Raw genomic sequence first — 461,373 nt, forward strand, 5'->3', positions numbered from 1 at the left:
CCGAGTTGCGCTAATGGCTTATGCGGAAGCTGCCGACAACCCGCAGCTGACTATGGATATCACGGTATGGTTAACTGGCCTGCCTCCTCTTGGCAGCAAATCAAAGTAGTGCGCAGTACGAAGATACCTATCAATAAGAAGTGGAGGCGGACGAATTGAAAGTCGGGGAAACCAGAAAATTCGGTTATCGAGTAAATTGCTTCATCATCAACGAACTTGCCAGGGTCATCAGTACACATAAAGTTTCTTCGGGCCTCAAGGTTGTAGAAGTCGAGTTCAGAAATGGTAAGGTACGGAAATATTCACGGCAACATCTGCCGAATGATTGAGCAGCACGAAGAAACAATGAAGGAGTGAAGGATAATGAATAAAAATCAAATTGGTTGCGTGGAACATGCTTTGAGAAATCAAAATCGGTTCTATGCTTCAGCAGACGACAAAGACTGGAATGACCTTGTCAACAAAGGGTATGCAACCAAGCACCCAGGCTGGGAAGATAGCATGGCATATTTCCGAGTAACAGGTAGCGGTAAAAAGGCCATGAGTGAAGCTGATTAGCGAATGAATCTGTGAAGGAGGGATTCCCTGATGAGCACACTGTCCCCTATTCATCCACAGGCTGTGCAGATGATCAACAAGGCACTTGCCGATGTAATCCGCAGAGGCAGAAAGTTCGAGCGCATGAAACTCTATGTATGTCCTCGTTCTGAATTGGCTCAGCGTTCAACAATAAAGACAGCGTTTGGAGATTTGCGGATCTGCACAAGTGAGTACCTGTCAAAAGGCTATTCTTATATAAGAGAAGATTTGATCGCCGAAGAGATAGGTTTTGCCTGGGTCTCCTATCCAAAAACGGCGAATATTACAGATAATCGAAGAAAGGAGGCATAAGGGTGATCATCAAGACAGTGAAAAATGTCAATTCACCAGCTGGCTGCATTGTTTCCGGGGTTTCCTTCCGGGCGCAGCGTGAACGCGGTGGTTACAGCATAACATTCGGGGAATTCAGAGGTCAGTACATCCCTGAATCATCTGCAATCATACTAAGTGATGTTGTATTGAATGAAGACGGAAAGATTCCGCGAGGTCAAAAGTATGCTTAATGAACATGCAAAGACCCCCTAATCCTTGGCCGGGCCGGGGGTCAATAAACAGTAATTTCTACCTCAACCCATTATAACACAAAGGGGATTGAGGGGAATGGCAATGGTATGGGAGCAAGGGGAATTGTTTCCGAGTGCGAATAAGGCGGATATCGTGGCTACCAAAATGCTACTTCGTAAATATCCCAAAATGGCAGGTATCGTTAATGACTTAAAAGGTAGAAGCGAGCTTACGGCAGAAGAAGCAGCCACGTTGAAAAAATGGACTCCGATCATTCTGAATATCGAGTTAGCGATTAAGGCCATAACGGATGCTGAAATTAGAGAAATCATGAAATATCGCTTCGTTGACCTACATCCACGCAAAGCAGCAGTGATTAAATGGTCTGCCTTCACCGGGCGCTCGCTGGATCGGAAGATTCTGGAGGGAACGGAATCGGTAGCCGGTACTCTGAAACTACTCGGTATCATCTAAAACGTGTCTGTATTGCGTCTGTAACATGTCTGTTTTGGGTCTGTTTTACGTCAACATTGCGTCTGTATATTGGAATTAAAGTAGGGACATAGGACGGAAACATCGTCCGGGTGTCCCTACTGCCCCTTATCGCGGTAGGACTCTTCAGAGCTGAGCAGTGTTGATGCCCGTTGTGATAACAACGAATTTAGTGGCGGAGCTGATAGCACTTGGTGCGGCGGTCTGTTCGGGGGAATGAGAGTTATAATATCACTCTCAACGCGCTCCGCCTGGGCGCGCTATGAGCACTAAAAAGGGTGCAAATACGGGCTAATATATCAAAATTTAACTAAGGTCGCTCTCGGGCGGCTTTTTTGCTGTCCATGAATGCGGGTGGTGATATGAAGACTGTTCAGCCGATCCGAGACGATCGGATCATAGAAGGGATGAAGCATTATTTTCGGAGTCGTAGTATGCGGAATTACCTGTTCTTCTGTATCGGGATATACTCCGGCCTTCGTGTCTCTGACTTGCTCACAATCACAGTAAGAGAAGCCAGATACAATTATATAAACAAGGTGGAGAAGAAGAATGGGCACAGCAAAAGATTTGTTGTTCATCCTAGTATTCGCTCTGATTTGGATACATTCATTGCTGATAAGGCGGATGACGAATATTTGTTTGCAAGCAGACAAAGGAAAACGATAAGTCAGCTCAAGCAGCAACCGATAGACCGCTCAACGGCCTATCGCTTTCTTAATGAGGCAGCAAGGAAGTTTGGTCTTGAGGAGTTTGGCAATCACACGCTTCGAAAAACGTGGGGATATCGACTATATCAACAAGATGAGCGAAATCTCGCGTTACTAATTGATGCATTCGGACATAGCGATATGAGGGTTACATTGCGCTATATAGGCCTGACACAAGACCTTTTAGACCGTGCAACCATGAGAATGCGTTGATTCTACCGCACCACAATTCAACGTGTGTCGCACTCAGTAAAAAGAGGCCGGATGCATTATATGAAGGAACAGAAAAAAATGGTGGATGCTCTACTGCACCAGAATTCCTTTATGGTTCACTCAAAGCCTGTTTTTGAGGGGTTTAGCAGCAGCAGCCTTTAGGTCGCTAAAGTAACGAATGTAAATAACTGTTAAAAGTGTACTGTTCAAACACGAATGATGTGCGGAGGTGTTGTAATGAGTGAGTAGGGGCCGCAGTGAGAACCGTGACAAAGCATTTCGGATGTGGGAGAAAAGCGGTAGAACGCTTCCGCTGGTAGAGATTGCAAAGCGCTTGGGTATCGCTTCATCGCTGGTGCGTAAGTGGAAACATGAAGATGCATGGGAGGCGCGGCCAAGTCGGAAACGCGGCGGTCAGCCGGGGAATACGAATGCCGTGGGCAATAAGGGTGGTGCTGCTCCGCCAGGTAATTCAAACGCCTGGAAGAATGGGAACTATGAATCCATGTGGATGAGTCAGATTGCGGCTGAGCATAAGCTGCAGCTCATGAAGATGGAAACAGACCCGCGTGAAATCCTGCTGAATGAAGTCAGGCTGCTTGAGTTCCGCGAATACATGCTAATGAAGAACATGAAGGATATCGAGGCCGGAGAAGATCGGCTCAGCATAGAACGGAAATATCAATTCTATGAAGAGGATGATGTTGAAGCAGGCGGAGCAGAGATGCTGCGCTTCGTGAATGATGTTCCTGAGTTCCAGCCGGTCAAGGTTGTGAAGAAGCAGATTGTTGAAGAGAAGACCAAGGAGCCGCAGAAGATGGAGCGCATCTTGCAAATACATGGCGCTTTAACGGCGGTTCAGGGCCGGAAGCTCAGGTGCATTGCTCTACTGGATCAATTCGACCGCAACGAGCTGACGACCGACGAGCTGCGGCTTAAGGTTGAACGCATGCAGCTTGAAGTGAATAAACTCAGATCGGAGGCGTGGTGATGGCACGGCATGCAATACTGCAGGCGTTTTACACATCGGAAGTATGGCGCTTGTTCCGGCTTACCTTAATAGGAGAGCGCGGCAATGGTTGCCAGCGCTGCGGCCGGATCATCGCCAAATCCGTTGATATCATTGGTCACCACAAGATTGAGCTAACGCCTGAGAATGTCAACGACCATTCAATCAGCCTTAACCCGGATTTGGTTGAGCTCATCTGTTATGACTGCCATAACCAGGAGCATAAACGGTTTGGATACCAAAACAGGAAAGAAGTCTTCTTAGTCTACGGCCCGCCGTTGTCCGGTCTGTTGGAGCTTGTGCGGCAGCAGATGAGCCGGGGCGATCTGATCGTTAACATGGACATGCTGTACTCGGCGCTGTCCGGCCTGCCTGATTATGACAAGCCCGATGCACTGTTCTCCAATGTGATCGGTGTTCAGAACTTCCTTATCGACAACATCAAGACGAGGCTGGGCAAGTGGGGCACAGCTTGGATTGTCGGCGGATTCCCTGAGAAGTTCAAGCGTGATCGGCTGGCCGAAGAGACTGGTGCGGAACTGATCTACTGTCCAGTAAGCCGGGAGGATTGCCTTGCAAGGCTGGAGAGCAATGAGGCGCTGCAGTATCGGAAGGATGAATGGCGCGGGTACATTGAGAAATGGTTTGAACAATACCGTGAATGAAGGAGGTTTACTATATGGCAGAGGTATGGGTTCAGTTTAGCAGAACGACTGAAGAGGCAAGTGAATCAACCGAATACACCATCCGGGAAATTACGGAAGAAGCAGCGATCAATTTTGTTAATGACTTAATCAAATCCAATGAACCAATCATGGATACTGGAATTTTTTATCTCGATGGTACCCCCCCTGAAAAAGTTTAAAAAAAATATTTTGGGAACCGTAGAGGGGACACAATTTTGGTGTAAACCCAAAAATTTTGAATTTGGATTGAGGTGTTGAAATCTATGGAAAAATCGGAGGTCTACAGCCAAGAGTTGGCGAAGTTGCAGGACATCTTTGCTGATGTTGATCCTTCAAAGGCTCAGCTTGTTGAGGGTCTGCTGGAGGATGCGGCGTTCCTGAAGGCTGAAAACACCGTTCTGAAGAAGGCTCTTAAGATAACGGGAATGGTGAAGATCCATCCGACAAACCCGGATCTACAGAAGCCGGTTGAGGCAGCTCGGCAATACCTGAAGAACGTCAACTCCTATTCGGTCATTATTAAGACGCTGAACAGCATCTTGAACAAGAACATCATAGATGAAGAAGACGATGATATGAAGGAATTTGAATGAGTGCGCCGTTTGCATCATGGCTGCATGAGTACATGTCACTATGCCGAAGCGGTGAAATATTAGTCGGGCAGGAGCTGCTGCAAACGTTCGATATTTTAGACGAACACCTGCGAGATCCCAACATCCGATTTGAACCGGAAGATGGAAACAAACGAATTAAATTTATTGAAGAGAAGTGCCGTCACTTTGAAGCGCCTTATGCGGGAAAGCCGTTCAAATTGGTATTGTTCCAGAAGGCGTTTATCACAGCTTTACATGCTTTCAAGATATTCGAAGAGGAAATTCAGCGCTGGGTACGTCTTTTCCAAGACGTACTATTTGTCGTGGGCCGGAAGAATGGCAAAACACCGTTAATCGGGGCCATGAATCTGGCTGAGTTCTTCTGCGGGCCAGAGGGCATCAAGATTCTTTGCTCCAGCAATGACTATGAGCAGGCTTCACTTATGTTTGATGCCATTAATGCCATGCGGGAAGAGAGTCCATCCCTTGAAAAGGTGACACGCAAAAACCTAACCGGCATTTACTTCGGAAACCCGAAACGCCGGAAGAAGAATAGTAAATTCAGCTACCGGAATAAGGGCCACATCAAGAAGATATCCGCCAAAACAGGTGCGAAGGAAGGCCGGAATATCGCGGTGGGCGCTGCGGATGAAGTCCATGAAATGAAGGACAACAGCGGCGTGATGCCGATCCGCCAATCCTTATCCACCCAGGATGAACCATTGTACTATGAGCTAACAACTGAGGGATTCACCAATGATGGATATCTGGACGGCAGGATGGTAGAGGCTCGACAGGTGCTGAGCCGGGAATTGCATCGCCCGCGCTGGCTGGTGTGGATGTACACACAGGACAGCGAACAGGAAGTATGGCAGGATGAGCGCACTTGGGTGAAGAGCAATCCGGGGCTTGGCACAATCAAGAAATGGAGCTTCCTTCGCGGGATGATGGAAGAGTCCAAGACCAACAAGGCTACTCGTATTTTTGTGTTGGCAAAGGACTTTAACATCAAACAAAACAACGCAGCTGCTTGGCTGACTATGGATGATATCGTCAACTCCAAGGATCAAACATTTGACCTGGAGGAAATGCGTGGGCGCGTAGCTATCGGCGGGGTGGATCTTTCCAAGTCTGGCGACTTGGCTTGTGCAAGAGCGTTGTTCCTAAAGGATGGTAAGAAATTTACGGTTTCGCAATACTTCATTCCAGAGTCGAAGTTGTCTAATCTTTCGAAAGAGGATTTAGAGAAGTACAAAGAATGGATTCGTCAGGACAGAATTACGGTGAGTCCAGGGAATGAAAATGATTTCCGTTTGGTTAGCGCCTGGTTCGTGAAGCTGGTCAAGGATTACGGGATTCGCTTCTTGAAGATCGGCTATGATAAGTGGTCCGCCGTTTATTGGGTGAAGGAGATGGAAGAGTACGGATTTGACATGGTTAGAGTCGCCCAGGATTGGGCACCGATGTCGGAGCCGATGAAGCTCGTTGAGGCAGACTTAAAAAGCGATCTGATTCATTACAACAATGACGGCCTGGATAGATGGTGTTTGGAAAACACGGCGATCACAGTCAATTCCAAGATGGAGCAAATGCCAATCAAGGTGCAAGGGAAAGAGGACAGGAAAATTGATGGAGCGGTTACCCTAATTGTTTCTTATCGGGTGTACATCGACAATCGCAGTGATTTCCTTCGCCTCTGCGCTTAGGGATTGGAGGAAGGAGGACAACAATGTGGCGTTAATTGATAGTTTGAAAGGGATTGTTACAAAATCGAAGGAATTCATCAGAGCCAAAATGTTGAGTGGTTACATGCCTGTCTTCAGTCGGTTCGGAAATGATATCTACGCTTCAGACGTGGTGCAAAACTGTATTGATATTATTGCAACAGAAATCAGTAAGCTTCAGCCGAGGCATATCCGTACTGACAACAATGGCATCCAGACAACACCGCGCGGAAATCTGAACAGACTTTTCAAATTTGGGCCAAACGAGTTAATGACGACAAAAGATTTCTTGGAAAAGATCGTTTGGCTACTCTTTATGAATTTCAATGTGTTCGTTTATCCGGTCTATACAGTACAACGGCGCGAAGATGGTTCAGAAAGTCGGAGTTTTTCTGCGATGTATCCGCTCAATCCCTATCAGGTTGATTTCCTTCAAGATCCTGTTGGCGGTTTGTATGTGAAAATGTTTTTTTCTTCGGGCGAGAACTTTACGGTTCCTTACTCTGATGTGATTCATATCAGAAAGCGGTATTCAATGAATGAAATCATGGGCGGGGGGCTGAACGGTCAGCCAGATAATGAGGCGCTGCTGAAGATCCTGCGGATCAATGACACCGTGCTGCAAGGAATCGAAAAAGGCATCAAGACAAGCATGTCCATACGGGGAGTGCTAAAGATTGCAACCATGATGGATGATGATACGCAGCGTAAGGAGCGGGAGAGATTTGAAAAGCTAATGGCTTCAGGTGATTCCGGCATACTCCCGATTGACTTAAAGGGAGATTTCACGCCTGTGTCCATTGATCCGAAGATGGTGGATAAAGATACGATGGACTTTCTTAAAACTAGCGTTCAGGAATGGTTCGGTGTTTCTTTACCTATGCTTGCCCGTGATTACAATGATGAGCAGTATCAGGCTTTCTACGAAAGCACCTTAGAACCTATTTTAATCGGACTCAGTCAAGCCTTTTCAAAAACGATCTTCAGCCCCCGGGAGCTTGATATGGGGAATGAGATCGTTTTTTATCAGCGGGACATGATGTACCTCAGTACAGCGGCCAAGCTTGAATTGATCAAGACGGCAGGGGAGCAGGGGCTACTCAATGATAATCAAAAGCTGGCTCTGCTCGGTTACCCTCCACTCCCGGATGGCAACCGAATTACGCAGAGCCTTAACTATGTGGATCGAGCCATCATCAACATCTATCAGTTGAACGGAACGAAGCCCCAACCTACTAAGGCGGTGAAAGAAGATGCAGAAGAATAAGCTTCCGGTTATGCATGAGCCGGAGCGCCGGGCGTTTGTTATGAATGATCTTCGGACAGATCCGGCAGGGAATATCATGGAAGGACATGCAGCCGTGTTTGATCAAGCAACCGTTATCGGAGGCTGGTTCAAGGAAATCATTGAGCGCGGAGCATTCGACAAAACCGATTTTAAGGATGTGATCATGAGCGTCAATCATGACCTGAAGCGGATTCCATTGGCTCGAAGCCGGAATAACAATGCAAATTCCACACTTCAACTTCAAGTGGATGAGCAGGGGCTGAATACGAGGGCTGAACTGGATGTTGAGAACAACATGGAGGCTAAAGCTTTATACAGCGCAGTTGGGCGAGGGGACATTTCTGGAATGTCCTTTATTTTTACTGTACGGGACGAAACCTGGGAGGGGCTTGATACAGAACTTCCCACCCGCCGCATTAAAGACATTGGCCGAGTGATTGAAATCTCTGCGGTATCCTTCCCGGCTTATGACGGGACTGATATAAATGCTCGTGACCAGCAGGCACTGGATAGCGCCCGCGCCGCACTGGAGAGTGCGAGGTCTGGACTGGATAGTTCATTGAGCGATTTGGATTTGGCAAAAGAGAAATTGAAATTCATCTAATTAACTGGAGGTTATCGAAAATGAAAGATTTCCTGAAAAAGCTTTTGAAAAATAAAGAAGAGGCTCGCTCTGCTCTTAAAGACAAGGGCTTGAAGAGCAATGACATTGTAGAAGTGCGTTCGATTGGTGCACAAGTGGAAGCTATTGATGCTGAAATCGCTGAGCTTCGGCAACAACTGGAGTCAATGCCTGATGATCCAATTGCGGGAGGGGCCACACCACCAGAACCCGAACAACGGGGAGCGGGACAACTTCCTGCTGGAAATGCAGCAATGGCTCAGTTCTTGAAATCATTCAACATCGGAGGGCAGTCGCAAGAACGCTCCGAGGAACCGGCTGACCCTTATGGAACTGTTGAATACCGGAACGCCTTTATGATCTTCGCAAAAACTGGCGAGGTTAAGCCGGAGCTGCGAGCTAATGCGACAACTACTACAGCTGATGTGTCGGCAGTCATTCCGACAACCATCCTTAATGAGATTATCAAGAAGGTAACCGTCTATGGTCAAGTCTTCAGTCGAGTGCGTAAGCTCAACATCAAGGGCGGGGTTGAGGTTCCGATTCTAACTCTCAAACCAGTGGCAACGTGGATCGGTGAAACAACGGTATCCGACAAGCAAAAAGCGCAGGCTAACACCAAACTTACATTCACCTATTTTGGACTGGAATGCAAAGTGGCTATTTCGCTTTTGGCAGATACAGTTACTCTTGCTGGATTTGAAACGGTAATTACTGATTTGATTGTTGAGGCTATGGTACAAGCAATTGACCTGGCCGTAATCAAAGGTACAGGCACGGGACAGCCCAAGGGGATCACTGTTGATACCCGTGTTCCGGCTGCTCAGATCGTATCTATGACACCAACCGAATTTGCAAGCTGGGAGAGTTGGTCAAAGCTTGTTCTTGCCAAGATGCCCCTGGCCTATAAGGCTGGAGCAACGTTCTTGATGGCTTCCGGTACGTTTGAAGGCTACATTAACGGGATGGTTGATGATAACGGTCAACCTATTGGCAGGGTTAATTATGGCATTGCCGATGGACCGCAGGAGCGGCTTGCTGGGAAAGAAGTTATCCAGGTTGAAGACGATGTAATTGCACCATACGCATCTGCTGCTACAGGTGATGTGGTAGCGGTGTACTGCAACCTCAAGAACTATGGGTTTAACTCCAACATGCAAATGACTATGTTCCGTTACTTCGACCATGACACGAATGAGTGGGTGGACAAGGCGATTCTGATTGCGGATGGCAAACTGATTGACCCTAACGGCGTGGTCATTGTCAAGAAGGCAGCAGCATCCTAATACGTGGGGCCACAAGGCCCCTTAAAGGTGGTGAATATGATGGCTAAGAAATCACAGGCTACAAAGATTGAGGGTGTTGACCTTTCCAATCAGGCGAGTGAAACGGTGCTGCTCTGGAAGGCTACCCGTGAATTGTCTGCGGAAGAGCATGAACAGCTTGCCAGCAAGCTGCGGCTTGAGCAAGAACATGCCGGAATTAAAATCGTCCTGGTGCCGTTGTCCGTGGATGTGGAGTTGAGCACTATTCCAACCTCTGACCCAGCAGACGAGCCGATTACTGAACCAGCGGCGGAACCTGCTGCGGACTCGACCGATGCCCCAGAACAAGGCGGTGACAATTAATGACGGATGCAGAACTGCTGATGCAGTGCAAAATCGGGCTGGGGATGCCCGCAGGCGGAGATGTTTTTGACGGCATACTTTTGCCGAAGTTGCTGGCCGTCAAGTCCTACATGGGCGGAGCTGGCGTGTCTGAAGAAGTCATGGCCGATGATGCGGCTCTTGGGGCTATCGTGGTCGGTGTGACGGACTTATACAATCTGAGCAGCGGAGATATTCAATTCTCCGCTGTTTTTCATCTGCTGCTGACGCAACTCGCCTGCCGTAGCTTGCCGAAGGTGACTTGATATGTGGAAACCTGGAGTACAGCAGTTCAGCACACAGATCCGGGTACAGCACCGGCAGGAAACGAAGGTGAACGGTGCGCCAGATATCAGCTATGTTGATGCCGATATCCCCTTAGGTCTATGTAACTGGAAGGGGCGCGGCGGCTCGGAGAGTGTGACGGCTGGGACAGTAGTTGTTGCGGACACTGCGGAGCTTACTATGTGGTATCGCCCGGACATAACGGAAAAGACTCGCATGCTGCTGCATGATGATGTGAAACTCCCCTATGAGGTCACGAATGTCGAGAATGTGGAAATGCGGAATCAATTCATGATCGTCAAGGTCAAACGGGTGGTGAATGGCTAAATGGCACGAAGCCGCAGAGTGACCAACTCGCGTACTATCACCTTGGACGTGTCCGGCGTTGAGGATTACCTTGCTCGGGTGCAAGCAGCTGGCCGGAGCGTGGACGATGCTGTTAAGGCCGCACTGACCGAAAGCGCCGCACCGATCCAGACAGATATTAAGAAATGGGCTGAGAAGCATAAGCTGACCGGAACCACACTGGCCGGGGTAGATATCGCGGAACCGAAGCAGTTCGGCAATAACATTGTTGTCCAGGTCGGTGTTGATGATACCAAATCGCCGGGGGCATGGCACTCCACTTTCGTGGAATACGGTACACCTACTCAACCAGCAGACCCCGGTATTCGGACAGCCTTCGAAAAGAATAAGAACAAGGTCAAGAAGATCCAGCGTGAAGTGCTGAAGCGGGAGGGGTTGCCGGTTGATTAACATCTATGAGTTGGCCTGTTCCACCCTGGAACAGTTGGGGCACGATGTGCGGGAGCAAGGCACGTATGCCCCTAATGATGTGCTACCTGATAGCTTTGTAACCTATCAAGTGATTGACGACAGCCCCGCAGGACATGCGGACAACAAGCCTACATCTCTTGTATGGCGTGTTCAAGTAGTTTTGTATAGTAAGAGGCCCGCAATCAAACAAGGCGCTTCTAAGGCGATTAAGGCAGTCATGTTGGCGGCTGGGTTCCTGAGAGTTGGCGGGCGCGATCTACCGTTCCTGGAGGCGACAGGACACTACGGATATACCTGTGATTACAGGTTCTATGAAATGGAGGAATGAATGTGGAAAAGAAATATGGTGAATTTGTCGGAGTTGATAACCTGCACTTTGCCAAGGTCACGGATACAACGGACAGTTATACAGCAGAGGCTCCTAAGTATCTTGCACCGGCTGCAGAAATTTCAGCGGAAGCTGAAACCAGCAACACGCCGACTTACTATGACAACGTTCCGGGAAACAACTATGTATCTGAGGGTGTAACCACCCTGACGATTACGGTGTCCGGCATTCCGGCTTATCTGGCTGCGGAGCTGCTCGGCAAAGATTTTGACCCGGCAACCGGACGGCTGATCGACAGCGGCCAGCCCAATCCGCCAGATGTGGCAGTTGGATACCGTGCAAACATCGGCAGAGAAGATTATCGCTATACATGGTATCTCAAGGGCACATTTTCTGGGGGAGCGGAAGAGGCTGCGACTAAAACAGCGGATGTTGATATCCGCACTTATCAGTTGACCTTTACTGCCGTTGCAACCACTAAGCAGTTTGATGTTATGGGTGAGGACAAGCCTATCAAGAAGGTATCAGGTGATACGACACACGAAGCCTTTGATCCTACGGGCTGGTTTGCGCAAGTCCAGACCCCGGATAACTCCGGTGCGCCTGCCGCGCTAACATTTACCAGCGTCCCAGCTAATAATGCTACAAGCGTGGCCGTAGGGGCCAATATGGTTCTGACATTTGCGAACAAGCTTTCTTCATACTCGGCTGTGCTGCTTAATGGCAGCTTTGACGTTATTGCTTCGGCAATCACACTGGACTCCACAGGTAAAGTGCTAACGATTAACCCGAATGCAAACTTGGCAGCAGCGACAGAGTACGCGGTGATCATCAACGGGGCAAAGGATGTTTACGGCCAGACGCTGCCGCAGACGGTGATTAGCTTTACAACGGCATAATTCAATTAAGGGGCGGAGCGATCCGTCCTATTTTATTTATCCAGGAGGCGGTTTTTTTGAAACCAGTAATTATTAATTTTTCGGATGAGCAGGGAGTTACTACGAAGACATTCACCACATGTAGCCTTAAAACGGGAATGATGGATACGATTTTTGACATAGCGGAGCGGGCAGAGGGGTTCAGGACTGGGACACCGGATGTGAAGAAAGTGCGTGAATTCTACAAAGATGTCAAAGCGGTCATTGTCGCGGCGTTCGGCAAGCAGTTCACCTATGACGAACTGAATGAAGGAGTTGAAACTGCTGAACTGATGGATGTATTTCAGAGCCTCTGCACAAACGTCATGAGCGGTATCAAAAAAAACTAAGCCCGGGGGATCAACCGAAAGACGATTCCCCGGCTAGTTATCGTACAACACTGTTGAGCCTTAAGTACAACTTATCGAAAAATTTAAAATGGACGCTTCATGCGATTGATGAGACGGATTTTCATAATCTGCTGTCATTTCTCAACTTCAAACCGTCAGATGATCCTAACACTCGTGTTATCAATGGCAAGACCTATCGCCGCGCGAACACTGCGCCTAGCTGGATATAAGGGGGCGAATAGATGGCAGACAATACAAATGACATCGGCGGTCGCGTCAGTCTAGATACAACGGATTTTAAAACGAACATTGCCGCGCTGGATCGGCAAATTAAGATTATCGACACCGGATTTCGGGCTGCGGCTGCTGGCATGGACGATTGGGGAGCGTCCCAGGACGGACTTGAGCAGCGGATTAGTGCCCTGAATGGTATTACGGACTTGCAGCGGCAGAAAGTGGCCAACCTGACCGCACAATATGAGCAAATTGTTGCAGAGCAGGGTGAAAGTAGCCGCGCAGCTCAAACATTACAGATTGCAATCAACCGCGAGACGGAAGCGCTGAACCGGAACTTACAAGAAATAGGGAATGTTACAAGTTCACTTGAAGAACTACGCAACGGTGCGGATGATGCTTCCGATCAGACAGGTGACTTGGCGGATGCCGCCGATGAATCTGCGGATTCACTGCGAGAAATGGGCGAAGCTGCTGCGGAAAAGGCGGCGCTTGGTATTGCCGCAATTGGCGCGGCAGCTATAGCGGCGGTAACTAGCCTGGTTAAATTCGGTGACGAGAGCAATAAGGCCATGAACCACCTTCAGGCGCAGACCGGGGCGACAGCGGAAGAAATGGAAGAATTCAGGTCTGTCGCAAATGATATTTATGGAGATAACTTCGGGGAATCCGTGGACGATATCGCAGATTCCATGGCGGCAATCAATCAGGTTACCAAGCAGACAGGCGATGAGCTCAAGGACACAACTGAAAATGCATTGCTCATGCGGGATGTATTCGGCTTTGAAGTAGCCGACAGCATTAAAACGGTCAATACCCTAATGAATAATTTCGGCATCACGGCAGATGAAGCGTATACCTTAATCGCTCAAGGTACCCAAATGGGGGCCAATGCCAGCGGTGACCTCCTAGATATCATGAACGAGTTCGCGCCGCATTTTGCGCAACTGGGCCTTGATGCAAATGAATTTACGGACACCCTGATCCAAGGGGCATCATCTGGCGCGTTTGAGATTGCAACTGTGGGGGATGCCGTCAAGGAATTCGGGATCATTACCCGTGAAGGCACGGATGATGCGCGGGCTGCACTCACAGATATGGGCCTGGATGCATCTAAGCTGTTTGCAACCTTTTCCGCAGGCGGGCCTGAATCAGCAGCATCCTTTAACGAAGTTGTTGAGCGACTGGGTGCGATGAAAGACCCTATTGCCCAAAATGCGGCCGGAGTTGCACTCTTCGGTTCGATGTGGGAAGACCTAGGAGTTGAGGCAATCAAAGCGCTCGGAGATATCGACGATAACGCCGATATGACCCGCGACACGCTTCAGCAACTAAATGATGTTCAATATAATGACATCGGATCGGCACTTGAAGGGATTAAGCGTACCCTTGTCTCTGAACTCGCTGTGCCTGTTAGTGAAGTGGTCATGCCTGCGGTCAATGATCTGCTTGATGTAATCACCAACATGGATTTCAGTCCTCTTGTAGCTGGCATGCAGTGGCTGGTGGACAATGCTGGTAGTGTGGCGGCAGGGCTTGCAGGCATCGGAGGTTCCATGATTACGATGCAGGCAGTACAAGCAGTTACAGCGATTGTAAATTCATACAAAGCTTTTAAGCTGGTTACTGAGGGGGCCACAATTGCCCAGTGGCTTATGAATGCGGCAATGTCCGCTAATCCAATAGGCCTTATTATTGCAGCGATAGGCGGGCTGGTAGCTGGATTAATCGTACTGTGGCAAACCAATGATGGATTCAGGGATGCGGTCATTGGAGCATGGGAATCCATAAGGTCTGCTGGTGCTGCTGTTTGGGATTGGTTAGTTCAGGTATTTACAGTGGACATTCCAAGTGCGATTACGACAGTTACAGAATGGTTTGGTCAACTACCGGGAAAAATCTCCGCTGTGTTTACATCTGTAATAGATGGGATTAAACAATGGGGTACAGGCGTTTTATCCTGGGTAGCAACGGAGATTCCAAAAATAATCCAAAATATTATTAAATTTTTCAGCGAACTTCCCACGAAAATCGGTTATGCCATGGGCTATGCACTCGGCACACTGATTAAGTGGGGGGCGGATGCACTAAATTGGATAAATACCGAGGTACCGAAGTTAATTCAGAAGGTGGGAAATTTCTTTGCGGAACTTCCTGGTAAAATCGCGTCCGCTTTAACCACAGCAATAGGCGGTATCAAGACATGGGGTATCAACGTAGGTACCTGGATCGCTACGGAAGTTCCAAAACTGATATCCAGCATCGTTAACTTTTTCATGGGGTTGCCTGGGAAAATAGGCGCGGAGCTTAGTAAATCCTTTACTGAATTTACTAAATGGTCATCCAACCTCATTTCCACCGCAAAGGTTGAGATTCCAAAGGTAATTAGTGCTATCGTGGAATTCTTCGCAACGCTTCCTGGTAAAATGCTGGATATTGGCGAAAACATAGTCAAGGGGTTATGGGAAGGCATTAAGAACATGACCGGCTGGATCAAAGATAAGATATCTGACTTTGCTGGCGGTATCGTAGACGGCATGAAGGATGCGCTTGGAATCCACTCTCCATCCCGTGTCATGCGGGATCAAGTTGGTATGATGGTCGGCGCAGGCATGGCTGAAGGGATTGCAGACAGCGCTCGACAGGTCAATGCAGCTATGCAGGATCTGAGCGGAAGTGTTACTGGAGTGCTTCCAGATATGAATGCTGGCGGGACGGTTAGTAAATCTGAAGTAACGAATACAATCAGCTTCGCGGATATGTTCCGGGGGGCTAATTTCACTGTTCGGAGTGACGACGATTTGACGGTGCTAGGGCAATTGCTCGGCGGGCAAATCACTGGCGCTCTGCGCGGAGCGGGGGTGTAGCCATTGAGCGGCGTTGTTGCATACTTGGGCGATAAGCGCCCGCAGGATTTAGGCCTGCAAACACTTCGGGAGTCACAGCGGCCAATCCTACCGCCGACAGTAGACCGGATATACACTGTTCCATACATGCATGGGGCGTATGACTTCGGATCAGACATGGGGCCGCGTTCTTTGCCTCTGGAGTGTGCGTTCATGGAGCGGAATTCCTACCAATTACAGCGGCGGGTGTCGGCACTAGCTGCTCATTTAGTCGATGGTGACGGCAGGCCGCGCACGATGTCCTTGATCTTCTCCAATCAGCCAGATCGTCATTACATGGTGCGATTATCCGGTCAATTACCTATTGATCGCATGGTTGGGTTAGGTAAATTTTCCTTGCCGATGGTAGCATATGACCCATTCGCCTATAGTATCTACGATTCAGATGATATCAATGTTGATTCACCGGTGCTGGTAGATACTGAAGTATCCGTTGATGCTGCTTATGAGTTTGCGGTAACTGGTCCGGTCACGCTGGTCGTTGATAATTTCGGCGCTTTGAATGTCAAACCAGTTATTGAGATTGCTGGAAGCTTCGGCACGCTCTCGCTGACCGTGGGTGGTGTGGTAACCACATATAATGCGGCCATGTCAGGAACGCTGATTCTTGACTTCCAGCGAGGTACAGCGCGTATCGGTTCAACGAACTTGCTGCTAAACACTAATGCTAGGTTCGGCGCACTATCTCCAGGAGTATCTTCGGTTATAGTTGGTGGTACGGGCCTGAACTTCAGCATGTCCATTAAATTCAAAGCAAAGTATGCGGGGTGATAGCAATGGCGAATATTGAACAAATCAAGGGTGCGGACAATGGGAATCCTCCAGATAAACTATCTGAAGCATATCCCAAAATCAATCGCAGCTTAACAAACATGAATAACCAGGTCATAAATCATGAGGGCCGTTTGGGTACTGCGGAAGCAGCGGTCAGTAATCACGGTAGCCGGATTGCAGAGGCTGAGACAAAGCTTGTTAACCAGGATAACCGTATAACGACCATTGTTGCGCACAACGGAGATGGAACGAAGGATACGGAGCTAATTGACGCTCGTGGAAATAAACCGATCCTATCTGCTCGACTGGATGCCACTGATGCGCAGTTGGCGGATATTGCGAGTGACGCATCATTTTACGGGGCCGATCCTGGAAAAGGAGATAATACTGCGTCACTACAGTCAGCCCTCAATAAAGGCGGCACTGTCAATGTCACAAAGCCAGGGGATTACTACACAAGGACTTTGTACATCGGCAGCGACACCTCGTTATGCCTAGGTCAAGGAGTCAGACTGATTCTGATCGGGGGTACAAGTGACTACCTTATTGTAAATAAGGGGGAAGTAGCGGAGCCAAAGTACCGAGACAAAAACATCTCCATCAATGGCGGGGAGTATAATTATAATGGAGAAAACAATCCAATTACAGGCGCGTATTCCGCTGGATTATTCCCCGGACATGGCATCTTTCTGAACAAGGTAGACGGGGTGAAAGTAACAAACATCGCAAAGGCAGGACGTGCGGTCAAATACGCATTCTTACTGGTGGATGTTACGAACGTTGTCATTGACAATGTCAATTTCGATAATGAGAGTGACGGTTTTCACTTTCAAGCTCCTATTAAAAATATTCGAATATCGAATATCACCGGTTATACGGGCGATAACTGTCTTGGATTTACAACAGGGGATTATAGTACTTTTGTTGTTAGCGAGAACGGGGATGGCGAAAACATACTAATCGAAAACCTCTTTCTCGGAAGTGTTGACAAGCCTGTAAATGGTCCGATTAGGTTTGTGGGCGCTGGAAAGAGTGATTTGGGTTTTTATGACAATATCGAAATTAAAAATATTGTTGTTTACATGACGACACTTAATCCGGTCGTCGAATTCATGGGCGCAGATCAAGCGGTTGCAAATGATTATCTTAAGAGTACCCGGATTAAAAACGTTCAAATATCGAATGTGAAATGTTTGAGCGCAACAACATCTCGTGATTTGATATCTGCTGCGGCGCGCGTGGACAACATGACAGTTAGCGACATGGAAGTGACCGCTACCCTACAGAACAAAATATTAACAGCAATCGGGACTGTAGGTAATCTGTATCTCAGAAACATCAAGTTTGAGGGTGGCGGAACTACGCGAGATTATGCCCAGCCGTTTTTCTACTTCGGTACAGAATGGTCTCAGTATACCGTCAAAAATTTAACATTCGATAATTGCAGATTCGAAATTGCCTCGGGTACTGATTTTGTTTTTATTAAGTCTGTAAATAACTCAATTCAGCAATTAAACATCTGCAATTCACTGATCAAGTTTGACTCAAACAAAGGGTACATGCTTGATTTCGATGGATCAAATAAGAGCACCTTAAACCCCGTTAACATAAGTAATTCGACCATGACAGGGATCAAGAATAGAATAAAAAATAACTGCCATCTGTCGATTAACAATTGTCACGTCGATGCTGCGGGCTTTAAAATCGCTGATCTTGCAGGGGTGGGCATCTTAAGATTATTGGTCGCCTCAAGTAACTTTTCGTTCTCGGTTGATGGACTTACTGGCGCTGCTAAATTGTCCTACAATGGCACGTCCGCTGTTTGCAGCCATCCATTAAACCAATTAACACCGCAAAACGGGGACGTGTTTAACGTAATCTATGGGGCCTATGCTGGGATTTATCGACTTGGCGGCAGCAGCACCTTTTATCAATTGAGCCAGACTGCAATTACCGTTTGACCGCTGTAGAAAAAAGTTGCATATCACATTTTATAACATCCTGATATACTGTGGTATTACAGGAGGGAAGTTATGGAAAGGAATTATTCTTTAGATATTGCAAAATTTTTCGCTATTTTCTTTGTGATATGTGTGCATGTTCAACCATTTAGCGATTACCAAAGTCAAGTTGGCTTTTGGCCTGGACTTTCTGCGACTATTGTGACATTTTCACGATTTGCCGTACCTCTGTTTTTTTGTATTTCTGGTTACTTATTTGGGCAGAAAGTCCAGGAAGTTCAGAATCAAGGCAAGTACTTTAATAAATTCGTTAAGAAAAACTTGAAGATGTATTTTACTTGGTTGTTTTTATATTTTATGTTTGACTTGTCAGTAATCTTATTGAAATCCTATACAGAAAATTCATCCCTTTACCTCAATATTCTTAAGTACTCAGAAGAGTACTCGATCTGGAAGGTGCTTTATTTTGGCACAAATTCTACGGCATATCCATTGTGGTTTCTTCCGGCTTTAGTTTGGTCTGTTTCAATACTTTTCTTTTTTGTGAAAATTAATAAAACAGGGCTATTACTTGTAATGAGTTTAGGTTTAAATGTCTTAGGGCAGTTTGGGCAGTCTTACTCCGGGTTAATAAGACTTCCCGTTGATACAAAGGATGCCGTTTTCTTTGGTCTTTTTTACACCACGTTAGGGTTCTTTGCTTCTAAGCATGCTAGAGCCTTATCCAATAAAGTGAAAATTAGAAATCTACATTTAGTATTGATGGCAGCTGGTCTGTTCGGTATTCAGTTCTTAGAGAAGCAACTAACGGTAGATTGGCTAGGGGGGAATGGAGGGAATTATTATATGTCTACCATACCGTTAACTGCTGTCCTTCTGCTACTAAGTATTCGTAATCACATTAAAACAAACACTCGATGTATAGTTAAAATCGGGCAGAATGCCTCTGGAATTTTTGTTACTCATAACCTTATCATTAATATTGTGTCTTTAATGGTATCGGTTTTAAAATTATCTTATATCCAAGAAACGTTTATATGGAATATAGTATTTGCACCGGCAGTCTTACTCCTATCCCATTACTTTTATACAGTAATACAAATTACAAAAAATAGACTTTGGAGAGGTAATAGCTACTTGGACCATACTGCGCACTAACTGAATATTCTGTAAGAGCTGCAGGATTACGCTGTGGCTCTTTTGTATGTAAAGGAGGGGCTACATTGATTACTGTACTAAACCCATTGCTCCAACCGTTGGCCGTCATTGATCTGTACGACAACGACAGCATAGACGAGACAATCAACGGCGAGTATAAATTTAGCTTCACCACACTGATCGACCCAGATGGCAAAAGTGAATACCTGACAGACAGCAATCTGGCCGAAATAGAGGATCAGCTATTCAACATCGTCCATCATCGCCGCACGCGGGCCGGAGACGGATCTACACTGGTCGCCGTGGAGTGCGAACAGGTTAGTTATGATCTAGTGAAATATGAGTGGGCAGACGGTTTTGTTCATGCAGGAACACCGCTGCAACTGCTCACTATGGTATTGGAAGGTACTGGATTCACTGTTGGTACCGTGGAGTTGAGCGGATTTATTTCCGTGAATCTGGCCGAGGAAAATATCAGCGCCCGCGCAATCCTGATGGAAATCGCGGTACAATCGAGCGGTGAACTGCGGTTTGATCGGTACAGCATATCGTTGCTGGTTCGTCGCGGGGCATTAAGGCCTGTCCGGTTCCAGTTGGGGAAGAACCTGAAGGGAATCGTCAAAGACGTAGACATTCGTTCCGGGGATCGTGTTACCGCCTACGAGATTGATGTGCTGGAGCTGAACAGCCTGCCAGAATTTTACGGGCTGGAATATTTTGAGCTGGGCGACACGGTAGGGATAGGTGATCCTGAGCTTGGCATTGATGAGCAGCAGCGCATTGTCGGATATTCCTACAGCCCGCGACGCCGGATTAACAGCAAAGTGACTATATCCAAGAAGATACCAGGGATCACGGATGCAGTAGTGAGCTTACGGAAGACAACGGTAGTGAAGGATAAGGTTTACAACGGTACCCGGATCGGACCGGAAAATGGATTTGAAGCTATTCGGTCGGATAATATGGCTAGAACAGTTATGAATGCCACCGAAGGGATCAAGATTCAGAAGGGAAACGGCAGTGGCTCCAGTTGGACAGATGTTATTTATTTAGATACAGAAGGCAATGCAGTGTTCTCCGGTAAGGTAACGGCGTCTATTATACAGGGTTCAGAGATATTAGGCGGAACTATCATGATCGGCAGCGGGGACAATGCATTCCGTGCCAGCGACTGGGGCATTTGGTTAGGTGATGAAGCCTTTGCTGATGCTGATTTCAGTGTCACTCCTGCCGGGAAAATGAAGGCCGTGGACGCCGATTTTCAGGGAAGGATTACGGCTACAGACATTGAAGGTGGGGTGATAACTGGAACCAAGTACCAGACCTCAGATACACTCTGGCCGCGAGTGGTAATTGATCCGTCCAGCGTTGCCTTTGGAGTGTACGCGGACGAGCATAACGGTATACTAATTCCTGCTTATGAAGATGGGATCAGTAAAATTAGATTTCTGGCAAATGGCGACGAATCTACAATTTACAATTCTCCAACGGCAGGATTAGTTATATCGGGATTCACTGCAACAAGATTGGCAGGGCCTACTGTTCACCTTTCTCCTGCCGGAAATGTTTACATTCCGGCATGGTCTAGACTGTATAGTGACAACGAAGGAATGACTCTCCAAGACGTTATTGATAATATATATTCAGTTCTGAATGGTAAGGCGAATGTTTCACATTCACATACTGTTACGATTCCACCCGGTTCTGCTGGCGGAACCTTCTCAGTCTCCTAACATAATGGTATTATTAGGGAAACTGATAGGGGGTTATACGAGTGAAAAAATTCGTTACAGGATTGATTGTAGGTGTTCTATTATTTACAAGTGTTTCAGTATTTGCTGCACCAACCAGTTTGATAGGACAGAAGGTTCAGGGGCTATTTAGTATTGAAAAGAATGGGACTAAGATAGCCGACGCAGTTATCATCAACGGTTCAACCTATGCACCTGTGAGAGCCTTGGCCGAAGTAACTGGTACGAATCTGAACGTGGAAGGGAAAAAAATTATTATGAGTGATAACGCTTCGGCGGCAGTTGATGTGCCTTCAACAAGCGGTAATGTTGTCACACTTAAAGAGCTTCAATCTAAAAGGTCTGAGTTAGTAGACTTAATATCGAAGAAAGAAACTCATGTGCTTGAGTATAAGGAAAATCAAGTTGTATTTTGGGAAACATTAATTAAAGAAAATCCTAATTCCACAACTAAAACGCAATGGGAAAAATCATTGGCCGATGGAAATAAGCGTTTAGAAGAAATAAAATCAGAACTCACTTCTCTTCAACAGCAGCTTGCTGAACTAGATGCTCAAATTGCCGATTATAAAAAATAACATACTTTAACATTCAGGGTCTCGCCAACATTGGCGAGGCTCTTTCTGTTACCGGAGGGATAATTTATGACAGTAGTAATCAGAAACAAGATGGCCGTGGAAATAGAGCCCACAGTGCCGGATATTTGCACCTTGATATCAGCGGCATCTGCTTATCATCGGAGCAGCGGCAATGAACTTCGGTTTCTTCAAGGGATTAGCGAATCTCTGAATGAACGGATTAAGGAGCTTCAACTGCCGCCCGCGAATCGCAGTAAAAAGGGATCTCATGAAAGGAGGCGAGGCAAAAAAACTAATGCAGATAGATAACGCGCCTACGCAGGCGTGTTTTTACTTTTCAGGGAGTTCATATGAGAGGGGGAAGGGGAATGCCGGGAGGAGGAGGACCTGTGACTGCTGAGGATAAGCTTGTTGAAATTCAGATCATGCTAGCCCGAATGGAAAAGACGCTTGAAGCAGTGCCAACGCTGACAACAACCATCGAAGCTACTCGGGATTTAGCAAGGGAAGCCATGCAATCAACTAAATCGGCACATCACCGGTTGGATCGGATCGAAGACGGCCAGCGGTGGTTATGGCGTACTATCGGGGGGTCAATCATTACCGTTGTTATTGCTGCAATCATAGCAGCTATTAAACTTACTGGAGGTTAAGATCATGGAATGGAATGCAGTAGCTAATTTTATCAAGCCAGAATTGCTTATCGTCGTGGCGGTATGTTGGGTGGTCGGTTACATCCTTAAGCAGACGCCGTGGGTGCCGGACTGGACGATCATTTATGTTGTCACACTGGTGGCTCTCTTTGCAGTCTGTTTCACACTGGGCTTTACACCTGAGAGCGTTCTTCAGGGCATTCTATGCGGAGCTGTCGCCGTATACGGAAATCAACTACTTAAGCAGGCCAAAAAGGGGGAGTGACAGTGAGCCGTAAAATATCGCAAGTGGGAATTAACCTCATCAAGTCGTTTGAAGGATGCAGGTTGAAAGCCTATAAACCGGTACCGACCGAAGAATATTGGACCATCGGCTGGGGCCATTACGGCCCGGATATCAAGGCGGGCATGACCATGACACAGGCTCAGGCAGACAGTATGCTGGTCGCCGACCTCGCTAAATACGAGGCATACGTCAACAACCCGGCGTATGTACCGGTCACAGCGCAGCTCAATCAAAATCAATTTGATGCGCTGGTGAGCTTCTGCTATAACTGCGGCAGCGGTAGCTTAAAAAAGCTTTGCGCAGGCCGGACGATAGTGGAGATTGCTCAAAATATCACGAAGTACAACAAGGGCGGGGGTAATGTCCTGGCCGGGCTTGTACGCCGTCGCCAGGTGGAACTGGAATTATTCACTAAGGCCGCAGAGGCCATCAAGGAGGACGACACTTTGGAATTAACAAACTATCAATGGACAACTTTACGCGCTCAAGTAAAGGCGTTACTGGATACAGGTACGATTAAGGATACGACTTGGTTGGATAAGATCGACAGTAAGGAATTGACGACATCAGAGCTTGCTTGGCTGTCATTTATAGTTGCCAAAAAGTAAGAGAAATGATAATCTAACTACATCAAAACCGGAAGCACCGGTCAAGAAGCCTCTGCCCAGCGCAGGGGCTTTTTTCTTGTTGTATAAAGAACGTTTGTTCGCATATACTTAAGACAGGAGGCGAAAGATATGAACAATTCAACGGGCAGTATGCTGTCAAATGATGAGAGGGAAATGGTTCGGGACTTAATACTGCTCCCTTACATAGACACAATGGTCAGCAAGAGTCTGAAAGAGGTCGAACGATCCGGCAATGTGCTCAGCAGATCCTACATAATAGCTGGTCGATATATCCAAAAGCGAATTATTCAGGAGGTTTACCAGCTGCGTCAGGAATTGAAAAAGCGAAATATAAAAGTGGTCGAGGATATTCAGGATGATTTTATTTCATATAATATGATCTACTTTCGAGGGTACCAAGAGCGTTTTGGTTTAACCCGGGATGTAATGCGTACCGAAATCAGCCTAAGGTTGACACACTATACATCAGAGCTTGGAGGAGTATTGAAAAATCATTTTAAATAAAACATATCCAAACACATTTTAACGACAAGGTTTTGTTTTATAATAAAAACACCGATTTAGTGAACCTTGTTTTTAAGTGGAACATGACAGACAACAACAACGTACGTAAGAGTTTGCCCATCTTGAGATGATTGCCACCATGATCTACAAGCTGACCAAGGACGCCTCTATCTGTGAGCTGGAAGCGGCAGGCCTTGGCCCGAATTATGCGACACGGGATCATGCCTTGTTCTACAACAATGCGGCGGGTGTCCCGTTCACCACGACCTATATCGCAGCCAAAGGCGATCCGCTGGCCGATCTCTATGAAGACATCGCCGCTGAGGAGAAAGCCCGGGCTACATACCAATGGCTGATTGATATGACTGATGACGTGGATCTGCAGGACAGCCTGAAATTCCTGCGGGAGCGGGAGATTATTCATGCAATCCGGTTCAAGGAGTCGGTGCAGATATTGATTGATGAGCGGGGGAAGAAGAAGGTGTTTTAATAAGATGTATACATGAAGTAATTATTCAGATTGATAGAAAAGAGCCCAGAGAAGTATCTGCGGTTCTTTTTTTCTGGTAACAACTCAATGCAGTTTCGATTAGAGCCGTAAACCGTTCATCACGTAAGAGCGGACAGTATCTACAAGTAGATCGGTTCGATCTTTCTCCCCGCTTATAAACCAGTAATACGCAGCACTATAGATCGCTGAACCTGTCATAGCCGAAATGACCTTGGTATGATGGCGGTCTGCCATACGCTGATTATCACCGTTCAAAATTATGCTTTCGATCATTTGCTGCAGCATCTTTTTTACCTTTTCATGAACAAGCGTATCAATAGATTTGGAGTCCATTCTGCATACCTGATAAAAATCTACGATGTAGTTATGTGTCAGCAAGATCAACTCTGTACATATTTCATCCGTGAACTCCTGCGCTTTCACCACTTGCTCAGGAATCAACTCTTGGAAAGCCTGTTCTGTTATTTTCTCCAGCAAAGCGTATTTATCTTCATAGTGGGCATAGAAGGTGGCACGGTTAATGGTAGCTCTCTGTGCTATATCTTTTATGGTAATTGCATTAAATCCTTTATACCGCAACAAATCTCTGAATGCTTCCCTAATTAACTGTCGTGTGCGCAAAACTCTTGGATCTTCCTGATTTGCCATATCAATATCTCCCTATGTAAACATCAGATATCTAAATGTGTTGTCTATGCAACTTTTTCTTTACTCTGCTGATTGAAATCGTAATAGTACCATACTATTATCGTATCAGACAGGTGTTGCTTAAACAAACTGTGATAGTTAGCTGAAAGGAAGGATAGTATTGAACATCAAACAAAATAGACTTTTGATAGTTGGCGCCGGTGTGATTGGCAGTTTATACGCACTCAGATTTGCACAGTCAGGACTGGACGTCACATTGCTTGCCCGGGGAAAGAGGTTGGATTCGCTTAAAACGGATGGGTTGCGATATAACGATAATGAGACGATACAGCAAATATCTATCAAGATGATAGAAAAGCTTGCGAGTGACGATACCTACGATTTCATCTTTGTTCCTGTGCGCTATGATCAGGCAGAATCTGCCCTGTCTGCGATCAAGAATAATCAGAGCAAAACAATAATCACCTTGAGCAACACCGTGGGATACGACCGCTGGCTTGAAATCGTGGGTGATCGTTTACTTCCAGGATTCCCGGGTGCAGGTGGAGACATCAAAGACGGTGTTCTATACGCCCAATTCGGTTCCAAAACTTTTTTTGGTGAAATAAATGGACAATTGACTGAAAGAGTGACGAGGCTTGCCCAAATATTTGAAACAGTTGATTTGCCTTATGAAATACAAAAAGACATTCAAGCATTCCATGTTTCGCATGCTGCGCTCGCTGTAGTGAACAAGCATCTCTATACGAACGACGGAATGGTGGATATAGAGACAGCAAGAAACGAGAGTACTCTAAGCAAGATTGCTGCAGATATTAAACAAAATATTCATCTGGTAGCGCAAGCCGGAATTCCGGTGATTCCGCCTGAAACGAAGTTAATGGGTGAATTGCCTGTAGAAGATATTATATCCCAATACCGCCAGATGCTGAGCGATGAGTTTATCATTGATGTTAAGCTTGGAAACCAGGCTGTCAGCAGGAAGGCTGAAATAATGTTATTGGATGAGGATTTTCATAAAAAATATCTGTTCGACAATGACATCAGCGCCGAAGAGAGCGCCCGGCCTATATTGCCGCCAAAGGCGATCCGCTGACCGACCTTTATGAAGACATCGCCGCTGAGATGAAAGAGCCCAGAGATAGTTCTGCGGCTCTTTTTTCATGTTCTGAAATTTTTTTATTGCTAACATTGCGATGATCTTACGAACATGTTGCCGCGTTATGCTGTAATAACTAGTCCTTTAAAATTTTAATTTTTATAAAGAGGTTTCGAAGTTAACAAGAACAGACAACAAGGAGCGTGAAAGTTAGTGAGTTATCATCATCCATTTGTAAAGAGAGTATTGAGCGGGATATTGGCAATGACGGTTCTGCTCCCGCTTATTCCCCCCTCCCTTTCATCGTCATCGACTGTCTATGGGGATGCAGCGGAGCCTAGCGGTATCGTCATGGCAGAAGATTTCGAAAAGGTTAACTTAGCTGACTTAACCTTTGACAGTGCACGCATTCATAGCGGCAGTATGGCGCTTGAAACGAATCCGAAATACGTTCGTAACGGGGCAAGGTCCTTGCGGATTGATTATGACTTCATTGGCGTAACAGATAATCCATCCCAAGTTGCGGTAGGGCCAGCAACTCAGTTGGCGTTGACAAACAGAGTTCCCAAAAAAATCGGGATGTGGGTATACGCCAATAACGAAGGACATGGTCTAACCTCTAAGTTCTACATTTCATCCACTGGAAAATCCAAAACGTATGAGATTAGGAGTGAAGAGGTAGGTATAGACTGGAGCGGCTGGAAGTATGTAGAGGCTGAAATAGGGGCTGATTTGACTCTGCCGGGTACCCTGGCGTTCTACTTCCAGATGAAAGAAAGACAAATGAGCAAAAAGAATAAAGGCTCGGTTTGGATTGACGACGTCAGGCTCATTTATGATGAACCGGTGGATGAAGATATGGATGTTCCCGTATTAAGTCCAACTACACCCACTCCCAATCAAACCTTGAACGCCCCCGTCTCTGACATTATCCTGTCAGCGGATGATGCTAAGTCGGGTATCGATCCAGACTCAATCCGGTTAACTGTGGATGGTCAGTCTGTTGCACCGGCGGCCTATGCATATGATCTGAATAATAAGGTGATAACCTATCACCCGGCTATACCGCTCGGCGGCGGCTATCATCAAGTGCTGGCAGAGGTTAAAGATCTGGCCGGCAATCCGGCAGCAGCAGAATATGCTTTTAATATTGAGCATGGCGCCATGTTTACGTTAGAAGCTCCAGCGGAAGCTGTCAGCAACGAGACCTACCGGTTGAAGCTCGAGGCGAAGGATGTAGGCGAAGCCAAGCGCGTGCATGCTAAGATCAAGTTCGATCCGGAGACGCTGCAAGCGAATGCTATTAACGCACGTTCCGATTTAAGCAATGTGCAGACTACCATCGATAATGCAGGCGGTTATGTTGAATTTAGTGCAGAGGGACTGCAAGGCGACCATGCGGATGCTCTGGCAATCATCGATTTCGGCGTGAATAGATCCGCGAAGATGGAACGTGGCGAGAGGTATAAGCATATTGCCATGGTGGGGGGCGGCTTTGGGTATGACGGCGGCCCTTCGGTGAATTCCTTTGCCTCACCGGTTAATTATAAGATCGGGTTTCCGTACACTCTAAAAGTTAAGGGATCAGGCCTGCAAACACAGAATATAATCACCGTCACAACTCACGCAGGAGATCCGGTAGAAGGAGCGGAAATTGATTTTACCGATGCAAGCGGCCCTCGGACTTATGTGACCGTAACAGCTGAGGGTTCCAATATATATACGAGCGCTGATAGTTCGTCCGCAGTGTTGCTGGCGGCAGAGAAAAACGGGCAATTTTTCGCCGCAACAGGAAGTACATCCGGATTCGTAAAAGTGTATATGCCGGATGGAACCAAGACCGGTTACATACCATCCGCTGATGTACAGCAGAAGGATCTTACCGAAGGGTTGGGCTTGACGGATGCCAGGGGAGAGATCCATACGTCACTAGCTAACCTTGCAATAGGCACCTGGAAGGTGCAAGCGGTCAAGGATGGCGGTACCAGCGAGAGTATCAGCATGACCGTTGTTTCTCAGTTTGGTGGAGACGATCCGAAATATGTACAAACCTTTGTTACCGAAGATATGAGTACAATGATGAGTGTAGGGTGGCAGACGGCACCTAGAGTTCAACAAACTTCTATCCAATATGTGAAAGATAGCGATTTGGTTAATAGTGACTTGAGTAATGTACCGGAAAAAGCGGTAGAGCAGCTTGCGCTTTCTGATGTGGAGGTCATTCATGAGGTCGCAGGTGGGCCTCTGGGCGAAATTAAGTTCCATAAATCATTGGTTACTGGCCTCGAGTCAGGTACGGATTATCATTACAGAGTCGGCTACGAAGGACATTGGAGTACATGGTACGATTACAAGACATTGGAGGCAGTACCGGATCATCCCGTTTCTTTTGTATTTGTAACTGATTCGCACACCAAAGGTGATAATGGGCTTGCGATTTATCAACAATTGATCAGCAATGCTTTAACTAATTATCCGGACACCCAGTTCATTATGCATGGCGGCGATATGGTTGACGATGGGTCGATCTTGAATGAGTGGAACCAGTTCTGGGAAGCTTCATCGATCTACGCATCCTCTATTCCTTCTGGTTACACAATGGGGAATCATGATGTTAAAGGGGAAGGCAAAGATATTTTTGCCAAGGGATTGGATCTTCCAAATAATGGGCCCGATATCCAGAAGGAGTATGCATATTCGTTCGATTCAGGCGAGGTGCATTTCATTGTGCTGAATTCCGAAGCAGACGAAGTAATTATGGACAAGCAAGCAGCATGGCTTCGTGAGGATATTCAGAAAAGTAATAAAAAATGGAAGATTGTTATGTTCCATAAACCTGCTTATCATACCGAAGATGGACGCGGCAATATGATCGAATATACACAAACATATTTTGCCCCTATTCTGGAAGAATTGAAAGTAGACTTGGTGCTGGAAGGTCACGACCACGTGTACGCGCGCACCTATCCAATGAGTGAAGGGAAGCCATTGTTGAACGGAGAGCAGGGGACTGTCTATTTGGACGGAGGCGCATCTGGCTGGAAATTCTACGATGGAACAAAATATGAGTATCTGAATTTCATGTTTGACGATGATGTTCCGGTATACTCTGCAATTCAAGTTAGCCATGATAAAATTATAATTCAAGCTCGTACTACGGAAAGCGAAGAATTGATCGACAACTACACGATTGAGAAGAAGGATGAGCTAAAGGTAACTTCCGTGGCAGTATCACCAGCCGAATTGACGTTAAAGGTCGGTGACGAGCGCGGGACTGTTCTTACCGCTACCTATAGCGATAATTCCGCTGTCGATGTCACGAATCAAGCAACATGGATTTCTTCGAATGAGAGTGTAGCTACGGTAGATGCCAAAGGCATCATTCACGCTGTTGGAATTGGCGGGGCTACAATCCAGGCGAGTTACGGCAACATGTCGCCAGTTAAAATTTCTGTAACCGTTCAGGCTGAAGGTACGGTTCCTGTTCTGCTTAAGCTGACAGCCGATCCAGGCACTCACACATTGCAAGCGGGTCAGACAGCTGCTTCTGTTATCACGGCAGTATATGACAATGCAGTGAATACAGTTGTAACGGATCAGGTCATTTGGACGACTTCGGACCCTGCCATTGCCTCGGTATCGGGTGAAGGTGTCATTACTGGCGTTGCAGCAGGTAAAGGGGTAACGATCACGGCTTCGTTCGGCGGCAAATCAATTGCGATTCCAATTGTGGTTACTGAGGTTCCAATTCTGACCTTGGTTGAACTGGCTGTAACACCTGCTTCGCTCTCCTTGAAAGCAGGTCAAACGCAAGCCTTGTCGGTGACGGCAAAGTATTCGGATCTTTCTACTGTCCTTAAGACCTTGGATGCGAATTATGTATCGAGCGCAACTTCTGTTGCTACTGTGAGTGAAACAGGGGTAGTGACAGCGGCTGGCACGGGGACGGCCTCGATCGTAATATCTTTTGGGGGAATCAAGAAGGAGATTTCGGTTTCGGTAACGGCGGCCACAGGCAACAACAATGGAGGCACGACACCGGCAGCAACGCCAACGCCGGCAGCAACACCAACATCAACGCCAACACCAACACCAGCTGTAACTGTAGAGCCTGCGAAGCCAACCGGAGTGAAACCTGTGTTCAACGACAGAGTAGACTTAGATAAGGTTAAAGCTATCGTGGCGAAAGAGCGAACAGCTTCTGTTGTTAAATTCCCGGACGTACCTGCAGCTCTGTGGAGTGCAGCGTTCGTTGATCGCGCGGCCCTGATGGGGATCGTAACTGGCTATGCGGATGGATCATACCGTCCTGACGCCAAATTAACGCGCGCTGAGTTTGCTGCAATGCTTGTAAAAGCTTTTGGTCTGACAGCTTCGGGGGGGACCGGATTCTCCGATACGCAAGGGCATTGGGCTTCGGAGGCGATTGTTGCGCTTCAAGATAATGGAGTGATTATGGGCTACGCCGATGGTTCATTCCATCCCAAACAGGAGATAACCCGTGCGGAAATTGTGACTATGCTGGCTCGTCTTACGAACTATGTTACCAGCACATCGACGCAATTTTCCGACGTCTCTACGAACTGGGCAGCAGAGCAAATCAATGCCTTCGCTAATGCAGGTATCGTATCGGGTAAAGGCAACGGAGTGTTCAAACCGAACGAAGCTGCTTCCCGTGCCGAATCAGTAGTGATGATCATCCGTCTCTTGGATAAGGTCCTTGCACCATAAGAAGCAGTTCAATTTCTCATTGTAGAGTTTAACGACTAAGGCTTATGTAAATAAGCTGAATAAAACGAGCAGCCCAAGCCGGGTTGCTCGTTTTGCTGGTTGTATCAGGGCGATCCGCTGGCCGGCCTCTATGAAGACATCGCTGCCGAAGAGAAAGCCCGGGCTACATACCAATGGCTGGGACTGCTTTTTCCCAATGGTGAAACAGGGAGTACACCCTCTATCCGATTGTCCTCTTTAATCTCTTTTGTAATATCTTAGAAAATGGATAAGCTCACAATTTTATCATCTACAATGCTGAAGTGATATTCCAGCAATAACGGATCGGGTAAACCTGTTTTGTCATAAGTTCCATCCAACTTGCATGTTACAACAACCTCATCCTTATTTTCTTTTACTGCTTTTGGCTCTAATGTTACGTTTGCTCCAAAATGGTATTGATCACTCCATTTTTTAATCGCTTTTTGGCCAATCCGCTTTTTTCCTTCATCTAACACAACGGCATCTTCTGAAAAGCAGTTTACAAATGCTTCCGGATCGGGCTTATTCGATGCATCAATAAATTTACTGATCGCAGCAGGGATTTGATCGATTTCCATTATTTCTCCCCCTTATTTAGTTTGAACAATTAAACTGTCGGAATGGTACCGCCATCAATGACATATTCGCTTCCTGTAATGGATGCTGCACGGTCAGAAACCAAAAATGCAACCAGCTCAGCGACTTCTTCAGGTAATCCCGGTCTGCCAATTGGAATTCCTCCGAGCGAATCCATAAGCTGCTGGAGCGCACTTTCTCTGCTTCCTGTTGTAGTTTGCATCCGATCAATTAACGCATCTGCTGCCTCAGTTTGAATAAAACCAGGAGACAATGAATTAATCCGAATGCCACGGGGAGAAAATTCATTAGAAAGTCCCTTGCTGTAATTAGCGAGAGCAGCTTTAGCTGCTGCATAAGCTAATGTAGTTTCATAAAGGGGCAATCTCCTTTGGATTGAGGTGAAATGAAGAATAACACCTGATTTATTTTCCAACATTAATGGAATAAGGCCGCGATCAAGCCGGACTGCGGCCAGAAGATTCCAATTTAAAGCCTGCAGCCAATCGTCATCGCTAAGAACAAGAGCGCCACCTGGCGGAGTAGTTGATCCGCCTACACAATGGACAATAATATCGATACCGCCAAGCTGTTCTTTCACTGCTGTAATCACTTGCTCTACCCCTTCAGGTGACACAAGATCAGCTTGAACGAATTTAACCGAATGTGCCATGTCAGCGGAAACGGAACGGGCCGTTGTCAGGACTGTTGCTCCGCTGCTTACAAGTCTATTCACAACAGCTTGTCCCATTCCTTTTGTTCCGCCCGTTACAAGCACTTTCTTGCCTTTAAATTCTGTTGCCGAGTACTCAAATGATCTACTCATATCTATACCTCCTTATTATGAATAACTGAATCCGTGTGTTCAGCGCTCTGTCCCTTAAACCTTTATGTAATGTTCAAGAGGAGCTGGATATAATATTACACTTGACTCTTTTATAACGTCCAATTTATTATATTCATGAAACTTATGAATAATATTAATATAAAGAAGGTCATGTTATGGAGCTTACACAATTAGAGTACTTTATGACTGTTGCACGGTTAGAACACATGACGCTGGCTTCAAAGGCACTCGGCATTACCCAGCCAGCGCTAAGTCATGCGATTGCCAAACTTGAGAACGAAATCGGCGCTCCCTTGTTTGAGCGCAATGGGCGAAATGTGAAGCTGAACCGTAATGGCGCAATGTTTTCTAAATGGGTCGGCAAAGCATTGCAAAATATTGAAAACGGCGTAAAAGAAATCGAAGAATGGTCTAACCCGGATACGGGGGTTATTACTTTATCTTATCTCAATATTCTTGGCGTTGACTTAATTCCCCATTTAGTCCGAAGCTATCAATTAGACTATCCCAAAGTCCGCTTTGAATTGACACAAGGAAATCTTGGAGATATAGATGATCATTTGGAACAAGGACACTCGGATCTTATGATTACATCGAAGGAATCCACCTTAGATAATCATAAATGGGTGGTTATGCAAAATATACCGTTGTTTATTGTTGTATCCTCCCAGCATCATTTAGCGAATCGTCCAGCTTTGAGTTTGGCAGAGCTGTCGGGCGAACCATTCATTGGTTTGAAAAACAACTGCGGATTAAAAGCGACGATTATGTCACGTTTCCAGCATACTGGTTTTGTCCTTGATTCGGCGTATGAAGCCGAGGACTTAATCACAGTAGCCGGATTTATTAAGTCAAATCTCGGTGTATCTGTCTTGCCTAAGACTATGGGGTTGATGTTGGATGAACTTGTTTGGATTCCGATTACTGATGAGGGCTGGTATTGGGAAATAGGCTTAAAGTGGAGAGAGGATCGTCATATTTCTCCAACTGCCAAGCGGTTTATTGCATACATTGAAAATGAGCAGCAGTCGCTCAGCGCATATTCGGTTCGGCTGAATGAAGCTTAAAAACGCCGTTTTTTAATCATTCGGAGACAATGAAAGACTGTCGAGAAAGTCTCGACAGTCTGACGTATCCCTTTCGGGATGTTATTGTATGACATGTTCCATTTGGAGGGGGATTCCCTCCGCATGTCGGTCATTGAAGGCCTTTTACTAGCACTTCCACCGATTTCTCTTCCGTTTTCACGATATCGTAGGCAAAGTCGGATTGGCACCAGGTGACCAAAGCTCCCGTGATATAGGTGTATAAATAATTTACGATTTCTTCTCTGGACAATCCGCCGGTGAACAGCGATCGGGATAGCCCTTCATCCACGATTTCATACAGCAATCCCGGTTTCAAACAGTCTGCCAGATAGGAGGAGCCGTCCGGCGATGTCGAGGATAAATTGAAGATATGTGCCAGTTTTGTCAATTCTGCTCCAGCGACCGACGAAAAGCTTAAAGCGATAATAACAAATGCTTTCAGCTTGTCTAACGGGGCAGATCCTGGATGTTCGTCCACATACTTCTGGAATTGATCATTTATATATTCGCTGATATCCTCGCGGTATAATTGTTTGACGATAGCCTCTTTCGACTTGTAGTGAATGTAAAAAGCCCCTTTGGAAAGGCCGCATTTCGCGCAAATTTCATCTACCGTAACCTGATTGTAGCCTTTGGCTAAAATGAGCTCTTTGGCTATAGCAAATATTTTCTTTTTTGTTTGTTTCCCTTTGAGGTACCGCTTCGTTTCCGCCGTTTTCATATCTTCCCTCTTCCGCAGGTTCAAGGTCAACTTCCTATTCTTCGAATGAACATCTATAACTATAATGCATGTTTTTTGTCGATGTCAAAGCTATGGCTTGGCAAAGAAGGATTGACGCTTAAAAGTGACCGGAGTATACTGACTGTAGTCACTTTTAAATGAGTGTACGACATATCAGCCAATCAGACGAAAGGAAGGTTTAATAATATGAAGATTGCTATCATCGGAACCGGACGTATCGGGGGGAACCTCGCCAGAGCATTTACAAAATGGGGGCATGACGTTGCCATCGCCAATTCCGGCAATGCAGAGGCCCTGCAGAATTTGGCCCAAGAGACAGGGGCGAAGCCGGCAACGATGCGGGGCGTCGCCGAAGGCGCTGAGGTCGTGATCATCTCTATTCCGATAAAACGCATTCCGAGCCTGCCGTCCGGATTTCTGGACAAGGCCGCTCCAAGCGTGGTCGTCATCGATACAAACAACTATTATCCATTTATGCATCGCGACGGCGTGATCGAGGAGATCGAAAAAGGACTTCCCGAAAGCCGTTGGGTGGAGCAGCAAATCAAACGCCCGGTCATTAAGGCGTTCAATGCGACCCCGTGGTATAACTTGACTTGGGGTGTGCCTGCAGGAACTCCGGGCCGTTTGGCTCTGCCTGTCGCCGGCGACGATCCCGCGGCGAAAGCCATTGTTTTCAAATTGGTCGATCAGGTAGGGGTCGACCCCGTCGATGCTGGCGTTTTGAATGAGTCTTGGCGCCTGCAACCCGGCAAGCCGGTCTATTGCGTCGACCTTGATGTACCAGGGGTAAAGCGGGCGCTCGCCGCGGCGAGCCCGGAACGCGGTCCCGAATTAACAGCGTTCCACCTTAGCAAGGAAGTGATTCAAGCAGCGCACGAGCAGCAAAGTGCGTTTTACGAGAAATACTTCAAAGCCTGCCTACTGCTCGCGGAAGCGAACGATTGGACGGAAGCGAAAGCCACTAAGGCGGTGCATGTGCGATTTGAGAAAGGCGACAAGTCCCCAGACGATATTTTGAACTTTGTACTAGAACAGCAACGACTTGATTGATGACGTGGTTGAGGCCGTTTTTTATTGAGTGGTAATGATCCGCTGGTTTGATTTGTACGAGGACTATAAAAAAGAATCAAACAGCGCCTTATTCGGGTTGTTTGATTCTTTTTGATATTTGTCTTGATGGGTTGTACAGATATTCAGCTCTTATACGTTATAGCCGAAGCCGAGGATCGTGAAGCATTTGTCCTCATCACCAGCGGCCATTCTTATTTCTATCACGTGCTCCAAGTTAAGCTCATTCTGGTACAGGATAACCGGGTTGCAGTGTGTCCAGTTGTTCTCATGCGGATCAGCAGTGACCACCAGTTTGCCATCGACGAGAATGTCCGCTTTTCCAAATTCGGGACTGCCTGAATCCTTGTATACCAGGATAAGGTTTTTGCTTGTTATCGTCAGCTTGAAGCTGTCCTGTCCCGAAGCAGCCTCATGCATCCAGTTATGCGGGAATTCTGGGGTCCCGTAAGGGTTCGCGTCCATTTCCACCATCTGCAATTCCGTATCGCTTCCCGAGAAACCGCCTGCTTCAATGCTGGCAGCGCCTATATGGCTCTTGCGGTCCAGCAGCCGGGTGCAGGCAAAATCATTTCCCAGAACCGGCGGTTTATCCAGTGTGATATCCCCGCCGGTCGTAAGCGATTTATAGGTCTCGGAGAATAAGAAGGTGAGGCAATCCGCCATTACCCGGTGACCCTCGTTAGTGGGATGATAGATATCATAGAAAAATTGCCTTTTCGATATGATATTACCTTCAGCCTTGCTCAGTCGGAACTGTTCTGTCACTGCGTTCTTTACACTCACCATAGGGAGATGATAGTGCAGGCCTACGGGGGAGAGCCGTTCCTGGAGGTTCCAGTCATTCACAAAAACACTAAACAGCAGGATCACGGCCGGTTGGTTGCTCGCGGAAAGGATCTTCAGGCAGAGGCTTTCAAAGCAGTTGCCCTTTGTTTCATCGCCCTCGTCGTTTACCGCGAATTCCACCACTACAATGTCCGGTGTTACGGCACCGTCCCTGAGAATATCTCTTTCATAGCGGATGACCCCAAGCTCCGATGGCGTTCCGCCTACTCCGGCCTTCACATAATGAATGTTCTCTCCGCCGTCCTTGCCGAATAGTTCCTTAAATCTTAAATAGGACTGATAGGCATAACACTGGGTATGTATAGGCTTGGCCCCCGCACCTTGAGTGATGGAACCTCCGATGTATGCGATCGTGACGTCCTCACCTTTGACTGCCTTTGCTATCGCTGCCCTCAATCTTGTATTATTGCCTGAATGCATCAAGGACTTTGCGATCATGTCCCTGTATTCATTCGAGCCGAACGAAACCGGAGGTTCAGTGCTAAGTTCAGGCACAGCATAACCGTCATTCAGATAGAAAATGATACTACCCGTCGCCAGCTCGCCCTCCCGGCTGAATTCGAAGGCGAATTTGCCGGGAGACTCATCATCCTCGGACCATGTGAAGTCCTCTAGCTTGAGCATGATTTCCGTTCCGTCGCCCGGGCAGGGAACAACCAGCCGGGTGCCTGTCTCATATTTACTCGTTTTGCCCCAGTTCTGGAGATGGAAAGACACCTCCACATCTGCCCTGGCTGTCTTTACGGACACCCCGATACTATGAACCAGACGGCGAAATCCAGTCCAGCTCCCCAAAAGATCCAGAATCTTCTCATCTGTGACTCCACCTATATATTTGGCCTTGTCTATCAGATAGTTGCCTTCGAGATAAATTTCCTGTGAAGGCCTGCCCTGAGCCCGCGCTGTCGCCTCAATAGCTGTTTCAAACAGCACGAAAAATCCGCTTCTTTTCTGAGCCGGGTCCTTGGGTGCCTTAGGACCTTCATTTATACCGGCAGAATAGACCTTACTATTGTCTTCCACTTTAAACCAGCCTCACTTTCCAATGTGTATGAAGGCGCTTTCGAACACTTTCATTATAGACTTGAAATCCGGGAGGGCTCAACGATATTCATAAATCCCAATAGTTATTACAATAAGTCCTTTAGTTTGTATATGTTGATTGAAACCGCTTTAATTATATAATATGCCTAAGCAGAGTTTTGTCTGAACCTACATTAATCAAGAAAAACAAGGAGCGACATTGCAATGATAACGAATCGTACAAAGCCTGGTTCCTCGCCGGTCAAGCAATTTACGCTTGTAAAAGAGGGAATCGCGGGCAAGATTTACATAGATCCCAAGGGGGAGGATTATGACGGATTACATCGGGTGGCCAAGTCTTTTGCCGCGGATGTGCATCTCGTGACGGGTACAGAGCCTTCCATCCTTACACAAAAGGAGCACCTGGCTGGAACGGCTGTTATTGCCGGATCGATTGGCAGCAATGATGTCATTGATACGTTAATTGCAGAGGGGATTCTTGATGTATCCGCCATTCAGGGCAAGCGGGAATGCTACCGGATTCAGAGGGTGGAACATCCGGTTCCCGGAGTAGATCAGGGACTGGTTATCGCCGGGAGTGATAAGCGGGGCACGATATACGGCATCTATGCAATTTCCGAAAGGATTGGAGTCAGCCCGTGGGTATTCTGGGGGGATGTTGTCCCGGACAAGAAGCCGCTGCTGGCTTTTTCCGCAGAACAGCTCAACAGCACATCCAAGGAACCCTCCGTCAAATACAGAGGGATATTTCTGAATGACGACTGGCCCTCCCTGGGCTCTTGGGTGACTCAGGCGTTTGGCGACTTCAACGAAGAGTTTTACGATAAGGTATTTGAGCTGATTCTCAGACTGAAAGGGAATTTTTTATGGCCGGCTATGTGGAGTGCTGAATTCAGCCTGAACGGCAAAAGCAGCCCGATCGCCAATGCCAGGCATGCTGAAGCATACGGCATCATCATGGGAACCTCCCATCATGAACCTCTGTTCCGGGCAGGCAGCGAATGGCAGAAGGTATACAAGCAGTATGGAACAAGCAACCTGTGGGATTTTGCCCGGAATAAACAGGCGATCACCAATTTCTGGGAAGATGGAATCAAGCGCAATAAGAGCTTTCATAACCTGATCACCCTCGGCATGCGGGGGGAGGCCGATTCCGCACTGGAGGGTTCTGACCGGGAGAATATTGAACTGCTTAAGGACATCATCCTGACCCAGAAAGACTTACTACGGAAATATAATCTGGACCATGCGCCGCAAATTCTCGCCGTATACAAGGAAGTAGAGAAATACTGGTACGGCACTGCTGAAGTAAAGGGCTTGAAGGACTGGGAGGTCCTGAAGGATGTTACAATTCTGCTGGCTGACGACAACTTCGGCAATCTGCGGAAAATCCCCGCGGTACACGAGCAGCACCGCAGTGCCGGCTGGGGCATGTATTATCATTTTGACTATCATGGCGGTCCGCATTCCTATGAATGGGTGAATACCATTCCGCTGGAGAAGGTCTGGGAGCAAATGTCTATGGCATTCGATTACGGCATCCGCGAGGTATGGGTCGTTAATGTAGGAGACCTTAAGCCCATGGAATTGCCGATATCCTATTTTCTGGATTTGGCATATGACTTTGAAGCTTGGGGGAGCCATGCAATCAACCGGACTGGCGAATATACCAGACGGTGGGTGGAGCAGCAATTCGGCCATTCTCTGGAGGCAGGAAGTATAGAAGGAATCGGCCAGTTGTTATCGGATTACACTAGAATGAACGGCCGGCGCAAACCGGAAATTATCAATACTTCAACCTTTAGTCTTGTGAACGGTCACGAGGCGCAGAGAGTTCTGCAGCTGGCGCTTGGAATTGAAAATGCAGCCGATAACTATAATGCGTTGATCCCTGAATCGCAGAAGGATGCCTATTATCAGCTCGTCTATTATCCTGCGGTAGCTTCGGCCAATGTGGTCAAAATGCATATCTATGCCGGAATGAGCAAGCTGTATGCTGAGCGGGGCAGTGTTCTGGCCAATACCTATGCGAAGTTGACAACGGAAGCAATCGAGCGGGATAAGGAACTGGAGCATTATTATAATACCCGGCTTTCAGGAGGGAAATGGCAGGGGATGATGAGTTCCGCTCATGTCGGGTATGTCCGCTGGGATGCGGAAGGGTGGAAGTATCCGGCAGTGCACACCATAATTCCTGATCAGGATTCTCAAATGATCGTTGATGTAGAGGGAACGGAGCGAGGATATGTTACGGGTACGGCTACTCTACCGGTATTCAGCAATCTGCACCAAGAGACGTATGAGATCACGATCAGCAATGGTGGAGCGGCGGGCTTCATGTATCGGGCAGACTGCAATGCGGACTGGATCAGGCTGGATAGCACGCAGGAGTGGGTGGACACAGGGAAGACGATACAGGTAAGTGTGGACTGGGAGAAAGCAAAGGGGAAGGAATCGGGCGAAATTACCCTCACAGGTGCCGGAGGAACGGTTAGGATCGATGTATCCTTGGACTGGTTTGACCACCGGGAGGTGCCGCCGGCAACCTTTATTGAAGCTCATAATATCGTGGCGATTGAGGCGGAGCATGCCCTAAGCCGTGTTTCGAAATCCGGAGTTGAATGGAGGATTATCGAGAACTATGGCCGTTCTTTATCCTCGGTCAAAATGTTCCCGGACGGAGCATCTTTTGCCGGGCCGGAGCATGCGCCATATCTGGAGTACCGGATTCTGGTGCGTCAGGACGGGGAGTACACCTTGACCGCCTATCTTGCTCCGACAAACAATCTTTCACCGGTCAGAGGGTTGAAATATGCGGCAGGTTTTGATGGCGAAACTCCGGTGATTGCGGACGCGCTGCCGCCGCACTATGAAGGCGGCAACCATGACAATGAACCTTGGTGCCGCGCCGTTATGGACAATATTCATACGCCCGTCACCCGCCATACGCTGACCCAAGGGGTGCATACTCTCCGCTTTTACGGACTCGCTGCCGGACTGGTTGTTCAAAAGCTGGTGCTGTCTGCTTCCACGCTGCCCTATACCTGCCTTGGGCCGGAGGAGAGCTACCGTACGGGACGGGCGTAAGTTCAGATGCGTTTTTTGATGTGATAGACAATGAGCAGCATTAGCGGGAAAACGATGGAATAGGTGAAGTCCCAGTCTACCCAGTAGGCGGGGATTTCTTTGACGTAGAAAATAAGATCTTTTGCAATCAGATGGGTCAGACCGTAAAGCAAAAATGCCACCGGAAAAATTAGGGGACGGTATGATTTCAGCTTCAGCAGCTGGGCGGTCCCTAAGACAAAGGCGTAGAAGTAAAGCGCTGTTTTGAAATAGGTGCTTATAATCCATGTGGTAGCCATTAAAGCTTCAAGCCGCTGCAGAAAATTGCCGATGTTAATCCTTTGGGCAAGAATATAAGCTGCATAGAAGTTGTGCTCGGAGAAATAAGCGCCCAACACCGTCAGGGAAAGAAACAAAATAAGGTTCAGTCCAACCCCTCCGATGAGCAGGGCGATGAATATATCCCGGCTTGTATTGCTTTGTTTTTTGGCATAGGGATACACCATGAAGAATACGCATAATTCCCCAAACGGATAAAATACCCCAAAAAAGACCGTGTGCAGCATGTCAGGAAACGGTGTATTCATAATCGGATAGATCTGCTCTATATGAATATCGGGAATCAGCAGAGCGAGCAGGCCGATCAGAAAAACCGAAAAGAAAGGGAGGAAAATCTGGGCCGCCCGCCCCAGCGTTTCCAGACCCAGTCTTAAGCCATACACCAGCAGAACAATGGCCATGAAACGGATAACTCCCCCGGGGGTCGCCTCGTAAACCTGTGTGCACATAAAATCTTCAATTTCCCTGACATAGGTAGAGGCAGCAATGAGAAAAAAGATTAAATAACTCAGAGCTACCGCTCCACCCACCCATTTTCCTAAAATTTGTTGTGAAAGCTCGATAATTGTTTTATTAGGATCAATATTGGCTGTAGTTATCATCAGCTTTAGGGTTGCGAGACCCAAGGGAATACTAATGAGGCCGGCGATCCACGCATCTTCGTGAGCTTCTGCTGTCATTATCGAAGGATATACAAGCGCCATGTCCCCAATAAGAGTGAAAAGCCCGAGTACTATCATTTGAGCTGTACTGATCTGGTCCTTTTCAAGTCTCATGTGATTCCTCCGTATCTGCTGCAAGCCCTTTTCAGCGTTTCAATATTATTTTCCTTAGCATGCAATATCCTTCCATAATTATGCACCCTAAACAAAATAGAGGTGGAATCGGGATAATTATCAAATTCCGCATCATACTAAGGACAGTTTGTTCACGAAAAACGGAGGTTACGTTATGGAGGATGTCCTTAGGAGCCCATTGTCACACCGGCTAGAGGATAATCAGAAGCAGCTATCCCAATTGCTCGGGAAAAGCACCGATCTGATAATCAAAGAATTGCAGCTGGATCCATGTACGCAAATTGCGGTGATCTATATAGATGGTCTTGTAGACACGCAGGTGCTGCATAACTCTATTCTTTTTTCCCTTCAGGAAGGCTGTGCCCCTGAGCTCCTGCGGGATCTTGATGCCGGGCAGAAGTTTGAGCTTCTGCAGAAACGTATCCTAATCGCAGGAGATCTATCTGTTACTGATGATCTGAGACAATTTGCGTATCAGCTAATGTCCGGCAATGTGATGGTGCTGGTGGACGGAATACCGAGTGCCCTGCGGATCGGGCTTCCCGGGTGGGATGACCGGAATGTAAGTGAACCCAGCTCGCAATCGGTTGTGAGGGGGCCGATGGAGGCGTTCACAGAGAATATGAGAACGAACACGTCATTGATCCGAAGAAAAATAAAAGACAGTCACCTGTGGCTCGAAACGTTCCAGATCGGCAAGGTGACGCAGACCAGCGTGTCCATTATGTATCTCACTAATCTCGCAAGCCCTGACCTGGTGCTGGAGGTAAAGCGCCGGCTGGACCAAATAGATACAGACAGCATTCTGGAGAGCGGATATATCGAGGAATTTATTCAGGATAAGACTGCCACGCCTTTCCCGACAATCTATAACAGTGATCGGCCGGATACCATCGCGGCGGGAATTCTGGAAGGAAAAGTGGCGATTCTTGTGGACGGAACGCCGTTTGTCCTGCTGGTGCCTTGCTTTTTTGTCTCCTTTTTCCAATCTGCCGAAGATTATTATCAGCGGTCCGATATTGCCACCTTGCTGCGGTTTGTTCGCTTTCTTTCTTTTTTTATTACGATGCTTGCCCCCTCTTTTTACGTGGCGGTTACTACGTATCATCAGGAGATGATCCCTACCAGTCTGGTCATAAGCCTTGCCGCACAACGGGAGAGCGTCCCGGTTCCGGCTTTCGTAGAGGCGCTGCTTATGGAATTAACGTATGAGATTCTCCGGGAAGCGGGTGTGAGAATACCGAAGAATATAGGGCAGGCCATCTCAATCGTCGGTACGCTGGTCATTGGCCAGGCAGCCGTTGCGGCGGGTTTTATCTCATCGGCGATGGTTATTATTGTATCCATTACGGCCATTTCCAGCTTTGTCATACCGGAGTCGGGCATGGCCATTGCCGCAAGAATGATTCGTTTTGTATTTATCGTGCTGGCTGGTTTTATAGGGTTGTACGGGATATTGTTTGGCGTGTTTTTGATTGTGCTGCATTTGGCAAGCCTTCGTTCATTCGGCATGCCTTATATGAGTCCAATCGCTCCATACGAATCGAAAGATCTGAAGGATTCGATCTTCCGCTTTCCTTGGCCGCTTTTAAAGACAAGGCCGGCTAACTTGAAAGTACAGAATTTAAACCGCCAAGACACTTCCATGGGGAAGGAACCGATTTATGAGCCCAATAAAAAGTAAAGTCCTTCCTCGGCTGCTGCTTGCCCTTCTCATTCCCCTGCTGCTTAGCGGTTGCTGGGAAAGAAAGGAATTAAATGAATTAGCCTTTGTGCTGGGAATGGGACTGGATAAGGCGGAATCCGGCTACAGGGTCACGATGCAGGTGGTTATTCCTTCTTCGATTTCTTCGCAGACAGCAGGAGGAACGAGCGGCGGCGGGGTACCAGTGGTTGTATCCAGCTTCACAGTGCCCACGTTCTATGAATCGGACCGGCAATACAATCTCATCAGTTCGAGAACCGCCTACAAAGGGCATATCCGCGTACTGGTGATCGGAGAGGAGCTAGCACGGACCGGTATCGCTGAGATACTTGATGTACTGAAGCGGAGCCGGGAGCCGCGGAATGATTACTATGTCATGGTCGCGAAAGGGACCACAGCGGAAGAAATGCTGAAGGTTCTCACCCCGCTTGATAAAATACCGGCGAATAAATTGTTTAGTTCCCTGGACAAATCCTACAAGATATCAGCCAAAACTGCTGCGGTACCCCTTAACAGGTTTGTTGATGATCTGCTGTATGAAGGAATTAACCCGGTGTTGACCGGAGTTGAGGTGGTTGGCAATGCCAGCGAAGGCGACAAGATGAGCAATCTGGAACAGAGCGTACCTAAAGCCAGTTTACAATACCGTAGCTTAGCTGTATTCAAGAAAGACAAGATGGTCGGGTGGTTAAGTGATAAAGAGACAATCGGCTACAATTACATCACCGATAACGTTGTCAAAACCTCAGGTATTGTAATAGGGGACGACGGCCGGCCTATTGTTATTGAAGCGATACGGACAACCACTAAACGGAAAATGAAGATGGTCGGCGGCGAACCGCATATTTATATTCATGTAAAGGCGGAGGGCAATGTGCAAGAAGTCCAGAGCAAGGATAACCTGGAGGCGGAGAGCGTGATTAGACAACTTGAAAGGAAATCGGAAGAGCGGATAATCCTGCGGATGGAAACTGCCGTCAAGCATATTAACGAGCGCTACAATGTGGATGTCATGGGCTTTGGACAGTTGATCTACCGTGCCAATCCTAAAGCTTGGGCCAGGCTGAAGCAGACAAAGGGGGACAATTACCTGAAATCGCTGCCTGTCCATTACAAAGTCACCATGTCGATTAACCGGATCGGTGTTACGGACAAATCTTTTATTGATGATGTCAAGGAGTGAGCGAAATGCTGCTGCTGTTATTTCTGGTTATTGCGGCTGTCTGTATAGCCGTCGATGTGCCCTTGCTAAAGCAGGGAAGCAGGACCCGGGATTTGCTGGTCTGGGGCGTACTCTGGATCATGGGCCTTGGTGCGACTGTCTGCTTCTTGTACAGAATCAAAGTACCAAGCCCGCTCCTTCTGGTCATGCTGATCTATAGGCCCGTCAACAGCCTGTTTGAATCATGGTTTTATTAGGTTCGTCAATGGGTTGCCTGATGTCTGCAAAAATTAACAGCATGGTTTTGAAAAAAATGGTATCCTATTCAAAATGAGGAGGATGAGTGATGGGTATGCAGGGAGTTGCGGCATTGAATTCTTTCAGACCGCTTATTACCAATAATAATCTCTACAATAGCAAAGCAAATGTGTCTGATTTCAAGAACCTATTAAATGGCGTTGAACAAAAAGTGGGAAAAACAAATACATTTATCAGTGCGAAGCAGAGTCTGCAAGAGACCTACCCTGACTTAAAATATCATGTGTTGGATTCGTCTCAATTTACGTATTGGAACAGGCTGGACTTTCCTGATTCAAAGATTTTTGAAGATCATATAGATGCTGAGGCCTTAAAAACCTGGAAACCAACCACCCAGACTGCGACAGGCTATGAACCATGGGTGCAACGTGATCTTGAAAAAATTCAAAAAGGTCTTCACGTAGTTTTTATACATCCTGCCACACAGGAAAAGATGGATAAAGATCCTGAATATGCGAAATGGATTGCAGATAAAATCGAGAAATATTTTGAAAACGACATAAAGATCAATAAAGCGATAGATCCGAAGTCGGTTGAACAGATGTCACAGGCAGTTTCAATTACAGAAGATGGTCAAATCGGATTGCATGTAACAGTTTGTGATGGGCCTTCAGCACAACCATCCGCTGAGAAGGAAGCATCCGCTATAAGAGGAAGAGAACAGGAGCCGTTAAGGCAACTCTATGAGATGCCGATTCGCGTTTCATTGGGTAAGGCAACAGCTGCTCCATTACAATATGATTATAGATATGCATATAGCATTATTCCGACAACGCAGATCACAAGGTCATGATCCTATCTAACCAAAGCGGAGGATTCCCAGGAATTCTCCGCTTTCTGTTCCGGTGCAGGTTAGCAGTCTGAAACTTCAACTGATATTTGTATAACATAGTTGTCCGGATTTTTTTCTGCCAAATAGTTGAGGAGATCCACTGAGTAAGCACTCCCGGAGATAGCCATTCCTTTGCTACTTATATATTTGTTTATAATTGAGTACGTTACGGGCATTGTTTCATACGATCCTCTATGATTCATGATGACATAGCGTCCTTTGGGTTTGATGATCATCCGCTCCCCCGGAATCGGGGTCTTGAGCCTATTGGCAATATAATCCGCATAATAATCTCCCGACTCCAGGCGGTCCTTGCCTAAAATGGTCCAAATCGGGAACTCGCAATCAATAAAATGACTCTCGCAATATTCCCGGTGTTCGCTTAATTTGTGAGCAAACTCCTTGTCACCATCGCCCTGTTGTAATTGTATGGCAATGAAATATTCCTCTTCACATTCCTCTATCGACGGCCCATCGTCTACCTCCCCCTGAGCTTGCTCCGTCATTTCAATAGCACCTTTCAATAGGCTTTGCATCCTTTTAATTTTATTCCGCTCGACTTCCAGGACATCCAGCTTCTGTTTGAGCAGCTCTAGGAGCAATGGTGTGTTCTGATTTTGCATGAACCCCTTGATTTCCTGAAGTGAACTCCCTGCCTTTTTCAGCACATTTATAATATCAAGCGTGTAAGATTGCGGAATGGAATAATAACGGTAGCCCTTTGAGTTGGTATATTCCGGTTTTAAAAGCCCGATTTCATCATAATGAAACAGGGTATGTTTGGTGACTCCGCAAGTTTTGGCAAATTCGCTGGTAGTAAGGTATTGATTGTGATTTTCCGTCATATGCAGTTCCTCCATCCGATTCTAGATGTGTTATATAAATTGAACTTATAATTCTTCTATTCTGGGAATGGCCGTGACTCCAGAGAATGTTTGGACTTCCGGCCGCTGTTAGGTTTGGATTTCCTGAATTTAACCGCGAATCGCGGTAGAAATCCAAACCTTGCCCATGCTTCCGAAGAGAGCTTTCCTACGGAAAGCTTTCAGGCGGACGCTATCGCTCCTCCAGTTCCAAAATTCCCCTCCGCCACTTTTCCCTAAATGTAATTCTCAAGTTCAATCTATATAGCTTAATATTTTATCCTGAAATTCAACGCTTGACTATAGGGTTACCCTATAGTTTAACGTTTGAAATGTAAAATATACTTTGTATTATTGGAGGAACAACATGTCTAAGTTCAAACGTTGGATGATTCTGGCTATCGTATCAAGCGCACTTTTGCTTATTGTGATGGATATGACCATCCTGTATACTGCATTGCCCAGCTTAACGCATGATCTCGGTGCGTCTGCGTCAGAAAAATTATGGATTCTCAATGGTTACTCTCTTGTTATGGCGGGTTTGCTTCCGGCGATGGGGACACTTGGGGACCGTTTGGGTTATAAAAAAATCTTCACCCTCGGGTTGCTCGTATTTTCTGTTGCTTCACTTACTGCAGCCTTTTCCCCCGTCCCTCTAGTATTGGTTGCAGCCCGGGTTCTTCTTGCAGTTGGAGCATCCATGATGATGCCTGCAACATTGTCCATTATCAGAGTTACCTTTACGGATGATCGTGAACGTGCACTTGCGATCGGCATTTGGGGCTCCATTTCCTCAGGCGGTGCAGGGCTTGGTCCGATTGTCGGCGGGCTTTTGCTGGAACATTTCTGGTGGGGTTCCGTGTTTCTGATTAACCTGCCAATTGCGATCATTGCCTTGGCCTTAACAGTGATGTATGTTCCGCAACATGCTGGCAATAAAGATAAGAAATGGGACCTCATCGGTTCGATCCAGATCATGATCGCTATGGTGGGACTTATCTACTCAATTAAAGAATTTGCGCGGCGTGACGGGTCCATAACATTCGCCATAATGGGGGCCGTTGCCGGTGCCCTGGCACTGATCATCTTTATCCGCCGCCAGAACAACAGCAGCAGTCCGCTAATTGATCTTTCTTTATTCAAAATCACAAGATTCTCCACTGGTTTTATCACTGCCCTGGTTGGTGCATTTGCACAAATGGGGATTCAATATATTGTGACCCAGCGTCTTCAATTGGTGGAAGGTCTGACACCGCTCCAAGCAGGGTTGTTCACGATAAGCATCCCGGCTGCAGCTTTAATTGCCGGCCCGATAACGGGGGCTGTAATGCACCGTTTTGATGTTATCCGGTTGAAGAGCCTCTCTCTGCTGATTGCCAGTCTGGGGATGGCCATCTATTTAACGCAGTTTAATGCAGGGATTGCCGGGCAAATTGTTGGACTGGCTTTATTGGGTGCCGGATTGGGAGCAGGTATGACAGCTGCCTCTCATTCGATTATGAACTATGCCCCTTCACATAAAGCAGGGATGGCTGCGTCCATTGAAGAGGTTGCATATGAGATGGGGGGAGCATCGGGTATAGCTATCATCGGAAGTATGTCGGCGCTTGTGTATTCCCTGTCGATGAAAATTCCTTCGGGCCTTAAGGTGCCTGCGATTGTGAAGGACAGTCTGGATGAAGCACTGCTGGTTGCAGAGGGCTTGCCTCCTCAGGCTGCAGAAGCATTGAAAGAGGCAGGCCGTACTGCCCTTGACCACTCTTTTTTTATTATTCTTGCGGGTGTAGCTGTATTTTTGGCAGCAGCGTCGCTAATCGTCCGGTTGGCCGGAGGGCGGTCCAAGGCTCATGATCTTTTAAAGCTTTAGCGCTGGGCATCAGGAGATGAAGAGAGGGGAAAGGGAGTAACGCAAAAAAGCCACTTCACAGTGTGAAGTGGCCCGAAATACCGTTCCTCTATTATTGACGCAATGTCTTTAGCGCTCCGCTCCAGGCCAGCACTTGATCAAGCATCGCGTTTACATTTGCGGTATGCAGATCAGCCGGTTTGAAGACTGTACCGTTCTCGAAGTCTGTGAACAAGGACAACAGCGGGTGTACCCGGACATCCGCAACCTGCAGTTCACCGAGAATTCCACGCAAGTGTTCAGCGGCGCGTACACCGCCTGCAGAACCATAACTTACGATACCTGCAGCTTTATTGTTCCATTCATCACGGGCAGAATCCAGTGCATTCTTAAGTGCTCCCGTAAGGCTGTGATTATATTCCTGGGCAATAAATACGAATCCGTCGAGTGTGGCAAGCTTTGCTCCCCAAGCCTGAGCGGGTGCGTAATTATCACTTTCACCAAGCAGCGGCAATTTGAAATCAGCAATGTCCACGATTTCATAGTTGGCATCTCCGCGTGCGTCTGCGATTCCTTTTACCCATTCACCTACTTGCGGACTTACCCGTCCTTGACGAGTGCTGCCGAGTATAATACCGATGTTTAACTTTGTCATTTGAATTACCTCCTGAGTGATTTCTTAGTTATAGTTTCTAATAACTTCTATGCGTTTATTATAGCATATTACTTTTTTAAAGCAAGTGGTTTTTCGAAACTATTAATCTTTTAAATTTGAGCAGAAATTACTAGACGTACTACAAGTGGAAACGGCTTCGCCGTCCTCAAAAGGACGGTATCCGTTTCAGCGGGAAATAAAATCTTATATTTTAAAAAAATCCGCCAAAACGGCGGATTCTGATGCTGCTTATTGATCAATCTCAATGTCTCTGTAATATTCGTCTTTGAGAGTTTCCCAATGCTGTTTGTCTTCTTCAGTAATAGATCTAAGCACTTTGCAGGGGTTGCCCACAGCAATAACATTATCGGGAATATCCTTGGTGACTACGGCCCCGGAACCGATGATCACATTGTTGCCGATGTTGACACCGGGATTTATTACTGTGTTTGCGCCGACCCACACGTTGTTTCCAATAGTAATCGGTTTGCCAAATTCGAGCATGGTATTGCGGACCTCTGCATCAATGGGGTGGCCGGCAGTATATACACCTACCCTTGGACCCAATAACACATTGCTGCCGATGGTTACGGGTGCCACGTCAATGATGATGCAGTCATAATTTGCATAAAAGTTATTGCCGATTGTGATGTTGCAGCCATAATCGCAGCGGAAAGGGGGTTCAATATACAAGGATTCCCCTGTAGAACAGAATAATTCCTTGAGCAATTCCACTCTATATCCTAACTGTTCTTCCGTACTGTTGTTGAACAAACGGGTGAGCATTCTGGATTTCTTATGGTCTCGGGCTAATTCCCCGCCTCCGGCAAGGTATAGCTTGCCCGCTAGCATGTTTTCTTTGTTTGTCGCCATGATTTCGGCCTCCTGAAGTGTTCTTTATTATCTTTACTGCAAGATTGCCGCCAGAATTACCGGCGTTTCTCTATAAGCTGTAAAGAGTACGTCATGCTTTCGAGTGTGATGGCAATAAGGCCGTTCATGTAATCATCATCAGGATCATCCAGCAGGATAAGCTGAGGCATATGTTCTGCGGGGATGATCTCCAGACAGCTTTCCAGAATGTGCTGCACATCTTCTTGTCTGAATTGCTCTCCCGTAAGTGCAATGGTCTTCGGATTAATAACCGCGGTCAATGAAGCTACAGCATGCACGGCCAAAGGGAGAAAGGTATCATCTCCACCTAAGCGGATGAACTGCTCTTCCCGGGAAATTCCAAAGGGCAAAAAAGAAACTTCGCCAGCAAACCGGGTATTTCCCTTGTGAATATGTCCGTCGATTATAATCCCCGAGCCCGGAAAGCTGCCGCGGATAAAGGTCAGCACCACGATGGTTTTGTCTTCATCATAGGACTGCTTGTTATAGAATCCGTAGGCGGTGAGATTCATATCATTTTCAACAGTGACCTCGACGTTGTACTTCTCCTTAAGCAGTGATTCCAGCGGAACATTGATTAACGAATGGATATCACAAATATTAATAACACCTTGATGAACAAGACCCGGAATACCGATGCCAACGGCCTTAATATTGTTATATTTCTGTGTGAGCGTTGCGACCAGATGATCAAAGCTTGCCGCGTCAATAAGCTCGGGTTCCAGCAGACCTTGTTCCACAAGTTCACCGGTTGAATTTGTTACCGCAAAAGTTAAGGATAACGAGCCGTCCTCCGTTTTGGCATAGATGCAGGCGATATAGGAGAAATCAGCATTGTACAGGAAACGCCTTGCCGGACGTCCTCCGCTGGAAGCTTCCAGTTCGGTCTCAATAACCTCGCCGGTTTCTACCAGCTCATTGAGGATGTTTCCGCAGGTCGCTATACTTAACCCTGTAACGCTGGCTACCGCAGCCTTTGTGCCTTGCTTCATCGCTTTTAAGGCTTCCTTGATCAGCTCCTGATTTATCCTTTTAACGCGCATAGAATTGTTGGCGATCTGATTCATTGGGTGCATCCTCCATACCTTCGACACTTTCGATATTGGTTATTAAAAGTATTGTAAATAATATACCCTGAGTTTTTGCAATTGTCCAGCAAGCCAAAGAAAAAAGCAGCCCTCACCAGGGCTGCTTTCTTAAGATCACAATATCCAATGGACTCAGACGGCTATTCCCGCCGGTATTTATCCCGGTCTGCTTCCGTAATTTCACGGATGACCCGGCAGGGATTGCCGGCTGCCAGCACACCGGAGGGAATGTCCTTGGTTACGACACTCCCGGCGCCGATGACCGTGTTGTCACCGATGGTCACGCCCGGCAGGACGCTTACGCCGCCGCCAATCCAGACGTTGTTTCCTACTGCAATCGGAAAGGCAACTTCCAGCCCTTGATTGCGCTGTTCCACGTCAAGTGCGTGCCCTGCAGTATAAAATCCGCAGTTGGGCGCTACGAATACATTGTCGCCGAAGGTAATCTTCGCCCCATCTAGCATTACACTGTTGTGGTTGATATAGAAATTTTCTCCGATCTCAATATTATAGCCATAGTCGCAGACAAAAGGCTGTTCGACCAGGAACCGCTCTGCTGTGCTTCCCAGAAGTTTTCTGATGATTTCTTCTCTACCTTCGGTATTTGCCGGATGCAGCCGGTTGTATTCATAACACATTCCCTTAGCGTATAAACGTTCTTCGATCAATTCCTTGTCATAATTTGCATCGTACAATAAACCTAAATGTGATTTTTCTTTTTCTGTCATAACCATCTGGTCTCCACTTCCTATCATTTTATTGCCGTATATTGGTAAAATAGACCTTTAAATTTTACCATACGATTTCTATTTTATTCAAATAGGATGGAATTTACAGGTGAACTGATCTAAAATAAAAGTTGTGTACAAAACAACCGGAGCCATTAGAGCCGGATCTATGGAGAGGAGCAGTGTGATATGAAGTATCGCAGATTGGGTGGAACAGGGCTTAAGGTCAGTGAAATCAGCTTGGGAAGCTGGCTGACTTACGGCGGTTACGTGGAACGTGAGAATGCCGTTAAAGCCATTGAAACCGCTTACGGATTGGGTGTTAATTTTTTTGATACGGCCAATGTATATGAAAAAGGAGCGGCGGAGAAAGTGCTGGGCGAAACTTTACGCGGATTTCCCCGCGAGTCCTATGTTCTGGCGACCAAGGTTTTCGGCGTTATGGGGGAGGGGCCTAATGACCGCGGATTGTCCCGCAAGCATATTACCGAGCAGTGCCATGCCAGTCTGAAACGGCTTGGGGCCGAATATGTGGACATTATGTACTGCCATCGCTATGATCCGGAAACTCCTATTGAAGAAACACTGCGGACACTGGATGATCTGGTCCGTCAGGGCAAGGTGCTCTATGTGGGTGTAAGTGAATGGACGGCAGCGCAAATGGCGGAAGCGCTCGCGGTCGCCGACCGTTACCTTCTGGATCATATCGTTGTTAACCAGCCTATTTATAATATGTTCGAACGTTATATTGAGAAAGAGATCATTCCGCTCGGCCAGCGTAAAGGAATCGGACAAGTTGTCTTTTCCCCGCTGGCCCAAGGTCTGCTGACGGGTAAGTACAGCTCCGTCTCTGATATTCCTGAGGACAGCCGGGCAGCTAAGCTGGACTGGATGCGTAAAGGGATAACGGAAGAGAAAATTGCCAAAGTGCGTCAGCTTGAGGGTGTTGCGGCTGAACTGGACATTTCTGTCGGCAATTTGGCGCTGGCCTGGATTCTGCGTCAGCCTAATGTGGCAAGCGCGCTGGTCGGTGCAAGCCGTCCGGAGCAGGTTGAGGAGAATGTTCTGGCCTCAGGCATAGAGCTCTCCGGGGATATTGTGACCAAGATTGAAGAGATTCTGGGCTAAAGAGAGGAGCAGAAAGAGATGAAGGTATTATTTATCGGAGGGACAGGATTAATCAGCGAGGCCGTCTCCAGACTGGCTGTTCAGCGCGGGATAGAGCTGTATCTGTTTAATCGCGGAGAGCGGGGCGAATTCGTGCCGGAAGGTGCGAAGGTGATCCAGGGAGATATCCGCAAGGGGGCGGAAGCCCGTGAAGTGCTGAAGGGGTATGAATTTGATGTTGTGGTAGACTGGATCGCGTTCACTCCTGAGCAGGTGCAGCTCGACATTGATCTGTTCACCGGCAAGACGAAGCAATATATCTTTATCAGCTCGGCATCGGCTTACCAGAAGCCGCAGCGGCATTACCGGATCACAGAAGAGACGCCGCTTGTCAATCCATACTGGCAGTATTCACGCGATAAAATCGCCTGTGAGGAACTGCTGCTGGAAGCCCATCGCAGCAACGGCTTCCCGGTTACAATTGTCCGTCCGTCGCATACTTATGGCGTTACAGCAATTCCTGCAGTTTTGACGAGCTGGCAGCATCCCTGGTCACTGGTAGAGCGCATCCGCAAAGGCCAGCCCCTCGTGATTCATGGGGATGGAACCTCACTTTGGACGCTGACCCACAATACCGATTTTGCCAAAGGGGTTGTCGGCCTGCTGGGACATGCTGAAGCCATTGGAGAGGCTATCCATATCACTTCTGATGAAGTGCTGAGCTGGAATCAGATTTATGCTGCCATTGGAGAGGCTGCAGGCAGAGAGCCGAAGGTTGTGCATATCTCCACGGATTTCATCGCAGCCCATACACCGGCGGGCACGGCGGATGGCCTGATCGGGGACCAGGCGGTAAGCAGTGTGTTCGACAACAGTAAAATCAAACGGCTTGTGCCGGATTACGAGGCTACGGTTCCATTCGCAGAAGGAGTGAAGCTGTCGGTGGCGTGGTTTGAGCGTCATCCTAAGCTGTGCTTGATGGACCAGGAATGGTCGAAGATGCTGGACAACCTGATCGGCAAACATGGCATCGATCCCAAGCTGCTTTCTTATTACGTTTAAGCTTAAGCTCATAGGCTGCACATAAGCTCAAAAGACGGTGATTCCTAATAAGGATCACCGTCTTTTTGTGGGGAATTTTGTTGCTTCTACGTACTGATGTGAGGGCGTGGCATGAAACTGGGAATCTTGAATATACTCTCACTACCGAAATTCCCTTAAAAGGAGTCCTGGCCATGCCGACACATCCGTATGTCTCCCGTTTTTTTGTAAATTCCGATGCACGCCGTGAGAAGCTGATTTACGATCTGCCGGAATCCTGGTGGAGCCGCCCTTATGAATACGAGTGGTGTACAAACTTTATTTCGCCCCATGATGTGGTGCTGGATGCCGCTTGCGGCATTTCCCATCCGCTGAAGTTCTATCTCGCCGGATTCAGCGACGAGGTCTATGCCTGTGATCTTGATGCCCGTATCCTGTCAAGGGAAGCGATCCTCCAGAACATTGCCGATGATATCGGAGCCGAAGCGGCGCGGCAGGCAGGGGCGAGACGGACAACAAGTCTTCATCTGGCCCAGGCCGATCTCACCAAGCTGCCGTATGCCGATGAGAGCTTTGATACGATTTTTTGCATCTCGGTACTGGAGCATCTGTCGCTGGAGGATTCTGTGCGTGCGGTGCAGGAGTTCCACAGAACGCTGAACGGAGAGGGCCTGCTGGTACTGACCTTTGATTATCCTACAGTCAATCTGCCGCTGATGAACGACGTGCTGCTGCAGTCCGGATTCCAGTATTGGGGGGAGACGGATTTCAATCTTCCTGAGGATGCTGTGCGAACGGATTTGTGGGGCGGACTGAATTGTTTCAGAGCTGTGCTCAAAAAAGCGCAAAACTAGCAGGACTTTATACCCTTCTTTTAAGAATCTGCTTTCAGTATAGTAGAACAATATCTTATAAAAAGGGGCTAGAGTATTGAAAAGATTGGCAATCATTACAGTTATATTGTGCCTGCTTGTTCCCTCGTCTGCTGTATTTAGCAAAGGGGCAGCGGGGCAGGAGAACATCACACTTGCTTTTGCCGGAGATATTCTGCTGGACGGTTTTGTGGGCGAGCAGATTGCAAAATACGGGGTTCATTTTCCATTCACCAAAGTGGCGCCGGTCCTGCAGAAAGCGGATCTTGCGTTTGCGAATCTGGAGACGCCGGTATCGGTTAGAGGGAAGGCGGCCGAGAAGACCTTTGCCTTCCGCTCCAAGCCGGAAACACTGGGTGGACTCAGCTATGCGGGAATTGATGGCGTGACCGTGGCCAACAATCATATCCTCGATTACGGGCAGAATGCCATGCTGGATACGTTGGTGCATCTGGACCGGCACAAGATTGGCCATACGGGTGCAGGCAACAATATTGAAGAAGCCTTCAAACCGTATATTAAGACTGTCAAAGGTAAAAGCATAGCTGTGCTGGGCACAAGCCGCGTGTTATCCGGCACCTCCTGGTATGCCGGGAAAAACAATCCCGGAGCTGCTTCAGCCTACACTGCGGAGCCGCTGATGGGTGCGATTAAGAAGTCGGCTAAGGACAACGATTATACCATTGTGTATATCCATTGGAACCAGGAGTTCAAGGACTATCCGGAGGACTACGCCCGGACGCTGGCCAAGCAAATGATCGACTGCGGCGCGGATATTATCCTTGGCGCGCACAGCCACAACCTGATGGGGATCGAATATTACAAGCACAAGCCGATCTACTATTCGCTGGGTAATTTTGTGTTCAACCGTTCTACGCGCGGCGGAGAGAAGACCCTGCATTCGATGCTGGTCAACTTTACAATCAGCGATAGCGGCGTAACCGGCAAAATTACGCCGGTTAAGATTATGGGCGGACAGCCGAATTTTATGGGCAACGCCTATAATCAGGAGACCATCAAGCGAATGAACAAGCTGTCGTTTAATGCTGTCGTAGCGGCAGACGGTACAGTTACAGAGGATCTCTGACCTCAATAATATAAAGAGCATGTGATCGAGCCAAATGGCTAATCACATGCTCTTTTTTTGTCATATGAGGTTTAACACTGTATTGAAATCAGCCCTTCACTGCCCCGGCGACAACGCCTTTAACAATATACTTCTGCAGGAAGATGAATACGACGATGGACGGCAGTACAGCCATTACCATGGCCGTCATCGCATATTGCCAGTCCGAAGTGTATTGGCCCACGAATGTATAAGCCGCCAGTGTAAGTGTCTTCGTATCCGGCGAGCCGTTGACCATAAGCAGCGGAAGCAGGAAGTCATTCCAGATCCACATGACGTCGATGATGACGATGGTTGTCGTTACCGATTTCAGCAGCGGGAAGATTACACTGAAGAACAGGCGGAAGCCGGAAGCCCCGTCGATCGTGGCGCTTTCATCGATTTCCAGCGGAATGCCTTTGACGAAGCCGTGATAGATGAATACGGCCAGCGGAGCTCCGAAGCCCCAATACAGCAGACCCAGTCCCCAAGTGCTTTCGGACAGGTTCAGGTTCTTGGCAGTCTGCAGTACGGTCAGCATGATCGACTGGAACGGAATGAGCATCGGCATGATGCAGAGGAAGTAGATCACTCCGCTCCATCTGGATTTCGTCCGTGCAAGCTTATAAGCCGCAATCGACGAAATGAACACGATTCCCAGCAGGCCGACGCCGGTAATAATGAAATTGTTCAGGAACAATCTTGGATAATTGATGAACTCCCATACATAGGAGTAGTTGCTGAAGGTCAACTTCTTCGGCAGGGCGATAACGTCAGTCATGACCTCACTGAAGCTTTTTAGAGAGTTGATTACGGTCAGGAACAGCGGATACAAGAACAAAAGAGATAGGAGGACCAGAACAACTTCCAGAATGATCTTGCCCGCTTTGCTGTTGTTTGTTTTCATTATGCCTCAACCTCTCTTCTCTTGAAGAACGTAAGCTGGATGATCGTCACGACAAGCACAGCCAGGAAGAGGATGAGCGCTTTTGCCGTACCATATCCGTACAGATTGTTCTGGAAGGTATCCCGGTAAATATCATAAGCGATACTGTAGGTAGTTCCGCCAGGGCCGCCGCCGGTCAGTGACAGGATAACGTCGAACACCTTGATCGAGTTGGTCAGGGCCATGAATACCGAAATGGTGATAGATGGAGCGAGCAGCGGCAGGGTGATGCTGAAGAATCTTCTCAGCGGTCCGGCACCGTCCACGGTGGCTGCTTCCTTCAGGTCTTCAGGTACAGATTGCAGACCGGCAATATAGATGACGAGATAGAAGCCGACTGATTGCCATATGGAGACTCCTAAGATCGAGATGAAGGCCAGTCCCGGCGTCCCTAGCCAGCTTAGGCCGAATATGCCCCAGCCTGTACTTTCTCCGAGGGAGTTGAAGCCTTGCATGAAGATGAATTTCCAGATGAAGCCGACGATAACAAGACTGAGGATATAAGGGATAAAGAAAGCCGCTCTCAGCCAGGAAGTCGTCTTCAGCTTCATGTCCAGAAGCACGGCCAGCAGGATGGCCAGCACGTTAACAAGTATGATGTAGAGCACCGCATATTTGATGGTGAACCACGCCGAATCGGAGAAGTTGGTATCTCCCGTGAAGATCTGCTTGAAGTTATCCAGTCCGACAAATTTGGGATGTTTGGAAATCCCGTTCCATTTGGTCATCGAATAACGGATGGTCATGGCAAAAGGAATGTAGAATGCTACAGCGATACAGATCAGAACAGGAAGCGTGAAAATTCCGAATTCTATTTTCTCACGCCATTTTCTGCCGAGTGTTTTTAACATGGAAGCACCTCTTCTTGTATTTATAGGGTGGGAGTAATGTGCCTGGCTTGCCACACATAACCATTCCGGTTAGTCTATATTGTGTATTATAGAGCAGACCCCTATACTCAAAAATGGATTTAAGAGTACAGTTAGGGGTAAAAAGGTGAACTGAAAAGAACACCAAAAAGATGCTGAAGCTGGAGAAAAGGGTCCTGGCATTTTGCAGAGGCAACCATTTCCGGTATTGAACCCTGCAAGCAAAGGAGGCCGCCGCACATCATTAGATCAATTCTGCATAAGCTGTTTGAGCCTTTACTGGAGCGGATTTCACGCCGTCTGGCGAATAAGCTGATTCTGCTGTTCACGACCATTATTATCCTGGTGGTTACTTTGCTGACGTTCATTTCCTATGGAATGCTGCGCAAGGAATCAGTGAACAGCAGAATAACGAGCACAAGCAACAACCTGCTGCTGGTCGGCCGTAATCTGGAGAGTTACCTTGACGGGATCGAGCAGCTGTCCCTGCCGCAAATCTCCTATGATGAGATTACTTACGCCATCATGCATGAATCGGAGGATTATGCTTCCAAGATGTATGTGGAGGATTACCTGAAGAACCTCTATTTTTCACGCAATGACCTGGAGGCCATAACCCTCTATGTGATCAAAGAGCAGAAGTATTATTATGTCACCAAAGAGAACTATAATATTACAATCCGGGTCGCCCAGCACCCCCCGATTGAGAATCTCACCTGGTATAAGCGTGCGCTGGCAAGCCCGTTTAACCGTTCTTATCAATCCTTTGTGCAGGACACTTTGGAACAGGATGACTATCCTATCAATACCGACAAAAGCTTCATGGGCTACCACAGGCTGCTCCGTTCGATCGTGTCCAGAGAACCGCAGGCGGTATTGTCCTTGTACTTCAACTCCAGCGTCACCGCTGAGATCATGAAGGATATTCCGTTCAGCAGCGGAGAGCATTTGATGTATGTCAGCCCGGATAATGAGGCGTTTGTGGTGGATGACCGTGAATTTTATGCCAAAAGTGAAGCGGCAGGCCTGCTGGACCAGCTGACACCAGCCCAAGGCGGAAGACTTACGTGGTCGGCTGATGAACAAAAATATCTGGTGATCTATGACATTAATAAAAAAGAGGGCTGGAAGCTGATTAAGCCGATTCCCTACAAAGAAATTTACGAAGCGGCGACAACGACACGTAAATTAAACTACTTCATTGGCCTGCTGTTTCTGATCGTCTCGGTGATCCTTGTCAGCTTCATCTCCAACAGGATCACAAATCCGCTGAAAAATCTGTCGCTGCAAATGAAGCGGTTCAGCACCGGCAGCTTTGATGCAGAGGCACAGGTGGAGGGCAACGATGAGATCGCGTATCTGTCGCGCCATTTCAATAAGATGGTGGAGAAAACCAATGAACTGATCAATGAACGCTATAAAATGAAAATCGTCGAGAAAAATGCGGTGCTCAAAGCGCTGGAGGCGGAGATTAACCCGCATTTCTTATATAATGCCCTGCAGGCGATTTCTACGAAGGCATTGAAGAACAACAATGACGATATCGTCGAGATGGTTGATAATCTGGCTTTGACGTTGCGTTACTGCATCAGCGGCCGTGATGTTGTTGCGGCCAGGGAAGAGCTGAGGCATATTGAACGCTATTTGGCGCTGCAGAAGGCCCGTTTCGGGAGCCGGATGCAGATCGTCTACGATTGGGACGAGACCTTGCTGGAGCTGAGTATTCCCAAGCTGTCCATTCAGACGCTGGTGGAGAACTGCATCAAGCATGCGCTGGAGAGGGTATCCTCTACAGTCACGATCAGGATTGAGGCGCGGATTACTCCAACCTATAATGTGATTTCTGTATTGGATGACGGGCCTGGCATTAGCGGGGAACGGCTTGCGGAAGTGCTAAGCTCGCTGCAGATCCAGTGGGAGGAATTTGGAGGAGACCTGTCCGATGACGGGAATGAAAGCATCGGACTGAAAAATTTGAATACACGGCTGAAGCTCTTATATGGAGAAGAAGCGGGTCTGGCGATCAGCAGTAATGAGCACGGAACGGCAATGGAAATGCAATTACCGCGGGGAGGTCTGGGACAACATGTATAAAGTACTGATCATAGATGATGAAGAGCCGCTGCGCGAAGCCATCAACATTCTGGGGGACTGGAAGGGACTAGGGGTAGATCAGGTGCTGGAGGCAACGGACGGCAACGTTGGACTGGCCATGCTGCGGCAGCACAAAATAGATATCGCGCTTGTCGATATGAAGATGCCGGAGCTGAACGGCAGCCAGCTGCTGCAAATCGCCGAACATGAATTTCCGGATCTGCTGCTCATTGTTATCAGTGGCTACAATGATTTCGAATATACCCGGCAGGCTATCCGTTCCAAGGTTGTCGACTATTTGCTGAAGCCGGTTAACCGGAATGATCTGAACAGTGCGCTGCGCAAGGCCGTCGATCTGCTGGAGGCGAAACGCAAGAAAGAAAGCGAATTTATCAGCCGGAACATCACGCTGAACATGTCCATTCCGAAGCTGAAGGAGAAGATGTATCTCTCGATTATCGAGCGCAGCTTCAAGAACCAGTCCAATGAAGCCTTTTTGCCGCTGATCGGTGCAGATACACCCGGCAATTTTTTTGCTGTCGGGATTGTCCGGCTGCTTAATCTGGAGCAGGTCCGCAAGGGTAGATTTCATGAGGACCGGGATCTGATGCATTTTGCCGTAACGAATGTCATTAATGAGAACAGCGGCGGGGATTTTGAAGCGTTCAGCTTCGTCAGCCCCCGGGCAGAGCGTGAATTTATCGCTATCTTTACCATGAAGGGCGGTTACGGGCAGGATGCGGCCTTTTTGTCCCTGCATCATATGAAAAAGGCTGCTTCGACTTTGAAGGAGCTGTTCGGAATTGCCTGTGCAGGAGGCATTGGAGAGCCTTATAGCGATTGTATGGATATCGCACAGTCGTATGACACCGCCAAAGCGTCGCTGGACGCCATTGATCTGCTGAATCTAAAGAGCGGCATTGTTGCTGCCGGTGCAGGTACCAAACCTCCAGTTAAGGACAGCCCTTCGCTGACTGCCCGGATGCCGCTTATCCGCAATATTCTGGAGAGCGGTAATGTGAATCATGCCAAAAGCATTCTCGGCGAATTCACCGGACAATGGCAGACTTCCGGGCATTTCAGCCTCGGTGCAGCTGACCGGACGATTCAGGAGTTCATTATTCTGCTGAACGATATCGCCAAGGAACTGAATGCGGTTCCTGAGCGGCTGCGCGGCGGCAAAGACAAGGGATTGCGCGGGCTGGGGATCGCCGGTGATTTTGCCTCCTTTGAGCAGTTTGAAGATGTGCTGAATCATATTCTGGATGTCTATACCGGTGAAATCGGCAGATCTCTTGCCGGTAACCGCGGCAATGTGCTGGAAAATATTAAAGCATACATTGATAACCATTATTTCGAGAATATTAAAATATCGATGTTCACGGATAAGTATTTCCTGAGCAGAGAATACTTGATGAAGCTGTTCAAGGCCCAATACAGTTACGGCATTCATGAGTATGTACAAAAGGTAAGAATGGACAAGGCCAAGGACCTGCTGTCTGATCCTGCCCTCAAAATCCAGGATATCTCCGAGATGCTGGGCTATAAGGACAAAAACTATTTCAGCAAGGCGTTCCGCAATTATTACGACTGTTCACCTTCTGAATTCAGGCTTCTTTTGCCCGGGGTAGAAAAGTGAAACGGTTACATTAGCCCACTTTTTTACCCTCATAAGTTCACTTATGTACATTCTTATCCTTTTTCTTTTTATTTAGAATAGCAACAAGACCACACAAGATGCATAAGAAAAAGGGGGCAACATCATGTTAAAACGATTTATGGGACTATCTGCAAGTCTGCTGCTCGTCGGCGGTCTGCTGGCCGGTTGCGGCGGGAACAACAATAATGCCGCTACTAATAATACGGCTGGTACAAACGGGACGGATAATGCTGCCGCAACTGATTCTTCCAAGCCCGTAACGATTAATATGTTTACCGCATCTCCAGAGTACACCGATGCGTTCAATGCCTACATCGCAGAATACAAAAAGGTTAAACCGAACGTTACCATCAACCTGGAAATTATGCAGGCTGACTACAATACGGTACTTAAATCGAAAATTGCTGCCGGCAGCACTCCTGACGTGTTCCAGACGACAGCCGGTGGAGATATTGATACCTTTGCTGAATACAGTGCCGATCTTACGAATGAGCCGCTTGCGGCAGCGATGACCGATGCGGTCCGCTCCAATATGAGCTCTACCGACGGCAAGGTGCTGGGACTTCCGGTGAAAGGCAACCTGTTCGTACTGATGTACAACAAAAAGCTGCTGTCTGATGCCGGCATTACAGAAATTCCAAAGACAACCGCCCAGCTGGATGATGCGATCACCAAGCTGGAGGCAAAAGGCATTACACCGTTCGCCAATGCCTACAAAGAGTGGTGGGTATGGAAGCATATCTTCCAACACTTTGTGGATGCGGCTGCAATCGATGCTGGAACGGACGCTAAAACGCTTGTAGCGGATTTCATCGCCGGCAAGACGACCATCAAGGATCATCCGGTGCTGTACAATAACTTCTTCAATTTCATTGACACTACAGTTAAACACGGTACAGACAAGCCGCTTGAACGCGACAGCAATGCTGAAGTCAGCGACTTCGCCCTTGGCAAAACCGCATTCATGACCGGTAAAGGCGCATGGGATGAAGAAGCGATTAAGAAAATCACACCTGACTTTGACCTTGGTATCGCCGGCTATCCTGTCAGCGACAAAGCTGAGCAGTCCCAGATCATTACCGGTGCTGACCAGGCGCTGCGCATCAACAAGGATTCTGCTGTAGTTAAGGAAACAACTGAGTTCTTCAACTGGCTGTATACTTCTGAGTACGGCAAAAACTGGTTCTCCACTGTGGCTAAGGTAATCCCGCCAATCAAGGATGCTCCAATGCCTGACCTGCAAATGCCTAAGGAAATGGAAGAAATCCTGAAGACGGAGAAATCCGGCGACCTGTCGGTCAACTACTCTCTGGATACCTTCCACCAGAAATTCGGTGAACTGATGCAGGCTTACATCGGCGGCAGCAAGACTAAGGATCAAGCGATCAACGAAATTCAGAAAGCCTGGATCCAATTCGGATCGGCTCAATAAAACATTTCGATGTGGGACGGTCTCGAAGGTAAGATTCATTTACCGGGGGGCCGTCCCTTTATTGTTGGCGGGAGGCGGTGAATGCCGTAACTGCGGTGAATGTTTGGATTTCCGGCCGCTGTTATGTTTGGATTTCCTGATTTAAACTGCTGGTCGCAGTAGAAATCCAAACATAAAGGCGGACGCTTCCGCTCCTCCAATTCCAAAATTCCCCTCCGTTACTCTTTCACCGCTGGGAGTTTATTTTGTAGTTGTAGAGCGCGAATAGTTACGAATACAAAAACAGCCCTTATAATCAGGAGAGACACCAACATATGGCAGGAGGCTAAATTAAATATGGACAGCAAGATCATTGAAATCGCCGAAAATGGACTTTATCTTACGATTGAAATTACAGCGGAGCAGGATGTCCGGCTGCTGCACTTCGGAGCGTCACCTTTGGAAGCCGGGGCTATCGCCGACAAGAATAAACCGGGCTTCCGGCTGCTGGAGCTGCAATTGTCGGGTGAAGACCGCGCCGAATATCACGGGCGCACCCACCGGGCCTCCTATCCGGGGCTCCGGATGGTATATGCCGGGCACAGCGATACGGTGAATGCGCTGGGACGCAAGCTGGAGCTGACCTTGGCCGATCACATTACGGGAATTCAGGCGGTACAGCATTTTCAGTTCTATAAGGGCGTGCAGATTGTACGCAGCTGGACAGCGCTGAAGAATGCCGGGGAAGCCGAGGCGGCAGTGGAATACATCTCCTCATTTGCTCTTACAGGTGTAGACAAGGAGGGAAGCGGAGACCGCAACGACAAGATCGAGGTAACCCTCGCGCATAGCGGGTGGCAGAGTGAGCTGCAGTGGCGGACCTATCGGCTGCCTGAGCTGGGGATGTCCCATCTGGCCGACCGCGGCTCGAAACGGATTGCCGCAAGCAATACTGGCTCCTGGTCGGCGGCAGAATTGCTTCCCATGGCTGTGCTGCACAACAAGGAGAGCGGGACAAGCCTGTTCTGGCAGATTGAGCATAACGGCTCCTGGCATTGGGAGCTGACGGATCAGTATGATCAGCTTACACTGCTGGCCAGCGGGCCTACAGAGCATGACAATCACTGGTGGTTGAAGCTGGCCCCGGGTGAGGAGTTCACCTCGGTGCCTGTAGCTGTGGGTGCTGTACAGGGAGGATTCCAGGGTGCAGCGGAACAGCTTACGGCGTACCGCCGGATTATCCGCAGACCTAATGAGGATAATGAGCTGCTGCGGATTATTTTTAACGACTATATGAACTGCCTGTGGGGAAGCCCGACGACGGAGAAGCTGCTGCCCTTAATCGATGCCGCCGCCGATGTCGGCTGTGAATATTTCTGCATCGATGCCGGATGGTATGCGCCTGGAGAGTGGTGGGATGGCGTAGGACAGTGGGAGCCTTCCAATGAGCGGTTCCCGGAAGGGATTAAATATGTGCTGGACTATATCCGCAGCAAAGGAATGATTCCCGGGCTATGGCTGGAGCTGGAGGTTATGGGCATCAACAGTCCGAAGCTGGTGGAGACCGATGACAGCTGGTTTTTCATGCGGCATGGCAAACGGGTCAAGGACCGCAGCCGCTACCAGCTCGATTACCGCAGCCCGAAAGTGATTGAACATGCAAACGGTGTTATTGCCCGTCTGGTTGAGCAATACGGCGTAGGATACATTAAGATGGATTACAACATCAATGCGGGCATCGGAACAGAAACGGCTGCGGACAGCTTCGGCGACGGGCTGCTGCAGCATAACCGGGCCTATCTGGCCTGGCTGGACAGCATCTTTGTACGTTATCTAAATCTTGTGATCGAGAACTGTTCCAGCGGCGGCATGCGTATGGATTATGCGATGCTCAGCCGGCACAGTATCCAGTCGACCAGCGACCAGGAGGATTATGTACAGTACGCTTCCATAGCCGCAGGCTCGCCGGCGGCACTGACACCGGAGCAGTCCGCGGTCTGGTCGTATCCGCTGCGTGAGGGCGATGATGAGGAAGTCATCTTCAATATGGTCAATGCGCTGCTGCTGCGTGTGCACCAGAGCGGACATTTGGCGGAGCTAGAGCCCCGCCGCAGAAAACTGGTGAAGGAAGCTTTGGATTATTACAAAACCATCCGCAGTGATATCCCGCATGCCACGCCTTTCTGGCCGCTCGGCTTGCCGGATAGCGGGGGCGAATGGGTTAGCCTCGGGCTGCGGCGCGGGGAACGCAGGTACGTCGCGGTATGGCGGATTGCCGGAGAAGCCGGGAATGTCCAATTGCCGATAGAAGAGCTGAAGGGGCTTGAACCAGCCATCGCCTGTGCCTATCCGCAGCAGCATGACTTGGCCTGGAATTGGGATAAATCAGCAGGAGTACTGACGGTGGCCCTCCCACCGGGAAAAACAGCGAGATTGTTTGAGATTACTTCGTAAAGTTCGTAAAGCTTGCAGCCAGGGCCGGCTCCCCCTCAACCTGATTCTTGGGGAGCGGGTGCTGGTTCTTTTTTTGTACATATTGAGGAAAGTCTAAAATACAAATTCCGGAAGCCGATATACTAAATGGATGCTTCGGAAAAAAGAATAAAGGAGTTGGTTTAATTTGTTGAATGTAGCTCCACTCAGCAGCCTTAATCGTGCGGGGGCAACAATAGCAAGCCAGAAAAGTCAGAATTCAGGGATTTCTTTTCAAGATGCATTATCGACAACGAATTCGGAAGCAGTTTTGACGGAATTGGAAAATAAATTCGGCATTAAGATCAATGTGCAAGCTATACCCAAGACCGAAGAAGCAGTAAAGAGTGTGTATTCCCATAGTGTTGGCAAAGGAAATGTTACGATCGCTCCCAATATACTGAATCAGTCGGCAACAGATCCACAATTGCAAAAAAAAGTAAAAGATATCATACAGGACCATTTTGCGTCCAGCGCTAATGATAAACCGGGTGATGCCAGCGGGGTAATTATACATCCGGATGGAACAGCTACGTTTTGGGTTATTGGTGATTATTTGACACCTGCCGAGCGGGAAAAGATTCAGAAAGAAGTAGAGGCAGACCAAAAGAAGAAGGCCGAGCAGTTGGACTTGTTGAGTAAATTAAACAGCAGCACGCTCCTCTCACAATTCGGGTCATTTACAGAGACCTCCAGTAGTGGTGAAGAAGCAAATAACGTGTATATAAATAGTGTGCGTCAAGCCAGTCTGGATTCAATGCTGCGGAAAAAGGATCTGTTTCATTTAAATGATTAATACCTTCTTGGATCATGATTACCGCCTAGGTCAACGCGTTTATGACCATTTAGGCGGTTTTTTGCTATGCCATTTGAATCTTCATTCTGCCAGTCCCCCTAATTTAACATTTTTCCATAAAAAACTATCAATGGTAGCCGTTTTCGGCTATTATAATGTATAAACTTCGAATATTTTGTCGAATCAACTCTAATTTATAACGAATAATTTGTCGATAAATATCAAAAGTTGTAGAAATAAAATTGACAGGAAAGAAATAGCACTTTAAAATGCAGATATAGCGTAATCATTACTACTATTTTAGAAGCTATGATAGCTTTTAACACAAAAATGATTATATAAAGTGTTTATATCAAGGGAGGATGCATAATGATGAAAGCAACAGGTATTGTAAGAAAAGTAGATGAACTGGGACGTATCGTGATTCCGATTGAGCTTCGCAGAACAATGGGAATTGACATAAAAGACCCACTGGAGATCTTTGTTGATGGTGAAAAAATCATTCTCAGAAAATATGAGCCTACCTGCATTTTCTCCGGAAGTGCGGAAAACCTGATTAACTTCAAAGGTAAAATGGTAAGCAAAGATGTTCTTGATGAATTGATTTCGAGTTTTGACCATATCTAATTTCTTTTCCTAACCTTACAGATTCCAATGACAGCGGGGGACCGGTGGCAGACACGTTGCAGTGTCCGCCACCGGTCCCCTTTTGTTAATCTCGACTCCATAGACAATACACGCTGCTTTCCTATATCATAAAGGAATGTAACTTAGAGCTGCATGCGCAGAGCAGAGATCACTCGCAAAACAATTTGGAAGGGATGAGTCACCTGATGCTAAAGAAACCGGAAGCAATTGTATTTGATATGGATGGAACGTTGTTCCAGACGGAAACCCTGTTATTGCCTGCTTACCATAAAATGTTCGATATCCTGCGGGAAGAAGGGCTGCATACCGGGCCGACTCCGCCGGAGGAACTTATTCTTGGCAGTCTTGGCATGCTGCTGGAGCAAATTTGGAAGAATGTAATGCCGGATGCCGATGAAGCTGTACACCGCCGGGCGGATGAGCTGCTGCTGCAGATGGAGGTTGAGGGATTGGAAGCAGGCGGCACTCTACTCTATCCAATGGTTAAGGAGACCCTTGCCGCACTTCATGAACGTGGAGTCAAGCTGTTTGTGGCCAGCAACGGGTTGGAGGATTACATCCACAGCATCGTTGTTGTGCATGAGCTGAAGGATTTGTTCGAGGGCTTGTACAGTGCTGGTGGACAAGGCACTGCGACCAAAACCGAGCTGCTGCGCATTCTTCTGGACAATCACGGAATCAGCAGTGCGTGGATGGTTGGGGACCGTTCCTCCGATGTGGAGGCCGGCAAAGGAAACGGACAGACCGTAATCGGCTGTGCCTATGCAGGCTTCGGACGTCAGGATGAGCTGAAGGGCTCAGACGTTATTATTACTTCTTTCGATGAATTAATCGGATTGTACGACCGGGCCGAGTAACGGTTAGAAGCAGGATGCGCCATTCCTGGTACATCTGCAATTCAAGCCTGCCTACAAACACCCCTTGCTCCGCGGTGCTGCGGACAAGGGGCGTTATTTTTTTACTCTGGAAAAGATTAAGTTCTTCGGCGGTTTGCCGGACAAAATGTCTGGAAAAATAGGTTGATAACCTATCTATTTTGTGATTTAATGCAGTAGTACTGTTAAATCTTTTGGATCGGACCGGAACGCACTAACCTGCGTTTTTTTACTGTCCTGTAACCCTTCGGGTGCGGCGTGAATATATTAATTGGTACTGAGGTGAATCTGTTTGGTTAGATTGTCTGTGGTCGTACCGATTTATAATGAAGAAGGCAATATCCGGGAGCTTCACCAGAGCATAACGGATGCGGTGCAAGAAAAGGTGGACAGCTATGAAATTGTGCTAGTCGACGATGGCAGCAAGGATCGGACCGCCTTGATTCTGGATGAGATTGCACGGTCTGACAAGTCGGTGAAGGTCATTCATTTCGAGAAACATTGCGGGCAGACGGCTGCTGTCTGGGCGGGCATAAGGCAGTCCAGGGGAGAACTGGTCGCGCTCATGGATGCCGATCTGCAAAGCGACCCGCGCGATATATTCAGGCTGATGCCCTTTATCGGCAGAGTGGATTTTGTGAACGGCAAACGGGAGAACCGGAAGGATACTTTTTTGAAAAGGATATCCTCATGGATCGGCAACGGAGTAAGAAATTGGCTTACGGGCGAAAGGATCCAGGATTCTGTATCTCCCTTAAAACTTATGAGGCGGGAAGTGGCGGACAGCTTCTTTTTATACAATGGCATGCACCGTTTTTTGCCTACACTGGCTAAAATGAACGGATTTACAGTCATCGAGGTTACAGTAACGCATCAGGAGCGAAAACACGGACATTCCAAATATGGTGTGCTCAGTCCGGCGATTACAGGGTTCGTAGACGCTGTTGTTATCGGTTGGCTGAAAAAAAGGGTCATCCGGTACCGCATCAGATCTATCCCTAATCCGGATTAACGAGAAGCTTTCTGAAATCGGGAGGAGGTGCGGCGGCTGGCCAAGTTTTTAAAGAAAGGGATAGAGTCATTATGAACAAATTCAATATTAAAAATAAATTATACAAGCCTATAGTATTATTCAGCTTAGTTTTGCTTATAAAGAGTGCAGTTGCCTGGTTTGTCGTCTTTAACGACGGTCCCAACTGGAGTATGGTGTTAACGGAAATCCCCTTTTTCATTATTGTGTTCAGTCTGATTGAATGGCTGGCCTCGAAGCGGAAGATATTGTACTACATGATCGCCAATCTGCTGATTACGGTTATTTATTTTTCCGTTCTGATGTATTACAAGTATTACGGTGTGATCGCTACATATCATGCTTTGCAGCAAGCGGATAAAGTCACTAAGGTAGGAGAGAGCACGTATTCTCTGATCGCCCCCTATTACCTGTTTATCTTTGTGGATATTATTTTCTTCCTCTTCTTTATGTTCCGTCCCAAATATATTGCCAAATGGAAGGAACGAGGTTTGAAGCGCATGAACCGGGCAGTTCTGCTGGTCATCACGGCCGTTTCCATCGGACTCTGCTTCTTTAGCATCTGGCCTAATCATGCGAGCATGAATGAGATTAAAAAAGCGGAGAGTATGGGGATTCTTAATTACGAGCTGTATACCCTGTTTGCGGATACCACCGAGGACGAGGAGCTTATTGACAGCAAGGAGATTACCCAGCAGGCGGTCAATGAGGTGAAAGGAATCCAGGAGCCGGCAACAGCGCAATTTTATGGGGCTGATAAAGGCAAAAACCTCATTGTGGTGCAAATGGAGTCGTTCCAGAGCTTCCTGCTCGGACTGACCATTGACGGCCAGGAGATCACTCCCAATCTTAATAAGCTGGTACAAGAAAACACGTATTTCAATAATTTTTATACGAATGCGGGCCAAGGGACAACTTCGGATGCGGAGTTTGTGGTGAACACCTCTTTCTACGTTCCCAAGAATGAGCCGGCTACCTCTTCGGCGTATATGGAGAAATCTGTACCGAGTTTGCCGAAGCTGCTAGCCTCGAATGGCTATGACACGGCAACCTTCCACACCAATAGTGTGGATTTCTGGAACCGCAAGGAGTTATACAAAGCGGTAGGCTTTGACACCTATTATGACCAGGCCTTTTTTGGCGACGATGACCATATTGCCTTTGGCGCATCGGATGAAGTGCTGTTTGCCAAAACAGTGCCGCAGCTCTCCCAGATGGATGCCGGGGATAAGCCGTTTTATGCGATGGTGATTTCGATGACTGCCCATCATCCCTACCATATGCCGGAAGATAAATATAAGATGGAGTTGCCGGAGCGCTTCGAGGGAACGCTGCTGGGCAATTATATTCGCGCCCAGAATTACGCGGATTATGCGATGGGGCAATTCCTTGAGGAACTGAAGACAAGCGGCCTGTGGGATGACAGCCTTGTCGTCTTCTATGGCGACCACCAGGGACTGCCGATGTACACGCTTGGCAGCGATGAGAAGGAACTGATCAATGGACTGGTCGGCCATGAATATGGCTACACCGATATGTTCAACATTCCGTTCATCGTCCATTCGCCGAGTGCTAAACTGCCTGCGGTAATGGATCACACGGGCGGCCAAGTCGACATCTTGCCGACGGTGGCCAATCTGCTGGGAGTGTCGGTTCAGAATCAGCTGCATTTTGGTGAAGATCTGTTTAATCAGCAGACCAACCTGCTGCCGGTCAGACATTTCCTGCCGACAGGCTCCTTCATTAACGACAAGAGCATTTATGTAACAGGAGATGCCTACGCGGACGGTACCAACTACAGTCAGCTGGATAACTCCAGTCTTGAGGGCGGATCTACAGAAGCGCAATTTGATGCTGTACAGCGTCTGTTGCATCTGTCCAACAGCTATATTTTACAGCTGCCGGACCTGGAACAATAATCAAAAGCACAAAGTATAGGTTGTCAACCTACGCTTTGTGCTTTTTTTGTACACTCTAGTAGCCATCCGGCTGATTCTGTATTTGTTCAAAATAGGCATGTACCCTGTTCAGGAGTTCAATTAAAGTTTCACTTTGCTCCTGGCCCAAATAATCGACCATGCCTTTAAACATCTCCCGGATCTTGGCGACGGCTTTATCTGCAAGCAGCTCGCCTTTTTCCGTCAATACAATGCTGCTGATTCTCCGGTCCTGTGAGTCGCTGGTGCGCACAACAAAACCTTGTGACAGCAGGCTGTTCACCATCTGTGTAATCGTAGGGGAAGTTACCTTAAGCAGCTTGCTGATCTCGGAGACAGTCAGTACCTGCTTGTCCGCTTTTGTATTGCGGAGCCTGATCGTGATCAGCACCCGTATTTCACTGGGCTTTAGCCCAAACATCGTTAGCTTCTGCCAATTCATCTTGGAGAACTGCTGAAAAGCCCCCAATAATTCATCCACATGTTCATACCTGTCTTCTTTCACTAATACACCTCATAAGCTTATTTACCTATTATTATAGCCCAGATTTAATCACTTTAGGAGTCAATAAATATACTCAGAATTTATAGCAAGGTTCGACAATTTCCGTATAAATGATTTGCTATAATAAATCGATTCTAGGAATTGCAATCTAATATTTTTATCAATAAATAACAGAAATTTGGAGGGACGTTCTTGAAGAAATCAATGATAGTGACCCTGCTAGCCAGTGTCTTTTTAACTTTTTTTATCTTTAATTCTCAGACTTCAGCGGCTGCGGTATTAGAAGGTGTTGATTCCAATTATATAATCAAAGATATGAACGGCACGTCACAGCGGCAGAAGATCAATATTTACAATCAGAGTCGGCTTGAGATGGAGATTCTTCCGGATAATTCAATGATTCAGTATACCTATGATGCGAATGGCAACCTTCTTAAGCGAAGTAAGGCCACACCCGCAGAACCGTATATCTTCAGCACTTCAGTAGTCTCCTATGATATTTACCTGAAAGGAGTTCCTGACAGTGTTAAAACCGTACGTTTTCCGACATGGACGGATTACAATCAGCAAGATGATCTCGAATGGATTGATGGTGTAAAGGTTGCTCCAAATCTCTGGAGAGGTACGGTCGTTCTGTCCAAACATGGGATGGAAACTGGCGCATATGTAACTCATGTTTATGCGGATAACAAAGCTGTAGCGGGTGTAACGACTCAAATTAAGAATACTCAAACAGTCAGAGCTCCTCAAACGGTCGGATTAGATGCTGAATACTATGAGGTAGTTATAGAAGGCGTGTCCAGAACTATACAAGAAGTGAAATTCCCTACATGGACAGAAAAGAATGACCAGGATGATATTGAGCGGCCCTATGTGATCGGTGAGCGGATAGGCAATACAACGTGGAAGATACGGATACCCTTCAGTAAGCACAATTATGAAGCAGGTAACTATTTCACACATATCTATGCCCATGACAAGTATGGCAATTCAAACTATATCGGAGGAACGTCAGTTGCTGTTAAGGGAGGTGTAGGTGTATCAGGACCGAAAACAGCCAATATCTCGGCCGGTTCATACGATGTTTTGATATACGGACTAGACCCTAATATAAAACGTGTTCAGTTCCCTACATGGACTTCTAATAAAGAGCAGGATGATCTTGAGTGGATTGAAGGTGTGAAGGTTGCCCCTGGAGTCTGGAAAGCCACAGTATTCTTTCAAAGACATAACTCTGAGGTGGGAAGCTATATCACGCATATCTATGCTGATAATAAATATGTTGGGGCTTTAGTTTGTAATGTTAACCGGTAGCTGAGGTACAAATAGCAGAGATAACGAATGCCAAGCAGTAAAAAGAATGAAGTTGGAAAAGTGGAGAGGATGATTGGAGTCAGAATGAAAACCAATAAAATTACTAGCTATGCACTGCCATTTTTAATGATTATTGTTGTATTCAGCCTTCTTCAGAACAAGGCTTTTGCTGCAGAGAATGTAGTGGCTCCTAAAGAATCATTTGAAAGTGGTACTTTTAACGGAACCAGCTATCTCCCTGTGAATGGGACAATTACCAGTGATGCACAAAAGATAGTTAGTGGAAAGTATTCCGCCTATTTGAGTTCTCAAGCATCAGAGGAGTGGAAGGAATTTTCCTATACAGATCAAAGCAAAATTAAATTCGAAAAAAACACAACCTACTCGGTGACTTTTTCCTACAAATCATTGGATATGCAGCCGCTGGATGCGAACCGTTTTTTTTATTTCCTTGCTCGCAGTACTGACAACCTGGAAGACAAGCAGTTTACAACCTGGAATGATGCAAGTGGGGGAAACGGCATAAGAACGATGACGTTCACAACCGGAAATAAAGCAAACTATTACTTAATTTGGGGAATCCACGCAGGGGGTGCCCTTTCTATTGATGATATAACAATCGTGAAGAAAATTTCCGCACAGAGCGAATCTTTTGAAAAGGGTTCATTTGATCAGACTAATTTCCTTGCCGGATCCGGTGTTATTACGAGTGACCCTGCAAAAATAGTTAACGGTCAATATTCAGCTTATCTCTCTTCATTAAACACAGAGGATTGGAAAGCATTTTCCTATACGGATACGAACAAAGTGAAGTTTGAAAAAAATACGACCTACAAAGTTACATTTTCCTATAAAACTATCGATATGGTGCCAACCGGAAGTGATCGCCGTTTTTATTTTTTAGCCAGAAGTACGGATAATACAGATGATAAAGGCTGGACGGCCTGGAGTGACGCTAGTGGGAACAGGGGAAGAAAGTCGATAACATTCACAACGGGAAACAAAGAGAATTACTATTTGATCTGGGGAATATTTAAAGGCGGCGCCCTGTCCATTGACGATATAGAAATCACAAAAGTGAATGAATCCTTCGAGAGTGGTTCGTTTACCAATACTAATTTCAATGCAGGCTCTGGAGTCATTACTAATGAATCGTCCAAAGTGGTTACTGGACAATATTCAGCTTACCTTAAATCACTGGCGACCGAACCAACAAAGGAATTTGTAAATACAGATCTTAATAAGTATAAATTCGAACCTAATACGACTTATTCAGTAACTTTCTCCTATAAATCAGCTGACATGGATTCTTCGAACGCCAACCGGTATTTCTATTTCCTGGCCCGAAGTTCAGACAAGCTAGAAGAGAAAGGAATGACTACCTGGCAGAACCCTAGTGGCAGTAAGGGCAGCAAAACCGTTACATTCACGACAGGGAGCAAGGATAATTACTATCTGGTTTGGGGCATCCGTCAAGGTGGCGCTCTTTCGCTGGATGATATAGAAATCTCTAAAGTAAGCGAATCTTTTGAAGGTGGCTCATATAGCGGGACTGGCTTTTCACCCGTATCCGGAATGATTACCAATGAATCCTCAAAAACCGTCAGCGGTTCATATTCTGCCTATTTAAGCTCCACAGCTTCCCAGCAGTGGGCGAATTTCGCAAGTACAGATTTGGATCAAGTGAAGTTTCAGAGCAATACGACTTATTCAGTGACCTTTTCTTATAAATCTATTGATATGGATTCAACCAATGCTAACCGCTATTTTTACTTCTCAGCACGTGGTCTAGATGATATTGAAACCAAAGGCTGGACTACATGGAATAGTGCCTCGGGAACAAAAGGAGTAGAAACAGTCAGCTTTACTACCGGGAATCAAGAAAACTACTATTTGTTCTGGGGAATTTATGGTGGAGGCGCTCTCTCCATAGATGACATTATTATTAAGCAAGCGACAACTTATCTATACGATGATAATGGAAGGCTGATGCAGATCAAACAACCCAACAATAAGATTACTTACTATAACTATGACTCAAATGGCAATCTGAAGGGGACTCGAACGGAATAGTGCTACTATGCGCTGAAAGTAATTTGCGAAAGAGGAATGCTAATGAAGAAACGGTCAGCTGTATGGATATTTGGCATCATAGTTTTACTATTATCAGCTTTCTTTATTGAACCTCCCTTTGTATTCGGAAACTCGGGCAATAATCAAAATTATACGTATGATTCCGCAGGAAGACTAAACTACATAGATTCAAGAAGCGGAAGAGTTAGCTTTCAATATGATTTGCAGGGGAACTTGACTTCAAAAGTTAATGAAGTAAATCTCGTCGGATTGTACACCGGCACAAGTTCTATATTTTCCGCCACTTCCCAGTACAGCAGTACGCAGGGACAGGGGAATTGGTATTACCAGGAATGGGATGGGACGAAATACACAGATCTGAAATATAAGAATAATCAATGGGAGGGATTAACCCCCTATACGATTATTTTGAATGATTTTCAACATCCGGATCAGACGGATTCAGTTAGAAAGTGGGTTGCACCTAAGTCAGGGATGATACAAATTTCGGGAATTGTAGCAAAGAGTAATACAACAAGCGGGGACGGGATCGTTGCTAAGGTATTGAAAAATGATATACAGCTATGGTCAAAAACAGTTGCCTATAATGATTCAACCGGTTACGAAGTGGGTCTGACCGTGGGGGTGAGCAAAGGCGATGCGATCTATTTCGTAGTAAATAAAAATGCTGAAGCTTCTTATGATGGTACCACGTGGAAACCGGTAATAGCATACATGGAGGCCAGCTCCGCTCAGGACCAGTACAGCAGTACGCAGGGGCAAGGGAATTGGTATTACCAGGAATGGGACGGGACGAAATACACAGATCTGAAATATAAGAATAATCAGTGGGAGGGATTAACCCCCTATACGATTATTTTGAATGATTTTCAACATCCGGATCAGACGGACTCGGTAAGGAAGTGGATCGCACCCAAATCAGGGATGATTCGAATTTCAGGAAATGTAGCGAAAAGTAGTACAGGCGGAGGGGATGGGATCGTTGCCAAGGTATTAAAGAATAAGATGCAGCTTTGGTCAAAGACAATTGCCTATAATGACGCTGTTGGTTATGAAGTGGGTCTGACCGTGGGGGTGAGTAAAGGCGATGCAATCTATTTTGTAGTTAATAAAAATGCCGAAGCCTCCTATGATGGTACGACGTGGAAACCGGTAATAGCATACATGGAGGCGAGCTCCGCTCAGGATCAGTACAGCAGTACGCAGGGGCAAGGGAATTGGTATTACCAGGAATGGGACGGGACGAAATACACAGATCTGAAATATAAAAATAATCAATGGGAGGGATTAACCCCCTATACGATTATTTTGAATGATTTTCAACATCCGGATCAGACGGATTCAGTTAGAAAGTGGATTGCACCCAAGTCCGGTAAGATCCGAATCTCAGGAAATGTAGCGAAGAGTAGTACAGGCGGAGGGGACGGGATCGTTGCTAAGGTATTGAAAAATAAGATGCAGCTTTGGTCAAAGACAATTGCCTATAATGACGCAGTCGGTTATGAAGTGGGTCTGACCGTGGGGGTGAGTAAAGGCGATGCGATCTATTTTGTAGTTAATAAAAATGCCGAAGCCGCCTATGACGGAACAATCTGGAGACCAGTAATAGCTTTTGTGAATTGAATTAGGGTGTGGACCGCTCTTGCACTAGATTCGTTCTTTGCTATACATGATTTTAAAAAATGAATGATAGGGGAGTATTTATTTGAAGAATAGAAAAAAGATGAATTCATTTCTCAACGTTGCTTTATCCTTTACTATATTAGTAGGCGGTTTTCCAGTTACAAATGAACGTATAGCCGCTGCTGAGAGCAATCCGAGCCCTTCCTCTGAATATGTGAAGGCCGAGACTAAGGTGGAAAGTCCTGCTCCTTCTCCAGCCCCATTGAATACCATATCCGAACAGCAAATTGAGCCTACATTTAATCCCGGAAATATCCAGATGAAATCAGCCTTTGCTGAAAATAAAAAGCTTATAGACGAGGTTGTATCCGTAACTGGAGACGTTTACGATCCGAACATGTTAACCATTCAAATGTTAAAAGAGAAAACCTATGAAACGCGTATGAAATTAGTTCCTGGGAAAACAAAGGGAAATTTAGAGAAGCCTCTTGCCCATTCGGCTGAACCCAGGTCCCTGGATTTAACCCAAACAGAAATTGAACCGCTTGTTTTGGCTGGAGCCTCCAAGGTTGATGTATATTGGGTGAATTATCTGAGCTTGCTACAGGAGAAGCGAACCCCGCTGGAACTTTGGAAATGGAAACTGAATGAGGGAAGATCCTGGGAAGATATCCAGCAGGAGCTTGAAAAAGAAGCAGGAATATTCAGTAAGCCTACTGTACAGGAAAATGTGTATGCAACTGAAATGTTGAACCATTTTTCGTTTAACGGAAAGCAAACAGTTTCCTCCTCAGTATATGGACAAGAAGAGGGTACCGGGAAAGGGTATCGATCAGAATTAGCTCTCTCCATGAGTACCTTCGATGCAGCCGTATCCGGTGTAATCAACAAGTTAGCCCTTGCTCAAATCAATCAAACCTATAAACCGCAGTTTAATGACCGCAACAGTTCCAGTGAAATGGTCGATCCAGTGTCAGGGAGTGTGACCCGAAAAGAAAACCTGATTCACTTGCCTGGTGTGGATGGACTGGACTTAGATATTGGCCTTATGTATAACTCTAACCAAAGTATTCCCTTTCTTATTAGTACATGGTGGGATCCCAACTTCCAGAGTTGGGAATATAGCTACAATTATCGTCTTCCGGTCTTAGGCAGTGGGTGGTCGTATCAATTCCCATACTTACAAAGAGCTGGTGATACGGGGTTCATCTACCACGATGGAACAGGCAATGCGTATAGAGTTCGTGATGACAATAGTAATGATGAACTCTCACTTTATACAAATTTACTCAATTATAAAGGCAAAGACAAGCGACTGGTATATGAAAACTGGAACAATGGCGCATTCAGTAATGGGCAACAAAGATCAAGTTCCTACATTGAATACTTAGATCTTAAACGAGAATACTTTTCCAATGATGGGGAGTTAATTGGAATCGTAGATCGCTTCGGAAATACGATTACATTTAAATACGACGGATCAAGAAGATTGTTCTCGATAACGGATACCGTTGGCCGTGTGGTGAAATTTAATTACGAGGAAGACCTGGATTCCGAGGTGTTTGATGGGGAAAACGTAGATATTCGGGTCTATAGCGAAGAGAACGCAACGCAAGAAGTTCAGAAGGTGGTATTGACGAAAGGGAGAGTATTGGGGGAAATCCAAAGAAATATAGGCATACCCCCACTTCAAAAGTATATTCCGTACCTTGCGTCAATTACCGATCAAAACGGAGAGAAAACCTATTTCGAGTATCAAAATGGCTTTTCTTCTTATGTTGGTTCTTACGACGGATTTCTTTTTAATTCGTTCCTGAAAAAAATTACGTATCCCAATTCTGTTACAGAATATGAATATGAACAAGCCGATCGTCATACCGGCCCGAATTCCACCGTCGTAGAGTATCGGGCGAAATCTAGAAAGGACAAGACGGCATCCAAGACGTATCAGGAAATAAACTATACTTATACAGGTGATTATACGGGGAATACCCCGGATCAATATCCCGCTGTTTTGCCTGCGGATTTTCGGTTTAGTACGACGTCAACTGTGGTTAGCACGACTGCCAGTAATGGGCTCCAAACCACTCATACATTTGATAAAGATGGCAGAGTGCTTCGGACGGAAACCCGGGAGGCTGGAGGCGAGCGGAAGATCACTGACAATACGGCGTTTCATGGAGTCTTTACCCGGTATCCCACAAGGACTACCCTCTCGGAGTATGCTCCCCAAGACACTGAAGCAACCGCAAATCATTTATACACCGAAACCGTGTATAACAGCTGGGGGCAGGTTGAGAGTCAAACGAAGCCGTTGACCGGAGATCAGTTTAATAATCCGGCAATCAAACAGCATTATACAACCACCTACCAGTATGAACCTAAGTATCATTTGCTGGAAACGCAGTCCTGGTATAACAATGAAAATGATGCAGCACCGCAAAATGAACGTTATACCTATACTGCTGAAGGGCGGCCGGTAACGGTAACCAATGCGTTAGGAGACAGGACGGTATACAGTTATAGTTATTTTAATAGTACGGGAGGGATCTCCCAGGCAACGGCGGAGAAGACTGCCCAAGGCCAACTGGTGGCCAAAAGCGTGACCCAGTACGGGCCCGAAGGCCGCCGTGCTTACCCTACCGAACAACAGCAGTGGTTCAACATTGGTAAATCCAATCAGCAGATTGTGAAAACCACGATGAGCTATGAGATGGGTTACGGGTTGCTGAAAAGTCAGAGCGACGGAAATGGCAAGACCACAATGTATGAATATGATGCTGCAGGGCGTCTGAAAAAAGAGACCTATCCAAATCGCACCAACGCCAACGGGGAAGTGTACAGCGAGGTCGTAGAGTACAACTACTACAACACAAGTTCCGCACAGTTTGATGCTGTCAATACGGGAATGCCGGTCTTAAAAGTGGACTCTATCCGAACTGTCACTCAGTTATCGAATAACAGCGTGGTTAAAACCTATGCCAATGTACTTTATAACGGAATGGGTTTGGCCCTTTTAGAGGAACACTTTGATGATAACGCTGGAAAGTGGGTGTTCACCCAGTATCACTATGACGATATGGGCAGACCCATCTATCAAAAAGATGCGCTTTCCAATGAAATAACGGTGGGTTATGATGCTTGGGGCCAGCAAAAAAGTTTAACGGATTCCTATCGTAATGTCTTTGTGACAAATTATAATTTGAAGCAGCGGAAAGCGGTAAGCTACCTGACTGCGGCGGGCACCTCCGAAACGATGAATTACATCGAGGAGTCGTATGATGCGTGGGGCCGGGTGATTTCGAAGCGGACGTTTAGAGATTGGCCGAATCAGTCGCAGCCCATCACTGAACGCTTCAGTTACGATATTATCGGCAATCTTACGGGATATACCGACCCGATGAACCATCTCAATGAGGCTGGCGTGACAACCCTTTACAGTTACAACGCATTAAATCAGTTAACTGGTGTTAAGGATGCGCTGAATCAGACCACACGGTACAGCTATGACGGAAATGGACAAATATCTAAGGTGACCGTTCAGGGCAAGGGTGAGTCGGAACAAACCTTAAACACGAAGAGTTACAACGAAATCGGACTGATGACGACGAAGCAGGACGCCGCCGCCCAAAGCGAAAGTGTGTCCTATAATAATCTGGGTCAACAGACCGGTAAAACGGACCGTATGGGCAGTGTGTTCAGTTACAACTACGACGAGAGAGGTCAATTAAAGAGCAGTTCCGTTAGTGGAGTAATCAATAATACGTCCACGATGCAAAAAATCGATGTTATCTATGGAGATGGATCGCCAAAGTACCGCACGATCAATAGTTATGTTAATGGAACCGTAAGGGCAACGCAGAAACGTTACCTGGATAGCATGAACCAAGTACGCAACGACTACTCCGTTGGATATTCTTCTACGGGTGCGGGTGGCCACGCGTCGTACATCTTAAACGAGTTGGATGTACTGGGCCGAATGACACAAATAAATGATTACAATCTTGGGTTTTATGTAAACTACCAGTTTGACAGTCAGCGGCTGATCAACGTCCAAACCAATGGCAGCGCGTCCCTAAGCAAAGCTGCATCCGACAATGTACAGTATAGCTACTATGCAAATGGCCGAGTCAAGACAATTACGTACCCGCCGTTGACGGATGGAAGTATCTTAAAAACAGAGTACACGTACAACAAAGCACTCGGTTGGGTAGAGAGCATGAAGAATACAAAGGGTAGCTCCGTGCTTTCGGGATACAACTACAGCTATGATAATAATGGGAATATTACAGCGGTAACTGAAGTCCTCAATAATGGAGCAGCAAAAACGACAAGCTACGGATACGATGCTTTAAATCGTCTACTGTCAATCAAACGGCCGAATGGTCAAAGTACGCAGTACACGTATGATGTGCGTGGCAATCGTCTAACCTCAAGCGAGAGCGTCAGCACCAGTCTGGATCTGAGCGATACAAGCTACACCTATGATTTGCAAAATACCTTGACCGGATTAACCAAAAATGGGAATACGACCATCTTCACCTACTATGCGGACGGCCTTCGGTATTTGAAGAGCACTGGAACGACCCATACTCAGGTTAACTATGATTTTAGTGGCCAAGTTATCGCAGAGGAGAAATTAAGCGGCAACACTGTAATACAAAAATCCTCCTTTGTCCGTGGAGACCGGGTATTGGTGAAAAAGGACAAGACAGCAGGGAAGGATTACTACTATTTGTACAACGGTCATGGCGATGTGGTGCAAATCGTCAATACCAGCGGAACACCAGTTAACACCTACAGCTATGACGAATGGGGGAATATCACCAGCCAGACGGAAGGGATACAAAACTCCTTTAAATATGCTGGTGAGATTTACGACGAAGAAACGGGACTTTACTATCTGCGTGCACGGTATTATGATCCGAGTATCGGGCGGTTTTTAAATGAGGATACGGTTGAAGGGCAGATTGATAATCCGCTGAGTCAGAATCTTTATACGTATGTGAGTAATAATCCGTTGATTTATATTGATCCGACGGGACATGATGCACAAATGGGACCCGGGTGGAGCGGCTTTGCTGGAAATGCATATCTAACCGACGATCCGTGGAACTGGAGTGGACCCGTAGCAGACATTGCCGATTTTTTGATTTTGAGTAATATCAAGACTCTCCAAGATTCCGATTCATCAATGATTGCTAAAAGTTTAGCCTTGGCAGATTTAGTTCCGGTAGGAAAAATCATAAAAGGCAGCAAAATAATGTTACAATTACTTAACAAAGAGGGTAAATTAATAAAAAAAGAGTTCGAGCTAACTGGAGATGCATTGAATGCTTCCAAGAAGTTGAGTTGTAATTGCTTCACCGCTGGAACGAAGGTTCAAACAGACGAAGGAGAGAAGAATATCGAAGACATTGAAGTCGGAGATAAGGTTCTTTCCAAGGATGAGAATACTGACGAAGTAGCCTATAAAGAGGTTACAGCGACATTCAACCATGAAACGGATGAGATTTACAAAATCCATGTGGGTGGTCAGACGATTGAATCGACCTATAATCATCCGTTCTATGTGAAGGACAAAGGATGGACGTTCGTCAAGGACCTCAAAGTCGGTGAGTTGCTTCTTCAGAGCGATGGGAATACACTCAAGATAGACAGCATTGAACTGGAACATAAGCACGTCACGGTTTACAACATGACGGTTGATGAGTTCCATACGTACTTTGTTAGTGGTCTTGGAATTTGGGTGCATAATACAGGACCTTGTCCACTTTTTGATAAGGTTAATTATGGAAACCAACAACTTGGTTGGAAGTATGGCGAGCACATTAAAGATTATCCTGGCCTAAGTCATCAACAATACAAGGGGCTAGCTGAAACTATTTACAGGAATGCTGATCGAGTTGTTCATGATGCCAAAAATGGAGAATATTATTATATTAAGGGAAAAGATTTGCTGAGAGTAAAGGAAAACGGAGATTTTGTTAGTTTGTACCCAGGGGCGGACTCTACAATAGTTAAAACAGCAATATCTAATGGGGGATGATAAAGATTGAGCGCAAACATAAATATTGTTTTATTTTCTATAGATTTTATAGACATTGAACATATAATTGAATCTTTGAATGTTTTAGGGTTATCAGTCATAATTCAAAAAGTTGAAACTATAAAGAATTGGGAATTCGAAAATTTAAAAGAACACACCTTAAAACTAAGCGCTAAATCACTTGAGGATTTAGTTGATTCTGGTGATATTGTTTTAATAAGTGGGTTGATAGTTGCAACGTACTATTTTGGAATTATGATTGACAAACTTGAAAATGGTATTTTTGACATAAGGATATCTATAGACACAAAATTGATGAAAAGTTTAGATAATGAAATTATTTATAGTTATAATCAAAGTTTTTATGACTCCATTTCAAAAATCGTGCTTTCTGAAAAAATATCAAAGAATCTCTTACTTGCAACAATGGGAGTAGAATCAGTTATTGAATATGACAATGTATTTAGAAATATCTTTGAAAATAGCCACAATATATTGAGGTGGATCGTTTTCAATGAGGATATGGTTAGTGTGCTTAAAGAATATGATTATATAAAGAGTAATCCTTTTGTATGGGATAAGAAGTCCTAGAATTCATTTGGCCCTGGATAACATTCCAGGGTCTTCTTTTTCAACAAGGACAACACGATGTGTAGAATCATATACGGGACATCATACAGAAGCTAGACTTCAAGCTGAACACATTTACGGGCATTGATAATGTTACCGCTTCGGTAATCGTGGCGGAAGTCGGAGACATTACCCGATTTACCAGTGCTGACAAGCTAGCTAAGTACACAAGGCTTACACCAAGCCAAATGAGTAGCGGCGGCAGGGGGAAAAACCGAAATTAACGGCAAGGAAACAGAGCGTTGAACAAGACTCTATGGGGATTAGCAGTCAGACAAGTTCAGACCGCTAGAATGTCCAAGAAGCCGCTCAATCCTGTATTCCATGGTTATTATGAAAAGCGGCTTAACGAAGGCAAAAAGAAGAAGCAAGCTATCATCTGCATCATGCGAAAGCTGGTAAACATCCTTTACAGCATGATAAAGAACAAAACCGAATACCGTCTTATCGCTTTACCTGAATGGGCGGCAAGCTAATGATACAATGGTGGTAGCTGAAAAACAGTTGCCACCTTCTTTCTTTCCTGAATCAAGTTTCTAACTAACGAAGGGGAGAAGAATATCGAAGACATTGAAGTCGGAGATAAGGTTCTTTCCAATGATGAAGAGACTGGCGAGGTAGCTTATAAAGAGGTTACGGCTACGTTCAACCACGAGACTGATGAGATTTATCAAATCCATGTGGGCGACCAAGTGATTGAATCGACCTGTAACCACCCATTCTATGTGGAAGGCAAAGGGTGGACATTCGTCAAAGACCTCAAGGTTGGAGACTTGCTTGTACAGAGCGATGGGAATACACTCAAGATAGATAGCATCGAACTGTTGCACAAGCACGTCACGGTTTACAACATGACGGTTGATGAGTTCCATACGTATTTCGTCAGTGACCTAGGGATTTGGGTGCATAATACAAATTGTAGTGTAAATAGTGTTACTAATCTTTTAGGCAAAATGTCCGAATTTACTGGTTCTACTAGAGAAAAATTGTTATCTGCTGTTCAAAATGGAGATTTAAGAAGTATAGTAAATGAACTTTATAGACCAGGAGGAAAGGTTGGAGATGGCGGAACTGCTGCTATACTAACACAAGAGTTTTACGATGGTACTTCAACGCATCTACTAAAAGCACAGCAACGGTTAAAACAGTTAAATGATCTAGCGAAATTCGGGAAACTTGGTCTTAATGATTTAGATATAGTTGATGCTTTAACAGATGATTTAGAGAAAGCAATAAGACTGTTTAAATAGAGGAGTTGGTGGTTATGAATAAAAAAACGGAAGAATTCTTGAGAAAAATGTTAGACTTCTTACCGTCAACTGATGATGCGTATAGAAAATCAATCGCGTTTCAAGGTGAGGTGCTAGAAACTGTCATAATTGAGGACATCTTCATGCCTGAAATAATTAAACTATTAAGTGGGGAAAGAAACCTCAATCTATTAGAAAGTATTTTTAATTATTTTGAAGAAGTATCTAATTGCGAAGATACTCAATTAAAAAACGTTTTTTCAGTTACGGTGTTGGAAATACTCGGAAATGACAGATCGATTCTAGGGACTGCACAGAAATACATGGGAACTAAAACGATACAACTTCAAATAGAAGCTGATAGAGCATTAGGTAGAATCTAGTCAGCATAGACTCATAAGATATTGACGGTTATCCATAATGGATAACCGTTTTTCTTTATTCCGAGGCAGAGGGGGGGCCAGTGCCGAATGTACTCATCATTCAACCAATAACAGATCTAACCCATGTAATGCTCGTATGAAAATTTCGCTATTTTGTTTATACGCACAGAAATGCTTGAATTTTATCACCTAAATAACGCTTTGGCGATACATTGAACAGGTTCATTATGGTCAGATACCACCATGATTGACCTATATTTTGTTATCTTCGCTTTCTCACGTTTTTTTCGATATGTCTGCAACTGTAGAATACCCTATCTCGATAGAAAGGGTGAGAAGGTCAGAAGTCGCAACTTCTTGGATGGATAGCACGACAATTCATAGTAGGGGCGGCAAACTTGAAGTATCAACAGGATGAAGTCCGCTCTTATTGTCAGGAGCAAGGATGGAACTTGCAGGAAATCTTTACGGGTACAAAACCTAAAGGTTGGAGATTTGCTTGTTTCAAGTGATGGTACTAAACTAGCAATTGATAAAATTGAAATAGCGCCGCGACAAGCAACTGTTTACAATTTCATGGTTGCTGATTATCATTCTTACTTTGTATCCAATCTTGGGATTTGGGTGCATAATTGTACTATTCTCTTACCTCAGGTAAGAATTTCAAAAGTCATTATCTTGATCATAAAAAACTCCTTGAAAACTCCCTTGGCACCAAATACAAGAACTATGATGACGAGACAACTACAAGATTTTTAAGTGATCTTGGGAGTTTAATTAATGATGGTAAAGTTAAATTCATTGGGAATGCCACGTTACTACCAAATGGGGAGGTATACAAGGTTTACCGTGGGAATGGTTTGACTTTGACCACAAAACAAAATGGTGAATGGCACACACCTTTGGAGTCGGGAGAAGGATTGGATAAAAAATTTATTTTTCAATAATAGAAGGAGGAGAACGCAACAATGTATTTGGAAGAAATAAAAAGTATAGTCCAGAATAATTTTTTGAGTAGCTTTTATGTAACCGGTGTAGTTCTACCCCCGGAAACAGAAAGTGAACTTGCGGAGTTTGTACCTTATAGAAGTTACTTGTTTCTAGAATTTGGTGTTAACCTCATAAAAATTGAAGCGATTGAGCAGTACTCCAAACTTTCTGTTCAATAACTCCAACATTCAAAGTTAGGGTAGAGGTTGAAAATGCTATACCAACAAAATCAAATATTAGTGACATTATTTTTGATAATAGTTTGATTGATAACAAAGTTAGTCAAATGGAAATGTTTAATATACAAATAACATTTGAAGAAATTATTTGCGATGCACTTGGTTTATCTTTAACTAGTAGCACTAATAAACAGGAGTTATTTCTAGACCCTCAATTTTTCGGTATAAACATTGGAGGTTCCGGCGTAGAGGAGTTATGGAAGAATAGTCAACTAGAAGGATATAAATCAAAATCAACGACTATTAATTTTAAATGACCTAATGTTACTTCAAAGACCTTGAGGGCGGCAATCCTCAAGGTCTTTCTTTTATCCCCACCCAGTACTGAATGAATCGGGCGGCTCACCTTGAAAGAACTTAGCGCTCATCACTTCCGTATGAATTCCTCTATATATGCCTGTACGTACATGTAATGTGTTGAAAAATATCAATAAACGATGCAGTTGTTGGTGCGGTTTCAGGTATGAGTGGAGGAGTGGGGACACTCTTAAGTCCTCTCGTAGCAGGAGAAAGAATAGTCCAGACGGAAGGAATACAAAACTCCTTTAAATATGCTGGTGAGATTTACGACGCAGAAATGGAAAAGGGACTTTACTATCTGCGTGCACGGTATTATGATCCGAGTATCGGGCGGTTTTTAAATGAGGATACGTATGAAGGGCAGATTGATAATCCGCTGAGTTTGAACTTGTATACTTATACTCATAATAATCCTTTACTTTATATTGATCCCACAGGTAATTGTATCTGGGACGCGTGTGTAGCTGAATCCATTAGTGTAGTAATATTGATCGGTGGAGCTGTAGTTGCAACAATTGGGGCTGGAATTACAAAAGGAGTTGCTATGGATAAAGCAGGTATTAACATTTTTGACACTTATGATCAGGGTGTTACAGTTATTCAGCAGCCTGGCCAGTAGCAAAGCGTTATTGTACTTCAACAGCCATGATTTCAAGGAAGGCAAACGATAATACAACAACCTAAAATTAATGTAATAACACAAGAACAATTTGATATTTTACCCTTTGATTTTCAGCAGCGGATATTAAATTTAGGGGCATTAATTTTTGATGTTGGATCATTTGAGAAAAGTATTGTTAACCTGTCACCAAGCGAAAGAGTGGCTAGTGTCCGGGCAACTGCGGCTACCATGGCAACAAATTATGGTTTTAAAAAGGACTCAAGGTTATCCAAATTAAATGGTAGAGATGTTTACATTGATCCTGCAACAGGGAGCCTATATTCTGTTGACACACAACACGGTAGATTTGAGGTTACTAATAGTCGTGGTATACATCAAGGTGAAGTTAATTTTGATCTAAAATCGACTAAGCCAGCTGACAAATCTGGTAAACATAATATAAGAACCAATTAAGGAGGGTTTTAATGAATAATATGATTAAAGAGTATATAGATAAGTATTTAGTGGAGAAAAAAAATATTCAGGAATATTTAAATAAATGCAGAAGTGTAGGTTTAATTCCGAACAAAGTGCTTGAGTTCATTAAGAAAAATGGATTTGATTATACTCAAATAAATGTAGGAGAAGTTTGGCCAGCTACTGAATGGTTGCTAGATTTTGGAGATATTAAAGAAGACGACTTTGAGATTAGCTATAAATGCCGACTGATGGTTTCTAAGCTTGTCCCTCTTTATTACTTGCAACATGAATATGAGACAAAGAATTTGGATAAAAATGCGGTTAGCCCAATTCTAGATGGATTTGATACCCAGCCATATACTAGAGTTCAAGCAGAGTTTGAAGATATCGTTAATAGTATCTACAATCCCCTGGGCTATATGCGACTCTCCTATGGAGAGCTGTCATATGTAATTTGTGGTTTAGAAAAAAACACTGATATCTTTGGTTCGCAAGTAACTATTGAATCAATATTTTTTAGGGATTTTCTAGAATTATGTTAATCTCTGAAAATATTTTCTGAAATCAATATCCCTCTGGTGCATCAGGAAAGAGCTCAAATGCAATTTTGTTGAAGGCAAGAGTGTCGAGAAATACTGTGCAGGGGGGATACAGAAGAATCGTAAAACAATCCTAAACATTAGGACAATCGAACAGCCTGACGGGATAAGAGCTCTTGACCATTCGCGGGGCAATTCTCATAATCGCTAAGCAGCGGACGGTCGTGAAGGACAAGCGCGCAAGCAACTTCGTAAACCTTAGAGCACTTGAATGCGCCATTATGGTAGGTTCAGGTGCTTTTTTTCACTTGTGGAGATTAGTCTATAAGTCGGAAGTCGGTATTGCCATATTTTACTATTATGAGTAGAGTGAAAAAAAAGATCAAAATGAAGCAAAAAAATAGACATGAATTTTGTTATAAATTGTGTTGTTTTGACAAAAAAATAAAGAGATGGATTCCTGTAAATTCAAGCTTAGTGTAATTGAGGCACCAGAGGGTCAATTGAGTTAATAGTTACAGAAAATAGACAAGGAGATTTTCAGGAACTACTTAATAACAGATTGAATAATTTCCTCGAAAAGGGAGTTAAAGTTCTAACGGAGGAAAAATACAATAACATGGTTGAAGAAGAGTTTTCGAGAAATCAATGGGTATTTGAAAAAAAATAATATATTCTAAGATGACAAAAGTTATAATCTTAATCACATGGAATAAGAAGAGCCATGTGGTTTTTTCGTTCTGATAATTCCGTATCAACCTGAAATTATTGTAGTCATCTTCTTTTCAAGATTTAATATGTAAAACCTATAATGAACCGAGTCAGCTTGTCGGACCGACGCTTCCTCGCAGAATGAAAGCATGCTGTACAACAGCCTAGGACTGTTTTCGAGTAAGAGCGACCGGAATAGGACTGTGTCGAATTACCAGTATGACGAGCACAATCAGCTCATCAATGCATCCCTTTGCGTGACTATTGGGGGCACTCCGCAGACACAGAAGACTCTCAGTTGATTTGCAGAAACTGTCAGATCTAGAATATGAAGCGGCAAAAAAAAGGATAACACAGCTCGATAACGATGGATTTGCTGCAGATCAATAAAGTTTGTGATGAGGATTGAATTTGTTCTTACAAGGAGAGATGTGGAGTTTATGCATAATTATTCTATAAAAAAAATTGGGATTGGGATATTATTTCTTGCTTTCTTAACGTTAATAATATCAAGCTGTCAAAAGGAGAAATCTTTAAGTGATCAAATTATGCGCATCATAGACGACAAATGCAATTTGGGTGAGATTTGTGATATTTCACTTAACGAAATTACTACATTTAAATGGGATAAGGTGGTTGTTTTTCAGGTGGGAAGTTCAAGTAAGGAAATTAGTAATGCTTTAGGTGTTAAATATGAAGGTTCAACTGATTTAATGAGCGGACTTATTTTTGTGTTAGATAACAAAATAGTTTATGAAGAGATGATCCCATATCAAACAGAACGCCCTACTAACTTACAAATATTTATAGACAAAAAAGCTAATGAACCCAACAACGTAGTTCTGAGCTTCGATGATGCTATATTAAAAGGGAATAAGGAACGGTTGGACGATGTTACTTATTATTCTATTGGTGTAAATAATTAAAAATAAAGAAAAGCCACATGTGATGATATAATCCATGTGGTTTTTTCTTGTGAAAATACATTTGACATTCTTAGTAAGGCATTATACAGTCAAACTTTTGAGCCATACTAGGTATGGCGGTGAATGAAATGATAGGATTACAATTTATAGCAGACACGTTTCACATGGAGTACAAATCGGTAGCAGAAGCAATCGGAGTTTCTAAACAAACATTTCAAGACTGGATCAAAGAAAGACGTAAGATACCTGAGCCACGTCTGGAGCAATTGTCCGAGTTATTTGGGATCGACGATAAAACTTTGTTCCAGAAGGAGTTGCTTCCATCTGAAAAGTCGGAAATCTTGATGGTTTACTTAACTAGAACAGATGAAATGAAGAAAATGATGTTACAACATTGACGATGAAGGAAACGAATATACTACAACGCAATACTATTCACAGCATTATAACCTTCTTGAGTTTGCTCAAGCGGGACAGAAATGAGAAAAACTATCGAGCAGATAAAGCCTGCACAGGAACTGCAACCGCATAAAGTTCGGAACTACTTAGAACGTCGTGATGCCAAACGAGCAGATGTCCTGTGTGTTTTATCTACGCTGTATTAATGCTTAGAAATAAGAGTAACACCTAACAAAATTATAATAAATTCAGAAGAGCTGCATTTGCGCAGCTCATTTGTTGTTCATGAGACATTCCAGGATTGAGTCGTGTGCTTTATAGAGGCTTTGAAGAAATACATACTTTTTTAGCACGTTCTTCGAACGATTTACGTGCCTAAAGAGTGCAGGATCATATTGTAAGAAAATTAGATGGGGAGGTAGGGCATCATTGCATATTGTACTTTTAGGCATCAAACCTGAACTTAGTGATCCGCGTTTCAGATTTCATGAGTGCGGAACGTGCGAGGAAGCACAAGAAGTATCATCTATTATTAAGCCCAAAATAATCCTGGTGGTTGAAGATTTGGCCCAGGAATTCCTACTGTTCGCCCTGAGTTTAGCTGTGAAGATGGTGGTGATTAGTGAGGCTTATCCGTTGTCACTGACAGCGGTACGGAGCTGGACTGCACTCGGAGCTGCAGATGTGTGGTCTAACCGGGAATGGCCAGCGCGGCTCCGGGATTCCATGGATGAGCAGCAGATCAACGCTGCCGGGACGACGATTAATGAACACAGCGAAATGAATAGAGCTGTGGAACGAACGGTGATTGCGGTAGGGAGTGTCCTTGAAGGTAGTAGAGTACAACTACTATAATACAAGTTCCCCAAACTTTGATGTTGTCAATACGGGAATGCCGGTCTTAAAAGTGGACTCTATCCGAACTGTCACTCAGTTATCGAATAACAGTGTGGTCAACACTACCAACCATATAAATTTGATGGTTCTATTCCTGATTTTATTAAAGACTTATTCGGATGGTGAGGATATGAATAGAGTTACAATTCACGAGAGCATTGTTAATAATAAGATTTTTGAAGAGTTTCAGACTCGCAATGGAATCAGTCTTTTCAACCACTCTGCTAATAGTTGTTCGCTAGAAGACTTTCTTGCTGTTTCTTATGTTTTATGCCCTGACCTAATTGAAATCGATGGGTATATATTTATTGCTGATTTTTTCATTGAAGAGGGTGATGCCGCCATTGAAAAAGTAAAACGCCTAGAAATGCAATTTAATAATAATAAGAGAGACATACAACAATGGGTTAATAGTTGGAGTTTCGCTGACTTCTTTATCGGGAATGTCACAGAAGGACTGGATAACAGCAAAATATTAGAACAGTTCGGAGAAATAATTGTATATTATTGGAGCAGAAGAGCTAAAGAGATTTTTCCGGAGAAAAACATAATTGTAGAAGTAGGCAATGAAATTATGGGTGAGCTTGGATTAAGTGTTACATTATATGAGGAATAATTCTCTATATAACCACATGTGAGTCTTATGCTCCATGTGGTTTTTTTCTACGGTTGATTACTTCTCTAACCATCCTGATATTGGGTAACAAAAAGGTGAATGAGCTACTACTAGACTCGGTGTGAGTGTGGATGAATTCAATACGGATAAATGTGATAGTGTTTACATACACTACTATACTCAAATCTATCGTAGGGAAAACTGGTGAGGGGTGTGAAATGGGAATTAACAATGTTATAGAATCACTTCAACAGAATGCGTTAAAACACGAGCCAGGTTCTTATAAGGTTTTACTAAACTTATTTCAAAAATTGTATGAAAATCATGATGATGAACATGAAATTGTAGGTTCATTCTTATTAGGACACATTAATGAATTGATTCCTGTTATCGCAGAAAAGATAGTTGAGTGGTTTTCAATAGATGATTCATATGGTCATTTTGATTATTTATTTAATGGTTTTGCTAATAATGACTTGTTGGATTTTGAGAAGACCTTATTTAATGTCACTGCTAATTATGAAGTTCTTAATTATGAGATATTACAACATTTCTTTGAAAGAGGGCTCTTTAGTAAAAACCTTTGGAAGGGGATTCTTAATCAGGCTGTTGATAAAGCACAAAAGAGGTTTAGTTCAATAGAGAATAGCGAACTGAGTTTTAACGATTACATCTCTTTTTGTAATTTATCTATCATGGGCATTGAATATTATTTAAGACAACAAGGTGTTAATAACGAAAGTGATTTTCAAGAGTGGAAAAATACGCAATTCCATGATTATGAAAAGATGTTGGTAAAATCCTCAAACAGCTACATCCAATTACTCCGAAGCTTAATAGCTCAATGAAGTGGAAACTTTGATTACTATCGTAACTCCTGTGAGGGAATATTAACTCGAAACAAAGGAAAATGGTTGATTCTTTTTCCTACTACACGGATGCGGAGAAGAAAGGAAATTAAATCCAAGCTCATTCGGCAATGCATAGCTGATATGTACAACCCAAAGGCGGGGGAATATGAAAGTCTGGTTACGAATTTTACTGATACTCTCTATAATATTTAGTGCCTCGTCATTTGTTTGGTTTCTTCTAGGTTCAACAGCGTATTTTCAACGAGGTATGGATATTATAGGAACTACTTATTTATGGGGTGGAGGTATTCCAGTTTTATTGTTCGCTGTATTATTTATCGTATTACTTATAAAAAGATGGACTCCAACGAGCCGAGTAGATTACGTTGGAATCTGTCTTGTGGTAGTGTTATCAACGGTACTCTCTGTTGCCCTATTTCAAAGTGTCAGTACCCATGGTTGGGCGAATGAAAAGATAAAAAGTGACTCTATAAAGATTACAGCAGATGAAAAGTATGAATATCGAATTGACTTAATTAATTTATTTCAAAGAAACAGTCATGCACGGCTCTACCTAAAGGATATTGGATCGGGAGAGGAAATGTACATTCCAATCGATATTCAGACACGCAAGATTATAGGACTTGGGGTTAGTAAGGTTAATCATTGGGTGGAGCTTGAGGCAATGGATAAAGCATCTTATTATATTCTGTACACGACAAAAGATCTTGGCATCCCTGAAGAGGAGTTCAAAATCGACATCACAGCAGGAACATCGAGTAGGGTGAATTAAAACGAAATTTAGTAGTGCTGGTGATATTTACGATGCAGAAACGGGCCTTTACTATCTGCATGCACGGTATTATGATCCGAGTATCGGGTGGTTTATAAATGAGGATACGGTTGAAGGGCAGATTGATAATCCGCTGAGTCAGAATCTTTATACGTATGTTTCGAATAATCCGTTGATTTATACCGACCCAACAGGACATCGTATTGCTGAGGATAATTATTGGAGCAAGGCAGACCAAAAATTGATTGATACGTATACGGCTGATTTTAATAAAGCTAAGGCAGCAGGTAATACTGCTGCTATGCAAGCTGCACACGATAAAGCCATTGCAATAAGAGTAGCAAACGGTGCTGAAGTTATTGCAATAACTAACTATTCAACTGGCAAACTACATCCATTCTTACACACAACGGAGGATCTCATGAGGACTATCTTACACAAGCCCTTGCTGTTCCTGCTCTAGCTGCTGGAATATTCTACGGACCTGTTATAGCGCCCACAGCACTAGCCACTTCGGATATATTAACAATGGGAACAACATTTTCAACAGGGACAGTTATAGCAGCACAAGCAGTAAATGCGGGGTCCAAAATGGTCAATTTGTTCAGATCAATGAGTGATGCCGAATTGGCTGCTATTGCTAAATCAAAAGTTTTTGACGCTGGATTCAATATGGAGGGGAAATGGTTTGCCACAACACTCAACGATGCAAAGGAGTGGGCGAATATGCCTGGTAATTCACGAATTATATCTGTATCTGTTAATGAAAGTATGTTAAATGGAGCATATTACTCCAGCAAGCTTGACAATATTGGTCCTGCATATTATTTTGAGCTAGAAGCTCTAAACGCTGGTTTTGGGAAGGTAACAGTGGTGAAATGACATGGATAATAAGGTTATAGCTAGAATTAACTGGGTTCCGACAGAACAAGGTGGGAAAAAGAGGTTTCCTTTGACGAAATATTCAACAGCTGCACACTTCCATGCTGATGAGGAAGGACAGGATTGGAGTGTTGTACTGAATATTATTTCAAACTATGATAACTATGAAACACTTTGTAGTATAAAATTTTTGTTTCCTGAAAAAGCACCCGGAAATTTGCTTGTCGTAGGAAGCAAATTTGTACTTTATGAATTAGGAAAAGTTGCAGATGGAGAAATAATTAAATCATAAGGGGAAAATTACATGCCACATGGACTCACTAGCTCCATGTGGTTTTTTTATGAAAAAAACATTTGACATTCCGAGTATGGCGATATGTAATCAACCTAGTAAGGCATACTGGGTATGGCGGTGGATAAGATGATAGGCTTACAATAGTGTGGAACGGTTAAGAGTTACACTTATTACAATTCCCGTAACGATGGAGGATTATGATCCGAGTATCGGGCGGTTTATAAATGAGGATACGATTGAAGGGCAGATTGATAATCCGCTGAGTCAGAATCTTTATACGTTTGTGGAAAATAATCATATAACTCATATTGACCCTACAGGACAATATACTGAAAGTCATGTTGATGCAATGCGTTCGATTGCTAGGAAGTATGGAGAAAAATCTCAGGTTTATTGAGATATTAGAAGTGATCTTGGCGAACGAAAACCGATGCACTATTTCAGTAAAAAACTAAGAAACGAATGGTTACAACTTTTCAATATGGTTACATCTTCAAAAAGCTCAAATGATCAAGCTTCGTCGGCTAAAAGACAACTAATGGATATATATGGTGAAGATCAAGCTATTAAAGACGCAGTTGTAAATGGTTATAGGTATGAATAGTCCTAGGAGCAACAAACCTTTAGCAACTCAAAAAAAGGTAAGACATTGCCAATGACAAATAAACAGACAGATATAATAGCTAAATGGTGGAACATGGAAAATGGCGAAATCAGTAAAAGAATAAAACAGTAAAGATACTCGGTCAGGTACTTTTGATGCACTTTTAACCAAGATTGGAGACTAATATGTATTATTGGAGAATTACCAAATATAGCCCAAGTAACCGTATTAATGGGGATTATACAAAAGAAGAATGGACTTCTATAAGTGATGTTGGAAAATCATACTCAAATGAAGTGTTTTTAATTGAACATTATTTACAAACCGAATCGTTATATATAATGGCTTTAATTTCAATTATGAATGAGATGAAAATAAACTCACTTCAAGTGACAAATCTTGAGAAACATGATTTTGGATTTTTAAACGACAGATTCCATACTCTTTATTCTGATGAAATGAAAAAAATCTATAGTAATATTAAGAATGGTGATTCTATTTCTGGGAATGAATTGGTGTTGTTATGTAAATTAGTGCTAAGAGAAAAGCTTTGGTGCAAACTCCAGGCTAGTTGTATGTTTGTTCACTTTGGGTTTGATTATTACATGTATATTGACAGTGCATTAAAATGTAAGGATTCTTTAAAATTTATAGTTAATTCTGGTCTTTTTATTGAACCTTTTCAATCACCTTATCTAGAGGAAGAATAGTGCTATATTTCATTTCATGGGAATAACAATTGACATCCTGAGAATTGGAGGAAAGAAAGAGTACTTGAACTTTCAGGGACTTCTCAAAACTGCCTTGTATCCATGACAGGCATAATGTGGTGACAGCAGACAATAAATCATAGTGCCTCAATGACAAATACAAATCATACACCTCGACTTAAAGATACAAAGGGATTATCCACATTTCTTGCGCCAGATGAACCTAAAGGTTGGTTTACATCAATCGAAGCGGTTAATGCCACAGGAGTCTTGAGTGCTGAAATAGATGATCCTGTATCAGGTCATGTGAATATCAGAGCTGTTAATACATACGAACATAAGTTATGGATCGAATCAAGAGAGAATGCTGATACTAATCCTTATTATCTAACTTTAGTTTTGAAAGCAATCACCTTTCAATATGATCATAAGTAGGGGGATAAAGATGGATATCAAAAGATTAATCCCGAAAGATAAAATGGATATCGATTCAATTAATAAATTGAAAACATTGGATATCAATTTAATTAGATCTATTATACCTGAATTATTAGAGTGGACTGAAGATGCAAATTGGCCTACTACAAAAGAAATTGGGAAGTTGCTGCTACCCTTAGGCAATGAATTAATTCCTCATCTAAGGAAAATTTTCGCTTCTGATGATGACTGTTGGAAATATTCAATACTAGTGAAGTTGGTTAAAAATTTACCGGAATCTGTATTGTCGGAAATGGAGGCTGACCTTAAAAGGTTAGCTTTAAACCCTACTGAACGTGAAAAACAAGAATTAGTCAACGAAGAGGCAGCCGAGATTTTATCGCTTTTGCAATGAAAGGAATTGAAAAGCAATTCTCTTCTTTATGGAATGAAGAGCAGGCCCCTTCTTCTTTTGATTCAAGAGCTAAATTAGGCCTACAAGTATGGTCTATATTATTCCTATTCCATGATATAAGTCGATGAATAGCTCAATTAATTATTTAATAAAAGTGAGGTATCCAATGAACAATTATGATGAGTTATTTGAGGATGCAGAAAATAATTATGAAAGAGGAGGGTATCAAACTGCCCTGGAGTTTTTTGAGAAGGCTCTAACCATTAGATATTCTAAAGACTGTATAAATTATATAGCATGTTGTTATTTGAAATTAGGCAAACTAACCAAAGCTCAAAGTATATTGCAAGACTTAGTTCTGAATAATCCTAATTGGGAGAAACCGCTGATAAATCTTGGAAGAGTGAATTTGGCGATGGGAGATCGTGATAAAGCATTAGAGTTCTTTGAGAGCGTAGCAAAAGTTGAACCTAATAGTGTGACTTGTACCACAAAAGAACCGCGTAATAAAAGAATGTACTCAGAGGTTTATCAATATCATTTATTACATCCAGATGAACCTATAAGATTAGTTGACAACGAATTCATGTATATAATAATTACGATGCGATTCAGAGATTAGGCGGGAGTATTAAAACCTGGGAAGAATATATTGAACCTATTTTGAAATTGAAAGGAAACGTGGGGTGAATGGTGATTATATGAATATTTGGTTAAAATTTTATGTATTATATCTGCTTTTCTAGGTTTATCAGCTCTTATATGGTCGATATTGGGCACAACGGCAAATTTCCAAAGGAAATTAGACTTAGTGGGCACAGTAAAATTAGTCATTATTGGAGGTCCCGCTTTAGTAATAGTTTTGGTATTTATTGTATTGTTAATTAAAGGATGGAATCCATCTAGTTTAATTGCTAATGCATTTCTTGTTTCTGGTATTGTTATACTTTTTTATCTTTCTATTAGTTTATTTCAGAACACCAATATTGAGGGGTGGTTAACGGAGGGAATTAAAAGTGATGATTTAAAAATTACTACCGATCAAAAATACGAATATAGATTAGACCTAATTAATATGTTTCAAAAGAATAGCCACGCAAGGTTACATGTAAGGAATGCTTTATCAGATGAAGTAAAGGATATTGATGTCGAAATTAGTACAAGGACCATTGTAGTTTATACAAAGAAAAGTTATGGAACTCATTGGGGGTACCTTGAGCCGACGAATGAACCAGACCGTTATATTCTAAATACTACCGAAGATCTAGGTATACCAGAAGAAAAATTTGAGGTAGATATTGCAACAGGAACCTCAAAAAGACTGGAGTGAATTATTTGTAAAATAAATTTTATAGTGTTTGTCAATAATCTGGTGAAAATAAACAAATATACTACAAACCACATGGGACTCACATACTGCATGTGATTTTTTTTCTTTCTAAAGCCCCACCCAGTGTCGATTGGATTGAATAATATACCCCTTAATAGCAATTCTCCGCACTCAAAAGGATAATACAGAGAATATTGAAACGAGTTTGTCTGTTGTTGGGGGAGGATACGAGGAGTAAGACTGCTACTTTCTTTATTTCCTCTACTATTGCCTACACTGCCCGCAAATTTATTAACCCTTAGGAGGTGGAAATATGAACATATCTAATCTCAGCTCTAGCAGAATACTACTTTCCACTTTAGTGGAAGAAGAAATTAATTTCCTTGCGTTTTCTAATGATGAAATATTTATTTCAAAGACTAGTATTAGAAAAGTTGATTTCAATGGAAATGTAATTGATAGGAATGAAAACAAAATTAGGACCAAATCGATTTGGCTGGTCAATCGTAAAAATGATATGAAAAAGGAAATTATCCAATATGGAGAATTTGATATTAATGATGTTTACCTAACAGAAAACTATTTATATTATGTCAAAATTGTTGATGAAGATAACGATGGATTATTGCTTGAAAATGACTATCTTAGTGGAGAAGTATGGAGATTAAATAGAGTAACATTTGATGATCATTTTTGTTTCAAGATAAACCCATATTATTTTCATCGCTTTTTATCCGCAGACGACTCGTATGTGGTTTTTATTTCTGAAGATCGGATTCCTGATGTTACTGAAATTGTTTTTTTAAATTTAACTACAAAACAATCTGCTGTATTAAATAATACCTATGAGAAGAATTGGTACGATTTTAGAGTAGTGAATAATCAAAAAGGAGAGCCGGATTATTGTATCTATAAAGAAGTAATTGACGAAACATCAGAAAAAGATCAATCTAATGTGCAGATGCTTAAATGGAGGGATTTAATAACTCAATTGCATTGGGAATAGATTTATTTGAATCGGCTGATTTAAGATGGAAAAAAGGTAAGCTTAAGCAATGCCGAATATACGAATTTTTAAGGTGGGATGATAGAATGGGTGGTAACTGGGAGTGCTCTCTCAGTTGCCACCTTCTTTATTCAAAGCTCCGCTTTATAAACTAGGATACAGTTGAGGGGGAGACCAATTCATATAAACACCTCTAAAGAAAATTACAAATTTTGGGGATATCAAATGAGCGTCCATAATCAGCAGTTAGCATCTAAAATAGTACGAGGTTATATAGGCTCAAGATATTATGGTAAATAGAAAGGAGGACACAGAATTATGATGATTAAGAATCAATTGGAGTTTCAGACGTGTCTTAAAACGGAGGTATACTGTCTTGACATTGTTCTACTCATGATAGATATTGCTAATATAACTGAAGATGAGGCTTTTCAAAGAATTAATTCGTACTGGGGAGGAAAAGATTTTACATCTGAAGATGATATTGTTTTTCATGAAGGCCCGGAGTATTGGGTCAAAACCATTTATTATGAACAATGGAATTGGTGGAATTACAAACAAGAAGACCTTACTCCAAGAAAAATATAATTTTCATGTCACAAAAACTCAAGATGGTGAGAGTTTAGGGGATATATACGTGGGTAATCTTGGTTAATTGAGAGGTCTGATAATTTCACAGAACTCATAATGAAGATGATAAAATGAAGGTACGCCAAAGATGAATAGGAAACTGAATATTGATTGAGAATTCATTTTCACCACATGTGAATTATATTCCATGTGGTTTCTTTTTGTCTTTTTAGTTATAACCTCCAGTATCGATTCGATCGTTCGAATGACCATGACCAATAGAAACTTAACTCTCGTAAGCTACGAATGAATTTTTGACCAAATATTAATGTACGCACGGGTTTGTTGGAGGTAGTGAAAATAATCCCCTTCCTAAACTACTCTCTTGCGCAGGTAAGGCAACCTGGCTAGCTGCCTTGCCCTCTACAGTCGGGAATTTATTGGAAAAAGATAAAGTACATCATCTGCATACGTGAAAGAGGACAAAACATATACATAGAACCCGCGCTGCACGCACAACAAACAATATATTTTTTTGGTTGTATTACGTCCGCTTAAATTACCCTATAAGTAAGGCACAAATAAAGGAGAACGAAATGGGTTTGGGAGGGAGCTTGATAAAAATGAAAAATGTACTGTACGTACCGTTGGATGATAGACCGGTCAATCTGGATGATGTCATTGTCCAAGGGAGATCGGCGGGGATCAATGTGATCACGCCAAGTGTGAGCGACCTTAGAAACCGGCTGGATTCACAAAAGACAGCATCTGGAACAACATTACTGGCGACCTCTTTACCCACCTATGGGAATACCGCAAACATCCGGCAGTTTATTCTTGATAATGCAGCCTCTGTAGATGGCTTTATCATCTCAACAGATATGCTAGCTTATGGGGGCTTGATCGGAAGTCGCCGTCTTCGGACGAGTGCAGGCGGAGCTTACCCGGATTATGATGCGACTATCACGAATTTGCTCGACGTGATTCGTTTAGTTAAACAATCTTATCCTAAGAAGCCGGTCTATGTAATGGATACCATTTTGAGGCTGGCCACAACGATTTTTGCAGAAGGTTTAACCTTTGAAGCCTATACAGAATCACGCAGTTTCATGTTGCAGCCACGGAAAAGTTTTTCACAGTTTGCTGATATTCTCACCGGATATCACTTGTCGCCAACCGGTTCTTATGGCAGTACGACCCATTTTAATAAAGACCATTATTACAATACCAGACAGCACAAGTTCAAGAGTAATCGTTACATTCTAGAGAAGCTGGTCCAAGCGGGATACATTGATTTTCTCGCGGTGGGTGTCGATGATGCCAATACGCAGGGGGTACAAATCAATGAGATTAACTTTCTGGAAGGGCGCATCAATACTTGTCTTGGCGGAACGAATGGTCAAAACCCAGATCGGGCTATTATTCTTCCGGATGCAGACGGATTGGGGCAGGCGCTAGTGGCACGTATGGCGAATCAGCTCTATCGTAGCGGAGCAAAGCCAAGGTATGCCGTGCAATACTTTGGACCACATGGCTCCACCATCACCAGTCCATATGAATATATGGATGTGCATCAAAATATTTTGCGTCATGTGGATATTGTTGGCGGAAAATCTGTGAGCACTTCACCTACCGTGGAAATTATCGCGATAACTGCTGCGAATCAGGTAACGGCTGCGGTCAGCCGGATTGCTGCCAATAGTACCCAGCACGTTCCAACTGTAGTCATTGATTTCGTGGGTGGCGGCGCAGCGAATGCCACTGTAACCGAAGCATTGCTGGGTAGCGAGCATACCGGGAGTATTTTAGGATACAGTGGCTGGAACACGCCAGGTAACAAGATCGGAATTGCACTGGGTATGGGCCAGGCGCGGTATACGTACTTGGTTACGGAAAAAGATGCCGAGGCACTCAGTTCAGCAGTCAACGCTCACGGTACGCTTTTGTTTAAGCGATTCTTGAAAGACTATTATTACAAAACGTTGGCCATTGGTGAAATCCGGGAGTACTCGAGAGCCAATTCTTTGTATACAAATATCGCTACGATTGCAGATCAAAATATGCTTTTGTTCAATAGTCCAGAGGACTATTTGCATTTACAAGACGTGCTGAGGGAGCGGATGCAGACGCATGCGGCTTCGCTTTCCGGGAAAAGTGCATTCCTTAACGGCGGTTCTGGAACGGCTTATAACGTCCGCCAGATTTGTGGAACCACTTGGTCATTTTCGGAATATGTCAGTGCAGAACTCCTTCATGATGATCCGGATTTTATTTGGGGCCGTGCTTTTGAGATTACTTTGAATCCTAATGTAACCTTGGAATAAAGTGATCTACCTTCAAGTTATCGAAAATGGACACTGGCATGGTGTTGGATCAGATGAACAAATTTTAGCGGGTTTTGATGGATATAAGAGGGTGGATGCCATTGTGAATTTCTTCTAATGACTCGTAGTGCGTATGGAGGTATTTGTGATTTTAACTACAGCTTAGATTTCACTCCAGGCGGGTGCGTGAAACCTTGCAGGGTGCGATGATTTGCTGGTTCTGGCGGCGTCCCTAGTTGTCGTAGAAGGTCAAGATGTTTCTCAGCGGTTCTATTCTAAGGATGCCACCTCCGCCGGTGCTGTTTATCGGTTTGATGTAATCGGGAGGACTGTAATTACACATCCGCTGCAGATCGGTTAAAGACAGGTACAGAAGGTGGTCGGTATATGCTGGTGGAAGCGGCTATTCTGCGAAAAGGTCTGGTGAACCGTCCATGTATTACTCAGCGGCCGGTTCAGAAAGGTAAGATGATTATAGAGGGAACGGAATCTGAGCAGCTGCTGAAGGCGGGCGTTGCGCTGGATCCGGCAGCGGTCATAGATCATATTTGGGGATGGCCGTCATTTACGCGACCATTTGCCGTTCCCCCGGATCGTAGACCATTGCAAGAATCAACTCTTTACTGAGATTCACATCTGTGGGGGTGAACACAATAACACATGCATCATAGATGTAAATGAAGAGGCGGCCAAAGGTGTACTATGATAGAGGTGAAAGATAATAATCTAAGATGATGTTGTATTGGTATAAAAAAAGCTGTTTTGTCTATGGTCTGTCGCTTTTCTCCACGTAGCATTAACCCAATTAACATGTTGTTTATACGTGCGGTTGTGATTGAAATATCATCTTGGATTTATTTTCTGTTCAGCCTTTCCTTAAGTTTATCTACACACTCAGAATTCAAAAGGCACAATAAAGAGAGTTCTCTTAAGTTCAAACTTTGTTTTTGTTTCATAAACTTTAAGTCAGTTCAAATGAAGATATACTCTTAACTCATAAGATAGGCTTTACTATTCAGTTTCCCCTTCAAATATCCGATAATTACATAATAAGGTTAATAAGTGTATAAGTGCTATTTTGCTTTTATTAATGCAAAGTCAAACATTGGGATCAAGGCCTGTGAGGTAGGGTAAATAAACTCGACGAGGGGAGATAATATCGAACGAGTATTAAGTAATAAAGGGAGGGCAAATGAATGAGGGAATTTATAAAGACAGTATTTCAAGCCATTCTTTATGTACTAATAGTTGTTGGATTACATCTAATTTTGATTTATTTACTTGAGATAAGAATAGAAGGGTGGGGGACAGGATTATTAGAATTCTCATTTAAGGTATACTTTGTGCCGCTACTTTTATGTTTTATTAATTCCTTTTTGTTTATAAGGACTCAGAGGATAAAGTATCATGTCACCTGGTTTCTGTTTACTACGCTCCCAAATTTTTTACTTTTGTTATTTTTCAAAGGAATACAAACTAGTGGAGATAGTGGGGATGCAGTTGTCGTTTCTATTGAATTATTCCCAAAATATCAGGTGGAAATGCTTATTCTGCTTCCTGGGAGCATTTTAGTAATCCAATTTATTTTGGCTTTATATTATCTAATCAAAGTAAGAAAAGAAGGTAAGCGTTTGAAAGTATAGAGGGGGATTAGTGCTATGAAAAGGATTTTTTCGATCAGTATAATCATTACAATTTTTGTTTCTTTATTTAGTTCAATTGGAAGTTTTCAAAATTATTCATATGCTAGTTCAGTTCAGGAATCAGTATACAGCAACAATCTATCCGAAGAGTCTTCAATCGGAATATTGAGCACGTCAGTCTCTCCAGATAATGCTGTTGTAAAATTTGGAGAGAAGATTTATATCAATTACAGTTTCGATGATAGAGCACACCCTGTATTAGTAAACATCTATAAGGATAATGAATTATTGTCAGATTATATTTACAGGAGTTCAAGTTGGGGGGAGAGATTTTCTTATGAACCCAAAGATGAAGGGAGCTATAGATTTGTTGTACAGCCAACAGATCGACCAAACTATACTAATGAGTGTACAGTTACTGTTTATAAAGATAGAATAATATTTTTACCCGGAATAATGGGAAGTGAGTTATTTCTGGGTGATGAACAGGTATGGGAGCCTGAAGATAACTTAAATCTCCCTCGCATTCGCGGCCAAATTAATAGCCTTCAGATGACCACTTTAGGAGAAAGTAAAAATAACATAAGTGTTCACAACAGTATCAGTGATTATGATGGTATTTTAGCTTTCTTTAAAAATGAAGGATTTCACGTCGTTGATTTTCCCTACGATTGGAGATTAGGCTCCAGTATAAATGCACAGAAGTTGAAAGAAAAAATAAATATTGAGCGAGCTGCGTCTCCGTATAGTAATTACTATATTGTTGCTCATAGCATGGGAGGACTTGTCGCCACTGAATTTATTAGACAGGGAAATAGCCAACTAATAAAAAAAATGATTACAATAGGTACACCATTTCTTGGAGCACCCCAAGCGGTCAATATGCTTGAAACAGGGAATCTGACAGAAAGTTTCTTAGCTTACGTGGCTGTGGGTGATGCAATAAGAAGTTTGGAGAAAAATGTTCCATCTATCTACGAGCTACTCCCTAATAAATCCTATTTTTCATTTCAAACCAACGGATACATTGAGACGCAATCATATACTGACCCTTACGGACCAAAAGTGAAAGTTACTAAGTATAACACTTTCAGTGATACGGAAAATTTAATAAAAAATAATAGAGACTGGTCGAATGATTTTTTGTTCGACGAAGCAAAGGATTTCCATTCTGCTTTGGATGTGCTCAACACTCTTAAAAAAGTAGATTCTTACTATATTGTAGGTGATCAGAAAGCAACTCCTGGTAAACTTGTTTACTTCTCCCCTTCAAAAAACAATAAAGCTCTTGGTGATGTGAAAAGTATACAAGGAGATGCTGTTGTACCTGTTTCCAGCGCTACAGTAAATTTCTTGCTTGATGAATCACGGACTTATTATATTGCGAGATCACATGTTGGTCTTGTGAAAAGTGTTGAAGTACAAAAAAAAATTCTAAATATTTTAAAAGATAAACCAAATGAATTTGTCTCCGAAAAGATACGTGACGAGACGAAAGAAATAAAAACAGTGAAATTTAAAGCAGAATGTCCGGTAGAATTGCATCTATATGATTCATCTGGTAACCATACTGGACCAACAAGTTCAGAAACTTTTGAATCAAACATTCCTGACGCCAACTATTTTACAGATGGTGAAACAAAGATTGCCTTAGTAAACGATGATGAAAACTATAAAATTCGTATTGTTGGTACAGGATATGGTGAATTAACCTTTTCAATAGTATGGGCAAATGAAAATGATGTTGAAGATAAAACATTGCGTTTTGATAATGTTACTGTTACTCCTGGTTCAATATTTAAAGCTGATGTTAATCAGAATGGGCAAGTAGTGCTTCAAGTAGATCAGAATGGTGATGGTAACTTCGAAGGTAGCGTTAGTCCTTCTGTACAATTAGATCTAGGAGGAACTCAAGACGAAACAATACCAACATTAAGCTCACACGTTGCTGGAGTAAAAGGTGTAAATGAATGGTACGGTAAGAACGTTTATTATAATTTAGCCGGAGACGATAATGCATCTGGTGTTTATAAATATTTTTATGATCTGAATAGTTCTGAGTATAAGGAGTATGTTGAACCTATAACACTACCTGATACTGGAATATATAATTTCAAATCTTATGTGAGAGATAAAAATAGAAATGATTCCGAAGTATTAACAGAAACGGTGAAGGTGGATACTACTAACCCGACCGTACCAATAATGACGGTAGATCCTACAGCATGGACGAACAAGTTTGTCACGATTACATTAGCTGGAGGAACAGATGCAGATAGCGGTTTTCAAAAATATCAATACAAGATCAACCAGGAGGGAGAGTGGAAAGACTATACTGCGCCTTTTGTGATTGATACAGAAGGATTGTACAATGTTTACGCAAGATCAGTGGACAATGTATTTAACCTTAGTGAAGAAGTAACTGGGGTGGCTAAGGTTGATAAAACCAATCCCCACAAACCGATAATGACAATTGAACCATCAATATGGACAAGTCAGTTAGTCACCGTTACTTTGTCAGGTGGAACTGATATGGATAAGGGTTTTCCGAACAGTGGATTTCAAAAGTATCAATATAAAATAGATGATGGAGAATGGAAAGATTATACTACACCAATAATTATCGATACTGAGGGTTTATATAAGGTTGTAGCTCGATCAGTGGATAATGCTAATAACCTAAGTGATGAGGTTTCTGGAGAGGCAAAAATTGATAGGACCAACCCAATAGTACCCAAAATGACAATTGAACCATCAAAATGGACAAATCAGTCAGTTACCATAACATTGTCTGATGGAACAGATGCGGATAAGGGTTTTCCGAACAGTGGATTTCTAAAGTATCAATATAAAATAGATGATGGAGAATGGAAAGATTATACTGCGCCTTTTGTAATTGATACAGAAGGAATATACAATGTTTACGCCAGATCAGTGGACAATGTATTTAACCTTAGTGAGGAAGTTTCTGGGGTAGCAAAGATAGATAAGACAAATCCAACCAACCCAGCAATAGTTCTGAGTGATGATGCTTGGAGTAATGAAAATATTAGCTTTACTATACTTGATGGTGAAGATAATCTGAGTCACGTTAAGAACAGTGAATATAAAATAGGCTTAGATGGTGAGTGGATAGTTTATAATAGCCCAGTAATAATTAGTTCCGAGGGAATTACAACTGTATATGCTAGAACAATCGACAATGCAGGAAATATTAGTAACAAGTCTGCGAAATCAATATATATTGATAAAACAGTACCTACCAAGCCATCAAATTTAACAATTCCTTCTGATTTGACTGGTAAGGGATTAACAAGTATCCGTTTAAAATGGAATCATTCTATTGATACATTAAGTGGGATTAATCGATACGATATTTATGCTAATACTAACTTAGTGGGAAATACCAAAGATAATACTTATCTTGTGCAAAATTTAACACCAGGTACTTCGTACAAATTCGAGATTAAGGCATTTGATAATGCAGGGAATTATAATAGTCAATATATTACTGTAAGTACCAGAGATACCATGATAGCTGCTTCTAATGCATTTAGTGTATGGTTACGTGCTGACGGGACTGTATGGGCTTGGGGACAGAATACTCAAGGGCAACTGGGAAATGGCAGCCTGTTGAACAGCAGTACAGCCGTGCAGGTCACGGGACTGGAGGATGTAGTGGCAGTGTCAGCAGCAGGAGAAACAACGCTGGCACTGAAAGCGGACGGAACCGTGTGGTCATGGGGAAGTAATAGTAGGGGCCAGCTGGGGAATGGAAGCACTACGTCCAGTGCGATACCCGTGCAGGTTAAGGAACTCAGCGGAGTCATTGCCATAAGCAATAGTGAGAGTGAGTATAGCTTAGCTCTGAAGGGTGACGGAACCGTGTGGGGCTGGGGGTCTAACTCCAGCTATCAGTTGGGGGATGGAACAAACACCCAACGGTTAACTCCGGTCAAGGCGGTAGGTCTGAGCGGAATCACGGCAATTGAAGCTAATGGAACAAGTATGGCGTTGAAGAATGATGGAACGGTATGGAAAGTAGTGAATTCAGCCTTTGCCAAGGTAGATAATCTATCCGGCGTCAAACAGATCGCCGCAGGAAGATTTCACCAGTTGGCCTTGAAGAAAGATGGAACACTTTGGGCTTGGGGAGCCAATAGTGTTGGAGAACTAGGGAATGGAACAGCAACTGGAGGTACCACGGGAGTGAGTCAGGTGCCCGGAATGAATGGAGTCATTGGAATAGCAGGAGGTGCGTACTACAGCTTGGCAGTAAAGAGTGATGGAAGTGTGTGGGCTTGGGGGTACAACAACTTGGGTCAATTAGGGGATGGTACTCAGACAAATCGTTGGGCACCGATCCGAGTGACGGGACTGAGCGGAATTAAGGAAGTATCGGCAGGGGTAACCCATAGTCTGGCCAAAGGGGACGACGGAAGTGTATGGGCTTGGGGGAGCAACACATATGGGCAACTGGGAGACGGTAGCCTGACTGCCCGTTTGACGCCGGTGTTGGTGCAGACCAACGGAGCGCCACAGGTAGTCCTGACCACGCCGTCGGGAAGCCAGGAAGTACCGACAGTGGTGGGAATTACAACACCAAGCATAGGGTGGACGCAAAACGACAGTGAAGGGACCACGTTCACAGGATTCCAAGTGCAGATTCTAGATGAAGCGGGAGAAGTAGTACTGGATTCAGGAACAGTGGCTCAGAATACGACCAGCAATACCGCGAGTTGGACAGTCACAGAAGCACTGCCAGTGGGTCAGAAGCTGCAGGTGCGGGTGAAGGTAAGTGATGAAGGTGCGGGGTCCGAGTGGTCCGCCGCAGGCTGGATGCAAGTAAGCGGAGAAGGTCAGGCAGGGTCCAGCATTGTTGCAGGAGGTACCCACAGCGTACAGTTGAAGAGCGACGGGACTGTATGGGCTTGGGGACAGAATACTCAAGGGCAACTGGGAAATGGCAGCCTGTTGAACAGCAGTACAGCCGTGCAGGTCACGGGACTGGAGGATGTAGTGGCAGTGTCAGCAGCAGGAGAAACAACGCTGGCACTGAAAGCGGACGGAACCGTGTGGTCATGGGGAAGTAATAGTAGGGGCCAGCTGGGGAATGGAAGCACTACGTCCAGTGCGATACCCGTGCAGGTTAAGGAACTCAGCGGAGTCATTGCCATAAGCAATAGTGAGAGTGAGTATAGCTTAGCTCTGAAGGGTGACGGAACCGTGTGGGGCTGGGGGTCTAACTCCAGCTATCAGTTGGGGGATGGAACAAACACCCAACGGTTAACTCCGGTCAAGGCGGTAGGTCTGAGCGGAATCACGGCAATTGAAGCTAATGGAACAAGTATGGCGTTGAAGAATGATGGAACGGTATGGAAAGTAGTGAATTCAGCCTTTGCCAAGGTAGATAATCTATCCGGCGTCAAACAGATCGCCGCAGGAAGATTTCACCAGTTGGCCTTGAAGAAAGATGGAACACTTTGGGCTTGGGGAGCCAATAGTGTTGGAGAACTAGGGAATGGAACAGCAACTGGAGGTACCACGGGAGTGAGTCAGGTGCCCGGAATGAATGGAGTCATTGGAATAGCAGGAGGTGCGTACTACAGCTTGGCAGTAAAGAGTGATGGAAGTGTGTGGGCTTGGGGGTACAACAACTTGGGTCAATTAGGGGATGGTACTCAGACAAATCGTTGGGCACCGATCCGAGTGACGGGACTGAGCGGAATCAAGGAAGTATCGGCAGGGGTAACCCATAGTCTGGCCAAGGGAGACGACGGAAGTGTATGGTCTTGGGGGAGCAACACATACGGGCAACTGGGAGACGGTAGCCTGACTGCCCGTTTGACGCCGGTGTTGGTGCAGACCAACGGAGCGCCACAGGTAGTCCTGACCACGCCGTCGGGAAGCCAGGAAGTACCGACAGTGGTGGGAATTACAACACTAAGCATAGGGTGGACGCAAAATGACAGTGAAGGAACCACGTTCACAGGATTCCAAGTGCAGATTCTAGATGAAGCGGGAGAAGTAGTACTGGATTCAGGAACAGTGGCTCAGAATACGACCAGCAATACCGCGAGTTGGACAGTCACAGAAGCACTGCCAGTGGGTCAGAAGCTGCAGGTGCGGGTGAAGGTAAGTGATGAAGGTGCGGGGTCCGAGTGGTCCGCCGCAGGCTGGATGCAAGTAAGCGGAGAAGGTCAGGCAGGGTCCAGCATTGTTGCAGGAGGTACCCACAGCGTACAGTTGAAGAGCGACGGGACTGTATGGGCTTGGGGACAGAATACTCAAGGACAACTGGGAAATGGCAGCTTGTTGAAGAGCAGTACAGCCGTGCAGGTCACAGGACTGGAGGATGTGGTAGCAGTGTCAGCAGCAGGAGATACAACGCTGGCACTGAAAGCGGACGGAACCGTGTGGTCATGGGGAAGTAACAGTAACGGCCAGTTAGGGAATGGAAGCACTATGTTCAGTGCGGTACCCGTGCAGGTCACGGGACTGAGCGGAGTCATTGCCATAGCGTCAAGTGATAAGCACAGTCTAGCCCTGAAAAGTGACGGAACCGTATGGGGCTGGGGAGTTAACTCCAACTATCAGTTGGGGGATGGAACGAATACCCAGCGGTTAACTCCGGTCAAGGCGATAGATCTAAGCGGAATCACGGCAATCGCCGCTGGAAGTGGCAATAGTTTAGCCCTGAAGAATGATGGGTCTGTATGGGCGAGCCGGATGGTCCAAAATAATAAGTATGTATTTGCCCAACTAACAAGTCTTTCCCGAGTGAAGCAAATTGCAGTGGGAACTGACCATTGGATGGCACTGGGGGAAGATGGTGCCGTGTGGACATGGGGGACCAATACTTATGGTCAGTTAGGAAATGGAACGACTGTTTTAACAAATCAACCAGCAAAAATAACAACTATCAGTGGAGTGGTTCAGCTCAAGGCTGGTGACCAGTACAGTCTGGCAGTAAAGAGTGACGGAAGTGTATGGGCATGGGGGTCTAACAAGGGGCGGCTGGGAGAGGGCAGTAATTATGGTCAAATTCTGACACCGATCCGAGTGACGGGACTGAGCGGAATTAAGGAAGTATCGGCAGGGGTAACCCATAGTCTGGCCAAGGGAGACGACGGAAGTGTATGGTCTTGGGGGAGCAACACATACGGGCAACTGGGAGACGGTAGCCTGACTGCCCGTTTGACGCCGGTGTTGGTGCAGACCAACGGAGCGCCACAGGTAGTCCTGACCACGCCGTCGGGAAGCCAGGAAGTACCGACAGTGGTGGGAATTACAACACCAAGCATAGGGTGGACGCAAAACGACAGTGAAGGGACCACGTTCACAGGATTCCAAGTGCAGATTCTAGATGAAGCGGGAGAAGTAGTACTGGATTCAGGAACAGTGGCTCAGAATACGACCAGCAATACCGCGAGTTGGACAGTCACAGAAGCACTGCCAGTGGGTCAGAAGCTGCAGGTGCGGGTGAAGGTAAGTGATGAAGGTGCGGGGTCCGAGTGGTCCGCCGCAGGCTGGATGCAAGTAAGCGGAGAAGGTCAGGCAGGGTCCAGCATTGTTGCAGGAGGTACCCACAGCGTACAGTTGAAGAGCGACGGGACTGTATGGGCTTGGGGACAGAATACTCAAGGACAACTGGGAAATGGCAGCTTGTTGAAGAGCAGTACAGCCGTGCAGGTCACAGGACTGGAGGATGTGGTAGCAGTGTCAGCAGCAGGAGATACAACGCTGGCACTGAAAGCGGACGGAACCGTGTGGTCATGGGGAAGTAACAGTAACGGCCAGTTAGGGAATGGAAGCACTATGTTCAGTGCGGTACCCGTGCAGGTCACGGGACTGAGCGGAGTCATTGCCATAGCGTCAAGTGATAAGCACAGTCTAGCCCTGAAAAGTGACGGAACCGTATGGGGCTGGGGAGTTAACTCCAACTATCAGTTGGGGGATGGAACGAATACCCAGCGGTTAACTCCGGTCAAGGCGATAGATCTAAGCGGAATCACGGCAATCGCCGCTGGAAGTGGCAATAGTTTAGCCCTGAAGAATGATGGGTCTGTATGGGCGAGCCGGATGGTCCAAAATAATAAGTATGTATTTGCCCAACTAACAAGTCTTTCCCGAGTGAAGCAAATTGCAGTGGGAACTGACCATTGGATGGCACTGGGGGAAGATGGTGCCGTGTGGACATGGGGGACCAATACTTATGGTCAGTTAGGAAATGGAACGACTGTTTTAACAAATCAACCAGCAAAAATAACAACTATCAGTGGAGTGGTTCAGCTCAAGGCTGGTGACCAGTACAGTCTGGCAGTAAAGAGTGACGGAAGTGTATGGGCATGGGGGTCTAACAAGGGGCGGCTGGGAGAGGGCAGTAATTATGGTCAAATTCTGACACCGATCCGAGTGACGGGACTGAGCGGAATTAAGGAAGTATCGGCAGGGGTAACCCATAGTCTGGCCAAAGGGGACGACGGAAGTGTATGGGCTTGGGGGAGCAACACATATGGGCAACTGGGAGACGGTAGCCTGACTGCCCGTTTGACGCCGGTGTTGGTGCAGACCAACGGAGCGCCACAGGTAGTCCTGACCACGCCGTCGGGAAGCCAGGAAGTACCGACAGTGGTGGGAATTACAACACCAAGCATAGGGTGGACGCAAAACGACAGTGAAGGGACCACGTTCACAGGATTCCAAGTGCAGATTCTAGATGAAGCGGGAGAAGTAGTACTGGATTCAGGAACAGTGGCTCAGAATACGACCAGCAATACCGCGAGTTGGACAGTCACAGAAGCACTGCCAGTGGGTCAGAAGCTGCAGGTGCGGGTGAAGGTAAGTGATGAAGGTGCGGGGTCCGAGTGGTCCGCCGCAGGCTGGATGCAAGTAAGCGGAGAAGGTCAGGCAGGGTCCAGCATTGTTGCAGGAGGTACCCACAGCGTACAGTTGAAGAGCGACGGGACTGTATGGGCTTGGGGACAGAATACTCAAGGACAACTGGGAAATGGCAGCTTGTTGAAGAGCAGTACAGCCGTGCAGGTCACAGGACTGGAGGATGTGGTAGCAGTGTCAGCAGCAGGAGATACAACGCTGGCACTGAAAGCGGACGGAACCGTGTGGTCATGGGGAAGTAACAGTAACGGCCAGTTAGGGAATGGAAGCACTATGTTCAGTGCGGTACCCGTGCAGGTCACGGGACTGAGCGGAGTCATTGCCATAGCGTCAAGTGATAAGCACAGTCTAGCCCTGAAAAGTGACGGAACCGTATGGGGCTGGGGAGTTAACTCCAACTATCAGTTGGGGGATGGAACGAATACCCAGCGGTTAACTCCGGTCAAGGCGATAGATCTAAGCGGAATCACGGCAATCGCCGCTGGAAGTGGCAATAGTTTAGCCCTGAAGAATGATGGGTCTGTATGGGCGAGCCGGATGGTCCAAAATAATAAGTATGTATTTGCCCAACTAACAAGTCTTTCCCGAGTGAAGCAAATTGCAGTGGGAACTGACCATTGGATGGCACTGGGGGAAGATGGTGCCGTGTGGACATGGGGGACCAATACTTATGGTCAGTTAGGAAATGGAACGACTGTTTTAACAAATCAACCAGCAAAAATAACAACTATCAGTGGAGTGGTTCAGCTCAAGGCTGGTGACCAGTACAGTCTGGCAGTAAAGAGTGACGGAAGTGTATGGGCATGGGGGTCTAACAAGGGGCGGCTGGGAGAGGGCAGTAATTATGGTCAGATTCTGACACCGATCCGAGTGACGGGACTGAGCGGAATTAAGGAAGTATCGGCAGGGGTAACCCATAGTCTGGCCAAAGGGGACGACGGAAGTGTATGGGCTTGGGGGAGCAACACATATGGGCAACTGGGAGACGGTAGCCTGACTGCCCGTTTGACGCCGGTGTTGGTGCAGACCAACGGAGCGCCACAGGTAGTCCTGACCACGCCGTCGGGAAGCCAGGAAGTACCGACAGTGGTGGGAATTACAACACCAAGCATAGGGTGGACGCAAAACGACAGTGAAGGGACCACGTTCACAGGATTCCAAGTGCAGATTCTAGATGAAGCGGGAGAAGTAGTACTGGATTCAGGAACAGTGGCTCAGAATACGACCAGCAATACCGCGAGTTGGACAGTCACAGAAGCACTGCCAGTGGGTCAGAAGCTGCAGGTGCGGGTGAAGGTAAGTGATGAAGGTGCGGGGTCCGAGTGGTCCGCCGCAGGCTGGATGCAAGTAAGCGGAGAAGGTCAGGCAGGGTCCAGCATTGTTGCAGGAGGTACCCACAGCGTACAGTTGAAGAGCGACGGGACTGTATGGGCTTGGGGACAGAATACTCAAGGGCAACTGGGAAATGGCAGCCTGTTGAACAGCAGTACAGCCGTGCAGGTCACGGGACTGGAGGATGTAGTGGCAGTGTCAGCAGCAGGAGAAACAACGCTGGCACTGAAAGCGGACGGAACCGTGTGGTCATGGGGAAGTAATAGTAGGGGCCAGCTGGGGAATGGAAGCACTACGTCCAGTGCGATACCCGTGCAGGTTAAGGAACTCAGCGGAGTCATTGCCATAAGCAATAGTGAGAGTGAGTATAGCTTAGCTCTGAAGGGTGACGGAACCGTGTGGGGCTGGGGGTCTAACTCCAGCTATCAGTTGGGGGATGGAACAAACACCCAACGGTTAACTCCGGTCAAGGCGGTAGGTCTGAGCGGAATCACGGCAATTGAAGCTAATGGAACAAGTATGGCGTTGAAGAATGATGGAACGGTATGGAAAGTAGTGAATTCAGCCTTTGCCAAGGTAGATAATCTATCCGGCGTCAAACAGATCGCCGCAGGAAGATTTCACCAGTTGGCCTTGAAGAAAGATGGAACACTTTGGGCTTGGGGAGCCAATAGTGTTGGAGAACTAGGGAATGGAACAGCAACTGGAGGTACCACGGGAGTGAGTCAGGTGCCCGGAATGAATGGAGTCATTGGAATAGCAGGAGGTGCGTACTACAGCTTGGCAGTAAAGAGTGATGGAAGTGTGTGGGCTTGGGGGTACAACAACTTGGGTCAATTAGGGGATGGTACTCAGACAAATCGTTGGGCACCGATCCGAGTGACGGGACTGAGCGGAATCAAGGAAGTATCGGCAGGGGTAACCCATAGTCTGGCCAAGGGAGACGACGGAAGTGTATGGTCTTGGGGGAGCAACACATACGGGCAACTGGGAGACGGTAGCCTGACTGCCCGTTTGACGCCGGTGTTGGTGCAGACCAACGGAGCGCCACAGGTAGTCCTGACCACGCCGTCGGGAAGCCAGGAAGTACCGACAGTGGTGGGAATTACAACACCAAGCATAGGGTGGACGCAAAATGACAGTGAAGGAACCACGTTCACAGGATTCCAAGTGCAGATTCTAGATGAAGCGGGAGAAGTAGTACTGGATTCAGGAACAGTGGCTCAGAATACGACCAGCAATACCACGAGTTGGACAGTCACTGATAATCTTCCCAATTACAAATTGTTAATGGTCAAGGTTAAAGTATTTGATGGTGTATTATGGTCGGAATGGTCAGAGATTTGTTACTTGATAATTGAATAATAAAGTGTTCTTCTAGCGTTGGGAGAGAGAAACAGAACACCTTCAAGAGAAATAAAGCATGTCGGATGATATGTAGTTAATCTTGAAGGTGTTTTGTGTTGATTCTAACTCAGCAGAATAAAGATTGTGTAGTGTGATTGTAGCCGAATTTCTTTTTATTGGATGTGGTTATGACCAATTTTAATAACCTAAGAGGTGTTTCAGAACATCAAGGTAGAAACCATTAATTATTTCGCTAAATACGAAAAAGGAATTATAAGGAAAAGATAATCGAAGGCGACCTCATTGTTTGGGGGACTTTCCTCAGACATATTGGGAAGAACAGAATTAGTATGTCGAAATCAGTTGTCGGTAAGGAACATCAACTCTAAAACCTTAAGTTCAATCTATATAGCCAGAAGTTCTTAAAATAACAGTCTTGGAGCTGAAATTGCTATTTTGACCCAAGTCCCATGTGTTCTCCCAACCTTTCTTTTACTTCCAGTTTAATGAGTTTGAGAGTTTACACGTATATTTTACAGAATCAACAACCGCCCCTTCTGAATCACTCAGAGAGGCGGTTGTTTGGCTTTGAGTAACAGATTTACTCATCAGTTGTCTTCACCGGACTCGGCGTGTTCTTGTTCTTATACACCCACATCGCATACTCCAGCGGGCGGACCAGCGCTTTGCGGTAGGTGCCGCTGTCGCCGGAGCGGGCGAACACTTCGCGGGCCGGCTTGGGATTGACCTCCAGCACGTAAATCTTTCCCTCGCGGTCGATAGCGAGGTCCAGCGCCAGCTCGCATAGGGCGCCGAAGCTGTCCTCAAGGAAGGCTGCCGCTTCAAGCCCTAGTTTTTCAGCCGTTTTCATGGCTTTGGACGCTTTTTCTTCGCTGCCGAGCCATTTCTTCAGCAGGACTTCCGCACGTACCGCATGTCCCCCGCCATGAAGGTTAGACGTTACACTGCGGGCTGCTCCCACCCGGCCGGCCATGCCGGTCAGCTCCCACACGCCTTGGCCGTTCTTTTGCACTAGCATGCGGTAGTCGTGGTAGCGCCCGCTGGGCAGGCGCAGCGGGATACCCTGCTGGACCAGAAAGCGTCCGCCGAGGCACCATTGGCGCACGATGGACTCCAGACGGGTGAGCGACACCTTGCGGGGGGCAATAATCTGCCGGTTCTGGCGGCGTCCCTGGATATCGTAGAGTTGCTTGCCGTCCCGCTGCCGTTCAATCCGCAGGATGCCGCGTCCACCGGTGCCGTTAATCGGTTTGACGTAGACGACAGGGCTGAATTTCAGCATCCGGTGCAGATCAGCGGAAGACTGATATAGCAAAGTTTCCGGCATATGCTGGCGGAAGCGGCTTTTCTGCGAAAAGGTCTGGTGAACGGTCCATTTATTGCGCAGCGGCCGGTTCAGAAAGGTAAGATGATTATAGCGGGAGCGGAATTTGAGCAGCTGCTGAAAGCGGGCGTTGCGCTGGATCCGGCAGCGGTCATAGATCATATTCGGGAATGGCCGCCATTTGCGCGACCATTTGCCGCTCCCCGGATCGTAGACCATTGCATGGATCAACTCTTTAGCGGGATTCACATCTGCGGGGGTGAATACAAAGACATCCAATCCGATGCGGCTGCCTTCAATAATCATCCTCCTGTATACACTCTTCTCTTCAAGCTGTTTGGCGTCGTTCAGGTACAGTGTAAGGATGCCTAAGACGGGTTCTGGCACAGGAGCTCACCTTCTTGTGGGTAAATTTCCACGCTGCCTCTGCTCTGGGGCGACCGCAGCAGCAGCGTGGGCTTGCCGGTAGGTCCGCTCTTCAATGCCACAGCGGCAAGCCCGCTGTTAAAGCACATCTTCAGGCTTGCCGTATTGTCGGTAGCGACGTTGCATTCCAGGCGGCCGAGCCGCTCCAGCTGCCCGGACAGCAGGGCTGTACCGGTATGTCTGTTCCGGTATAGAGGATGGACGGCAACAAGACAGGCTTCTTTGCCGTAGCCGGATACGAAGCTCACGCCTGCCAGCTGACGGCCGCTTTGACCGCGTACGGTGGCGACAAGCAGGGAGACGCCCGGCTCGGCAAGCTGCTCCGGAGTCAGACGGGCCAGCATCCTGCATGCACGAAGCGTAATCCGCTGCTCCCCGTACTCCCTCAAAAATTCCAGCAGCCCGGCCAATCTGGAATTCCACTGGCCCGGACTGCTGTCATAGATAGAGGATATCTGCATGGCGTGTCACTTCCTTTACAGGTTTCTACTTGTTCATGCGGGCCAAATGCTGGCTGTACTGAAAAATCCGCTCCAGGGACAGCTTGCGGATGGCCGGTTCGTCGAATTTCATCGGCCGTGAGTTGGCCTCGAAGAACCACAGGTCACCGGCCTCATCGACACCAAGATCCATGGACATCTCACCCAGCATCATTTCGGAGGCCCGTTCAATCTGGCGGGCAATCAGCAGCGCGGTGGTGGGGACATTCTTGAGAATAGCTGCGGCCCTTTCTGGACCGAAGGTTCCTTCCAGCATGGTTGCCGGCTCTTCAATGCTGCCGCCGCGCGGCACATGGGTTGTAATGCTCCTGGCGCCGGCCAGCCTTGCACCGATTCCGGTCACTGCCCAGCCTCCCCGGCTATTCTTCTGCAGGAGGACCCGCAGATCGAAAGGCCGCCCGTGGTGTGTTGCGAGCTGAATGGCTTGCTGCACAATATAACGGGATTGTTTTTTTTCCTTGTTGATCCGTGCCCACAAGCGGTCCATGGAGGCCGCTTTGTAGGTCGCGTTCTTTTTGCCGCTCTGTATCTGCAGCCGATAGGGCAGGCTTACATCCTCGCGGTATTTAAGCCGCATAATCCCCTTGCCGGCTTTGCCGCTTTCCGGCTTCAGGTAGAGGCTGTCATGAGTACTCAGCATGGCGATAAGGGTATTTGCGCTGCGCAGCCGTCTAGTTTTTGGCACATGCTTCGAGGTTGCGCGCGATGCCTTCAGCCATTCAAACAAATCCCATTTATTAAAAAACCTCGGGTTGTAGAGCTTGATATGGTCATGCTCCAGGCACTCGGCAATTTTGCGGGCGACTGGTGCTTTTTCTTCTTCTTCACGATTGGAAATCCGGTTATAAATGACCTGCGGCAGCGGGACAGGAATGCTGTACCACAGCTTGCCGCTGGGGGAAGGGACGTAGCCGTTCACCGTCCGCTCCTCCAGCTTTAAATCACGCGTAGTCACAACGTACACAAGAAAGCCCATTTCTCTGCCGGTGCGGATGATGTCGCGGAAGTTATTGCGGTTGCCGCGAAATTGCTTTACTCTGTCACTGGTCGTTAGTATAGCTATTACGGGTTTGCTCGGGTCAGGGATTCGGCTGTTCACAGATCATCCCTCCTGCGGAATTTGCTGAGATAGAGGCAATGCTCCAGGATGTGCTCAATGGAAGCTTTGCCCTCAGCGCGCAGGGAAGGATGGCGGAAGATCGAGCGTCCCGGTTTGGCGTTAGCCTCGAACATCCAGATATCTTCATCCTGGTCAATTCCAAGGTCAAAGCCGATTTCGCCAAGCAGATGGTGGTGCTGGGTCTCCAGCGACTCGGCCAGCTTAACGGCGGTTATTTTCGCCCGTTGCAGCACTTCATCCGCTCTGGCGCCGAATACGCGGCCCAGGGCCTGTTGCGGTGTGAGCAGGGCGCCCCCGTTCTTCAAGTGGGTGGTCACACTGCCTCTGCCGGCTTTTTTGGCTCCGATGCCTACAACCACCCATTGATTGCTGCCGTTCTTATGCATATGGAAGCGGAAGTCAATGGGGCAGGAGTCAATTTCGATCAGGCGGATACCCTGCTGCACCACATAATTACTCAGGCTTTGGCCATGGCGGGCGCGCAGCATGCGCATGAGGCTGTCGAAGTTGGTAAACCGCAGCAGCACATTTTTACCGCTCTTACGGTACCGGGCGAAGTAGCCTTTCTTCGGCAGGTAGGTGAGCCGGTAGATTCCGTGGCCCAGACTGCCTGCGGAAGGTTTGTAGTAGACAAAGTGATGCCGTTCGAGCATCTCCCGCATTTTATCCGGATTTGGGTTGCTGTGCGTTTCCGGTACATAACGGTTTGCTGCCCCGTCATTTTCCAGCAGCCGGTAGATATCTGATTTATTGAAGAAGCTCCAGTTGAAATACGGAATTCTCTTGCGCGCAAACCGTTCACGCAACTGGTTGATATAGGGGGACACCTCTGCTCTGCGGCTGGGCAGACGGTTATATACGACATCCGGCAGCGGTACTACTTTGCGTTCGAATTTGCCGCTGGCATTCAGGAAGAAGCCGTTCACCTGCTCCTGCTGCCAGTCGATGTCACGCGGCATGAAGGCGAAAATATAACATCTGTTGCTGCCTTCCCGCAGGAGCTGCTTAATAAAGCCGGTGCGGGACCCGAAGGGGCTCGCCGAGGACCCGGGGCCGTCGGACAATACACCGACCAGCGGTCCAAGCTGTACTTCATCCTGCAGGTTGCGCAGATAGACGCCGCCTGATTTGGGGACCTTGATTGCACTCTTTACTCCAGTGGCGAGGAACAGATGCTTGCCGGCACGTTTGATCGGCTTGATCGTTGCCGGAATGGCATCTTTTCCGAGCCGCAGGCGGATATTTTTCTTGCCGGTTAGTTTCAGGCTTTTCATCAGTTCACCCGAGACGTAGACAACTCTTTGGGGCTGCTTGGTGAAATGCACATTGCAAAAAGTGAGACCCATTTATGAATCCTCCTTAGGAACCATTGATATCATTCTCCCGTTTGTAACGGAACTGCCGCGTAGATGGCTTGCGGTTTGCTGCTGAATTCAGCAGCAGATGACGCGCATAGCGCAGGGGGTTCTCGGCGGCGAGCTTAGCAGCCCGGCGGTCGCCCGTCAACCGGAACACCGTGCGCCCTGGTTTGGAATTAGCTTCAAGCAGATAGATCCTGCCGCCTTCATCGATACCGAAGTCCAGGCCGAGTTCTCCCAGCCTGCCGCATGATTCCTCCAACAGCGGCGGCAGCAAAGCCGAGGCTGCTGCAAGTTCCTCCATAAGCTCGATTCCCATCTTGCCGTATTCTGCAAGCAGGAAGGGCTGGGCGGGAACCGCTGTTCCCCCGCCATGGAGGTTCGAAGTCAGCGAACCGCGGCTGCCCAACCGGACGGCCATGCCGGTAAGCGTCCAGACGCCTCTGCCGTTCTTCTGCATTAGTACACGCACGTCGAACGGCTGTCCTCCGCTGCCGGTCAGATGAAGGTAAGGTTGTATAATATAGCGGCGCGGGCCGATAAAGTCATGGATCCAGCTCAGACCTTCGTCCAGCGTGCGGAAACCTTTCTCAAAGGGGGCATTTGCCTCATCACGACCTCTTAAGCTTATGCGCCCGCCCTCGTTATTGCTTAGGCGCTTCGCATGGATTGTGCGTTTGCCATGGGTGCCGGACCTTGGCTTCAGAAAAACGCCGTCCTCTCTTTCTGCGAGCATCGTGCCCAAATCACCGGTGCCGGTGTAAAGTCTGGTCTCGGGCAGCCATGCGGAAGCTCTGCGGCTGCGCCGCAAAATTTCATAGACGCTCCATTTATCTGGCAATCCACGCGACCAGGGAAGTGACCGGGATAAGGCAGCCAGGGCGGAAGCGGCGGATCTTTTTTCCTGCAGGCTTGAGTATAGACAACGGTTATACAGAATGTCGGGCGGAGCTGCCAGGGTAGGCTGCCACTGTCCGTCATTCCAGATATAGCCGCGTATGGATTGGCCGTCTCTTGCAACTCCCTCCGGGTGAAAGATAAGCACCTGCAGATCATACAGCGGGGCTACCCGGCATAACTGACTGCAGAACTCAGGTTCCGCGATGGGAGGATTCCCGCGGCGGCGGCCCGTCATGATGCCAAGGAACCCCATTGCTGTCTCTGTCATAATGCCCTCCTTATAACCCGGCCAAGTAGCGGCAATATAGAATCATCTGTTTGACGGACGGTCTGATTTTCACATCACTGAGGGGCGTGTTGTCGTTTTTGGACGGTTTGGAGTTGACCTCCAGGAGCCAGATTTTTCCCGACTGATCCAAGGCAAGGTCAATGCCGAGCTCCCCGAAATGCGCGGGGATATAGGTTTCCACACCCCTGGCTATCGCCAGAGCCGCCCGTGGAAGCTGCAGCTGTGTGCTTTCTTTGGTCCCGGTCGAGAGGCTGCTCTTGCCGATGGCCTCGCGGACGGTGCTGAGCGTGCCGCCCCGCGCCAGATTGGAGACAAAATGGTTGCTTCCGGCGGTACGGGCAACGATTGAGGTGACACCCCACTTGCCGGTGCCGTTCTTCTGCACGAGTGCCCGGAAATCTACCGGACGCCGTCCAAGCTCTAGTAGAGGGAGCCCCTGCTGAATCTGGTAGCGGGTGGTTTTCATCTTGGGCGCAATGGATTGAAATAACTTCGCCAAGGTCGGATAGACTTGTTTACGCGTGCCAAGCGGTGTCGTGGACAGCAGCCGGTAGCCGCCTCCCTCATCTTTGGAAATGCGGAGAATGCCTTTTCCAAGGCTGCCGCGTACCGGCTTCAGGAAGACACTGGGATAGCTGCTACACATTTTTTTTAATACGGCGAAGCCGGTTAAGGCATGCGATTCCGGCAAATACCGCTGCAGGGCGGCATCCTGTGCCAGTGCTTCGAACACCTCAGTCTTGTCAAGGAACTTTTCATTGAAGAAATGAGTTCCGTAGCGGGATTTTACATCCGCCAAAAAATGCTGTACGCTAGGTTTATTCTCCACCTTTCGAGTCGTAAGCCGATTGTTAATCACATCGGCAATAGGCAGACTCAGCTTCCGCCATCCCTCGTCGTATACCCAGCCCTCAATGGAGGAGCTGTGTGTTTCCAGCCCTTCCGGGGTAAAGAAATATACATAGGCGCCTTGTGCATGGCAGGCATTAGTAAGCTCCCGGCAGAACAGGGTGATCGGGCCGAATACCCTTTCGGGCCGGTCCGGATGGTCCCGGCTCACCAGAACTCCAATCAGCGGTCCGAGCCGCAAGGTGCGGCTGCCGGAGCTGTATGAAGCGTTCAGTGAAAGCCGTTGCCGCAGTCCGAGTTTCCGTGCCAGCGCTTCGTTTACGCGCAGACTGTCGGCTTTGGGAACCGGAATGACGGTGACCTCCTGCCGGAAAGAGCCGAACGTGAGCCGGATCGTTCCGTGTGCGGGTATTTTGAGCTTTTTCATGGATTTTTCGCCAAGCATTACAGCGTTTTCCTGCAGGATGCCCGAGTGGACCGTGTGGACCGGGATCTTGAATTTGGACATCGTGGATCTCCTTCCAGTAGGCAGCATGATGCCGGCAATATGAATCTTAAGGGTTACATATCATTCATCATATGGAGACATCTGACCCTTGGTGATTGACCTATTCTTTAAAAAGCCGTGCCGGGTTTGAACGAAGCGAATCAGGAAGCAATGCTTACAAAACTTAAGCAGATGCTACCGAAGCGAGTTTTGAACGAAGCTGAATCAGGAAGCGATGCTCACAAAACTTTTAGGAGGAATTATAATGAACGTAATTGACAAGGCGCATGAACTGGCGAGAGCCATTAAGGAAAGTACAGAGTTTTCGGATATTTCCAGCGCTATGAAGGTAATTGAGGCCGATCCGGAAAGCAAACGGATGCTCGACAGCTTCCGGCAGAGCCAGATTGAGCTGCAGCAGCGCATGATGAGCGGGGAGATGCCTCCACAGGAAGAAATGGAGAAGATGGAGAAGCTGTTCGAGGTGCTGAACCTGAATCTGGGCATCCGTCGCCTGTTTGATGCGGAACGCCGCCTAAGTGTCGTTATCGAGGACGTGAACAAAATCATCACTGACAGCCTGTCGCAAATGTACGGCGGTCAATAATTCTGTATCCGGTCACACTGCTGCCTGGGGTGGCTGCAATGTATGAACAACAGGAGGGTGCCTCCTAGCCTGATGGCTAGAGGACACCCTCCTGTTTGTTGTTTATAGCGATGAAGATTACTCCTGCTTGCCTTCCACCGCACAGAGCAGAATCCCGGCAGCCAGGCCGAGACGGCGGTCCAGCTGGCCGCTGCGGTCCTCGGAGAAGTCGGCGATGATTTTGGTGACGAAGGGATTGAAATTTTGCCGGAAGGCGGGAATGACAGTGTTCCCAAGCTCAATATTATATTTTTGCGGAATGAGGGTGATGAAGCGCCGCAGGAGAGCCATAAGTGTGCTGTTTTCTTTGATTAGCCCGATTTCGGTATCCCGCTGATCCAGGATGGTCCATTCATCCTTCAGGATCGATTTGAGCCCCTTGCGGCGGAGCGCCCCGATATGTTCACCGGTCTCCGAGTCATGCACATCGTAGGTCGCGCTGAAGTCGATTACATTGCGGGCTTTAATGCGCAGCAGCTCCTTTTCCATACTTTCGTCCGTAAACAGTGCGATGTCCTCTTTAAGTTTGAAGGCTTTCATTTGCGAATAAAGCACAAGCTCTTCCGAACTGTTGTAGATGTGCAGCTTAGCGCCCATAATGGAAAAAACTTTTTTGCGGATTATGTACTCAGTATGATTAAATGCGTTATTCAATGTAGAATCGCCTCCCCGTAATGCTAACATCATCTCATATCAGAACAGTGCAGGCTATGGTGTAGATTACTTCCCGGAAGTTTTTTGCAACTTGTCTCATAATTCCGGCTGCATGTTCATAGAGTAGAGATATAGATTCCATGGAACAACCTTTTAAGAGAGAAGGAGCTGTCTGTAATGAAGAAAAGAAACAAGTTCAAGCATGGTGTGTATATGCTGGCGGCACTGGCCATGCTGCTCTATGCACTGCCGAAGCTGTCCTTTCAGAACGGGCCTGGCTGGGTGCTGGGGTTCGGCGTGGTCTGGTGCATTTTTGCCTTTCTGGTGATAGCGTCACATTTGCATTTTATAATCGGTGTGGATGAAGAGAAACAGAAGCGCCTGGAGTCTGTCCGCAAGCATAAGCTGGAGCAGTGGCAGGGCAAATGGAACGAGGAGTCCCGTGTGGCGGAAAGATGATGTAATTCCACCAAAAGTAGTCCCGTTCCCGAATTTCTTCCGCAGTCAGGACAACCCCTGCATCCGCCGCTTTGGCGGGGGCAGGGGTTGTTTATGTTCACAGATATAGCCAAATCTAAGCTTCCGATGCTGTTGTACTCCACTGTTGCCTCCGTGTATAATAGGTACAGAATAGTACAGATCGGGCTATGGGGGTGTAACAGTTGGAGGGTCAAGGCGATAACATTACAAAACATGAACAGCTGCTCCAGCACATTGAAGGCCTTAAGGTTGGCACCAAAATTTCCGTCCGCAAGCTGGCTAAGGAAATGGCGGTCAGCGAAGGTACGGCTTACCGTGCAGTGAAAGAGGCCGAGAATCTCGGCATTGTCATTACGAAGGAGCGCATCGGTACTGTCCGCGTTGAGAAGAAGCCGCGGAATATTTCCGATCAGCTTACCTTCGGGGATGTAGTGGATATTGTGGAAGGACATGTGCTCGGCGGAGTGAACGGCCTGAATAAGCATCTCCATAAATATGTCATCGGCGCGATGAAGGTTGACGCTATGATCCGTTATATCGACGCTGACAGCCTGCTGATTGTGGGTAACCGTGATGATGTGCATTCGCTTGCGCTGGAGCAGGGTGCAGGCGTGCTTGTGACGGGGGGCTTCGGGACAAGCCGTGAGGTCAAAGCGCTTGCTGACGAGCTGGACCTGCCGGTGATCTCTTCAAGGCATGATACGTTTACTGTGGCCTCCATGATTAACCGGGCCATATTTGACAGGCTGATTAAGAAAAAGATCATGCTGGTTGAAGATATCGTGGATAACAAGCCGCGGCTGAACACCCTGAAAGTCACAAGCACCGTCGGGGAATTGCGGATGCTGTCACAGACCAGCGGCGAACTGCGTTTCCCGGTTACAGATGAATGGAACCGGGTTATCGGCATCGTCGGCCGCAGGGATGTGGAGGAGTTCAGTGAGGAGCACAGCATTGAGAAGGCGATGATTCGCAGCCCTGTCACAGCTGCCCTGCAGACGTCGCTGGCCTCGGCGGCGCAGATCATGATGTGGGAGGGCATTGACTTCCTGCCCATCGTGGACCGCAACCGCAAGCTTGTAGGCTCGCTGACCCGCAGGGAGGTACTGCAGAGCCTGCGTGACGTCAGCAATCAGCCGCAGCTCGGGGAGACTTTCGACCACCTGATTTGGAACGGCTTTGCCGAGGAGCGGGACGAGGAAGGAAAGCTGTTCTTCCACGGCTTCATCACACCGCAAATGGCGACGGATCTGGGTACAATCTCCGAAGGCGTGTTATCCACGCTGATGACGCTTTCCGCATTCAAGGCGGCTAAGGACATCACCGGGAACGACTACGTGCTGGACAATATGTCAACATATTTTATCCGCCCGGTGCAGATTGAGCATTCGGTTATCGTCTTGCCGAGGCTGCTGGAGATCAGCCGCCGGACCTGCAAGCTGGAAATTGAGATCTCCCACAATGACACAATAGTTGCCAAAGCGGTGCTGATGCTGCAGTCGATCGACCACGGCTGAACCTTCATATTCTACCAAAAAGACTATCCCGCCGGGATAGTCTTTTACGCATATACGATACAGCGGTTGTCTTCTAATTGAACCGGTTCACTTAAGGATGCTGAAGATGCCGGCAATGCAGCCAGACTAATGGCGGGTAAAATGATTTTCATTCCTGTTCCGGCTGTAGTATCCGTGGCTGCGCAGTCCGGAGAAAATGTTGAAGGCGCCGATCACCAGGAAAACCGCCTCCACAATGACATTGACCGTGGAACCGCGGAAGAGAAACATCGACATCAGCGACAGCGTCACCAGCATGGCGCCGAGCAGCACATTCATAATAGCGCGCTTGCGGCCTTTTTCCATCGGATCTGGCGCTCTGCGCGAGGATAAGCTGTACACGGCGGCACCGATCATACAAATCACCAGCAGGACAAACAGCACGTACTTGATGAGCAGAATCATGGACAGGCAGCTCCTTTATCAACGTAGTGGAAAATGATAGTTTTGCCTATGATGTATCCGTATATCACCTGTCCACTATTGTAGCATGATTGGCCTCAGCTGCGCTTATACGGATTAATTTCCACCCAGATTTGCAGTACCCCCTCCATGACGAGCATGGTGCGGATTTTGACCGCGTATTCCTTTTCGCGCACGATGTATATTTTACCGTCCAGAAGCAGCCGGGCCAGCTTGCCGTCCGTGTCGATTTCGAACATACTACGTCCGCGCATCGGTTCAAGGTCGGAGACCATTTTGCTGATAATCTCTTTGGTCGTAACGGGATCCAGAGCCGCAGCGCCGTCCTTGACCTTGCTGTCCTCTGTGCGCAGCTTGATCTCCCGGATGACGGTAGAGGTGTTGTTGTATTTTTTGAGTGTCTGGATATCCTTCCGGTATTGCTCGATCTGCACACGAAGATCCTGATTGTTCAGCCAGAGCACATTATACCCCATATGAAAAATAGCATTGTATGCGACAGCTCCTGCGACCATGCCGAGTACAAACACGGCGGAAATCTGCGAGAAGCGGCGGTAGCGGTGGAAAGGGGGGATTCTCATTCCGGCATCACCCCTTGCCGCACACCCATTTGACCAGCTCGCTGCCCATATGAGCGCCCAGGAAGGCAAATACTAGATAGAGAATTTGCTTGATGGCGGGGGAGAGGTTGCCTCCCAGCATGTTGCTCTCAATGACCCGCATCGGGTCAATCGTTCCGCCTACAGCGGCGGCAAGCGCCCAGATTTTAATCCGGTCCGCGATATCCAGCATAGTCTGTGTAGGCGGCTGCAGGGAGACAACCGCACCGATTCCGCCCAGCATGGCTCCACCCAGTACGATGCCGCAGGCAATAAAGAAGTCTAGGACGGCTTTGCTCAAAAACACGTTCATACAAGGCCCCTTTCCGGACCAGGCCTGTTCGTCAGCTCAGCCTGTCCTTGTGCTCTTACTCCATTCTATGGGCGGTTCCCCCTTTAATATGATAAAATAGTTTCATCTTATGTTTTGATTATTGACTGAAGGGAAGTGGGGATATGAGCCCTTACGTGCATTTGCATGTGCACAGCGAATACAGTTTACTGGACGGGGCGGCGCGCATTACCGATCTCGTGCGCCGGGCCGGCGAATACGGCATGAAGTCGCTGGCGCTGACCGATCATGGCGTGATGTACGGGGCAATCCCCTTCTATAAAGCTTGCAAGGCTAATGGCATCAAGCCGATCATCGGCTGTGAAGCTTATTTGACTGCCGGCTCGCGGCGTGAGCGGGGCAGCCGCAAGGATCAGCCGATCTACCACCTGATCCTGCTCGCCAAGGATGAAACCGGCTACAAAAATTTGATGAAGCTGATCTCGATCGGCCATCTGGAAGGCCAGCATTACAAGCCCCGCATCGATATGGAATCCCTGGCCGCGCATGCTGAAGGCATCATCTGCCTCAGCGCCTGCCTGGGGGGCGAGGTGCCGCAGCATTTGCTGCATGGGCGGGATGACGAAGCGCGCCGGGCGGCGCTGAGATATAAAGAGATTTTTGGCGGGGACTTCTATCTGGAGCTGCAGGATCATGGCATTCCGGAGCAAAAGCGGGTGAACCCGAAGCTGATCGCCCTTGCCGCCGAATGTGATATTCCGCTGGTCGCCACGAACGATGTGCACTATCTGGCCAAGGAGGATGCCGAGGTACAGGATGTGCTGATCTGCATCGGCACCGGCAAGACGGTGGATGATGAGGAACGGCTGAAGATCGGGACAGACCAGCTCTTTTTCAAAAGCGGCGAGCAAATGGCGGCACTGTTCCCGCATGTGCCGGAAGCCATTCTCAACACCGGGGCCATTGCCGGGAAATGCAATCTGGAGCTGACGTTCGGGGGCCACATTCTGCCGGAATATTCCCCGCTGCCGGAAGGGCTGGATGCGGCAGCTTACTTGCGTGAGCTGTGCCGCAGCGGGCTGGAGGAGCGTTATGCGGATACACCGCTGTGGGCCTCGCCGGAGCAAAAGGCAACAGCTGAGAACCGGCTCGACTATGAGCTGGGTGTCATTGAGAGCATGGGCTTCAGCGATTACTTTCTGATCGTCTGGGACTTCATCGCTTATTGCCACCGGCAGGGCATCGCTACCGGACCGGGCCGCGGATCTTCCGCAGGCAGCCTGACCGCGTACAGTCTGCGGATTACCGATGTCGATCCGCTGAAGTACAATCTGCTCTTCGAGCGTTTCCTGAATCCCGAGCGGATCACGATGCCGGATATTGATATCGACTTCAGCGACGAACGGCGCGATGAGGTCATCGCTTATGTCGTTGATAAATACGGCCAGGAGCATGTGGCGCAGATCATCACCTTCGGAACGATGGCGGCGCGGGCGGCGGTGCGTGACGTGGGCCGGGCGCTGAACCTGCCCTATAACGAGGTGGACAAGGCTGCGAAGCTGATTCCCGGCCAGCTCGGCATCAGCATTGCCCGGGCGCTGGAGAGCAGCCCTGATCTTAAGGCGCTGTATGAAGGCAATCCGAAGACCAGAGGCCTGCTGGACATGGCGATGAAGGTCGAGGGCATGCCCCGCCATGCTTCCACGCATGCCGCAGGGGTCGTCATTTCCAAAGGTCCGCTGACCGATGCTGTGCCGCTTCAGGCCGGCAATGAGAGCACCGCGCTCACCCAGTACTCCATGGAGCATCTGGAGAGTGTCGGACTGCTCAAGATGGACTTTCTGGGGCTGCGGACCTTGTCGATTATTGAACGCTGCACGAACTGGATCAAGGAAATGAACGGCAGTACACCCGATTTCCGCAGCATTCCCGATGACGATCCGCTAACCTATGAGATGCTTGGTGCGGGTGAAACGACCGGCGTCTTTCAATTGGAGTCGGCGGGGGTAAGACGCGTGCTGAAGGATCTGAAGCCTTCAGGGTTCGAGGACATAGTCTCCGTGCTGGCGCTGTACCGCCCGGGTCCGATGGAATTTATTCCTAAGTTTATTGCCGGAAAGCACGGCGAAATCGAAGTGGAGTATCCGCATGCCGATCTGACACCGATCCTTGCCGATACTTACGGGATCATCGTATATCAGGAACAGATTATGCAAATCGCCTCGCGGATGGCCGGGTTCTCGCTCGGTGAAGCCGATCTGCTGCGCCGCGCGGTGTCGAAGAAGAAACGCGAGACGCTGGATAAAGAGCGAAGTCACTTCGTGGAGGGCAGCTTGAGGCTCGGCTATCTGGAGACCGATGCCAACGCTGTCTATGATATGATTGTGCGGTTTGCCGATTACGGCTTCCCGCGCGCCCATGCTGCAGCTTACGGCGTGCTGGCCTTCCAGACGGCTTATCTGAAGGCACATTATCCTGTACAGTTTATGTCGGCGATGCTGACAGCAGTAATGGGCACACACCGCAAGGTGGCCGAATATGTGCTGGAATGCCGCCGCACGGGTATCGGCGTATTGCCGCCGGATGTCAACGAGAGCGGCGTGTTGTTTACGCCTGTGCCGGGAGAAGGCAGCGGCCATATCCGTTTTGGTCTGGCTGCGGTCAAGAATGTCGGCACGCTGGCTGTGGAGAACATCATCGCCGTCCGCAAGGAGCGGCCGTTCGACAGCCTGCTGGATTTCTGCCGCCGCGTTGATCTCCGGGTCTGCAACAAGCGCGTGATAGAATCGCTGCTGCAGGCCGGCGCCTTCGACCGTCTGCAAGGCCACCGGGCACAGCTGCTTGCGATGCTGGATGAGACAGTCGATGCCGCGCTGAAATGGCGCAAGGAGCGCGACGAGCTGCAGATCCAGCTGTTCGACGACCTGATTGAAATGCCGAACTGGGAAATCCGCTATCCGGATATCCCGAAATTCACCATCGGCCAGCAGCTGGAGCTGGAACGCGAGCTGCTCGGGCTGTATCTGTCCGGCCATCCGCTGGACGACAGCGCCGAGCTGCTGGAGGAGCCGGGCATGCAGCGGCTGATGGATCTCGGCGAGGCCGAGGATGAGAGCCAGATCGTAACGGCAGGCATGGTGGTGTCGCTCAAGGAAATTACGACAAAATCCGGCAAAGCGATGGCTTTTGTCGAATGGGAGGACCAGATCGAGCGCTGCGAGGTCGTGCTGTTCCCTGAGGTGTGGAAGCGGAGCCGCAGCCTGATCGAGAAGGGTGCGCTCTTGGCCCTGCGCGCCAAGGTGCAGCAGGAGGACGAGGGCTTCAAGCTGCTGGCCGAAGAGGTCGCGCCGCTTGGCGCCGACACGATTCGCAGCCTGCTGCAGCGTCGCAGCGCAGCTGCCGCCCGCGCGTCCGCCGCGGGCCGCACCCAGGCGGCAGGCGCACCCGGAGGTGCGTCTGCTTCCCGGGCGGGCGCAGGCGGCCCTGGCGCCGCCCGCAGCAACGCAGGCGGCGTTACCGCGCCTGCGCCCGCAAGGCCCGCTGCCGCGCAAGCAGCGGCACCGCAGGAAGCCCCGCGCTCCGCAGCGCCGGGACCGGCAGGACAGCGTCCTGCAGCCGCAGACGCTGTGGAGTCCGCTGGCCGGAGTCCCGGCGCAGCGGGGAGCGGCCAGCGTGTCTTTATCAAGATCACGCCGGACTCCGAGAACCCGGCGCTGCTCTCGCGCCTGCAGGCGCTGCTGCAGACCCATCCCGGCCCTGCAGCCACCCTGCTGTTCTACGAGCGTGACCAGAAGCTGCTCGCGCTCAGCGACGGCTACCGGATCGAGCCTTCCCAGGAGCTGTTCGCAGCGATCGAGGGGATGCTTGGAGCAGGTACAGTCCGAATAAAATAAGAACATTTCCGCCTTTTTCCGCATACATTAGGAAACCACAGGGAACTGTCCCGTGCGGAAAGGGGAATCACATCATGTCCTATCAAATGGCAAAAGAGCTGCTGGAGCGCAGGGGAGTCACGCTAACGTCCATCGCTGAGATCGTATATATTTTGCAGTCGGCGTATTATCCGGATTTAACCGAAGAAGAGTGTTTATCGAGCGTTAAATCGGTGCTGGGCAAAAGAGAGGTGCAGTACACGCTGATGACAGGCGTTGCGCTGGATGAATTGGCTGAAAAAGGCCTGCTGCCGCAGCCGCTGCAGGCGGTGATGGAGGCGGATGAATCGCTCTACGGAGCGGACGAGACTCTGGCGCTTGGCATCACCGGCGTATACGGAATGATCGGGCTGACAGGCTTCGGTTATCTGGATAAAATAAAGCTCGGCATTATCGGCAAGCTGAATGATGATGAGCAGGGGATTCATGTATTTCTGGACGATCTTGTCGCGGGAATTGCGGCGGCGGCATCCGCCAGAATTGCGCACCGGCATGAAGGGGCCAAGGTGTATCCCCATGTCAGCGGTACGGAATAATTAACCCCCATTATTTGGTGGATAATGCTCCCTGGTCTTGCTTTCTGCGCCTTACTCCTGTTGCGGGAAAAAAGAAAACTGTGTTATCATGATTCCATTATACGGGATACGGCTGGGAATTGAGATTAGGGAGGCTTTGCAGGGCATGTGGACGGTAATTTATATTGCGCCAACCGCCAGAGTGGCGGATATGATTCAGAGCAAGCTTACGGAAGAAGGATTTATGGTAAAGTGCCGTCCGGTCAATATGTCCAAGCAGCAGTTCGAGATTCTGGTTCCTTCGGGAGAACTGGAGGAAGTGCAGGAAGTCCTTAATCTAATTTTACATCCCTGAATAGACATCAAGATGGCATTCATGACAGCGGCAAGCTGCTATATGCGCAAATAAACGGCTGAAGAGGTGCGACCCTTGTTCAAAGATTTATTTCAGAAAAAACGGAAGTACGCGACTATTCCTTCAGAACGTCTGGAGCGGAGCGGCGGACCGGTAGAAGGCGAACGCCCCAAACGGGAGATTCCCGAGGGCTTAATGAGCAAATGCAGCAAATGCGGAACGATCCAGTACAGCAAGGAGCTGGAGAAAAATCTGAAAGTATGCCCTTCGTGCGGTTATCATATGCGGCTAAACGCGTCGGAACGGATCGCAATGATCCTTGATCCGGAAGGCTTTATCGAGTTCGACAGTGAAATGGCATCCGTAGACCCGCTGCAGTTTCCGGGCTATGCCTCCAAGCTGGAACAACAGCAGTCCAAAACTGGACAGGTTGAAGCCGTGCTTACAGGCCAGGGAACCATTGGCGGTCATCCGGTGATTGTTGCCGTGATGAATTTTGAGTTCTTCACCGGCAGTATGGGCTCGGTTGTAGGAGAGAAGATTACCCGGGCTGTAGAAGAAGCTACGGAGAAGAAGCTCCCGATGCTGATCTTTTCGACTTCGGGCGGAGCCCGGATGCAGGAGAGTATTCTCAGTCTGATGCAGATGGCGAAGACAAGCGCAGCGCTGGCCCGGTTTGGCGAAGCGGGAGGACTCTATATCTCTGTCATTACGGACCCGACAACGGGCGGAGTATCCGCCAGCTTTGCCAGTCTTGGCGATATTATTATTGCCGAGCCTGGAGCAGTATTCGGTTTTGCCGGAAGAATCGTCATTGAGCAGACCATTCGGCAGAAGCTTCCGGATGATTTTCAGACTGCTGAATTCAACCTTCAGCATGGTCAGCTTGATCTGGTCGTACACCGCAAGGAATTACGGTCCACGCTAACCAAGCTTTTGGATTTGCACGACGTGAAAGGGGCTTTTAGGTTGGCGGGAGAGTTGCCTTTTGAAATGCCTCTGGTAGAAATGCGCAAGAAGATTGCCGAACTGAAGCAGTTCGGTGAAGAGAAGGGCATTGATTTCAGCGATGAGATCGCCCGGCTTGAGGAACGTTACCGCGTACTTGAGGAAGAGATTTATACCGATATTTCTGCTTCACAGAAGATGCATCTGGCCCGGCATCACGGACGTCCGACTTCGCTTGATCTTATTGGGCTGATCTTTACTGATTTTATTGAGCTGCACGGCGACCGTCTGTACGGCGACGATCTGGCTGTAGTAGGCGGAATCGGCAAGCTCAATGGCGTCCCGGTTACCGTGATCGGCCAGCAGCGCGGCAAGGATACGAAGGAGAACATTCTGCGTTTCTTCGGCAGCGCGCATCCCGAAGGCTTCCGCAAGGCGATACGCCTGATGAAGCAGGCGGAGAAGTTTGGCCGTCCGATCGTTACCTTTGTCGATACCAAAGGGGCTTACCCCGGCAATACGGCGGAGGAGAGAGGCCAGTCCGAAGCGATTGCCAGCAGCCTGTATGAGATGTCTCAGCTTGGCGTGCCGGTCATCTGCATCATCATTGGTGAAGGCGGAAGCGGCGGAGCGTTGGCGATGGCTGTAGGCAACCGTGTTCTGATGCTGGAGCATGCCATCTATTCAGCGATCTCCCCGAACGGAGCGGCGTCCATTCTCTGGAAGGATGCCTCGAAGGCGGAACAAGCCGCAGAAGCGATGAAGATCACCGCCGCAGATCTGCTGGAGATGGAAGTGATTGAGGAAATTGTTCCTGAACCGCGGGGTGGCGCACACCGTGATTACGAGTCTACTGCCGCTGCGCTCAAGGATGCCATATGGCGCCATTTGCAGGAGCTGTCGAGCCTGGATTTTGCGGAACTTAAAGAAGACCGCTACCGCAAATTCCGCAAAATCGGCGAGTTTTCCGAAGCTCAGCTGGAAGCCGTTAACCCGGAAGAAGAAGTGCAGAACGTGGAGTAATACTCCCTGTTTCATTTGCACTTTCAGACATATAGTACTATCAGCAGGTACAAAATATGGACTTGCCTGAATAAACATTTATTACCATTGAAATAATCCTGCGGCATTCGCAGGGTTATTTTTATTTTGCCCTGAAACTTCATGTATTCGACTTAAATTTACAGCAAAAGAAGGCTATAACATTGATTTTGTGTCCAAGTTGCAGTAATATTCATTAGGGCGCAGTAAAAGGTGCATGTGATAAAGTTCCTATACAAACAGAAAGCCTTATAGTAGATTTTGTAGTTGGAAAAAGTGAGACAGAGAGAACGAAAAAACGGAGGAAAACCTAATGCGGAAAAGTAAAATTGTATGTACGATCGGTCCTGCTAGTGAATCGTTGGAGAATATCAAAAAATTGATCTTGGCTGGTATGAATGTGGCCCGTCTGAACTTCTCCCACGGCGATTTTGAAGAGCACGGCAACCGGATCAAGACGATCCGTCAGGCATCTAAAGAACTGGGCAAAACTGTTGCCATCCTGCTCGACACCAAAGGACCGGAGATTCGCACAGGCAAGCTGGAAGTAGAACCGATTGAACTGGTTCAGGACGAGTATCTGACATTGACTACGGAAGAGATCCTTGGCGACCAAAACCGTATCTCCATCACTTACAGCGACCTGCCTAATGATGTTCAAGTAGGCTCGACCATCCTGATCGATGACGGCCTTATCGGACTTACCGTTGTCGACATTCAAGGCACAGAAATCAAGACCCGTATTGTTAACGGCGGTACGATCAAGAGCAAGAAGGGCGTTAACGTACCAGGAGTTGCCATCTCCCTGCCGGGTATTACGGAAAAAGACACCAACGATATCGTTTTTGGGATCGGACAGGACATCGATTTTATCGCCGCTTCCTTCGTTCGCAAAGCTAGCGACGTTCTGGAAATCCGTGCACTGCTTGAGAAGCACAATGCTTCCCATATTCAAATCATCTCCAAAATCGAAAACCAACAAGGTGTTGACAACCTTGATGAAATTTTGGCAGCTTCCGACGGCCTGATGGTTGCCCGCGGCGACCTTGGTGTGGAAATCCCTGCTGAAGATGTGCCTTTGGCTCAAAAGCTGATGATCGAAAAATGTAACATCGCCGGCAAACCGGTAATCACAGCTACCCAAATGCTGGATTCCATGCAGCGCAACCCGCGTCCTACCCGCGCTGAAGCAAGTGACGTAGCGAACGCTATCTTCGACGGAACAGATGCAATCATGCTGTCCGGTGAAACTGCTGCCGGGAAATATCCGGTAGAGTCCGTTCTCACAATGTCCCGCATTGCTGAGAAAGCTGAGTCTGCCCTGAACCACCGTGAAATCTTCATGAAGCAACAAATTGCTCAAGAAACAACGGTTACTGAAGCCATCAGCCAATCCGTAGCGATTTCCGCTCTGGACCTGAACGCTAAAGCTATCATTTCTTCGACTGTAACTGGCCACACTGCACGCGTGGTTTCCAAATACCGTCCTAAATCGCAAATTATTGCCGTGACTACTCAAGAAAGAACTATGCGTCAATTGGCTCTCGTATGGGGCGTAACTCCTGTATTCGGTAAAGAAGCAACGTCGACAGACGAATTGCTGCAAACTGCCCTTAAAGGCGGTAAAGATTCCGGTCTGGTTAAAGCAGGCGATCTTGTTGTAATTACAGCGGGTATCCCACTGGGACGTTCCGGTTCTACAAACCTGGTGAAAGTAGACACCATTCCAGCTGACTAAGCTTAGGAGTCTTCTATAACGCAGATTGTTCTATTCATAAAAAGCAATGGTGGATTCCACCATTGCTTTTTTTGCTTGATATACGAGGGTCAAATGTATATATTGGATTGAGAGTTTCGGGCAAAATAAACACTAGGAACGTATGAGAATGGGGTTTCTTGTGTTAACGAGAGGCGAGCCCTTATGATATACACGTTTAACTACAAAAGTATCTCCGGCGGAGTTGGGGCTTGAAGGGACGGCAACTGCGGTTTTGTTCTGTACCATAATACCTCCATCGGCTGGAGTGAGCTTAGGGCTTTTACCGTTGATCGTGCAGCGGCTGAACCTTGTGGGTGTTACCCGGGCAAGCGCGCCTATAGTTCCGCCGACTTGGGGGGCTTCCATGATCCATTCAGCGGAGGACTGTGGGCCTGTGTAATGCTGTATAGTGCGGAAAATCCAATTCTTACTGAGATTCCGCAGGGTTATGCGCCATTTGCCGCGGCTGATCTTGGCGATCGTTGCCCGCATACGGTCTCCGGGAGAGACCGGGAGAGGAATAACCGTTTCCATTGCCGGCAGTATTTCCCACCAGGGATAGTAGCGGACGATTCCATTTATAGATTCATGTGCGGTGCCGGTCTGAATCAGATTGCTGTTTTTGAAGCCGTCGATTCCAATCCAGGCCGAGGAATAGCTGGCTTTGGAAGTGGGCTTGACATAGGGGACAACCCACTCGCCGGAGATCCTCCGGAAGGCTCCTTTTTTGCCTGTGATGGCATATCCGCTCCAGTTGCTGGAGGTCCAGCCGAAGCCTGTGCTTTGAGCTCTTCCCTTATTGGTTTTGTCCGTGAGACAAGGCCGACCGCGCTTTAATTTATAAACTGTGCTCACTTGTTCACCGCCTCTATTAGGTTCTGCTCTATCTAATGCGGCGAAGTCTTGCAAAGGTTGGGTATTCTGTTAAAAAGGATTGGAGAGGAAATATAGCACAAATGGAAAAACTACTGAAGCTGCGCGGCTTTTATCTCTTCCTGGGACTTGCCGGCGGCTCGTTTGGTTCTTATCTGACGCTGTTGCTGAAGTATAACGGAATGGATGTCAGCCAAATTGGTATGATGATGGCGGTAGGAACACTTATTGCCATATGTATTCAGCCTGTATGGGGTCTTATCTCCGACAGGTATAACCAGGCGCGTCTTGTACTTATTCTAAGTGTGGCTGTGCCGGCGGTGCTGGCCGTATTCTACCGTTCGGAATATTTCATCGTTCTTCTGCTGGTATACACGGTGTCCACGATCTTCTCGTCCACACAGGCCCCTATCGCCGATTCTTACGCCATTGCAGCGGCGAACAGAGCCGGATCCACCTACGGCAGCATCCGGCTGATGATGAGCATAGGAGCGGCTGTAGGGGCCTATGCCGGTGGGCAGTATGTTGAGAGATTTTCAGTCTCTACGATATGGCTCCCGTTCCTGCTCTTAAATTCAGTTGCCGTCATTTTTGCCCTGACTCTGCCCAGACAGGCGGAAGAGAATCATATGATGAGCCAATCGCTGGCTCAAGGGGTCAAAAAATTGCTCGGCAACCGCATCTTCCTGGCTTTTCTGGGCGGCAGCTTTTTGGTGAACCAGACGATGACAGCTTTCGGCACTTATTTTGTGGTTGCCTTCCAATCTGTCGGCGGCTCCACCGGGTATGCCGGAATTGCGCTTTTCCTAGCCTCTGTGACCAACGTACCCTCCATGCTGTATGCCTCGAAAGTCATCCGTAAGCTGGGACGCGAGCGTACGCTGCTGCTGGGTGCACTGATCTATGTGCTGCGCTGGGGGATTCAGGTAGCCTTTCCCCATCCTTCGGTGATGATCGGCGTGCAGGTGCTGCACGGTCTGTCATTCGGGCTCTTTTATATTGCTGCTGTTGAATATGTGTCGCAGATTACCTCATCCGAAATGCAGGCAACAGGCCAAAGTGTCTTCAATATCGTATTTTCCGGTTTTGCGGGAATTCTGGGCAATTTGCTGAATGGATTTCTGCTTAGTCAGGGCGGTGTCGGGCTGATGAATGTGTCTTGCATGATAAGTTCTGCCGTCGGGGCGGTACTGCTCTTCTATGTAGCCAGAAGCTCAAGGAGCAGCGTTCCGAAGACGATGTCCTCGGGCGGAGTTGGCGTCTAGCTGCCGCTTCCGCAAGTTAATACAGAAAGGAGCATATGTTATGGAATCACGTAATCGGGTGCTTTCCAGCCGCTGGCACAGCACTGCTTTCCGCGTGCGTTACCAGGAAACCGATCAAATGGGTGTGGTGTACCACGCCAATTACTTAAGCTGGTTCGAGAGCGGGCGCACCGAGATGTTCCGCGAGCTCGGCTTCGCCTACCGTTCGCTGGAGAACATGGGAGTGCTTCTTCCTGTGACTGCGGCAGATTTGCAATTTAAAAGTCCGGCGCGATATGATGATCTTATCGCCGTGTATGCGCGGCTTAAGGTTTTTTCAGCTTTGAGAGTTGTGTATGAATATGAGGTGCGCCGGATTGAGGAGGATGGGAAAAGTGGCGGCGAAGGTTCTGCGGAACACGGAGAGCTTTCAGCGCTGACTGCTGCCCAGACTCTTCCGGGAGAACTTCTGGTTAGCGGTTCTACCAGTCATGTCTGGCTGAACAAGGACTGGAAGCCGGTAAGACTGGATCGGGCGCTGCCGGAGCTGTATCAAGCGATAACCGGGGCGCTCAGGGAAGAAGAAGGAGGAGCAGTATGATCAGGAACAAATGGCTGTGGGCTGCCTTGTTTATTATCCCGGCCGTGGAATTATTCGGGTTCATCTATGTCGCTGGTTATCTTGGAGCGCCCAAAACGCTGCTGCTCATTCTGGCTACTTCAGTGATCGGACTGCTCATGATGCGGTTCGAAGGCAAAAAGGTACTGCAGGACAGCAAAATACAAATGCAGGAAGGCAAAGTGCCGGGACGGACGATGCTGGACGGCTTGTGTATTTTTTTCGGCGGTCTGCTGCTGATTCTGCCGGGCTTTGTAACGGACATAATCGGCTTTTCTTTGGTGTTTCCGCTGACCCGGCCGCTGTACCGGGTTTTTCTGCTTAGATGGATTGAGAAGAAAATGAAAAATGGCAGCTTCACCTTTTACCGCAGGTAATAGAAACCTGTCTATGCGCTGCTTTGTGTACCAGACGAATAGCATGAACCTAGGAAACTAAACAGAGCGGAAGCCGTCTACTTGGATGGCTTCCGCTCTGTTTAGTTATAAGGGACTGTTTTACGGTTCCCGCTGTATTCCATACACCTAGTTGGACTAATGCAGACGTCCGCTCACAATATAGCTGTGCAGCGCCCGGAACACACCGGCACGGTGGAAGGCGTCAAGGATGACCAGAATAACAGGACCCAGTAGAAGACCGAGCATGCCGAACAGCTGCAGGCCGGCGAACATGCCAACAAGCAGGGTAAGCGGGTCCAGCCCGATGCTGCTGGCGAGCACCTTGGGCTCAAGCACCTGGCGGGTCACAAGAATGATCCCGTAGAGTACCAGCAATCCGATGGCCAGAGCCAGGTTGCCGGTCATGTAGGAGTACAGCGCCCAAGGGAGCAATACAACACCGACGCCAAGGTAAGGGACCAAATCAACGATGCCGACCGTCAGACCGATGGCAAAGGCGGAGTCTACGCCCAGCAGCAGGAGCCCGATAATGACGATAACCCCGGTAACGGAAATCAGCACTAACTGGGCCCGCAGATAGCCGGACAGCGCTTTGCGCAAATCACTCCAAATCTCAGAGACCGGTCTAAGCAGAGGCGCCGGCAGCAATGAAGTCAATTTTGCATTATGGCGATCCCAGCCGGTGCTGAGGAAAAAGGCGGCCAGCACGATCACAATCAGGATGGTTCCCATGCTTGGCAGCGCGGAAATCAGCTTCAGAATCATATTGAAAAAACCGGTGATCAACTGGGTCATGGCGTGGCCCACGGTTTCGGTAGTCCGGCTGATGTTGCTGTCGATAGTGGCATGATAGTCCGGGTTGTCGTGGTAAAACTGGTTGATTTGGTTAATAATATTCTGAATGCTGGCATTGCGGCCCAGTGACAGCAGCAGCTCGCGCCATTGGTCGGTATGGAGATCTAAGGTCTGCAGCAGCACAATCAGCTCTTTCACCAGCCGGGTAATCAGCGCAGTCAGTACAAGGGCCGTACCTCCGATATAGAACAGCAGCGAGAGCGAGACGGCGAGCCAGCCCGGAAGCTTAAAGCCTTTCAGGATCACCACCAGCGGATGAATGATATAGGCGAGCAGCCAGGCCAAGAGGAGCGGATAGAGCAGCGGAAGCAATACATAGATGGCGAACATCAGCCCTGCAGCGGCGAGAACGACCCAAAGGCCGCGCAGCACTCTTTTTAACACAAGCGTGTCCATCGTTCATCCCTCCACTATTGCTGCTCCCGCAAGAAAATAACTGCTCGTCTTATGTATATTCATAGATTGATTTTACAGACTATCAAAAGTCATAAAGCACAAAAACAGGGCAGACTCTATAACCTGAAAGCGCAATCATGAAACAGGAAGATCGGAAGTTTTTTTCTATCTCTCCGATAAAATCATTTGATGCGTGTCAAAGCTTCCACGTTGTTCACATAACCGTCAAAATCCGGTATGATTATTAAAGGTTCTACACTGAAAGTTGGTTGCAATCTTTAAGGATGTCTTATCGCCTTCTTTTTATGTTTTTAAACCTTTAAAATGTAAATGTTTTCACGATGTTAGAAATGGCTTTTATACCCTTGTTCGCAAAGGAGAGATATACTATGACAGCTACTAAAGGCCTGGAAGGCATCGTCGCCACGACTTCCTCAATCAGCTCGATTGTGGATGGCGTCCTCACTTACCGCGGATTTGATATTGACGATCTTGCGGAGAATGCCACCTTTGAAGAAACCGCTTATTTGCTGTGGTTTGGCAATCTGCCTACTACGCCTGAGCTGCAGGCTCTGCGACGTGATCTCAGCGCATTTGCACCGATTCCGGAGCAGGTCATTGCACAAATGAAGCTGTATCCCAAAGAAGCGAACACGATGGCTGCCCTGCGCTCCGCTGTATCAAGTCTCGCGCTCTATGATGAAGCGGCGGATGACATGAGCCGTGAAGCGAATGAAATCAAAGCAGTGAAGCTTCAGGCGCAGATTCCGACCATAGTGGCTGCGCTGGCACGTATCCGCAAAGGTCTGGAGCCCATTGCACCCAAAGAAGGCTTGTCCATCGCAGAGAATTTTCTCTATATGCTATGGGGCAAACAGCCGGATGTCGTATCCGTCAAGGCGCTGGATGCTGCACTGGTGCTGCATGCAGACCATGAGCTGAATGCCTCCACATTTGCCGGCCGTGTGACTGTGGCTACTCTCTCCGATATATATTCCGGTGTGACGTCTGCGATTGGTGCCCTTAAGGGTCCGCTGCATGGCGGAGCGAATGAGGCCGTAATGAAGATGCTGGAGGAGATCGGCAGTCTGGATGCAGTGGAGCCCTATATTCGCGGGAAGCTGGAGCGCCGTGAGAAAATTATGGGCTTCGGACACCGTGTCTATAAGAATGGGGATCCGCGTGCCAAACATCTGATGAAGATGTCCCACGAGCTGGGCACCATGAAGAATGACACTACACTCTACGATATGTCCGTCAAGATTGAGGAGCTGATCACCGGGCAGAAGGGACTGAAGCCAAACGTGGATTTCTACTCGGCTTCGGTATACACACAGCTTGGCATTGAGCGGGAGTTGTTCACGCCGATTTTTGCCATCAGCCGCGCTTCGGGATGGACAGCGCATATTCTGGAGCAATATGTAGACAACCGCATCATCCGCCCGCGTGCTGAATACACTGGGATGTCCGAACAGAAATACGTTCCCGTTGACGAGAGATAAAGGCGGCCCTTGCGGGCCGCTCCACCCCTCTAGTAGAATGAATGTACGCAAGTGACTAACCAAACTAAACTAAACTTTTTAGGAGGATTCCCCACAAATGTTGAAACTAGAAAAATACGATCTGCCGACAGAAGGCGAACAAATCACGATTGAAGACGGCAAACTGGTGGTTCCGAATCATCCGATTATTCCTTTTATTGAGGGTGACGGCACTGGCCGCGACATTTGGAAAGCTTCCAAACGGGTGCTTGATGAGGCTGTTGCCAAAGCTTACGGCGGTACAAAAAAAATTGCCTGGTATGAAGTATTTGCCGGCGAAAAGGCCTTCAATACATATGGTGAATGGCTGCCTAATGATACGCTGGAAGCCATTCGTGAATATATTGTAGCTATTAAAGGCCCGCTTACCACTCCAATCGGCGGCGGAATCCGTTCTTTGAATGTGGCGTTGCGCCAGGAACTGGACCTGTATGTATGTTTGCGTCCAGTGCGTTATTTCGATGGCGTGCCTTCACCGGTGAAACATCCGGAGCTGGTGGACATGGTTATTTTCCGTGAGAATACAGAAGACATTTATGCGGGTATCGAGTACCAGGAAGGCTCCGAGGCTGTCAAGAAAGTGATTGAATTCCTGCAGAAGGAAATGGGTGTGAACAAAATCCGCTTCCCGGAAACATCCGGTATCGGCATCAAGCCAGTGTCTTCCGAAGGTTCGAAGCGCCTCGTGCGCGCTGCAGTTGAATATGCGATCAAGCATGGACGGAAGAGCGTAACGCTTGTGCATAAGGGCAATATCATGAAATTTACCGAAGGTGCGTTTAAGAACTGGGGTTACGAAGTGGCTGAGCAGGAGTTCGGCGACCAAGTATTTACCTGGAACCAATATGATGTCATCAAGGAACGTGATGGTGAAGCTGCGGCCAACGCTGCCCAGAAGGAAGCGGAAGCTGCCGGCAAAATCATCATCAAGGATGCCATTGCCGACATCGCTCTGCAGCAGGTATTGACCCGTCCGACCGATTTCGACGTGATTGCTACGCTGAACTTGAACGGTGACTACTTGTCCGACGCGCTTGCTGCTCAAATCGGCGGCATCGGCATCGCTCCGGGAGCGAACATCAACTATTTAACAGGGCATGCTATCTTTGAAGCAACACATGGTACGGCTCCGAAATATGCTGATAAGGACGTTGTGAACCCGGGTTCGGTCATTCTTTCCGGAGTAATGCTGCTGGAGCATTTGGGCTGGCAGGAAGCGGCTGACCTTATCTACAAAGGAATGAGTACCGCGATCAACAACAAAACGGTGACTTATGATTTTGCCCGTCAAATGGAAGGCGCAACAGAGCTGAAATGCTCCGCGTTTGCTGACGAAATTATCAATAATCTGTAGTCTTGTAGGAGGATATCTCTTGGCCATCAAACGTTATAAAATTACAGTCGTGGGTGCCGGCTTCACCGGCGCTACCACGGCGCTTATGCTTGCCCAGAAGGAACTCGGCAACGTGGTGCTGCTGGATATTCCGCAGCTCGAGAACCCGACCAAAGGCAAGGCGCTGGACATGCTGGAAGCCGGCCCTGTGCAGAAGTTCGACAGCCAGATTACGGGAACCTCAAGCTATGAGGATGCAGCGGATTCGGATATCGTGATTATTACGGCAGGCATCGCCCGCAAGCCGGGCATGAGCCGCGATGATCTGGTGAATACCAATGCAGGAATTGTGAAATCGGTCTGCGAAAATGTGAAACGTGTCGCTCCGGAATCCATCGTAATTATATTGAGCAATCCGGTAGATGCGATGACTTATGTGGCTTACAATGCACTGGGCTTCCCCAAAAACCGGGTAATCGGACAATCCGGCGTGCTGGATACGGCCCGCTACTGTACTTTTATCGCCCAAGAGCTTAACGTTTCGGTTGAAGATGTACGCGGCTTTGTGCTGGGTGGACATGGCGATGATATGGTACCGCTCGTACGCTACTCCAGCGTGGGCGGCATTCCGATTGATACGCTGATTTCCGCAGAGCGTATTGCCGAGATTGTACAGCGTACACGAGTCGGCGGCGGCGAGATTGTCAGCCTGCTCGGCAACGGCAGCGCTTATTATGCGCCAGCGGCTTCCTTGGTCCAGATGACTGAAGCGATCCTGAAGGACAAGAAGCGGATTATCCCGGTAATCGCTCTGCTTGAAGGTGAATACGGCTATGATGGGCTGTTCATGGGCATTCCGGCGCTGCTGGGTGCGGACGGTATTGAGAAGGTATATGAACTGGAGCTTACGGCAGAGGAGAAAACGGCTTTGGATAAGTCGGCAGATTCGGTACGTGCCGTTACTTCGTTAGTTACGATCTGAGCATCAGCCTGCGGGAGCCCTCATTTTAGAAATTAAAATGGGGGTTTTCTTTTCTTCTATTTGTTGGTTAGGTATAATTGAAGTGTAACTAAAATCACTGAAAACATTAGAGGAGGTATGTTATGGGTCACTTTTTGTTTTTTCTACATATGATCGGTACATTGGCGCTGGGCTTTTATCTGGTGCTGCCGTTTGTTCTCGGGCGTGTCCAGAAGCTGAGCGTCCCTGCGAGAGAAGGAACGCTTAGTGCAATCGGCGGCTTCAACCGCTTCGCTCAGTACGGTCTGGTCATCCAACTGCTGACTGGCGGCTATATGATGACGAAGGGTGAATATTCGGTGCCATGGATGATCGTGGTTGTTGTTCTGCTGCTTGCGATGTTTGCACTCGGCGGCATCATCAGCAAACCATTGCGTCTTGCCGCAGCCGGCATGCGCGAGAACCGTGACGTATCCGCAGAGACAGGCAAAATCCGTACCTTAAGCCTGCTGCTCATGGTGGCGCTGGTGCTGATGGTGTTTTTCATGGTGTACAACAGTATTATTTAAGACTTCCTTCATAGAAAGACTACAGAAAGCCCGCCTCCGGAATGGCATGGAGAGCGGGCTTTTGGGTGCAGACATTACTTCGGGACAAGTCTATCGGGTACCACCCCGCCATGCCGCTGCCACAGATTGTAGCATACAACGCTTTACAGCAGTTCGTTCAGGGAGAAAACATGGCTTTTCTCAAATTCAGCGAGGATTCCCGCCGGAAGCAGGCGTTGAAGCTCGAGCCGGGTACACCATTTATAATCCGAATGCTCTACGGACAGATGTACCGCATGGTCTGTGCTCCGGCACAAATAGGTGATAATGACAAGCTGCCTTGCCGGATCGGTTAGAAACGAGGTTGCATACAGCAGATTGCCGACAGTAACCGCAAGTCCGGTCTCCTCATAAATCTCCCTTTCCAGAGCCGCCTCCAGGTCTTCTCCGAATTCTATTTTTCCGCCCGCACATTCCCAGGTGCCCGCTCCGACAGAATCTCTTGCCGCACGCCGAACAAGCAGAATCCGGCCTCCATGTACAATAACTCCTTTGACAGCAACGATGATGCTGCGTGTGTGTTTGACCATATTGCGTGCTCTCCCCTCTGCGCAGAGTCTGCATAAATCTGCAACTCCATTGCTGGATTAGTGCTTTCTCTCTAAAGTATATCGTCTTCCCCGGCAAAAACGACTGACATTTTAGTTTGACCGCGCCCAAGGTGTGGTAAGTAACATAACGTAAAGCAAATGAAGAGATGATCTGCAGGTGCATAAACCAGGCACCCTGAGCCAACCCTAAAACGATGAGTAACCAACAGGTACACAGCGAAAGGAGAATGGATCATGCCAGACAACACGCAAACCAAAAAAACATTACCTCCGCAGGTGCAGGACCGCCAGCCCGGAATTGAAAGTGAAATGAATCCGCTGCCGGAATTCGAGACCTCAGCCTATAAGGCGGCGGGCAAGCTGCTGGGCAAGGCGGCTCTGATTACAGGAGGAGACAGCGGTATTGGCCGGGCGGTTGCCGTTCATTTTGCCAAGGAGGGTGCGGATGTCGTTATTTCCTACCTCAATGAGCATTCCGATGCCGAAGAGACTAAACGCCAGGTGGAGCAAGAGGGGCGGAAGTGCGTTCTGATTGCCGGCGATATCGGCGTGGAGGCGTTCTGCCAGGATCTGATCAATAAGACGGTGGAAGGACTCGGCAAGCTGGATATCCTGATTAATAATGCGGCCGAGCAGCATCCGCAGGAGAAGATTGAGGATATTACCTCTGAGCAGCTGGAGCGGACGTTCCGCACGAATATTTTTTCGATGTTCTATTTGACCAAGGCAGCCATGCCCCACCTGAAAAAAGGGTCCACGATTATCAACACAACTTCGATCACAGCATACCGGGGCAGCCCGCAGCTGCTGGACTATTCGTCCACCAAAGGTGCGATTCTCAGCTTTACCCGTTCGCTGTCGATGAATCTGGCGGACAAAGGCATCCGGGTAAATGCCGTAGCGCCGGGACCGATTTGGACACCGCTTATTCCGTCGACCTTTGACGCGAAGAAAGTCAGTGAATTCGGCGGCACGCAGCCAATGAAACGCCCGGGACAACCGGAGGAACTCGCTCCGGCCTATGTGTATCTGGCTTCCGATGATTCATCTTATGTAAGCGGACAGGTAATGCATGTGAATGGCGGCGAGGTCGTAAACGGCTAAACGCGGTTGCTGATTTCACTGCTATGAATAATTAGAGTCTGGAGCGGACCCTTGGGTTCCGCTCTTTTTGATGCAGGCCTCTTTTAAAGGATGGCTCTTCAAGGAATAATATGTTAGTATATGAAACGTTAAGCGTAATTGAATATGAATTTGTCACTAGGGGTGCCGCAAGGCTGAGACGAACATACCCGTTCGGACCCTTTGAACCTGATCTGGTTTATACCAGCGTAGGGAAGTGGAGAACGAATAACTGCAGCGGGGCTGAATGGCCCGGTATTCCTGTATATATTCCAGACTGCCTCCTTTACGGGGGCGGTCTTTTTTGTGTTTGCCGGTAATGCAAAAGAACAGGAGAAGGTGAACGTGTTGAAAGAGATACATTTGATCTCGGATGGAAGGCAGAATCCGGCGCAGTTTGTTCAGCTGGCTGCGGCTGTGCAATTCATAGTGGATTATATCCATCTCCGGGAAAAGGCAATGTCTGCGCGGGAGCTCATAGCTCTGACGGAGCAGCTGATCATAGCGGGGGTTCCGCCTGCCAAGCTGGTGATCAACGACCGGATAGACGTTGCTCTGGCCGCAGGGGCGGGCGGGGTCCAGTTGGCTTGGCACAGCCTGCCGCCTGCCGTAGCGCGCAGCGTAGCACCGGACCTGCGATTGGGAAGGTCGGTGCATTCCCCGGAGGAGGCGGCTGAATCCGGCCGGCAGGGAGCGGACTTCTGCCTGTTCGGGCATGTGTTTCCCTCGGCCTGCAAGCCGGGGCAGCGGGAACGCGGATTGCAGCAGCTGGCTGAGGCTGTCCGCTGCAGCAGCATTCCGCTGATCGCCATAGGCGGAATTGAGCCGGGCAATGCCGGAAAGGTTCTGGCAACGGGTGCTGCCGGAATTGCCGTAATGTCCGGAATATGCAGTGCAGGAGATCCTGTGGCCGCTGCTACAGCCTACAGATCAGCAGTTCAGGCCGTACCCTAAGCTTGAAGCCATTTAATAATGCTCCTGCACCAGTTAAAGGAGGTGAGCAAGCATGAATTTGATCGTGAATGGAAAAGGCGGGACCTATGAAGAGAGCTGCCGGACTGTAGCTGATCTGCTATGCCGGTCCGAGTGGACCGGGAGACTGGTTATCGTGGAGCTGAACGGTGAGATCGTCGGCAAGGACGTTTACGGAAATACGCTGCTGAGCGAAGGTGACCGCGTAGAGCTGGTCCACTTTGTCGGCGGTGGCTAAAGTGCCAGTGCGTGTTGCCGGATGCAAGAAGCAAGAGGTAAGTGGTATGAGGTAAGTGGCAAGTGGTAGGAAGTAAGACGTAAGACGTAAGACGTAAGAAGCAAGAGTTAAAGGCAAGACGTAAGAGGTAAGACGTAAGAAGCAAGAGTTAAAGGTAAGACGTAAGACATAAGACGTAAGACATAACAGGTAAGATCAAAACTCGGCGTATCAGCAACAGAGGCCGCATTTTAGCGGGCCATTATCTCAGGAGGCGATTTTATGCAAGATCCTTTCGTTATCGGCGGAACCCCTTTATCCAGCAGGCTGTTTATCGGAACCGGGAAATATAGCCGCAATACCCTTATTCCCGAAGTGATTGCACGCTCGGGTTCTCAGGTCATTACGGTGGCTCTGCGCCGGGTTGATCCGGAGAGTGACGACAACATTGTTGCGCATATCCCCTCCCATATGACGCTGCTGCCCAATACCTCCGGCGCGCGCACAGCCGAAGAAGCGGTGCGTATTGCCAGACTGGCCAGGGCGGCAGGACTGGGCAATTGGGTAAAGATCGAGGTCATTAATGATCAGAAATATTTGCTGCCTGATAATATGGAGACAGTTAAAGCCACGGAAATATTGGCTGCAGAGGGTTTCGTTGTACTGCCGTATATGAGTCCCGATCTTTCCGCAGCTATCCGGCTCAAGGCAGCCGGAGCTGCCGCTGTTATGCCGCTGGGTGCGCCCATCGGCTCGAACCGCGGCCTGCAGACCAAGGAGCTGCTGCGGATTCTGATCGCAGAAGTGGATCTTCCGGTGATTGTTGACGCCGGTATTGGCAGACCTTCCGAGGCAGCTGAGGCAATGGAAATGGGCGCATCCGCCGTGCTGCTGAACACGGCAATTGCCACTGCGCGTGATCCGCTTCTGATGGCGGAGGCATTCCGTGAGGCGGTAACCGCAGGGCGCAAGGCTTATCTGGCCGGACTGGGGCCGGTGGAGGAGGCGGCAACGGCCTCGTCGCCGCTGACCGGCTTTCTGTCCTAGTCAATGCAGAGAAGGAAGGGAGGAAGAGCATGAGCTTTTTTGATACGGTGATTCGGTTAGAGCAGCTTCCTTACGAGACTTTATGGAAGCAGTATACTGCGGTGGATGTGAAGCGGGCGCTACGATTGGAACAGCTGGACGAAGACGGGCTGATGGCACTGCTGTCTCCCGCGGCGGAGCCTTACCTGGAGGAAATGGCGCAGAAAGCGCAAAGATTGACACGTACGCACTTCGGGCATGTGATGCAGCTGTTTACGCCGATGTATTTGGCCGATTTTTGCGTGAATCATTGCACTTATTGCAGCTTTAGTTCGATTTATGACTTTCCGCGCAAAAAACTGACACTGGAGGAGGTCAGGCAAGAAGCAGAAACCATCGCCGCCACAGGCCTGCGCCACATTCTGATTTTGACCGGCGAATCCCGGAGTGAAAGTCCGGCCGCTTATGTGAGGGAGTGCGTGAAGGTGCTCCGTGACTATTTTTCTTCAGTCAGCATTGAGGTTAATCCGCTCTCTACGGAAGAATACAATGATCTGAGGGTGGCAGGGGTAGACGGTCTTACCTTGTATCAGGAGGTGTACCATCAGGAGACCTATCGAAAGCTGCATGTGAAGGGTCCGAAGAGAGTCTACCGCAACCGTCTGGATGCGCCCGAACGCGGCTGCCGCGCCGGGTTTCGATCCGTGAATATTGGTGCCCTGCTGGGGATGTATGATTGGCGCCAGGAGGCTCTGGCAACGGCCCTGCATGCGAGATACTTGCAGGACAAGTACCCGGAGTGCGAGATCGGCTTGTCGATTCCCCGTTTTCGCCCTTATCTCGGAGAATTCAATCCGGCAAGTGATGTAACCGACCGTGCGCTGGTGCAGATCATACTGGCTTACCGCCTGTTTCTGCCCCGTGCGGGCATTTCATTGTCCACGCGGGAACCGGCAGCTTTGCGCGATCATCTGGTCCATCTCGGCATCACTAAAATGTCCGCAGGAGTATCCACCGAGGTAGGCGGGCATACCCTTGAAGGCGGAACCCCGCAGTTTGAAATATCGGATGGCCGCAAAGTGCATGAAATTACAGAAATGTTGTATGCCAAGGGGCTGCAGCCGGTATTCAAGGACTGGGATATCCTGACAGAGCCGCTCCATTCACCAAAGATTACACCACACCATCAGGTGGACTCCCTGCGTTAATAAATTCGAAGCGATCAAATTGCTGCATTCAATCTGCCGAATCTGCCCCGGGCTCACTGCTCATGCCAGCGGACAGCTCGTCCAGCGACATTTCAAACCCTGGAGCCATATGGGCCAGGAAATAATCCATCTCCGGCAGTTCCAGTATGCGCAGCTTTGTCGCGGTCTGCTCTTTGGCAGCGGCGAACTCGCGGTTGCCTGCAGCGACCTCCCAGACGCATTTTAGGTAGGCGTCCAGCACATCCGCTGCTTTGACATAGCGCAGCAGCCCGGCATCCTCTGAGCCGGGCGGGCTGTCCTGCGGCTGCAGGAGCGGCGTGTAGACCGCGCTTAGCTCCGGCGGAATCATCGCCGCCAGACGTTCGGCGGCGGCCCGCTCCATGTCGCGGAAGCTGGACAGCAGCCGCGGGTTGTTATGTTTCACCGGCGTAGCGATATCGCCGGTGAATACCTCGGAGGCGTCGTGGAACAGCGCCATCACCGCAGCCCGGTCGGCATTTAGCGACCGCCCGAAATGAGCGTTGCCGATCGAGCACAGCATATGGGCCAGCAGGGCTACCTGGAATGAATGCTGCGCCACGTTCTCCGGGGCGGTGCTGCGCATCAGGCTCCAGCGCTGAATATATTGCAGGCGATACAAATAGGCTGAAAAATGGTAGTTCAATTTTTAAGTAACCCCTTTCATGAGCCGATTAATATGATATTATAATAACTAATTGTAACAGAGTTTAGACAACCTGGAACTGATGGAGAGGAGTCCTGAATGAAGATGCAGCATTTTGAAGACAGTATTTATAATCTGATCGTAGAGACCTCCACAAATTTGCCGGGCGATGTGCGCAGGGCGGTAGCGAAGGGGCGCGCGCTGGAAGACAGGGCGACCCGCTCGGGACTTGCTTTGACCACGATTGCACAGAATATCGGAATGGCTGAGCTTCAGGTATCGCCGATCTGTCAGGATACGGGGATGCCGACGTTTATTATTCATACACCTGTAGGCGTTAATCAGATAGAAATGAAAAAAGATATACACAGCGCCATTGTCCGGGCGACCCAAAACGGCAAGCTGCGTCCCAATTCGGTAGATTCGCTTACCGGCGAGAACAGCGGAGACAATCTGGGCGCCGGGACACCGGTAATCCATTTTGAACAATGGGAGGAAGAGGGCGTGGATGTCCGGCTCATCCTGAAGGGCGGCGGCTGCGAGAACAAAAATATCCAATACAGCCTTCCGGCAGAGCTGGAAGGACTGGGCAAAGCTGGCCGTGACCTCGACGGCATCCGCAAATGTATTCTCCATGCCGTCTATCAGGCACAGGGACAGGGCTGCAGTGCGGGCTTCATCGGTGTGGGCATCGGCGGAGACCGCACGACAGGCTATGAGCTGGCCAAGAAGCAGCTGTTCCGTAAGGTGGAGGATATCAACCCGGTAGAGGATCTGGGCAAGCTGGAAGATTATATTATGGAGAATGCCAACAAGCTGGGCATCGGCACGATGGGTTTCGGCGGCGAAGTCACGCTGCTGGGCTGTAAGGTGGGAGTGATGAACCGGCTTCCGGCGAGCTTCTTCGTCTCGGTGGCCTATAATTGCTGGGCCTTCCGCCGCCAGGGCGTGTTGGTTGATCCTGCGACCGGCAAGATCAGGGAATGGCTGTATGAGAGCGGCACGGGGATTTCCGTTGATGATGCTGGAGTACCTTCGCCCGAGCCGGTAGCTGTGCATGCCGCAGGTGCTGCCGGGTCCGGTGTCGTTCCCGGGGATGCCACGATTCCAGGGGCTCCGGCTGTTTTGCCGGCCGCTGAAGCTGCTGAAGGAGCAGGGCAACCTGCAACGGCCGGCGGATCGCGCGAGGTCCGGCTGACGACGCCGATCAGCGAGGAAGATATCCGCAGCCTGCGGGTGGGCGATGTGGTAATCCTGTCCGGGGAAATGCACACCGGCCGCGATGCGCTGCATAAATACCTGATGGACCACGAAACGCCGGTTGATCTGAACGGTGCAGTCATTTATCACTGCGGCCCGGTCATGCTGAAGGATGAGGAAGGCTGGCATGTAAAAGCGGCAGGGCCGACTACAAGCATTCGCGAAGAACCGTACCAAGGGGATATTATTAAGAAATTCGGCATCCGCGCCGTGATCGGCAAAGGCGGAATGGGCCCCAAAACGCTGAAGGCTCTGCAGGAGCATGGCGGCGTATATCTCAACGCTATCGGCGGAGCCGCGCAATATTATGCCGAATGTATCAAGAAGGTCAATGCAGTCGACTTTATGGAATTCGGAATCCCTGAGGCGATGTGGCATTTGCAGGTAGACGGCTTTGCGGCAATCGTAACGATGGATTCGCACGGCAACAGCCTGCATGCTGATGTGGAGAAGGATTCTGCAGCCAAGCTGGCCCAGTTCCGCGAACCTGTGTTCAAATAAGTCATCAGGAAGATAAAGACCACAATAACAGAAGCCAACCTTCATTTTCACTCTGGAGCGAGGCTTCTTTTTTTGCCGATGTTCAGAAGAATTAAGGACAAAAAACGAAGAAATTTAAATTTCTTGACAAGGCATACGTTTGCATGGTAATTTCTTCTAGGAGGAAACCGGTTTCCCGAATTGCAATGCAGTGAGGCAAGTGATGGAATTGCATTTACAGTCTAACACAGGTTTTGTAAACGCTTTTATGAGAGGGAGATGAGAATGAAACGTAAACCATGGCTTATTCCCGTTCTAATCACGTCCATTGTTCTTTCGATCACGATGAATTTATTTGTGGTCCCGCCGTCGCAGGTTGAAGCCGCCAGCATAGGCACCGTTACCGAAAATGATACGATTTATCAGATTATGGTTGACCGCTTTAATGATGGGGATACATCCAATAATGCCACCGGCGCAGCAATCCGTTACGGGGAGAACTCAGAAGAAGATTTCCGTTACATGAAGGGCGGCGACTGGCAGGGGGTTATCGACAAGCTTCCCTATATTCATAACATGGGGTATACGGCAATCTGGATTTCTCCGGTCGCTGAACCACAAATGACGAACCGCGAGAACAACGGCACAGGGAAAAACACGGCCTACCATGGATACAACGTGAAAAACCCCAATGCTGCCAACCCGTATTTCGGGACAAAAGAAAAACTTAAGGAGCTGGTGGACAGCGCCCATGCTCTGGGAATAAAAGTGATTATTGATGTTGTGCCGAATCATATTGGGGACTATATGCTCGGCAGTCAGGCCTATTACGATATCCCGGCATTGCAGCCAGCAGCCCCTTTTAATAATACGTCCTGGTATCATCATAACGGGGATATCAACTGGTCGCTGGCCGACGGAAGATATGATCAGTGGGCTCAGGACTACCTGGAGAATCATGATCTCGGCGGGCTGGATGATATTGATTTCGATGTTCCGGCTGCCAAGCAGGCTGTGTTCAATTCCATCAAGGGCTGGTTTGATTATACAGGGGCAGACGGCGCCCGTGTCGATGCAGCCAAGCTGATGAAACCTACGGACATTGGAGAGCTGCAGAATCTGCTGAACGTCAATACCTTCGGCGAGAACTTTGACGGCAATGCCGAATTTGTCTCCCGCTGGGTGGGTAATAACAAGGAATGGGGAATGCTCGACTTCCCGTTATTTTTCTCCGTGCTGAACAGCTTCGCCTACGGTCAGTCTTTCGAGTCCAATATCAAAAGTACGCTGGCGCTCGATTCCCTTTACAATGGAAATGCTAACCATATGGTCACCTTTATAGATAATCATGACCGCAACCGTTTCCTGACGGAAGCCGGAGGAAACGTCGAGAAGCTGCAAAATGCATTGTCCTTTATTTTCACTGTTCGCGGAACCCCGGTGGTCTTCCAGGGTACAGAGCAGAATAAGGGCAACGGCAACGGCCAGATTATGACCGGCGGAATCGCCGATACCTGGAACCGCTGGTCGATGGTGAAACGGGATGCAAGCGGCAATGTGATTCAGAACTATTTTAATGAAGACGCAAGCACCTTCAAGCATATCGCCAAGCTGAATGAAATCCGCAAAAATAACCCGGCCCTGCGCACCGGCACCCAGCGTGAAATGTGGTCTGCCCAGAACCTGTACGCGTTCTCGCGCCGCATTGACACCGGAGCCAATGTCGGCCAGGAGGTCATCTCTGTATTCAGCAATGCCTCGAACGGTTCGCAGACCATCACTATCCCGCTGCGCGCTGAAAGCACACTGACTGCTGGAACGGTTCTGCTGAACCAGTTCAATACGTCTGACAAAGTGACAGTGCAAGCGGGAGGAGTAACGGGCAAGCAAATCACAGTAACTGTGGGCGCAAATACAGCCAAAGTCTACTCCAAAACACAGCCTGTTTCAGAAAACGAACCTCCGTCTGTGCCAACCAATGTGACAGCTACTGTGCAAAATGCATCCAGTGTACTGGTAAGCTGGACAGCGTCCACGGACAACGTTGGTGTAACCGGATATGAGGTTTACCGCAATGGCGTCAAGGTTGGGACTACTTCTACCCCATCTTATACGGATAACGGGTTAGCGGGTAATACCAGCTATTCTTATACAATAAAAGCTTTTGATGCCGCATCCAATCTGTCGGGATTCAGCTTAGCCGCTCTAGTTGTTACACCTGCGGGGAACAATGTGACGATCTACTATAAGCAGGGCTATACCACACCGTATATCCATTACCGTCCGGCCGGAGGGAGCTGGACGACGGCACCTGGCGTAGCCATACCGGCAGCAGAAGTGGCAGGCTACAATAAAATAACGGTCAATATCGGTGCTGCCACCCAGCTTGAGGCCGTCTTCAACAACGGAAGCGGCACATGGGACAGCAACGGCGGCAGCAATTATTTCTTCGGCACCGGCACCTGGACCTATACACCGACCGGAAATATCCAATCCGGCGGACCCGTGACGCCGACAGCTACACCAACGGTGACACCGACTCCAACACCGACAGCCACACCGACGGTGACACCGACTCCAACACCAACGCCGACTGCTACAGCAACGCCAACGCCGACTGCTACAGCAACGCCAACAGCAACGGTGACGCCAACAGCGACACCTGTGGGCAATACGGCGACGATCTATTACAAGAATGCAGCTTTCAGCAATTCCTATATCCATTACAAGCTGGACGGTTCAACGACCTGGACGACTACGCCAGGCGTGCAGATGGAGTCTTCCTCCTATGCGGGTTATAAAGTACTAGAGATTCCGCTGGGCAATGCGGCCGGTCTGACCGCTGCCTTTAATAATGGCAGCGGCACATGGGACAGCAACGGCGGCAACAATTATCACTTTGGCGCGGGGAGCTCGAGTCTGGTGAACGGCAGCCTGTCGGCTGGAGAACCGCAGGCCGACAGCGTGACGTTCCGGGTCAGTGTTCCGGGTACTACGCCTGCAAGCGGACCGGTGTATCTGACCGGCTCCTTTAACAGCTGGAACGCAGCGGACCCTGCTTACCAGCTGACCAAGGGAAGCGACGGCGTATATTCGATTACACTCAGCCTGCCTGCAGGAACTGCTGTGCAGTATAAGCTGACCCGTGGAAGCTGGGCGGCCGTAGAAACCGCCTCAGGCGGTACGGACATCGCCAACCGGACACTGACACCGGCAGGCGGAGCACAGACAGTCACGCTGACCGTGCAGCGCTGGAAGGATCAATAACAGCTGCAATTAAATCTCTGCCACACTAATCGGTTTCCAAATGGATGTTTATAAACAAGGAGCGGCTCCCCGGGAGGCCGCTCCTTGTTTTAAGTTCCACAAACTTTAGCGAAGAACAGATTATGGCTAAGCTAATTCCGGACAATATGTCTTAACGTGGATTCCCGGGCAATAAGCTCCGGTTCCAGCAGAAGCTGCCGTGATCCCGTATTTTTGCTCTGGATAAGATCCATCAGCCATTGGCCGGAGGTTACCCCAAGCTTGAAGGTATCTATATTCAATGAGGTCAGGGGAGGTGTGGTATATCGGGAGAAAGGGTATTCATCAAAAGCAGCCACACCGAGCTGTGCGGGGATTTCAATGTCCAGCTCGCGGGCGGCTCTTAGCACGCCGAAGGCAACATAATTAGTCATACATACGATGCAGTCGGGCCGGTCACTACCCTGCAGAAGCTGCATGGCGGCACGGTAGCCTTCATGCTCGTCGGCTTGCCCATTCACAATGAATCTTTCCGGGGCGGACCTGCCTGCCTGGTTCAAAGCCTTAAGATAGCCGTTTAAGCGGGAAGTGAAGATTCGCTCATGCGGCTCTCCGCCAATGAAAGCGGGCAGGGAGTAACCCTGCTCCAGCAGGTGGCGTGTCAGCATTCTGCCGCCGGCTTCATTATCGAAATCGACCCAGCTGGCCGGATCGTTACTTTCGCCAATGGAGATGTAGGGAAATCCAAGCTGATCGAGCTGCGCGGACAGTTCTTCCGTCAGCACTGAATTGTTGGCGATAATTCCGTCGACGCGCTGATTGTAGACCAGTCTGTTCAGGAAATCTCCCTCTTCATCATTATGCTGCACATTGCAGAGGGTCAGCTCATATTTCAGCGGACCGATCACGCTCTCTATTCCACCTATAATGTTATAGAAGAATTGATTCAGAAATTCGCTTCCTTTGGACATGTCAACCAGCAGCCCCACGGTATTACTGCTCTGCCTGGCAAGTCCGGTGGCGATGCTGCTCGGGGTATAGTTCATTTGCTTCATAATTTCACGGACTCTGCGTTTGGTGTCCTGCGAAATTTTCGGAGAATCGTTCAGTACCTTGGAGACAGTCGACTTGGCGACATTGGCGGCTTTTGCAACATCTGAAATCGTTACTTTCATTAGATTTCCCTCTCGAATTTAACAGGTTTTGTAATGATAATACCATAAATCGGGTGGAGCCTTAATGTTTTACGTCTCTGCTGGCAGCACATGCTGTCCTATTTTTACACTGTGTTGATAATTGCCTGGAGAACTGGTATTTTAGCCAAAATGGAGGTAGGATGTTCTCAATGACATAATGACAAGGAAGAGGATTTTTAGATGAAACCGTTTCGTATCCGGCTTACTTTTATACTGATGACTATGATCGGGATTTCCATGATCGGCGCCGGACTTACCATGGCCCAATTGTTTAAGGACTCCCATATTGCGGCCCTGGAGGAAAACATGTCCCGGGAAATAAAGCTGCTCTCCGGAACACTTCAGTTTGCCGATATGAACAGCTCCGGCGCATTGAATTTCTATACGGAGCAGGCCAAGCATATCTCTAAGCTGACCAATTCCCGGATCACCTTCATTACCAAGGACGGCAAGGTCATCGGCGATTCGGAGAAGGATCCGCTGCAAATGGACAATCACTCCACCCGTGAGGAGGAAGTGCTGGCCGCCAAGGAAGGAATCGGACGGGCGATCCGTTACAGTGATACCCTCGACCGGCAAATGCTGTATGTAGCCGGAGCTGTAGTCTCGGATCAGGGGTTCGACGGTTATATCCGGCTCTCCATGGAGCTAAACGCGGTGACGGAAGGACTCAGCCGGGCTTGGCTGATTATGGCCGGGGGGCTGGTTCTGCTGTTTATTGCGGCAACCCTGGTGAGCTACAAGGTGGCTTCAAGTATGACCTCTCCGCTGGAGCAGATTACGCGAGTGGCCCGGCGTATAACCGACCTGGATTATGATGCCCGAGTGCCGATGAAGCGCAAGGATGAGATCGGTCAGCTTGCTACAGCAATCAATGCCATGGCCGACAGCCTGCAGACCCAGCTGAAGACGATCCGTGATAACGAGGATTTGCTGCAGAGCGTGCTGGACAATATGACCGGCGGTATTGTGATGATCAATGCGGAGGGCGAGATTGCGCTGCTGAACCGGGCATCGGAACGTCTGCTGGACGTGAAGAACAGTGAAATGGCCGGCTATTCCTACAAGGAAATTAAGCATCATTATGAGCTTACCCGATTGATTGACGAGGGAGTTACCCGTAAGGAGGCAATCCACGAGGAACGGAGCATTTATAACCCGGCCGAGCGGATCGTCCGGCTTGACGGTGTGCCGATGATGCAGGATGGCTCTTACCGGGGCATGCTGTTCCTGCTGCAGGAGGTGACGGAAATCCGCCGTCTGGAGAAAATGCGCAGTGAGTTTGTGGCCAACGTCTCACATGAGCTGAAGACACCGGTGGCTGCGGTAAAAGGGTTTGCCGAGACCCTGCTTGGAGGCGGCGTTACGGATGAGAAGACGGCACGTTCTTTCCTGCAGATTATTTATGATGAGAATGAACGGTTGAACCGGTTAATCGGAGATATTCTGGAATTGTCCAAAATCGAATCAAAGCGCGTGCAGCTCGAATGCTCTCCTGTCCATTTAATTGAATTTTTTGATTCCGTACTGGGGACGCTCAGTAAAGTGGCAGAAAAGAAAAAAATCAGCCTCAGTGCAAATGTGCCGAACGAGCTGTTCGTGGAGGGTGATGAAGACAAGCTGCGCCAGATCTTTATGAATCTGCTCTCCAATGCAATCAATTACACGCATGATGGGGGAAGTGTGAAAGTAACCGTCGTCAACGGCCATAAGGCGGACGGCACGGAAACGGTTGTCTTTACCGTCAGCGATACCGGCATGGGCATTCCCCGCAAGGATTTGCCGCGGATTTTTGAACGCTTTTACCGGGTGGATAAGGCAAGATCGAGAAGCTCCGGCGGAACCGGCCTCGGATTGTCAATCGTGAAGCATCTGGTGGAGCTGCATCGCGGTTCGATTACGGTGGAGAGTGATCTCGGCATCGGCAGCTCGTTTATTCTGGAATTGCCGCTGTTGCAGGAGCAGGCAGAATAGGATGAAGCCCCGTTTACAGCTGGACACGCTCCCGGCAGTGCGTTTTCAAATTTGCCAGTGGGCCCTTCAAGGTTTACTATGGAATTGAATTCTTTTTAAAAATTCAGAAGTCATTGAGATTTTACACCGAGTTAACATTCCGGTGATATGATGGGCTTGCGAACTGATTTGTAAATTTAAAAACATATGAAGACGGGGGAACCTATGGCACAACGATTGCTTGTCATTGAAGACGAACCGACGCTGGCACGGCTGCTGTCCTATAATTTGACGCAGGAAGGTTATGAAGTGACGGTAGAGGATCATGGAACGGCAGGATATGACCGTGCGACTAGAGAACCTTTTGACCTGATCGTACTGGACCTCATGCTTCCGGGAATGAACGGGATTGATATTCTTGATAAACTACGCGGACAAGGCATCCGTACGCCTGTTATCGTGCTGACTGCCAAAAATGCCGAAGAGGATGTAGTTCGCGGCCTGAAATCCGGTGCTGATGATTATATAACCAAACCTTTTGGTGTATCGGAATTGCTTGCCCGGGTCAGCGCAGTACTCCGGCGGATCTCCGGACTTGCCGAAGAAGTCCAGCCGGAAGCTGTAGTATCGGCATCGACGATTATTCTGGGACAGCTGGAAATTTACCCTGAACGGTATGAGGTTTCTCTGGGCGGAGTCAGCATTAATCTGCGGCCGAAGGAATTTGAAGTGCTGCTGTATCTGGCGCGCAAGCCGGGTGTGGTGCTGACGCGCGACGATTTGATGAATGCCGTATGGGGCTTTGATTATATCGGCGGACAGCGGACGGTGGATGTCCACGTCAGCTCACTGCGCAAGAAACTGGAGCTTGATCCGGAATCAGTCCATATTGATTCGATTCGCGGTGTAGGTTACAAACTGGTAGTTAGCAAGAAAAGAGCGCCTGTCATTTGAAATGACGGTGTTCTTTTTTTAAAATATACAAAGAAATGAAATAATAAGATCATCGGCATTTCGTGAAAACGGGACGATTGTTACCGATTTTACACTGCGTTAACAATTCTCTTCAACTCTATTTACACTGAAAGCTTATCATGGGGAACGAAGATGATGAGAAGGAGACGCAAAAACTAATGAAATCCATCATTGACATAGAGAAACTTGATCTCTACTATGAGTCTTTTCATGCACTGAAGGCTGTGGATCTGCAGATTCCGGAGAAACAGGTGACAGCTTTTATCGGTCCCTCCGGCTGTGGTAAATCCACATTACTGCGCACACTAAACCGTATGAACGACATGATTCCCGGAACACGTATTGAAGGTAAAGTGAACATCAGCGGCAAAAATATTTACAGCGACGAGGTTGAGGTGGAGAGCCTGCGCAAGCAGGTCGGCATGGTATTCCAGCAGCCCAATCCATTTCCCAAGTCGATCTACGACAACGTGGCCTACGGCCCCCGTCTGCATGGCGTCCGCGCCAAAGCGGAGCTGGATGAACTCGTAGAACAAAGTCTGCGGCAATCCGCGCTTTGGGAGGAAGTTAAGGATTTTCTGAAAAAATCTGCACTTAGCCTGTCCGGTGGACAGCAGCAGCGTCTTTGCATTGCCAGAGCGCTTGCGGTACAACCGGATATTCTGCTGATGGATGAGGCAACCTCCGCGCTTGACCCGGTATCCACACTAAAGATTGAGGAACTGGTACAGGAGCTGCGCGATAAGTACACCATTGTTATGGTCACACATAATATGCATCAGGCGGCCCGGGTATCGGGCAAAACCGTGTTTTTCCTGAACGGTGTAATTGTAGAGGCTGCGGATACGGAACTGTTGTTCTCCAATCCAAAGGACTCCCGCACAGAAGACTATATATCCGGCCGCTTCGGCTAACCCCCGCAGGGACCCGTTACTGGAAATGACAAGCTGACCATACGTTTTTGAGGAGGATCGCTTTTATTATGATTCGCAGAAAAGAATTCGATAAAGATCTGGAAGAACTACGCAGCCTGCTGCAGCAGATGGGCGAGCATGTAACGGATGCTCTGGAAGGTGCAATCGTAGCTTTGCAGACTCTTGACACCGTACGTGCACAAGAAATCGTCAAAGCCGATTTACGGCTGAATGCCATGGAAGACAGAATAATGGAAATCGGTTCGCGGCTGATTATCACCCAGCAGCCCGTAGCCAAGGACCTGCGCCGAATTATTGTTGCGTTCAAAATATCCAGCGATCTGGAGCGTATGGGCGATTTGGCACTGGATGTTGCGAAGGTTACGCTGCGCATTCAGGGCCAGCAATTGATCAAACCGCTGGTGGATATTCCGCGGATGGCTGAAATTGTGGCCGTCATGATCGACGAGGCGATTCAATCCTATCTGGATGAGAACACCGATCTGGCGTACAAGATGGCCGAGGATGACGACCAGGTCGATCATTTGTACAGTGCAACGATTAATGAACTGTACACTTATATGGTCGAAAAGCCGGAATCGCTGAATCAGGCGATGCTGTTGACGCTGGTTGGCCGCTATATCGAGCGGATTGCCGATCACGCGACCAACATCGGCGAAAGTGTGGTTTATCTCGTAACAGGCAAACGCCCGGATCTGAATCAATAACGAAGGCACGATTGAGCCGGTGCTGGCTGACCTTGTGCAGCAGCCCCGGATGAATTTCGCGTGTACCTACTAAGCAGCAAACTCCTGTACTGGAGGCTTGCTGCTTTTTTTCATTTTTATTTGGAAGTTAAGAGGTTTTTGCAAGGGTAATAATGGAAATCCTACATTAAATACATAAACTTCGGGCGCTTTCTCTATTTAGCGGGCGGGAACTTGCTTTACCGGTAGAATCCGCAGTTCATTTCGGATGTCTTGGTTCTTTTTTGAGCGGGGCATATGTTACTATGTAGGGAGTAAGCAAGATAAAGGCGAGGTGCTATAGTGGACAAGTTGATACTAATCGATGGAAATAACATCATTTATCGCGCATTTTTCGCCATGCCGCCGCTGACGAATACGGCGGGGCAGCAGACAAATGCGGTATACGGATTTACGACGATGCTGCTGCGTTTAATAGAGGAGCATAAGCCGAGTCATCTGATCGTAGCATTCGATGCCGGGAAGATTACATTCCGGCATGAAGGGTATGAAGATTATAAGGGCGGCCGTCAAAAGACACCGCCAGAGCTCTCCGAGCAGTTTCCGATGCTGAAGGACCTGCTGCGTGATATGGGGGTGCCGCAGTTTGAGATTTCCGGTTACGAAGCTGACGATATTATCGGCAGCATCTCGCGTGAGGCTGATGAAGCCGGACGCCAGGTAATGATCGTGTCCGGGGACAAGGACATGCTGCAGCTGGCCTCGGAGTATACGACGGTGGCACTGGTCCGTAAGGGCGTTACAGAAGTCGAGCTGTACGGACCGCAGCAAATCCGCGAGAAATACGATCTGACGCCAGAGCAGATCATCGACCTTAAGGGGCTGATGGGTGATGCCAGTGATAACATTCCCGGAGTGCCTGGCGTAGGCGAGAAGACCGCACTTAAGCTGCTGCACCAGTTCGGTTCGGTCGAAGGCGTGCTGGCCGGAACCGGCGAGCTGAAGGGCAAGATGAAAGAGAAGCTGGAGGAACATGCGGACAGTGCCGTGATGAGCAAGAAGCTGGCGACGATTTACCGCGAGGTTCCGCTGGAACATGCCTGGGAGGATATGGAATTCACCGGAATTAAGGGGGATACCGCCGGCCCGGCACTCGCCAAGCTGGAATTCAAATCCCTGCTTGAGCGCCTGTCGCTGAGCGCTTATTCGCCCAGCAGTGATGGAGCTGTAGAAGCGGTTGAAGCTGCCGTCCTGGATATTACCATCGTCGGTGAAAGTGAGCTGGAGGACTTGATCTCCGCTCTCCCGGGCATTTCCGCGCTGCATGTGGAATCAAACGGTGAGAACCCGCACCGTGCAGAAGTGATTGGCCTTGGCTTGTCTTCGCCGGAGCGGCATTACTTCGTGCCGTTTGCACTGCTGCAGAGCCATGCTGCTGCTCCGCTGCGGGCCTGGCTGGGAGACAGCAAGGCGCCGAAGAGCGGTTATGATCTGCACCGCGCCGATCTGGCGCTGCATTGGCAGGGGATTCCTTTTGCCGGAGCAGCCAATGATGTGCAGCTTGCTGCTTATCTGCTGGATCCGACAGAAGCAAATCAGAACTTGAATGATCTTACCGCCAAATATGGCCTGCCCCGCTTATCTCCGGATGAAGAGGTGTTCGGCAAAGGCGCCAAATATAAAATACCGGAGCTTGAAATCCTCGGCAATCATGTGGCGCGCAAAAGCGCTACCGTGCTTGGTATCGTCGAGAAGCAGCAGCAGGAGCTGACCGAGACGGCAATGACCGGACTGTTCGAAGATCTCGAAATGCCGCTGTCGCGCATTCTTGCCGATATGGAAAAACAGGGGATTGCCGTCAATAAAGAAGATCTTAAAGAGCTGGGGAAAGAATTCGAAGCCCAGATTTCCAAGCTGGTTGCTGAAATCTACGAGATATGCGGAACCGAGTTCAACCTGAATTCGCCTAAGCAGCTCGGGGAAATCCTGTTTGTGAAGCTGGGTCTGCCTGTCGTCAAGAAGACCAAAACAGGCTATTCCACCGATGCCGAGGTGCTGGAGAAACTGGCCCCTTATCATGATGTGGTGCGTCTGATCCTGCAATACCGCTCGATCGCCAAGCTCCAGTCCACCTATGTAGAGGGGCTGCTCAAGGAAGTCTCCGAGGTGACCGGTAAGGTGCATACCTTCTACCGGCAGACCATTGCCGCAACAGGAAGGCTTAGCAGCCAATTTCCGAACCTGCAGAACATTCCGATCCGGCTGGAGGAAGGCCGCAAGATCCGCAAGGTCTTTGTACCGTCCGAACCGGGCTGGTCAATTCTGGCGGCAGATTACTCGCAGATCGAACTCCGCGTGCTGGCACATATTTCCGGTGATGAGCGGATGAAGGAAGCTTTTCTGCATGATATGGATATTCATACCAAGACAGCGATGGATGTGTTCGGAGTCACGGCCGACCAGGTCGACAGCAACATGCGCCGGTCCGCCAAGGCGGTTAACTTCGGCATTGTGTACGGCATCAGTGATTACGGACTGTCGCAGAACCTGGGGATTTCCCGCAAGGAAGCATCACATTTTATTGAGCAGTACTTTGAAGTATATGAGGGTGTACGCCGCTACATGGACGATATCGTGCTTGATGCCCGCAAGCAAGGTTATGTAACCACGCTGCTGGAACGCCGCCGCTATCTGCCGGAGATCAATGCGAAGAACTTTAATCTGCGCTCATTTGCCGAACGTACGGCGATGAATACCCCAATTCAAGGGACGGCTGCAGACATTATCAAGCTGGCTATGGTCCATATGGACAAGGCGCTGTATGAGCGCGGGCTGAAGAGCCGCATGCTGCTGCAGGTGCACGATGAGCTTGTTTTCGAGGTGCCGGAAGATGAGCTTGAGCTGATGAAGGAACTGCTGCCCAAGGTTATGGCCGGCGCGCTCAAGCTCTCTGTGCCGCTGAAGGCAGAGGTAAGTTATGGAAGTAACTGGTATGAGGCGAAATAGACTCCCCGCAGGCCCGGCAATTCCGGTATAATGGAGGAGAGGTGAGCCATTATGCCGGAATTGCCGGAAGTAGAAACAGTCAAGAGAACACTTAATGAATTAATTAAAGGCAAGCAGATAGAGAATGTCACCGTCCGGCTGCCGCGGATTATCCAGCGTCCGGACGATACTCAGGCTTTTGCCCATATGCTGGCAGGCCATAGCGTGGTTCATGTGGAGCGCAGAGGCAAATTTCTGCGTTTTGTATTTGACGGTTTGGTAATGGTCTCCCATCTGCGGATGGAGGGCCGGTACGGTCTTTTCCAGGGAGATGAGCCGCTGGACAAGCATACGCATGTCATCTTCCATTTCACCGACGGCACCGAGCTGCGGTATACGGATGTGCGTCAGTTTGGTACCATGCATTTGTTCCAGCCGGGCGAGGATCTTCTCCTTAAGCCGCTGAGCAAGCTGGGGCAGGAACCGCTTGATCCTTCCTTTACAGTGGAGAGATTCAAGGAAATTGTCTCCGGTAAAAACACCAAAATCAAACCGCTGCTGCTGAATCAGGAATATGTGGTCGGCATCGGCAATATTTATGTAGATGAGGCGTTGCATCGCGCCGGAATTCACCCTGAGGTGAGCGCGAAGGCGCTTACGGAAGAGCAGTTGAACAAGCTGCATCATGCGATTGTGGCAACGCTGACTGAGGCGGTGAATGCCGGAGGCTCCTCTGTGAAGTCGTATGTCAACGGCCAGGGAGAAAGCGGCAGCTACCAGCAGCAATTGCTCATTTACGGACGTAAGGATCAGCCCTGCGCCACCTGCGGTACTCTCATCGAGAAGAGTGTTGTAGGCGGCCGGGGCACTCATATTTGCCCAAGCTGCCAGCCTTTGGCTGCGGCAGTTAAGTAGGGCATCGCACTAGAGCAAGAGATGATTTACAGGCATTATACACCTCTGCTGTTCATGCTGCTGCAAAAGTAAGGCACCGACAGTTTGTCCCGCCCATATACTGTGTGAAGAATGCTCAATAAAGCGAACGGAGCCCGCGGAACGTTCCGCACGGGCTGCCGGTTCTTCACGGGAGGGATTGCGGGTGCTCAGCCCCTTGTTTTCATTGCTGCTGCTGGCTTTTGCCCTGAGCTTGGACGGTTTTGGTGTAGGCATTACATATGGACTCCGCAAAATGAAAATACCGCTGCTCTCCATTATGATTATCTCGCTTTGCTCGGGGATAGTCATTTGTGTCTCTATGCAGGTAGGTGTGCTGCTGGCGAAGGTAATTTCACCGCAGGCCGCTTCAAGCATCGGCGCGATTATTCTGGTCCTGATGGGCTGCTGGTCCCTCGTCCAGATGCTGATTCAGAAGGAGAAGGAGCACAGTCCGGGAGGACGGGAGACAGGAACCGTACTGCTTTCGGGAGTGGCTTCCAAGGGGGAGGCTGCAACTGCTGACCTTGCAGATACGACTGCGGTTTCTGTGAGTGAGATCGAAAAAGACGCGCAGAAGGCGGCAGTCTTTTCACTGGAGCTCCGCCATCTCGGGGTGGTCATCCAGATTCTCCGTACGCCGTCTTCGGCCGATATGGACGCCTCCGGGAGCATTTCCTCCATGGAAGCGATGCTGCTCGGAATAGCACTGTCGCTGGATGCTTTCGGAGCGGGTCTTGGGGCTGCACTGCTGGGATTCAGTCCGGTATCCACCTCGCTTATGATCGCCCTGTTCAGCGGAACCTTTCTGCTGCTGGGCATGAGAACAGGTCTTAAGCTGTCTGGACGTTACTGGATGAAGCATGCTGCCGTACTGCCTGCGTTAATGTTAATTGCAATGGGAATAATGAAGCTATTATGAGGTGAGTACATGATTATGGGCTTAACCGGAGGCATTGCTTCTGGAAAAAGCACCGTGTCCGCACTGTTTGTGGAAAAGGGAGCAAGACTCGTGGACGCTGATGCCATCGCCAGAGAAGTCATGCTCCCGGGACATCCGGTGCTGGCTGCAGCTGTGCTGCATTTTGGAGAAGGAATCCTGCTGCCGGATGGAACACTGAACCGCACCAAGCTGGGGGAGATCGTTTTTCATGATCCGGAAGCCCGGCAGGCGCTGAATCAGTTGACGCATCCGGCGATTCGCCAGGAAATCAAAGACCGTATGAACACAATGGAACAAGAAGACCCGCAGCGGTTGACTATTGTAGATATCCCTCTGCTGTATGAATCGGAGCTGGACAACCTTTTCGGGCAAATTGTGGTCGTCTATGTTCCCCGGGAGGTCCAGTTGGACCGGCTGATGGAGCGCAACAGGCTGACTCTGGAGCAGGCCCAAGGAAGACTGGATGCCCAGTTGGATATTGAACTGAAGCGCAGCAGAGCGGACTACATCATCGACAACAGCGGTACTCTTGCCCAAACTGAGCAGCAGGTTGCCGTATTGTGGGACAGGCTGGGCCTATGATGAAATGGCTGCGTAAAAAAAGAGTGCTGCTCCTGTTATTCGTTGGATTCACTGGAATCCTGTTCTTGAGTACCAACTGGATGTCCTGGTTTTATCCGATTTATTATAAAGCAGAAATTCGTGAGCACAGTATTACCTACGATATGGACCCGTTCCTTGTGGCAGCCATCATCCGGGTGGAAACGAACTATAAGACCGGCCGGGAGTCCAAAAAAGGCGCATTGGGACTCATGCAGCTGATGCCGGATACGGCGAAGTGGGCGCTTGAAAAGGCCAAGCTTCCCGATGTCTCACTGCAACAATTGAAGAGGGAGCCATCGGCCAACATTGAGCTTGGAACCTGGTATTTGTCATCGCTTTCCCGCCAGTTTGATGGCAACCGTACCGCTGTAATCGCGGCCTATAACGCAGGCCCCGGGAAAGTGAAGAGCTGGCTGGAAAAGGGCAATTGGGACGGTACAGCGGCTTCCGTGAAGGATATCCCGTTTGGCGAGACCCGGCATTATGTGCAGCGAGTCATTTATTATTACGACCAGTACACGGAGATTTACAGCGAGTTCTAAGGGAGAAGACTGTATTTGTACGAAAAAAGAAGCATTAAACAGCCTTGAGGGCCGTTTAATACTTCTTTAGGCAAGCTTATGGGGACAGGTTATTTGTATTGACCTGCCAGTGATTGCTCAGCCAGGGTTACAAGACGTTTAGTGATGTAACCACCGATCGAACCGTTTTCGTAAGAAGTTTTATTGCCTTGGTATCCATCTGGGGAGAGCGTGATACCTAGTTCTTGGGCAACTTCATATTTCAGTTGTTCCAAGGCACCGCGTGAATTTGGAGCTACCAGGTTATTGGAGCTGTTGTTTTGGCTCATTGCTGTTCACCTCCTATCGGTTGGTAACTGTATTATGTGCCGGACATGGCATATTCATAACAACAAATAAACGGTGTTTTCTGGAAATAAAATCAGCTTACCGGTAGCCGGCGTATGCCGGACCGGAAAGCGACCATTAATGCAAAAGGAAGTGACTTAAGGCTTATGAAATGCCCTTACTGCGATCACACGAATACGAAAGTGCTTGACTCGCGTCCGGCCAACGAGAATAAGTCCATCCGGCGCAGGCGGGAATGTGAGCGCTGCAGCAAGCGGTTTACCACCTTTGAGATGATTGAAGAAACTCCGCTGATCGTGATCAAAAAAGACGGCAGCCGCGAAGAATTCAGCCGCGACAAAATCCTGCGCGGCCTTATCCGTGCCTGCGAGAAACGTCCCGTCTCCGTAGAGCGCCTGGAGTCCATTGTCTCCGAGGTGGAGAAGTCGCTGCGCGGCATCGCCTTAGCCGAAGTGGAGAGCCGCCAGATCGGCGAGCTGGTCATGGAGCAGCTCTACCCTGTCGATGAGGTCGCTTACGTCCGCTTCGCCTCCGTGTACCGCCAGTTCAAGGATATCAACATGTTTATGAAGGAACTGAAGGGACTGCTCTCTAAAAACACCGAGGAGTTTGAGGGGTTGTAGAAGCATTTTGCGCACCCCGAAAAACTTTTTTTGAAAAAGTGTTGACACCGAAGGCGATTTTTTATATTATATAGAAGTCGCCTACGGAACTTAAACATGACGAAGCGATGGGAGCTAACAGCTCAGTCCGGATTTTAGAATACATAGTTGTAGTTCTAAATCAGCCACATGGGGCCATAGCTCAGCTGGGAGAGCGCATCGCTGGCAGCGATGAGGTCAGGGGTTCGATCCCCCTTGGCTCCACCAAATTTCATATGGACTCTTAGCTCAGTTGGTAGAGCAGTAGACTCTTAATCTATTTGTCCAGGGTTCGAGCCCCTGAGAGTCCATCCTAAAGAACGGCAGAAATGCCGTTCTTTTGCTGTTTATGGGAGTTGGAGAAATAAGCAGAGAGTGGGAATTTCTGAGCTGCAAATGCCAACGGCAACAGCCCGCTCGTGCATCCCATCCGGAGCTCAACCTCTGAACCCCAGTTGTTAAAGGTAAACGCCAACTGCCTAGTCCAAATCCCCAAACGTCAAATGCTAATGCTGACTGCCACTCCCAACACTGTATGCCAACGTCGACCACCAGTTACGATTGGCTGGCTGCCCGCTAACTCCGAAATCCAACTTCAGACTAACCACTGCTACCCTGAATTCCTTGCGGACTCCACAGACTTTATTTTCGCTAATCAGCATATATTGCAGAGCTAACGGACCATACTGCGCTTATCCCCCTACATCAGGCAATATTTCATATGAACATCAGCTAATAACTGCATCTGAGTCCGTAAGATAGACGAAACAGCGTTTCTTGGAGAAATAAAGGCGCCCCGGTCCGTAACGATTCACTCGACTCCTCCATCACATAGGCTGCTTGCACATCTCCCAGTGTCCTCCTACGGAGATTTTCAGTATTTTGCATGCGAGCTTCTCGGTAGGTTTTCAACTTTCGTTACCAGGAATTGTTTACAGTTGTCCTTCCTTCACTTGTCAATAAACGATGGAGGCTCAAAAATCATATTGACTTTCTGAAATTGAGTGGATACAATGATACCTACAGGAAACACTGTTACCGTAAATGCGCTTCACTTAACTTTCAAAAAAATCGAAAAATAGTTCTGAGTTTTGGTAACAGTGTTTCTATAGTATAACACAGTATCAAAAAGGAGAGCACCACGATGACAAATAAGGGGATAAGAATTAAGAATCCGGGTAATCAATCTGATCTTCCAGGGAGGACAATACGATGAAAGCTATACAACTGACAAACGGCTTCGGCTTTGAGGAATTAACCATGACGGAAATCGACAAACCAACGCCAGGCCCTAAGGAGGTGCTGATCCGCATGAGGGCAGCTTCTCTCAATTATCGGGATCTAGTGGTCCTCGGCGGATTAATGCCGATCGAAGTTAAATTCCCCTTCATTCCATTATCAGACGGAGCGGGAGAAATTGTAGCCATTGGACAAGGCGTAACTAGATTTCAGGTCGGACAACGAGTAGCAGGTAATTTTCAACAGCGCTTCATTGGCGGCAACCCAAGACCAGGGGTGTTAGAAGAAAGTCTGGGAGGTCCGTTGAACGGAGTAGCGGCCGAGTATGTCGTTCTGCATGAAGACGGAGTCGTCCCTATTCCCGATCACCTCACTTATGAGGAGGCCTCCACCCTGCCGATCGCGGCATTAACCGCATGGAGCATGCTAATCGAATACGGTGGTTTGCAAGCGGGTGATACTGTGCTGCTGCAAGGAACAGGCGGTGTCTCCATCTTCGGGCTTCAATTCTCGCTTATGGCCGGAGCACGAGTCATCATCACGTCGAGCAGCAACGACAAGCTGGAACGAGCAAAAGCTCTTGGCGCATGGCAAACGATCAACTATTCGGAGGTTCCTGATTGGGATAAGGCAGCGTTAGAGCTGACTGGCGGCGTCGACCATGTTCTGGATGTTGGAGGAGCGGCAACGATGGGGAAATCCATAAATGCACTTCGCACTGGAGGGACCGTGAGTATGGTCGGGTTCTTATCGGGCTTGACCATTCCGGAATACGATGTCTCCAGCATCTTGCACAAAGCCGCAACGGTTCGCGGCAGTCAAGTCGGCAACCGGGATCACTTTGAAAAGATGAATCGGGCGATTGCCCATCATCGTTTACATCCCGTCATCGACCGCGTATTCCCTCTAGAACGAATTGGAGAAGCTATCGCGCTCTTGGCTGAAGGAAAGCAATATTTTGGTAAAATCGTAGTCCAAATCTAAAATCTCTCAAAAATGATACAGGAGGCGCTCTAATGCCCAATAAACCAGTTAACTCCGTTAAATCTACTGAAAGCGTGAATCGTCCTAAACGCTCACTGCGTGCTAGGATATCTAGATGGGTTCTATCACTGCTTGCGGTGCTCGTTGTAGGATTACTCGTTTTCTTACTTTATCCTTCACCGGTCAAACCGGCAAAATGGTCCGCACCGACGGCTCCCTCTTTTGAGGAAGCGGGTCCGTGGCAACAGAACAACAAACTCAGCTCGGCTCAGCTAGTTACTGATGCCCCTCAATTCCCGGAATTCATTACATTCGATAAAGAAGGCCAGCTATATACAGGAGATTCAGACGGGAAAATTTACAGGGTTCCTTTCGATGCAGAGGGCAATCCGCAAAAAGCACAACTGTTTGCAGACACCCAAGGAACGCCTAATGGACTTATATTCGATGCCAAAGGCGATTTGATCGTTACGGATGTCCAGAGGGGACTGCTGTCTATAAACCCATCCGGGAGCATAGAGGTATTGGCCGATCAAGTGGACGGCAAGCCGATCTATTTAGCTAATGAGCTTGATATTGCCAAGGACGGCTCCATTTATTTCTCCGATACTTCTAATTATGGTAGAGTGACCTTCAAGGAAATGGCCGAGAACAAGCCGCATGGACGTTTGCTGAAGTACGATCCAATGACCAAGAAGACGACCGTTCTGTTAGAAGGCCTCTATTTTGCAAACGGGGTTGCCTTGTCTGCGGATGAAGATTTTGTGCTTGTGGCAGAATCGTATCATTATCAGTTGACCAGATACTGGCTCAAAGGACCGAAGGAGGGTACATCTGATATTTTCGCAGACAATCTCGCAGGCTTTCCAGACAACATTACGCGTGATGACCAAGGTCATTTCTGGGTCGGTATCTTCACGACTCGCCTTTCTTTTGTAGATCAGATGCATAGCAAACCTTGGTTGGCCAGTACCATGGCCAAAGTGCCGCAGTCGCTGCTTAACGGCGCAAGCGCACCGGTGAAGCATGGGCTTGCTGCGGAGTTCAGTCCGCAGGGAGAACTTATCGGAAGCTGGCATGATCCGGAAGGCAAAGTGTATGGCGTAACTACGGCTGCAAGCCATAACGGATATTTATATATAGGAACGGCACCTGGAGGCAGCAAGGGCGTTCATCGCGTGCTTTTAACAAAATAAGGTTGGAGTCTGGGAGGGTGCAAAATGAATCTGGATGATTTGGAGCTATCTTGGAATGAGAAGGAGAGTCTGACCGGTAAAGTGGCCTTGGTGACAGGCGCCAGCAGCGGAATCGGGGCATCGATCGCCAGGAAACTGGTAAAACGCGGCGCCCATGTGACTGTAGTGGCACGTCGGCAGGATCGATTGGATGAGCTGGTTCAGGAATTGCATAAAGAGGGATTGTACGAGGTTATGGCGGTACCTGCTGATATTCAAAAGGCTGAAGAAGTACAGCATGTGGTCAATGAAACGATTAACCGCTGGGGCCGTCTCGATATTATAGTTGCCAATGCCGGATTCGGGTATCGAAGTCCATTGGTAGAAGTGGATCTGGAAAGATGGGAGGAGCTGTACAAGACGAATGTACACGGTCTAATGTTGACGCTGCACTACGGGCTTCCGCCAATGCTGGGTCAGGGTAAGGGAGATGTCATCATCATCTCCTCCATTGCCGGCAAGGAAGTGATTGCCGGAGGAGGTCCATACAGCGCTACCAAATATGGCGTTAACGCCATAGCGTCTGCATTACGTTTGGAGACAATCGATCAGGGGATTCGCGTTACGACGATTCAGCCCGGGGCGGTGGCAACGGAATTTTCTCAAGTGGCCGGATATTCCGAGGATGAAATACGCGCGTTTGCTTCGAAAGTTCTGCCGTTACATCCCGATGATGTTGCAGAGGCGGCGCTTTATGCATTGGAGCAGCCTGAGCACGTCAGCATTCCGGAACTAACCATTATGCCTTCAAGGCAAGCCCAGCGGTTCAAATAAAATGATGTCCAAATAGTAATAAAAGATCCGTACCAAATTTGGCAACGGATCTTTTGTTTTTTTAGATAAGATTAATAAAATAGAGCGAAGCGCTCCTTCCATCGGGTATGAATTATCTAGATATTTATTGTCATTAGATTTTTTGCTAAAGGGAAAAACGATCAATCCGAACAAGCATTTTCATTACGAACATGCTGACTATAGTATTTGCAGAGAGGATTAGAGTGAGCTGGTTTACTATTCCGGTAAATATGAAGCAGATCTGGGTAGTGCCCCTGACCATTACGCCAGAGCGTATCGCTGGCAGCGCTAGGCACCTTAACCCGAACAATCACCCCCACCCGAACTTATTACAACAGACCCCATTGGACAATATGAGGCTGTCTCTCGAAAAAAAAGGCGGTTTATAAAAGCACTTCTCAGGGGCATCTTATAAGCAAGTGAGAGTAATACAGTAGAGGGATAAATACACTCTATAATCTCTTGAAGGGATACCCTTTAAATTCTGCCGTTCCAAATTGCAGAATACAAACTGTTCTTAAGATAACGTTTTCAAGTAAGATGGAGCCATAACCAGCTGAGTTGCTTCACACCGATACTAGTATCACAAACGAGGGAGACCGATGAGGGAATATACGATCGTCAATATTTTATTAAGCAGAAAGGTTCCGGTTAAGATGGGCGAATTAATTGCGGAGGTCGGGTTGTCCGAACGGACGGTCCGTGATATTATCCGTTCGCTCGACAAGACCGGGGAAGCGCACGGGTTTCAGATCCGAATGATTCGTGGTCAAGGCTATCAGCTTGAGATCAAGGAGCCGGAATTATTCCAGATTTACCGGGAGAAGGGACTGCTCCAGAGCGATCAGGTGGATCTGGACAATAAGCAGTCACGGCAGCAATACCTGCTGTTCTACCTCCTGCAGAGCGACAGCTATCGGTCAATCGATAAGATGGCAGAGGAGATAGGTGTCAGCCGCTCCACCATTATTTCTGATTTGAAGGAAGTGGAGCAGAGATTGGGCGCGTTTCGTTTAAGCCTGGCCCGCCGTGCCCATTACGGAATGAAAATTGAGGGAGACGAGAAGGATTTCCGCAAGGCGTTCTCCTATTTTATCCTGCAATCCAGCCAGACCCTCCAGCAAACCGAGGATTTCCATGCTTATGGGCGGGAATTTGATAGGGAGAGGCTCACGGCCTATCTACTGCAGGTGCTGAAGGATAAGGAACTGAAAATTTCGGATGTATTCCTGAATAATATTGTCACCCATCTGTTTATTCTCCTATACCGGGTCTCAAAGCATAATTATATCGTACCCGGACAAGCGATGCTGGGCAAGCCGGAGCCGCTGTATCACGATATAGCAGAGAGAATTGCCAAATGGATCGAGTCCAACTATGAGATAATGCTACCTCTGGTTGAAGTGGATTATCTGGCGCTGCATATTTCGGGCAAAACGATTATGGAGCGAATGTCAGACGAGACCAAATCGCAGCTGCGTCAAGGTATTAACGAGATTTTGCAGCGGCTGGATGGGGAGTTCCTCACCGGCTTCAATAAAGACCATTCCCTGCAGGAAGCGCTGCTTCTGCATATGTTCCCGCTACTGAACCGTCTTTACTATAATCTTCAGTTGGGAAATCCGCTCGTAGAGGATGTTTACAGCCAGTATGCCAATGTGTTCGTGATCTCTTTCCGGTTCGCTGAGATTATTGAAGAGCAATACGGGTTCAAGATGTCCCGGGACGAAGCAGGGTATGTCGCCCTTCATTTCGCTGCACATCTTGAACGGATGCAGCAGCGCAATCTGGAGCAGTTCAAACGTATTGCTGTTATTTGTTCGACGGGTGGAGGCAGCGCACAACTCATTCGCCTGAAGCTTGAGGCAGTATTTCCCAAGGCGTCCGTTATCACAGCTTCCATTACCGAGCTTAAGGAAATCAGCAGCAGACCGGTTGATCTGATTCTGACCACGGTGCCGATTGATACAGAAATGAATGAGAAACTGGTCATTCATATTAAACAGTTGCTGGATGACCAGGAGATTCAGAGGATCAAGGAGATTTTGTCGCTGCAGATGGGCCATACACAGCCGTCCCATAAGCTGATGGATTTCAAGGACTTATTCCGCAAGGAGCTGTTCCATACGGACGGGCCGGATGATTACAAAGAACTGCTGCAGCAGCGCTGCCGTGAGATTACAGACTTTCATTATGCCGCTGAGGATTTCCCTGAGCAGGTACTGTTTCGGGAGAATAAATTTACAACCATTTATAAAAACGGCATTGCCGGTCCACATCCAATGCGGATGAGCGCCATCCGCGACTGCATCAATGTAACTGTGCTGAAAAAACAGCTCTTGCATGACGGAAAGCCGGTACAGCTAATCTTTTTGATTAATTTGCGCCCGGGGCAGTTGTTCCTGCACAAAGAAATCAGCAAGCTGCTGCTGGTACTGATGGAGAAAGAAGATAGCAGGAACCGGCTGCTGGCCGTTAATAGCTATGAGCAATTTATGATGGAGATAGAGAACCTACTATAAATATCAGGAGTGAAGAAACCATGGATTACGAACAAACAATTATGCAGATTATAGCGAGCAGCGGGGAAGCCCGGAGCCTCAGCCTCAAAGCGGTTCGCACAGCACGCGCAGGGAACCTTGACGAAGCAGAAGAAATGATCAAGAACGCGAAACTGAGTCTTACCAAAGCGCATAAAGTCCAAACGGGTCTGATCCAAGCGGAAGGCCGGGGCGAAAAAACAGAAATCACGCTGCTGATGATTCATGCACAGGACCACTTGATGAATGCTCTTACGGTTCGTGAGCTGGCCGTGGAACTGATTGAAGAAGTTAAGGAGCGCAAAGCGCTGGAACAACAATTGAAAGGTTTGGTGAACTGAAGATGAAAAAGATTCTTCTCGCCTGTGCAGGAGGCTTCTCGACAAGTATGCTGGTGGAGCGCATGAAGGATGCAGCACGCGCCAAGGGAATAGAGGTTATCATTGATGCTGTGGCGGAGAGCGATATTGCTGATCAGGCACCGTTTGACATTATTATGCTTGGGCCGCAAATGGGCCATGCCGAAGGGGATTTGGCTGCCGAATATCCTAGTATCCCGGTAACGACAATTGAGATGATGGCTTATGGCATGATGGATGGGGATAAAGTACTGGAAACAGCAATTGAACTTATGGAGAAGGGGGCTTAGTTCATGTCAAGCGGGGCAGAATGGAGGGTCAAAATCCAGAAAGTCAGTACCAAGATTCAGAAAAATAATTATATCAGTGCTATTTCCAACGGGCTGATGGCTTTGATGCCGATATTGATCCTGGGTGCGATATTTTCCCTGATTAATGCTTTGAAGCTGGAGCCTTACCAGAACTTCCTGGAAAGTTCCGGCCTGAAGACGTACACTGCGATTCCGGCTACGATAACAACCGATTTAATCGCTCTGTATGCGGTGTTCTCCATCGCTTACAATTTTGCGGTACAGCTTAAACAACAGGGATTCTCGGCAGGAATTCTTGCGCTAATGAGCTTTCTGCTGGTTACTCCAAAGGGGCTCCTGGACGATGGCGCCACCAAAGCCTTCGGTTACTCCTGGCTGGGAGCCAAGGGGCTGTTCGTAGCCATTATCGTAGCCCTCATTGTCGGCAAACTGTATACTTACCTGCTGGAGAAAAAAATCTATATCAAGATGCCAAAGGGTGTTCCGCCTACTGTTGAGAAATCCTTTGCCGCATTGACTCCGGGTTTCATTATTGTTTTCGTGATGCTGATCCTGACAGCGATTTTCGGAGCGACGAAATATGGAAATATGCATGAATTTGTCTTTTCCATTATCCAATTGCCGCTAACGAGTCTCGGTGGTACGTGGTGGGCGATGCTGATCTGTATTTTCTTAATCCATTTGCTGTGGTTCTTCGGTGTTCACGGTACATTGGTGGTTTACTCCGTAGTAGGACCGATCTGGGTAGCGCTTGGACTTGAAAATCTGGATGCTTACCAAAGAGGTGTAGAAGGCACTCATATTATCGGTTCCCCGTTCTTCCCGGTCTATGTGCTGATTGGTGGTGCGGGTGCAACGCTTGGCCTGATTATTGCCATGCTGTTCGCCAAGTCTACCCGGTATAGAACGCTGGGCAAGCTTGCAATTATTCCAAGTATTATTGGAGTTAACGAGCCGGTCATCTTCGGGATGCCGCTGGTGCTTAACGTGCGTTTCATGATTCCGTTTATTCTAACACCACTGGTGAGCAGCGGATTGGCTATTCTTCTGACTTCGATCGGAATTCTGCCGGTTCTGCACGGTATTCAAGTGCCGCTTGGTATTCCGGTGCTGGTTAATGGCTGGATGAACGGAGGCTGGCGCGTATCCGCGTTCCAACTGGTAATGATCGGGGTAAGCTTTGCAATTTATTATCCATTCTTCAAAAAAGCCGATTTCGAAGCCTACGAGCTGGAGCAGCAGGCTGAGTCTAAGACGGCGGCCGCAGTAAACTAAATGAATAAGGGAGGCTTATCCGATGCCTAACCAGTTTCCGGAGAATTTCCTGTGGGGCGGAGCGGTTGCAGCCAACCAGGTTGAAGGTGCGTATTGCGAGGACGGCAAAGGGCTGTCTACTGCAGATGTGGTCAAATATGTTCCGCCGGGACAGCGCAAAGCTCTTGAGCATGCTCTCAGCATCTCCAGAGCGGAGCTTGCTGCCGCCATCTCGGATACGCAGGAGGGGAATTACCCCAAACGCAGAGGGATCGATTTCTATCACCGTTACAAAGAAGACATTGCCTTATTCGCAGAAATGGGTTTTAAAGTGTTCCGGATGTCGATCTCCTGGCCCCGTATATTTCCAAACGGGGATGAGAAAGAGCCGAATGAAGCTGGATTACGCTTCTATGATGATGTTTTTGATGAGTTGAACAGATATGGCATTGAGCCACTGGTTACGCTCTCGCACTACGAGATGCCAGTGGAGCTTGTTACCCGTTACAACGGGTGGGAGTCACGCGAACTGGTCGAACTGTTCGTCCGTTATGCGGACACGGTCTTCCTGCGCTATAAAAACAAGGTGAAGTACTGGCTGACCTTTAACGAAATCAACGCAGTAATCCGCTTTCCGTTTCTGGGGGGAGGTGTGCTGACCGAAGGTAAAGAGAATGAGAAGCAGGCTGCGTTTCAGGCGCTGCATCACCAGTTCATTGCCAGTGCTCTGTCTATCAAGCGTGCAAGGGAGATTAATCCGGAGTTGCAGGTAGGCTGCATGCTGGCCCGCAAACTGATCTATCCGTATTCCTGCCATCCCGGGGATGTGCTGAAGGCACAGGGAGAGAACCAAATGGCCCAGTTCTGTTCCGACGTTCAGGTCAGGGGATATTATCCGTCATACATCAAACGGCATCTGGCTGATTATAAAGTAAGCATTGAGATGGAGCCGGGGGACGAAGCTGTTCTGAAGGAGAACCTGGTTGATTTCCTGTCTTTTAGCTACTACATGTCCTCAACGGTCAGTACGGACGAGAGTATCACAGAGCGGACAGAGGGTAATCTGTCGTCGGGTCTGGTGAATCCGTTCCTGAAGACCTCAGATTGGGGCTGGCAGATTGATCCGACCGGTCTGCGGGTTGTCCTTAAAGAGATGCATGACCGTTACCAGATCCCGCTTTTTGTTGTCGAGAACGGTCTCGGTGCTGCAGATGTTATTGAAGCGGACGGTACAATCAAGGACGATTACCGCATCGAATATCTGGCTCAGCATATCGAGCAGATGGCCGAGGCCATTGCCGACGGTGTAGAACTATTGGGCTACACGAGCTGGGGCTGCATTGATCTGATTTCAGCTTCCACGTCAGAGATGCGAAAACGCTACGGCTATATCTACGTCGATCAGGACGATGAAGGTAACGGCTCCCTGGAACGCATACGCAAAAAAAGCTTCTATTGGTACAAGAAAGTCATCGCCTCCAGAGGGACCGATCTAACAAATCATTAAATTGGAAAGTCTGGCAAAGATACAAAAACCGTTCCTAGGCAGAAATGTCTGGGGGCGTTTTTGTGCGCTTGCTGTGTTTAAGTTAGTGAACGTATGTCGTAATATTATATATAATTTGTCGTGTTTTCCTATTAAAAAAAGCGACTCAGATATGTTACCTTATAGTGGGATGTCAGAATACTATATGTTGGAGGTTATAGCAAATGAGCATTGGCATTGGTCTAGTCAGCTTTTGGCATGTACATGCTTGGGACTATGTTAAGCAAGCGCAGGCGCATGAGGATACGTTTATCGCTGCAGTATGGGACGAAGACGCGATAAGAGGACAAGAAGCGGCTGCAACGTTGAAGGTTCCTTACTTCGAGTCTCTCGATGATATGTTGGCTCAGGAAGATGTTAACGCTGTCATCGTGGATGCGCCGACAAACATTCATAAGGATGTAATAGTGGCCGCCGCCAAAGCAGGCAAACATATCTTTACCGAGAAGGTTATCGCTCCAACAGTGCAGGAAGTTGATGATATTATTGCCGAGGTAAATCGGAATCAAGTGAAAATTACCGTATCCTTGCCGCGATTGAACGACGGATACACTTTGTCTATTATGGAGTTGATTAGCGGGGGGCTACTGGGGGAGATAACGTATGTCAGAGTTCGCTTATCCCACAATGGGGCCATTGCCGGCTGGCTGCCTGAGCACTTTTATAATAAGGAACAATGCTCAGGGGGGGCTTTGATCGACTTGGGATGCCATCCTATGTATTTAACCCGCCTATTTTTAGGTCAGGATGTGACCGGTGTAAGTGCCAATTTTGGATATATCACAGGGAAAGACGTGGAGGACAATGCAGTAGCAACCCTGTTTACAACTTCGGGGGCGATCGGTGTGGTGGAGGCCGGATTTGTGAACAGCCATTCGCCGTTTACCATCGAGGTTCACGGAACAGAAGGAACTCTGCTCTTCGGAACGCCGGAGGATAAATTACTTCTTAAGACGAATAAACCTGAGGGTACCCCGAATAGCTGGACGGAGATTCCAATAAAAGATAATCACGACAGTGCTTTTCATCAATGGGTCAATCATATACAGAGTGATACTTTTGCTGATAATAATGTTCAGACTGCCATAGAACTGACCAGATTAATGGAAGCTGCAAATCGCTCGGCAAAAGAAGGACGGGTCATCCCGTTAGCAGATGTAAACGCATGATCTACCAAACGATGTCTCAAAAGTCGGATTTGCTGGAGAGACTCGATATTACAGTTCAATGGGGACATTATGAGATTGTTGTACTGAGGTTCCATTTAACCTCATTCCCGGCCGGGAAAATCATAGATTTCCATAATCATGCAGAGTTTGAGTTTCACTTTATTCCTAAAGGTAAAGGAAAAGTGATTCTCGCTGAGCAGGAGTACCCATTATCGCAGGGTATGCTTTATTTAACGGGGCCGGGTGTGATGCATTACCAGGAGGCTGACCAGGAAGAAGCTATGGACGAACTTTGCCTCCATATTGATATTAGACAGAAAAGCAGAGCAGAAGTGGATCCGTGGGAGGTAGCAGAAGCGGAAGAATGTATCGACAAACTCCGGAAACTCCCCCTCATTCCAATTCATGACCGGCATCATGCCATGAATTGCTTTCTGGAAGCCTATGAAGCTTGTGAGGATAAGTTCACCGGATATTATACAGCCATCAAACAGTTTGTAATCAGTATTTTGTTAAAAACAGCAAGAGCATATGATCCGGAAGGGATTAGAGCGGAAGCGCCGGTGCGGGATATGCTGACTTACAGATATGAATACGCCATTCAGTATATCAGGGCTAATTATTCCGGGGCTGTCACGCTGGACAATGTTGCAGAAAAGCTAAAAATCAGCTCCAGACAGCTGCAGCGGATTTTTAATAAGGTCAATCCTGATCAATCCTTCTCCCAGATTCTTGAGAATATCCGTTTGGAAGGTGTCTGCCGCAAGCTGTCGGAGGGCAACCAGCCGATTGAACAGATTGCTCAGTCTGAAGGTTTTACGAATGCCAACTATTTGCATAATGTTTTTCGCAAGCGGTTAGGAATAACTCCCGCGACCTATAGAAACGGGAAACATACGATAAAGTGAGGATGATAGATATGAGTAAAGTGTATCGGTTAGGCATAATCGGGTGTGGTGGAATCGCGAACGGGAAGCACCTGCCAAGTTTAAGCAAGCTGAACAATATTGAAATGGTTGCGTTTTGCGATATCGTTCAGGAGCGGGCTGAAGCAGCAGCACAACAATATGGAAGCAAAGACGCAAAAGTCTACACTAATTATCAAACATTACTTAAAGATGGCACACTTGATATTATTCATGTGCTTACCCCCAATGAGTCTCATGCGGAAATCTCTGTCGCTGCGCTGGAAGCCGGCAAGCATGTCATGTGTGAGAAGCCGATGGCCAAGACGGCAGCAGAGGCCAAAAGAATGGTTGATGCAGCCAAGCGAACAGGAAAAAAACTAACGGTAGGCTATAACAACCGCTTCAGAGAGGATAGCCTATTTCTGAAAAAGCTCTGCGAAGCAGGACAATTAGGCCATATTTATTACGCCAAGGCGCATGCCATCAGAAGAAGAGCAGTACCTACCTGGGGCGTTTTTCTTGATGAGGAGAAGCAGGGTGGAGGACCGCTCATCGATATAGGAACGCATGCACTTGATCTGACCTTATGGATGATGGACAATTACCAGCCCAAGGTCGTCTTGGGAACCAAATATCATGAGCTGTCCCAGCGGGAGAATGCTGCAAATGCCTGGGGACCCTGGGATCCCGCCAAATTTAAAGTGGAGGATTCGGCGTTTGGAATGATTGTTATGGAGAATGGTGCAACGATCATGCTGGAATCCAGCTGGGCCCTGAACTCGCTGGAGGTTGATGAGGCAAAATGCAGCTTGAGCGGAACGGAAGCCGGCGCGGATATGAAAGAAGGCCTGCGGATTAACGGAGAACAGCATGGCCGCTTATATAAAAATGAGATTGAGCTGAACGCAGGTGGAGTAGCATTCTATGATGGCACACAGGAAAGTGCGCCTGACCTGGAGATGAGAAAGTGGATTGAAGCGGTTGATCAGGATAAGGAACCGGTCGTAAGACCTGAGCAGGCATATGTAGTTTCCTTGATTTTGGAGGCACTTTATGAATCCGCGCGCACAGGGAAAGCCGTTTACTTCGATTAAAGGAGACGGATCTGTTCAATATTCACGATAGTTTAAATATGGGAATGGCTTGCAATAAGCCTGAACGGAATTTTGGCGCCTTATTACATGAAGGCGCTTTTTTCCGTTACAATAAATGAAACTTTCACCAAATTGAACAGGGGGCTGAATGGGATGAAAATAGTGGTGGCTGATGATGAACCCAGACACCTTCGAGGAATGGCGAATTTAATCAACAATCTGCGTCCTAACGTTCGAGTCCTGGTTGCAAAAGACGGGCCCAGCGCGTTAGAACTTGTCAGATTGGAGCGTCCGGATGTTGTGCTGACGGATATCCGTATGCCCAATATGGACGGGCTTACATTTTTGCAGCAGCTCAAAGAAGAAGAACTTCAAACGAAGGTTGTGATGGTGTCAGCTTATAATCTGTTTGAGTATGCCCAGAATGCCGTTCGCCTTGGTGCATATGACTATCTATTAAAACCTGTAGAGGCAGAGAAGGTAGAAGATGTATTGCGGCGTATAGAGCAGGAGCTGCTCACAGAATCGATGTTGAACCTGGAAGCAGAGGCGTTGAAGTTACGCCTTCACCATACTTCCTCAGCTTATAGAAACCGCTTATATTTAACCTGGCTAAACGGTAGCTTAACGACTCTCGAGCGGGATGAACTGGATACGTATGATTGGTTGCAGGGTGGCGGCGTGGTTATTTTCTCAGAGCTCAGAATCCGCCCGGGCCGCCATGACAATATTGAAAGCGCCAACTTCCTGCGAAGCCTGGAGCAAGGATGGATGGCAATGGGGGAAGCTGTTACGATTCCTTTGAATGTACTTCTGGAGGGTGGATTCCAAGCCGTCACAATTATCCGTAAAGCCATCCTTACCCCGGAGAAAAGAAATGAGATTCGTGCCATCGCTTCCGCTCTATCCTCAGAATGGGAGAATACGGGTCAGCTTACCCACGGAATAGGGCTGGAATGTAAATCATTATTGGAACAAGCACCGCAAGCTTACAGGGCAGCCCAAAGCGTAAATAAGTTTAACTTTCATGACTGCTGGAAAGGGATTCTGTTTCAGGATGAGCTGCGTCTGTCTCAGTATCTAATGATACTTGACACGGAGAAACTCTTTGAAGCTCTGCAGGGAAATGATGCGGACATAGCTATAGAAATGTGCATTGGAGCACTCAGAGCGCTATCAGATGATGGGCATACGGAGCCGATTATTTTAAAAGAAAATGCCTCGCTACTGCTTATGAAGGTTAAAAGCAGGATGGGAAATATCGTTGACCGCCAGCTTGGGGATTTTCTAACAAAAACGATGATTATAGAAATTCAAGCTTGTGGATCTTATACAGAATTGATTGCGCTTGTAGAGGTTACTTTACAGAAGGTTCATTATGCATTACAACAGGTACGGCTGGATAAAAACGAAATTATCGTTACGAGCTGCTTGAGTTGGATTCAGGAAAATCTGAAGGAAGATTTGTCTCTTGAACGAGCAGCCGCACACTTTTCTTTTAATACTTCCTATTTTAGTACATTGATTAAAAACCGTACGGGAAAAACATTCTCCGATCATGTGGCGGAAGCCAGAATGAGGCGGGCTAAATTGCTGCTGTCCGCGAACAAGCTCAGAATATATGAAATCTCCGCAGAGTGTGGTTATCAGGATACCAAATATTTCTGCAGGGTGTTTAAGAAATACAATGGAATCTCACCCGAAGCGTTTAAACACACTTCACTTCTACAGAGGAGAAATGAGGAATGAAGATGACATTTCGATCCCGATTGTTTGTCAGCTATATCTTTCTAATCGGAATTCCACTCCTCATTTTGGGGTCTCTTTTCTATCGAACCAGCCTGCAGGTCGTGACGGAGCAAGCGCAGAAAAATGTATATGAGATTGTCAGAAAAAATAATGAGATTATGGACACTAAGCTGCAGATCATTGATCAGAATAGCCAAGCAATGTTCATAGATAAGGATTTATTCAAAATTTTTAACCAAATGGATCCCCAGAACGAAGTAGAGCTGTTTGAAGCAGACCGTCAGTTAACCGCCGTACTAAGTAAATATTTTTCCAACAATGAGGATGTGTATGCTTACCAGTTGTGGACTTCCTATTTTACTTTCGGCCAGTTGCTGCCGCAAGGAGATCCTACACAATCGGATATATACCGCAAGGCACAGCAGGCAGGCGGGAAATTGGTATGGTACCCTACATATGATTTTGTTGATATGTTTAATCAGCCCTACTTAGAGTCCGGCAATCTGGATTTCCGCCATTTATTTTCTGCGACCAGACTGCTTGATTTCTCTCTGCTGAACAATACGACACTCGAGAAGATGGATGCTCAGGTGGAACGACCCATTTTAGCAATAAGCTTTAAAGCGGAAGCTTTGAAATCTCTATATGACGAAAGTATCCCCGAAGGCTCGGATTTTCTGGTGCTGGATGAGGATCAAAAAGTCGTTGCAAGCAGTGAACCAGGGAAAATCACACAAACCTTCTCGGACTCATGGGTAGAGGAACTGCAGCAGGAAAGCAGCGGTGCGCGAAGTATGACACTGGAGGGCAAAGCCGTAATCGTCTGCTTCGATCGTTCGGAAGTCACGGGATGGATATCCATTGTATGGATGCCGGAGTCCTCACTGGTTGGCAGTTTGTTGCAAAGCATCGAGACATCTATTATCCTCCTCGCCGCTATTATGGGGCTTGTGGCGCTCATTTGTGCTTTTTTTATCGCAGGCAGGATTACCAAGCCCATTAAGAAGCTGCTGGCTGCCATGAGATCCGTAGGTGGAGGGGATTTTCAAAAGCAAGTTGATGTTGGAACAAATGATGAGTTTGGCATACTTCTTCAGCGCTTTAATAAGATGAATGACCGGATTCGGCTATTGGTTATAGAAAATTATGAAATTAAATTAAAAGAACAGGAAGCCGAGATTCTAGCGCTGAGTATGCAAATGAATCCTCACTTTCTGTATAATACGCTCAACGTAATGAACTGGACGGCTATTGAAAACAATCAGAAGGAATTAAGCAAAATGCTGGTCAATTTATCCAATATGCTGCATTATACTTCACGGAAAGACTGGAGAGCTGTTCATTTGTCGGAGGAAATCAAGTGGATGAACAACTACTTCTATATTATGTCCGTTCGTTTCGAGGACAAGTTCACTGTACATTATGAGATTGAACCGAAGCTTTACGAGTACAAAATGCCCAGACTTCTATTTCAACCCTTTGTTGAAAACGCTATCATGCATGGCTTCGATCAGATAGAAGCAGGTGGGGTGATCAGCATCCGTGGCTGGATCGACAGCGGAAAACGCTATTATGTCATTGAAGATAATGGTAGAGGCATGAGTAATGACACTATCGATGAGATTTTATACAAGGAATCCACTTCGATAGGCATTAAGAATACCATTGCACGTATTCAAATGACTTATGGCGACAGCTATGGTGTGGCCATTAACTCCTTGCCGGGGAGAGGTACCATAATAGTGATCACTTTACCACTGAATACCTAATAATAATCCACCAATCCAAAAAGGTTCGGGTTATGTAAGCGCTATTACAGACCTTATAATTTAAGCATCATAGACTGCAGCTATGAACCAAGTGAAATTGAGAGGGGTTCAAGATATGACACGACAAAAAAAATCGCTATTTGTGCTGATGGCACTGTTGTTGATGCTGGTTACCATTTTATCTGCCTGCTCGAAATCCGGTACCGTCAGCAAAAATAACACGTCACCCTCAGCATCCGGTGATGGAGCATCCAGCGATGCCGCATCAAAAGATCCCGTTACGCTGCGCATTTCGGAATGGGGTTCACCCGATGAAGTAGCTGCTTACAAGGTAGCGATTAAGAAGTTTGAAGCGAAATTTCCAAATGTCAAAGTTGATCTTCAGCATATTGCGACAGATTATGATACGAAGCTGACAACAATGGTAGCGGGGAATGATGTGCCTGATATTGCCATGATGGAGTCTGGTACCATTGCCTTTCCATTAGCAGAACAGGGTAAATTCTATAACCTTCAGGAATTTATGGACTCAGACCCGGATATCAGCATAGACAAACTGGTGCCCAATATTATGTATTCTCTTGAGCCTGGTAATGTGATTGGTATAGGACCAGGTCCGGAATCCTTTGGTCTTTTTTATAACGAAGATATCTTTAAGGAAGCGGGGATTTCACCTCCGCCTGCTAAAGCCTCGGAAGCATGGACATGGGATGAATTTGTAGATGTTGCTAAACAACTGACTGTTGATTCGAAGGGCAGAACGGCAAAGGATGCTGATTTTGATCCGAAAAATATAAAGCAATATGGCGTTAATGCTTCCACTTGGTGGGGAGTCTACAGCAATTTTATATACTCCAACGGCGGAGATTTTATCTCGGAGGATGGGAAGACGTTTGCGCTTAATCAGCCGGAAGCTGTCGAGGCGTTGCAGAAGGTGTCTGATTTAATGAATGTACACCATGTTTCGCCATCACCTGTGCAAGCCAAAAACATACCGGCGACGAATGTAGCGCTTCAAACCAAAAAGGTAGCGATGGCAATAGACGGGCAATGGGCAAGCGCCGCCTTGGCGCAATCGAAGTTCAACTTTAATGTAGGGGTATTGCCCGTCTTGAAAGAGCCGGGAACTACAATTGTTGCTGGAATGTTCTCTATCTTTAAGTCCACTAAACATCCGCAGGAGTCTTGGGAGTTATTGAAGGCATTGCTTGATCCAGAGTCTTCTATTGATATGATCACGTCAGGCACATGGATGCCATCCTACAAGAATTGGTATACGGACCCGGCATTGTTGGCTAAATGGACGGAGAACCTGGATGCAAGACCTTCTGCTTATAAAGAAGCTATTATAGATGTGCTTTTGACGAAAAGTCATCAGACACCAACGGGTTATGTGAAAAATTTCAATAAAATAATGGATATCGTGAATCCGGCCTTGGATAAAGTATGGCTTGGTCAACAGACCGCGCAAGAAGCTATGGATTCCATAGCGCCGAAAGCACAAGAACAAGTTCAAGGGCGCCGGGATATCGCACAATAATCGAAGGGACGGCGTTCTGATTATAGAAGATTGGAGGCAGCTATGCGAAAGGGACTGTTTTACGGACTATTATTTACGTCTCCGGCTATACTCGGGTTTATTATTTTTACACTTGGTCCCATGATTGCAAGTCTGGTGCTTAGTTTGACGGACTATAACGTATTTAAGGAGCAAACTTCCTTTATTGGCTTTCAGAATTATTCGAGAATGTTCTCAGGTGAAGATGAGCTGTTCTTCAAATCGTTAGGGGTTACTTTCTATTTCGTTATTCTTCGGGTGCCAGCCGTTATTATTCTTTCTTTCTGTATTGCCATGCTGCTGAATATGAACGTTCGAGGCAGAGCCATATTTCGGACGATTATCTATCTTCCGAGTATTGTGCCAGCTGTGGCATCGGCGATGATCTGGATGTGGCTGCTGAATCCCGACCTGGGACTGATCAATTCCGTGCTCAGTTGGCTTCATTTACCAACCAGTAACTGGTTATATGCGGAGAATAGTGTTATCCCGTCTGTTGTACTTACAACATTATGGGGGATTGGAAGTACGGTGATTATTTTTCTGGCAGGCCTATCAGGTATTTCCAAACAGTATTACGAAGCGATTGATGTGGATGGTGGAGGCTGGTACAGCAAGCTGCGCCATATTACGATTCCAATGGTTACACCGACGATATTTTTTAATACCATCATGACCATTATCGGATCCTTCCAGGTGTTTAATGAAGCTTATATTTTAACTGAAGGTGGACCGAATAACCAAAGCTTGTTCTATGTATTTTACCTCTGGCGTACAGGCTTTAGAGATACCGAAATGGGGTATGCCTCCGCTCTGGCCTGGATCCTGTTCATCGTCATCATGTTCTTTACGTTTATTGTATTCAAAACCTCGAAATCATGGGTGCATTACGAAGGAGGAGAGCGTACTTGAGACAATCAAAGCTTTCCCTTGGATCTGGTTATGCAGCGCTTATAGTCATCTCCCTTTTGTTTATCGTACCGTTCGTCTGGTTAATCCGCAGCTCGCTCATGGATTTATCGCAAATATTTACGATGCCGCCGGAATGGATTCCGAGGCCGTTTCACTGGGAGAATTTCCATAAAGCCCTTACTGTGCTGCCGTTCGATACTTTTTTCACCAACACGCTTATTATTGTAGCTAGTGTTCTTGTAGGTACAGTCTTAACGAGCAGCATTGCAGCATTCGGATTTTCACGGATCGTGTGGAAGGGCAGGGACACAGTATTCGCTATTCTAATGACCAGTATGATGCTGCCTGCTGCCGTAACAATCATTCCAAGCTTTCTAGGCTGGAAAATGTTTGGTTTCTACGATACGTATTATCCATTAATCGTGCCTGCTTATTTCGGTGGGGGAATTTTCAACATTTTTTTATTGCGCCAGTTTTACTTGACGATTCCACGGGACTTTGATGAAGCGGCATTCGTGGATGGAGCTACCTATTTACAAATATACATGAGAATTATACTTCCACTAAGCCGTTCGGCGGTTATCGTAGTTGCACTGTTCAGCTTCCTGGCTTCCTGGAATGATTTCATGGGCCCCCTGATTTATTTAAAAAGTGATCGTCTCTTTACCTTGGCGCTTGGGCTGCAAATGTTTCAAGGTTCGTACACTGCGCAGTGGGATTTGCTTATGGCGGCTTCAGCAGCAGTTGTCTTACCTTGTGTAATCGTATTTCTAATCGGACAACGATATTTCCTTGAGGGGATTACATTATCAGGGCTGAAGGGGTAATGACAGGAAAGTGAGGATACCTCATAATGACAAAAATTAAAACACAGCTAAGTAATTGGCAGGGTGTACCGTTCACGAATGTAATCATTGAGGATGTTTTCTGGCGTCCGCGTCTGGAGGTGTTGAAAAAGGTTACGCTGCCTGCCTGCCTCACGAAATGTGAGGAGACAGGGCGTATATCGAATTTTGCCAAAGCAGGAGGATTAATAGAAGGGACTTTTGAAGGCATTTATTTCAATGATTCCGATGTCTATAAGGTCATCGAAGGCATTGCCTATTCGCTTATGTCGGAGCTGGACCCGGAGCTGGAAGCGCAAGCGGACCGGATTATTGACCTTATAGCCTCAGCCCAGGAATCGGACGGTTATTTGAGCACTTATTATACGCTTGAAGCACCCGAGTCCAAATGGACGGATATGGAGAAGCATGAGATGTACAATGGAGGGCATTTAATCGAGGCAGCGGTTGCTTATTTTGAGGCAACCGGCAAGCGTAAGCTTCTTGATGTCGCTTGCAAATTGGCGGATCATTATGACGATCTGTTTGGTCCAGGTAAACGCCATTGGGTGGAAGGCCATGAGGAAATTGAGCTTGCTCTTGTGAAGCTCTACCGTGTTACCCAGGAACAACGATATTGGAAGCTCTCCTTATGGTTGCTTGAGGAACGTGGACATGGACATGGAGTTGGGGAAATATGGGACACCAAGGAGTGGGGACCTGCGTATTGCCAAGACGATGTTCCGGTCAGAGACACCCGGCGGGTGACTGGTCATGCTGTTCGGGCGATGTATTTATATACCGCTATGGCGGACGTGGTTCACGTGTCGGGGGATCCTGATTTTGTTGATGCCCTGCATAGGGTATGGTCACATACGGTAGAGCGCAATATGTATGTGACTGGGGGGATCGGTCCATCTCGCCATAATGAAGGATTTACACATGATTATGATTTGCCGAATGAATCCGCTTATTGTGAGACTTGTGCTGCTATCGCCATGGTTTTCTGGAACCACCGCATGAATCTGTTGTTTGGAGATGCCAAATATGCGGATGTGGTGGAGCGGGAAATGTACAATGGCGCTTTGGCAGGAATATCGTTGACCGGAGACAAGTTTTTCTATGTTAATCCACTGGCTTCGAAGGGTGATCACCACCGGGTGCCTTGGTTTGACACCTCATGCTGTCCGACTAATTTGGCACGGTTCCTCCCGTCCATTGGTCAATATTCATATGCTCAGACCGGTCAGGGTATTGCAGTCAATCAATATATGAATGGTGAAGCGGAGATCGTAATGGAGAGCGGGCTGGGCGTTAAGCTCAAGCAAACCACTCAATATCCTTGGAACGGTAAAATTGAGCTTGCGGTGGAAGCGGATAAAAGTGATTTTTTCAGCATTTATTTGCGGATACCTGGCTGGTGCAGGGGTTATAAGGTTAAGGTTGGAGGTAAATCCTTGCCGGGAGTCGAGGCATTGACTGAGCAGGGTTATATCGCTATTCATCGAGCTTGGTCACAGAACGATACGATTGAACTTGAACTGGATATGCCAGTAGAAATTATTCAGGCGAGGCCGGAGGTGCTGGAGAATCAAGGCCGGATTGCCATTCAGCGAGGTCCTATCGTGTATTGCCTGGAGCAGTTGGATAATTCCTGGCTTTCCTATGATGAGTATTCATTTCCTGCCCATGAGACGTTGCTGGTGGATCATCAACCGGAACTGCTCGGCGGCGTTACCGTTCTGAAAGGCAAGGATGGGGAAGGTAGACCTTGTCAATTCATCCCTTATTATGCCTGGGACAACAGGGAATCAGGATACATGCAGGTTTGGATACGGAAAGCGGAAGATAAAGGACTGTACAGCTTTTAGCGAAAAAGGAGTTGATCTTCATTGAAGGGAATAGACGAGTAAAGCATCAACAAGTAGTACTCGTATGTTCGTGATAGACTCCATTCATAGTCTTCCGTTAACGTTCATTCCTTCCGATAAACGGAAGGAATGATTTACGCAAGAGGAACAGACAAGCAAGTTGTCTCATATGAACAAAATACAGAACTGGCTATTATCCATTAAGTTAAATGGGTGCGTTTCTGGAAAAAGTCTCTTACTCTTGCATCTGGGGAGAGCGCTATTTGCTACCGGCTTCCCATCTTAGATTCCAGTTAAAATGCTGATCCAATTCCTGGTGCCCGCCGAAATATTCTACGAGTCTCTCCACGCTGAATGTATCATCATTCTGATTACGAATCATGGCGATGGCACACATACCCTTATTGTTGTTATGCTCATCCAGCCGGACCTCGATCTCCGGTCCGCTCTGCTGCTTGATGGTTACAACAGCGTCAGCCTCCGACCAGTTCGTGATTCCCTCATAGATGAAAGCAAAGATAACAATTCTGCTGATTTCGGAAAGATAATGGCCATTAATCCGCAGATTCTCGCCCGTGGCAATGGATCCGGTGCGGTCATCCCCGTCTAGGGAGATATAAGGCGGTCTGTTCAAGCTTCCGAAGGATTCACCGAGTGCTTGGACAGAGCCTTTAATGCCATTTTTTAATTCAAACAGACAACCAAGGTCAAGGTCGATGCCTTTACTTCCGAACCAGCCCGATGCTTTTTTTTGATACCAGTTGAGATTGATCAGTATCTCGCCCAGGGATTCAGTCCCTTTCTGGAGATTGATCATCTCCCCGCGTTTCTTAAGCAAGATGGTATTGAGATCTAGAGGAGGGGCTGGAGGTGAGGCTGGTGAAGAGGGAGGCAAATTGCCCGCCTTAGGGCGTGACCGCAGCTCTGGAAGAGGAAAGGGTGACTGCTGCGATTGAATTACTGGGCTAGAGGGTAGAACTGACGGCACTATGTTATTAACCTGTATTCCATAACTTTCGCATAAGGCAGCTAAACCTCCTGCATATCCGGAACCCACAGCGCTGAATTTCCATTCATTATTGTATCTATAGATTTCTCCGGCGACAATGGCGGTCTCTACAGAAAAAGCTTTACCTAGCCTGTAGCGGATAAGTTCCGTTCCATCAGCGGCGTTGATAATCCGTAAATATGCATCGTCCAATAGCGAGAAGTTTTGCTGCCGCTTTTCACCCTCATAAATCGTTAGCGCAAATGCAACCCGTTCGTAGTCCGTAGGAATTTGCCGGAGCTCAACAGCGATTTGGGTGTTGTCGGTTAACCCCTCGTAGGCTCTTTTATCGGACAGCAATACAGCTACGGATTGGTTCGAAGTAGAAGGGTTGCCATAAAAAATAAGATCCTCATCTTTAGAGACAGTCTGGGCCGGCGTAAGTAAAAAAGCAGAAAAATCAACCTCAACCTCAGATCTGGTATTATTCCAGCCCATTCCTACTATAATACGGGTAAGTAGAGGCTTGTCTTTCGTTAAATTGCATTTTTGTCCCTTAATCAGATCAAATGTCATTAGAATCAGCCTTTCAAAAGATTAGTAGAGCTGGATCAATACCTGAAACAGGTTAGAATCTGCCACGTCTTCCGGCGTCGAGATTCGGACCGTTCAGACTGGATAGCTTCTCCAAGGAATGTTCGTAAATACGTACAATATCCTGTACCTTTTGGAACTCCGGATCCGAAGGACCCAGATTGTCCATGAACATACGCTGCAGGATTTCCTTATAAAACGAAATGCGGCTCCCGATAAGCCCACACTCGTAATCAATGACCTCTTCAACCGTGTGCTGCTCAACAAATTCCATCATGTCATCGGCCGGGCTATCGTGTGACTCCCGCTCATTGCGTGCGGCAATCGGAGTGCTAACATTCTCGAGGTTAACGGTAGAACGTATATCGGAAAAGAGAATACTTTCTTTCGCCAGCATTACCTGAAAAGGCTTGTGCTTGAACAACTCTTGTACGACAAGAGCGCACATCGCCTGATTCCCCAGCAGCATACCATCAAAAGGGTGAATAACCCATCCCCTGTCATCCCGGTACAGGCTGAACGTGAAGTATTCTCCTCCATATTCATATTTCAGATTGATAGCAGTCTCTGAAGTAAGCTCATATTGAAATGCATCCATTGTTCTACTTGCGCCTCCTGCTTCTTCGTTCTTTGTAATTATATTAGCATAGCAGAATATGGGGAATCTTGGGAGAGCGGATTTTCCCCTTTATTATTTACAACGCAAAGGATACCTGGAAATCGAATATAGCGACAGATTGCCGTTGATAGTTTTTTCGGAAAAAGGGTGGGCTATAGAACGTGAAACATATGCTGAGGAGTTGCTGCTCAAGCTTGGCTCGTTGCTGGACGGGCATGACTATTCTTATGTAGAAACGCTTAAGGATCGCAATCGCGGAATGATCCTTCTATTGATTGGGAAGATCAAAGGGACAGGCAATGCCCGTTTTGTGCCACTGCTTAAAACCTGGCAAGCCATAGAATATAAGAAGGTGCAGGCAGAACTCCAAAGTGCTGTGCAGTATTTGCTAAAGGAAGGCCAGATATGATTTACCACCTACGAAGTTCACCCTTCGCACCCGCCTGATCCAACGCTAAACACCAAACACCAGCTTCTGCGATAGGCTATCGAGTCCCTGAATTCCTTCTGATGAACTTCGGACCCCACAGCCCTTATTTTCTCTAATTGGCACATTTAGCAATGCTAGCGGACCGTGCTGCACTTATTCCCCTCCATCAGGCATGTTTTACGCGGAAGGTCAGCAATTAGCTGCATCTGAGTCCGGAAGGTAGACAAAACAGTGTTTTTGGTGGAAATAAAGGCTCCCCGGTCCGCAGCGATTCACTCGACTCCCTTACCCAACTCCCTAATTAGTCAGCCACCCAGCAGTTACCTAGTTACAATCTCAGTAGGAACGTACGATTGCGCTGCTTTCCGCCGCTTGCTATATCCAGTAACTGTAGTTGAACCAATTCGTGTAGAATTCGTCTTACGTGTATGCCTACTACTATTAGCTAGAACCAGCTTTCAAGCAGTCCAAATAACTACGGAGAACGTAAGATTTAGTAGAACTACGCTAACAGTCGTTAGATACTTCATGTCGCACGATTGGCTAGATCATTTGGAGTAGTATCCATACTACATGGTGGGCTATGGGGGGAGACTACTTATATATCTTTGTTAATTTCCTGCACACTTAGATTGACAATCTTTCAAGATCCAAAAAGAGTAATTCCGCCAATAGAATTTTTTATTTAACAATATAGACATATTATAAGATGATTTTCATTTACATTATTTTATAGAAAATGTAATAATATAATAGTATTTAAAATTATTGAGAGGGTGAGCTTATTTATGAAAAAAATGAGTTTGTTTGGTAAAGTTACAAAGACTCTAATTGTCATTCCACTAATTGTAATTTCCGCTTTTTCAGCTACTACAAATGCATCTCAAATTAGTGATCAGGATCTAGCAAAACAATCAGTAAGTAATTACTTTAATGCCATTCAAGATGGAGATATTTCTGAAGCTGTAAAATGGGTAATTGATACTAGATTTAGTTCCCCTGAAGAACAAGCAACTGAATATCAAGAATTTTTAACTTCAGATCCTTTTTCAGTTCGTACTATTGAGAGCATCAATTCTAATTCAGACGGTACGTTTACTGCAACAATTGAACTAACTCGTAAAGAAGATGGAAGTTTGAATGAAATTACTCTACCAATAGTACAGAAAGATGGAAGTTGGAAACTATTAATTGAAGGAACAGAAACAAGAAATAAAAATGTTATAACGACTTACTTAAATGGAAATAAAAGTGAATCTACTATCATGCCAATGGCTTCAGTGAATATTGGAAATTATGGGGGTGTATGGCTAAATGGAGCTGGTTCTACGTTAAGTAATAAATTTGACATGCATTCATTAAATATTGGTGTAACTGTATGGCAAGACCCTGGGTTTTCGGAGGAAGTAATCGTTACATACCAAATTGTGAAAAATGGGTGGATTAGTTACGATGTCCTTGGCGAAACGATTCATGGTCCTACTTATAAACCAACAACCGGATCTGCCGATTATATAGTAGTTCATAACGCAAATTCAGGTAAAGCAGAAAATGGGGTATACTTAAAGGTTATTAATCCCAGTTATACACAGGGGGTATTTGTAAAAGGTTATATATATGAAAACCTGTAATAATTAATAAAAAAGTAAATAACAATTGGTCATAACCCCGTCAAGTAGACAGAAAAAAAGCCATCTAAGCGGCGACTTGCTTTTGGTATTAAACCGGAGACAGGTCGCCGAGTTTGCTTTTGAAATGTTCTTGATTGTAGTAGACCATGCTTCTTTAGGATTCTCCAAATACAGTTTCTCTGTCTTCAACTGAGAGGAAAATACGATTCAATACAAGTATTGTCGTAACAGTTTTTCCGCCGAGAATGGCTACCCGTTAAGTTTCTCTAAAGACCGCGGAAGGTTTGCTCCCGGCGAAGTACGCTTCTTTCAGATGACCGATTTAATCCCTACCTTTTTATTGTTCATTGCAAGCCCTTCTTTGCGCAGAGCCGTTCACATTCCCTTTATAACCAAAGGCAAGCCGACGCATTTCCCGTAACAAGCCGGTTTTCTCCATTTATAGTAGATTGTTCGTTGAAGCTTTTCGATACGTCACAGTAAAACCGCCAGATACTGACCACTCATTTCTTTGAATGGATTAGCACTGAGTATTTGTATCCAAATTCCCATCTGGTGCAAATTAGGATTGAGTTTTTTAGGTATTCAACCAGCGCGCTTTTCAAATAGGCTACTACTTCTTCTATACTGTAGTGTTTCTTATTCCATTTTCCTCAGTAGTCTTCGAAACCTCTCCCTTCTGGAATTTATGCACCCAATTTAAGATTTTGGTATCGATTTATATTCCGACCTCATAATCACGGGATAGCTCCAGTTCACCTCCAATCGTAGACGAACCGCCTTTTTTCTTCGCGCTATACCGTGTAAAGGCTTGTCCTTTCTTAGGTGACATAAAAAAGCCTCCGGTCAACAGTAATGAGTTCATTTTACAGGAACCCTTTTTTTACTGTCTACCAAGAGGGGATTATAACAAATTGCTTTATATAACTTTCTCTGCTTTTTTATTAGTAATTACTGGTTTTCATATATATAACCTTTGACATATACTCCTGAAGCTGCACTAGGATTTATAATCTTTAAGTTTACTCCGTTTTGTGCATTACCTGTTTTTGAGTTATTAATTACTATATAATCGGCCGATCCGGTTGTTGGTCTGTAAACAGGACCATGAATCGTTTCTCCAAGGACTAAATCGGCTAAATACCCTTTTATAACAATTAAATATGTAACATATACTGGATCCGTAGATCCAGGGTTATATTGCCATACAGTTACACCAATACTTGATGAATGCATGTTAAATCCATTACTATACGTTTCATCGGATTTGCTTAACCAGTCTTCGTAATTTCCAATATTCACTGAAGCCATTGGCGTGATAGTAGATTCACTTTTATTTTCATTTAAATAAGTCGTTATAACATTTTTATCTCTTATTTCTGTTCCCTCAATTAATAGTTTCCAACTTCCATCTTTCTGTACTATTGGTAGAGTAATTTCGTTCAAACTTCCATCATCTTTACGAGTTAGTTCAATTGTTGCAGTATACGAACCATCTGAATTAGAATTAATGCTCTCAATAGTAGGATTTGAAAAAGGATCTGTAATTAGTAGTTCTTGATATTGAGTTGCTTGCTCCTCAGGGGAGTTAAATCTAGTATCAATTACCCATTTTACAGCTTCAGAAATATCTCCATCTTGAATGGCATTAAAGTAATTACTTACTGATTGTTTTGCTAGATCCTGATCACTAATTTGAGATGCATTTGTAGTAGCTGAAAAAGCAGAAATTACAATTAGTGGAATGACAATCAGAGTCTTTGTAACTTTACCGAACAAACTCATTTTTTTCATTAATAAGTTCACCCTCTCAATAATTTTAAATACTATTATATTATTACATTTTATATAAAATAATGTAAATGAAAATCATGCTATAATATGTCTATATTGTTAATTAAAAAAGAAGTGACTTTCAACGAATTAATAAACTCCTTTTCTTTAAACAAGCAGACATAAGTGAAACAAAGGATTTTTTGTATGTAGAGCCGTTTGTGAAGATAGAAATACGTTTTTGTCACTGACAAAGGCTGGGAAACTGAGGTTGCCGATCCTGGAACGAGTAATCTTGTGAGGCAATTACAGAACTATTACCTTTCAAATGATTTTATCTCTTTATAATGCGAAATCAATAAAAAACAGTAGAATGAACTTATTCATTATAGTTTCGTTCTACTGTTTTTTATTTCTTTAGGCCTTTTTGTTTTTGATAGCCACGCAGACTAGGTATTTAAGCTATAGTTACATTGATAAACGGTATCGTTACCCAAGCTGCAATAGTACTTGACACTCCGCGGAAATATTATATTGCAACTATAGCAACACTAAGTCGAATAGCATTTTGCAAATTAGTAAGGGTGCCATCTTCTCTTGTAGGTGCTTATTATGCTGAGTATGTGTGTGTAAAATCTGTATGAAATTAATGGAGAAAAGGTATACGATCTGGATGGATCCACTAGTGTGTAACCAATACATAACAGTGTCGCATATCTCAATCGTTTTTAGAATGAAAGGAAATATGCTTTGTAATACGTGAGGTGCGCACCTGACTTATGTAGTGGAGTCTCTATTCAAGAGACAATCATTGGAATGAGCAGTATAGGAGAGAAAGCTAAACGTATTTTGTCCGAGGCCGCTGAAAAAGTCTCTTTTAAAAAAATCATCAAAAAAACGAGCCTCTAAAATCGTTTCTAAGGCTAGTTTCGCGTTTCGGGAATCATATTTGACCCCCTAATGTTTTGGTGTTTTCGAAAAAATGGTAGTTTTTCAGCGGCCTCATTTTGTCCAGATAGAGCTTTTTATCCCACTTCGCAACAATGAATAATTTATCCGAAATATAATTGTGAGACTTTCTCTTCTTTTTAGAAATTTAAACTCTAAAAGGGGAGGTGTATTAGCGCTACTTATTCTTGGTCCTTTTATTTTTGGTTCTTTTATTTTTTCGAGCTTTATTTTTGCATAGGTAGTTTGTTTTGCGATAATATCCATATTATTTATTATATGGTTAAATAAATTGAAGTGATTATGATGATTAGGAGGAGTTTACGATGAATTTATTAAAATCTTTAACAGTATTATTTATGATTGTATAGTTATCGCATGCACCAACCAACCAAATGAAGAAGAAATAATAAAAAAGAATATAACAAGTTACTTGGCTGCTATTGAATCGGGAACCATTTCTGAAATGATAAAATATGCTGATGATGTAAGATTTCCAAGTAAACAAGATCAGAAAAATGAATATGAAAATATTCAAGATGACATTTCAGAAACTAGTCTTGAAAAACTGGTTAAAATCACGAAAACAGAATATCATGCGATAATTAAATACAAACAAAATAATCGGGATTCTACTGAGATCACATTACCTGTTATTAAAAAGGATGACGGTTGGAAGATTATTGTTGGCGAGGATATTAAGTGAATAAAAATAATAACATGAAAGAAAATCGAAGAGGGCTGATACATCAGATAACACAATATCGCGCTATGGACCATGCGGCCCTCGTACTACCTGCGAAAATTTCGAGAAAGAAGAATCAGGTAGCTATAACCTTTCCTCTTAGATATGAGCTATTTAAGGGGAATGGTTGTCAAGAATGTAAAACTTATGTTTTTCGCTATAGCATTAATTTTAGTCTGTTTATTCATTCAATGTGATTCTAGGTCGTATATGCAAACTATGATTTTATAAAAATTGGGTGAATAATAGATGGGATAAGACGAAACGAAATTCGTGATGACCAATGGGAAAAGATCAAAGGCCTACTTCCGCCGGAACGAAAACCACAAGGAGGGAGAACCCCGAAAGATCATCGTCAGATGCTGAGTGCCATGCTGTGGGAGGTGCACCTTGGCGAGGTTTACCGGAACACTACGGCTCATGGTCCACTGTCTACAGTCGGTTTCGGCGCTGGCAAATCGCCGGTATCTGGAACCAAATTTTAGATCATGTCTCGACCGAACCCGACCTAGAAAGCATCATGATTGATGTAACAATTGTGCGTGTTCATCAACATTGGGCAGGTGCAAAAGGGATGGGCCTCAACAAGCCATAGGCCGATCCCGAGGAAGGTTAACGACCAAAATCCATACCATTGTCGATGCCCTAGGCAACCCGTTGCGCTTTGTGTTGACCGGAGGTCAGTGCCATGACGCAGTAACCGGCTACGAGATGCTTGGGCAGATGGACTTAACGAAGAAACAGATACTCGCCGATCGAGCGTATACAAACCGGATTCTTCGCCTCTTGCAAAAGCAAGCTGCGACTTCGGTGATTCCGGGTAAGAAGAATCGATGGAAACAACGTAGATGGGACAAAGATCTCTACAAAGAACGCCACATGATCGAATGTTTTTCCAACAAAGTAAAACATCGATTGGCCACTCGCTATGACAAATTGGCCAGTACCTTTATGACTTTTTTGACGTTGGCTTCGATTATGATATGGCTCGTTTGGGTTTGCATACACGCCCTAGCCTTACAGTAATATGATCCAGTAGGAGTCAAACCGCTAGCCGGGCACACCTTCCGCATTCTCATAAATATTCATGACAACCTGCTGGATCGGCAGTTCCTTGACCGAAATGTCGGAGAACCGGCGCTTCCTGGAGATTTCTTCGATAAAATCGCTGATTGAAATAAGTGCCGTATCCACTTCAAGCGTAATTTGAAAGTCTGACGGGCGCTCGACCACTTTGGTGTAGGCATTGTCGAAGATGGTTTTGTGCACGGACTCCGCAAAAGTAAAACTGACCCGTTTCTTATCCCCCAGAAAAAGCTTCAGCTGCTGAAGCGATTCATCAAAAACCTTTTCCCCGTGGTTAATGACAATGACCCGGTGGGCAAGCTCCTCCACATCCTCAAGATCATGGGTGGTCAGAATACAGGTCATATTATGCTTCTTGTTCATCTGGTGAATGAATTCGCGGATTTTGACCTTGGCGATCACATCAAGCCCGATGGTCGGCTCATCCAGAAACAAAACCTCCGGCCGGTGCAGCATAGCCATGACGAATTCGCATTTCATGCGTTCGCCAAGGGACAGCACTCGTGTGGGTTTTTCGATCACATGCGCAATATCCAGCATCCCCGTCAGCTCTTCCAGACGGTGTTTAAAGTCCTGATTGGCGATTCCGTAGATTGCTTTGTTCATATTGAAGCTGTCGATAGGCGGAATATCCCAGATCAATTGAGATTTCTGACCGAATACGGCTCCGATTTTGCCGACATAACGCTTTCTGTCCCGGGCAGGCGAATAACCAAGAACTTGAATTTCACCACTTGTGGGAAACAGCGCGCCGCAGAGCATTTTGATCGCCGTTGATTTTCCCGCCCCATTGGGACCCAGAATACCGCAGATTTCCCCCTGCCCAATGGCAAAGCTGATATCGTTGACGGCGTTGACCACGACCTCTTCGCGCTGGAAGAAGCTCTTAAAGGTCTGGCCCATACCTGCGCCCCGCTTATAGGTTTTATACGTTTTAGTCAAATGCTTCACATCAATAACCGGCATCATCCGCCTACCCCCTCGTACAATCTGATCATATGCCGGTAAATCCATACTCCTGCCGCCAGAAATAAAAAGCAGGGCAGAACAGCAGCGAAATCGCTGGCATGCACCCGTCCTAGAAGAGCGGAAGCAGGGAAGAAGCCTACCATTCCCACAGGAATTATCATCGTGGCCAAAGCTTGTACAGCCTTCGGAAATATGGGCAGCGGATATTTTCCAATGTGCAGCACACTGTCAGCAAGTTCGGAAATTCTCGAGTTGCCCACCCATTTGAAGGACATAGCGGCCATCATTAGAGATAATCCTGCAAGGACCGCCGTCCCTGCGATAAACATCCCGGCAAATTGGAGCCAGAAAAGGACCGGAATGGCGCCGACATGCATAGCAGAGAATATGAATAGCGAAACCCCGCCCAGAAACAGGCCAACACTTTCGGTAGAAAATGTTGTGGCAATAATAAAAAACAGCGGATTCAGCGGTTTCATAAGAATAACCTCGAAGCTTCCCTCACGGACATGCGACATTGTGGTCCAGAGAACGCCGCCGAAAATAAGGCTCGAAAGGCCGCTGGACATGGTGAATACAGACTGGATCAACAACACCTCAAACAAGCTCCAACCGGGAAAGCTGGTGCCCGCCCGGTAAATAAGCAGGGTCACCAGCGGAAACAGAATGTTGCCGACCAGGGTGATCAGACTGCTGATAATAAAATTCATACGATAGGCTACAGCCGACTGCAAAGCGGAATACATGCACTGCCTGTAAATATCCAGATACCGTTTCATGTAAAGAACTGTCCTTTCATGGGGGCATTCACGCGCCGACAGCAGTAAACTGCTTCATGGCCAGACGGCGAACAAGCTCGTTTAATCCGAACGTAACTAACAAGGCCGCCGCCTGTATGCCCACGGCTTGCTCAATGGAAAGCTCAACGCCTCCAAGTGAGTAATGGCCGGTAAAAACCATTGCAGGCAGGTAGGCCATGTACTGAAACGGCAGGAAGAACTGGATCACCTGAAGCCAGTGCGGAAAAAAATCAAGCGGAATAAGCGCACCTGAAAAAATACCCGACACCAACATAAAAGCACTTCGTATTCCAGCTGATTGGACAAGCCAAAATGAAGTCAGGCCGATCATGTAGTTCACATAAAAAATCATTAGAAAGGCAAGCAGCACCGACAGAAGCATCCATGGAAAGCTTGCCGGCCGCATATCAACTCCAAAAATAAAAATGAAGATCAAAAGGCAGGGTAAAAATTCAAACAGGAAACCGAGAGACCGATGCCCGATCTTCTGAAACAAAGCGAAAGAACGGTGATGAATCGGGCGCAAATGAAAGGTGAGAAATTTACCGGTGCGCACAAGCATGGATAAGTTCCAATCGGCAAAATCCATGACCAGGTAACCGATAAGCGCAGTAGCGCCGAAATAGCGGATCATTTGGGGGAGTCCGATACCGCCGAGCGAAGCATGATCTCCATATACCGCCGTCCAGATAAAATATTGCACCATAAAATATACAGGACCGACGATAATGGACACCATGGAATGAGTGCGGTAGGCACTCCATTCTTTGTAGGTTACCTCCGCCACCGTCCGGCAAATAAGCCATTTGCGTTGCAGGCTATTCATCAGGTGAGTCCAGACCAAATGATATTAGTTACATTAAATAGGCCCTCTGCGTACCAATTATCACTGGTAAAAGGCACAAACCATACAGCGGCAAGCTGCTCTGTAGGGTCGATGGCCATGCAGCAGGCTCCAGCGCCTTCGTGAAAATAGCTGGTTGGAGAGTAGAGGAAGGCGGGGCCTCTCCTCATATCCAGTCCAATGCCATAGCTCCGGTCCTTGTTATCGGCACCCCAGCAGTAATCAGGAACTCCGTACAGGGTGCGGGTCGTGATCTTCTCAACCGCTTTGCGGCCGACGATACGGGTATCGCCCAGTGTTCCCATGCCTAGAAGCATGTTGGCGAACCGGATGAGGTCGGCTGGCGTAGAGGCCAGGCCTCCGCCGGTGCTGGAGACTGTATCCCACAGCTTTTCCTCTGGAGAGACTTCAGGCTGATTACCGTTAATTAGATCGTTCAGCCGCTTCTCATGTCTCTCGTTTCTTATAATGGCGCGTCCGGCTAGCTCCGGAGTCAGTTCCCAAACAGTATCCTTCATGCCAAGAGGCTTCAGGATTTGCTCTTCTATGTACTGTTCAGCGGTTACGCCAGTCACTTTTTTGATGATTTCTCCGAGCAGGCAAAAGCCAAATGATGAGTACTGCCATTCCTCGCCGACTTTTTTATTGACCCCGCAGCTCAGTGCGGCAGTGATCCAGTCCGGATCCCCATTCTCAGGGTTATACTTTTCGAAATATTCACCGATTAATTGCCAATAGGATTTATGATAGGGAATTAAGCTGCCCGCACAGTCGGGAAACAGGCCCGAGGTATGGGTCAGAAGGCTGTAAATATCGATTTTGTTAAAAGGGTCCACGTTAAACTGCTCCAGGAACGCGCTGACAGGAAGGTCAAACCGGAGAATACCGTCCTCAACAAGCTTGGCCATTGCTACTGAGGTAACGGCTTTGGTAATGGATGCGATATTATGAACCGTTGTTGGTAAAAGCGGCTCCGCCCTGTCTTCCCGGAACGAAAGCGGTCCCATAGCACCGTGCATAAATGTCTTTCCATACCTTGAGACGCAGTAAGCTGCGGCCTGGATTTTATTTTGATCAATCAGGTTCTGGAAGTGGTTGTGCAAAACCCCGATTCTCGAAGTATCATAACCTACCTCTGCCGGTGAACAGTCGGTAATGCCTGGCGTAAACAGCATACATATATGCCTCCTTGAAATTATTAGCACCATGCAAGGATACCTAATCTGTCTAAGCGCTTTCAAAAGAACTCGCCTATTCGTGCCGCTCTGCATGGTAATAGCTTTCAGCACGATACCACTTAAGTATATTTCCAGAGTATGGATGTTACAACGGCAATTTTGTATATAACCAAACTTGCCCGGGTGATGTGTTGTGTAAGAATCTTAATAGAGGATGAAATTTACAAAGAAGAAAAAGATTGCAAAAATGACGTATAAAAAGGTATAAATATATATGTGACTTGTCCGGTAGAAAAGCCGTTTCATTGCTGAATCGAAAGCGGATTGGCTTTGCAAGAAAGCTTTTTGACAACATTTCTAGATTTTTTGCTGACTGATTAAAAAATTGAGCAACAGCGGTCGATAAACATCATATACGAATAATGTATATTCATATTCACTCGATTTGAATGCAGTATAATAGAATTCTAACAAAAGAGAGGGCTGGCTGTGGACGGAAAATCAAATGCTTCTGCCTTGCCGCGTAACACATTGCTGAATGGCGTCTATCAGATCAAAAAAGTAATATCTCGCAGTGAGCTTGGACTCGTCTATTTGGGAAGGGAAAAGGAGACGGGGAAACCTGTCGCAATTAAGGAGTTTTATCCGGCGGTGCTGGCCCGGCGAAAAGCTGATAAGCGAACGGTTGAAATTAGATTGGGGAATAGCCTGGACAAATATGATGAGCTTCTGCATTCGTTTATGCAGGAGGCGGAGCTTCTTTCTGAATTGAAGCATCCTCATCTTCTGAAGTATCTTGCTCATCTGGAAGCTAACGGGACAGGATATATTATTATGGAATACTGCCAGGGAACATCTCTGGATAAGTGGCTGAGTGCACGTGGAGCGGTTGACCGCGCATTATTCATCAATCATACCCTGCTGCCGTTGGTGGAGACGCTGGAATACATACATACTCAAGGCATTATTCACCGGGATATCAAGCCCTCCAATATTATGATTATGGAGGATGGCACTCCGAAGCTTATTGATTTTGGGTCTGCTGTCCGTCTTCCGCTTAAGGAAGGGGAGAAGCAGACAATCTTTACATCAGCATGTTACTCTCCCTTGGAGCTTTACTCTGAATTGTCACCTCATAATGAGATGTCTGATATATTCAGTCTGGCTGCGCTATTACATTACTGCTTCTGCGGTGAAGCACCTGCCGATGTGAAGCTGCGCTTGTTCGATGAACAAATTCCTGCAGTTAGGACCAAGAATCCGGAAGTCAGCCGCTGGCTGTCGCGAACCGTTCATTGGGGACTGGCTATGCGGCAGGAACAACGTTGCCCGTCACTCGCCAAGTTCAGGAGGGCACTGCAAGTTCAGTCTTTTCTATGGAAGTGGAAAGGTACAGCAGTACTTGGGAAGGCGGCGATGGATCTGTCGTCCGGAAAGAAATAGGACAACCTCTAAAGGTTGTCCCATACGGTAACCGGTAGTGATCCTGACTTGAGGGTCACTTTTCTTTTGCCTGGAAGCAGCACTCGCAAGTCCCCCGGTAATTCTCCACAGCTTATATAGCTTCCGAATCCCTCTGCTGGCCTACATAAATATTAGTTTTTGGCTTAATGGCCTTATAACGCATCTCAATCTCCGTCAGACCATCTTCGAACGTAATATAGAGCCGATCATTGTATTCAAGCACTTCCTGCTTGCCACGCTCCACAGGGGTTCGCCCATGTACGACGGTGCAGCGGGAATCATGCCGGACGATCAAGGTTTCATTCTTGCCGGCCTTGAACCAGATATTTCCCGCTTCCGGAACATGTTCCCGGATCTCCATCATGTTAAGTAATTCAGCCAGATTCATCCTGCGCTGTTGAAACGAGGTCATCGGCCAGTGGGTCACAGGAATATCCGTACCGCTTGCAGTACTTAGGAAATAACCCTCCAGTCTGCCGCGAAATACTGGCTTTGGTCGCAGCACGAACCAGTACAGCAGTCCAATAGCGATCAGTAACAGTACGGAAAGTACGCCAATACGCAGCATCTTTTCCACCATGGAAGTGATATGTACAGGGATTCGGGCGGTTACTTTGGCGCCTTCATCATCTGTGGCTGTTATTGAGAGATAGGACTTTCCTGAATGCAGCGAAGACAATAAGAGTTGTCCATCTTTGATGTCTGCTTGAGCCAGGCTCCGATCTCCTTGTTCTGTATCCACGGTATAAGTAAGCGAATCCTTATTGGGATCTTCGAAGTAGCTGGTTAAGTCAAGCTTAACAGCTCCGTCATCCTTGGACAAATCAATGGATTTATTCAAAGCGACCGGCGGCAGATTGTTAATCTCGATAACTGCAGTTTTGCCTTCTCTGTAGAAATCCGAACCGTCTACACGGATATGGTATTGGTATGTATTTGATTTAGGAAATATGTAGGTGCCCTGAAAGCCGCTTCCCGTATTGGTTAGTGGAATCCGTTCAACTTTGCCTTCTTTGGGTGTTACGATCAGTTCTGCTTTCAGCCGATTGTAAATATCGGAATCCTGTACTTTAGAACCGTCGTTTATTCCGTATAGTGCAGCCTCGAAGGCGGTAGCTTGTCCTTTGAGCGCCTTTTGTCCGCCGGATATAGCGGCTTCGGCACGCATATTGTAATTGCCAAGCAGATTGACTTTGACAAGATCACCGGCATGTCCGCGGAATTTCAGCACGAAATTGCCTTTAACCGGCTTGACGATTTTCATCAGCGAGTATTTATCCGATTGAATGAAGCTTACATTGCTTGATTTGTAATAGAGCTGGGCCTCCGTTACCGGATGCTCCGACAGCATGATAATATTGGCGTCAGCCATGCTGGAATTGGGAATCTCCACGGTGATTTCCTGAAGGGAGCCATTTGCTGTAACGGCTGCTACGGATGTAAGTACGGATTGAATCTGACTGGCAAAGATCTGGTTAAATATTTCAGGCAAATCGTCTGCACTTCCGGTAATAAAAGAGGTACCGCCCGTCTCACTTGAGATCCGCTCCAATTCACTTGAATTAACCTTACCTCCATAATTAAGGCCAACGGTGTAAATCGGGTATCCTGATTTTTGGGCCATGTTAATGACTTTGTCCACATCATTTGCAGAATCAGCAAAAGTCCGTCTACCGGAGCTGTTTCCAATATCGGTCTCTCCGTCGGAGAGAAGGATGAGGAAGGGTTGTCTGCCATTTGCCCGGGATTTCTCCAGCAGTTCCGCGCCGCGCCGCAGTCCAAGGCCAAGATCCGTGTAGCCGGTCCGCTTCAAGCTGTCGATCTTGCTCCGTAATTGCTGTCGTGCGCCGGAAGACGTAATATCCGTGAGCGGGACAGAAGAGGTGATCCGGTCGTTGTAGGCCACGAAGCCCAGCCTGGTTTTTTGCCCCCCGCTCATATCCATGAACATGCGGATAACTTCATCGGCTATCCGGTCCTTGTCCGTCTGATTCATGGAGTAGCTGACATCCAGTACAAACATGGCATCCAGACCTCCTGCCGAAGCGGAAGCGGTAGAGTTCTTGCCGGATGATGCGTAGCTGGAAGTCCCGCCGTTCCCTGCCAAGCAACCTGAAATAAGTATCATCACTACTACAATTTTCCTGAGTGATCTAAAGTACATAAGCTGCGGAATCCCCCCTTGTATCTGTTTAGGCCTAAAGTTATTGATGCAGCTCCATATAATGCTGGGATAAGGTTATCATCGGTAGCCTTTTGAGGGAAAATAAGGAAAAAATACAAAATAGTCCTTTTAGTCTAGTTAGTAATAAAAATGATTAAATGGAACTATATGCCTTTATATTGACAAAAATTATCTTTACTGGTTAAGATGGGTCCCATGAATCCAAAAATTATCGCATCAAATGGCAGTATTTAGTCGAATGGTGTAACCAAAGACTCACGAATGCATGCCGGGTAACAGAAAATAATGGAGGGGGGAAGGCATCCTCATGAGCCTTTTTTAACATGGGATGCTGCCTGAATGGACATTATCAATCAAACGAACCGAACCTTGCTTTTTGAGGAAATCAACCCGGAAAAGCTCGATTTGATCACCATCGTCGGGGATGTAAAAGGTATCGACAGCTTGAGTGACGATAAGATCAAAGAGATTAATGAGCATCTTCTTGTGCACAATTTTGATGAGTTCCTCGACAAGTTTTCACCGAGCATTTACTCCTTTTTTAATGCGGCGAACCAGAAAGTAATGTACACGCTGAAGAAGCCTGAAGGCATTCCGGATGATACCATTTCGGAGATTAAGATTGATCAGAGCAATGACTTCCTGCGAATGTTGTTCACGCTGATCGATACGAAAAGAAGCCAAGGGATTACGAATGTTGATTTCAAATTTGAAAATTTGCTGGACATGATCTCTCCAAAGAAGGTTATGGATGATATCCGCCAGGTCCGCAAAGAGATTCACTACATGTACGGCCAGTATGACAAGCTGGATGACGGAGATCCAAAAAAACTGGATGTCGGCGATAAACTGAATATTATGTTTGAGGAAGCCAGCCGCAACTATAACAATGTCATGGCTATGCTGCCACTGGCCATCGAGGATATCAAGACTCGGCTGCTGCTCGGCCGGGCCCAGGAAGATACATCTTCCGAATTGATTCAAGTAGGCCAGCTTACCATCGGTGAGAGCGGTGAACTGAAGATCATCGAGGCTCCCAAGAGTGACAGTACCGACCTGATGCTTCTGGATGAAAGCACAAATACAGACCTCACACAGGTATTTGCTGAAGATTACGGCTCTTTGTCCGAATCTCCGTCTACTTATGTGCAGGACCTGGTAGTACGCACATTCTGTCCGCTTCCGGCGGTCCGGGCTGAAGTCAATGCCGCAATGGAAGTACAGAATTACAATACATACCTGGAATTCTACAAGAATGCCAAAGATGATTTCGTTAAGACGGTTAAGCCGCTAGTGGAAAAAATACTGGGTGTTAAGATGTTCTTCGACCAGTATGCGGTTAAAAACAAAGGCATGCAGCCTTCGATGCTGATCGCCAACAGCAAGCTGGATATGCTCGTGAAGAGCAGCAATATCCCGCGGCTGGAGACATATTTGAATACAGTGAACTCGAAAAATGAATTCTCCGATACGATCTGGTTCGGGATTGTTCCTTCCGTTGAGTTAGAGACAACCGGCAAGGTCAAAGTTAGCCGAGAACGTTTTCGCGGAAACGACAAAGTGGTCAAGCAGGATGGCAACAGCATGGAATCACTTACAATGCTGCTGCAAGTGATCAAGGACTACAAGGTGCAGTTGTTCTTCAGTTTCGAGTCCGGCGAGGACACTACGTTCAGCAGTATGGCTACTGCCGGAATCGACAAATACATTGACAAATGTGCAGGATTGACACGGAAGGAATACAGTGAATTTGCGATCCCGAGTGCACCGAATTTCACGGTGATTCCTAAGGAGAAGTCCGGAGTTATCATTGACAGCAGAATGCTGCAGACCGAGAACGGTGTGGAATTGTCCAAGGATAAAGAAGACATTCTGAAGTTATGGATCGAAGGCGTATATATTGGAGCCGCTTACGTTGCCGCTGGTATTGTAGCTGCTTATCAATGTCCTGAATATCTGAGAAGCAACTTTAAGAATGTAAACCGGGAATTTCCGGGGGTACGCTTCGATATCGAAGCGGGAGACAACAGTCTGCGCTCCGTAACAACGATGACCAAGGAAATCTCGGGGTTCACGAATACAATTAAGGATTCCATTAACCGCAAGAACTTCGGATTTATTTTCTCCTCTGAGAACGCACAGCTTCAGGATACGGATATTAAACGGATTACCGTATATAAATCGAGAAGTATGGCTATGTCAGAGGACGGATATGATTCCATTTACAAAACACAGGTGAGTACCTATATCGAACGTTTCCTGCGCTTCCAGACCGGAGATTTCAAGCATGAGAACATAGTGAAGTTCTTCAGCAACAATCCGAGCAGTCAGAAGAGCCGCTGGTTGGGCAAACGCGGATCGGTTAACTCGATCATTCAAGAAGGCGATGATATGAGCTATATTATCGACGAGAAGAGCAACCTGTGCCATATAGATCTGGTCTTCAACGGCAATGTGAAGAATCTTGAGGTCATGATAACCAAGGGAACCAGCACTGTTAAGGCTTAATCATTCATATAACAACGATAAAAGATTATATTACAGAACTTATTAAGGTATCAGAGGCTTGTTCATCCGAGCTAGCCTTTATACATATTTCAACATTATTTTTCGAGGAGGTTTTTTATTTATGGGTTTTATTTTAAAAGTTGAAGGTGCAGAAACAATCGAACTGGGAATGGACAATATTCGTTCTGTTGTGTACGACACGGACACTCCGGATGATTCAAACGCAAGATCGACCGATGTTGGAGCAACCCTGCGCATCACTGGTAAAATTATCACGGCTACTGACGGCGATAATGCAGATGACACCATCAAGCTGGCGCTCTGGTCTATTGTTCCTGCTGAAAAAGCGGACTGCTACCGCAAGGTAACGCTCGAAGTTATTGCAGCAGACCAAGTAGTGCGCAAGATCCATTTCCCTAACGCATTCGTTGTGGATTACACAGAACGTTACGGGGATACCGAAGGTGTAGGTGAGTTCACACTGTACATCAAACAAAAGAAAGACAAAACCGAACTTACCAAAATCGATGGCGGATTTTCGGCCTAATATCAGGTAATCGGACTGGGACATCGGGCTGGCTGTGTCTGCCTGATGTTCAGAACATTAAGGGGCCTTTATGCGCCTCTTAATGTTTATTTATCTCTAAATCGTAAGGGGAAGCGGTGAGGCGATTGACAGATTATTATGAAGTGCTTGGTATTGCCCCAAATGCATCATCCGCCGAAGTGAAGCAAGCTTACCGGAAGCTGGCCAAAAAGTATCATCCCGATACGAACGGAGGAGATCCGCAGGCCGCCGAGCGGTTTAAGCAGGTTCATGAGGCCTATAAGGTACTAGGTAATGAAGAGTCAAGGACGGCTTATCAGTCGCAGTCGCAGTCGCGTACAACCCGGGCATCCGAAGAGCCGCCGGAGAAGCCATCCGCAGGCAAGGAGCGGGTCAGTTTTGATCCGGGAAATATGGAAGAGCAGTTCGAACGTTTTTTTGGTTTCCAGCCGAAAAAGGAGAGTGACCGGAGCATCCCCAAACGCTCTGAGCCAGCAAAAAGTATGGAAGCATCGGAGCTGTTCGAGCGCTATTTTGGAATCCGAAAGAAGTGATCCGGCAGTCATTCTGGGGCGTAGCCCGGTAAGGCGGAGGTTATGGGAGTGAAACAAGGAAGGTCGATCTGGACCCTGGTGCTGGATCTATTGATAACAGCCATCTCGGCTGTAATATTCTATTACATATTTGTGGTTGCAAAGGTTAGGGGGGCACAGGTGGTTGCGGCAGCAATCCTTTTGTTGTCAGCAGTCATAATTGCAGTCAGAACAAGACCCAAGAAGATCAAGGCGCAGAACAAGGTCAAACCCGGCAGCAAGGTTGTAAAGCTGGTGCTGCTGAGTGATGACGGTGAAAGTGTAAAGGAATGGTACATAGAAGGCGAGACAAGTGTTCTGATCGGCAAAAGCTCAAGGCACGGCGAAGCAGATATAGATCTGTCAGATACACCTTATGCTTCTCTGATCAGCGCCCAGCATGCTGTGCTGAACAAAGCATCCGGCAAATGGTACATAGAGGATATTGAATCCTCCAGCGGTGTGGGTATACGGAAAAGCAATCAGAGCAAAGCAGTTAAATTGGAAATCGAGGAACCCAGCCTGCTTGAGGCGGGGGACTTAATTTATATTGCCAACACGAGGATTCTGGTGAAATGAACAACACATGCGGGGGTATGAGAGCGAATGAGTCTGACAAGATGCGCTAACGGACATATGTTCAGCACAAGAAGACACGGCAACACGTGTCCTTACTGTAATCTTACCGTGGAGAGCCCGGCTCCGTCCGGCAGCAAGGGAGCAGCCATTGCTATGGCGTCCCGTCCCTCCGAAGATGACAGAACGATGCCGTATTTGGGAGAGGCTACCGGAATTGAACCAGTGACGGGTTGGCTGGTTTGTATTGAAGGGGCACAAATGGGACAGGACTACCGGATTATGGCGGAGAAGAATTTTATCGGCCGCTCGGAAGAGATGCATGTGCGCATTCTGGGTGACAATACGATCTCCAGACGCAATCATGCGGTGATTGTCTATGATCCGAAGAAACGCAATTTCTACTTGCTGCCCGGTGATGCTTCCGGACTTGCCTATCACAATAACGAGGCGGTATATTCCCCGGTAGAGCTGGCTGCTTATGATGTCATTCAGCTGGGACGCAGCAAGTTTATTTTTGTTCCCCTGTGCGGTGTTCACTTTGAATGGGAGCAGCAGCAATGAATACGCTGAAGCAACTGCTGGATGATAGTGCATTGACCCCATACTGGATGATTGTTGTCTGGATATTGCTGATCTGGCCACTGATTATGTTCAGGCATCGTATTCAAAAGATGCCGAAGGCTGGCACCGGTTCCGGGGACGGAATCGGGAACGGCCAGACGATCGGTGCGCGTGAAGAGCAGGATGACTATTTTGCGACGGTCAATATGCCTTTCGGATTGCTAGCTGTGCTTGCGGATGGAATCAGCGGTTTAAGCGGGGGAAGGGTGGCCAGTACGGCGGCCGTTCATACTTTTGTTAAAGAATTTCGGGAACTGGAGCGCTTCCCCGATCCGCCGGAATTCTTCGGTGATGCGGCGATGAACGCCAATGGAGAGATCATGAACCAGTTGCACGGAGTGCAGGGGGGACCACGCTGGTAGCGGCGATGATCCGCAGTAGTATGCTCTACTGGGGGGCGGTAGGGGACAGCCTGTTGTTCGTATACCGCGGCGGTATTCTGATTCCGGTTAACCATAAGCATACGCTGGAGAACACACTGCAGGAACAGTATCTGTCCGGTGAGATTACCGAGTCGGAGGCGCTAGGCAATCCGCAGCGCAAGACTCTGGTCAATTATTTGGGGTCCGAGAATTTCAGGAGCATGGAGCTGGCAGAAGAACCTTTTCAGCTGTATAAGGGGGACAAGATTATGCTGTGCAGCGACGGGGTATACAACACGCTCACGGAAATGGAAATGGAGACGATACTGTCCCGGCCGCTGTCACCCTATGATGCTGCTCAGGCCATGATTGATTTGATAGAGGAGAAAAGGCTTGTACATCAGGATAACGCTACAGTCATTATTGTGGAGAGGCGTTGGTAGAACAGGAGATGTCCCGCCGGGTACATAGCATAAATCATCAATACGGGAAATGGGGATACGCATGAGGAAGGAGAACAGCGATTTTTTAATGAGTTTCGTCTCCGAATCGGGTTCTTTTATGACTAACCGGGATTTTTTCGGGTGCGTTGAGCTGGAGGATAAGGCCTGTTATATCATTGCCGATGGATTGGATTCAGATGAAGAGGCTCACAGTGCCGAAATGATTGTGCAGACGATTCTGGAGAGCTTTTTGGAGAAACCCACCCTCTCCCGGCGGCGTTTGACCGATTACATCCGGATTGCCCATGAGTGGCTGCATTATGAGAGCCGAAGAGTCCGTCTGAAGGCCAGTATACTAATTGTGGTGACGGATTATACGAAGATGGTATGGGCATCGGCCGGGAATGCGAGACTTTATCATTTTCGCGGGGAGCGCCTGATCTTGAAAAGCCGGGACCACAGCCTTGCCCAGCAGATGGCAGACGAAGGACAAATTGCCGAGGACAAGATCGATACGAATGATGAGCGTGGCAATCTGCTGCAATATGCCGGGATGCCGGGCAAGCTGAAGCCTTATGTCTCCGGGAAGATTCCGCTGGCAGATGGCGATGTGCTGGTGATGTGCACCTCCGGTTTGTGGCAGGCTGTCGAGGACGCAGAGATGATTGATTCTGTTCAGGCGGCGAATGATCCGGTTATGCTGGCGGATACGCTTGAGGAAGTCATGCTCAGCAAACAGCGGATGCGGATAGATAATTATACGGCAGCATGTATCTACGCTAATAAGACCTATCAGGAAGAGCCGAAGAACCGCAAGAAGTGGATCAAACGCATTCTTATTATTCTATTAACGGTGCTTCTGGTAGGTGGCGCCGGGATCTTCTATAAGGTCAAAAGTGCGGCTAAGAAGGCCGAATTAGCTGCCGATATGCTCCAGTACGAACAGAGTGCTGACGTGTATGTTACAGAGCAGGAGTATGGCAAGGCAGTATCCGACTATAGTTTGGGCCGCAACAACTCGATCAAGCTCAAGGACCGGATTCATAAAAAGCTGCTGACAGACAAAATGGCGGCTGCGCAAAAGCTGGTTGACGGCGAAGCCCACCTCAAGGAGGGGGATATTGTAAAAGCCAAAGCGAGCTATACCAAAGCGCTGGAACTTTCGGAACCGTACAGTATCTTCAAGCGGCAGGCGATTGAAGACAGACTGGGACAGATGACCGCCTTCCAGAAGGTACAGGACTGGCTTCGGGAAGCAGATCTCAAATTCCAGAACGGTGACTCCAGCGGCGCCATTACGCTGTACCTGCGGGCGCGGTCCTCCGCCACGGAGAACGCTTATAAAGAGGCTCTTGCCGAAATTACAACCAAGCTGGAAACGGCGGAAGCCAAAAAATCGGATGTGGAGCGGCAAGTAAGTCAGCTCCAGGCCGATAAGCTGGAAGCCAAGGGCGACCGTTACAATGAAGCCGCTGATTACAGCGGGGCGCTGGATGCTTACGCAGCAGCACAAGAGGTCTATCAGAGTATTGATATGCTGGAACGGGTACTGGCAATGGAGCGCAAGATCTCCAAGCTGGAAGAGAAATTGAACCCGCCTGTACCTGCTGTAGACCCGAATGCTGCCGGAGCTGCAGACCTTACGGGAAGTATGGATTTGCCTCTGGTGACTCCAGATGAAAGTACGGATAACAACGGAAGTATAACAGATAATTCAAGTAATAATGAAGCTGGTAAGGGTTTAGAGGAAAGTGCCGCAAAAGGTGCAGCGAGCACAGAACCGGGCAGCGGCGTGGATGCCGCGCTGCCGAAAGAGGAAACGGTCCAGAAATCCGCTGAAGAGGAGGTGCAGCCATGAAAGATATCATTCGTGACCGTCTGAACAAGATGGAGGATCTGGAGCAGCGCCGGATGCTGAAGGATGTAATGACCGGTTTATTTCTGAATCTGGTGGAATATCAGGAGACGCTGAACCGGCAAATTGAGGAGCGCGTCTTCAATGAACTGGAGCCGGAGGAGGTGCGGCATGATGTGTATGCGTCACTCTGTCCCCGCGAAGAGCTTGATCCACTGCATGAATTCCTGTACCCCATGGTCCCTGGCGATTCAGAGCCGCAGTTTATCAATCTGGCTGAAGTTGCGGCTGCCCTATCGAAGCAGGAGGAAATGAAGTTATGTACGCTGTTCCTCCAGTGCGATACCTCACAGATTCGCTCTCTTACCCGGAGCAAGCGCCAGTTCAAGGGTGAGATGATCACCAGCGGAGGCCGGTATGAGATAACGGTCCGGCTGAAGCAGAGCTCAATGTACACCGAACGCATTGAAGAACTGTACCGGATATTCCGTAAAAACAGTCTGCCGTGGAAAACAGTCCACATCCCTTATGCCTACAAATTTATGGACTGCATCCTGATATCCTGCGGTGCGGAGTGGGACAACCAGGAGACGGTGAAGCAGATTTCCATACAGTTGGAGGAATTGGAACCGTATAAACATATGAATCTGGTGCCGATCTGGAATATTCAGAGAATGGAAATGAAGATCGGCGGCTTTCCCGTTCCGGCGGCTGACCGGGTGAACTACGAGCATGTGCTGCCGCTAAGAAGAACAGGCACAGAACACGGATATCTTGTAGATGGCGAGGAATCAAATATCCGTTATATTAAACGCTCGGAGGAAGAGATTACAGTTGTATCTCCGCTGGATAAATCGGATTCCTGGACCATGCTGAAGGTGACGAGGCCGATGAATTCTGGAATTGGCCGGATGCATTATCCTCTTTTGTCGAACCGCAGACAAGAAGGGTATATCGGCAGATATGTCCGGCAAGCTGGCAGTCCGGTTCGATCCAAAGGTGGCATTGCCCGTTTGACCGGGGCGTTTGAGGTTTCGCGAGAGGTAGAACTGGAGGATGTCAAGATTCTGCCGCCGGGACAGGAGATTCCGCTGACTTATGAACTGAACAGCTTCGTCAGCGACCAGGTCCGCGTACAGACGGATAAGTACCGGATGCGCCTTCTGTTCAGCGCTGTGGCCAGGGACCGATCACTTGCCGGATCCTATCTAAGTGACGATGTGCTCAGCTTCCTCGTCTCTGAAGTTCAGCTAATCTTTCCGGAGTACCGCTGTGAAGGAGCCTGGGTATGAACTATATTTGGGATCTGCTGGTTCGGTCGGGGCGGGCGGGAATGAAGCGGAGCGACATTCACTTTGTTCCGGCGAAGGTGTATTCACCTTATATGGAGCTAAGCCATGCCGATCTCAATGCGGCTGCTGTGGAGCAGGAGGTTGAGGTGAACCCGTACTATCGTTTTTACGATATTTTCAGAGACTTGTTCGATCCTAACAACGCTGAGGATTCCGAACTGCGTGAGACCTTATTCGATCTGATCATTCATTTCCTGGCTGAACTGGACCTGATGCAGGGGATGAACAAACGGGAATATCAAATCCGCTTCACACTGCGGGAAATGCAGGAGGGAGTCTTCGGAGAACGGATCCGGCAGCGGCTGAAGCTGTTTGGACGGGAAGAGCAGGAAGTCATCGCCGGGCATGTTCTGCGGCTGTTCGATACCGGCGAAGCGGTGCATCTTCTGCGGGAACTGCTGGTCCGGATGTTCCCGCGTTCCACATTGTATGCGAATTGTGAGGATAAGGATGAATTGCTGCTCTATATCGGTGAGGAAGAGCGCCCGGAGACAAGGGAGAAGCTGGAGCTGATTTTGGAGCTTTTTTTACCGGTACGCTTCGAAACGGAGATTTACTGGAAACGCCATTTCGGCATTATCGACGTGGATCACACGATGGTTCAGGATTGCATTGCCTTGTATTAAAGGAGCAAGAAGAGAGGGCAGATTCAGATGCTGCGGGAGCAGCCGCCTAGGAGGTTACGAACATGAACGGTTATACATACAGGTTGCATCCTGACGCTGCGAGCCGTGAACGCATTCGGGGAACCACCCGATATACGCGGGCAGAGCTTATGGACATGACGACCTTTCAGCTTCGCAACATTTGTTACAAAGAACGGATGGTAGAAGGGCTGGGTCCGCAGACGGACCGCGAAGAGTTGATCCGGATTATCCTGAAATTTCTGGGAGCGGATGATGTACTGTGTATCGGCCGTGTGCATAAGGGCGGGTTCGAACGGATTCAGCAGGCGATCAACCGCCATATGACCTCGCCGCTAAGCAGTGATGGCGGGATTAGTGTTCCAGCACGTCTGATTCTGTACGAAGGGCTTAAGGTGGACAGGCTGGACCGCTACATCGTTACTGCAGCGGGAGGGCTTACGGACTCCAATGTGCTGCTGGTGAACGAAAGTATGGAGCTGTGCGGGATTTTCAATCTGGAGCAGGATGAAGCCGTGCCGGGCACCTTCTACTTAACCGCCGACAGTGGAGCGAGATGGGAGAGAAGCAGGAACCGCCAGTACAGTCTATTGTTTTTCCGCAAGCGTGACTCGGAGTATTTGTACAAGATTTATTATTCGGACAAACCTCTGCCGCCTGTTAACATTCAATATACCAAAATTCCGCTAGCCCATCTCGACATCCGTGAGCTGGAACAGACGCAAGCCGTGCTTGCCATCGATTTTGGCACCTCCAATACGACGGCGGGTGCTTATTTGCATAGAGGTTATATTCAGGAACCCAGCAGCCAGGACCTGCTGAACGGACGTGTCCGCCTGGAGGAGATTAATTATGTGACCTTTCCGGATACAACGTTTAAGAATACGGACTGGATTGAAGTGCTCCCGACAGCAGTCAGCATCGCAGATTGCTCGGAACCCGGCAATATCCTGTACGAATTCGGATATGAAGCGCTGAAGAGCATGCGCAGGGGGGGCTACAGCAGCCGGGCCAGTGTCTTCCGCGGCATCAAGCGTTGGATCAGCGATTACAGTAAACAGGAGGAAGTAGTAGATGCCCAGGGCAATGCAGCTGTAGTGACGCGTCTGGACATTGTGCGCGCCTACCTTGAACATGTAATTCTAACGGCGGAGCACCAGTTCAAATGCAGGTTCAAACGGCTGCATCTGTCCGCTCCTGTGAAGATGAAGGCCCAGTTCCTTGAGATGTTCAGCGAGATTCTGCCCGAATATGAAATTGAGAGCGAGCATGCCCTCGATGAAGGAATGTCAGTGCTGTACAACACGATTGCCGACGGTATCGAACGCAATGCCTTTATGGAGGGCGTGCCGTATCAAGCTCTGGTAATTGATTGCGGCGGGGGCACAACCGACCTTTCCTCCTGCCGCTTTACTGTGGAAGACGGACAGATTGCTTACAAGCTGGACATCCACACCACCTACGAGAATGGGGATACCAATTTCGGCGGCAATAATATCACTTACAGAATTATGCAGTTCATGAAGATTGTCTTCGCGGATTATTACTCCGGACGGCGGGCCGCAACCGATATTGACAGCCTGATTGCAGCACCGGGGGCAGATGTGTTCCGCCAGGTCGATGAAGCGGGAGTCCAGAGTGTATATGCGGAGCTCGATCGCCGGTATTTGGAGGCGGAGCAGATTATTCCTACAGCCTACGCCCACCGGGAGCATCGTTCACGGGACGAATATTTGCGGGTCCGCGGAAATTTCCATTTTCTCTGGGAGATTGCTGAAGAGATGAAGCAGCAATTCTTCCGCAAGACCGGCATGCTCCGCAACCGATTCCACTCCGCCATCGAGGACGGACAGGACAGCGATTTGCAGATTACCACGATGGAGCGCTGGTTCCTGTCCGTGGTGCGGAACGGCGAACTCCGTGATGAATTTGAATTTCCGGATGTGGTCTTTAACATCAAGGAGATAACCCAGCTCATCAAGGCGGATATTTATGACGTAGTCCGGAAGTTCCTGGAGGAGTTCTACCGGGAGGGAAGGCTTGGCCAGTATTCGATGATTAAGCTGACAGGCCAGTCCTGCCGGATCGATGTTTTCCGGGAAGCGCTGAAGGAGTTCGTGCCGGGGCGCAGTATAGAATTCCGCCAGAAACCGGCGGAAGGCCGTGTTCCTGATCTGAAGCTGGCTTGCCTGCGGGGAGCGATCCGCTATCTCAGTGCCAGAAAGACGGGGGCAATTCAGGCGGAAATCACCCATGAGGCGGCGGTCATTCCTTATACGGTCAGCGCGTATACCCACAACCTCCGGCAGAAGGTATTGATTAACAGTCTGGAGCGGAGTGACGGTCTGCCCGGCAGCATTTCCCGGCCGTTCGAGACGGCCGAGGTCGAGCTGTATGTGAGCGGCAGCGACGGGACCCTGCGGCAGAAATGTGTATACGTCAATCGTAAGGAGAATTACGAGCAGGTGGTGTATGAGGACATCCAGTCCCGCTTTGGTACAAAGATTCCGCAGGACGATACGGATTCCATTATGAACGGAGAGACGAAGTTTTTCGTGTTCGCGGATCATTCGCATTGGGGTTTCCATGTCCTGCCTGTGGCCCGCCGTGATGAGCAATTGCTGCTGGGTCACAAAAGACTGTTCGCCTATGAGAATGAATCATCGGAACTGGACTTTTTTGATGGACTGAAGTAAAAAGGCAAGTCTGGGAAAGGAGCGCCGCAAATGTTCACCTATACTTACCCTGAGTTTCATAAAGGGCGGATTCTAAAGACCCGGATGCTTGAGGATCTGCGCGATTTTCCCCGGCAGTTTTGGGAGCTGTACTACAGGGATTATGCAGATGGAATTGTGTCTGGGGCAGAGGTGGAGGTACACGCCGAACGGTTATCGGTAAGCCCCGGCATACTTCTGCATGAGAGGCGGCTCTATATGATGACGGAGCCGGCGGAAATTGCTTATAAGGCCACAGGTCAAGAAACTGTTCTGAAGCTCCGGTTCACCGAGCTGGAGACAGGTCATGACCTGTCTCTGGGGCGGAGCTTGCTTGCACTGGAAGATGCGTCGTCCGGGACCGGTTCCCATGAGATGGAGCTCGCCCGCTTCAAGCTGAAGGAAGGGGCCAGATTGCGCAAGGATTACCAGAGCTTCGCGGATCTGGCCACCGAATACAATACGCTCCAGGTGCTGCAGGTTCCCTATGCGGCTCCCGGTGCCAGCACCCTTCCTCCGGCTGTGCTTCAGGACTATGCTCAGCGCCTTATGCGTACCGGTACGCCGGATCCGCATGATGTGATGTTCGGCATGCTGTGTATGAATGAAGGTGTCATCGCCCGGAGCGTTATCCTGCATTATATTGCGAGCCGGCTGGGACAGGAATACCGGGATTATCCGAGCCTGCAGATTCACCGCTATCTGGACCGGATTCTCACAAATGCGCGCGGAGGACAGGGACATAAGGGGCAAGCCCACGGGGGTATGCAGCGGATGCTGGTGGAGTAGAACGGCTGCGCATCAATCGACTATTGGAAGGATGGGGTGAAGATGGAGCATTGGGATGAGAAGATTGTGTCCATGCTTAACGGCAATACAGGCGGACAGCCTGCGGATAATTACGGAGTGATTCCGGAAGAGGCAGGACCGGATTTAACCGCACCGGTGGTGCAGATTGGAGACGAGCCGCACACCTTTGTGGAAACGGAGCTGCTGGACGGTGCGATGCGCATGCTGATCCCGCAGACCTTTAAGCTCATGAGTAAGGAGATGGCAAAGCGGAAATATCCTTCTGAGCATCGACCCAGTGTTATATATACGACTTCCAATGCCAGAATTAACATTGCTATCAATCACACCATGAACCCGCTGCCGGAGGACGAGCTGTCCGATTTCAAGAAGGCCATGATCCAGATGCTGCGCCGGACGCAGAAGCTGACGAAATGGTATGGAGACCATGAGTTCAGCATTAACGGCAAGCCGGTCGCCACTTGTGAATTTTTGACCCCGGCGGTTAATGCCAATCTGTATAATCTGATTCTGTTCGCTTCATTTGAGGATCGGGCACTGATGTGTACCTTTAACTGTACAGACGAGGAGCTTGATGACTGGAAGCCGGTCGCACTGGCCATGATGAAATCCATTCAGTTCATTCCACAGAAGGAAGGAGACGAGTCTCATGAGTGAACCAGCCTTATCTTACGATAATCTGCGGGTTAGCCCGTTTGAACTGGTCAGTCTGCAGGAGTTAACCATTACGAAACAAATGAATGAGCACACCTATGTGAAATTCACCGGTATTGTGGATGAAGAGAAGAAGGACAGCTATGTCCGGTTGAGCTCATCGAATACAGTGGTGGAGATCACCCAGGTGAATGAAGAAGGCGGCAAATGGGTGCTGTTCAGTGGACTTATTCTGAATTTGAGTGTGTCGGTGAACCGCGGTGTCCATATCCTTGAAGTAGAGGGGGTCTCCCATACCCATGAGCTGGACATTCGCAAGAAAAGCCGCTCCTTCCAGAACCACAGCATGACTTACCCGCAGCTTCTGGATCAGATCGCGGAGGGTTATTCCAATATTGATATTATGGACGCGGCAACAGATGGAGCGGCTATCGGCAAGTTCACGCTTCAGTATGAAGAGACAGACTGGCAGTTTCTGAAGCGGATCGCTTCACGTCTGCGTACCGGTCTGATGCCTGCATCGGTCTTTGATACGCCGAAGTTCTATTTTGGCGTGTTCGATACCTCCTCGAAAGGTAAGCTGCAGGATTTTAACTACCGGGTTCGCAAAAGAATGGACAAATTCCGTTACACTACGCAGAATACGTCAGCCAAGGTAGGCGAGGATGATTTCATATATTATGAGGTCGAGACGGGCCGGGTACTGGATCTGGGCAATGCGATCGAATTCAAAGGCAAGCTGCTGTATGTATACGAAGCTTACACTGAAATGAAGAAGGGCCTGCTTCGTCACCGCTATATTTTAAGCTCGCGTCATGGACTTCGCCAGAACACTTTTTATAATGACAAAATTATCGGAGTTTCGCTGCAAGGCCAGGTAATCGGGATCAACAAGGACAAGCTCAAAATTCATCTCTACATCGATTCGGAGCAGCAGACAGGAGAGGCGCATGACTTTCCGTATTCATCTGTGTACACGGCAGAAGGCAACAGCGGCTGGTACGTCATGCCGGAGAAGGGCGATCATGTTCGGGTGTATTTTCCGGGGAACAAGGAGGAAGAAGGGGTAGCAACCAGCTCGGTGCGGCAGAATGCCGAAGAAGGCGAGAGCAACAAGCTGAGCAACCCTGACCACAAGTTCTTCCGCACACCGGCCGGCAAGGAGCTGAAGATGACGCCGGATGAGGTAATTGTGACCGGCAAGGACGGAGAGATCTACATCCGGCTTAGTGAGGGCGGCGGGATCGAGATTATCAGCAGCAAGCTGATCAAGCTCAATGCTAAGGAAGATATCATGATGAGCGCGGATAAAAGCATTGTCATTTCCGCCAAGGATCAGCTCAGCCTGATTTGTAAGGACAGCAGCCTGAAGATGGACGGCACGACTGCTTTAAGCGGAACTGAAGTACGTACGAACTAAGCAAATATGTGCGGATAACATCCTATAAACAACGGTTTAGTTCCACTATGAAGGAAAGCCGAAACTGGAGCAAGCGATAACAGGAGGGGAAGCTGTTGGCTCAGACTGCCGTGATGGAGATGTTTATGGAAGAAATTGTGGGGCCGGTCCGTAACCGGGTGCTGCTGCATTGGGAGCAGCTGTATCAGGCCAACCGCAAGCCGCTACAGGAGGCGTTCATCCGCCACTTTGACAAGCTGTGCCGGGAGGTGGCGGAGCTGCAGAGCATAGGAGAGAAAGGAGCCATCGGGCATTTCACCTATTCGATGCTTCGGACCCGGCTGCAGGAAGGACACGGAGTCTATCTGGTGGAGGCTTCGGATGAGACGTGGCTGTTTGATCCCGCTTCTGTGGCGGGTGAGTATGATGCTTCTTGGGCATTCGGCTATCTGGATGAGCTCCTGCTGCTGCTGGAGGAGGAAAGACAACGCCCGGGTTCCCCGTATACCGGAGGTATCAGCCGTCCCGACCTGGAGAAGCTGCTGTTGCGTGAATCGCAGCATGGGCATCAATATGTCATTGCACTGCTCCGCTCGGCGATGCCGGAGGCGATGCTTACCGAGGGATTCCGTGAGCTGGAGCAATGCGGAATTGTTGAAGTGCGTGTGGGCGAGTATCTCGATATCAGCGAGTCTGTCTACCGCAAGGATAGCGACCCTACGGATGAGACCGAGATTCGGAAATGGCTGGCTGAGCGGATCGAAGGTGCTTACGGATACGGCGCGCTGGAGCGGCTGGATCTGGCAGGCGGAGATTACAGTGAAATGGATTTTCGTTATTCTGCCTTTCGCGAGAGCGCTTTTGGCGGTAGCAGCTTCGCAGAGAGCAATCTGGTGGGTACAGTCTGGGAAGGCTGCGATTTGACGGATACGGAATGGAATCAGGGGTGGCTGCACGGTGCAAGCTTCGAGAATTGTCGTCTGGTGGGGGCATTATTTCATCGGGTGGAGGCGGATTGCGGGCTTCCTGATCCAGGGAATTGGGAGATTCCGGGCTTCCAAGAAGTATCCTTTGCCGGAGCAGACTTAAGCGAGGCTGAATTTGTTCTGGCCAAGCTGCGGGGTGCAAGATTCACGGGGGCGAAGCTGACCGGAGCGATCCTTGGATGGTGCGATCTGACCGATGCGGATTTCCGGGGAGCTGATCTGCGTGGAACGAACTTCTCAGGCTCCTGCTTAATGGGAGTGCAGATGGACACGGGCGCGTGCAGCTTGCTCAGCGAACGTCCGGAAATGCCGGAACTTCCGTTCACTGAAGAAGCCATTACGGATTGGCTGAAGGAGGAACATCAATGAGAAACGACTGGTTCCAGCTCTCACAGGACATGCGTGTGCGGGGGGCACTTGAACCGCGTGGTGTAAAAGAAGCCATCCGTCCGGAATGGCTGAAGGGGGAGGATTTACGGGAACTGGAGCGGGCTAATTTGCATTTTGCGCTGCAGCCCAGTCACCAGCCGGTGGCTGTGGACCTCATTGAGCGGCCCTATCCGCTGTGGTCTGATCCTCTGAAGCAGCTGCTTCAGACCTTTGCCCCGCGCCTGATCTTCCGTCTGGCCGGACTAATGGACGCCGAACGAGAGCAGCTGTACCCCTATTGGTTCCTGGTTCCACCGCAGCTTGCCTGTCTGAACGAAGACAGCCAGTTCGACAGCAGCGGCCGCCTTACCCGGCTGAAGGTAGATGCGGACTGCTTGCAGACCTGCATCTGGCCGATTGTCCAGGCCGTGGATAATCGGCTGCACGAGAATGTGTTCCTGATCAACCTCGCCCTCGCGGAAGCCATTTTGCGCAGGGACTTTACTGGGTTATGTATGCAGCGGGTAGAGATGACAACAGCGGAGCCGATGGTGTGAGGCAAATGGAAATCGTTTATTGTAGGCACTTCAACTAACATAGGCAGTTGAATTTAGGAGGGAAGCTCTATGGCAGAAATCAAAGGAATAACGAGACCGGATGTTGTGGAACAGGACGGAGGAGGGGCAGAGCCGAGCTACGTGGTTGCCGGGGCAATCTTAAGCTGTACATGCGGAACTCAGCTGAATCGTTTGAAAATCCCTTATAGCCACGGCGTACACCTGAAAGAAAAAGCACAGCTGAATGTGGAGGACAAGAACCCGATGATCCACATTATGCCATTCGGGAATTGTACCAGCTTATTGAACCCGGCTGTCCAGATCGGGAAACTTGATATTGAAGGGCGGAAGAAGGCGCCGTGTGTTCCGGGGATTTCGACTTCGTGGATGGACGGAAAAACAGATGTGCTTGTGGAGGGACATCCTGCGTTGCTCAGCACATGTGTGAACCAGTGTGTTTATGGGGGACGAATTGTGATCGAGGATGACGGTCAGGAGCTTGGGGGATCGAGCCTGGAGGGGACGACGAGCGGGTTCGGCGGGGCCATCCGGTAATGTAAAGGAGAGGAGTGAGACAATGGGCATTGTGGAAGCCGCAACAGGCACATGGAACCTCAAGTGCCATTCGCCCTATCCCGTGCACAGCATCCAGAACATACATATGGAGCGGAAGGCAGGCGGACATGCACGCTTGTTCCTGACCGCTGTTCTTCCCGAAGAACAACAGGACCGGGAAATCGATATGACCGCAAACGGAGAGAATATCTCCCTGATCGAGACTGGTGAACGAGGCCAAGAAATACGTAAGCTGTTTCAGGGGATCATCCAGGAGGTTGGCGTCCGGGATGTTCAGGGGGTATATATCCTGGAACTGGAGGCCGTTTCCTATTCGTATCTGCTGGACATCGAGCCGCGAATTCGTTCGTTTCAGCATAGTGAGATGGAATGTGAGGACGTGATCCGCCAGGTCTTATCAGCCTACCCAAAGTCTGACCTCATCGACTACGTAAGCAGCGGCACGAAGCTGGGAGGGCTGACGGTACAATACCGCGAGACGGATTGGCAGTTCCTGCGGCGAATCGCTTCCCGGTTCGGAGCGGTGGTGATCCCGGAGGTGACGGCGGATGCGCCGAAGCTGTATTTTGGTGTCCCGGATGGCGGATATCATGAGCTTAAGGATCAGAATTATACAGTAACAAGAGATCTGCACGCGCTGAAGATGTCCTGGTCGGTGGGAGCCGCAGACGTAAGAGAAGCAGATTTTACCTCTTACCGGGTAGAGACGCGGCGCTGGTTCGGACTCGGAGATACCGTACAATTTCAAGGACAGGAGCTGCGGGTAGCAGCGGCAGAGAGCAGGCTTATGCAGGGCATGCTCATACATACGTATACCCTCAGTCCCCACAGCGGGATCCGGGAGAATGAAATCCGCAACGATGAACTGGCAGGAGCCTCGCTGGAAGGCAAGATATTGGCGGTCACGAAGGATACCGTAAAAGTGCATCTGGACGTGGATGCGACCCAAGCGGAACACGAAGCGAGCTGGATGCCGTACTCAGCGGTCTACGCGAGTGACGGTGGAGGGTTCTACTGCATGCCGCAAGCGGGAGATTCGGTGCAGGTGTATTTCGGAAGCGGGCGTGAACAAGATGCGTTCGCGATGGGATCGGTGAGACGGGGCAGCAGTCCGTCACCGAAGACCGCGGATCCGGCGACCAAGAGCTGGGGAACGAACTTCGGGAAAGAGATGCGGATGACTGATGCGGAGATGTCGCTGATCGCGACCGAAGGTAGCCTGTTCATCACGCTGGACGACGGAGGCATCTCGATCACGAGTAACAGCGGCATCCAGATAAAGACTGTGCAGGATTTGGTACTGGACAGCGAGAAGAGTATAGAGATCGAAGCGAAGGAAATTCTGTTCCTGCAAAGCGGGGACAGCAGTCTGGTGCTGGACGGAATGTCGGACCTGCGGGGAAGCAGCCTGACGATGAATGGCATCATAAAGCTGCCCGTGCAGGTCGAAGACCTGGAGCCGCAATACGAAGCCCCGTTCGTGAGCGAAGTGGCAGTGCCGGAAGAGCCCGCTCCTGAAGAGCAACCGAAGAAGAAGAAAAAAGGCTTCTGGAGTAAGGTGCTGGATGTAAGCCAGACGGTGCTGGATGTGGCGGGCCTGATCCCGGGTGTTGGGGAAATCGCGGATTTGGCGAATGCGGGGATCTATGCGCTGCGCGGGGATTATACGAGTGCCCTCCTTTCGGTAGGTGCTTCAGTTCCCTTTGCAGGCTGGGGAGCGACCGGAGCGAAGCTACTCATGAAGAGCGAGAAATTCATGAAGGTTGCGAACGTGGTGGGGAAGGCGACCAAAGCCGTAAACAAAGTGGCGGACAAAGGAGCCGATGTCGCAAGGGCGATCGGAAAAATAGCGGATAATGCGGGGGAGGCGCTGAATGCCGGTCTAGGGAAAGTGCTGACTAAAGCGAAGAAGCTGGCAAGCAATGTAAGTACGTTCGATCTGGCCGGGAAGCTGAAGAGCGGCATGAATACCATCCTGACGAATTCGGCCAAGCTGAAAAAAGCGTTGCACAAGAACGTGTCCGCGCTGGATGAAATGTGGACGGGATGGAAGCAGCAGGTCAAACATGAAGTTAAGAAAACCGCAGATCAAGTAATGGATCAGGTATCCGATACGATGACCCGGCTGAAAAACCGTCTGTCCGGTCCACAAAAAGCACTGGATGGTCCCTCTAATGTTTCATTCAGCAAACCGGATAATCCTCTACCACAAAATAGCCAGCAGAAGAAGTTCTGGAGTGAGATGGAGGCAGGCAAAGATGATTTAGCGAAGAAAATGCCTGGGGGGACGGGTGATAGTAGAAGAATACCGGGTACGCCAGGGTATACTACAAAAGGAGACCCGACCGAATTAGGCCAGAACATGTTGGAATCTATGGGTTTACCACGTTCAACTTCGTGGTCTGGATATCAGGCACAGCATATTATACCTTCTCAAGTAAACAACCATCCGGTTATTAAGAAAGTCGGAATGGATATGAACCATGCTTCTAATGGAATATTCCTTCCAGAACCAAGTGAGTTTATTAGTGGCTTATCTAGACATAAGGGTTATCATAAGGTATATAATGATGTCGTAAGAAATCAGCTAGATAAGATGGACGTAAATCAAAGTGTTGAGATTCTTGAGAAACAAGTATTTAATTTACAGCAAAAACTAAAGAAAGCTGTAGAAAAAGGGTTGCCGCTTTATAAATCTAAAGTAAAGGCAATGGGGCTAAGCAAATTTTATAGATCTGGTGAAAATAAAAGGTTGCCAATTTGGAATAGAGGCGGCGGAGCAACCGAAGAACTATGGGAAAGGTGGTTAAATAGATGAAGTATGGGGAGTATTCATCATTAGTTGAGGAAGTTATTAACTATATTCAAACACATCGATTATTCCAAACAAGTAAAGAATTCGATAGTAATATTACAATTATTGATGACTTCGAAAAAGCACAAGAAACAGCTTGGACCCAGGACTTGGATATTGTAGATACACTGTGGGAGTATGTTAAATCCTCAGAGGACAGTGAAATTATAGGTGAAGTATATGAAAAAAACTTGCGACCACTTGACCGTGAATTGAAGGGTTTATTTGATTCAAGTGAAAACTACTCTGAAAATTTCTTTCCTAGTGGTTATTTAGATATTTTCGAGGAGGTACAAGGCGACCTCTATATGTGCGCAATTAATCGTCTTGTAAACGGAAAAAACGATAATTTTTATGAAAAAATGTTCCGCATATATCAATCAGGTGGATGGCCATGTGGGTGGGAAGGTAAGTATCCCGATGGCAAAATTATTGCCTTTGTTCCATTGAGTGATTCTGAGGGATAATCATGGGGGCTACCCAGTGCAGATAAAAGCCATCATTAAACCAATATCACGTATAATTCATGTAATAACCGTATAAAGGTTTCTCTCTCTAATTCGATTATACGCAGATAAACGCTTGATCTTATAACCTAAATAACGCTATTCCGCTACATTGAACAGGTTGATTATGGTCAGATACCTCCATGATAAACCTGTTTTTTTGTTATCTTCGTTTTCTTGCGGATTATTCAAAACAAACATATATATAGTGGTTCTGATAAAAATGGTAGGATAAATGATACAGAGCAGAAAAGTATTGAACATCTAAGAGAAAAGTATAAAGATACTCCAAATGTTAGAGGTGATATTGAAAATATCTCTTACAAAACAATTTGTCGAAGTTGTAATGATATTATTGATCAATTTCAAAAAGATTTTCCGAATATTAGAATTACGCGAGTGCAAACACTAGATGAATAAAATATAATGGAGGAATTTAATATGGTTTATTTCAAAGAGAGTCGTATAAATAAATTCTTGACGTCCTTAGAGAAAGGTTCTTATCCTATGAAACCTTGTACTAAGGAGGATTTATCCAAATTAATAAATTTGTCACCAACTAAGACACTGCCTCAAACTTATTTGGATTTTATGAATAAAGCTGGAAATGGTATTGAATTTATAGCTGGTTCAGATTTTACCATGAAGTATATTTCTGATTTAAAAGAAGGGGCAATTGAACTTTTAGAGGGAAATAAATTTAAAAAAAAGCTCACTGATATTCAGTTTGTATTTATGATGCATCAAGGATACATGTTTTGGTTTTTTAATTTAGATGATAAAGACGATCCGGCAGTATATTGTTATGATGAAAGTTTAGAGTTAGATGAATTTAATAAAATCAGCGATACTCTTTCAGATTTTTTTATATCTCTATACGACTGATGGTTAAATTTAATAATAGTCATAAGTTGAATGGGTTTACCGAGATTAAGTGATGCTATAGGATTGGGTAGAACTCGTTTACACGCTCCCATATTGCCCGTTTTGATAAATAGCTCTCAGTGCGAATGAGTCGGCGGCTGATTCCAATTAGACATAACTCATGTAATACCCGTATAAAGATTTCACTATTTCGGTTGTACGCACATCAAATGCTTTAATCTATAATCTATGTATGTAATAGCAATATATAATCAGGCCAATTATGGTTAGATACCACCATGATTTACCTGTTTTTTGTTATCTGTGCTTTCTTGCGTTTTTTTCAGAATCTTTCGCAACTGTAGAACACTCTGCCACGATAGGGAGGATAAAAAGGTAATGCATCTTCTAAGATGGCCACGACCATTACTAGTAGGGGTGCTAAATCAAATAATTTGGATTTTAGTCCGCAACAGAACGGACATTATAGCAATTATTACGACAAAGAATCCTATATGGTGATGACCGGTTTACTTAAAAAGTAGGTCATGTGGTAAGAATAGCCACCGACTCCCTCATTTCTATGATACAAGCAGCAAATCCGTCAAAAGTTTCTCCCGTAGGGGAACGCATGACTAACGTTCAGCTTTCAATAGACAAAGTTGCTATTGAATATCATGGAGTGACAGTGAACTTCTTCAATCAACTCGTCCTGTCCTTTCGGGACTGGTTCAATGTAAAGCCCTTTATTCGTCATAAAGGGTATGTTTAACTTATTTATCACGTTCCTGTATCAAACCTATGGGAGCATTATAAAGCCTCCAGTAAATCAATTTATAAAGAGACGGTGATTGATTAATGCAAGAAGGAAAAGTGAATTATGGTTCAGAAGTGTGCATGAAATTTTCTAATGAAGAACTTTGGGAATACCTTATAACTAAATTTGAAAAAAATCCAGATGTAACTATTAAAATATTGTCTGATGATGATAGAGAGGTTGAAATAACCTCAAGGACACCAATTCAATTTATATGTTTTGATGGAGAGAAACAAGATTATATGAGGGGAATTTACGCAATTTCACACATGTTGAGATATTATCTTTATTTGCTGAAGTTGTTTCGTGCTTTATTGGTGCAATAGAAGTCGAAATCATTGAGAAAGAGGTTCCTTACGATAAAGAAAATAAGCAATACAAGTATTATAAACCGCATATTTATGAAATTAATGTAAAAAACAAAAAATCCGACAAAACGATCAAATCATTTGAAAATATAATCATAAATTATTAACTATTTCATCAATTAGAAAACGATAATGATTTTGTGTAAACCAAATAACAGCCCCAAAAGCAAGTTGTACGATAAAATCAACAATACAACAATGCGCACCATACCGTGTGTTACACCCGATCCAAAATCGAGACAAATCAAATAAGTTACCTTCGGACATTGATAAATCAAGCAAGAAAACACCACCAACTAAACCGAGAAGGAGAAAAAAATGAAACCTGTGATATTGAATAGTCAATTAAATAAAAATAATTTATGGAGCGGTTGTATACTTGCATCGGTCTCACTATCCTGGATTATCATACGAACATTCATGGGATGATAATAACTATAATGTTGTCGATGGTTCGGGAGGAAGAGGAACTATTACTTTCAAAGTTAATTACTTTGTTGGGGCACTTCGAAATGAAAACTATACTCGAACCGATATCCTTACAGCTTTAGATTTTTTTATGGGTGCACCAAAGGATATCCTTGAGTTGGCTAAGAATGAAACTTTAGAATATCTTCTTGAAGAAGATGAAGATGGTACGTCTTCACCATCTATCACTACTGCATTTTGGGGTGATAATGATACCATTACTTCAGTTGATAATATCGTAAGAATAGTGCAATGTGGTGGATATTTATTAGAGAGGCAGTTTATGGAGAAAGACGCTGCAATTGAATCTTGGCGAGATTATTATGAGATGACTTCTGAACAAGTAGAGTTGTTAAAGTCCATATATGCAAGGAAAGTAAATAATCCTCAGGAGAACATCACTTTGACAAAAAATGAGATCAAAATAATTGGAGCAGAAAATACTGAAGGATTGAGTGAAAGTATAACTTCATTTGAGGAGATCGGGATATATTGGGAGAGGTGAACTGTTACTACAGCTACCCAGTGACGAATGTATCCTTTGTTCAACCATAAACACACTAAACCCATGTTATACCTCTACAATAATTCCTTGATTTTCTTTGTATGTACATATCATCCTTGAAGAAGAATGCAGTGCAAACGATACGTAATCCGAACCGTAATTAAGGGCAAAGCGTAAATGTACTTGTGAGCGTTCTCAATATATGCAAAATGCTGACATATAGCAAAGTGAAACTTCAGAACAAACACCACGTAATAACAAAATGATATATGAAAATAATACCAATTAGATTTTATTTTATCCGAGGAGGGGAAGCTTTGAAGAAATTATTAGCATTTTTGTTGTCTTCATCCTTGATACTTACTTCACTAGCGCCACATGCACTGGCTAAGGATGAGAAAGCAGCAATGACACGAGAAGAGGTTGTTACTTATTTATTAAATGTTGCAGATGATTACAACCCTGGCTTGAAGAAAGAAGACATTTTGAAGGGGGATGCTCAAGGCAAAACCAAAGACGGTGAGTATGTCTCTCGTACCGAAGCATTAATTATGCTAAGTAGAGCATTCTCAGACCTACCGAAGCCGCAAGGAAACGATTTGCGTAGCTTAAATACAGCGTCTTCCTTTAGTGACATCCCGGTGTGGGCACAAGCTGAGATGACTAAAATTGCTGCGACAGGTATCGTTAACGGTTATACGGATGGCAAACTTGGAGCTAAGGATCAAGTTACACTTGAACAATTAACTGCACTAGTTAAAAGAATGGTAGCGTTAAAGGGGACAAACCCTCGTGATGATTATTATGAGTTTGTAAATAAAAAGTGGCTGAATGCATCTACCATTGATGCTGGAGAAATGACCAACGGTGCATTTAACGAATTGGATAAACAAAATCAAGAACGAATTAAAGATATGCTGCAAGAAGTTGTGAAGGACACACATGCTAAAGGATCAGTAGAACAGAAAATTGCAGACTTTTATACGAATGCACAAGATTTGAAGCATCGTAATGCTTTGGGAATTAAGCCAATTGCACCTTATATTGCATCCTTGAATCAAGCTTCTACAATCCAGGAGGTAATGAATGTAGGCTTGAAGATGGAGAAAGAGCTCGGCTTTGGATCTATTTTATCATTTGGTATCATGGCAGATGCTAAAAAAAGTGACATTAATGCATTATATTATGCAGGTGTAGGCTTGATTTTAGACAAGACGAGTTATGTTTCTAACAATGCTCAAGCAAAACAAGTGTATGTCTCGTATTTGAGCAAGTTATACCAACTTGTTGGTGACAGCAAGGAAGTTGCCGAGAAAAAGGCAAACTCATTGTATGAGTTTGAGAAGCAAATAGCAGCAGCAACGATGGACATTCAAGACCAGAATGATGTAAATAAATATTATAATCCATATACGATCCAAGACTTTGATGCGTTGTTCCCTTCACTGGATATGGCTAATTATTTGAAGCAGCTACAGCTTGGTTCCGTGGATAAAATAATTGTAATGGACAAGGGGCAAGCCAATAAGCTTTCACAATTAATGACTGATGAGCATGTGCAAGATTTTAAAAACTATATGCAAGCGATTTGGCTTATTAATACCAGTAGCGTATTAAGTGAAGAGTTGCAACAAGCATCGTTGGATTTCCAAGCTAATCTATTTGGTATTCAAGGTCAAAAAACACAAGATGAAATTGCAATTCAATTAACACAAAGTGTAATGAGTGATTACTTAGGTCAAATGTTTGCAAAACGCCATTTTACAGCTGAAGCGAAGCAAGACGTGGAAAAAATGGTGAAGGAATTTATTGCGGTGTACAAGGAGCGTATTAAGGCGCTCGATTGGATGTCTGAAACCACTAAAGCTAAAGCTATGCTGAAGCTAGATAAAATGACCTACAAGATCGGTTATCCTGATAAATGGGATGACAGATTTAAAGACGTATCCATCGTATCCATTAAAGAGGGTGGAACATTATTTGATAACTTTGTAGCTATTCGCAAAGCATCATGGAAAACAGAAGTAGCAACATTGGGCCAACCTGTGGATAAAAGTAAATGGCAAATGAGTGTTTACAATGTTAACGCCTATTACAACGCACTCAATAATGAAATTGTATTCCCAGCAGGTATTCTTCAAGCACCATTTTATGATATTAATGCGAAGCATGAAACAAATTTAGGTGCAATTGGTATGGTGATTGCCCATGAAATCAGCCATGCATTTGATAATCTCGGCTCTTCCTATGATGAAAATGGAAATGCTGTAAACTGGTGGACACCTGAGGACTATAAGAAGTTCCAAGAAAAAACGGAGCAAGTGATTGCTTATTATAACGGACTGGAAGTCATTCCTGGTGTATATAATAACGGTAGCTTGACTGTGAGCGAAAATATTGCTGATCTTGGTGGTATGGCCGCCTCCTTGCAAGTATTGTCTCAAACGAAAAATGCTGATTACAAAGCTTACTTTGAAGGCTATGCAACGATTTGGCGTACAACAATGAGTAAGGAAGTGGTTGCCTATCTTTCTAGCAATGACACACATTCCGCTAACAAAATTCGTGTGAATCGCACAGTTGCCAGCTTTAAAGAATTTTATGATACCTATGGAATTACAGAAAAAGATACGATGTATGTAGCGCCAGAGCAGCGTGTGAGTATCTGGTAGAGTATTATAAGTTCTAATTTATTTTTGCCTAAAATATAAAGGATTGTTTCCACGACATTTCGGGTGTTAGCCTGACTGCTTGGAAAAGGGGCTACTAAGAATGTTATATTGACCTATTTACAGCCGCAATAACACTCCAAAGCTCTTTCCCACTTGAACCATGAGTAGGAATGAGCTTTTTTACATACCCAAAATCAAAGAAGGATGAAACAAATGGCAAAACGTGTACAGGTTGTGACAGCAGAATTGAAAAAACAGCAACCAGTGCAGAAAGCAGAAAAGAAGGTACGGTCTATAGCACAGGCCCGCGCATTATACGAGCTAATTGTTGGAATTCATGATAACTGTCAGCAAGCCCGGGAGTACGTGAGTAGCAGGGTTACATCGTTCTGGACGGACTGAAGGTTAGTGTAGGCTTATGCAGTATAATCGGGGGGAAATGCTGCTGAAAAAAAGGGGAGAAGTATGTAGTGCCCTAGCTTTAATTGTTTTTTCACCATGAAAATGGTGATGGTAAAAAAATGTCGAAGTATTGACTCGGATGAAAATGGAATCATACACTTTGGTAAATTCTCAGATATACTGAAGTTGCTGTTTTCAAAAAAAATAAAGTGTTAAAATGGCAGATGGATACTGGATGAAGGAAAAAATAAAAGGGTGGTGGAAAATGGCAAACTATACGCACCTTATGAATAGCAGTTGGTACGGTGAAATATCAAATTCCAATATTTCGGATATTAAAGAAAGCATTTTACGTTCAAAGACGGAACGAGGTATTATACTCCAACTCGTGGAGCTTTTCAAGTTAGGAGATTTTACGCAAAAAACACTCTTAATTCACTTGTTAAATCATTCTGAAGATGAAGCAGCATTAAATCTTTGCATTCGGATTTTTTGCTCAATTTGTACGCATGAAGATTTAAGAGACTCGAACAATCTTCTGTTTTTAGAAAATGCTACAGAAGATGTGGTTCATACATTTGCGTCAGCGGCAGTTACAACGCTTTCTCTCGAAGTTGTTCCATACCTATTAGCATTGCTTGAAGATTGGGATGAAATTAATGATACGTCGATCATTATAAGGGATTCGATAGATGCTTTTATTGAATTTGAAGAGCATTTAGGTGATGGTGCAACCGTGGAAGAGATTGGTCAATATTATTTGGAGTACATTAACAGGTGTAACTCGGAAAAGTATTACTATAATCAAGAAATTGCATTTATTGGTAATTTAACAAAAAAATTAATTGAAAGAGTTATGATTGCCGCTAATACCGGACAGCGTCTTGAAATGGAGTTAGTTCCATCCTTACTATCGATTTGGTCTGGGGAGAAAGTGCCAGGCGATTACTACACAGTAATAAATGCAGACAACTATAAAGGTTTTATTAATTATGTCGAAGGACTTTCAAAGAAAAACTGGGAGAAGGGACATAAGTATTTTTACGGACTTAAAGTATAATGTACGGTTATAAGACACCCTCTGTGATAACATGATGTGAAATAACCCGTGATAAAATGAGGGCTGCCCAGTTCCAAATGAACTCATCATTCAACTAACAACACATATAACTTAACAATAGCGTTACGATGATCAGGTCGATTATGGTAAGATACCACCATGATTGACCTGTTTTTTTGTTGTTTCATAGGAATTCGAGCAATTCATGGAAAACAGTGTCCTCTAGATCAAGCGGAAATTATTTGCTACAGATAAATAATCATTGGAGGGACTGCTAATGGAACTAGATGATCAAGTATATAAACAAATTTTACAATTGTGTAAAGAGGGAGATGCTTTAACTGAAAAAGGACAAATTATTAAAGCTATCGAGAGTTATACTGCCGCTCTGGAACTGGTTCCGTTACCGAAGAACAACTGGGAAACAAGTACATGGATTTATACAGCATTAGGCGACGCTTATTTTCATAACAATAGCTACGAAATGGCCAAAAGTAATTTTTATAATGCTTTAAACTGTCCAGATGGGATTTCAAATCCATTTATTTTACTGAGACTAGGAGAGAGTTTGTTCGAGTGTGGGGAGCTTGCTAAAGCTAAGGACTATCTGTTAAGAGCTTACATGTTAGAAGGATACAAAATTTATTTTAGTGAAGATGATAAGTATTTTGAATTGATTAAAGATATGATTTGAGGAGGTTAATATGGCTACTTTGCAATCACCAATCAATGAAAAGTTTGAAAGTCTTGTGAGTGAAAGTAATGAACAATTTAATAATGGAAATCATGAAGATTCTATTTCTTTGTTAGAAGAGGCTTGGAATTTAATACCCGACCCAAAGGGGATATATTGTGAAGAAAGCTATCATTTGGTGAAGGATGTTATTGCTACTTGTTTAATTATTAATGATCTTAAGAAAGCAAAACTGTGGGCAGATAAAATATTTTTAACTGGATTTGATCGCATAGATTCGGGTGATAAGGAATTTATTTCTGGAAAAGTTGCTTTCGAACTAGGTGATTTAGAAACAGCGAAGGAATTTTTCAGCATTGCCAATAGGAAATCAGAAGGTAGATGTTTTGGAAGTCCAAAGAATATTAAATATCTCAAGTTTTTTAAAAGTTAAATCTCAGAGCAAATGAAAACGACCTATTCCGGATAATAGAATTGGATGTCGATTTGAATATTATAGGAGTAAGATAAATGAGAGTATGCCTTAAAGAGGATTTAGCGAAAAAAGAGAATCTATCAATGAATAAAATATATATAGTTTTTTCTGTGGAAACCAGTAAAAATGGTGAGGAATTTTTCAGAGTAGAAAATGATGTCAATCAAATTGTGCCTTATTCAATCTCTTTATTTAAAGTTGTATCCGCTAAAGTGAACTCTGATTGGATATTGTGGAACAAGCCCAATAATAGCTCAGCTCTATTGCCGAAGCAATTTGCTTATCTAAGGTTTTGGGAGGATTATTATAATGATGAATTAGAGGCTTTGAGTATATTTAACTTGGTTAAGGAGCAGCTATTTCAAGAAGAATTAGAAGAGATTGAGGTGCGTGAGATTTTCGAAATAGAGAATGAGGATGAGATTACATTCGTTCTTAATGTTCTCTTTAAGACAAAAGACAATAGATTCATTAATCAAGCGATTCAATATGTAAAAACAAAAGTGGTAAAAAATTATGGAATAGATAATACTACACTACTTGCATTTCAATATCTGAGTTTATTCAATCAAAGTGAAGTGGAAGATTATTTCCTTTATTATTTGACTAACATTGAGTTAGGAAACGACCGATTAACTGCAGTAGTAAAAGAATATTTTAGCTAAAAAGTAAATGACTCTAATGAGGGTGAAACATTTTGAAATATTTAAATGAGTTAGTCTCACAATTTAGAATTGATAAAATTCCTATGAGTCCTTGTACAAACGAAGATTTAATTAATGTGAGAAAAATGATTAGCGATCAAACATTACCAATGGCTTATATTGAATTTCTTGAAACAATGGGAAACGGCACTGATCATACCTTTTTGCGTGGTGAATCATGTTTTATGGATGAATTGTTAGAGTTAAATGAAGGGGGAGCAGAATTGTTAGAAGAAAATAATGTACCACTAAAGCTTACTTCAAACGATTTTGTATTTTGGATGAGTCAAGGTTGTATGTTTTGCTTCTTTAAATTAGATGAAGGTGAAAATCCACCTGTCTACTTTTACTCAGAAGGTAAAAAGAAGGATGGCTTTTATAAGATTACAGATACTTTCACAGAATTCTTGCAACGCAGGTATATTAAAGATAGGTATATATTTCAAAAAAAAGAATAAGAAAAGATCTTGAATAAAGAAATAACCAATACTTATTAAAAGATTTTTGTAAGGGTTGCTAAAGATAATACGTTAATGATGCCTTAGCTAATAAAGTTGGAGGAAAGTATGGTGTATTCAAATAATGACGAAGTTGGTTTAAAAAGAGATTTATACGAACGATCAAAACCTGGGATGATTGATACTTCAGCGGTAAGCCCTAATTGGTTCACTTTTACGGATCGTGAATGGGAAGCATTACAAAAGGATTTCTTTGAAAAGCCTCTTGACGGCTTGTTGGTTGATTTAGTCTCGATATTTAGAAAAGGGAATCCCAATTACATCAATTTAGGTAGCCTGTTCGGCATTGAAAAAAAGAGGATAGATGACATGAAAAAGATTATCTACACTGTTAATCAGGTGAATCGGAAGGAAAACGACATTACTAATGTGACAATGTTTCTTGATTCTGATAGTCATAAAATTACCGAGATTTATTTACATATGCAAGTACTACCTTATATGAATGAACTTAAATGCAGGATCGAGGAGAACTATTCCGATTTACTTGTTAATGTTAGCAATGAGCTTGTAATTATTGATAGAGATTATAAATTAATGCTTAAAGAGTGATTTTGTGAAAATAAGTAATCCATTAATTTATAGGATAATTTTGAAAGGGGGGGATATAGATGTCTAGACCAAAACTTTCTGCATCACAAGCGTTGAAAATTGCACAAGAGTACATCAATGAACGTAACAAGCACATCATGGGGTTTAACAAACACTACATTCCATCGACCATTGACAGTGACATAGATAAATCTGTTCAGTATTATGAAGATTTTTTTGCATTGACGGGCGGCGCTTGGATTGTTGAGTTAGACTTTAGGGATTTTGAAGAGCTTTTGGTTGTTTCTGATGAACAAAAAGTTATTTCTTTTTGGATATTAGGAATCGATAGAAATAAAATACCTGAAATATACACTAAGTTAACCACTGACCAATTGCTCCAAATTGCTCAAAGCTATAATGACGAGTATGATTTAGAGGGAGTAATCTATCCTAATCACGGTGAGTCAATATTTTTTTATGAGAAATTTGAACATGTTGAAGGGTACTCATGGATTATTAATATGAACGTACCCCCTTCACCTTATGGCGGGGGTGATATGGTAAGTCTGGTTTTTTCTGATGAAAAAGCGTGTGTTGAATATATGTTTGATCCGTCAGGCTACCCGATTGCCCCTCATTCAGATGACGATTAAGATATGGCTTATTCCAACTTGAATCATGAGTTAGGAGTGAGCCTTTTTATATGTATCGGAATTTATGGGATCATAAAAAGTCTTAGCGAGTTCAACTAGCACAGAAAATTGGAGGGAGTTTAATGTTTATAAAAAATGACGAAAGCATTAATGCGAAGTTTCTTTATAGAAAGCCTGTAGTTATTGGGGTATTGGACGATAGTGATAATGATTTCAATGATATGAGCTGGATGGTGGATAACTCGTGGGAATTGTTAAAAGTGAAATTTTCAGAAAGTTCTTTTCAGGAGTTAGTTGTAGGGTTGGTGGAAATATTTATAGGTGGACAACCAAACTACTCAACACTAGGTGAAATGTTCGGTAATGATACAAAGGTGGAGGGGGATGTTGAGAAAGTAGTATACAAAATAAGCAATATTGAAAGAAATTCAAATGATATTATAAGAGTGGAGATGTACCTAGACCCTATAAATCGAAATATTAAAGACCTATTTTTATATGTTCAGGAAGGGTTAGATAAGTTAAAACTTAAAGAAATACTTAACGAAAAATATGAGGGCGTATCCATTGAATTAAATAGCGAGTTTATTATTACAGGTAAGGATTACAGAATCATCATCGGCGGCAAATAAAAAGAGGAGATTTTAAAATGAAAATAAACGATCCGATTTTTGGTGAACTTGAGTATAACTATACTTGGGCTAAGGATACTACGATTCATTTTTTTGGAAAAGAAACTGAGATTGCATTGATGATCGATGGTGAAGAAGATGGCAAGTTTGATGAAGATCAGTATACGGCGTATCAATCTTTAATGCAAAACTGGCAGCAATTACAGCAAAGCTTCTTGCAACCCATTTTAGACTATTACCAACAAAAACGATATGAACTGGGTTATGATATTGAATTTAATGAGTATTATCCCTTAGTTGCAACAACCGGCCAACTTCTTGAGATGATTACTTTGGTTGGAATTGTTGTTTCATATGCAGGGATTTATGAAGGCCGAGATATCGGAATACTTTTTGATTGTACATGGGATATAGAGAATGGAGTGGGAATTCGTTTATTGAATGAAAAAGTAACTGTAGTAGGCTATCAGGATGTTGCGATTTGAATAACTTATCATATGATGTGAAAGAAATACTGGTACAAGCAGGCTGGAACCCAAATAATAAGGTTGATTTAAGCGAGACAGTAAAGTTTTTAGAAGCAATGGGGTATCAAGTATTCGATTCAGTGATTGCTGCACTAAGAGTATTTGGTGGAATCGAATATAAATTTAAGCATCCCGATGGAAGTTTGGAAACCTTTATATTTAGTCCTGAAGAAGCTGTTGGGGATTATTATGAAAAAGAAGACTTTGAGGAATTCGAGGCGCGAGTAAAAGAGCCGCTTGTTGTAGTTGGAGAAGCATATCGCGGAAATTTAATAATGTTTATTTCGAAATCCGGGAAGGTATACGGAAAAAATGGATATTCTTTATTCAAGTTCGGAGATAACATTTTCGAAGCCCTAGATACTTTATGTTTATTTAGAAAACCAGAAGAGGTATAACCCGGGAACAGATAGACTTGTGGCAAAGGTGGTTTGATAAGTTATGAAGAACGGAATATACAGCAATTTAGTTGAGGAAGTTATTCAATTCTCTAATTCTATTATGGATTTCCCGAAAATAGCGAGAGCCCAAAATATCGTTATAATTAATCAATATGAAGAGGCGAAAAGGCTAGCCGGTACTGAAGTTTTTGGTGAAGATGAGTATACTTGGTCTGATATAAGACAACTTGAAATGGGAAAAGTCAAGGGGAAGTTATATAAATTAGATTCTACCCAAAAACCTAGGGGTTTGGATGAATTAACTGGATTAATAGCGGATGGTCTTAGAAGTCAAATAACTCACCCCTATCACGATTTTTTTGAAACTGTTGTAGTGGACTTGAGAAACTGTGCAATCAATCGTGCAATAAACGGTGAGGTTGAAAATTTTTATGAACAAGTTTTTAGAATCTATAAGGCTGGTGGTTTTCCATGCGGGTGGGATGGTGATTATCCAGACGAAGGCAGACTTATTGCTTACTTTGCTTAAACAACAAAATGAGTGAGGTTAACATATGACTTTTTCACAAAGAACTATTGATATTTTAAAGGATGCTGGCTGGTATCCTGAAAGGAAAGTAGCGATTAGGCCAACAATAAACTTTTTAGCAGAAAAAGGGTTTGAAGTATTTGATCTTGCCAAGGAGGCATTTGAACAATTCGGTGGATTAGAGTATTCAGTGCCTAGTGACGAATCAGATGGCTTTCAGGTAGGTCCTGAATTTTTAAGGGAAGGCATCGAAAGGAAACACTATAGCAGGTATGAAACAATCATAGGAGAAGAGCTAGTTGTAATCGGATTGGCATATGACGAGAATGCAACTATGTTTATGTCTAAAACAGGGAAAGTATATGGCATTATGGATGATTATTATATTTGGAAATTCGGCGATAATATATATGAAGCTATACATATTTTATGTGAGAGTAAAGAGTTAAAGGTAATTAGTGAAGAATGAGAATAGTGGGTGGAGTTTTGTGAACATAGAATTTGAGTCAACGTTTAAACCAATTCAACATCAAGAACTTATAACTTTTGAAGAAACGTATAGTCTTGTCTTGCCAGATGATTATAAGAATTTTTTAATGTATCGTAACGGAGGTAAGACAGTTCGAAGAAGATTTGAAACAAGAGATCAAAAAATAACATCGTCTATTATGTTATTTCTGCCACTTAGCAATGAAACGGAGTGTAATCTAGAAGACTATTATAAAAAATATAATGGTGGAGCAATAATCCCTCCTAACTTTATTCCTATTGGAATAGACCCTGCAGATAGTCTAATATGTCTTTCTGTTAATGAGGAGGATCAAGGGAAAGTTTATTTCTGTGATATGGATTATTTCGAAGAGGACAATGAGTTGAGACCAGAATTCATTAAACTAGTATCTTCAAGTTTTGGTGAGTTTGTAAATTCTCTCTACCAGCCAGAATGATTCCAAAGATCCGCTTCGATAACAGTCACAACACAGCATTTATGGAGGTAACATGTTCAAGAGTGAAAAGATTAAAAATTACTTCGATCCTTTAGCACTAAATCTATTGAAGGAATTTGGACGTTAGAAGTGTATTTTAGTCTGGCAGACTTACTCCGCTCGGAATTTGAGTTGAGGTAAGTCTTTTTTTGCAAAGCGTACCAAGCGGACCACTTTCACAGACAGAAAACTATTAATAATATTGATGGAAAGCGGGTTTAATCCTAAATGAAAGAGATAATAGTTAGTCAAGAGTTATTAAACGAGTTTGAGAATATTCAGTGGTTTACAAATTGCGGTAAACAAGCAGAAATAGATTTACTATGTTCGGTACAACAAGTTGATGGGTGGGAGAAAGCAGAGGAATTTGACGAAAAAGATGAATGGGAGGAGGTAATATCAAAGAGTAGGGATAATCTTGCAGATTTTATTATGAGGAAATTAGGATATAGTGTTAGGAATTTCAATTCAATTGTTGCTGCAGTAAGAGAGTCACAACAGTATAAAACAGCCATAGCTAAACTTTATGATAGTGTTGAAGAGCGGAATATAAAAGAAGAGTTCGGTGATACATTAAGTTGGTTATTGCTTAATGCAGGTATTGAACGTGCGTTTGCCGGGTTTAAAGGCTGTCCAAAGTTTTTTAGCGAAATGCTAGAAGTTCTCAAACTCGGGCACTGTCCATGTGGATGGATGGGAAGATGGCCCAAAGGTACGTTATACATATACTAAACCCTTATTAATATATTTTATGATAGGAGATAGAGAATGACTGACTTTTTAAGTGAGCATAAATTTGAAGGATTAAAAGTAAATCACGTATCACGTGAACTAAGACTTTTTTCAAATGAACTATTTGAACTCATCGGAATTAGATTTGAAGATACATCTGAGCTTGAGAGGCAGGTTATTGCAGCATTTTGTTTTGGTGCACTAAATGCCATTGTTCAAAGGGACGAGTTAAACCAACCACAGGCTCATGCTCTTATAGTAGCATTACTAATTAACGAGTTTAAATACAGTGAAAAACAAGCAGTTGATTTTGCTGAGGATTTAATTCATGCAACACATAAAGAATATCATCCTGTAATGAATGCAATAATTCATAGAGGAATAGATGGCCATTATCAGTATGAGAAAAATATGCTTGATGATTTGAGATCTAATATACTAGAGGTTATTAATACAGTAAAAAAGAAAGCATAAAAAATGCATCAATCATAATTTGTATGTATTAGATTAACCTTCTATAGAATGAACTTAAAGACTACACAAAAGGGCAAAAGTAACGGAGGGGAATTTTGGAACTGTAGGAGCGATAGCGACCGCCTTTGTCACCGGATTTCCACCGCATAAAGCGGGTTGAATCAAGAAATTTGGGGACAACAGCGGCCGGAAGTCCAAATATTCACCGTAGTTACATCCTTGCCAAAATGGGGGATATTACACCTTGCGAATTAATCATCCGTACGGTGAGAATAAAGGAGACAGATAGGTGAGACGAAATTATGAAGCATTATTTGGTGCGTTTTATGAAATATATTTTGATTATAAAAGCGAGAAGATGAGCAATGCTGAAGCCATTGCCTGTACAGCTGATGCATATTTTGGTGTACAAAGTAGAGGGGAAATGGAGAAGGCTGTTGTATATATTTCAGAAGGAAGAATCTGCTTAACGCATTCAAAAATATTCATTAAAGCAAAAGAAAGAATAGTTGAGGCTTTAAATTCTTTAGATTTACATAAGCTTCAAATTGAAACAACTCCAGATGAGTATAAGGACATATTAGAGCGCAGAGATATGGTATTAGATGAAATTGATAATATTCCAGTAGATTATAGCCCCTACACAAGATGGTACTACCATGAAATGGAGAAAGAAGTTAAGAACTACTTTGGGATCATTGTTAATGAAGTGGAAAATAAAAATGAAATGATAGAGAAAGTATTGGAGCGTTTTGAACGTGAATGTACGAATACGCTTAGCGAAAATATTGTTGTTAAAACTACGCTTGTAGAGTTACTAATTAGATATGATATTAAGGGAAATGAACAATTTGTAGAAATCACAAAGGAGCTGGAACAGTTCGATATAAATGATGTAGGTGCACAGTTAACAGAAAATGAGAAGGTAGATCTGTCTATCCGAATCAGCAACTTGTTGATGTTAACCAGGGGTTAGAAAATGAAGACAGGATAACATATTCAGGGCGGTAATCCGCCCTGAATAAAGTTTATTCGATACTTGCTAAAGCCTTTTTAACAAGTTGGTCTGACTGACGTGTTGTCTCTGGCAAACGATAATCGGGTGATAGGTGTAGAACCCATTCACAAGCGGTATCTAATGAAATACGATGACCAGTGGAGACGAAGATAGGCTTAACATTATTCTGTGTTCTAAGAACATTTCCGATAATCTCTCCTTGATCTTGCAGTGGTGAAATAGATCCTCTTGTTAAATTGGGTTCATCATACTCTCCTAATAACCTGGTTTTTCCACAACCAATTGTAGGAATATCAAATAGAACACCTAAATGACTGGCCAGACCAAATCGCCTCGGATGGGCAATCCCCTGACCATCACAGACAACTAACTGAGGAGAGGTCTTGATCTGCTTAAATGCTTTAACTAAAGGGGGAAGTTCCCTGAACGAGAACAGCCCTGGGATATAAGGGAACTGAACAGAATCTTCAACTACCACTGATTCTACTATGTTTAATGAGTTTGCTTCTAAAATGACTACTGCGGCGATCAGCAAGTCACGTTGTTCACTATATGCGACGTCTACTCCAGCGATATAACGAATTTCAGCAAATTGATCTTCTTTTATAACTTTTAAGGATAACTTTTGCTGTAATATTATTGCTTCCGTTTCGGTTAGAATCCATGAATGATTTAATATTGGTTCCATGTTGTATCCCTCATTTTCGAACATTAGAATATACAGAGATTTGTTTTTAGAAAATGCAAACTGCGTCACTGCTTTACTTACGCGTAAGGGTCCGTTTCGCCCGCTCAGTAATACGTTTCGTTTCCTTTGTGTCAGAGCCCTCCAGCCAGTCGGAGCATAGCTGCAGCACCCAATCCGGCTGGCTTTTGCTGGCGTCATTCAGCCAATTGGCCACCGAGTCCTGCACATATTTGACCGGATCGGAACGAAGGGGTTCAAGGAGCGGAAGCCCCTGTGCCGGGTTTTCTTTCAAGGCTTGTATATGTTTTGCCCAGACGCCTTGGGGACGTGTCGACTCCACGGCAAATCTGCGGATATTTGCGTCCTCGTCCCGGACCCATTTCGCCAAGAGGGTGATGGCTGCCTCCAGATTGACTGAGATGTGGGCTCTTACGGCCATCCAGGCAATCTCACGCACTCCAAAATGGGAATCGGCAGCAAACGGGCGGATATGCTGCAGTATACCGGCAATATCCATATCTGGAGTGACTCCGACGACATAAGCCGCCCAACAACGGACGCTGTCGGAGCGGTGTGACGCCAGCATGGCGAACAATTGGCCACGCCCGGTCTCAGGCAACTCGCTCAGCAGGCGATGCCACTGCGCTGCAATGGCCGGAATCATCTTCATCGGCTTGTCTTCTTTAAGCTTATTTAAAGCTGGCAGCATTACCTCTGCTTCATGTGAAAGACCGGAAGTGTTCAGCACAATGGACAATAACGCCCGGTGATCCACTGCCAGCCATTCTGTCAGATTAACGCTCTCAATAAAACCTTGATTTAAGAGTTCCAGCACATTTTGCGGAATATCCGCCGCCTTCTTGGCGCCTTTGCGATTTAGGATATCTGCGGGAAGTGAAGCCGTTTCGTTCATCAAAAAAAACCTCCTCATGGGTTGCTTTCCTTAAAATACCCTGAGCAAGCGCATGGAGGATGTAATGCAGATTACAGCTTAAAGACGATCTGATATCAACTTCTCAAGTCGCTCCGGATGGATGCGGACCGTTTTAAAGCCTGTCTGGACCAGGCCGTCCCTGTTCCATTGCCGCAAGACGCCGCTTACTGCCTCACGGGTGGCTCCAACCATATTGGCGAGTTCCTGGTGAGATAAGGACAGGTTGATCCTCGATAATCCGTCCTGCTCTTCACAGCCGAATCTGCGGGACAAACGCAGCAGAATATGCGCAAGCCTAAACCGCAAATCCCCAAGTGCCAACTGCAACATCAGACTGCCCATTTCATTAAATTGGCTGCTTAACGTCTGTATCAGGTTCAACATGAAACGGGGCCGGCTCAGCAGGAACCCTTCGAAGCGGTCTTTATTCATCAGACAAATATCGCAATCATCCAGCGTGTCTACAAAGAGCTCTCTTGTCCCCAGCGAGATGCCGGCCATTTCGCCAAAAACATTTCCTTCACTCAGAATATCGAGCGTAAATTGCTTGCCGGTGCTGCTCAGCTGGTAAAGACGAACCTTGCCCTTTTTGACAAAAAACAACCCTTCTGTAAATGTCGACGGTGTCTGGATCAACGTATTCGCCGGGACTGCTGTAATGGAAGTCATCTCCTCCATCTCCATTAAGTCCTCAGTGGACAGATTATTCAGAAGATTAAACTGGGATAAATACTGGATGCTATCCATGGATCCTCCTTGGTATGTAATTGGTACTACCATACCATAATCGAGCCAAAGTTCCGACGAAACAAACTATGTAAATCACGGCTCTGCCATATAAATGAACCCCGGGCTGCATAAAAGCCCGGGGTTTATTTTGTGTCCGATAGCCACCCTCAGGTAATGGAGGCTTCGTAGATATCCTTTGTAGATTTTGCGAGCAAAGCATTGAATTCATCGTCCGATAGCTGATCGCTGAGCCCTTGCGATAAAGCGCGGGAGAAGCTGGCGATCAGTCCATGGTTATGTGCCAGCTTGTCATTGGCTTCAGCTTGGGAATAGCCTCCAGACAAAGCCACGACCCGTACCACATGCGGATCTTCAATCAAATCGCTGTAGAAATTGTCCTCAGTTGGTATGGACAGTTTTAGCATGACTTTTACATCTTTGCCAAGGGCGGATAATTGAGTGGAGAGCTCATGTTTTAAAAGCTTCTCAGCTTGTCCCTTATCTGCGCTGTGGATATCCACTTCCGGTTCGATAATCGGCACCAGACCATAACCTGCAATTTGCTTAGCGATGGTGAACTGCTGTTCGACAACTTTTTGAATGCCTTCGGGATTTGCTTCCTTAATCAGCGAGCGCATCTTGGTCCCGAAGATGTTTTTCTGCACTGCGCGCTTCAGGAGGTCATCCAATCCGGGAATAGGCTTCATGAGCTGAACCCCATTTTCAAGTTCGTCCAGGCCTTGATCGATTTTCAAAAAAGGCACAACGCCCTTCTCTTCCCAGAGATAATCGGCGGTTAATTGCCCGTCAATGAAGCGATCCATCGTGTTCTCAAAAAGAATAGCACCCAAAATGTGCTTGGAATCAAACGCTGAGCTCTTGATAATACGTGTTCTCATTTCGTGAACCCGTTCAAACATCTCTTCTTCATTGGAATAGCGGTCTTCCTGAATACCGTATTGCAGCAGTGCTTTAGGCGTGCTTCCACCGCTTTGATCCAAAGCTGCAATGAAGCCCTTTCCTGTGTGAATCCGGTCCAATTGTTTCGTATTCATGGTCGTTTCCCCTTCCCTTCCATAAAGTGAATGGTAACTGTTTCAATCATGTATAGTTTAGTTAGATTAAACGAACAATGCAAACTAAAGGAAAAGACAGGGAAGCCAATCAAGTATGAGAGGTGAGTTCACATGAGTATTGATTTGATCTGCACGATAGGTCCGGCTAGTTCTTCTCCTGCTGTTCTCAAGGAATTGCTGCTGAGCGGGATGACGACTGCCCGGCTCAATATGTCGCACGGGAGCCATGAAGAGCATGAGCGGGTAATCGAAGCTTTGCGTGCAGCAGCTGCCGAATCGGGACAGCCCGTACGGATAATGGGTGACTTGCAGGGACCGAAAATCCGTCTGAAGAACGTAAAAGGGGACGCGATTCGCTTAGATGAGGGCCAAACGTTTATCCTTGACCAGTCTGATGAACCGGGGAGCCGGGAACGCGCAGCGCTCGATAATCCTGGTGTAATGGAAGATATTTTACAAGGAGCGACTATTTTAATCAATGACGGGGAAGTCAAGCTTGAGGTGACGGACAAGCATCCGTCTAGGATCACTACAAGGGTTATAGTCGGTGGAATGATCGGCAGCCGAAAAGGCGTTAATCTTCCAGGAACGGTACTTCACTTGCCGGCCATTACGGAAAAAGACAAACGGGATCTTCAGTTTCTGCTGGAGCATCATGTGGATTGGATTGCGTGTTCCTTCATCCGTGAGGCGTCGCATTTGGAGGAAATTCGAGAGTATGTAGCTTCACTGGGGAAATATAGTCAACCTGGCCTTATTTCTAAAATCGAAACTATTCATGCCGTGCGTAACTTTCCATCCATCATGGAGGCCTCCGAGGGAATCATGATTGCGCGCGGAGATCTTGGCGTGGAGCTGCCTTTTGAACGTATCCCCTTTATTCAGAAAGCGATTCTTCGCGAGTGCAGCCTGTCGAAGACCTATGTAATTACGGCCACCCAAATGCTGCAATCCATGGTCGATCATCCGGTTCCGACGCGCGCAGAGGTAACAGATGTCTCTCAGGCCGTAATGGACGGGAGCGATGCCGTGATGCTGTCAGCTGAGAGCTCGGTTGGTCATTATCCTGTGCAGAGCACAAGAGCCCTGAATACGGTAGCCCAATTTGCAGAGAACATGCGAGAGCAAGGGAAAAACGGTTTTTCACTGGAGGAGATTTGCTCCGAGTCCCTATTTGATAATCTGTATAAGGGACACATAAATAAATAGCGGCTGGCGGAAATCGTCCCGAGAATCCGAAGGCGAACTAAGCAGCGGGTCTCCCGGTTATTGGAGATTCGCTGCTTTGTGTTTTCGCTCAACCGCCGTTTAGTGATAACCTACTTCAAGCCGTTGCTTTGGCAAATATGATGAAGAACAACATCAACTCGCCTAATATAAGATGTGGAGAGGCCGCTATAAATAGGTCCAGGGTAAACAGGGCACAAAGAATGCCGGTTAACAGAGTAACAACGGTGAAGCTGGGTCTAAGATGATTGAATTTGTACTGATAGAGTATGAACATCACGGAAATATAATAGATCAGCACAGAGCCAAAGGCAAAACAAAGCATAAAGACGTACTCCAATTGATCTATAAAGAGAAGTTGTATGGAAGCGGCAATCATACTGAGTGAAAAATAAATAAACAAATGCCCGTATATGAGGCTCTGTCCTGCTGTTTGTTTCGATTTGTCTACGTGCTTCTCCACATTCTCGAAGTATTGCCACCAGATGGCTATCACTAATAAAAAAGCCAGGGCTGCAAATAAAACAGAAGATCCTGTGAATTTATAGGATTGCAGGACAGACAGCATGCTGACTACCGACTCACCAAGCAGAATCAGGGTGAACAACGCAAATCGTTCTAATAAATGCGCAGTATGAATAGGCGTCTTGACCAAAATCTTTCGTCCGAGCAGAGGTACAATAATGTCCACAGCAATGCCTGCATATAGAAACAAATACCGTACTGAGGAGTCAAAAAAGAGGGAAACGCAGGAGATAACGATCCCCAGCCCAAAGGAGGCTCCTAAGAATCGGGCTGTTTTCTGCTTATGTGCAGCCTCTGTCCGCGAAGAGAGCACATACTGGACGGCGGTTAAGCTCCTTAAACCGATATATCCGACAAAAAACGGCAAATAATTCGCATCAAAGTCCACATCAAGACTAGCGGTCATGATCAAAACAAAAAACAGCTGCACGATCATAAAGAGCCGTTGCGCATTGCTGTCACGGCCGAATCGGTTGATGTATACGGATTGCCCTACCCAAGCCCACCAAATCGGAACGAAAATCAGGATGAATTTCACCAGATGCTCAACGGAAATACTGTTATGCTCGACATGCAGTAATACATGGGTAGCTTTGGAAACAGCAGCTACAAATAACAAATCATAAAAAAGCTCTAGCCAAGAAACCTTTTTCTCATGCATTGTTAGGAAGCCCCCTCAGATTCTGCAGAATAGGTGTGGAGACTGGTGACGTTTCATCAGAATATATTAGCACACAATTACTTAAAAAATAAGCAAATATTTAGACCCTTTAGCGTATCCGTTATTAGAAGAATCAGCATACGTAATTCCCGATAAATTCCTTATACACCTTGCGGTTTCGTGATGTGTTTTTTACTGTTATGTCGTAAACTATATATACGTGATTTTCGCGTAAACCCGGATGAACCGGTGAAGCTGCTGCGGTTCCCCAATACATATAATACAACCGGGAGATCTATAATTTCGTGACAGGAAGGACTTTTAACTTCACTATGAATACGAAGCCGCTGACAAAAAATGTAACATTCATTGAAGCTCTGGCCATTGTGGTGGGGATGATCATCGGATCGGGGATTTTTCTGAAGCCGGGTATTGTGCTGAATCATGCCGGTACGCCATGGATGAGTATTTTGGCCTGGGGGATTGGAGGAATCATTACGCTGGCTTCGGCGCTGAGCGTGGCGGAAATCGCAGCCGCCATTCCTAAGTCAGGAGGGCTCTATACTTATCTAGGTGAACTGTACGGCGGGGTGTTCGGTTATTTGCTGGGTTGGGTGCAGGCTGTAATCTCCTATCCGGCCTCTGTTGCGGCGCTGGCGATAGCGTTTGCCACATACTCCGGATACTTTTTGCCGCTCAATCACTGGCAGCAGAAGCTGCTGGCGGTGTCCATTCTGGCATTCATTCTCCTCATGAATGTCATTGCCACCAAATTCGGCGGTATTATTCAGACGGTTGCGACTGTTGGGAAGCTGATTCCGGTTGCAGGTATCGTAGGAGTAGGTTTATTCTCGGATTTGGCTCCCGGCTTTGGAGGGATTGGAGCTACTGCGACCGGTGCAGGCTTTGGGGCGGCGGTTCTGGGCACATTATGGGCCTATGACGGTTGGATCAGCGTGACCAATATGGCAGGAGAAATCAAAGATCCGGCCAAGACTCTGCCGAAGGTCATCTCCATTGGTGTGATGTTCGTGATCGCCGTTTATGTGTTGTTCAATATTGCAATTTTCAAGGCGCTGCCTTACGATCAGATCATTTCTTCCCAGACTCCTGGGGCTGATGCAGCCGAGGCTTTGTTTGGCAGCGGCGGCGGGGCTTTCATTACTGCGGGGATTATCGTGTCTGTACTTGGTGCGCTGAACGGGTATTTAATGACCGCGGCGCGGGTGCCTCAGGCAATGGGGGAGAAGAATCAGATTCCTTTTTCCCGGGTACTCCGAAGCATCCATCCCAAGTTCCAGACTCCAGCCAATGCGCTCATTTTTCAAAGTGTGCTGGCGGTCATCTATATTTTCTCGGGCACCTTTAATACGCTGACGGATTTGCTGGTGTTTGTGTTGTGGATTTTCTTTACAATGGGTGTGTTTGGTGTGTTCATCTTGCGTAAAAAACTGCCGCAGGAGAAAGGACGTTACCGTGTGCCACTCTACCCGGTTACCCCTATCCTAGGGGTGGCAGGCGGGATCTATATTCTGGCCAGTACGATTGTCAGTGATCCGCTGCGTTCCCTTGTGGGTATCGGCATTACGCTGGCCGGACTCCCGGTCTACTATGTGCTGTCCCGCAAAAACCGGTAGTTTTAAAATAATGAAAGAACTCGAGTAATTATTTTCTTGACATAAGCAATATAAAGTTATATGATATTAAAGCGTCTTTTGAAGATGATTTCTTTTTTTGAAAGATACCAGTCTAGTGGAATTCGAATAATTAGACATCTATTTGGACTCTTAGCTCAGTTGGTAGAGCAGTTGACTCTTAATCAATTGGTCCAGGGTTCGAGTCCCTGAGAGTCCATCACAGAAGAAACGGCAGAGATGCCGTTTTTTCTGCTGTTCGGGTAGCGGAGTGGCTTTTATTTGGTTTGAATCGTGGTATAGTTTGGATAGAAAAGACGTACAATGCAGAGAGAGCCGTGCGTCAACACGACTCTCTAGGCAATAGCCGCTTTTAAGGGCGGCGGCTTTAAGGTATTACGGGCAGAGATAGACCGCATCCTTTGGACCAGGGCGGTCGGCACATACAAAGCGACTCCAAAGCTCTTGCTCTTATCGGACAAGCGCACCAAACACGTCAAATATTGACGTGTTTTTTTGCGTTTAATTTCGGCGTCGATCATGCTCCAGTTCTTCTTTTATATATTGCATCAAAAGCTTCTTGGAAGAGGAGATATACTCATCATTGCGTGCTTGCAGCAGGCCGACCGGAATGGCGGAATCCTTCAGTTCAACTTGGATTCTCACAACATTTGGCGGTAATGGCGTAGAATCGAGAACGGCTCCTATGGAGGAAGGGATTTGCCGGACGAACCCTGCAATGGCTGAGATTTGACTTACTGTATACAGAAAAGGAGTTTCAGTGTAACGGGAAAATTGCTTCGATAACCGCGAATAATATAAACAGGTAGTTCCCCCGGATATGATTGGATAACCCAGTAATTCTTCAAAAGGGATTCCGTCTCTCCCTACCAACGGGTGGTTGTCCACTGCGATGAAAGAGATACGCTCGTTGTACAGTGGCTCAAAGTGAAACGAAGCCGCTTCGGCAGGTTCTCCGCATATGGCAAAGTCCAATACATTCTGAAGCAGTGAACGGGACAGAGAGGCTGTGTTCCCGATTACGAAGTGGCAGGATACATTGGGCTTATAGTCTCGGAACCGCTTCAGCGAGTTTGGCAGTACCTGTTCTGTTAATGATTCCAGTCCTCCGATACTTAGAGTGCCGATCTCCTCTTTTTGCAAAGCTTTGGCCTGTTCTGCTACATAGTTCCAATGTTGAATCAGCTTGTCGATCTCTGTTGCAACTATTTGCCCGGCAGCGGTAAGCTCTGAATCCCAGCCTCGTTTGAAAAGCTTGATGCCCAGTTCCTTCTCCAGCCGCTGAACCTGGTTCGTAATCGTAGATTGTGCGTAGTTCAGTTTTGCAGCGGCTTTGGAGAAGTTTCCTTCTTGAAGGATAGTCTGAAATGTAGTGAGTTCCTTTAAGTCCATAGTCTATATCTCCATCGGATAAATTGAATTTTTATATCATTTAATTCAATTATACAGAATAAGTGATGGGGAGTACAATAAGGATAAATCGCTAAAGGAGTGAAGTGAACATGCCATTCGTCAGGGTAAGTTACTTGGAAAATAAATACGATGCGGAGCAATTACCCAATATTAGCCGTGATATCATGAGTGCTCTAGTTGAGCATTTTAACGTACCTGAGGATGATTTTTTTCAAGTATTCCATGCACACAAAGCAAGTGAGTTTTACTATAGTCCGAATTACTTGAACATAGAGCGAACGGATGGACTGCTCTTTATTCAAATCACGCTCAAATCCGGAAGAAGCACGGAGCAAAAAAAGAGTTTTTACAGCAAGTTGGCTCAACTGTTGTCGAACACCCTCCACATCAGGAAAGAAGACGTCTTCGTCGTGCTGGTCGATACGGAATTTGAGGACTGGACGTTTGGTAGTGGCATCGCACAAATGATTGAACGTCCATAGAAGGAAAGGAGGGGATTGGAATGAAGCATCGTAAAATTGCATCGAAAGCCCTTGAAACCTTTGGGGAGATTGCCCCAGCGTTTGCCCGCTATTCGGAAGAAGTGTTCTTCGAGGAGGTATGGCGGAGAGAGCAATTATCGCTTCGGGAACGCAGTCTCCTTACGGTATCGGCGTTAGTCGCTGGTGGACTTACAGAGCAGTTGCCCTTTCATATCCGTCTGGCCCGGGAGAACGGTCTATCCGAGGAAGAATTGATCGAAGCGATAACTCATCTCGCTTTTTACGCGGGGTGGCCGCGCGCCGCAACTGCGATACAGGTGGCTAAGGATATTTTCCAAGAAAACTAGAAAGTGATTCCCAAAGTGACAACAATGTAACAAACCCCCTCCTGCTTATCACCTGGATCGAACGACAGGATTTGCGCTTAACCATACAATTAATGTGTTGGTTGGAACTGCCTGTTCGATCTGACTTGGGTTAAGCCCAAATTTAAGGGAAGCAAGGAGAGGATTTTCGTTGAGTAAGAATAAGAATAACAAAACCCGCCGCACGTCCGGCATGCTGGCCGCTCTGCTGATGTTGACTCTTGCCGGTGAAGCAAGCGCGTATGCTCAGCCGTCTGAGCCATCAGATCATTTAGCCTCGGTCCAACAAGTTGCCGCACTCAGCAGCGCTGCCCCGGGAGATTTAAAGAACGGGCCCCGTGATGCGAAGGAAGTTGAGGCGTTTCTTGACGCATTTTTTGCCCGGGATGCCATCAAGCAAAAAGCCGGATCGGCTGCGGTCTCTGTTGTTCAAGACGGGAAGGTGCTCGTCTCCAAAGGTTACGGCGTAGCTGACAAAACGTCGAAGGCACGGGTTGATGCTAACCTGGGTACCTTCCGGATCGGCTCCGTTTCTAAAGTATTTACAGCCGCAGCTATTATGCAACTTGTCGATCAAGGGAAAATTTCGCTTCAGGACAACATTGAAAAGTACCTGGATGGTTACAAAGTAACAAATCCCTTCGATACACCGGTAACGATAGAGCATCTGTTGACGCATACGACCGGTTTTGAAGTACGCGAACCTACGGATGCCAGCTATTTATTTGACCCTTCCCAGAAACCTATTTCATTAAAAGAAAGCATCTACGATGTGTTCCCACCTGTTGTTCGCAAGCCGGGAACGTCCTATATGTACGATAATTTTGCTTCCAGGCTGCAAGGATACATTGTGCAGAAGGTAAGTGGAGAATCCTTCGGGAGTTATGTGCAAAAACATCTGTTTAAGCCGCTCGGTATGACTTCAAGCAGCTTTAGCATGACCAAAGATTTGACCCGCCGGCTTGTAACTTCTTATGATGCGGAGGGCAATGCTATTCCGGTGTATGGTTTTTCGCCGGGTGAATGGCCGGAGGGCAGCATGTTATCGACCGCCTCCGATATGGCATTGTTCATGAAAGCTTTTCTGAATGATGGCCGTGCGGCGGACGGTACGGTTATCCTGTCACCTGAATCGGTGAAGGCGATGTCGGCTTACCAGATAGCCATCCATCCGGATTTGCCGGATATGACATATGGCTTTGAATCGCCCGTGCTTCCGGCCAAAATGAAGGGTGAAACAGTGATCTCCAAAGGTGGCGACATTCTGGGCTATAGTTCGCTGCTGTGGATTCTACCTGACCGTAAAACGGGTGTTTTCGTTTCTTACAATACGAATCAGGATTTGCGTAATGATCTGTTTACCGCTTTTATGAATCATTATTATGCGAGTGGCAAATCGCCGTATGAAGCGAAGGGTTTCAAGGTACAGTCCGCGGAAGATCTTGCCAAGTTTGAAGGCCTGTACTCCGATTTGCGGATTAAACTACTGACCAAAGTCGAAGTGGCAGGAGATGGCACTCTAAGGGTGAGCGATATGCTCAGCCGTCACCAGTTGAAGCAGACCGGCGAGCTGCTGTTCGTTGATGAGGAGGGGAATCCTCTAGCCTTCAAGGCGGATGCCGAGGGCCGTATCCTCTATATGAAATACTCTAATTTATTCAGCTATGCGGCCAAAATACCGGAGGATCCAGCCGAATTCCCGGATGTATCGGCCGATCATCCGTATGCAAGCTACATTCTTAGCTTAAAGTCACTGGGCTTCTTAACGGATGATTTGTCACAGCCATTTGAGCCTACGCAAACGGTCACCCGTGGAGCGTTCATCCATACTTTTAACGCGATATGGAGTATCCCTGAATCTTCAAAACCGTCCGCATTCAAGGATACTGAAAATTCTCCCTACCGAAAGGATATTCAAGCCGCTGTCGAGGCTGGTATGCTGAATGGAACGGGGAGCGGATTGTTCGAACCGGACCGTCCGATTCTTCGCGAAGAAGCTGCGGCTATCGTCTGCCGCTTGCTTACTGTAACGGGAATTAGGGTGCCGGATTCCACGGCTGTCCTTGCACCGGGCACGTCGAAATGGGCTGCCGATGCTGTCAGCTCTGCGGTCATCTGGAAGCTGCATGGACCGGAGGTGACCGAGTCGAACGGCATGTTCGATTACGGCTCTCAGCGGGCGTTGAACAAGCAGGAACTGGCGGCTTTGCTGTTCACGATGCTGCTTCCGTAATAAGTTCATTACAGTGGGGGGCGATTCATTTGCCTCCCCTTTTTGTATGGAAGCACGGAATGGTATGATGAAGGAGCAACAGCCGGAAGGGAGTTCGCCGATATGGATTTTAATATATTTATTATCGAAGATGATGAGGCCATTTTTGCTTCCTTAAAGGAACGATTGGAGCAGTGGTCGTTTCATGTCACGGGACCGGAGCGATTTGATGATGTGATGAGCACCTACATTAAAGTGCAGCCCCAGCTGGTCATCATAGATATACAACTTCCAATGTATGATGGTTTTCACTGGTGCCGGGAGATTCGGGCAGTGTCAAAAGTGCCGATTCTCTTTCTATCTTCGCGCGATCATCCGCTGGATATGGTGATGGCGATGAATATGGGGGCGGACGATTATATTCAAAAGCCGTTTCATATAGACGTGCTGCTCGCGCAAATACAAGCGATTCTCCGCCGGACCTATGCTTACAGAGAGGAAGCTGATGACCTTATCGAATGGAACGGCACCATTATTGATATGAAGCGTGGCCTGATCCGCAAGGATGGGCAGGACGTGTTATTGACCAAGAACGAATTTTTTATTCTGGTGGTGCTCGTCAAGGAGAAGGATAAAGTGATTTTACGCCAGGATCTGATCCGCAAGCTGTGGGATGATGAGACCTTCGTCAACGACAATACGCTGACAGCGAACATAACGCGGCTGCGTCAAAAGCTGGCGCTTTTCCAACTGGAAGAAGCAATTGTAACAAAAAAAGGGCTTGGATATATGGCGTGTACGTTATGAGCGGGAAACGTTTATTCCTCCGCTATCTGTATGACAGGAAAAGCTGGATTGTGTTCTTCCTGCTCTCATTGTTATTTGTAGATTTGCTGATCTGGATCGATAATGGTATTTCCATCCGGGGCAATTCGATGCTCTATTTAAACCTGCTGCTAATTCTGGCGATGATCGTTTTCCTTGGGTGGCGTTTTCGCAAAGAAACGAGGTATCCGCGAGCGCTGGTTGAACTGGCTGAAGGGATCCATGAGGATTGGGTTGAAACCTTGCCGTCAACTTATTTGTATCAGGAGGAAGCGACGAACCAGCTCTTACGGGCAGTGGACCACTGGTACTGGCATAAAATATCGAAGAGCCATTCTGCCCGATCTATGGAGCAGGATTATATCGCTGCCTGGGTGCATGAGGTAAAGACGCCGCTGACTGCAGTGAAATTAACCATCGATACCAACAGAGACCATCCGGCGATGCGTAAAATCGAATCGGAATGGCTGCGGATTCATTTACTCATCGACCAGCAATTATACATTTCGCGTTTGCCGACACTTGAAGCTGATTATGTGTTGGAACAGACGGGAATTCAGCGGCTTGCTGCACTGGAAGTACGTGAGCTTAGCTCCTGGTGTATGGAGAAAAATATAGCTGTTGAGTTTGAAGGCGAAGAGACTTTAGTTAGAACGGACCGCAAATGGTGCCGTTTTATTATTAGGCAAATATTGACGAATGCGGTTAAATATAGCCCGGACGGCGGAATGATTGTGCTGTCTACTACAGCCACTGAGGATGGGCCTGTCAGACTGACGATTAGAGATGAAGGACCGGGCATCGCCGCACATGACTTGCCGCGTATTTTCGATAAAGGCTTCACCGGAGGGAACGGCAGACTGCAAAATGCGGCAACTGGACTGGGGCTCTATTTAGCTCAAACTGTTGCCGACAAAATCGGGATTAGGTTAACGGTAGAGTCGGAGCCCCAATCAGGAACGGCCATGCAGATGACCTTCACCGCGATCAATGCGTTCGAATCTGTCCGGACTTCAATATGATAATATTGTCACGTAGAACCTCCTGCTTGTCATCTGATACGGGCGACGGGCATGGCCTGTTTCTCTAAAATGAAGGTTATATCAGAGTGGAGGCTATGGAGATGAATCAAAACAATGGGCTGAGAACCGTACTGCATGCGCAGGAAGTCCGTAAATCATTTGGTGTCAGGGGAAATGTTCAGCAGGTGCTGAAGGGCATCAACCTGCGTGTAGTGGAAGGTGAGTTTGTCGGAATCATGGGGCCGTCCGGGTCGGGGAAGTCGACTTTGATCAAAGTGTTGGCGACCATTGATAAAGCGACGGAAGGCAAAATTCTCGTCGAAGATACGGATGTCTCGATTATGAAAAACACCGAATTGTCTGCTTTTCGGCGCAGGAAGCTGGGCTTCATCTTTCAGGATTACAACTTACTTGATACGTTGACGGTAAAAGAGAATATCCTGCTGCCCCTTTCCCTCGATAAGATGAAGAAAGCAGCGGTGGAGGCTGATTTTCAGGCCATGGCTGCAGATCTTGGCATCGGGGAGATTGCCCATAAATATCCGAATGAAATTTCCGGGGGGCAGCGGCAACGGACGTCAGCTGCACGCGCATTAATCCACCGGCCCTCCATCGTATTTGCGGATGAGCCGACTGGTGCTTTGGATTCGAAGGCGGCCTCCTCTCTATTGGGAATGCTGGAGGAGCTTAACGGGCAGCACAATATTACCATTATGATGGTGACTCATGATCCTGTGGCCTCGAGCTATTGCAGCCGCGTAGTGTTTTTGAAGGACGGAATGCTGTATTCCGAATTGTACCGTGGCAGCAAGACACGGCAAGCTTTCTTCAAAGATATATTGAATGTGCAGGCCGTGCTCGGGGGTGATCATATTGACACTGTTTGAGTTGATTATCCGTGGTGTGCGGAAAAATATTAAAAATTACTACTTATATTATTTTGCACTAATTTTCAGTACAGCCCTTTATTTCGTGTTTGCCACATTGCAGAATGACTCATCGGTAATGGCAGCATCATTCGGCGATATTCCATTTACTTTGGTGTTTGATGTGGCCGGAATTTTGGTGCTCACGATTGTGGATGTATTCATGATCTACGCGAACAGCATTTTTCTGAAACGCCGCAGCAAGGAAATCGGGCTGTATCAGCTGGTGGGGCTGACGCACAGCGCGGTAGCAAGGTTGCTCATCACGGAGAGTGCGCTGCTGGGGATGGGGGCGCTCCTGATCGGAATAGTTGGGGGAGCGCTTGTGGCGCGGATTTTTATGCTTATTCTGATGAAACTGATCGGTATAGAAAGCGTTGTAACCCTCTCTTTCTCGAGTGGAGCCGCCTTGCAGACCGTCATCGTATTTACTGTGCTTATCGGCCTTACCATGGTACAAATGCTGTTCAAGGTTTACCGCTCAACGCTGCTCGATCTATTCAAGGCGGACAAGCAGGGCGATTATCCGCGAGAGCCGAAGACTGTTCTGTCCGCTTTGATGGGGCTGCTTGGTATTGGACTGATCGTTACAGGCTATCTGCTCTCCAGCCAAACCCTCGGCCAGAATCTGTTCCAGCAGGTGCTTGTGATTCTTGCCTCGACCATACTTGGGACCTATTTGCTGTTTCGTGTGACGATAGGCTGGCTGTTCTTCCGGATACGAAAGGGGAAGGATGGACAGCTTGGGCTAAAAAACAGTTTGTCGCTAGCCCCGATCATGCATCGCATGAAGGGGAATGCGAACTCGCTCACTCTGATTACCATTCTATCTGCGATGACGCTGACGATGGTAGCCATCTCTTATTCGCTGTACTATTCGGCGGAGAGTGAGTCTAGAGCAATGCTGCCTTACGACTTTATCTTTGCCAATAATGAGCGGGCTGCGAAGTCATTTCGTGTTGAACTGGAGAAGGACGGAATTGCGTTTGCTCATCGACCGGTTGAGGCTGTCCGGCTGCCTGGGACGATCGGTAAAGGGCAAGGGGACGGACGCAGCCTGTTGTTGCTCGCGGCAGAACAATTGCAGGCAAGCGGTGCAGACATTATTGTCCCAGGACAGGGGGAGGCCGTCTGGTACACTGGTCTCAAGAAGGCGCTAAGCAAGCAGCCGTTTCCGGTTACTTTTCCACAAGTTGTTGATTTCGGGGCAAGTGGGGTTCACGCCAACATACAATTAACACGGGGAAATGATCGCTATGCCATGAATTTCAGCTTACACGGCCATCAGCTTGTGATGCCGCTGGCCTCGATAAGGGCTATTCGTGAGCAAATGCCATCTTCGCCTGCATATGAAGCGATTGTGATCGACACTTACCAAATTGCGGATAAGAATGAGCGTGCAGCGGCAGCTGGTATCTATGCGAAATATGTCAAGGAAGAGGGAGGCAATCCCGATTTCGATAGCTTTTATAAAGGGTCGCTCCGGAAATTCGGGCTGATCATTTTCATAGCAGGTTTTCTCGGCCTGATCTTCCTGATCTCCACGGGCAGTATTCTGTATTTCAAGCAAATGACAGAGGCGGAGCAGGAGAGGGATAGCTATACGATTCTGTGGCAGCTCGGATTCGGAGAGCGTGAGATCATGGGCGGCATTATCCGCAAGCAGATGTTTGTATTCGCGATACCGCTTGCGATCGGGCTTTTGCATTCCATCTTCGCCGTAAAAGCGGCTTCTGCGCTGTCTTTATCTAACCTCACCTTCCCGGCAGCTATTGCCATGTCGGTATATACGCTCATCTATTTTCTGTTCGCTGTGCTCACTATTGTTTATTATCGCCGGATTGTGAAGATGTCTCAGCATTAAGGCTACTAAGTTGTGCGAGCTCCTACATTATATCCACTATTTTTTTGAAAATTGGACAAAATTTAGGTAGATTAATGAACCGAAACCGGTTTATAATGGATTTATACAAAATGTTTGCGCTTACATATTTTCCTGTGAAACTACCCCTGTAACGAAGACAACAGGCGTTTATATACGATTATACGAAACCGGTTGGAATAACAATAGTCTGAGCCGATTCGACTCCCCCCCTCCAAAGGTGTCAGCACCTATACAGTGTGGAAAACGCTTATTTATGCTCTGGCTATTCCGGGTTTCAAATGTGCGGAGCGCGCGCCGTGCATTGAAATAAGAGAAAATAAGTGAGGTGATATTACTGGGCTGATCAAGGGTAGACTGTTACCGTCTGTTTTCCTGCGTCCTATTAAAACTTTCATTTTAAGAGGAGGGAAAGATGATGTTGAGAAGGGGAAAAGTTCTGGTTCTATTACTTCTGTTCACACTCTTGATTTCTTTAGTACCCGCTGGGCATTCAAATGCAGCTTCTAACTGGAATCAGGTATGGAGCGACGAATTCGACGGGAATTCTCTGAATACTGGCAATTGGTCTGCCGAAGTTAACGGCGATGGCGGGGGAAACAATGAACTGCAGTACTACACCAACCGTGCGCAGAACTTGAAAGTTACCGGGGGGAATCTCGTCATTACTGCACTAAAAGAATCCTATGGCGGAAAGAATTACACCTCTGCAAGGATAAAGACACAAGGATTAAAAAGTTTTACCTATGGAAAAATCGAAGCGAGAATCAAGTTGCCCTCAGGGCAGGGGATATGGCCGGCATTTTGGATGCTTGGAACGAACATCGATTTGGCGCATTGGCCTCAGTGCGGGGAAATCGACATTATGGAACGTGTAAACAATAATGCCTTTGTTAATGGCACAGTGCATTGGGATGCCAATGGACATGCTGAGTATGGACAGGTATCCGGCAATCTGGATTTTTCCCAGTACCATGTCTACAGCATTGAGTGGGATGCAAATTATATTAAGTGGTTTGTAGACGGCAACCAATATAATGCCTTCTATATTGAGAACGGAACTGGAAATACGGAAGAATACCAGAAGCCATTCTTTATACTGCTCAATCTTGCCGTGGGCGGAAATTGGCCGGGCAGTCCCGACAATTCAACTCCATTCCCGGCACAAATGCTGGTTGATTATGTACGCGTGTATCAGGCGTCCACTTCGCCAAACATCGAAAGCGGCAGTATTTATACCTTAACAAACAAGGCGAGCGGCAAGGCGCTGGATGTAGTGGACGTTTCCACAGCAAGTGGAGCTAAAATGCAGCAATGGACCAATTACACTGCCAATAACCAGAAATTCAAGGTAGAGAGTACGGGTGACGGATACTACAAGCTTACAGCAGTGCATAGCGGAAAAGTATTGGATGTCCCAAACTCAAGTACTTCCACCGGTGTACAGCTTCAGCAATGGGATGATAATGGTTCCAATGCCCAGCGGTGGAGAATCGTGGATGCGGGAGGTGGGTACTTCAAACTTGTTTCCAAAGTGAGCGGATTGGCCATAGACGTATCCGGATCTTCTACGGCAGATGGGGCAGTGGTCCAGCAATGGACCGACAATGGAACTGATGCTCAGAAGTGGTTGTTTACCAAAGTTAACTAACACCCTAGCAGGACACTGAAGCAAATTTGTCGAATGCCGTGCCCCGTTTCGGGTAATTTATGAATCTTGTGACGGGGTGCAGCTTTATTGCTTCTGCTCCATAGGGAAAAGACGAAAACACAGGCTTAGCTGTGCTCTGCAATCTGTACCTCGAAACCGTCCGGATCCAGTACATAAAAGAACGATATGCGTGGATTCGGCGTGATCGGACCACGCGCTACCGGGATACCCTGGCTTTTGAAACTCTCTATTGCCTCATCCAGTGACGCCACCTCGAACCCAATGGACACACCGCATTCCGGCTTCAGAGCCGGGTCGCTTCCCTGAATAAGCTCGATCTTGGGCTGCCCCTCCGTGCCTAACATAACAATCTGTCTTCCTCTGCTCTCAAATCTGCGGTCAATCGGAAGTCCCAGAATGCTGTGATAAAAATTAAGGGATGCCTCCAGATCCCGCACCCTGAGCGTAATCCAATTCATGCTCAATATCATGTATCCTATCCCCTTTTTGTGGATTTTCTATTTTGTTCATTATACGCTATTTTGGGGCAAGCATGTTTCCAACAATCCGCAGACTCTGCTTTCGGGTAACGAATCTGGACAACTGTGCTCCGAGGTAATTTTGCGAGCCTGGAACAGTGTATATCTTCTTTTTCGCGAGTGAGCGCAGCGCAGTCTCAACTACCTGCTGTGGAGTTGCTTTCTTCCCGACTGAAGCATCCTCTGTCCCCACGACGGTGAAGAAAGCTGTATCTGTAGAACCGGGGCAAAGTGCAAAGAACTGGACTCCACGGTCACGATTCTCCCACCATAATGCGTCTGTAAAGGACAAGACAAAAGCTTTGGTTGCCCCATACACAGCCATATAGGGGAGCGGCTGAAATCCTGCGGTGGACGATACATTGATCACAGTACCAGAGCTTCTGCGCAGCATATCCGGCAAGAATAAATGAGTCATATTTACGACGGCAGCAACATTCAACATAATCTCCTCATGCTGCCGCTGGCCTGAGATTTGCTCGAACCTCCCATGAGTGGCAAATCCGGCATTATTGACCAGCAGCTCAATCTCAAGTTTCAACAGCTGGCATTGCTGGAACAATTCGCTTGGTGCACTTGCTTCCGTAAGATCCATAGCTATGACTTTGACTTTGATGTTATAGCTTCTTTCGAGTTCCGCTGCCAAGTCATCGAGTTTGTTCTTAGATCTGGCTACGAGAACCAGATGGCTTCCTTGTTTAGCCAGCTGTATTGCAAATTGTTCGCCAATGCCGGAAGAGGCACCTGTGACTAGCGACCATTTTCCTTGAATATTCATAAAATTACTCCTCCTATTAAAACGATGTATTCGTTAGGAAACGATGTTACCGATTGTGCGAAAAAAATTACTTTAAACGTAGTGCCCAAAGCAATATTAGCTTGTTAGTTGGTAACAGTGTTTCCTATTGAAATCATAGTAACCTGCTGGCTGGAGAAAGTCAAACCTTCTTTTTTTAAAATTTGCAAGAAGATATGTGCATGTATGATTGACTTTGTGGAATCGACTGTATAGAATGCGTGGTATATGATTGGAAACTGCGTTTCCCGAGAATAACAACATAACTAAAGAAGGCGATTAAGTTGAATGAACCTAATAATTTTGCTGACGCAAGCAATAGAAAGCTGACAACCTACCAGGAAGCCCGCTTACAGAACACAGCTAGTCTTCGTCAACTCGTAGTTGATGCAGCAGCCTTTATTCTTCAGGAAGAAGGGCCGGAAGCTGTCACCGTGCGAAAAGTAGCTCAGAAGATGGGTTGCTCGACCAAGATCATCTACAGTCTGTTTGCTAATAAAGAAGGTTTAGCCCAGCAATTATATCTGGAGGGCTGCAAAATACTCTCGAGCGAATTTGAGAGTGCTTCACAGTCAGAGGATCTGCAGCAGTATTTAATTAATCTGGCAGAAGTGTATTGGGAATTTGGCCAGCGCTATACCAGCTACTATAAATTGATGTTTGGGGGAGCATTTGCAGATTTCAAACCGGATGAGCAGAGCATGAAAGGCACTGTTACTGCTATGCGGCGCTTGTTGTCCGTGATTGTCAGCGCTAAAGAGCAAGGCCTAATTGCTGGTGATTCAAATGCGGAATTTATTGTAGGTACGATTTGGTCCTCTCTTCACGGAGTGATTCACCTGCACATAGGAGGACATTTGGGAAGTGTCGCAGCGTCGCACGCAGTGTATAAAGGAACGGTAGCTCTACTTGCAAACTCGCTGTTTGCACCTGCAGCCGCAGCCAAGCATTAAAGCAGGAGTAGTTAGTGAAATCCTTTATATAGGGCCTGGGTTCGAATCCTGAGAGTCTATAACACAATTAAACGGCAGAGATGCCGTTTTTTTGTTTCTAAATTTGTTTTAAATCTTTACAAATGTCGAAGAATGAGGCCTATTTCCGAAAAAAGGAAAAGGTATATAAGTAAGGGAGAACTAGGACTTATTAATTTAATAGGGATAAATTCCGATAAAGAAAGAGTCCTGTACAACTAAAGTCACACCTGCATACCCATAACGGGACAGAAAAACCGAGTTTGAAACAAAGGCAAATCCGTACGAAAGTCGGAGACGCAAAGCCACGGGTCTACTTCATCCAAAGGAGGATGTTAAGACAGCCGGGCCGCTCAAGGCACTTGGTTTTTTGGCGTGCCTACAAATAGCGCTGGGGGAGAGAAGTAAATGAGGTTTAGAAGGAAAGGGAAGTTTTCGCGGACGGTTGTGTCCGCAGTGGCGGTGAGTATGCTTGTGGGCCTGTTTAGCGGAGGCCTTAGCATGAAGCAGGTTTTGGCTGCCGGGACCGATCCGGGTAGAACGGACTATAACGTATCCGGCGACCAGATTGTATGGCTGGAAGCAGAGGCCGACGGGGTGAAGCAGGTTCACGCGATGAATCAGGCCAGTGGTGCCAGCACTGTTCTTACATCGGGTTCATCCGCCAAGGATGCGCCTTATGTGAGCGGCAACGTTGCAGTGTGGGCCGACAAAGGAACAGAGCAGGAGTCTTCACTGAACTGGGATATTTACACTGCCGATCTTGAGACGGGTACCCGAAGAAAGCTTAACAAACAGTCTGGCACATATGGCAATCCGACTACAGATGGAGTCGGTGTAGTCTGGTACGAGCGCAAAAATTACGGCAGCATGATCTATCATGATCTGGCTACGGGTGTTGAAGCCGACCTCGGCGAAGGACGTTTCCCGGTGCTGGCCGGCGGCAATGTGGTGTATAAGAATGCCCGTGACGGGGGGCTCAGTCTGCTCCATTTGAAAAGCGGGGCTACGCGTGCACTTGTTAGTTTGGGCGGAGCAAGCTATGTGGACTGGTTTGTTTTTAACGGCAGCGATGTGCTGTTTAAGCAAAAAAATGGGTCTTCCGAGAGCAAATATGTGATTTTGAATATCAAGGACCTAACTGCTCTGCCTGTGGATCTCACCGAGATGAAGCCTGGAGGAACCCAGTATGCCTTCATGTCGATAGGTGAAGGACAGGCAGTTTTTCAAGAGGAAAGGGACGGTGCTGCCACATTGCAGCAAGTGAACCTTACTACATATGCAGTGAAATCACTGCCAGCAATAGAGCCCGGAACGAAGCTGATCGGCATTACCGGGGATAAACTGCTTTACAGCAAGAAGGATGATTACATAGAGTCGATAGACCTGAAAGAAGGATCAACCCCTCCGAGTCCGGGAGCCACTCCAAGTCCAGGGGTAACCCCAACGCCAGGAACGACTCCAACTCCAGGGACAACCTCAACTCCAGGTGCAGTTCCAAATCCAGGCGCAGATCCGAGTCCGGGTGCAACCCCGGAAGTGAAGACCACTGTAGTGACCGGAGCCAAGGACAGTCAGGTTATCGGAAGTGCGGGAGGTACTTTGTCTGTACTGAATGGCTGGGCACGGCTGGAGATTGCAGCAGGAACCTTCCCTGACAATACCACTGTAAGCTTGGCCCAAGCTGAGCTGGAGAAAGAAGTACTGCTCGACGCAACAGGCAAAAAACTGCTGAAGGCAGGTTCTGCGTGGCAGGTGCAAGCGAGTGCTCCGTTCCTGATGCCGGCCAAGCTGACGGTAGGGTACCCGAAGGAAGCGCCTTGGACGACAGGTCGTGAGAAGCTTGGAATCTATAGCAACGATCTGGCAAAAGGCATATGGAACTATATTGGCGGAGTGACTGCGGCGGAAGACGCCGTTGTTCAATCCAGAATTATAGCTTCCGGACTATATGCGGTAATGCTGCGCGGAGCTGAATTCACAGATATGTCAGGCCACTGGGCGCAGCAAGCTGTAGAGGTGCTGGGGGCTAGGGGGATTGTGAACGGGATGAACGGAACCGCTTATGCGCCAAAAGGGATCCTGACCCGGGCTGAATTCACCAAGTTGCTGGCAGCAACTCTTGGATTGCAGCCGCAGCGGCCGGAGACACCGGCTTTCCGTGATGTTTCAGCTGCGAACTGGTCCTACCCTTATGTGGAAGCAGCTGCAGCGGCAGGAATCGTAACGGGAGAAGGTGGACTTTTTCACGGCAATGATCCGCTGACCCGTGAACAGATGATGGTGATGCTGATGCGGGCAATAGACAGCACTATCGGCAGCCGGGCTTCTGCTGCTGAATCTGCCAAGCTTCAAGCCGAATTGGGCGGATATAAGGACAACGGCAGCGTTAGCAGTTGGGCAAGGGATTCTGTAGCTGCGGCGGTGGGCAAGAAGCTGGTGCAGGGTAACGGACAGCTTTTGAAGCCTAAAGATTCATCAACAAGAGCAGAAGCAGCGGTCGTGATGTACAAGCTGCTGGCTGAGCTGAATTTACTCTAACTTACAACGGATAGGAGATCAAATCATGAAATTCGGAGCGCTCAAAAGGAAGTGGCGCGGCGGCAGCATGAAGGCACGTTTTAACCTCATGCTTGCTTTGCTGTTGGTCATTTCTTATATTCCCATCCTTCCAGGTCTGGATAAGTTCATCTCTCCGGCTTATGCAGCTACCAATATGCGGATTGAACCCAGTGAACTTAACCCGGAATCGGGAAAATCGGTTAAAATCTCCTTCAGCTTCAACGCGGCCGACAACGGTCAGGAGTATCATAAAACGAATATCAGCCTCTGTACTCCGCAGCGGGACGGATCGTCCCCGCTCCTCGGGGATCTGATTAAGAGCGGTGAATATCCAACGAAGCTGAACGGCCAATATATCGTTCATGAGTATGAATGGGACGGGAAAATCGGCGGTGTACCGCTGGATGAAGGGCGCTATAACATCTGTATCTCCCCTGCCGAGTATAACGGTGTTGGCGTGTACTACGGGCAGATCGCCAGCTTTGAAATCCTTGGAGGCGATGAATTGCCTCCTCCGGCAGCTTTGCAGATCAAACCTGCTGCTGCAGGACAATCTGTGGTTTCAGGAACTGCTGAACCAGGGGCCCAGCTGGAAGTGGAACTTTATTATCCGTCCAATGGGGAAAAACGGCTGTACTCTAATATTGCTGTCAACAGCGCAGGCCAATGGAGTGAACAGATCGGGATAACGCTGGGCAAAGCCGTGCATATCACGGCAAGAGCGAAAGAGGAAGGTAAGTACTCGGGGGTTTCGGAGCCGCTCGCAGTGCTGCGTGCGCCTATGCCTGCATTTTCACTCAGCTGGGAGGCGCTGGCAGCCTATTATTATAAGCTGGATACTGTTCAGGCCATGCAGGAGAAGGCTCAGGACATTGCAGTATTGAACCAGTCTGCAACCTCTGCGGGAACAATCAGCGGCCTGACCTCCATTCTGCTGACCAATCCGCAAACCAGCCGGGCTATAAACAGCGGGGATCTGCCGCAGTTTACAGAAGCGGCACTTCAGGATCGGCTGCGGATTGTGAACCCGTCCGGACAGGCACCGGTTGATCCGGCCCGGGGAGATTTTGTCTACTCCAGTGATTCAATCTCGCTGCAGGCGTTGATGCCGCTGCAATTCGGCGTGAACTATTTAAGCCGTGACCCTTATACAGGTGTAAGTGGATTAGGGTGGCATCACAGCTATGAATGGAAGCTGACTGCGGTAGAAGACGGCAAGGTAGAAGTGATGAGCCCGGATGGCTCACGTTTTGAGTACGTACCTTTGTCGGGAGGAGAGTATCTGACACCGCGCGGCACGGACTGGACGCTGAGTGCTCCGTCAGCAGGGGCGTATACTCTATCATCACCTCAAGGCGATCTCTACCGGTTCAATGCAGAGGGGCTGCTACAGTCCATTACGGATTTGAACGGGAATAAGATCACATTTGCTTACCAGGGTACGAAGCTGGCAACGGTCAGTACAGCCGGGGCTTCTCTAAGCTTAAGCTACGACGGAGCAGGGAAACTGATGACTGCAAGTGATCCAACCGGCCGCCAAATGTCATTTCATTATCACCCGGCCACTGGAGACCTGATGTCGATTACTGATGTGGATGGGGCCACAACTAAGCTTACCTATGATAACAAACATCATGTGCTTAGTGTTACGGATGCCAAAGGGACCGCAACGATGAGTGTGACCTATGATGACCATCAACGCGTGACTGGCTTTACCGATTTTTACGGGCAGACGAGTTCATCCAGCTATGAAGGGCGTGTAGCTCCAGTAGTTCGGGGAGAGGTGTCGGAAGGCGGCGAGACTGGGATAAATCCTGCGAACGGACGGGATATTCCGGACTCGGATGAAGTGATTTTGTCCGGTACGATGCATAATCTTGCTCATGCACCTGCATACCGGCAGGTTGCCGGGCTGAAGCCGCTCATTGCTGACTATTTGGCGGGCAGCATCGGAGCCATCGAGAACAAACGGGATGCCTTCATTACTTCTGCGGTTGCCGCTCCAGGCGGGATTGCTGCCATCCAAAGTGCAATTGCGGCCAGCAGTACATCCCCGGCAGTTGTCAGTTCGGGTCATTTAAATCTTGAAGAAAGCGTAACATTCGGGTCGCCGAACAAGCCTGTGGTGCTGATCGTGGATGGTATGAATACGAACCGGGATATTACCGTGCGTGTGTACGGTACGCTGATTCTGAAGCAGGGACTTAATGCCAATACCAAGCTTGCACTGGATGTGCAGAAGGTTCAAGGCTTGTACGGCAATCTGTGGTCCGGCGGAACGATTCATCTCAACAATGATTCTTCCGTAACTGTGGGGGATACACTGCAAACGGGCAGTTTGACCTATAACAGCGGCGGGTTGACCATTGATGCGCAGCGGATATTGATTGCCGGAGACTTGTCCATTAACACTAGGGTGGAAATGAACATCGCCCAGGAGATGGTCGTTGGCGGAATCGTATCCAATAACCAGACGGCGAATCTAACCGTGTCCGGCGGCGATCTGTTCGTTCGTGACAACGTCAGTGTTAACAATAATCTGAATGTGCAGACGGGCGGTCTATTCGTCCTTGGCGGAGACATGACTCCGAACCAGACTCCTGTTGTTCATACGGGAGTGGGAGCAGGCAAGACCATTTTGACCTACTCGGAGAGCGGAGCAAGCGATGTGAATTCCGGGAATGCCAGAACGGTGAGTGCTGCCGGATTGGCCTCTTCCATCGCCACTACTGCGAATAAAACAACGTGGACCAATGCGCTTCATCAAGATACTGCTTATGTATGGAATAATAATTTTCAAGTCGTTCAGCGGCAAGCGGCGAATGGCTCGATCGTTAAATACAGCTATGACAGCAGTGACCGGGTAACCGCGATCACAGACGCTAACGGCAATAAAGAGAAATTGGCATATGACGAGCGCGGCAATGTTACTCAGCTGACTGATGAGAATGGTACTTCCGCCCTCACACGTTATAACGCCTTGAACCGTCCGGTTGAGAAGATCGATGCCCTCGGCAACCCTTCCACCTACGATTATGATACCGCAGGCAATCTTGTCACAAGTACGGATGCCCTCGGCAGCACTGTCACCATTGTCAGAGACAGTGCAGGGGTTCCGGTCTCCGTAACCGATGCTGAAGGGCATACCACAGCATATATCAATGATGCTGCCGGGTTCGCACAGGAAATTAAGGACCCGAGCGGATATACGACAGTGATTGAGCGTGATACCCTGCACCGCACCACCCAAGTGGCAGATGCCGATGGCAAGCTGCAAGGTGTCGAATATGACAAGAAGGACCGTGCCGTTTCCATAACCAACGCACTTGGCCAGACGAGCACGGTCACTTTTGACGCAAATGGCAATGTGGAAGAACAAACGGATGAAGCCGGGACAAAGACCGTCAGCTCTTACCAGGTATACCGGTTAAACGGCACGAAGGACGGACTTGAGCATAGTACCAGCAATACGTATGATGCGCTTGGCCGCGTGATAGAGCAAAAAGATAAGGCGGGTGAGACAACGGCTTACAGCTACGACAGTGTCGGACAAGTAAAGGAAGTTACCGATGCTGAAGGCGGGAAGAGCACTTATACCTACGACGATAACGGAAATATGCTCACCCGGAAGGATGCCAAGGGTAACCTCACCTCCTACACCTACAGTAAACGCAATGAACTGCTGAGTGTGACCGATCCACTGAATGCCAAGACGAGTTACCGTTATGATGCGGCTGGCAATACCATCAAAGAGACGGATGCACTGGGCAATAGCACCTATTATGACTACAATGCACTGGGACAACTGGTGAAGGTAACAGATGCGCTACGTGGGGTAACGGAATACCAGTACGACAAGAACGGCAATCAGATTGCCGTCATCGACCCTAATCATTCCATCTGGAAGACCAAATACGACAGCAGAGGTCTGGATGCAGGGACAATCAATCCGCTGAATGAGGAAACGGTCGTAACCCGCAATGCACGCGGACTAATGACCGGGTTCACCGATGCGGCAGGCCAGAAGACCACCTACGAATACGATGATTTGGGACGCAGTACACGGGTACGCAACGCGCTCGGGTACGAAACCTCATATGCTTATGATGCTCAAGGCAATGTAGAGAAGATCGTGGATGCGAATCAGCGTGAAACTGCTTTTATGTATGATCCGCTGGGCCGGTTAACAGATGTGAAGAATGCGGAGGGCAGCACCACCCATTACACCTATGACGCCTCCGGCAACTTGCTGGACAAAACCAATGCCCTGGGAGCAGTGACTTCCTATCACTACGATGCACTGAACCGGGTGATTGAATCAGTGAATCCGCTGCAGGAGAAGACCAGCCTTGCTTACGATAAGAACGGCAACCTGCAGAAGGTTACTGAACCGGACAGTAATACAACCGTGTATGCCTATAATAAAGGCAATCAAGTGGAGCAGATTAAGTACGGTAACGATCTTACTGTAAATTACAAATATGACCTCGCGGGACGCCGTGAGTTGATGACGGACAGTACCGGAAACACAAGATATACCTATGACGCACTTAACCGGCCAACGTCGGTCATTGATCCGGACGGCAATAACGTGCGTTATGAATGGACCGCAACCGGACAGCGCAGCAGAGTGATCTATCCGGATAACTCAGTGGTTAACTATGCGTACGATAAGCTGGACCGCATCAAGCAGGTGACGGATGCGCAGAACCAGACGACCAGCTATCAGTACGATGCAGGCGGCCGACTGACGGAGAAGCTGCTGCCAAACAACGGTCAAAGCACTTATACCTATGACGGGGTTGGACAACTGCTGGAGATGAAGCATCAGGCACCGGGCGGCGCGCTTCTGGAGCAGCTGACCTATGTCTACGATCCGGCAGGGAACAAAATACGCACGGAACGCCAGGAAGGCGGCAGCGATGAGGATAATCCGGCAGGCACACAGCGTCCGGCAGACGTCTCGGATTATGCGTACGATGCGCTGAACCAACTGGTTGAAGTGCAGAAGCAGAATGGTTCCAAGGTCGTTTACTCCTACGACACCGTAGGCAATCGTCTGGGCAAAGAAACAACTGAAGCCGGAATTACCACCTTGGAGAGCTACACCTACGATGCGGCCAACAAGCTGACCCATTACGAAAAAGGCAGCGACTACAAGGACTACGCCTACGATAAGCGCGGCAATTTGCTGGAAGTGAGCGGGATCGACAGCGAAACGGCTTTGAGCTTGTTCACGGCGAAGGGCAATGCGCAGAAGGTTACAGTGCCGGAAAGTGTCTATTCGGATAAGAAAGTAAAAGGACTGGAAGCAGGCGGGGCCGCAGACGCAAATGCAGATGCAGTTACCAATACAGATGCATTGTCGGAGCTGTTAGATCCGCTGTCATCGATTGCAAATCCATCCTTAAGTCCAGCAGGAACGATTCCAACCGATGATGGAGGAGCTTCATTATCCGGCCTGCCGGAAGCAGATCCTGAATCTGGCGTCACGGAAGAGGTGTACGGGGCAGACGAAGTCCTGAATCCTGACGCGCTGCTGAAGGTTGCGCAGGCAGCAGGCCCTCAAGTGCTGGAGAGCAACCGCTGGGATGCATCGAACCGGCTGATCGGGAACACCAACGCGTACGGCGATATCACCACATACAAGTATGACGGTGACGGGAACCGGGTCTCCATGCGGACTACCATCGGTGACGGTGCAATTCAGGATGCCTATCTCTCTAGCAATCCTGCCGGGAACCGGGATGGCTGGGAGCCGCAATATAAGAAGCGGCAGATTGATATTTATTTTACCAATGACATCACCATGAGCATTCCACAGCCTCTTATGGCAACCGGAGCTGACGGCCAGAACTGGAAGCAGTCCTACGTCTACGGAGCCGGTGAAGAACGGATCAGCATGAGTTATCTGGTCAGCGAAGATGAGAGCAACGATTGGGAACCGGCTGGTGGAGCCAGTGGTGCAGGAGCGGCGGCTGTAGCGCCGAAGACACTCTATTATCTGAGTGATGCACAGGGAAGCGTGATCGGACTGGAAGGCCAGGACGGCAGCATCTCGGCACGCTACCGCTACGACGAATTCGGCGTAGCCGAAAACCCGGAGAAATTCGACCTGAACTGGTCCGGTCCAGACAACTTGTTCGGCTACACCAGCCTGGGCTATGATTACTACAGCGGCTACTCCCATGCGCAGGCGCGGGATTTTGACTCTAGTATTGGCCGGTTTATGAGTGAGGATACTTATGAAGGGGATATTAATGATCCACAGACGTTGAACTTATATACGTATGTGGAGAATAATCCGTTGAGGTATACAGATCCTAGCGGACATGAGGCACTACCAAAAACTGTAGATGAAGTAATTAGAGATTTTAAGGTTATAACAGGCGGGGCAGCTAAAGGGGCTAAGAAAGGTTCAAAAACAGGGCTGATTGGCTCAGTTGTTAGTGCTTTTATAAGCGCGCTTTTTGCTGCAACTCCAGTAGGTGAAGATCAAGAATATATAAATACAAAGGTTGCAGAAAGTTTAAATATCTCTATTCTAAGTTTAGAAGAAGCAGAGGATATAAAAAAAAATACATCAAAAAATATAGTGTATAGATCGCTTAGTTCCTATGATGTCGGTAACCTAGTAGCTGGGAGAGGTATTCTTTCCAAACACACCCCTCCCCATCGAGAATGGTCTTTACTTGAGCACATACTAGATGGAAATAAGAAAGAAGATGGAAAAGATATATCTATGGGTTCTGATCCTTGGATAGCTACAACTAGAGAGTTGAGAATAGCTAATGAGCGATATAGAGGCAAGCATGGAATTGTTGTGATTGACTTAAATAAAGTTAGTTCAATTAAAAAGTCCGCACAATATGAATTTATGGGACTGTATGAACCATTTGGTGTTGAATATGCAGCTGAAATGGCAGAGAATGATAGTGAAGTATCAGTTTATAAATACATTCCAATAAGTGCGATTGTGGGGTGGATTCCATGACAAATGAAGCTGAATTAAGGAAGGACATATCATCGATTGTTCATAAAATTCTTATTTTGATTAGGAAAGACAGAATTATACCAAATGGAGAAATTTCAATGTTGATTGATTATTTGGATGATTTAAAAATATTCACTAAAGGGAGAGATGATATATCTAAAAAACTAGTATATGAATTATTTTATCTATATACAACTGTTATTAGCCAAATATCTTACAATAAAGATGTAGACATCAGCATTGTTACAGAATTATATATGAAGATTACTTCAGTTTTCAATGATGGCCTTTATCAATAAAAGACCACATGAGAGGAAACGGGACTGCGCCCTGTTTGTGAAACAGAGATTAAAACACCTACTAAGTTTAAGCAACCAGTCGTCGGAAATCTATCATACACAAGAAATTAAGTTTTTTTAACCTAAATAATCTTTAATTTTTGAGGGCCTTGAGGATATTAACTCCCAAGGCCTTTCCTTTTACCGCCCTGTGCCAGATCTTGAATCTGGCGTCACGGAAGAGGTGTACGGGGCAGACAAAGTCCTGAATCCTGACGCGCTGCTGAAGGTTGCGCAGGCAGCAGGCCCTCAAGTGCTGGAGAGCAACCGCTGGGATGCATCGAACCGGCTGATCGGGAACACCAACGCATACGGCGATATCACCACATACAAGTATGACGGTGACGGGAACCGGGTCTCCATGCGGACTACCATTGGTGACGGTGCAATTCAGGATGCCTATCTCTCAAGCAATCCTGCCGGGAACCGTGATGGCTGGGAGCCGCAATATAAGAAGCGGCAGATTGATATTTATTTTACCAATGACATCACCATGAGCATTCCACAGCCTCTTATGGCAACCGGAGCTGACGGCCAGAACTGGAAGCAGTCCTACGTCTACGGAGCCGGTGAAGAACGGATCAGCATGAGTTATCTGGTCAGCGAAGATGAGAGCAACGATTGGGAACCGGCTGGTGGAGCCAGTGGTGCAGGAGCGGCGGCTGTAGCGCCGAAGACACTCTATTATCTGAGTGATGCACAGGGAAGCGTGATCGGACTGGAAGGCCAGGACGGCAGCATCTCGGCACGCTACCGCTACGACGAATTCGGCGTAGCCGAAAACCCGGAGAAATTCGACCTGAACTGGTCCGGTCCAGACAACTTGTTCGGCTACACCAGCCTGGGCTATGATTACTACAGCGGCTATTCCCATGCACAGGCGCGGGATTTTGACTCTAGTATTGGCCGGTTTATTAGTGAGGATACGTATGAAGGGCAGATTGATAATCCGCTGAGTCAGAATCTTTATACGTATGTGGAGAACAACCCTTTAAGATATGTTGATCCCTCAGGAAATATAGCAATGGCGGCAGGAGGATTATATTTAATTCCTGGTGTTGGAGAGGTATTGGCTGTTGTTACTGGCGCAGGTATTGTAGTGTATGGAGGATACAAGATTTATCAGTGGGCTACTGCTCCAGAAGAGGCGCCTAATGTGTCGATTCCGAAAAAAATAGAACTTAAAGTAATTCCAGGTGGAAACAATACTAACAAACCAGATCCAAATCCTAAACCCAAAGCTCCACCTGTAAACCAACCCAATAACGATAAACAAAGAAAAGAACCAACGAAAATTTATCGGCTAGGAAGTGATAGTCCTTGGAATTTGACACCTAGGGCTACAGATGCGACTACAGGATTATCGTTCCAACTAACTCGTCCCACCTCTGGAGGTTTTATTGAAACAACAGTTGAACAAATAAATGCTACTGGAATACTTGTAGCCATTATTGATGGGCAGAACCATGTCTCGGTTGTACCTACAGATGGGAATCTTAAGTATTGGGCTTCTCAACGTCCAAATACTGGGGACCCCGCGAAAGATTCATATAATTATAATACTCAAGGAAGTTGGAATAGATACACAACCACTTTGTTAAATATCTTTGGTTCTTATAATAAATGGGTTCAAAAGAAAGGTGGACGATAAGAAATGGAAAAATACAGTGAGATGGATATATCAACCATGATTGAGAGACTAGATGAGTTACAAAATTCTCAACGAATAACAGAAGCAATAGATCTTCAAAAAGAATTAATTGAAAGAAGAGAGGATATTATCCCCTTTCTTAAGTTATCAAAAAAAGATTCGAGTTTTCTAACCTTTTTTTCTGCTTTTTTTATACCTGAATGTGATAAGGATTTTTTAAAACTAATGAAAAAAGAACTATTCGAAGTGATAAATAGTATGGATTTAACTGAACACGTAGATCTATTGCTTGTTGAAAGTTTGACTCATAAAGGGGTTTTTACTGAAGAACTGAACAAGAAATTATTTGAAAAACAAACGCACATTCAATATTTTTATAATTATTCAAATATGAATAAATATATTTTGTCTGACTATTTGAATAAATTATCGTCTTTATTAAAAACATAAGGTGGACGTGACATTGGTACTCATATTCCATTAGAGACGTGAACATGAAAAAGAAAATTGATTATATTGGAAGTACTGGTACTCAGCATTTTTTCGACTGGTTGCTCTTCTTCTCGAAATAAAGCATCTGTTTCACCAGCGACTCAGACGGATGTATTTGCACAAACGGGTAATGAGAAAATAGAAGACTCTACAAGTGAATCATATTATGGGGTTTGGAAAATAACCAAGGTTTTAGGATATGGACCAGTAAGCGCATATGACCGGGATGGAGTGGTGGATTGGGAGTTGATTTTAAACGAAAGTGCTTTTATCGGTGAGTTTTTGCTTGCTCAATGTGAGGGCAGTTGGATGTGGAAAGAAGATTATGAGGCGCCGGCTATCGCAACGAAAGATGGGAAGGTTATCATCAATGTTCTGCATCGGGTAGCCCGTTATTGGAGTAAGCCTGAACTGCCAGAGTATCATTTGGATAACATGCTGAAATTGTTGCAACCACATCCGTACTTATGAAGCAGTAAACCCCGAAATTTCCGGGATAAATGTACACTTTCAAAGTTTAAACAATAGTCGGCATAACTAGCATGGCCGACTGGAAAAAGATGTACTTATTCAGGTTAAAGAGCTTTGCTGCGGACGATTATGAAAACCAGCCTGCAAGCAACTTCGTAACCCTTAGAGCACTTGAATACTGCCAACATGGCAGGTTCAGGTGCTTTTTGTTTCCGGCGAAAGGAACTTGATAACATCGACAGTACAAAGCTGTACTTTAAACTTATGCTTAATTCCAAAAATGAACTATATATCTTGAACTCATAAAATTAAGAACTGCTTGATCGGGTGAAAGATAGTAAAGAACCGAAAAGGACGGGGAGCGAAATGACACATGAACAAGAGATTGAAAAACTGACCGCAGCGATGAAAGAAACGGAAAGCACACGCATGTACGAAAGATATCTAGCTGTACGTTTGCATTTAGGCCAATGCACAGAAGGTTACAGTGCCGGAAAGTGTCTATTCGGATAAGAAAGTAAAAGGATTGGAAGCAGGCGGGGCCGCAGACGCAAATGCAGATGCAGTTACCAATACAGATGCATTGTCGGAGCTGTTAGATCCGCTGTCATCGATTGCAAATCCATCCTTAAGTCCAGCAGGAACAATTCCAACCGATGATGAAGGAGCTTCATTATCCGGCCTGCCGGAAGCAGATCTTGAATCTGGCGTCACGGAAGAGGTGTACGGGGCAGACAAAGTCCTGAATCCTGACGCGCTGCTGAAGGTTGCGCAGGCAGCAGGCCCTCAAGTGCTGGAGAGCAACCGCTGGGATGCATCGAACCGGCTGATCGGGAACACCAACGCGTACGGCGATATCACCACATACAAGTATGACGGTGACGGGAACCGGGTCTCCATGCGGACTACCATCGGTGACGGTGCAATTCAGGATGCCTATCTCTCTAGCAATCCTGCCGGGAACCGGGATGGCTGGGAGCCGCAATATAAGAAGCGGCAGATTGATATTTATTTTACCAATGACATCACCATGAGCATTCCACAGCCTCTTATGGCAACCGGAGCTGACGGCCAGAACTGGAAGCAGTCCTACGTCTACGGAGCCGGTGAAGAACGGATCAGCATGAGTTATCTGGTCAGCGAAGATGAGAGCAACGATTGGGAACCGGCTGGTGGAGCCAGTGGTGCAGGAGCGGCGGCTGTAGCGCCGAAGACACTCTATTATCTGAGTGATGCACAGGGAAGCGTGATCGGACTGGAAGGCCAGGACGGCAGCATCTCGGCACGCTACCGCTACGACGAATTCGGCGTAGCCGAAAACCCGGAGAAATTCGACCTGAACTGGTCCGGTCCAGACAACTTGTTCGGCTACACCAGCCTGGGCTATGATTACTACAGTGGCTACTCCCATGCGCAGGCGCGGGATTTTGACTCAAGTATTGGCCGGTTTATAAATGAGGATACGTATGAGGGGGATATTAATGATCCGCAGACGTTGAACTTATATACGTATGTGGAGAATAATCCGTTGAGGTATACAGATCCTAGCGGGAATATGGCATGGGAACCCTATAATGTCAAGCAGCTAAGAATCATAGTGGATGAAGCTAGGGTGAAATCTAAATTCAGTACAACCAATAAGAATTATCAGGTGTACAAGGATTTCATATGGAATCACTACAACTTTGCATCTTTCATGAAGAAAAACCAGTACAATTACTTATATGGATTGTTAACGGGAACAAGTGCCTACACGAACAGTGCCGGTAATGCAGGCTGGGCGAGAGAAGAGTTAATAAGTGCGTATTATGAATCAGTAGAGGCAGAGTATGTCGCAGCTATGGCGATGGGATTTGCTACAAACGTCAGTATGCGTGGCAGTGTAGGCAACCAGAATAAGACGAAGAGCAAATCTTCATCTGGATGTAATTGCTTTGTAGCGGGTACTAAGGTTCAAACAGACGAAGGGGAGAAGAATATTGAAGACATTGAAGTCGGAGATAAGGTTCTTTCCAAGGATGAAGAGAGTGGAGAGCAGGCTTATAAGGAAGTCACACATCTGTATCGAAATGACAAGGAAATCATCTATGAACTTACAATAGGCAACCAGGTCATTGAGACAACCGACAATCATCCTTTCTGGGTTGAAGGTAAAGGTTGGGTGCTTGCGGCTGACTTGCAGGCTGGGGATAAGCTACAGCAAAGCAACGGAAATATCTTAATGATTGACAATATCAAGATAGTCAAGCATGATAACCCAGTTAAGGTATACAACTTTACGGTTGCTAATTTCCATACCTATTTTGTAAGTGATTTGGGGATTTGGGTTCATAATACTGGTTGTGATGTAATGAGAGTCAGCAACTCAGAGACATTTATAAGAAAACTCCAGATCAGTTGCTTAATGATTATTATTACGGAAGGTGATTGTAATGGGTTTAGAATCATACAACTTGTTATTAGTTCCACATGACTCCCAAGTTACTATTGAAGATGATATTGTTGACTATGTGGGAGGGAAAAGAACCCCTTTTTCCAAAGCAGTTGAAGCTATTTTATCTATAAAAGGGATTCGAGCATATGTGCCACCCGATATAACAGTAAGGAAAAAGGCGGAATGTTATTATGTTTATTCAGATGTTAAAACTATTGTTGAGATCGAAATAAACGCCGGATTAGTTGAAAAGGAAGGTATAGAGGAAATTTCGGTACGTTTTGCGGTAACTAGCAATGAAGAAACATTTGAAGTGGCTGTATTTATTTGCAAGGTTTTGAATGAGCAGCTACGAATGAAAACTATTGATATGCGCCTGAAAGAGGAAATAGACTTAACAAACGACTTTCAAATAAGAAGGAGTCAGAAAGCGTTTGAGCAAAAAAAGCGGAGGTTTTACGAAATGTACTCTCTGCCCTATAATTGCATTACTGAACCTATGAACTGTGGAAAAGCATTTTTTGAAGCATTAAGGGGCAAGTAATTTGATATCGAAATAGAACTACTATAGTAACCGACCTTGGGGGCGACAATTCTCAAGGTCTTTCTTTTCCCCCACCCAGTGCCGAATGAACTGGGGTAGAAGTTATAACAGCCCACAATGATTATTATAATTGAGGTGTTTCAATGAAACTTAGGCATGTTCTTTTAGAAGTATATTGTGAAAACAATACTTCTCGACCTCCTTTGTGTTGAAAAGATGGAATAGGTAACCCTGGATATCATTGTTTATCTGAGAATTGTCCGAATGTTAGTTATACGTATGCTCCGCATGAACTTGCTTACTCAGGAGAATTTGGGGTAGTACCCGACTCAAAAGCATGGATTGGATTAGGAGGCGAAATGTTCCCTGTTGACAAAGATGAAAATATGGAAGTTGAATTCAAAGAATTATGGGAACGTATATGTAGGCAGAAAATTCAGGAAGCCTACGAGGAGTACATGAAACAAATGAAAGAAATTTAATATTTATTTTCCCTAGACCTTGAGGATTCCTTACAAATTATTCTTGCCAAATCAACATTTGATTACGATGAACAATTGCTAATAACTTTCACAGGAGTGCAAGATCTGAAAATAGGAAATTTAACTGGCTTATTTGGTTTAGCTTTCGATATCTCTGATGCTTCAAAAGACCAGTTAGAAGGTCTCAGATATAAGGTTGATGAATATGAAAATAATATATTTAGTTTTTATTGTAGACAGATTACTTTTGAAGTTTTATTGTAATGTTCATTTTTCCCACATTAGCCAGAATCCCTTGACTGTGAATAGAGCCTTAGAGTCTATTGCACCAAATCCAAAACAAAGCAGTAGGCGACGAAATGTTTCAGTACATTGAATTTCGTATAACCACAAATGAATTCACGGTGTTGTTCTTTTTGATTGGGAGGGAAAGTATGGTGAAGATAGCAATAAACTTTGACCGACAACTGGATGAAGAGACCTATCATTTAGTGGAAGGCCTTGCGAAAACAAGAAGAATGAAAAGAGATGTCAAGATACTTTCTAGTATAGTTCCAGATAAAGATATGGGGGTTGACGGCGAATTTTATTATAATCCATTAGATTTTCCAGAGTCTGGACAGAGCGTAGATCCATCCATTGTTGATTATAACACTCCGCCCAGTTGCCAACCGGACCTCTGGTTGCATTGGATACCAACCAAAGATCGTAAGCAAATCATGTGGAACTCCAGTAAACAAACGGTTAATATTGTGGAATGGCTGGTTTATTTGGTTCAAAAAGTCTTTGGGCCAAAAGGTTACTGCTTGAGTGGAGATTTACAAGTAACCGGGTCTAAAAGGATCAGGATAGAGAACAATGAGATATTTGTAAACGACAGAGCTATAAACGTCATGGAAACTTTGATGAACATTATGATGTCAAATATGAGGATGGATTTGAATACATCGGTTTTACCTGGACGAATACTTAAGATGGAGATGTCTCCTGGTGAGAAATGGGCTATCGAGGTTGAAGACACCCGCTCCGAAGTGAGAACTGTATTGTCTTCAATTGAGAATGAGATTACTTTGGTACAGCAGTGTAATGATGTTTTATTCAGTTATTCTGGCCATCTCCAATTAGATAGTAAGGATATTGAAATTCATTGGAGTGATGACGGCATGAGATCCGCGGTTTTCCTGAACGGTGTTCTTGTGACTGTTTATGACTTGGCAAACCAAAGAATGATCAAATCCGCGTTGAACGAAGGTGACCTGATTCCAGTTCCTGCAAAGTGTTTTGAAAAGGGTATTATTGGAGATATAGGGCAAGTAATCAGTATAAATATAAGCACATAATCGAATAAGGGATTTTTAATATATTCTATGCCTAGATAATGTGTATGTACCAATGAAGGAAGAGTGCGCATAGCTGGAAAGTGGGGTGGATTCTATGAGTGATGAAATTCAATTAGAAAAGGAAATATCAACTCTCATATTAAATATTCTTCTGTATATAAGAACGAATAGGGAATTTCCGGAAGAAAGTATAAGAGAACTACTGGGTTTTTTAGAGGCACTAAGAAAATTCACTAAAGGAAGACATGAAATATCTAAACCTTTGGCGTATCAATTGTTCTACCTTTACACAACAGGTGTAAGTCAAGCTGCTCATAACAAGGATCCAGATAGTACTATACTTACGGAGTTATACATGGGCATTGTTGCCGTATTTAGTGATGATCTTTATCAATAATCAAATTTGCTAGATAGATTGAACTTAAAACTTGAGAGAAGGGAAATGAGCAACGGTAGAGTCTGATGAGAAATTAATTGCACAATACCATCGGCTGAAGTGATGTTGATCAGATTTATCATTGACAAAATATTTTATTTATGCTATAATTTACATATATGAATTTAACGTTTATAATAAGATTCTCCTGGCCAGGGGGAGTCTTATTTTTGTTTATGCGGAGGATGATTGTATGAAGACAAATGAGTCCAGTTTAACTTCCTTAATCTCAGCATTTGGTCGAGCCTATCATAGTAAATATGACACACCCAAAATTTTCGATGATTTTATTGCCAAAGATTTAATTACGGCAAAAGAATTTACAGACATCAGCGAGAATATGATCCAAGGCATATCCTTTTTTAACCAAGAAATTGCTCAAAAATATCAAGAGGACCCGGATGAAATTTTAAAGTGGATTACACAAGTCCAGCTTTCTCCAACGCCTTTGGCACGGGCTGCATATTGTGAACATGTATTCTTGAATGAAGCGATGCTCGGACTAAAGCAGTATGTTATCCTTGGAGCCGGGCTGGATACTTTTTGTTTCCGGCATCCGGAACTGGAGAACAGAGTGGAAATTTTCGAGGTTGATCATCCCGCTACACAGGAATTGAAGAAGAACAGGTTGGATGAGGCTAATTTAACAATCCCGAGAAATCTTCATTTTGTTCCTATGGACTTTACCAAACAGTTTTCTTATCAGCATCTGATAGAGGCGGGGTTTGACAGCACAAAAACGTTCTTTAGCCTCTTGGGAGTTTCTTATTATTTGACTAAAGAGGAAATTTCGACCTTGATCCATCATTTATTTGCTAACATCCCGTCAGGCAGCTCAATAGTCCTTGATTATGCAGACGACAGACTGTTTGAGGAAAAAGGGATGTCTAATAGAGTTGATAATATGGTGAAAATGGCTTCAGCCGGTGGAGAACCGATGAAATCAGGCTTCACGTATTCGGAAATCGAGAAGCTGCTGGAGAGCGCAGGCTTACTAATCTACGAGCATCTATCACCGGCTGAGATCAATGACCGTTTCTTCAGTCACCGGACGGATTATTTGTCTGCTTTTGAGACAATTCATTATCTCCATGCGATAAAAAAATAATCGATCAATGACCGCAGGCTTAGGAAAGAGACCGCATTCCTTGAGATTGCGGTCTCTTTCTATTTGTCCAGCTGAATATTTAACTCATGATACCCCAGGGTTTGACAAAATACTAAATTATTAAGTACATTTTTTTTATTCCGACTGTTCAGTATAAATAAAACGAGCAAGGAGAACATATGCCCAAACTAGGAATGGAACCCACTCGCCGGGCTGAGGTTATCAACGCCACGTTAACCTGTATCAGCATTTACGGAATGGATGGCATGACTCTGGATAAGGTTGCCGAGCTTGCAGACTGCTCAAAGGGAGTAGTCACCTATTATTTTAAGAATAAGGATAACCTGACGATCGAAGCGTTTAAGTCGTTTTTGGCCTATTATGGCCTAAAGATTGAAGCGGAAATTGCAAACACCATGACAGCCGGGGATATGCTCGACGTTACACTGAAGCATATCTTACCGCCAGCCCGTAATGACACGGGGGAGCAGATTAATGTATCGCAGCTGGATGGAATTGAAAAGATGCATATCCCGTATTCAGCTCAAGGCAGGCTGTTTATTCAGTTTTTTTCGAAAGCCGTCTTGGACCGTAATTTACAGGAAGTTGTGTCCAGCAGTTATCTGGCTGATGTCCATGGCGTCGCAAAGATCTTTGATTACGGCAACAAGGCGGGGCAGATGACTGTAGAGGATGCGCAAAGTGCTGCCTATGGGCTGCTGGCTATGGTAGTAGGACTAAGCTTCTTCAGAGTAGCGGACATACCGCCAAGCCGCAGCGAAGATAACCGGTACATTTGCGAGGATTATGTCAGAAGGTTCACCAAGCATTGAATATGCAATATTAGGAGGACAATTATGAATGTAGCGAAGGTAGAAGCAGGTGGTGTAGATATTGCTGTTGTGAGCAGCAGCGAAGTATTAATTGGGGATGTGCAGTCAGCGCTGAATTTTATAGCTACCGTACGATATGAAACGGACTGTGACCGTATTGTTCTGAACCAATCCAATGTAAGCGACAGCTTTTTCGACTTGAAAACACGCCTGGCTGGCGAGATCCTGCAGAAGTTCATTAATTATCAAGTGAAGCTTGCGCTGGTTGGTGATTTTTCTATATATACCAGTCAAAGCCTTAAAGATTTCATCTATGAATGTAACCGTGGGAATGACTTCTTATTCATGCCAACCGAACAACAAGCGATTGTAAAGTTAAGCATGCTGAAGTAAAAATAGACCGGGAGGGAGAGGGACTCAGTTGTCAAAAGCGCAGCACAGTCATACCGGTTTTCCTATGGTGGAAATTCCTGCAGGAGAAATTACATTAAGGGATGATCGGATAAAGACCTCATGGGCTGTAGAGCTGAAATCATTTTGGCTTGCGCCGGTTCCTGTTACGAAAGAGCTATATGTTTCGATATTGCCGGGTGCATCTGGACCTATTGATGATGATCTTCAGACTCCGGTAGTGAATGTCTCCTGGCATGATGCGATCCTCTTTTGTAATTTGCTGTCTCAGCAAGCAGGTCTAAAAGAATGTTACTCAGTTAGTAATGACGGCGAGAGTGTTGTCTGTAACTGGGGAGCAAATGGGTACCGTCTGCCTACAGAAGCGGAATGGCAGTATGCGTGTAAAGCAGGAACTTCCGGGTATCAATACGGTGAGCTTGATGAGGTTGCCTGGTATGAAGGGAATTCAGAAGGGAGGGTCCGTGAGGTAGGCGGGAAAAAGCCGAATGCATGGGGGCTCCATGATATGTTGGGAAATGTGTGGGAGTGGTGCTGGGATCAATATGATGCGAAAATATACGGTTCCTACAGGGTGTTCCGTGGTGGGAGCTGGGCGGAAGAAGCCAGAGGTTGTGGAGCAACCTGCCGCCGCCGCAGTCACCCTACATTTTCCATTGACGATCTCGGGTTTCGTGTTGCCAGAACCCAATAAAAAGGCGGGAACCCCCTCTAGAAATAAATCGGATCAACCATAGTGTCTCCAATTATTTGCTAGAGGGTGTCCCCGCTCAATGGATTATAATGCAAATTACATATTGACGGCTTTGAGGTACAACGTGTTGGTCTTCTTGTCTAGTTCAAATTCCATATAGACACTGAAACTAGAGATGAAGAATCCGGGCAAGTCAACTTCATAGACCAAAGTAGTATAAGTAGCCCCTTTATCAGAGTATGTCTTATCTAACGTTACACCGTCGACAGTTGCATTTTTTAGAATAGCCGCATATTTCGTAAGAATATCTTTTTCATTGACTTTGACAAAGGCTTGGACAGTTTTGGCGAAGTTTTCCTTCGCTCTTTTTTTGTAGCCCATGTCATAGTCATTTAAATCATCAATCACATATTTATCCACCAGGGCATCGTAATCGGCAGTTGAACCTGAGCTAACGGCCTTGCCGTAGGATTGGATAAATGCCAATCCTACGGATTTGTATTTGTCACCTGAGGCATTGAGATCATGATTCGCAGGCAGTGTAATCAAACCAGCCGGTGTGCTGGCCGTCTGAGTTGCAGGTGCACTGGCTGCCGGAGCACTGGCTGCTGGAGCACTCGCTGATGGTGTGCTAGGAGCAGCATCATTATAAGGGATACCGGCATTGGCGCCACCAGTAGTTGAAATGACAACGGTGTTGCTGCCGCTGTTCCAGAGGACTTCCGCATTCAGCGCTTCACCGACGGCTTTGGCGGGAAGATAAGTAGATCCGTTGTAGACCAGAGGAGAGATTTTGTTTCCACTGGCATCTTTAGGAGTCCAGGAAGCTCCATCTACAGTAAACTTAATTGTGCTGTTCAGGTAAGCTTTGACTAAAGAAATCCCGTCAGCAGCGTAGGCACCGACAGCCCCGAACAACAATCCGCTTGCCAGAATAGTAGAAACGAATGCTTTTTTTGAAATGTGCATAAATATTAAATCCTCCTAATTCATTGCTTGGTTTATTTTAACTATGTACTTTAAATGAGGGTTAATTTTCCTCTCTTTTTAATTTATAGTACCTTATTCTTATCGTCAACTTTAATGTTATTATCAAGGAAGAATAGAGAGAGTTTTGGAGCTTACACCATAAAACACCATCGAACGCCAAATTTGTCCACAAATTGGACCATACATGGACTAAAAAATACCGGACCTATGGGCGTAATTGTGGTACTTTCATCCTTCATGATCTGATAGGCCTCCCGCAGAACTGTTTCGTTATCAAAGGTAGCGACCAGCTCTAAGATAGAATCGGATGAATGTTCTTTGTTGCCGCCGTAGTCGCTGAACATAACCCGTTGGCCGAGAATATGCATTTCCGCGTGAATGACAAATTTCTGGGGCTCCTTGTCGGGATCATACATGATGGAATCTGTAGTGGCGTTAAAAGCCTTTTGATAAAGTTCGATAGCTTTGCAGCAATCACCATTCAGATATAATTGTGGATTTAGCATACATTCTCTCCTTTAAGGGATTTATATTAAACGGGTAACAGTTTGAAGAAAGCTGATGCCAGTTTACCCGGTGATAATAAGTTATATTTTACCACCCGTCAATGAACTAATTATCGTTTTCTGATACCTGTGTTGCGGGGAAATCGGCTATCGCCGAGCCATCCGTTTTGAGCTGACCCTGAAAATGTGGGATAATAAGTTACAATGATTGGAGAGGTGAGAATTTAGATGACCTATTCGTTCGCAATTGGACCTATAGAGCTGCAGGAATTTGACAGTGAAGATGAATTGATAAACAAATGCAAGGAATGGAATCTCTTGTCGAGTACAGCAACACGGGTGAAGACCTATCAGTACAAGAGAAACGGCATCACGCTGCCTTGTGAGATTGTGGGGTACGTCGATAGTATGACTGTAGTGATACAGTTTGAGAATAAGCAGCAGCACTGCATTCACCCTGCTTATTTAAAGGAGATGCAGACCTCCGGTTTTGGACAAAAATCAGCAGCAGCTGCTGAAGTCGAGGTGACAGATGGAGCGGATGAAGCTGGCAATGAAGCGGTAAGTGAAGAAACCGTAATTGAACCAGCGGCAATCGAACCAACACCACTTCCGCCGGCTGCCGGTGTGAAGACTGAGGAACAACCGCAGGAACCCTTGAAGAAACAGGAGAAAGCGAAAAAGAAAGCGGCGCTTGAACTGCCTGAAGAGAAACTGCAAATGTCCGCTACAGTCAAAGAGTTTACCACCGTGCCCAACCACTTTTCAGATAATGATGATGAGGTCATCATTTATGATGAGATAGCTATAGAAGGCCACGAGCTGGAGCTCGGGGAAGTTTGGTCCAGCCACAGCGCCACATTGAAGAAACTTGAACTTGCGGTCGGGGATAAAGTTTCTTTTGAAGCAAAGGTGGTTACCAAGAAGCTCACCCAGCATCCTGTAAAGTATAAGATCAACAACCCTTCGAAACTGAAGAAAATAACAGAATAAACAGGACCTTTAGCAGCAGGAGGACTGGGACGCTTATAAGTGACAATTTTCAAAACACGCGTGCTCTTAATCGGTACAGATAGTCTCCCAAGCTGCTGAATGGTATGATAGGAAGTGGGGTGAATTGGACAATGAATAATGAGACAACGAATGAACCAACAAACGAGGAAGTAGAAGGCAATCAGGAGAATATGTCTGCCGAGAATTGGTCCGAGCTTCTGAACGCTGTTCATCATAACGGCCTCGTAGCTTTGAAAATGAGCTTTAATGAAGTGGAAGGACAAGTGTCGCAGCTGGAGGCTTACGGTGCGGTGTTTGTGTACCGTGTTAAGGATGCGTCGAACAATGACTATTTCTGCGGGTTTTTCCTTCGCGAGCTGATCGCAAGATTTCAGTCGGGAAATGATCCTGCGATCTGGATGGCTTCTTTCTTCCACGAGCTGATGAAGACTCCAGGAGGCAAGGATCTTCCCAAACCGCCTGCAAACGAGGAAGAAGCAAAAGCAGTCATCGACAACGTGTTGGTTCCGCAATGCATCGAAGCTATTCGTGAAGAATTTGCTCCTGAGCAAATTCACGCGGGGCTTGCCTTGAACCCGGAGCATGGCCCGGTCCTGGAAGCCGGATTCCCGGCCATTACTGATGGCCCTAACGTTTGCGCGATTCCGCTACATTTCTTGCTAACCCATTTGCAGCTGAACCGTGATCCGTCCGAGCTGCTGATTACAGGCATGTACAATATCCGTAAAGAGCATGGATTGGACTAAAATGTGAAAAGCATGAAACCATACAAAAGCAACCCTGCCACCAGGCGGGGTTGCTTTTGTATTTTACAGTACATACTTCAGAGCCTTTAGCGGGACCGAGAAGAGCGTAGTTGCCGCAGAGGCAATTGGCTGACTATAAAATATAAGGTCAGTCCAATTAAGACTGCATAGTACGGTATGAAGTAATACAAGCTGTATTCATTCACGTAGCTGGTCAGGAATAAAAAGTGCAGGCTTGTTAAGAACATATAATCTCCAGTCATTCTTAGATGGTAATAAGGATAGGCCATCAGGAAGAAGCTGAATACATAAAAGCATAAGAGCAGAAAGGTGCTGAGCGTTCTGCGGATCAGGAAACTGACTAGCAATAAGAGCGATGTCACGATAATGAATAGGGAATACACGATCACCGGCTTTTCCAGTCCATCGTCATAATAATATAAATAGAGCGTTGTCGTATCTTTATTATGATAGAGGATATTGGAGAAATCATGTTCCAGCGAGACGGTGAGATTACCGTAATTATTGGAAGTAAGAAACGCATAAGCAAGGTAAGCGACTGTGAGCAGAGCAATCAACAGATTGATCGGGTAAGGCCGTTTATCTTCTAACTCTGCCATAGGTAACATTATCCAGAGTCTCCCATCCATTTGTTTAATATATGTTGTGAATCAATGAATTCATATTACATATATTGGTATATCATTATAATCATTTTAGTGTAGCGAATAAAATCACAAACCATAAGCCCGAACCGCAGCTTGTTCCTTCTCATATGTTGAATGGACGACAGGAGAGGGGAGAACGGCCTTGGGAAAAGCAGCTGATCCATACGGCGTTTCAATCATCGTGTGCACCAACCGCCCGCAATTTTTTGATAATCTGTTAGGCAGCTTTAGAAGCCAGCAATACAAAACGAAAGAATTAATCATTATACTTAACAGAAACAGCATGAATCTGAAGCAGTATCAAAGTAAAATACGCGCCTATCCCAATATCTCGGTGTATAAGGTACCCGAAAAAACTTCGCTCGGACAATGTCTAAACTGTGGGATTGCCAAAGCCCGTTTCCCGTTTATCGCCAAGTTTGATGATGATGATTACTACTCCCCGTACTATTTGAAGGAGCAGATGAGTGCGCTCAAGCGTACCAAAAGTGATATCGTCGGAAAACATGCTTGTCTTGTGTATCTGTCAGGCACCAAACGGCTCATTATCAGATCGCCCAGAGAAAAGAATAAAGCTGCGGATTTTGTGCAGGGGGGAACGCTGCTGTTCAGCAGACAAGTGACGAGGCAGGTGCGTTTTTCGGATCGTTCATTGGGAGAAGATGTTGCTTTTTTACGCAGATGCAGCGCCAAAGGGTATCGTACCTATGCCACATCCCCGTATAACTATGTTTATATGCGCAGAGAAAACAAGGGCAGCCACACGTGGAAAGTGGGAGACCGCTTTTATCTTAAAGGAAGTATACCTGTCGCCGTGACCGACAATTACCGGGCAATCGCAAAACGGAAAGTGTAGAAGTGGAGTTGAGGGGGGACAACCACAGGTGGTTAATCCCCAACCTTTCACAAACAATAATGGCATCAGTGTTCGGAGGCTTTTCTTGCCCGGATAAATAAAAATTGCGGTTTGCGCAGCAGCTTCTCATATGACTGAGGCAGCGCTTGTTTGAATTCTTCCGTCGGCATAGGCTCCAGCAGCTCTTCGAGTATAAAGCCAGCGTGAAGTACAGCGGACATAATCGCATTTAGAGGCCGTCTGTAGAACTGAACCTTCACTTTGACGTGATTGACATCCCAATCATCTTCCAGCAATTCAGTCAGGAAGTAATTCTCCCGTTGAAATACGGTAAAATCCATAAACGGATGATGAACGGAAAAAACGAGGAACCCGCCCGGTTTCAGGATTCTATGGAATTCACGCATAACGAGTGTCCAGTCTTTCAGATAATGCAATGCCAACGAGGAAATCACCAGGTCAGTGGAGTCATCCCCGATAAAATCAAGGGGCTCATTCAGGTCCGCACAGACAAGTTTGGCCCGGTCGCCAACTCTTCTCCGGGTCATTTCGATCATTTTGGGGCTGAAATCGAGCGCGGTAACGGAAGCACCTTTGCCAAGCAGCCAATCACTATACCAGCCAGCCGCGCATCCTGCATCCACTACGCTTTTGCCCTCCACTTCCGGCAGCAGGGATAAGGTAGCTGGCCGTTCATAGTAAGCATTATAAGGTTTTTTGTCTACATAGTTGAGATAGTATTCTGCCATTTCTTCATAAGAATCCAGCGAAACCGACTCCTTGTGCATTCTGATCCCCCTTTTCCCAATTAATCTTCCTGTAGCAGCCTTTGAAGTTCTTCTTCGTCACAGCCTGATACCAGCAGTTCTAGATGTTGAAACAGCTTGTGCTCATCCCAGTTCCACCACTGCACTTTGGACAGCAGCCCGATCAGCTTATCACTGAAGCGTTTTCGAATTAAACGGGCGGGATTACCGCCGACAATGGAATAAGGCTCTACATTTTTTGTTACGGTTGAATTGGAAGCGATAATGGCACCGTCCCCAATCGTGATCCCCGGCATAATTGTAACCTGCTGGCCGATCCAGACATCATTGCCAATTACGGTATTTCCTTTAAAAGGCAGCTGTTCCAGCGTAGGTGTCACCTTTTCCCAGCCGCCGCCAAAAATATTAAAGGGATAGCTTGTCAGTCCATCCATGCGGTGATTGGCACCGTTCATAATGAACGTAACACCTTCTGCAATGGCGCAGAATTTGCCAATGATCAGTTTGTCGCCCAAAAATTCATAATGGTGCAGTATGTGTTCGTAGAAATGCTCCGGGCTGTCGTTATTGTCACTGTAGTAGGTATAGTCACCGATTTCCACATTTGCCCTGGCTGGCAGATTACGGATATAGCATACAGTTTTAATATTCTCATTGGGGTACAGCTTGTTTTTATCCGGCCCGACCATCATGGCTTTCACCTCGCGAGTTATATTTATGGAATATTGAAGCAGGGGGAAGCGAAACTCCGCAGTCATTCTATTCTTACTATTTTATGGCAGTCCGTCAAGTTGGAGAGAAACTGAATCCCCTTTTCCGGGCAGCAGATCCGCAAATTGAAAGCGCTGTATATCACATTGTAGCTATATGATTTTATGATAGAGTTGATTAAATATGAATTGGTTCTACTTGAAATAGAAACCAGTTGAAACGGAGGATGGTATGAAGTGTTCCGGACAAAGTATCGGCATAACCTTCTTGTTACTGTTAATGATGTTTATCGGGGGATGTTCATCGGACAATAATCCCATAACTGCTCAGGCATCTTCACCCGCTTCAAAGGAGAAGGAGGGGACAAGTCCGCTGCAAAGCTCGGAAATTCAAAAGGTTTCTTTTCAGAGTGAATCGCTTGACCAAGAGATGAAGCTGAACGTGTATCTCCCGAAAGGCTACAGCCCGGAGCAACGTTATCCTGTGCTGTATCTCATCCATGGCTATGGGGGCAATGAGACAGATCTGTTATCCGGCCTTGAAGTAGATCAGAACGCAGACCGCTTAATCGAAGCCGGGAAGATTGAGCCGTTGATCATGGTCTTTCCGCAGATGGACAATAGCTATGGACTTAATACATCACCGAACTATGCAGTTGACTATCCGGGAGATCCGATGACTACGTACAGCGGCATGTATGAAGATTACCTGTATAAGGATGTTGTAGGATATGTAGATCAGCATTTCAGCACCATAACAAGCCGGGATGGGCGCTTTATCGGAGGGGTGTCCATGGGCGGATTTATAAGCTTGCATACTGCCTTTCTTCATACCGATCTGTTCAGCAAGGTGGGCGGCCACAGCCCGGCTTTGTTCCAGGACGATTGGTCCCAGGCAGGCGGCGAAAATGGTGTGAAACGGTTCCTCTATCCAACTGATGAAGACCGGCAAACCCGCGATCCGCTTATTTTTGCAGAGGATCTCGATCTGTCGGAGCTGGAGGTGTATCTGGATTGTGGAGATCAGGACCACTATAAGTTCTATGATGGAGCCGAACAGTTAACCAAGCTTCTGGAGAGCAAAAAAGTCTCCGTACAATATCACTTAGGCCAAGGGGCGCATGAAGCAGAGTACTGGAAGTCAAATCTCGATAATTATTTGTTGTTTTATGCCGGGAAGTAACAGGCCTTACTTTCTCATTGGATAAGCATGACAAAAAAGCAACTCCTCCTACCCGGCAGGAATTGCTTTTTGTGTTGCAGCTTATCGGTTACAGTGCTTTATCGTCAATGGAATTTAACCAGCCTTCAATCTCTCCGATGACGGAGCTGACACAACCATCCTCGAATGGTGAGATCAGACCGGCAAGCTGGGCCAGCTGGACAAAAGATTGGCTTCCCCCGGCCTCACAGAGGCGCAAATAATCGCTCCAGGCAGATTTGAAATCTTCATTTGAACGTTTCCAGAACTGGAAAGCGCAGAGCTGGGCCAGCGTATAGTCGATATAATAGAACGGTGAGCGGAAGATATGTCCTTGCTTATGCCAGAACCCGCCTTGTTCCAGATAAGCGTTGCCGTCATAATCGCGGTGTGGCAAATATTTCTTCTCAATTGCCCGCCAAGCCTGCTTGCGCTCAAGCGGTGTGGCCTCTGGATTCTCATAGACAAAATGCTGGAATTCATCCACAGAAACACCATAGGGAATGAACTCCAATCCGGATGCCAGATGGTTGAAGCGGTATTTGTCGGCATCCTGCTCAAAGAACAGGTCCATCCACGGCCAGGCAAAAAACTCCATGCTCATTGAGTGAATTTCCGCCGCTTCCGAAGTCGGGAACTCATATTCAGGCAACAGCATATTACGGCTTGAATAGACCTGGAAGGCATGGCCCACTTCATGGGTCAGCACATCAATATCTCCTGCCGTTCCGTTGAAATTGGAGAAAATGAACGGGGCCTGATACTGGCTCAGATAGGTACAGTATCCGCCGAATTGTTTGCCTTTTTTGCTTGTCAGATCCATGAGCTCGTTGTTCTTCATAAAAGTGAAAAATTCATCCGTTTCCGGAGAAAGCTCTTTGTACATCTTTGCACCGTTGGCCACAATCCACTCGGGATCGCCTTTGGGTTCAGCATTGCCTGTATTGAAGTTAAAGCCTTCATCGTAATACTTCAGGGCATCCAGACCCAGACGTTCGGATTGGCGCTGCTTCAGCTTCAGGGAGACGGGAACGATATGCTCCAGCACCTGCTTACGGAAATTGGCGACCATCCCGGCGTTATAGTCGGTACGCATCATCCGGTCATAACCGAGTTCTACAAAGCTGGCGTAACCCAGCTTCTTGGCTATGCGGGTACGAACCTTAACGAGCTCGTCGTAAATACGGTCGAATTCGGCCTCATGTGCGGCCATAAATTCATTTTTGGCCAGATAAGCACGTTTGCGCGTATCGCGGTCTGTTGCCGTTTCAAACGGTGTCAATTGGGACAAGGTGCGTTCTTCCCCATCGAACTGGATCTTGGCGGAAGCGATCACCTGAGAGTATTCGGTGGAGAGCTTGTTCTCCAGCTGCAGATCCTCAATAATTTCCGGACTGAAAATCCGGAGCGAAATTTCAGCCAGCTGGAGCAGCTGCGGGCTCCATTCCTTTTCAATTTCAGCTCTGAATTTGGAGTTTACGAGCGCTTTGTAGTATTCAGTTATGTATTCCTGGACAATGGGGCTGATCTCATCTACGTAATCCTGTTCTGCCTTGTAGAATTCATCCTCAGTGTTGATGGAATGCCGGATGTAGACGAGGCTTGTCATGGTTTCAAAAGAACTGCGGAGTTTGTTAAGCGCAAGGATTGCTGCCTTTTGTTCCTCCCAGTTATCCGCTTCGAGACCTTTTAGCAGCGCCGTGAACTCCAGCTTAAACTTGTTTGCGTCGGGGCGTTCATAAGGGTATTCTGTAAATTTCATGAAACCATCAACATCCTTTCTCTACCATATGCACTATATTATATACGCTGGAGCCTCAAAAAAACAAAAAAAATTAATATTCGGAGACCTTTAATTAATTTGGACGGGGGTATTGACTCTCCCCTTAGAGGAGGCCCTAAACTATGTTTTGAAAGGAGCGGGTTCAGTTGCTTTATGGCGTAAAGGAGACAGCCGCACTATCCAAGGTAACCGTCAAAACTCTGCATCACTATCACAAAACCGGCTTGCTGATGCCGTGTGAGATCAGTGAAGCGGGGTACCGTTTGTATGGGACGGAGGAGCTGGAACGGCTGCAGCAGATTATTTTCCAGCACAAGCGCAGTAGAGTGATTTCCAAACGGACAGCAGAGCTGTACGCACCGATATTCCGCCAAGCACGTTTAAGTGTTTGGCGGTTTTTGGTGATAAGTTGCAAATCTATTTTTTTGTCACGGAAATCCATATGCATCCATGTTATCATCGGTTCAGCAAAGGAGTGCTGATGTTGAAGACGAAGTTGATCCCACCACCAGGAAAGTTAATTCGGGTTAAAGGCAAACAGATGCATATCAGAATAAGTGGGTTACCAGGAGGTAAGACCGTTGTTTTCGATCATGGCTGCGGCTACGGATCTTATTCGGATACATGGTCACTAGTTGAGGAGAAAGTAGCGCCATTTGCACAGACTGTTGTTTACGATCGGGCGGGGTATGGTTGGAGTGAGAAGGGATCCGTTCCTAGAAACAATGAGGAAGCTGTTGAAGACTTGCACGAGCTGCTTCAGGCAGCAGGCGTTCGACAGCCTTTTATCTATGTGGGCCATTCCTATGGTGGTGTAAATGCGCGTCTTTATGCGGAGCGCTATCCGGAAAATCTGGCTGGCATCGTGCTTGCTGATGCGAGTCACGAAGATGAGCTGACAGACCGGTTCCCAAGAGAACATGTGAAGGGCCAAAAGTCGGGAATATGGATGTTTCGGATGCTGTATTGGTTGACCAGAGCAGGGATTCTGAATTGGCTATTGCAGCGTAATAAGCTGAAGGATTTTGAAGCTCTGTTGAAGCATTTCCCTGAGCCTATAGCGGAACGGATGAGACTAATGACGCCGCAGAGAGCGACAGGGTTGGCAGTATATCAGGAATTCAAAAATTTACAGCTTGGCTATGATGCCGTCCGGAATAAAAGTCTTCCTGCAGGATTGCCCTTACTTGTGCTGAAAAGTGGCAAAGTGGAGCATTTAGAGAAACTTCCGTCAGGGATAGCCGATAAAATAACAAGCTGTTTATTGGATGTAGCTGAAGAAATGTCCCAGTTGTCTGACCAGGGCGAACTGGTCGTTGTGGAAGACAGCGGACATAATATTCATATCGAACGACCCGATGCCGTAGCTCAAGGAATCCGTCAAATGCTTTAAAAACCGTGTTTCCGAACATATGCAACCTGTGGTTGACAGATTGTTAACGTCGCTTGGTAGTCAGGAACATACCGGTTTAATACGATAAGCTTGAGGTGATGATGATGGATTTTGCGGATAAACTGCAAGGCTACAGAAAACAAAGGGGGATGTCCCAAGAAAATTTGGCGGAGGTCATCGGTGTGTCGCGGCAAGCCGTATCTAAGTGGGAATCGGGTCAGTCGTATCCGGAAATGGATAAGATGATTGCCTTAAGCAAGTTCTTTGGTGTAAGTATGGACCATATGGTTAAGGAAGTTTCAGGTAATCAGGAAACAGTCCCGCCACTCGATGCTGGGAACTTCCACGCTGATGTAACTGCAAAGTATCATTATGAATACAAGAGCAAACGAACGTTGTTAGGGATTCCGCTGGTGCATATTAATGTCGGACGCGGAATTTATGTCGCCAAGGGAGTTCTGGCTATTGGGAATATTGCCGTTGGCGGTTTGTCAGTCGGAATCCTCTCGCTTGGCGGCCTATGCTTCGGCGCACTTGCAGGGGGGATGATCAGTATTGCCGGGCTGGCTCTTGGCTTGTTGTTGGCCATAGGCGGACTGGCCGCAGGAATTATCGCTATAGGAGGGCTTGCCGTTGGAATCTTCGCCATCGGCGGGCTGTCCATCGGAATGTTCTCGCTCGGCGGCTGTGCGGTTGCCTCGCGGATCGCCATCGGGGGTTATGCAAGCGGGCATATTGCGATCGGCGACGTGGCCAAGGGGGCGTACACGATCTTGGTCGAACAGGATCATTTCAGCAGCATTCAGGCTGAGCAAGTGAGGGGACTGATTAATCAGGAGTACCCGCGCCTGTGGAAGCCAGTGGCAGAAGGGATCATAGCTATATTCGAATAGAAGCTAGTGTAGTATCCAGCCGCTGATCACTGACAGGAAACTTTCTAACCAGCTTCCGGAGCGCATGGCTGTGACGCTGTACTCCGGGGGGATTTCTGCAGGAAGGCTGGCACCCCTGTTACAATTTGGTATACTGAGCCTATTATTACAACTTCCTATGCAACCAGTGTTTGGCAGATGAAGTATGTTTCGCATAGAGATCTAATGTGTTATGGGGGAAATGGGATTGAAGAAGGCTGTTTTGTGTTCAATATTGTTCATGTTTATAATGGGTAGCTTGATTCCCGGGGTGGGGGCAGCTGCGAATTCCGTCTATCCGAGTGATAATGGGCCCCGGCAATCCAGTTATGCTGCACCGTTAGCCAAGCCGGAGTTGAAGTGGGCGGTTCCGTTCACAGGAGAAATTAAGCAGGTGGTTATTGATTCAGCAGGTATTTTGTATGTTCTGTCCGAAGGAGTGCGGGTAGTGAAATTAACGTCACTCCGGGCAAGCGGCGAGATCCTCTGGTCCAAGGAAATAAAGGGTGTAGAGGCGAATGCACTCAACCTGTCCAACGATAAGTTTCTGATCGTATCAAGCTCGCTCGACGGCCGGGAGCTGACGGATTCTTCTAGGCTGAACGACAGAACGGCGATTGTATCCAAATACACTATCGCCGGAGAGCTGCTTTGGGAAAATACATATGAATATGTAATGAGACTCGGCAATATCACCGTAGGCGATGACGGCTATGTGGCGCTTGCGCTATCGTACTTTACTCAAGCAAGCGGATCGAAGAGATATACGGAACATGTGAAGCTGATCGGCATGAATGCGAGTGGTGAAACCAAGTTCAACAACACAATGGTTTCGGACACGGAGACGGTCCCTGTATATTTCTCTGCTCCTCTAATTGTGAAGGACAACGTATACTTGTCGATATCCAAGGGATTCATGAGACCTTATAGTTCAAGAGCGATGATCGCCGAATTCACGGATGCCCAATTTTTAAAGATCAGCAAGCAGGGAGTATTGTTGTCCAGCACAAAGTATAAGGGCATTATTCCGTATGCTCCTGTCTATTACAACAACAATTTCTATGTGAGCGGTGAACCCTATGGCGGGGACAACAACTTGTATATAATCAATACCGCCGGGAAGATCACCAAGACCATCAGCGTAGAAGCGGGCCATATCGGCAACCAGATTCCGGCTTCCATCAGCACGGATGGGCATATTGTTTTTGCACAGCATGTGTACAGTCCTGCCGGCAAGCTGCTCTGGAGTTTTCAGCCGACTGTCAAAGGCAAGGTCTACCGCTTTTATCCGTATTCCGTACCTGGCCTCACCCTTGACAGCAGCCAGAATATTGTATTTAGCGGCTATGATAGTCTATACGGTGGCGCTTACATTAGCTCCATCAATATGAAGACTAAAAAAATCAACTGGAGCTTGCCCATTAACACAGACGCACGGTCTCCAATCATCATTGGCAAGGACGGAACGATATATGTATGGGGGAATAAGCTGTATGCATACGGCAAGAAAGCTTCGTAAGTAAGCTGAACCTTGAACAGTTATTCCAAAACGGCAGAAATGCCGTTTTTTTGTTGCCCGCGTCCCCGGATAAGCACGCATTTTCCAGCTGGTGAAGGCCGTGGCGCGGGAGGGGTCAATCCCTTGTGCAGGGGGATTTCTGAGCAGGCCAAGCCCCTGAGCAGGTCAAGCCGCGCGCAAGTTAAATCCCCTGCGTAAACCAACCCCTGGGCAGGCCAATCCCGCCCAAACCAAGCCTCTGAGCAGGTCAAGCCGCGAGCAAGCCAATCCCCAGCGTAAACCAACTGGCATAGCAGGATAAGCTCCGCCCAAGCCAATCCAGCACAGGCCAATCCCGCTCAGGGCAATCCCCCGCGTAGGCTGCGGACTGTATAGCTCTTATTTATGCGTATCTGTTCATTTCAGCGGGTTCGCGGACCGTATAGCCGTTATTATGCTTCAGCATCATGTTTATAGAGGTGATTTGTGCAAATAGCTGCATTCCAGTCCGCAAGGTGGCTTAATGAGGCGGATTCATGTGAATAAGGGCGCCTCGGTCCGCAACATTTCCTCCGCACTCAACCTCTGCCCCCAACACTCTGCCCCCAACACTCTGCCCCAATCACTCTGCCCCCAATCACTCTGCCCTCAATAACTCTATCTCCAATTACGATGTTCGAGTCGCTATGTGCTTGTCTCGCCTTCAGATGCGGATCGTGCGGATCAGGTCGATGAACAAGCCGATCAGCGGGGAATAGTGGCGGTCGCGATTATAGGAGTAGAAGATATGCCGCTGAAAATTGTAGTCCGGAATAGTCCGCATCATTAATTTTCCCCTCGCCACCTCATCCTCCACGGCAAGCCGCGAAATAAAAGACACATGTCTGCCGCCCATAAGCGATTGCTTGATCGCCTCCAGTGAATCGAGCAGGATATGGGCTCTTGGCGTTACGCCGGATCGTTCAAACCATTTGTTGGTCAACTGGCGTGTGCTCGATTCCATATCATGCAGAATAAAATGGGCCGATGCGATCTCGGACGGACTAAGCCTGGTCTGAGCCGCAAATTCATGAGTGGGGGCGAACACCAGTACAAGCTCATCTTCGCATAAGGACTGGCTGTGCAGAGTCGGCACATAAAAGGATTCCGTGGACAATATGCCCAGATCAATTTCATGGTTCACCAGCATCTCTTTAATTACAGGGGAGGGCTTAACCGATAACGAAATCGTTGTTCCCGGATGCTGCTCTCCGAACTGGCCCAGGATTTGGGGGAGAATATACGTGGCCGGCACATAACTTGCGCCGATTTTGAGCGTGCCGCGGCCTGCATTACTGAACTCCTTCACTACCCGCTCGGCTTCTGCGGCCAGGGCATTGATTTTGACGGCATAATGAAGAAACGCCTTGCCGCTTTCCGTCAGGATCATTTTATCCATTCTCGACTCAAAAAGCTTCTCCCCGAGCTGCTGCTCCAAATTCTTCAAATGATAAGTCACTGTAGGCTGCTTCAGTCCCAGTTCTTCGGCTACTGTCGTGATTTTCCTGTGTTTATGGAGCAGTTCTACGATCTGCAGCTTAATCAAATTCAGGTTCATTTCTATTCACTCCCTCGTCTGCTAGCTAAACGATAACATAGAAAAATTCTATGAATGTTAAAATAAATCGGTGAAAAAGTTAATATCGGCGTTACACCCGGCAAATATTGCGGGAATTGTTTGCCTATAAACTAAGGACATGTTCATAGCAATCCTACTTTAGTGCAGTCATTATCTCTTTATAAGTTAAGAACAGGCAGGTACATGAGAATGAAGCAGCTTATCATTAGCGGACTGGAAAAGAAATTCGGTGACGTGCATGCCCTGAAGCCTGCCGATCTGACCATTGCGGCAGGAAGCTTTACCACGTTGCTTGGGCCTTCGGGCTGCGGTAAAACCACCCTGCTTCGTCTGCTAGCAGGACTGGAAACACCGGATGCCGGAGAAATTGTGGCTGACGGGGAACTTATTTTCTCCAGCAGCCGGAAGATCAGCCAGCCGATTCACCGCCGGAATTTCGGAATGGTCTTTCAGGATTTTGCGCTTTGGCCGCATCTGAGTGTCTTTGAGAATGTAGCGTTTGGGCTGCGGGCATCGCGGCAGAAGAAGGAGCTGCGCAGCCGGGTGCAGGAAGCGCTGCGCAGCGTAAGGCTGGAAGGACTGGAGCTGCGGTTTCCCCATCAGCTGTCCGGCGGGCAGCAGCAGCGGGTCGCTTTTGCCAGAGCGGTGGTGACCCGGCCCCGGCTGGTGCTGTTCGATGAACCACTCAGTGCGCTGGATGCCGTCCTCCGGGATGAGATGCGGCTGGAGCTGCTCTCCCTGGTGAAGGACATGGGCATCACGGCATTGTACGTGACACATGACCAGACCGAAGCGATGTCCATGTCGGATGAGGTGGTTGTCATGCATGGCGGAAGCATCCTACAGACCGGTGCCCCCGAGGAAATTTACAAGAAGCCGGCAGAGCCTTTTGTTGCCCGCTTTATCGGCAGGTCAAACTGGATTGTCCCCGGGAAGCAAATGCTTCGTCCGGAGCAACTACGCTGGATCGACAGGGAGGGAACCTCTCAGGCATTTACCGGAATTATCCGGCATGTCAGCTATATGGGTGACCGCTATGAGGTCATTCTGGAGATGCAGGGAATGGGCACCTGGACGGCCTATCATTCACACCGCTTAACGGTGGGTGAGAGCATTCAGGTCTACGCCTCACAGGAGCACATTCACCATCTGAACTAATCACAATTATTATTAGGAGGTCTTCCCTTGAATTTCATTAAAAAAAGCAAACTAGGTTCCGTTCTTTTGACTGCCGTACTAAGCATCAGCCTGGCTGGCTGCGGTTCCTCCAATACACCTGAGGCTAACGCTAAAGCGAACGACAGCAAGACCAAAAACAATAATACTCCGACTGCCACTGAACAAGCCTCACCACCGGCAGAGAATACGCTTAGCGGCAGTCTTGTGGTATACAGCGCTGGACCTGAGGGACTGGCGAATAAAATCAAAGAAGGGTTCGAAGCGAAGACCGGAGTCAAAGTGGAAATGTTCCAGGGCACCACAGGCAAGATTCTTGCTCGGATGGAGGCGGAGAAATCCAACCCGGTGGTCGATGTGGTGGTTCTTGCCTCCCTGCCTTCCATGCAGGGCATGAAAAACGACGGATTATTGCTTCCTTATCAAGAAGCGGTGAATGCCGGCAAACTTGTCAGTGACTGGTCGGATGCGGAAGGGAATTACTTCAGCTACAGTGCGTCCGCACTGGGAATTGTCTATAACACCAAGAAAGTAACCACACCGCCGGCTTCCTGGGCTGACCTGGGCCAGCCGGAATGGAAGGGCGTGGTCAACATCCCCGATCCTTCGCTCTCTGGCTCGGCACTGGATTTCATGACCGGTTACCTGAGTGCTCAGGGAGACAGCGGCTGGGATCTGTTCAAGCAATATAAAGCAAATGGGGTGGCGATGGCAGGGGCGAATCAGGAAGCACTGGATCCGGTAATTACCGGTGCCAAATCCGTGGTTGCCGCAGGGGTAGATTATATGGCCTACAAAGCCAAAGCGGATGGAGAGCCGGTGGATATCGTGTATCCGGCTGAAGGCACAGTGATCAGCCCGCGTCCGGCGGCCATTATTAAGACGAGTGCAAATGTGGACAACGCCAAAGCATTTATTGATTATCTGCTTTCTGATGAAGCCCAGGCACTCGTAGCCAAGGCGTACCTGCTGCCGGGAAGAAGCGATGTGAAGGCGGAGAACCGCGCCAATCTGGATGAAATCAAAACCTTTGACGTGAATTGGGATTGGATGAACGAACATGGCGATGAAGTGTCCACAACATTTACGGATTTGTTCAAATAAGCGGAATGAAAATTAACGCTTTACGCTCATTTAAGTGGGTGAGCAGCAGCCTTGCTTTGTGTATACTGGCCATTCTGGTGCTGCTGCCGCTGCTTCTGATCTTCTGGACCAGCATTTATTCTGGTCAAAAACTCGATATCACCGCGCCGCTCAGGACCATTACCGGAAACAGCGGGCTAATGAAGGTGCTGCTGAATTCTCTGGGTCTTGGAGCAAGCGTAGTCGCCTTGACTACAGTGTTCGCCTTGCCGCTGGCCTGGATTATGGCCAAGAGTGACATCGGGCGTCACGCCTGGCTGGATGTTGTCCTGCTGATTCCGTTCATGACGCCGCCTTACATCGGTTCCATGGGGTGGATGTTATTTATGCAAACTGGTGGCTATATGGAGCAGGTTCTTCCGTCTTCTGCAGCGCTGACCCCTTATTTCTTCAGCTATGGGGGGATGGTGCTGATTATGAGCCTGCATCTGTTTCCTTTCCTCTATCTGCTGCTGCGCAATGCACTGCTGCAGATCGGGGGCGGTTTGGAGGAAGCGGCTTCGGTTCACGGCGCTCCATTCTTTTACAAGGTTAGAAGAGTTATTGTGCCCTTGCTGTTATCGAGTTACGGGCTTGGTGTGCTGCTGATCTTTGTTAAGACGATTGCTGAATTTGGGACACCTGCGACCTTCGGGCGCAAAATCAGGTTTTATGTTCTGACCTCGGAAATTCATAAATATATTTCCAGCTGGCCGATTGATTTCGGCAAAGCGACTTCACTGGCCAGCCTGCTGCTCGGAGTCTGCCTGATCCTCTGGTATATCCAGACGATCATCAGCAGCCGCTATTCTTACCGCCTGGTGGGCGGGAAAGGGATACGCAGCAAGCATTACGCCGCAAAGGGAGCCTTGGGCTTCTTCAGCTGGGGGTATATTGTGCTGCTGCTGCTCGCTTCCGTCGGAGTCCCGTATTTCTCCATTATTACCGCATCATTATTGAAGCTGCGCGGAGAGGGGCTGTCGTGGGGGAACCTGACGTTAAGTCATTATGCTGAGCTGCTCTCTCCAGGATCACCAGGCCTGCAGGCACTGATCAACAGCTTCAGCCTGGCGATTGTTGCTTCGAGCATCGCAGTAATTCTTGGTACATGGCTCGCGCTGATCATTGGCAAGGGCACAGCATGGCGGCAAAAATGGACCGATCTGTTCAGCCTGCTGCCGAACACCGTTCCGGGCATTGTCCTTGTCGTTGGGCTGATCCTCCTGTGGAATGCCCGCTGGATGCCGGTCCCGCTCTATAACACCTATGGGATGGTCGTGCTGACCTATGTCGTGCTGTTCCTTCCCTACACCGTGCAGTATGTCAAAGCCAGCTACGGGCAGATTGATTCCTCCCTGATGCAGGCGGGGCAGGTATTTGGCGGAAGCAAGACTTACGTGTTCCGCCGTATCCTGCTGCCGCTCATTCTTCCCGGAATGGCGGCTGGCTGGATGATGACCTTCACCATCTCCGGCCGTGAATTGGTGGCCTCGCTGCTGATTCTGCCGCCGTCGATGCAGACGTCGGCGACTTATATCTTTGCCCAGTTTGAACAAGGTGCAGTGGCGATGGGCATGGCAATGGCCGTAATCTCCGTAGGCGTTACAACTGCATTGCTGCTTGTAATTCAATACTTAAGTCCAGACAGAAAGCGGAGACAACTATGACCAAGCTGACCATATGGGGGGGCGCCGGGGAGCATGGGCGCTCCTCCTACCTTTTACAGGGTAAGGAAGCCTGTATTTTGCTCGATTGTGGTGTGAAGAAGGAAGGGAAAGGAGAGTATCCGCTGCTGGATGCCGCGGTTATTCCGCAGCTTCAAGCGGTCTTTCTATCCCATGCCCATGAGGACCATTCGATGGCCCTTCCGCTGCTTTATAAATATGGCTATAAGGGGAAAGTATGGACAACACGCGATACCGTCAGGCAGCTGCCCGGCTATTTCGAGGCGTGGAGCCGGTATGCGGCCGCTGAGTCAGCCAGGCTGCCTTATGGAGATGAAGACAAGCAGGCGATGGAATTTATGTTTCTGGACGAGCAGGCCGGACCCCGCAGCTGGCTGAACGTTGCACCCGGCCTGCGTGTGCAGTGGGGACGAACCGGACATCTGGCTGGTGCGGTATGGCTTGCCCTGGAGTGGGAGGGGAAGACGGTCTACTTCTCCGGTGATTACACCGAGGAGTCGCAGCTGCTGGCAGTGGACCGGCCACAGGCGCTGTTCTTGTCCGGGCCTGAGGCAGGCAGGGAGCAAGGAGACGCCGATCTGGCCATCATCGACGCCGCCTACGGAGCGGATCCCGAAGAGCAGCATGTGAAATTGCTGCAGCTGGAGACTGCGGTCCGGGATACTTTAGAAGGCAGCGGCTGTGTGCTGCTGCCGATGCCGCTGCAAGGCCGGGGCCAGGAGCTGCTCATCTGGGCTGCTGAGCGGTTTCCACAAGCGCAGCTTGTGGTGGAAGAAGCTCTGCTGGCTCCGCTCCGGGCGTTGCGAACCCGTTCAGCTTGGCTGAGAGATGAGGCTTCCGGCTGCATTGAACAGCTCCTGAACAGCAGGAACTTGGAAGCAGTCTCCAGTCCTTCCGAGCGGAAGGAGGCACTGCGGCAGCGGAAGAATAAGATAATCTTCACGAACGACGCACTGCTCCAGTCGCCTACAGCCCAGTGGTATTACCGGCAGCTGCTTGATGTTCCCGGCAGCCATGTGATTTTTACAGGCCATTTGCCTGAAGGCAGCTTTGGCCGCAACCTGCTTGGGCAGCAAGGCAGCGGCAGCTGCATGGTTTCACTGATCCGCTACAAGGTGCATCAAGGCCTTCCTGACATCCGCCGGATGCTGCGGGCTGTTCCAAGCCGCCGCACAGTGCTGGTTCATGCCCCTAAGAAGCAGACGGATCAGGTGCTTTCCATCCTGGAGGAAGAAGGGTTTACGGGACTGTATTCTCTGCTTCCCGGGGATAGTATCTCCTTCTGATGCACCCGAATACCTCCTTTCAGACAGCAAGCCAGCTCGACATCTGAGCTGGCTTGCTGTCTGTTTGCTGTTTATCTACTAAACCCAGCGGTCCGCAAAAGGGCGGTTCAATGGGTTATTCAAATAGCTGCTGTTATTCCGTGACCAGAACCCGTGGTGAAGTGCTGCGGATAACGCTGGAGGCGATCCAGCAGCCGAGACCGGCCACGGTTATACTAAGCAAAGCGAGGAAGGAGATGCCAGCCCACTGCATTAGGAGCGGCAGCTTGACAATACCATAGGAGGAGAGCAGCCCTCTTAATATGCCGGGGAGGAGGAATACCCCGCAGCCGATGCCGAGAACCGCCCCGGCCGCGGACAGCGCTACAATGCTCCAGGTTACTGCACCCCGGATGTTATTCGAAGTCAGCCCGATGGATTTGTAGATGCCATAGGTCTTGGTTTCCTTGCGGATATGAATCCGGCAGGTACTGTAAATAATGAGGCAGGTGACCAGCAGAAACAGCAGGCTCAGAATGCTCATCGGAATGATCAGGACCGCCGTAGCTTCCTTGAATACCGAATCGAGCAGGGTTTGCTGTTTGATGGCCTGAATTCCAGGGCCATATTTGTCATTCAGCTGCTGCACTATCTTTTCTGCATCATCGTCGTTTATTAAATTCAAGTAAGCTGTATCAGGGTGAAACTGGGTGAGCGCATCCGAGGTTATTCTGGCCTGATTGGACATATTGGCAATCGACTGATAAATGCCGGTCACTGTGAAGGTGTGCCGCTCTCCTTCAACATACAGCTCTATAACATCTCCGAGCTCTTTCCCGAGCTGCCTGGAGATGTTGATGCCGATGGATATTTCATTCCGGTTGACCGGATTTCTGCCGTTTATGGAGGCGAAGCCCACCTCATCCAGACTCCCTTCTACGGCATTAAGCGGAATGCTGAGGGATTGTGAAACATCGTCCACCTTCCCGGAGCTTCGCATGGTTTCCGCAGACACAACGCCGATGGATTGGCCCGCCCAGTTAAGGTTCAGGATAGCGGGATCGGCCTTAACCTCGGCATTCAGAGCTTCACGGTCGAAATCCGCTTCGTTCACGACCATGACAACAATATCAGAGGCATCATAACCCCAGAGCGGCGAGGTTTTCTGCATTTGATAGATGCTGTTCAGGAGGACGAAGCCGAAGACCAGCACTGACGTTGTAACGGTGGTCAGAATAAGCATCAGGATAGAGCCCTTAAGATTTTTGGTTACATTTCTCAGCCCGATGACAGCAGGAACCGGCCAGCGCTCAAACTCACGGCCCCGCTTTCCCCGGCCTTTCGAACGTTTGCCAAGGCTGCTGTGCGAAGCTTCAGACATGCCATAACGAATGGCCTGCATCGGCTGGATGGAACGGGTTTTGCTGGCATAAATCCACACGCATACAAGAATCAGCAGCAGCATCCCTGCTCCGACCATCCAATCAGTCCAAGCTCCCTGGAGCCGGATCGAGGAATGATCTGTTTTTAAGAAGGATAGAGACTGTTCAATAATAACTCCCGATAGAAAGCGGCTGATCCATAGCCCGGGCAGGATGGACAGCAGTGCAAGAAAACTGTACTGGGCAACGTAGGTGCCAATAATCTGCCTTGAAGTCAGACCCATGGATTTGAAAATCCCGATGGTTTTGTAATTGGCCAGAATTGCATCCGAAATCGTAAAGCTGATCGTAAACAAGGCAACCAGCATCATTACAATGCCAAGGAAGCTCATGACAAAACCGATGATCTTATTCATGATAAAGTAGAAAGCTGAAATTTGCTCATAGCTGTTCATCTCTTCCATAAATGGAGTGCCCAGAAATTTCTCAAACCGTTCCCAATAATCAGCACGCTGGCTGTAGTCAGCGAAACGGAGTCCCAGAATATATGAATCTGTGTCTTGAACAGAGCTTAGATCCTGCTGGTAGTCGCTGCTGTTCATCCAGATCCGCGCTGTTGTGGAAAAGGGCCCTCCCAGCGGAAGGTCGATCACGACAGCAGATACAGTTAAGCTAAGAGGAGTATTGCCTGTCTTGAACTGAAGCTCGTCACCAATGGAAACATCATATTTATAGGCGAGCGAGGTTGGAATCCAAATCGTACCCTGTTCAGGATGAGCAGTCTCCGGTCCTTGGGCAAATACAAGCTCATCTGTGCCAAAAGGCCGGTCCGGTGTATTCATCATATACAAATACAGGTTGGGGATATCTTCTCCGCGGTGTTTAACTCCTGCCAAAGGCTTGTAAGGCAGCAGCACGGATGCCGTTACGCCATCCTGCTGGGACCACCACTGGGCTGACTTCTGCGGATTGTGAAGACCTCTGCTGAACATTAATAGTTCATGGGAGCCTTTAGTGTCGCGATGCAGGCTTTCGTAAAGATCTTCCGAGTTGGAAATAACGGTTATCGCGGTGTTCGTCAGCAGCGTGGACAGCAGAATAAGCAGCGCAATCAGACTGTTCTGAACTTTGCGTTTCCTCAGATTCCCCCAGCAAATCGTCATTATTGCATGCATTACGTATGGCTCCCTTCACGGGAGATGTAGGAGAAGATGAGGGACTCTCTGTCCTGCAGCTGATCAGGGGTAAAAGCACCAAGCTCCAGCACGCCGCCAACCTGACCATCGCGGATAAAGATCAGCCGGTTCGCACGGCAGGCTGATTTGATATCATGAGTGACCATGACGATGGATTGTCCCTCGGCATTCATGCTTGTCAAAATATCGAGTACCGCAACGCCCTGATCATAATTCAGGCTTCCTGTCGGCTCATCTGCAAAAATGATCTCAGGCGTATTGATTAATGCCCTCGCAATAGCAGCTCTTTGCTGCTGGCCCCCAGACACTTCGGCTGGCAGCCGGTGCTGCTGCTCTTCAATGCTCATGGCCTTCATCAGCGACAAGGCTTTCTGCTTCACTTCACGCCGTGGTCTTGCTGCAACATAGCCGGGTAAAGCGATATTTTCCAGCAGTGTCAGATCGGGCACAAGATTGCTGCTCTGATAGATATATCCGATTTTCCTAGCCCTCAGCCCGGAAAGCTCCTTCTCGGAGAAGCTGTCCATACGCTGCTGGCTGAAATGGACTTCACCTGCGGTCACCGTGTCCAAACCGCTAAGCAAGTAGAGCAGCGTTGATTTTCCCGACCCGGAATCTCCCATAATTACGGTGAAATCCCCTTGGTAGATGTCCAAATCAATATTTCGGATGGCGTGGAATTGCTCGCTGCCGGTGGAATAGGTTTTACACAGGTTTTTGGTATGAAGTATCGCGGTTTTCGGCATGCATAAATCCCTCCAGTTATCATTTTCCTTCATTGTAGAGGGGGAATCTTGCAATAAGCTTATCAGGTTATTAATAAATTATTACAAGGCAAGGAGCTGTCAGCATATAGGCAGGGTGAAATAAAATTCGGTCCCCTGATGTTTGGCGCTTTTAAAGGAAATGGTGCCATGATGGGCTTCAATAATATGTTTGCAGATCGACAGACCCAGTCCGGACCCCTCATTGAACCGCTTCTCAAATTGTGAAGGCGCATGTCCCTGAAAATAACGTTCAAAGATAAAGGGCATGTCCTGCGGCAGAATTCCCTCGCCTGTATCGGATACGGTCACCGTAAGCTGATGCTGTTCCTGAACGATGGCTACCCGGATCGTATCTCCGGCAGAAGTATGCTTCAGCGCATTGGCGATAAGATTGGATAGAAGCTGTTCGATTCGGACAGGATCTATGCGGATTAGCACGTTTGGGATTTCGGAAGGCTCAGTAAATTCCACGCCCGCCGTACGGATATAAGGGCCCATCGGTCTGAGGATGGACTCGAAAATCTCCTTGCTGTAATGCTCCACGGGATGTACAGAAATTTGGTCCAAATCTCTTAAAGCATGCACCAGCAGATCCTCGACCAGCATGGCCATCTTGTTGGCTTGCGCCTGCATAATCTCCATATACGCCATAACCGCCGGCAGATCGGAACAGACCCCTTCGCGGATCGCCTCAATGTAGGCTTTTACGATGGTCAGCGGTGTTTTCAAATCATGTGAAATATTGGAGATGAGCTCCTTCTGGGCCTTGCTCTGCGCTTCTTTCTGCATGCTTAGCGTCATAATTTCACTCCGCATTTGATCAAATACGGCGTAGACCTCACCGATTTCATCCTGCTTTGCATATTCGGCTTTCTGCCCGTAGTTCCCCTTGAGAATGGCCTCGGCATGATCCTTTAAACCGTTAACCGGATGAAGGAGGTCGTGATTGATTTTGTACCGGAGCCGGAATAGAAGCAGCAGCACGAGGAGCAAGGCTATCATCAGCAGAGTGAACATGGCAGGAAAAGACGCAGTTTGCCTGTAAGCGAGGAGTGAGCCAGGCAAGGTGAAGATCGCATTTCCAGCCTGCACTCCAGAATCAGGATCAACAACCGGGAAGGCCAGCTTGAACATTTCCTGTGCTGTTTTGGAGCTGTATAGATCATAATGCAGATCACTTTTAAGATTCAGCTTGTCCTTATTCATGGAATGTGGAGCAGAAGAGTCGAAAAGAAGGGTACCGTCAAGGCCAGTGTATTGCAGGTGGAGCTGCTTCTCTTCACTCCACTTACGCAGTTCTTCCCGTATCCTGTTCTGACTGGAGACTTCGGTGTGATGCTGCTCCAGAACCAGCATAATGCCGCTTATCTCAATACGCGCCTGATTCACCACTTCGTCCGGAAGAACATCCTGCTCCGTAGCCGAAAGTCTATACTGAATGAACGCCGCGCAGCCCCCCATAATTACAATACAAGCGATGACTGAGGCGAACCACGGTTTAAACCAATTTCTCCAATACATAGTTCAGCTGCTCCATTCTTTGATTTAATCCAGGTTGAATTTATAGCCGACTCCCCATACGGTTTTGAGATACTCAGGATTGGAGGGGTCCGCTTCAAGCTTCTCCCGCAGCCGGCGGATGTACACGGTAATGGTGCTCTCATCCCCATAGGAGGTGTAGCCCCAGATTTGATCGAGCAGCTGGCTCTTGGAAAATACCTGGTTTCTGTGCTCGGCCAAAAAGAACAGCAGCTCAAATTCCTTGGCAGACAACGAAATCTCACGACCGCCTTGCGTTACTTTATAGGCTTTTTTGTCGATGGTCAGGGTACCGATAGAAATCAGTTCATCCTGCGGCAACGGATTTCCGAGACTCTCCATTCTGCGCAGGTGAGCCTGAATTCTTGCCACCAGCTCGCTGAGGGAAAAGGGCTTGGTCATATAATCATCCGCACCGAATCCCAGCCCCAGCACTTTATCGGTATCGCTGCTGCGGGCGCTTAGAATGAGGATTGGCGTCCGGGTTTTATCGCGGATTTGTCTGCACAGCTCAATCCCGTTTGCATCAGGCAGCATGATATCCAGAATAATGAAATCGGGCTGTACTGCTTCAAGCAGCCGAAGACCGTCCACGCCATTGTCTGCAATATGTACGTCAAAACCCTGCAATGTAATATAATCCTTCAGAATACGGGAAATGTCCTGTTCATCTTCAATGATGAGAATCCGTTTGCGTTGCTGCATCGTTTACACTCCTACTTGTTTATTACTTCCATTATATAGGGCATTCCGGAGATTCACTATAACTCCTTATGTTCTCTATGGTTTCGGGCAGAACATAGCTTTATTATCGGAAGTATCGTCTGATATAATAGGATTAACTATACAAATTTAAAACATAGGGTTGCTTGCTGCAATTTGGAGGAAATACATAATGATTGAAAGCACAAAACTACACATCCCCCATGGCCGCAACTCCCTGGTACCCCGGCCAAGTCTGATGAACAAGATCAATGAAGGAATGACTGCAAGGCTGACTGTTGTATCAGCACCCGCCGGTTACGGGAAGTCAACAGCGTTAAGTGAATGGGTCAAATACAGCGGATCGCGTGCCGCCTGGGTATCCCTGGATAAGCAGGATAACGACTGGATCACATTTTGGAGCTATGTGGCAGCTGCGGTCGAGGAGCAGATTCCTGGGTTTGGTGCCAGAATCCGGCCTTTGCTTAAGAAAGGTTCCTCAATCTTCTCCGAGCCTGCACTGGACGTTATGCTGAATGAATTCAGAGAAACTGCTGCCGATCTGGTCATTATACTCGATGATTATCATTTCATCAGTCTCCCGGAAATACATGATTCGCTGGTCTATCTACTCCAGCATTTGCCGCCTCATATTCACTTTTTTATCGCTGGCCGTACCGACCTGGCCATACTGTCCAGCATTATAACGGAAGCAGTCACTGTACATAAAATTACTATGCAGGATTTGAGCTTCCAACTGGATGAAGGGATGATCTTCTTCCGGGAGACAACGGATTTAAGGTTGACGAAGAAACAGGTGACACAGCTCTACCACCAGACCGAAGGCTGGATCAGCGGACTGCAGCTGGCCGCAATTGCTCTAAAGAGCAGCGATAACATCCCCCGCTCCATTGATGGCATTAGAGGCCAGCATCAGGACATCTCCCGCTATTTGCTGGAGGAAATGTTCTCTCATTTGCCTGAGCCCATACGCGTATTTCTATTGGAAACCTCGATCCTGAGCCGGATGAACCATTCCATCTGTGAAGTGGTAACCGGTCAGCCGGATTGCCAGGAGCAATTGGAGAGCCTGGAACAGCTGAATTTGTTCATTATCCCTTTGGACGATCAGAGAAACTGGTACCGGTATCATCATTTGCTGTCTGATTTCTTGCAGGAACAGCTGACAGCCGAAGATCCGGCAAAAATAACTGAGGCCCATATCCATGTGGCGCATTGGTGGGAGCATTATGGATTTGAAGCGGAAGCGGTGGAACATTACTTGGAGGGCGAGCAATATGAGGACGCTGTCCGGTTGATTGAGAAGAATATCCTTCACCTTTTGCAATCCAGAAGTGTTGTGCTCAACCGATGGTTATCCGTCATTCCTGAGCATTATTTTGCCGGGAAACCAATGGTGGAAGTCTTCTATATCTCTGTGCTGCTCGGAGTAGGGAAATGGGAAGCAGCTTTTAATAGAATTAAGCAGGCTGAGGTCTCATTCCAAACCCTGCAAGCCACTTTAAGCGAACAAGCATTTCATCAGGCGATGGGCAACATCTACTTTATGTGTTCGGTCTCCGCCTATCTGCGCAAAGACTTGGTAAGCATGTCGAAATACTTCGAAGAGATGGAGCAGCATATCCCGGAGGGCAGCTTTTTTCAAACGATGGGGCGCAACAGACACCAGGGATATGATGCCTTCGACGATCATTTGGTCTATATTAACGATCTTCATTATGCAGAAGAGACACTGGTGAAGTGGATAACTGTCTGGGAGAGTAAGCGGGAATATCCTTTTGTAGGTTTCCTGTTTGTCTCCTATACCAAGCTGCTCTACGAGTGGAACCGCCTGGAGGAAGCTGCTATTTCTATTCATAAGGCGCTCAAGCGTGAGGATATTAAGCCTTATGCACGCATATTGATTCACCTTACCGTCAGCGCCGTGAGAATTCATACTGCCCAGGGGGATCCTGAAGGTGCTTCGGAGCTGCTTTCCGGTCTGGGCTCACAGATTGATTCCCCGGATCATTTGCTATTTATGAAAAGAGTTGAAGCGGAGCAAGCCTTCTTGGCACTGGAGCAGGGCCGGGTGGAAGAGGCCCGCGCCTGGCTGCAGAGCTGCGATGTAACCTTTACGGACGAGGTGTCTCCGAACCTTGTTGCCGAGCATCTGATCTTGGCGAGAGTGCTTGCGGCTTGCGAACAATCAGATAACGCACTGCAGCTGTTGGAGCGGATGTATCAGTTATTATGCAAGGAGGACCGTCAGCGGGGCCAGATTCAGGTGCTGATCCTGCAGAGTGTACTTTATCAGGGTATGGGGTTAACGGAGACGGCCCTTGTTAAATTGGGAGCCGCGTTGCAATTGGCACAGCCGCAGGGCTATATCCGCAGCTTTATTGACGAAGGCACTGCTATGAAAGAGCTGCTAACCTCTTATTTGAAGCTGGGGCGGGAGAGCAATATGCGCAAGCGTACCGAGGTTTCCACGGAGTATGTGGAGCGGCTGCTGCAGAGTTTTGAATAGAGGGTAACTCTCTGGCAATGCATCCAAAGAAACGGCAGAAATGCCGTTTCTTTGAGTTGTTATAAACACCAGATGGCCAGTACTCCGTAAGTACTTACTAAATACTCATTACGTAATTACTAATAGGTGCTGCGCAATTTCTTAGTGTGCTCCATCGGACTTTAGCTACCGGGCAATACGTACCATACGTACCCGAATACGTAACGCGCCCGAAAACTCGCACCGGAATACGTAACGTCCCCGAAAACTACCGGAAAACGCACCGGAAGCGCACTGGAAGTGCACAAGAAAAAGTACCAGAGTACGTACCCGAAGAAGTACCACAATACGTACCGAAAAAGTACCAGAGTACACACCAGAAGAAGTACCAGAGTACGTAACCGAAGAAGTACCTTAGTACACACCAGAAGAAATACCAGAATACGTACCTAGCAGATCATCCCCGCAAGCTGCGGACTGTATAGCCTCTATTTATGCTGGATAGCTCTTTTTACCAGGTTCGCGGACCGTATAGCCTTTATTCGCCTTCAGTTACTCCTAAATAGGAGAGATTTGAGCAAATAGCTGCATCTGAGTCCGAAAGTCGGGTATAAGATCCGAAGTTTTGCAAATAAGGTATCCCCGGTCCGCTTGAGGTTATTCGATGAACATAATTGCAATGCTGCGTGTTTCCTCAGCCTGTCCTCCTCAGCTTATCCATTCATAGTCCCAAACGATTACCTCGTTATAACCGAAGCCGGTAGGTACGTATACGCTGCTTGCCGCTCTCAATGTCAATCAGCTGCTGTTCAACCAGGTTTTGCAGGATTCTTCTGGCATGGCGGTTGGTTACCTTCAGATGGGCAGTCAGTTCTACTGGTGTGAACGGACGCAGTAACCGTCTCGCATAACGAAGAGTCTCCGCTTCAAGCCAGGTTAATGTGGAGGAAACATCGGTTGCGATGAATTTTGCCAATAAAAGCGAGCACAAGCTACTGGCATTGTTTCGGTTCTTCTATAACTGATAGGTAGGCAATCGGAAGAAATGTCCAGGAGTCCAGCGATAACAAACAATGGCGCATGCACAGATCCTTGAACCTCCTGACATCAAGATCTCTGGCATGCGGACCATAGCCCTGAATTTCAATTCCTCCTCTGGCACCTCCTGGCATATAGGCCAAATCCAAATACCGGTAGCCATTATTGAAATCCCGAACCTCCCATTCAGGAAACAGATGGTCAAAATTTCCGACTGCCGGGAACCAGACTCTCCTTAAGAATTCAACCGTTCCATGTCCCAGACCTTTGGCCAGCAGCTCCCTCCGTCTAGGATTAAGCTCATTCGTGAGATTAATTTCTAACCATTCCATGTACTGCTGCTCAAATCGAGCCATTGCTTTCCTTCCCTAATAAGATGGGTATTTCGATACCGATCAAGAATTGTTACGGACAAAAAGAAAAGCCGCTTTCACACCACTCATCCCGGATTGATACTCGAGAGATGAATAGTGTGGAAGCGGCGTGTTCTTCACGACCTATAATTGTGATTATACCTTGAAAATTCCAACTCAACAATGAAAGTAGATAACCCTCCATTTCAGAACCGTTTTCTTCACACCAGAAATAACCAATTCTATGATAGATTAGAATGAGGCCGAAGGCCGGGCCAATTTAATTAAGTGGAAGGATTATAGGACTATGGAAACTTTGCATCAGCAATTCGATTTCAACAAGCTGTGCGCAGCTTACGATTTGGGGCAATTAACAACACAGCCGGAACAAATTTTCGGCGGGTTCCTTCATAAAATGTACCGCTTAACTACGGACCGAGCTGAATACGCCGTAAAAGTGCTGAATTCGCAAATTATGAAGCGGAGCACAGCGATGGAGAACTATATTTTTGCGGAAAAGGTGGCAACTCTGGCCCGTGAGCAAGGTATAAACGCGCTTCCGGCTATCGTAGCGAAGGGGAACTTTATGCATGAAGTAGAGGGTCAATATGTGCTGCTGTTTCCTTGGGTGGACGGTAAGCCGCTATCCTCCGGGACCATTGATATAGATGCCTGCGAGAAAATTTCCGGAATTCTCGCAGGCATACATCGCATAGATTTCTCTCAACTTACAGATGAAGCTGATTCAGCCAAGGAAGATTATGTACCGTCAACCGTGGATTGGCAGAGTTACGCCCTCGAGGGAGAGCAAGCTCACTTGGAATGGTCGTCCATGCTGACAGAATACTTGAATAAGCTGCAACAGTGGGAGCAGCAGGCGAACGCAGCAGGGGCTGCTTTGATGAATAACAAGGTGATCAGTCACAGAGATTTAGATCCGAAAAATGTGTTATGGGATAACAATCATCTTCCGGTTATCATTGACTGGGAAGCAGCCGGGGCGGTTAACCCCATGCAGGAGCTGATCGAAGTAGCTTTGTATTGGTCGGGCTCTGAGCAGGGGAATGTTAACAAAGACGCTTTCCGTACAATGATCAGCACATACCGCAAGCATGGAGGCAAGATCGGCGATAACTGGCATGATGTGCTGAATTGCGGATTTCAAGGGAAGCTGGACTGGCTCAGCTATAGCATCAAACGCTCACTAGGAGTGGAGAGCACAGACGCTGCGGAACAAGAGCTGGGAATGAGTCAAGTCATACCGACAATACAAGCTATGGCGGATTATGCTGATTTTATACCGGTCTGCATAGAGTGGCTGGAGGAAATGGAGGTTTGATCCTGCCTTTCGATAAGATGGGTGAATTTGTTGACCGGTGCTTACCCGTAAATGGCCACTGTTAACACGGATAAGAAGGCGATCCCGGCTAAAGGGGTCATGATCCATTTTTCTTTTGGACTCTTGGAGAAAAGGTTGGCGAACGTATTCAGGCCCAAATAAACAGCAATGATCCAGATAAAAATAGATGTGAAATGAAAGCTGAATCCTGAGGCAAGGACTCCGGCGTGTTGCAGCGAAACTGCTGAAAAGAACAAGAGAATGAAAACCGACAGCAGACTGAAAAAACGCAGCTTTCCAGGCAATTTGCCTTTATATCTCCCGCCCATTGTGATCTCGCCCCAGGGCAAACCGAACGTCAGCAGCAATTGGATCAAAGCAATGATTATGAACAAGAGAGTGCTAAGTTTTGCAGCTGCCTGTATGTAAGAATCCTCCATCGTGTTAGCTCCTTTTTACTTTCTTTACAGTCCTCCATATTTTACGCTCGGTTAGTTTATATAGTCCATATTAAATTAAAAGCAAACAGCCATATCATTGGATATGGCTGTTTGCTCCAAGCTAATGTCTAGTATAACGGCTTTTTCTTTTGGCTTTGAGAAGATTCGCTCTACGGCTTCTGAGCTGTCTGATGATGCTTAGTTCGGTTAAGGAGAGGCGGAGAGTCTTCGACCGTTTCACTTTCAAGTGAAGTCTTCTGCTTTTTTTGTAACGAAGTTTAAGGTGGGTGACTTTCCGCTTTCTCCGTTTCAAATACGTTCTGAATTTTCTCCACGGCGTCAGGCTGAGGTATTTATGATGCAGACCTGCCCCCGGAGAGTTTTGATCCCAAAACTTTTCCGTTCCGGTAAAATGGACAATTTTATTATGGAAATCATGATTGGGTATAGACTGGTTGAAGAAATTGAAGCGCCGATCCAGCTGAAGGTAATTCCCCCCGAAAACTGCATTCAATGCATCCTGATCAGGCATCGTGGAATCCGGGAAACTGCGCAAAAAGTGCAGTGTTTCTTCGTACCATTCCTGGTGGCAGCGGATAGTATTCAGGGCAAACAGAACCACTCCGGAATTGAAATAATGCTCGGGAACCAAACCTTTGGAATTGATAACATGTGCAACTTCCATAATGCCCTGATCCCAAACCGCGCCTAAATAATACTGACCCAGATCAATTCGCCACAGCTCTTCAAGGTCCATATTGACCAGCACATCGCAGTCCAGATAGATGATTTTTTCAACCGGGATAAGTGCGGGAAGAAGCAAGCGGTACATACATGCCTGTGTCCATACATTAATCGAGCCTACATTTTCCATTACCTGAAGCATGTTTTCAGGAAGAGTAATGGGATAGAAGGTAATGGTGTGTTTATATCGGCTTGTTAGTCTCATGAGCTTTGACTTGTTCTCTTCCGTTAAAGTCTGATCGTGCAAAATATGAACATTAACACGGGAAGCGGTATTGTGGAAAACCGAGGCTAAAACAACTCCGGCATGCTCGGCATAGTGTCCATCCTGATCCTGAAAAGCTAACGCAAGTTCGATCATATGCTAATTCCTCTCTCAACTTTATTGTGTGAATGTACCATAGTATACGTTTGCCATGGATACATGGATCAGGCGATATGCCTACTCCATTCACCCATTTTCAACGGTCTGCTGATGGAAGGAAACAGGCGACGTTGACTTGAACTTGTCTAGTTTCCGGATTCAATTTAATATTGAGATAAATTAAAGTGTTTTCTTCGAGGAGGGTCAGCATGAAATACGAGTCGGAAAGTCCGGAAAACTATATCAGCCAACTGCCGGAAGATCGTCAGGAAGCCATTACGCAGCTACGGAGCACAATCAAGGGGAATCTTCCAAGCGGCTTCGAGGAAACGATGTCCTATGGCATGATTAGCTATGTTGTTCCACATCACTTGTATGCGCCGGGTTATCACGTGAATCCTGAACAGCCTCTTCCGTTTATAAGCATAGCCTCACAAAAGAATTTTATCGCACTGTATCATATGGGAGTGTATATGCACCCTGAGCTGCTGGCGTGGTTCCGCGGGGAGTATCCGAAGCATGTCCAGACAAAGCTTGATATGGGAAAATCATGTATCCGGTTCAAAAAAACAAACAACATTCCATACGGGCTTATTGCCGAACTGAGCCGCAAGATTGCGGTGCAGGAGTACATTGAAATCTACGAGCGGGAAACAGAAAAGATCAGAAAAAAATAATTCATGCTGGGGATTCCCCGCCGGCAGGCTATAGGAGGGAAATGTTATGGACAACAAAATTACTTATGAATCTGTGGATGATTATATTTCGAGATCAGCTCCTGAAGTTCAGGAGATCCTCCAAACGTTGAGAAAGGTCATTCAAGAATCGGCCCCTGAGGCGAAAGAAAAGATAAGTTATCAGATGCCTACTTTCGAGCTGCATGGCAATCTGGTCCATTTTGCGGCATTTAAAAAACATATTGGATTGTATCCGGCACCGAGCGGGGTTGAAGCCTTCAAAGAGGAACTGGCGGAATATAAGGGAGCCAAAGGTTCCGTTCAATTCCCTTTAGATAAGCCGATGCCCTATGATTTAATCAGCCGGATCGTTGAATTTAGAGTGGCTGAGAATCTTCAACAAGCAGCGGACAAAGCGAAAAAGAAGAAGCTGCAGAAGCAGGAGAAATCATTCAGGGCGAACCTGTAAGTGAGGTGGAAAATAGTGACGGAACGGATTCCCTGCCAAAGCCAAAACTGTGCGGCAACCATTTTACCGGCTACTGCCCATAAAACGGGCGGATTCTGCATACCGTGTTATCAGGAACAGGAACGCCGCAAACGCCAGGCTTATATTGAACAGCACCGCAGGGATGTGGATCTATATAAAGGAACCGCTGATCCGGTGGAAGTGCTTAAGATTATGCATACAAAACAAGCCTACGACCCTTTGATCCGCTATCTTCCTTATCCCTTAAACCGCGAGCAGGTGTATTCTGCCTTGTCGGGTGAGGATGCAGAGAGGATGAAGGCATATGCATTAGATCTGCTCAGTGCCGGTGACGAGGAGACCAGCGTGGATATTCTTTTGTCGCTGCTCTGTTACAACAACGTGCGGCTTACGGACTGTCTCCCTGTGCTTATCGGCCATGAGCTGTATTACCCGGGGATTCTGTATAAAGATGCTTCAGCAGAGGTCCGGGATCAGCTGCTGGAACAGGTGGAACAGGATAGTGAGAACCGCAATCATCTGCTGCTGGCCTTAGCCTGGATAGGAGACGGACGGATTGTTCAGCAGTTTCAGCAGTGGCGGGAGCAACCACCCCAGTGGGCGAAAGAGCTTTTTGTTTCACCTGATCAGTACTCACTTGAGGCCGGCTGGAAGCTTACTGAAGCCGGAGTGCGGCGGGATTTGTTTTCTCACACCGGATTTGCGATTGAACGGGCGGCGGAACCACTGAATGCTGAGTTTGCTGCGAATGAACCGGCACGGTTCCTGGGAGCGGGCCCGGAGGAATGCCCGTGGTGCGGCAGCGGGTTTACGCGGCTGATGGAACTGCGGAATAATCATCCGTCGGTTCGTGATTTGGCTCTGGCAGATGAGTGGCTTAAGGTGGATACATGCCTGTCCTGCGGCAGTTACAGTGTGATTTATATGGAAACTGGAAATCAAGGAGAACCCCGCTGGAGCTTATACAATCAAGCACCGCAACCTTTGCCGGATCTTAATCTTGGGGACGATAATGACGAGTATTTAGCCGCTGCACCCCGCCTGCATCTCGCTGCTCAACCGCGAAATGCATATCATGCCGTGGAGTGGACACTGGAACCCGCAGCCTCGCAGGTTGGCGGACACCCGACCTGGATTCAGGATGCAGAATATCCGGCTTGTCCCTGCTGCTCTGAAAATATGATGTTTATAGCCCAGTTGGATTGGTCACAGCTTGGCCCTTACGGAGAGGGCATCTATTATATGTTTATTTGTCCGAAAGATAAGATTACAGCTACCGTATATCAGCAATCCTAGTATATTAACGTCACTGGAGAAATTGGGGTGACGTTTTTCTTTTGCGGGAATTACGGCAGTCCCACGATCTATCAAATGCTGAAGCTTCCGCCAACGGACAAGGCACTCCATATGAAGGAAGGCTTTGAGAATATTTCCCTGGAGATGCTGCCTGAATAATTGGCGGACCATATCTTCGTTTATGGCAGTAAGGATGAAGGGGCCAGCGCTGTTCTGGACAGCGGAATATGGAAGGGACTTCCGGCAGTACAGAAGGGTCAAGTCTACATGTAAAACCAGCTTAAGTAGCCGCTGAACACCTTCGGGTGTTGGGCGGCTTCTTGTGTTCCTACAAAACTCCCGGAGGTGTAATTTTAGTCGTTGCCTTGTTTGGATTTATATTTTACAGTAAGATTTGTGAATACCATGATCTGTAACTCTGCTTGGTGACATAAGGCACTGATTAGGGGGTGTAAACCTTGTACCAGATTATTGATTTCGTACTCAACAAGCTCCATGCAAAGCCTGCGGAATAAACAGGGCGAAGCTTGGCATGGAGCGAAGGAATAATTTCGCCTATAGTAACTTAAAAGTTGTGTTTATTAAAGCAGGCTTTGCCCTTAGAATATCTATTCTATTTTAAGGAGCGAGCCAATTATGGATTATATAAGAGCGACGGATGTGTTCCCGGAACGACTACTCCAAGAGATCCAGCGGTATATTCAGGGGGAATTGATCTATATTCCAACCCGTTCAAGCGAGCGGAGAAAATGGGGCGAGAATTCAGGTGCGGCTAACTATTATGTTGCCCGTAATGAAAAGATCCGCCAGAGTTTCCGCGAGGGTGTGACCATCGATCAATTATCTGACCAGTTCGGATTGTCGGTGGAGAGTATTAAGAAAATCGTATATTCGAAGAGATAACATTGACCCGCAGATGAATCTGCGGGTTTTTAACTTTATGAGGAGCCGCGAGCAGCGTAGTTTTGCGACAGCGTAAGGCGCTGGATTTCAAGGTGCGATGATGGAGTTAGTTGGTGTGTGCGACGGCACTGATTTCGAGCAGTTGCTCAGGGTAAGCCAGGAAGGCCACACCGACGAGACTGCCGGCTGGCCGGTGTTCTCCCATGTATTCCTTGAACAGTCCGACGCATGTCTCAAAGTGCTCTTGCGCGTTTGTCAGATAGATCTCCACATAAGCGAGGTTCGACCTCGTGACACCAAATCCCGCCAGCACGCGATCGAGATTCTCCAGCGTCTGCCGGGTCTGTGCCTCGATATCGCCCTCGCCAACGAACGCGCCCTCCGTATCATGGGAAAATTGTCCCGAAATGTAGATGGTGCCGTTGACGCTATAGCCCTGGGTGATGCCGTGATCCCAAAGATTGTGATTGTAGGTTTTGACAGTAGCCATTTTTTTCTCTCCTTTACTTCAAAGTAAGGTCAGTATAAAGTGAATGTAAATAAAAATATAGTACGCACTTTTTTGATAGGTACTACCAGAAAGGATAGTGTAAATATGAGTATGGCTGAATATAAAGGTAAGGTTAAAAACATTCAAGATACACCATTTGGTTATACCTTGTCCGTTATTGGCGGTAAATGGAAGATGGTGATTATGTACCTGCTGGCAGAAAACCAACCGGTTCGCTTTAATGATCTGAAAAGACAGATAGGTGCTATTACGTATAAAACATTGAGTTCACAACTGAAAGAATTGGAAGCTGACGGTATGGTGATACGGAAAGAGTATCCACAAGTTCCCCCTAAAGTCGAGTACAGTCTCACAGATAAAGCCGAAACACTATTACCTGTTTTGGAAGGTTTATGTGAGTGGGGGACGATACACCAAAATAATTAGATGAGGCCTGGTTTACAACTTTTAATAAGAGATCTCGGTATATCATCCCAACCTGCAATTTCCTTACAATAAGGTCATACAGAAGACTAAGGGGATGATTAACGATGACGGTACGGTTCAGAGCCTACACTCCGGAAGATATGCTGAAAGTACGCCAATTTCTTTCACATGTTTATAGTAAACTTGGGCGGCCGAATAGTTGGCTGATTGCACGCTTTGAATTCGAGATTTTTTTCCTGCAAAAGAATACCGGATGGCTTCCCGAGTGGGAGCAGAATATAGGGTTATGGGAAGAAGAGGACGGTAAGCTGGTTGCCGTAGCCTGCAAGGATGGCGATTTCTATTTCCAGCTCGATACAGAACAGCCGCAGGAAAGCCTACTCATGGAAATGTTCGAATTCATTGAAGAGAAGTCCCGCCAGGGAACAGCCGGTTATTGCAAACTGGCTATTCCGGCCTTTATGCCACAGCTGGAAAAGATGGCGCTAAGTCGCGGATATGAGCTTCTTCCGAACGAAAGCGATAATTTCGTTTCTATCGCACCGGACCGGATTTTTCCTGTGGAGATTCCATCGGGGTTCACTCTTTGCTCTGGAGCGGATGTCCCTAATAGGGCTAAGGCGCAGGGGCATATTATGGCGTTTAATTATCCGGGAACTCCATATGCGGAGCAGATGCTTCAATACTACGGTGGGATTGCTGAAGCTCCCGGTTATCGGCCTGAGCTTGATCTGTCACTTGTTAATGGGCAAGGGGAGGTCGTGTCTTTCTGCAATGTTTTTCTGGATGAGGAGAACAAGATGGGCATACTTGAACCGGTGGGTACTCATAGGGATTACAGGTTGCATGGGCTGGGGCGAACGATTATTTATGAAGCTCTAAACCGGCTGCGGGCAATGGGGATGGTCAAGGCATATACGGGTCCCATGCAGCCTTTTTATGAGCGTATCGGTTTTGAGCTGGACGTGGAGCTGACCGTGTGGAAGAAAGAAATATAGTGTTCTATTTAGAACGTAATTCCCTTTATAGCGCGCAAACAAACCAAGCTCTGAGGTACTGGGGCTTGGTTTGTTGTATGTACTATTTTGAGGCGCTTCTAGTTCATAATCCCGATATCGGAAAATACAGATCACACTCGCAATAATGCTTGTTGCCCTTGGCGTAATTAATATATTCAAAGCTGAACTTCTCCTCTAATTGAAAAGGTACGGTCGGCATCCAGGTTGAGGTGATGTATTCCCAGATTTCACTCAGAGAGTGCGGCGTAATCTCCTCGGGCCGATGCAACCCGATGTAGGTAAATACACCGTATTTATGCGGTTTAATATGTTTGATATTCAGGTCAGGCGGGATGATGCTGCTGTGGTTGATTTGCAGGGAGGGCTGGTAGATCATAGACCCGGTAAAGGGCTCGGGAATGGAAGTGAAGCCGATATAGACATCCTTCTCTACCGGATTCATAATCCTGGAACGGGAAAGCGTGAAGAATTCGACACCATAACGGGCCGCAGCCTGGGACAGCAGGTTGTCCTCTGCATGAATAGAATAGGTAGGCCCTGCTATTGAAAAAGGGGGCAATACCGAGATGGAGCGAAAAAAAACGAGGCCATCTCCGGCGCGGCTCATAAAGTCGGCATTGAACCGGTCCAGGATATTCAGCGGCGAAGGCGATCTGCGCCATTTGGCCGGAGTGACATGATATTCTTCCTTAAAAGCCCTGTTGTAGGTCCGTTCACAGCTGAAGCCGTATTTGGCGGAAATATATTCAATGTTGCTCCGCTGATTCAGCAGATCGCCAAGCGACAGGGCAATCCGCCTTCTGCGCACATACTCCATTAGGCCAGTGGCTGTAGCCCCTTTCCAGATGCGCAGCAGGTGGAATTTGGAGACATTGACATGCCCGGAGATATCATCAAGACAGAGCGTTTCCAGCAGATGCTCTTCAATATATTCCGTTGTCCGGTTGATAGTTTCCAGTAAATAATGATCCATAGGGGTCTCCCTTCCAGCAATTTCTGTCCGGTTTTCATGGAAAACGTGAAGTATAATTTTACCACAAGCTCCAGAATCGGCAAGCGATTTCAATCATATGGAGCGGGTGGAGGATCATTGGATATGGATGATAGAGTACTGCTGGAGTTAAAAGACCGCTATCTGGCCGCGACCGAAAGCTTCGTGGACAGGGTCAGGGAAGATCCGAACGTTATTGCCGTCATTGTGTGCGGAAGTCTCGCTTATGATTCAGTCTGGGAGAAAAGCGATATCGACATGGGCCTGGTCGTCCGCGATCAAACCCTGCAACAGAACGCTTATTGTCTCGTGGAGGATGGCATTACTATAAATGTCCAGCTGTTTGAGAGAAGTACCTTTAAGCGGGGCTTTGAACGGATGATCGGCGGCTCGATGCCGCAGTCTTTTTTTGCGAAGGGGCGGATGATCTATACTTCTGATGACAGTCTCTATGATTACTTCGAAGATTTCAAGCAGCTGGGAAGCTATGATATTGCGTTGTCCCTGCTTTGGAATGCCTGTGAGTTGATTGATGTGTACCACAAATGCCAAAAATGGCTGACGGTGCGCAAAGATCTGCTTTATGCCCAGTATTTTTTGCTTAAGGCAGGCAGTCTGATAGCCAATATGGAGCTGTGCTCACAAGGTGAGCCGCCGATCCGGGAGTCGGTCCTGAAGATCCTCGAACACAGTCCGGAACGTATGGCCCCCTTTTATCAGAACCCAATGTCCAGGCGCTTAAGTGAGGATGAAATTCAGAACGCCATTGACACGATAGGACAATTTCTGGACCGTCATCTCGACATGATCAAACGCCCGGTCATTGAATTTATGGCAGATCAGGAGATGAAGACCGTAACCTTGCTGGCGAAGCATTTTCATATGCAAAGTCATTTCTTGATCAACATCCTGGAGTATATGGCCGGGAAGGGTGTCATCGAGAAGGTGTCACAAACGATCCGCATCACCTCCAAGAGCAAACCGGCCGTCGAGGAAATTGGTTTTTTGTATATTCCATAAAAAGAAGGGGGAATTCGCATATGTCCGTACGCACGACAATTGAAATATCGGGGGCCAAGCAGAACAATCTCAAGAATATCTCCGTAGAGATCCCGCGGGACAAGTTAACGGTCATCACCGGGGTATCCGGCTCCGGTAAATCCTCACTCGCGTTTGATGTCATCTATGGGGAGGGACAGCGGAGATTTCTCGATTCGATCTCGAATTTTGCCAAAAGCCGGATCAGCCAGGTGAAGAAAGCAAAGGTTGATTCTGTGCGGGGCTTGTCCCCGGTCATTGCCATAGAACAGAAAAAGGGTAACAATAATCCCCGCTCCACCGTAGGTACTGTAACGGATACCAATGATTATTTGCGGCTGTTGTTCGCGACAGCGGGTATCGGTCATTGTCCGGAATGCAGCCATCCGCTCAAGCAGCTGTCTGCGGCCCAGATCGCCGAGCATATCTCCGCACTGCCTAAAGGTACGGTCGTTGAGCTGCGGGCCCCTGTATACAAAATCTACGGGGAAGACTATAGCTATACTTTCCAGCAGCTGCGGGCCAAAGGCTTCAAGCATTTGCTTATTGACGAAGCTCCGGTGTCATTGTCGGAAGAGATTGAGCTGGATGAATCAGTAACATACCGGATTGAGATGGTTATTGACCGGTTTACTTTAAAGCATGACACCTACATACAGCTGACCAAGACCATCGAAGCGGCAATGCTGGCGCTGGATGAGGATATATTGATCAAGGTAGAAGTGATCGGGGGAGTGGAGGACGGGTTCTACGACCATTTTGGCTGCCGGGAGCATCATTTCTTCCTCTGCGATATGCAGCCGTTCCATTTCTCCTTCAATACTCCGGCAAGCGCCTGCCATACCTGCATGGGTGTGGGTATGTCCTATGTCGTGGAGCCGCGCTTTCTGGTGGTTGCACCGGAGAAAAGCATTAATAAAGGAGCGCTGAAGAACACGGTGTTCAACACATCGGGCAAAGACAGCTACCGCTCGGTGATGATGTACAGCTTGTCCCAAAAATATGGCTTCAGCCTGGATACACCATTCCATGAACTTCCTACATCGGTTCACGAGCTGCTCTTCTTCGGCACCAAAGGCGAACTCGTCCCCATGCTGCACCCGCCTACCTCACAAAAGAAGAACTGGATTACCGGCCGGGACCGGCCGTTTGCGGGATTTGTGCATGAGATGGAACACTGGTACAAGCAATATATCCGTAAGTCATCCACCTCGGAGGCGTTTGAACCGAACTTTATCAAGGAATGTATGATCGAAAAAATATGCCCGGCATGCGGTGGAGCGAGGCTGAAGAAACAACGGCTACAGATTACGGTCGGGGACCGGAATTTTGACCAGCTCACCCGCATGCAGCTGCATGAGCTGCTGGGATTTCTGGATGGCTTGACCTTTGAGGAAGAGGTACGGGATGTAGGGGAGACCATTATCCGTGAGCTGCACACGAGAATCTCCCTGCTGATCGAAATCGGGCTTTATTACATCAACCTGGGCAGAAGAAGCGACAGCATGTCCGGAGGCGAAATGCAGCGGATCAAAATGTCGACTCAGATCAGCAGTGAGCTGATGGGCATGCTCTATATTATGGATGAGCCGAGCATTGGACTTCACCCGCGCGATTCGAGCAAGGTGATTGATACGATGAGAAAGCTGTGCGATATCGGCAATACGATCATTGTGGTTGAACATGATCTGGATACGATACAGTCTGCCGACCATATCATCGAAATTGGTCCAGGACCCGGTATTCATGGCGGGGAGATTGTTGCGAGCGGAACGATGCAGGATATTATGGACGAACCGGAGTCGGTTACAGGCCAATACTTATCCGGAAGCGCAAGCATCCCCATTCCCAAGCAGCGGCGGAATCTGGGAGATCACTTCTTATCCATTCAGGGAGCCCGGGAGAATAATCTCAAGAATGTGGATCTGGACATTCCGCTGGGTGTTTTTATCTGCGTGACCGGGGTATCCGGCTCAGGGAAAAGCTCGCTGATCAACGAGATTCTGTCCAAGCAGCTGAGAATAGATAAAACGGGTGCACGGATTGTAGCCGGGGAGCATGATTATCTGTTCGGTTCGGAGCTGCTAAACCATGTGATCAATATTGATCAGACACCGATCGGGAGAAACAGCAAATCCAATCCGGCCACTTATATCGGGATATACGATAAAATCCGTGACCTGTTCGCCATGCAGCCTGATGCCGTAGCGCGCGGGTATCAGCCAATCGACTTCAGCCTTACCCATGCGAACGGGACACGATGCGAACACTGTGCGGGCGACGGGATTATCGTCACAAGCCTGCAGTTTATGGCTGACATTGAATCCATCTGCCCGGTGTGCAAAGGCAACCGGTTCTCTGAAGAAGGTCTTGAAATCAAGATCCGGGATAAAAGCATAGCCGATGTTCTGCAAATGACCGTGGAAGAAGCCAGTATCTTCTTCGAGGACCATAAGTACCTTAAGCATAAACTGGGGATTATGAACGAGCTTGGACTGGGATATATGACCCTTGGCCAGAGTTCAACCACCTTGTCCGGCGGAGAAGCGCAAAGAGTGAAGCTGGCTTACGAATTGGGCAAGATCAAGAAAGGCGCCCACAACCTGTATATTCTAGATGAGCCTACAACGGGATTGCATCTGGCGGATATACAGAAGCTGCTGCTTGCCCTGAACAAGCTGATGGACAGCGGGCATTCTGTCATCGTCATTGAACATCATCTGGATGTGATGAAGTCCGCAGACTATATCATTGATATGGGACCGGAAGGCGGCAACGAGGGAGGATATGTTGTCGCGGAGGGAACTCCAGAGCAGGTGGCGCAAGTGGAAGCTTCCCATACCGGAAGATACCTGCGCAGTGTGCTTGAACCGAGAGAGGTTAGAGCCTGATGTCTTTTCCTTTTGATTGCATCACTGAGTTTATGTTCTTCGATAAAATGTGTGATGAACGAAATGCAGAAGGTAGCAGCATATTTTAAACATCACATCCCGAATTGGGTAGTTTGATCTGCAAGGCATGCCCCCGTTAATCATGGAGTGAAGGAGCGAAAGTAATGAACGGACAATACAAAGTGAAATTTGCGGAAATGCAGGATGTTGATTCATGGATGTCAATGATTGAAGCTGTCCGCAGTAATTTTCCGGGTCTCCACAGCGAAGAATTACTGGAGGGGTATAAACAGACCGTAATTAAGAACATTAACAGGCGGACGGCTATCTGTGCGGTCTATGCTGGCGAGGTTGCCGGGCTGATGCTCTTCTCCTATAATGCCAAATGTCTTTCCTGCATGGCTGTACACCCGGATCACCGCAGACAAGGAATCGCCACAGCGATGATCGATCAAATGTTATCTTTGTTTCCGGAGGATACGGAGCTTTCCGTAACTACGTTTAGAGCAAATGATCCGCTGGGGGCAGCCCCGTGTCCGTTATATAAGAAATTTGGATTTGTTGAGGATGAGCTGACAGAGGAATTTGATTATCCCCATCAGAAATTTGTCCTGCGCAGATCACCATCATAAAGGGGGATAACATTGAATCAGCCACAGATTTATCCGTATGAATTGTCTGCCGTTGTAGAAGCGCATATTGGATCATTTAAAGTTCTCTCAGATCACAGACAAGGCAGCTCAAGAACAGGAGTGTGGAAGATTCAAGCGGCTCAAGATCAGACATGTTATTACCTGAAGACTCATAGCCGTATTCAAAGATGGCATCCCGAAGTGTATGCCTACAACCACTGGGTGAATGGCTTAAAGCCTTATGTCCCGGAGCTTATTGCAGCTTTTGAGGGGGAGAGTTGGCAAGCCGTCATAATCTCCGCACTCGATGGAATCACTATGAGAGAAGCAAACCTGGAGCCGGCTGAGCGATACGCTGCTTACAATAAAGCAGGGCAACTGACCAGGCAGCTGCATGATTCACAGACCGGTGATTGGTTTGGCCGTCCGGATAAAGACGGGAATCCCATTGAGCTATATCATCATGCGGATCCTGTTGTCTATATCCGCAGCACGCTTGAGGATATGGCCGGCAAATGTATGGAACTAAAGCTTCTTCAGCCTGCTGAGCTTGAACTGCTGGAGTGGGCTCTACAGAATGCCAGTGTTTTTGAAGGCAGCAAGCCTGTGCCTATAAGCTGGGATTCTACCCCAGGCAACTGGCTGGTAGATTCTAACGGGATTTTCAGCGGGCTGATTGATTTCGAGAACATGTTATGGGGCGTAGATGTGGACCATTTTTCGGTACTGTTTGAGAAATATTTTATTAAGGATGAGCGCGCCAAGTTAGCATTTTTTGAAGGCTATGGTGATGAGATTCTGATCCACAAGCAGATTCATATCAGGATTTGCTGCATTAAGCTGGCTTTGGGAGATCTCTATTGGGGCACTCAAAATAACATGCCCAAAGTTATAGCAAACGGGAGGAAACTTCTGGCGTCCTTGCTGAAAGCAGACAATGATAAATGATGACTTTTAACGGAGGTAAGATACTTTCACTTATTCAGAGTAATCTTCCTGCCTGTTCATTATTTTACATTTTCCGAGTTTCCTGTACAATATAAGTTACATATTATTACAGTCATCAATTGAAAATGCTTGCGTTATACATACGCTAAGGAGTGGATCAAATTATCTTAATGCAGTATTGGTGGCAACTGTCTTTAATTGGAGTCGTCAGCTATTTCCTGGGGAATATCTGCGGAGCGGTGATAGTCTCAAACAAGTTTATGCACAAGGATATCAGGGGGCTAGGAAGTAAAAATGCCGGAACGACGAACATGGCCCGGGTATTTGGCGTGAAATACGGAGTAGCGACCTTATTGATAGACTTACTTAAGGCGCTGATCTGTGTGCTTATTGCCAAGGTGATTATGACTTCAATTGGAGGAGTCGAAGCCGGGAGGCTAGCAGGTTACTTGTCGGGTTGTGCTGTAATATTAGGCCATAATTATCCCTTATTGTTGGGTCTAAAAGGAGGTAAGGGATTTGCCTCAGGAATAGGTGTGTTTATGGCGCTCCAGCCACTGTTTACACTGATTCTACTAGTCTGTGGGCTTCTTATGCTGCTGATCGTTGATAGAATGTCGGTGTTTGCCTTAACTTTTTTTGTCGTGGAGACGATTTATGCCTGGATGGTAGTTCCCATAGAGGAGTGGTGGGTACCTGCGCTTGTCACTGTATATTTGCTGCTGGCGGTTATCGCGCACTGGCCGAACCTTGTCCGGTTGGCGCATGGCGAAGAGAAACCACTGGGGCTCTACCATCTGCTGAAATATGGGAAAAGGGCTCATTGAGCCTTGTGAGACTTATTAAACATTATAAATTTATGAATCTAGTAAGTGTGGAGGTTATAACTTGTGTCGAAACCTGTGTATGGAAAAAACGCTGTGCAGCTGAATCATAACGACAGATCAACAGGAGTGGTATGGCTGCTGGCTGCCGCTTTTATCCTTTTTCTGGGGTGGGCGCCATTTCAGAGGGGATTGTTTAACAGTCAGCAGCTCATATTCGAGAAACCTCTCTTTGTGTCTGCTCTATTATGCTGTCTTATGCTGTTTGGCTGGGTAGGTTTGAATTATAAAAAATTCAAGCTGCAGGAGCAAAGTGACTTGCTTGTCCTGGCTGCATTTATGTTGCCGATCATTTACGCGCTCACACTGTTTGTAGCTGTTTCGCATTTCTCAGCGATGAACATGCTGTTTATTCAGACTATGTACGCTGCCGTCTTTATAATCTCCTTCTACCTGTTAAAGCAAAAGCAGGTGAACTTAGCGGTACAGCAGGCCATCTTGAGTATTGCTTATATCATTGTATGGTTTGGCCTGCTCAATTGGTTAGGGAGCGGGAAGTTAGCGGGCAGTCTGGTAGGCTGGTTCACGAATGAAGTGGTCAATGGAACTTACAATGGTGCATTGATAACCGATTCCAACGGTTTGCGCTTGACCTCGATATTTCAGTATGCCAATACGTATGCAGCCTTCTTAATGGCCTTTCTGTTTGTTGCTCTGTTTGCACTGGTCCGCTCCAAGAAGGGGTACGGCTGGCTGATACACGGGTTCATGCTCGTCCCGATTATCGTTTCCATGCTGCTCACGCTGTCACGCGGCGGGCTTGTCATGATGCCGGTAGTATTTATATTGCTGTTGTTATTCCTGAAGTCTGTGCAGCAGATTCTATGGATCATTCATCTTGGAATTTCCGGATTGGCATCTTTAATTATTGCGTCACCCGTCACTAATCTGGGAATCAGCCTCAATACGGATTTCACGTCATCATCGGCCTTAAAGGGCTGGAGCTACTTGCTCGGGGCTTCGCTCCTCACAGCCGGATTAAGCTGGGCAGTGCAGCGTTACCTGGCTCCATGGCTCCGGGGCAAGCTGGACGGCGAGAACTCCCGGAAACTGAATGGAATGTGGATTCCGCTGGGTTCGGTAGCGCTTGTCGGTATTATTGCCTTTCTGCTGATCGGTACAGGCGTACGGAGTATTCTTCCGGATCATATTGAAGTCCGGCTGGAGAATATTAACTTCAAACAGCATAGTGTTTTGGAGCGGATTACCTTTTATAAGGATGCTGTGAAGGTTATTAAGGATAATCCGGTTCTTGGGATCGGAGGTGACGGCTGGCAGGCAGTGTTCGGGCAATATCAGAATAATCCCTATGTCAGCCACCAAGTGCATAATTTTTTCCTGCAGTATCTGATTGAGGTGGGGATAGTCGGATTTGTTGTGTTTATGAGTTTCATTCTCTTTATTTTTTATAAGTATATTCGCGGGTATGCGGCAAGGAAGCAGGATGAATTCAGCAACGGTTTCTTTTATCTGATTATTGCATTATCTATTCTTGTTCACAGCCTGCTGGATTTCAATATGAGCTATGCGTTTATGGGAATTCTGGTTTTTCTGGGCCTGGCAGGAATGGCAGTGGTGATGGACAGCAAACCGCTGCGCCGGAACTGGAACAAGGCAGGGGTGCGTTACGGGTACCTTGCAATCCTTACGGCAGGGGCGGTGTTCATGCTGGTTCTGTCCATTAACTATATCAGCTCCAACAATGTCGGCAATAAAGCCCGGCAGTTGTTCAGTGTGAGCCAATCCTATGATGAGCTCAAAGCTCCGCTGGTCAAGGCGCTGAAGATACGCCCAGGCCATCCGGAGTCGACGATCTATCTGTCTTCACTGGATCAGCAGGTGTATTCCCAGACGCAGAACGAACAATTTCTGGAGGAGTCGCACACCTTGCTGACGACTGCGCTAAAGAGAGAGCCTTACGATAAAGAATTACTGAAACAGTTGGTTTCTTATTATGATCTTAAAAATCAAAGCGACCTTGCCCTCAAGGTCTACCACGATAATGCCAGCAAGTATAATTGGGATATCGATTGGTACAGTACGCTGATCAGCCGCTCCCTTATGCAGGGAGAGCAAGCCCTTAACTTAAAGGACGATGCAGCTAAACAAGAATATTTCACAATTGGACTTCAAGCCTACGATCATGTGACTGCCGGTGTGGAGCATCTGAAAACACTGCCACCCGAACAGCTGCAAGGAAATCCATTCTCTGTAACCCCGCTCATCGCCCTGAACGCGGGTAAGATCAAGTTTATGATGGGTGAAGTACAGGAAGCTACGGATATCTTAAAGCAGGCCTTAAGTGCAGATTATGCGGATGTTACTAACCGCGAGATCGCCCGCTGGTATCTGGCTGCACTGAAAAAGAATGGAGGCCAGGACCAGGCGGTCCATGATCTGCTGATTGCAGCGGACGCGCAGGAGGCGGCCCGAATTGATGAAATCTTAGCTAAGCAGTATTAAAGGAAGGGATACTCTCCTGAATAAGAATCGGTTTGCTTATTACAGCATTTTTTGAAATTTAAAGTGTAATTGAGGCGTTTTTGCGTTATCCTCTAAGAAGACACAGCTTTCCCGGAGCTGGTCAGATCCAAAGAAAAGTAGAGAATACCGCAGGAGGAACCTGGATGTCAACTGAGATTTCACGTTCGTTTATTGAGAGTGTAAAGCTGGAACTGCTCAGCAGGCTTGGCCTGAAGCAGGTCTATTATAAAGGTCCGGCAGGCGATGATTTGCTCTTTGAGGCCACGGGCTTTGACAAAGGAACACAGCACAAATTTTGTGTCAGAACAAAAACAGGGACCATTGATGAATTCGTTGCAGGGAAATGGATGAAGGTGCGCAGCTTTACGATCAAGAGTGAAAAATAAAGCTTGGCACAACAATCAAAGCCGCATACCCCGCGATCTGTGGGGTATGCGGCTTTTTTGCATAACACTAACCTCAAATTAGCAAGCTTATTAGAGGTTGGTGTCATTTTGTTCTTTGTAACCGGATTAAGATGCTTGTTCGAATTGGCTATTGTAAAGCTCCGCATAGAAGCCATTTTTGGCAAGCAGTTCATGATGGCTGCCGCTTTCCAAGATATCGCCATCCTTCAGAACCAGAATCACATCGGCATTCTTAATTGTTGAGAGCCTATGTGCAATCACGAAGGAGGTTCTTCCTTCCATGAGCTTATCCATCGCCTGCTGAATCAACAGCTCTGTTCTTGTATCGACCGAGCTTGTTGCTTCATCAAGGATGAGCATCGGCGCGTCCTTAAGCATCGCGCGGGCGATCGTAAGCTGTTGCTTTTGCCCGGTAGATAAATTGACTTTATCGTTGAGCACGGTATCATATCCGGCACTCAAGGTCTGTATGAAATGGTGCAAGCCCACTGACTTACAAGCCTCTTCGATTTCTTTATCGGTTACACCCGTTTTGTTGTACACTAGGTTTTCCCTGATAGTGCCCTCAAAAAGCCAGGTATCCTGCAGAACCATACAGAATAAATCATGGATGTTTTCTCTGGTCAAACTGCTGATCGGGGTATCATCAATATAAATTTCCCCGCCCATTAATTTATTAAACCGGATTAGAAGGTTTACAAGCGTTGTTTTACCTGCGCCGGTAGGACCGACTATAGCGACTTTTTGTCCAGGCTTAACCTCTGCAGAGAAATCTTTAATAACAAGCTTGTCTGAATTGTCATAAGCAAATTGCACATGCTCAAATTTCACTTTGCCCGCAGCGGTTTCAAGATGTCCTTCCTTGTGACTCTCATTGTCCATTTCTTCGGCATCCAGGAATTCAAAGACACGTTTGCTTGCGGCAGACGCCGACTGCAGACTTTGTGCGGCTTGCGCAATCTGTGACAGCGGCTGTGTAAAATAACGGACATACAGGATGAAGGCCACAATAACCCCAAAGGATATCGTTCCGTTCATAGCAAGTATAGCACCTGCGACACAAACGGCCACAAACCCCAGATTGCCTATAAACATCATAATCGGCATCATGAGACCGGAGAGGAACTGTGCTTTAAATGCGCTATCTTTAAGATTCATATTCAGAGATTCGAATGTACTCCGCATTTGCGATTCGCCATTGTAGGCCTTCACTACAGTATGTCCGGAATAGACTTCCTCCACATGGCCATTGATTTTTCCTAAATATTCTTGCTGGCTTTGAAAATACTTTTGAGATTTTTTCATAATTGCCGCCATGAGACCAAAGCCAATTACGGTGGCAACAATCGCTGTAATGGTCATGATCACATTTGTTTTAAACATCATGATGAGAGACCCGACAAACAGGGCGAGGGCGGTGACCAGTGTGCCGACACTTTGATTTAAGGCTTGCCCGATGGTATCCACGTCGTTAGTCACCCGGGACAGGATGTCACCGGTTGTAGATTTATTATAATAAGAGATCGGAAGCCTGTTCATTTTGCGGGAGAGATCGGTTCTTAAGCTTTTGGAAACCTTCTGTGTAACTACGGACATGATTAATCCTTGTGCCAAAGACAATACAGAGCTAAGGAGATAGATAAATACAAGGAAGAGTCCAATGGAAGTTACGGCTTCCATATCAATACCGGTGACGATGCCCTCGGTGATCAAGTCTGTTATCTCTGAAAGCTTATCCGGCCCGAGCAAAGTCAGTACCGTGCCGATTGCTGCGCTGATAATTGCAATAAGAACTACGGGAATATATTTTCTGCCATAGCGGAGAAGTTTGCTCCAGGTGTTGAGTTGCTCTTTGCTCTTGTTCATTAGGCCAGCTCCTCCTTGGAAAGTTGTGAGTAGGCAATTTCTTGGTAGATACTGCAGGACTGCATTAATTCATCATGTGTCCCCATGCCTGCCACACGTCCAGCTTCCAGTACAATAATTTTGTCCGCGTCTTTAATTGTGCCGATTCGTTGGGCAACAATCAGCATCGTAGTGCCGCGGGCTTCTTTCTTCAGCTCACTGCGCAATTTGCGGTCTGTCTTATAATCAAGGGCTGAGAAGGAATCGTCGAAGATCAATATTTCAGGACGGCGCGCAATGGCCCGGGCAATGGACAGACGCTGTTTTTGCCCGCCGGACAGGTTCGAACCGCCTTGGGCGACATGGGCCTCGTAGCTGCCGTCCATCTTTTCTACAAAATCCGAAGCTTGAGAGGTATAAACGGCATCAACGACATCAGATGCAAGATTACTTCCGTTATCACCAAAAGCAACGTTGGAGCTTACCGTACCGCCAAACAAAATCGCTTTTTGGGATACATATCCTATTTTGTTTCGCAGCGCACTTTGCTCGTATTGGTTGACATTGATACCATCCACCAGCACCTCACCTGCTGTAGCATCATAAAAGCGGGGGATCAGGTTAACAACGGTACTTTTTCCGCATCCGGTTGAACCGATAAATGCCACGGTTTCTCCTCTTTTTGCCGTAAAACTGATGTCCTCTACAACATAATCCTCTGCATCAGGATATTTGAAGCTGACATTTCTAAATTCGACTTCGCCAACCCGATCTGCCTTGGAGGAAGTAAGCGATCCGTTCTGTAAGCTTGGTTTAGTATCCAGCACTTCGTTGATTCGTTTGGCAGAGACATGGGCGCGGGGCATTAAAATAAAAATCATGATCAACATCATGAACGCCATAACCACCTGCATCGCATAGGATGAGAAGACAATCATATCGGAGAATAAGCCCATCTTCGCGGCACCATCGGCATTCTGAATCAACACAGCACCTACCCAATAGATAGATAGACTTAAACCGCTCATAATGAGAGAAATACTCGGCATCAGCATGGACAATACATTGTTAGCGAAGAGATTCGTCCGGGTAAGCTCGTTATTGGCTGCTCCAAATTTATCTTCCTGATAACTTTCCGCATTATACGCGCGAATAACACGCAGTCCGGTAAGGTTCTCTCTTGCAACACGATTAAGGTTGTCCGTCAGTTGCTGCAATCTTTGGAATTTCGGCAGCACGAGCACGATACATATGCCGACAATCAGGATTAACACGCCAATAGCGACACCGGTAGAGAGCGACCACTGCCAACTTTTGCCAGTGATCTTGAGCATCGCCCAGACTGCCAGGATAGGAGCCTTCAACAGCAGCTGCAGACCAATGACAATCAGCATCTGCACTTGCGTTATGTCATTCGTTGACCGGGTAATTAGACTGGCTGTAGAAAAGTTGTTGATTTCTTCCATGGAGAAGGACTGTACCTTATCGAACAATTTGGAGCGTAATCTTGAAGAGAAGTTAGCCGCGGTTCTGGCGGCAATGCCTGCCACAATAATGGAGGTGGCTAAGCTGCCGAGGGCACAGAGCAGCATCCAGACTCCGGCTGTAATGATTTCGCTCATTTCACTTCCCGGTGTCTGTATAAGACGGGTAATATCGCTCATATAACCGGGCAATTCCAAATCCAGCCATACCTGTGCAACAATGAAGAGGAGGCTAAACCCGACTAGAGCCCATTCCTTCGGTTTCAAGTATTTAAGTATAGTGACCATATCTCTGACTCCTTTATGTGGTGTTGCATCCATGATAACGAAACAAGATAAACTGAAAATTAACTTTTCTGAAAAAAATAAAAGCCCTGAAAGAACCATTCAGTTCTTTCAAGACTAGAGTCAAAGTCCATTCGGTATTGTAATTGTAAACGTGGTACCTTGTGAGGGGGTGCTGCTGCAGGCAATCGTTCCTTCATGCAGATGAATAATTTGGTTCACGATCGCTAATCCAAGACCATTGCCAGCAGTCGAGTGGGAAGTATCCTGCTGATAAAATTTATCGAAAATCTTGGGAAGACCTTCCGGACTAATCCCGGAACCGTTGTCGCGGAACAGAATGACAATGGTATTTTCATTTTGCTTCATGTCAACTTCAATTAGGCCTTTGTCAGGTGTGAACTTGATCGCGTTATCCAACAAATTCAGCCAGACTTGATTCAACAGCTCTTTGTTTCCAGAGATATTGTAATCCTGAACGTTAACATTCAGTGACATATTCTTCTTCTCCAATTTGGCAGCAAGCAGCAGCACAGATTGGCGAATCTGCTCTCCAACATTAAACCGTGCTTTGTTCGTTAAAATCGTCTGCGCCGCAATTTTTGAAAGCTCAAGAACATTCGAGGCGAGGGAGGCTAGTCTAGCTGATTCCTCAATAACAATGTCTAGATATTCATCCCGTTCCTCTTTGCTAAGATCATCATGCTTGAGCACTTCGGCAAATCCTTTGATCGAGACAATGGGGGTTTTGAATTCATGGGAGAAATTATTGATAAAATCGGTTCGCAGAATTTCGATTCCCCCAAGCTCTTCGGCCATCCGGTTAAAATTCTCCGAAAGAATTTTAAATTCCGGAGGACTTTTGAGCTGAAGACGCATGGAAAAGTCACCTTTGGCAAGCCTGTCCGTGGCTTCTATAAACATACGGATGGATTTTACCATTTTCCGGCTTGTGACAGCCGATATCGATGTACCGATTATTGTGCAGGCGATTAATGTCATTACGGGAAGCAAGGTGCCATCTTGGGCAATTTTTTCATTTAACAGACCAAAAACATTCGCAAGATAGAACAGCAGCCCGGTAATCACTACAGTAATGAGAAAGATGACGAATACGGCAAGAGAGAAATAGAGGGGCAGAGAGATTCTGCTGCTGAGTTTGTTACTCATTTTGCTCATGGTGTTCTCACCGCCTTGTATCCCAGACCCCGAACAGAAACCAGTTCAAACTCCGGATAAGCTTCAAACCGTTTCCGCAGCCGATTGATGTGAACATTGACGGTTGTATCCGTACTTTCATTTTCCATGCCCCATATTTCATCCATGAGCTGGATTCGGGTGAAAATCCGCTCTGGATAGGATAATAGCTTATACAACAAATAAAATTCTTTTTGCGGAAGGGTCTGCTTCTCATCCTCCCGGGTTACCGTCAAGGCGTCATAATCAAGTACGACTTTACCCACTGCCAGTTTACGGGCACTTGCAATTTGGGAACGGCGGAGCAGAGCTTGGATTCTGAGAAGCATTTCTTCGGTATCAATAGGCTTGGTCATATAATCATCGGTTCCAAGCCGGAACCCCTTCTTCTTATCTTCAGGGAGCTGTTTGGCTGTAGCCATAAGTATGGGGATCAAGCTATTGGCATCCCTTACTTCCTTTGCGAATTCATAACCATCCATATTAGGCATCATGATGTCCAGAAGGATTAGATCAATATGCTGTGAATCAAGGACCTCCAATGCTTTAACTCCGTCTTCGGCAGTAACAACAGAATATCCTTCGCGTTTTAGAACAGCTTCAAGAAGTCTTCTTACATGCTTTTCATCTTCTACCACCAGTATGTTGATCATGATTTCACTCCAATTCATTTCATTGGGGGTTCAGGGTCATAATATCATCTTTCTTCTGCAATGAACAAACTGTTTGATGGAATTCACGCAGTATTCGCAAGCTAATCTCCTCTGACTTAAACAGCTGTTTGTGCAGCTTATCGTTCTAAATTCGCAGCTTGCTTCACACCCATTGAATAAAGAGTGCCGGAAAAATATACTGTGACTGTAAGCAGAAGTGCGGGAGGGGCGATGCAAGGTGAAGATTACGATTGAGGATATTCCGGAAGGCAGCGAGCCGGAAATTATCCTCAGGTGCAATGAACCTGACGACGCGTTGTTAAGGCTTATTTACTCCATTAAATCAAACTCCAAAAAGCTGATTGGCCTGACCGGTATGCAAATGCATGTGATAAGTCCGGGGGATGTGTTTTATTTCGAGGCGGTGGACAACAAGGTGTTTATTTATTGCCGGGAGAAGGTGTATGAGTCTCGCCTTAAACTGTATGAGCTTGAGGCCGATTATGAGCAGGGCGATTTTTTCAGGGCATCCAAGTCAACCATTCTTAATATTGCCAAAATCAAATCGGTCAGCCCGATCCTGTACGGGAAATTTGAGGCACTGCTGCAGAATGGCGAAAAGGTGTACATTTCCAGGCAATATGTGCCTGTACTCAAGAAAAAATTAGGATTCTAAGGAGGCTTTTCGATGAAAGTCAGCAGCTATGTCTCACGCATCGCAAAGGATTTTCTAATCGCCTGCGGCTGTTTATTTGTCTTAACCGCGTTAGTGTTGACCTTATCTTCTACAGAAATGATGAAACCCTCCCTGCTCTGGCAAATTATATTAGCCGCTTCAGCCTTTACTTCCTTTAAATACGCATTGATTGATACCCCTGAACTGGGGAAAAGAGCGCAAAGGATCAGCTTCTACATTTGTTTTGTGCTAGCGGATGTTTTTGTCATCGCATGGCTGTGGTTTTTCAGCTCCAGTCAGGTGATGGATAGAGAGATTCTGGTTGCTTTCGTCCTTGTGATTCTTGTGGTCAAAGGAATGGTGTATGCCATGATGCATATTGACGGACTGAAAGAAGCCAAACGGCTGAATGAGAAGCTGAGTGAATATGGCAAGGCGGGAAAGAGCGACAGTTGATGGATAGGGAATTTATGTAACTTATAGGACTTGGCACCGTATATCATTCGAGATTATAAAAATGACCTTGGAGATGATACCGTGCAACTTGCCCACTCCTCCTTAACCGACCTGCCCAGTATTGAAGAAAACCCGGATATTATTTTGCAGCAAGCGGTAAAGCTTTATCTGCAAAGGGTCCGCCAGCTTGAACCACAGATCCATGCCTTTGTTCCGGAAGTGCATCTGGAGGCGCGTTTGGCCATTGAAGCGGAGCGTTTGCTGGCTTCATCCGCTGCAATGGCAGACAAACTGGCTTTATGGGGAATCCCGGTCGCCATAAAGGATCTGTTGCATGTCGACGGTTTACCCACTTGTGCCGGTTCCGCGCTTCCTCCAGAAGTATTGACGGATAAGGAAGGCTCATTGGTAAGACGTCTTCGCGCCTTGGGAGTGCTGATTGCCGGAAAGACAGTGACCGAAGAATTTGCCTACAACGGGCCTATCGCTACACGGAATCCGCATAACACGGAGCACACGCCCGGCGGATCAAGCGCAGGATCTGCGGCAGCGGTAGCCGCCGGTCTATGTCCCCTTGCAATAGGCACCCAGACCTTGCGCTCTGTGATCGCACCGGCTTCCTTTTGCGGAGTGACCGGATTCAAACCCAGCTATGGAAGAGTCCCGCTGGATGGAGTGATTCTGCTGTCGCCTTCATTTGACACGATAGGCATCTTCACGCAGGATCTGCCAAGCATGGAAGTGGCTGCAGCCCATCTTGTTCCGGACTGGACCCCCCGCCAGGTAGATCGGAAGCCTGTACTCGGTATCCCGCGGGGAGTGTACATGGAACTGATGAGCCCGGAGGTCAAAGCCACCTTTACTGCGCAAATCGAACATCTTGAGCAGTTGGGTTACCAGGTCCGTTATGCAGACATGCCATGGGAAGATGAGTTTATTTACGGGGACAGCATGCTGCGGTTCATTGAAGGAGAGATGGCACGCGGGCATGCATCCTGGTTTGAGCATTATGCTGAGCTCTATGGTCCTCCGGTGAGAGAGGCTATTCTTAGAGGCAAAGCCATCGCAGAAGATGAACTGGACGGGTACCGCAGGAAGCAATGGGTGCTGCGGGAAGAGCTGAAATCGCTGATGGTGAAAGAAGGGATAGATATTTGGGTGTCTCCAGCCCAAGGCGGAACCGCTCCGAAGGTAGCGGACAATAATACCGGATGGTCGGGAATGCCCGCCATATGGGGGTTTGCCGGATGCCCGACCCTCAGCCTTCCGTCAGCAAGCCTTGAGGGATTGCCGCTCGGTTTTCAGTGCATCGGAAGCTTTGGCGAGGACGAATGGCTGCTGGCCTGGGCCCGGGAAGTGGCTCGGGATTTGTGAAAATGTAAGAACTCATATGCTTTATGCTATTTTGAGGAAGGCGAAGCCGTTTCCACTTGTTGAACTATAAATATGCATTGCCCGCCAACACTTGTGTGAAGTGTCAGGCGGGCTTTTTTCTGCTGTTCACATTGTTTTCCTATGTATACAAAAAAATGTTGCAATATGCAAAGAGTGTGCTATGATTTTTTTGGATTAGTAGTAATATTATTATTAATTAATTTATATTTATATTAACTAAAGGAGTGCGCGCAAAATGTACACACATCACCAAAAAGCCATTGATGCCATTACCGCCAAGCTAAAGGTCAGGGAGGAGATTTTGGGAATCATTATCGGAGGCTCCATCGCGCATGGATACGCGAACGAAACCTCTGATCTTGATATTATGATTGTGCTTTCTGAAGAAGACTATCAAGAGGCATATGCAGCCAATGAACTCGGTTTTTTTGAAACGGAGTCCTGTCCCTATGAAGGGGGCTATGTGGACGGGAAAGTTGTATCGGTAGATTATATCCGCAAGGTTGCCGAATACGGTAGCGAGCCTGCAAAATTTGCTTTCAAGGATACGTTCCTCTCCTACTCCAAGGTTGAGGGTTTGGAAGAATGGATACAGGTGGCCTCCAGATATCCCATAGAGAAGAAGGAGGACCATATCAAAAAATTCTACGCACAATTTGAAACCTGGAAATGGTATTACTACGAGGGTTTGAAAAGGAATAACCAGCTGCTGATGGATTATTCCCGGACGAATGTTGTCCTGTTTGCCGGAAGACTGATCCTTGCCTTTAATGAGAAGCTGTTCCCTTCCTACAAGTGGTTACTGAAGGAGCTGGAGGCGGCCGAGCATAAACCGGATCAATTCATGCTCCTGATGAGTAATGTGATCGAGCTCAAAACTGCAGATTCTATCGAAGCTCTATATGCATCTATTGTTGCATTCCATGATTGGTACCCATCCGACAAACATTGGTCGATTCAGTTCATGATTGATAGCCAGTTGAATTGGGTGAATGGCAATGTACCTATTCTCGACCTGTAGGGAAACGATAGACCGCAAGCAAGTCTTCTACCGGAATTGTAATTAATGCTGATTTCCGGATGAAATACTTGTGCATTTCTGCAGAGTCATATCCTTTCAGAACAAAGGTATACCCCAGCCTCAGGAATATAGCTGATGGATGCCCAGCGGCCGGTAACGGTTCCAATGACTTGCAAGGTATAAATGTCGATCAGCTGCAGCAATAGGCCATTCTGTTCTGCGATGAACTTGCGGGTACGCATACAGCGGGAATTAATCATCCGTGCCATCGTATATTGATCGCTGGCCGTGTACAACAACTCACCGCTGTCAAGATCATAAATCTGATCCAGAGGCTCCGATGTTCTGATTCCAAACTTTTTCAGATCTTCCCCGATATAAATATTGTCATAACACTCATCAAGTCCGCGTCTTTCCATCTGCCTGTCCTTTAGACCGTATGTACATAGTTCTGAAGAGTTCTCGCTAAAATGCTGTTTGCATAGGAAAAGAGAAGATCCTCTCCGGCTGATGCCGGCATACCCATGGGCCGGATCACATTGGTCAATAATAAAAGTCTCGTCGATTGGCAGGTGATTGCGGACATTCTGAACGAACTGTTCCAGCGGAATAATGGCCACACTTTGTATGGCTGTACCTTCGAGCATATCGTATTGGCTGTAATCCCATGCCGCTCTTTTCTCAGAGACTCCAATCCGGCCCGTCACAAGCATAAGCTGTTCGATATGATCCTGTTCAAAGACTGAGGTGTATGATAAATGTACGATCCGGTCATTCGGCCCGATCCTCTCGGGAACGGGGAAGCTTTGCCCAAGCTCGACGTCGATCAGCAGATATCCGGTAAATCCGGAGTTTCGTTTTTTGGAGAAGGGGTCCAGATCAGGCAGGCTAACCAATAGATAACGTTTGTTCAGACCATATAATCCCATTCGGCTTATTGCCGAAACCTCCGTGCTTTCCGCCAGCTCATCCGTCAAACGAAGAATATAGACCTCCTTGGCCTGCATGCTGCGGCAATCCAGCTGATGAATCGCCAAGACGGCCGTCCGGCCTTCCCAGCTCAAATACGCATAATAAATCCAACGCCCGGCGTCCGAATAATTAAGGATATAGGGCTTATGGCCATAGCTGACAAAGTCCGTGGTATGGTTGATAAGATCATAACGGAGCACTCCGGCAAAAGGCCCGGATTCGGTGACCGCCTCTTCATCCATAACGTCACTGACATAAAAGACAGCGTAGCGCTCATCGAGGGTAACCCCGGAGTAATCTACAAATTGATGATCAAAGCCATGCAGATGCAGCATTTCAGTCATTACCAAGCACAACTCCCCTACACTATAATAAAACAGAATATACCATGAATTACGTATAAAAGGTTAAGGCTACTGTGGAAAAAGAAAAACTAGGCATTGAAAGGGCACGAGCTCAGCTCGTGCCCTTTGCGTACCGCCGCAGAAACCTGACATTCACTTCTCCGCTACCTGCGGTATTTGGACGGAGACCCAGACGGAAAGCATTCCGTTTTAAAGCTGTTTTGACCTGCAAGGGGGAGAGGGAAGGGGAACGCTGCAGCAGCAACGCGGCTGCGCCGGAGACGATAGGCGTCGAGACGCTGGTGCCGGACAAGACAAAATACTGATTATCTATTCTCAAATACGGATATTGGCGGGCTAACTGTGAGCCGGGAGACCGCAGAGAGATGATCGTTTCGCCAGGAGCTACAATGTCAGGCTTCTTCCTTCCTCCCGGTGCCGGCCCGCGGCTGGAGAAATCGGTGATTCGGTCATCGCCTTGCGGCAGCGTCCGGCGGTCATCCACAGCCCCAACTGTTATTGACGAAGGGCTAACGCCCGGTGACTCAATCGTTCTCCGGCCTGGACCGCTGTTCCCGGCGGCAATCACGACGGTGAGCCCGGCTTTGACTGCTTTTTCTACAGCTTGGCAGAGCAGGTCGTCCTCACATGAAGTATTCACTGGTCCGCCGAAGGACAGTGAAAGAATGCGCAGCTTCAACCGTTTCCGGTGCTTAATACACCATTCAATCCCCTTAATAATCGTGGAATCATAGCCATCACCATTCTTATCCAATACTTTAATGCCCACAATTCCGGCTTCCGGTGCCGGGCCTCTGTATTTCCCCCGGCTTGCCCAGCCGTTGCCTGCGGCATCGCCGGCGATATGCGTGCCATGACCATTGTCGTCATAGGGCTGTTTCCGGTGATTTATAAAATCCTTGAAGGCTATAATCCGGTTCACCGGCCGGGTCAGATCCGGATGCGGGAATACTCCGGTATCGAGAATGGCGATATGGATTCCTTTGCCCGTAAGCCCATCCGCTTGCCGAACGGCTGAAGCTCCGATTGACGGGGTGGCTATATTTAATGAAGTCGTTTTGATTGCGTCCAAATAGACCTTGTGAACTCCATGCCAGCAGCATATGCGTTCCAGACATTTCAATGATACCTGTGAGGATACGGCATTGAGCAGGGGCAGACGGCGGCTTACGATAAATGGCTGCGGGCCGATATGTCTGTGTAAAGCAAGAAGACGGGAGGATGTGATTGGCCGTTTAAACTGAATAATTACCGGAACGGCCACCGGTTTGTAGCCAGAGGCATAGGTTTGCCGGACTTTGAGTTTCAGGGGCCGATTTAATTTGGTGGCATGCTGCTGCAGCCATAGCTGTGCGTTCATTGCTCAGTGATCACCTCTTCAGTCAGTGTATGCACAGTAAGATACGGCGGGTACGTATCTATGAACCTAGGACACTACCACATTTTAATACAAGTAGGCCATTGTAGTTTCAGAGAGCACGGGAAATGAATCTAATAGTGTATCCTATAAGAAAGTGGTGAAGAGTAAATGAAGCCAGTGGACAAGAAGACTCTTATGGCAAAACGGGCGCTTATGGCAAAAAAAGCGCTTATGGCCCGCAAGGCAAAGGCATCCGCAGTGAAAAAGAAACGCAGAATTAGACAAAGCCTCGACAGATTTATCGTAATTGCTACGAATCTGTCTAATGCACCAAGAGATACAAGTGGATGGACAGCTAGCTTGACCAATGCAGGCGTAACAACAACAGCCGATTTTGATGATTTTGGTGTGGCCAGATTCCCCACAATCACTACGTTAACAACGGTCCCGTATCTTTTGAGAATAAGAGATGCCAACGGAAATCCTGTAGTCAGCCGAAATGTTCCTGCAGACCGTGAATTTTTCATCGCCAGATTCTAATCTGGGGTGATCCATGGATGTGACATAGTCTAAACAGCGTGCGCCGATGCAAGACGGTGTGCGCTGTTTGTTATGATATGGAAGCAAATTAGAGTAAACTGGAATTGTAATGTTTTTCCTGTACCCGCATCAGCTTGGTATTCAGACTGGAGGAGTGTCCTATGTACGAGTGGATCAAAGACCGTTGCTTGCTGGAATATAACGCCAAGCAGGAGCGGTTTGAATTGGACATGTTAACTGGTTTTTATAAGAACAGACTGACGATGGACAAGCCACCTTCCGGGATGACAGTGCTCGGGCAATATTTCATTGCTTCGAGTGTGTTGGACGACGAATCCTTCGCCCAGGTAATCCCGGTACAGGACGAAGAGTTTAGAGCCATATTGATGGAGCAGGTGGCGCCACATTTTACGGTAGTAAGGGAAGCCGGCCATGAAGGTGTAATAGAATCGCTTTTTCTGGAGCAGCTCAGACCGGAATCGAAGATATTGTTCGAGGAGACGAAGACCGGGATATTGCCCGTAATACAGGATTTGTACCGTCACAAGGATATGAGCAGCCATTACCATGGAGGCAAGAGACAACTGATTCATTATCCTGTGAATTTGAAGCTGCTTACGCCCTATGATGCGCCAGATGTGCAAGAACTGCAAACGCTGCTGAGGAAGTTCTATTTCAAATCCGGGGGAGAATCCAGTCTGATGCCGTTCGGCTGGATGTTTGAGGATTCCTTACGGAATTCTGCCCTGCTGCGGTTTCTTGCCGGATTTGTCCCATATGTTACGATGCTCGTGGATGCAGACAGCAACGAAGTAGTAGTGCTGCGGATGGGCGAAAATGAATTATCATATACGCTTGAATTGAATTCAGCTAAGCCGCAGTTGCCGCGTAGACACAATAATTATTTATACCTGGATATGGGCATTGGATTGGTCTTTGTAGTTGATTTGGCCGGGCAGCCACCGGTGGTGGATTGGAAAGATCTCCGGGCGAAACAGGGTTATTATTTGCCGGAGGACAGTGACTTTGCAGATTTTGATCATGAGACCGCAGCGCCGATTCCTGAGGGCATAGGACTTTTTTTTGATTCGGATTTCACGAAAGCAATGGTTGAGGCGGTTAACCGGGAATTGCGGCTTATTAATGCCTTGGGAGGAAAATGATGGATTCTATCAGGGGGTTTGCAGCTTGCCAGAAACGGATGGTCCTTGTGTGGTGTATATGGATTTCCGGCCCGGCAATATATTGATCAACGATAATAAGGTTATGATGCCTTCAGTGCGGTTGCCTGGTGTGAAAAAAAGGGCTATATATTGAACTTAAAACTTGAGATAAGGGAAAGGAGCAACGGAGGGGGATTTTGGAACTGGAGGAGCGGTAGTGTCCGCCTGAAAGCTTTCCGAAGGAAAGCTAGCATCGAAAGCATAAGCAGTCTTCGGATTTCTACCGCTAATAGCGGTTAAAATCAAGAAATTTGAAGACAACAGCGGCCGGAAGTCCAAATATTCACCGTAGTTGCGACTGATCCTGTACTCTAAAACCTTAAGTTCAATCTATATAGAAAAGCTGAATTGCAGAAATCGGTAGAACTTAATCCTTACTGAGAAGACCAATAACACTTATTATTGCTCCTAGTAATATAGTCAGAAAACTCAAGCTGGGATATCTGACCTTGTAATCAACGATAGCATTAAAAATGAGTCCTAAAAAAATCAGTTCGGCGCCAAATAACATTAGTTTCTTTCCAGTCAGATTTTTGCGAAAAAACGATAATGCCAATAGGATGCCTATAATGATTGTAATTCCTAATAAAGCATTAATGATCAAAAAACCGTTCTCGGATAAATAAAAAAGGTTAGAGCCAGGAGTCTCTTCCAAGGTTATTTCCTCCATTCTAAGTTAACCATGCCTACAATATTGGCTGGTTATTTTATATTTTGAATGTACCATTTATTTGAAAATTATTCCATGCAGGAATAGTGGGAAGGATTGACAATCCTATTATTATTTAATAACCTTCGTTATAGCACAAGCGTTATTCATAGGGGAGGTGCAGATCATGCCGCCGAAATCAGATATTACGAAAGAGCAAATTATTCAGGCGGCATTTGCCATTGTGCAGGAGCAAGGGCTTGAAATGTTGTCAGCCCGAAATATCGCGCAGAAGCTGAATTGCTCCACCCAGCCGATTTACAGCTTGTACGGAAATATGGAGGAGATCAAAAGCCTGGCGTATCAGAGGGTTGTAGATCATGTGCGTTACAGCATGACAAGTTATGAGGATGGGTACTATTCACCTGCCCTCAATTTGGCTATCGGATTTTTGCATTTTGCCAAGAAAGAACAGCATTTGTTCAGATCTGTGTATCTCTCCGGTTATAAGAGCTATGATCTGGATCAGGAAGAATTTATAGGCGAAGCCATAAGCATGGCCTACATGCGTCATAGCAAACTGCTCAATTCAGCCTCAGAAAACAGACTTAAGCGGGTTTTTCTGAATCTCGCCATCTATTTAATCGGGCTGGGAACCCTGATCCACTCAAGTACAAAAAAGCTGGAGATTGATGAGGCAATAATCATGGTCAGGGAGATGTATGAAACTCTGCTTCTGAGAGAAAAAGAGGGAATGAACTGTGAATAGCGGCCTGCCGTTATTTCTTCAAGAAATCAGATTAAGACATTAGCCATTGCTATTTTCTTCTCGATGAGTATACAATAGATTGAATTAAAATACTGGAAGAGGTGGAAATATGAAGCGGGAACGGAAGAGCGGCGATCAAACAGCACTTTCATTTTCAAATCTTCATATTTTCATTTTATTGAAACACTAAAGCATTTTATGCTTTAGTGTTTTTTTATTATACGGAGGTGTAGAGATTGGTAAGGTACAAAAGAGTTCTTATTAAACTAAGCGGCGGGGCAGTGGCAGGAAAGACGGAATTTGGTTTTGAACCGGAAAAAATGGAGCATATCGCGAGTGAAATTATGTCCGTGGTGGAACTGGGCGTTGAGGTTTCACTCGTGATCGGAGGAGGCAACATATTCCGTGGCAACATGGCGGAGAGCTGGGGCATAGAAAGAGCGGAGGCTGACAATATCGGCACGCTCGCGACCGTCATCAACAGCTTGATGCTGCGTGGAGTACTCAAGGCCAAATCTGACAGAGAAGTGCGCGTAATGACAGCAATACCGACTACATCCGTTGCTGAACCGTATATCCGTCTAAGGGCAATTCACCATTTGGAAAAAGGGTACATCGTGATTTTTGCCGGAGGGAACGGTCAGCCCTATGTGACAACAGACTATCCTTCGGTTCAACGAGCGATCGAGGTGAATTGTGATGCCCTGCTGGTTGCCAAACAAGGGGTGGATGGTGTACTTAGTGCAGATCCTAAACATGACAGGGCGGCCCGAAAGTTCAAATCCTTGCATTACAACGATGTGCTTCAGCATAATTTGAAGGTCATGGATCAGTCAGCGTTTATCCTGGCCAGGGATTATCATCTTCCGATGCATGTATTCAACTTTGACCAGCCGGGTTCCATGAAAGAGATTTGTGAAGGGATCAATCACGGAACAATCATTAGCGGAGAATCTCTTCTGGAATTGGAGTGAATGGCATGTTTTATTCCATGGACAAGAAGGTGTGGAGTGCAATAGCTTAGTTTGTCAATATACAGCTAGCTAATAAGCTTAAATATTAGTGATTATGTACAATCGGTTGGCAGGAAATTAGCTATAATGACAATAAACCTAACATTTATATTTAAAAGGCGCAGCATTCAAGATATAATGTGGCCATCAGTATCAGCGTGAAGGTTGGCGGAGAGAGCCATGCACTTTGATATCCTAAAGATGCCATTGAAAGGTCTGAGGTATGATGAGCCTGGAAACTTTAAATGAACGAGTACAAACGGACCTTTCCTATTTGGCCTATGGCGGTACGGACTGGGTACGTCCTCTGGAGCATCTGGAAGGGCATGTCTACGATGTTGTTATTGTCGGAGGCGGTCAAAGCGGTTTGGGAGCGGCTTTTGGACTGCTGCGTGAACGGATATCCAACATTCTGGTCATTGACGAGAACAGTGAAGGGTCAGAGGGGCCTTGGGAGACCTATGCCCGGATGGTTACACTGCGCACGCCCAAGCATTTGACCTCCATTGATTTGGGGATTCCATCCCTGACCTTCCGCTCCTGGTGGGAAGCGCAGGCTGGTCCCGAGGGCTGGGCGGCCATGGACAAAATCCCGCGCGGTGAATGGATGAACTATCTGCGCTGGTACCGGCAGGTGCTCAGACTTCCTGTCATCAATGAGGTGAAGCTGAAGCTGATTGAGCCTGGAGAAGAGGGGCTGCACCGCCTGCACATTGCCGGCCCGGGAGCACCCTCCGGGTTGCTGCTGGCCCGGAAGGTAGTGCTGGCAACCGGCATTCAGGGTGGCGGTGAATGGCATGTGCCGCCGCTCATTGCCGGCAATCTGCCGGAGCATCTGTACGCACATACTTCGGAGGCCATTGATTTCAGCGCACTGAAGGGCAAAAAAATCGCCATTCTGGGCGGCGGAGCCTCAGCCTTCGATAATGCTAATTACATGCTCTCCGAAGGTGCAGCCGAAGCCCATGTCTTTGTACGGCGGGAGAAGCTGCCGAGCGTCAACCCGATTCGCCAGATGGAAATGTCGGGGATGATTGAAAGGTTTCATACATTGGCGGATGACGATAAGTATGCGGTGATCTCCCATTTCTTCAAGTACAATCAGCCACCGACCAATGATACCTTTGCCCGTGCCGCGGCTTGGCCCGGTTTCACGCTGCATCTCGGGTCCCCGTGGCTTGAAGTTCAGGCTGCTCCGGGCGGAGCGGTAGTAACAACTCCCAAGGGAGAGTTTGCCTTTGATTATATTGTGGTCAGCACTGGCCTGCTCAGTGATCCCGGATTGCGGCCCGAGCTGCGGCTGATTGAGCGCTATATCGCCCGCTGGAGCGACTGCTATCAAGCTCCGGAAGATAAGGCAAATCCGCTGCTTGATGCGCATCCTTATCTCAGCCCGGGGTTTGCGCTGCAAAGCCGTGGGGAAGACGGGAAGAAGCTGCTGCATGGTTTGTTTGTATTTAACTATTCCGCTTTAGCAAGCTGCGGGTTGTCCGCTTCGGCGATTTCAGGCATCCGGAACGCCATACCCAAGCTTGTAGCTGGGGTGGCCGATCAGCTCTTCGGGGATGACCGTGAGAGGATTCTGCAATCTTTTTACTCCTATAATGAAATTGAATTTACCGGAGATTTGTAAGGAAAAGCTCTCTTGAGAAATCAAGAGGGCTTTTTGCTATAATAAAGAGGTTCATATTTCTTCTGCAGATTGGAGTAAGACCATGACCTATCGCAATTTGGAAGAGTGCATTATAGATTTGGAGAAGCACGGACATTTGATCCGTATTCATGAGGAAGTGGATCCCCTGCTGGAGATGGCAGCGATCCACTTAAAGGTTTATGAGGCCGGCGGCCCTGCATTATTATTTGAAAATGTCAAAGGCTCGAAGTACCGTGCGGTGTCGAACCTCTTCGGGACCATTGAGCGCAGCAAGTTTATATTCCGGGATACCTGGGATTCTTCGCAGAATGTTATCGCGCTGCGTAATGATCCGATGAAGGCGCTCAAGCAGCCCTTTAAATATATAGGTACAGGGCTGGCCGCGAGAAAGGCTCTGCCGCTTAAGACACTCGGCGGTGTCCCGGCAGGCTTCGAGGAAATTCAAATCTCCGACCTTCCGCAGATTAAGCACTGGCAGGGAGATGGCGGGGCTTTTGTAACCTTGCCGCAGGTGTACTCGGAAGACCCGGACAAGCCGGGCATAATGAATTCCAACCTGGGCATGTACCGTATTCAGCTCAGCGGCAATGAGTATGAAGTGAATAAGGAAGTGGGGGTTCATTACCAGATCCACCGCGGCATCGGAATCCACCAGTCCCAAGCGAACAAGCGGGGCGAACCGCTTAAAGTGAGCTGTTTCATCGGCGGTCCTCCCGCACACACATTGTCTGCTGTCATGCCGCTGCCGGAGGGCTTAAGCGAAATGACCTTTGCTGGCCTGCTGGCCGGACGCCATTTCCGCTACAGCTATGTAGACGGCTTCTGCATCAGCGCAGATGCGGATTTTGTAATTACCGGGGAAATACATCCCGGTGAGACCAAACCGGAAGGTCCCTTTGGCGACCACTTGGGGTACTACAGCCTGGTGCATCCTTTCCCGGTCATGAAAGTACATAAGGTGTATGCCAAGAAAGGGGCGATCTTTCCGTTCACCGTAGTGGGACGGCCGCCGCAGGAGGATACCGCCTTTGGGGAATTGATTCATGAACTGACCGGAGGCGCTGTGAAGCAGGAGATCCCGGGAGTGAAAGAAGTACACGCGGTCGATGCTTCGGGTGTACATCCCCTGCTGTTTGCCATTGGCAGCGAACGGTACACGCCTTATCAGCAGTTGAAGCAGCCGGCGGAGATTCTTACCATCGCCAACCGGATCCTGGGAACCGGCCAGCTTAGTCTGGCCAAGTATCTGTTCATTACGGCCGAGGAGGACCGGGCCATAAGCACTCATAATGTGGTTGATTTCCTGACCTATATTCTGGAGCGGATTAACCTTCACCGCGACATTCATTTTCAGACCAATACGACGATTGATACGCTTGATTATTCCGGCACAGGGATAAACAGCGGCAGCAAGGTGATTTTTGCAGCAGTGGGAGAGCAGAAGCGAAACTTGTGCACAGAAGTGCCGGAGGTTCTGTCCCGGCTGCAGGGCTTTGGGGAGGCCAGAATGGTGATGCCGGGCATCGTTGCCCTGCAAGGTCCGGCATTCATTAATTACAAGGAAGCGCAGCAGCAGCTAAGGTCTTTGTGCACCGCCATTGAGGAACAAGGTCCGCTCCCTTCCTTGCCGATGATTATTCTGTGTGATGACAGCGAGTTTATGAGCGGGACCCTGAACAATTTCCTATGGGCGACCTTCACACGCAGCAACCCTTCACATGATATATATGGCGTGAACAGTGTAGTGGAGAACAAGCACTGGTCCTGCGACAATGTCATTATAGACGCCCGTACGAAACCGCATCAGGCCCCGCCGTTAATCCCGGATCCTGAGGTGGAGCGTCATATTGAGCGGCTTTTTGCAAAGGGAGCCATCCTGGGAGGCCTGCGTAAATAAAACTGCAGGTTATTCCCTTGGCGGAGAGTTTGGAGAAAACAGTATATTCGAACGGAAAACCGCAGCTGATGTCGCTGCGGTTTTTTATGTGCGCCTCACAGGCGCGCTTTCATGAAAATCAGTTTTTGTCATATTTTCACGAATTCCGTGCGCAAATAGGTAACATTGCTGGATCAAAGTCGTAACCTGCGCGGCAGGGAGTGGTCTACAGAAAAAAATTTTAATGCAATATACAGGCAGGACAGATTGCCAAATGATACGGATAGAAGAAACGCTAAGAGTGAAAATAATAGATCGGCGAGAGACAACTTATAAGTGAATTAGACCAAGAAGGCCAGGCCTAGCCTGGCTTCTAATCGCAGAGCGAGCCTGTTGGACCGGAATTTATTCCCGATCTCCTGAGCTGAGATTGATGGACCCAATAAACGAATGCAGTCATATTTTGGTGATCATTAATGATATGAAATAGAAAAAATAAAAATGATGTAATATTCGACAAAAAATTCCTTACATTTCAAAAAATATATGATAGTATAAAAAATGCAATTGAACAAACGTTTGCACAACTTCTGATTTTATCTTTTCCAGAAACAAAGGAGGCGTATGGAGTTGGTGTGAATAGATTTGGAAATGTGTGAAAAGAAAAGAAAGTAAATGTAAGGAAACGGAGAGGGGATTAGGCAATGAGATCAGAACAAGCTGAATGTGCATTACCGGAGAAGATGCCGGCACTGGTATGGTGTTCGCAGGGACTGAATCTGTCTGAACTGGACATCCCGGCGATCACGCTTTTAACTGATGTCAAAGTAAAAATTCAAATGACGGGGATCTGCGGAACCGATCTGGCTGTCATCACAGGAAAAGAACCTGGTATTACTGGAGTGATACGCGGTCATGAAGCTGTAGGAACTGTCATCGAAACCGGGGCGAATGTGACAGGCCTGAAAATAGGCGACAGAGTAGTCATTGATCCCAATCAAAGCTGCGGCGAGTGCAGATTTTGCCGTCAAGGTAAAGAACATCTCTGCATCGGAACGGATGGACAGGGCATGCCGATTGCCGGATTGAACAAAAATGGCACTTTTGCTCCCTGGTTTGTTACTGATGAAAAGTATTTGTATAAATTACCTGAACAAATGAGTTGGGAAGCGGCACTGGCCGTTGAACCACTCGCCTGTGTTCTGCATAACTTCCGTGAAGCAAGGATCAGCGCAGGTGACTCGGTGTTAATTCTTGGTTCCGGTCCGATGGGGCTTTTATGTCAAATAGTTGCCAAACGCATAGGGTGCACTACTATTTCCACGGAAATCAATGCAGGCCGGCTGGCAAAGGCGAAGCAAATCTCTGACTATGCCTGCCCGCCGGAGGAGCTGACCCCGGAGCTGGTGTCCAGCATTCTGGGTGAGAAGAAATTTAACATCGTAATGGATACGGTGGGCACACAGATGGAGATGGCGGAACAGTGGGTGGAGCGCGGCGGTACGATAATCCCCTTCGGCATCAATGGGAAATACCAGTATACAATCTCACCAACTTTTTATACCCAGAACGCAGTAAGGCTCCTGGGAGCCGGTGAATACCTGAACACCTTTGCGGATGCATTTCAGTTTGCGAAGGATGTACCGGAAGTATCCTCCCTGATTACACGCAAGTACAGTTTGAATCAATCCGGGACCGCCATTCAGGAGTTGCTGGGACATGTGCCGGATCCTGCAGCTTCTTCGGACAAGCCGCTTCTAAAAACGGTGTTTGTTTTCTGAAAAGAACTTTCATAGGGAGATGCGCTCAATGATCAGACGGGATGAAAGAATAAACCGGATGCTTGAATATTTTGCTGGCTGCCAATTTAATAAAGTGGAACCCATCTGGATACCCGCTTTGTGGAACGAGTGCGGCTATTTGTCGGCCTTGGATAACAAGGATGGCGAAATTCTCGTTGATCCGGCAGGGTTTATGGTTAAGCATCTGCAGTACTTGCTTGAGTTGTCTTCGGGTTACGTCAATATCGACCAGACAGATTTAGATAATAGTGTCATCTATTGCTCCTTGCTCCGTTATACCTCAGCCTGGGATTATAGCCATACCGGAAATATCCAGTCCGGAACGTTTCTGAAATTTATGATTCTGTTGCCAATGCTAAAAAAAATGAATGTCAATATCCTGTACTTGCTGCCTGTAACCCAGTACAGCCATTTGAATCTCAAGGGGGATATTGGTTCGCCGTATGCCGTGTACAGCCTGTTTGATTTAGATGAGAATTTACATGATTCGTTGCTGGACGGTATGGAGAAGCTGACCATCCATGATGAGCTGGCGACCTTGGTTGAGGCCTGCCATTTGCTGGATATCAAAGTAGTACTTGATTTAATTCCGCGGGTGAGTGCAAGAGATAATGTTTTTTTGGCAGAACACCCGGAATGGTTTTACTGGATTGATCTTAAAGTGCTGCCGGGATTCCAGCCGCCGAAAATCGCCGAATTGGAGTTCTTCGCCGAATGCACACCTGATAAGCTGGAAACCATTTACCGCAGCGATGAAACCTTGGTTTTTCTGAACCAATTCCGTCTGCCGCCGAATGAACTGGATGCAGCCCTTTGGAGTGACATCAAACGGCGCGCGCTTGAGTCAGGCGAATCCATATTACCGATGATCGAACGTGAGATGGGGATTACCCCGGCCCCCGCACATTCGGATTGGATTAATGATGTTCAGCCAATCTGGACAGATGTTGCCTTCTTTCGTCTGTACAATGATCCCTCTCCATTGGTCCGGTCTTATTTACCTGAAGGACAACCGCCATACGTACTTTTTGATACGATCAAGTGCAATGTATACCCGGGAGAGGAGCCGAACCGGGAATTATGGAACACGCTGATAGAGGCTGCTTGTTTCCAATTGAACACCTATAACATTGATGGTTTCCGGATGGATATTGGACACACGCTCCCGGTTCCCTTACAGGAATCTATGTTCAAGGTGATTAAAGATATTAAGCCAACAGCGATTCTGATCAGTGAGGATTTATTCAATCGCAACCACCGTGAAGCGGCAAGAACCGGATACAATGTGATGTTAGGCAGCGGGTGGAACATCATGACCGATATCCGTGTCGAACGCTTGGAGGAGTACCTGCGGGAACTTCCGGAGTTGCAGATCCACGTATTTGCCTGCTCGGAAACGGCGGATACTCCAAGAATTACAAGCCGGGGCGGGATGGAGCTGGCCCGTCTCATGACGGTGTTCAATTATTTCCTTCCGAACGGAATTCCCTATCTGACTACAGGAATGGAAGTATATGAGGAACAGCCGCTCAATTGCGGTCTCGGGGATAATACCGGCGGTGCAGATATTCCAAAAGCTTTTTTCAATACCATGACGATCAACTGGACCAATGAATCCACATTGCTGCCGCTCCTGGAGCAATTAAAGCAGATAAAGAGACAACACTCTAATCTGCTGAAGCCAACGAACTTTTATCTTTCCGATTCACAAGGCGATATTATGATCTACTCTTACTATTTGAAAGATGAGCTGTTCAGTGTTTGTTTTAATTTGAACCCGGAAAAAGAGCAGACATTAAAGACTGAGCTTATCTATCCGGGGTCTAAAAAGACAAATCTGCTGATAGAAAGCGAACAGGGCGGATGGGACAAGCCTGGCAGCGAAGAAACCTATGAGATGCGGCCTTATCAGGCGCTGGTACTATTAATGGAACTGATCAAATGACCAAGGAGGAAGGACTGCTATGAACAAACAAACCGTACAGCAACAGCAACTGAATATCTGGCATGAATTCGATGGGAAGGGAGATACCTCCATAGAGGTGTTGGAGCAACTCTGCCGTCAGTATAGCTCTGAATTCGGTGTTCCCGTTATTCCGAAAGTCATGAATATCTCCATACTGACCGCTGGCTTACAGCAGGTGAAAACTGCCGGGGCTGGTCCGCAAATGGCGCTGGTTCCAGCAGATATGGCCGGCTATGGGGAAGCAGCCATGTACTCGGAGATTCCAGAGAAATTCTGGTCCATGTCCGGCTCCACTGATAAGGATATCCGTTACTCCATGCGGTCGAGCGACAGACAGTATGGTATTCCTATTCTGAAAGGCAATCATCTGGTGCTTTATTGCAACTCGGAAATCTATCCGGAGGCTCCAGCTTCGTGGGAAGCGATTGAACAACAGGCGGAGGAGCTCATGGCTAAAGGAATTGTTCCGGTTGCCTCTGATCTGGCAGACCCGTATTGCTTTATCCCATTCCTGACTGCATTTGGAGGCTGGCCGCTGAAGGAAGGGAAACCTGATCTGTCAACTCCGGAAATGGAAGCAGCCCTGCGGTTTGTTCAGCGGCAAACTGCCCAAGGGGTGCTTGGCAGTTTTCACGGTTCAACTGAACTCCTTGACCGTTTTATCGCCGGAGAGATTGGTGCCATCATTTGCGGGGAATGGATTTACAATTATTTAGACCTTCATATGCGAGACAGATTGTTAGTAGGTGCGCTGCCGACTATTATTGGCAACCCGGCAGTCTCAATGGCTTCATCCATCGGTCTGGTATTTCCGCAGAATTCTTTGGAATCGGAGCAAGCGGACGAGCTTCTATCATTTGCCGCTTATCTGCTGAGTGAAAGTAGTCAACGGGAATGGGCGGAGCGTGTACAGCGGATTCCAGTGCATACCGGGGTGTTGGAGGACATCAGGGTTACCGCCTCACCGGTCAGGGCTAAACTGATTTCCTGCCTTGAAAGTGCGCGTAACATGCCGATTGAGCCGGTTATGAGGGATGTCTGGGATGCCATCTCCGCAGGCTTGAAATATTTGTCTCAAGAAGACGCCGCGAGATTGTTGGTGTTAATGGAAGAGCATGTGAACGGAAGCAGCAAACAACAAACTCTATAGAGAAGAGGGAAAACCATGAAAACGACTATTTTTAGCCAAGTGTCAATCGACGGAAAGCTTACTTTAGGTGCGGGGCAGTCCAGCAAACAATTGTTCAGTATGTTCGAGGAACCTGATATTGAATATATTCATAAATTCAGGGGCTTAGTTGACGCTATTATGGTAGGGAAAAATACAATACAAAATGATGATCCGATGCTGACAAACCGGTATGAGGAGAATAATAACCCGCTGAGGATTATCCCCACCTCACATATGGATATTTCACTGGACAGCCATGTTTTTGCCGACAACGGCAGAACGCTGATCGTTACCACTGAAAATGGTCAGGATCCTGAGAAGATAAGTATTTTGAAGAACAGGAATAAAGAGGTGTTAATCTGCGGAGAGGACAAAGTGGATTTTGTGAATTTGTTCCGTGAACTGGAGGCTAGCTACAACGTGCACAGCATTATGATAGAAGGCGGCGGATTTCTAAACTGGAATGTATTTGACCAGGATTTAGTAGATGAAATCATCTTAATGCAGCTGCCGATTATTATCGGAGGCGAGACCAATATAACGCTTGTTGACGGCAAGGGATATAATGACCTGAGCTTTGCAAAGAAGTTCAAGGTTGTCGAAGTTCTCCCGCAAAAAAACTATACACTGCTTCGTTATCAGAAGGCTGTATGACGATGATGGGAGGGCCCGGTAATGTTAAAAGATTCAAAGGCGGATTTTTATAGCAATATCTATAAAATAGCAATTCCTGTAACTCTGCAAAGCCTGATTATGGCACTGCTAACCTTAACCGATCAGCTGATGGTCGGACAACTCGGTGATGTGGCCGTTGCTTCTGTAGGCATATCGATAAAAATATACGGGATTATAACTGTAGTATTGGCCGGACTGGCGACAGGAGTATCCATTTATGCCGCGCAGTTCTGGGGGAAGAAGGATGAGAGAAGCACCGCGCAGCTGCTGGGATTAGGACTGCTTCTAGGAATGGGCATCTCGATTATTTTTACGTTGCCCATTCATTTCTTCCCGCAATTCAGTCTCAGCTTATTTACTAAGGACCAGCGGCTGATCACAGAGGGGTCCGGTTTTCTGAAAGTGATCTCTCTGAGTTATATTCCGGTCATGCTGACGATGATCTATTCCGCTATTTTGCGTGCTACAGGACATGTGAAGCTCCCTATGATAACCAGCATAGCTGCAGTGTGCATTAATATTATACTTAACTATCTGCTAATCTTCGGGAAATTCGGTTTTCCGGAATGGGGGTTAAAAGGAGCAGCCATTGCTACACTTATCGCCCGTTTGTTTGAATGCTGCTTTATCATCGCAGCTGCCTATAAGCTTCGTCTTCCCGGAGCAACCCATATCCGTGACTGGTTCGGGGCATCCGGGACGCTTCTTGGGAAGTTCCTTCGCACTACGTATCCGATCGTATTGACCGAGCTGATTTGGGTGCTGGGTGAAACTGTGTACGCCATTATTTACAGCCGGATGGGAACTTCTGAAATAACCGCGATGACGATAACCTATCCGCTTCAGAGCTTAAGTATCGGTTTATTATCCGGGCTCTCTAGCGCGGCCGGCATCATGATTGGGAATAAGCTGGGGGCCGACGAGCAGGATGCGGCACTGGATTTTTCAAAGCGGTTCATTAAGCTGGGTATCCTGGTTTCCCTTGGAATCGGCGTGTTGATTGCCGTATTTGCACCTTTGTATGTATCTATCTTTCAGGTGTCAGATGAAGCGCATCACATGGGAACCCGCCTGGTTTGGGTATTCGCTGCATTCCTGTGGGTGAAGGTTGCCAACATGATATTGGCGGGCGGCATTCTCAACAGCGGCGGTGACAGCAAGTTTGTATTCGCGATGGAATCCACTGCGACATGGCTGATTGGTGTCCCTTCCGGATTATTAATGTCATTTGTCTGGAAACAACCTGTATTTCTGGTATACATGATATTGTCCATGGAAGAAGTGGTTAGACTTAGCATTGGACTGATACGAATATACTCCAGAAAATGGATGAAAAATTTGGTCGCTGACATATCTGCATAAGAAGGAATGGATGCGGGGGAGAAATCCCCCGTCTTGCTTTATTGCAATACAATGGAAACTGAATTGCCAAAAAAAATAGATAACCATTATACACGATGATGCCAAAACTATGAAATATATATTTCAATTGACCAACGGTAAAACTATGGTTATATTTGTAATATAATAAAATTTCTCTCATATGTTGCTACGAGTTGATTCTGAAGGAGTGGTTTACTTGATAGCTACAACCACGATCCGCAGCGAGTTGGATAACCTCATGAAACAAAAAGGCTGGAATATGAGTAATCTGGGTAGAACCATCGGTATAAATGTAGGATCTATAAGCTCCATATTAAAGGGCAATAAGGTAATGAGCGTGGATCAGGTTGACAGGGTGACCGCGGTGCTTTCGTTGCCTGCGGGTTATTTTTACGAAAATTATATTCAGGAAAGTATGATAGAAGCGACGCCTAATTGGCGAAGGATCGGACCGTTTCTTTACCGCTGCGCAGAACTAAACAAACTGGATTGCGTTCTGAAGACGGTTACTATTCTTCTAGAGGAATTGACCTACGCACCCTTGCTCTTTGATGTTGCCAATGATTTTTTCAAGAGAAACTGGAATGACTCTGCCGCGATTCTGTATGATAATGTGGCCAGATGTGAAATCCGCCAGCATTCCGAACGTTTGGCCTTTTGCCAATACCGTCTCTTCACGCTTAGCATTGGAGATGACCAAATCCAGAACTTTGAGGCGGCCTGTCAGTTTGAACCTTTTGTCGAACGTTTAGATGAGAAGGATCAGCTGGATGCACTTAAAGATTTAGCGAATATCTACCGTTCTTTACGGCGGTGGGACAAGGTTGAGGAGCTTGCCCAGGAGATGGGCCGGAAGGCCCGGATACAGTATTTTAGCAAACACCGCAAAGAAGAAAGAATGCAAGAGGACTTGGCAACCAGCCTACCGCTCTTTGTATACATAGCCTATTCGAACCTGCTTCTTGCAAGTGTATGGGACGCCAGAGGAGATTTTCAGCAAGCCTTGGAATGCACCTATGCTTATGCCGATCTTAGTTGGGTCAAAGAGACGGACCCTGAGACGTTACATTGGGTTGAATTGTTTCAGCATTGGGCACAAGTCAATACCTATATAAATAAGCTTCGAGGCGGAGATCAAAGTGTGATTTCTGACCTTGTTGAAATTACTAAAGGCAAAAAAGAAATTTTTACTGAGCTCCTTAATATCATTGAAGCAGCTAATCAGTATTCTTTTGATATCGATCACATTTTAGTTGAATTCGAATCTCAGATTCACTCTTATGAACAAGACCTTGCTTCTGATGTTTATACCCGGCAGGTTATTCCTGAACAAACAGCACGGTTTAGTTACGAGTTGTCAAAATATTACCTAAATAAAGCAATGTATGCAGAAGGATTTAGGTATTTATTGGAAAGTATGGACTCGTACGGTGCGAAAAACAATAATAATGCTATTATCAATTGTGTAGGCCTATTTGAAAGTTTTAAAGAATATGCCCCTCCTGAAACACGGACACAGTATCAAATATTTATTCAAAAGGTATGGGAAAAAAATGAAAAAGAAGCTGACCTCGTTATTAGTAGTATCTAGCAGCTATTAATTCTTTACATATGCATCTAAGTAATTGCCGGATGAAAAAAACTGTATATCTTTGTCAAATAGTCAGTTTTTATTTGGGAAATTATACAACAAAAAGAAAAGTTTATGATATAATCATTTGTGTAGGCTTACCAGAGAGATTTAAAGAGTTTGCGTTGTTTGAATTACTGACACAGTATCACAAATTTATTAAAAAGGGTGTGGGAAAATGAAAAAGAAGCTGACCTTGTTGTTAGTAGCTACCAGTTTTTTAGCCATTTTATTTTTGCCGGTGTTGCCTTCAAATCCGTCTCATATTGTAATCCTTAATGATCAAGTTGGAGGAGCATAATCAGGCTGTCACTTCCCTTGAAACTGTTGAATTCGAGTACCCGTCTTTAATATCTCTTCTATTTTTTGAGCCTACATAACCTCCGAGTATCCGGCAGATTGTTCGAGAACTGTCCTTCCCTTGCAGGGAGGGCAGTTTTTTGATTGTGCGCCCGGCATGGGCGATAACTTGGCGGTGAATGTCCGCTACAATTCGTCAAAGAATTGAAGGTCTCTTCATAATCAAAGCAGCAGAGGGTGAGGGTTAATGGAAGTTTTGGAAACGTTGCGTTTAGTGCTTAGGAGATTCAGAGCGGAAGATGGGCAGGACCTGCATGAATATCTTTCCTGCGAGGAGGTTGTAGAATATGAGCCTTATGGTGTTTACAATGAAGAAGACAGCCATGCTGAGGCGGTGAGACGTTCCACGGATCAGGCATTTTGGGCAGTGTGCCTGAAGGATTCAGGCAAAGTAATCGGTAACTTATACTTTCAGGAGCAGCATCCGCAGGAGTTTCAGACTTGGGAGATTGGCTATGTGTTCAACCGTGAGTATCAGGGCTGCGGCTATGCGGCTGAAGCCTGCCGTACATTGCTGGAGTACGGCTTCAATACTCTAGGCATTAGACGGGTAACCGCCCATTGTGATCCGCGGAATACACCATCCTGGCGGCTGCTCGAACGGCTGAAGCTGCGGCGGGAGGGGCATTTTCTCCAGACGGGCTATTTTAAAACCGATGAACAAGGTATGCCGAAATGGCATGATACTTTTGCCTATGGTGTGCTTGGTAAGGAGTGGCTGAATCTGAATCAGGAGAAAGCGGCAGAATAACAAGTGTAAGCAGAGACCTTCTTGAGAAATCGAGGAGGCCTTTTTTTGTATAAATAGTTGAGATAATTTATCTCTCCGTTTACAAAATTTATATAATTTTAACGCTGGCTTGCCATCCTCCTGATGCTGCGTTGACATCCAAGCCTTACACTTGCAGAGGTAGTAAGAAGATAAAAGCGGACTGTTAGGTCATTAGGAGGCTTCCATTTTGAGTGAACTAGAGAATTCATTAACCCTGCCTGCAAGAGAAAAAGCGGCATCGGCTGGAGTTCCCTTACGGCCGGCATATTTAAGCAAGCTGAAGGTTCAGGAGAATATGCTTGCCTACCTGTTCCTGGCTCCTTCGTTGCTGCTGTTCGGTGTGTTTTTATTCTACCCGTTGCTGAAATCCGTATATTTAAGTCTGCATAGTACGGACCCGGCGGGACGAATCGCAGCGTATGTCGGCTTTGACAATTTCACAGCCCTTTTCACTTCAGGACTATTTCTGGACGGTATCCGGGTGACGGCGCTGTTTGCCCTCCTGACGGTCCCGACCGGCCTGCTGCTTGCACTTGTGCTCGCGGCGCTAACCCACAATCAGCTGCGCGGCAAACGGCTGTTCCAATTCGCCTTCTCTTTGCCCATGGTGCTGTCTGTTGGATCGGCGGCAGTGATCTGGAAATTCCTGTTTCATCCCACGCTGGGTATGCTGAATTACTTGCTGGAGCTTGCCGGGATGACGCCGGTCGCATGGCTGGTCAATCCGGATACCGCGCTGCTGTCTATCTCATTAATGACAGTATGGATGAATCTCGGGTTCAATTACATCATCCTGTCGAGCGGAATGCAGGGCATTTCGGACGAAATCTATGAGAGTGCCAGAATTGACGGAGCGGGAGCAGTCACGGTATTTCACAAGATCACCTTGCCTCTGCTGTCCCCGACCTTATTCTTCGTGCTCGTGGTTTCGATCATTAGTGCCTTCCAGGCGTTTGGCCAGATCAATATTTTAACCGCCGGCGGACCGATGAACAGTACCAACGTGTTTGTATACTCCATCTACCGTGAGGCCTTTGTCAACTTCCGCTTCGGAACGGGCAGCGCCCAGGCACTGATGCTGTTTCTGGTTATTATGCTGCTGACGCTGATCCAGTTCAAATGGGTGGAAAGGAAAGTGCACTATCAATGAAAAAGCCAAAAGCAGGACAAGTACTTACCTACTGTGTGCTCACTGTGGTGGCAGCACTGGTATTGTATCCCGTATTCTACAGCTTCTTCATGGCCGTTATGGCCCCGGAAGAGGCCAGCGCTTATCCGCCGTCCATCGTTCCGCACTCCTTTCATCCGGAGAACTTTAGCGAAGTGTTCGATATTATTCCGATCGCCACCTTTATTGGCAATACCTTTCTGGTATCCGGCATTGTCATGATCGGCCAATTAATCACCGCCAGTCTGGCAGCTTATGCCTTTGCCCAGATGAATTTCAAAGGGAAATCACTGATGTTCAGCCTGTTCGTGGCCACGATGATGGTTCCCTGGGAAGTGACGATGATTCCCAATTATTTGACTGTACGCAGCCTGGATTGGCTGGATACTTATCAGGGTCTGACCATACCTTTTCTGGCGACGGCCTTCGGCACCTTCCTGCTGCGGCAGTTCTTTATGCAGCTGCCCAAAGAGCTGTTTGAGGCAGCCAAAATCGACGGCTGCGGGCATATTCGCTACTTTCTGTTCCATATGCTGCCGCTCTCCAGACCGGCACTGGGCACCTTGGCTGTCTACTCTTTTCTGAATATGTACAATTCCTATCTCTGGCCGCTGCTTGTTACGAACAGCAAACCGATGCGGACGGTGCAGATCGGAATCTCCATGCTTGAATTTCAGGAAGCAACCTCGTGGAATCTGGTATTTGCCGGAATCACACTGGCCATTCTGCCTTCGCTGCTGCTGCTGGTATTCGGATTGAAGCAGCTTGTCCGGGGCATGGCGGCCGGTGCACTGAAGGGGTAAGGATTGGATGCACAGAGCTAAAAGCTATTCAGCTGCTTATTGCAGATGATGAATACGTATATAGCTTCTTCAATCCAAATTATAGGGGAAAAGGGAGAGATACTTAGAATGAAACAATTCAAACAGGGTATGGTTCCATTGCTTGCGAGCCTGATGCTGGTTCTTGCTGCCTGCGGCAACAATTCAAATGCAGATGAGAACAATAATGCAGCCGGCAGCACCTCCTCAGGCAGTGATGGGGAAGTTAGTGCCGCTGCCGCTCCGGTAAAACTCAGCTGGTGGCATTCTATGTCCGGTGCGGGTGAAAAAGCGATTAATCAGATTGTCTCCGACTTCAATGCCAGCCAGACAGGCATCAAGGTGGAAGCGGTGTACCAGGGTAAATATGATGAAAGCTTGAACAAGCTGAAAGCCTCCATCGGCTCGAACAGCGGACCGGATCTGATCCAGGTCTATGAAATCGGCAGCAAGTTTATGATTGATTCGAAGATGATCACACCGGTGCAGCAGTTTATCGACCAGGACGGCTTTGATCTGTCAGGTCTGGAACCCAACATTATCCGATACTATACGATTGACGATAAATTGAATGCGATGCCGTTCAATACGTCCAATCCGATTCTTTATTATAATAAAGATGCTTTCAAAGCAGCCGGACTTGATCCTGAGAACCCGCCTAAGACATTTGAGGAATTCGAAGCCGCTGCCAAAGCATTAAGCAAAGACGGTAAAGCCGGAGCGACAATTGCCATCTACGGCTGGTTCATGGAGCAGCTGTTTGCCAATCAGAACGCAGATTATGTTAATAACGGCAATGGGCGCGAAGCCGCTGCCACAGAATCGCTGCTGGCTTCGGATGCCGGTGTAAGCACACTGGAATGGTGGAAAAAGATGGTCGACGATAAAGTAGTCGCCAATCTGGGACGGGACACAGATGATACGGATAGCGCGTTCGCTGCAGGTCAGGTAGCGATGACACTGAACTCTACGGCTTCGCTGCGCAATATGGTAGAGGCGGCTGGCGGCAAATTCGAGGTTGGCACAGGTTTCCTGCCGAAACCTGCCTCGGCGAAGGACGGCGGAGTGATTGTCGGAGGAGCCAGCCTGTATATTATGAACAACAAACCGGAAGCGCAGCAGAAGGCGGCATGGGAATTTATCAAATATGTGGCCTCACCGGAGGTTCAGGCAAAATGGAGTGTAAGCACCGGGTACTTCCCGATTAACAAGGCTGCTTATGAGCAGCAGGTGCTCAAGGATAATATGGTGAAATATCCGCAGTTCCAGACTGCTGTTGATCAGCTTCATGCTTCGAGTGCTTCAACGGCGACCTCGGGTGCGGTAATGGGCGTATTCCCCGAAGCACGCCAGATTGTTGAAGGTGCGATTGAAGAAGCGCTGAACGGACAAAAAGAGCCTAAACAGGCGCTGGAGGATGCCGGCAAACAGATTACCGAGAAAATCGGCCAGTACAATGCTACGGTGAAATAGAACTCCGAAGTCAATGAATGAAGCTGCATTCGACAGCTGAAGTGGAAGCCGGGCAGATGCCCGGCTTCTTTTTTGTTATATAAGGAATTAGATGTCCTCTGCAGAATGATCCTTCTATTGTGCCCGGAAACAGTTAACGTTTGGGGAAAAAGGGTCTATATAGGTTGTGGAATTGGATGAAATATCCTATTGCACGGGGCTTTTTTGTGTTTTTTGCATTCCTCTTAATTTAAACCCTCATCAATACGATAAATATAAAGTGCTATTTGGAGTACCGCGATTATAGCAGTCTTTATTTATTCCATATAGTTACATCAAAGGGGGAACAGAACGTGAGACACACCAGTAAAATGAAGATTGATTTAAGATTGAAATTGTATTTGATCATTCTGGTTCCGCTGCTGGCTATGGGTGTACTGATTATGTGGTCCACAATAACATCCAGTACAAGTGCTTCATTAACTACGATGCAGCATAACAATCAGCAATTGGCGGTGAACACCACGCAGCTGCTGGGCCAAGAATCCGAATCTATCAAGAAACTACATGCCAATGCTTCAGAGAAAAGCAATGAATACAAACGTCTTAGAAACGAGCTCATTACAGCACGTCTTCAATCAGGGGCGCTATATGTATACATGTATAATAAGACTTCCGAGGGTTGGGAGTATACGGTAGACGGAGCAGGATGGGATGACCCTGATTATAGTCCTTATGGGGGTGAAATGAAATTTGCTCCCGAGATTGAGAAGCGATTATTAAGTGGTGAAGTAGTCACCACGGGTATTGTTAATGATCCGACCTGGGGCCAGCTGTTATCTTCATTCTCGCCCATCAAGGACTCAGGGGGTAAGATTATTGGTTATTTAGGCATTGATATTTCTGCTAAGGCAGTGAATCAAATATCAGCAGAAACTTTGGCTGACTCCTATCGGACGGTTATCCCTATTTTTGCTGTTGTGCTGATTCTATCGCTGCTGATGATGCTGTTCGTGGTGAGGGGAATCCTAAGGCAGGTTCGTGATATTAAGTCTAGTCTCGAGCAGGTCGCAGACGGGAATCTTAAAGTGATCTCAAGACATATCACGAAAGACCAGCTGGGCGATATCAGCGGATTGATTAACCGGATGGTCGTGCAATTAACGAAGATCATTGTTGGAATACAGCAAGGCTCAAGTACGCTGCAGCAGTCCTCGGGCAATATAGCCAACACGGTCCAGACGAACCAGCGCCAGACCGAAGAGCTGTCCCGTGCGATTGAGGAAATTGCTGCGGGTTCCATGAAGCAGGCTGAGGAAACAGAGCAATCGGTGAAGCATTCAGATAATCTCGGCAAAATTATGGATGAAGTGGGTTCATATGTGCATCAATTTACTGATACTTCAGAGCGGTTGTTTGCTGTTCAAATGCAGGTTACCCGTGAACATGAGGCACTGCTGGAGAAGGGACGGGAGAATGCTAAGCGGGTCGGGCACCAGCAGGAGATTTCCAGATCACTGACGGCGCAATCCCAACTGGCTTCATCGATCAGCGGGCAAATCCACAGTATTCTGAAACAAACAAAGATCCTGTCACTGAACGCTTCTATTGAGGCGGCCAGAGCTGGTGATGCGGGTAAAGGCTTCGCGGTGGTCGCTGGAGAAATGGGCCAGCTTGCACGGCAATCCGAACAATCTATTCAGGAGATTGATGCAATCCTGGGGTCCTTTGTACAAGAGACTCATCGTATGGGCAGCCAATTCGATGAGAATATAGCGGCGGTTAAGGAACAGGAGAGTCAGATTGCTGATTGTCTTCAAGCTTTCGGAGAGGTCAGCAGTATTTCGGCTGAAGTGCAGGAGCTGGCACAGCGGCTGCAAGGCCGTACGGCGGACATGCACACTATCCGGCAGGAAGTAGAACAACATTTAAGCTACATAGCTTCGGCAACTGAAGAGACTTCGGCAATGTCTGAAGAAGTTGCGGCAAGTGCAGTGGAACAGAAGCGGTCCGCAGAAGAATTATCAATCGTCTCCGGGCAGCTCGCGGGACTTGCCGGCAATCTGAAAGCTTATTCTGATCAGTTTCAAGTAGAAACTCAGAAATTGTTAGAATGACGAATCGTCAGACTAATCCTTTACAAACCTCCCGGATCTATCGGATGATAGAATCAGTTTGAGAAGAAACAGGTGAATCGGATGAAAATTAACCGTTTGCTGGGAATCGTAGTCTATCTGCTCAATCGGGAGGTAGTCAGTGCCCGTGCACTGGCCGATAAATTCGAGGTTTCGTCGCGTACGATTCAACGTGACATCGAATCTATTGGGCTCGCCGGGATTCCGGTGGGATCGCTGCAAGGCACTAATGGAGGTTATTACATACTCGACAGCTTCAAAATGAACAGACAGCTGCTTCAGTCCGAGGATTACGCTTATATTCTGGCCGCCCTGAAGGGGCTGGTATCGGGCTACAGCAGCAGACGCGCAGAGGATACCATGGAGAAAATCATGTCCTTAACACCGGAGAAGGAGGCAGCGCCGCAGCCCATTCAGCTTGATTTGGGGGTTCTAAGGGAGGGAGCGGGCACGGGAGAGGCGATTCAAGTTATAGAGCATGCCATCCGCCAGAAAAAGGTGATTCACATTCAATATACCAATGCAAGGAATGAGGTGGCAGACAGAAATGTCGAGCCATTGCTCTTAACCTATAAGTGGTATGCATGGTATTTATTCGCTTATTGCTGTGACCATTGCGGATACCGGCTGTTCCGCCTTTCCCGAATCCGGGAGCTTCGGGCCACGGACGGGACCTTTTCAACAATGCATCGAGATGCGGAAAGTCTGCTGGCGGAGGCGCAGGATCACCGGCCGTACATAACCGTTAAGCTTGCATGCCCGGCAGGTCTCAGGGTGCTGATGGAGGAGCTGCTCCCCAATGCGGTGCTTATAGAAGTCCGGGATCAGGAACTGGTCATGGGCTTTACCGTCCCGGAAGAGGAGAACGGCTGGTTCGGAACATTGCTGCTGTACGGCCATCAGCTTACAGTGCTTGAACCTCCGTCACTGCGCCAGAGAATGGCGGACCATGCCAGTAATCTGCTGAATAAATATGCCGAATGTAAGACCAAAGAATTGGCGCTCTGCAAAGGTCTGGATACCGAAAAGTGAAGAACAAAGCTGTTTTACCTTTAGCAGAATGTTGTAATTATTGATTGTGCAGCGTAGGGATTGCAGCGCGTTTCTCTACCCTTTTCGAAGGGGAGGAAACGCGCTGTTTTTTGCGGGCAAAATTATGCGATCCCTCCCTGCACCAGCGGGGGAAATCCGTCAACCTCTTTACACTAGGCTGTAAATATCCCCGTTCGGCTCTTCGAGCGCCGGTTCTCAATCACCTCTTCGTAATCCCGGATCAGGCCGTCAAAAATATGCTCCCAGGAGCGGCCGAGCGCGAGCCGCCGTCCCTCCCGGCCCATAGCCATCCGTTGCTCCGGCTGATCCGCCATAGAGCATATTTCCTTCACCAGTTCTCCCGGATGATGCGGTTCAAACAATGACCCGGTCACACCGGACAAGACCAGATCCGTTGTGCCGCCTGCCCCGGCAGCGATCACAGGCAGGCCCGAGGCCATCGCTTCCAGAACAACGTTCCCGAAGGTTTCCGTGCTGGAGGGAAACACGAATACATCTGCCGAGGCATACAGCTCTGCCAGCTCCTCCCCGTGCTTGCCCCCGGTGAAGGTGACATTGCGCGGCGCCTGCGCCCGCAGCTCCGGCAGCAGCGGGCCGTCTCCCACCACCAGCAGATGAACCGCCGCAGCCGTGGATTCCGGCAGCTGCCGCATGGCGGTTAAGAGAGTGGGGATATCTTTTTCCGGAGCAATCCGTCCTACATAAAGCAATACTACGGGTGCCGTAATTCCGTAACGCTCCCGTACCTGTCCGCTGCGTTTCTCCGGTGTGAACAGACCGCAGTCAATTCCCCTCGACCATAACCGGAGCCGGGTGAAGCCATGGGAACGCAGCGTAGTCTCTGTCTCCCGCGAAGGGGCCAGGATGGCATCGCAGGAACGGTGGAACCATTTCATGTATTTCCAGTAGAGCGGAATGATTCTTCTCATCCGGTAGTATTGAAGATAACGGTCGAAGTGGGTGTGGTAGGAGGCAACATGAGGGAGGTTCTGCTTCTGGGCATAGCGGAGACCGTACAGACCAATGTTGAACGGGGTGGCCATATGCAGCAGATCAGGCCGGAAGGACCGCAGCTCGTGCTGGATGGAGGACATGACGGGCAGCGCCAGCCGGCACTCGGGATACAGAAAAAAGGGGATGCTGGCAATCGGACGGACGGGATCGGCGAAACGTTCTTCAGGGGCGGATTTCGGGGTGAAGAGCAGATGCTCGATGCCGCGGCGGTGTAAATGGCCGGCAAGCCGTTGAAGCGTGCGGGCGACTCCGTTGGTTTGAGGAAGATAGGTGTCCGTAAACAAGGCAATACGCATGGATAATCCCTCCCGGTACTCTTGTTGTCTTGATCATAACAGGCGAATATTTTAGTGAGGTTATCGGGGAATCAACTCATTTCCACCTTCATGTGGTGATTTATTCTGGGGTTTACACTCCGTTTATGCAAATCGGCAAATCAGAACATACTCGTCCTCTATAGTAGTAAAAAATCTATAGAGTATTGGAGTGACAATCACTTGAATTCAACAGGCAAAACAATCCTTTCTCTGCTGATTGCCGCAGAACTGGCAGTGGGCCCGGCGTGGAACGCAGGTCCGGCAACAGCTGCAGCAGCACCCGGGTCCGGCACTCCGTATACCGCTGGCGGCGTTTATGATGTAACCGTTCCCCATATTGTCGTGAACCAGATATATGGCGGCGGGGATGTCGAAACAACGGGAGGGTACTTCTCCAAGGGCTATATCGAACTTTATAATCCTACGGATTCCGCTGTGGATTTGAGCGGCTGGTCCGTGCAATACTCAGATCCAACCATGAACGATGCCTGGAGCAAGCTGGAGCTGACCGGCACGATCAACGCGCATTCTTCTTATCTGATTACAGACGGCAAAGTGAACCCCGACTATAAAAGCGATATCAGCGGCAAAGGCGATCAGGTATGGAGTGATATCCTCTTTTACAATAAAGGAATGAAGGTGGTGCTGCTGAACAGTACCACGCTACTGGAAACGGTAAATCCGTTCCTGAATAAACCGGATTCCTACGTGGATATGATCGGCACGGCCGGCAATGACAACGGTTCAACCATCGACGGCTATGAAAGCGATTATCCAACCGGCAAATCCGGCGGCACCTCGAAGCAGAAATCGGTGCGGCGCAGCGATTTTGCCGATACGGACAACAATAAAACTGATCTTAAACAGATCAGCTTCGATTCACTGGATGCGGGAACGCTGAATCGGATGAAGCCGCATAGCAGTGCCGATGGAGCATGGGGCGTGGCTGTTCAGCCTCTTGGCCTGGCGGACCAGTCTCTGCCTGCGGCCACGGCCGGGTCCCCGTATTCGGTGACACTGTCCGTATATGGCGGGACGTTGCCTTATACCTTTGAGGCGGCGGGGCTGCCCGAAGGTCTGAGCCTGGACGTTGCAACCGGCAAAATCAGCGGAACTCCGGTGACGTCAGGTCCGGCAACGGTCAGCGTCTCGGTGTACGACAGCAGTGTTCCTGCTATGAAGGCGGAGGGTAGCCTCCCGCTGACGGTAGATAAACCGGCGGGAGAGCCAACGGCGGATGTTATCAGCATTACAAAGCTTGGCGGATATTCCGTCGGGGTTACCAATGAAGACGGCGGTGTGGCGGAGATCGTCAAGTATAACCGTGATAACGGAAAGTTCTATCTGGTCAACGGTTCGACACATCCTGCGACAGTAGATATCGTAAATCTGAAGGACGGCATCCATCCGGAAAAGGAAAAGAGCATCAACGTGGAGCAGCTGGCGGAAACCGGAGGCTTCAGCTATGGCGATCTGACCAGTGTGGACATCAACTCGGCAACGAAGCGGATTGCTGTAGCCGTACAGGAAGCGGATGCCATGAAGAACGGCAAAATTCTTGTGCTGGATTATGACGGTAAGCTGCTGGATACCTATGAGGCTGGAGTCCAGCCCGATATGATCAAATTCACCGGGGATGGCCGCTTTATTCTTACGGCTGACGAGGCCGAGCCCCGCACACTGGAGGGAGACCCGGAAGGCAGTGTGACGATCATTGACACGACTGCGAAATCAGCGGATTACGTCAAGTTCGACAACCCTGAGCGGATCGACGATCTCGTGCATATCCGCGGGGCGGTTGATCCGGCAACGAAGCTGATTACAGGGAAGGGTACAAAGGAAGAGGCAGTCCGTGATCTGGAGCCGGAATTTATCGAGCTGTCCGAAGATCAGAAGACCGCTTATATTACCCTTCAGGAGAACAATGCAGTAGCTGCAGTTGATATTGCTTCCCGCAAGCTGCTGTGGGTCAAGGGGCTTGGATTTAAGGATTTGAGCGATCCGCTAAATGGACTTGACCTCGTGAAGGACAGCAAGAGCAGGCTGGAAAATGTACCGTTCTACGGCGTTTATATGCCGGATGGGATCAGCCAGTATACCGTAAACGGCAAGACCTACTTGTTCACGGCCAATGAGGGCGATGCCACGGAATGGGACAGTAAGGAAAATGCCAGCACGATCGGCAAAATGAAGGGGGCACTAGAACCTGACTCTGCGGCTGCATTGTTCCTGAACAGAAATACGAAATATGACGGTGTAGAGGTCATGTCGGATATGGGTCATGACGGCATGTACCTGTACGGGGGCCGTTCCTTCTCGGTATGGGACGCTGATACGCTGAAGCAGGTTTATGACAGCGGCAGTGATTTTGAGCGGATTACAGCGGAGCGGCTGCCTGATTACTTCAATGCAAGCAACAGCAATACAACGCTGGACAGCCGCAGCACTAAAAAAGGACCGGAGCCTGAATATGTTAAAGTAGGTAAGGTGGGGCAAAAAGCGCTGGCCTTCATCGGCCTGGAGCGCATTGGCGGCCTGATGACTTACGATGTCAGTAATCCTGAGCAGCCGCAGTTTCTCAACTATATTAATTCCCGTGAATTCACGCCGAAAAATAATATCGCTACGGACACCGGGCCGGAAGGCATCGAGTTCATTCCGGCAACGGACAGTCCGACCGGACTTCCGCTGGTGCTGGTAGCCAATGAGGTAGGGGGCACTGTAGCGGTTTATCAATTAAACGTTACAAAGGTTACGCTGGACCAGAAGTCACTCTCTCTAAAAGCCGGAGGGACAGCGGCAACGCTCAAAGCTGAGGTTAAGCCTGCGGCTGGAACGCCGGAGAAATCACCGCTTAGCTGGAACTCCTCTAATCCTGCAGTGGCCGCAGTGGATCAGAAGGGGACGGTAACTCCGCTGGCAGCGGGAACGGTGACCGTTTCCGTATACAGTGCGGATGGATATGGCGTAGCCGAATCGCTGGTGACTGTAGCGGCGGCTGATCCGGTTATTACGAATCCGGGTACAGGAGGCTCCGTGGGGCAGACTCCGGCAGTTGCAGCTCAATCCCCGGCGGTAACTGTTGAAGGCTCCAAGGTTGTTCTTGAACTCAAGGCCGCAGCAGGTGCGGATGGAGCGGCAACTCTGTCCGTTACTGCCGAAGCCGTGGCAGCAGCGCTGGAATCCTTGAAAACTTCTGCCGGCAAAGAGCTGGTCTTCCGCGTTGCTGCAACAAGCAGTGCGGCCAAAGCCGTAACCTTGGAGGTTCCCGCCGCAGTCTGGGCTGCGATTTCCGGCAGCGCTGTGCAGAGTGTGACATTCGCAGCCGGTCAGGGAACTGTCTCGCTTGACCGCACTTCGGTAATTGCAGTGAACGCTGCGGCAAACGGTGAACCGGTGAAACTATCTATTACGGGAACCGATCTTGGCAGTGTCATGGGCAATCTCGCTGGAGGTATAAGCGAAGCCGCGCGGAGTACAATCGGCAGCCGTCCGGTTATCAACCTTACAGTGCAAAACGGTAGCCGTACCCTTTCCAGCTTTGGGGAAGGGAAAGCGTTGGTGAGCATCCCGTATTCACTGTCATCTGCGGAGGATGCCAATGCGATAGTGGCCTACAATGTTACGCCTGCAGGCGAGCTGGTTGTGCTTCCTGGCAGCCGCTATAATGCGGTGACCGGCCAGTTGACCTTCCGTACCGCTCATTTCTCTGCTTATGCAGTTGGTTACAGCAACCCGGGCTTTACCGATACTGCTGCCAGCTTTGCCAAAGACTCTATCACGTATCTGGCGGCACGCGGCATTATTTCCGGAATCAACGAAAGCCAGTTTGGGTTGAAGAGCAACCTGAGCCGTGGAGACGCAGCCCTGCTATTGGCCCGTCTGGCCGGAGCGGAGCTGAACACGGCAGTGTCCGGCAGCTTCACAGATGTGAAGGCGGATGACTATTATGCAGCGGCAATCGCTTGGGCGAACGTTAGCGGAATCGTAAACGGCACCGGAGACGGGAAGTTTGCACCCAAGGCGAAGGTTACACGCGAACAGCTCGCAGTTATGATTATCCGTCTGGCGGATGAGCGGAACTGGACTCTGCCCGTGAGCGGCGGCACTGCCGTATTCGCAGATCGGCAGTCCATTAGTTCTTTTGCGCTGGAAGCTGCTGCAGCTGTCCAGCAGGCGGGGATCATTTCGGGCAAAACCGCCCCGGATGGCGGTGTTAACTTTGCGCCGCAGGCTGCAGCTACGCGTGAGGAAACCGCGCAGATGCTGGCTGCCCTGCTCAAGCTTGCCGACTGAAATCGGCAACGGATTTCTTTAACACCCCTGGCGCTTCCTGAGCGTCAGGGGTTTTTCGTGAGCAGGGCAAGAAAAATTGGCCAACCAGAAGTTTCTGGCTGACCTAATAATACGAAAAGGAGCCCCTTTCGGAGCTACACCCTTGAATAAATATAAATGTCCTTACGAGCTAATACCGGAGTCCCAGATCGGTTCGGCGAACTGATTCTTGAGATTGCTGCTGCAATCCTTGCCGGTATCATAAGACCGGTTGCCGAGAACCCGCTTGAACTGTTCCAGCGCGCGGGCTGCTTCTGCGGGCACCTTGCTGTTCAGCCAATCGGCCAAGGCCTGCAGTACACTCCGCCCTTCCGCCAGCGCCTGTTCCCAGAGCTCCCAGACACTTTCCGTCCGGACCTCGGAGTACAGCGCGGAATGCCGCCATTCGGCATGCTTTTCGTTTAAATAATCCAACTGCTCGTCTCTTGGGGAAAGCGGCTGGTAGAAATGGTGGCGCGCTTTTCCCCTTAGCAGCGACTTCTTCCAGCCTTTGGGATCATATAAGCATTTATGGGCCAGAACCATATCCAGGTACGCCTCCTGCCAGATCTCATCCGGGAGGCCCTTTGTTTCGGGATACCAGGCCGCTGCGGTTTCATGAAGGAGAGTGTGAACGGTATGGGGGAGCCGCGAGCCGACGTGAATTTTTTTCCAAGCTGCAATCCGCCAGGTATCGATTTGCTTCAGCCGTTGCATAAACACGGTATCGAGGACGATCTCAAACCGCTGATGGTTGCGGTGCTTGTAGCCCGCTTTCCAGTTAATGTAGGGATGAAGATTGCGGTCCAGCAGATGATGCGTCAGAAATCCAAGGAAGTATTGCTGTGTTTCTGCAAGGTCAGGAGGAGGGAGGCTGCGGATTTTTTGCCAGAGCTCCAGCAGCACCGGACCGCAGTGTACAGAGTGCATAAGGTCGCCCAGCCGGAGGGCACCGGTATCTTTTTTCCACGGCAGAAAGCTGTGGTATAGAAGTAAATCAGGTCCTTGGCAGCCAAGCTGGTACAATTCAGGCCGCTCCTTCAGCCCGCCCAGAAAAGGAAACTGATCCGCAAATTGTTCCGCCAGCACCTGCCCATACTCTAAATGCATCCAAATATTAGGCATCGCTCCACCCCTTTTACGCTTAGATAGCTCCATCTTAAACTCTTCATGTTAACAGAGATTGCATTCTGCTTCTTTGGATTGTAATCCTTGGGGTATCCTTGGCAGATGTGTTTGAACTTGCGCTTAATTCTAAGGTACTCTTGTATAGCTCCAATATCAACTCTGCAAAGTGTGGCAATTGTGCAAACGCGCTGGAGTCCGGGGTTCCCGCAACTAGAGGCATCCTCCGGTAATTCGTGTTATAATCGAGCGGAATACACTCAAATAATTACCGAGGTGATGAGAAGAATGGGATTTCAGGCAGGCCAGCTTTTTGTTAATTTGCCGGTAGACAATCTGCAGAATTCGATTAACTTTTTTACCGCTTTAGGTTTTGAGTTCAACCCGCAGTATACTGATGAGAACGCAACCTGTATGATCATCAACGGCAACACCTTTGCGATGCTGCTGGTCAAGGAGTTTTTCAACACCTTCACCTCCAAAAAGATCATCGACACATCCGGTCAGACAGAAGTAATTCTGGCCATTTCTGCCTCCAGCAAAACCGAGGTGGACGAGCTGGTGCAGAAGGCGCTGGCCGCAGGCGGGAAGCCTTTTAACAATCCGGTAGATCACGGCTTTATGTACAACTGGAGCTTCCAGGATATTGACGGGCATCTGTGGGAAGTCATGTATATGGAAGAAAGTGCCCAATAAGCGGACGAATCAGAATAAGTAATGGGTCAAGAACAAGCTTCCGGAGAATTCCGGGGGCTTGTTTTGCTTTTAAAATATAAGAAGTTTGAACAGCAGTACTCGGACCCCAGCGCCCTTATTTTGTCAAAAAAAGCTTTATTTCTGACGTTGCGGACTCCAGAGAACTTATTCGCCCTAAAAACGCTCCAACTACGATGATTTAGTGTAATAGCGTCATTCCGGTCCGGATGGAAGCTTTGGCGGCTCTTTGGGAGGAAATAACGTCCATGAGGTCCGTAAGCAGGTTGAAATAGCTGGGAGCATAGCGACCGGACGTTCAGCGGATATGGGGACATGGGGGGGGGTTGAGCACACAGTGCAGGTTTTGTTAACATTTTCGCAACAGATTCTTTACGATCCGCATACAAAACCTTGGAGAGTATTTAATATCCAGCTCCTATAATGACCTTATTAGTAAAATATACCTATAGTACGCGTGATACGAAGGGATGATACGCTTGAAAAGAAGCTTGCTGCACCTATCTATGAAATGGAAGTTGATTCTGGTATTCTCTGCGATAACTTTCATCTTCCTGGGGGTGGCTCTGTACCAGGGACACAAGATTAATCAGGTGGAGCTCTCTATGGAACGGCAGAAGACGGAGATGGAAAAAAGAATCACCGTTCAAACGATCACGCAGCTATTGCAGGAATTGGACGGTCTGGAAAGTTCGCTGGCCGGGTCCAGTGATGTGGAGCTTGCCGCACCTTTTAAGGACAAGCAGCAGCGGCTCACCGATGAGATTGCCAGTATGGATTTTGAACAGGAGACGCCTGCGTACGCAGAGCTGCAGCTGCTCCGGACCCGGGCCGGAGAATATGCCGGGTTATTCGGGGAACTGGTCAAGACGATGGAGGATGAGAGCCTTGATCCACTGACGGTACTGGAACAAATCGACGCCCTGCATATGAAGGCAACGGCTGTAAATCAATCGATGCTGGAGACCAACGGGAAGCTGTATGACGCTGCCGCGGGGAACGCTGAGAGGGCACAGGATCATTCTTTTGCACTGCTGGATCAAACAGTATCCATTGTGCTTTATGCCGCAGGTGGAGTTTTCCTGTTCACACTGGTGCTGGCCTGGCTGCTGATCCGCTCATTCTTGAGACCGGTGCGCAGGCTCCAGGATGCGTTGCGGCAAATTGCCGATGGCGATTTACGGCAGCAGATCAACTCTCCTTATAATGATGAACTGGGACGTTTGAGCTATCATTTTGACCATATGGTTACCCGGGTCCGGGAGATGCTGCGGCAGACCCTGTCCGTCGCTTCTTCCCTGGCGGATTATTCGCATTCCTTCCAGCAATCCTCATCCATTACCGCGGATACCAATCAGGATATTGTCAGAACGATACAGGAAATCTCCGTGGGTGCGGATCAGCAAGCCGTTCAGTCCGAGCAAAGTGCAGTCCTGCTGCAAGAGCTGGAGCGGGAAGTGGATGAGATTACGGATCATACCGGTGCCATGCTCACGACAAGCGAAACGGCCAATCACAATACCCGCAGAGGGTCTGAGACGGTTACCGCACTGCAGCAGATTTCCCGGCATTCCCGTGATTCCATCGGCAGGGTGTATCAAGCATTGGAGAAGCTGGTGGAGCAATCCCAGGATATTACCCGGATCACGAATTCCATTACCGAAATTTCCAAGCAGACAAATATCCTCTCGCTGAATGCTGCGATTGAGGCTGCGCGGGCCGGAGCTTCCGGCAAGGGGTTTGCCGTTATTGCGGACGAAGTCCGGCATTTATCGGTCCAGACCAAAGATTCCTCTATACATATCAGCGAGATCATTCATGAGCTTCAGAACAGTATGACCGACTTTCAGGGCTACATGCTGGAGACGAAAAAAAGCCTCGAGCAGCAGGATCACCAGGTAGCGGAAACCCTTGCATCTTTCGAGGCGATTGACGGTTCGATTACCGGAATCAGCAGACAAATTGGACAAATTCATCATAAGGTGGAGCTGACCCGGAAGATTAATTCCCGGCTTGCCGTATCCATTCACTCTGTAGCATCCGTAGCCGAGCAGACAGCTGCGGGCGTTCAGGAGGTCAATGCTTCCAGCACGCAGCAGGACAAGGCGATCCGCGATATTGCCCGGCAGGCAGTGGAGATTAACGATATTTCGCAGCGGCTGTTCACGGAAATTAATATTTTCAAAATAGAAGAGGAGACCGGGGACGTTTCGCCATCCGGTCAGCTGCTGGTATTGGAAGAACACTGGAATGAACTCAACGAACCAACGGAAAAATTACTCGCGATTGCCGAGTGAAGCATTGAGCTGGGTCACCAGCTCCGGAAACCAGTCACTGAGTGCAAGGAATGGAAAGCCCGCCGAGCGGGCTTTTGTTGTATCCATATGCCAGGACTCGGTAATGCCGAAGGGAGACATATCCTCATCTGCAGTTTCGGCCTCAATCACCGCCTGCTTACCCGTGGCTGCTTCAATGATGGAGAGGATCTTCCCAATGGTAAGAGTCCCGTCCGAGCATGCATTTACCGGTCCGGTCAGTTGGGAGAAGCCAAGCCAATACAAGAAGTCCGCCGCCTCATCCGAACGGATGAAGGAGATGGCAGCCTGGGTGTTCGGGATGCCGATCGGCCGGCCTTCGCGGACATGCTCGATGTGAAAAAGCAGCCTCCGCGTATAATCATCCGTTCCCAGCACCATGGGTATGCGCACGGTAGCCACGGGGAATGCGTCCTGCTTCAGCAGAACCGTTTCGGCCAGTCTTTTGCCCTCCTGATAGTTGAAGTCCTCCTTCGCACCTAATCGCAAGGGGTATACTTCAGGGTCGAAGTCAGCTTCGGTCAAAGCTTCCGGCCTTGGATCATAAACCGACAAGCTTGAAGTGAGGATGTACCGTTTAGCGGTGCCGGCAAAAATACGGCCTGCAGCATCAGCCTCATCCGGTGAAAAGCAGATATTGTCATAGACCACATCCCAAGGGGTATCCCCGACGGCTTCGGCAAGCGCTTTGGCGTCCGTACGGTCCACATTCAGCCTGGAGACCTGTTCCCCGAAGCTGTCTTCCGCCCGGCCTCTGGTCAGAATCGTTACCTTGCTGTCTCCCTCACGGAGCAGCCGTTCCACCAGCCGTTTGCCAAAAAATCGGGTTCCCCCAAGCACAAGTATGTTCCTCATTCAATACACTCCTTTATAAATTGAAATAGCTGACCCACCTGAAGCCTTGGGTTAGGCGGCCATCCGCAGCCCGGCATGAGTGCTGCTGCTGCGGCCAGCGGTTGAACGGCTGCTGCTGGCAAAGTGCAGCGCCTGCACGGTACCTGTGCTTACAGCCATCGTAAGTTCCGCTGAATGTTCCTGGCGGAGAAGCTCCAGCATGACAGGGATTTGACCCTGCTCATAAGCATCGGCCAGCGCCGACAAGAGTTGCCGGTAATCGGCATCCAGCGGAACCGCAGGCCCGCCGTCCGCCGACAGATCCTCTCTAACGGCTGCGAGTGCCTGCCGTGCCCGGTGCAGCGCCGATTTCACCGCGCCTTCGGTTGTTTCCAGTTGTTCCGCCGTTTCACCCGCAGAATAGCCCAGCACATCCCGCATCAGAAAGGCCGTCCGCTGCAGCGGAGACTGGTGTTTCATTAGGGCCTGAAAGGCCACTTCAATTTCGGAGATCGTTCCGCCCGTTAACGGCTCTGCCTGTGAATGCCCGCGCTCCAGAGCGCGGCTCAGGGAAGCCCGTCGCCGTGCAGCATCAATCCATGTATTTTTGGCGATCCGCAGCAGCAGGGCTTCTGGATTCGGATTGGCCGGAAATTTGCCGTATCCCAGCGCCTTGGCCCAGGTCTCTTGAGCCAAATCCTCGGCTTCAATGCTGGACCGGGTAAGTGTCAGGCAATAGCGGTTCAGGACTGCTCCAAGCGACTGCAGACTTTTCTCACCGGTATGGTTAACGGTATTGTACTCTTCAAGGGTCATCACGCTTACGCATCTCCTTCTGGCTATCCCATTTAATTTGTTCCCTCTATTATATAAACGAATAGCTCATCATAAAAGATACGCATCATCCGTAAATTTAAAAATTCTGTATGTGCCGTATCCTTTGCCCGCCATGATCCGTTTACAGGGTATAAAGTTAAGGCACATTACAGGAGGTATATAAGAATGAGTATTATTCCCTATGTGATTGAACAAACGAGCAGGGGCGAGCGCTCTTACGACATTTATTCCCGGCTGCTGAAAGACCGGATTGTATTCGTGGGTGCGGCCATTGACGATCAGCTGGCTAACAGCATCATTGCCCAGCTGTTGTTTCTGGCGGCGGATGAGCCGGATAAGGATATTCAGATGTTCATTAACAGCCCGGGCGGCTCAACTACCGCAGGGTTCGGAATTTATGATACGATGCAGGTAATCAAACCGCAGATAAATACAATCTGTACCGGTTTTGCGGCTTCTTTCGCTTCGCTGCTGCTGCTCTCCGGGGCTACAGGCAAACGGTTCGCCCTGCCGAACAGCGAGATTATGATCCACCAGCCGCATGGCGGTGCACAAGGGCAGGCAAGTGATATCGCAATCAGTGCCAAGCGTATTCTGCAGATCCGGGAGAAGGTTGTGCGGATCACTGCGGAGCGCACCGGACAACCGGTGGAGAAGGTCGAAAAGGATATGGACCGGGATTATTTCCTGTCGTCCGAAGAGGCGCTGGAATACGGGATTATTGACAAAATCATTACCAAACTTTAAGCGAATGGAGCGGATGGGTATGCTGGCAGCATTGCAAGGGCAAGAGGTCACCGTTAATTTTCTGGATGGTTCCAGTGTCAGAGGCGGTGTTCTGGAAGAGATCGACGAGCGGTTCGTGAAATACCGTACGGAATATCAGGTACTGTACATTCCGATCAGCTCTATCCGTGCCGTAGCCGTGGAAACGAAGGAGCGGGAGCGTCCCCGCGTCGGATTCGGGCAGTAAGACCGTAATGTTCCGCTGTAACTGGAAGATCCCCGAAGCCCCTAACAAGGGGTTCGGGGATTTTTTTGCATCTAATGAAGTATTCTCGTCATTGCCATTGAGAACGATTATCAATTATACTTGTTTGTAATAAAGTAATATAAAAGTTCTGTAATGGTGGTGTTATATAACAATGGACCTAAAAGTAATGGAACCAGAAGTAACTTCTCCCGCTGAAAAGGATGCTGAGACTCTGCCGGACTGGGATCAGTTGTCCTTCAGACTGTTGTCGGTTCAGGCACTGAGGGGAGACGGGGAGGTTCGGCTGCCCCAGCAGCTGAATTTCTGCTATGCGCTGATTCTGGTGGCAGGCGGAGCAGTCCGGATTCATGTGGATCACCGCCAGGTGGAGCTGTCCGCAGGTTCAGTCTGTCTATGCCTGCCGGAGCAAACGATCGGAACGGCCAAACCGGCCGCCAGCCTGGATATGCATATTTTTTATTTTGAAGTCTATCATTACGGTAAACCGGAGAACGTTCGTGACCATGCAATCCATGACGCACTTCTGTTTCCGCCGGATACCATACTGCCGCACTTTCCAGCTAAGCAAATCTCTTCCGTCTGCAGTGAAGTTTTTCGGATATCCGGGGCTGGACAACAGAACATCAGCTTTCGCGCGCAAATAGATTTTCAGGAGCTGCTGTATGTGATTCGTATGAGCTGCCGGCAGAAGCCCAGAGATACGGGAAGGGCGCTGGAGCAGGCCAAGCAGTACATAGAGGATCACTTCACGGAGCCGCTGACGACTCAGGAGCTGGCGCAAGCCGCCGAGCTCAGCCCTAAGTATTTTGTGGACCTGTTTAAGCGGAAATACGGCAAAAGTGCAGTGGAATACGCCGCCGAACTGCGGCTGCAGCAGGCGAAACGACTGATGGCGGAGAGTGGACTGAAGCTGCGGGATATCGCCCACCGGGTGGGGTATGCCGATGAGTTCTATTTCAGCCGGAAATTCAAAAAGATGATCGGTGTGCCGCCTGCAGTCTATATGAAAAGCCGTCACCGGAAGCTGGTTGCTTATACTCCGGCGGTGCTGGGACAATTGCTGCCGCTGAACCTGACACCCTACGCGGCGGCACTGCATCCGAAATGGACGGAATATTATTATCTGAACTACCGCGGGGATATTCCCGTGCATATCAGCGCGTACCGCAACAACCAGGAATGGCAGGCTAACATTGATCTGCTGAGCCAGTATCCGGCTGACCTGATCATCGCCCGGGATGAGCTGAAGGAGCAGGAGAAAACCGCGCTGGAGAAGATAGCTCCAGTCTATTATAGTCATGGCGGCAGCTGTGATTGGCGTGGACAGTTTCAGGAACTGGCACAGGTTCTGGGCGAGAGCTGGCAAGGGGAGCAGTGGCTGTCAGCGTATGACCGTGAGGTGCGCAGCGCCAAAGAGCTTCTGCACAAAGCGATGGGTGATGAATCTGTTGCTGTGATCCGGATGCTTGGCAGCAAGCTGTATTTGTACTGCAATCACGGCATACTGGACATGCTCTACCGGGAGCTGGACTTAAAGCCGGCCTTTAAGTCCGGCGAAGGTATTTATAACGTGCCGGTTACACTAGAAGAGCTTGCGGCTCTGCCGGCAGATCATTTGTTCATGCTGATCCGCAGAGAGAACGATACGCTGGGCGAGTGGCAGAAGCTGCAGAATCATCCGTTATGGCTGAAGCTTTCTGCGGTTCAGAGACACCGGGTGCATCATATGAGCTCCGATCCCTGGCGTGAGCATTCCGCTTATGCGCAGCTGCGGATGCTCCGGCAGACGCTGCAGCTGCTTGCAGCCAATCGTCCATAAATGTTCCGCCTTTTGTCCATGGTACGGCAGCAGACCCTTCGTTATAATCGAAAATGATAATCATTATCACTTGTTGTGATATAGATTGGACATTTTACAGAGTGGAAGGGGATTTATAGAAAGATGAAAAGATCATTTGGGATAGCAGGACTGATAGCATTATTTGTACTCGTACTTACAGCGTGCGGAGGCAACGGCAACAATACGCCGGCAAATGGGGCCGCAAATGCTGCGGAAACCGCAACAGCAGCTCCGGCGGCTACGGCAGAGGCAACGGCAGAAGCCTCACCGGCAGTAACTGAAGCAGGCACGCGCACGATTGAATATTTAGGGGAGCAATATACGGTACCCGCATCAGCAGAACGGATTGTTATTACCGGAGCAATGGAAGCCATGGAGGATGCGCTGGTGCTGGATGTGCATCCAGTCGGCGCAATTACGTTCAGCGGTGAATTTCCGGAACGCTTCGCTGCCATTACGGACAAGGCTGAATCGATCGGGGAGAAAACCGAGCCGAACTTCGAGACCATCCTGAAGCTGAAGCCGGATGTGATCCTCGGGACTACGAAGTTCAAGCCTGAAGTAGTAGAGCAACTGAAGAAAATCGCTCCGCTCATTCAAGTCTCGCATATCGCCAGCAACTGGGAAGCGAACCTGAATCTGATGGCAGAGCTGACTGGCAAGCAGGAGCAGGCTGCGGCGGAAATCGCCAAATATCAGGCAGCACTGGAAAATGCAAAGGCAGAGCTTGGTGAGAAGCTGAAGGATCAGAAGGTAGTGGCAATACGTATCCGTGCAGGACAAATGTTTATTTTCCCTGCGGCGGTGTTTGTTAACCCTATCTTGTATAACGATCTTGGCCTAAGTGTTCCGGCAGAGGTAGAAGCTGCGAAAGCACAGGAAGGCATTTCGGTCGAGCAGCTGGCGTCAATGAATCCGGATATCCTGTTTATCCAATTTGCTGCTGATGAGAATGCCGAGACTGCAACAGCGCTGGAAGACCTGCAAAGCAATCCGATTATCCAAAAAATTAATGCGATGAAAAATAACAAGACCTTCGTCAATGTAATTGATCCGTTGTCCGAAGGCGGACCGGCATGGAGCCGCATACAATTCCTGCAGGCTGCAGTGGAGCAGTTGAACAAGTAATCTGAGATTGTACAAAAGAGTGGGATGATATGAAATTATCTGCCGGACTAAAGACGACCTCCCTGCTGGTGCTGGGGGTCGTCCTCATTATACTCGTCGGTGTCTTGTCGGTGCTCTATGGCACTAAATCCATCAGCTATAGCACGGTATGGAATGCGCTGTTTCATCTGGACGGGGACAATATTGATCATCTGATTATCCGGACCTCGCGGATGCCGCGGGTGGCCGGGGCGCTGCTGATCGGCGCGTTCCTGGCCGTATCCGGGGCCTTAATGCAAGGGATGACCCGGAATTATCTGGCCTCTCCTTCAATTATGGGGATTAGCGACGGATCTGTATTTGCCATTACGCTATGTATGGTGTTCCTGCCCGGCGCTTCATCCATGACGATGATTCTCTATTCACTGGCAGGCTCGATGCTGGGGGCAGCTTTGGTCTTCGGTACGGCCAAGCTGCTGCCCGGCGGTGCCTCGCCCTTGTCACTGGCCGTCCTGGGTACTATTATCGGCACCTTTCTTGGAGGGGTGTCGCAGGCGCTCGCTACCTATTTTCAAATTTCGCAAAATATCAGCTTTTGGTACAACGCCCGGCTGCATATGATGGACCCGGCGTTAATCAAGCTGGCAATTCCGTTTGCCGTGGTCGGCTTGGCTCTGGGCCTGATGATGGCCCGTTCCGTGACGATGCTCTCGCTTGGTGATGAGACCGCTGCAGGCCTCGGCCTTAAGGTCGCAGTGGTAAAAGGCCTGACGATGCTGAGTGTCGTCATTCTGACGGGAATCTCAGTAGCCATTGCCGGGAAAATAGCCTTTGTCGGCCTCATAATCCCGCATATTACGCGTTATCTGATCGGTCAGGACTACCGCAAGATCATTCCTTTTTCCGCTTTTTTTGGCGCGCTGTTCCTGGCTGCATGCGATCTCATCAGCAGGTTCGTGAATTTTCCGTTTGAAACGCCGATCGGTGTAGTCACCGCTTTGTTTGGGGTTCCCTTTTTCCTCTATTTAATTAAGACAAGAGGGGGTGGCCAGACTTGAGCAAGTCCTATCTTTCACCGAAACCAAAGCGGCTTGCTTTCTGGTCCTTGTTTCTGATCATGTGTGCACTCACGCTGTGTTTCATGTACATTAGCCTGACCAACGGAACCTTCGACCTTTCAGCGAAGGATGTGCTTCGCACTTTACTGCGGATTAATCCCGCCGCAGATCATGACCTCGTTATCTTTGACTTTCGTCTGCCGCGCATTGTACTTGGCGCACTTGTCGGATTCGGGCTGGGAATCGCCGGTGCTGTGCTGCAGGGCATCACCCGCAACTCTCTTGCGGATCCCGGAATTCTCGGTATTCATGCTGCTGCAGGAGCTTTTGTCGTATTGTACATGTTCTTTGCAGCAGGGACGATGAAGACCCCGGACTGGTTTGCGGTCCTGTCCATGCCGATGTTCGGATTTGTGGGCGGGCTGGTTGCCGTCATTCTGCTCTATATCTTCGCCAGGCAGAACGGTGAATTTAATCCGCAGCAGCTGATTCTTGTGGGCATCGCGCTTGCATCCGGCTTTGGGGCAATTACCCTGTTTGTCTCACTCAAAATGGACCCGCAAAACTATGAGATGGCCGCCGTCTGGCTGGCTGGCAGCGTGTACAGCGCGAACTGGAGACAGGTGCTTTCGACCCTGCCCTGGCTGGTGATATTAATTCCAGTGATCTGGAGACGCGCAGCTGTTCTTGATTTAATGCAGCTGCATGAAGTCAGTGTAAAGGGATTAGGTGTCGCTATAGGCAGAGAAAGGCAGATCCTGCTGCTCTGCTGTGTCGGTCTGGTCAGCGCCTGTATCTCCGTGTCCGGTAGCATCGGGTTTGTTGGCCTGATCGCACCGCATATCGCCAGAAGACTGATCGGCAACAGCTATAAGTATATCGTCCCCTTATGCGGCATGATTGGGATGCTGATGGTGGTTATCGGTGATTTTATCGGCAAAACGGTGTTCGCTCCGGCTCAACTGCCGGTAGGCATTGTCATCTCTATCATCGGTGTGCCGTATTTCATTTTTCTTTTGTTCAAGACACGCACGAAATAGGTGCGCTTGAAGGAGGTTAACATCATGGAAGGAACTTATATACAGGAAGAGATTGGCGGCCGCAGGCTGACTCTCTATACTCCGATGTCCTATGGGGAAGAGGGCAGACGGTTTCCGGTTGTTTATCTGCAGGATGATGGCGAAGTGATGGAGCATTCGCTGAATTACCTGGAGCACTTGTTTATAACCAAAGCGCTGCCGGAACTGATTTTTGTCGGCATTACCCCGCATGACCGGAATCATGAATACACACCATGGCCGTCGCCGGCCCTGATGCCGGACAGACCGGATTTTGGCGGTGGCGGCGGAGAATATTTGAAGGAACTTGTCGGGAGGATCAAGCCGTATGTCGACAGCAGCTATCATACTTTGCCAGGACCAGAGCATACGGGCCTGCTTGGCTGCTCCTTCGGCGGACTGATCTCGCTTTATGGATCTTACCTTTATCCCGATGTGTTTGGCAGGATCGGGCTGGTCTCCGCATCGTTCTGGTATGAAGGTATCTTGAATTACATACGCGGACAGAGCAGGACGCTGCCGGAACAGCGGATCTACATGTATGTCGGAGAGCTGGAGGGACTGTACAAGACAAACTTGCAAAAGCAAATGGTCCCGCAGTCGCGCCTCGCGCATGAGCTGCTGCTGGAGCAGGGCTTCAGCGACGAGACATTGCGTTTTGAGACCAACCCTATAGGAACACATGACAGTGTGTTTTTCAGCCAGCAGCTTCCGCATGCCCTGCACTGGCTGTTTGGAGCAGAGCATGCCGGGGGCAGCAGAGTCTGATCCTGTGGTGAGTGAATTAATGGCGGAGCAATCATATAAGGGAGTTTTCCGAAAACCGCGCTGGCGGCTGGAGGGAGACTCCTTTTTTAGTAGATCATGAAGAGAGGATCAACCAGGGACCCTTCGAGAGGGGAGACAGAGGTTGTCTGCTTTGACACTAAGTATTATTTGTATTACTATATGTAATACAAATAATCCGAAACGGAGAGCTTATATGATTATAACTCTAGATTTCAAAAGCGAACTTCCCATCTATGTCCAGCTGCGCAATGAGATAGTGATCGGTATTGGCAGCGGCGGGCTGGAGTGCGGCGAGAAATTGCCGACAGTCAGGCAGATGGCCGCAGACCTTGGCGTAAATGCTATGACCGTAAACAAGGCTTACGCCATTCTGAAGAATGAAGGTTTCATTTCCATAGACCGCAGGCATGGGGCGACCGTCTCGCCAAGCGGAAACGGACAGCCTGAATTCAAAGCCAAACTGGAAAATGAGCTTCGTCTGGTCATCTCTGAAGCAAGTCTGAAGGGAGTCGGGCGGGAGGAGTTCATGCAGCTATGCACAGGGATTTTCTCAACGGTGGCATTTAAACCAGGCACGCTGACGGAATAGGGGAGGTATCCAATGATTACTGTGTTTCTGATGGGAATCGCTTTGTTCATCTTTGCTGTCACCTTTACGATGTACTGGAGCTCAAGCAAGCCGAATGGCATCCTGTGGTTTGGGGTCAGCCTGCCTGCTCATGCGTTGCACAACGAGGAACTGCAGAGGTTGCAGAATTTGTGCAGGACAATGTACAAAAGGTACGGTGCACTCACCCTGCTGATGCTGTTGCCTATGCTGCTGGTACATGCCTACGTTTCTTTAGCAGTCATCTACCTGTTCCTATGGGCAGCCTTGATGATGGCCCTGCTCCGAATCCCTTTTGTCCGGACGCACCGGTCAATTGCTGAACTGAAACGGAAAAATGAATGGTTCGTCGGGGAGAAGCGGATCATGCGTATGGACACCAGACTATCTAATGCTCTGCACAGCAAAGAGGCAAAACTCTCTCTGTTCTTGTACCTTGTTCCGGCGCTAATTGCACTCCTTCCTTTTGGATTCAAGGTTTCTGGGGATGCCTCGTACATTGTACATGCTGCGGGAGGTACTGCGCTGGGAATGACCCTGCTCCTCTTCATCATATCGGCTTCCTTTTACAGAATGAAACCAAGGGTATATACCGTGAACAGCGAGATCAATATCCTGCTTAACAAGACCGCCCGCCGCCGCTGGTCCCGCCTGTGGTTTGGGATTGCTTTGGTTGGCAGCTGTACCGCAGCAATCACTGCCTATGCCGAAACCCTGAACGAAGGCACTGCAGGACTTATATGGAGCCTAGGCATGTTGAGTTTTTCGATTGTACCGATACTGGGCATTGTATATGTACATAATAGCTTAAAGAAACTTGAGGCGGTGGCGCTTGCGGGGGAACAGGAGATTTTATACACGGATGATGATGAGTATTGGATGAACGGGACAACCTATAATAACCCTAATGACCGTTCCATTATGGTGCCGAAGCGGATTGGAATTGGCACTACGATTAATATAGGGACAAAAACGGGTAAATATATATATTACGGCCTTTTTGTGTTTGTGGCGGTAGTAATCATCGGGACCGGATGGATCAGTGTCCAGGCAGAGTTCTCTACACCTGTAATGAAGATCGGCGACAGCGGAACTGTTAAGATTCAATTTCCGATGTACAACTACAGCTTTGCACTAGAGGATGTTCTTGAACTGAAGCTGGTGGATCAATTGCCGGAAGGCGGCAGAAGGACTAACGGTATTGGCACGGACAAAGTGGCTATAGGAAACTTTAAGCTGGATGATTTCGGCAAAAGCAAGCTATACCTCTATAAACAATCCCCTCCGTACATTGTAATCAGATTGCCTAACCTCTATGTGGTTTATAACCATAAGGAGGCATCCGAGACCCGGCAGATTTTTGCGGAGCTGCAAGGGAGGTGAGGAAATTCATTGATTTTAAAATAAATCGTATGAAGCAGACCCCTGCTGTGATACAATAGTCCGGTTGGCCTTGTATACGGGTATCTGTTCAATATAGCTTCTGCTTCTTTGGCGCAATGATGAGAAGAAGCCGAGAAAAACAGAGCATTCTCATGTATTACTATGAATTACAGAGTATTAATAAGGAAACCCGTAGATTTTACAGAAAAGGCATCAGTTTTTGTCGTTTTTTATTGATTTATTCAAAAGTATTCTGTATAATCAGCCTTGTTGATTTTTCATATGGAATAGCCCATGCTTCCGAAGCAAGTTTTGTATAAAGCTATTCTTCTGAAGCAACGCTGACAAAACTTTTTTTGGGAGGTTGTTAATTTTGGGAAAAGCGTTAATTATTGGCGCTGGCGGCGTAGCAAGTGTTGTTGTGCATAAATGCTGTCAGAACCCGGATGTATTTGAAGAGATCTGTATCGCGAGCAGAACCCTTGCGAAATGTGATGCTCTGAAAGATAAATTGGCCGGAGGCCAGACGAAGATTTCTACTGCTCAGCTCGATGCAGATAACACGGACGAGGTCATTGAACTGATCAAGAGCTTCAAGCCGGATGTCGTTATTAATGTCGCTCTCCCATATCAGGACCTGACCATTATGGATGCTTGTCTGGCAACGGGAGTGCATTATGTGGATACCGCCAACTATGAACCACAGGATACTGCTAAATTCGAGTATTCCTGGCAGTGGGCGTACAAAGAAAGATTCGAGAAAGCCGGAATTACCGCGCTGCTCGGCAGCGGCTTTGACCCTGGTGTAACTGGTGTGTTCACGGCTTATGCGCAGAAGCATTATTTTGACGAAATCCATACGATTGATATTGTTGATGCCAACGCGGGCGACCACGGTTATCCGTTTGCCACCAACTTCAATCCTGAAATCAATATCCGCGAAATTACGGCTAACGGACGTTACTTTGAGAATGGCGAGTGGATTGAAACTGCACCGCTGTCCGAGAAAAAAGTCTACGATCTCCCGGAGATCGGTCCGAAGGATATTTACCTGCTGTATCATGAAGAACTGGAATCCCTGGCTGCCAACATCAAGGGTGTGAAGAAAATCCGTTTCTGGATGACCTTCTCGCAGAACTATCTCACTCACCTGAAGGTGCTTGAGAATGTGGGCATGACTTCCATTGAGCCGATCCTTTATGAAGGTAAAGAAATTATTCCTTTGCAGTTCCTGAAGGCGATTCTGCCTGACCCGGCATCCCTGGGACCAAGAACCAAAGGCAAAACCAACATTGGCTGCATCATTCAAGGCACTAAAGACGGCCAGCCAAAAACTTACTATGTGTACAATGTCTGCGATCATGAGGAATGCTACAGAGAGGTTGGCTCCCAAGCCATTTCCTACACCACCGGCGTTCCAGCAATGATCGGGGCTATGCTGATTATAAAAGGCATCTGGAAGAAACCGGGCGTCTACAACGTAGAAGAATTTGATCCGGATCCATTCATGGATGCACTGAACAAACACGGGCTGCCTTGGCAAGAAGATTTCTCGCCAACGCTGCTGGATTAGGGCGTAACGTAATGAAGGATATAGATATCGATATCAGCTCGCTGCCTTCACCCGCTTACCTTGTGGATGAACGGCTGCTGAAGAAGAACCTCGAGACACTGAACTACGTGCAAGAACGTAGTGGTGCGAAAATTCTGCTTGCGCAAAAAGGCTTCTCCATGCATGCCCTGTACCCGCTTGTCGGACAGTACCTGCATGGCGTGACCTCCAGCTCCTTGTTCGAAGCCCGTCTGGGCTTCGAGGAAATGGGCAAAGAGGTGCATGTCTACGCGCCTGCTTATATGGACCGCGAGTTCGATGAGCTGCTCGGTTATACCGACCACATAGTGTTCAACTCGTTTGATCAGTGGAGCCGGTTCAAGGACCGGGTGCAGAATGCTCCGAAGAGAATCAGCTGCGGCATCCGTGTCAATCCGGAATATTCCGAGATTGAAGTGCCGCTTTATGATCCATGCTTCAACTTTTCCCGGATGGGCGTAACTTTGCCGAACTTCCGGCCCGATGAGCTTGAGGGTATCGATGGCCTGCATTTCCATACGATGTGCGAGCAGAACTCGGATACGCTGGAGCGTACGCTTAAGGTCGTGGAAGAGAAATTCGGACAGTACCTGCATGGCATGAAATGGCTGAATTTCGGCGGCGGCCATCATATTACCCGTCCCGATTATGATCTGGAGAAGCTGATCAGCTGCATCCTGCATATGAAGGAAACCTATAATGTCGAGATCTATCTGGAGCCCGGTGAGGCGGTTGCCCTCAATACCGGATACCTGGTGGCTACCGTTCTGGACACGATGCATAACGGAATGGATATTGCCATTCTGGATACTTCGGCCGAATGCCATATGCCGGATGTGCTGGCGATGCCGTACCGTCCGAACATTATCGGCGCCGGAGAGCCGGGCGAACATGCCTATACGTACAGACTCGGCGGCATGACCTGCCTGGCAGGAGATGTGATCGGGGACTATTCATTCCCGGAGCCGCTGAAATACGGCGACAAGCTTGTCTTCCTCGACATGGCGCATTACTCCATGGTGAAGAATCATATGTTCAACGGTGTGAACCTGCCGGCCATTGCTTCGTATAACGAAGAAGAGGGCCTTAAGGTGATCAGAGAATTTGAATATAGCGATTTTAGCAACAGATTGTCTTAATAATTATAATAGCGAGGCGTTCCGCCACCTGTGTTTATGGGTGAAGGGGCGCCTTTTTTTGGTTGCGGTTAACGGGGGAAGCGGAAGTACTGAATGGTTAAAGCTGTTTTATCTATTGCTCTTAAGCATAGTACTCGCGTAACATCGAGGCATGAAGCCAGCTAGCTTGAACGTGAAAGGAGTGATCGGCATGAAACGCCGGGCTAATCCATCTACTATTACATTGACGGTGAAGAGGAATTGATTACTTAATCCAATTGTGAACTGAAAAGGAGCTGCTGCAACGCATGCTGAAGTTAAAATATTTATTCTCGAATGAAAGTTTGGCGGAGATGCTGCTGGGGAACTGGACATATGATCCGGAGTCGCTGCATTTGTTCCAGTACTATCGAATCTCCTCCAATGCGATATATCCGTTCAGAAGTGCCGGGAACGGTCAATTCCTGCGGTTTGCCCCGCAGTCGGAGAAGCTTATAGAGAACTTGCTGGCTGAGCTGGAGTTCATCTCCTACCTGAAGGACTGCGGATATGGCGTGCTGGAGGCCGTTCCCTCCCTGGAAGGAAAGGAACTGGTAGAAGCGAGGACTCCCTGGGGAGAGTATTATGCTTCTGTCTTCAAGCGTGTACCCGGAGTTCAGCTGCAGGATACCGGCTTAAGCGATCATGTCATGTTCAGGTATGGCGAGGCCTTGGGCAAGCTGCATCAGCTGTCCAGCACGTATAGCCCTGTACAAATCAAGAGAGGGTCGTACCGCGATGTGCTGGACTGGACCGTGGATGTGTTAAAGGCGTTTCCGCAGGAAACGGCGGCTGTGGCGGAAGCTCGGGAGCTTGCCGAGTATTTCAGCAAGCTCCCGGTTACACCAGCCAATTACGGGCTGATCCATTATGACTTTGAACTGGACAATGTGTTTTATGATGAAGCTAGTGACACCATCAGCGCGATAGATTTTGATGACTGCATGTATCACTGGTATGCTATGGATATCGAGCAGTCGCTGGACAGCCTGGTAGAGGAGATTGATCCTGAAGAGTTTGGACTAAAGAAAGAACGCTTTATGGAAGGGTACCGCAGCCAGTTTAGTCTTCCCGATGACGGACCCTCTATGGCGGCGTGCAGACGGTTCGCCGATTTGTACGGGTATGCCAGAGTTCTGAGGTCCACCGCTGAACAATGGGAGCATGAGCCGGAATGGCTCACGGGGCTGAGAGGCAGGCTACACCATTCCCTGGTGACCAGATCTGCACGGTTTGGAGAGCGGTTAACCTAAAGCGTGCAGTGCAATGTGAGCAGTGTGACGTATGTTGATGGATGATGACGGATGTTAATGGATGTTAATGGATGCTAATAGATATTAATGGATTTTAATGGATGCTAATGGATGTTGATGGATGATGACGGATGTTAATGGATGCTACTGCCAGTCTTGAGCGGTAAGTAACTTGTTGCCGTCCCGCCGGACAACTCAGAAATTCGTAACGGGAATTGCGCCCGCTAAATAGATGATACTACCGGAATCTGAGTAACTAACGGGAATTTCTCCCGCCTTATTTAACCAAATGGCCCGATTGAGTGGAATGGCTCGAATTAGCGGGAGAAATTCCCGCAAAGGTTTTGAAGAGGATTGTTTATACAACAATACCGGGAGCTTTGCCCGTTATTGTTGCTAAGACTGACTTATGATCTTAACAGAAGCTTGCAGTAGAGGAAATCCTGAATTGATAAACCTCAGGAAAAAGCGGACCCCGCTTCCACGAAACGTGGAGCGGAGGCCCGCTTTCTGCTTTAGATCGGCTATTGGATAAGCTGGGGACTGGAGATCTATTTGTAAGTGATTGCAATCTCCTCTTCCTGCGGCATCCAGTTGACAGCTGCGCCAAGCTGTTCGCTGATGAAGCGCAGCGGCAGGTAGATCGTTCCGTATACGACAAACGGCGGGGTCTCAAGAGTTACCGTTTTGTTATTCACGGTCGTAGCCCCTGTAACAGAATTGATCGTGATCGAGATGGCGGGTTTATCGCCAGCGGCGCGGGTAATCGTCACTTTTTTATCCACAGTGGTTGTTGTACCTCCTGCTTTGCCTGAAGGGACACTCTTCGTATCTTCTTTGTAAGAGACATTGGCCCCCATCTTGTCAAACAATGAACGGAGTGGAATAAAGTTTTGCCCGCCCCGGGTAATTACACCGTTCGTTAGAGTAACCCTGTCGCCGTTCAAAGATACTGCAATCGGCTTCTGTACGGGAACGGGAGTTTTATAGCTGAACTCATACTCACCATACCCCAACTGTCCGTCTTTGTTGACGCCCCAGCCCAAGAGGGCCCCGTCCTTTTTTTGCAAAATAAGATGGCGCTCACCTTCCTGAATAGATGTGATATCAGAGGCAAGGAGAGTGAATTTCGCATCCGCTGACATGGAGTCGCCTTCAAGGGAGGCCGTGTAAGCTTTGCCATCTGCAGTCAGGGCGACGATTGACCGTTCCATGAAGTAGGCACCAGTCACGTTCTTGATGCCTGTAAGGCACACGGGGACTTTCTGCTCATGATAAGTGGTTCCGTCGGACCAGCCCGTTACGGTGGAACCCCAGAACCATAGGCGTGATTGAGCATCGATGGCCAGCATGGTCCGCGAGTTGCCATGGATCGAGCGGATATCTGTCAATCCGCTCACCCGAGAAGCGGATAGGACAGACGGAAATGGCTTTCCGGAATCAGCGGAGTCATAGGACTGTATAGGCCAGGTCCAAAGTGTACCATCTTTTTTAAGCGCATATTGCTGCGTCAGCTGGATGATACCGGTCAAATTCTGGACAGGCTCAAAGGTGGACAGCTCATCGCGGGAGGTCCATACAGTGCCATCTTTTTTCAGGAAGTTGATACGTTCCCAGCCTTTGTTTCCATCCCATTCATTATAACCATTCACCGCAGCGACATTATCTATGCCGGGAACAGCTGTAAAGAGGGGGGATTTGTCTTCGTCTGATACTCGGGGAGAGCTGAATACCGCGCCATTTCCATCTATAGCTATGTAACGGCTCCAAAGCGTAGAGAGCTCTGTTAGCTTGGTCAGTTCCTGCACAGGAGTGACTTCCACCGCCAGAGTCTTAGGGTTGGTCTGCCACCTCCACACGGCATTATCCGTTGTGACGGCCAGTCCTCCGGCCTGTAGGCCAAACCCATAGGCGGCTTGTACATCCTTCAGCCCCGGAAGCAGAGTAGGCACTGATTTGGTGCCACCCCATATCCAAAGGCTTCCGTCATTTTTAATCAGGTATTCTGGTCCATAGGACATAATGCCGGCAGTTGCCTGCACTGTTGCTGCGGCGGTTGTAGCGGCAGTTTCGGCACTCCCGGCAGCGGATGCATGTATTGAAGCCGTTGAAGCGGTTAAGCTCAGCAACAAGCATAAAGTCATCGTCCATTTTTTCACGGAAATCCTCCTCGATAATTTGCGTAATTGACTTATATAGGAAATAAAACAACCTGTAAGGTTAGACGCAAGGACTGGTAAAAAAGTTTCCTAACCAATCTAATACCGCACATTGCTCGGGAAGAGTAAAGCAATATCAATCAAAAGGCCGTATCCGCTAAGTCTGAAGCGGATACGGCCTTTTCTGGAGCTGTGCCTGCAAAAAAAATCACGAATTCATCCGTTCACAGAAAGCCCTCCTGTGATACAATAGTTTAGTCTGTTTTTTAAAGGAATAATCACAGCAAGCTTTACCCGGCATTGTCCGTACCTGAGGAGGAAATCAGCGTTAATGAAACATGCACCCTTTATAGCAGTGGAAGGCCCGATCGGAGCCGGTAAAACAACACTTGCCACGATGCTGGCCGGTGAATTGCAGCTTCCGGTCATCAAAGAAATTGTGGAGGAGAATCCGTTCCTGGACAAGTTCTATCAAAACATGGACGACTGGAGCTTCCAGCTTGAAATGTTCTTTCTCTGCAACCGGTATAAGCAGCTTGAAGATACCGTGAACGAGTACATCGCTAAGAACAAGCCGGTTATTTCGGATTATCATATTTATAAGAACCTGATCTTTGGCGAGCGGACGCTGAAAGGCACCAAACGTGACAAATACCGCGAAATCTATCATGTGCTGACCGATGATCTGCCGAAACCGGATATCATTCTTTATATCAGAGCGGATCTTGATACGCTGCTTACCAGAATCGCCAAGCGCGGCCGCCCGTTCGAAGAGGAGATTGCTCCTGCTTATCTGCAGCAATTAATAGAGGATTACGACGATGCGATGGCTTCTCTGGCCGTCAGCGAACCGTCAACCGTTATTGTGACCATCGACGGAACCCAGGTAGATTTTGTGGGAAACCAAGAAGACTTTGCCGCAATCGCCGACCACCTAAAGGAGCTTATGAAATGAACCCATACAACATCCCTGATAACGCAATTATCACAGTAGCCGGTACGGTAGGTGTCGGAAAGTCCACACTGACCGGAGCTTTAGCGAAGCGTCTCAATTTTCAGACTTCGCTGGAACAGGTAGACCACAATCCGTATCTGGAGAAGTTCTACCATGATTTTGAACGATGGAGCTTTCATCTGCAAATCTACTTCTTGGCCGAACGCTTCAAAGAGCAGAAGAAAATGTTCGAGCTGGGCGGCGGGTTTGTGCAGGACCGTTCTATTTATGAGGACACCGGAATTTTTGCCAAAATGCATGCCGATCAGGGCACGATGTCCAAAACGGACTACGAAACATACACCAGCCTGTACGAGGCTATGGTGATGACACCCTATTTCCCGCATCCTGATGTGCTGATCTATATTGAAGGCAGCCTGCCGTCGATCCTGACCCGCATCAATGAACGTGGCCGCGAGATGGAAATCCAGACAGATGTCTCCTACTGGGAGCATATGCACGGACGTTATTCGCAGTGGATTGGCGAGTTCAGCGCCTGCCCGGTGCTGCGCCTGAATATTGACGATTATGATGTGAATGATGCGGCTTCGATGGCGGAGATTCTGAAGCAGGTAGGGAAGTCGATCCAGCGGGTTCCGGTGGAGAAGTAGAAGTTGAAGGTCAATCGGAGAATCCGGTTGGCCTTTTTTGAAATAGAAGAATTTATATGCTTCACGCTATAAATTATCCTTCTATTTCTCGCTGAAACGGATACCGTCTTTTTGAGGACGGCGAAGCCGTTTCCACTTGATGGATAGGAATTAATGCGAGAGGTGCCTGAAGATATCCCCCTGTGATACAATAATCTGAAAAGCCGTAATGGATGGAGGAACCTCACTTGAAATATGACTTTGACAAAGTAATTAACCGCCGCAATACCCGCTCCTACAAATGGGATCAGTCCGAGAAGCTGTTCGGAGACAAGGAGATTCTTCCGCTCTGGGTAGCGGATATGGACTTCGAGAGCCCGCCTGCCGTGAAAGAAGCGATTCTGCGGCGCGTTCAGGAGGGAATATACGGCTATAGCGTGACGAGTGATTCCTATAAAGAGGCGATTGCCGGCTGGTACCGCAGACGCCATGACTGGGAGATTCAAAAGGACTGGATCACGGATTCCCCCGGAATCGTTACCTCGCTCAGCCTGTCGGTGGAGCTGTTCAGCAAGCCGGGAGATCAGGTGATTCTGCAGTCGCCCGTCTACTATCCTTTTTATGATGTGATCCGGATGAATGACCGCAAGGTGGCCATTAATCCGCTGAAACTCGAAGACGGCCATTATGTTATGGATTATGTCCAACTGGAAGAGCTGATGGCTGGCGGCGCTAAGCTGCTGCTGCTGTGCAGCCCGCATAATCCGGGAGGCCGGGTGTGGGAGCGGGAAGAACTGCTGCGCCTTGGAGAGCTGTGCCTGCAGTATGGGGTGACGGTGATCTCGGATGAAATCCATTGTGATATGGCTTTGCCGGGCCACAAGCATATTCCGTTCGCTTCCTTGTCGGAGGAGCTGTCGAATATTACACTGACCACGCTGGCCGCTACCAAAACGTTCAATTTGCCGGGCCTGCAGACCTCTTACATCGTAACCTCCAATCCGGAATTGAAGCGGAAATTTGAGTACAAGCTTAAGGCGCTCAGCCTGCACATGTCTCCTTATTTTACACCAGAGGCTGTGGAAGCGGCATATAATGAAGGCGGGGAATGGCTGGATGAACTCATACAGCATATCAGCGGCAATGCGGAATATGCCATCGGCTACCTCGCGGAGCACCTGCCGCAGGTGAAGCCAATGACACCAGAGGCTACTTACCTGCTGTGGATCGATTGCCGCGCACTTGGACTGGACGCTGAGGGTCTGAAGAAGCTGATGTACCGTGAAGCCAAAGTGGCATTTAACGAAGGATCAGTCTTTGGTACGGAGGGACAAGGCCATCTGCGGATTAATCTGGCTTGCCCGCGTTCCATTCTGGCCGAAGCACTGGAGCGTTTCAGTCAGGCTGCAGCACCTTATGTAAAATAAGGGGATTTACGCTGTTACTCATAAGCCCGCCGTATCACTTTTGAACACTGCCATGTTCAGGGGATACGGCGGGCTTTTTTGCGCCTGCTGATACTCTTTCATTTTGCACAACGATTTTTCTCTGCCCGCCTCCCACAGACAGCCTTAGGGGAAATTTAAAGCCTTAGGCAGATCCCATTAACCTGTCCTGGCATTGAGCACTTGGGATACCCGTGTTAAGATGAAAGCTATGATATGGATACATAATGGGAGTGGAAAAAATAGAGATGAGTAAAACCCGCATAATTATTGATTGTGATACCGGCATTGACGACGCATTGGCCATATTATATGCTCTGCGGACTCCAGATGTGGTTGTGGAAGGAATCACCACTGTATTCGGCAATATTGATGTCGCTCAGGCGGCAGATAATACATTGAGGCTGCTGGCCTTGGCCAATCCCGGTTATGAGATTCCCGTAGCCCTTGGCGCGTCCCAAGCGCTCGTCCGCGAGTTGGGCGGCTTCTCGACCCATGTGCACGGTGAGAACGGGATTGGCGGTGTTCAGCTGCCTCCATCGTCTCAGCAGCCGGTGCTGGAAACGTCATCCGAATTTATTGTCCGCCTGGCGGATGAGAATCCCGGCGAGATTGTACTCGTAACGCTGGGACGGTTGACCAACCTGTCGCTGGCGCTTGATCTGGACCCGGCTCTAACCGGGAAACTCAAGAAAGTAGTCGCCATGGGCGGTACCGTCTTTAAGCCCGGCAATGTTACAGCAGTTGCGGAAGCAAATCTGTGGGGAGATCCGGAAGCGGCCGACCGTGTATTCACCTCCGGGCTTCCCGTGCTGATGGTCGGGCTGGATGTTACGCTGAAGACACTCATCACCACAGCGCACCTGGAGCTTCTGAGGCAGTTCGGCAAGGAAGAGAACAAAGCGCTGATTGACTTCATGGACGAATCCTTGAAGTATTATTTTAATTTCTACCGTGAAGCGAATTATCTGATAGGTGGAGCACCGCTGCATGATCCGCTGGCGCTGATGGCCGCGCTGCAGCCGGACCTGCTGACCTGCCGCCAGATGAAGGTCCGCGTGGAGACCCGGGGTGAGCATACCGCCGGAATGGTCGTTGCCGATTTGCGGGCACAGCCCAAAGCGGGTGAATTCATAGAGGTTGCCGTTGATGTGGATGCGGAACGGGCCGTCGGCGTCTTTTTGAGCGCGTTTATGTGATAGTTACAATCTATTAATTTGCTAAAAATAACTATTTTGGTAAAATGGTAGACGGAACTGAACTAGGTTTGAGAGACTCGACATCCTATCATAGAATGGAGATTTTATACATGAAACGCTTAACGAAGCTGCTATTATGTGCAGCAATCTCTGTAAGCAGCTTTGCCGCTTTGCCTGCTCAGCCGACTCAAGCTGCCCCGGCGGGTGTCAGCATTATGCTGGACGGATATCCGCTGCCTTTTCCGGTTGAACCTGCGGTGATGAGCGGAACCACGATGGTGCCGTTCCGGGCGATCGCGGAAGCTTTGGGAATTCCGGTGGTATGGGACCAGGCCGCAAGTAAAATCACAGCAACCACAAGCGGTGCCGCCGGGACCACTAAGGTTATCCTTACACTCGGCAGCAAAAATGCAGCGGTGAACGGCGCAACCGTGAAGCTGGCTGTAGCTCCGCAAAATATCCGGGGCACCACGATGATCCCGCTCAGCTTCTTTGGCCAGCAATTTGGCGCAGCGGTATCCTGGAATCAGGCGAGCAAGACTGTATCGATCACTTCGCCGAAGAAGGATATGTATACGCTTGGGTTTTATGCGCAGGGAGCCTATAGCGAAGTTTCGCGGATTCCTGATTTTAGCGCGGTCGCCTTTGGGTGGAGCCGGATCGACCGCAGCGGACAATTCACTACAGCCAGTACTGATTTCTGGTGGCCGAAGGCTGACGGCGATGTGACACCGGAGTCCATCGTCCAGAATGCCGCTGCCGGAGGAACCACGCCTTACCTGATGGTTTATTCCGGGGACAAAGAGCTGGAGCTGACCAAGAATATGGAAGATCTTGAGCTTCAGCAGAAGACGATTACCAGCATTGTTGATTTGGCTTCACAGAAAGGCTTTAAGGGAATCGGGCTTGATCTGGAAGGGCTGGGGATGACCGGCGACAAGAAGCTGGTACAGAGCCAATATAATGTTTTTGTCAAAAAATTATCCGTAATGGCGCGGGCGGCAGGTCTTAAGCTGACCGTAATTCTTCCCCCGCTGAACGGCTCCTACAAAGGGTATGATTATAAGACGCTGGCATCGCTGGCCGATGATTTGGTGATTATGGCTTATGCGTATGAGGATGAGTCAGGTCCGGAGCCGATGAACAAAGTGGATGAAGGCATTCGTTTGGCCCTGCAGCAGGTGGATAAAAGTAAGCTGGTGCTCGGAATCTCGGTATACAGTGAGAATGCAACTTCCGTCAACGCCAAGATTGGACTGGCCAAACGGTATGGCCTCAAAGGCATCGCCATCTGGCGGCTTGGACTGATCGGACAGCCTGTTTGGAATGAGATGAGCAAATCGCTAGAGTTGTAGAACGGTAGAGTTGCCGGAAATCATAGATTGGATCTGAAGGTTGAAGATGAATGTTAGTCGGTTTGGAACTAGAGGCTGCCCGCCGGGCAGCCTCTTCTTGCTATTTCCAGGGAAGGCAGCAGTGCAGATTGCGTTCTTATACAACAAATATCACATTATCTTGAGCTGCAAACCTTTATAATCTCTAAGGTTGACCCTTGAGCAGGATATCTTATTTTTTTAGGAGGCTTATCAAACATGAGCATGAAATATAAATCACTGGAGCTGGACAAACCGCTGACGTATGAACTGGAAGGTTTGGAGGTTGGCGTGACCTCGAACTGCAATTTCCGCTGTGATTACTGCTGTGCATATAATAGAAACGACGGGCAGAGCATTAATGGCAAGGAGGTTATCCGTATTCTGGAGGAGCTTCCCGGGCTGAAGCGGGTCCGCCTCTCCGGCGGTGAAGTCACCTTGAAGTTTCAGGACTGCGTTGAAATTGTATCCTACTGCGCTTCCCGGGGCATCCAGACCCAATTGAACTCCAACGGCAGTCTGCTGAATGCGGAGCGCATCGAACAACTGGTGTCTGCCGGGCTGACTACGATCCATATCTCGTTCAACTTTACGACAGCGGATGCCTTCTCCCGTTATTACAACATTCATCCAAGCGTCTATGACAAAATCAGAGAGAACATCACGATGTTCGCCAAGACAAGTGTGGACGTCGTGCTGGAAACGCTGCTGTTCAATGAAACACAGGACAATATGAAAGAAATCAGCGATCATGTCTACTCTATGGGTGTTAGAACGCACGAGATTCAGAACAGCATCATCATGGGCCATACCGGCTGGAAAGCCATTGCTGCCCGCGAACAGCTGAAGAATGCAGTGAATGAGCTGATTGAACGCAAAAAAGAAGATACAACGCTCTACTTCACCTGCATGGACCGCTTTATGGAAGCACTTGGTTTCCAGGAGCAGCTTGGGGTATATTTCCCGCATTGCATAGAAGGCAAGAAACAGCTGCACCTGCATGGCAACGGCGATATTCTGATCTCCGAGCTTTGCCACCCGGTAATCATCGGCAACATTTATCAGGGAACCTCGTTGAACGAGCTGTACAGCAACATGCCTGAGCCGCTCTCACAGTTTCTGGAGAAGCAGCCTTGCCCGGCGCTGGACGCTTTGTTTCCGCAAGGCCTATAGAGAGCTGTGACGAACCGGATTCAGCTTGAAAGAGCCGGTTCGGCAGCTCAGCAGCAGACAGGACCGCGGCATTCCAGCTGCGGTCTGTTTTTGCTGCCGGTTTGATAGATCAGCGTGAGATATTTCTTGTGAATTTCATCCCACAATGAAAACTTTCATGTATAATCATCATCATGTGCACTACTAATGCAGAGATACTCTGCAGCTTACCTACATAGACAAAGTTCGGGAGGATTACAACGTGATTTACGGATTTTTACTATTGCTGTTGGCTTGTTTTTTCCAGGGCAGCTTTGGACTCGGCATGAAGAAATATCAGCCGTTCTCCTGGGAGGCCTTCTGGACGATCTTCTCGCTGGTGGGGATTCTGATCATTCCGGTGGTCTGGACATGGATCGAGGTGCCTAATTTCTTCAGCTACATCCGGCAGACCTCCTCTGATGTGCTATGGACCGCCTCTTTTTGCGGTTTTCTGTGGGGGATCAGCTCCATAATGTTCGGCAAAGCGATTGACTCCATCGGGGTTTCGCTCACTTACGGGGTAAACATGGGCATTTCGGCTTCCCTGGGCTCATTAATTCCGCTGTTTATCTTTGGAAATATACCTGCTGCGGGTTCGTTCACCGTGCTTCTGATCGGTGCGGCGATTATGCTGGGCGGGGTTGCAGTCATTACTAAGGCCGGTCTGCTCAAGGAAAAGCTGATTACCGCTTCCGGTCAAGGGACAAGCTCCGGCAGCAGCCTTACCAGAGGATTGATTATAGCTTCGGTTGCCGGTCTGGGTTCGGCAGCGATGAATATCGGCTTCTCCTATGCGAATCAGGCTGTGGATATTGCCGTTGCTGACGGAACGGCCAAGATCAGCGCCAGCCTTATTTCCTGGGTAATTACGTTGTCCGGTGGTTTTGTTGCTAACTTCGCCTATGCGCTCATCCTGCTGATCAAAAACGGCACTTACAGGGATTATGTTGCTAAGGGGGCAGGCACCGCCTATGTCAAAGCTTTGGCTACCGCATTAGTCTGGTTTCTGGCACTTGGCTTTTATGCCAAAGCGACAGCTTTGCTGGGACCGCTTGGCTCCGTGGTCGGCTGGCTCGCCTTTAACGGCTTGTCCTTAATTATCAGTAATGCCTGGGGTCTCAGGGACGGGGAGTGGAAAGGGTTTGCAGCTCCCAAGAAACTGCTGTTATGGGGCAATGTAATCCTGATTCTGTCCTGGATTGTCGTGGGGATTGCGAATAGCATGGCGTAGTTTTCTGCAAATCGCCATGATTAACAGACAGAGGCATCATGAGAATCTGTTAAGATTTCAATAAAGTCTGCAATGTGAAATCTATGGAGAAGGCATGTATGCTGCTGCATACATGAAGGTAGAAGAACATGCTCAATGGAATAAGGAATGGATTGCTGCGTTCCAATACGCTGCTGGAAAAAATAATGCCGCTGCTGACACCGGCTGCTATCGCGTTTGGCGTTCTGAACGAGAGCAGGCTTCTGCCTTTTACCTGGCTGGTGCCGTGGATATTTGCCTTCATGACACTGATTGGCAGTCTCAAGTCTAATTTTCGTGATTTGCTGGCCGTACTGCTCAAACCGCAGAAGCTGATTATTCTGATGGTCATTTTGCATGTGGTCATGCCGCTGATCGGCTGGGTTGCGGCGAAGGCTTTTTTTCCGGGCGACCCCTATACGGTTACGGGTTATGTACTGTTGTTCGCTATTCCGACTGGAGTCGTCAGCGTGGTCTGGGTATCCATGCACGGCGGCAATGTGGCACTTACACTGGCGCTGATTCTCATTGATACCTTGCTGTCACCGCTGATCGTACCGGGTACACTGCATCTGCTAATGGGGGCAAGCGTGGAAATCCAGCTCGGGGAAATGATGAAGGGACTGCTGTGGATGGTCGTATTGCCTTCTCTGGCGGGGATGCTGCTGAATCAATGGACAAAGGGAACGGCCGGCAAAGTGTACGGTCCGCCGCTGGCTCCATTTGTCAAAGTGGGGCTTTTTATCGTCGTATCGATTAACGGTGCCAGTATTGCCCGGTATTTAAAGCATCCGGACGGCAAACTCGCGCTGATCCTGTTCGTCACCTTTGGAACGGTTGTGCTTGGGTATGTGATCGGAGCCTTGGTGTCACGCCGCCTTCACTGGGATTACGAAAATTCGGTGGCCGTGCAGTTTAACTCCGGGATGCGTAACCTGAGCGCGGGGGCTGTGCTGGCGGTGAAGTATTTCCCTCCCGCTGTGGCGCTCCCGGTCATTTCCGGGATGCTCTTCCAGCAGATTCTGGCCGCATGCTCAGGATTTGTAATCCGCAGCAGGATGAGACGCATGCAATCCGAAGATGCTGTAGCACAGTCAACCTCAACATCTCCAACGGAAACGACGATCTCCTCATAGAAGCATTATAACGATAAGCAGGCGGAATAACTTTCCGGCCTGCTTTTTTTGAGTAGCAATAAAAATGATACTAAAAAACTATTTTTTCGACGAAATACGCTATTATTTTCTGAAATTCTACATCTAATCTTCACTGTTTTCTTAGGGAGACCGATAATAAGTGTAACAAATTACATAGAAATAGGAAGATAACCAGGACTATAAGACCAGTATGAAAGGACGTAGAAATTAATGAAAATTCGTATGAAGCTGTCAGTTATGATGATTGCCGTTACCCTGCTTTCTACTGTAATCATGGGGGCTTTCACGTATTACAAATCCACCAACACCATTCTGGGCCTTACCGAATCTGCAATGAAGCAAGTCAACACCAATAAAGCGGAAACCATAGCGGCGATGATTGATAAAGAGAAACGCAGTATGGCTCTGGTGGCCGGACAGACCGAAATTATTGAACTGCTGCAACAAAACAAAACCGGCGGCATAGCAGATGGAGATACGCTGCAGGCCGAAGTGAACACCAAGCTGCAAGGCATCGTGAAGGATGCCGGCAATCTTGAACATATATTTGTATCCGATATGAAGGGGATTGCGGTAGCAGATAGCGACACGGCGCTGGTGGGTACGGATTTCAGCGAAAGAAGTTATGCAAAGCGCGTGATTGAGACCGGTGCCCCCGTCATCAGTGAAACTTTGAAATCGAAAGCTACAGGGGCTTATGTTGTGGCGTTTGTACATCCGGTGACCAGCGGCGGCCAAATGATCGGCTTTGTCGCCTCGGCTGTCAATGCGAACAGTATTATCAAATACTTGTCCGGTGCCAATGTGGCAAATGCGCCTTCCTCGTACGCCTATCTGGTAGATGAGACCGGAAACATGCTGTATCATCCCGATGAGACGAAGATTGGATTGCCTGTCGAGAATGATCAGATCAAGGCTGTTGTGGAACGTGTGAAAGCCGGAGAGAAGGTTGAAGACGGCAAAGTGCAGTACAGCATCGGTGATGCGGAGAAAAAAGCTGCTTATACCGTCATTCCCGAAACGAACTGGACACTGGTGCTTACTGGTGATGTCGGGGAGGTCATGCAGCCTGTAGACAATATGACGCATTATATTATCCTGCTGGGTCTGGGGAGTCTGCTGCTGACTCTGATTATTGGACTGCTTGTCGCCGGCAGAATTTCTTCCCCGATCATAAAGCTGACAGAGATGATTAACCAGACCGCTAAGCTGGAACTCAAATACGATGCGCAGTATGAGTATCTGTTGAAGAACAAAGATGAAACTGGAATCATTGCTAAAGCCATGTTCCATACCCGCGCTGTGCTCCGGGAAATGGCTGAAAGCCTGATCACCATCTCCACGAAGGTGCTGGACAATGCGGAAACGCTGGAGAAGCTGTCCATTGATGTCAGAGAGAATGCACATGACAATTCAGCCACGACGGAGCAGCTGTCGGCAGGTATGGAAGAGACGGCAGCTTCAACAGAAGAGATGACAGCAGCGATTCATGAAATCGAGAACAATGTCCGAATGATCTCCGGAAAGGTCAAGGAAGGGACGGAAGTGACCAGCCAAATTATCGAGCGGGCACTGGTGCTGCAGCATGACGCCGTGCAGTCTACGGATAATGCCAAGCGGATTTACGAATCGGTGCGTATCGAAATGGAGAAGGCGATTGAGCAGTCGGGCGCGATCAATGAAATCAATCTCCTGGCAGATACCATTCTGTCGATTACCAGCCAGACCAATCTGCTTGCCTTAAATGCGGCGATTGAAGCTGCCCGCGCGGGTGAAGCAGGGCGGGGATTTGCGGTAGTTGCGGGAGAAATCCGCAAGCTGGCTGAGAAATCCTCCGAAACGGCAGCGGGAATTCAGGATGTCGTCAAGAATGTATACTCTTCTGTAGAGCAGATGAAAGAGAATTCCGAAGCCATGCTTACGTTTATTGACCACAATGTGCTGGGTGATTATGAGCGCCTGACAGAGGTCAGCGAGCAGTACAACAGTGACGCCTCCATCATCAACACGCTCATGAACCAGTTCGAGGAGTCCGCAGATCACTTGGACCAGACGGTATCAAGCATCGCGATTGCGGTTAATGAGGTGGCAGCTACTGTCAATGAAGGTGCAATCGGCGTGCAGGATATTGCCGAGAAGACGGCGGATATTGTAGAGAAGACATTCCATGAGGCGACGATGGCCGATGAAAATACGCAAAGTGCCAAAGCGCTTCAGGGACTGGTGGAGAAATTTAAAATATAAAGCTATAACTTAGGCCCCGCCGCACACTGGCGGGGTTCTTTTTTTTGTTCATCATCATTACATCTATTGATAGGTTCATCCTTTTTTGGACCATACTATGGATAGGATACAGCTGTGCAGCCGCTGATATGGGGGGATGTAATGATTAAGATAACGCTCGGGGACGAAGAGAAGGGATACAGCCATAATCAAGCAGAGTTGAATGGGGATGGCGTAAGATTAGCGTTTCCCCTGTTAACCGTTAATGATAGAGAAACGCGCAGGCTGGATCAGCTCCGGCTTATGCAGGAGAGCTTTCTGCTGCAGATGGTCCGGGAAGAGTGGCTCAGTCCGGAGAAGGTGAAACAACGGCTGCGGCAGCTACAGCTCCATCCGCTGGCCGATGAGGGAGTGAAGCTGCAATGTGCAGCCGTAGAGCTGCAGATTCCGGCAGGAGAAATAGGAGAGCCACGGAAGCGCCGGAATCAGCTTTATAAGGATTTCCAGCAGATATGCCGCAGGACGGCTGCAGGGTCGAAGGGCGTGTATTCGTTCTGCGATACCGGAAGCATTAGCCCGGTAATGTATTTCTTGATTGTCATGAAAGACAATGCGTCACATAAGGCTGACAGAGCTGAGCACTTCGCCAGAGAGCTTGAGCAGAATGTCGAGCACGGATTGAGGCTGGGAATTGCCGCAGGAATCGGTGCAGAGATCAAAGGACTGAAGCGGTTAAAGAACGGCTATGCCTCGTGTTTACTGGCTTTAAGCGGGAGCCGGAGCGCTATTCCCGGCAGCGGCACAGGGCTGGTTCTCCAGAGCCGTGCCGCTGACCGGCTGACTGCATTCAGCCAGGCGACGGAACAGAGGCTGACGTTGAGTCTGGAACAGCCAGCTAGTGCTGCTTTCCGCCTGGAGCTGGATTCGTTGTTCACTCTGGAGGACGATGCGGCTTCTCAACTGGAGGTTTGCCGCTTTTTGGCGCAGCGTACGCTGCTGATTCTAGGTGGAGCTGCGGGGAAATTTGAATACGGCGGCACAACGCTCCAAAAATATTTATGGAACAGCCAAATGACCCTTGCCGCCTGCACATCGAGTGAACATGCAAAGGAATTGCTGCAGGAACTGGGACAGCTAGTCATGGCGGAAGTGAGAAGGACGCAGGCATCCGGTGGAAGAGAGCTGGCCGAGGCTATCAGGAAATACGTGAAGGAACATTTTGCCTGCGACTTGAAAGCTCCATCTCTTGCAGCGTTATTTCATGTATCTGAGGCCGAGCTCAGCCGGTTATTCAAAATGCATGTTGGCATTCCTTTGAACGACTATGTCACTAAATTGAGAATGGCCCAGGCTGAGCAGCAGCTGCGGGAAAATGCACTGAAATGCTCTGAGATCGCAATGCTGGCAGGTTATTCCGTGGCAGACGAATTTATAAGCGCCTTCAAGAAGTACAGCGGCAGAAATCCCAAGGACTACCGGGAGTGGTACTTGAAGAGACAGATGAAGGTATAGTAAGGCCTTCTTCAAAAAGGAGGTGAAGGCCTGCGTCTTCATCTTCAAGTCATTTTATGGTAAATTAAATGTAAGCATTGCCGGATTTGAGCAGAAGGGAGACAGGACCATGACAAGTTTCGGCACACAGCTCTATGCAAAGTCTATAGATTAACAACCGCGGTTGTTTGTATAGAGCTGTAAGCAGATTACCGCATAAGTTATCTTGTAGAAGATAATGGTTTCTCCTATAGACTTTGCTCCCTTAAAACGTTTACTAATTTTAAGGAGCGGGCTATAAAATGAAATATGTTAACGCAGATGTGATTCTGCCGGAAGTATTGCTGAAGGAAATTCAGAAATATATTCACGGTGGAATGCTCTATATTCCGAAGCCTGAAGGCGTGCGGAAGAAATGGGGCGAGAATTCGGGCAGCCGAATGTATCTGACAGCGAGAAACAATGAAATCAGGGAGCAGCATGCCGGCGGAGCTACCGCCCGTGAACTTTCTGAGCAATTTTGTCTGTCATACGACAGCATCAAAAAAATTATCTACTGTAAAAAATAGATTCACAAAATGCCGTATGGGATGAACAGTCCGATGCGGTTTTTTGTGTGCAATAATCTCTTTATAAGAGTTGTCTATATATTAGCAAAGCAGCGCTGCCATTATAATAAACGGACATATTCGTTAAGGAGGAAAAATAATGTTCGAAGCTTTTCGCTGTGATACGGATGAGGATAGAAGGCTTCTGTTGAAGCAGGCAAGGAGCATCGTGATGTGGGCATTGCCGCAGTATGGGCTGGATTGGACCGCAATTTCGTATATCGGCCTGTCCGATAACATCACTTATAAAATCGAGACGGCAAGCACCGGAAGCTATTTGCTGCGGATGCACGGGCGATGGATGAGCAATGCAGAGATTCAGTCGGAACTGCTGCTGCTTCAGGCGCTGAACCGGGTGGAAGGACTAACGATGCCGGAGGGAGTGGCCAATACAGCAGGCACTTATATCCTCAAGGCAGATTCCGAAGAGGATACCTCTTCCTTGTGGGTAACAGTTACCCGCTGGGTCGAAGGGGAGCATGCTGGCGGGCATATGACGGATCAGAGAATATTCGATATGGGAGCTATGACGGGAGCCTTGCACATCGCGGCTGCCGGATTCGCCCCTCCGGCTGGGTTTATCCGCCCGGTATGGGGGGAGCAGAGCTTTAAGCGTGAGATGGATAAGCTTGGACGTTATTACAGCGGGTTTGTATCCGAAACGGGATGGAAGACTTATCAGTTAGCTGCTGCAAAAATCCTCTCCGAACTGGAGGGCATGGAGGTAAACGAAGATCAATATGGACTGATTCATGGAGATCTGCATAGCGGAAACGTGGTGTTTGCCGGGGAGCAGCCTTATCCGATAGATTTTGGAAGATGCGGTTACGGGTACTATCTCTACGATCTGGCTGCCGCATTATTGGAGCTTTCCCCTGGGCAGCGCAAGCGGCTTATTGAAGGCTATGCAAGCCGGAAGAAGCTGGAAAGCGGATATGTACGTAGACTGGAATGTTTTTTTATTATGATTATGATCGGAAATTACAGCCATCATGCCTCGAACCCGGCGGAAGTCCCCGGACTGCGGGAGCAGCAGCCTTATTCCCAGGCGTATCTCAGGGAATATTTAAAGAGTGCTCCCTTTTTGTTCGAGGTGATTGAGCCCGAGGAAATGAAATGATTAGCCGGAATTTTGCGGGTCCAGGAGAATTAGCTGGAGATGAGCGAGATTGCTTCCTCCACCGTAAGCAGTTCCTCCTTGTGCGCAGACATGTCCTTGAGACGGAGCTTGCCGAGTGTGGCTTCGCTTTCGCCGAGCAGCAGACAATAGCGGATGCCTTTTGCTGAGGCTGCGGCCATTGTTTTCTTCAGCTTCCGGGTACCGGAATCTACGGTTACGCGGATGCCTGCGGCCCGCAGCCTTGTAGCGGCGAGCAAGACCTGAGGCATATTCCCGCCAATGGGAACGATCCATACTCCAGTCGGCTCCTGCTGCACCGGACGCTCTCCAAGCAGGGCCATGATCGACTCCATGCCAAATGAAATGCCGACCGTAGGGTATTCGATATCCTCCCGTCCGACCAGCTTTCCAATGATGGAATCATATCTTCCCCCGCCCCCAAGGCTGGACGTATAAACACCGGAGGCGTCGAAGATTTCATAGACTGTCCCGGTGTAGAAGGATAGGCCGCGTGACAGGAACGGATCGAAGACACAGAAGCCGTCCAGGCCAATTTCTTCAATCAGCTGTTTCAGAGCAAGAACTTCTAACGCACCGGGACGGCCGGCGAGTCCATATTTACGCGTCAGCTCCTCAAAACCCGGGTTGCCGGATTCCAGCAAAGCGGTAATCGCCAGTAAGGCTTCCGGAGTTAGTCCTTTATCAGACAGCTCCGCCAGCACGCCGCCGATGCCGATTTTGGCGAGCTTGTCGAGGGTCAGCATCACAGAGAGATGCTCCTGCGCCGGGACACCTGCCGATTCCAGAATCTCGCCGAGGAACCGGCGGTTGTTCCATTTGACCACCACCGCAATGTCCAGTCTGCGGAATACCTCGGCGGCCAGCTGCATCAGCTCCGCTTCAGCCTGCGGACCGGCAATCCCGACCACATCGGCATCGCATTGCAGGAATTCGCGCAGCCGGCCTTTTTTGACCGGACCGTCGCGGAACACCTTGCCGATCTCATACCGCTTGAAGGGGAACTCCATCCCCGGATTGAGGGCGATCACCTTGGCAAAGGGAATCGTCAGATCGTAGCGCAGCCCCAGTCGGCGGCCGCCCTGGTCAGTGAGCTGGTACATTTCGCGGAGGATTTCGTCTCCACCGGCATATTTGGAGGTCAGCAATTCAAGCTCATTCAGCAGTGTTGTATCCATGGATTCAAAGTCATAGCTTTCAAACAGCCCGCGCAGCACAGCCTGTACCTTTTGTCTGACCGCTTGCTCCCGGCCGAAATAATCGTAGGTTCCTTTAATGTTTTGCATGTTAAGCAGCTCCTTTAACTCGAAATATAATTCAGCATAAAAAAACGCGCCGGACCTCATGGTCCTGCGCGCTTATAATTGCCGCAGGGAGGTCAAACGCGAAATGCGTTAGCCCTCCCTGATAGATGTTCAGGAGTGCTAACGCTGCTTGTGATGATGAAGCTGATTCTGTATGATGGTAATGCTGTTTGTGCTGTTCACTGGAATCAACGCCCTTTCAGACTGGATTACAGCACATTATAGCGGATAGTGAAAATCCTTGCAAGTGTGATACTGCGGATGGTTTTGAATAATCAATTGAACGAAAAGGGGGATTCACTGTGAATCATACACAACTTATTGCCGAGTCTGAAAGGTTTGCGAAGGAGCAGCTGGCCGGAGATTCCACCGGTCATGACTGGTTTCACACAGAACGTGTGCGGAATACGGCGGCACTGATTGCGGAGATGGAGAAGGGGGATGTTTTTATTTGTACAGTCGCTGCGACATTGCATGATGTTGCCGACGAGAAGCTGAACCCTTCCAAGGAAGCAGGACTGGATAAAGTACATAACTGGCTTAAGCAGCACCTGGCGGATGAAGCCCAAATCAAACATATCATGCTCATCATTGAGACGATGTCCTTCAGCGGCGGTGGGGGTGAACCAATGTCGACCTTGGAAGGGCGGATTGTGCAGGACGCAGACCGGCTGGATGCGCTTGGCGCCATAGGCATTGCCAGAACGATGGTGTTCTCGGGTGCGAAGGGACGTCCGGTGTATGATCCGGAGATCGCGCCGCGCGATGAATCGCTGCAGAAGGAATACCGCGATTATTCCAAGGGGACGGCGGTCAATCATTTTTATGAGAAGCTGCTGAAACTGAAAGACCTGATGAATACCCCCTATGGCCGCAAGCTGGCCGAAGAACGGCATGATTTCATGCTGGGCTTTCTGGAGCAATTTTATAAGGAATGGAATCAAGGCAGCCATTAACTGTTATAATGAGACTATGCACAAGATGGAAGGAACGCGGGAACCCCCGCTTGAACCGGAACAATCGGCATAGAAGAGGTTGAAGTGAACATGAGTGAACTGCAGTTTAGAGAGTATGGTTTGAATGAAGAAATTATCCGGGCCCTGGATGTGCTGAAGTATCTGGAGCCGACCGAAGTACAGAGTAAAGTGATTCCTGTAGCCTTGCAGGGGCAGGATTTGATTGTGAAATCGCAGACCGGCAGCGGCAAAACAGCGTCGTTCGGTATCCCGCTCTGCGAGCTGGTGGATTGGGCGGAGAACAAGCCGCAGGCTTTGGTGCTGACCCCAACCCGTGAGCTGGCTGCTCAGGTGAAGGAAGATATCACCAACATCGGGCGTTTCAAGCGGATTAAGGCGGTCGCCTTGTTCGGCAAACAGCCGTTTGCCCCGCAGAAAATTGAACTCACACAAAAGACGCATGTTGTCGTAGGTACGCCGGGCCGTGTGTTCGACCATATTGAACGCGGTACGCTGCCCCTGCAGCGGATCAAATATCTCGTCATCGACGAGGCCGACGAAATGCTCAGCATGGGCTTCATCGAGCAGATCGAGAAGATCATCCAGCAGCTGCCCCGGGAACGGGTGACGATGCTGTTCTCCGCCACGCTGCCGGAGGCGGTGAAGAATTTATGCCGCAAATATATGCAGAGTCCGGCGGATATTGAGATTGAAGCCAGCGGCATCACGACAGCGTCGATTGAGCATGCGCTGATTGAAGTGAGACAAGCTGCCAAATTCCAGCTGCTATGTGATCTGCTCACCGTGGAGAATCCGGACAGCTGCATTATTTTTTGCCGCACACAGGATCAGGTGAACGCCTTGTTCCGCGGGTTGGCCGATCTGGAGTATCCGGTGGATAAGATTCACGGCGGGATGATGCAGGACGAGCGGTTTGAGGTCATGAATGCTTTTAAGCGTGGCCAGTTCCGTTATCTGATTGCCACCGATGTGGCCGCCAGAGGTATTGATATTGAGAACATCACCCATGTGATCAATTACGATATTCCGCTGGAAAAAGAAAGTTACGTCCACCGCACCGGCCGGACCGCACGCGCGGGTAAAAGCGGCAAAGCGATCACGCTCGTTACGCCGAATGAGCACAAATGGGTAGCGGACATTGAGGGCTATATCGGTTTCAGCCTGCCGGTAATGAAAGCTCCTTCGGACGATGCTGTGGCCTACGCCAAACCGGCCTTCGATCTGAAGCTGGGCAAGCAGCAGGTCCGCAAAGCGGGCAAAACCGAGGTCATGAACGAGAACATCATGAAGCTGTATTTTAACGGCGGTAAGAAAAAGAAGCTCAGAGCCGTCGATTTCGTCGGCACCATAGCGAAGCTTGAAGGCATCACCGCAGACGACATCGGGATCATCACGATCCAGGATAACGTCAGCTACGTGGACATCCTGAACGGCAAAGGCGCATTGGTGCTGCAAGCGATGAAAGACACTACGGTAAAAGGCAAGCTGCTGAAGGTGCATATCGCGAAGAAATAGACCAGGTTTCAGGCGGGAAAAGTAGGCTTTGTTCGGCTAAAAGAATGCACAGACAGATTGCAAAAAGCAGTATCGGACGAAGGTCTGATACTGCTTTTTGTCTTTGCGGAATGCCGGACCCTTACTGGTGAACGGCCCCGTATGCCCGGATCTCGATAAGCTCCGCATAACGGCTGCCGTTCGTCGAATCAATCAGTACTCTGAGTTGGTCAGCCTGCACCGGATTCGGCAGACGGTGGATCACCTTGCGCTTGCGGTTATCGCTTCCGGCTGCAACCTCAGTCCACTTCCCGCCGGCAACAAGCGCCTCTACCCGGTAGTCACGAACCAGCTCGGGAATGATGGCAAAAGCCGTGCGGTGATGATGCAGGTTCACCAGATCTTCGTTGACATCATCGTTGAAGGTCAGGTGGATTTCGGCGATGGACTGCACCGAATCCCACTGCAGCTGCAGCCATTCCGGCTGTCCGCCTGCCATCGGCTGCGACATCCATTGCTGCGGCCCGCCGAACGGGCGGTGATAGCCGTTTACGGCTTTGTCCGTTGCGAAGGCGGCGGTCGGCGACCCGATCCGGCAGCAGAACGGCTGGCGGGCTTTGCCCTGCATCTTCCACAGCACCACGGGCTGATCCGTGGAGTGGTCCTCCAGATCCTTGGATACATGCGGCTCTTCATCCTTGAAGAAGACGAGCACGCCGCTGTGCGGCTGCTGCGAATGATACAGGCTGACCGCATCGTTCGCCTTGATGATGATAAAAGCATTTTGCGGCACCTGCGGCTGCCACTGCAGATCGAAGGTAAGCCATTGCTGCTCACCGGCTACGGCGTGGGCAGTTGCCCTTGCCTGCAGGGTATGCGGCACGTAATTTTCCCTGCGCCCGGTGTCCCACAGCTCGGCTGTAACCGAAGTGGCCTGCTTGGCATCAATCAGCAGCTGAAAGCGGCTGATTCCCGGATCCGCAGGAATAAGCACAGCGGCATCATGCTGCAGCGGATAAGCTTCGCCCGGTTGAGCCAGCTCAATCACGCCCAGCGTGCTTGAGGCGGTGACCCGCGCTTTGCGGGCGACATCATCTTCATCGCTGCTGCGCAGCCCGATGATCGAGGCATCGCTGCGCAGCAGCGTCTGCCGCAGCTCTTCCAGATGCCGCTGCTGCAGTTCGCGCGGGGTGATTCCCTTGCGGCTGCTGAGTGCGGCTCCGGTTCCGGCCGCTTCACCGATCACGGCGCAGGTGGCCATCACCCGTGTCGTGCCGAAGGCGACATGGGAGGCGCTGATATCGCGCCCGGCCATCAGCATATTCCGCACATTGGCGGAATAGAGGGAGCGGAAGGGGATATGATATACCCCGTCGGCATGCATATGCTTGGAGCCGCTGGCGTCGGCATACATCCCCTGCGGCGGATGCAAGTCGATCGACCAGCCGCCAAAGGCTACACCGTCCGCGAATTCGCGCTGGGCGATAATGTCATTCTGGTTTAGCACATAGTCTCCGGTAAGCCGCCGGTATTCACGTTTGCCGGGCAGTGAGCCGACCCATTCCAGCGTCATATTCTCAGCGCCGAACTTGCCGGAATTTTTGATATAATCCCAGATACCGTAAATGACCGACCACAGCTCGTCGCGGATCATTTCATTGTCATGAACGGCGTCATGCTCGCCGCCCCATTCAATCCACCAGTAGTGGCAGCCGGAATCACCGCTCTTAATGACACGTCGGATCGGAATCGTCGTCTGTGAGATGTCCTTGGCAAAGGAAGGCGGCACAAAATTCACCGGAACGCCGGTATCTTTGGTATAGAAGAGGATGGTGCTGCCCAGCGTAATGTCATCGGCGATCTCCGGCGCCCACTCTTCGCCGTATTCGCTCCGGGCTTCCCGTCCAAGGGCAAATTTGGCTCCGGCCAAAAATCCGATCAGGCCATCACCCGTGCAATCGAGATACATGCTGCTCTTAAAAGTGATTCTCCGCTCCGAACCCATCATCCAGCCGGTGACCGCAGTAATCGTCCGCTCCTGCTCGTCTCCTTCAGCCAGAACCTCATGGACATCCGTATTCAGGTAGAGTGTGATATTGGACTCAGCCTTGACAGCCTCCAGTACGACCAGATCCCATAGATAAGGGTTACCTTCCGGATTGCGGTACTGGTTCTCCACGAACAATTCACCCATAATTCCCGTTTCCCGGGCGTAGCGGTTCGTGCCGTGTGCCGTTGCTCCGCAGACCCAGACCCGCACCTCGCTGCTGGAATTGCCTCCGAGCACAGGGCGGTTCTGGATCAGAGCCACCTTTTGCCCAAGTCTCGCGGCAGCAATCGCCGCACATACTCCAGCCAGCCCGCCGCCGATCACCGTAATGTCATTTTGCACTAGCTCCTGCTTCATGAATGAGCACCTCTTAGGATTATATTCTTAATGCATATCTATAATTTCATAATGAAGCTGCTGCTTTACTTTTGAAATGCACGATTATATCATTAAGCATATACTTTATTTCGTGAAAGGGATGGAGCCATGAAACTTCTGGACCATATCTACTGGAAGCAGAAGACGAGTTTTGCCCTGCCAAGCGACTGCTATGATTCCTGGGTCGCCTTTGCGGTAGAGGAGGGGCTGTTCCGCTATGAAATTGGAGAACATGGCGGTGAAGCGGGGTTTGCAGATTTGGTCGTCTGCCCTCCCGGAATTCCCTTCATTCGTGAGACAATTACACCGCTCACCTTCCATTACATCCAGTTCACCCCGGAGAATGATGAAAGCCTGCCGCAGCCGGGGCTCCTGCAGCTTAGCGATACGAAGCGCCTAAGCTCGACCTATGCCTATTTGCGCCAGCTCAGTGAAGACAATAGTCCAGCCGCAAGGGAATGGAAACAGCATCTTATCAAAGACCTGTGGCTGCCGGTTCATATGGAGAGCCGGGCGGAAGCCGGAGGGCGTAAATTCTCCGAAGACGCAATGATGGATGAAGCTGCATCCATCATTGCCGATAGAGCCGCTGAACCACTCAGCCTGCTGGAGCTCGCCCGGGAGCTGGGATTAAGTCCCGTGCAGTTTACGCGGCGCTTCCGCGCAGCTTTTCAGGAGACACCTTCCTCCTATTTGAAATCACTCCGGTTGGCCAAAGCACGACTTCTGCTGAAGGACAGTGAACTGAATCTGGCCCGGATTGCCGAAAGATGCGGCTATGAGAACGGATTCTATTTAAGCCGGGTGTTCACGAACAGCACCGGAATGAGTCCGGCGGAATACCGTAAACGGCATAGGCTGTAGAAGCATAGAACAAATCTGTGCATCATAACCCCGGTCTATAGGAGCGATGCGACAAAACAATGCAATTTCCTCCAGCTTCAGCCGGGTGGCCCCTGCAGATGTTATAATAAGCCCACAAATGAAGGGAGAGAGCTGCGGAAATGAAGAAGCCGGACTGGAAAATGTTTATACCCCAGAAGCTGAGATACAGGCTGTTCGGCGCTTTTCTCATCCTTATCCTTTTGCCGTTCAGTGTGCTGAATGTATACAACTACCGGCAGATTGAATCCCTCGTCGAGGAGAAAATCAGCCAGCAGAGCCACGAGCAGCTGGTGCAGATGTATGGAACGCTGGAGGATCAGATGAGCGTAGCCTTCAAGACGCTGATCTTTCTGGAGCAGGATTCGGCGGTCCGCAGTGTTCTGACAAAGCCAGGCAACCGGTCGCCTCTAGAGAATAAGGCACTGATCGAAGAAAAATTCAAAATGCTCAACAACAGCTTCTTCCTATACAATCCTTCCGTATATTTCACCTTGCTGGACTTTCATGAGAGCGTATACACTTCTTATTTGCCGAAACAGGCGCTGGCCTACGAACCGTACCGTGAGCTCTTCAGCCGCCATCTGGGGAGCGTTGTCCCTGCAGATCAGGGCACGGTCCAAAGAGAGGCTGCCCTCCCGGGTGAAGCAGCAGCGCAAACATTGGATTCCGCAGAAGCCCAAGGCCTGTTCTACCAGTGGGATTCACGCGACGAGAACAATATGCTGCGGGAGGTATCCACCAGCCCTTATCTGCTCTCGCTGTATGCCTATATGAAGGACAGCGGAGGCAACCGCTACGGGCTGGCCCGGATCAGTATCGATTATTCCTTCTGGTTCCAGTCCGTCCTCAAGGAATCGCTGAGCAGTCAGGATTATTTTCTGATTACCGGCAAGGGAGAGACTGTGGCCCGCTCCTCCAAAAAAGCGGTGCTGGCCCCGGAGATCACCCGGGAAATTGCCCTCCATCCTGCACAGGCGTATCTGACCGATGACAAGTCCGGCACACTGATCAATTATGTCTATATCGAGTCGCTGGACTGGTATATGGTCAACCGGATTCCGCTGGCCGTGTTGTTTAAAGAAATTTCCGGGCTGAAGCAGCGTTATTTCCTGACGTTTTTTGCCTTCACAGCTGCATTTGTACTAATGGCCTTTATGATCTCTGCTACCTTTACCCGTCCATTGTCGCATCTGCAGAACAAGATGAAGGATGTCGTCCGCAAAAACCTGAAAATCCGCATCCCCGAAGGCCGGAGCCATGGCGAAGTGCTGGAGCTGACCCGGACCTTCAATACAATGCTGGATGACACGAATAAGCTGATTGCCCAGTTGAAGGCAGAGGAGCGGCAGAAGGAAGCAGTTCATTTCCATATGCTGCTGGCCCAGATGAACCCGCATTTTTTGCTGAACACCTTGAACACGATGAAATGGAGCGCCATCCGCAGCGGGAATGAGGAGATCTCCGAAATGTGCGTGTCGCTGGGCAAGCTGCTGGAGGTCAGCCTGAATGCTGAGGTTGAGCTGGTCTACCTCAAGGACGAGATCGAGCTGGTTCAGGCTTACCTGCATATTCAGCGGATCCGGTATCAGGGCAGCTTTGAGGTAACCTGTGATTTTGAAGATGAGCTGGAGTATGCGCTGGTGCCGAAGCTGAGCCTGCAGCCGCTGGTGGAGAATGCGATCCGCCATGGCGTCGGCCCTCTGACTGAACGGGGGCAGATCAGTATCCGTATTTACAGAAATGACAAAGCGCAGCTTACGCTGGAGGTTGGGGATAACGGTATCGGCATGGAGGAATCCAGGCGCCTGCAGGTGACACGGACCCGTAAGGGGATCGGACTGTCCAACCTGAAGGAACGGCTGCGGCTGCTCTTCAAGGGCCAAAGTGAGCTGGAGATTCTCCAGCTGTCACCGGGAACCCTGATCCGGTTCAGTATTCCCTTCCTGCTGTCGACACCTTATGTGCAGGACAAGAAGATCGAGTAAAAGGAGGAAGGTCTCATGTGGAGCGTACTGCTGGTGGAGGATGAGGTATTCGTAAGAGAGTCGGTGCGGGAGATTATTTCCTGGGAGGAGCTCGGCTTCATGGTTATCGGCGAATCCGGCAACGGGACCGAAGCGCTGGAACTAATCACGCGGGATAAACCTGATCTGGTGCTCGCGGATATCGTGATGCCTGGTCTGAACGGCATTGAGCTGTTGAAGCAGACCCGTCAAGCGGGGCTGAATACGAAATTTATTATGCTGACCTGCATGGGAGAGTTCGAATATGTCCGCCAAGCGATGGAATACGGGGCCTCCAATTATATTCTCAAGCTGTCAATGAGCGTAGGTTCATTGCGGGATACGCTGCGCAAGGTTAGCGCCGAGCTGAGTGCCGGCAGTCACCGGAATGTTGCTCTTTTGGAGGCAGACGGGATTCCGGCGGTTGTTGCAGCTTCTGCGGAAGCACCTGACACCGCTAACCCCGGACCGGGTGGGGCTTTTCCTGAAGATGAGGTAAAAAATCCGCCGCTGTCCGGCTTCGGCTCCCTGTCCGGGCCTATTGTTTCGCATCCGGAGATTAGCAAGATCATTGAATATATCGGAGAGCATTATGACCGCGATATTACAGTCAAGTCCATGTCCCGCTATGTGATGATGGGAGAGAATTATATCAGCGCCTTATTCAAAAAGAAAACCGGGCATACGCTGATCCATTATCTGCACGGTGTGCGTATGGAGAAAGCGGCAGTGTTTTTGCGGGAGACCGATCTGCCTGTGCATGAGGTGGGGCATCGGGTGGGCTTTCCGAGCGATAACTATTTCATCAAAATCTTTAAGCGCTGGACCGGATGCACCCCGAGCCAATACCGCCACCGTGAGGAATAGAAGAAATATGTGTGAGCATTTTTGCCCGGTCCCTGCTGCAAATTCCGTATATTTGTTCCGCTATGATGGTGGATTTGTATCTAAAATGCCTCCAGCGTCCCTGCTAGGATGTAAGGGAAGCACAATCCATAACAAAAACGGGGAGGCAGACAGAAACGATGAAAACTAAAAAAGGGTTGACCCTGCTGGCGGCATGCGTGCTGATGCTTGGGATACTGGGCGGATGCGGAGGAACTAAAAATAACACCGGTGGAGAAGCGCAGGGGAAGGAAGGCAGCAAAACGGTGAAGTTAACCATGTGGGGTGCCGTTCCGCCGGAGAACGGACCACAGGAGGTTGTGGATACCTGGAATGCGGAGCATCCTGAGACTCAGGTCGAATACGTGCGTTTTGTCAATGATGATGACGGCAACCTGAAGCTTGATACTGCACTCTCGACGGGGCAGAACGTCGATCTGTTCGTCAATTATACTCTGACCAATCTGGATAAACGCATCAAGGGCGGCACTGCCCTCGACCTCGGCGAATTCAGCGACTATAACATCGACGAGAAAATGGGTACGGATGCTGCTACCTGGAAAATAGACGATAAATACTACGGGATGCCAACCAAAAAGAATGCTTTGTTCTTTGCCTTGAATAAGGATGCGCTCGATAAAGCCGGGCTGGCCTTACCAACGGCATGGACCTGGGATGAAGCAAGAGAATATGCCGCCAAACTGAAGGCAGAGGGTTTCAAGTACGGGCTGGTGCAGCATACTGCCTCGCTGGTTGATCCGCTGGATTCCGCTCTCGTGAAGAACGGTTATGTCAAGGCGGATGGCAGCTCTAACCTTGATGATCCGCTGATCACCAAATGGCTTGAAACACTGAACGGAATGATGCAGGAGGATGCCACCACCCCGCCGCTTGGCGAGCAGCTGACCTCCAAGATGCCTGTGGAGAACATGTTCCTGGGCGGAGAATCAGCGATGATCAACATTGGGGAATGGCTGATCCGCAGCTCCAACAATATGACGGATTTTCCGCGTGAGTTCACCATCGCCTTTGCTCCCGTTCCAAGGCTGGCGGACAATGAGGCGGATTTCGTCAAAAGCGGCGGACTGGGCGACTTCATCTCCATCAACGCCAAATCCAAAAATAAGCAAGCGGCCTGGGAGTTCCTGAAATGGTATGCCGACGGCGGCATGATTCCGATGGCGGCCGGAGGTCGCCTGCCTTCCTCCAATGCGGTGGACCAGCAGACCGCGATCACCCATCTGCTTGGCGATCATGCGGACACCTATGATAAAGCTTCACTTGAGTTCGTGCTCTACGGCGATAAGACGCCAACCTTTGTCCGCAGCATCGCCCAGGAAATCGTGGATATGCGCGCCCAGGAATACGAGAAATATTTTCTTGGCAGCCAGACTGCGGAACAAACGGTACAGAGTATGGTCAAACGCCACAATGAATGGCTGAAGCAGAATCAGTAAGCCGCAGCCGGTTGTGCTGCATAGAACCGTTCCCTTATGGGGAGCGGTTTTTTTAAAATATAAGAATTTTATGCTTCACGCTATAAATTATCCTTCTATTTCTCGCTGAAACGGATACCGTTCTTTTGAGGACGGCGAAGCCGTTTCCACTTGTCCACGAATAGAACATTTCCATCCTCATGCCCCTAAGCAAACAAGCTGCAAATTAAGTAATTCTGTGATATCCATTCGGTGGTTATGTTCCTTAAAAGCCGCCGCCAGGCTTGTTATGCTTAAGTCGAGATCATACAGCTAAGGAGTGGGGGAACAATGAACAAATCATGGATGAAGCGGCAGAGCAGGCTGGGCTATCTGTTTATCGGACCGAATATGCTCGGGGTCCTGTTGTTTTTTATTATACCGGCCGCCTATTCGTTTTATCTGATGTTCACCGATTACAAATTTATGGACCCGGAGATTCATTTTGTCGGTCTGGACAACATTTCGAGGATGCTGGGAGACGAGCTTTTTTATGTGGCGCTGAAGAATACGCTTATCTTTCTGCTGGCCGTTCCGGTGTCGATTCTGCTGGCTTTTATAGTGGCGGTTATTCTGAACAAATCTGTTTATTTTCAAAAAACGCTGCGGGCGCTTTATTTCATGCCTTACATTACCAGCGGCGTAGCCATTGCATTTGTCTGGATGCTGCTGTTCCAGCCGACCTCGGGTCCGATTAACGGATTCCTGCGCGGTATTGGCATTAACCATCCGCCAGGGTGGCTGTCCACGACGGAAACCTCGATGTATGCGATTGACATCATCTGGATCTGGTTCATGCTGGGCTACAACATGATTATTTTTCTGGCTGCCCTGCAGGAAATTCCCGAAGAGCTGATGGAAGCCGCCAAAATTGACGGAGCCCGTCCTTGGCAGAGCATCCGCCGTATAGTCTGGCCGCTGGTGAGTCCTACAACCTTTCTGCTGCTGATCACCGGACTGATCATGACAATCAAGAACTTCGGCATCATTCAGGCGATCACCCAGGGAGGGCCGGGAAACAGCACAACGGTGCTGTCACTGTTCATTTATCAGAATGCCTTCCGCTATTACGAGATGGGTTATGCCGCCGCCATAAGCTGGGCGCTCTTCGCAATTATCATGATTTTCACCGTGTTCCAGTGGGCCGGCCAAAAACGCTGGGTCCATTACTGAGTGGACGGTTCAGCGTCCGGGTGATGGCTTCGCCACCAAATTTTCAGGAGGATTTCCTATGCAAAAAACAACGATTAGACCGGCAGCTCCTTACCTGCAGGAGATCAAGGCTGATTCTTCCCTTAATATCCGCAAAATCATCACAACCCTTGTGATGTCCGGTTTCGCCCTGCTGATGATTGTGCCTTTTATCTGGATGATCAGCACTTCGTTCAAGTCGCCTGCAGATGTGTTCAAATATCCGGTTCAGTGGATTCCTTCCAGCCTGAATTGGGAGCATCATATCAAGGTGTGGAGCGGGAATGACAGCTTTATTACCTACTACCTGAACTCGCTGAAAATATCGCTGATCAGCACGGCCGGCGCAGTGTTCTTCTCTGCTTTTGCCGCTTACGGGTTTGCCCGGATTCAGTTCAAGGGGCGGGAGCCGCTGTTCCTGGTCTACCTGTCGATGATGATGGTTCCGCCGCAGGTGCTGTTCGTGCCGAAGTTTCTGATGTTTGATTGGGCGGGCATCTATAATACACATTGGGCGCTGATTCTGCCCGGCATGTTCACGATCTTTGGAGTGTTTATGCTGCGCCAGTTCTTCCTGTCCGTACCTGCGGAAATTTCCGAAGCGGCATTTATCGACGGGGCAGGGCATTTCCGGATCTTTTTCCGGCTGGTGCTGCCGCTGGCCAAGCCCGCCTTGGCTACTCTTGCAGTCATCGACTTTTCCTGGCACTGGAATGATTACGAGAATGCGCTGGTTTTTCTGCTAGATAAGGATTTATATACCGTTCCGCTTGGCCTGCAAAATTTCATTCTTGAGAACAACGTAGACTACAACGGCATGATGGCGGCAGCGACAGCAGGCATTATTCCGATGATTATCGTTTTTCTGCTGGGGCAGAGGTACATTATTCAAGGGGTGGCCGGCAGTGCAGTGAAGGGGTAGGGAAAGAGGCAGGTAAACGCAGAACAACCTTTCGCAATCAGCCCATAGGGCTGTAGAGCGGAAGGTTGTTCTTATTCTTGCATGATATTCTATGTCCTATCATTCCTGCATAGGACAATTCTCGGCCTTACGTTGCGCTATTGTTTCCTTGACCATTTATTTCATTCTCTGCGTTTTACGCATTATACTGCGCCTGGTACAGGCGGCTGTAGGTACCTCCGGCGTTGACCAGCTCTTCGTGGCGGCCTTCCTCGGAGATGCCGTCTTCGTTTACAACAATAATCCGGTCGGCATTTTTGATCGTAGTGAGACGGTGGGCAATCACAAGGGTGGTACGGCCCACCGACAGGTCAGCCAGCGATTGCTGGATGGCGGCTTCCGTTTCCGTATCCAGTGCCGAGGTTGCTTCATCCAGAATCAGGATCGGAGGGTTCTTGAGGAACATTCTGGCGATAGCCAGGCGTTGTTTTTGTCCCCCGGACAGTTTCACGCCGCGTTCCCCGATCACTGTATCCATGCCATCCGGGAGGCTGCTAATCAGCTCTTCCAGGTGGGCGCGTTTGGCAGCTTCCCAGATTTCCGGAAGCTCCGCATCCAGCTTGCCGTAGGCGATATTCTCACGGATTGTGCCGGAGAACAGGAAGACGTCCTGCTGCACAATCCCGATTTGCTTGCGCAGCGAATTCAGCTTCATGTCACGGATGTCTATTCCGTCGATGGAGATGCTGCCGCCGGTGACGTCGTAGAAGCGGGGCAGCAGGCTGCAGATTGTGGTTTTGCCCGCGCCGGAAGGGCCGACAAAAGCAATCGTATCCCCGGCGTTGACCTTCAAGCTGATCTCCTGCAGTACCGAACGATTGTCATCATAGCCGAAGCTGACGTTTCCGAAGATAATATCTCCGCGCAGCGAACCGACTTCCACCGCACCCGGCTTATCGGCGATATCTGGCTCTGTATCAATCACCTCAAGATAACGCTTGAACCCGGCAATACCTTTCGGATAGCTCTCGATAACGGCATTGATTTTCTCAATCGGCCGAAAAAAGACATTGGACAACAGGATGAAAGCAACAAACTCACCGATCTCCAGCTCTCCCTGAATAAAGAACCAGGCGCCGCAGACCATGACCACAATTGTAATCAAACGTGTCATCATATAACTGACTGACGAGCTCTTGGCCATCAGCTTGTAGGCCATCAATTTGGTCTGGCGGAACATTTGGTTGTCAACAGCGAACAGTTCTTTTTCATATTCTTCATTGGCAAAGGATTGCACCACGCGGATTCCCCCGACATTGTCCTCGATCCGGGCATTGAAATTGCCTACGTTGCCGAATAGCCGGTGGTAGGTAGAGGTCATGCTGCGTCCAAAATGGATGATGACCCAAGCCATAATCGGCACGATAATGAACGTGATCACGGCCAGCTTCAGATTGATATCGGCCATCAGGATAAAGGCTCCGATCAGCGTCATCACGGCAATGAATACATCCTCCGGACCGTGATGCGCCACCTCGCCGATATCGTTCAAATCATTGGTAATCCTACCGAGCAAATGCCCGGTTTTATTGTTATCGAAGAAGCGGAAGGAGAGCTTCTGGATATGATCGAACATTTTTTTGCGCATATCTGTTTCAATATTTATTCCCAGCATGTGCCCCCAATAGGTGACAACATAATTCATTGCGGTATTAAGAGCGTAGATGGCAAGCAAGGCAACGCTGGCGATCAGAATTAATGACCAGTCTTGTCCGGGGAGCAGATCATCAATAAATTTATTCACGGCCACCGGAAAGGCCAGCTCCAGAAGCCCCGCACCCACCGCACAGGTGAAGTCGAGAACAAACAGCTTCTTATAAGGACGATAATAGGAAAAAAAACGACGCAGCATCTCTTGTTCACTCTTTTCTGTAATGTTATGTATTCTAGTTGAGAGTGATTCTCAACTACCTTTATTCTTAGGATACTAAAGAGGGTTGTCCGATTTGTCAACCGCCGGAATAATTTAAATTGCAGGGGAAGTGCGTTAATTCTTGCCGTATCACCCAGACCAGACTTGATATTTTCACATATTTTAAAAGTATTCAAGTATAAAGGAGGAGTTAACATGAGCGAAAATGTTGGAGGATACGGCGGTGCTTTCACTTCCACTGGAGCGATTCTGGTGTTGTTCATCCTGCTTGTAATCATCACTAAGTCTCTCTGGGTATAATCAGCTGATTTAATCTTCTCCAAAGCCGCCGGTCCTTTTGGACCGGCGGCTTTTTCAGATGGAAGGCCGTATAGTTAAGCTATCCTGAGAATCCAAGAAGCTGTGCACCGGCATACATAAGGGGGTATAATGTAACAAAGCGTGATACATAGAACAGCTTCATTTCCGTACAAGCCCGGTGCTTGACGGATTTTTTCGCTGCAATCAGGAGGAGCCTCATGAAAGCAAGGCAAGAAGACCGCAAGATTCAGACTTCATTATCCACCTTATCCCAAGGAAACGCAGGATCTAAACGTATTCTGCTCGTGGTCGGCATTATTTTTGTCGCAGCGGCGCTGCGGGCCCCGTTCACCTCTGTCGGACCGTTGCTGGAGATGATCCGCGATGATCTGGGATTATCCAATACACTTGCCGGAGCAATAACTACATTGCCGCTGCTCGCTTTTGCGCTGCTGTCCCCATTTGCTCCGCAGCTCGCCCGCCGTATTGGCCTTGCCAACGTGCTGATGCTGGCGCTGCTGGCATTGTCGATGGGAATTCTGATCCGTTCTGCCTCGGGAACCCTCACATTGTTCGCAGGCACCGCAATCATCGGGCTGTCGATTGCGGTATGCAATGTGTTGCTGCCGGGACTGATCAAAGGCAAGTTTCCCGGGCGTATTGGCCTTCTAACCGGGATTTATACGGTTTCGATGAATTTATGCGCAGCGGTGGCTTCCGGCATTAGTGTTCCGATAGCGGACCAGGCAGGGTTCGGTTGGCGGGGTACGCTTGCCCTGTGGTTCATTGTCGCTGCACTGGCTACTCTATTCTGGATTCCGCAGATGAAGAGCCTGGGCCAAGGGAGTGGAACAAGCACGCCCGGCTCAGCCGGGAAAATGTGGCGTTCACCGCTCGCCTGGCAGGTTACCTTATTCATGGGCCTGCAATCTCTGCTTTATTACGTTCTGATTGCCTGGTTCTCGGTCATTCTCGGTGAGCGGGGCATGTCCTCCAGCCATGCGGGCTGGATCCTTTCACTGCTGCAGCTGGCCCAGCTGCCGTTTACTTTTTTTGTTCCTTTATGGGCAGGCAAACTGAAGAACCAGCGGGGGCTGGTTGTTATTACGGCTGTTTTGTTCATGGCCGGAATCTCCGGCGTTTGGTTCGGCAGCAGCGCATGGATGCCGGTATGGGCGATCTGTATCGGCATTGCCGGAGGTTTTGCCTTTGGTCTGGCAATGATGTTCTTCAGCTTGCGCACCCGCAGCACACAGGAGGCAAGCGAGCTGTCGGGAATGGCCCAGTCGATCGGCTACCTGCTGGCAGCCATGGGACCGGCATTGTTCGGCCTGCTTCATGACGCTACGCACAGCTGGAACGGTCCGTTGGCACTGCTCGTAGCGGCAAGTGTTCTGCTGCTCGTGGCGGGGCTGGGAGCCGGAAGCAACCGGTATGTAGGAGACGCAACAGAACCCGCCAAATAACGGCGGGTTCTGTTGTGATATTTGATTGTGATGTGAATCCCTATAGAAAATAGCGGCCCGAATGGTTCTTATTGTTTCTTAAAACCAATGTCAACGGAATCAAGGCAAGTATTATATAAATTCCTATAAATACAGGCAGTTGAAGACTATTTTCTTTTTCAACCAGCCCCATTGTTATGAAAATAAGTCCTAGCAAAAAATGGGGCAGAGCCAACCCTTTTTGGAAGGAGCCGATGGATTCCTCGCTAATTAATGTTTTTGCATTTTTACCAATGAAGAGTTTAAAACTTAGCAAGTGACCTATCCCGGAAATGATCATTGCGATCCCTAGAAATAGTTGAGCATACATGTAACCAACCCCTCTTTTGTGACTTGTTATTCGAACCCATCAATTGAGGTTATCATCCTAATGCAAACTATTGTTCCCATTTATTGTAACAGAAAGGCGAGCGTGGCAACAATGTTTACGAAAGAAACGTTGTGTTAGCAAGTATGAAGCTGCGGCTGCAGCAGATGAATCAAAGATTCTTCGAAGCGGGAAACAAAGGCCATATCCGTATCATAGGTACCGGTATTCCATTGCTGATTCATCAGAAGTCTCCTTTCAGGTCAAACAGGAATACTTCTGTTGTATCATGCGTTATCTTATAAGTGAAATATATAAATCAATTAGAGTTTATCTTCAAAAGCCGAAAAGACTCCGACCTCTATAGGCGGAGATGAATCGGCGGTTTTCAACTATTCAGCGAACGTATGTGCTATACTTTAAGAAAATACTATAAAAGGGGGTGTCGCACATGATCGTTCATCAAGCCTATAAATACCGCATCTACCCGAATACCGGGCAACAGCAACTCATTCGTCGAATGTTTGGCTGCTGCCGCTTTGTGTTCAATCATTTCCTGGAAGAGTGGAATCAAACCTATGCCGAGACAGGCAAAGGTTTGTCATATCAGACCTGTGCGACACAGCTCCCCGTCCTAAAAACCCAATATGACTGGCTCAAAGAAGTCGATAGTATTGCTTTACAGTCCGCCGTTCGGCATGTGGCAGATAGCTTTGACCGCTTTTTCAAAAAGCAGAATCAAGCGCCTCGCTTCAAAAGCCGGAAGCATCCAGTACAAAGCTACACCACGAAATTCACGAACGGAAATATCGCCATTGAAGGCAACCGATTGAAGCTTCCCAAGCTCGGCTGGATGCGTTTCGCCAACTCTCGGAAGCTGGAGGGTCGTATACTGTCCGCTACGGTACGGCAAAACGCCAGCGATAAGTATTTTGTCTCCCTGGTTTGCGAGGTAGAAAAGATCCCACTCCCACAAGCAGATGCACATATCGGCATTGACTTGGGGCTTAAGGAATACGCTGTGTGCTCAAGCGGCGAGCATTTTGCCAACCCCAGGTTTTACCGTCAATATGAGAAAAAGCTTGCGCTGTGGCAGCGGCGTTTGGCGAGACGCACACCAGGGGGCTCGAACTGGAAGAAAGCCAAGAAACACATTGCCCGTATTCACGAACACATTGCAAATTCTCGGAACGATTTTCTCCACAAGATGACAACGAAGCTGATCCGTGAGTGCCAAACGATCAGCATCGAACATCTGTGTGTGGCGAATATGATACAAAATCCTAAACTCTCCAAGTCCATCGCTGATGCGTCCTGGGGCGAATGGGTGCGTCAACTCACGTATAAAGCATCCTGGTATGGACGAACCCTCCGGGTTGCCGACACCTTCGAGCCGACCAGTCAGCAGTGCCACGTATGCGGCACGATCCATCCCGAAGTGAAGAACCTCTCGATTCGAGAATGGACATGTGTAGCTTGCGGAACACACCATGATCGGGATGAAAATGCGGCTCATAATATCAAACAGGTAGCGGTATAGCTATTACCTAAAAAACGTAGAACTGCGAGAACGCAGGGATCGCTTGCCCATAAGAGGAGGTTGCTCCTCTGTTCGCAAGAATCCACCCCTTCAAGCGTCAGCTAAGTGGTGGAGATTCAATGGTTATGCCTATCATCAGTTTCAAGCCGGATTCACCCGCCTGCCCCCAATAAGGCCAAGCTGATGCCGTATAAGCTGAACAGGATCAGGATGATCGAGGATATCAGGCTCAAAGATCGAATGAAGGCATCTGGCAGTTTGCCGCTGATCCAGCAGATAATAGCAGATAACAGCAGCCACCAGCAGCAGGAGCCGAGCGCAATTCCGGCCGGGAGGAACAGGGAAGACCCGACAGTATTTCCAAGTGAAGCTGCGAGCGCCATGAAGCTTAGAATGGTGGCCGGATTAGCCAAAGTCAGAAGAAAGGAGGAGAACATGCTGTAGGCTATTCCGCTGCGGACGGCTTCCGGTTTGGCACTGGATTTGCCCGGCCGCAGAGCTTTTACTCCAAGAACCCCGAGGAAGAGGCTGCCGATGAGCCGGAGCGGCAGATCATAGGCAGAAGTGAACTCAGTCACAATTCGGAAGCTGGTGACGGTAGCCAGAGCATACAGTGCATCGGCAAGCGCAATTCCCGCACCGGTCGCCAGGCCTGCCCAGAAGCCGTGCTTCAGTGTCCGGTTAATGCACAGCAGAGACATGGGACCGACAGGAGCGGCAATTATGAAACCGAAACCGAAGCCGCTGAAGAGGGCGGGCCAGCTGATCATGGTGCAGTGTCTTCAGGCGACAGCGGGACATTCGGTGTTTCTTTAACCGTTCCGAGGATGATCGTTGTGCGGGTCCGCACAATACCCGGCAGGCTCTTCAGCTCCTCACTGATGATCCGGTCAAGATCGCGGGTTCCCCGGCAGCGGATCTTCAGAATGTAGTCGTCATCTCCAGCCGTATGATGGCATTCCTGAATTTCCGGCAGCTTCAGCACCAATTCCAGAAAAGCCTGCCGGTGCGTTGGCCGCTCCAGCGAAACCGCAATGAGCGCCGCCAACCCAAAACCGGCAGATTCGGCGTCAATCAGCGCCGTATAGCCTTTGATCATTCCTTGCTCCTCCAGTCTCCGAACCCGGTCAGCAGCCGCAGGAGAAGAGAGGCCAAGCAGTCCGGCAAGCTCGGCCCAGGTCATTCTTCCATTCGCCATAAGTGCATTGATGATTTTGTGATCCAAAGAATCCATATTATCTAACCTTCCTTTATGAAGTGTTATATGTAATTTACTTTGAATACGTAAGTTAGTCAGTGATTAATGTTTCAGTGTAAAAATAGGGATTGTCCTGTCCAGACGAGTGATTAATGTACTGCTTCGGAAATAAAACTTGCACTTTACATCAAAAGGGAGTATATTCTTAATTACGGTGATTAAATCGCTGTATACATAATATGCGGTCATGGCGGAATTGGCAGACGCGCTGGCTTCAGGTGCCAGTGATAGCAATATCGTGGAGGTTCGAGTCCTCTTGACCGCATCATAGTTTACAAACCAAACCCTTCTTCGGAAGGGTTTTTTATTTTGCGTTTTACAGGGTATGTTTGTGTCGTTCGAATAATGAAAATGGCTGTCAAGCGGGATGAATGGAAATGAAACAATTTGAGGAGCAAGTTCTCAAAATAGTGAGGGAAGCCTAACTGTTGGGTAATGTCACCATCTATTGGGAGGGATACTGTTCCGCCGTCTTAGTCAGATCTTACGTACCTTGGGGGTCACATATTGACTCTTTCAAGCCTCCGTTCGGTTTATCTTGCTTGCAGCATAGTTGTGGGGGAGGAGTTTCATCGCCCTGTGTCATCCGACTATACATATCCATCCCTTCTTTTGTTAAATGAGGCAATATAAGGCTCCAAAGGATGGAAAAGATATTTTTCTGCTTTGGAAGAAATTTTTGGAGAAGAATTATTTCCTGTGTCCCATACATATTGATCGATAATAAAGAAATAGACAAATCTTCATATTGTCCGGCATATAATTCTTCTTTCATAATTCCATTATTAACAAATAGGGTAAATGTATCGGTAAAAAGTGTATAGAAATCATTAACAACCTTAATTTGCATATTAGCTATCTCAGGATACAGCTTAGGCAATTCTGTGAAACTGGAGAAATAAAAGAAATATTTTTCGCGGAATGCACTAAGGATTAAAAACTGCTGATTCAGCCCTTGGATAGAAACCTCCGCTGAGAAATTTAAGTATTGATATTCTTCATACTGCCTTGCCATAACACCAATCATGAGGTCTTGTTTTTTTTTGAAATGGTATGTCAAATTGCCAGGACTAATATTTAGCGCATCGGAAATATCCCTCAATGTTACATATGCATATCCATTTTTATTAAATAATTCAATTGAAGTCTCAAGGATCTTATCTCTTAAATTATTATCCATGCCTATCTCCTTTATAGCGTTTGTGATATGCACTTGAAATCAAAAGCATTATATCACAAATTGGCCCTTCAAGCCGAAATAAGTAGCTTGATTAAGGATATGGAAGGATTCAAGAGATGTTTGCCGAGAATCCTCAGCTAAGAATGATTTTCTCGAAAAAGATCAAAGTTGAATTAATGTACTCGTAGGAATACACTTACTTTAGTACACGTGTACTAATATTTCTTATATAAAAATGATAGAAGAAGTGAATCCAATTGCTGGAAGAAGGGAGGGTATCCATTGGTATGGAAATGCTGCACCTAAGGATGTTCCCGTTGTTCTAATTAATCCAGGCTGGAAGGACTTGAAATTGAACAGGACACAGAAGCACACAGCTTATTGATTGACTGGTTTCAAGAAAAACTATCAAATGGAGGCAAGCTATGAATCCTCTACCTATCGACACTAACGAAAGAAGTAATCACTTTTATGAGCTTACCTGGAAGGAAGTAAAGATTCCGATGAGAGATGGGAATTATCTCGCCGCAAATCTGTATCAGCCTAATGCGGACGGGGATTTTCCTGTAATCATGACGATGTGTCCGTATGGAAAGGATACGCATTTCTCACAATTTGCTCCTGCTAACCCGACGGTTGCAATAGAATATACCCATTTGCAGGATAAAGGACCGTTACTAAGCTGGGAAACACCAAATCCTGAATATTGGGTGCCACAAGGGTATGCTGTATTGCGAGTAGATGAACGTGGTATCGGTAATTCTCCAGGGAAGCTTGATATATTATCAAGTGCTTTAAAGAAGGATTATTATGATGCAATCGAATGGGCTGGAACGCAAGCCTGGAGCAATGGACGGATAGGACTGCTGGGCATCTCCTACTTGGCAATGAGCCAATGGGCTGTGGCATCCGAACAACCTCCTCATTTAGCGTGCATCATACCTTGGGAAGGTACAGTAGATTATTATGCGGATTTCTGTTATCCGGGTGGAATTCAGGCAAACGGCTTTCTTTCATTCTGGTGGAAAAACGGTGTTTTGACACATCAATACAATCCCGGTGGAAGCCTCTCCGAGGAACAACTGCAGGACAATCGCATTGATTTCCCGGAGATGGTCAAAAACAATCCATTACGTGATCAATCATGGACGAATCGGTTCTCTGATCTAAGCAAAGTAGAGGTACCTTTATTATCCGCAAGCAACTGGTTTAGCGCCGGAATGCATACCCGGGGGAACTTTCTGGGATTTCAGAATGCAGCATCGGAGCACAAGTGGCTTGAAGTGCATATCGGCAGCCATGTTGGTGAATTCTATACCGCTCAGGGTCGTGAGCTGCAGAAAAAATTCCTCGATTATTGGCTCAAGGGAATCGATACCGGCATAACGAGGGAGCCGAAGGTGAAGCTTGCCATTCCCCGCGGAGGTAATAGCTACACATGGCGCTACGAGAATGAGTATCCGCTTATGCGTACCCAATGGACTCGATTCTACCTTGATGCAAGCTCAAAGCTGCTTTCAGTGGAACTTCCGCAAGCCAAGAGCCAGCTTTGCTATGATGGCGATAAGGAGCGCGAGTCCAGGCACTGGGCCGAGCCCTTTATGGTGAAAGCATTCTCGAGAGAGGAAAACAACTCCAAGCGTATTCTGTTTGAAACTGCTCCGTTGGAGAACGAAACAGAGATTCTGGGGCCTATCAAGCTCCGCTTGTGGGCATCGTCAACTACAGATGATATGGACATTTTTGTATCTTTGCGCAACATTGACCCTCTTGGCAATGAGGTAGTTAATTCAGGAGCACTAACGGACCAATTCCCCATTAGCCAAGGCTGGCTACGCGCTTCCTTACGTAAAACGGATGATCAAATATCGGCGGAATATAAGCCCTACTACAGCTTCGATGAGATTCAGAAGCTGATTCCCGGGGAAGTCTACCCCTTGGATATAGAGATATGGGATAGCGCGATTGTTGTAGCTAAAGGAAATCGGTTGCTCCTGGAAATTGGCAGCCAGAATCAGAGCGGCTGCGCACTGCTGACTCAGACGGCGGATGACAGGGTTTGGGAAGCAGACGTTACTCTATATACAGGGGATGAATTTGATTCTTATTTATTGCTGCCGATCATACCCTAACTGGATTTAACTCTTCCCTACCATTTCATCAGCTCGGGCAGGTTGTGGAATTTGGCAAAGCGCGATTTCATCCGGTAGCTGCTGCCCAGTTGTTCTAAGGTGAGCAGATCATCCTTTTTGCATATTGTGAAGCTGAAATGTGAGACATCGAACTGTAGTGGGGAATTTTACATGGTACACTCGGTTTATTGCGGTGAATTTGCAGATATACAAATGATCGGTTACATCACCTCACCTGATGTTCATGAAGCGAATTACCAATTTGGCGCGTATAGAGACCAGAAATATATACTAACCTCAGTCCTTGAGCAATCTTGAGATGCAGTGAGCTTTCTAGCCGCTGCTTCTTTTTTTGCCTGTCCGTTCCTCCGGTTCTTATATGATCAGGTTTGTGAATATTGAATAACGTCACAATAATGACACAATATCTGTTCATTTTTTCCGGCAGAAAAACAGTTATACCTATTAGAGAGGAGGGGACGAGGTGGATGAAAGGGAATGGATTCGGCGGATTCAGGAAGGGGAAACCGAATATCTGACACCGCTGATTGAGCGGCACTACGCTGGCATCCAGAAGTATTGCTGCTGGCGGGTACGGAACGCGGAAGAGGCGAAGGATTTAACTCAAGAGACCTTTTACCGCTTCTGCCGCCATATTGAGCGCTATACTGACGCCGGAAAATGCCGTGCGTACTTATACACTATCGCCCGCCATCTATGCAACGATCATTTAAGGAAGGGGCAGCCGCTATCCCTGGAGGACGAGAGGGATGCAGCAGACTGGAGGGCTGCACAGCAAAGCAGCTCAATAGAAGAACAGGTGGAAAGAGAGCAGCTGGTGCATGAGCTGTTTGAGCTGCTGCCTGAGGCGCAGCGGGAACTGGTGTTTATGCGCTTTTGCCTGGATCTGACCTACCGTGACATTGCCCGCGTAACAGGAGTGAACGTGTGTATGGTGCAGTACCGGGTGAAGCGCGGGCTGGCTGTACTAAGAAGCCACTTGGAAAGGAGTGAACCCGTTGAACAAGAGATCAGAGCAAGCCATCGTCAACGCCCTAAGGAACTACCCCACGCCCCCCATTGAACGGCAGCATCTTGAAGATACCGCCAGAGGGGCGGTGGAGGTGCTGCGCCAGAGACAAGCCGGACGGAGAACGTCGTTCGGAGAGTTCTATCTGGCCCAGCTTCGCTTCATCAGCTGGAAGGTATGGGCCGTGCAATTGCTGATTGTCCTGGGAATGGTGCTGTTACTGCGAAACGCCCTTCAGGAAATGGGAGAGAGTGTGCAAATCGTCATGATGGTCTCTATATCCGCACCTCTGCTGGTAATGGCTGGAATCCGTACTCTGACCCGTTCGCTTAGCTGTCATATGCTGGAGATAGAACTCAGCACCCGCCATCTCCTGGAGAAGCTGACGATGGTCCGCATGAGTCTGCTGGGGATGACGGATTTGCTGGGTCTGACCCTGCTGGCTGCGATATTAAGTGTTTGGATACATAGTGATGTTGCAACCATGCTGATCTATCTGCTTGTGCCTTTTAATTTAACTTGCCTCGGCTGCCTGTGGCTGCTCAATCGGGTTCGCACCCCAAGCTGCGGATATTACTGCCTGACCTTCGCCGGCGTGGTGGCCTTGGTACAGATGATACTTGCCTTTACCCCGAACCTGTGGGTGTTTGAACCAGCAGCAATGGGAGTATGGCAGATGCTGCTGCTGGTGACAACCGCAGGAATAGCGCTGCAGGTACGCGGTTTGCGCAAGACTTGCCGGAGTCTGGAGACCGCTTCCAGCCTGATGTGAAATTACCGCAGCGCAGGCCGCTTGGCTACAGGGAGCATTGAATAAGGAGGGGTTCATAACGTGTTGGAACTGACTATAAATGAGCTAAGCAAGCGCTTTGCCGCGAAACAGGCGGTGAACGGCATTTCGGCCCGGCTGACCAGCGGTGTGTATGGTTTGCTCGGAGCTAACGGAGCAGGTAAAACAACGCTGATGCGGATGATCTGCGGCATTCTCAAGCCGACCTCGGGGATGATTCAGATGAACGGCCAGGAGATTGGCCGCATGGGGGAACAATACCGCGATCTGCTGGGCTATATGCCTCAGGACTTCGGATATTATCCCGATTTCAGCGCGGAAGAGTTTCTGTGGTACGTCGGATCGTTGAAAGGGCTGACCCTGAAGGCTTCGAAGGGGAAAGCCCGTGAACTGCTGCGCATGGTAGCTCTGGAGGAGGCGGCCCGCAAGAAAATCCGCACCTTTTCCGGGGGGATGAAGCAAAGGCTCGGCATCGCCCAGGCACTGCTGAATGATCCCCGCCTGCTGGTGCTGGACGAGCCAACGGCGGGACTGGATCCCAAGGAGCTGGTACGCTTCCGCAACCTTATAGCCGATCTGGCCCGCGATAAGATCATCCTCCTGTCGACACATATTGTGTCCGATGTGGAATATATCGCCGATCAGATTCTGGTGATGAAACAGGGTGCGCTGCTAATGAGCGGGACGGTAGAACAGCTGACAGCTACGATGGAGGGCAATGTCTGGTTATGCCATGTTCCGGCGAGGGAAGCGGAGGCGTGGAATGAACGGTACTGTGTGAGCAATCTGCGGCATGAGCGGGACCGGGTTGAGCTGCGTATTGTCTCTAAGGTCCAACCCGCAGCTCATGCAGTTTCGGTTTCACCGACGCTTGAAGACTTGTTTCTATACCATTTTCAAGATGAATCGGCTGCAGCGGCTGGCGAAGTCAAATAGGAGGTGCAGTTTATGGATATTCTGACCCGGTTTGAGCTCAGAAAGATCATGAGACGGAAATCATTTTTTATAGGCATAACACTTATAATCGTCGTGGCCTTATTAGGAGTATGGGCGCTCGTTTCGGGTGCGTACATAACGGACAAGGACGGCAATGATCTAAAAGGACTGGAAGCCATCCCGCTCCGAAAGGAATACAACCGCCAGCTAGCCGGACCGCTGACGATAGAGAAAATAGCGGCTGCAGTCAAGCAACATCAAAAAGTCATACATGATCCGAAAAACCTTAACGAGAAGGGGGAGCTCACAAATGAGGCTTATGTAACCTACAAAGAGCAGAGTTATCAGATTGATACGTTGATCCGGTTTGCTTTTTCCCATTCCCGTGAATACGATCATTATATTATCGACAGCATGACACCTAGTACTGCAAAGACCTTCTACCAGGAACGTCTCGATAAGGTGAAGGAGTACATAGACAGGGATTATACTCCCGGCAATGCTTCTGCCAAAGAGAATGCTTTTTTTATGCGGATGAATAAGTCCATTCCAGTCCCCTTCCAAATGGACTATGTAACCGGCTGGGAGAGTGTGTTCGAGAACCTGCAGTTTGTTTTATTGATCAGTGCGTTTGTGATTGCGATTTGGCTTGCTCCTGTCTTTGCCGGTGAATACCAGAGCGGGGCGGATGCGATAATCTTGTCCTCCCGTTATGGCCGCAATAAGGTGATTGCCGCCAAATTGAAAGCCGGTTTGATTGTCTCCCTTGGCTTGCTTGCTGTGGGATTAGGCACCTACACTCTCTTGATGCTTGGGATTTTTGGATTTGATGGGGGAAGCGCCAGCGTGCAGATGATCAAGCTTTTTGCCCCGGTTCCTTTCACGGTGTTTCAGACCTATTTATGGGCAATTCTTATTGGCAGCCTGGCCTGTCTGACCGTGGGGGCGGTGACGCTCTGGCTGTCCAGCCGGATGAGCACCCCATTTCCCGTTATCATTGTCATTGTCATTTTGCTGATCGGCCCGCTGTTTTTTCCGGCTAGCAAGAGCAGCCGCTTGTATAATCATATTATGAACCTGCTGCCTGGCAAAATGGTTGACGGCATTACGAGAGTAACCGAATACGAAGGATATTCTGTGTTTGGACAGCTGATTCCCAGCTATAAGTTTGCTACAGGCTTTGCAATAATTGTTATTGCCCTGCTCCTGCCCTTTACTTATCGCGCCTTTAAAAACCATCAGGTGGTTTGATAGGAAAAACTCAAGGTGCAGCTCTCAAGTTCCAAACGGAAGTTGTCAAAAAAGTACGGATTCGCAGATTGCTGATGCAGCAGTTTGCGGACCCGTTTTGTTTTTTTTCGGGAGCACTGTAACTATTTCGGAGGCTTGGACGAATAAGTAGTAGAAGGCTGCGGGAGAGGAGGGGATTCGGACGAACGATATCCAGAGAGGAAACAGACAGCGCTCCATTATGGAGGATGAGGCTGCGGGTCACCCGGATGATGAGGCAGCCGTGCTGATCAGGTTCCGGCAGGGAGAACGGGAGGCTTTTGAATGGCTGGTTCGTCAATACCGGCAGCCTGCGGTAGGGTTTGCCTATCATCTGACCGGGGATTATCATACCGCCGAGGATTTGGCACAGGACTCTTTTGCCTATCTGCTGGTGTATCCGGAGAGATTCGATACCCGCGCGTCTTTTAAAACCTATCTGTTCACAATCCTCCGCAACAAAAGCATAGATTCCTTGCGGAAGCGGCAGCGGACCCTGCCGGTTGAAGCAGGGAAGCGCAGGCGTCCCGATTCCTCCTTTTCAGGGGATTACTCAGGAGATAACCTGCCTGAAGGAAACCGCATGCCGCCTCCCGGCAGGGAGGATCCCGAGCGGATGGCGATTGTGCACGAGGAGGACCAGGAGTGGCAACGGCGTTTGCTTACGCTCAAGCCGGATTACCGGATGGCCGTGTATCTCGTTGATGTAGGTGAGATGTCTTATACAGAAGCGGCAGCTATTATGGGCCGTACAACGGTGAGCTTCAAAGTGCTGCTGCACCGGGCCCGCAAGAAGCTGAGGCAGATATACGAAAAGGAGGAGTGGGATTGTGAAGCCAGCCGAAGAGGAACAAGCGTTTCTAGAGGAAGTGTACCGGAAAGCCCGTCTGCTGGAGTATGACAAACGTGAGGCTGAGAAGGTGCAGAGAAACAGCCGGAAGCTCGACAGGCAAAGAAATACTAAGCTGGCGGGTATTGTGCTTACTGCGGTTGCTGTTTTTGTAATGATCAAGTTCGAAGTTATTGATGTAGTGTTGCTCGTCTTGCTGTCACTCCTCCTGATCGGAATAGGACTGATGGTGGAGAACACGGAGTTTACCTGGGACCAGGAAAGCGATTAGTAGTAAGTAGTCAAAAGCATGTGAGGGAGAGGACCAGAATGGAACTTGTAATTGAACAACTGACCAAAACCTACGGGAGTAAGCAGGCTTTAAACGGTGTCAGCTTCAAAGTAGGCGAAGGGATACACGGCCTGCTTGGTCCTAACGGGGCAGGCAAAACAACGCTGATGCGGCTGCTTGCAACTTTACTTACACCCACATCCGGCAAAGCAACGATCGGTGGAGTACCTTTGACGGACAAAGCGCAGATCCGCCAGCTGGTCGGTTATCTGCCGCAGGAATTTGCATTTTATCCAGGGATGTCGGTGCTTGAAGCGATGGATTATCTCGCACTTTTGTCCGGGGTGAAGGGGCATTCGGAGCGGAAGCGGAGAATCGACGATTTGCTGGAGCAGGTGAACCTGACGGAGCAGCGCCGGACCAAGGTGAAAGCACTGTCCGGCGGAATGAAGCGCCGGCTCGGCGTGGCCCAGGCAATGGTGCATGAACCGAAGCTGCTGATCGTCGATGAGCCCACGGCAGGGCTTGATCCGGAAGAGCGGATCCGCTTTCGCCGGCTCCTCAGCCGGTTCTCTGAAGGGAGAATCGTCCTGTTGTCCACCCACGTTGTGGAGGATGTGGAATCCACCTGTGAGCAAATGACCGTGCTGCATAAGGGAAGTCTGCGCTATCACGGCAGAATCGGTGACCTGACGGGGGCTGCCGCCGGACGCGTCTGGACGGTGGAGCTTGACCGGGCGCAGTGGGAGCGGGACCGTGACCGCTTCCCTGTGCTGTCTGCTGTGCCGGAAGGCACAGGAATGCGCATCCGTGTTCTCGCCGATCAGCAGCCTTATCCGGGAGCGCAGCAGGCCATACCGTCTATTGAGGATGCCTATCTTTACCTGATGCGCAAGGAGGAGTCGTTCGTATGATAGGGCTCATTGGTAAAGAGATTCGCATGATTCTGCGCAGTCTCGTCTTTTATGTATTTATACTAGTGGCCTGCTTCTTCTATTTCACCGAATATGCCGCAGAGCAGACCTGGAGCGAGCTTCGGCCTCCCGTTATGACTGAGCCGCAAAATGTGGGTCCCCCGGAACATCCTTTTTACGGCTGGAAGCTGCCCGGGAACACCTCTGAACTTGCTACGCAAATGAGGAAAGAGATGGGCTGGGACCTGGATGCCGGTTCAACAACCAAGCTGAGAATCGGCTTTCCGCTAGAGAGCAAACTGGATAAGCAAGAAAAAGCTGCCCTCACCGAGGCTGCTTCCAAGCTGGACATCATTCTTAAAGATTCGGACAAGTACACGATGGAAGACGTTTACAAGGTTTCTGATGATTTGAACGAGCAACTTGGCGGGAGCAGTATGTACAAAAGAGGGATGGATGAATTCGGCTTTGGTATCGATAACTACGAGGAAGCGGTGAAAGCGCAGGAACAAACGCTTGTACGCTACAACGAGGTTGTAGAGGCCGGAGAGCTGCTACCCGGAGCCGCACGGTATTTCAGCGATTACCTCGCACTCCCGGCTGGTATCTTTCCGGTATTCCTTTCGGCCTTTCTGCTGCTCCGTGACCGCTCCAGCCGAATGAGCGAGCTGATATACAGCCGCCGGGTTTCGTCATGGACCTACGTCGGTTCAAAGTTTATCGCGCTTGGGATCATGCTCTCCCTGATTTATCTTGTGCTTGCAGTTGCCGGCGGCTGGCAGACCGTAAATGCCCTGGAACTGAAGGGACAGACGGCGGAGGCGATTTTCCTCTTCCTTGGATACACAGCTTGGTGGCTGCTGCCTACAGTCTGGGCTTCGATTGCCTTCGGAATGTTCGGCTCTATGCTGTTCCGCCGGGGGATTGTGCCGATCGCCCTGCAGATCGTCTGGTGGTTTATTTCTGTGCTGCCGCTTATGGGCTCCTATGGGCTGTACAAGTTGATCATCCGCTTTAACACGCCAAGGGACGCTGATTTATATAAAGGCTGGGTGGATGAGATCGCAATTAACCGCAGCTTCTACATTCTGCTTGCGGTGCTGCTGGCAGCCGGAACCGCGCTGCTCTGGGAAAGAAACCGCAGCCAGGCGGATTCCGGATGGGTACGGGGGAACAAAACCTCTGCAAGAAAAGCCAAAACAGCCGCGGGGGAAGCCTCATGACAGGTCAATCACTCCGCGTGCTTGGTTGGTACAACCTGAAGCTGACCGCCCATTATTCGTGGCTGCTGTCCATCGCCCTGCTGTGCAGCGTGCATTTCTTCATGGATCCTCAGCTCATGGAATGGGGAGATGTCGCCAAGCTGGGAGAACAATTGATCAGCTTCCTTGGCCTGATCGTGTACCCCCATCTGGCGATGCTGGAGGAAGGCGGAATCGGTGAGGTGCTCTACGCCAAGAAGGTGCGGCATCACCCTATCTTTCTGTTTCGCTGGCTGTCCGTTACTTTGTTTATTTTCTTGATCATTGCCGTTTTTTTCACCAGCCTGCATTTGCGCGGCGCGGTCTTTGACCTATGGCCGATGATCGGCGGAGTTGCCATTACCGCAATGGCGATCGGATCCGCAGGTATGACGGCCGCTCTATTACTCCGCAACATATCGGGCGGATACATTATCGGCTTTGCCTGGTATCTGCTCGACTTTATGACAAAGGGCCGTCTGACCGGACATTTTTTTCTGTTTGGGCTAGTGAAGGGCGGATGGGATCCTGACAAATGGCTGCTCGCCGGACTGTCATGCGCACTTGCCGTGTTCTGTGCCTTCCTGCTTCCGGCCCGGAGACTGGACTGAAGGCAGCCCAGGCGGGCAGAGTAGCTAGCTCGGCAGCCTGTTTGAAATAGAACGAACTTAACTCTTCAGCATCTTCGCTTAACCGGCGAGACTCCCTCACAACCTGAGATTGATAAAGCGAAGCAGAAAGTCCAGCACGCTGCACCCGCAAGGACGGCGGGACTTGCACCGGAGCCGAAAAACTAAACAAACGGCATAACATATAACTGACCGCCTTAAAGTCATTGTAGTGACTGAGAGGCGGTTTTTTGCCGTGCAAAACTGCTGACATTACGTCCCGATCTGCAAACTGCATCGAATGGGTTTCCCGCTTCTATGTTCATTCTTTTTGGGCAAAAAGCCCTTGTTCGCATACCTAATCTCCAGTAAATTGGCTCATTCGTTTTCATTTGTCTCTATGATAGACTTCATATTAGAAGCTAATTGACCGAAAAAAAGATATACTTACATTTACATTTAATTTCTGTCCGCCACTTTCACAGAGGAGGCTCTATCATTGTCCGACAATCTTTTTAAATATCTGTATTTGCGGTCTTCTACAGGATTTGCAGTCGTGTCCATGAAGGATGGGACGATACAACTGGCCAACCCTGCACTGTGCAGTATGTTCGGGTATACGGAAGCGGAGTTTATGAACCTTCGGTATTTGGATATTTCCTGTACGGAAGAGAAAGACACAGCAGATCATGAGCAGGTTATAAACCTATTGCTGCAGAGCCCGGGTGCGGCTGTAGACAGTGAAAATCAATTTACACGCAAGAATGGTGAAGTCTTCTGGGTGGCACTGCATTTGTTTCTGACATTTGATGAAGCTGGTGGTACCCCTTTATATATGATTGCGGAAATGAAGGATATTACGGACCGCAAGCTGGCAGAGAAGAAGATACTCGAGGAGCATTATCTCTATAATCTGATTTCGCAGAATACACCGGATTTGATATCTCTCGCTGATCCTGAGGGTACGATCCATTATGTTTCACCCTCCATTGAACGAGTGCTGGGATACTCTACCCATGAAATGATCGGTAAAAAAAGACCGGATTACTACCATGAGGAAGACGCATTGGAGATGACCGAGCAGGGACTGCTCTATTCGGACAACGATGTGTTTACCCGCAGGGTGCGCCATAAAGACGGGCATTATCTTTGGATTGAAAGCTCTTTCCAGATCATGCGCGACGATAAGGGTGGGGTTCAGCAGGTCTTGACGGTTGCCCGGGATATAACGGTCCGGAAGAAATACGAGGACATGCTGGCGAACGCCCAGTTTCTGGCCCGGATGGGCTCGTGGGAATGGGAGGCCTCCAGCCAGCAGTTGATTGCTTCCAAGGAAATGCGCTGTATCTTTGGCCCTACCGATGATATTAGCAATCATACCGTCTATGATCCGCTGCTCATCAAGGAATGTGTGGAGCCTGAAGATCTGCCCAGGGTTATGGAGGCGCTGCTTGATTCGGTGAAACACGGGACGAAAGGCGGAGCGGTCTTCGGAATTACGGCGGCCGACGGCATGAAGAAATTTATCGATGCCCATTGGGAAGTGGCTCAGGATTCCTCAGGTAACATAAGACAGATTAGCGGAGTGGTTCAGGACATTACAGCTCATCGGGAAATGGAGCAGCAGCTTCGGGAAAGCGAACAGAACTACCGGCTCATTTCGGAAAATTCCCAGGATTTCATTTCCCGCAATGCAACCGATGAGGAAGCAACCTATCTGTATGCCTCTCCGGTGAGTCTGCAGATGTTCGGATATACACCTGAAGAGATGGTAGGCACCGGGGGAATGGATTATATTCATCCTGAGGATGCAGCCCGTGTCCAGGCCTATCTGCGCAGCAGCATGAAAGGGGAAAGGCTTGAGCCTATCGTCTTCCGGTTTCTGTGTAAAGACGGCTCTTACATCTGGACAGAAACGACCCTGCGCCACATTGGTACCGGTGCTGGAGGGGATACGGAGATAGTCGGCATCACCCGCGACATCTCGGAGCGGAAGCAATATGAGCTCAAAATGCTGGAGAGCGAAAACCGCTATAAGTCTTTGTTTGAATATAACCCTTCGGCCATCAGCGCGATGGATTTGCAGGGACGGATCCAATCGCTGAATGCCAGCCTGCAGCATTTGACGGGTTATTCCTGTGAAAGCCTGCTGTTGTCAAACTACTGCGATATCTTTGATCCGGAAGAGCTGGATTTTGTGGCAGAACGCTTTCTTGTTGCTGCAAGCGGTGTAGCTCAAACCTTCGAGAGCAGACTGCTTCACCGGGATGGGCATGTTGTCGAGGTCAGCATGATTTATGTGCCGATAATGGTAGACAGCCGGGTCGTGGGCGTATTTGCCATTACGAGCGATATTACGGAGCGCAAACGGCATCTGGAGCAGATTGAGAAGCTCAGCTATGAGCATGCGCTGATTCTGAATTCCGTTTCAGAAGGTATTTTTGGCATGAATCTTGAGGGTGCGACGGTATTTATCAATCCGGCGGCGTCCGCAATGCTTGGCTACGAAGCCGGGGAGCTGGCGGGTGAGATCAGGCTGCCTACGATCGAGCAGACGTGGCTCGACGGAGAGCCATATCCTGGAGGGCGGAAGAATCTGAGGGAATGGCTGGAGGATCATCTCACCTATGATGAGAAAGAGGGCGTATTCTGGAGACAGGACGGTTCAAGCTTTCTCGTTAAATACCGGATGACCCCCCTGTTCGATAACGGTGTACGGAAGGGTGTTGTGGTTGTGTTCCGCGACATTACCGAAGAGAAGGCGATTGTACGGGCTAAGGAGTCTGCCGAGCAGGCGGACCGGGCCAAATCTGAATTTCTGGCCATTATGAGCCATGAGCTGCGCACACCCATGAACGGGATTATCGGCATGGCTGATTTGCTTGAAGGCACCGTGCTTGATGAAGAACAGCAGTATTATACGCAGATTATTACCAAAAGCGGTGGGACGCTGCTGCATATTCTCAATGAGGTGCTTGATTTCAGCAAAATTGAAGCGGGCATGATGACGATTGAGCTGCAAGCTGTGGATCTCCGCCAGGTTGTATCGAACGTCACAGATATCTTTTATCCCCGTATCAAAGAGAAGGGGCTCTCGCTAAACTGCGAGCTGGATGACGCGCTGCCACCGCTGGTGTTAACGGATGAGACCAGACTGCGCCAGATTCTTGTAAACCTGGTCGGCAACGCGGTGAAATTCACCGAAGAAGGGGAAATCGGGATTCAAGTGAAGCTGGTGTCATCCAGAGATTCCGGCGAGTGTGTTCTTAAATTTACCGTGACGGATACTGGGATCGGTATTCCGCTGGACAGCCAAGGGCTGCTGTTCCAATCCTTCTCCCAATTGCATCCATCGATCAACCGCAAATATGGCGGAACAGGTCTGGGACTGGCCATCAGCAAGAAGCTGGTGGAGCTGCTGGGTGGAGCGATAGGCGTGGAGAGCCGTGAAGATGAAGGCTCGGAGTTCTTTTTCACCCTCCATACCACTCTTCCAAGAGAATTGTCCTCCGCGGGCGGCGCTGCTGCGTTCCCGGCTACGGAACGGCGGGAGAACCGTAGCAAGTACAAAGGCTCCTCCAGCGGGGTGTACGGTCCGCTCTCGATTCTAGTTGCCGAGGATCATCCTGTGAACCTGAGATTGCTGCAGGCGTATCTCAAGAAGCGGGGATATGATTCCGATGTGGCGTCCAACGGGGAAATGGCGGTCGAGGCCGTGCTCACCGGGCAGTATGATCTGGTATTTATGGACATTCAGATGCCGCTCATGGATGGGATTGAAGCGACAGCCAAAATCCGCGAGGAGCTTGGATTGTCCCCGGTCATTATCGCCACTACAGCTTTTGCCCGCAAAGAAGACAAAGAGATGTGCCTGAGGGCGGGCATGCAGGATTTCATCTCCAAGCCGATCCGGCCGGAGGAGCTGGACAGGGTGCTGAGGGAATGGTCGGCTTATTCCCGCAGATAGGCTGAAGAGCCATACGGGAGTCAGGAATGATTGGCCTCAATTGAGGTTATTCTGAAAGAATGAAGGTTGAAAAGCAAGGAGGGAGGGCAGCTAGTGAGAGTGTTGTTGTATGTGCTGTTTGCGATCCTTTACCTGCTGACCACGTTCTTCGGCCTGGGTCCCGTACTGTTCGCTGACGGCTCTGCCAAGGAACGGATCCTTACGCTGATTGTCGTGTTGCTGATTTATACGGCGATCACTGTATGGATGCGCAGTCTGTTGAAGCGGCTGGGCAAGCATTGACAAAGTCTGCTGCGCTGACTATATTTAGATTATTCGTAATTTTTACGTATAAATATAGCCAGCGAGAGGGTAACGCGATTGCAAAAGATGAAACGCGGCGATTTTGTTATTATTGTATTGGTTTTTCTTGTAGCCGGCTCCATCTATGGAGTCAAATGGATGAATAACCGGAATGAGCATTATGCACAAGGGGATTTGAAAGCCGTTATTACAGTGAACGGCAAAGAGTATAAAACTGTTTCATTGACCAAAGAAGAGCAGATTATTGAGATGAAGACTAAGTTCGGCCACAATATATTAAAAGTGTATGATTATGGAATTCAGATGACGTATTCTGATGCGCCGCTGCCGATTGCCCTGGAGATGGGCTTTATTTCCAGACCGAGGCAGCAGATTATTTGTATTCCGGCCCGGCTGATGGTTGAAGTCGTCAACCCCGACAGATCCATTGATGATGATGATGAGCTGGACGCAGTTATTTAGCTGCCGGTAAACTTTGAATCTGCTCCCATGCGGCCACCGAGTCGGCATTGGTGTACACGTAAGGAGTGGAAGGCTGGGGAATCGCTGTAATGCTGTCTGGATCAATCTGCATGATTTCCTTGCCGCCGTATTTCACAACCTGAAGCTTGCCCCGAACCTCAATCCAGGTATCGGCGGGCAGGCTTATTTGTGTTTGCGGATCAAGCAGGATTCCGAAAGGAGTGGCATCGGCAGTACAGCATTGGACGAGAAAACGGCTGACCGCATACGAACTTTTGCCGGCCACCGCCGGTTCGCGGTACAGGAAACCTGAGACGGTGATCTCTTTACCAGCAAATTGGCCTTTATACAGGTCGATTGCTCCGAACGTTTCGGAGAAAATTTCCGGATAAACCGTAATGACATCCTGTGCGTGAAGGTTGGCGGCAAGCTCCGCGAATTCCGCCTGATAAGGATTGGCTGCGGCGAATGACTCTTTTTCCCGCGGTTCCACCGTGGTATAGGATAAGGCGATGCCTTTTTTGGCTGCGGCCGCGCTGCCCAGAGCACGGTCGGGAAGCAGGAAGCCGAGCAGCAGCGGAAGCAGGAACAAGCCGTAAAGCGCGCTGCTTCTGAGCCCGGTGCGGGGCAGACGGTGCTCGCAGTCGCACAGGACACTGCTTTTGCCGAACAAGGCCTGAATCCCCAGGCTGAGTGCCATGAGCGCAAGAGGTATGGGACAGAGCTTAATCCAGCGCGCCAGCTTCGGGGCGACATAATAATGCAGCGCATCCTGCTGGACCAGATGCCCAATGTACAGCGCGAAGAGAAGCAGAATAACCGCCCTGAGCAGATAGTGGAACCGGATACTGCCGGAATCGTTCATCTCTGGCCCTCCTGAAAGTTTTGTGAGAAATAGCGTCATAACCCTAATGAAACCAGCACTGATCCGATAAAGACGGCGGAGAAGATAAGGAAAAATAAGTAAAGCGCGAACTTCGTCTTGAACAGCGAGAGCAGCATCAGCGAATTTTTGAAATCCAGCATCGGTCCAAGCACCATGAATGCCAGCAGTGATCCCGCCGGGAAGGTGTGCAGAAAGGTGGAAGCGACAAAGGCATCGGAGGTTGAACATAAGGAAAGGACAAAGGCCAGCCCCATCATGAACAGATAGGATCCCAGCGGCTTCTCCCCAATAGCGGCCAGACTGCCCTGATTCATAAAGCTCTGAATGCCGGAGGTCAGCAGGCAGCCGATAATCAAATATTTGCCCATCTCAAAAAACTCGTCCGATGTATGCACGAAGACGGCAACCAGTTTGCCTCCGCGTGTGCCTTGTTCATGGCGTTCCCCGGTTTCACGCTGAATAGAAAGCCGCAGCGGCGACTTTTTCACCGTGATGTAAATGATAAGGCCGATCAGCGCGGCAACGGCAAACGCAAGACCCATACGGGCATAAGCGAGTCCGGGATGGGAGCGGAAGGCCGTCAGTGTCGCCCCATAAACGACGGGATTGACCACGGGTCCCGAGAGAATGAATACGACGGCAACATACAGCGGCATTCCCTTATGCATCAGGCGGCGGACCAGCGGGATCATGCCGCATTCGCATACGGGAAAGAGGATGCCGAGCAGGCAGCCGAACAGGATCGCCGGAACCGGTCTCCGCGGAATCCAGCGTGAGATGATCTCGTCCGGAACGAATACGCGGAGCAGGGAAGACAGCAGCGCACCCAGCAGCACAAACGGCAGGGCTTCCAGCAGAATGCCGATAAAAGCTGTTTTGAACGTATCCACATAGGCATTGTCCAGCAGCTCCGGGTGCTCCGGCAGCCACACGATGCCCGCAATAATCAGGAAGACGGCGGGAATGAGCAGCGGCAGTATTTTAAACGGAGAAAAGGTTGTCAAGGCATCTTAGGCTCCTTCCCGGCATGCGGTATTAACCGAACAGTGCAGACCAGCGCTCCGTCAGCTGCTGTTCATCCAAATGTAACCCTATGAAGACGACATAAGGCAGCCCGGGATAACGTGACGGCTCCCAGCTTGCGCGGTTTCCGGCAAATTGTACCAGCTGGACTTCAGCCTGACCCCTCAGCCGTACATGTCCTTTGGCCCGGAGGAGGCTGCCGCCCCATTCGCGGAAGAAGCCCTCCAGCTGTTCCCTGTAGATTCCGCTATCTTCCGCTTGCGGGAATGTTAGTGTCACAGCAGCCACCTGCGAATATGAGGGTTCGGCTTCAAGCCTTGGTTCCTGCACAGCGGTTGCACCATGGGGCTGACCGGCGTTCATCCGCTTAAGCACGGACCCGTTGATGCTGCGGGAGCTGCGCTGGGCAGCTGCGGTACGGGATGTCCGGGCAGTGATGCCGGCCAGCAGCGGAGCCACGTTGATTTCACTGTAGTGGGTAAACACAATCTCGGATTCCGCATTATACTTGCGGACGGCCTTTTCAATTTTCCATAAGGTTTCCGGCTCTACAAGATCACTTTTATTGACGATAATCAGATCGGCACCGCTGATTTGCTTGCGCAGTGTCCGGACAAGCTGCTTGTCGGCAGAAAACCGGCTGTTGTACTCGAGCATGTTTTCGGCATCGAGAAGGGTGACCGTATAGTGCAGCGCCAGCCGCTTGCTGAACGAAGGTTCCAGCAGCGACTTTGCGATCTCTTCGGGATCGGCGACGCCGGTAAGCTCGATAAAGATCATATCCGGCCGCCGGGCGAGCAGTGCATTCAGGCTTCCCGGCAGTTCGTCCTTGCGGCTGCAGCAGACACAGCCGTCCAGCAGTTTCTCCACACTTGTCCCCGTATGCTCCTGCAGAATGTAGCCGTCAACATCGCGTTTGCCCAGCTCATTCATCACTACACCGGGATTCAGTCCCCGTGCCTTGCTCTCTTTCAGCAGAGTGAGCAGGAGGGTTGTCTTCCCGCTCCCCAGAAATCCGCTTAATATAATCACCGGTATCTTCATCGTCCACACTCCCGTTTGAATCTTGCAATTGCAAGAATCATATTTTCATATTTCCATTTATACGTAATTTGATCTAAGGAAAGACCACATATTTGAGAGAGTAGAAATTTTCTGCATGCCCTTGTTGACAGCAGGGGACTCAAACATGTAGAATGTGTAAATCGTAAATATTACGATTAAATAAAAGGAGATGAACGCTGTGAGAGTAATTGTGACTTTGGCCTGCACAGAAACCGGCGACCGCAACTATACCACTACCAAGAATAAGAAAACCCAGCCGGGACGGATCGAAATGAAGAAATATTGTCCCCGTCTGAAACGGGTTACGCTGCACCGGGAGACACGCTAAGTTAAACAGGCTGGGTTCTGAAGCCGCCTTGCGCTGCACATAACCTTTCATCTGTCATCCCTATCCCATCTAAAAGTCTAAGGAGTAAATCTATGAATAAAATTCCTGTTACCGTGCTCAGCGGATATCTGGGCTCCGGTAAAACCACATTGCTCAATCACATTCTGCACAACAGAGACGGCCTGAAGGTCGCTGTCATTGTCAATGACATGAGTGAGGTCAACGTCGATGCTAGTCTGGTGAAATCCGGCAACACTCTCTCCCGGACCGAGGAAAAGCTGGTGGAAATGTCCAATGGGTGCATCTGCTGTACACTCCGCGACGACCTGCTGCGTGAAGTGAGCAATCTGGCCGCGGAAGGCCGGTTTGATTATATCCTGATCGAATCCTCCGGGATCAGTGAGCCGGTTCCGGTCGCGCAGACCTTTACGTATGCCAATCCTGATCTGGATATTGACCTGACGGAGCTCGCCAGACTGGACACGATGGTCACCGTTGTGGATGCCAACCGTTTCTGGCATGATTTCGCTTCCGGAGACAGTCTGATCGACCGTAATATGACGGCGGGCGAAGGGGATTTCCGCGATATTGTAGATCTGCTTATTGATCAGATTGAGACCTGCGACGTATTGCTGCTCAATAAATGCGATCTCGTTGAAGAGCAGGAGCTGAACAAGCTTGAGGCTGTGCTGCGCAGACTTCAGCCGGGCGCCAAGATCATCCGTACGGTTAATGGTGTCGTTGATCCCAAGGAGATTCTCAATACGCACTTGTTTGATTTTGAGAAGACAAGTATGTCCTCCGGCTGGATTGCGGAGCTGAATAAGGAGGAGCATACACCGGAGACCGAAGAATATGGCATTGGCTCCTTCGTCTACCGGCGCAGAACACCTTTCCACCCGCAGAGATTAAGCTTCTTCTTCAGCAATTGGCCGGAAGAAGTTGTGCGGGCGAAGGGGCTGGTCTGGCTGGCTGCGAAGGGCGATCTCGCCGCGAGCTTAAGCCAGGCCGGGCCTTCGATCCAATTTGGTCCGGCCGGTTACTGGCTGGCGACTCTGCCGAAGGAGCAGCAGCTTGAAGTGCTGGCGGCCGAGCCTGACGTGAAGGCCAGATGGGACGAGCAGTGGGGCGACCGGATGAATGAGATTGTGTTCATCGGAGTGGCCATGGACCGTGCGGCGATTGAAGCCAGACTGGACCGCTGTCTGCTGACCGGAGAAGAACTGCAGCAGGACTGGAGCCAGTTCAATAATCCGCTTCCTTGGGCTGCCGAGGAGCTGTTGGCAGCCGCTCAGGAGTAGAGGCGGTAAGCGAGAACAAGTAGAGAGCGGATCTCATAGAGGGTGCCTCCAGCCAGTTTGCATTTTGAAGGACCTGTTTCCACATGAAAGTGGAGATTGGGTCCTTTTTATTCATTTGGAATCCATATTGTTTGTTGCACATCGTTGTAGTTATTCTAAATAATTACGATTAATTTGCCGTGATGGGTTTACAAATCGTAATCATTACGATAATATGTTTGGAGTCAATACGTAATGTTTACGATTAATCCAAAGCGGATTAGGAAAGAAAGGATATGTGCCATGATTTTATCATCCATGCGGGATGTGGTGTTTGGTTACGGGAACGAGCCTGTGATTGACTCCCTGTCGCTTGATATTGAAGCCGGGCAGTTCATCGGGATTACCGGCCCGAACGGTGCGGCAAAGACCACGCTGCTGAAGCTGTTGCTGGGCCTGCTGCGTCCGTGGAGCGGAACAGTCACACTGAACCGGGAGATCACGGGAGGGGGCAAGCTTGCTGTCGGCTATGTTCCGCAGCAGGTGGCTTCCTTCAATGCCGGATTTCCCAGCAAGGTTATTGAACTGGTCCGTTCCGGCTGCTATGCCCGGCTTGGCTTGTTCGGCAGGTTTACGAAAAGTGAGGAAGAAATTGTCGAGCGCAGCCTGAGACAGGTGGAGATGTGGGACTACCGTGCCCGCCGGATCGGGGAATTGTCCGGCGGGCAGAAGCAGCGGGTCTGCATCGCCCGTGCGCTCGCGGGACAGCCTCAGGTACTGGTGCTGGACGAACCGGCTACAGGCATGGACATCGCCAGCCGTACCGGCTTCTACAAGCTGATGCGACATTATGTCAGCCAGCACGGGCGCACCGTCATTATGGTCACGCACGGCCTGGAGGAGACAAGCGCTTATCTAGATACAGTGATCAGCCTGGAACGGAAGGAACAGGAGGGCTGGCAATGTTTGGTTACGAATTCATGCAGCGTGCATTTTGGGCCGGGGGCCTGATCGGGATCATCGGGCCGCTGCTCGGCGTATATCTGATGCTCCGCCGTCAGGTGCTGATGGCCGATACCCTCTCCCATGTGTCGCTCGCGGGTGTGGCGCTGGGCTCAGTGCTGCAGCTGAATCCCGCACTCAGCGGCTTCGCGGTGGCTGTCATCGGCGGTATCGTCATCGAGCAGCTACGCCGTTCTTACCGTACATACAGCGAGCTCCCGGTTGCCATTATTATGACCTCAGGGTTAGCGCTGGCAGTTGTGCTGATGAGCCTGCAGCAGAATCTGAGCAAGAGCTTCAGCTCGTATCTGTTCGGCTCGATCGTAGCTGTGAGTGATACCCAGCTTAGACTGATTGCTATCGTCACAGCGGCAGGCCTGCTGTACTTCGTCCTGCTGCGGCGGCCGCTCTACAGCCTGACCTTTGATGAAGAGACGGCCAGCATCGGCGGCGTGCAAACGGGCCTGTTATCCTTTTCGTTCGCTGTGCTCACCGGGATGACCGTTGCGGCAGCGATGCCGGTGGTAGGGGTATTGCTGGTGTCCGCACTTATTGTGCTGCCAGCCTCGCTTGCGCTGCGTATCGCTTCCGGCTTCACCGCTGCGGTTCTGATTTCCATCGGCGTGGGCCTCACCGGTGTTTTTAGCGGCCTGGCAACATCCTATTATATCAATACGCCTCCCGGAGGCACGATTGCCCTCATTCTGCTGTTGTTCCTGCTGACCGCCATCGCAGTGCAGAAGCTGAGCAGGCGGCGGAACCGCCGTAACACACATAAATCCTTAAGCAAATTCCATAAACCCATATAAGAACAGGAGTTAACATTTATGAAGTCTAAATTCAATATCCGCCATCTTGCCGTCTTGTCCCTATCAACCCTGCTGATTGCCGCCGGTTGCGGCAAAAACAATAGCGCAGATCCTGCCGCTACTGCTGCTACTGCTTCTAATGCGCCTGCAGCCGAGACAACTGCCGTTCCGGCAGCAGACAAGCTGGACATTAAGGTCAGCTTCTACCCGATGTATGAATTCACCAAGAATGTTGCAGGCGAGCTTGCCGATGTCGAAGTCCTGGTTCCGGCCGGCATGGAGCCGCATGACTGGGAGCCGACGGCACAGGATATGGCCAAGATTACGGATGCCGATGTGCTCGTCTATAACGGAGCCGGTATGGAGGGCTGGGTCGAGCAAGTACTGGACAGTGCTTCGGGCAGCAAAATGGTCACCGTGGAAGCCAGCAAAGGGCTTGAAATTAAGGAAGGCTCAGAGGAAGAAGCGGATGCTCACAGTCACGAACATGAGGAAGCCGGACATGGCGAGGAAGCCCATGATCACGAACGTGAGGAAGCCGGACATGACGGGGAAGCCCATGATCACGAACATGAGGAAGCCGGACATGCTGAAGAAGCTCATGATCACGAAGAAGGTGAACATGCGGAGGAAGGCCATGCTCATAATCACGGCGGTCTGGACCCCCATGTCTGGCTAGCTCCCGAACTTGCAATCAAGGAAGTGCGTACTATCGAAGCCGCGTTGTCCGCTGCTTCCCCAGCGAACTCAGCTGCCTTCAAAGCCAACACCGATGCCTATATTGCCAAACTGGAGGCGCTGCACCAAGAGTTTCAGGATGGACTCAAGGATACAAAACGCAAAGATTTTATTACTCAGCATGCTGCCTTTGGCTATTTGGCTGAGGCATACGGCCTGACACAGGTGCCGATTGCCGGCCTCTCTCCAGAACAGGAGCCATCCGCTGCCCAAATGGCCGGGATTGTTGAATTCGCCAAGGCCCATGACGTAAAAACGATCTTTTTCGAGACGCTGGTATCCTCCAGTGTTGCTGATACTATTGCCCAGGAAATTGGTGCCAAGGCCGCTGTCTTGAATCCGATCGAAGGGCTGACGGATGAGGACCGCAGCAATAACCTTGATTATATCGGCATCATGCGCCAGAACCTGGAAGCGCTGAAGACGGCACTTAACGAATAGAGCAGAATTCATCATTGGCAACTCATTCAAACTACGGAAGGCGGATAAATAATATGGCCAAGAAATCAAAAGTAGTCAAAGAATTAAAACGGCAGGAATTGGTGGCTAAATACGCAGATAGACGGAGAGAGCTGAAGGCCAAAGGAGACTATATGGCCCTGCAGAAGCTGCCGCGTGATTCCTCCGCTACCCGGCAAAAGAACAGATGCGCTGTTTCCGGCAGACCCAGAGGGTATTTAAGCAAATTTAAAATTTCACGGATCGTCTTCCGGGATCTGGCGCTGAGGGGTCAAATCCCCGGCATAACCAAGTCCAGCTGGTAAAATCAGGTGTTGTGTTTCAGCTTTAAAGGAGCGGCTAATTCTCGACTTTACAGGGGATTGGCCGTTTTGCTGTGTTCATTATCTTTGCCTGGGTCTGTGGAGTGGATTATTATAGAAGAAAAGCAGGTTTGATTCCAGAAGAGCGGATCAGCAGAAAGGACGAAATATGGGGAGCGTTGTTCTCCAAAAGCCACCCCTGCCTGCGGGCCTCGATGCTGCCCAAACGGTACGGCTGGGGCGTGCACTTTAATGCTGAGGGCAAAATTGCCCTGTATGCCAAGGAATCACCTGAATATGATCACTTTACGTCACATGAGGATGCAGGCGTAAAGCTGCTGAATGCGATGCGCAGCAAACGCAGCTTAGAAGGGAGGAAAAAGTTTGTACAAGACAATAGAAGAGATTACGCTGAATACCTGGCCTGCGGAGCAGAGCGTAATGCTGGAGGGCTGGGTGCTGCGTTCGGCAGCGGGCTACACGAAACGGGCGAATTCGGTTAATCCGCTCTACGGCCCGGAGGAACAGGATGCCGGACTTGGAATGTTGCGGAAGATCCGGCTTGCAGAACAATATTATGAGGATGCAGGACTGAATCCCGTATTCAAAATCACTCCGTATGCCCGGCCTGCCGGTCTGGATAAGGAACTGGAGTCGCAGGGATATGGCCTCGTCGAGCCGTCATCCGTCCGTGTTCTTGACCTCCAGGACCTGCCTGAATTACGCAATGTCTATACGCTGCAGATCCGCGGCGAGCTGACAGAGGAGTGGCTGAAGGTCTTCGCTGATTTAACCGGGTTGTCCTCCGGGAACCGGGAGACGCTGCGCCGAATGCTGACCGCTTCCTGTTTGAAGCAAGGTTACGCTCTCTTGCTCAGGGATGGTCTTCCGGCTGCCTGCGGGCTTGGGGTAATCCAGCATGGGTACATAGGGCTGTATGATATCGTCACAGCCCCGGCTCACCGCAGACAAGGGATGGCGGAGCAATTGATTCTTGGACTGCTCCACTGGTCCAGGTCCGAGGGCGCCTCAGCCTCTTTTTTGCAGGTGGTACAGGCGAATAAGGGCGCTTCGGCCCTATATGACAAGCTGGGCTACAAGGAGATTTATCAATATTGGTACAGGGTCAAAATCCGGGAATAGAGGAGGCGAAGCATGTGTCACAATACTGGAGCGACAGATTTGCCCGAGAAGGTATGATTTGGGGAGAACAGCCCAGCGGATCGGCGCTGCGGGCTAAAGCGTGGTTCCTTGAGCAGGGGATCAAGTCCGTCTTGGTTCCGGGTGCGGGCTATGGCCGCAATACGAAGGTGTTCTCGTCTCAGTTTGACACTTACGGCATAGAGCTGAGCAGTGCCGCACTGAAGCTTGCTGTGGAATGGGACAGCAGCACACGGTTTATCGAAGGATCGGCACTGGAGCCTCAGCTGGAGCACCAGGTGGATGCTGTCTACTGTTACGATGTGCTTCACTTGTTTCTTGCCGGTGAGCGGTACCGCCTGATTGATGCGGCTCTTGCGCAGCTGCGGCCCGGTGGCCTGCTCTACTTCACCAGCTTCTCTGATGAAGATCCGAACTATGGCTGCGGAAGAAGGCTGGAGCCGGGGACCTATGAGTATAAGGAAGGGAAATATGCCCACTTTTTTAGCGATGCCGATTTGCGGGAGCATTTTGCCGGAACAGAGATTGTTGAGACCGGCACATTTACGGATTCGCTGCACAGTCCGCAGGGCGGAAGCCATGAATACATACTTAGAACTATTCTCGCATGCAAAAGAGGATAGGACCCTGGCAGTAAGACGCTTTTTTTTGTAGTCCGCGCAACCGGATTTCAGCTTGCCGGCCACGCGGTTCAGACCTAAACGAATTTCCCTTGAGTCGGGACAGACAGCTCCTTGAATGTCTTGCATAAATGAGCCAATGCAGGCGACAGCTCTGGAACAGCCATGGGCAGGCCATGGCCGGCAAGCAAGACTTGCGGATCGAGAAGTGCGAGCTTGCGCACAGACTTCTCCGCCTCCACCCAGTCTAACGTGAAATAAGCCGGAGGACCGTGCAGTTCCTTGTGCTGCGTAATTACCGCAAATGCCGATTCCTGCTTCACTGTAATTATAGCGTCTCCTGCTATAAGCACCCTGTCTTCGGGACGGAAAAGAGAGATATGCCCCGGGCTGGGCCCCGGCGTATGCACCCATGTCCATCCTTTGGCCCCGGGAACACTTCCGTCTTCCGGCAGCGGATGCACAGCTGCGCCGAGATCAATGCCACGGTGCGGATAAAGCGGGGCTGCTACGGCCATCAGACCGCCGCCAACGGATGGATCAGCCGGAGGATAATCCTCTTTTCCGGTGAGATAAGGCAGCTCCAGGGGGTGGGCATACACCGGAGTTCCTTTCCATTCTTCCAGCAGCTCCTTCAGGTTGCCGACATGATCAAAATGCCCGTGCGTCAGCACAATCGCCTGCGGCGGTTTGCCAAACTGCTCCCTGGCCGTGTGCATAATGCTCCCTGCGAAGTTTCCAAGTCCTGTGTCGACCAGAATCCAATCTGATCCGGGCCGGCCAATAAAAGCTGCGTTCGCAAATAAGGTCCGAAGACCCAACACTCCGGCTGCCACTTCCCATGTTTCGGTAAAACCGGCAGTCAGTATACCGTTCCATTCCATCCGCGTTCCTCCTGTTTGTTACTAGCTCAAGTGAGTTCACCTTGTAGTATGGCCTTTTTCATAAAATAAAAAGCATAGCTGCTCAAAGCAGTCCCGAGCCGGAGGAAACGTCAAATGGCCCTTCTCGCAATGAAGAAGGACCTTGTGTGTTTGTTTGTTAAGAAGATGTACTTAGGACAAGCCGTTTGCTGGATGAACCTGCGGTTTAATCGGGTTAATGCAGCTCACAATCAGCGAACAGGATATGCCGCGGGATACGGAAGAAATTCTCTGCTTTCTCCTGTAGTGCGAGGGTTGGGAGATGGCTCTGATGCAGCCATTTGCGGAAGGTGCCGGGATGGACACCGATCCATATGCTGACATCGGTGACGGAGAAATCGTAAACCATGCACAGACCCGTAAGAATGACATTGCTGCGGGGTGAGCCCGCAAGTGTTCTTTTCATAAACCGTGAAGGTGTCGGCTGGCAGACTATCGGACTTTGCCGTACAAGTGCCTCGTTGAACAGGATGTGGGACGGATAGCCAAGCAGGCGGCAGACCTTGTCCAGATTGGTTCTGGAGGGGATGCGCCCCTCGTACACCCAGGCGCTTACACTGCGCGAGGAGACGGAGAGCTCTTCCGCAAGCCGGGACAGCTTAATGTCCTTGGCCATCAGGATGGCAAGCAGCACACGGTTGCGGATTTGACTGCGTTTAGGCCGGCGAAATCTTTTGACCCGTACACCTTGTCCAAGATATTTACGGTTGATCAGAGACCAGGCCTGGATTTTGTGAGATTCTGGTTGATTCTTAGGCATACTTCCTCCGAATTTTTAAGGTTATACTACAATACTTTCTGAAGTGCTGCAATGGTTAATGCTGTAATTAACTTACATACATGCTTAAGTTTCTTTCAGAAGTGATGGTGTTATGATATATTTTTAATAATCATTTTACAAATTTAATCGTTGGGAGCGAAATAGATGATTAAGCATATTGTGTTTTTTAAATTGAAAGACCGGTCCCCGGAGAAAGTCGAAGCCACAGTTCAGGTCCTACGGAACATGGAAGGCAAAATTCCGCAGCTGCTCTCCATCGAGGTTGGTGCCGATCTGATTCATTCCGAGCGTTCCTTTGATATTGCACTTGTAACAGTGGTAGCATCCATGGAAGATTTGCAGGCTTACCAGGTTCACCCGGCCCATAAGGAAGTTATTTCCCATATCAATGAGGTCAAGGAGCTTTCGATTGCAGTAGATTACGAAATCTAAAGCAGGATGTCTGTGGCAGGAAAACCCATTAAATACCGAAAGCGGTGACGTAAATGCGTGAGCTTGAGTATCCGATGGAAGCCTTAACGTATCTGATCGTATTTTTGGCAGCCTGCTTTATTATGCTGTTCTGGCTGAAGCGCCGCGGCAAACGCGGAAAGTAGCAGCCATTACTTTCGTTCTACTTAAACCACCAGAGTTGGAGGGTCAGCTGTGTATTATGTCAACCGAAAGCAAATCGAAATGATACTTGGCCAAATCCCCGATATCAGAGCCGGTCTTCAACATGCAGCATCTGCATGGGATGGCAGCATTATCACAGGACTCGTGCAGGAACGATGCCTGCATTTGGCGATAGAGGTTGTGACTGATGTCGGCAGCTACCTGATCGACGGGTTCATCATGCGTGATGCCGGCAGCTATGAAGATATTATCTCCATTATCCATGAAGAAAAAGTCCTCGGTGACAGCGGAATCTACGAGGTGCTTATCCAGCTCGTATCACTGCGCAAACCGCTGGTGCAGGATTATTATACCTGGGAGCGCAGCACGCTGCATCCGTTAACCCATGTACTTCCGCAGGTGCTGGAGCAGTTCGCGGAGGAAGTGCGCAGGTATCTGGACCAGGAACTGGGTACCGGACAATAACTGGGGAAATGCCTGAACTAAGCCAGTGCTGCACAACTATTATACACGGCGAGAGCCGTGAAAGAGAGGAGGTCCTTGCGGATGAAAAAGGGGCAGGAAAGCGGATCTACACGACGTTTGATTATGACACTCCTGAAGAAGAAAGGCCCGCTGACGATCGGTGCGCTGGCGGAGGAACTGGGAATTACCGAAATGGGCGTACGGCGTCATGTACTGCAGCTGGAGCAGGAATCGCTGGCCAAGACCAAGGTCGTCCGCCAGGCCATGGGCCGTCCTCTGCATGTCTATTCACTGACTGAGCGGGCTGAAGACCATTTTCCCAAAAGCTATCATAACCTGGCGCTTGAATTGCTGCGGGAGCTGGATCACGGCAGCGGCCTGGAGGCCGTCAATGTGCTGTTCGAAGGCCGGCGTCGGCGGATGCTGGCCCAGTACGCTCCGATGATGGAGAACTGCAATCTGGAGGAGCGGGTTGCAGAGCTGTCTTCCATCCAGAATGCCGGAGGTTATATGGCTGAATGGAATAAGGAAGAGGACGGCTCCTATATTATGCGCGAATATAATTGTCCGATCCGCCAGGTAGCGACCCAATACCGGAAGGCTTGCCAATGTGAGCATCAGTTGTTCGAGGAACTCCTTGGTGCCAAAGTTACGCGCAGTGAATGTATGGCGGAGGGCGGCCAGTGCTGCCGGTACGATATTACGCCGAGAGAAAAAGACAAAACTTCTGAAATGACCTCCTAATCAGTCACAGGACAAAACATCCATGCTTATGATATACCAGAACTAGGCGATTGCCCGGGTGGCCGGGCAGAGGCACTTGAATCCAAAGGAGAGATTGAGGATGAAAAAGGAATCCAAAAGTTTGCTGTGGGGTATTTTGGCCGGTAGTGTGGTAGGTTCAGTGACAGCGCTGCTGTTTGCCCCTAAACCAGGCAAAGAGTTGCGTAAAGATATTGCGGAAGGTACCACCGGAGCCATTGATAAAGTGCAGGATGTCGCCGGGCAGGCCGGAGACAAAGGCGCGGAGCTGTACGGTAAAGCCAAAGAGGCGGTAGAAACTGTTGTAACCGAAGTCAAGGAATGGAGCAAGCAGTACATCCATACCGATGAGGAAGAAAAGTATATCACTCTCAGCGGAAAAGCAGTTGAAGAAGCAGAAGCCGTATCGGACGCTGCGGAAGCCGCCTTTGAAGAGGCTGCTGCTGGCAGTGATGAATCTGCTGCGGAAATTGAAGTCGTTCTGGAGGATGAAGTAAAGGATGACAAAGGCAACGGTGAGATCGCCTGATTTCACGGGATAGGCCATTCTCAGGGAATCCTAATAATATACGCGCTTCCGGCCAAGAGCCGCTTTTCGCAACGTGGCGGAAGGTGGCTCTTGGCGGCTGGAACAACAGTGGAATATTGGGCTGGACACCGGAGCCGATCAATGCTTCTCTTGAACTGTAACGGCAAAAGGAGTATTATCTGCAATTGGGGCTGAAGGCCAGGTACACTTTGTTTAAGCCTTACATAAGCTACACAAAACAAGTAAAAGGAAGCGGTGTGTTCGTGCAGCAAGCTATAGCAATATTGGACTCGGGTGTGGGGGGACTTACGGTTGTCAAAGAAGTAATGAGACAGCTCCCGCGGGAGAAAATCATCTATTTTGGAGATACTGCCCGCGCCCCTTACGGACCCCGTTCAACCGAGGAAGTGAAACTGTTCACCGAGCAAATCGTGGACTATCTAATTCAATTTAATCCTAAAATGATCGTTATTGCCTGCAATACTGCAACTGCGGCAGCTCTTGACTATATCTCTGCCAAGGTGTCCATTCCTGTCATTGGAGTCATCCATCCCGGTGCCCGTGCGGCGATCAGCGCAACCAAAATAGGCCAGGTCGGCGTAATTGGCACCATCGGCACCATTAAGAGCGGAGCCTATACCGCAGCGCTTCAGGAGTTGTCTCCATTTGTTAAGGTAGTCAGTCAGGCCTGCCCGGCGCTTGTCCCTTATGTCGAGCAGGGGTTGTTCCGCACGGCGGAGAGCGAAGCGGCGGTGGCGGAATCGCTCAACGGGATCAAGTATGAACCGATTGATACACTGATTCTGGGCTGTACCCACTATCCGTTCCTGGTAGATCCGATTGGCAAGGTCATGGGACCCGGTGTTAAGCTGATCAGCTCCGCGGATGAAACCGCGCGGGAGATCAGCACGATCCTATATGACAAAGGCAAGCTTGCCCGCGGAGATGAAAGTCCGATTCATCAATTTTTCTGCAGCGGAGATGCCGAGATGTTCCAGCGGATCGCCCGCGACTGGCTTGGAGAACAGATCAAGCGCACTCCCGTTGTGTGGCAGGTATCTTCGTTATAGGCTTTGCTGTGAGGAAACAATAGGGACAATCCCTCGGATTCGGAAATTTCAGAAACAAGGGCGTTCATGATAGACCGGGAGGTATCACTCCGGGTCTTTTTTTTAAATGTAAGAATTTATAGGCTTCACGCTATAAATTACCTCCAAGACCTTATTCACCTGCCAGGGTGATTTTGTCCTGCACAAGTGAATAGTTGCGATACTTCAGGATTTATTGTATGCGTTTACATTTATTTGTGCGGAAGGGGTGAACTGTGCTCATTTCTTTCATGCAGGGCAGTAGGGGCTGCATACAATAGGGTTGAGGGCTGTGTCCCGTTGTCTCCGCGGGTATTGTCCGCCCGGGCGGCAGGGGATGACGGCAACTAGAGGGCCGAGAGGATGAGACATATGCAGCAATATATTGCCCGCAGGGGAGATACCGTTAGCCGAATTGCCGCCAGGCATGGACTTACACCGGAGCATGTAATTCAAGGAAACCCATGGGCCGGCAGGCAGCCTTATTTATATCCGGGCCAAATCCTGTTTCTGCCTTCCGCTCCGCGCAGACGTTATTCTGTACAGGAGGGGGATGACGCCGGGTTGATTGCCGCTTTATTTAATGTGAGTATAGATGAGCTTGAAATGCTGAATCCCGGAGTGACCTCAGGCCGCTGCTGCATACCGGGCAAAGTGCTGGTTATTCCTCCGGCAGCTTCGCGGTCTGTAGTGTCTGTACGCAGCGAGTATGGTCCGGATGATGTCGAGGAGGATATCGGCAAGCTGGTGGCCAAATACCCGTTTGTTACAAGGGACAGCATCGGCGCAAGTGTGCTCGGCAAGCCGCTCCACCTGCTGCGGATAGGCAGCGGGCCCCGTCATCTCCATGTCAACGCTGCACTGCATGCCAACGAGTGGCTGACCTCGCCGTGCCTGATGTCGTTCATCGAACAATATGCCGCTGCGTATGACGCAGGCAGGGCTTGGCACGGCCACCGCCCCGAGGAGTGGCATAAGCATTGGACCTTGTGGGCAGTACCTATGGCTAATCCGGATGGGGTGGAGCTGGTGCAGGAGGGGGTACTGCCCGGCCAGCCCCACTATGAGGAGCTGCTGCAATGGAATTGCGGGCGGCGGAGCTTCCGGCATTGGAAGGCTAACATCCGCGGGGTGGACCTGGGCGATCAGTTTCCGGCTCACTGGGAAGAGGAACAGGCGCGCCGGGGAGTGCCGGGTCCTGCCCCGCGGGACTACAGCGGACCGGCGCCGCTCAGTGAGCCGGAAGCCGCCGCACTGGCGGCGCTGGCGGAGCAGTATCCCGGTGATGCAGCCGTATCTCTGCACAGTCAGGGCGGTGAGATCTACTGGAACTACAGGGGATATGAGCCGCCGGAGAGCAAGGGATGGGCGGCAAGGCTGGCAGCGGCGAGCGGCTACC

General features: G+C 48.0%; 407 protein-coding genes, 4 tRNA genes, 11 pseudogenes and 2 riboswitches (2 of these 424 running past the window's edge). Of the genes and pseudogenes, 335 read left to right on the forward strand and 87 right to left on the reverse strand.

Annotated features, from left to right (window positions below; genetic code table 11):
• The 32 genes and pseudogenes from H70357_RS36255 to H70357_RS10265 all read left to right on the forward strand — a co-directional run.
• On the forward strand, positions 1-109 hold the 3' portion of the coding sequence (locus tag H70357_RS36255) for a hypothetical protein (RefSeq protein WP_197073674.1). 296 nt of this gene lie to the left of the window's left edge; the window shows 109 of its 405 coding nt (coding positions 297-405); the start codon falls outside the window, past its left edge; the stop codon is at positions 107-109.
• A 254-nt stretch (positions 110-363) separates the two neighbouring features.
• Complete coding sequence (locus H70357_RS10110; RefSeq protein ID WP_038588633.1) at positions 364-558, forward strand: hypothetical protein; 195 nt, start codon at positions 364-366, stop codon at positions 556-558.
• 30 nt (positions 559-588) lie between these two features.
• A complete protein-coding gene (locus H70357_RS10115; protein ID WP_038588636.1) occupies positions 589-891 on the forward strand; it encodes a hypothetical protein in 303 nt (100 codons plus the stop codon).
• Between the two features lie 2 nt (positions 892-893).
• Positions 894-1,103, forward strand: a complete 210-nt coding sequence (locus H70357_RS10120) for a hypothetical protein (protein ID WP_038588639.1) — start codon at positions 894-896, stop codon at positions 1,101-1,103.
• Positions 1,104-1,200: 97 nt separating this feature from the next.
• Positions 1,201-1,578, forward strand: a complete 378-nt coding sequence (locus H70357_RS10125; protein WP_038588642.1) for a hypothetical protein — start codon at positions 1,201-1,203, stop codon at positions 1,576-1,578.
• 425 nt (positions 1,579-2,003) lie between these two features.
• Positions 2,004-2,519 carry a tyrosine-type recombinase/integrase gene (locus H70357_RS10130; RefSeq protein WP_269322566.1) on the forward strand — a complete coding sequence of 172 codons (516 nt, stop codon included), beginning with the start codon at positions 2,004-2,006 and terminating at the stop codon, positions 2,517-2,519.
• A 241-nt stretch (positions 2,520-2,760) separates the two neighbouring features.
• A complete protein-coding gene (gene terS / locus H70357_RS10135; RefSeq protein ID WP_038588645.1) occupies positions 2,761-3,510 on the forward strand; it encodes a phage terminase small subunit in 750 nt (249 codons plus the stop codon).
• Complete coding sequence (locus tag H70357_RS10140) at positions 3,510-4,193, forward strand: HNH endonuclease signature motif containing protein (protein ID WP_038588647.1); 684 nt, start codon at positions 3,510-3,512, stop codon at positions 4,191-4,193. Before terS ends, H70357_RS10140 begins: the two co-directional genes overlap by 1 nt.
• A gap of 14 nt (positions 4,194-4,207) precedes the next feature.
• Entirely contained in the window at positions 4,208-4,393 is a 186-nt protein-coding gene (locus H70357_RS10145) for a hypothetical protein (RefSeq protein WP_038588650.1), read from the forward strand.
• Positions 4,394-4,477: 84 nt separating this feature from the next.
• Positions 4,478-4,807 carry a hypothetical protein gene (locus H70357_RS10150; protein WP_038588652.1) on the forward strand — a complete coding sequence of 110 codons (330 nt, stop codon included), beginning with the start codon at positions 4,478-4,480 and terminating at the stop codon, positions 4,805-4,807.
• On the forward strand, positions 4,804-6,513 hold the full coding sequence (locus tag H70357_RS10155; protein WP_038588655.1) for a terminase large subunit: 1,710 nt from the start codon (positions 4,804-4,806) through the stop codon (positions 6,511-6,513). The genes H70357_RS10150 and H70357_RS10155 overlap by 4 nt, the downstream gene beginning before the upstream one ends.
• Before the next feature lie 25 nt (positions 6,514-6,538).
• On the forward strand, positions 6,539-7,798 hold the full coding sequence (locus tag H70357_RS10160; protein ID WP_038588658.1) for a phage portal protein: 1,260 nt from the start codon (positions 6,539-6,541) through the stop codon (positions 7,796-7,798).
• Positions 7,785-8,423 (forward strand): HK97 family phage prohead protease, encoded by a 639-nt coding sequence (locus tag H70357_RS10165; protein WP_052091952.1) that lies wholly within the window; start codon positions 7,785-7,787, stop codon positions 8,421-8,423. Before H70357_RS10160 ends, H70357_RS10165 begins: the two co-directional genes overlap by 14 nt.
• 20 nt (positions 8,424-8,443) lie before the next feature.
• The gene (locus H70357_RS10170; protein ID WP_038588662.1) at positions 8,444-9,727 is read left to right on the forward strand and encodes a phage major capsid protein; all 1,284 of its coding nucleotides are present in this window, start codon (positions 8,444-8,446) and stop codon (positions 9,725-9,727) included.
• A gap of 39 nt (positions 9,728-9,766) precedes the next feature.
• Positions 9,767-10,069 carry a hypothetical protein gene (locus H70357_RS36260; protein ID WP_038588665.1) on the forward strand — a complete coding sequence of 101 codons (303 nt, stop codon included), beginning with the start codon at positions 9,767-9,769 and terminating at the stop codon, positions 10,067-10,069.
• On the forward strand, positions 10,069-10,353 hold the full coding sequence (locus H70357_RS10180; protein WP_038588668.1) for a hypothetical protein: 285 nt from the start codon (positions 10,069-10,071) through the stop codon (positions 10,351-10,353). Before H70357_RS36260 ends, H70357_RS10180 begins: the two co-directional genes overlap by 1 nt.
• Before the next feature lies 1 nt (position 10,354).
• Positions 10,355-10,699, forward strand: a complete 345-nt coding sequence (locus H70357_RS10185) for a head-tail adaptor protein (protein WP_038588671.1) — start codon at positions 10,355-10,357, stop codon at positions 10,697-10,699.
• The gene (locus H70357_RS10190; RefSeq protein ID WP_038588674.1) at positions 10,700-11,128 is read left to right on the forward strand and encodes an HK97-gp10 family putative phage morphogenesis protein; all 429 of its coding nucleotides are present in this window, start codon (positions 10,700-10,702) and stop codon (positions 11,126-11,128) included.
• Positions 11,121-11,477, forward strand: a complete 357-nt coding sequence (locus tag H70357_RS10195; RefSeq protein ID WP_038588676.1) for a hypothetical protein — start codon at positions 11,121-11,123, stop codon at positions 11,475-11,477. The genes H70357_RS10190 and H70357_RS10195 overlap by 8 nt, the downstream gene beginning before the upstream one ends.
• Before the next feature lie 2 nt (positions 11,478-11,479).
• Positions 11,480-12,376, forward strand: coding sequence for a major tail protein (locus H70357_RS34270; protein WP_052091953.1), 897 nt, complete (start codon positions 11,480-11,482; stop codon positions 12,374-12,376).
• 56 nt (positions 12,377-12,432) lie between these two features.
• Positions 12,433-12,744, forward strand: a complete 312-nt coding sequence (gene gpG, locus H70357_RS10205) for a phage tail assembly chaperone G (RefSeq protein WP_038588679.1) — start codon at positions 12,433-12,435, stop codon at positions 12,742-12,744.
• A 242-nt stretch (positions 12,745-12,986) separates the two neighbouring features.
• Entirely contained in the window at positions 12,987-15,845 is a 2,859-nt protein-coding gene (locus H70357_RS10210) for a phage tail tape measure protein (protein ID WP_038588682.1), read from the forward strand.
• Between the two features lie 24 nt (positions 15,846-15,869).
• Positions 15,870-16,655 (forward strand): distal tail protein Dit, encoded by a 786-nt coding sequence (locus tag H70357_RS10215; protein WP_231578472.1) that lies wholly within the window; start codon positions 15,870-15,872, stop codon positions 16,653-16,655.
• Between the two features lie 5 nt (positions 16,656-16,660).
• Positions 16,661-18,619, forward strand: coding sequence for a glycoside hydrolase family protein (locus H70357_RS10220; protein WP_038588688.1), 1,959 nt, complete (start codon positions 16,661-16,663; stop codon positions 18,617-18,619).
• A gap of 72 nt (positions 18,620-18,691) precedes the next feature.
• A complete protein-coding gene (locus H70357_RS10225) occupies positions 18,692-19,777 on the forward strand; it encodes an acyltransferase family protein (RefSeq protein WP_038588691.1) in 1,086 nt (361 codons plus the stop codon).
• Positions 19,778-19,842: 65 nt separating this feature from the next.
• Positions 19,843-21,510: a phage tail protein gene (locus tag H70357_RS10230; protein WP_038588694.1), complete on the forward strand. Its 1,668-nt coding sequence runs from the start codon at positions 19,843-19,845 to the stop codon at positions 21,508-21,510.
• A gap of 41 nt (positions 21,511-21,551) precedes the next feature.
• Positions 21,552-22,106 carry a hypothetical protein gene (locus H70357_RS10235; RefSeq protein ID WP_038588697.1) on the forward strand — a complete coding sequence of 185 codons (555 nt, stop codon included), beginning with the start codon at positions 21,552-21,554 and terminating at the stop codon, positions 22,104-22,106.
• Between the two features lie 389 nt (positions 22,107-22,495).
• Complete coding sequence (locus tag H70357_RS10245; RefSeq protein ID WP_038599169.1) at positions 22,496-22,759, forward strand: hemolysin XhlA family protein; 264 nt, start codon at positions 22,496-22,498, stop codon at positions 22,757-22,759.
• Between the two features lie 4 nt (positions 22,760-22,763).
• Positions 22,764-23,024 carry a phage holin family protein gene (locus H70357_RS10250; RefSeq protein ID WP_038588703.1) on the forward strand — a complete coding sequence of 87 codons (261 nt, stop codon included), beginning with the start codon at positions 22,764-22,766 and terminating at the stop codon, positions 23,022-23,024.
• 2 nt (positions 23,025-23,026) lie between these two features.
• On the forward strand, positions 23,027-23,653 hold the full coding sequence (locus tag H70357_RS10255) for a lysozyme (RefSeq protein WP_052091955.1): 627 nt from the start codon (positions 23,027-23,029) through the stop codon (positions 23,651-23,653).
• 129 nt (positions 23,654-23,782) lie between these two features.
• A complete protein-coding gene (locus H70357_RS10260) occupies positions 23,783-24,178 on the forward strand; it encodes a YhjD family protein (protein ID WP_052091956.1) in 396 nt (131 codons plus the stop codon).
• A 109-nt stretch (positions 24,179-24,287) separates the two neighbouring features.
• A pseudogene (locus H70357_RS10265) lies at positions 24,288-24,668 on the forward strand (manganese catalase family protein); the annotation flags it as partial.
• 99 nt (positions 24,669-24,767) lie between these two features.
• On the opposite strand, the gene H70357_RS10270 reads toward H70357_RS10265, so the two are convergent.
• On the reverse strand, positions 24,768-25,337 hold the full coding sequence (locus H70357_RS10270) for a TetR/AcrR family transcriptional regulator (RefSeq protein WP_038588706.1): 570 nt from the start codon (positions 25,335-25,337) through the stop codon (positions 24,768-24,770).
• Between the two features lie 160 nt (positions 25,338-25,497).
• On the opposite strand from H70357_RS10270, the gene H70357_RS10275 reads away from it, so the two are divergent.
• The 3 genes and pseudogenes from H70357_RS10275 to H70357_RS35070 form a co-directional block, all read left to right on the forward strand.
• Positions 25,498-26,433 carry a ketopantoate reductase family protein gene (locus H70357_RS10275; protein WP_052091957.1) on the forward strand — a complete coding sequence of 312 codons (936 nt, stop codon included), beginning with the start codon at positions 25,498-25,500 and terminating at the stop codon, positions 26,431-26,433.
• A gap of 216 nt (positions 26,434-26,649) precedes the next feature.
• Entirely contained in the window at positions 26,650-31,167 is a 4,518-nt protein-coding gene (locus H70357_RS10280) for an S-layer homology domain-containing protein (protein WP_156130847.1), read from the forward strand.
• 105 nt (positions 31,168-31,272) lie between these two features.
• A pseudogene (locus H70357_RS35070) lies at positions 31,273-31,347 on the forward strand (spore coat protein CotJC); the annotation flags it as partial.
• 77 nt (positions 31,348-31,424) lie between these two features.
• Here the strand turns inward: H70357_RS35070 and H70357_RS10285 are convergent.
• Positions 31,425-31,766 carry a nuclear transport factor 2 family protein gene (locus H70357_RS10285; RefSeq protein WP_038588712.1) on the reverse strand — a complete coding sequence of 114 codons (342 nt, stop codon included), beginning with the start codon at positions 31,764-31,766 and terminating at the stop codon, positions 31,425-31,427.
• Between the two features lie 29 nt (positions 31,767-31,795).
• Positions 31,796-32,590 (reverse strand): SDR family oxidoreductase, encoded by a 795-nt coding sequence (locus H70357_RS10290; protein ID WP_038588715.1) that lies wholly within the window; start codon positions 32,588-32,590, stop codon positions 31,796-31,798.
• A gap of 176 nt (positions 32,591-32,766) precedes the next feature.
• On the opposite strand from H70357_RS10290, the gene H70357_RS10295 reads away from it, so the two are divergent.
• A complete protein-coding gene (locus H70357_RS10295) occupies positions 32,767-33,678 on the forward strand; it encodes a LysR family transcriptional regulator (RefSeq protein ID WP_052091958.1) in 912 nt (303 codons plus the stop codon).
• A 130-nt stretch (positions 33,679-33,808) separates the two neighbouring features.
• On the opposite strand, the gene H70357_RS10300 is transcribed toward H70357_RS10295, so the two are convergent.
• Positions 33,809-34,420 carry a TetR/AcrR family transcriptional regulator gene (locus tag H70357_RS10300; RefSeq protein WP_038588718.1) on the reverse strand — a complete coding sequence of 204 codons (612 nt, stop codon included), beginning with the start codon at positions 34,418-34,420 and terminating at the stop codon, positions 33,809-33,811.
• A 207-nt stretch (positions 34,421-34,627) separates the two neighbouring features.
• Between H70357_RS10300 and H70357_RS10305 the strand changes: the two genes are divergently transcribed.
• The gene (locus H70357_RS10305) at positions 34,628-35,494 is read left to right on the forward strand and encodes an NADPH-dependent F420 reductase (RefSeq protein WP_038588721.1); all 867 of its coding nucleotides are present in this window, start codon (positions 34,628-34,630) and stop codon (positions 35,492-35,494) included.
• Positions 35,495-35,644: 150 nt separating this feature from the next.
• On the opposite strand, the gene H70357_RS10310 is transcribed toward H70357_RS10305, so the two are convergent.
• Positions 35,645-37,384 carry an SGNH/GDSL hydrolase family protein gene (locus H70357_RS10310; RefSeq protein ID WP_081965758.1) on the reverse strand — a complete coding sequence of 580 codons (1,740 nt, stop codon included), beginning with the start codon at positions 37,382-37,384 and terminating at the stop codon, positions 35,645-35,647.
• A 225-nt stretch (positions 37,385-37,609) separates the two neighbouring features.
• On the opposite strand from H70357_RS10310, the gene H70357_RS10315 reads away from it, so the two are divergent.
• Positions 37,610-40,492, forward strand: coding sequence for a glycosyl hydrolase 115 family protein (locus H70357_RS10315; protein ID WP_052091959.1), 2,883 nt, complete (start codon positions 37,610-37,612; stop codon positions 40,490-40,492).
• A 2-nt stretch (positions 40,493-40,494) separates the two neighbouring features.
• Here H70357_RS10315 and H70357_RS10320 read toward each other — a convergent pair whose 3' ends face one another.
• The gene (locus H70357_RS10320) at positions 40,495-41,586 is read right to left on the reverse strand and encodes a GerAB/ArcD/ProY family transporter (RefSeq protein ID WP_038588723.1); all 1,092 of its coding nucleotides are present in this window, start codon (positions 41,584-41,586) and stop codon (positions 40,495-40,497) included.
• Positions 41,587-41,761: 175 nt separating this feature from the next.
• On the opposite strand from H70357_RS10320, the gene H70357_RS10325 reads away from it, so the two are divergent.
• From H70357_RS10325 to H70357_RS10340, 4 genes are all read left to right on the forward strand, one after another.
• Entirely contained in the window at positions 41,762-43,291 is a 1,530-nt protein-coding gene (locus H70357_RS10325) for a spore germination protein (RefSeq protein ID WP_038588725.1), read from the forward strand.
• Positions 43,272-44,495: a Ger(x)C family spore germination protein gene (locus H70357_RS10330; RefSeq protein ID WP_038588727.1), complete on the forward strand. Its 1,224-nt coding sequence runs from the start codon at positions 43,272-43,274 to the stop codon at positions 44,493-44,495. Before H70357_RS10325 ends, H70357_RS10330 begins: the two co-directional genes overlap by 20 nt.
• Positions 44,496-44,500: 5 nt before the next feature.
• Positions 44,501-44,731, forward strand: coding sequence for a hypothetical protein (locus tag H70357_RS10335; RefSeq protein ID WP_038588730.1), 231 nt, complete (start codon positions 44,501-44,503; stop codon positions 44,729-44,731).
• A gap of 89 nt (positions 44,732-44,820) precedes the next feature.
• Positions 44,821-45,585 (forward strand): hypothetical protein, encoded by a 765-nt coding sequence (locus H70357_RS10340; protein WP_038588733.1) that lies wholly within the window; start codon positions 44,821-44,823, stop codon positions 45,583-45,585.
• Between the two features lie 59 nt (positions 45,586-45,644).
• Here the strand turns inward: H70357_RS10340 and H70357_RS10345 are convergent, their stop codons facing one another.
• Positions 45,645-46,469, reverse strand: coding sequence for a MerR family transcriptional regulator (locus tag H70357_RS10345; RefSeq protein ID WP_038588736.1), 825 nt, complete (start codon positions 46,467-46,469; stop codon positions 45,645-45,647).
• Positions 46,470-46,854: 385 nt separating this feature from the next.
• On the opposite strand from H70357_RS10345, the gene H70357_RS10350 reads away from it, so the two are divergent.
• Positions 46,855-48,354: an MFS transporter gene (locus tag H70357_RS10350; protein WP_038588739.1), complete on the forward strand. Its 1,500-nt coding sequence runs from the start codon at positions 46,855-46,857 to the stop codon at positions 48,352-48,354.
• A gap of 91 nt (positions 48,355-48,445) precedes the next feature.
• Here the strand turns inward: H70357_RS10350 and H70357_RS10355 are convergent, their stop codons facing one another.
• The 4 genes from H70357_RS10355 to H70357_RS10370 form a co-directional block, all read right to left on the reverse strand.
• Positions 48,446-48,988: an NADPH-dependent FMN reductase gene (locus H70357_RS10355; RefSeq protein WP_038588742.1), complete on the reverse strand. Its 543-nt coding sequence runs from the start codon at positions 48,986-48,988 to the stop codon at positions 48,446-48,448.
• 249 nt (positions 48,989-49,237) lie between these two features.
• Entirely contained in the window at positions 49,238-49,861 is a 624-nt protein-coding gene (locus H70357_RS10360) for a sugar O-acetyltransferase (RefSeq protein WP_038588745.1), read from the reverse strand.
• A 56-nt stretch (positions 49,862-49,917) separates the two neighbouring features.
• On the reverse strand, positions 49,918-50,949 hold the full coding sequence (locus H70357_RS10365; RefSeq protein ID WP_038588748.1) for an ROK family protein: 1,032 nt from the start codon (positions 50,947-50,949) through the stop codon (positions 49,918-49,920).
• A gap of 161 nt (positions 50,950-51,110) precedes the next feature.
• Positions 51,111-51,698, reverse strand: coding sequence for a sugar O-acetyltransferase (locus tag H70357_RS10370; protein ID WP_038599187.1), 588 nt, complete (start codon positions 51,696-51,698; stop codon positions 51,111-51,113).
• Between the two features lie 189 nt (positions 51,699-51,887).
• Here H70357_RS10370 and H70357_RS10375 point away from each other — a divergent pair, with 189 nt between their 5' ends.
• The 4 genes from H70357_RS10375 (at position 51,888) to H70357_RS10390 (ending at position 55,805) form a co-directional block, all read left to right on the forward strand.
• The gene (locus H70357_RS10375) at positions 51,888-52,826 is read left to right on the forward strand and encodes an aldo/keto reductase family protein (RefSeq protein ID WP_038588751.1); all 939 of its coding nucleotides are present in this window, start codon (positions 51,888-51,890) and stop codon (positions 52,824-52,826) included.
• A gap of 18 nt (positions 52,827-52,844) precedes the next feature.
• Positions 52,845-53,867 (forward strand): SDR family oxidoreductase, encoded by a 1,023-nt coding sequence (locus H70357_RS10380; RefSeq protein WP_038588754.1) that lies wholly within the window; start codon positions 52,845-52,847, stop codon positions 53,865-53,867.
• 173 nt (positions 53,868-54,040) lie between these two features.
• A complete protein-coding gene (locus tag H70357_RS10385) occupies positions 54,041-54,700 on the forward strand; it encodes a class I SAM-dependent methyltransferase (RefSeq protein WP_038588757.1) in 660 nt (219 codons plus the stop codon).
• Between the two features lie 76 nt (positions 54,701-54,776).
• On the forward strand, positions 54,777-55,805 hold the full coding sequence (locus H70357_RS10390; RefSeq protein WP_038588760.1) for a CapA family protein: 1,029 nt from the start codon (positions 54,777-54,779) through the stop codon (positions 55,803-55,805).
• Between the two features lie 88 nt (positions 55,806-55,893).
• On the opposite strand, the gene H70357_RS10395 is transcribed toward H70357_RS10390, so the two are convergent.
• Both H70357_RS10395 and H70357_RS10400 read right to left on the reverse strand, forming a co-directional pair.
• Positions 55,894-56,730 carry a carbohydrate ABC transporter permease gene (locus tag H70357_RS10395; protein ID WP_038588763.1) on the reverse strand — a complete coding sequence of 279 codons (837 nt, stop codon included), beginning with the start codon at positions 56,728-56,730 and terminating at the stop codon, positions 55,894-55,896.
• Positions 56,730-57,620, reverse strand: a complete 891-nt coding sequence (locus H70357_RS10400; RefSeq protein ID WP_038588766.1) for a carbohydrate ABC transporter permease — start codon at positions 57,618-57,620, stop codon at positions 56,730-56,732. Before H70357_RS10400 ends, H70357_RS10395 begins: the two co-directional genes overlap by 1 nt.
• Positions 57,621-57,983: 363 nt before the next feature.
• Here H70357_RS10400 and H70357_RS10405 point away from each other — a divergent pair, with 363 nt between their 5' ends.
• The 9 genes from H70357_RS10405 to H70357_RS10445 all read left to right on the forward strand — a co-directional run bounded on the left by H70357_RS10405 (position 57,984) and on the right by H70357_RS10445 (position 70,543).
• A complete protein-coding gene (locus H70357_RS10405; protein ID WP_231578403.1) occupies positions 57,984-59,732 on the forward strand; it encodes a sensor histidine kinase in 1,749 nt (582 codons plus the stop codon).
• A complete protein-coding gene (locus tag H70357_RS10410) occupies positions 59,725-61,371 on the forward strand; it encodes a response regulator transcription factor (protein ID WP_038588772.1) in 1,647 nt (548 codons plus the stop codon). The genes H70357_RS10405 and H70357_RS10410 overlap by 8 nt, the downstream gene beginning before the upstream one ends.
• Positions 61,372-61,495: 124 nt before the next feature.
• Positions 61,496-62,824 (forward strand): ABC transporter substrate-binding protein, encoded by a 1,329-nt coding sequence (locus H70357_RS10415; RefSeq protein ID WP_038588775.1) that lies wholly within the window; start codon positions 61,496-61,498, stop codon positions 62,822-62,824.
• Positions 62,825-63,160: 336 nt separating this feature from the next.
• Positions 63,161-65,257: a glycoside hydrolase family 36 protein gene (locus tag H70357_RS10420; RefSeq protein ID WP_038588778.1), complete on the forward strand. Its 2,097-nt coding sequence runs from the start codon at positions 63,161-63,163 to the stop codon at positions 65,255-65,257.
• A 166-nt stretch (positions 65,258-65,423) separates the two neighbouring features.
• The gene (locus H70357_RS10425; protein ID WP_038588781.1) at positions 65,424-66,071 is read left to right on the forward strand and encodes a DUF6033 family protein; all 648 of its coding nucleotides are present in this window, start codon (positions 65,424-65,426) and stop codon (positions 66,069-66,071) included.
• Positions 66,072-66,440: 369 nt separating this feature from the next.
• A complete protein-coding gene (locus H70357_RS10430) occupies positions 66,441-66,698 on the forward strand; it encodes an AbrB/MazE/SpoVT family DNA-binding domain-containing protein (RefSeq protein ID WP_038588784.1) in 258 nt (85 codons plus the stop codon).
• A gap of 206 nt (positions 66,699-66,904) precedes the next feature.
• Entirely contained in the window at positions 66,905-67,576 is a 672-nt protein-coding gene (locus H70357_RS10435; protein ID WP_379147431.1) for an HAD family hydrolase, read from the forward strand.
• A 310-nt stretch (positions 67,577-67,886) separates the two neighbouring features.
• The gene (locus tag H70357_RS10440; protein ID WP_038588790.1) at positions 67,887-68,606 is read left to right on the forward strand and encodes a glycosyltransferase family 2 protein; all 720 of its coding nucleotides are present in this window, start codon (positions 67,887-67,889) and stop codon (positions 68,604-68,606) included.
• 71 nt (positions 68,607-68,677) lie between these two features.
• Positions 68,678-70,543 carry an LTA synthase family protein gene (locus H70357_RS10445; protein ID WP_038588793.1) on the forward strand — a complete coding sequence of 622 codons (1,866 nt, stop codon included), beginning with the start codon at positions 68,678-68,680 and terminating at the stop codon, positions 70,541-70,543.
• 55 nt (positions 70,544-70,598) lie between these two features.
• On the opposite strand, the gene H70357_RS10450 is transcribed toward H70357_RS10445, so the two are convergent.
• Positions 70,599-71,066 (reverse strand): MarR family winged helix-turn-helix transcriptional regulator, encoded by a 468-nt coding sequence (locus tag H70357_RS10450; RefSeq protein WP_063848035.1) that lies wholly within the window; start codon positions 71,064-71,066, stop codon positions 70,599-70,601.
• A 192-nt stretch (positions 71,067-71,258) separates the two neighbouring features.
• Here H70357_RS10450 and H70357_RS10455 point away from each other — a divergent pair, with 192 nt between their 5' ends.
• The 37 genes and pseudogenes from H70357_RS10455 (at position 71,259) to H70357_RS35815 (ending at position 114,542) form a co-directional block, all read left to right on the forward strand.
• The gene (locus tag H70357_RS10455; RefSeq protein ID WP_052091961.1) at positions 71,259-72,380 is read left to right on the forward strand and encodes a GBS Bsp-like repeat-containing protein; all 1,122 of its coding nucleotides are present in this window, start codon (positions 71,259-71,261) and stop codon (positions 72,378-72,380) included.
• A 27-nt stretch (positions 72,381-72,407) separates the two neighbouring features.
• Positions 72,408-74,453: an RHS repeat domain-containing protein gene (locus H70357_RS10460; RefSeq protein WP_038588795.1), complete on the forward strand. Its 2,046-nt coding sequence runs from the start codon at positions 72,408-72,410 to the stop codon at positions 74,451-74,453.
• 42 nt (positions 74,454-74,495) lie between these two features.
• On the forward strand, positions 74,496-76,097 hold the full coding sequence (locus H70357_RS10465) for a hypothetical protein (protein WP_038588798.1): 1,602 nt from the start codon (positions 74,496-74,498) through the stop codon (positions 76,095-76,097).
• A gap of 82 nt (positions 76,098-76,179) precedes the next feature.
• Positions 76,180-82,146, forward strand: a complete 5,967-nt coding sequence (locus H70357_RS10470; RefSeq protein ID WP_038588801.1) for a polymorphic toxin-type HINT domain-containing protein — start codon at positions 76,180-76,182, stop codon at positions 82,144-82,146.
• A 6-nt stretch (positions 82,147-82,152) separates the two neighbouring features.
• Positions 82,153-82,737 carry a hypothetical protein gene (locus tag H70357_RS10475; RefSeq protein WP_038588804.1) on the forward strand — a complete coding sequence of 195 codons (585 nt, stop codon included), beginning with the start codon at positions 82,153-82,155 and terminating at the stop codon, positions 82,735-82,737.
• A gap of 104 nt (positions 82,738-82,841) precedes the next feature.
• A complete protein-coding gene (locus H70357_RS37090; protein ID WP_442950470.1) occupies positions 82,842-83,000 on the forward strand; it encodes a transposase in 159 nt (52 codons plus the stop codon).
• 18 nt (positions 83,001-83,018) lie between these two features.
• Entirely contained in the window at positions 83,019-83,252 is a 234-nt protein-coding gene (locus H70357_RS10480; protein ID WP_156130848.1) for a hypothetical protein, read from the forward strand.
• 54 nt (positions 83,253-83,306) lie between these two features.
• A pseudogene (locus H70357_RS10485) lies at positions 83,307-84,026 on the forward strand (polymorphic toxin-type HINT domain-containing protein); the annotation flags it as partial.
• Between the two features lie 14 nt (positions 84,027-84,040).
• Positions 84,041-84,409 (forward strand): DUF7674 family protein, encoded by a 369-nt coding sequence (locus H70357_RS10490; protein ID WP_038588813.1) that lies wholly within the window; start codon positions 84,041-84,043, stop codon positions 84,407-84,409.
• A 414-nt stretch (positions 84,410-84,823) separates the two neighbouring features.
• Positions 84,824-85,015, forward strand: a pseudogene (locus H70357_RS36570) (polymorphic toxin-type HINT domain-containing protein); the annotation flags it as partial.
• A 26-nt stretch (positions 85,016-85,041) separates the two neighbouring features.
• Positions 85,042-85,356: a hypothetical protein gene (locus H70357_RS36575; RefSeq protein WP_038588816.1), complete on the forward strand. Its 315-nt coding sequence runs from the start codon at positions 85,042-85,044 to the stop codon at positions 85,354-85,356.
• Positions 85,357-85,377: 21 nt separating this feature from the next.
• On the forward strand, positions 85,378-85,578 hold the full coding sequence (locus tag H70357_RS10500) for a hypothetical protein (protein WP_038588819.1): 201 nt from the start codon (positions 85,378-85,380) through the stop codon (positions 85,576-85,578).
• A gap of 523 nt (positions 85,579-86,101) precedes the next feature.
• Positions 86,102-86,557, forward strand: coding sequence for an RHS repeat-associated core domain-containing protein (locus H70357_RS10505; RefSeq protein ID WP_081965762.1), 456 nt, complete (start codon positions 86,102-86,104; stop codon positions 86,555-86,557).
• A 467-nt stretch (positions 86,558-87,024) separates the two neighbouring features.
• Positions 87,025-87,561, forward strand: coding sequence for a hypothetical protein (locus H70357_RS10510; RefSeq protein ID WP_038588825.1), 537 nt, complete (start codon positions 87,025-87,027; stop codon positions 87,559-87,561).
• Positions 87,562-88,709: 1,148 nt separating this feature from the next.
• Positions 88,710-89,195, forward strand: coding sequence for a hypothetical protein (locus tag H70357_RS10520; protein WP_038588831.1), 486 nt, complete (start codon positions 88,710-88,712; stop codon positions 89,193-89,195).
• Between the two features lie 164 nt (positions 89,196-89,359).
• Positions 89,360-89,593, forward strand: coding sequence for a helix-turn-helix domain-containing protein (locus H70357_RS10525; protein WP_156130849.1), 234 nt, complete (start codon positions 89,360-89,362; stop codon positions 89,591-89,593).
• Between the two features lie 430 nt (positions 89,594-90,023).
• A complete protein-coding gene (locus tag H70357_RS10530; protein ID WP_038588834.1) occupies positions 90,024-90,449 on the forward strand; it encodes a hypothetical protein in 426 nt (141 codons plus the stop codon).
• Positions 90,421-91,107, forward strand: a complete 687-nt coding sequence (locus H70357_RS10535) for a hypothetical protein (RefSeq protein WP_197073677.1) — start codon at positions 90,421-90,423, stop codon at positions 91,105-91,107. Before H70357_RS10530 ends, H70357_RS10535 begins: the two co-directional genes overlap by 29 nt.
• Before the next feature lie 218 nt (positions 91,108-91,325).
• Positions 91,326-91,955 carry a hypothetical protein gene (locus H70357_RS10540; protein WP_038588837.1) on the forward strand — a complete coding sequence of 210 codons (630 nt, stop codon included), beginning with the start codon at positions 91,326-91,328 and terminating at the stop codon, positions 91,953-91,955.
• 169 nt (positions 91,956-92,124) lie between these two features.
• Positions 92,125-92,751 carry a hypothetical protein gene (locus tag H70357_RS10545; RefSeq protein WP_038588840.1) on the forward strand — a complete coding sequence of 209 codons (627 nt, stop codon included), beginning with the start codon at positions 92,125-92,127 and terminating at the stop codon, positions 92,749-92,751.
• Between the two features lie 55 nt (positions 92,752-92,806).
• Positions 92,807-92,890, forward strand: a pseudogene (locus H70357_RS37095) (hypothetical protein); the annotation flags it as partial.
• 33 nt (positions 92,891-92,923) lie between these two features.
• Complete coding sequence (locus H70357_RS37100) at positions 92,924-93,214, forward strand: hypothetical protein (protein ID WP_231578404.1); 291 nt, start codon at positions 92,924-92,926, stop codon at positions 93,212-93,214.
• 65 nt (positions 93,215-93,279) lie between these two features.
• On the forward strand, positions 93,280-93,633 hold the full coding sequence (locus H70357_RS10555) for a hypothetical protein (protein WP_038588846.1): 354 nt from the start codon (positions 93,280-93,282) through the stop codon (positions 93,631-93,633).
• Between the two features lies 1 nt (position 93,634).
• The gene (locus tag H70357_RS10560; protein WP_038588849.1) at positions 93,635-93,925 is read left to right on the forward strand and encodes a hypothetical protein; all 291 of its coding nucleotides are present in this window, start codon (positions 93,635-93,637) and stop codon (positions 93,923-93,925) included.
• Positions 93,926-94,073: 148 nt separating this feature from the next.
• Entirely contained in the window at positions 94,074-94,325 is a 252-nt protein-coding gene (locus H70357_RS10565) for an RHS repeat-associated core domain-containing protein (RefSeq protein ID WP_156130850.1), read from the forward strand.
• A gap of 392 nt (positions 94,326-94,717) precedes the next feature.
• The gene (locus tag H70357_RS10570; protein ID WP_038588855.1) at positions 94,718-95,242 is read left to right on the forward strand and encodes a hypothetical protein; all 525 of its coding nucleotides are present in this window, start codon (positions 94,718-94,720) and stop codon (positions 95,240-95,242) included.
• 150 nt (positions 95,243-95,392) lie between these two features.
• Entirely contained in the window at positions 95,393-95,677 is a 285-nt protein-coding gene (locus H70357_RS35090; protein WP_197073678.1) for a hypothetical protein, read from the forward strand.
• Between the two features lie 10 nt (positions 95,678-95,687).
• Positions 95,688-96,074, forward strand: a complete 387-nt coding sequence (locus H70357_RS10575; protein ID WP_038588858.1) for a DUF5071 domain-containing protein — start codon at positions 95,688-95,690, stop codon at positions 96,072-96,074.
• 166 nt (positions 96,075-96,240) lie between these two features.
• Positions 96,241-96,696: a tetratricopeptide repeat protein gene (locus H70357_RS34275; RefSeq protein WP_052091963.1), complete on the forward strand. Its 456-nt coding sequence runs from the start codon at positions 96,241-96,243 to the stop codon at positions 96,694-96,696.
• Positions 96,697-96,885: 189 nt separating this feature from the next.
• Positions 96,886-97,404: a hypothetical protein gene (locus tag H70357_RS10585; protein WP_038588861.1), complete on the forward strand. Its 519-nt coding sequence runs from the start codon at positions 96,886-96,888 to the stop codon at positions 97,402-97,404.
• Positions 97,405-97,717: 313 nt separating this feature from the next.
• Entirely contained in the window at positions 97,718-98,410 is a 693-nt protein-coding gene (locus H70357_RS10590) for a hypothetical protein (RefSeq protein ID WP_038588864.1), read from the forward strand.
• Between the two features lie 318 nt (positions 98,411-98,728).
• A complete protein-coding gene (locus H70357_RS10595; protein ID WP_038588867.1) occupies positions 98,729-98,998 on the forward strand; it encodes a hypothetical protein in 270 nt (89 codons plus the stop codon).
• A 605-nt stretch (positions 98,999-99,603) separates the two neighbouring features.
• Positions 99,604-101,304, forward strand: coding sequence for a DUF4127 family protein (locus tag H70357_RS10600; protein ID WP_038599200.1), 1,701 nt, complete (start codon positions 99,604-99,606; stop codon positions 101,302-101,304).
• A 211-nt stretch (positions 101,305-101,515) separates the two neighbouring features.
• Positions 101,516-101,665 carry a hypothetical protein gene (locus tag H70357_RS35810; protein WP_156130851.1) on the forward strand — a complete coding sequence of 50 codons (150 nt, stop codon included), beginning with the start codon at positions 101,516-101,518 and terminating at the stop codon, positions 101,663-101,665.
• Positions 101,666-101,691: 26 nt separating this feature from the next.
• Positions 101,692-101,931, forward strand: a complete 240-nt coding sequence (locus tag H70357_RS10605) for a hypothetical protein (RefSeq protein ID WP_038588870.1) — start codon at positions 101,692-101,694, stop codon at positions 101,929-101,931.
• Positions 101,932-102,500: 569 nt separating this feature from the next.
• Positions 102,501-102,947 (forward strand): hypothetical protein, encoded by a 447-nt coding sequence (locus H70357_RS10610; protein WP_038588873.1) that lies wholly within the window; start codon positions 102,501-102,503, stop codon positions 102,945-102,947.
• Between the two features lie 552 nt (positions 102,948-103,499).
• The gene (locus H70357_RS35815) at positions 103,500-114,542 is read left to right on the forward strand and encodes an OmpL47-type beta-barrel domain-containing protein (protein ID WP_442950471.1); all 11,043 of its coding nucleotides are present in this window, start codon (positions 103,500-103,502) and stop codon (positions 114,540-114,542) included.
• A 583-nt stretch (positions 114,543-115,125) separates the two neighbouring features.
• Here H70357_RS35815 and H70357_RS10630 read toward each other — a convergent pair.
• From H70357_RS10630 to H70357_RS10655, 6 genes are read right to left on the reverse strand one after another with little or no spacing between them, the layout of a single operon-like run.
• A complete protein-coding gene (locus H70357_RS10630; RefSeq protein WP_038588876.1) occupies positions 115,126-116,256 on the reverse strand; it encodes a YheC/YheD family endospore coat-associated protein in 1,131 nt (376 codons plus the stop codon).
• The gene (locus tag H70357_RS10635; RefSeq protein ID WP_038588879.1) at positions 116,238-116,756 is read right to left on the reverse strand and encodes a GNAT family N-acetyltransferase; all 519 of its coding nucleotides are present in this window, start codon (positions 116,754-116,756) and stop codon (positions 116,238-116,240) included. Before H70357_RS10635 ends, H70357_RS10630 begins: the two co-directional genes overlap by 19 nt.
• A gap of 25 nt (positions 116,757-116,781) precedes the next feature.
• Entirely contained in the window at positions 116,782-117,894 is a 1,113-nt protein-coding gene (locus H70357_RS10640) for a YheC/YheD family endospore coat-associated protein (protein ID WP_038588882.1), read from the reverse strand.
• A complete protein-coding gene (locus H70357_RS10645; protein ID WP_038588885.1) occupies positions 117,891-119,261 on the reverse strand; it encodes a YheC/YheD family endospore coat-associated protein in 1,371 nt (456 codons plus the stop codon). Before H70357_RS10645 ends, H70357_RS10640 begins: the two co-directional genes overlap by 4 nt.
• A gap of 13 nt (positions 119,262-119,274) precedes the next feature.
• Positions 119,275-120,441, reverse strand: a complete 1,167-nt coding sequence (locus H70357_RS10650; RefSeq protein WP_052091965.1) for a YheC/YheD family endospore coat-associated protein — start codon at positions 120,439-120,441, stop codon at positions 119,275-119,277.
• A gap of 10 nt (positions 120,442-120,451) precedes the next feature.
• Positions 120,452-121,819, reverse strand: coding sequence for a YheC/YheD family endospore coat-associated protein (locus H70357_RS10655; protein WP_038588888.1), 1,368 nt, complete (start codon positions 121,817-121,819; stop codon positions 120,452-120,454).
• A 244-nt stretch (positions 121,820-122,063) separates the two neighbouring features.
• Here H70357_RS10655 and H70357_RS10660 point away from each other — a divergent pair, with 244 nt between their 5' ends.
• The gene (locus tag H70357_RS10660; protein WP_038588891.1) at positions 122,064-122,405 is read left to right on the forward strand and encodes a YlbF/YmcA family competence regulator; all 342 of its coding nucleotides are present in this window, start codon (positions 122,064-122,066) and stop codon (positions 122,403-122,405) included.
• Between the two features lie 117 nt (positions 122,406-122,522).
• Here H70357_RS10660 and H70357_RS10665 read toward each other — a convergent pair whose 3' ends face one another.
• A complete protein-coding gene (locus H70357_RS10665; RefSeq protein WP_038588894.1) occupies positions 122,523-123,098 on the reverse strand; it encodes an LURP-one-related family protein in 576 nt (191 codons plus the stop codon).
• 177 nt (positions 123,099-123,275) lie between these two features.
• Between H70357_RS10665 and H70357_RS10670 the strand changes: the two genes are divergently transcribed.
• On the forward strand, positions 123,276-123,557 hold the full coding sequence (locus H70357_RS10670; protein WP_038588896.1) for a hypothetical protein: 282 nt from the start codon (positions 123,276-123,278) through the stop codon (positions 123,555-123,557).
• Positions 123,558-123,760: 203 nt separating this feature from the next.
• Entirely contained in the window at positions 123,761-125,095 is a 1,335-nt protein-coding gene (locus tag H70357_RS10675; RefSeq protein ID WP_038588899.1) for a DRTGG domain-containing protein, read from the forward strand.
• 126 nt (positions 125,096-125,221) lie between these two features.
• On the opposite strand, the gene H70357_RS10680 is transcribed toward H70357_RS10675, so the two are convergent.
• From H70357_RS10680 to H70357_RS10690, 3 genes are all read right to left on the reverse strand, one after another.
• A complete protein-coding gene (locus H70357_RS10680) occupies positions 125,222-125,539 on the reverse strand; it encodes a YtpI family protein (RefSeq protein ID WP_038588902.1) in 318 nt (105 codons plus the stop codon).
• 95 nt (positions 125,540-125,634) lie between these two features.
• Positions 125,635-126,138: a sporulation membrane protein YtrI gene (locus H70357_RS10685; protein ID WP_038588905.1), complete on the reverse strand. Its 504-nt coding sequence runs from the start codon at positions 126,136-126,138 to the stop codon at positions 125,635-125,637.
• Between the two features lie 7 nt (positions 126,139-126,145).
• The gene (locus H70357_RS10690; protein ID WP_038588909.1) at positions 126,146-126,469 is read right to left on the reverse strand and encodes a YtrH family sporulation protein; all 324 of its coding nucleotides are present in this window, start codon (positions 126,467-126,469) and stop codon (positions 126,146-126,148) included.
• A 143-nt stretch (positions 126,470-126,612) separates the two neighbouring features.
• On the opposite strand from H70357_RS10690, the gene H70357_RS10695 reads away from it, so the two are divergent.
• The 6 genes and pseudogenes from H70357_RS10695 (at position 126,613) to pyk (H70357_RS10720) (ending at position 134,977) form a co-directional block, all read left to right on the forward strand.
• Entirely contained in the window at positions 126,613-130,341 is a 3,729-nt protein-coding gene (locus H70357_RS10695; RefSeq protein ID WP_038588913.1) for a DNA polymerase III subunit alpha, read from the forward strand.
• A gap of 74 nt (positions 130,342-130,415) precedes the next feature.
• The gene (locus H70357_RS10700) at positions 130,416-130,916 is read left to right on the forward strand and encodes a phosphatidylglycerophosphatase A family protein (RefSeq protein ID WP_038588916.1); all 501 of its coding nucleotides are present in this window, start codon (positions 130,416-130,418) and stop codon (positions 130,914-130,916) included.
• Positions 130,917-131,061: 145 nt separating this feature from the next.
• Positions 131,062-131,250 carry a hypothetical protein gene (locus H70357_RS10705; protein WP_038588919.1) on the forward strand — a complete coding sequence of 63 codons (189 nt, stop codon included), beginning with the start codon at positions 131,062-131,064 and terminating at the stop codon, positions 131,248-131,250.
• 75 nt (positions 131,251-131,325) lie between these two features.
• Positions 131,326-132,210 (forward strand): annotated as a pseudogene (gene accD, locus H70357_RS35820) (acetyl-CoA carboxylase, carboxyltransferase subunit beta); the annotation flags it as partial.
• A gap of 9 nt (positions 132,211-132,219) precedes the next feature.
• A complete protein-coding gene (locus H70357_RS35825) occupies positions 132,220-133,221 on the forward strand; it encodes an acetyl-CoA carboxylase carboxyltransferase subunit alpha (protein ID WP_038599218.1) in 1,002 nt (333 codons plus the stop codon).
• Positions 133,222-133,552: 331 nt separating this feature from the next.
• The gene (gene pyk / locus H70357_RS10720; RefSeq protein ID WP_038588922.1) at positions 133,553-134,977 is read left to right on the forward strand and encodes a pyruvate kinase; all 1,425 of its coding nucleotides are present in this window, start codon (positions 133,553-133,555) and stop codon (positions 134,975-134,977) included.
• 132 nt (positions 134,978-135,109) lie between these two features.
• Here pyk (H70357_RS10720) and H70357_RS10725 read toward each other — a convergent pair whose 3' ends face one another.
• Positions 135,110-135,853: a G1 family glutamic endopeptidase gene (locus H70357_RS10725; RefSeq protein WP_038588925.1), complete on the reverse strand. Its 744-nt coding sequence runs from the start codon at positions 135,851-135,853 to the stop codon at positions 135,110-135,112.
• A 101-nt stretch (positions 135,854-135,954) separates the two neighbouring features.
• On the opposite strand from H70357_RS10725, the gene H70357_RS10730 reads away from it, so the two are divergent.
• The 3 genes from H70357_RS10730 to H70357_RS10740 are packed head-to-tail and all read left to right on the forward strand — an operon-like array spanning position 135,955 to position 138,111.
• Entirely contained in the window at positions 135,955-137,136 is a 1,182-nt protein-coding gene (locus H70357_RS10730) for an MFS transporter (protein ID WP_038588927.1), read from the forward strand.
• Between the two features lie 40 nt (positions 137,137-137,176).
• Positions 137,177-137,716: an acyl-CoA thioesterase gene (locus H70357_RS10735; protein ID WP_038588930.1), complete on the forward strand. Its 540-nt coding sequence runs from the start codon at positions 137,177-137,179 to the stop codon at positions 137,714-137,716.
• The gene (locus tag H70357_RS10740; protein WP_038588933.1) at positions 137,713-138,111 is read left to right on the forward strand and encodes an FxsA family protein; all 399 of its coding nucleotides are present in this window, start codon (positions 137,713-137,715) and stop codon (positions 138,109-138,111) included. The genes H70357_RS10735 and H70357_RS10740 overlap by 4 nt, the downstream gene beginning before the upstream one ends.
• Before the next feature lie 156 nt (positions 138,112-138,267).
• Here H70357_RS10740 and ytvI read toward each other — a convergent pair whose 3' ends face one another.
• Positions 138,268-139,383 carry a sporulation integral membrane protein YtvI gene (gene ytvI / locus H70357_RS10745; RefSeq protein ID WP_038588935.1) on the reverse strand — a complete coding sequence of 372 codons (1,116 nt, stop codon included), beginning with the start codon at positions 139,381-139,383 and terminating at the stop codon, positions 138,268-138,270.
• Between the two features lie 389 nt (positions 139,384-139,772).
• Here ytvI and H70357_RS10750 point away from each other — a divergent pair, with 389 nt between their 5' ends.
• The 4 genes from H70357_RS10750 to H70357_RS10765 all read left to right on the forward strand — a co-directional run bounded on the left by H70357_RS10750 (position 139,773) and on the right by H70357_RS10765 (position 143,787).
• Positions 139,773-140,885 carry a citrate/2-methylcitrate synthase gene (locus tag H70357_RS10750; RefSeq protein WP_038588938.1) on the forward strand — a complete coding sequence of 371 codons (1,113 nt, stop codon included), beginning with the start codon at positions 139,773-139,775 and terminating at the stop codon, positions 140,883-140,885.
• Positions 140,886-140,982: 97 nt separating this feature from the next.
• Positions 140,983-142,278 carry an NADP-dependent isocitrate dehydrogenase gene (gene icd / locus H70357_RS10755; protein WP_038588941.1) on the forward strand — a complete coding sequence of 432 codons (1,296 nt, stop codon included), beginning with the start codon at positions 140,983-140,985 and terminating at the stop codon, positions 142,276-142,278.
• Between the two features lie 19 nt (positions 142,279-142,297).
• Positions 142,298-143,239, forward strand: coding sequence for a malate dehydrogenase (gene mdh / locus H70357_RS10760; RefSeq protein ID WP_038588943.1), 942 nt, complete (start codon positions 142,298-142,300; stop codon positions 143,237-143,239).
• Positions 143,240-143,361: 122 nt separating this feature from the next.
• On the forward strand, positions 143,362-143,787 hold the full coding sequence (locus tag H70357_RS10765) for a hypothetical protein (RefSeq protein WP_038588945.1): 426 nt from the start codon (positions 143,362-143,364) through the stop codon (positions 143,785-143,787).
• Between the two features lie 143 nt (positions 143,788-143,930).
• Here H70357_RS10765 and H70357_RS10770 read toward each other — a convergent pair whose 3' ends face one another.
• Complete coding sequence (locus H70357_RS10770; protein ID WP_038588947.1) at positions 143,931-144,356, reverse strand: NUDIX hydrolase; 426 nt, start codon at positions 144,354-144,356, stop codon at positions 143,931-143,933.
• A gap of 255 nt (positions 144,357-144,611) precedes the next feature.
• On the opposite strand from H70357_RS10770, the gene H70357_RS10775 reads away from it, so the two are divergent.
• From H70357_RS10775 to thiH, 5 genes are all read left to right on the forward strand, one after another.
• The gene (locus tag H70357_RS10775) at positions 144,612-145,481 is read left to right on the forward strand and encodes an SDR family oxidoreductase (protein ID WP_038588950.1); all 870 of its coding nucleotides are present in this window, start codon (positions 144,612-144,614) and stop codon (positions 145,479-145,481) included.
• Between the two features lie 148 nt (positions 145,482-145,629).
• Positions 145,630-145,732: riboswitch (TPP riboswitch) on the forward strand.
• A 112-nt stretch (positions 145,733-145,844) separates the two neighbouring features.
• Positions 145,845-146,453 carry a thiamine phosphate synthase gene (locus H70357_RS10780; protein WP_081966130.1) on the forward strand — a complete coding sequence of 203 codons (609 nt, stop codon included), beginning with the start codon at positions 145,845-145,847 and terminating at the stop codon, positions 146,451-146,453.
• 52 nt (positions 146,454-146,505) lie between these two features.
• On the forward strand, positions 146,506-146,709 hold the full coding sequence (gene thiS / locus H70357_RS10785) for a sulfur carrier protein ThiS (RefSeq protein ID WP_038588952.1): 204 nt from the start codon (positions 146,506-146,508) through the stop codon (positions 146,707-146,709).
• Positions 146,710-146,970: 261 nt separating this feature from the next.
• Complete coding sequence (locus tag H70357_RS10790) at positions 146,971-147,735, forward strand: thiazole synthase (protein WP_038588954.1); 765 nt, start codon at positions 146,971-146,973, stop codon at positions 147,733-147,735.
• A 29-nt stretch (positions 147,736-147,764) separates the two neighbouring features.
• Positions 147,765-148,922 carry a 2-iminoacetate synthase ThiH gene (gene thiH / locus H70357_RS10795; RefSeq protein ID WP_052091967.1) on the forward strand — a complete coding sequence of 386 codons (1,158 nt, stop codon included), beginning with the start codon at positions 147,765-147,767 and terminating at the stop codon, positions 148,920-148,922.
• A 28-nt stretch (positions 148,923-148,950) separates the two neighbouring features.
• Here the strand turns inward: thiH and yfbR are convergent, their stop codons facing one another.
• A complete protein-coding gene (yfbR, locus tag H70357_RS10800) occupies positions 148,951-149,586 on the reverse strand; it encodes a 5'-deoxynucleotidase (protein ID WP_038588956.1) in 636 nt (211 codons plus the stop codon).
• A gap of 105 nt (positions 149,587-149,691) precedes the next feature.
• Here yfbR and H70357_RS10805 point away from each other — a divergent pair, with 105 nt between their 5' ends.
• The gene (locus H70357_RS10805; RefSeq protein WP_038599227.1) at positions 149,692-151,347 is read left to right on the forward strand and encodes a fumarate hydratase; all 1,656 of its coding nucleotides are present in this window, start codon (positions 149,692-149,694) and stop codon (positions 151,345-151,347) included.
• A gap of 264 nt (positions 151,348-151,611) precedes the next feature.
• Positions 151,612-154,593 (forward strand): alpha-amylase family glycosyl hydrolase, encoded by a 2,982-nt coding sequence (locus H70357_RS10810; RefSeq protein ID WP_038588958.1) that lies wholly within the window; start codon positions 151,612-151,614, stop codon positions 154,591-154,593.
• 131 nt (positions 154,594-154,724) lie between these two features.
• On the opposite strand, the gene H70357_RS10815 is transcribed toward H70357_RS10810, so the two are convergent.
• Complete coding sequence (locus H70357_RS10815; RefSeq protein WP_038588960.1) at positions 154,725-155,747, reverse strand: LacI family DNA-binding transcriptional regulator; 1,023 nt, start codon at positions 155,745-155,747, stop codon at positions 154,725-154,727.
• 201 nt (positions 155,748-155,948) lie between these two features.
• On the opposite strand from H70357_RS10815, the gene pnpS reads away from it, so the two are divergent.
• The 9 genes from pnpS to H70357_RS10860 all read left to right on the forward strand — a co-directional run bounded on the left by pnpS (position 155,949) and on the right by H70357_RS10860 (position 166,323).
• A complete protein-coding gene (gene pnpS / locus H70357_RS10820; protein ID WP_038588962.1) occupies positions 155,949-157,742 on the forward strand; it encodes a two-component system histidine kinase PnpS in 1,794 nt (597 codons plus the stop codon).
• A gap of 204 nt (positions 157,743-157,946) precedes the next feature.
• A complete protein-coding gene (locus H70357_RS10825; protein ID WP_038588964.1) occupies positions 157,947-158,675 on the forward strand; it encodes a response regulator transcription factor in 729 nt (242 codons plus the stop codon).
• A 179-nt stretch (positions 158,676-158,854) separates the two neighbouring features.
• Positions 158,855-159,610: a phosphate ABC transporter ATP-binding protein PstB gene (gene pstB / locus H70357_RS10830; RefSeq protein WP_038588967.1), complete on the forward strand. Its 756-nt coding sequence runs from the start codon at positions 158,855-158,857 to the stop codon at positions 159,608-159,610.
• A gap of 68 nt (positions 159,611-159,678) precedes the next feature.
• The gene (gene phoU, locus H70357_RS10835) at positions 159,679-160,338 is read left to right on the forward strand and encodes a phosphate signaling complex protein PhoU (protein ID WP_038588969.1); all 660 of its coding nucleotides are present in this window, start codon (positions 159,679-159,681) and stop codon (positions 160,336-160,338) included.
• Positions 160,339-160,659: 321 nt separating this feature from the next.
• Positions 160,660-163,323 carry a DNA polymerase I gene (polA, locus tag H70357_RS10840; RefSeq protein WP_038588972.1) on the forward strand — a complete coding sequence of 888 codons (2,664 nt, stop codon included), beginning with the start codon at positions 160,660-160,662 and terminating at the stop codon, positions 163,321-163,323.
• 51 nt (positions 163,324-163,374) lie between these two features.
• The gene (gene mutM, locus H70357_RS10845) at positions 163,375-164,217 is read left to right on the forward strand and encodes a DNA-formamidopyrimidine glycosylase (protein WP_038588975.1); all 843 of its coding nucleotides are present in this window, start codon (positions 163,375-163,377) and stop codon (positions 164,215-164,217) included.
• 184 nt (positions 164,218-164,401) lie between these two features.
• Positions 164,402-165,157 (forward strand): manganese efflux pump, encoded by a 756-nt coding sequence (locus tag H70357_RS10850; RefSeq protein WP_038588977.1) that lies wholly within the window; start codon positions 164,402-164,404, stop codon positions 165,155-165,157.
• 9 nt (positions 165,158-165,166) lie between these two features.
• Complete coding sequence (coaE, locus tag H70357_RS10855) at positions 165,167-165,760, forward strand: dephospho-CoA kinase (RefSeq protein ID WP_038588980.1); 594 nt, start codon at positions 165,167-165,169, stop codon at positions 165,758-165,760.
• Positions 165,760-166,323, forward strand: coding sequence for a lytic transglycosylase domain-containing protein (locus tag H70357_RS10860; RefSeq protein ID WP_038599230.1), 564 nt, complete (start codon positions 165,760-165,762; stop codon positions 166,321-166,323). The genes coaE and H70357_RS10860 overlap by 1 nt, the downstream gene beginning before the upstream one ends.
• Before the next feature lie 89 nt (positions 166,324-166,412).
• Here the strand turns inward: H70357_RS10860 and H70357_RS10865 are convergent, their stop codons facing one another.
• Positions 166,413-166,631 carry an alpha/beta-type small acid-soluble spore protein gene (locus H70357_RS10865; RefSeq protein WP_038588982.1) on the reverse strand — a complete coding sequence of 73 codons (219 nt, stop codon included), beginning with the start codon at positions 166,629-166,631 and terminating at the stop codon, positions 166,413-166,415.
• Positions 166,632-166,796: 165 nt separating this feature from the next.
• On the opposite strand from H70357_RS10865, the gene nrdR reads away from it, so the two are divergent.
• From nrdR to H70357_RS10965, 20 genes are all read left to right on the forward strand, one after another.
• The gene (nrdR, locus tag H70357_RS10870) at positions 166,797-167,273 is read left to right on the forward strand and encodes a transcriptional regulator NrdR (RefSeq protein WP_038599232.1); all 477 of its coding nucleotides are present in this window, start codon (positions 166,797-166,799) and stop codon (positions 167,271-167,273) included.
• 170 nt (positions 167,274-167,443) lie between these two features.
• Positions 167,444-167,519 (forward strand) — tRNA-Ala (locus H70357_RS10875).
• 10 nt (positions 167,520-167,529) lie between these two features.
• Positions 167,530-167,602: transfer RNA gene (locus H70357_RS10880), tRNA-Lys, on the forward strand.
• Positions 167,603-168,503: 901 nt separating this feature from the next.
• Positions 168,504-169,514 (forward strand): zinc-dependent alcohol dehydrogenase family protein, encoded by a 1,011-nt coding sequence (locus tag H70357_RS10885; RefSeq protein WP_038588986.1) that lies wholly within the window; start codon positions 168,504-168,506, stop codon positions 169,512-169,514.
• A 32-nt stretch (positions 169,515-169,546) separates the two neighbouring features.
• Positions 169,547-170,710 carry an SMP-30/gluconolactonase/LRE family protein gene (locus H70357_RS10890; protein ID WP_038588989.1) on the forward strand — a complete coding sequence of 388 codons (1,164 nt, stop codon included), beginning with the start codon at positions 169,547-169,549 and terminating at the stop codon, positions 170,708-170,710.
• A gap of 24 nt (positions 170,711-170,734) precedes the next feature.
• Positions 170,735-171,523 (forward strand): SDR family oxidoreductase, encoded by a 789-nt coding sequence (locus H70357_RS10895; protein ID WP_052091968.1) that lies wholly within the window; start codon positions 170,735-170,737, stop codon positions 171,521-171,523.
• 623 nt (positions 171,524-172,146) lie between these two features.
• Positions 172,147-174,066 carry a BglG family transcription antiterminator gene (locus H70357_RS10900; RefSeq protein WP_038588992.1) on the forward strand — a complete coding sequence of 640 codons (1,920 nt, stop codon included), beginning with the start codon at positions 172,147-172,149 and terminating at the stop codon, positions 174,064-174,066.
• A 20-nt stretch (positions 174,067-174,086) separates the two neighbouring features.
• Positions 174,087-174,425 carry a PTS lactose/cellobiose transporter subunit IIA gene (locus H70357_RS10905; RefSeq protein WP_038588994.1) on the forward strand — a complete coding sequence of 113 codons (339 nt, stop codon included), beginning with the start codon at positions 174,087-174,089 and terminating at the stop codon, positions 174,423-174,425.
• A 2-nt stretch (positions 174,426-174,427) separates the two neighbouring features.
• Positions 174,428-174,733: a PTS sugar transporter subunit IIB gene (locus tag H70357_RS10910; protein WP_038588997.1), complete on the forward strand. Its 306-nt coding sequence runs from the start codon at positions 174,428-174,430 to the stop codon at positions 174,731-174,733.
• A gap of 3 nt (positions 174,734-174,736) precedes the next feature.
• A complete protein-coding gene (locus H70357_RS10915) occupies positions 174,737-176,029 on the forward strand; it encodes a PTS sugar transporter subunit IIC (protein ID WP_038588999.1) in 1,293 nt (430 codons plus the stop codon).
• Between the two features lie 22 nt (positions 176,030-176,051).
• Positions 176,052-177,515 (forward strand): glycoside hydrolase family 1 protein, encoded by a 1,464-nt coding sequence (locus H70357_RS10920; RefSeq protein ID WP_038589001.1) that lies wholly within the window; start codon positions 176,052-176,054, stop codon positions 177,513-177,515.
• A gap of 203 nt (positions 177,516-177,718) precedes the next feature.
• Positions 177,719-178,723, forward strand: coding sequence for a Gfo/Idh/MocA family protein (locus H70357_RS10925; protein ID WP_038589003.1), 1,005 nt, complete (start codon positions 177,719-177,721; stop codon positions 178,721-178,723).
• Positions 178,720-179,631 (forward strand): AraC family transcriptional regulator, encoded by a 912-nt coding sequence (locus tag H70357_RS10930; protein WP_038589006.1) that lies wholly within the window; start codon positions 178,720-178,722, stop codon positions 179,629-179,631. Before H70357_RS10925 ends, H70357_RS10930 begins: the two co-directional genes overlap by 4 nt.
• An 11-nt stretch (positions 179,632-179,642) precedes the next feature.
• A complete protein-coding gene (locus tag H70357_RS10935) occupies positions 179,643-180,725 on the forward strand; it encodes a Gfo/Idh/MocA family protein (RefSeq protein ID WP_038589008.1) in 1,083 nt (360 codons plus the stop codon).
• Between the two features lie 153 nt (positions 180,726-180,878).
• Complete coding sequence (locus tag H70357_RS10940) at positions 180,879-182,474, forward strand: response regulator transcription factor (RefSeq protein ID WP_038589010.1); 1,596 nt, start codon at positions 180,879-180,881, stop codon at positions 182,472-182,474.
• On the forward strand, positions 182,471-184,243 hold the full coding sequence (locus tag H70357_RS10945; RefSeq protein WP_052091969.1) for a cache domain-containing sensor histidine kinase: 1,773 nt from the start codon (positions 182,471-182,473) through the stop codon (positions 184,241-184,243). Before H70357_RS10940 ends, H70357_RS10945 begins: the two co-directional genes overlap by 4 nt.
• Positions 184,244-184,358: 115 nt before the next feature.
• A complete protein-coding gene (locus H70357_RS10950) occupies positions 184,359-185,783 on the forward strand; it encodes an ABC transporter substrate-binding protein (protein ID WP_038589013.1) in 1,425 nt (474 codons plus the stop codon).
• A gap of 42 nt (positions 185,784-185,825) precedes the next feature.
• Positions 185,826-186,713 carry a carbohydrate ABC transporter permease gene (locus H70357_RS10955; protein WP_038589015.1) on the forward strand — a complete coding sequence of 296 codons (888 nt, stop codon included), beginning with the start codon at positions 185,826-185,828 and terminating at the stop codon, positions 186,711-186,713.
• Positions 186,710-187,540, forward strand: a complete 831-nt coding sequence (locus H70357_RS10960) for a carbohydrate ABC transporter permease (RefSeq protein ID WP_231578406.1) — start codon at positions 186,710-186,712, stop codon at positions 187,538-187,540. Before H70357_RS10955 ends, H70357_RS10960 begins: the two co-directional genes overlap by 4 nt.
• 26 nt (positions 187,541-187,566) lie before the next feature.
• The gene (locus tag H70357_RS10965) at positions 187,567-189,408 is read left to right on the forward strand and encodes a glycoside hydrolase family 127 protein (RefSeq protein ID WP_038589020.1); all 1,842 of its coding nucleotides are present in this window, start codon (positions 187,567-187,569) and stop codon (positions 189,406-189,408) included.
• A gap of 259 nt (positions 189,409-189,667) precedes the next feature.
• Here the strand turns inward: H70357_RS10965 and H70357_RS10970 are convergent, their stop codons facing one another.
• Together H70357_RS10970 and H70357_RS10975 are read right to left on the reverse strand one after the other, a co-directional pair.
• Positions 189,668-190,972, reverse strand: coding sequence for a TerD family protein (locus H70357_RS10970; RefSeq protein WP_038589023.1), 1,305 nt, complete (start codon positions 190,970-190,972; stop codon positions 189,668-189,670).
• Between the two features lie 52 nt (positions 190,973-191,024).
• Positions 191,025-191,588, reverse strand: coding sequence for a hypothetical protein (locus H70357_RS10975; RefSeq protein ID WP_038589026.1), 564 nt, complete (start codon positions 191,586-191,588; stop codon positions 191,025-191,027).
• Positions 191,589-191,646: 58 nt separating this feature from the next.
• Between H70357_RS10975 and H70357_RS10980 the strand changes: the two genes are divergently transcribed.
• Positions 191,647-192,018, forward strand: coding sequence for an RQC-minor-1 family DNA-binding protein (locus H70357_RS10980; protein ID WP_052091970.1), 372 nt, complete (start codon positions 191,647-191,649; stop codon positions 192,016-192,018).
• Between the two features lie 809 nt (positions 192,019-192,827).
• The gene (locus tag H70357_RS10985; RefSeq protein ID WP_038589029.1) at positions 192,828-193,670 is read left to right on the forward strand and encodes a hypothetical protein; all 843 of its coding nucleotides are present in this window, start codon (positions 192,828-192,830) and stop codon (positions 193,668-193,670) included.
• A gap of 88 nt (positions 193,671-193,758) precedes the next feature.
• Here H70357_RS10985 and H70357_RS37105 read toward each other — a convergent pair.
• Positions 193,759-193,924, reverse strand: a pseudogene (locus H70357_RS37105) (IS3-like element ISBth8 family transposase); the annotation flags it as partial.
• A gap of 697 nt (positions 193,925-194,621) precedes the next feature.
• The gene (locus H70357_RS10990; RefSeq protein WP_038589032.1) at positions 194,622-195,464 is read right to left on the reverse strand and encodes a hypothetical protein; all 843 of its coding nucleotides are present in this window, start codon (positions 195,462-195,464) and stop codon (positions 194,622-194,624) included.
• Between the two features lie 1,360 nt (positions 195,465-196,824).
• Here H70357_RS10990 and H70357_RS10995 point away from each other — a divergent pair.
• The 3 genes and pseudogenes from H70357_RS10995 (at position 196,825) to H70357_RS37115 (ending at position 198,162) form a co-directional block, all read left to right on the forward strand.
• On the forward strand, positions 196,825-197,097 hold the full coding sequence (locus H70357_RS10995) for a hypothetical protein (protein WP_156130852.1): 273 nt from the start codon (positions 196,825-196,827) through the stop codon (positions 197,095-197,097).
• 308 nt (positions 197,098-197,405) lie between these two features.
• Positions 197,406-197,731, forward strand: a pseudogene (locus tag H70357_RS37110) (transposase).
• Positions 197,692-198,162, forward strand: coding sequence for an IS5 family transposase (locus tag H70357_RS37115; protein WP_197073680.1), 471 nt, complete (start codon positions 197,692-197,694; stop codon positions 198,160-198,162). The pseudogene H70357_RS37110 and the gene H70357_RS37115 overlap by 40 nt, the downstream one beginning before the upstream one ends.
• Positions 198,163-198,186: 24 nt before the next feature.
• Here H70357_RS37115 and H70357_RS11005 read toward each other — a convergent pair whose 3' ends face one another.
• From H70357_RS11005 to H70357_RS11020, 4 genes are read right to left on the reverse strand one after another with little or no spacing between them, the layout of a single operon-like run.
• Entirely contained in the window at positions 198,187-199,191 is a 1,005-nt protein-coding gene (locus H70357_RS11005) for an ABC transporter ATP-binding protein (RefSeq protein ID WP_038589038.1), read from the reverse strand.
• The gene (locus H70357_RS11010; RefSeq protein ID WP_038589041.1) at positions 199,188-199,970 is read right to left on the reverse strand and encodes an ABC transporter permease; all 783 of its coding nucleotides are present in this window, start codon (positions 199,968-199,970) and stop codon (positions 199,188-199,190) included. Before H70357_RS11010 ends, H70357_RS11005 begins: the two co-directional genes overlap by 4 nt.
• 28 nt (positions 199,971-199,998) lie before the next feature.
• Complete coding sequence (locus H70357_RS11015) at positions 199,999-200,817, reverse strand: ABC transporter permease (RefSeq protein WP_038589044.1); 819 nt, start codon at positions 200,815-200,817, stop codon at positions 199,999-200,001.
• The gene (locus tag H70357_RS11020; protein WP_038589048.1) at positions 200,817-202,010 is read right to left on the reverse strand and encodes a serine hydrolase domain-containing protein; all 1,194 of its coding nucleotides are present in this window, start codon (positions 202,008-202,010) and stop codon (positions 200,817-200,819) included. The genes H70357_RS11015 and H70357_RS11020 overlap by 1 nt, the downstream gene beginning before the upstream one ends.
• A gap of 492 nt (positions 202,011-202,502) precedes the next feature.
• Between H70357_RS11020 and H70357_RS11025 the strand changes: the two genes are divergently transcribed.
• Positions 202,503-203,456, forward strand: coding sequence for a serine/threonine protein kinase (locus H70357_RS11025; RefSeq protein ID WP_052091971.1), 954 nt, complete (start codon positions 202,503-202,505; stop codon positions 203,454-203,456).
• A 112-nt stretch (positions 203,457-203,568) separates the two neighbouring features.
• On the opposite strand, the gene H70357_RS11030 is transcribed toward H70357_RS11025, so the two are convergent.
• The gene (locus H70357_RS11030) at positions 203,569-205,605 is read right to left on the reverse strand and encodes a vWA domain-containing protein (RefSeq protein WP_231578474.1); all 2,037 of its coding nucleotides are present in this window, start codon (positions 205,603-205,605) and stop codon (positions 203,569-203,571) included.
• 396 nt (positions 205,606-206,001) lie between these two features.
• Here H70357_RS11030 and H70357_RS11035 point away from each other — a divergent pair, with 396 nt between their 5' ends.
• From H70357_RS11035 to H70357_RS11225, 40 genes are all read left to right on the forward strand, one after another.
• Positions 206,002-208,170, forward strand: coding sequence for a hypothetical protein (locus H70357_RS11035; RefSeq protein WP_038589054.1), 2,169 nt, complete (start codon positions 206,002-206,004; stop codon positions 208,168-208,170).
• Between the two features lie 121 nt (positions 208,171-208,291).
• Entirely contained in the window at positions 208,292-208,717 is a 426-nt protein-coding gene (locus H70357_RS11040; RefSeq protein WP_038589056.1) for a hypothetical protein, read from the forward strand.
• Positions 208,718-208,833: 116 nt separating this feature from the next.
• Positions 208,834-209,271, forward strand: a complete 438-nt coding sequence (locus tag H70357_RS11045) for a J domain-containing protein (RefSeq protein ID WP_081965771.1) — start codon at positions 208,834-208,836, stop codon at positions 209,269-209,271.
• A gap of 48 nt (positions 209,272-209,319) precedes the next feature.
• Positions 209,320-209,868 carry an FHA domain-containing protein gene (locus H70357_RS11050; protein ID WP_052091972.1) on the forward strand — a complete coding sequence of 183 codons (549 nt, stop codon included), beginning with the start codon at positions 209,320-209,322 and terminating at the stop codon, positions 209,866-209,868.
• A gap of 27 nt (positions 209,869-209,895) precedes the next feature.
• Positions 209,896-210,429, forward strand: a complete 534-nt coding sequence (locus H70357_RS11055) for an FHA domain-containing protein (protein ID WP_038589064.1) — start codon at positions 209,896-209,898, stop codon at positions 210,427-210,429.
• The gene (locus H70357_RS36590) at positions 210,426-210,851 is read left to right on the forward strand and encodes a PP2C family protein-serine/threonine phosphatase (protein ID WP_231578407.1); all 426 of its coding nucleotides are present in this window, start codon (positions 210,426-210,428) and stop codon (positions 210,849-210,851) included. The genes H70357_RS11055 and H70357_RS36590 overlap by 4 nt, the downstream gene beginning before the upstream one ends.
• Before the next feature lie 5 nt (positions 210,852-210,856).
• Positions 210,857-211,294 (forward strand): PP2C family protein-serine/threonine phosphatase, encoded by a 438-nt coding sequence (locus tag H70357_RS36595; RefSeq protein WP_231578408.1) that lies wholly within the window; start codon positions 210,857-210,859, stop codon positions 211,292-211,294.
• Positions 211,295-211,355: 61 nt separating this feature from the next.
• Positions 211,356-213,152: a PP2C family protein-serine/threonine phosphatase gene (locus tag H70357_RS11065; protein WP_156130853.1), complete on the forward strand. Its 1,797-nt coding sequence runs from the start codon at positions 211,356-211,358 to the stop codon at positions 213,150-213,152.
• The gene (locus H70357_RS11070; RefSeq protein WP_038589066.1) at positions 213,149-214,441 is read left to right on the forward strand and encodes a hypothetical protein; all 1,293 of its coding nucleotides are present in this window, start codon (positions 213,149-213,151) and stop codon (positions 214,439-214,441) included. Before H70357_RS11065 ends, H70357_RS11070 begins: the two co-directional genes overlap by 4 nt.
• On the forward strand, positions 214,438-215,127 hold the full coding sequence (locus tag H70357_RS11075; protein ID WP_038589069.1) for a hypothetical protein: 690 nt from the start codon (positions 214,438-214,440) through the stop codon (positions 215,125-215,127). Before H70357_RS11070 ends, H70357_RS11075 begins: the two co-directional genes overlap by 4 nt.
• Positions 215,128-215,189: 62 nt before the next feature.
• The gene (locus H70357_RS11080; RefSeq protein WP_038589071.1) at positions 215,190-217,841 is read left to right on the forward strand and encodes an Hsp70 family protein; all 2,652 of its coding nucleotides are present in this window, start codon (positions 215,190-215,192) and stop codon (positions 217,839-217,841) included.
• Between the two features lie 30 nt (positions 217,842-217,871).
• Positions 217,872-218,648 carry a hypothetical protein gene (locus H70357_RS11085; RefSeq protein ID WP_038589074.1) on the forward strand — a complete coding sequence of 259 codons (777 nt, stop codon included), beginning with the start codon at positions 217,872-217,874 and terminating at the stop codon, positions 218,646-218,648.
• A 42-nt stretch (positions 218,649-218,690) separates the two neighbouring features.
• Entirely contained in the window at positions 218,691-219,326 is a 636-nt protein-coding gene (locus tag H70357_RS11090) for a hypothetical protein (protein WP_038589076.1), read from the forward strand.
• Entirely contained in the window at positions 219,319-220,743 is a 1,425-nt protein-coding gene (locus tag H70357_RS11095) for a contractile injection system protein, VgrG/Pvc8 family (protein WP_038589078.1), read from the forward strand. The genes H70357_RS11090 and H70357_RS11095 overlap by 8 nt, the downstream gene beginning before the upstream one ends.
• 95 nt (positions 220,744-220,838) lie before the next feature.
• A complete protein-coding gene (locus H70357_RS11100) occupies positions 220,839-222,077 on the forward strand; it encodes a pentapeptide repeat-containing protein (RefSeq protein ID WP_052091974.1) in 1,239 nt (412 codons plus the stop codon).
• A complete protein-coding gene (locus H70357_RS11105; RefSeq protein WP_038589080.1) occupies positions 222,074-222,634 on the forward strand; it encodes a hypothetical protein in 561 nt (186 codons plus the stop codon). Before H70357_RS11100 ends, H70357_RS11105 begins: the two co-directional genes overlap by 4 nt.
• Positions 222,635-222,703: 69 nt before the next feature.
• Positions 222,704-223,189 (forward strand): DUF4280 domain-containing protein, encoded by a 486-nt coding sequence (locus H70357_RS11110; RefSeq protein WP_052091975.1) that lies wholly within the window; start codon positions 222,704-222,706, stop codon positions 223,187-223,189.
• 22 nt (positions 223,190-223,211) lie between these two features.
• Entirely contained in the window at positions 223,212-226,028 is a 2,817-nt protein-coding gene (locus H70357_RS34285) for an AHH domain-containing protein (protein ID WP_052091976.1), read from the forward strand.
• A complete protein-coding gene (locus H70357_RS11120) occupies positions 226,025-226,531 on the forward strand; it encodes a hypothetical protein (RefSeq protein WP_038589083.1) in 507 nt (168 codons plus the stop codon). Before H70357_RS34285 ends, H70357_RS11120 begins: the two co-directional genes overlap by 4 nt.
• A gap of 216 nt (positions 226,532-226,747) precedes the next feature.
• On the forward strand, positions 226,748-226,990 hold the full coding sequence (locus tag H70357_RS35185) for a deaminase domain-containing protein (RefSeq protein ID WP_231578409.1): 243 nt from the start codon (positions 226,748-226,750) through the stop codon (positions 226,988-226,990).
• A gap of 21 nt (positions 226,991-227,011) precedes the next feature.
• The gene (locus tag H70357_RS11125; protein ID WP_038589086.1) at positions 227,012-227,455 is read left to right on the forward strand and encodes an SMI1/KNR4 family protein; all 444 of its coding nucleotides are present in this window, start codon (positions 227,012-227,014) and stop codon (positions 227,453-227,455) included.
• An 837-nt stretch (positions 227,456-228,292) separates the two neighbouring features.
• The gene (locus H70357_RS11130; RefSeq protein WP_038589088.1) at positions 228,293-228,577 is read left to right on the forward strand and encodes a hypothetical protein; all 285 of its coding nucleotides are present in this window, start codon (positions 228,293-228,295) and stop codon (positions 228,575-228,577) included.
• A gap of 421 nt (positions 228,578-228,998) precedes the next feature.
• A complete protein-coding gene (locus tag H70357_RS11135; RefSeq protein ID WP_197073682.1) occupies positions 228,999-229,592 on the forward strand; it encodes a hypothetical protein in 594 nt (197 codons plus the stop codon).
• A gap of 317 nt (positions 229,593-229,909) precedes the next feature.
• Positions 229,910-232,264, forward strand: coding sequence for a M13-type metalloendopeptidase (locus H70357_RS11140; protein WP_038589091.1), 2,355 nt, complete (start codon positions 229,910-229,912; stop codon positions 232,262-232,264).
• A 667-nt stretch (positions 232,265-232,931) separates the two neighbouring features.
• The gene (gene imm47, locus H70357_RS11150; RefSeq protein ID WP_038599259.1) at positions 232,932-233,726 is read left to right on the forward strand and encodes an Imm47 family immunity protein; all 795 of its coding nucleotides are present in this window, start codon (positions 232,932-232,934) and stop codon (positions 233,724-233,726) included.
• Positions 233,727-234,003: 277 nt separating this feature from the next.
• Entirely contained in the window at positions 234,004-234,420 is a 417-nt protein-coding gene (locus tag H70357_RS11155; RefSeq protein ID WP_038589095.1) for a hypothetical protein, read from the forward strand.
• A gap of 10 nt (positions 234,421-234,430) precedes the next feature.
• The gene (locus tag H70357_RS11160) at positions 234,431-234,853 is read left to right on the forward strand and encodes a hypothetical protein (RefSeq protein ID WP_038589098.1); all 423 of its coding nucleotides are present in this window, start codon (positions 234,431-234,433) and stop codon (positions 234,851-234,853) included.
• A 77-nt stretch (positions 234,854-234,930) separates the two neighbouring features.
• Complete coding sequence (locus tag H70357_RS11165; protein ID WP_038589100.1) at positions 234,931-235,560, forward strand: hypothetical protein; 630 nt, start codon at positions 234,931-234,933, stop codon at positions 235,558-235,560.
• A gap of 32 nt (positions 235,561-235,592) precedes the next feature.
• Complete coding sequence (locus H70357_RS11170; protein ID WP_038589102.1) at positions 235,593-236,057, forward strand: SMI1/KNR4 family protein; 465 nt, start codon at positions 235,593-235,595, stop codon at positions 236,055-236,057.
• A gap of 108 nt (positions 236,058-236,165) precedes the next feature.
• Positions 236,166-236,669, forward strand: coding sequence for a hypothetical protein (locus H70357_RS11175; RefSeq protein ID WP_038589104.1), 504 nt, complete (start codon positions 236,166-236,168; stop codon positions 236,667-236,669).
• Positions 236,670-236,728: 59 nt separating this feature from the next.
• Positions 236,729-237,304, forward strand: coding sequence for a hypothetical protein (locus tag H70357_RS35190; protein ID WP_081965774.1), 576 nt, complete (start codon positions 236,729-236,731; stop codon positions 237,302-237,304).
• A 122-nt stretch (positions 237,305-237,426) separates the two neighbouring features.
• A complete protein-coding gene (locus H70357_RS11185; protein ID WP_038589107.1) occupies positions 237,427-237,936 on the forward strand; it encodes a hypothetical protein in 510 nt (169 codons plus the stop codon).
• A 17-nt stretch (positions 237,937-237,953) separates the two neighbouring features.
• Positions 237,954-238,421: a DUF6985 domain-containing protein gene (locus H70357_RS11190; protein WP_038589109.1), complete on the forward strand. Its 468-nt coding sequence runs from the start codon at positions 237,954-237,956 to the stop codon at positions 238,419-238,421.
• Complete coding sequence (locus H70357_RS11195; RefSeq protein ID WP_038589112.1) at positions 238,418-238,861, forward strand: SUKH-3 domain-containing protein; 444 nt, start codon at positions 238,418-238,420, stop codon at positions 238,859-238,861. Before H70357_RS11190 ends, H70357_RS11195 begins: the two co-directional genes overlap by 4 nt.
• A gap of 43 nt (positions 238,862-238,904) precedes the next feature.
• Positions 238,905-239,393 carry a hypothetical protein gene (locus H70357_RS11200; protein ID WP_038589114.1) on the forward strand — a complete coding sequence of 163 codons (489 nt, stop codon included), beginning with the start codon at positions 238,905-238,907 and terminating at the stop codon, positions 239,391-239,393.
• A 25-nt stretch (positions 239,394-239,418) separates the two neighbouring features.
• On the forward strand, positions 239,419-239,862 hold the full coding sequence (locus H70357_RS11205; RefSeq protein ID WP_038589116.1) for an SUKH-3 domain-containing protein: 444 nt from the start codon (positions 239,419-239,421) through the stop codon (positions 239,860-239,862).
• A 19-nt stretch (positions 239,863-239,881) separates the two neighbouring features.
• Positions 239,882-240,340: an SMI1/KNR4 family protein gene (locus H70357_RS11210; RefSeq protein WP_038599265.1), complete on the forward strand. Its 459-nt coding sequence runs from the start codon at positions 239,882-239,884 to the stop codon at positions 240,338-240,340.
• Between the two features lie 267 nt (positions 240,341-240,607).
• A complete protein-coding gene (locus H70357_RS11215; RefSeq protein ID WP_038589120.1) occupies positions 240,608-241,111 on the forward strand; it encodes a hypothetical protein in 504 nt (167 codons plus the stop codon).
• Between the two features lie 36 nt (positions 241,112-241,147).
• Complete coding sequence (gene imm48, locus H70357_RS11220) at positions 241,148-241,585, forward strand: Imm48 family immunity protein (RefSeq protein ID WP_038589122.1); 438 nt, start codon at positions 241,148-241,150, stop codon at positions 241,583-241,585.
• A gap of 289 nt (positions 241,586-241,874) precedes the next feature.
• Positions 241,875-242,561: an Imm3 family immunity protein gene (locus tag H70357_RS11225; protein ID WP_038589125.1), complete on the forward strand. Its 687-nt coding sequence runs from the start codon at positions 241,875-241,877 to the stop codon at positions 242,559-242,561.
• Between the two features lie 52 nt (positions 242,562-242,613).
• On the opposite strand, the gene nfi is transcribed toward H70357_RS11225, so the two are convergent.
• The 4 genes from nfi to H70357_RS11245 all read right to left on the reverse strand — a co-directional run bounded on the left by nfi (position 242,614) and on the right by H70357_RS11245 (position 246,009).
• The gene (nfi, locus tag H70357_RS11230) at positions 242,614-243,291 is read right to left on the reverse strand and encodes a deoxyribonuclease V (protein ID WP_038589127.1); all 678 of its coding nucleotides are present in this window, start codon (positions 243,289-243,291) and stop codon (positions 242,614-242,616) included.
• Between the two features lie 73 nt (positions 243,292-243,364).
• Positions 243,365-244,204, reverse strand: coding sequence for a DNA alkylation repair protein (locus tag H70357_RS11235; protein ID WP_038589130.1), 840 nt, complete (start codon positions 244,202-244,204; stop codon positions 243,365-243,367).
• 78 nt (positions 244,205-244,282) lie between these two features.
• Entirely contained in the window at positions 244,283-244,972 is a 690-nt protein-coding gene (locus tag H70357_RS11240; protein WP_038589132.1) for a Crp/Fnr family transcriptional regulator, read from the reverse strand.
• A 149-nt stretch (positions 244,973-245,121) separates the two neighbouring features.
• Complete coding sequence (locus tag H70357_RS11245) at positions 245,122-246,009, reverse strand: fructose bisphosphate aldolase (protein ID WP_038589135.1); 888 nt, start codon at positions 246,007-246,009, stop codon at positions 245,122-245,124.
• A 132-nt stretch (positions 246,010-246,141) separates the two neighbouring features.
• On the opposite strand from H70357_RS11245, the gene pyk (H70357_RS11250) reads away from it, so the two are divergent.
• A complete protein-coding gene (gene pyk / locus H70357_RS11250; protein ID WP_038589138.1) occupies positions 246,142-247,239 on the forward strand; it encodes a pyruvate kinase in 1,098 nt (365 codons plus the stop codon).
• Between the two features lie 115 nt (positions 247,240-247,354).
• On the opposite strand, the gene H70357_RS11255 is transcribed toward pyk (H70357_RS11250), so the two are convergent.
• Complete coding sequence (locus H70357_RS11255; RefSeq protein WP_038589141.1) at positions 247,355-248,443, reverse strand: low temperature requirement protein A; 1,089 nt, start codon at positions 248,441-248,443, stop codon at positions 247,355-247,357.
• A gap of 305 nt (positions 248,444-248,748) precedes the next feature.
• Here H70357_RS11255 and H70357_RS11260 point away from each other — a divergent pair, with 305 nt between their 5' ends.
• Together H70357_RS11260 and H70357_RS11265 are read left to right on the forward strand one after the other, a co-directional pair.
• On the forward strand, positions 248,749-250,080 hold the full coding sequence (locus H70357_RS11260; RefSeq protein ID WP_231578411.1) for an APC family permease: 1,332 nt from the start codon (positions 248,749-248,751) through the stop codon (positions 250,078-250,080).
• Positions 250,081-250,224: 144 nt separating this feature from the next.
• Positions 250,225-250,297 (forward strand) — tRNA-Lys (locus H70357_RS11265).
• Positions 250,298-250,599: 302 nt separating this feature from the next.
• Here the strand turns inward: H70357_RS11265 and H70357_RS11270 are convergent.
• Positions 250,600-251,490: a LysR family transcriptional regulator gene (locus H70357_RS11270; RefSeq protein WP_038589147.1), complete on the reverse strand. Its 891-nt coding sequence runs from the start codon at positions 251,488-251,490 to the stop codon at positions 250,600-250,602.
• A gap of 110 nt (positions 251,491-251,600) precedes the next feature.
• Between H70357_RS11270 and H70357_RS11275 the strand changes: the two genes are divergently transcribed.
• The 8 genes from H70357_RS11275 (at position 251,601) to H70357_RS11310 (ending at position 260,876) form a co-directional block, all read left to right on the forward strand.
• Positions 251,601-251,993: a tautomerase family protein gene (locus H70357_RS11275; protein ID WP_038589151.1), complete on the forward strand. Its 393-nt coding sequence runs from the start codon at positions 251,601-251,603 to the stop codon at positions 251,991-251,993.
• 20 nt (positions 251,994-252,013) lie between these two features.
• Positions 252,014-252,340, forward strand: coding sequence for a carboxymuconolactone decarboxylase family protein (locus tag H70357_RS11280; protein WP_038589155.1), 327 nt, complete (start codon positions 252,014-252,016; stop codon positions 252,338-252,340).
• A gap of 169 nt (positions 252,341-252,509) precedes the next feature.
• Positions 252,510-254,591: a serine hydrolase domain-containing protein gene (locus H70357_RS11285; protein ID WP_052091977.1), complete on the forward strand. Its 2,082-nt coding sequence runs from the start codon at positions 252,510-252,512 to the stop codon at positions 254,589-254,591.
• A gap of 102 nt (positions 254,592-254,693) precedes the next feature.
• The gene (locus H70357_RS11290) at positions 254,694-255,377 is read left to right on the forward strand and encodes a response regulator transcription factor (RefSeq protein ID WP_038599269.1); all 684 of its coding nucleotides are present in this window, start codon (positions 254,694-254,696) and stop codon (positions 255,375-255,377) included.
• Positions 255,374-256,417: a sensor histidine kinase gene (locus H70357_RS11295; protein WP_038589159.1), complete on the forward strand. Its 1,044-nt coding sequence runs from the start codon at positions 255,374-255,376 to the stop codon at positions 256,415-256,417. Before H70357_RS11290 ends, H70357_RS11295 begins: the two co-directional genes overlap by 4 nt.
• Before the next feature lie 101 nt (positions 256,418-256,518).
• A complete protein-coding gene (locus tag H70357_RS11300; RefSeq protein WP_038589163.1) occupies positions 256,519-257,304 on the forward strand; it encodes an ABC transporter ATP-binding protein in 786 nt (261 codons plus the stop codon).
• The gene (locus tag H70357_RS11305) at positions 257,282-259,207 is read left to right on the forward strand and encodes an FtsX-like permease family protein (RefSeq protein WP_442950461.1); all 1,926 of its coding nucleotides are present in this window, start codon (positions 257,282-257,284) and stop codon (positions 259,205-259,207) included. The genes H70357_RS11300 and H70357_RS11305 overlap by 23 nt, the downstream gene beginning before the upstream one ends.
• Before the next feature lie 436 nt (positions 259,208-259,643).
• Positions 259,644-260,876, forward strand: coding sequence for an RICIN domain-containing protein (locus H70357_RS11310; protein WP_038589169.1), 1,233 nt, complete (start codon positions 259,644-259,646; stop codon positions 260,874-260,876).
• 125 nt (positions 260,877-261,001) lie between these two features.
• On the opposite strand, the gene H70357_RS11315 is transcribed toward H70357_RS11310, so the two are convergent.
• Both H70357_RS11315 and H70357_RS11320 read right to left on the reverse strand, forming a co-directional pair.
• Complete coding sequence (locus H70357_RS11315) at positions 261,002-261,367, reverse strand: VOC family protein (RefSeq protein WP_052091978.1); 366 nt, start codon at positions 261,365-261,367, stop codon at positions 261,002-261,004.
• Positions 261,368-261,413: 46 nt separating this feature from the next.
• Positions 261,414-262,193 (reverse strand): SDR family NAD(P)-dependent oxidoreductase, encoded by a 780-nt coding sequence (locus H70357_RS11320; RefSeq protein WP_038589173.1) that lies wholly within the window; start codon positions 262,191-262,193, stop codon positions 261,414-261,416.
• 302 nt (positions 262,194-262,495) lie between these two features.
• On the opposite strand from H70357_RS11320, the gene H70357_RS11325 reads away from it, so the two are divergent.
• The 15 genes and pseudogenes from H70357_RS11325 (at position 262,496) to H70357_RS11400 (ending at position 283,972) form a co-directional block, all read left to right on the forward strand.
• On the forward strand, positions 262,496-263,164 hold the full coding sequence (locus tag H70357_RS11325) for a TetR/AcrR family transcriptional regulator (RefSeq protein WP_038589176.1): 669 nt from the start codon (positions 262,496-262,498) through the stop codon (positions 263,162-263,164).
• A 281-nt stretch (positions 263,165-263,445) separates the two neighbouring features.
• Positions 263,446-263,539: riboswitch (cyclic di-GMP riboswitch) on the forward strand.
• A 144-nt stretch (positions 263,540-263,683) separates the two neighbouring features.
• Positions 263,684-265,723, forward strand: a complete 2,040-nt coding sequence (locus tag H70357_RS11330) for an S-layer homology domain-containing protein (protein WP_038589179.1) — start codon at positions 263,684-263,686, stop codon at positions 265,721-265,723.
• A gap of 25 nt (positions 265,724-265,748) precedes the next feature.
• Positions 265,749-272,738 (forward strand): DUF6531 domain-containing protein, encoded by a 6,990-nt coding sequence (locus tag H70357_RS11335; RefSeq protein ID WP_231578412.1) that lies wholly within the window; start codon positions 265,749-265,751, stop codon positions 272,736-272,738.
• Positions 272,735-273,037 (forward strand): hypothetical protein, encoded by a 303-nt coding sequence (locus H70357_RS11340; RefSeq protein ID WP_038589182.1) that lies wholly within the window; start codon positions 272,735-272,737, stop codon positions 273,035-273,037. Before H70357_RS11335 ends, H70357_RS11340 begins: the two co-directional genes overlap by 4 nt.
• 223 nt (positions 273,038-273,260) lie before the next feature.
• Positions 273,261-274,727: an RHS repeat domain-containing protein gene (locus tag H70357_RS36600; RefSeq protein ID WP_231578413.1), complete on the forward strand. Its 1,467-nt coding sequence runs from the start codon at positions 273,261-273,263 to the stop codon at positions 274,725-274,727.
• Positions 274,728-274,730: 3 nt separating this feature from the next.
• A complete protein-coding gene (locus tag H70357_RS11350; protein WP_038589188.1) occupies positions 274,731-275,177 on the forward strand; it encodes a hypothetical protein in 447 nt (148 codons plus the stop codon).
• A 66-nt stretch (positions 275,178-275,243) separates the two neighbouring features.
• Complete coding sequence (locus tag H70357_RS35840) at positions 275,244-275,690, forward strand: hypothetical protein (RefSeq protein WP_156130855.1); 447 nt, start codon at positions 275,244-275,246, stop codon at positions 275,688-275,690.
• A gap of 592 nt (positions 275,691-276,282) precedes the next feature.
• Positions 276,283-278,163, forward strand: a pseudogene (locus H70357_RS11360) (polymorphic toxin-type HINT domain-containing protein); the annotation flags it as partial.
• Positions 278,123-278,668, forward strand: coding sequence for a hypothetical protein (locus H70357_RS11365; protein WP_038589198.1), 546 nt, complete (start codon positions 278,123-278,125; stop codon positions 278,666-278,668). The pseudogene H70357_RS11360 and the gene H70357_RS11365, both read left to right, overlap by 41 nt.
• Positions 278,669-279,584: 916 nt before the next feature.
• Entirely contained in the window at positions 279,585-280,490 is a 906-nt protein-coding gene (locus H70357_RS34290; protein WP_052091979.1) for a hypothetical protein, read from the forward strand.
• A gap of 94 nt (positions 280,491-280,584) precedes the next feature.
• Positions 280,585-280,887: a hypothetical protein gene (locus tag H70357_RS11380; RefSeq protein WP_038589201.1), complete on the forward strand. Its 303-nt coding sequence runs from the start codon at positions 280,585-280,587 to the stop codon at positions 280,885-280,887.
• A gap of 232 nt (positions 280,888-281,119) precedes the next feature.
• Positions 281,120-282,034, forward strand: a complete 915-nt coding sequence (locus tag H70357_RS11385; protein WP_038589204.1) for a class I SAM-dependent methyltransferase — start codon at positions 281,120-281,122, stop codon at positions 282,032-282,034.
• A 179-nt stretch (positions 282,035-282,213) separates the two neighbouring features.
• A complete protein-coding gene (locus H70357_RS11390; RefSeq protein WP_038589208.1) occupies positions 282,214-282,867 on the forward strand; it encodes a TetR/AcrR family transcriptional regulator in 654 nt (217 codons plus the stop codon).
• A 24-nt stretch (positions 282,868-282,891) separates the two neighbouring features.
• Entirely contained in the window at positions 282,892-283,260 is a 369-nt protein-coding gene (locus H70357_RS11395) for a DUF4180 domain-containing protein (RefSeq protein ID WP_038589211.1), read from the forward strand.
• Positions 283,261-283,324: 64 nt separating this feature from the next.
• On the forward strand, positions 283,325-283,972 hold the full coding sequence (locus tag H70357_RS11400) for a formylglycine-generating enzyme family protein (RefSeq protein WP_052092511.1): 648 nt from the start codon (positions 283,325-283,327) through the stop codon (positions 283,970-283,972).
• A 96-nt stretch (positions 283,973-284,068) separates the two neighbouring features.
• Here H70357_RS11400 and H70357_RS34295 read toward each other — a convergent pair whose 3' ends face one another.
• On the reverse strand, positions 284,069-284,941 hold the full coding sequence (locus H70357_RS34295; protein ID WP_052091980.1) for a stalk domain-containing protein: 873 nt from the start codon (positions 284,939-284,941) through the stop codon (positions 284,069-284,071).
• 152 nt (positions 284,942-285,093) lie between these two features.
• Complete coding sequence (locus tag H70357_RS11410) at positions 285,094-285,468, reverse strand: VOC family protein (RefSeq protein WP_038589217.1); 375 nt, start codon at positions 285,466-285,468, stop codon at positions 285,094-285,096.
• Positions 285,469-285,696: 228 nt separating this feature from the next.
• Between H70357_RS11410 and H70357_RS11415 the strand changes: the two genes are divergently transcribed.
• Positions 285,697-286,461: a hypothetical protein gene (locus H70357_RS11415; protein ID WP_038589220.1), complete on the forward strand. Its 765-nt coding sequence runs from the start codon at positions 285,697-285,699 to the stop codon at positions 286,459-286,461.
• A 131-nt stretch (positions 286,462-286,592) separates the two neighbouring features.
• Positions 286,593-287,228 (forward strand): hypothetical protein, encoded by a 636-nt coding sequence (locus tag H70357_RS11420; RefSeq protein ID WP_038589222.1) that lies wholly within the window; start codon positions 286,593-286,595, stop codon positions 287,226-287,228.
• An 86-nt stretch (positions 287,229-287,314) separates the two neighbouring features.
• On the opposite strand, the gene H70357_RS11425 is transcribed toward H70357_RS11420, so the two are convergent.
• The gene (locus H70357_RS11425) at positions 287,315-287,857 is read right to left on the reverse strand and encodes a hypothetical protein (RefSeq protein WP_038589224.1); all 543 of its coding nucleotides are present in this window, start codon (positions 287,855-287,857) and stop codon (positions 287,315-287,317) included.
• Between the two features lie 181 nt (positions 287,858-288,038).
• Here H70357_RS11425 and H70357_RS11430 point away from each other — a divergent pair, with 181 nt between their 5' ends.
• Positions 288,039-288,752 (forward strand): glycosyltransferase family 2 protein, encoded by a 714-nt coding sequence (locus tag H70357_RS11430; RefSeq protein WP_038589226.1) that lies wholly within the window; start codon positions 288,039-288,041, stop codon positions 288,750-288,752.
• Between the two features lie 65 nt (positions 288,753-288,817).
• Here H70357_RS11430 and H70357_RS11435 read toward each other — a convergent pair whose 3' ends face one another.
• Positions 288,818-289,540: a class I SAM-dependent methyltransferase gene (locus H70357_RS11435; protein ID WP_038589229.1), complete on the reverse strand. Its 723-nt coding sequence runs from the start codon at positions 289,538-289,540 to the stop codon at positions 288,818-288,820.
• 20 nt (positions 289,541-289,560) lie between these two features.
• Positions 289,561-290,211, reverse strand: a complete 651-nt coding sequence (locus H70357_RS11440) for a Vat family streptogramin A O-acetyltransferase (RefSeq protein WP_063848037.1) — start codon at positions 290,209-290,211, stop codon at positions 289,561-289,563.
• Positions 290,212-290,461: 250 nt separating this feature from the next.
• Here H70357_RS11440 and H70357_RS11445 point away from each other — a divergent pair, with 250 nt between their 5' ends.
• Positions 290,462-291,412, forward strand: coding sequence for an alpha/beta hydrolase (locus H70357_RS11445; RefSeq protein ID WP_231578414.1), 951 nt, complete (start codon positions 290,462-290,464; stop codon positions 291,410-291,412).
• A gap of 88 nt (positions 291,413-291,500) precedes the next feature.
• Here the strand turns inward: H70357_RS11445 and H70357_RS11450 are convergent, their stop codons facing one another.
• Positions 291,501-293,192, reverse strand: coding sequence for a M3 family oligoendopeptidase (locus H70357_RS11450; RefSeq protein ID WP_038589234.1), 1,692 nt, complete (start codon positions 293,190-293,192; stop codon positions 291,501-291,503).
• 167 nt (positions 293,193-293,359) lie between these two features.
• Here H70357_RS11450 and H70357_RS36605 point away from each other — a divergent pair.
• The 4 genes and pseudogenes from H70357_RS36605 to H70357_RS11470 form a co-directional block, all read left to right on the forward strand.
• Positions 293,360-293,521, forward strand: a pseudogene (locus tag H70357_RS36605) (MerR family transcriptional regulator); the annotation flags it as partial.
• A gap of 173 nt (positions 293,522-293,694) precedes the next feature.
• On the forward strand, positions 293,695-294,606 hold the full coding sequence (locus tag H70357_RS11460; RefSeq protein WP_038589241.1) for an alpha/beta fold hydrolase: 912 nt from the start codon (positions 293,695-293,697) through the stop codon (positions 294,604-294,606).
• A 104-nt stretch (positions 294,607-294,710) separates the two neighbouring features.
• Positions 294,711-295,499, forward strand: coding sequence for a helix-turn-helix transcriptional regulator (locus tag H70357_RS11465; RefSeq protein ID WP_038589244.1), 789 nt, complete (start codon positions 294,711-294,713; stop codon positions 295,497-295,499).
• A 226-nt stretch (positions 295,500-295,725) separates the two neighbouring features.
• Complete coding sequence (locus H70357_RS11470) at positions 295,726-297,036, forward strand: hypothetical protein (protein ID WP_156130857.1); 1,311 nt, start codon at positions 295,726-295,728, stop codon at positions 297,034-297,036.
• Positions 297,037-297,718: 682 nt separating this feature from the next.
• On the opposite strand, the gene H70357_RS11475 is transcribed toward H70357_RS11470, so the two are convergent.
• Entirely contained in the window at positions 297,719-298,612 is an 894-nt protein-coding gene (locus H70357_RS11475; RefSeq protein WP_038589250.1) for a LysR family transcriptional regulator, read from the reverse strand.
• Positions 298,613-298,822: 210 nt separating this feature from the next.
• Here H70357_RS11475 and H70357_RS11480 point away from each other — a divergent pair, with 210 nt between their 5' ends.
• From H70357_RS11480 to H70357_RS11495, 4 genes are read left to right on the forward strand one after another with little or no spacing between them, the layout of a single operon-like run.
• Positions 298,823-299,791 (forward strand): ABC transporter ATP-binding protein, encoded by a 969-nt coding sequence (locus H70357_RS11480; protein WP_038589253.1) that lies wholly within the window; start codon positions 298,823-298,825, stop codon positions 299,789-299,791.
• 27 nt (positions 299,792-299,818) lie between these two features.
• Positions 299,819-300,913: an ABC transporter substrate-binding protein gene (locus tag H70357_RS11485; protein ID WP_038589255.1), complete on the forward strand. Its 1,095-nt coding sequence runs from the start codon at positions 299,819-299,821 to the stop codon at positions 300,911-300,913.
• Between the two features lie 5 nt (positions 300,914-300,918).
• Positions 300,919-302,598, forward strand: a complete 1,680-nt coding sequence (locus tag H70357_RS11490) for an ABC transporter permease (RefSeq protein WP_038589258.1) — start codon at positions 300,919-300,921, stop codon at positions 302,596-302,598.
• Entirely contained in the window at positions 302,595-303,902 is a 1,308-nt protein-coding gene (locus H70357_RS11495; protein WP_038589261.1) for an MBL fold metallo-hydrolase, read from the forward strand. The genes H70357_RS11490 and H70357_RS11495 overlap by 4 nt, the downstream gene beginning before the upstream one ends.
• Before the next feature lie 133 nt (positions 303,903-304,035).
• Here the strand turns inward: H70357_RS11495 and H70357_RS11500 are convergent, their stop codons facing one another.
• The 4 genes from H70357_RS11500 to H70357_RS11515 all read right to left on the reverse strand — a co-directional run bounded on the left by H70357_RS11500 (position 304,036) and on the right by H70357_RS11515 (position 309,470).
• Positions 304,036-306,438 carry an FtsX-like permease family protein gene (locus H70357_RS11500; RefSeq protein WP_038589264.1) on the reverse strand — a complete coding sequence of 801 codons (2,403 nt, stop codon included), beginning with the start codon at positions 306,436-306,438 and terminating at the stop codon, positions 304,036-304,038.
• The gene (locus H70357_RS11505) at positions 306,438-307,205 is read right to left on the reverse strand and encodes an ABC transporter ATP-binding protein (protein WP_038589267.1); all 768 of its coding nucleotides are present in this window, start codon (positions 307,203-307,205) and stop codon (positions 306,438-306,440) included. Before H70357_RS11505 ends, H70357_RS11500 begins: the two co-directional genes overlap by 1 nt.
• 99 nt (positions 307,206-307,304) lie before the next feature.
• On the reverse strand, positions 307,305-308,747 hold the full coding sequence (locus H70357_RS11510; RefSeq protein WP_038589270.1) for a HAMP domain-containing sensor histidine kinase: 1,443 nt from the start codon (positions 308,745-308,747) through the stop codon (positions 307,305-307,307).
• A 24-nt stretch (positions 308,748-308,771) separates the two neighbouring features.
• A complete protein-coding gene (locus H70357_RS11515; RefSeq protein WP_038589273.1) occupies positions 308,772-309,470 on the reverse strand; it encodes a response regulator transcription factor in 699 nt (232 codons plus the stop codon).
• A gap of 190 nt (positions 309,471-309,660) precedes the next feature.
• Between H70357_RS11515 and H70357_RS11520 the strand changes: the two genes are divergently transcribed.
• On the forward strand, positions 309,661-311,997 hold the full coding sequence (locus H70357_RS11520) for a winged helix-turn-helix domain-containing protein (RefSeq protein ID WP_038589276.1): 2,337 nt from the start codon (positions 309,661-309,663) through the stop codon (positions 311,995-311,997).
• A 724-nt stretch (positions 311,998-312,721) separates the two neighbouring features.
• On the opposite strand, the pseudogene H70357_RS11525 reads toward H70357_RS11520, so the two are convergent.
• Positions 312,722-313,370, reverse strand: a pseudogene (locus H70357_RS11525) (transcriptional regulator).
• Between the two features lie 304 nt (positions 313,371-313,674).
• Here H70357_RS11525 and H70357_RS11530 point away from each other — a divergent pair.
• Positions 313,675-314,706, forward strand: coding sequence for a phosphotransferase (locus tag H70357_RS11530; RefSeq protein WP_038589280.1), 1,032 nt, complete (start codon positions 313,675-313,677; stop codon positions 314,704-314,706).
• 41 nt (positions 314,707-314,747) lie between these two features.
• Here H70357_RS11530 and H70357_RS11535 read toward each other — a convergent pair whose 3' ends face one another.
• Positions 314,748-315,146, reverse strand: a complete 399-nt coding sequence (locus tag H70357_RS11535; RefSeq protein ID WP_052091981.1) for a hypothetical protein — start codon at positions 315,144-315,146, stop codon at positions 314,748-314,750.
• Positions 315,147-315,267: 121 nt separating this feature from the next.
• Positions 315,268-316,251, reverse strand: a complete 984-nt coding sequence (locus H70357_RS11540; RefSeq protein WP_038589283.1) for a glycosyltransferase family 8 protein — start codon at positions 316,249-316,251, stop codon at positions 315,268-315,270.
• Between the two features lie 212 nt (positions 316,252-316,463).
• Between H70357_RS11540 and H70357_RS11545 the strand changes: the two genes are divergently transcribed.
• From H70357_RS11545 to H70357_RS11560, 5 genes are all read left to right on the forward strand, one after another.
• A complete protein-coding gene (locus H70357_RS11545; RefSeq protein ID WP_038589286.1) occupies positions 316,464-316,931 on the forward strand; it encodes a DUF1801 domain-containing protein in 468 nt (155 codons plus the stop codon).
• Between the two features lie 46 nt (positions 316,932-316,977).
• Entirely contained in the window at positions 316,978-317,400 is a 423-nt protein-coding gene (locus tag H70357_RS11550) for an iron chaperone (RefSeq protein WP_052091982.1), read from the forward strand.
• 15 nt (positions 317,401-317,415) lie between these two features.
• The gene (locus H70357_RS11555; protein ID WP_038589289.1) at positions 317,416-318,717 is read left to right on the forward strand and encodes a YwqG family protein; all 1,302 of its coding nucleotides are present in this window, start codon (positions 317,416-317,418) and stop codon (positions 318,715-318,717) included.
• Positions 318,718-318,744: 27 nt separating this feature from the next.
• Positions 318,745-318,876 carry a hypothetical protein gene (locus H70357_RS36895; RefSeq protein WP_269322509.1) on the forward strand — a complete coding sequence of 44 codons (132 nt, stop codon included), beginning with the start codon at positions 318,745-318,747 and terminating at the stop codon, positions 318,874-318,876.
• Positions 318,877-319,353: 477 nt separating this feature from the next.
• On the forward strand, positions 319,354-319,620 hold the full coding sequence (locus H70357_RS11560; RefSeq protein ID WP_038589292.1) for a CD3324 family protein: 267 nt from the start codon (positions 319,354-319,356) through the stop codon (positions 319,618-319,620).
• Positions 319,621-319,726: 106 nt separating this feature from the next.
• Here the strand turns inward: H70357_RS11560 and H70357_RS11565 are convergent, their stop codons facing one another.
• Positions 319,727-320,110 carry a RidA family protein gene (locus H70357_RS11565; protein ID WP_038589295.1) on the reverse strand — a complete coding sequence of 128 codons (384 nt, stop codon included), beginning with the start codon at positions 320,108-320,110 and terminating at the stop codon, positions 319,727-319,729.
• 105 nt (positions 320,111-320,215) lie between these two features.
• Here H70357_RS11565 and H70357_RS11570 point away from each other — a divergent pair, with 105 nt between their 5' ends.
• A complete protein-coding gene (locus tag H70357_RS11570; protein ID WP_038589298.1) occupies positions 320,216-320,557 on the forward strand; it encodes a winged helix-turn-helix transcriptional regulator in 342 nt (113 codons plus the stop codon).
• A gap of 104 nt (positions 320,558-320,661) precedes the next feature.
• Positions 320,662-321,555 (forward strand): GNAT family N-acetyltransferase, encoded by an 894-nt coding sequence (locus H70357_RS11575; protein WP_038589300.1) that lies wholly within the window; start codon positions 320,662-320,664, stop codon positions 321,553-321,555.
• Positions 321,556-321,658: 103 nt separating this feature from the next.
• Here H70357_RS11575 and H70357_RS11580 read toward each other — a convergent pair whose 3' ends face one another.
• Positions 321,659-322,549, reverse strand: coding sequence for an AraC family transcriptional regulator (locus H70357_RS11580; RefSeq protein WP_038589301.1), 891 nt, complete (start codon positions 322,547-322,549; stop codon positions 321,659-321,661).
• A gap of 123 nt (positions 322,550-322,672) precedes the next feature.
• Between H70357_RS11580 and H70357_RS11585 the strand changes: the two genes are divergently transcribed.
• The 7 genes from H70357_RS11585 (at position 322,673) to H70357_RS11615 (ending at position 331,830) form a co-directional block, all read left to right on the forward strand.
• The gene (locus H70357_RS11585; RefSeq protein WP_038589303.1) at positions 322,673-323,587 is read left to right on the forward strand and encodes a nucleotidyltransferase; all 915 of its coding nucleotides are present in this window, start codon (positions 322,673-322,675) and stop codon (positions 323,585-323,587) included.
• Positions 323,588-323,607: 20 nt separating this feature from the next.
• Positions 323,608-326,496 carry an excinuclease ABC subunit UvrA gene (uvrA, locus tag H70357_RS11590; RefSeq protein WP_038589305.1) on the forward strand — a complete coding sequence of 963 codons (2,889 nt, stop codon included), beginning with the start codon at positions 323,608-323,610 and terminating at the stop codon, positions 326,494-326,496.
• Positions 326,497-326,660: 164 nt separating this feature from the next.
• Entirely contained in the window at positions 326,661-327,128 is a 468-nt protein-coding gene (locus H70357_RS11595; protein WP_038589307.1) for a GNAT family N-acetyltransferase, read from the forward strand.
• A gap of 12 nt (positions 327,129-327,140) precedes the next feature.
• A complete protein-coding gene (locus H70357_RS11600; protein WP_038589310.1) occupies positions 327,141-328,076 on the forward strand; it encodes an aminoglycoside phosphotransferase family protein in 936 nt (311 codons plus the stop codon).
• A gap of 170 nt (positions 328,077-328,246) precedes the next feature.
• Complete coding sequence (locus H70357_RS11605; protein WP_197073683.1) at positions 328,247-328,903, forward strand: glycerol-3-phosphate acyltransferase; 657 nt, start codon at positions 328,247-328,249, stop codon at positions 328,901-328,903.
• A gap of 63 nt (positions 328,904-328,966) precedes the next feature.
• Entirely contained in the window at positions 328,967-331,423 is a 2,457-nt protein-coding gene (locus H70357_RS11610) for an O-antigen ligase family protein (RefSeq protein ID WP_038589313.1), read from the forward strand.
• 164 nt (positions 331,424-331,587) lie between these two features.
• Positions 331,588-331,830, forward strand: a complete 243-nt coding sequence (locus H70357_RS11615; protein WP_038589316.1) for a hypothetical protein — start codon at positions 331,588-331,590, stop codon at positions 331,828-331,830.
• A gap of 126 nt (positions 331,831-331,956) precedes the next feature.
• On the opposite strand, the gene H70357_RS11620 is transcribed toward H70357_RS11615, so the two are convergent.
• The 4 genes from H70357_RS11620 to H70357_RS11635 all read right to left on the reverse strand — a co-directional run bounded on the left by H70357_RS11620 (position 331,957) and on the right by H70357_RS11635 (position 337,315).
• Positions 331,957-333,717: an ABC transporter ATP-binding protein gene (locus tag H70357_RS11620; RefSeq protein ID WP_038589319.1), complete on the reverse strand. Its 1,761-nt coding sequence runs from the start codon at positions 333,715-333,717 to the stop codon at positions 331,957-331,959.
• Positions 333,717-335,468: an ABC transporter ATP-binding protein gene (locus H70357_RS11625; RefSeq protein WP_038589321.1), complete on the reverse strand. Its 1,752-nt coding sequence runs from the start codon at positions 335,466-335,468 to the stop codon at positions 333,717-333,719. Before H70357_RS11625 ends, H70357_RS11620 begins: the two co-directional genes overlap by 1 nt.
• A gap of 120 nt (positions 335,469-335,588) precedes the next feature.
• On the reverse strand, positions 335,589-336,644 hold the full coding sequence (locus H70357_RS11630; RefSeq protein WP_038589325.1) for a HAMP domain-containing sensor histidine kinase: 1,056 nt from the start codon (positions 336,642-336,644) through the stop codon (positions 335,589-335,591).
• On the reverse strand, positions 336,641-337,315 hold the full coding sequence (locus tag H70357_RS11635; RefSeq protein ID WP_038589328.1) for a response regulator transcription factor: 675 nt from the start codon (positions 337,313-337,315) through the stop codon (positions 336,641-336,643). Before H70357_RS11635 ends, H70357_RS11630 begins: the two co-directional genes overlap by 4 nt.
• Before the next feature lie 238 nt (positions 337,316-337,553).
• Between H70357_RS11635 and H70357_RS11640 the strand changes: the two genes are divergently transcribed.
• From H70357_RS11640 to H70357_RS11655, 4 genes are all read left to right on the forward strand, one after another.
• Complete coding sequence (locus H70357_RS11640) at positions 337,554-337,991, forward strand: LytTR family DNA-binding domain-containing protein (protein WP_038589331.1); 438 nt, start codon at positions 337,554-337,556, stop codon at positions 337,989-337,991.
• A 12-nt stretch (positions 337,992-338,003) separates the two neighbouring features.
• A complete protein-coding gene (locus H70357_RS11645) occupies positions 338,004-338,447 on the forward strand; it encodes a hypothetical protein (protein ID WP_038589334.1) in 444 nt (147 codons plus the stop codon).
• A gap of 81 nt (positions 338,448-338,528) precedes the next feature.
• A complete protein-coding gene (locus tag H70357_RS11650; RefSeq protein WP_052091983.1) occupies positions 338,529-339,821 on the forward strand; it encodes an amidase in 1,293 nt (430 codons plus the stop codon).
• 256 nt (positions 339,822-340,077) lie between these two features.
• Positions 340,078-340,863, forward strand: coding sequence for a nucleotidyltransferase domain-containing protein (locus tag H70357_RS11655; RefSeq protein WP_038589337.1), 786 nt, complete (start codon positions 340,078-340,080; stop codon positions 340,861-340,863).
• 86 nt (positions 340,864-340,949) lie between these two features.
• Here H70357_RS11655 and H70357_RS11660 read toward each other — a convergent pair whose 3' ends face one another.
• The gene (locus H70357_RS11660; RefSeq protein ID WP_038589340.1) at positions 340,950-342,179 is read right to left on the reverse strand and encodes a hypothetical protein; all 1,230 of its coding nucleotides are present in this window, start codon (positions 342,177-342,179) and stop codon (positions 340,950-340,952) included.
• A 112-nt stretch (positions 342,180-342,291) separates the two neighbouring features.
• Entirely contained in the window at positions 342,292-343,560 is a 1,269-nt protein-coding gene (locus tag H70357_RS11665; RefSeq protein WP_038589343.1) for a S8 family peptidase, read from the reverse strand.
• A 168-nt stretch (positions 343,561-343,728) separates the two neighbouring features.
• Here H70357_RS11665 and H70357_RS11670 point away from each other — a divergent pair, with 168 nt between their 5' ends.
• Positions 343,729-344,100, forward strand: coding sequence for a hypothetical protein (locus tag H70357_RS11670; protein WP_052091984.1), 372 nt, complete (start codon positions 343,729-343,731; stop codon positions 344,098-344,100).
• A 161-nt stretch (positions 344,101-344,261) separates the two neighbouring features.
• Complete coding sequence (locus H70357_RS11675; protein ID WP_038589346.1) at positions 344,262-345,263, forward strand: hypothetical protein; 1,002 nt, start codon at positions 344,262-344,264, stop codon at positions 345,261-345,263.
• A gap of 427 nt (positions 345,264-345,690) precedes the next feature.
• Here the strand turns inward: H70357_RS11675 and H70357_RS11680 are convergent, their stop codons facing one another.
• Complete coding sequence (locus tag H70357_RS11680) at positions 345,691-345,978, reverse strand: hypothetical protein (protein ID WP_038589349.1); 288 nt, start codon at positions 345,976-345,978, stop codon at positions 345,691-345,693.
• 181 nt (positions 345,979-346,159) lie between these two features.
• Between H70357_RS11680 and H70357_RS11685 the strand changes: the two genes are divergently transcribed.
• The 17 genes from H70357_RS11685 to H70357_RS11760 all read left to right on the forward strand — a co-directional run bounded on the left by H70357_RS11685 (position 346,160) and on the right by H70357_RS11760 (position 367,651).
• Positions 346,160-346,741, forward strand: a complete 582-nt coding sequence (locus tag H70357_RS11685) for a TetR/AcrR family transcriptional regulator (protein ID WP_038589352.1) — start codon at positions 346,160-346,162, stop codon at positions 346,739-346,741.
• 236 nt (positions 346,742-346,977) lie between these two features.
• Positions 346,978-347,715, forward strand: a complete 738-nt coding sequence (pyrH, locus tag H70357_RS11690) for a UMP kinase (RefSeq protein WP_038589355.1) — start codon at positions 346,978-346,980, stop codon at positions 347,713-347,715.
• 265 nt (positions 347,716-347,980) lie between these two features.
• Positions 347,981-349,387: a flavin-containing monooxygenase gene (locus H70357_RS11695; protein WP_038599301.1), complete on the forward strand. Its 1,407-nt coding sequence runs from the start codon at positions 347,981-347,983 to the stop codon at positions 349,385-349,387.
• A gap of 82 nt (positions 349,388-349,469) precedes the next feature.
• Entirely contained in the window at positions 349,470-351,305 is a 1,836-nt protein-coding gene (locus tag H70357_RS11700) for a UbiD family decarboxylase (protein ID WP_038589358.1), read from the forward strand.
• 683 nt (positions 351,306-351,988) lie between these two features.
• The gene (locus tag H70357_RS11705) at positions 351,989-353,065 is read left to right on the forward strand and encodes a zinc-dependent alcohol dehydrogenase (RefSeq protein WP_231578416.1); all 1,077 of its coding nucleotides are present in this window, start codon (positions 351,989-351,991) and stop codon (positions 353,063-353,065) included.
• 28 nt (positions 353,066-353,093) lie between these two features.
• Positions 353,094-355,031 carry an alpha-amylase family protein gene (locus H70357_RS11710; RefSeq protein ID WP_038589361.1) on the forward strand — a complete coding sequence of 646 codons (1,938 nt, stop codon included), beginning with the start codon at positions 353,094-353,096 and terminating at the stop codon, positions 355,029-355,031.
• Positions 355,032-355,050: 19 nt separating this feature from the next.
• Entirely contained in the window at positions 355,051-356,202 is a 1,152-nt protein-coding gene (locus H70357_RS11715; protein WP_038589364.1) for a sugar ABC transporter substrate-binding protein, read from the forward strand.
• A 15-nt stretch (positions 356,203-356,217) separates the two neighbouring features.
• Positions 356,218-356,877, forward strand: coding sequence for a RibD family protein (locus tag H70357_RS11720; protein WP_038589367.1), 660 nt, complete (start codon positions 356,218-356,220; stop codon positions 356,875-356,877).
• A 21-nt stretch (positions 356,878-356,898) separates the two neighbouring features.
• Positions 356,899-358,260, forward strand: a complete 1,362-nt coding sequence (locus tag H70357_RS11725; protein ID WP_038589370.1) for an MATE family efflux transporter — start codon at positions 356,899-356,901, stop codon at positions 358,258-358,260.
• Between the two features lie 217 nt (positions 358,261-358,477).
• Positions 358,478-359,872 (forward strand): helix-turn-helix domain-containing protein, encoded by a 1,395-nt coding sequence (locus tag H70357_RS11730; RefSeq protein WP_038589373.1) that lies wholly within the window; start codon positions 358,478-358,480, stop codon positions 359,870-359,872.
• Positions 359,873-360,089: 217 nt separating this feature from the next.
• Complete coding sequence (locus tag H70357_RS36900) at positions 360,090-360,212, forward strand: hypothetical protein (RefSeq protein WP_269322513.1); 123 nt, start codon at positions 360,090-360,092, stop codon at positions 360,210-360,212.
• 246 nt (positions 360,213-360,458) lie between these two features.
• Positions 360,459-361,022 carry a GNAT family N-acetyltransferase gene (locus H70357_RS11735; protein ID WP_038589376.1) on the forward strand — a complete coding sequence of 188 codons (564 nt, stop codon included), beginning with the start codon at positions 360,459-360,461 and terminating at the stop codon, positions 361,020-361,022.
• 316 nt (positions 361,023-361,338) lie between these two features.
• Positions 361,339-362,193 (forward strand): carbohydrate ABC transporter permease, encoded by an 855-nt coding sequence (locus H70357_RS11740; protein ID WP_442950472.1) that lies wholly within the window; start codon positions 361,339-361,341, stop codon positions 362,191-362,193.
• Positions 362,190-363,014 carry a carbohydrate ABC transporter permease gene (locus tag H70357_RS11745; RefSeq protein WP_038589382.1) on the forward strand — a complete coding sequence of 275 codons (825 nt, stop codon included), beginning with the start codon at positions 362,190-362,192 and terminating at the stop codon, positions 363,012-363,014. The genes H70357_RS11740 and H70357_RS11745 overlap by 4 nt, the downstream gene beginning before the upstream one ends.
• A 108-nt stretch (positions 363,015-363,122) precedes the next feature.
• On the forward strand, positions 363,123-364,505 hold the full coding sequence (locus H70357_RS11750) for an ABC transporter substrate-binding protein (RefSeq protein ID WP_038589385.1): 1,383 nt from the start codon (positions 363,123-363,125) through the stop codon (positions 364,503-364,505).
• A gap of 332 nt (positions 364,506-364,837) precedes the next feature.
• Entirely contained in the window at positions 364,838-366,601 is a 1,764-nt protein-coding gene (locus H70357_RS11755; RefSeq protein WP_038589389.1) for a methyl-accepting chemotaxis protein, read from the forward strand.
• Between the two features lie 81 nt (positions 366,602-366,682).
• Entirely contained in the window at positions 366,683-367,651 is a 969-nt protein-coding gene (locus tag H70357_RS11760; RefSeq protein WP_052091986.1) for a helix-turn-helix transcriptional regulator, read from the forward strand.
• Between the two features lie 173 nt (positions 367,652-367,824).
• Here the strand turns inward: H70357_RS11760 and H70357_RS11765 are convergent, their stop codons facing one another.
• Positions 367,825-368,982 (reverse strand): glycosyltransferase family 4 protein, encoded by a 1,158-nt coding sequence (locus H70357_RS11765; RefSeq protein WP_038589392.1) that lies wholly within the window; start codon positions 368,980-368,982, stop codon positions 367,825-367,827.
• A gap of 201 nt (positions 368,983-369,183) precedes the next feature.
• Between H70357_RS11765 and H70357_RS11770 the strand changes: the two genes are divergently transcribed.
• On the forward strand, positions 369,184-373,299 hold the full coding sequence (locus H70357_RS11770) for a choice-of-anchor I family protein (protein ID WP_038589395.1): 4,116 nt from the start codon (positions 369,184-369,186) through the stop codon (positions 373,297-373,299).
• A gap of 162 nt (positions 373,300-373,461) precedes the next feature.
• Here H70357_RS11770 and H70357_RS11775 read toward each other — a convergent pair whose 3' ends face one another.
• Positions 373,462-374,442 carry a zinc dependent phospholipase C family protein gene (locus H70357_RS11775; RefSeq protein ID WP_038589398.1) on the reverse strand — a complete coding sequence of 327 codons (981 nt, stop codon included), beginning with the start codon at positions 374,440-374,442 and terminating at the stop codon, positions 373,462-373,464.
• A gap of 288 nt (positions 374,443-374,730) precedes the next feature.
• On the opposite strand from H70357_RS11775, the gene H70357_RS11780 reads away from it, so the two are divergent.
• Both H70357_RS11780 and H70357_RS11785 read left to right on the forward strand, forming a co-directional pair.
• Complete coding sequence (locus H70357_RS11780) at positions 374,731-375,138, forward strand: VOC family protein (protein ID WP_038589401.1); 408 nt, start codon at positions 374,731-374,733, stop codon at positions 375,136-375,138.
• A 497-nt stretch (positions 375,139-375,635) separates the two neighbouring features.
• Entirely contained in the window at positions 375,636-377,453 is a 1,818-nt protein-coding gene (locus H70357_RS11785) for a methyl-accepting chemotaxis protein (protein ID WP_197073684.1), read from the forward strand.
• On the opposite strand, the gene H70357_RS11790 is transcribed toward H70357_RS11785, so the two are convergent.
• Positions 377,433-378,326 (reverse strand): NAD-dependent epimerase/dehydratase family protein, encoded by an 894-nt coding sequence (locus H70357_RS11790; RefSeq protein WP_038589406.1) that lies wholly within the window; start codon positions 378,324-378,326, stop codon positions 377,433-377,435. The genes H70357_RS11785 and H70357_RS11790 overlap by 21 nt on opposite strands.
• Before the next feature lie 51 nt (positions 378,327-378,377).
• Positions 378,378-379,121, reverse strand: coding sequence for a sigma-70 family RNA polymerase sigma factor (locus H70357_RS11795; protein ID WP_052091987.1), 744 nt, complete (start codon positions 379,119-379,121; stop codon positions 378,378-378,380).
• A 186-nt stretch (positions 379,122-379,307) separates the two neighbouring features.
• On the opposite strand from H70357_RS11795, the gene H70357_RS11800 reads away from it, so the two are divergent.
• From H70357_RS11800 to H70357_RS11855, 12 genes are all read left to right on the forward strand, one after another.
• Positions 379,308-379,889, forward strand: a complete 582-nt coding sequence (locus tag H70357_RS11800; RefSeq protein WP_038589409.1) for an ATP-dependent Clp protease proteolytic subunit — start codon at positions 379,308-379,310, stop codon at positions 379,887-379,889.
• A 19-nt stretch (positions 379,890-379,908) separates the two neighbouring features.
• Complete coding sequence (locus H70357_RS11805; protein WP_038589412.1) at positions 379,909-380,115, forward strand: hypothetical protein; 207 nt, start codon at positions 379,909-379,911, stop codon at positions 380,113-380,115.
• A gap of 172 nt (positions 380,116-380,287) precedes the next feature.
• Positions 380,288-381,955, forward strand: coding sequence for a helix-turn-helix domain-containing protein (locus H70357_RS11810; RefSeq protein WP_231578417.1), 1,668 nt, complete (start codon positions 380,288-380,290; stop codon positions 381,953-381,955).
• Positions 381,956-382,078: 123 nt separating this feature from the next.
• A complete protein-coding gene (locus tag H70357_RS11815; protein ID WP_038589414.1) occupies positions 382,079-383,104 on the forward strand; it encodes an ABC transporter substrate-binding protein in 1,026 nt (341 codons plus the stop codon).
• 29 nt (positions 383,105-383,133) lie between these two features.
• The gene (locus H70357_RS11820; RefSeq protein ID WP_038589416.1) at positions 383,134-384,141 is read left to right on the forward strand and encodes a FecCD family ABC transporter permease; all 1,008 of its coding nucleotides are present in this window, start codon (positions 383,134-383,136) and stop codon (positions 384,139-384,141) included.
• Positions 384,142-384,200: 59 nt separating this feature from the next.
• Positions 384,201-385,181 (forward strand): FecCD family ABC transporter permease, encoded by a 981-nt coding sequence (locus tag H70357_RS11825; protein WP_052092515.1) that lies wholly within the window; start codon positions 384,201-384,203, stop codon positions 385,179-385,181.
• A 24-nt stretch (positions 385,182-385,205) separates the two neighbouring features.
• Positions 385,206-385,967 carry an alpha/beta hydrolase gene (locus H70357_RS11830; protein WP_038589418.1) on the forward strand — a complete coding sequence of 254 codons (762 nt, stop codon included), beginning with the start codon at positions 385,206-385,208 and terminating at the stop codon, positions 385,965-385,967.
• 214 nt (positions 385,968-386,181) lie between these two features.
• Positions 386,182-386,577: a GntR family transcriptional regulator gene (locus H70357_RS11835; protein ID WP_038589421.1), complete on the forward strand. Its 396-nt coding sequence runs from the start codon at positions 386,182-386,184 to the stop codon at positions 386,575-386,577.
• A 12-nt stretch (positions 386,578-386,589) separates the two neighbouring features.
• Positions 386,590-387,978 carry a DUF5808 domain-containing protein gene (locus H70357_RS11840; protein ID WP_038589424.1) on the forward strand — a complete coding sequence of 463 codons (1,389 nt, stop codon included), beginning with the start codon at positions 386,590-386,592 and terminating at the stop codon, positions 387,976-387,978.
• A 373-nt stretch (positions 387,979-388,351) separates the two neighbouring features.
• Positions 388,352-389,551 (forward strand): saccharopine dehydrogenase family protein, encoded by a 1,200-nt coding sequence (locus H70357_RS11845; protein ID WP_038589426.1) that lies wholly within the window; start codon positions 388,352-388,354, stop codon positions 389,549-389,551.
• Positions 389,552-389,571: 20 nt separating this feature from the next.
• Positions 389,572-390,708 carry a carboxynorspermidine decarboxylase gene (gene nspC, locus H70357_RS11850; RefSeq protein WP_379143227.1) on the forward strand — a complete coding sequence of 379 codons (1,137 nt, stop codon included), beginning with the start codon at positions 389,572-389,574 and terminating at the stop codon, positions 390,706-390,708.
• A 287-nt stretch (positions 390,709-390,995) separates the two neighbouring features.
• Positions 390,996-391,979: a phosphotransferase enzyme family protein gene (locus H70357_RS11855; protein ID WP_038589429.1), complete on the forward strand. Its 984-nt coding sequence runs from the start codon at positions 390,996-390,998 to the stop codon at positions 391,977-391,979.
• A gap of 551 nt (positions 391,980-392,530) precedes the next feature.
• Here the strand turns inward: H70357_RS11855 and H70357_RS11860 are convergent.
• On the reverse strand, positions 392,531-394,138 hold the full coding sequence (locus tag H70357_RS11860) for a stalk domain-containing protein (protein ID WP_052091988.1): 1,608 nt from the start codon (positions 394,136-394,138) through the stop codon (positions 392,531-392,533).
• A gap of 331 nt (positions 394,139-394,469) precedes the next feature.
• Between H70357_RS11860 and H70357_RS11865 the strand changes: the two genes are divergently transcribed.
• The 12 genes from H70357_RS11865 to H70357_RS11920 all read left to right on the forward strand — a co-directional run bounded on the left by H70357_RS11865 (position 394,470) and on the right by H70357_RS11920 (position 408,781).
• On the forward strand, positions 394,470-395,093 hold the full coding sequence (locus tag H70357_RS11865) for a deoxynucleoside kinase (protein WP_038589432.1): 624 nt from the start codon (positions 394,470-394,472) through the stop codon (positions 395,091-395,093).
• Complete coding sequence (locus H70357_RS11870; protein WP_038589434.1) at positions 395,090-395,743, forward strand: deoxynucleoside kinase; 654 nt, start codon at positions 395,090-395,092, stop codon at positions 395,741-395,743. Before H70357_RS11865 ends, H70357_RS11870 begins: the two co-directional genes overlap by 4 nt.
• Positions 395,744-395,970: 227 nt before the next feature.
• Positions 395,971-397,149, forward strand: coding sequence for a MalY/PatB family protein (locus H70357_RS11875; RefSeq protein ID WP_038589437.1), 1,179 nt, complete (start codon positions 395,971-395,973; stop codon positions 397,147-397,149).
• A gap of 266 nt (positions 397,150-397,415) precedes the next feature.
• Positions 397,416-398,366 (forward strand): nucleoside hydrolase, encoded by a 951-nt coding sequence (locus H70357_RS11880; protein ID WP_038589440.1) that lies wholly within the window; start codon positions 397,416-397,418, stop codon positions 398,364-398,366.
• Positions 398,367-398,476: 110 nt separating this feature from the next.
• On the forward strand, positions 398,477-399,721 hold the full coding sequence (locus H70357_RS11885) for a stalk domain-containing protein (protein ID WP_038589443.1): 1,245 nt from the start codon (positions 398,477-398,479) through the stop codon (positions 399,719-399,721).
• Positions 399,722-399,958: 237 nt separating this feature from the next.
• Positions 399,959-400,912: a radical SAM protein gene (locus H70357_RS11890; RefSeq protein WP_038589445.1), complete on the forward strand. Its 954-nt coding sequence runs from the start codon at positions 399,959-399,961 to the stop codon at positions 400,910-400,912.
• Positions 400,913-401,153: 241 nt separating this feature from the next.
• Entirely contained in the window at positions 401,154-402,164 is a 1,011-nt protein-coding gene (locus tag H70357_RS11895; RefSeq protein ID WP_038589447.1) for an L-rhamnose/proton symporter RhaT, read from the forward strand.
• 128 nt (positions 402,165-402,292) lie between these two features.
• Positions 402,293-403,318 carry a bile acid:sodium symporter family protein gene (locus H70357_RS11900; RefSeq protein ID WP_063848038.1) on the forward strand — a complete coding sequence of 342 codons (1,026 nt, stop codon included), beginning with the start codon at positions 402,293-402,295 and terminating at the stop codon, positions 403,316-403,318.
• A gap of 231 nt (positions 403,319-403,549) precedes the next feature.
• Positions 403,550-405,583, forward strand: a complete 2,034-nt coding sequence (locus H70357_RS11905; RefSeq protein WP_038589449.1) for a methyl-accepting chemotaxis protein — start codon at positions 403,550-403,552, stop codon at positions 405,581-405,583.
• Between the two features lie 141 nt (positions 405,584-405,724).
• Positions 405,725-407,074: a helix-turn-helix transcriptional regulator gene (locus tag H70357_RS11910; protein WP_038589451.1), complete on the forward strand. Its 1,350-nt coding sequence runs from the start codon at positions 405,725-405,727 to the stop codon at positions 407,072-407,074.
• A gap of 281 nt (positions 407,075-407,355) precedes the next feature.
• Positions 407,356-407,622, forward strand: coding sequence for a CD3324 family protein (locus H70357_RS11915; protein WP_038589454.1), 267 nt, complete (start codon positions 407,356-407,358; stop codon positions 407,620-407,622).
• A gap of 139 nt (positions 407,623-407,761) precedes the next feature.
• Positions 407,762-408,781 (forward strand): phosphotransferase enzyme family protein, encoded by a 1,020-nt coding sequence (locus tag H70357_RS11920; RefSeq protein ID WP_038589458.1) that lies wholly within the window; start codon positions 407,762-407,764, stop codon positions 408,779-408,781.
• A gap of 29 nt (positions 408,782-408,810) precedes the next feature.
• Here H70357_RS11920 and H70357_RS11925 read toward each other — a convergent pair whose 3' ends face one another.
• Positions 408,811-410,085: a histidine--tRNA ligase gene (locus tag H70357_RS11925; RefSeq protein WP_038589462.1), complete on the reverse strand. Its 1,275-nt coding sequence runs from the start codon at positions 410,083-410,085 to the stop codon at positions 408,811-408,813.
• Between the two features lie 320 nt (positions 410,086-410,405).
• Between H70357_RS11925 and H70357_RS11930 the strand changes: the two genes are divergently transcribed.
• Both H70357_RS11930 and H70357_RS11935 read left to right on the forward strand, forming a co-directional pair.
• A complete protein-coding gene (locus H70357_RS11930; protein ID WP_038589465.1) occupies positions 410,406-411,059 on the forward strand; it encodes an HD domain-containing protein in 654 nt (217 codons plus the stop codon).
• A gap of 90 nt (positions 411,060-411,149) precedes the next feature.
• Positions 411,150-412,595, forward strand: a complete 1,446-nt coding sequence (locus tag H70357_RS11935; protein ID WP_038589468.1) for a DEAD/DEAH box helicase — start codon at positions 411,150-411,152, stop codon at positions 412,593-412,595.
• Between the two features lie 121 nt (positions 412,596-412,716).
• On the opposite strand, the gene H70357_RS11940 is transcribed toward H70357_RS11935, so the two are convergent.
• Positions 412,717-414,981 (reverse strand): FAD-dependent oxidoreductase, encoded by a 2,265-nt coding sequence (locus tag H70357_RS11940; protein ID WP_038589471.1) that lies wholly within the window; start codon positions 414,979-414,981, stop codon positions 412,717-412,719.
• Between the two features lie 129 nt (positions 414,982-415,110).
• Between H70357_RS11940 and H70357_RS11945 the strand changes: the two genes are divergently transcribed.
• From H70357_RS11945 to H70357_RS11970, 6 genes are all read left to right on the forward strand, one after another.
• Positions 415,111-415,866, forward strand: coding sequence for a helix-turn-helix domain-containing protein (locus tag H70357_RS11945; RefSeq protein WP_038589474.1), 756 nt, complete (start codon positions 415,111-415,113; stop codon positions 415,864-415,866).
• A 140-nt stretch (positions 415,867-416,006) separates the two neighbouring features.
• The gene (locus tag H70357_RS11950) at positions 416,007-417,872 is read left to right on the forward strand and encodes a sensor histidine kinase (RefSeq protein ID WP_038589477.1); all 1,866 of its coding nucleotides are present in this window, start codon (positions 416,007-416,009) and stop codon (positions 417,870-417,872) included.
• 15 nt (positions 417,873-417,887) lie between these two features.
• A complete protein-coding gene (locus H70357_RS11955) occupies positions 417,888-418,757 on the forward strand; it encodes a response regulator transcription factor (protein ID WP_038589480.1) in 870 nt (289 codons plus the stop codon).
• Positions 418,758-418,915: 158 nt separating this feature from the next.
• Entirely contained in the window at positions 418,916-420,232 is a 1,317-nt protein-coding gene (locus H70357_RS11960; protein ID WP_038589483.1) for an ABC transporter substrate-binding protein, read from the forward strand.
• Positions 420,233-420,541: 309 nt separating this feature from the next.
• The gene (locus H70357_RS11965) at positions 420,542-421,423 is read left to right on the forward strand and encodes a carbohydrate ABC transporter permease (protein ID WP_038589486.1); all 882 of its coding nucleotides are present in this window, start codon (positions 420,542-420,544) and stop codon (positions 421,421-421,423) included.
• 58 nt (positions 421,424-421,481) lie between these two features.
• Positions 421,482-422,363: a carbohydrate ABC transporter permease gene (locus tag H70357_RS11970; protein ID WP_081965780.1), complete on the forward strand. Its 882-nt coding sequence runs from the start codon at positions 421,482-421,484 to the stop codon at positions 422,361-422,363.
• Between the two features lie 175 nt (positions 422,364-422,538).
• On the opposite strand, the gene H70357_RS11975 is transcribed toward H70357_RS11970, so the two are convergent.
• Positions 422,539-424,254 carry an ABC transporter ATP-binding protein gene (locus H70357_RS11975; RefSeq protein ID WP_038589488.1) on the reverse strand — a complete coding sequence of 572 codons (1,716 nt, stop codon included), beginning with the start codon at positions 424,252-424,254 and terminating at the stop codon, positions 422,539-422,541.
• A 216-nt stretch (positions 424,255-424,470) separates the two neighbouring features.
• On the opposite strand from H70357_RS11975, the gene H70357_RS36610 reads away from it, so the two are divergent.
• Together H70357_RS36610 and H70357_RS11980 are read left to right on the forward strand one after the other, a co-directional pair.
• Positions 424,471-424,575, forward strand: coding sequence for a YjcZ family sporulation protein (locus tag H70357_RS36610; RefSeq protein ID WP_218642530.1), 105 nt, complete (start codon positions 424,471-424,473; stop codon positions 424,573-424,575).
• 218 nt (positions 424,576-424,793) lie between these two features.
• A complete protein-coding gene (locus H70357_RS11980; protein WP_038589490.1) occupies positions 424,794-426,041 on the forward strand; it encodes a CynX/NimT family MFS transporter in 1,248 nt (415 codons plus the stop codon).
• A 40-nt stretch (positions 426,042-426,081) separates the two neighbouring features.
• On the opposite strand, the gene H70357_RS11985 is transcribed toward H70357_RS11980, so the two are convergent.
• Positions 426,082-426,390, reverse strand: a complete 309-nt coding sequence (locus tag H70357_RS11985; RefSeq protein ID WP_038589493.1) for a hypothetical protein — start codon at positions 426,388-426,390, stop codon at positions 426,082-426,084.
• 448 nt (positions 426,391-426,838) lie between these two features.
• Between H70357_RS11985 and tnpB the strand changes: the two genes are divergently transcribed.
• Positions 426,839-427,927, forward strand: coding sequence for an IS200/IS605 family element RNA-guided endonuclease TnpB (gene tnpB / locus H70357_RS11990; protein ID WP_038589495.1), 1,089 nt, complete (start codon positions 426,839-426,841; stop codon positions 427,925-427,927).
• A 152-nt stretch (positions 427,928-428,079) separates the two neighbouring features.
• Here tnpB and H70357_RS11995 read toward each other — a convergent pair whose 3' ends face one another.
• Both H70357_RS11995 and H70357_RS12000 read right to left on the reverse strand, forming a co-directional pair.
• Positions 428,080-428,697: a LysE family translocator gene (locus tag H70357_RS11995; RefSeq protein ID WP_038589498.1), complete on the reverse strand. Its 618-nt coding sequence runs from the start codon at positions 428,695-428,697 to the stop codon at positions 428,080-428,082.
• Positions 428,694-429,161, reverse strand: a complete 468-nt coding sequence (locus H70357_RS12000; RefSeq protein ID WP_038589500.1) for an Lrp/AsnC family transcriptional regulator — start codon at positions 429,159-429,161, stop codon at positions 428,694-428,696. Before H70357_RS12000 ends, H70357_RS11995 begins: the two co-directional genes overlap by 4 nt.
• A gap of 205 nt (positions 429,162-429,366) precedes the next feature.
• Between H70357_RS12000 and H70357_RS12005 the strand changes: the two genes are divergently transcribed.
• Positions 429,367-429,450, forward strand: a tRNA-Leu gene (locus H70357_RS12005).
• A 219-nt stretch (positions 429,451-429,669) separates the two neighbouring features.
• Here the strand turns inward: H70357_RS12005 and H70357_RS12010 are convergent.
• On the reverse strand, positions 429,670-430,365 hold the full coding sequence (locus H70357_RS12010; protein ID WP_038589503.1) for a TetR/AcrR family transcriptional regulator: 696 nt from the start codon (positions 430,363-430,365) through the stop codon (positions 429,670-429,672).
• A gap of 425 nt (positions 430,366-430,790) precedes the next feature.
• Between H70357_RS12010 and H70357_RS12015 the strand changes: the two genes are divergently transcribed.
• From H70357_RS12015 to H70357_RS12075, 13 genes are all read left to right on the forward strand, one after another.
• Complete coding sequence (locus tag H70357_RS12015) at positions 430,791-432,497, forward strand: CocE/NonD family hydrolase (RefSeq protein ID WP_038589504.1); 1,707 nt, start codon at positions 430,791-430,793, stop codon at positions 432,495-432,497.
• A 484-nt stretch (positions 432,498-432,981) separates the two neighbouring features.
• The gene (locus H70357_RS12020; protein WP_038589507.1) at positions 432,982-433,581 is read left to right on the forward strand and encodes an RNA polymerase sigma factor; all 600 of its coding nucleotides are present in this window, start codon (positions 432,982-432,984) and stop codon (positions 433,579-433,581) included.
• Entirely contained in the window at positions 433,517-434,299 is a 783-nt protein-coding gene (locus H70357_RS12025; protein WP_156130859.1) for a hypothetical protein, read from the forward strand. The genes H70357_RS12020 and H70357_RS12025 overlap by 65 nt, the downstream gene beginning before the upstream one ends.
• 60 nt (positions 434,300-434,359) lie before the next feature.
• Positions 434,360-435,253 (forward strand): ABC transporter ATP-binding protein, encoded by an 894-nt coding sequence (locus H70357_RS12030; RefSeq protein WP_331281756.1) that lies wholly within the window; start codon positions 434,360-434,362, stop codon positions 435,251-435,253.
• A gap of 12 nt (positions 435,254-435,265) precedes the next feature.
• A complete protein-coding gene (locus H70357_RS12035; protein ID WP_038589512.1) occupies positions 435,266-436,504 on the forward strand; it encodes an ABC transporter permease subunit in 1,239 nt (412 codons plus the stop codon).
• Positions 436,505-436,724: 220 nt separating this feature from the next.
• Positions 436,725-437,423 (forward strand): RNA polymerase sigma factor, encoded by a 699-nt coding sequence (locus H70357_RS12040; RefSeq protein ID WP_038589514.1) that lies wholly within the window; start codon positions 436,725-436,727, stop codon positions 437,421-437,423.
• Complete coding sequence (locus H70357_RS12045; protein ID WP_156130860.1) at positions 437,353-437,643, forward strand: hypothetical protein; 291 nt, start codon at positions 437,353-437,355, stop codon at positions 437,641-437,643. Before H70357_RS12040 ends, H70357_RS12045 begins: the two co-directional genes overlap by 71 nt.
• A gap of 38 nt (positions 437,644-437,681) precedes the next feature.
• Positions 437,682-438,557, forward strand: coding sequence for an ABC transporter ATP-binding protein (locus H70357_RS12050; protein ID WP_038589519.1), 876 nt, complete (start codon positions 437,682-437,684; stop codon positions 438,555-438,557).
• Positions 438,554-439,780 (forward strand): ABC transporter permease, encoded by a 1,227-nt coding sequence (locus tag H70357_RS12055; RefSeq protein WP_038589521.1) that lies wholly within the window; start codon positions 438,554-438,556, stop codon positions 439,778-439,780. The genes H70357_RS12050 and H70357_RS12055 overlap by 4 nt, the downstream gene beginning before the upstream one ends.
• On the forward strand, positions 439,777-440,409 hold the full coding sequence (locus tag H70357_RS12060; protein WP_038589524.1) for a hypothetical protein: 633 nt from the start codon (positions 439,777-439,779) through the stop codon (positions 440,407-440,409). The genes H70357_RS12055 and H70357_RS12060 overlap by 4 nt, the downstream gene beginning before the upstream one ends.
• Positions 440,410-440,905: 496 nt before the next feature.
• Positions 440,906-444,373 carry a PAS domain-containing hybrid sensor histidine kinase/response regulator gene (locus H70357_RS12065; protein WP_038589526.1) on the forward strand — a complete coding sequence of 1,156 codons (3,468 nt, stop codon included), beginning with the start codon at positions 440,906-440,908 and terminating at the stop codon, positions 444,371-444,373.
• A 93-nt stretch (positions 444,374-444,466) separates the two neighbouring features.
• Positions 444,467-444,655 (forward strand): DUF6954 family protein, encoded by a 189-nt coding sequence (locus H70357_RS12070; protein WP_038589528.1) that lies wholly within the window; start codon positions 444,467-444,469, stop codon positions 444,653-444,655.
• Positions 444,656-444,742: 87 nt separating this feature from the next.
• Positions 444,743-445,138: a NusG domain II-containing protein gene (locus tag H70357_RS12075; RefSeq protein ID WP_038599330.1), complete on the forward strand. Its 396-nt coding sequence runs from the start codon at positions 444,743-444,745 to the stop codon at positions 445,136-445,138.
• Here the strand turns inward: H70357_RS12075 and H70357_RS12080 are convergent.
• The 3 genes from H70357_RS12080 to H70357_RS12090 are packed head-to-tail and all read right to left on the reverse strand — an operon-like array spanning position 445,131 to position 448,091.
• A complete protein-coding gene (locus H70357_RS12080; protein WP_038589531.1) occupies positions 445,131-446,003 on the reverse strand; it encodes a TIGR03943 family putative permease subunit in 873 nt (290 codons plus the stop codon). The two genes, H70357_RS12075 and H70357_RS12080, sit on opposite strands and share 8 nt — an antisense overlap.
• 35 nt (positions 446,004-446,038) lie before the next feature.
• Positions 446,039-447,028 (reverse strand): permease, encoded by a 990-nt coding sequence (locus H70357_RS12085; protein ID WP_038589533.1) that lies wholly within the window; start codon positions 447,026-447,028, stop codon positions 446,039-446,041.
• Between the two features lie 31 nt (positions 447,029-447,059).
• Positions 447,060-448,091, reverse strand: coding sequence for a CobW family GTP-binding protein (locus H70357_RS12090; protein ID WP_038589536.1), 1,032 nt, complete (start codon positions 448,089-448,091; stop codon positions 447,060-447,062).
• 199 nt (positions 448,092-448,290) lie between these two features.
• Between H70357_RS12090 and rpmG the strand changes: the two genes are divergently transcribed.
• From rpmG to H70357_RS12135, 9 genes are all read left to right on the forward strand, one after another.
• Positions 448,291-448,440 carry a 50S ribosomal protein L33 gene (rpmG, locus tag H70357_RS12095; protein ID WP_038589539.1) on the forward strand — a complete coding sequence of 50 codons (150 nt, stop codon included), beginning with the start codon at positions 448,291-448,293 and terminating at the stop codon, positions 448,438-448,440.
• Positions 448,441-448,532: 92 nt separating this feature from the next.
• Positions 448,533-449,741 carry a GTP-binding protein gene (locus tag H70357_RS12100; protein ID WP_038589541.1) on the forward strand — a complete coding sequence of 403 codons (1,209 nt, stop codon included), beginning with the start codon at positions 448,533-448,535 and terminating at the stop codon, positions 449,739-449,741.
• Between the two features lie 282 nt (positions 449,742-450,023).
• Positions 450,024-450,731 (forward strand): metal ABC transporter ATP-binding protein, encoded by a 708-nt coding sequence (locus tag H70357_RS12105; RefSeq protein ID WP_038589545.1) that lies wholly within the window; start codon positions 450,024-450,026, stop codon positions 450,729-450,731.
• Entirely contained in the window at positions 450,677-451,531 is an 855-nt protein-coding gene (locus tag H70357_RS12110; protein WP_038599332.1) for a metal ABC transporter permease, read from the forward strand. Before H70357_RS12105 ends, H70357_RS12110 begins: the two co-directional genes overlap by 55 nt.
• Before the next feature lie 18 nt (positions 451,532-451,549).
• A complete protein-coding gene (locus tag H70357_RS12115; protein WP_038589547.1) occupies positions 451,550-452,710 on the forward strand; it encodes a metal ABC transporter substrate-binding protein in 1,161 nt (386 codons plus the stop codon).
• 53 nt (positions 452,711-452,763) lie between these two features.
• Complete coding sequence (gene rpsN / locus H70357_RS12120) at positions 452,764-453,033, forward strand: 30S ribosomal protein S14 (RefSeq protein WP_038589550.1); 270 nt, start codon at positions 452,764-452,766, stop codon at positions 453,031-453,033.
• 71 nt (positions 453,034-453,104) lie between these two features.
• Positions 453,105-453,533: a DUF6157 family protein gene (locus H70357_RS35215; protein ID WP_081965782.1), complete on the forward strand. Its 429-nt coding sequence runs from the start codon at positions 453,105-453,107 to the stop codon at positions 453,531-453,533.
• Positions 453,415-454,173, forward strand: a complete 759-nt coding sequence (locus H70357_RS12130) for a GNAT family N-acetyltransferase (RefSeq protein WP_038589552.1) — start codon at positions 453,415-453,417, stop codon at positions 454,171-454,173. The genes H70357_RS35215 and H70357_RS12130 overlap by 119 nt, the downstream gene beginning before the upstream one ends.
• Before the next feature lie 14 nt (positions 454,174-454,187).
• The gene (locus H70357_RS12135) at positions 454,188-454,814 is read left to right on the forward strand and encodes a class I SAM-dependent methyltransferase (protein WP_038589555.1); all 627 of its coding nucleotides are present in this window, start codon (positions 454,188-454,190) and stop codon (positions 454,812-454,814) included.
• A gap of 74 nt (positions 454,815-454,888) precedes the next feature.
• Here H70357_RS12135 and H70357_RS12140 read toward each other — a convergent pair whose 3' ends face one another.
• Both H70357_RS12140 and H70357_RS12145 read right to left on the reverse strand, forming a co-directional pair.
• A complete protein-coding gene (locus tag H70357_RS12140) occupies positions 454,889-455,695 on the reverse strand; it encodes an MBL fold metallo-hydrolase (protein WP_038589557.1) in 807 nt (268 codons plus the stop codon).
• A gap of 214 nt (positions 455,696-455,909) precedes the next feature.
• The gene (locus H70357_RS12145) at positions 455,910-456,494 is read right to left on the reverse strand and encodes a helix-turn-helix domain-containing protein (protein ID WP_038589560.1); all 585 of its coding nucleotides are present in this window, start codon (positions 456,492-456,494) and stop codon (positions 455,910-455,912) included.
• A 165-nt stretch (positions 456,495-456,659) separates the two neighbouring features.
• Here H70357_RS12145 and H70357_RS12150 point away from each other — a divergent pair, with 165 nt between their 5' ends.
• From H70357_RS12150 to H70357_RS12175, 6 genes are all read left to right on the forward strand, one after another.
• Positions 456,660-456,947 carry a Dabb family protein gene (locus H70357_RS12150; protein ID WP_038589563.1) on the forward strand — a complete coding sequence of 96 codons (288 nt, stop codon included), beginning with the start codon at positions 456,660-456,662 and terminating at the stop codon, positions 456,945-456,947.
• Between the two features lie 213 nt (positions 456,948-457,160).
• Positions 457,161-457,595, forward strand: a complete 435-nt coding sequence (locus H70357_RS12155) for a DUF86 domain-containing protein (RefSeq protein WP_038589565.1) — start codon at positions 457,161-457,163, stop codon at positions 457,593-457,595.
• Between the two features lie 81 nt (positions 457,596-457,676).
• Positions 457,677-458,339 carry a helix-turn-helix transcriptional regulator gene (locus tag H70357_RS12160; RefSeq protein ID WP_038589567.1) on the forward strand — a complete coding sequence of 221 codons (663 nt, stop codon included), beginning with the start codon at positions 457,677-457,679 and terminating at the stop codon, positions 458,337-458,339.
• A 100-nt stretch (positions 458,340-458,439) separates the two neighbouring features.
• Positions 458,440-458,886 (forward strand): YtxH domain-containing protein, encoded by a 447-nt coding sequence (locus tag H70357_RS34300; RefSeq protein WP_052091990.1) that lies wholly within the window; start codon positions 458,440-458,442, stop codon positions 458,884-458,886.
• A 263-nt stretch (positions 458,887-459,149) separates the two neighbouring features.
• On the forward strand, positions 459,150-459,956 hold the full coding sequence (gene racE, locus H70357_RS12170; RefSeq protein WP_038599336.1) for a glutamate racemase: 807 nt from the start codon (positions 459,150-459,152) through the stop codon (positions 459,954-459,956).
• 390 nt (positions 459,957-460,346) lie between these two features.
• Positions 460,347-461,373 carry the 5' portion of a M14 family metallopeptidase gene (locus H70357_RS12175; protein ID WP_038589570.1) on the forward strand. It continues 182 nt past the right edge of the window, so only the first 1,027 of its 1,209 coding nucleotides appear in the window; it begins with the start codon at positions 460,347-460,349; the stop codon falls past the right edge of the window.

The sequence above is a fragment of the Paenibacillus sp. FSL H7-0357 genome (genome assembly GCF_000758525.1).
GTDB lineage: Bacteria > Bacillota > Bacilli > Paenibacillales > Paenibacillaceae > Paenibacillus_AQ.

Bases quoted from the DNA above. Each gene is read 5' to 3' on its own strand.
- H70357_RS10110 (WP_038588633.1), top strand. From the start codon at position 364: ATGAATAAAAATCAAATTGGTTGCGTGGAACATGCTTTGAGAAATCAA.
- H70357_RS10115 (WP_038588636.1), top strand. From the start codon at position 589: ATGAGCACACTGTCCCCTATTCATCCACAGGCTGTGCAGATGATCAAC.
- H70357_RS10125 (WP_038588642.1), top strand. From the start codon at position 1,201: ATGGCAATGGTATGGGAGCAAGGGGAATTGTTTCCGAGTGCGAATAAG.
- H70357_RS10130 (WP_269322566.1), top strand. From the start codon at position 2,004: ATGAAGCATTATTTTCGGAGTCGTAGTATGCGGAATTACCTGTTCTTC.
- H70357_RS10140 (WP_038588647.1), top strand. From the start codon at position 3,510: ATGGCACGGCATGCAATACTGCAGGCGTTTTACACATCGGAAGTATGG.
- H70357_RS10145 (WP_038588650.1), top strand. From the start codon at position 4,208: ATGGCAGAGGTATGGGTTCAGTTTAGCAGAACGACTGAAGAGGCAAGT.
- H70357_RS10150 (WP_038588652.1), top strand. From the start codon at position 4,478: ATGGAAAAATCGGAGGTCTACAGCCAAGAGTTGGCGAAGTTGCAGGAC.
- H70357_RS10155 (WP_038588655.1), top strand. From the start codon at position 4,804: ATGAGTGCGCCGTTTGCATCATGGCTGCATGAGTACATGTCACTATGC.
- H70357_RS10165 (WP_052091952.1), top strand. From the start codon at position 7,785: ATGCAGAAGAATAAGCTTCCGGTTATGCATGAGCCGGAGCGCCGGGCG.
- H70357_RS10170 (WP_038588662.1), top strand. From the start codon at position 8,444: ATGAAAGATTTCCTGAAAAAGCTTTTGAAAAATAAAGAAGAGGCTCGC.
- H70357_RS36260 (WP_038588665.1), top strand. From the start codon at position 9,767: ATGGCTAAGAAATCACAGGCTACAAAGATTGAGGGTGTTGACCTTTCC.
- H70357_RS10180 (WP_038588668.1), top strand. From the start codon at position 10,069: ATGACGGATGCAGAACTGCTGATGCAGTGCAAAATCGGGCTGGGGATG.
- H70357_RS10185 (WP_038588671.1), top strand. From the start codon at position 10,355: ATGTGGAAACCTGGAGTACAGCAGTTCAGCACACAGATCCGGGTACAG.
- H70357_RS10190 (WP_038588674.1), top strand. From the start codon at position 10,700: ATGGCACGAAGCCGCAGAGTGACCAACTCGCGTACTATCACCTTGGAC.
- H70357_RS10210 (WP_038588682.1), top strand. From the start codon at position 12,987: ATGGCAGACAATACAAATGACATCGGCGGTCGCGTCAGTCTAGATACA.
- H70357_RS10220 (WP_038588688.1), top strand. From the start codon at position 16,661: ATGGCGAATATTGAACAAATCAAGGGTGCGGACAATGGGAATCCTCCA.
- H70357_RS10225 (WP_038588691.1), top strand. From the start codon at position 18,692: ATGGAAAGGAATTATTCTTTAGATATTGCAAAATTTTTCGCTATTTTC.
- H70357_RS10250 (WP_038588703.1), top strand. From the start codon at position 22,764: ATGGAATGGAATGCAGTAGCTAATTTTATCAAGCCAGAATTGCTTATC.
- H70357_RS10260 (WP_052091956.1), top strand. From the start codon at position 23,783: ATGAACAATTCAACGGGCAGTATGCTGTCAAATGATGAGAGGGAAATG.
- H70357_RS10270 (WP_038588706.1), bottom strand. From the start codon at position 25,337: ATGGCAAATCAGGAAGATCCAAGAGTTTTGCGCACACGACAGTTAATT.
- H70357_RS10285 (WP_038588712.1), bottom strand. From the start codon at position 31,766: ATGGAAATCGATCAAATCCCTGCTGCGATCAGTAAATTTATTGATGCA.
- H70357_RS10290 (WP_038588715.1), bottom strand. From the start codon at position 32,590: ATGAGTAGATCATTTGAGTACTCGGCAACAGAATTTAAAGGCAAGAAA.
- H70357_RS10295 (WP_052091958.1), top strand. From the start codon at position 32,767: ATGGAGCTTACACAATTAGAGTACTTTATGACTGTTGCACGGTTAGAA.
- H70357_RS10300 (WP_038588718.1), bottom strand. From the start codon at position 34,420: ATGAAAACGGCGGAAACGAAGCGGTACCTCAAAGGGAAACAAACAAAA.
- H70357_RS10305 (WP_038588721.1), top strand. From the start codon at position 34,628: ATGAAGATTGCTATCATCGGAACCGGACGTATCGGGGGGAACCTCGCC.
- H70357_RS10315 (WP_052091959.1), top strand. From the start codon at position 37,610: ATGATAACGAATCGTACAAAGCCTGGTTCCTCGCCGGTCAAGCAATTT.
- H70357_RS10320 (WP_038588723.1), bottom strand. From the start codon at position 41,586: ATGAGACTTGAAAAGGACCAGATCAGTACAGCTCAAATGATAGTACTC.
- H70357_RS10325 (WP_038588725.1), top strand. From the start codon at position 41,762: ATGGAGGATGTCCTTAGGAGCCCATTGTCACACCGGCTAGAGGATAAT.
- H70357_RS10330 (WP_038588727.1), top strand. From the start codon at position 43,272: ATGAGCCCAATAAAAAGTAAAGTCCTTCCTCGGCTGCTGCTTGCCCTT.
- H70357_RS10335 (WP_038588730.1), top strand. From the start codon at position 44,501: ATGCTGCTGCTGTTATTTCTGGTTATTGCGGCTGTCTGTATAGCCGTC.
- H70357_RS10340 (WP_038588733.1), top strand. From the start codon at position 44,821: ATGGGTATGCAGGGAGTTGCGGCATTGAATTCTTTCAGACCGCTTATT.
- H70357_RS10345 (WP_038588736.1), bottom strand. From the start codon at position 46,469: ATGACGGAAAATCACAATCAATACCTTACTACCAGCGAATTTGCCAAA.
- H70357_RS10350 (WP_038588739.1), top strand. From the start codon at position 46,855: ATGTCTAAGTTCAAACGTTGGATGATTCTGGCTATCGTATCAAGCGCA.
- H70357_RS10355 (WP_038588742.1), bottom strand. From the start codon at position 48,988: ATGACAAAGTTAAACATCGGTATTATACTCGGCAGCACTCGTCAAGGA.
- H70357_RS10360 (WP_038588745.1), bottom strand. From the start codon at position 49,861: ATGGCGACAAACAAAGAAAACATGCTAGCGGGCAAGCTATACCTTGCC.
- H70357_RS10365 (WP_038588748.1), bottom strand. From the start codon at position 50,949: ATGAATCAGATCGCCAACAATTCTATGCGCGTTAAAAGGATAAATCAG.
- H70357_RS10370 (WP_038599187.1), bottom strand. From the start codon at position 51,698: ATGACAGAAAAAGAAAAATCACATTTAGGTTTATTGTACGATGCAAAT.
- H70357_RS10375 (WP_038588751.1), top strand. From the start codon at position 51,888: ATGAAGTATCGCAGATTGGGTGGAACAGGGCTTAAGGTCAGTGAAATC.
- H70357_RS10380 (WP_038588754.1), top strand. From the start codon at position 52,845: ATGAAGGTATTATTTATCGGAGGGACAGGATTAATCAGCGAGGCCGTC.
- H70357_RS10385 (WP_038588757.1), top strand. From the start codon at position 54,041: ATGCCGACACATCCGTATGTCTCCCGTTTTTTTGTAAATTCCGATGCA.
- H70357_RS10395 (WP_038588763.1), bottom strand. From the start codon at position 56,730: ATGAAAACAAACAACAGCAAAGCGGGCAAGATCATTCTGGAAGTTGTT.
- H70357_RS10400 (WP_038588766.1), bottom strand. From the start codon at position 57,620: ATGTTAAAAACACTCGGCAGAAAATGGCGTGAGAAAATAGAATTCGGA.
- H70357_RS10410 (WP_038588772.1), top strand. From the start codon at position 59,725: ATGTATAAAGTACTGATCATAGATGATGAAGAGCCGCTGCGCGAAGCC.
- H70357_RS10415 (WP_038588775.1), top strand. From the start codon at position 61,496: ATGTTAAAACGATTTATGGGACTATCTGCAAGTCTGCTGCTCGTCGGC.
- H70357_RS10420 (WP_038588778.1), top strand. From the start codon at position 63,161: ATGGACAGCAAGATCATTGAAATCGCCGAAAATGGACTTTATCTTACG.
- H70357_RS10430 (WP_038588784.1), top strand. From the start codon at position 66,441: ATGATGAAAGCAACAGGTATTGTAAGAAAAGTAGATGAACTGGGACGT.
- H70357_RS10435 (WP_379147431.1), top strand. From the start codon at position 66,905: ATGCTAAAGAAACCGGAAGCAATTGTATTTGATATGGATGGAACGTTG.
- H70357_RS10445 (WP_038588793.1), top strand. From the start codon at position 68,678: ATGAACAAATTCAATATTAAAAATAAATTATACAAGCCTATAGTATTA.
- H70357_RS10460 (WP_038588795.1), top strand. From the start codon at position 72,408: ATGCCAAGCAGTAAAAAGAATGAAGTTGGAAAAGTGGAGAGGATGATT.
- H70357_RS10465 (WP_038588798.1), top strand. From the start codon at position 74,496: ATGAAGAAACGGTCAGCTGTATGGATATTTGGCATCATAGTTTTACTA.
- H70357_RS10490 (WP_038588813.1), top strand. From the start codon at position 84,041: ATGAATAAAAAAACGGAAGAATTCTTGAGAAAAATGTTAGACTTCTTA.
- H70357_RS10500 (WP_038588819.1), top strand. From the start codon at position 85,378: ATGTATTTGGAAGAAATAAAAAGTATAGTCCAGAATAATTTTTTGAGT.
- H70357_RS10505 (WP_081965762.1), top strand. From the start codon at position 86,102: ATGAGTGGAGGAGTGGGGACACTCTTAAGTCCTCTCGTAGCAGGAGAA.
- H70357_RS10510 (WP_038588825.1), top strand. From the start codon at position 87,025: ATGAATAATATGATTAAAGAGTATATAGATAAGTATTTAGTGGAGAAA.
- H70357_RS10520 (WP_038588831.1), top strand. From the start codon at position 88,710: ATGCATAATTATTCTATAAAAAAAATTGGGATTGGGATATTATTTCTT.
- H70357_RS10525 (WP_156130849.1), top strand. From the start codon at position 89,360: ATGGAGTACAAATCGGTAGCAGAAGCAATCGGAGTTTCTAAACAAACA.
- H70357_RS10540 (WP_038588837.1), top strand. From the start codon at position 91,326: ATGGGAATTAACAATGTTATAGAATCACTTCAACAGAATGCGTTAAAA.
- H70357_RS10545 (WP_038588840.1), top strand. From the start codon at position 92,125: ATGAAAGTCTGGTTACGAATTTTACTGATACTCTCTATAATATTTAGT.
- H70357_RS10555 (WP_038588846.1), top strand. From the start codon at position 93,280: ATGGGAACAACATTTTCAACAGGGACAGTTATAGCAGCACAAGCAGTA.
- H70357_RS10560 (WP_038588849.1), top strand. From the start codon at position 93,635: ATGGATAATAAGGTTATAGCTAGAATTAACTGGGTTCCGACAGAACAA.
- H70357_RS10570 (WP_038588855.1), top strand. From the start codon at position 94,718: ATGTATTATTGGAGAATTACCAAATATAGCCCAAGTAACCGTATTAAT.
- H70357_RS35090 (WP_197073678.1), top strand. From the start codon at position 95,393: ATGACAAATACAAATCATACACCTCGACTTAAAGATACAAAGGGATTA.
- H70357_RS10575 (WP_038588858.1), top strand. From the start codon at position 95,688: ATGGATATCAAAAGATTAATCCCGAAAGATAAAATGGATATCGATTCA.
- H70357_RS34275 (WP_052091963.1), top strand. From the start codon at position 96,241: ATGAACAATTATGATGAGTTATTTGAGGATGCAGAAAATAATTATGAA.
- H70357_RS10590 (WP_038588864.1), top strand. From the start codon at position 97,718: ATGAACATATCTAATCTCAGCTCTAGCAGAATACTACTTTCCACTTTA.
- H70357_RS10595 (WP_038588867.1), top strand. From the start codon at position 98,729: ATGATGATTAAGAATCAATTGGAGTTTCAGACGTGTCTTAAAACGGAG.
- H70357_RS10600 (WP_038599200.1), top strand. From the start codon at position 99,604: ATGAAAAATGTACTGTACGTACCGTTGGATGATAGACCGGTCAATCTG.
- H70357_RS10605 (WP_038588870.1), top strand. From the start codon at position 101,692: ATGCTGGTGGAAGCGGCTATTCTGCGAAAAGGTCTGGTGAACCGTCCA.
- H70357_RS10610 (WP_038588873.1), top strand. From the start codon at position 102,501: ATGAGGGAATTTATAAAGACAGTATTTCAAGCCATTCTTTATGTACTA.
- H70357_RS35815 (WP_442950471.1), top strand. From the start codon at position 103,500: ATGACCACTTTAGGAGAAAGTAAAAATAACATAAGTGTTCACAACAGT.
- H70357_RS10635 (WP_038588879.1), bottom strand. From the start codon at position 116,756: ATGCAGATATCCTCTATCTATGACAGCAGTCCGGGCCAGTGGAATTCC.
- H70357_RS10645 (WP_038588885.1), bottom strand. From the start codon at position 119,261: ATGGGTCTCACTTTTTGCAATGTGCATTTCACCAAGCAGCCCCAAAGA.
- H70357_RS10650 (WP_052091965.1), bottom strand. From the start codon at position 120,441: ATGACAGAGACAGCAATGGGGTTCCTTGGCATCATGACGGGCCGCCGC.
- H70357_RS10655 (WP_038588888.1), bottom strand. From the start codon at position 121,819: ATGTCCAAATTCAAGATCCCGGTCCACACGGTCCACTCGGGCATCCTG.
- H70357_RS10660 (WP_038588891.1), top strand. From the start codon at position 122,064: ATGAACGTAATTGACAAGGCGCATGAACTGGCGAGAGCCATTAAGGAA.
- H70357_RS10670 (WP_038588896.1), top strand. From the start codon at position 123,276: ATGAAGAAAAGAAACAAGTTCAAGCATGGTGTGTATATGCTGGCGGCA.
- H70357_RS10680 (WP_038588902.1), bottom strand. From the start codon at position 125,539: ATGATTCTGCTCATCAAGTACGTGCTGTTTGTCCTGCTGGTGATTTGT.
- H70357_RS10685 (WP_038588905.1), bottom strand. From the start codon at position 126,138: ATGAGAATCCCCCCTTTCCACCGCTACCGCCGCTTCTCGCAGATTTCC.
- H70357_RS10690 (WP_038588909.1), bottom strand. From the start codon at position 126,469: ATGAACGTGTTTTTGAGCAAAGCCGTCCTAGACTTCTTTATTGCCTGC.
- H70357_RS10695 (WP_038588913.1), top strand. From the start codon at position 126,613: ATGAGCCCTTACGTGCATTTGCATGTGCACAGCGAATACAGTTTACTG.
- H70357_RS10700 (WP_038588916.1), top strand. From the start codon at position 130,416: ATGTCCTATCAAATGGCAAAAGAGCTGCTGGAGCGCAGGGGAGTCACG.
- H70357_RS10705 (WP_038588919.1), top strand. From the start codon at position 131,062: ATGTGGACGGTAATTTATATTGCGCCAACCGCCAGAGTGGCGGATATG.
- pyk (WP_038588922.1), top strand. From the start codon at position 133,553: ATGCGGAAAAGTAAAATTGTATGTACGATCGGTCCTGCTAGTGAATCG.
- H70357_RS10730 (WP_038588927.1), top strand. From the start codon at position 135,955: ATGGAAAAACTACTGAAGCTGCGCGGCTTTTATCTCTTCCTGGGACTT.
- H70357_RS10735 (WP_038588930.1), top strand. From the start codon at position 137,177: ATGGAATCACGTAATCGGGTGCTTTCCAGCCGCTGGCACAGCACTGCT.
- H70357_RS10740 (WP_038588933.1), top strand. From the start codon at position 137,713: ATGATCAGGAACAAATGGCTGTGGGCTGCCTTGTTTATTATCCCGGCC.
- ytvI (WP_038588935.1), bottom strand. From the start codon at position 139,383: ATGGACACGCTTGTGTTAAAAAGAGTGCTGCGCGGCCTTTGGGTCGTT.
- H70357_RS10750 (WP_038588938.1), top strand. From the start codon at position 139,773: ATGACAGCTACTAAAGGCCTGGAAGGCATCGTCGCCACGACTTCCTCA.
- icd (WP_038588941.1), top strand. From the start codon at position 140,983: ATGTTGAAACTAGAAAAATACGATCTGCCGACAGAAGGCGAACAAATC.
- H70357_RS10765 (WP_038588945.1), top strand. From the start codon at position 143,362: ATGGGTCACTTTTTGTTTTTTCTACATATGATCGGTACATTGGCGCTG.
- H70357_RS10770 (WP_038588947.1), bottom strand. From the start codon at position 144,356: ATGGTCAAACACACACGCAGCATCATCGTTGCTGTCAAAGGAGTTATT.
- H70357_RS10775 (WP_038588950.1), top strand. From the start codon at position 144,612: ATGCCAGACAACACGCAAACCAAAAAAACATTACCTCCGCAGGTGCAG.
- thiS (WP_038588952.1), top strand. From the start codon at position 146,506: ATGAATTTGATCGTGAATGGAAAAGGCGGGACCTATGAAGAGAGCTGC.
- H70357_RS10790 (WP_038588954.1), top strand. From the start codon at position 146,971: ATGCAAGATCCTTTCGTTATCGGCGGAACCCCTTTATCCAGCAGGCTG.
- thiH (WP_052091967.1), top strand. From the start codon at position 147,765: ATGAGCTTTTTTGATACGGTGATTCGGTTAGAGCAGCTTCCTTACGAG.
- H70357_RS10805 (WP_038599227.1), top strand. From the start codon at position 149,692: ATGCAGCATTTTGAAGACAGTATTTATAATCTGATCGTAGAGACCTCC.
- H70357_RS10810 (WP_038588958.1), top strand. From the start codon at position 151,612: ATGAAACGTAAACCATGGCTTATTCCCGTTCTAATCACGTCCATTGTT.
- H70357_RS10815 (WP_038588960.1), bottom strand. From the start codon at position 155,747: ATGAAAGTAACGATTTCAGATGTTGCAAAAGCCGCCAATGTCGCCAAG.
- pnpS (WP_038588962.1), top strand. From the start codon at position 155,949: ATGAAACCGTTTCGTATCCGGCTTACTTTTATACTGATGACTATGATC.
- H70357_RS10825 (WP_038588964.1), top strand. From the start codon at position 157,947: ATGGCACAACGATTGCTTGTCATTGAAGACGAACCGACGCTGGCACGG.
- pstB (WP_038588967.1), top strand. From the start codon at position 158,855: ATGAAATCCATCATTGACATAGAGAAACTTGATCTCTACTATGAGTCT.
- phoU (WP_038588969.1), top strand. From the start codon at position 159,679: ATGATTCGCAGAAAAGAATTCGATAAAGATCTGGAAGAACTACGCAGC.
- mutM (WP_038588975.1), top strand. From the start codon at position 163,375: ATGCCGGAATTGCCGGAAGTAGAAACAGTCAAGAGAACACTTAATGAA.
- coaE (WP_038588980.1), top strand. From the start codon at position 165,167: ATGATTATGGGCTTAACCGGAGGCATTGCTTCTGGAAAAAGCACCGTG.
- H70357_RS10860 (WP_038599230.1), top strand. From the start codon at position 165,760: ATGAAATGGCTGCGTAAAAAAAGAGTGCTGCTCCTGTTATTCGTTGGA.
- H70357_RS10865 (WP_038588982.1), bottom strand. From the start codon at position 166,631: ATGAGCCAAAACAACAGCTCCAATAACCTGGTAGCTCCAAATTCACGC.
- nrdR (WP_038599232.1), top strand. From the start codon at position 166,797: ATGAAATGCCCTTACTGCGATCACACGAATACGAAAGTGCTTGACTCG.
- H70357_RS10885 (WP_038588986.1), top strand. From the start codon at position 168,504: ATGAAAGCTATACAACTGACAAACGGCTTCGGCTTTGAGGAATTAACC.
- H70357_RS10890 (WP_038588989.1), top strand. From the start codon at position 169,547: ATGCCCAATAAACCAGTTAACTCCGTTAAATCTACTGAAAGCGTGAAT.
- H70357_RS10895 (WP_052091968.1), top strand. From the start codon at position 170,735: ATGAATCTGGATGATTTGGAGCTATCTTGGAATGAGAAGGAGAGTCTG.
- H70357_RS10900 (WP_038588992.1), top strand. From the start codon at position 172,147: ATGAGGGAATATACGATCGTCAATATTTTATTAAGCAGAAAGGTTCCG.
- H70357_RS10905 (WP_038588994.1), top strand. From the start codon at position 174,087: ATGGATTACGAACAAACAATTATGCAGATTATAGCGAGCAGCGGGGAA.
- H70357_RS10910 (WP_038588997.1), top strand. From the start codon at position 174,428: ATGAAAAAGATTCTTCTCGCCTGTGCAGGAGGCTTCTCGACAAGTATG.
- H70357_RS10915 (WP_038588999.1), top strand. From the start codon at position 174,737: ATGTCAAGCGGGGCAGAATGGAGGGTCAAAATCCAGAAAGTCAGTACC.
- H70357_RS10920 (WP_038589001.1), top strand. From the start codon at position 176,052: ATGCCTAACCAGTTTCCGGAGAATTTCCTGTGGGGCGGAGCGGTTGCA.
- H70357_RS10925 (WP_038589003.1), top strand. From the start codon at position 177,719: ATGAGCATTGGCATTGGTCTAGTCAGCTTTTGGCATGTACATGCTTGG.
- H70357_RS10930 (WP_038589006.1), top strand. From the start codon at position 178,720: ATGATCTACCAAACGATGTCTCAAAAGTCGGATTTGCTGGAGAGACTC.
- H70357_RS10935 (WP_038589008.1), top strand. From the start codon at position 179,643: ATGAGTAAAGTGTATCGGTTAGGCATAATCGGGTGTGGTGGAATCGCG.
- H70357_RS10940 (WP_038589010.1), top strand. From the start codon at position 180,879: ATGAAAATAGTGGTGGCTGATGATGAACCCAGACACCTTCGAGGAATG.
- H70357_RS10945 (WP_052091969.1), top strand. From the start codon at position 182,471: ATGAAGATGACATTTCGATCCCGATTGTTTGTCAGCTATATCTTTCTA.
- H70357_RS10950 (WP_038589013.1), top strand. From the start codon at position 184,359: ATGACACGACAAAAAAAATCGCTATTTGTGCTGATGGCACTGTTGTTG.
- H70357_RS10955 (WP_038589015.1), top strand. From the start codon at position 185,826: ATGCGAAAGGGACTGTTTTACGGACTATTATTTACGTCTCCGGCTATA.
- H70357_RS10965 (WP_038589020.1), top strand. From the start codon at position 187,567: ATGACAAAAATTAAAACACAGCTAAGTAATTGGCAGGGTGTACCGTTC.
- H70357_RS10970 (WP_038589023.1), bottom strand. From the start codon at position 190,972: ATGACATTTGATCTGATTAAGGGACAAAAATGCAATTTAACGAAAGAC.
- H70357_RS10975 (WP_038589026.1), bottom strand. From the start codon at position 191,588: ATGGATGCATTTCAATATGAGCTTACTTCAGAGACTGCTATCAATCTG.
- H70357_RS10980 (WP_052091970.1), top strand. From the start codon at position 191,647: ATGGGGAATCTTGGGAGAGCGGATTTTCCCCTTTATTATTTACAACGC.
- H70357_RS10985 (WP_038589029.1), top strand. From the start codon at position 192,828: ATGAAAAAAATGAGTTTGTTTGGTAAAGTTACAAAGACTCTAATTGTC.
- H70357_RS10990 (WP_038589032.1), bottom strand. From the start codon at position 195,464: ATGAAAAAAATGAGTTTGTTCGGTAAAGTTACAAAGACTCTGATTGTC.
- H70357_RS11005 (WP_038589038.1), bottom strand. From the start codon at position 199,191: ATGATGCCGGTTATTGATGTGAAGCATTTGACTAAAACGTATAAAACC.
- H70357_RS11010 (WP_038589041.1), bottom strand. From the start codon at position 199,970: ATGAAACGGTATCTGGATATTTACAGGCAGTGCATGTATTCCGCTTTG.
- H70357_RS11015 (WP_038589044.1), bottom strand. From the start codon at position 200,817: ATGAATAGCCTGCAACGCAAATGGCTTATTTGCCGGACGGTGGCGGAG.
- H70357_RS11020 (WP_038589048.1), bottom strand. From the start codon at position 202,010: ATGCTGTTTACGCCAGGCATTACCGACTGTTCACCGGCAGAGGTAGGT.
- H70357_RS11030 (WP_231578474.1), bottom strand. From the start codon at position 205,605: ATGATACTTATTTCAGGTTGCTTGGCAGGGAACGGCGGGACTTCCAGC.
- H70357_RS11035 (WP_038589054.1), top strand. From the start codon at position 206,002: ATGGACATTATCAATCAAACGAACCGAACCTTGCTTTTTGAGGAAATC.
- H70357_RS11040 (WP_038589056.1), top strand. From the start codon at position 208,292: ATGGGTTTTATTTTAAAAGTTGAAGGTGCAGAAACAATCGAACTGGGA.
- H70357_RS11055 (WP_038589064.1), top strand. From the start codon at position 209,896: ATGAGTCTGACAAGATGCGCTAACGGACATATGTTCAGCACAAGAAGA.
- H70357_RS36590 (WP_231578407.1), top strand. From the start codon at position 210,426: ATGAATACGCTGAAGCAACTGCTGGATGATAGTGCATTGACCCCATAC.
- H70357_RS36595 (WP_231578408.1), top strand. From the start codon at position 210,857: ATGATCCGCAGTAGTATGCTCTACTGGGGGGCGGTAGGGGACAGCCTG.
- H70357_RS11065 (WP_156130853.1), top strand. From the start codon at position 211,356: ATGAGGAAGGAGAACAGCGATTTTTTAATGAGTTTCGTCTCCGAATCG.
- H70357_RS11070 (WP_038589066.1), top strand. From the start codon at position 213,149: ATGAAAGATATCATTCGTGACCGTCTGAACAAGATGGAGGATCTGGAG.
- H70357_RS11075 (WP_038589069.1), top strand. From the start codon at position 214,438: ATGAACTATATTTGGGATCTGCTGGTTCGGTCGGGGCGGGCGGGAATG.
- H70357_RS11080 (WP_038589071.1), top strand. From the start codon at position 215,190: ATGAACGGTTATACATACAGGTTGCATCCTGACGCTGCGAGCCGTGAA.
- H70357_RS11085 (WP_038589074.1), top strand. From the start codon at position 217,872: ATGTTCACCTATACTTACCCTGAGTTTCATAAAGGGCGGATTCTAAAG.
- H70357_RS11090 (WP_038589076.1), top strand. From the start codon at position 218,691: ATGGAGCATTGGGATGAGAAGATTGTGTCCATGCTTAACGGCAATACA.
- H70357_RS11095 (WP_038589078.1), top strand. From the start codon at position 219,319: ATGAGTGAACCAGCCTTATCTTACGATAATCTGCGGGTTAGCCCGTTT.
- H70357_RS11105 (WP_038589080.1), top strand. From the start codon at position 222,074: ATGAGAAACGACTGGTTCCAGCTCTCACAGGACATGCGTGTGCGGGGG.
- H70357_RS11110 (WP_052091975.1), top strand. From the start codon at position 222,704: ATGGCAGAAATCAAAGGAATAACGAGACCGGATGTTGTGGAACAGGAC.
- H70357_RS34285 (WP_052091976.1), top strand. From the start codon at position 223,212: ATGGGCATTGTGGAAGCCGCAACAGGCACATGGAACCTCAAGTGCCAT.
- H70357_RS11120 (WP_038589083.1), top strand. From the start codon at position 226,025: ATGAAGTATGGGGAGTATTCATCATTAGTTGAGGAAGTTATTAACTAT.
- H70357_RS11125 (WP_038589086.1), top strand. From the start codon at position 227,012: ATGGTTTATTTCAAAGAGAGTCGTATAAATAAATTCTTGACGTCCTTA.
- H70357_RS11130 (WP_038589088.1), top strand. From the start codon at position 228,293: ATGCAAGAAGGAAAAGTGAATTATGGTTCAGAAGTGTGCATGAAATTT.
- imm47 (WP_038599259.1), top strand. From the start codon at position 232,932: ATGGCAAACTATACGCACCTTATGAATAGCAGTTGGTACGGTGAAATA.
- H70357_RS11155 (WP_038589095.1), top strand. From the start codon at position 234,004: ATGGAACTAGATGATCAAGTATATAAACAAATTTTACAATTGTGTAAA.
- H70357_RS11160 (WP_038589098.1), top strand. From the start codon at position 234,431: ATGGCTACTTTGCAATCACCAATCAATGAAAAGTTTGAAAGTCTTGTG.
- H70357_RS11165 (WP_038589100.1), top strand. From the start codon at position 234,931: ATGAGAGTATGCCTTAAAGAGGATTTAGCGAAAAAAGAGAATCTATCA.
- H70357_RS11175 (WP_038589104.1), top strand. From the start codon at position 236,166: ATGGTGTATTCAAATAATGACGAAGTTGGTTTAAAAAGAGATTTATAC.
- H70357_RS35190 (WP_081965774.1), top strand. From the start codon at position 236,729: ATGTCTAGACCAAAACTTTCTGCATCACAAGCGTTGAAAATTGCACAA.
- H70357_RS11185 (WP_038589107.1), top strand. From the start codon at position 237,427: ATGTTTATAAAAAATGACGAAAGCATTAATGCGAAGTTTCTTTATAGA.
- H70357_RS11190 (WP_038589109.1), top strand. From the start codon at position 237,954: ATGAAAATAAACGATCCGATTTTTGGTGAACTTGAGTATAACTATACT.
- H70357_RS11200 (WP_038589114.1), top strand. From the start codon at position 238,905: ATGAAGAACGGAATATACAGCAATTTAGTTGAGGAAGTTATTCAATTC.
- H70357_RS11205 (WP_038589116.1), top strand. From the start codon at position 239,419: ATGACTTTTTCACAAAGAACTATTGATATTTTAAAGGATGCTGGCTGG.
- H70357_RS11215 (WP_038589120.1), top strand. From the start codon at position 240,608: ATGAAAGAGATAATAGTTAGTCAAGAGTTATTAAACGAGTTTGAGAAT.
- imm48 (WP_038589122.1), top strand. From the start codon at position 241,148: ATGACTGACTTTTTAAGTGAGCATAAATTTGAAGGATTAAAAGTAAAT.
- nfi (WP_038589127.1), bottom strand. From the start codon at position 243,291: ATGGAACCAATATTAAATCATTCATGGATTCTAACCGAAACGGAAGCA.
- H70357_RS11235 (WP_038589130.1), bottom strand. From the start codon at position 244,204: ATGAACGAAACGGCTTCACTTCCCGCAGATATCCTAAATCGCAAAGGC.
- H70357_RS11240 (WP_038589132.1), bottom strand. From the start codon at position 244,972: ATGGATAGCATCCAGTATTTATCCCAGTTTAATCTTCTGAATAATCTG.
- H70357_RS11245 (WP_038589135.1), bottom strand. From the start codon at position 246,009: ATGAATACGAAACAATTGGACCGGATTCACACAGGAAAGGGCTTCATT.
- pyk (WP_038589138.1), top strand. From the start codon at position 246,142: ATGAGTATTGATTTGATCTGCACGATAGGTCCGGCTAGTTCTTCTCCT.
- H70357_RS11255 (WP_038589141.1), bottom strand. From the start codon at position 248,443: ATGCATGAGAAAAAGGTTTCTTGGCTAGAGCTTTTTTATGATTTGTTA.
- H70357_RS11270 (WP_038589147.1), bottom strand. From the start codon at position 251,490: ATGGACTTAAAGGAACTCACTACATTTCAGACTATCCTTCAAGAAGGA.
- H70357_RS11275 (WP_038589151.1), top strand. From the start codon at position 251,601: ATGCCATTCGTCAGGGTAAGTTACTTGGAAAATAAATACGATGCGGAG.
- H70357_RS11280 (WP_038589155.1), top strand. From the start codon at position 252,014: ATGAAGCATCGTAAAATTGCATCGAAAGCCCTTGAAACCTTTGGGGAG.
- H70357_RS11290 (WP_038599269.1), top strand. From the start codon at position 254,694: ATGGATTTTAATATATTTATTATCGAAGATGATGAGGCCATTTTTGCT.
- H70357_RS11295 (WP_038589159.1), top strand. From the start codon at position 255,374: ATGAGCGGGAAACGTTTATTCCTCCGCTATCTGTATGACAGGAAAAGC.
- H70357_RS11300 (WP_038589163.1), top strand. From the start codon at position 256,519: ATGAATCAAAACAATGGGCTGAGAACCGTACTGCATGCGCAGGAAGTC.
- H70357_RS11310 (WP_038589169.1), top strand. From the start codon at position 259,644: ATGTTGAGAAGGGGAAAAGTTCTGGTTCTATTACTTCTGTTCACACTC.
- H70357_RS11315 (WP_052091978.1), bottom strand. From the start codon at position 261,367: ATGATATTGAGCATGAATTGGATTACGCTCAGGGTGCGGGATCTGGAG.
- H70357_RS11320 (WP_038589173.1), bottom strand. From the start codon at position 262,193: ATGAATATTCAAGGAAAATGGTCGCTAGTCACAGGTGCCTCTTCCGGC.
- H70357_RS11330 (WP_038589179.1), top strand. From the start codon at position 263,684: ATGAAGCAGGTTTTGGCTGCCGGGACCGATCCGGGTAGAACGGACTAT.
- H70357_RS11335 (WP_231578412.1), top strand. From the start codon at position 265,749: ATGAAATTCGGAGCGCTCAAAAGGAAGTGGCGCGGCGGCAGCATGAAG.
- H70357_RS11340 (WP_038589182.1), top strand. From the start codon at position 272,735: ATGACAAATGAAGCTGAATTAAGGAAGGACATATCATCGATTGTTCAT.
- H70357_RS11350 (WP_038589188.1), top strand. From the start codon at position 274,731: ATGGAAAAATACAGTGAGATGGATATATCAACCATGATTGAGAGACTA.
- H70357_RS11365 (WP_038589198.1), top strand. From the start codon at position 278,123: ATGGGTTTAGAATCATACAACTTGTTATTAGTTCCACATGACTCCCAA.
- H70357_RS34290 (WP_052091979.1), top strand. From the start codon at position 279,585: ATGGTGAAGATAGCAATAAACTTTGACCGACAACTGGATGAAGAGACC.
- H70357_RS11380 (WP_038589201.1), top strand. From the start codon at position 280,585: ATGAGTGATGAAATTCAATTAGAAAAGGAAATATCAACTCTCATATTA.
- H70357_RS11385 (WP_038589204.1), top strand. From the start codon at position 281,120: ATGAAGACAAATGAGTCCAGTTTAACTTCCTTAATCTCAGCATTTGGT.
- H70357_RS11390 (WP_038589208.1), top strand. From the start codon at position 282,214: ATGCCCAAACTAGGAATGGAACCCACTCGCCGGGCTGAGGTTATCAAC.
- H70357_RS11395 (WP_038589211.1), top strand. From the start codon at position 282,892: ATGAATGTAGCGAAGGTAGAAGCAGGTGGTGTAGATATTGCTGTTGTG.
- H70357_RS11400 (WP_052092511.1), top strand. From the start codon at position 283,325: ATGGTGGAAATTCCTGCAGGAGAAATTACATTAAGGGATGATCGGATA.
- H70357_RS34295 (WP_052091980.1), bottom strand. From the start codon at position 284,941: ATGCACATTTCAAAAAAAGCATTCGTTTCTACTATTCTGGCAAGCGGA.
- H70357_RS11410 (WP_038589217.1), bottom strand. From the start codon at position 285,468: ATGCTAAATCCACAATTATATCTGAATGGTGATTGCTGCAAAGCTATC.
- H70357_RS11415 (WP_038589220.1), top strand. From the start codon at position 285,697: ATGACCTATTCGTTCGCAATTGGACCTATAGAGCTGCAGGAATTTGAC.
- H70357_RS11420 (WP_038589222.1), top strand. From the start codon at position 286,593: ATGAATAATGAGACAACGAATGAACCAACAAACGAGGAAGTAGAAGGC.
- H70357_RS11425 (WP_038589224.1), bottom strand. From the start codon at position 287,857: ATGTTACCTATGGCAGAGTTAGAAGATAAACGGCCTTACCCGATCAAT.
- H70357_RS11435 (WP_038589229.1), bottom strand. From the start codon at position 289,540: ATGCACAAGGAGTCGGTTTCGCTGGATTCTTATGAAGAAATGGCAGAA.
- H70357_RS11440 (WP_063848037.1), bottom strand. From the start codon at position 290,211: ATGATGGTCGGGCCGGATAAAAACAAGCTGTACCCCAATGAGAATATT.
- H70357_RS11445 (WP_231578414.1), top strand. From the start codon at position 290,462: ATGAAGTGTTCCGGACAAAGTATCGGCATAACCTTCTTGTTACTGTTA.
- H70357_RS11450 (WP_038589234.1), bottom strand. From the start codon at position 293,192: ATGAAATTTACAGAATACCCTTATGAACGCCCCGACGCAAACAAGTTT.
- H70357_RS11460 (WP_038589241.1), top strand. From the start codon at position 293,695: ATGTTGAAGACGAAGTTGATCCCACCACCAGGAAAGTTAATTCGGGTT.
- H70357_RS11465 (WP_038589244.1), top strand. From the start codon at position 294,711: ATGGATTTTGCGGATAAACTGCAAGGCTACAGAAAACAAAGGGGGATG.
- H70357_RS11475 (WP_038589250.1), bottom strand. From the start codon at position 298,612: ATGAACCTGAATTTGATTAAGCTGCAGATCGTAGAACTGCTCCATAAA.
- H70357_RS11480 (WP_038589253.1), top strand. From the start codon at position 298,823: ATGAAGCAGCTTATCATTAGCGGACTGGAAAAGAAATTCGGTGACGTG.
- H70357_RS11490 (WP_038589258.1), top strand. From the start codon at position 300,919: ATGAAAATTAACGCTTTACGCTCATTTAAGTGGGTGAGCAGCAGCCTT.
- H70357_RS11495 (WP_038589261.1), top strand. From the start codon at position 302,595: ATGACCAAGCTGACCATATGGGGGGGCGCCGGGGAGCATGGGCGCTCC.
- H70357_RS11500 (WP_038589264.1), bottom strand. From the start codon at position 306,438: ATGCATGCAATAATGACGATTTGCTGGGGGAATCTGAGGAAACGCAAA.
- H70357_RS11505 (WP_038589267.1), bottom strand. From the start codon at position 307,205: ATGCCGAAAACCGCGATACTTCATACCAAAAACCTGTGTAAAACCTAT.
- H70357_RS11510 (WP_038589270.1), bottom strand. From the start codon at position 308,747: ATGTATTGGAGAAATTGGTTTAAACCGTGGTTCGCCTCAGTCATCGCT.
- H70357_RS11515 (WP_038589273.1), bottom strand. From the start codon at position 309,470: ATGCAGCAACGCAAACGGATTCTCATCATTGAAGATGAACAGGACATT.
- H70357_RS11520 (WP_038589276.1), top strand. From the start codon at position 309,661: ATGATTGAAAGCACAAAACTACACATCCCCCATGGCCGCAACTCCCTG.
- H70357_RS11530 (WP_038589280.1), top strand. From the start codon at position 313,675: ATGGAAACTTTGCATCAGCAATTCGATTTCAACAAGCTGTGCGCAGCT.
- H70357_RS11535 (WP_052091981.1), bottom strand. From the start codon at position 315,146: ATGGAGGATTCTTACATACAGGCAGCTGCAAAACTTAGCACTCTCTTG.
- H70357_RS11540 (WP_038589283.1), bottom strand. From the start codon at position 316,251: ATGATCGAACTTGCGTTAGCTTTTCAGGATCAGGATGGACACTATGCC.
- H70357_RS11545 (WP_038589286.1), top strand. From the start codon at position 316,464: ATGAAATACGAGTCGGAAAGTCCGGAAAACTATATCAGCCAACTGCCG.
- H70357_RS11550 (WP_052091982.1), top strand. From the start codon at position 316,978: ATGGACAACAAAATTACTTATGAATCTGTGGATGATTATATTTCGAGA.
- H70357_RS11560 (WP_038589292.1), top strand. From the start codon at position 319,354: ATGGATTATATAAGAGCGACGGATGTGTTCCCGGAACGACTACTCCAA.
- H70357_RS11565 (WP_038589295.1), bottom strand. From the start codon at position 320,110: ATGGCTACTGTCAAAACCTACAATCACAATCTTTGGGATCACGGCATC.
- H70357_RS11570 (WP_038589298.1), top strand. From the start codon at position 320,216: ATGAGTATGGCTGAATATAAAGGTAAGGTTAAAAACATTCAAGATACA.
- H70357_RS11575 (WP_038589300.1), top strand. From the start codon at position 320,662: ATGACGGTACGGTTCAGAGCCTACACTCCGGAAGATATGCTGAAAGTA.
- H70357_RS11580 (WP_038589301.1), bottom strand. From the start codon at position 322,549: ATGGATCATTATTTACTGGAAACTATCAACCGGACAACGGAATATATT.
- H70357_RS11585 (WP_038589303.1), top strand. From the start codon at position 322,673: ATGGATGATAGAGTACTGCTGGAGTTAAAAGACCGCTATCTGGCCGCG.
- uvrA (WP_038589305.1), top strand. From the start codon at position 323,608: ATGTCCGTACGCACGACAATTGAAATATCGGGGGCCAAGCAGAACAAT.
- H70357_RS11595 (WP_038589307.1), top strand. From the start codon at position 326,661: ATGAACGGACAATACAAAGTGAAATTTGCGGAAATGCAGGATGTTGAT.
- H70357_RS11605 (WP_197073683.1), top strand. From the start codon at position 328,247: ATGCAGTATTGGTGGCAACTGTCTTTAATTGGAGTCGTCAGCTATTTC.
- H70357_RS11615 (WP_038589316.1), top strand. From the start codon at position 331,588: ATGTCAACTGAGATTTCACGTTCGTTTATTGAGAGTGTAAAGCTGGAA.
- H70357_RS11620 (WP_038589319.1), bottom strand. From the start codon at position 333,717: ATGAACAAGAGCAAAGAGCAACTCAACACCTGGAGCAAACTTCTCCGC.
- H70357_RS11625 (WP_038589321.1), bottom strand. From the start codon at position 335,468: ATGGTCACTATACTTAAATACTTGAAACCGAAGGAATGGGCTCTAGTC.
- H70357_RS11630 (WP_038589325.1), bottom strand. From the start codon at position 336,644: ATGAGCAAAATGAGTAACAAACTCAGCAGCAGAATCTCTCTGCCCCTC.
- H70357_RS11635 (WP_038589328.1), bottom strand. From the start codon at position 337,315: ATGATCAACATACTGGTGGTAGAAGATGAAAAGCATGTAAGAAGACTT.
- H70357_RS11645 (WP_038589334.1), top strand. From the start codon at position 338,004: ATGAAAGTCAGCAGCTATGTCTCACGCATCGCAAAGGATTTTCTAATC.
- H70357_RS11655 (WP_038589337.1), top strand. From the start codon at position 340,078: ATGTACACACATCACCAAAAAGCCATTGATGCCATTACCGCCAAGCTA.
- H70357_RS11660 (WP_038589340.1), bottom strand. From the start codon at position 342,179: ATGACTGAAATGCTGCATCTGCATGGCTTTGATCATCAATTTGTAGAT.
- H70357_RS11665 (WP_038589343.1), bottom strand. From the start codon at position 343,560: ATGAACGCACAGCTATGGCTGCAGCAGCATGCCACCAAATTAAATCGG.
- H70357_RS11670 (WP_052091984.1), top strand. From the start codon at position 343,729: ATGAAGCCAGTGGACAAGAAGACTCTTATGGCAAAACGGGCGCTTATG.
- H70357_RS11675 (WP_038589346.1), top strand. From the start codon at position 344,262: ATGTACGAGTGGATCAAAGACCGTTGCTTGCTGGAATATAACGCCAAG.
- H70357_RS11685 (WP_038589352.1), top strand. From the start codon at position 346,160: ATGCCGCCGAAATCAGATATTACGAAAGAGCAAATTATTCAGGCGGCA.
- H70357_RS11695 (WP_038599301.1), top strand. From the start codon at position 347,981: ATGAGCCTGGAAACTTTAAATGAACGAGTACAAACGGACCTTTCCTAT.
- H70357_RS11700 (WP_038589358.1), top strand. From the start codon at position 349,470: ATGACCTATCGCAATTTGGAAGAGTGCATTATAGATTTGGAGAAGCAC.
- H70357_RS11705 (WP_231578416.1), top strand. From the start codon at position 351,989: ATGAGATCAGAACAAGCTGAATGTGCATTACCGGAGAAGATGCCGGCA.
- H70357_RS11710 (WP_038589361.1), top strand. From the start codon at position 353,094: ATGATCAGACGGGATGAAAGAATAAACCGGATGCTTGAATATTTTGCT.
- H70357_RS11715 (WP_038589364.1), top strand. From the start codon at position 355,051: ATGAACAAACAAACCGTACAGCAACAGCAACTGAATATCTGGCATGAA.
- H70357_RS11720 (WP_038589367.1), top strand. From the start codon at position 356,218: ATGAAAACGACTATTTTTAGCCAAGTGTCAATCGACGGAAAGCTTACT.
- H70357_RS11725 (WP_038589370.1), top strand. From the start codon at position 356,899: ATGTTAAAAGATTCAAAGGCGGATTTTTATAGCAATATCTATAAAATA.
- H70357_RS36900 (WP_269322513.1), top strand. From the start codon at position 360,090: ATGAAAAAGAAGCTGACCTTGTTGTTAGTAGCTACCAGTTTTTTAGCC.
- H70357_RS11735 (WP_038589376.1), top strand. From the start codon at position 360,459: ATGGAAGTTTTGGAAACGTTGCGTTTAGTGCTTAGGAGATTCAGAGCG.
- H70357_RS11740 (WP_442950472.1), top strand. From the start codon at position 361,339: ATGCTTGCCTACCTGTTCCTGGCTCCTTCGTTGCTGCTGTTCGGTGTG.
- H70357_RS11745 (WP_038589382.1), top strand. From the start codon at position 362,190: ATGAAAAAGCCAAAAGCAGGACAAGTACTTACCTACTGTGTGCTCACT.
- H70357_RS11750 (WP_038589385.1), top strand. From the start codon at position 363,123: ATGAAACAATTCAAACAGGGTATGGTTCCATTGCTTGCGAGCCTGATG.
- H70357_RS11760 (WP_052091986.1), top strand. From the start codon at position 366,683: ATGAAAATTAACCGTTTGCTGGGAATCGTAGTCTATCTGCTCAATCGG.
- H70357_RS11765 (WP_038589392.1), bottom strand. From the start codon at position 368,982: ATGCGTATTGCCTTGTTTACGGACACCTATCTTCCTCAAACCAACGGA.
- H70357_RS11775 (WP_038589398.1), bottom strand. From the start codon at position 374,442: ATGCCTAATATTTGGATGCATTTAGAGTATGGGCAGGTGCTGGCGGAA.
- H70357_RS11780 (WP_038589401.1), top strand. From the start codon at position 374,731: ATGGGATTTCAGGCAGGCCAGCTTTTTGTTAATTTGCCGGTAGACAAT.
- H70357_RS11790 (WP_038589406.1), bottom strand. From the start codon at position 378,326: ATGAGGAACATACTTGTGCTTGGGGGAACCCGATTTTTTGGCAAACGG.
- H70357_RS11795 (WP_052091987.1), bottom strand. From the start codon at position 379,121: ATGACCCTTGAAGAGTACAATACCGTTAACCATACCGGTGAGAAAAGT.
- H70357_RS11800 (WP_038589409.1), top strand. From the start codon at position 379,308: ATGAGTATTATTCCCTATGTGATTGAACAAACGAGCAGGGGCGAGCGC.
- H70357_RS11805 (WP_038589412.1), top strand. From the start codon at position 379,909: ATGCTGGCAGCATTGCAAGGGCAAGAGGTCACCGTTAATTTTCTGGAT.
- H70357_RS11810 (WP_231578417.1), top strand. From the start codon at position 380,288: ATGGACCTAAAAGTAATGGAACCAGAAGTAACTTCTCCCGCTGAAAAG.
- H70357_RS11815 (WP_038589414.1), top strand. From the start codon at position 382,079: ATGAAAAGATCATTTGGGATAGCAGGACTGATAGCATTATTTGTACTC.
- H70357_RS11820 (WP_038589416.1), top strand. From the start codon at position 383,134: ATGAAATTATCTGCCGGACTAAAGACGACCTCCCTGCTGGTGCTGGGG.
- H70357_RS11825 (WP_052092515.1), top strand. From the start codon at position 384,201: ATGTGTGCACTCACGCTGTGTTTCATGTACATTAGCCTGACCAACGGA.
- H70357_RS11830 (WP_038589418.1), top strand. From the start codon at position 385,206: ATGGAAGGAACTTATATACAGGAAGAGATTGGCGGCCGCAGGCTGACT.
- H70357_RS11835 (WP_038589421.1), top strand. From the start codon at position 386,182: ATGATTATAACTCTAGATTTCAAAAGCGAACTTCCCATCTATGTCCAG.
- H70357_RS11840 (WP_038589424.1), top strand. From the start codon at position 386,590: ATGATTACTGTGTTTCTGATGGGAATCGCTTTGTTCATCTTTGCTGTC.
- H70357_RS11855 (WP_038589429.1), top strand. From the start codon at position 390,996: ATGCTGAAGTTAAAATATTTATTCTCGAATGAAAGTTTGGCGGAGATG.
- H70357_RS11865 (WP_038589432.1), top strand. From the start codon at position 394,470: ATGAAACATGCACCCTTTATAGCAGTGGAAGGCCCGATCGGAGCCGGT.
- H70357_RS11870 (WP_038589434.1), top strand. From the start codon at position 395,090: ATGAACCCATACAACATCCCTGATAACGCAATTATCACAGTAGCCGGT.
- H70357_RS11880 (WP_038589440.1), top strand. From the start codon at position 397,416: ATGAGTAAAACCCGCATAATTATTGATTGTGATACCGGCATTGACGAC.
- H70357_RS11885 (WP_038589443.1), top strand. From the start codon at position 398,477: ATGAAACGCTTAACGAAGCTGCTATTATGTGCAGCAATCTCTGTAAGC.
- H70357_RS11890 (WP_038589445.1), top strand. From the start codon at position 399,959: ATGAGCATGAAATATAAATCACTGGAGCTGGACAAACCGCTGACGTAT.
- H70357_RS11900 (WP_063848038.1), top strand. From the start codon at position 402,293: ATGCTCAATGGAATAAGGAATGGATTGCTGCGTTCCAATACGCTGCTG.
- H70357_RS11905 (WP_038589449.1), top strand. From the start codon at position 403,550: ATGAAAATTCGTATGAAGCTGTCAGTTATGATGATTGCCGTTACCCTG.
- H70357_RS11910 (WP_038589451.1), top strand. From the start codon at position 405,725: ATGATTAAGATAACGCTCGGGGACGAAGAGAAGGGATACAGCCATAAT.
- H70357_RS11915 (WP_038589454.1), top strand. From the start codon at position 407,356: ATGAAATATGTTAACGCAGATGTGATTCTGCCGGAAGTATTGCTGAAG.
- H70357_RS11920 (WP_038589458.1), top strand. From the start codon at position 407,762: ATGTTCGAAGCTTTTCGCTGTGATACGGATGAGGATAGAAGGCTTCTG.
- H70357_RS11925 (WP_038589462.1), bottom strand. From the start codon at position 410,085: ATGCAAAACATTAAAGGAACCTACGATTATTTCGGCCGGGAGCAAGCG.
- H70357_RS11935 (WP_038589468.1), top strand. From the start codon at position 411,150: ATGAGTGAACTGCAGTTTAGAGAGTATGGTTTGAATGAAGAAATTATC.
- H70357_RS11940 (WP_038589471.1), bottom strand. From the start codon at position 414,981: ATGAAGCAGGAGCTAGTGCAAAATGACATTACGGTGATCGGCGGCGGG.
- H70357_RS11945 (WP_038589474.1), top strand. From the start codon at position 415,111: ATGAAACTTCTGGACCATATCTACTGGAAGCAGAAGACGAGTTTTGCC.
- H70357_RS11950 (WP_038589477.1), top strand. From the start codon at position 416,007: ATGAAGAAGCCGGACTGGAAAATGTTTATACCCCAGAAGCTGAGATAC.
- H70357_RS11955 (WP_038589480.1), top strand. From the start codon at position 417,888: ATGTGGAGCGTACTGCTGGTGGAGGATGAGGTATTCGTAAGAGAGTCG.
- H70357_RS11960 (WP_038589483.1), top strand. From the start codon at position 418,916: ATGAAAACTAAAAAAGGGTTGACCCTGCTGGCGGCATGCGTGCTGATG.
- H70357_RS11965 (WP_038589486.1), top strand. From the start codon at position 420,542: ATGAACAAATCATGGATGAAGCGGCAGAGCAGGCTGGGCTATCTGTTT.
- H70357_RS11970 (WP_081965780.1), top strand. From the start codon at position 421,482: ATGCAAAAAACAACGATTAGACCGGCAGCTCCTTACCTGCAGGAGATC.
- H70357_RS11975 (WP_038589488.1), bottom strand. From the start codon at position 424,254: ATGCTGCGTCGTTTTTTTTCCTATTATCGTCCTTATAAGAAGCTGTTT.
- H70357_RS36610 (WP_218642530.1), top strand. From the start codon at position 424,471: ATGAGCGAAAATGTTGGAGGATACGGCGGTGCTTTCACTTCCACTGGA.
- H70357_RS11980 (WP_038589490.1), top strand. From the start codon at position 424,794: ATGAAAGCAAGGCAAGAAGACCGCAAGATTCAGACTTCATTATCCACC.
- H70357_RS11985 (WP_038589493.1), bottom strand. From the start codon at position 426,390: ATGTATGCTCAACTATTTCTAGGGATCGCAATGATCATTTCCGGGATA.
- tnpB (WP_038589495.1), top strand. From the start codon at position 426,839: ATGATCGTTCATCAAGCCTATAAATACCGCATCTACCCGAATACCGGG.
- H70357_RS11995 (WP_038589498.1), bottom strand. From the start codon at position 428,697: ATGATCAGCTGGCCCGCCCTCTTCAGCGGCTTCGGTTTCGGTTTCATA.
- H70357_RS12000 (WP_038589500.1), bottom strand. From the start codon at position 429,161: ATGGATTCTTTGGATCACAAAATCATCAATGCACTTATGGCGAATGGA.
- H70357_RS12010 (WP_038589503.1), bottom strand. From the start codon at position 430,365: ATGGATAATAATTTAAGAGATAAGATCCTTGAGACTTCAATTGAATTA.
- H70357_RS12015 (WP_038589504.1), top strand. From the start codon at position 430,791: ATGAATCCTCTACCTATCGACACTAACGAAAGAAGTAATCACTTTTAT.
- H70357_RS12035 (WP_038589512.1), top strand. From the start codon at position 435,266: ATGGATATTCTGACCCGGTTTGAGCTCAGAAAGATCATGAGACGGAAA.
- H70357_RS12040 (WP_038589514.1), top strand. From the start codon at position 436,725: ATGGAGGATGAGGCTGCGGGTCACCCGGATGATGAGGCAGCCGTGCTG.
- H70357_RS12050 (WP_038589519.1), top strand. From the start codon at position 437,682: ATGGAACTTGTAATTGAACAACTGACCAAAACCTACGGGAGTAAGCAG.
- H70357_RS12055 (WP_038589521.1), top strand. From the start codon at position 438,554: ATGATAGGGCTCATTGGTAAAGAGATTCGCATGATTCTGCGCAGTCTC.
- H70357_RS12060 (WP_038589524.1), top strand. From the start codon at position 439,777: ATGACAGGTCAATCACTCCGCGTGCTTGGTTGGTACAACCTGAAGCTG.
- H70357_RS12075 (WP_038599330.1), top strand. From the start codon at position 444,743: ATGAAACGCGGCGATTTTGTTATTATTGTATTGGTTTTTCTTGTAGCC.
- H70357_RS12080 (WP_038589531.1), bottom strand. From the start codon at position 446,003: ATGAACGATTCCGGCAGTATCCGGTTCCACTATCTGCTCAGGGCGGTT.
- H70357_RS12090 (WP_038589536.1), bottom strand. From the start codon at position 448,091: ATGAAGATACCGGTGATTATATTAAGCGGATTTCTGGGGAGCGGGAAG.
- H70357_RS12100 (WP_038589541.1), top strand. From the start codon at position 448,533: ATGAATAAAATTCCTGTTACCGTGCTCAGCGGATATCTGGGCTCCGGT.
- H70357_RS12105 (WP_038589545.1), top strand. From the start codon at position 450,024: ATGATTTTATCATCCATGCGGGATGTGGTGTTTGGTTACGGGAACGAG.
- H70357_RS12115 (WP_038589547.1), top strand. From the start codon at position 451,550: ATGAAGTCTAAATTCAATATCCGCCATCTTGCCGTCTTGTCCCTATCA.
- rpsN (WP_038589550.1), top strand. From the start codon at position 452,764: ATGGCCAAGAAATCAAAAGTAGTCAAAGAATTAAAACGGCAGGAATTG.
- H70357_RS12140 (WP_038589557.1), bottom strand. From the start codon at position 455,695: ATGGAATGGAACGGTATACTGACTGCCGGTTTTACCGAAACATGGGAA.
- H70357_RS12145 (WP_038589560.1), bottom strand. From the start codon at position 456,494: ATGCCTAAGAATCAACCAGAATCTCACAAAATCCAGGCCTGGTCTCTG.
- H70357_RS12150 (WP_038589563.1), top strand. From the start codon at position 456,660: ATGATTAAGCATATTGTGTTTTTTAAATTGAAAGACCGGTCCCCGGAG.
- H70357_RS12160 (WP_038589567.1), top strand. From the start codon at position 457,677: ATGAAAAAGGGGCAGGAAAGCGGATCTACACGACGTTTGATTATGACA.
- H70357_RS34300 (WP_052091990.1), top strand. From the start codon at position 458,440: ATGAAAAAGGAATCCAAAAGTTTGCTGTGGGGTATTTTGGCCGGTAGT.